The sequence below is a fragment of the Streptomyces sp. NBC_00224 genome, from assembly GCF_041435195.1.
In the GTDB taxonomy this organism is placed as follows: domain Bacteria; phylum Actinomycetota; class Actinomycetes; order Streptomycetales; family Streptomycetaceae; genus Streptomyces.
The window spans coordinates 4,002,501-4,463,873 of the sequence record NZ_CP108106.1; the positions used below are offsets into that span (position 1 = coordinate 4,002,501).

387 protein-coding genes, 4 tRNA genes, 1 pseudogene and 1 riboswitch (2 of these 393 running past the window's edge) are annotated in these 461,373 nt (G+C 71.8%); of the genes and pseudogenes, 185 read left to right on the forward strand and 207 right to left on the reverse strand.

The genetic code is table 11. The features are described 5' to 3' along the window. Window positions 1–670, forward strand: partial view of an RDD family protein gene (locus tag OG965_RS17750; RefSeq protein WP_371653059.1) — the 3' portion only. Its footprint begins 356 nt before the window's first position; only the last 670 of its 1,026 coding nucleotides appear in the window; its start codon lies off the left edge, out of view; it ends in the stop codon at window positions 668–670. A 72-nt stretch (window positions 671–742) separates the two neighbouring features. Here OG965_RS17750 and OG965_RS17755 read toward each other — a convergent pair whose 3' ends face one another. The 8 genes from OG965_RS17755 to OG965_RS17790 form a co-directional block, all read right to left on the reverse strand. Further along, a complete protein-coding gene (locus tag OG965_RS17755; RefSeq protein WP_371653060.1) occupies window positions 743–1,360 on the reverse strand; it encodes a hypothetical protein in 618 nt (205 codons plus the stop codon). 156 nt (window positions 1,361–1,516) lie between these two features. After that, window positions 1,517–2,974 (reverse strand): adenosylhomocysteinase, encoded by a 1,458-nt coding sequence (gene ahcY, locus OG965_RS17760; protein WP_371653061.1) that lies wholly within the window; start codon window positions 2,972–2,974, stop codon window positions 1,517–1,519. A gap of 834 nt (window positions 2,975–3,808) precedes the next feature. Beyond that, window positions 3,809–4,774, reverse strand: a complete 966-nt coding sequence (locus OG965_RS17765; protein ID WP_371653062.1) for a cation diffusion facilitator family transporter — start codon at window positions 4,772–4,774, stop codon at window positions 3,809–3,811. Between the two features lie 69 nt (window positions 4,775–4,843). Then, a complete protein-coding gene (gene manA / locus OG965_RS17770; protein WP_371653063.1) occupies window positions 4,844–6,010 on the reverse strand; it encodes a mannose-6-phosphate isomerase, class I in 1,167 nt (388 codons plus the stop codon). Between the two features lie 160 nt (window positions 6,011–6,170). Further along, complete coding sequence (locus tag OG965_RS17775; protein ID WP_371653064.1) at window positions 6,171–7,313, reverse strand: SIS domain-containing protein; 1,143 nt, start codon at window positions 7,311–7,313, stop codon at window positions 6,171–6,173. A 97-nt stretch (window positions 7,314–7,410) separates the two neighbouring features. After that, window positions 7,411–7,593 carry a Trm112 family protein gene (locus OG965_RS17780; RefSeq protein ID WP_067159781.1) on the reverse strand — a complete coding sequence of 61 codons (183 nt, stop codon included), beginning with the start codon at window positions 7,591–7,593 and terminating at the stop codon, window positions 7,411–7,413. A gap of 214 nt (window positions 7,594–7,807) precedes the next feature. After that, window positions 7,808–9,169: a phosphomannomutase/phosphoglucomutase gene (locus OG965_RS17785; protein ID WP_371653065.1), complete on the reverse strand. Its 1,362-nt coding sequence runs from the start codon at window positions 9,167–9,169 to the stop codon at window positions 7,808–7,810. Window positions 9,170–9,424: 255 nt separating this feature from the next. Continuing rightward, window positions 9,425–9,844 (reverse strand): DUF3499 domain-containing protein, encoded by a 420-nt coding sequence (locus tag OG965_RS17790; RefSeq protein WP_067159787.1) that lies wholly within the window; start codon window positions 9,842–9,844, stop codon window positions 9,425–9,427. Between the two features lie 273 nt (window positions 9,845–10,117). Here OG965_RS17790 and OG965_RS17795 point away from each other — a divergent pair, with 273 nt between their 5' ends. After that, on the forward strand, window positions 10,118–10,588 hold the full coding sequence (locus tag OG965_RS17795) for a metallopeptidase family protein (protein WP_371653066.1): 471 nt from the start codon (window positions 10,118–10,120) through the stop codon (window positions 10,586–10,588). A gap of 59 nt (window positions 10,589–10,647) precedes the next feature. On the opposite strand, the gene OG965_RS17800 is transcribed toward OG965_RS17795, so the two are convergent. The 3 genes from OG965_RS17800 to OG965_RS17810 all read right to left on the reverse strand — a co-directional run bounded on the left by OG965_RS17800 (window position 10,648) and on the right by OG965_RS17810 (window position 16,384). Beyond that, entirely contained in the window at window positions 10,648–12,219 is a 1,572-nt protein-coding gene (locus OG965_RS17800; protein ID WP_371653067.1) for a DUF5719 family protein, read from the reverse strand. Continuing rightward, window positions 12,216–15,932, reverse strand: coding sequence for a glycosyltransferase (locus tag OG965_RS17805; RefSeq protein WP_371653068.1), 3,717 nt, complete (start codon window positions 15,930–15,932; stop codon window positions 12,216–12,218). Before OG965_RS17805 ends, OG965_RS17800 begins: the two co-directional genes overlap by 4 nt. 188 nt (window positions 15,933–16,120) lie before the next feature. Further along, window positions 16,121–16,384: a WhiB family transcriptional regulator gene (locus OG965_RS17810; RefSeq protein ID WP_067159810.1), complete on the reverse strand. Its 264-nt coding sequence runs from the start codon at window positions 16,382–16,384 to the stop codon at window positions 16,121–16,123. A gap of 671 nt (window positions 16,385–17,055) precedes the next feature. On the opposite strand from OG965_RS17810, the gene OG965_RS17815 reads away from it, so the two are divergent. From OG965_RS17815 to OG965_RS17825, 3 genes are read left to right on the forward strand one after another with little or no spacing between them, the layout of a single operon-like run. Further along, window positions 17,056–17,595: a cysteine dioxygenase family protein gene (locus tag OG965_RS17815; RefSeq protein ID WP_371653069.1), complete on the forward strand. Its 540-nt coding sequence runs from the start codon at window positions 17,056–17,058 to the stop codon at window positions 17,593–17,595. A gap of 13 nt (window positions 17,596–17,608) precedes the next feature. Next, the gene (gene cofD, locus OG965_RS17820) at window positions 17,609–18,565 is read left to right on the forward strand and encodes a 2-phospho-L-lactate transferase (protein ID WP_371653070.1); all 957 of its coding nucleotides are present in this window, start codon (window positions 17,609–17,611) and stop codon (window positions 18,563–18,565) included. Beyond that, a complete protein-coding gene (locus tag OG965_RS17825; protein ID WP_371653071.1) occupies window positions 18,562–19,881 on the forward strand; it encodes a coenzyme F420-0:L-glutamate ligase in 1,320 nt (439 codons plus the stop codon). The genes cofD and OG965_RS17825 overlap by 4 nt, the downstream gene beginning before the upstream one ends. A 141-nt stretch (window positions 19,882–20,022) precedes the next feature. On the opposite strand, the gene OG965_RS17830 is transcribed toward OG965_RS17825, so the two are convergent. From OG965_RS17830 to OG965_RS17840, 3 genes are all read right to left on the reverse strand, one after another. Next, window positions 20,023–21,036 (reverse strand): DNA-3-methyladenine glycosylase, encoded by a 1,014-nt coding sequence (locus OG965_RS17830; protein WP_371653072.1) that lies wholly within the window; start codon window positions 21,034–21,036, stop codon window positions 20,023–20,025. A gap of 196 nt (window positions 21,037–21,232) precedes the next feature. After that, complete coding sequence (locus tag OG965_RS17835; protein ID WP_371653073.1) at window positions 21,233–22,315, reverse strand: sugar phosphate nucleotidyltransferase; 1,083 nt, start codon at window positions 22,313–22,315, stop codon at window positions 21,233–21,235. 105 nt (window positions 22,316–22,420) lie between these two features. Then, entirely contained in the window at window positions 22,421–23,725 is a 1,305-nt protein-coding gene (locus tag OG965_RS17840; RefSeq protein WP_371653074.1) for a peptidoglycan recognition protein, read from the reverse strand. A 128-nt stretch (window positions 23,726–23,853) separates the two neighbouring features. On the opposite strand from OG965_RS17840, the gene OG965_RS17845 reads away from it, so the two are divergent. The 4 genes from OG965_RS17845 to OG965_RS17860 all read left to right on the forward strand — a co-directional run bounded on the left by OG965_RS17845 (window position 23,854) and on the right by OG965_RS17860 (window position 30,030). Further along, window positions 23,854–24,606, forward strand: coding sequence for a TIGR03089 family protein (locus OG965_RS17845; RefSeq protein WP_371653075.1), 753 nt, complete (start codon window positions 23,854–23,856; stop codon window positions 24,604–24,606). 276 nt (window positions 24,607–24,882) lie between these two features. Then, window positions 24,883–26,271, forward strand: a complete 1,389-nt coding sequence (locus OG965_RS17850; RefSeq protein WP_371653076.1) for an LCP family protein — start codon at window positions 24,883–24,885, stop codon at window positions 26,269–26,271. A gap of 221 nt (window positions 26,272–26,492) precedes the next feature. Next, window positions 26,493–28,208 (forward strand): LCP family protein, encoded by a 1,716-nt coding sequence (locus OG965_RS17855; protein WP_371653077.1) that lies wholly within the window; start codon window positions 26,493–26,495, stop codon window positions 28,206–28,208. A 103-nt stretch (window positions 28,209–28,311) separates the two neighbouring features. Beyond that, window positions 28,312–30,030, forward strand: a complete 1,719-nt coding sequence (locus tag OG965_RS17860) for an LCP family protein (protein WP_371653078.1) — start codon at window positions 28,312–28,314, stop codon at window positions 30,028–30,030. Window positions 30,031–30,126: 96 nt separating this feature from the next. On the opposite strand, the gene OG965_RS17865 is transcribed toward OG965_RS17860, so the two are convergent. After that, window positions 30,127–31,137, reverse strand: a complete 1,011-nt coding sequence (locus OG965_RS17865) for a glycosyltransferase family 2 protein (protein WP_371653079.1) — start codon at window positions 31,135–31,137, stop codon at window positions 30,127–30,129. A gap of 200 nt (window positions 31,138–31,337) precedes the next feature. Between OG965_RS17865 and OG965_RS17870 the strand changes: the two genes are divergently transcribed. Beyond that, a complete protein-coding gene (locus OG965_RS17870; RefSeq protein ID WP_371656966.1) occupies window positions 31,338–32,717 on the forward strand; it encodes an LCP family protein in 1,380 nt (459 codons plus the stop codon). A gap of 46 nt (window positions 32,718–32,763) precedes the next feature. Here the strand turns inward: OG965_RS17870 and OG965_RS17875 are convergent, their stop codons facing one another. Then, a complete protein-coding gene (locus tag OG965_RS17875) occupies window positions 32,764–33,288 on the reverse strand; it encodes an acyl-CoA thioesterase (protein ID WP_371653080.1) in 525 nt (174 codons plus the stop codon). A gap of 128 nt (window positions 33,289–33,416) precedes the next feature. On the opposite strand from OG965_RS17875, the gene OG965_RS17880 reads away from it, so the two are divergent. Both OG965_RS17880 and OG965_RS17885 read left to right on the forward strand, forming a co-directional pair. Beyond that, entirely contained in the window at window positions 33,417–34,748 is a 1,332-nt protein-coding gene (locus OG965_RS17880; RefSeq protein WP_371653081.1) for an LCP family protein, read from the forward strand. Window positions 34,749–34,974: 226 nt separating this feature from the next. After that, entirely contained in the window at window positions 34,975–36,249 is a 1,275-nt protein-coding gene (locus OG965_RS17885) for an LAETG motif-containing sortase-dependent surface protein (RefSeq protein ID WP_371653082.1), read from the forward strand. Window positions 36,250–36,318: 69 nt separating this feature from the next. On the opposite strand, the gene OG965_RS17890 is transcribed toward OG965_RS17885, so the two are convergent. Continuing rightward, a complete protein-coding gene (locus OG965_RS17890) occupies window positions 36,319–37,476 on the reverse strand; it encodes an acyl-CoA dehydrogenase family protein (RefSeq protein ID WP_371653083.1) in 1,158 nt (385 codons plus the stop codon). 213 nt (window positions 37,477–37,689) lie between these two features. On the opposite strand from OG965_RS17890, the gene OG965_RS17895 reads away from it, so the two are divergent. Further along, window positions 37,690–39,015, forward strand: a complete 1,326-nt coding sequence (locus OG965_RS17895; RefSeq protein ID WP_371653084.1) for a UDP-glucose/GDP-mannose dehydrogenase family protein — start codon at window positions 37,690–37,692, stop codon at window positions 39,013–39,015. Between the two features lie 10 nt (window positions 39,016–39,025). Here the strand turns inward: OG965_RS17895 and OG965_RS17900 are convergent, their stop codons facing one another. The 4 genes from OG965_RS17900 to OG965_RS17915 all read right to left on the reverse strand — a co-directional run bounded on the left by OG965_RS17900 (window position 39,026) and on the right by OG965_RS17915 (window position 43,500). Continuing rightward, the gene (locus OG965_RS17900; RefSeq protein ID WP_371653085.1) at window positions 39,026–40,261 is read right to left on the reverse strand and encodes a dipeptidase; all 1,236 of its coding nucleotides are present in this window, start codon (window positions 40,259–40,261) and stop codon (window positions 39,026–39,028) included. A 391-nt stretch (window positions 40,262–40,652) separates the two neighbouring features. After that, on the reverse strand, window positions 40,653–41,837 hold the full coding sequence (locus OG965_RS17905) for a dipeptidase (protein WP_371656967.1): 1,185 nt from the start codon (window positions 41,835–41,837) through the stop codon (window positions 40,653–40,655). Window positions 41,838–41,842: 5 nt separating this feature from the next. After that, a complete protein-coding gene (purE, locus tag OG965_RS17910; protein ID WP_371653086.1) occupies window positions 41,843–42,373 on the reverse strand; it encodes a 5-(carboxyamino)imidazole ribonucleotide mutase in 531 nt (176 codons plus the stop codon). Beyond that, complete coding sequence (locus tag OG965_RS17915) at window positions 42,370–43,500, reverse strand: 5-(carboxyamino)imidazole ribonucleotide synthase (protein ID WP_371656968.1); 1,131 nt, start codon at window positions 43,498–43,500, stop codon at window positions 42,370–42,372. The genes purE and OG965_RS17915 overlap by 4 nt, the downstream gene beginning before the upstream one ends. Window positions 43,501–43,716: 216 nt before the next feature. On the opposite strand from OG965_RS17915, the gene OG965_RS17920 reads away from it, so the two are divergent. Continuing rightward, the gene (locus OG965_RS17920; RefSeq protein ID WP_371653087.1) at window positions 43,717–44,232 is read left to right on the forward strand and encodes a GtrA family protein; all 516 of its coding nucleotides are present in this window, start codon (window positions 43,717–43,719) and stop codon (window positions 44,230–44,232) included. 34 nt (window positions 44,233–44,266) lie between these two features. Here OG965_RS17920 and OG965_RS17925 read toward each other — a convergent pair whose 3' ends face one another. Together OG965_RS17925 and OG965_RS17930 are read right to left on the reverse strand one after the other, a co-directional pair. Further along, window positions 44,267–45,538: an ATP-binding protein gene (locus OG965_RS17925; protein ID WP_371653088.1), complete on the reverse strand. Its 1,272-nt coding sequence runs from the start codon at window positions 45,536–45,538 to the stop codon at window positions 44,267–44,269. 35 nt (window positions 45,539–45,573) lie between these two features. Continuing rightward, window positions 45,574–46,251 carry a response regulator transcription factor gene (locus tag OG965_RS17930; RefSeq protein WP_100574199.1) on the reverse strand — a complete coding sequence of 226 codons (678 nt, stop codon included), beginning with the start codon at window positions 46,249–46,251 and terminating at the stop codon, window positions 45,574–45,576. 579 nt (window positions 46,252–46,830) lie between these two features. Between OG965_RS17930 and OG965_RS17935 the strand changes: the two genes are divergently transcribed. After that, entirely contained in the window at window positions 46,831–48,348 is a 1,518-nt protein-coding gene (locus OG965_RS17935) for a peptide MFS transporter (RefSeq protein ID WP_371653089.1), read from the forward strand. 125 nt (window positions 48,349–48,473) lie between these two features. Here OG965_RS17935 and OG965_RS17940 read toward each other — a convergent pair whose 3' ends face one another. The 6 genes from OG965_RS17940 to OG965_RS17965 all read right to left on the reverse strand — a co-directional run bounded on the left by OG965_RS17940 (window position 48,474) and on the right by OG965_RS17965 (window position 53,646). Then, window positions 48,474–49,835 (reverse strand): hypothetical protein, encoded by a 1,362-nt coding sequence (locus OG965_RS17940; protein ID WP_371656969.1) that lies wholly within the window; start codon window positions 49,833–49,835, stop codon window positions 48,474–48,476. Between the two features lie 14 nt (window positions 49,836–49,849). Next, entirely contained in the window at window positions 49,850–50,941 is a 1,092-nt protein-coding gene (locus tag OG965_RS17945; RefSeq protein ID WP_371653090.1) for a hypothetical protein, read from the reverse strand. Next, the gene (locus OG965_RS17950) at window positions 50,938–51,870 is read right to left on the reverse strand and encodes a hypothetical protein (protein ID WP_371653091.1); all 933 of its coding nucleotides are present in this window, start codon (window positions 51,868–51,870) and stop codon (window positions 50,938–50,940) included. Before OG965_RS17950 ends, OG965_RS17945 begins: the two co-directional genes overlap by 4 nt. A gap of 33 nt (window positions 51,871–51,903) precedes the next feature. After that, window positions 51,904–52,551, reverse strand: coding sequence for a peptidase (locus OG965_RS17955; RefSeq protein WP_371653092.1), 648 nt, complete (start codon window positions 52,549–52,551; stop codon window positions 51,904–51,906). 175 nt (window positions 52,552–52,726) lie between these two features. Beyond that, window positions 52,727–53,197 carry an ATP-binding protein gene (locus OG965_RS17960; RefSeq protein ID WP_371653093.1) on the reverse strand — a complete coding sequence of 157 codons (471 nt, stop codon included), beginning with the start codon at window positions 53,195–53,197 and terminating at the stop codon, window positions 52,727–52,729. An 80-nt stretch (window positions 53,198–53,277) separates the two neighbouring features. Then, a complete protein-coding gene (locus OG965_RS17965; protein ID WP_371653094.1) occupies window positions 53,278–53,646 on the reverse strand; it encodes an STAS domain-containing protein in 369 nt (122 codons plus the stop codon). Window positions 53,647–54,014: 368 nt separating this feature from the next. On the opposite strand from OG965_RS17965, the gene OG965_RS17970 reads away from it, so the two are divergent. The 3 genes from OG965_RS17970 (at window position 54,015) to OG965_RS17980 (ending at window position 58,430) form a co-directional block, all read left to right on the forward strand. Then, entirely contained in the window at window positions 54,015–54,887 is an 873-nt protein-coding gene (locus OG965_RS17970; RefSeq protein WP_371653095.1) for an RNA polymerase sigma factor SigF, read from the forward strand. Between the two features lie 167 nt (window positions 54,888–55,054). Beyond that, window positions 55,055–56,200: a DegT/DnrJ/EryC1/StrS family aminotransferase gene (locus OG965_RS17975; RefSeq protein ID WP_371656970.1), complete on the forward strand. Its 1,146-nt coding sequence runs from the start codon at window positions 55,055–55,057 to the stop codon at window positions 56,198–56,200. Further along, a complete protein-coding gene (locus OG965_RS17980) occupies window positions 56,193–58,430 on the forward strand; it encodes a lipopolysaccharide biosynthesis protein (RefSeq protein ID WP_371653096.1) in 2,238 nt (745 codons plus the stop codon). The genes OG965_RS17975 and OG965_RS17980 overlap by 8 nt, the downstream gene beginning before the upstream one ends. A gap of 176 nt (window positions 58,431–58,606) precedes the next feature. Here OG965_RS17980 and OG965_RS17985 read toward each other — a convergent pair whose 3' ends face one another. The 6 genes from OG965_RS17985 to OG965_RS18010 form a co-directional block, all read right to left on the reverse strand. Further along, on the reverse strand, window positions 58,607–58,990 hold the full coding sequence (locus OG965_RS17985; protein ID WP_371653097.1) for a hypothetical protein: 384 nt from the start codon (window positions 58,988–58,990) through the stop codon (window positions 58,607–58,609). A 16-nt stretch (window positions 58,991–59,006) separates the two neighbouring features. Beyond that, window positions 59,007–60,920: a hypothetical protein gene (locus OG965_RS17990; protein WP_371653098.1), complete on the reverse strand. Its 1,914-nt coding sequence runs from the start codon at window positions 60,918–60,920 to the stop codon at window positions 59,007–59,009. Window positions 60,921–61,060: 140 nt separating this feature from the next. Then, complete coding sequence (locus OG965_RS17995; protein ID WP_371653099.1) at window positions 61,061–61,873, reverse strand: polysaccharide deacetylase family protein; 813 nt, start codon at window positions 61,871–61,873, stop codon at window positions 61,061–61,063. After that, on the reverse strand, window positions 61,870–63,126 hold the full coding sequence (locus OG965_RS18000; protein WP_371656971.1) for a glycosyltransferase family 2 protein: 1,257 nt from the start codon (window positions 63,124–63,126) through the stop codon (window positions 61,870–61,872). Before OG965_RS18000 ends, OG965_RS17995 begins: the two co-directional genes overlap by 4 nt. 156 nt (window positions 63,127–63,282) lie before the next feature. Then, window positions 63,283–64,380, reverse strand: coding sequence for a GNAT family N-acetyltransferase (locus OG965_RS18005; RefSeq protein WP_371653100.1), 1,098 nt, complete (start codon window positions 64,378–64,380; stop codon window positions 63,283–63,285). 109 nt (window positions 64,381–64,489) lie between these two features. Next, window positions 64,490–65,182 carry an aspartate/glutamate racemase family protein gene (locus OG965_RS18010; RefSeq protein WP_371653101.1) on the reverse strand — a complete coding sequence of 231 codons (693 nt, stop codon included), beginning with the start codon at window positions 65,180–65,182 and terminating at the stop codon, window positions 64,490–64,492. A gap of 56 nt (window positions 65,183–65,238) precedes the next feature. Between OG965_RS18010 and OG965_RS18015 the strand changes: the two genes are divergently transcribed. Together OG965_RS18015 and OG965_RS18020 are read left to right on the forward strand one after the other, a co-directional pair. Beyond that, the gene (locus tag OG965_RS18015; RefSeq protein ID WP_371653102.1) at window positions 65,239–65,844 is read left to right on the forward strand and encodes an HD domain-containing protein; all 606 of its coding nucleotides are present in this window, start codon (window positions 65,239–65,241) and stop codon (window positions 65,842–65,844) included. Between the two features lie 250 nt (window positions 65,845–66,094). Further along, window positions 66,095–66,970 carry an SDR family oxidoreductase gene (locus OG965_RS18020; RefSeq protein ID WP_371653103.1) on the forward strand — a complete coding sequence of 292 codons (876 nt, stop codon included), beginning with the start codon at window positions 66,095–66,097 and terminating at the stop codon, window positions 66,968–66,970. Here the strand turns inward: OG965_RS18020 and hutI are convergent. The 4 genes from hutI to hutU all read right to left on the reverse strand — a co-directional run bounded on the left by hutI (window position 66,949) and on the right by hutU (window position 72,760). After that, the gene (gene hutI, locus OG965_RS18025) at window positions 66,949–68,118 is read right to left on the reverse strand and encodes an imidazolonepropionase (protein WP_371653104.1); all 1,170 of its coding nucleotides are present in this window, start codon (window positions 68,116–68,118) and stop codon (window positions 66,949–66,951) included. The genes OG965_RS18020 and hutI overlap by 22 nt on opposite strands. Window positions 68,119–68,442: 324 nt before the next feature. Beyond that, window positions 68,443–69,780, reverse strand: coding sequence for a formimidoylglutamate deiminase (locus tag OG965_RS18030; RefSeq protein ID WP_371653105.1), 1,338 nt, complete (start codon window positions 69,778–69,780; stop codon window positions 68,443–68,445). Next, window positions 69,771–70,961, reverse strand: a complete 1,191-nt coding sequence (locus OG965_RS18035) for an allantoate amidohydrolase (RefSeq protein WP_371653106.1) — start codon at window positions 70,959–70,961, stop codon at window positions 69,771–69,773. Before OG965_RS18035 ends, OG965_RS18030 begins: the two co-directional genes overlap by 10 nt. 140 nt (window positions 70,962–71,101) lie before the next feature. Beyond that, window positions 71,102–72,760, reverse strand: a complete 1,659-nt coding sequence (gene hutU / locus OG965_RS18040; protein WP_371653107.1) for a urocanate hydratase — start codon at window positions 72,758–72,760, stop codon at window positions 71,102–71,104. A gap of 174 nt (window positions 72,761–72,934) precedes the next feature. Between hutU and OG965_RS18045 the strand changes: the two genes are divergently transcribed. Next, a complete protein-coding gene (locus OG965_RS18045) occupies window positions 72,935–74,278 on the forward strand; it encodes a diaminopimelate decarboxylase (RefSeq protein ID WP_371653108.1) in 1,344 nt (447 codons plus the stop codon). Window positions 74,279–74,327: 49 nt separating this feature from the next. Here the strand turns inward: OG965_RS18045 and OG965_RS18050 are convergent, their stop codons facing one another. Continuing rightward, the gene (locus tag OG965_RS18050; protein WP_371653109.1) at window positions 74,328–75,167 is read right to left on the reverse strand and encodes a MurR/RpiR family transcriptional regulator; all 840 of its coding nucleotides are present in this window, start codon (window positions 75,165–75,167) and stop codon (window positions 74,328–74,330) included. A gap of 134 nt (window positions 75,168–75,301) precedes the next feature. Between OG965_RS18050 and OG965_RS18055 the strand changes: the two genes are divergently transcribed. Then, window positions 75,302–75,718, forward strand: coding sequence for a hypothetical protein (locus OG965_RS18055; RefSeq protein ID WP_371653110.1), 417 nt, complete (start codon window positions 75,302–75,304; stop codon window positions 75,716–75,718). Window positions 75,719–76,014: 296 nt separating this feature from the next. Here OG965_RS18055 and OG965_RS18060 read toward each other — a convergent pair whose 3' ends face one another. After that, window positions 76,015–77,007 carry an SGNH/GDSL hydrolase family protein gene (locus OG965_RS18060; protein WP_371656972.1) on the reverse strand — a complete coding sequence of 331 codons (993 nt, stop codon included), beginning with the start codon at window positions 77,005–77,007 and terminating at the stop codon, window positions 76,015–76,017. A 188-nt stretch (window positions 77,008–77,195) separates the two neighbouring features. Here OG965_RS18060 and OG965_RS18065 point away from each other — a divergent pair, with 188 nt between their 5' ends. The 3 genes from OG965_RS18065 (at window position 77,196) to OG965_RS18075 (ending at window position 81,166) form a co-directional block, all read left to right on the forward strand. Next, on the forward strand, window positions 77,196–78,584 hold the full coding sequence (locus tag OG965_RS18065) for a cystathionine beta-synthase (protein WP_371653111.1): 1,389 nt from the start codon (window positions 77,196–77,198) through the stop codon (window positions 78,582–78,584). 226 nt (window positions 78,585–78,810) lie between these two features. Further along, window positions 78,811–80,031 carry an acetyl-CoA C-acetyltransferase gene (locus OG965_RS18070; protein ID WP_371653112.1) on the forward strand — a complete coding sequence of 407 codons (1,221 nt, stop codon included), beginning with the start codon at window positions 78,811–78,813 and terminating at the stop codon, window positions 80,029–80,031. Between the two features lie 343 nt (window positions 80,032–80,374). After that, window positions 80,375–81,166: a hypothetical protein gene (locus OG965_RS18075; RefSeq protein WP_371656973.1), complete on the forward strand. Its 792-nt coding sequence runs from the start codon at window positions 80,375–80,377 to the stop codon at window positions 81,164–81,166. Here the strand turns inward: OG965_RS18075 and OG965_RS18080 are convergent. Beyond that, window positions 81,150–82,490, reverse strand: a complete 1,341-nt coding sequence (locus tag OG965_RS18080; RefSeq protein WP_371653113.1) for a tol-pal system YbgF family protein — start codon at window positions 82,488–82,490, stop codon at window positions 81,150–81,152. The genes OG965_RS18075 and OG965_RS18080 overlap by 17 nt on opposite strands. Before the next feature lie 134 nt (window positions 82,491–82,624). On the opposite strand from OG965_RS18080, the gene OG965_RS18085 reads away from it, so the two are divergent. Beyond that, entirely contained in the window at window positions 82,625–82,972 is a 348-nt protein-coding gene (locus OG965_RS18085) for a hypothetical protein (RefSeq protein WP_371653114.1), read from the forward strand. A 68-nt stretch (window positions 82,973–83,040) separates the two neighbouring features. Here OG965_RS18085 and OG965_RS18090 read toward each other — a convergent pair whose 3' ends face one another. Next, window positions 83,041–83,364, reverse strand: a complete 324-nt coding sequence (locus tag OG965_RS18090; RefSeq protein ID WP_371653115.1) for a hypothetical protein — start codon at window positions 83,362–83,364, stop codon at window positions 83,041–83,043. A 138-nt stretch (window positions 83,365–83,502) separates the two neighbouring features. Here OG965_RS18090 and OG965_RS18095 point away from each other — a divergent pair, with 138 nt between their 5' ends. After that, the gene (locus OG965_RS18095; protein WP_371653116.1) at window positions 83,503–83,733 is read left to right on the forward strand and encodes a DUF4287 domain-containing protein; all 231 of its coding nucleotides are present in this window, start codon (window positions 83,503–83,505) and stop codon (window positions 83,731–83,733) included. A gap of 114 nt (window positions 83,734–83,847) precedes the next feature. Here the strand turns inward: OG965_RS18095 and OG965_RS18100 are convergent, their stop codons facing one another. Together OG965_RS18100 and OG965_RS18105 are read right to left on the reverse strand one after the other, a co-directional pair. Further along, a complete protein-coding gene (locus OG965_RS18100) occupies window positions 83,848–84,720 on the reverse strand; it encodes a Bax inhibitor-1/YccA family protein (RefSeq protein ID WP_371653117.1) in 873 nt (290 codons plus the stop codon). Between the two features lie 393 nt (window positions 84,721–85,113). Then, window positions 85,114–85,195, reverse strand: a tRNA-Leu gene (locus tag OG965_RS18105). A gap of 398 nt (window positions 85,196–85,593) precedes the next feature. Between OG965_RS18105 and OG965_RS18110 the strand changes: the two genes are divergently transcribed. Together OG965_RS18110 and OG965_RS18115 are read left to right on the forward strand one after the other, a co-directional pair. Beyond that, the gene (locus tag OG965_RS18110; RefSeq protein ID WP_371653118.1) at window positions 85,594–86,364 is read left to right on the forward strand and encodes an ABC transporter ATP-binding protein; all 771 of its coding nucleotides are present in this window, start codon (window positions 85,594–85,596) and stop codon (window positions 86,362–86,364) included. An 80-nt stretch (window positions 86,365–86,444) separates the two neighbouring features. Then, window positions 86,445–88,970 (forward strand): ABC transporter permease, encoded by a 2,526-nt coding sequence (locus OG965_RS18115; protein WP_371653119.1) that lies wholly within the window; start codon window positions 86,445–86,447, stop codon window positions 88,968–88,970. Between the two features lie 84 nt (window positions 88,971–89,054). Here the strand turns inward: OG965_RS18115 and OG965_RS18120 are convergent, their stop codons facing one another. The 4 genes from OG965_RS18120 to OG965_RS18135 all read right to left on the reverse strand — a co-directional run bounded on the left by OG965_RS18120 (window position 89,055) and on the right by OG965_RS18135 (window position 95,727). Next, window positions 89,055–90,281 (reverse strand): phosphatidylserine/phosphatidylglycerophosphate/cardiolipin synthase family protein, encoded by a 1,227-nt coding sequence (locus OG965_RS18120; protein WP_371653120.1) that lies wholly within the window; start codon window positions 90,279–90,281, stop codon window positions 89,055–89,057. Window positions 90,282–90,450: 169 nt separating this feature from the next. Further along, entirely contained in the window at window positions 90,451–91,752 is a 1,302-nt protein-coding gene (locus OG965_RS18125; protein ID WP_371653121.1) for a class I SAM-dependent methyltransferase, read from the reverse strand. Between the two features lie 217 nt (window positions 91,753–91,969). Continuing rightward, window positions 91,970–93,355, reverse strand: coding sequence for an NAD(P)/FAD-dependent oxidoreductase (locus OG965_RS18130; protein ID WP_371653122.1), 1,386 nt, complete (start codon window positions 93,353–93,355; stop codon window positions 91,970–91,972). Between the two features lie 1,952 nt (window positions 93,356–95,307). Next, entirely contained in the window at window positions 95,308–95,727 is a 420-nt protein-coding gene (locus tag OG965_RS18135; protein ID WP_371653123.1) for an ATP-binding protein, read from the reverse strand. Window positions 95,728–96,002: 275 nt separating this feature from the next. Here OG965_RS18135 and OG965_RS18140 point away from each other — a divergent pair, with 275 nt between their 5' ends. The 5 genes from OG965_RS18140 to OG965_RS18160 all read left to right on the forward strand — a co-directional run bounded on the left by OG965_RS18140 (window position 96,003) and on the right by OG965_RS18160 (window position 100,116). Continuing rightward, on the forward strand, window positions 96,003–96,854 hold the full coding sequence (locus OG965_RS18140) for a Scr1 family TA system antitoxin-like transcriptional regulator (protein ID WP_371653124.1): 852 nt from the start codon (window positions 96,003–96,005) through the stop codon (window positions 96,852–96,854). A 13-nt stretch (window positions 96,855–96,867) separates the two neighbouring features. Beyond that, on the forward strand, window positions 96,868–97,062 hold the full coding sequence (locus OG965_RS18145; protein ID WP_266988145.1) for a DUF397 domain-containing protein: 195 nt from the start codon (window positions 96,868–96,870) through the stop codon (window positions 97,060–97,062). A gap of 505 nt (window positions 97,063–97,567) precedes the next feature. Next, entirely contained in the window at window positions 97,568–98,440 is an 873-nt protein-coding gene (locus OG965_RS18150) for a radical SAM/SPASM domain-containing protein (protein ID WP_371656974.1), read from the forward strand. Window positions 98,441–98,461: 21 nt separating this feature from the next. Continuing rightward, entirely contained in the window at window positions 98,462–99,607 is a 1,146-nt protein-coding gene (locus tag OG965_RS18155; RefSeq protein ID WP_371653125.1) for a methyltransferase domain-containing protein, read from the forward strand. Further along, the gene (locus OG965_RS18160; protein WP_371653126.1) at window positions 99,604–100,116 is read left to right on the forward strand and encodes a DUF6624 domain-containing protein; all 513 of its coding nucleotides are present in this window, start codon (window positions 99,604–99,606) and stop codon (window positions 100,114–100,116) included. The genes OG965_RS18155 and OG965_RS18160 overlap by 4 nt, the downstream gene beginning before the upstream one ends. 70 nt (window positions 100,117–100,186) lie before the next feature. Here OG965_RS18160 and OG965_RS18165 read toward each other — a convergent pair whose 3' ends face one another. From OG965_RS18165 to OG965_RS18215, 11 genes are all read right to left on the reverse strand, one after another. Continuing rightward, window positions 100,187–101,101 (reverse strand): exopolyphosphatase, encoded by a 915-nt coding sequence (locus OG965_RS18165; protein ID WP_371653127.1) that lies wholly within the window; start codon window positions 101,099–101,101, stop codon window positions 100,187–100,189. After that, entirely contained in the window at window positions 101,098–101,634 is a 537-nt protein-coding gene (locus tag OG965_RS18170; RefSeq protein WP_371653128.1) for a DUF501 domain-containing protein, read from the reverse strand. Before OG965_RS18170 ends, OG965_RS18165 begins: the two co-directional genes overlap by 4 nt. A gap of 57 nt (window positions 101,635–101,691) precedes the next feature. Continuing rightward, on the reverse strand, window positions 101,692–102,168 hold the full coding sequence (locus OG965_RS18175) for a septum formation initiator family protein (protein ID WP_371653129.1): 477 nt from the start codon (window positions 102,166–102,168) through the stop codon (window positions 101,692–101,694). Window positions 102,169–102,287: 119 nt separating this feature from the next. Further along, entirely contained in the window at window positions 102,288–103,574 is a 1,287-nt protein-coding gene (gene eno / locus OG965_RS18180) for a phosphopyruvate hydratase (protein ID WP_371653130.1), read from the reverse strand. Between the two features lie 348 nt (window positions 103,575–103,922). Continuing rightward, the gene (locus OG965_RS18185; protein WP_371653131.1) at window positions 103,923–104,585 is read right to left on the reverse strand and encodes a transglycosylase family protein; all 663 of its coding nucleotides are present in this window, start codon (window positions 104,583–104,585) and stop codon (window positions 103,923–103,925) included. Window positions 104,586–104,587: 2 nt separating this feature from the next. Next, a riboswitch (cyclic di-AMP (ydaO/yuaA leader) is annotated at window positions 104,588–104,787 on the reverse strand. A gap of 259 nt (window positions 104,788–105,046) precedes the next feature. Further along, window positions 105,047–106,021 (reverse strand): transglycosylase family protein, encoded by a 975-nt coding sequence (locus OG965_RS18190; protein ID WP_371653132.1) that lies wholly within the window; start codon window positions 106,019–106,021, stop codon window positions 105,047–105,049. A gap of 132 nt (window positions 106,022–106,153) precedes the next feature. Next, a complete protein-coding gene (locus OG965_RS18195; protein WP_371656975.1) occupies window positions 106,154–107,389 on the reverse strand; it encodes a cytochrome P450 in 1,236 nt (411 codons plus the stop codon). 50 nt (window positions 107,390–107,439) lie between these two features. Next, complete coding sequence (locus OG965_RS18200) at window positions 107,440–108,399, reverse strand: nucleoside triphosphate pyrophosphohydrolase (RefSeq protein WP_371653133.1); 960 nt, start codon at window positions 108,397–108,399, stop codon at window positions 107,440–107,442. Between the two features lie 44 nt (window positions 108,400–108,443). Next, complete coding sequence (locus OG965_RS18205) at window positions 108,444–109,103, reverse strand: SurA N-terminal domain-containing protein (RefSeq protein ID WP_371653134.1); 660 nt, start codon at window positions 109,101–109,103, stop codon at window positions 108,444–108,446. A 61-nt stretch (window positions 109,104–109,164) separates the two neighbouring features. Further along, a complete protein-coding gene (locus tag OG965_RS18210; protein WP_371653135.1) occupies window positions 109,165–109,599 on the reverse strand; it encodes a GtrA family protein in 435 nt (144 codons plus the stop codon). Continuing rightward, on the reverse strand, window positions 109,596–110,591 hold the full coding sequence (locus OG965_RS18215; RefSeq protein ID WP_371653136.1) for a glycosyltransferase family 2 protein: 996 nt from the start codon (window positions 110,589–110,591) through the stop codon (window positions 109,596–109,598). The genes OG965_RS18210 and OG965_RS18215 overlap by 4 nt, the downstream gene beginning before the upstream one ends. A 182-nt stretch (window positions 110,592–110,773) precedes the next feature. Between OG965_RS18215 and OG965_RS18220 the strand changes: the two genes are divergently transcribed. Then, window positions 110,774–113,233: a YfhO family protein gene (locus OG965_RS18220; RefSeq protein ID WP_371653137.1), complete on the forward strand. Its 2,460-nt coding sequence runs from the start codon at window positions 110,774–110,776 to the stop codon at window positions 113,231–113,233. A 19-nt stretch (window positions 113,234–113,252) separates the two neighbouring features. Here the strand turns inward: OG965_RS18220 and OG965_RS18225 are convergent, their stop codons facing one another. From OG965_RS18225 to OG965_RS18245, 5 genes are all read right to left on the reverse strand, one after another. Beyond that, a complete protein-coding gene (locus OG965_RS18225; protein ID WP_371653138.1) occupies window positions 113,253–114,122 on the reverse strand; it encodes a glycoside hydrolase domain-containing protein in 870 nt (289 codons plus the stop codon). Window positions 114,123–114,228: 106 nt separating this feature from the next. Further along, window positions 114,229–114,810 carry a hypothetical protein gene (locus OG965_RS18230; RefSeq protein WP_371653139.1) on the reverse strand — a complete coding sequence of 194 codons (582 nt, stop codon included), beginning with the start codon at window positions 114,808–114,810 and terminating at the stop codon, window positions 114,229–114,231. A gap of 13 nt (window positions 114,811–114,823) precedes the next feature. Continuing rightward, window positions 114,824–125,656 carry a LamG-like jellyroll fold domain-containing protein gene (locus OG965_RS18235; protein ID WP_371653140.1) on the reverse strand — a complete coding sequence of 3,611 codons (10,833 nt, stop codon included), beginning with the start codon at window positions 125,654–125,656 and terminating at the stop codon, window positions 114,824–114,826. A 72-nt stretch (window positions 125,657–125,728) separates the two neighbouring features. After that, entirely contained in the window at window positions 125,729–126,100 is a 372-nt protein-coding gene (locus OG965_RS18240; protein WP_371657190.1) for a hypothetical protein, read from the reverse strand. 319 nt (window positions 126,101–126,419) lie between these two features. Continuing rightward, the gene (locus tag OG965_RS18245; RefSeq protein WP_371653141.1) at window positions 126,420–126,611 is read right to left on the reverse strand and encodes a hypothetical protein; all 192 of its coding nucleotides are present in this window, start codon (window positions 126,609–126,611) and stop codon (window positions 126,420–126,422) included. 20 nt (window positions 126,612–126,631) lie between these two features. Between OG965_RS18245 and OG965_RS18250 the strand changes: the two genes are divergently transcribed. Beyond that, complete coding sequence (locus OG965_RS18250; protein WP_371653142.1) at window positions 126,632–126,865, forward strand: zinc ribbon domain-containing protein; 234 nt, start codon at window positions 126,632–126,634, stop codon at window positions 126,863–126,865. A 295-nt stretch (window positions 126,866–127,160) separates the two neighbouring features. Here OG965_RS18250 and OG965_RS18255 read toward each other — a convergent pair whose 3' ends face one another. Then, window positions 127,161–127,841 carry an HNH endonuclease family protein gene (locus OG965_RS18255; RefSeq protein WP_371653143.1) on the reverse strand — a complete coding sequence of 227 codons (681 nt, stop codon included), beginning with the start codon at window positions 127,839–127,841 and terminating at the stop codon, window positions 127,161–127,163. Window positions 127,842–128,092: 251 nt separating this feature from the next. Here OG965_RS18255 and OG965_RS18260 point away from each other — a divergent pair, with 251 nt between their 5' ends. Continuing rightward, a complete protein-coding gene (locus OG965_RS18260) occupies window positions 128,093–128,335 on the forward strand; it encodes an antitoxin (protein WP_371653144.1) in 243 nt (80 codons plus the stop codon). A gap of 84 nt (window positions 128,336–128,419) precedes the next feature. On the opposite strand, the gene mfd is transcribed toward OG965_RS18260, so the two are convergent. Continuing rightward, window positions 128,420–131,953 carry a transcription-repair coupling factor gene (mfd, locus tag OG965_RS18265; protein WP_371653145.1) on the reverse strand — a complete coding sequence of 1,178 codons (3,534 nt, stop codon included), beginning with the start codon at window positions 131,951–131,953 and terminating at the stop codon, window positions 128,420–128,422. A gap of 249 nt (window positions 131,954–132,202) precedes the next feature. Here mfd and OG965_RS18270 point away from each other — a divergent pair, with 249 nt between their 5' ends. The 4 genes from OG965_RS18270 to OG965_RS18285 all read left to right on the forward strand — a co-directional run bounded on the left by OG965_RS18270 (window position 132,203) and on the right by OG965_RS18285 (window position 135,996). Beyond that, window positions 132,203–133,363, forward strand: coding sequence for an acyltransferase family protein (locus tag OG965_RS18270; RefSeq protein WP_371653146.1), 1,161 nt, complete (start codon window positions 132,203–132,205; stop codon window positions 133,361–133,363). A 169-nt stretch (window positions 133,364–133,532) separates the two neighbouring features. Further along, entirely contained in the window at window positions 133,533–134,027 is a 495-nt protein-coding gene (locus OG965_RS18275; RefSeq protein ID WP_371653147.1) for a SigE family RNA polymerase sigma factor, read from the forward strand. Next, window positions 134,020–134,550, forward strand: a complete 531-nt coding sequence (locus tag OG965_RS18280; RefSeq protein WP_371653148.1) for a hypothetical protein — start codon at window positions 134,020–134,022, stop codon at window positions 134,548–134,550. Before OG965_RS18275 ends, OG965_RS18280 begins: the two co-directional genes overlap by 8 nt. Window positions 134,551–134,616: 66 nt before the next feature. Continuing rightward, a complete protein-coding gene (locus tag OG965_RS18285; protein WP_371656976.1) occupies window positions 134,617–135,996 on the forward strand; it encodes a DUF2079 domain-containing protein in 1,380 nt (459 codons plus the stop codon). 78 nt (window positions 135,997–136,074) lie between these two features. Here the strand turns inward: OG965_RS18285 and OG965_RS18290 are convergent, their stop codons facing one another. Together OG965_RS18290 and OG965_RS18295 are read right to left on the reverse strand one after the other, a co-directional pair. After that, window positions 136,075–138,654, reverse strand: a complete 2,580-nt coding sequence (locus tag OG965_RS18290) for an ABC transporter permease (protein ID WP_371653149.1) — start codon at window positions 138,652–138,654, stop codon at window positions 136,075–136,077. Continuing rightward, on the reverse strand, window positions 138,651–139,439 hold the full coding sequence (locus OG965_RS18295; RefSeq protein ID WP_371653150.1) for an ABC transporter ATP-binding protein: 789 nt from the start codon (window positions 139,437–139,439) through the stop codon (window positions 138,651–138,653). Before OG965_RS18295 ends, OG965_RS18290 begins: the two co-directional genes overlap by 4 nt. A gap of 472 nt (window positions 139,440–139,911) precedes the next feature. Here OG965_RS18295 and OG965_RS18300 point away from each other — a divergent pair, with 472 nt between their 5' ends. Both OG965_RS18300 and OG965_RS18305 read left to right on the forward strand, forming a co-directional pair. After that, a complete protein-coding gene (locus tag OG965_RS18300) occupies window positions 139,912–140,244 on the forward strand; it encodes a DUF485 domain-containing protein (protein ID WP_371653151.1) in 333 nt (110 codons plus the stop codon). Then, complete coding sequence (locus OG965_RS18305) at window positions 140,241–141,839, forward strand: cation acetate symporter (protein ID WP_371653152.1); 1,599 nt, start codon at window positions 140,241–140,243, stop codon at window positions 141,837–141,839. Before OG965_RS18300 ends, OG965_RS18305 begins: the two co-directional genes overlap by 4 nt. 7 nt (window positions 141,840–141,846) lie before the next feature. On the opposite strand, the gene OG965_RS18310 is transcribed toward OG965_RS18305, so the two are convergent. The 3 genes from OG965_RS18310 to OG965_RS18320 all read right to left on the reverse strand — a co-directional run bounded on the left by OG965_RS18310 (window position 141,847) and on the right by OG965_RS18320 (window position 146,556). Further along, the gene (locus tag OG965_RS18310) at window positions 141,847–142,749 is read right to left on the reverse strand and encodes a cellulose-binding protein (RefSeq protein WP_371653153.1); all 903 of its coding nucleotides are present in this window, start codon (window positions 142,747–142,749) and stop codon (window positions 141,847–141,849) included. A 208-nt stretch (window positions 142,750–142,957) separates the two neighbouring features. Next, window positions 142,958–145,576: an SUKH-4 family immunity protein gene (locus OG965_RS18315; protein ID WP_371653154.1), complete on the reverse strand. Its 2,619-nt coding sequence runs from the start codon at window positions 145,574–145,576 to the stop codon at window positions 142,958–142,960. Window positions 145,577–145,581: 5 nt separating this feature from the next. Continuing rightward, window positions 145,582–146,556 (reverse strand): SMI1/KNR4 family protein, encoded by a 975-nt coding sequence (locus tag OG965_RS18320; protein WP_371653155.1) that lies wholly within the window; start codon window positions 146,554–146,556, stop codon window positions 145,582–145,584. Window positions 146,557–146,844: 288 nt separating this feature from the next. Here OG965_RS18320 and OG965_RS18325 point away from each other — a divergent pair, with 288 nt between their 5' ends. Then, on the forward strand, window positions 146,845–147,423 hold the full coding sequence (locus OG965_RS18325; RefSeq protein ID WP_371653156.1) for a YwqJ-related putative deaminase: 579 nt from the start codon (window positions 146,845–146,847) through the stop codon (window positions 147,421–147,423). Window positions 147,424–147,433: 10 nt separating this feature from the next. Beyond that, window positions 147,434–147,925 (forward strand): SUKH-3 domain-containing protein, encoded by a 492-nt coding sequence (locus tag OG965_RS18330; protein ID WP_371653157.1) that lies wholly within the window; start codon window positions 147,434–147,436, stop codon window positions 147,923–147,925. Between the two features lie 171 nt (window positions 147,926–148,096). Here the strand turns inward: OG965_RS18330 and OG965_RS18335 are convergent, their stop codons facing one another. Further along, entirely contained in the window at window positions 148,097–149,407 is a 1,311-nt protein-coding gene (locus OG965_RS18335; RefSeq protein WP_371653158.1) for a sensor histidine kinase, read from the reverse strand. Window positions 149,408–149,569: 162 nt separating this feature from the next. Between OG965_RS18335 and OG965_RS18340 the strand changes: the two genes are divergently transcribed. The 5 genes from OG965_RS18340 to pth all read left to right on the forward strand — a co-directional run bounded on the left by OG965_RS18340 (window position 149,570) and on the right by pth (window position 153,785). After that, window positions 149,570–149,644, forward strand: a tRNA-Gln gene (locus OG965_RS18340). A 176-nt stretch (window positions 149,645–149,820) separates the two neighbouring features. After that, window positions 149,821–151,269, forward strand: a complete 1,449-nt coding sequence (gene glmU, locus OG965_RS18345) for a bifunctional UDP-N-acetylglucosamine diphosphorylase/glucosamine-1-phosphate N-acetyltransferase GlmU (RefSeq protein WP_371653159.1) — start codon at window positions 149,821–149,823, stop codon at window positions 151,267–151,269. Between the two features lie 117 nt (window positions 151,270–151,386). Next, window positions 151,387–152,361: a ribose-phosphate diphosphokinase gene (locus tag OG965_RS18350; protein ID WP_371653160.1), complete on the forward strand. Its 975-nt coding sequence runs from the start codon at window positions 151,387–151,389 to the stop codon at window positions 152,359–152,361. Window positions 152,362–152,545: 184 nt separating this feature from the next. Then, complete coding sequence (locus tag OG965_RS18355) at window positions 152,546–153,133, forward strand: 50S ribosomal protein L25/general stress protein Ctc (RefSeq protein WP_371653161.1); 588 nt, start codon at window positions 152,546–152,548, stop codon at window positions 153,131–153,133. A 70-nt stretch (window positions 153,134–153,203) separates the two neighbouring features. Further along, window positions 153,204–153,785 carry an aminoacyl-tRNA hydrolase gene (gene pth, locus OG965_RS18360; protein WP_371653162.1) on the forward strand — a complete coding sequence of 194 codons (582 nt, stop codon included), beginning with the start codon at window positions 153,204–153,206 and terminating at the stop codon, window positions 153,783–153,785. Between the two features lie 161 nt (window positions 153,786–153,946). On the opposite strand, the gene ppc is transcribed toward pth, so the two are convergent. Next, a complete protein-coding gene (gene ppc / locus OG965_RS18365) occupies window positions 153,947–156,676 on the reverse strand; it encodes a phosphoenolpyruvate carboxylase (RefSeq protein WP_371653163.1) in 2,730 nt (909 codons plus the stop codon). 218 nt (window positions 156,677–156,894) lie between these two features. Between ppc and OG965_RS18370 the strand changes: the two genes are divergently transcribed. The 3 genes from OG965_RS18370 (at window position 156,895) to OG965_RS18380 (ending at window position 160,607) form a co-directional block, all read left to right on the forward strand. Continuing rightward, window positions 156,895–157,923: an acyl-CoA desaturase gene (locus OG965_RS18370; protein WP_371653164.1), complete on the forward strand. Its 1,029-nt coding sequence runs from the start codon at window positions 156,895–156,897 to the stop codon at window positions 157,921–157,923. Next, entirely contained in the window at window positions 157,923–158,621 is a 699-nt protein-coding gene (locus OG965_RS18375) for a TetR family transcriptional regulator (RefSeq protein ID WP_371656977.1), read from the forward strand. The genes OG965_RS18370 and OG965_RS18375 overlap by 1 nt, the downstream gene beginning before the upstream one ends. 279 nt (window positions 158,622–158,900) lie before the next feature. Further along, on the forward strand, window positions 158,901–160,607 hold the full coding sequence (locus OG965_RS18380; protein ID WP_371653165.1) for an FG-GAP repeat domain-containing protein: 1,707 nt from the start codon (window positions 158,901–158,903) through the stop codon (window positions 160,605–160,607). 68 nt (window positions 160,608–160,675) lie between these two features. Here the strand turns inward: OG965_RS18380 and OG965_RS18385 are convergent, their stop codons facing one another. Further along, window positions 160,676–161,662 carry a methyltransferase domain-containing protein gene (locus tag OG965_RS18385; protein WP_371653166.1) on the reverse strand — a complete coding sequence of 329 codons (987 nt, stop codon included), beginning with the start codon at window positions 161,660–161,662 and terminating at the stop codon, window positions 160,676–160,678. A gap of 131 nt (window positions 161,663–161,793) precedes the next feature. Here OG965_RS18385 and OG965_RS18390 point away from each other — a divergent pair, with 131 nt between their 5' ends. Next, complete coding sequence (locus OG965_RS18390; RefSeq protein WP_101388686.1) at window positions 161,794–162,291, forward strand: MarR family winged helix-turn-helix transcriptional regulator; 498 nt, start codon at window positions 161,794–161,796, stop codon at window positions 162,289–162,291. Here OG965_RS18390 and OG965_RS18395 read toward each other — a convergent pair. Next, a complete protein-coding gene (locus OG965_RS18395; RefSeq protein ID WP_371653167.1) occupies window positions 162,250–163,029 on the reverse strand; it encodes a LuxR C-terminal-related transcriptional regulator in 780 nt (259 codons plus the stop codon). The two genes, OG965_RS18390 and OG965_RS18395, sit on opposite strands and share 42 nt — an antisense overlap. A gap of 229 nt (window positions 163,030–163,258) precedes the next feature. On the opposite strand from OG965_RS18395, the gene OG965_RS18400 reads away from it, so the two are divergent. Further along, window positions 163,259–163,699 (forward strand): GNAT family N-acetyltransferase, encoded by a 441-nt coding sequence (locus OG965_RS18400; protein WP_371653168.1) that lies wholly within the window; start codon window positions 163,259–163,261, stop codon window positions 163,697–163,699. Window positions 163,700–163,724: 25 nt separating this feature from the next. On the opposite strand, the gene galK is transcribed toward OG965_RS18400, so the two are convergent. The 13 genes from galK to rsmI all read right to left on the reverse strand — a co-directional run bounded on the left by galK (window position 163,725) and on the right by rsmI (window position 179,487). Next, on the reverse strand, window positions 163,725–164,897 hold the full coding sequence (gene galK, locus OG965_RS18405; RefSeq protein ID WP_371653169.1) for a galactokinase: 1,173 nt from the start codon (window positions 164,895–164,897) through the stop codon (window positions 163,725–163,727). Continuing rightward, on the reverse strand, window positions 164,890–165,858 hold the full coding sequence (galE, locus tag OG965_RS18410) for a UDP-glucose 4-epimerase GalE (RefSeq protein ID WP_371653170.1): 969 nt from the start codon (window positions 165,856–165,858) through the stop codon (window positions 164,890–164,892). The genes galK and galE overlap by 8 nt, the downstream gene beginning before the upstream one ends. Then, the gene (gene galT, locus OG965_RS18415; protein WP_371653171.1) at window positions 165,855–166,904 is read right to left on the reverse strand and encodes a galactose-1-phosphate uridylyltransferase; all 1,050 of its coding nucleotides are present in this window, start codon (window positions 166,902–166,904) and stop codon (window positions 165,855–165,857) included. Before galT ends, galE begins: the two co-directional genes overlap by 4 nt. A gap of 139 nt (window positions 166,905–167,043) precedes the next feature. Beyond that, a complete protein-coding gene (locus OG965_RS18420; RefSeq protein WP_371653172.1) occupies window positions 167,044–167,718 on the reverse strand; it encodes a LuxR C-terminal-related transcriptional regulator in 675 nt (224 codons plus the stop codon). A 265-nt stretch (window positions 167,719–167,983) separates the two neighbouring features. After that, window positions 167,984–169,792: a PQQ-binding-like beta-propeller repeat protein gene (locus OG965_RS18425; protein WP_371653173.1), complete on the reverse strand. Its 1,809-nt coding sequence runs from the start codon at window positions 169,790–169,792 to the stop codon at window positions 167,984–167,986. Window positions 169,793–169,841: 49 nt separating this feature from the next. Further along, entirely contained in the window at window positions 169,842–171,638 is a 1,797-nt protein-coding gene (locus OG965_RS18430) for a PQQ-binding-like beta-propeller repeat protein (RefSeq protein WP_371653174.1), read from the reverse strand. Between the two features lie 257 nt (window positions 171,639–171,895). After that, complete coding sequence (locus OG965_RS18435) at window positions 171,896–173,701, reverse strand: ABC-F family ATP-binding cassette domain-containing protein (RefSeq protein ID WP_371653175.1); 1,806 nt, start codon at window positions 173,699–173,701, stop codon at window positions 171,896–171,898. Window positions 173,702–173,891: 190 nt separating this feature from the next. Beyond that, window positions 173,892–174,785 (reverse strand): 4-(cytidine 5'-diphospho)-2-C-methyl-D-erythritol kinase, encoded by an 894-nt coding sequence (locus tag OG965_RS18440; protein ID WP_371653176.1) that lies wholly within the window; start codon window positions 174,783–174,785, stop codon window positions 173,892–173,894. Continuing rightward, window positions 174,782–175,642: a 16S rRNA (adenine(1518)-N(6)/adenine(1519)-N(6))-dimethyltransferase RsmA gene (rsmA, locus tag OG965_RS18445; RefSeq protein ID WP_371653177.1), complete on the reverse strand. Its 861-nt coding sequence runs from the start codon at window positions 175,640–175,642 to the stop codon at window positions 174,782–174,784. The genes OG965_RS18440 and rsmA overlap by 4 nt, the downstream gene beginning before the upstream one ends. Further along, window positions 175,639–176,967, reverse strand: a complete 1,329-nt coding sequence (locus tag OG965_RS18450; protein ID WP_371653178.1) for a ubiquitin-like domain-containing protein — start codon at window positions 176,965–176,967, stop codon at window positions 175,639–175,641. Before OG965_RS18450 ends, rsmA begins: the two co-directional genes overlap by 4 nt. A 141-nt stretch (window positions 176,968–177,108) precedes the next feature. Beyond that, window positions 177,109–177,981: a TatD family hydrolase gene (locus tag OG965_RS18455; RefSeq protein ID WP_371653179.1), complete on the reverse strand. Its 873-nt coding sequence runs from the start codon at window positions 177,979–177,981 to the stop codon at window positions 177,109–177,111. Window positions 177,982–178,011: 30 nt separating this feature from the next. Further along, window positions 178,012–178,425: a hypothetical protein gene (locus tag OG965_RS18460; RefSeq protein WP_371653180.1), complete on the reverse strand. Its 414-nt coding sequence runs from the start codon at window positions 178,423–178,425 to the stop codon at window positions 178,012–178,014. Between the two features lie 183 nt (window positions 178,426–178,608). After that, window positions 178,609–179,487 carry a 16S rRNA (cytidine(1402)-2'-O)-methyltransferase gene (rsmI, locus tag OG965_RS18465; RefSeq protein WP_371653181.1) on the reverse strand — a complete coding sequence of 293 codons (879 nt, stop codon included), beginning with the start codon at window positions 179,485–179,487 and terminating at the stop codon, window positions 178,609–178,611. A 96-nt stretch (window positions 179,488–179,583) separates the two neighbouring features. Between rsmI and OG965_RS18470 the strand changes: the two genes are divergently transcribed. The 5 genes from OG965_RS18470 to OG965_RS18490 all read left to right on the forward strand — a co-directional run bounded on the left by OG965_RS18470 (window position 179,584) and on the right by OG965_RS18490 (window position 185,961). Next, a complete protein-coding gene (locus OG965_RS18470) occupies window positions 179,584–181,356 on the forward strand; it encodes a dolichyl-phosphate-mannose--protein mannosyltransferase (protein ID WP_371653182.1) in 1,773 nt (590 codons plus the stop codon). A gap of 116 nt (window positions 181,357–181,472) precedes the next feature. Next, window positions 181,473–183,113, forward strand: a complete 1,641-nt coding sequence (locus OG965_RS18475; RefSeq protein WP_371653183.1) for a penicillin-binding transpeptidase domain-containing protein — start codon at window positions 181,473–181,475, stop codon at window positions 183,111–183,113. A gap of 74 nt (window positions 183,114–183,187) precedes the next feature. Further along, window positions 183,188–183,676, forward strand: a complete 489-nt coding sequence (locus tag OG965_RS18480; RefSeq protein ID WP_371653184.1) for a YbaK/EbsC family protein — start codon at window positions 183,188–183,190, stop codon at window positions 183,674–183,676. Next, on the forward strand, window positions 183,673–184,524 hold the full coding sequence (locus OG965_RS18485; protein ID WP_371653185.1) for an EamA family transporter: 852 nt from the start codon (window positions 183,673–183,675) through the stop codon (window positions 184,522–184,524). Before OG965_RS18480 ends, OG965_RS18485 begins: the two co-directional genes overlap by 4 nt. A gap of 279 nt (window positions 184,525–184,803) precedes the next feature. Continuing rightward, on the forward strand, window positions 184,804–185,961 hold the full coding sequence (locus tag OG965_RS18490; RefSeq protein WP_371653186.1) for a serine hydrolase domain-containing protein: 1,158 nt from the start codon (window positions 184,804–184,806) through the stop codon (window positions 185,959–185,961). A 22-nt stretch (window positions 185,962–185,983) separates the two neighbouring features. Here OG965_RS18490 and OG965_RS18495 read toward each other — a convergent pair whose 3' ends face one another. The 3 genes from OG965_RS18495 to OG965_RS18505 are packed head-to-tail and all read right to left on the reverse strand — an operon-like array spanning window position 185,984 to window position 188,578. Then, on the reverse strand, window positions 185,984–186,757 hold the full coding sequence (locus OG965_RS18495) for an energy-coupling factor ABC transporter ATP-binding protein (RefSeq protein WP_371653187.1): 774 nt from the start codon (window positions 186,755–186,757) through the stop codon (window positions 185,984–185,986). Then, window positions 186,754–187,515 carry a cobalt ECF transporter T component CbiQ gene (gene cbiQ, locus OG965_RS18500; RefSeq protein ID WP_371653188.1) on the reverse strand — a complete coding sequence of 254 codons (762 nt, stop codon included), beginning with the start codon at window positions 187,513–187,515 and terminating at the stop codon, window positions 186,754–186,756. The genes OG965_RS18495 and cbiQ overlap by 4 nt, the downstream gene beginning before the upstream one ends. 1 nt (window position 187,516) lies before the next feature. Continuing rightward, window positions 187,517–188,578 (reverse strand): energy-coupling factor ABC transporter permease, encoded by a 1,062-nt coding sequence (locus OG965_RS18505; protein WP_371653189.1) that lies wholly within the window; start codon window positions 188,576–188,578, stop codon window positions 187,517–187,519. A gap of 201 nt (window positions 188,579–188,779) precedes the next feature. On the opposite strand from OG965_RS18505, the gene OG965_RS18510 reads away from it, so the two are divergent. Then, window positions 188,780–189,130, forward strand: coding sequence for an SsgA family sporulation/cell division regulator (locus OG965_RS18510; protein ID WP_371653190.1), 351 nt, complete (start codon window positions 188,780–188,782; stop codon window positions 189,128–189,130). A gap of 95 nt (window positions 189,131–189,225) precedes the next feature. Here OG965_RS18510 and OG965_RS18515 read toward each other — a convergent pair whose 3' ends face one another. Together OG965_RS18515 and OG965_RS18520 are read right to left on the reverse strand one after the other, a co-directional pair. Beyond that, window positions 189,226–191,445 carry an MMPL family transporter gene (locus OG965_RS18515; RefSeq protein ID WP_371653191.1) on the reverse strand — a complete coding sequence of 740 codons (2,220 nt, stop codon included), beginning with the start codon at window positions 191,443–191,445 and terminating at the stop codon, window positions 189,226–189,228. Window positions 191,446–191,542: 97 nt separating this feature from the next. Continuing rightward, complete coding sequence (locus OG965_RS18520; RefSeq protein WP_371653192.1) at window positions 191,543–192,118, reverse strand: TetR/AcrR family transcriptional regulator; 576 nt, start codon at window positions 192,116–192,118, stop codon at window positions 191,543–191,545. Between the two features lie 153 nt (window positions 192,119–192,271). On the opposite strand from OG965_RS18520, the gene OG965_RS18525 reads away from it, so the two are divergent. Beyond that, window positions 192,272–195,559 carry a S41 family peptidase gene (locus OG965_RS18525; protein WP_371653193.1) on the forward strand — a complete coding sequence of 1,096 codons (3,288 nt, stop codon included), beginning with the start codon at window positions 192,272–192,274 and terminating at the stop codon, window positions 195,557–195,559. A 148-nt stretch (window positions 195,560–195,707) separates the two neighbouring features. Here the strand turns inward: OG965_RS18525 and OG965_RS18530 are convergent, their stop codons facing one another. Beyond that, entirely contained in the window at window positions 195,708–196,328 is a 621-nt protein-coding gene (locus tag OG965_RS18530; protein WP_371656978.1) for a MerR family transcriptional regulator, read from the reverse strand. Between the two features lie 224 nt (window positions 196,329–196,552). On the opposite strand from OG965_RS18530, the gene OG965_RS18535 reads away from it, so the two are divergent. The 4 genes from OG965_RS18535 to OG965_RS18550 are packed head-to-tail and all read left to right on the forward strand — an operon-like array spanning window position 196,553 to window position 200,252. Next, window positions 196,553–198,124: a flavin-containing monooxygenase gene (locus OG965_RS18535; protein ID WP_371653194.1), complete on the forward strand. Its 1,572-nt coding sequence runs from the start codon at window positions 196,553–196,555 to the stop codon at window positions 198,122–198,124. Continuing rightward, a complete protein-coding gene (locus OG965_RS18540) occupies window positions 198,121–199,059 on the forward strand; it encodes an alpha/beta fold hydrolase (RefSeq protein ID WP_371653195.1) in 939 nt (312 codons plus the stop codon). The genes OG965_RS18535 and OG965_RS18540 overlap by 4 nt, the downstream gene beginning before the upstream one ends. Beyond that, entirely contained in the window at window positions 199,056–199,943 is an 888-nt protein-coding gene (locus OG965_RS18545; protein ID WP_371653196.1) for an SDR family oxidoreductase, read from the forward strand. Before OG965_RS18540 ends, OG965_RS18545 begins: the two co-directional genes overlap by 4 nt. An 18-nt stretch (window positions 199,944–199,961) precedes the next feature. Then, window positions 199,962–200,252 (forward strand): hypothetical protein, encoded by a 291-nt coding sequence (locus OG965_RS18550; RefSeq protein WP_371653197.1) that lies wholly within the window; start codon window positions 199,962–199,964, stop codon window positions 200,250–200,252. A gap of 78 nt (window positions 200,253–200,330) precedes the next feature. Here OG965_RS18550 and OG965_RS18555 read toward each other — a convergent pair whose 3' ends face one another. Then, window positions 200,331–201,134, reverse strand: coding sequence for an exodeoxyribonuclease III (locus tag OG965_RS18555; RefSeq protein WP_371653198.1), 804 nt, complete (start codon window positions 201,132–201,134; stop codon window positions 200,331–200,333). A 58-nt stretch (window positions 201,135–201,192) separates the two neighbouring features. Here OG965_RS18555 and OG965_RS18560 point away from each other — a divergent pair, with 58 nt between their 5' ends. After that, window positions 201,193–201,675 (forward strand): GNAT family N-acetyltransferase, encoded by a 483-nt coding sequence (locus tag OG965_RS18560; protein ID WP_371653199.1) that lies wholly within the window; start codon window positions 201,193–201,195, stop codon window positions 201,673–201,675. Between the two features lie 112 nt (window positions 201,676–201,787). Here OG965_RS18560 and OG965_RS18565 read toward each other — a convergent pair. The 7 genes from OG965_RS18565 to galU all read right to left on the reverse strand — a co-directional run bounded on the left by OG965_RS18565 (window position 201,788) and on the right by galU (window position 207,330). After that, window positions 201,788–201,861, reverse strand: a tRNA-Ala gene (locus OG965_RS18565). 75 nt (window positions 201,862–201,936) lie between these two features. Then, window positions 201,937–203,148, reverse strand: a complete 1,212-nt coding sequence (gene glpR, locus OG965_RS18570) for a gephyrin-like molybdotransferase receptor GlpR (RefSeq protein ID WP_371653200.1) — start codon at window positions 203,146–203,148, stop codon at window positions 201,937–201,939. Between the two features lie 142 nt (window positions 203,149–203,290). Then, the gene (locus tag OG965_RS18575) at window positions 203,291–203,917 is read right to left on the reverse strand and encodes a GNAT family N-acetyltransferase (RefSeq protein WP_371656979.1); all 627 of its coding nucleotides are present in this window, start codon (window positions 203,915–203,917) and stop codon (window positions 203,291–203,293) included. Further along, a complete protein-coding gene (locus OG965_RS18580; protein WP_371656980.1) occupies window positions 203,914–204,420 on the reverse strand; it encodes a molybdenum cofactor biosynthesis protein B in 507 nt (168 codons plus the stop codon). Before OG965_RS18580 ends, OG965_RS18575 begins: the two co-directional genes overlap by 4 nt. A gap of 140 nt (window positions 204,421–204,560) precedes the next feature. Then, on the reverse strand, window positions 204,561–205,061 hold the full coding sequence (gene moaC / locus OG965_RS18585) for a cyclic pyranopterin monophosphate synthase MoaC (RefSeq protein WP_371653201.1): 501 nt from the start codon (window positions 205,059–205,061) through the stop codon (window positions 204,561–204,563). 59 nt (window positions 205,062–205,120) lie between these two features. Then, on the reverse strand, window positions 205,121–206,422 hold the full coding sequence (gene glp / locus OG965_RS18590) for a gephyrin-like molybdotransferase Glp (protein WP_371653202.1): 1,302 nt from the start codon (window positions 206,420–206,422) through the stop codon (window positions 205,121–205,123). Further along, the gene (gene galU / locus OG965_RS18595; protein WP_371653203.1) at window positions 206,419–207,330 is read right to left on the reverse strand and encodes a UTP--glucose-1-phosphate uridylyltransferase GalU; all 912 of its coding nucleotides are present in this window, start codon (window positions 207,328–207,330) and stop codon (window positions 206,419–206,421) included. Before galU ends, glp begins: the two co-directional genes overlap by 4 nt. A gap of 123 nt (window positions 207,331–207,453) precedes the next feature. On the opposite strand from galU, the gene OG965_RS18600 reads away from it, so the two are divergent. Then, window positions 207,454–208,017, forward strand: coding sequence for a 5-formyltetrahydrofolate cyclo-ligase (locus OG965_RS18600; RefSeq protein ID WP_371653204.1), 564 nt, complete (start codon window positions 207,454–207,456; stop codon window positions 208,015–208,017). Between the two features lie 8 nt (window positions 208,018–208,025). Here OG965_RS18600 and OG965_RS18605 read toward each other — a convergent pair whose 3' ends face one another. Beyond that, entirely contained in the window at window positions 208,026–210,770 is a 2,745-nt protein-coding gene (locus OG965_RS18605) for a penicillin acylase family protein (protein WP_371653205.1), read from the reverse strand. Between the two features lie 201 nt (window positions 210,771–210,971). Between OG965_RS18605 and OG965_RS18610 the strand changes: the two genes are divergently transcribed. From OG965_RS18610 to OG965_RS18635, 6 genes are all read left to right on the forward strand, one after another. Then, a complete protein-coding gene (locus OG965_RS18610; protein ID WP_371656981.1) occupies window positions 210,972–212,507 on the forward strand; it encodes a potassium/proton antiporter in 1,536 nt (511 codons plus the stop codon). A 343-nt stretch (window positions 212,508–212,850) separates the two neighbouring features. Further along, on the forward strand, window positions 212,851–214,125 hold the full coding sequence (locus tag OG965_RS18615; RefSeq protein ID WP_371653206.1) for an MFS transporter: 1,275 nt from the start codon (window positions 212,851–212,853) through the stop codon (window positions 214,123–214,125). Between the two features lie 68 nt (window positions 214,126–214,193). Next, a complete protein-coding gene (locus OG965_RS18620) occupies window positions 214,194–214,499 on the forward strand; it encodes an FmdB family zinc ribbon protein (RefSeq protein ID WP_371653207.1) in 306 nt (101 codons plus the stop codon). Between the two features lie 109 nt (window positions 214,500–214,608). Next, on the forward strand, window positions 214,609–215,454 hold the full coding sequence (locus OG965_RS18625; protein ID WP_371653208.1) for an S-methyl-5'-thioadenosine phosphorylase: 846 nt from the start codon (window positions 214,609–214,611) through the stop codon (window positions 215,452–215,454). Window positions 215,455–215,758: 304 nt separating this feature from the next. Next, a complete protein-coding gene (locus OG965_RS18630) occupies window positions 215,759–216,370 on the forward strand; it encodes a hypothetical protein (protein ID WP_371653209.1) in 612 nt (203 codons plus the stop codon). Between the two features lie 113 nt (window positions 216,371–216,483). Next, window positions 216,484–216,966, forward strand: a complete 483-nt coding sequence (locus OG965_RS18635; protein ID WP_371653210.1) for an MscL family protein — start codon at window positions 216,484–216,486, stop codon at window positions 216,964–216,966. Between the two features lie 31 nt (window positions 216,967–216,997). On the opposite strand, the gene OG965_RS18640 is transcribed toward OG965_RS18635, so the two are convergent. From OG965_RS18640 to OG965_RS18670, 7 genes are all read right to left on the reverse strand, one after another. Further along, on the reverse strand, window positions 216,998–217,201 hold the full coding sequence (locus tag OG965_RS18640; protein WP_371653211.1) for a hypothetical protein: 204 nt from the start codon (window positions 217,199–217,201) through the stop codon (window positions 216,998–217,000). Window positions 217,202–217,345: 144 nt separating this feature from the next. Next, the gene (locus tag OG965_RS18645; protein WP_371653212.1) at window positions 217,346–217,741 is read right to left on the reverse strand and encodes a hypothetical protein; all 396 of its coding nucleotides are present in this window, start codon (window positions 217,739–217,741) and stop codon (window positions 217,346–217,348) included. Next, entirely contained in the window at window positions 217,738–218,478 is a 741-nt protein-coding gene (locus OG965_RS18650; RefSeq protein ID WP_371653213.1) for a ubiquinol-cytochrome c reductase iron-sulfur subunit, read from the reverse strand. Before OG965_RS18650 ends, OG965_RS18645 begins: the two co-directional genes overlap by 4 nt. Next, complete coding sequence (locus tag OG965_RS18655; RefSeq protein ID WP_371653214.1) at window positions 218,475–219,074, reverse strand: 4Fe-4S dicluster domain-containing protein; 600 nt, start codon at window positions 219,072–219,074, stop codon at window positions 218,475–218,477. Before OG965_RS18655 ends, OG965_RS18650 begins: the two co-directional genes overlap by 4 nt. An 8-nt stretch (window positions 219,075–219,082) precedes the next feature. Next, window positions 219,083–221,377 (reverse strand): molybdopterin oxidoreductase family protein, encoded by a 2,295-nt coding sequence (locus tag OG965_RS18660; protein WP_371653215.1) that lies wholly within the window; start codon window positions 221,375–221,377, stop codon window positions 219,083–219,085. Further along, window positions 221,374–222,420, reverse strand: a complete 1,047-nt coding sequence (locus OG965_RS18665) for an MFS transporter (protein WP_371653216.1) — start codon at window positions 222,418–222,420, stop codon at window positions 221,374–221,376. The genes OG965_RS18660 and OG965_RS18665 overlap by 4 nt, the downstream gene beginning before the upstream one ends. Window positions 222,421–222,527: 107 nt before the next feature. Continuing rightward, window positions 222,528–222,725, reverse strand: a complete 198-nt coding sequence (locus OG965_RS18670) for a hypothetical protein (protein ID WP_371653217.1) — start codon at window positions 222,723–222,725, stop codon at window positions 222,528–222,530. Window positions 222,726–222,968: 243 nt separating this feature from the next. Between OG965_RS18670 and OG965_RS18675 the strand changes: the two genes are divergently transcribed. From OG965_RS18675 to OG965_RS18690, 4 genes are all read left to right on the forward strand, one after another. Further along, entirely contained in the window at window positions 222,969–224,117 is a 1,149-nt protein-coding gene (locus OG965_RS18675) for a low temperature requirement protein A (RefSeq protein WP_371653218.1), read from the forward strand. After that, a complete protein-coding gene (locus tag OG965_RS18680) occupies window positions 224,110–225,135 on the forward strand; it encodes a P1 family peptidase (RefSeq protein ID WP_371653219.1) in 1,026 nt (341 codons plus the stop codon). Before OG965_RS18675 ends, OG965_RS18680 begins: the two co-directional genes overlap by 8 nt. A gap of 102 nt (window positions 225,136–225,237) precedes the next feature. Further along, a complete protein-coding gene (locus OG965_RS18685; protein ID WP_371653220.1) occupies window positions 225,238–226,518 on the forward strand; it encodes an Ig-like domain-containing protein in 1,281 nt (426 codons plus the stop codon). A 167-nt stretch (window positions 226,519–226,685) separates the two neighbouring features. After that, window positions 226,686–227,447, forward strand: a complete 762-nt coding sequence (locus OG965_RS18690; protein ID WP_371653221.1) for a DUF6227 family protein — start codon at window positions 226,686–226,688, stop codon at window positions 227,445–227,447. 73 nt (window positions 227,448–227,520) lie between these two features. Here the strand turns inward: OG965_RS18690 and OG965_RS18695 are convergent, their stop codons facing one another. Next, a complete protein-coding gene (locus OG965_RS18695; RefSeq protein WP_371653222.1) occupies window positions 227,521–229,059 on the reverse strand; it encodes an MFS transporter in 1,539 nt (512 codons plus the stop codon). A gap of 62 nt (window positions 229,060–229,121) precedes the next feature. On the opposite strand from OG965_RS18695, the gene OG965_RS18700 reads away from it, so the two are divergent. Next, window positions 229,122–230,102, forward strand: coding sequence for a helix-turn-helix transcriptional regulator (locus OG965_RS18700; protein WP_371653223.1), 981 nt, complete (start codon window positions 229,122–229,124; stop codon window positions 230,100–230,102). Window positions 230,103–230,181: 79 nt separating this feature from the next. On the opposite strand, the gene OG965_RS18705 is transcribed toward OG965_RS18700, so the two are convergent. Further along, window positions 230,182–231,177, reverse strand: coding sequence for an RNA polymerase sigma factor RpoD/SigA (locus OG965_RS18705; RefSeq protein WP_371653224.1), 996 nt, complete (start codon window positions 231,175–231,177; stop codon window positions 230,182–230,184). A 368-nt stretch (window positions 231,178–231,545) separates the two neighbouring features. After that, a complete protein-coding gene (locus OG965_RS18710) occupies window positions 231,546–232,304 on the reverse strand; it encodes a dioxygenase (protein ID WP_371656982.1) in 759 nt (252 codons plus the stop codon). Between the two features lie 177 nt (window positions 232,305–232,481). Here OG965_RS18710 and OG965_RS18715 point away from each other — a divergent pair, with 177 nt between their 5' ends. Beyond that, window positions 232,482–232,985, forward strand: a complete 504-nt coding sequence (locus tag OG965_RS18715) for a MarR family winged helix-turn-helix transcriptional regulator (protein ID WP_371653225.1) — start codon at window positions 232,482–232,484, stop codon at window positions 232,983–232,985. A gap of 69 nt (window positions 232,986–233,054) precedes the next feature. Here OG965_RS18715 and OG965_RS18720 read toward each other — a convergent pair whose 3' ends face one another. Both OG965_RS18720 and OG965_RS18725 read right to left on the reverse strand, forming a co-directional pair. Next, window positions 233,055–234,587, reverse strand: a complete 1,533-nt coding sequence (locus tag OG965_RS18720) for an MFS transporter (RefSeq protein WP_371653226.1) — start codon at window positions 234,585–234,587, stop codon at window positions 233,055–233,057. 91 nt (window positions 234,588–234,678) lie between these two features. After that, complete coding sequence (locus OG965_RS18725; protein WP_371653227.1) at window positions 234,679–235,335, reverse strand: TetR/AcrR family transcriptional regulator; 657 nt, start codon at window positions 235,333–235,335, stop codon at window positions 234,679–234,681. A gap of 272 nt (window positions 235,336–235,607) precedes the next feature. On the opposite strand from OG965_RS18725, the gene OG965_RS18730 reads away from it, so the two are divergent. After that, window positions 235,608–236,918 carry a M6 family metalloprotease domain-containing protein gene (locus tag OG965_RS18730; RefSeq protein WP_371653228.1) on the forward strand — a complete coding sequence of 437 codons (1,311 nt, stop codon included), beginning with the start codon at window positions 235,608–235,610 and terminating at the stop codon, window positions 236,916–236,918. Between the two features lie 164 nt (window positions 236,919–237,082). On the opposite strand, the gene OG965_RS18735 is transcribed toward OG965_RS18730, so the two are convergent. The 4 genes from OG965_RS18735 to OG965_RS18750 form a co-directional block, all read right to left on the reverse strand. Then, window positions 237,083–238,750, reverse strand: coding sequence for a class I adenylate-forming enzyme family protein (locus OG965_RS18735; protein WP_371653229.1), 1,668 nt, complete (start codon window positions 238,748–238,750; stop codon window positions 237,083–237,085). Between the two features lie 61 nt (window positions 238,751–238,811). Continuing rightward, window positions 238,812–240,767 (reverse strand): anthranilate synthase family protein, encoded by a 1,956-nt coding sequence (locus OG965_RS18740; protein WP_371653230.1) that lies wholly within the window; start codon window positions 240,765–240,767, stop codon window positions 238,812–238,814. Then, window positions 240,764–241,423 carry an isochorismatase family protein gene (locus tag OG965_RS18745; protein ID WP_371653231.1) on the reverse strand — a complete coding sequence of 220 codons (660 nt, stop codon included), beginning with the start codon at window positions 241,421–241,423 and terminating at the stop codon, window positions 240,764–240,766. The genes OG965_RS18740 and OG965_RS18745 overlap by 4 nt, the downstream gene beginning before the upstream one ends. A 119-nt stretch (window positions 241,424–241,542) precedes the next feature. Next, entirely contained in the window at window positions 241,543–242,715 is a 1,173-nt protein-coding gene (locus tag OG965_RS18750; RefSeq protein ID WP_371653232.1) for a 3-deoxy-7-phosphoheptulonate synthase, read from the reverse strand. Window positions 242,716–243,266: 551 nt separating this feature from the next. Here OG965_RS18750 and OG965_RS18755 point away from each other — a divergent pair. Then, on the forward strand, window positions 243,267–244,409 hold the full coding sequence (locus OG965_RS18755; protein WP_371653233.1) for an IS701 family transposase: 1,143 nt from the start codon (window positions 243,267–243,269) through the stop codon (window positions 244,407–244,409). Here OG965_RS18755 and OG965_RS18760 read toward each other — a convergent pair. Further along, a complete protein-coding gene (locus OG965_RS18760) occupies window positions 244,388–246,355 on the reverse strand; it encodes a helix-turn-helix domain-containing protein (protein WP_371653234.1) in 1,968 nt (655 codons plus the stop codon). The two genes, OG965_RS18755 and OG965_RS18760, sit on opposite strands and share 22 nt — an antisense overlap. Window positions 246,356–246,492: 137 nt before the next feature. Here OG965_RS18760 and OG965_RS18765 point away from each other — a divergent pair, with 137 nt between their 5' ends. Together OG965_RS18765 and pabB are read left to right on the forward strand one after the other, a co-directional pair. Beyond that, window positions 246,493–247,200: a 50S ribosomal protein L11 methyltransferase gene (locus OG965_RS18765; RefSeq protein WP_371653235.1), complete on the forward strand. Its 708-nt coding sequence runs from the start codon at window positions 246,493–246,495 to the stop codon at window positions 247,198–247,200. Then, window positions 247,197–249,299: an aminodeoxychorismate synthase component I gene (gene pabB / locus OG965_RS18770; protein WP_371653236.1), complete on the forward strand. Its 2,103-nt coding sequence runs from the start codon at window positions 247,197–247,199 to the stop codon at window positions 249,297–249,299. Before OG965_RS18765 ends, pabB begins: the two co-directional genes overlap by 4 nt. On the opposite strand, the gene OG965_RS18775 is transcribed toward pabB, so the two are convergent. From OG965_RS18775 to OG965_RS18795, 5 genes are all read right to left on the reverse strand, one after another. Further along, the gene (locus tag OG965_RS18775) at window positions 249,296–250,795 is read right to left on the reverse strand and encodes an FAD/NAD(P)-binding protein (RefSeq protein ID WP_371653237.1); all 1,500 of its coding nucleotides are present in this window, start codon (window positions 250,793–250,795) and stop codon (window positions 249,296–249,298) included. The two genes, pabB and OG965_RS18775, sit on opposite strands and share 4 nt — an antisense overlap. 33 nt (window positions 250,796–250,828) lie before the next feature. Further along, window positions 250,829–252,211: an FAD-binding oxidoreductase gene (locus tag OG965_RS18780; RefSeq protein WP_371653238.1), complete on the reverse strand. Its 1,383-nt coding sequence runs from the start codon at window positions 252,209–252,211 to the stop codon at window positions 250,829–250,831. Between the two features lie 12 nt (window positions 252,212–252,223). Then, window positions 252,224–253,057, reverse strand: a complete 834-nt coding sequence (locus OG965_RS18785; RefSeq protein ID WP_371653239.1) for a PhzF family phenazine biosynthesis protein — start codon at window positions 253,055–253,057, stop codon at window positions 252,224–252,226. Next, on the reverse strand, window positions 253,057–253,545 hold the full coding sequence (locus tag OG965_RS18790; protein WP_371653240.1) for a PhzA/PhzB family protein: 489 nt from the start codon (window positions 253,543–253,545) through the stop codon (window positions 253,057–253,059). The genes OG965_RS18785 and OG965_RS18790 overlap by 1 nt, the downstream gene beginning before the upstream one ends. Window positions 253,546–253,732: 187 nt before the next feature. Next, window positions 253,733–254,626 carry a LysR family transcriptional regulator gene (locus tag OG965_RS18795; protein WP_371653241.1) on the reverse strand — a complete coding sequence of 298 codons (894 nt, stop codon included), beginning with the start codon at window positions 254,624–254,626 and terminating at the stop codon, window positions 253,733–253,735. A gap of 137 nt (window positions 254,627–254,763) precedes the next feature. Between OG965_RS18795 and OG965_RS18800 the strand changes: the two genes are divergently transcribed. From OG965_RS18800 to OG965_RS18820, 5 genes are all read left to right on the forward strand, one after another. Then, entirely contained in the window at window positions 254,764–255,147 is a 384-nt protein-coding gene (locus tag OG965_RS18800) for a nuclear transport factor 2 family protein (protein WP_371653242.1), read from the forward strand. A gap of 171 nt (window positions 255,148–255,318) precedes the next feature. Continuing rightward, window positions 255,319–256,917 (forward strand): MFS transporter, encoded by a 1,599-nt coding sequence (locus OG965_RS18805; protein ID WP_371653243.1) that lies wholly within the window; start codon window positions 255,319–255,321, stop codon window positions 256,915–256,917. A gap of 216 nt (window positions 256,918–257,133) precedes the next feature. Then, a tRNA-Arg gene (locus tag OG965_RS18810) sits at window positions 257,134–257,209 on the forward strand. A 276-nt stretch (window positions 257,210–257,485) separates the two neighbouring features. Then, window positions 257,486–258,049: a Uma2 family endonuclease gene (locus tag OG965_RS18815; RefSeq protein WP_371653244.1), complete on the forward strand. Its 564-nt coding sequence runs from the start codon at window positions 257,486–257,488 to the stop codon at window positions 258,047–258,049. A 344-nt stretch (window positions 258,050–258,393) separates the two neighbouring features. Beyond that, on the forward strand, window positions 258,394–258,618 hold the full coding sequence (locus tag OG965_RS18820; RefSeq protein WP_371653245.1) for a hypothetical protein: 225 nt from the start codon (window positions 258,394–258,396) through the stop codon (window positions 258,616–258,618). An 81-nt stretch (window positions 258,619–258,699) separates the two neighbouring features. Here the strand turns inward: OG965_RS18820 and OG965_RS18825 are convergent, their stop codons facing one another. Continuing rightward, complete coding sequence (locus tag OG965_RS18825; RefSeq protein ID WP_371653246.1) at window positions 258,700–259,536, reverse strand: DUF6415 family natural product biosynthesis protein; 837 nt, start codon at window positions 259,534–259,536, stop codon at window positions 258,700–258,702. Window positions 259,537–259,706: 170 nt separating this feature from the next. Here OG965_RS18825 and OG965_RS18830 point away from each other — a divergent pair, with 170 nt between their 5' ends. Together OG965_RS18830 and OG965_RS18835 are read left to right on the forward strand one after the other, a co-directional pair. Next, on the forward strand, window positions 259,707–260,222 hold the full coding sequence (locus tag OG965_RS18830; RefSeq protein WP_371653247.1) for a DUF6879 family protein: 516 nt from the start codon (window positions 259,707–259,709) through the stop codon (window positions 260,220–260,222). Between the two features lie 80 nt (window positions 260,223–260,302). Continuing rightward, window positions 260,303–261,154 (forward strand): helix-turn-helix domain-containing protein, encoded by an 852-nt coding sequence (locus OG965_RS18835; RefSeq protein ID WP_371653248.1) that lies wholly within the window; start codon window positions 260,303–260,305, stop codon window positions 261,152–261,154. A gap of 12 nt (window positions 261,155–261,166) precedes the next feature. Here OG965_RS18835 and OG965_RS18840 read toward each other — a convergent pair whose 3' ends face one another. Both OG965_RS18840 and OG965_RS18845 read right to left on the reverse strand, forming a co-directional pair. Further along, window positions 261,167–262,369: a GAF domain-containing protein gene (locus OG965_RS18840; protein ID WP_371653249.1), complete on the reverse strand. Its 1,203-nt coding sequence runs from the start codon at window positions 262,367–262,369 to the stop codon at window positions 261,167–261,169. Between the two features lie 135 nt (window positions 262,370–262,504). Beyond that, complete coding sequence (locus tag OG965_RS18845) at window positions 262,505–263,638, reverse strand: LuxR C-terminal-related transcriptional regulator (RefSeq protein ID WP_371653250.1); 1,134 nt, start codon at window positions 263,636–263,638, stop codon at window positions 262,505–262,507. Window positions 263,639–263,883: 245 nt separating this feature from the next. Here OG965_RS18845 and OG965_RS18850 point away from each other — a divergent pair, with 245 nt between their 5' ends. From OG965_RS18850 to OG965_RS18900, 11 genes are all read left to right on the forward strand, one after another. Next, complete coding sequence (locus OG965_RS18850; RefSeq protein ID WP_371653251.1) at window positions 263,884–265,299, forward strand: FAD-binding oxidoreductase; 1,416 nt, start codon at window positions 263,884–263,886, stop codon at window positions 265,297–265,299. After that, complete coding sequence (locus OG965_RS18855; RefSeq protein ID WP_371653252.1) at window positions 265,296–265,937, forward strand: NADPH-dependent F420 reductase; 642 nt, start codon at window positions 265,296–265,298, stop codon at window positions 265,935–265,937. The genes OG965_RS18850 and OG965_RS18855 overlap by 4 nt, the downstream gene beginning before the upstream one ends. Before the next feature lie 71 nt (window positions 265,938–266,008). Further along, window positions 266,009–267,196, forward strand: coding sequence for an MFS transporter (locus OG965_RS18860; RefSeq protein ID WP_371653253.1), 1,188 nt, complete (start codon window positions 266,009–266,011; stop codon window positions 267,194–267,196). Between the two features lie 230 nt (window positions 267,197–267,426). Continuing rightward, on the forward strand, window positions 267,427–268,320 hold the full coding sequence (locus tag OG965_RS18865; protein ID WP_371653254.1) for a BTAD domain-containing putative transcriptional regulator: 894 nt from the start codon (window positions 267,427–267,429) through the stop codon (window positions 268,318–268,320). A gap of 221 nt (window positions 268,321–268,541) precedes the next feature. Beyond that, window positions 268,542–269,858 (forward strand): aspartate kinase, encoded by a 1,317-nt coding sequence (locus tag OG965_RS18870; RefSeq protein WP_371653255.1) that lies wholly within the window; start codon window positions 268,542–268,544, stop codon window positions 269,856–269,858. Between the two features lie 19 nt (window positions 269,859–269,877). Continuing rightward, window positions 269,878–270,717: a 2-amino-3,7-dideoxy-D-threo-hept-6-ulosonate synthase gene (locus OG965_RS18875; protein ID WP_371653256.1), complete on the forward strand. Its 840-nt coding sequence runs from the start codon at window positions 269,878–269,880 to the stop codon at window positions 270,715–270,717. Window positions 270,718–270,731: 14 nt separating this feature from the next. Then, complete coding sequence (griH, locus tag OG965_RS18880) at window positions 270,732–271,838, forward strand: 3-amino-4-hydroxybenzoic acid synthase (RefSeq protein ID WP_371653257.1); 1,107 nt, start codon at window positions 270,732–270,734, stop codon at window positions 271,836–271,838. Between the two features lie 143 nt (window positions 271,839–271,981). Beyond that, the gene (locus OG965_RS18885) at window positions 271,982–272,362 is read left to right on the forward strand and encodes a tyrosinase family oxidase copper chaperone (protein WP_371653258.1); all 381 of its coding nucleotides are present in this window, start codon (window positions 271,982–271,984) and stop codon (window positions 272,360–272,362) included. Between the two features lie 25 nt (window positions 272,363–272,387). Further along, window positions 272,388–273,305: a tyrosinase family protein gene (locus tag OG965_RS18890; RefSeq protein WP_371653259.1), complete on the forward strand. Its 918-nt coding sequence runs from the start codon at window positions 272,388–272,390 to the stop codon at window positions 273,303–273,305. Window positions 273,306–273,324: 19 nt separating this feature from the next. After that, on the forward strand, window positions 273,325–275,184 hold the full coding sequence (gene asnB / locus OG965_RS18895) for an asparagine synthase (glutamine-hydrolyzing) (RefSeq protein ID WP_371653260.1): 1,860 nt from the start codon (window positions 273,325–273,327) through the stop codon (window positions 275,182–275,184). A 1-nt stretch (window position 275,185) separates the two neighbouring features. Next, entirely contained in the window at window positions 275,186–276,871 is a 1,686-nt protein-coding gene (locus OG965_RS18900) for a carboxylesterase/lipase family protein (RefSeq protein ID WP_371653261.1), read from the forward strand. Here the strand turns inward: OG965_RS18900 and OG965_RS18905 are convergent. Further along, window positions 276,834–277,808, reverse strand: coding sequence for a LacI family DNA-binding transcriptional regulator (locus tag OG965_RS18905; RefSeq protein WP_371653262.1), 975 nt, complete (start codon window positions 277,806–277,808; stop codon window positions 276,834–276,836). The genes OG965_RS18900 and OG965_RS18905 overlap by 38 nt on opposite strands. Before the next feature lie 137 nt (window positions 277,809–277,945). Between OG965_RS18905 and OG965_RS18910 the strand changes: the two genes are divergently transcribed. Further along, the gene (locus tag OG965_RS18910; protein WP_371653263.1) at window positions 277,946–279,829 is read left to right on the forward strand and encodes an amidohydrolase; all 1,884 of its coding nucleotides are present in this window, start codon (window positions 277,946–277,948) and stop codon (window positions 279,827–279,829) included. A gap of 147 nt (window positions 279,830–279,976) precedes the next feature. Here the strand turns inward: OG965_RS18910 and OG965_RS18915 are convergent, their stop codons facing one another. Next, entirely contained in the window at window positions 279,977–281,704 is a 1,728-nt protein-coding gene (locus OG965_RS18915; protein WP_371656983.1) for an MFS transporter, read from the reverse strand. 422 nt (window positions 281,705–282,126) lie between these two features. Beyond that, window positions 282,127–284,769 carry a D-alanyl-D-alanine carboxypeptidase gene (locus OG965_RS18920; RefSeq protein ID WP_371653264.1) on the reverse strand — a complete coding sequence of 881 codons (2,643 nt, stop codon included), beginning with the start codon at window positions 284,767–284,769 and terminating at the stop codon, window positions 282,127–282,129. Window positions 284,770–284,913: 144 nt separating this feature from the next. Here OG965_RS18920 and OG965_RS18925 point away from each other — a divergent pair, with 144 nt between their 5' ends. The 3 genes from OG965_RS18925 (at window position 284,914) to OG965_RS18935 (ending at window position 287,260) form a co-directional block, all read left to right on the forward strand. Next, window positions 284,914–285,666, forward strand: a complete 753-nt coding sequence (locus OG965_RS18925; RefSeq protein ID WP_371653265.1) for a GPP34 family phosphoprotein — start codon at window positions 284,914–284,916, stop codon at window positions 285,664–285,666. A gap of 324 nt (window positions 285,667–285,990) precedes the next feature. Further along, window positions 285,991–286,848, forward strand: coding sequence for a helix-turn-helix domain-containing protein (locus tag OG965_RS18930; RefSeq protein WP_371653266.1), 858 nt, complete (start codon window positions 285,991–285,993; stop codon window positions 286,846–286,848). Window positions 286,849–287,050: 202 nt separating this feature from the next. Further along, window positions 287,051–287,260: a DUF397 domain-containing protein gene (locus tag OG965_RS18935; protein ID WP_371653267.1), complete on the forward strand. Its 210-nt coding sequence runs from the start codon at window positions 287,051–287,053 to the stop codon at window positions 287,258–287,260. Window positions 287,261–287,359: 99 nt separating this feature from the next. On the opposite strand, the gene OG965_RS18940 is transcribed toward OG965_RS18935, so the two are convergent. Then, entirely contained in the window at window positions 287,360–288,208 is an 849-nt protein-coding gene (locus OG965_RS18940; protein ID WP_371653268.1) for a hypothetical protein, read from the reverse strand. Window positions 288,209–288,289: 81 nt separating this feature from the next. Between OG965_RS18940 and OG965_RS18945 the strand changes: the two genes are divergently transcribed. Next, window positions 288,290–289,072: an SDR family oxidoreductase gene (locus OG965_RS18945; protein WP_371653269.1), complete on the forward strand. Its 783-nt coding sequence runs from the start codon at window positions 288,290–288,292 to the stop codon at window positions 289,070–289,072. Window positions 289,073–289,420: 348 nt separating this feature from the next. Continuing rightward, window positions 289,421–290,986 carry a sodium:solute symporter family protein gene (locus OG965_RS18950; RefSeq protein WP_371653270.1) on the forward strand — a complete coding sequence of 522 codons (1,566 nt, stop codon included), beginning with the start codon at window positions 289,421–289,423 and terminating at the stop codon, window positions 290,984–290,986. A 15-nt stretch (window positions 290,987–291,001) separates the two neighbouring features. Here OG965_RS18950 and OG965_RS18955 read toward each other — a convergent pair whose 3' ends face one another. The 3 genes from OG965_RS18955 to OG965_RS18965 form a co-directional block, all read right to left on the reverse strand. Then, entirely contained in the window at window positions 291,002–292,126 is a 1,125-nt protein-coding gene (locus tag OG965_RS18955) for an ADP-ribosylglycohydrolase family protein (protein ID WP_371653271.1), read from the reverse strand. Window positions 292,127–292,449: 323 nt separating this feature from the next. Continuing rightward, window positions 292,450–295,836: a tetratricopeptide repeat protein gene (locus OG965_RS18960; RefSeq protein ID WP_371653272.1), complete on the reverse strand. Its 3,387-nt coding sequence runs from the start codon at window positions 295,834–295,836 to the stop codon at window positions 292,450–292,452. A 38-nt stretch (window positions 295,837–295,874) separates the two neighbouring features. Beyond that, on the reverse strand, window positions 295,875–298,469 hold the full coding sequence (locus OG965_RS18965; protein ID WP_371653273.1) for a bifunctional FO biosynthesis protein CofGH: 2,595 nt from the start codon (window positions 298,467–298,469) through the stop codon (window positions 295,875–295,877). 193 nt (window positions 298,470–298,662) lie between these two features. On the opposite strand from OG965_RS18965, the gene OG965_RS18970 reads away from it, so the two are divergent. After that, a complete protein-coding gene (locus OG965_RS18970; RefSeq protein WP_371653274.1) occupies window positions 298,663–300,330 on the forward strand; it encodes a CocE/NonD family hydrolase in 1,668 nt (555 codons plus the stop codon). A 61-nt stretch (window positions 300,331–300,391) separates the two neighbouring features. On the opposite strand, the gene OG965_RS18975 is transcribed toward OG965_RS18970, so the two are convergent. Further along, window positions 300,392–301,222 (reverse strand): LLM class F420-dependent oxidoreductase, encoded by an 831-nt coding sequence (locus OG965_RS18975; RefSeq protein ID WP_371653275.1) that lies wholly within the window; start codon window positions 301,220–301,222, stop codon window positions 300,392–300,394. A 191-nt stretch (window positions 301,223–301,413) separates the two neighbouring features. Here OG965_RS18975 and OG965_RS18980 point away from each other — a divergent pair, with 191 nt between their 5' ends. After that, window positions 301,414–302,961: a CehA/McbA family metallohydrolase gene (locus OG965_RS18980; protein ID WP_371653276.1), complete on the forward strand. Its 1,548-nt coding sequence runs from the start codon at window positions 301,414–301,416 to the stop codon at window positions 302,959–302,961. Between the two features lie 185 nt (window positions 302,962–303,146). On the opposite strand, the gene OG965_RS18985 is transcribed toward OG965_RS18980, so the two are convergent. From OG965_RS18985 to OG965_RS19010, 6 genes are all read right to left on the reverse strand, one after another. After that, complete coding sequence (locus tag OG965_RS18985) at window positions 303,147–304,607, reverse strand: aldehyde dehydrogenase family protein (RefSeq protein ID WP_371653277.1); 1,461 nt, start codon at window positions 304,605–304,607, stop codon at window positions 303,147–303,149. Beyond that, a complete protein-coding gene (locus OG965_RS18990; protein ID WP_371653278.1) occupies window positions 304,604–306,346 on the reverse strand; it encodes an amidohydrolase family protein in 1,743 nt (580 codons plus the stop codon). The genes OG965_RS18985 and OG965_RS18990 overlap by 4 nt, the downstream gene beginning before the upstream one ends. Window positions 306,347–306,656: 310 nt before the next feature. Then, on the reverse strand, window positions 306,657–307,784 hold the full coding sequence (locus OG965_RS18995; protein ID WP_371653279.1) for an LLM class flavin-dependent oxidoreductase: 1,128 nt from the start codon (window positions 307,782–307,784) through the stop codon (window positions 306,657–306,659). A gap of 124 nt (window positions 307,785–307,908) precedes the next feature. Continuing rightward, on the reverse strand, window positions 307,909–308,694 hold the full coding sequence (locus OG965_RS19000; RefSeq protein WP_371653280.1) for an SDR family NAD(P)-dependent oxidoreductase: 786 nt from the start codon (window positions 308,692–308,694) through the stop codon (window positions 307,909–307,911). An 11-nt stretch (window positions 308,695–308,705) separates the two neighbouring features. After that, window positions 308,706–309,611 carry an LLM class F420-dependent oxidoreductase gene (locus OG965_RS19005; RefSeq protein ID WP_371656984.1) on the reverse strand — a complete coding sequence of 302 codons (906 nt, stop codon included), beginning with the start codon at window positions 309,609–309,611 and terminating at the stop codon, window positions 308,706–308,708. A 155-nt stretch (window positions 309,612–309,766) separates the two neighbouring features. Continuing rightward, window positions 309,767–310,174, reverse strand: a complete 408-nt coding sequence (locus OG965_RS19010; RefSeq protein WP_371653281.1) for a PaaI family thioesterase — start codon at window positions 310,172–310,174, stop codon at window positions 309,767–309,769. A 184-nt stretch (window positions 310,175–310,358) separates the two neighbouring features. Between OG965_RS19010 and OG965_RS19015 the strand changes: the two genes are divergently transcribed. The 4 genes from OG965_RS19015 (at window position 310,359) to OG965_RS19030 (ending at window position 312,365) form a co-directional block, all read left to right on the forward strand. Next, on the forward strand, window positions 310,359–310,622 hold the full coding sequence (locus OG965_RS19015; protein ID WP_371653282.1) for a hypothetical protein: 264 nt from the start codon (window positions 310,359–310,361) through the stop codon (window positions 310,620–310,622). Then, window positions 310,603–311,121: a DUF6879 family protein gene (locus tag OG965_RS19020; protein ID WP_371653283.1), complete on the forward strand. Its 519-nt coding sequence runs from the start codon at window positions 310,603–310,605 to the stop codon at window positions 311,119–311,121. The genes OG965_RS19015 and OG965_RS19020 overlap by 20 nt, the downstream gene beginning before the upstream one ends. Before the next feature lie 12 nt (window positions 311,122–311,133). Further along, window positions 311,134–311,982 (forward strand): helix-turn-helix domain-containing protein, encoded by an 849-nt coding sequence (locus tag OG965_RS19025; RefSeq protein WP_371653284.1) that lies wholly within the window; start codon window positions 311,134–311,136, stop codon window positions 311,980–311,982. Window positions 311,983–312,101: 119 nt separating this feature from the next. Beyond that, the gene (locus OG965_RS19030; protein WP_371653285.1) at window positions 312,102–312,365 is read left to right on the forward strand and encodes a hypothetical protein; all 264 of its coding nucleotides are present in this window, start codon (window positions 312,102–312,104) and stop codon (window positions 312,363–312,365) included. A 19-nt stretch (window positions 312,366–312,384) separates the two neighbouring features. Here OG965_RS19030 and OG965_RS19035 read toward each other — a convergent pair whose 3' ends face one another. Beyond that, complete coding sequence (locus OG965_RS19035; protein ID WP_371656985.1) at window positions 312,385–313,602, reverse strand: amidohydrolase family protein; 1,218 nt, start codon at window positions 313,600–313,602, stop codon at window positions 312,385–312,387. Between the two features lie 378 nt (window positions 313,603–313,980). Here OG965_RS19035 and OG965_RS19040 point away from each other — a divergent pair, with 378 nt between their 5' ends. Beyond that, entirely contained in the window at window positions 313,981–316,947 is a 2,967-nt protein-coding gene (locus tag OG965_RS19040; protein ID WP_371653286.1) for a BTAD domain-containing putative transcriptional regulator, read from the forward strand. 293 nt (window positions 316,948–317,240) lie between these two features. Next, complete coding sequence (locus OG965_RS19045) at window positions 317,241–317,573, forward strand: hypothetical protein (protein WP_371653287.1); 333 nt, start codon at window positions 317,241–317,243, stop codon at window positions 317,571–317,573. 326 nt (window positions 317,574–317,899) lie between these two features. On the opposite strand, the gene OG965_RS19050 is transcribed toward OG965_RS19045, so the two are convergent. Next, window positions 317,900–318,625 (reverse strand): helix-turn-helix domain-containing protein, encoded by a 726-nt coding sequence (locus OG965_RS19050; protein WP_371653288.1) that lies wholly within the window; start codon window positions 318,623–318,625, stop codon window positions 317,900–317,902. Between the two features lie 222 nt (window positions 318,626–318,847). On the opposite strand from OG965_RS19050, the gene OG965_RS19055 reads away from it, so the two are divergent. From OG965_RS19055 to OG965_RS19065, 3 genes are all read left to right on the forward strand, one after another. After that, a complete protein-coding gene (locus tag OG965_RS19055; protein ID WP_371653289.1) occupies window positions 318,848–319,516 on the forward strand; it encodes a DUF4097 family beta strand repeat-containing protein in 669 nt (222 codons plus the stop codon). Window positions 319,517–319,577: 61 nt separating this feature from the next. Beyond that, the gene (locus OG965_RS19060) at window positions 319,578–320,540 is read left to right on the forward strand and encodes an ATP-binding cassette domain-containing protein (RefSeq protein WP_371653290.1); all 963 of its coding nucleotides are present in this window, start codon (window positions 319,578–319,580) and stop codon (window positions 320,538–320,540) included. Further along, entirely contained in the window at window positions 320,537–321,325 is a 789-nt protein-coding gene (locus OG965_RS19065; protein WP_371653291.1) for an ABC transporter permease, read from the forward strand. Before OG965_RS19060 ends, OG965_RS19065 begins: the two co-directional genes overlap by 4 nt. Before the next feature lie 369 nt (window positions 321,326–321,694). Here OG965_RS19065 and OG965_RS19070 read toward each other — a convergent pair whose 3' ends face one another. Then, a complete protein-coding gene (locus OG965_RS19070) occupies window positions 321,695–323,320 on the reverse strand; it encodes a FadD3 family acyl-CoA ligase (protein WP_371653292.1) in 1,626 nt (541 codons plus the stop codon). A 117-nt stretch (window positions 323,321–323,437) separates the two neighbouring features. On the opposite strand from OG965_RS19070, the gene OG965_RS19075 reads away from it, so the two are divergent. From OG965_RS19075 to OG965_RS19085, 3 genes are read left to right on the forward strand one after another with little or no spacing between them, the layout of a single operon-like run. Continuing rightward, window positions 323,438–324,580, forward strand: coding sequence for a lipid-transfer protein (locus tag OG965_RS19075; RefSeq protein ID WP_371656986.1), 1,143 nt, complete (start codon window positions 323,438–323,440; stop codon window positions 324,578–324,580). Window position 324,581: 1 nt separating this feature from the next. Continuing rightward, the gene (locus OG965_RS19080; RefSeq protein WP_371653293.1) at window positions 324,582–325,025 is read left to right on the forward strand and encodes a Zn-ribbon domain-containing OB-fold protein; all 444 of its coding nucleotides are present in this window, start codon (window positions 324,582–324,584) and stop codon (window positions 325,023–325,025) included. Then, complete coding sequence (locus tag OG965_RS19085) at window positions 325,022–325,795, forward strand: enoyl-CoA hydratase/isomerase family protein (protein WP_371653294.1); 774 nt, start codon at window positions 325,022–325,024, stop codon at window positions 325,793–325,795. The genes OG965_RS19080 and OG965_RS19085 overlap by 4 nt, the downstream gene beginning before the upstream one ends. Window positions 325,796–325,937: 142 nt before the next feature. On the opposite strand, the gene OG965_RS19090 is transcribed toward OG965_RS19085, so the two are convergent. Further along, window positions 325,938–326,603 carry a TetR/AcrR family transcriptional regulator gene (locus tag OG965_RS19090; protein WP_371653295.1) on the reverse strand — a complete coding sequence of 222 codons (666 nt, stop codon included), beginning with the start codon at window positions 326,601–326,603 and terminating at the stop codon, window positions 325,938–325,940. 172 nt (window positions 326,604–326,775) lie between these two features. Here OG965_RS19090 and OG965_RS19095 point away from each other — a divergent pair, with 172 nt between their 5' ends. Next, entirely contained in the window at window positions 326,776–327,348 is a 573-nt protein-coding gene (locus OG965_RS19095) for an NADPH-dependent FMN reductase (protein ID WP_371653296.1), read from the forward strand. 12 nt (window positions 327,349–327,360) lie between these two features. On the opposite strand, the gene OG965_RS19100 is transcribed toward OG965_RS19095, so the two are convergent. The 3 genes from OG965_RS19100 to OG965_RS19110 form a co-directional block, all read right to left on the reverse strand. Continuing rightward, on the reverse strand, window positions 327,361–327,879 hold the full coding sequence (locus OG965_RS19100) for a hypothetical protein (protein ID WP_371653297.1): 519 nt from the start codon (window positions 327,877–327,879) through the stop codon (window positions 327,361–327,363). Window positions 327,880–328,525: 646 nt separating this feature from the next. Beyond that, window positions 328,526–330,865 (reverse strand): serine/threonine-protein kinase, encoded by a 2,340-nt coding sequence (locus OG965_RS19105; protein ID WP_371653298.1) that lies wholly within the window; start codon window positions 330,863–330,865, stop codon window positions 328,526–328,528. 181 nt (window positions 330,866–331,046) lie between these two features. Then, window positions 331,047–331,823 carry a VOC family protein gene (locus tag OG965_RS19110; RefSeq protein ID WP_371653299.1) on the reverse strand — a complete coding sequence of 259 codons (777 nt, stop codon included), beginning with the start codon at window positions 331,821–331,823 and terminating at the stop codon, window positions 331,047–331,049. Window positions 331,824–332,206: 383 nt separating this feature from the next. Here OG965_RS19110 and OG965_RS19115 point away from each other — a divergent pair, with 383 nt between their 5' ends. Further along, a complete protein-coding gene (locus tag OG965_RS19115; protein WP_101388803.1) occupies window positions 332,207–332,854 on the forward strand; it encodes a TetR family transcriptional regulator in 648 nt (215 codons plus the stop codon). A 110-nt stretch (window positions 332,855–332,964) separates the two neighbouring features. Here OG965_RS19115 and OG965_RS19120 read toward each other — a convergent pair whose 3' ends face one another. From OG965_RS19120 to OG965_RS19130, 3 genes are all read right to left on the reverse strand, one after another. Further along, complete coding sequence (locus OG965_RS19120) at window positions 332,965–333,477, reverse strand: nitroreductase family deazaflavin-dependent oxidoreductase (protein ID WP_371656987.1); 513 nt, start codon at window positions 333,475–333,477, stop codon at window positions 332,965–332,967. A gap of 83 nt (window positions 333,478–333,560) precedes the next feature. Further along, window positions 333,561–334,751, reverse strand: a complete 1,191-nt coding sequence (locus OG965_RS19125; protein WP_371653300.1) for an acyl-CoA dehydrogenase family protein — start codon at window positions 334,749–334,751, stop codon at window positions 333,561–333,563. 163 nt (window positions 334,752–334,914) lie between these two features. Beyond that, window positions 334,915–336,096: a helix-turn-helix domain-containing protein gene (locus tag OG965_RS19130; RefSeq protein WP_371653301.1), complete on the reverse strand. Its 1,182-nt coding sequence runs from the start codon at window positions 336,094–336,096 to the stop codon at window positions 334,915–334,917. Window positions 336,097–336,857: 761 nt separating this feature from the next. Here OG965_RS19130 and OG965_RS19135 point away from each other — a divergent pair. The 5 genes from OG965_RS19135 (at window position 336,858) to OG965_RS19155 (ending at window position 340,558) form a co-directional block, all read left to right on the forward strand. After that, window positions 336,858–336,989, forward strand: a complete 132-nt coding sequence (locus OG965_RS19135) for a hypothetical protein (protein ID WP_371653302.1) — start codon at window positions 336,858–336,860, stop codon at window positions 336,987–336,989. A gap of 70 nt (window positions 336,990–337,059) precedes the next feature. Further along, complete coding sequence (locus OG965_RS19140; protein WP_371653303.1) at window positions 337,060–337,896, forward strand: protein kinase; 837 nt, start codon at window positions 337,060–337,062, stop codon at window positions 337,894–337,896. A gap of 136 nt (window positions 337,897–338,032) precedes the next feature. Further along, the gene (locus OG965_RS19145; RefSeq protein ID WP_371653304.1) at window positions 338,033–339,235 is read left to right on the forward strand and encodes an acetyl-CoA acetyltransferase; all 1,203 of its coding nucleotides are present in this window, start codon (window positions 338,033–338,035) and stop codon (window positions 339,233–339,235) included. Window positions 339,236–339,303: 68 nt separating this feature from the next. Beyond that, on the forward strand, window positions 339,304–339,876 hold the full coding sequence (locus OG965_RS19150; protein WP_371653305.1) for a GNAT family N-acetyltransferase: 573 nt from the start codon (window positions 339,304–339,306) through the stop codon (window positions 339,874–339,876). 31 nt (window positions 339,877–339,907) lie between these two features. Then, window positions 339,908–340,558, forward strand: a complete 651-nt coding sequence (locus OG965_RS19155; RefSeq protein ID WP_371653306.1) for a pyridoxal 5'-phosphate synthase — start codon at window positions 339,908–339,910, stop codon at window positions 340,556–340,558. A 174-nt stretch (window positions 340,559–340,732) separates the two neighbouring features. Here the strand turns inward: OG965_RS19155 and OG965_RS19160 are convergent, their stop codons facing one another. Beyond that, window positions 340,733–341,170, reverse strand: a complete 438-nt coding sequence (locus OG965_RS19160) for a Zn-ribbon domain-containing OB-fold protein (protein ID WP_371653307.1) — start codon at window positions 341,168–341,170, stop codon at window positions 340,733–340,735. A 308-nt stretch (window positions 341,171–341,478) separates the two neighbouring features. Between OG965_RS19160 and OG965_RS19165 the strand changes: the two genes are divergently transcribed. The 4 genes from OG965_RS19165 (at window position 341,479) to OG965_RS19180 (ending at window position 346,641) form a co-directional block, all read left to right on the forward strand. After that, window positions 341,479–342,618, forward strand: coding sequence for a flavin-containing monooxygenase (locus OG965_RS19165; protein ID WP_371653308.1), 1,140 nt, complete (start codon window positions 341,479–341,481; stop codon window positions 342,616–342,618). Window positions 342,619–342,899: 281 nt separating this feature from the next. Next, window positions 342,900–345,125 carry an acetate--CoA ligase family protein gene (locus OG965_RS19170; protein ID WP_371653309.1) on the forward strand — a complete coding sequence of 742 codons (2,226 nt, stop codon included), beginning with the start codon at window positions 342,900–342,902 and terminating at the stop codon, window positions 345,123–345,125. After that, window positions 345,122–345,943: an enoyl-CoA hydratase/isomerase family protein gene (locus OG965_RS19175; protein ID WP_371653310.1), complete on the forward strand. Its 822-nt coding sequence runs from the start codon at window positions 345,122–345,124 to the stop codon at window positions 345,941–345,943. Before OG965_RS19170 ends, OG965_RS19175 begins: the two co-directional genes overlap by 4 nt. Before the next feature lie 101 nt (window positions 345,944–346,044). Next, on the forward strand, window positions 346,045–346,641 hold the full coding sequence (locus OG965_RS19180; protein ID WP_371656988.1) for a flavin reductase family protein: 597 nt from the start codon (window positions 346,045–346,047) through the stop codon (window positions 346,639–346,641). A gap of 15 nt (window positions 346,642–346,656) precedes the next feature. Here OG965_RS19180 and OG965_RS19185 read toward each other — a convergent pair whose 3' ends face one another. Both OG965_RS19185 and OG965_RS19190 read right to left on the reverse strand, forming a co-directional pair. Further along, window positions 346,657–347,397: a hypothetical protein gene (locus OG965_RS19185; protein ID WP_371653311.1), complete on the reverse strand. Its 741-nt coding sequence runs from the start codon at window positions 347,395–347,397 to the stop codon at window positions 346,657–346,659. Window positions 347,398–347,423: 26 nt separating this feature from the next. Then, window positions 347,424–348,764: an MFS transporter gene (locus OG965_RS19190; protein ID WP_371653312.1), complete on the reverse strand. Its 1,341-nt coding sequence runs from the start codon at window positions 348,762–348,764 to the stop codon at window positions 347,424–347,426. A gap of 213 nt (window positions 348,765–348,977) precedes the next feature. Between OG965_RS19190 and OG965_RS19195 the strand changes: the two genes are divergently transcribed. The 3 genes from OG965_RS19195 to OG965_RS19205 are packed head-to-tail and all read left to right on the forward strand — an operon-like array spanning window position 348,978 to window position 354,247. After that, the gene (locus OG965_RS19195) at window positions 348,978–352,781 is read left to right on the forward strand and encodes a tetratricopeptide repeat protein (protein WP_371653313.1); all 3,804 of its coding nucleotides are present in this window, start codon (window positions 348,978–348,980) and stop codon (window positions 352,779–352,781) included. 17 nt (window positions 352,782–352,798) lie between these two features. Further along, a complete protein-coding gene (locus OG965_RS19200; protein WP_371653314.1) occupies window positions 352,799–353,188 on the forward strand; it encodes a hypothetical protein in 390 nt (129 codons plus the stop codon). A gap of 54 nt (window positions 353,189–353,242) precedes the next feature. Next, window positions 353,243–354,247 carry a GlxA family transcriptional regulator gene (locus OG965_RS19205; RefSeq protein ID WP_371653315.1) on the forward strand — a complete coding sequence of 335 codons (1,005 nt, stop codon included), beginning with the start codon at window positions 353,243–353,245 and terminating at the stop codon, window positions 354,245–354,247. Here OG965_RS19205 and OG965_RS19210 read toward each other — a convergent pair. The 4 genes from OG965_RS19210 to OG965_RS19225 all read right to left on the reverse strand — a co-directional run bounded on the left by OG965_RS19210 (window position 354,167) and on the right by OG965_RS19225 (window position 358,949). After that, a complete protein-coding gene (locus tag OG965_RS19210) occupies window positions 354,167–355,417 on the reverse strand; it encodes an MFS transporter (RefSeq protein WP_371653316.1) in 1,251 nt (416 codons plus the stop codon). The two genes, OG965_RS19205 and OG965_RS19210, sit on opposite strands and share 81 nt — an antisense overlap. Window positions 355,418–355,493: 76 nt before the next feature. Then, the gene (locus tag OG965_RS19215) at window positions 355,494–356,543 is read right to left on the reverse strand and encodes a Zn-dependent alcohol dehydrogenase (RefSeq protein WP_371653317.1); all 1,050 of its coding nucleotides are present in this window, start codon (window positions 356,541–356,543) and stop codon (window positions 355,494–355,496) included. Next, the gene (locus OG965_RS19220) at window positions 356,540–357,694 is read right to left on the reverse strand and encodes an acyl-CoA dehydrogenase family protein (protein ID WP_371653318.1); all 1,155 of its coding nucleotides are present in this window, start codon (window positions 357,692–357,694) and stop codon (window positions 356,540–356,542) included. Before OG965_RS19220 ends, OG965_RS19215 begins: the two co-directional genes overlap by 4 nt. A gap of 319 nt (window positions 357,695–358,013) precedes the next feature. Further along, entirely contained in the window at window positions 358,014–358,949 is a 936-nt protein-coding gene (locus OG965_RS19225; protein WP_371653319.1) for an SDR family oxidoreductase, read from the reverse strand. Window positions 358,950–359,035: 86 nt separating this feature from the next. On the opposite strand from OG965_RS19225, the gene OG965_RS19230 reads away from it, so the two are divergent. Continuing rightward, window positions 359,036–359,974: a cyclase family protein gene (locus OG965_RS19230; RefSeq protein WP_371653320.1), complete on the forward strand. Its 939-nt coding sequence runs from the start codon at window positions 359,036–359,038 to the stop codon at window positions 359,972–359,974. A gap of 305 nt (window positions 359,975–360,279) precedes the next feature. Here the strand turns inward: OG965_RS19230 and OG965_RS19235 are convergent, their stop codons facing one another. The 4 genes from OG965_RS19235 to OG965_RS19250 form a co-directional block, all read right to left on the reverse strand. Continuing rightward, complete coding sequence (locus tag OG965_RS19235; RefSeq protein WP_371653321.1) at window positions 360,280–360,771, reverse strand: ATP-binding protein; 492 nt, start codon at window positions 360,769–360,771, stop codon at window positions 360,280–360,282. Window positions 360,772–361,244: 473 nt separating this feature from the next. Continuing rightward, window positions 361,245–362,117, reverse strand: a complete 873-nt coding sequence (locus tag OG965_RS19240) for an acyl-CoA dehydrogenase family protein (protein WP_371653322.1) — start codon at window positions 362,115–362,117, stop codon at window positions 361,245–361,247. After that, window positions 362,117–363,250, reverse strand: coding sequence for an acyl-CoA dehydrogenase family protein (locus OG965_RS19245; RefSeq protein ID WP_371653323.1), 1,134 nt, complete (start codon window positions 363,248–363,250; stop codon window positions 362,117–362,119). Before OG965_RS19245 ends, OG965_RS19240 begins: the two co-directional genes overlap by 1 nt. Beyond that, complete coding sequence (locus tag OG965_RS19250) at window positions 363,250–364,443, reverse strand: amidohydrolase family protein (protein ID WP_371653324.1); 1,194 nt, start codon at window positions 364,441–364,443, stop codon at window positions 363,250–363,252. Before OG965_RS19250 ends, OG965_RS19245 begins: the two co-directional genes overlap by 1 nt. 142 nt (window positions 364,444–364,585) lie before the next feature. On the opposite strand from OG965_RS19250, the gene OG965_RS19255 reads away from it, so the two are divergent. Further along, window positions 364,586–366,109, forward strand: coding sequence for a class I adenylate-forming enzyme family protein (locus tag OG965_RS19255; RefSeq protein WP_371653325.1), 1,524 nt, complete (start codon window positions 364,586–364,588; stop codon window positions 366,107–366,109). A gap of 255 nt (window positions 366,110–366,364) precedes the next feature. Here the strand turns inward: OG965_RS19255 and OG965_RS19260 are convergent, their stop codons facing one another. After that, window positions 366,365–366,739 (reverse strand): STAS domain-containing protein, encoded by a 375-nt coding sequence (locus OG965_RS19260; RefSeq protein WP_371653326.1) that lies wholly within the window; start codon window positions 366,737–366,739, stop codon window positions 366,365–366,367. A 239-nt stretch (window positions 366,740–366,978) separates the two neighbouring features. Here OG965_RS19260 and OG965_RS19265 point away from each other — a divergent pair, with 239 nt between their 5' ends. The 3 genes from OG965_RS19265 to OG965_RS19275 all read left to right on the forward strand — a co-directional run bounded on the left by OG965_RS19265 (window position 366,979) and on the right by OG965_RS19275 (window position 370,474). After that, window positions 366,979–367,557 carry a sigma-70 family RNA polymerase sigma factor gene (locus OG965_RS19265; protein WP_371653327.1) on the forward strand — a complete coding sequence of 193 codons (579 nt, stop codon included), beginning with the start codon at window positions 366,979–366,981 and terminating at the stop codon, window positions 367,555–367,557. Next, window positions 367,554–368,789: a zf-HC2 domain-containing protein gene (locus tag OG965_RS19270; protein ID WP_371653328.1), complete on the forward strand. Its 1,236-nt coding sequence runs from the start codon at window positions 367,554–367,556 to the stop codon at window positions 368,787–368,789. Before OG965_RS19265 ends, OG965_RS19270 begins: the two co-directional genes overlap by 4 nt. A 344-nt stretch (window positions 368,790–369,133) precedes the next feature. Further along, window positions 369,134–370,474: a hypothetical protein gene (locus OG965_RS19275; protein WP_371653329.1), complete on the forward strand. Its 1,341-nt coding sequence runs from the start codon at window positions 369,134–369,136 to the stop codon at window positions 370,472–370,474. A 22-nt stretch (window positions 370,475–370,496) separates the two neighbouring features. On the opposite strand, the gene OG965_RS19280 is transcribed toward OG965_RS19275, so the two are convergent. Further along, a complete protein-coding gene (locus tag OG965_RS19280) occupies window positions 370,497–371,834 on the reverse strand; it encodes an ABC transporter substrate-binding protein (RefSeq protein ID WP_371653330.1) in 1,338 nt (445 codons plus the stop codon). Between the two features lie 173 nt (window positions 371,835–372,007). On the opposite strand from OG965_RS19280, the gene OG965_RS19285 reads away from it, so the two are divergent. Both OG965_RS19285 and purU read left to right on the forward strand, forming a co-directional pair. Continuing rightward, on the forward strand, window positions 372,008–372,457 hold the full coding sequence (locus tag OG965_RS19285; protein ID WP_371656989.1) for a hypothetical protein: 450 nt from the start codon (window positions 372,008–372,010) through the stop codon (window positions 372,455–372,457). Window positions 372,458–372,499: 42 nt separating this feature from the next. Continuing rightward, window positions 372,500–373,351, forward strand: a complete 852-nt coding sequence (purU, locus tag OG965_RS19290) for a formyltetrahydrofolate deformylase (protein ID WP_371653331.1) — start codon at window positions 372,500–372,502, stop codon at window positions 373,349–373,351. Window positions 373,352–373,577: 226 nt separating this feature from the next. On the opposite strand, the gene OG965_RS19295 is transcribed toward purU, so the two are convergent. Further along, window positions 373,578–374,960: a transcriptional regulator gene (locus OG965_RS19295; RefSeq protein ID WP_371653332.1), complete on the reverse strand. Its 1,383-nt coding sequence runs from the start codon at window positions 374,958–374,960 to the stop codon at window positions 373,578–373,580. Window positions 374,961–375,318: 358 nt separating this feature from the next. On the opposite strand from OG965_RS19295, the gene OG965_RS19300 reads away from it, so the two are divergent. The 4 genes from OG965_RS19300 (at window position 375,319) to OG965_RS19315 (ending at window position 379,660) form a co-directional block, all read left to right on the forward strand. Then, window positions 375,319–375,996, forward strand: coding sequence for a bifunctional DNA primase/polymerase (locus OG965_RS19300; RefSeq protein WP_371653333.1), 678 nt, complete (start codon window positions 375,319–375,321; stop codon window positions 375,994–375,996). A 56-nt stretch (window positions 375,997–376,052) separates the two neighbouring features. Continuing rightward, window positions 376,053–376,868 (forward strand): ABC transporter ATP-binding protein, encoded by an 816-nt coding sequence (locus OG965_RS19305; RefSeq protein ID WP_371653334.1) that lies wholly within the window; start codon window positions 376,053–376,055, stop codon window positions 376,866–376,868. Beyond that, window positions 376,865–378,496: a transporter gene (locus OG965_RS19310; protein ID WP_371653335.1), complete on the forward strand. Its 1,632-nt coding sequence runs from the start codon at window positions 376,865–376,867 to the stop codon at window positions 378,494–378,496. Before OG965_RS19305 ends, OG965_RS19310 begins: the two co-directional genes overlap by 4 nt. A gap of 312 nt (window positions 378,497–378,808) precedes the next feature. After that, complete coding sequence (locus OG965_RS19315; protein ID WP_371653336.1) at window positions 378,809–379,660, forward strand: polysaccharide deacetylase family protein; 852 nt, start codon at window positions 378,809–378,811, stop codon at window positions 379,658–379,660. 18 nt (window positions 379,661–379,678) lie between these two features. Here the strand turns inward: OG965_RS19315 and OG965_RS19320 are convergent, their stop codons facing one another. Next, complete coding sequence (locus OG965_RS19320) at window positions 379,679–380,560, reverse strand: alpha/beta fold hydrolase (RefSeq protein ID WP_371653337.1); 882 nt, start codon at window positions 380,558–380,560, stop codon at window positions 379,679–379,681. Between the two features lie 575 nt (window positions 380,561–381,135). After that, window positions 381,136–381,828 carry a metal-dependent transcriptional regulator gene (locus tag OG965_RS19325; RefSeq protein ID WP_067162907.1) on the reverse strand — a complete coding sequence of 231 codons (693 nt, stop codon included), beginning with the start codon at window positions 381,826–381,828 and terminating at the stop codon, window positions 381,136–381,138. A 237-nt stretch (window positions 381,829–382,065) separates the two neighbouring features. Here OG965_RS19325 and OG965_RS19330 point away from each other — a divergent pair, with 237 nt between their 5' ends. Continuing rightward, window positions 382,066–382,821 carry an SIS domain-containing protein gene (locus tag OG965_RS19330; RefSeq protein WP_371653338.1) on the forward strand — a complete coding sequence of 252 codons (756 nt, stop codon included), beginning with the start codon at window positions 382,066–382,068 and terminating at the stop codon, window positions 382,819–382,821. Between the two features lie 223 nt (window positions 382,822–383,044). Here OG965_RS19330 and OG965_RS19335 read toward each other — a convergent pair whose 3' ends face one another. After that, on the reverse strand, window positions 383,045–384,424 hold the full coding sequence (locus tag OG965_RS19335; RefSeq protein ID WP_371653339.1) for a PAS domain S-box protein: 1,380 nt from the start codon (window positions 384,422–384,424) through the stop codon (window positions 383,045–383,047). A 164-nt stretch (window positions 384,425–384,588) separates the two neighbouring features. Next, entirely contained in the window at window positions 384,589–385,119 is a 531-nt protein-coding gene (locus OG965_RS19340; protein WP_371656990.1) for a GNAT family N-acetyltransferase, read from the reverse strand. A 10-nt stretch (window positions 385,120–385,129) separates the two neighbouring features. Here OG965_RS19340 and OG965_RS19345 point away from each other — a divergent pair, with 10 nt between their 5' ends. After that, window positions 385,130–385,513 (forward strand): VOC family protein, encoded by a 384-nt coding sequence (locus OG965_RS19345; RefSeq protein WP_371653340.1) that lies wholly within the window; start codon window positions 385,130–385,132, stop codon window positions 385,511–385,513. A 302-nt stretch (window positions 385,514–385,815) separates the two neighbouring features. Here the strand turns inward: OG965_RS19345 and pdxH are convergent, their stop codons facing one another. Then, a complete protein-coding gene (gene pdxH, locus OG965_RS19350) occupies window positions 385,816–386,442 on the reverse strand; it encodes a pyridoxamine 5'-phosphate oxidase (protein WP_371656991.1) in 627 nt (208 codons plus the stop codon). A gap of 321 nt (window positions 386,443–386,763) precedes the next feature. On the opposite strand from pdxH, the gene OG965_RS19355 reads away from it, so the two are divergent. Beyond that, window positions 386,764–387,864 carry a citrate synthase 2 gene (locus OG965_RS19355; RefSeq protein WP_371653341.1) on the forward strand — a complete coding sequence of 367 codons (1,101 nt, stop codon included), beginning with the start codon at window positions 386,764–386,766 and terminating at the stop codon, window positions 387,862–387,864. A 179-nt stretch (window positions 387,865–388,043) separates the two neighbouring features. Further along, window positions 388,044–388,304, forward strand: a complete 261-nt coding sequence (locus tag OG965_RS19360; protein ID WP_371653342.1) for a hypothetical protein — start codon at window positions 388,044–388,046, stop codon at window positions 388,302–388,304. Between the two features lie 48 nt (window positions 388,305–388,352). On the opposite strand, the gene OG965_RS19365 is transcribed toward OG965_RS19360, so the two are convergent. From OG965_RS19365 to OG965_RS19410, 10 genes are all read right to left on the reverse strand, one after another. Next, the gene (locus OG965_RS19365; RefSeq protein ID WP_371653343.1) at window positions 388,353–388,967 is read right to left on the reverse strand and encodes a TetR/AcrR family transcriptional regulator; all 615 of its coding nucleotides are present in this window, start codon (window positions 388,965–388,967) and stop codon (window positions 388,353–388,355) included. Continuing rightward, window positions 388,955–389,689: an enoyl-CoA hydratase family protein gene (locus OG965_RS19370; RefSeq protein ID WP_371653344.1), complete on the reverse strand. Its 735-nt coding sequence runs from the start codon at window positions 389,687–389,689 to the stop codon at window positions 388,955–388,957. Before OG965_RS19370 ends, OG965_RS19365 begins: the two co-directional genes overlap by 13 nt. Continuing rightward, window positions 389,686–391,293, reverse strand: a complete 1,608-nt coding sequence (locus tag OG965_RS19375) for a 4-coumarate--CoA ligase family protein (RefSeq protein WP_371653345.1) — start codon at window positions 391,291–391,293, stop codon at window positions 389,686–389,688. Before OG965_RS19375 ends, OG965_RS19370 begins: the two co-directional genes overlap by 4 nt. Window positions 391,294–391,313: 20 nt before the next feature. After that, entirely contained in the window at window positions 391,314–392,465 is a 1,152-nt protein-coding gene (locus tag OG965_RS19380; RefSeq protein WP_371653346.1) for an acyl-CoA dehydrogenase family protein, read from the reverse strand. Continuing rightward, a complete protein-coding gene (locus OG965_RS19385; RefSeq protein WP_371653347.1) occupies window positions 392,462–394,375 on the reverse strand; it encodes a biotin carboxylase N-terminal domain-containing protein in 1,914 nt (637 codons plus the stop codon). The genes OG965_RS19380 and OG965_RS19385 overlap by 4 nt, the downstream gene beginning before the upstream one ends. 7 nt (window positions 394,376–394,382) lie before the next feature. Beyond that, window positions 394,383–395,984, reverse strand: a complete 1,602-nt coding sequence (locus tag OG965_RS19390; RefSeq protein WP_371653348.1) for an acyl-CoA carboxylase subunit beta — start codon at window positions 395,982–395,984, stop codon at window positions 394,383–394,385. Continuing rightward, window positions 395,981–397,690: an acyclic terpene utilization AtuA family protein gene (locus OG965_RS19395; protein ID WP_371653349.1), complete on the reverse strand. Its 1,710-nt coding sequence runs from the start codon at window positions 397,688–397,690 to the stop codon at window positions 395,981–395,983. The genes OG965_RS19390 and OG965_RS19395 overlap by 4 nt, the downstream gene beginning before the upstream one ends. Then, on the reverse strand, window positions 397,690–398,475 hold the full coding sequence (locus OG965_RS19400) for a TIGR03084 family metal-binding protein (RefSeq protein ID WP_371653350.1): 786 nt from the start codon (window positions 398,473–398,475) through the stop codon (window positions 397,690–397,692). The genes OG965_RS19395 and OG965_RS19400 overlap by 1 nt, the downstream gene beginning before the upstream one ends. 246 nt (window positions 398,476–398,721) lie before the next feature. Then, entirely contained in the window at window positions 398,722–399,678 is a 957-nt protein-coding gene (locus OG965_RS19405) for a DMT family transporter (RefSeq protein WP_371653351.1), read from the reverse strand. A gap of 159 nt (window positions 399,679–399,837) precedes the next feature. After that, window positions 399,838–402,705 carry an FAD-binding and (Fe-S)-binding domain-containing protein gene (locus tag OG965_RS19410; RefSeq protein ID WP_371653352.1) on the reverse strand — a complete coding sequence of 956 codons (2,868 nt, stop codon included), beginning with the start codon at window positions 402,703–402,705 and terminating at the stop codon, window positions 399,838–399,840. A gap of 110 nt (window positions 402,706–402,815) precedes the next feature. On the opposite strand from OG965_RS19410, the gene serC reads away from it, so the two are divergent. Further along, window positions 402,816–403,934, forward strand: coding sequence for a phosphoserine transaminase (serC, locus tag OG965_RS19415; protein ID WP_371653353.1), 1,119 nt, complete (start codon window positions 402,816–402,818; stop codon window positions 403,932–403,934). A gap of 156 nt (window positions 403,935–404,090) precedes the next feature. Here serC and OG965_RS19420 read toward each other — a convergent pair whose 3' ends face one another. The 5 genes and pseudogenes from OG965_RS19420 to OG965_RS19440 all read right to left on the reverse strand — a co-directional run bounded on the left by OG965_RS19420 (window position 404,091) and on the right by OG965_RS19440 (window position 407,826). Then, on the reverse strand, window positions 404,091–405,083 hold the full coding sequence (locus OG965_RS19420) for a WD40 repeat domain-containing protein (protein ID WP_371653354.1): 993 nt from the start codon (window positions 405,081–405,083) through the stop codon (window positions 404,091–404,093). A gap of 95 nt (window positions 405,084–405,178) precedes the next feature. Then, window positions 405,179–406,156 (reverse strand): annotated as a pseudogene (locus OG965_RS19425) (RNA-guided endonuclease InsQ/TnpB family protein); the annotation flags it as partial. A 91-nt stretch (window positions 406,157–406,247) separates the two neighbouring features. After that, window positions 406,248–406,910, reverse strand: a complete 663-nt coding sequence (locus tag OG965_RS19430; protein ID WP_371653355.1) for a class I SAM-dependent methyltransferase — start codon at window positions 406,908–406,910, stop codon at window positions 406,248–406,250. Between the two features lie 66 nt (window positions 406,911–406,976). Then, window positions 406,977–407,420: a hypothetical protein gene (locus OG965_RS19435; protein WP_371653356.1), complete on the reverse strand. Its 444-nt coding sequence runs from the start codon at window positions 407,418–407,420 to the stop codon at window positions 406,977–406,979. 154 nt (window positions 407,421–407,574) lie between these two features. After that, window positions 407,575–407,826, reverse strand: a complete 252-nt coding sequence (locus tag OG965_RS19440; RefSeq protein ID WP_371653357.1) for a hypothetical protein — start codon at window positions 407,824–407,826, stop codon at window positions 407,575–407,577. 151 nt (window positions 407,827–407,977) lie between these two features. Here OG965_RS19440 and OG965_RS19445 point away from each other — a divergent pair, with 151 nt between their 5' ends. Together OG965_RS19445 and OG965_RS19450 are read left to right on the forward strand one after the other, a co-directional pair. Beyond that, complete coding sequence (locus tag OG965_RS19445; RefSeq protein ID WP_371653358.1) at window positions 407,978–408,754, forward strand: helix-turn-helix domain-containing protein; 777 nt, start codon at window positions 407,978–407,980, stop codon at window positions 408,752–408,754. A gap of 218 nt (window positions 408,755–408,972) precedes the next feature. Continuing rightward, on the forward strand, window positions 408,973–409,653 hold the full coding sequence (locus OG965_RS19450; protein ID WP_371653359.1) for a GDSL-type esterase/lipase family protein: 681 nt from the start codon (window positions 408,973–408,975) through the stop codon (window positions 409,651–409,653). Window positions 409,654–409,662: 9 nt separating this feature from the next. Here the strand turns inward: OG965_RS19450 and OG965_RS19455 are convergent, their stop codons facing one another. Continuing rightward, window positions 409,663–410,121 carry a carboxymuconolactone decarboxylase family protein gene (locus OG965_RS19455; protein ID WP_371656992.1) on the reverse strand — a complete coding sequence of 153 codons (459 nt, stop codon included), beginning with the start codon at window positions 410,119–410,121 and terminating at the stop codon, window positions 409,663–409,665. Window positions 410,122–410,196: 75 nt separating this feature from the next. Here OG965_RS19455 and OG965_RS19460 point away from each other — a divergent pair, with 75 nt between their 5' ends. The 6 genes from OG965_RS19460 to OG965_RS19485 all read left to right on the forward strand — a co-directional run bounded on the left by OG965_RS19460 (window position 410,197) and on the right by OG965_RS19485 (window position 415,319). Then, on the forward strand, window positions 410,197–410,730 hold the full coding sequence (locus tag OG965_RS19460; protein ID WP_371653360.1) for a MarR family winged helix-turn-helix transcriptional regulator: 534 nt from the start codon (window positions 410,197–410,199) through the stop codon (window positions 410,728–410,730). A 104-nt stretch (window positions 410,731–410,834) separates the two neighbouring features. Next, on the forward strand, window positions 410,835–411,458 hold the full coding sequence (locus OG965_RS19465) for a Uma2 family endonuclease (protein WP_371653361.1): 624 nt from the start codon (window positions 410,835–410,837) through the stop codon (window positions 411,456–411,458). A 66-nt stretch (window positions 411,459–411,524) separates the two neighbouring features. Next, window positions 411,525–412,535 (forward strand): aldo/keto reductase, encoded by a 1,011-nt coding sequence (locus tag OG965_RS19470; RefSeq protein ID WP_371653362.1) that lies wholly within the window; start codon window positions 411,525–411,527, stop codon window positions 412,533–412,535. A gap of 59 nt (window positions 412,536–412,594) precedes the next feature. Then, window positions 412,595–413,593 carry an aldo/keto reductase gene (locus tag OG965_RS19475; RefSeq protein ID WP_371653363.1) on the forward strand — a complete coding sequence of 333 codons (999 nt, stop codon included), beginning with the start codon at window positions 412,595–412,597 and terminating at the stop codon, window positions 413,591–413,593. 508 nt (window positions 413,594–414,101) lie between these two features. Continuing rightward, window positions 414,102–414,440, forward strand: a complete 339-nt coding sequence (locus tag OG965_RS19480; protein WP_371653364.1) for a hypothetical protein — start codon at window positions 414,102–414,104, stop codon at window positions 414,438–414,440. Between the two features lie 15 nt (window positions 414,441–414,455). After that, window positions 414,456–415,319 carry a hypothetical protein gene (locus OG965_RS19485; RefSeq protein WP_371653365.1) on the forward strand — a complete coding sequence of 288 codons (864 nt, stop codon included), beginning with the start codon at window positions 414,456–414,458 and terminating at the stop codon, window positions 415,317–415,319. An 8-nt stretch (window positions 415,320–415,327) separates the two neighbouring features. Here OG965_RS19485 and thpR read toward each other — a convergent pair whose 3' ends face one another. From thpR to OG965_RS19500, 3 genes are read right to left on the reverse strand one after another with little or no spacing between them, the layout of a single operon-like run. After that, window positions 415,328–415,891 carry an RNA 2',3'-cyclic phosphodiesterase gene (gene thpR / locus OG965_RS19490; protein ID WP_371653366.1) on the reverse strand — a complete coding sequence of 188 codons (564 nt, stop codon included), beginning with the start codon at window positions 415,889–415,891 and terminating at the stop codon, window positions 415,328–415,330. A 31-nt stretch (window positions 415,892–415,922) separates the two neighbouring features. Continuing rightward, the gene (locus OG965_RS19495) at window positions 415,923–417,269 is read right to left on the reverse strand and encodes an MFS transporter (protein WP_371653367.1); all 1,347 of its coding nucleotides are present in this window, start codon (window positions 417,267–417,269) and stop codon (window positions 415,923–415,925) included. 30 nt (window positions 417,270–417,299) lie between these two features. Beyond that, a complete protein-coding gene (locus OG965_RS19500) occupies window positions 417,300–417,743 on the reverse strand; it encodes a MarR family winged helix-turn-helix transcriptional regulator (RefSeq protein ID WP_371653368.1) in 444 nt (147 codons plus the stop codon). Between the two features lie 157 nt (window positions 417,744–417,900). Here OG965_RS19500 and OG965_RS19505 point away from each other — a divergent pair, with 157 nt between their 5' ends. Continuing rightward, complete coding sequence (locus tag OG965_RS19505; RefSeq protein WP_101388865.1) at window positions 417,901–418,083, forward strand: ribbon-helix-helix protein, CopG family; 183 nt, start codon at window positions 417,901–417,903, stop codon at window positions 418,081–418,083. Between the two features lie 10 nt (window positions 418,084–418,093). On the opposite strand, the gene OG965_RS19510 is transcribed toward OG965_RS19505, so the two are convergent. Further along, a complete protein-coding gene (locus OG965_RS19510) occupies window positions 418,094–419,539 on the reverse strand; it encodes an NCS2 family permease (RefSeq protein WP_371653369.1) in 1,446 nt (481 codons plus the stop codon). 222 nt (window positions 419,540–419,761) lie between these two features. Between OG965_RS19510 and OG965_RS19515 the strand changes: the two genes are divergently transcribed. Both OG965_RS19515 and OG965_RS19520 read left to right on the forward strand, forming a co-directional pair. Further along, a complete protein-coding gene (locus tag OG965_RS19515) occupies window positions 419,762–420,025 on the forward strand; it encodes a DUF2530 domain-containing protein (protein ID WP_371653370.1) in 264 nt (87 codons plus the stop codon). Window positions 420,026–420,135: 110 nt separating this feature from the next. Next, window positions 420,136–422,553, forward strand: a complete 2,418-nt coding sequence (locus OG965_RS19520) for an HAD-IC family P-type ATPase (protein WP_371653371.1) — start codon at window positions 420,136–420,138, stop codon at window positions 422,551–422,553. Between the two features lie 242 nt (window positions 422,554–422,795). Here OG965_RS19520 and OG965_RS19525 read toward each other — a convergent pair whose 3' ends face one another. Both OG965_RS19525 and OG965_RS19530 read right to left on the reverse strand, forming a co-directional pair. Beyond that, window positions 422,796–425,921: a sacsin N-terminal ATP-binding-like domain-containing protein gene (locus OG965_RS19525; protein ID WP_371653372.1), complete on the reverse strand. Its 3,126-nt coding sequence runs from the start codon at window positions 425,919–425,921 to the stop codon at window positions 422,796–422,798. A 207-nt stretch (window positions 425,922–426,128) separates the two neighbouring features. Next, a complete protein-coding gene (locus OG965_RS19530) occupies window positions 426,129–427,040 on the reverse strand; it encodes a DUF3027 domain-containing protein (protein ID WP_371653373.1) in 912 nt (303 codons plus the stop codon). A gap of 290 nt (window positions 427,041–427,330) precedes the next feature. Here OG965_RS19530 and OG965_RS19535 point away from each other — a divergent pair, with 290 nt between their 5' ends. From OG965_RS19535 to OG965_RS19550, 4 genes are read left to right on the forward strand one after another with little or no spacing between them, the layout of a single operon-like run. Beyond that, entirely contained in the window at window positions 427,331–428,677 is a 1,347-nt protein-coding gene (locus tag OG965_RS19535) for an MFS transporter (protein WP_371653374.1), read from the forward strand. A gap of 27 nt (window positions 428,678–428,704) precedes the next feature. Further along, window positions 428,705–429,199, forward strand: a complete 495-nt coding sequence (locus tag OG965_RS19540) for a DUF2771 domain-containing protein (protein ID WP_371653375.1) — start codon at window positions 428,705–428,707, stop codon at window positions 429,197–429,199. Window positions 429,200–429,212: 13 nt separating this feature from the next. Beyond that, window positions 429,213–429,851: a futalosine hydrolase gene (locus tag OG965_RS19545; protein ID WP_371656993.1), complete on the forward strand. Its 639-nt coding sequence runs from the start codon at window positions 429,213–429,215 to the stop codon at window positions 429,849–429,851. Continuing rightward, window positions 429,844–430,701 carry a 1,4-dihydroxy-6-naphthoate synthase gene (locus OG965_RS19550; RefSeq protein WP_371653376.1) on the forward strand — a complete coding sequence of 286 codons (858 nt, stop codon included), beginning with the start codon at window positions 429,844–429,846 and terminating at the stop codon, window positions 430,699–430,701. Before OG965_RS19545 ends, OG965_RS19550 begins: the two co-directional genes overlap by 8 nt. A gap of 17 nt (window positions 430,702–430,718) precedes the next feature. Here OG965_RS19550 and OG965_RS19555 read toward each other — a convergent pair whose 3' ends face one another. Next, entirely contained in the window at window positions 430,719–431,102 is a 384-nt protein-coding gene (locus tag OG965_RS19555; RefSeq protein ID WP_067162767.1) for a cold-shock protein, read from the reverse strand. A gap of 173 nt (window positions 431,103–431,275) precedes the next feature. On the opposite strand from OG965_RS19555, the gene OG965_RS19560 reads away from it, so the two are divergent. Beyond that, window positions 431,276–431,536 carry a hypothetical protein gene (locus tag OG965_RS19560; RefSeq protein ID WP_371653377.1) on the forward strand — a complete coding sequence of 87 codons (261 nt, stop codon included), beginning with the start codon at window positions 431,276–431,278 and terminating at the stop codon, window positions 431,534–431,536. Window positions 431,537–431,720: 184 nt separating this feature from the next. Here the strand turns inward: OG965_RS19560 and OG965_RS19565 are convergent, their stop codons facing one another. Both OG965_RS19565 and OG965_RS19570 read right to left on the reverse strand, forming a co-directional pair. Then, a complete protein-coding gene (locus OG965_RS19565; RefSeq protein ID WP_371653378.1) occupies window positions 431,721–432,356 on the reverse strand; it encodes an HAD family hydrolase in 636 nt (211 codons plus the stop codon). A gap of 394 nt (window positions 432,357–432,750) precedes the next feature. After that, entirely contained in the window at window positions 432,751–433,758 is a 1,008-nt protein-coding gene (locus tag OG965_RS19570) for a hypothetical protein (protein WP_371653379.1), read from the reverse strand. 81 nt (window positions 433,759–433,839) lie between these two features. Between OG965_RS19570 and OG965_RS19575 the strand changes: the two genes are divergently transcribed. The 4 genes from OG965_RS19575 to OG965_RS19590 all read left to right on the forward strand — a co-directional run bounded on the left by OG965_RS19575 (window position 433,840) and on the right by OG965_RS19590 (window position 442,281). Beyond that, window positions 433,840–436,386, forward strand: coding sequence for a helicase-associated domain-containing protein (locus OG965_RS19575; protein WP_371653380.1), 2,547 nt, complete (start codon window positions 433,840–433,842; stop codon window positions 436,384–436,386). 162 nt (window positions 436,387–436,548) lie between these two features. Next, entirely contained in the window at window positions 436,549–438,192 is a 1,644-nt protein-coding gene (locus OG965_RS19580; protein WP_371653381.1) for a hypothetical protein, read from the forward strand. Then, window positions 438,189–440,576, forward strand: a complete 2,388-nt coding sequence (locus OG965_RS19585) for a tetratricopeptide repeat protein (RefSeq protein WP_371653382.1) — start codon at window positions 438,189–438,191, stop codon at window positions 440,574–440,576. Before OG965_RS19580 ends, OG965_RS19585 begins: the two co-directional genes overlap by 4 nt. Window positions 440,577–440,631: 55 nt before the next feature. Continuing rightward, on the forward strand, window positions 440,632–442,281 hold the full coding sequence (locus tag OG965_RS19590; RefSeq protein ID WP_371653383.1) for a DNA repair helicase XPB: 1,650 nt from the start codon (window positions 440,632–440,634) through the stop codon (window positions 442,279–442,281). 57 nt (window positions 442,282–442,338) lie between these two features. On the opposite strand, the gene OG965_RS19595 is transcribed toward OG965_RS19590, so the two are convergent. Continuing rightward, window positions 442,339–443,520, reverse strand: a complete 1,182-nt coding sequence (locus OG965_RS19595) for a glycosyltransferase 87 family protein (RefSeq protein WP_371653384.1) — start codon at window positions 443,518–443,520, stop codon at window positions 442,339–442,341. A gap of 206 nt (window positions 443,521–443,726) precedes the next feature. Next, window positions 443,727–443,918 carry a hypothetical protein gene (locus OG965_RS19600; RefSeq protein ID WP_371653385.1) on the reverse strand — a complete coding sequence of 64 codons (192 nt, stop codon included), beginning with the start codon at window positions 443,916–443,918 and terminating at the stop codon, window positions 443,727–443,729. A gap of 311 nt (window positions 443,919–444,229) precedes the next feature. On the opposite strand from OG965_RS19600, the gene OG965_RS19605 reads away from it, so the two are divergent. After that, window positions 444,230–446,308, forward strand: a complete 2,079-nt coding sequence (locus tag OG965_RS19605) for a UvrD-helicase domain-containing protein (RefSeq protein WP_371653386.1) — start codon at window positions 444,230–444,232, stop codon at window positions 446,306–446,308. 173 nt (window positions 446,309–446,481) lie between these two features. On the opposite strand, the gene OG965_RS19610 is transcribed toward OG965_RS19605, so the two are convergent. Next, the gene (locus OG965_RS19610; RefSeq protein WP_371653387.1) at window positions 446,482–446,808 is read right to left on the reverse strand and encodes an ArsR/SmtB family transcription factor; all 327 of its coding nucleotides are present in this window, start codon (window positions 446,806–446,808) and stop codon (window positions 446,482–446,484) included. A 90-nt stretch (window positions 446,809–446,898) separates the two neighbouring features. Between OG965_RS19610 and OG965_RS19615 the strand changes: the two genes are divergently transcribed. Continuing rightward, a complete protein-coding gene (locus tag OG965_RS19615; protein ID WP_371653388.1) occupies window positions 446,899–448,086 on the forward strand; it encodes an MFS transporter in 1,188 nt (395 codons plus the stop codon). Between the two features lie 161 nt (window positions 448,087–448,247). Continuing rightward, the gene (locus OG965_RS19620) at window positions 448,248–448,928 is read left to right on the forward strand and encodes a hypothetical protein (RefSeq protein ID WP_371653389.1); all 681 of its coding nucleotides are present in this window, start codon (window positions 448,248–448,250) and stop codon (window positions 448,926–448,928) included. Here OG965_RS19620 and OG965_RS19625 read toward each other — a convergent pair. Together OG965_RS19625 and OG965_RS19630 are read right to left on the reverse strand one after the other, a co-directional pair. Beyond that, window positions 448,916–449,155, reverse strand: coding sequence for a DUF397 domain-containing protein (locus OG965_RS19625; RefSeq protein ID WP_371653390.1), 240 nt, complete (start codon window positions 449,153–449,155; stop codon window positions 448,916–448,918). The two genes, OG965_RS19620 and OG965_RS19625, sit on opposite strands and share 13 nt — an antisense overlap. Further along, window positions 449,152–449,988: a Scr1 family TA system antitoxin-like transcriptional regulator gene (locus tag OG965_RS19630; RefSeq protein WP_371653391.1), complete on the reverse strand. Its 837-nt coding sequence runs from the start codon at window positions 449,986–449,988 to the stop codon at window positions 449,152–449,154. Before OG965_RS19630 ends, OG965_RS19625 begins: the two co-directional genes overlap by 4 nt. Window positions 449,989–450,195: 207 nt before the next feature. On the opposite strand from OG965_RS19630, the gene OG965_RS19635 reads away from it, so the two are divergent. From OG965_RS19635 to OG965_RS19665, 7 genes are all read left to right on the forward strand, one after another. After that, a complete protein-coding gene (locus OG965_RS19635; protein ID WP_371653392.1) occupies window positions 450,196–450,645 on the forward strand; it encodes an ATP-binding protein in 450 nt (149 codons plus the stop codon). A 65-nt stretch (window positions 450,646–450,710) separates the two neighbouring features. Continuing rightward, complete coding sequence (locus OG965_RS19640) at window positions 450,711–450,959, forward strand: hypothetical protein (protein WP_371653393.1); 249 nt, start codon at window positions 450,711–450,713, stop codon at window positions 450,957–450,959. Next, a complete protein-coding gene (locus OG965_RS19645) occupies window positions 450,925–451,455 on the forward strand; it encodes a DUF6879 family protein (RefSeq protein WP_371653394.1) in 531 nt (176 codons plus the stop codon). Before OG965_RS19640 ends, OG965_RS19645 begins: the two co-directional genes overlap by 35 nt. Window positions 451,456–451,482: 27 nt before the next feature. Continuing rightward, on the forward strand, window positions 451,483–452,331 hold the full coding sequence (locus OG965_RS19650; RefSeq protein WP_371653395.1) for a helix-turn-helix domain-containing protein: 849 nt from the start codon (window positions 451,483–451,485) through the stop codon (window positions 452,329–452,331). Between the two features lie 87 nt (window positions 452,332–452,418). Beyond that, entirely contained in the window at window positions 452,419–452,634 is a 216-nt protein-coding gene (locus OG965_RS19655; RefSeq protein ID WP_371653396.1) for a hypothetical protein, read from the forward strand. A 68-nt stretch (window positions 452,635–452,702) separates the two neighbouring features. Then, complete coding sequence (locus tag OG965_RS19660) at window positions 452,703–452,849, forward strand: hypothetical protein (RefSeq protein WP_329399976.1); 147 nt, start codon at window positions 452,703–452,705, stop codon at window positions 452,847–452,849. A gap of 9 nt (window positions 452,850–452,858) precedes the next feature. Next, on the forward strand, window positions 452,859–454,052 hold the full coding sequence (locus OG965_RS19665) for a methyltransferase domain-containing protein (RefSeq protein ID WP_371653397.1): 1,194 nt from the start codon (window positions 452,859–452,861) through the stop codon (window positions 454,050–454,052). A gap of 269 nt (window positions 454,053–454,321) precedes the next feature. On the opposite strand, the gene OG965_RS19670 is transcribed toward OG965_RS19665, so the two are convergent. Beyond that, on the reverse strand, window positions 454,322–455,011 hold the full coding sequence (locus OG965_RS19670) for a copper homeostasis protein CutC (protein ID WP_371653398.1): 690 nt from the start codon (window positions 455,009–455,011) through the stop codon (window positions 454,322–454,324). An 86-nt stretch (window positions 455,012–455,097) separates the two neighbouring features. Further along, the gene (locus OG965_RS19675) at window positions 455,098–456,318 is read right to left on the reverse strand and encodes an alpha/beta hydrolase family protein (protein ID WP_371653399.1); all 1,221 of its coding nucleotides are present in this window, start codon (window positions 456,316–456,318) and stop codon (window positions 455,098–455,100) included. 140 nt (window positions 456,319–456,458) lie between these two features. On the opposite strand from OG965_RS19675, the gene OG965_RS19680 reads away from it, so the two are divergent. After that, window positions 456,459–457,091 (forward strand): hypothetical protein, encoded by a 633-nt coding sequence (locus OG965_RS19680; protein ID WP_371653400.1) that lies wholly within the window; start codon window positions 456,459–456,461, stop codon window positions 457,089–457,091. A gap of 1 nt (window position 457,092) precedes the next feature. Here the strand turns inward: OG965_RS19680 and OG965_RS19685 are convergent, their stop codons facing one another. Both OG965_RS19685 and OG965_RS19690 read right to left on the reverse strand, forming a co-directional pair. Beyond that, on the reverse strand, window positions 457,093–457,359 hold the full coding sequence (locus OG965_RS19685) for a DUF4031 domain-containing protein (RefSeq protein ID WP_371653401.1): 267 nt from the start codon (window positions 457,357–457,359) through the stop codon (window positions 457,093–457,095). Then, on the reverse strand, window positions 457,356–457,727 hold the full coding sequence (locus tag OG965_RS19690; RefSeq protein ID WP_371653402.1) for a hypothetical protein: 372 nt from the start codon (window positions 457,725–457,727) through the stop codon (window positions 457,356–457,358). Before OG965_RS19690 ends, OG965_RS19685 begins: the two co-directional genes overlap by 4 nt. A gap of 86 nt (window positions 457,728–457,813) precedes the next feature. Between OG965_RS19690 and OG965_RS19695 the strand changes: the two genes are divergently transcribed. Together OG965_RS19695 and murQ are read left to right on the forward strand one after the other, a co-directional pair. Beyond that, window positions 457,814–458,734: a MurR/RpiR family transcriptional regulator gene (locus OG965_RS19695; RefSeq protein WP_371653403.1), complete on the forward strand. Its 921-nt coding sequence runs from the start codon at window positions 457,814–457,816 to the stop codon at window positions 458,732–458,734. 42 nt (window positions 458,735–458,776) lie between these two features. Continuing rightward, a complete protein-coding gene (murQ, locus tag OG965_RS19700; RefSeq protein ID WP_371653404.1) occupies window positions 458,777–459,709 on the forward strand; it encodes an N-acetylmuramic acid 6-phosphate etherase in 933 nt (310 codons plus the stop codon). A 103-nt stretch (window positions 459,710–459,812) separates the two neighbouring features. On the opposite strand, the gene groL is transcribed toward murQ, so the two are convergent. Next, window positions 459,813–461,373 carry the 3' portion of a chaperonin GroEL gene (gene groL / locus OG965_RS19705; protein WP_371653405.1) on the reverse strand. It continues 65 nt past the right edge of the window, so the window shows 1,561 of its 1,626 coding nt (coding positions 66–1,626); the start codon falls outside the window, past its right edge; the stop codon is at window positions 459,813–459,815.

Consider the following 461,373-nt stretch of genomic DNA (forward strand, 5'->3'; position numbering starts at 1 on the left):
GACCTTCGGGGTCGTCGCCTGCATCGCGTCGCTGGTTTCGGAGCGCGGGCGGCGGATCGGGGATGTGTTCGCGGGGACCCTGGTCGTACGGGAGAGGGTGCCGGTCGGACGGGCCGCTGCCGTGCCGCCTCCTCCGCCTTGGCTGATGGGACGTTTCTCCGGGCTCGATCTGTCGGGGGTGCCGGACGCGCTGTGGCTGGCGGTGCGGCAGTACCTGACGCGGATGGGGCAGCTCGACGCGCAGGTGAGCTGGGCGATGGCGGTCCGGCTGGCCGACGATCTGGTGGCGCGGACAGGGGCGCCGGCGCCGCAGGGCGTGCCTCCGGCCGCGTATCTGGCGGCGGTCATGGCCGAGCGGCAGACGCGGGACGCGCGGCGGGCGTTCGGGACGGGGCGGGCGGCTGGCGGGGCCAGCGGCATCGCCGGAGACAGGGTTTTCGGTACGACGGTGGGCGGGGCCGCGGCCATGGGCGGGGCATCAGCCCCGGGTCCTGCCGCACCGGCGCCTCACGACGCGGCGCACATCGCGGGCGCGCCCGTCTGGGCCGCCGCTCCCCCGCGGACGCCATCCGCGGGCACGGCGTCCGCCCCTTCGGCACCGAAGCCGGGGCCCGAGGCCGGGCCCGAGCCCGGTACCCGGTCCGCAACGGGCTTCGTACCGCCTGCCTAAATCAACTGGCCGGTCCGTCGGCCCCATCCGTCCAGGTCATCTGGCCGCGCCTGCCCGGCGCGCCCGGGCTGCCTACGGCGCCCAGGCCGATGGCGGGCTTTCGAGGGATTCGAGCTCGATTCCGGGAGCCGCGAGGACCACGTCGCCGGCGATGTGGACGACGTGCTGTTCACCCGTGTCCAGGGCGCTGACCTGGTACTCGTCCACGGTCAGGGGGCCGTTGTCAGTGGCGTGCGCTTCACTGTTCACCAAGGCCCAGGACTGGTCGAGGGTGCGGGGGGCGAGGACGGGGTCGGTGAAGGCGACGAGGCGCACGCGGGTCGCGGGGGAACCGGGAGTGAGGCGGAGCAGACGTGCCGTGGCGATGAGAAATGCCGGGGACATGCCGGTGAAGGCGTGGGCGGGGACGTTGCCTTCGGTGGCGTGAGTGCCGGTGGGGTCGGTGCGGACCCAGGTGACGCCGTCGAGGGCGGCGCCGCGCACCTGCCAGCCTCCGGCGTGGAGTTCGAGGCGGATGGGGCGGCCGAGGTCGTCCAGAGCAAGGTCGACGGAGCCGACGGGGTCGCCGGAGGGGGTGGTGATCTGGGAGACGTAGCGCCAGCCGGAGGGGCCGGGCGCGCAGTGGAAGTGTTCTTCGCCGAGGGGGGTGTGGTCGTGCGGATCGTGAAGCGAATACCGGCCGCGGGGCATGGGGTCTGGTGGTCCTCGGGGGCGTAGGGGTGGACCGTTGTACGGAGCGGGGTACGGGGCAGGCCCCCGGCACGGGGGTCCGGGGGCCTGCCTTGTACCGCCGCTCTCGGTACTACGTTCTCGGTACCGCGGCTGTTGAGTCCGTCAGTTGCGGAATCAGTAGCGGTAGTGGTCCGACTTGAACGGGCCCTCGACCTCGACGCCGATGTACGCGGCCTGCTCGGGGCGGAGCGTCGTGAGCTTCACGCCGAGCGAGTCGAGGTGGAGGCGGGCGACCTTCTCGTCGAGGTGCTTGGGCAGCACGTAGACGTCGGTCGGGTACTCCTCGGGCTTGGTGAACAGCTCGATCTGGGCCAGGGTCTGGTCCGCGAACGAGTTGGACATCACGAACGACGGGTGGCCGGTCGCGTTGCCCAGGTTCAGCAGGCGGCCCTCGGAGAGGACGATGAGGACCTTGCCGTCGGCGAACGTCCAGGTGTGGACCTGCGGCTTGACCTCGTCCTTGACGACACCGGGGATCTTGGCCAGGCCGGCCATGTCGATCTCGTTGTCGAAGTGGCCGATGTTTCCGACGATGGCCTGGTGCTTCATCTTGGCCATGTCCGCGGCCATGATGATGTCCTTGTTGCCCGTCGTGGTGACGAAGATGTCGGCCTTGTCGACCACCTCGTCGAGCGTGGTGACCTGGTAGCCGTCCATCGCCGCCTGCAGGGCGCAGATCGGGTCGATCTCAGTGATGATCACTCGGGCGCCCTGGCCGCGCAGGGACTCCGCGCAGCCCTTGCCCACGTCGCCGTAGCCGCAGACGACGGCGGTCTTGCCGCCGATGAGGACGTCGGTGGCGCGGTTGATGCCGTCGATCAGGGAGTGGCGGCAGCCGTACTTGTTGTCGAACTTGGACTTGGTGACCGCGTCGTTGACGTTGATCGCCGGGAAGAGGAGGGTGCCGTCGCGGTGCATCTCGTACAGACGGTGGACACCGGTCGTGGTCTCTTCAGTGACGCCGCGGATCTCGGACGCCAGCTGGGTCCACTTCTGCGGGCTCTCGGAGAGGGTGCGGTTCAGCAGGGTGAGGATGTAGCCGTACTCCTCGCTGTCCGCGGTGGACGGGTCCGGGGCCGCACCGGCCTTCTCGAACTCGACGCCCTTGTGGACCAGGAGCGTGGCGTCACCGCCGTCGTCCAGGATCATGTTCGGGCCGCCGGTCGGGGAGTTCGGCCACGTGAGGGCCTGCTCCGTGCACCACCAGTACTCCTCAAGGGTCTCGCCCTTCCAGGCGAAGACCGGGACGCCCTGGGGGTTCTCGGGGGTGCCGTTCGGGCCGACCGCGATGGCGGCGGCGGCGTGATCCTGGGTGGAGAAGATGTTGCAGGAGGCCCAGCGGACCTCGGCGCCGAGGGCGACGAGGGTCTCGATCAGGACGGCGGTCTGCACCGTCATGTGCAGGGAGCCGGTGACCCGGGCGCCGGCGAGCGGCTGGGTGGCGGCGTACTCCTTGCGGATCGACATCAGGCCGGGCATCTCGTGCTCGGCGAGGTTGATCTCCTTGCGCCCGAAGGCGGCGAGGGAGAGGTCGGCGACCTTGAAGTCCTGGCCGGCGTCGACAGTCGTCATGGCGAGCTGCTCCTCGTGGGTGGGTCGAGGGTGGGTACGGAAGGTCTGTGGGCGCGCCTGAGCATGGCGACGGCCACGCGGGCACCAATGGGGCCCGGGCGGACATCGCGATGTCCGGGTGGACACCGGAGTGTCCGTGGGCACCAAGCGGTGCCCGTCGTGCTCACAGCGCAGTCCGTCGGAGGCCCTCTCTCCCTCGGCCGGTGCGCGTGGCGTACCGACCGACCGCCATCAGCAGCGACGTCTGGCTCTGGTCACGAATCTACACCGATGGCCCAGCCGCCCCCAGCCCGTCCCGGATGGCGCGGTGGCGAAATTCAGGGTCGGGTGCCTTCTCAAAGAAGATCGAGGAGCGGCGGCGAGTGGCCATGAGCGTTGCGGGTGGGGAGGCGGCACCGGCCGCGCATACGGCGGTGGCCGTCGACCGCGTTCCGGTTGGGCGGCTCCGGTGGCAACCGTTGTCGCCGCCGGGACTCCGGGCCGTACCGGGGGCGCTTCCGGCGCGAGCAGTGTCGGCGATTCTCCTGATGAACGCCCCGGCGGCTCCAGGAGTTCCAGCCGATCCCACGCCCCCGAAGGTTCCGACGGCCCCGCAGGTTCCGGCGGCCGCGCCGGCTCCCGCGAAGTCCTCTCCGACTACCTCACCCTGGACACCGTGAAGGTCGCCTGGCAGCGGGCGAGAAGAGGATGGGGCAGTAGTAGACGTGTGGGCGGGGCGGGAAGTCCTCTCCCGCCCCGCCCACACACTCACACCCGCCTACCGGGGCCTCGGCCCCACACCTGCTTCGCAGGTGACAGTGCCGCGTACTCGGCGACCGTACTCAGTGACCGTTCTCAGTGACCCGTGCCGCCCGGCGTGGCCGCCGGGTCCGAGCCCGCTGCGGCTTCCGTCGCGCTGTAGATGTCCGGCTCCAGGTAGATCACCCGGGCGATCGGGACCGCCTCGCGGACGCGGGCCTCGGCCGCGTTGATGGCGTGGGCGACCTCTGCCGCGGTGTCGTCGTGCTGGACGGCGATCTTGGCCGCGACCAGCAGCTCTTCCGGGCCGAGGTGGAGCGTACGCATGTGGATGACGGAGGTGACTGTGTCGCCGTCGACGATCGCCGTACGGATCTTCTCCACCTCCTCCGTACCGGCAGCCTCGCCGAGCAGCAGCGACTTCGTCTCGACCGCCAGGATGAGGGCGATCAGGATCAGCAGCGCGCCGATGCACAGGGTGCCGACGCCGTCCCAGACGCCGTCGCCGGTGGCCAGCGCGAGACTCACGCCGCCGAGGGCGAGGACGAGTCCGATCAGGGCGCCCGCGTCCTCAAGGAGGACCACGGGGAGCTCGGGGGCCTTCGCCCGGCGCACGAACTGCGACCAGGAGAGCGAGCCCCGCGTCTCGTTCGACTCCTTGATGGCCGTACGGAAGGAGAAGCCCTCGGCGATGATCGCGAAGATCAGGACGCCGACGGGCCAGTACCAGGCCTCGATCTCGTGCGGGTGCTTGACCTTCTCGTAGCCCTCGTAGAGGGCGAACATGCCACCCACCGAGAACAGCACGATCGAGACCAGGAAGGCGTAGATGTAACGCTCCCGGCCGTAGCCGAAGGGATGTTGGGGCGTCGCCTCACGCTGTGCCTTCTTGCCGCCGAGCAGCAGCAGGCCCTGGTTGCCCGAGTCCGCCAGCGAGTGGACGCTCTCCGCGAGCATCGACGACGAACCGCTGAAGAGGAACGCCACGAACTTGGCTACCGCAATCGCGAGGTTGGCGCCGAGCGCCGCCACGATCGCCTTGGTTCCGCCTGACGCACTCATACGTGCACGTGTTCCCTTCGTCGGTGTCGCGGCCGCCCAGGTGCCGCCATACGGCCGCACATTGTTGCATCAGGCCACGACAGTGGCGCGAAAAGCAGTGCCTGTTCCAGACAGTTCGGCCTTTTCGCCCGCCCGGACGAAGGCCGCCTGGCCGGGGGCGAGGCGCAGGTCGCCGAGCTCCACCGCACCCGCCGTGCACAGGACGATCTGCGCGGTCCCGGCCGTCAGGTCGGTCGGAGCAGCGCCCTCCGCGCGTACGAAACGGGACAGGCGGAATTCGTCGATCGGGGTGTCGTAGAGCTCCTCGCCCGTCTCCGACGCCTCGGGGCGCAGCACGCCCGGGTCATTGGCCTCGAAGCGGACGACCCGGAGAAGTTCGGGGACGTCCACGTGCTTCGGGGTCAGACCGCAGCGCAGCACATTGTCCGAGTTGGCCATGATCTCCACGCCCATGCCGCTCAGATACGCGTGCGGAATGCCGGCACCGAGAAACAGAGCCTCGCCGGGCTGGAGTTGGACGTAGTTGAGGAGCATGGCCGCGATGACGCCGGGGTCGCCCGGGAAGTGGTGGGCGAGCGAGGCGTAGGCCCGGTAGGCGTCGCCGCCGAGGCGCTCGCAGGCCGCCACGGCCTCGGTCACCGTCGCCGCCATCTCCTGCGGATCGGCGGTCAGTACGGCCGTCAGGACCTCGCGCAGCGCCGCCTCTTCGGGGTGGGCGTGCAGGAGGTCCACGTACGGCTTGAGGGAGTCCACGTCGAGCGCGGCGAGAAGATCCGCGGATTCTTCCGGAGCCCGGAACCCGCACAGGCCTTCGAACGTTGTCAAGGCACAGATCAGTTCGGGCTTGTGGTTGGCGTCCTTGTAATTGCGATGCGGGGCGCCGAGCGGAACGCCCGCGCTTTCCTCGTCCGCGTAACCCCGCTGCGCCTGGGCGAGATTGGGATGCACCTGAAGCGAGAGGGGGGCGCCCGCCGCCAGCAATTTGAGAAGAAAAGGAAGACGGGGGCCGAATTTGGCGACGGCCGCGTCACCGAGTTCCGCCGTCGGGTCCGCCGCGATGACGTCGGAGAGCGGAATCCCGCCCGCACCCCGGTCGATACGGGACGGGGCGCCCGGGTGCGCCCCCATCCACATCTCGGCCTGGGGCTCGCCGGTGGGGGCGTTGCCGAGCAGTTCCGGGATCAGCGTCGTGGAGCCCCAGGCGTAGGGGCGCACGGTGTTGGCGAGACGGTCCATGGTTCGCGTGGTCTCTTTCGCGTGGTCTCGTACGGGTTCGGTCGCCGCTTGCCCCGGCAGCTGTCGGTATCGGTCGTTGTTGGCACCGGTCGCTGTCGGCATCGGTCACCGGTGTCCTCGGCCACCGGCCGCGTCGGCGTCGGGCTGCACCGGCGGCGCCCTATGCGGGGGGCGGTGTCGATGCGAGGGCGAGGTACGCAATCGTGAAGTCCGTGAGGGCGAGGAGTTCCGCCAGGCACTCCAGCTCCGTGCCCTCCTCCGGCTCCAGTTCACTGATCTGCGCCTCGTGGCTCAGGGCGAGTTCGCGCGCGGCCGGGGCGGCGGAGAGGCCGCCCGCCGGGCGGTCGCGCAGCAGGACGACCCGGGCGTGCAGCACCGCGGGCTCTTCCACCCGGTCGCGGAAGAAGTCGTCCGGGTCTGCGCCCTCCCCGAGCGAGCCCGCGAGCAGGATGCCGTGCGACGCGAGCGTCTCCGGCAGCTCGCCGGCGAGTGCGGGGCGGCCCGCGAGCTCGGCCAGTACGGTCGCGAAGCGGCGGCCCGCCGGGGCGGCGCCCTCGCCCTCAGTCCAGACGAGGGGGAGCGAGTCGGCGAGTTCCGTCGCGAGGGTCTTCGCCGGGTTGCTGTACGTGGCGATGGCCGGGCCGCAGCGTTCCGCGGTGCGGTCAAGGCGGTCGGCGATCTTCTCCAGCGTCTCCGGGGGCGCGGCGGTCAGCCCCAGGCGGTCGAGCAGGGCGAGGATGGGGGTGAACAGGGCCCACAGCGCGCTCGGAGAGGCGGCCGGGGTCCTCCCGTCCTCGTACAGCTCGTGCGGGGCCGTCGCCAGCGGCACCACCAGGCCGTGCACCCCGTCGACGGCCTCGGAGAGCGGGGAGCCCTTCGGGGCGACGGCCACGACCGTGCAGCCCCGGCGGTAGGCCTGCTCCGCCAGGAGCGCCAGGCCGGGCTCGCTGCCGTCCGTGGTGGTGATGAGCAGGAGGTCGACCGAGCCCGCCCAGCCCGGGAGGTTCCAGCGCAGGGCGCCCGCCGCTGCGGCCACCCCGGTCGAGACGAGCCGGGCGACCGGCGCGGAGGCTCCGGCCAGCGCCGTGACCAGGTCGGCCACGCCCTCGGCCGCGGTGCCGGGGCCCGCGATGAGCACGGCCCGGGGGCGGCCCTCGGGCTGCAGCTCCGCGATGCCGGCCTCGATGGCGTGCCGGGCGGCGGTACGGACGCGGGCGCCGGCCTCCGCGGCTCCGCGCAGCAGACCGCGGCGGTCCGCGCGGGCCAGGGCTTCCGGCGCGTCGAGCAGCGACTCATCGAGCATGTGCGGCGGCCTCCGGGGCGATCGGGGTTCCGGGTCACTCGGTTCCCGGCTGGTGCGCCGGGCGGGGTCTGCGGGACGGAGTCCGCGCGGGGCGGGGTTACGCCGGGCGGCGGGCCTCGTCCACGAGGAGTACGGGGATGCCGTCGCGGACCGGGTACGCAAGGCCGCAGTCCGCGCCGGTGCAGACCAGCTCGGGCGTCTCCTCGGCCGTGGCGTCCTTGAGCGGGGCGTGGCACGCGGGGCAGGCGAGGATGTCGAGGAGGCCGGCTTCGAGCGGCATGGAGGTCCTTCCGGAACGTCTTCGTCGTCTTCGTATACGTGGATCGGGTGCCTGGATCAGGCCTTGTCACCCTACCGCCGGGGTGCGGTACGGGCTCCCCGGGTGGCCTGGCCTGACCGCTGGTGGCGGCGGACGCCGGGTGCCGGCCCGCCAGGCCGCCGGGACGAGTCCCGCCGGGCGGCCAGGAACCGAGCCCCGGCCGTCCGGCGCGGGATTACGCCCGTACCAGCGCCAGGACCTCGTCCCGCAGCTTCGCCATCGTCGGTTCGTCACGCGCCTCGACGTTCAGCCGCAGGAGGGGCTCGGTGTTGGAGGGGCGCAGGTTGAACCACCAGTCGGCCGTGGAGACCGTCAGGCCGTCCAGCTCGTCCGTGGTGACGCCCTGCCGCGTCGCGAAGGCCTCGCGGACCGCCTCCGTACGGGCGGTCTGGTCGGTCACCGTCGAGTTGATCTCGCCCGAGCCCGTGTAGCGGTCGTACGCCGCCAGCAGACGGGAGAGCGGGGCCTTCTGGGTGCCCAGGGCGGCCAGGACGTGCAGGGCCGCCAGCATGCCGGTGTCGGCGTTCCAGAAGTCCTTGAAGTAGTAGTGCGCGGAGTGCTCGCCGCCGAAGATCGCGCCCGAACGCGCCATCTCCTGCTTGATGAACGAGTGGCCGACCCGCGTGCGGACCGGGATGCCGCCGTTCTCGCGGACGACCTCCGGGACGGACCAGGAGGTGATCAGGTTGTGGATCACCGTTCCGCCCGGGTGCTTGGCCAGCTCACGGGCCGCCACCAGCGCGGTCACGGCGGACGGGGAGACTCCCTCGCCGCGCTCGTCCACCACGAAGCAGCGGTCGGCGTCGCCGTCGAAGGCGATGCCCAGGTCGGCGCCCTCGGCGCGGACGCGCTCCTGGAGGTCGACGATGTTGGCGGGGTCGAGGGGGTTGGCCTCGTGGTTGGGGAAGGTGCCGTCGAGCTCGAAGTACATCGGCACCAGCGTCAGCGGCAGACCGTCGAAGACGGTGGGGACCGTGTGGCCGCCCATGCCGTTGCCCGCGTCCACGACGACCTTGAGGGGACGGATGCCGGAGACGTCGACCAGGGACTTGAGGTGGGCGGCGTAGTCCACGAGCGTGTCGCGCTCGTCGAGTGTGCCGGCCGTCGCCGCCGCTTCCGGGGCGCCCGACTCCGACCAGGCCTCGACCAGGGCGCGGATGTCGGCCAGGCCCGTGTCCTGGCCGACCGGGGCGGCGCCCGCGCGGCAGAGCTTGATGCCGTTGTACTGGGCCGGGTTGTGGGACGCCGTGAACATGGCGCCGGGCAGGTTCAGCTTCCCGGACGCGTAGTACAGCTGGTCCGTGGAGCACAGGCCGATCAGGGTGACATCCGCGCCCTGGCGGGCCGCGCCGCGCGCGAACGCCGCCGACAGGCCGGGCGACGAGGGGCGCATGTCGTGCCCGACCACGATCGCGTCGGCGCCCGTCACCCGTACGAAAGCCGCTCCGAACAGCTCGGCCAGAGACTCGTCCCACTGATCCGGCACCACCCCGCGGACGTCGTACGCCTTCACGATCTGCGACAGATCAGCAGTCACGGCCCAACCCTTCTGAAATCACCTGCGGAGACATCCTGCGGAGACATGCGGCCCCCTGGACCGAGGCTACCGGCTGGGGCTGTCAGGGCTGCGGCGCCTGTGGACAACTCGATGCCCGTGGAGAACGCGGGCCTGTGGAGAGCGTGCGCCTCTGGAGAACGCGGGGCCTGCGGAGGACTCCGGAGCGGTCGGCCCGTGAAGGTCAGGGCTCGCATTGCCCGGCCCCCGTCCCAAGCGGCCGGCCCGCTCGGCCCCTCAGGGCTCCGGGGAGCGCAGGACCCGGAGGTGGCCTCGACGGGCGACCTCCATGGGGTCGGCCGCGCGGGCGCCGCCGGCCTCGGCGGCGCGTTCGTGCGGGCGGGCCGCTTCCCGTACCGCGTTGGCAAGCGCTTCCAGATCGTCGCCGCTGGGGCGGCTCGGGGCGGAGGCGTCGGTGAGGCGGACGACCTCCCAGCCGCGGGGCGCGGTGAGGCGCTCACTGTGCTCGGCGCACAGGTCATAGCAATGGGGCTCGGCATAGGTGGCGAGCGGGCCGAGGACTGCGGTCGAGTCCGCGTAGACGTACGTCAGTGTCGCGACGGCAGGGCGGCCGCACGCAGTGCGCGAACAGCGACGTACAGGGCTCACGACGTTGGACGGTACCGCACTCTTGAGCGGGCCGCGACGACTCTCCACCGGGTCACTCCACCGTGTCGCGGTGTGAGCTCGGGCACAGCGGCGCCGTGAGCAACTGGGCTGACCTGCACGGGAAGAGGGCCGCACGGTCTGTGACCGGACCGATTACGTTCCGTACTTGGGAATCTTCCGGTCAAACGACGCGAAAACCACTGTCTCGTATGGGCCGGTAATCGCTCTCAAGCGAGAGGGAAACGGTCATCCCGCGACATGCCGTGGAACGGGCCGCCGCCGCGATCGCACGGCGCTCCGGAGGGCTACGCTGCGTCAGTGATGGACAGTTCCAGTTCCGGCATCGGCTCCGGCCCCGACTCCGTACCGGCCGGCCCGCGGCCCCGCCGCCGCGACCGGCACGGGAGGGGCATGCGCGGACCCGTGGCCCCGCCGCAGGTGCCGCTCTCGGCGAGCCGTGCGGAGAGCTTCCGCGATCTGGTGCGGGACTCGGTGGAGCGGCTGGAGCGGCGCTGGCCACAGCTGGCCGACGTCGACTTCCTCGTCTCCGACGTGCCGCTGCCCGAGTCCGACGACGACGGGTGGAGCGACGAGGCCGTACCGCTGGGCCGCGCGCTGCCCGCCTCCAAGGGCTCGCCCGCGCGGATCATCGTCTACCGGCGGCCCGTCGAGATCCGCACCAAGAGCCGGGACGAACGGGCCCTGCTCGTCCACGAGGTCGTGGTCGAGCAGGTCGCCGAACTCCTCGGTCTCGCACCGGAGTCGGTCGATCCCCGCTACGGACAGGACTGAACCGGCAGGACCGAACGGACAAGACTGAACGGACAGGGCCGACCGGACCGGATCCGTCCTCAGTCGTCCAGTACCGACAGGTCCTGCTTCGCCGCCGGGACCGCCACCGTCCCCTTGTCGTCGGGGAGCGTCTGCACGGTGAACATCGGGATGCCGTCCTGCGGCAGCGCCAGCGTTCGGGAGGCGTAGACCGGGCCGCTGCCCGGCTGGGTCTCGACCGTCAGCGCGTACGAGCCCTTGAGCCCGGACGGGACCGGGGGCTCGACCGCCAGCGTGGTGCCGGCCTTCACGGTGTACGTCTTGGTCTGCGGCTCGCCGCCCTCGGTACCGGGCGACGCGGTGACCTTGACCGTGGCGGCGGCGCTCGGCGCGGTGAAGGCCAGCGTCGAGCCCTTGGCCCGGTTGTCGGCGGCCGTGGACCGGTCGCCGACGGGCTCGGTGGCCGGAATGTATGCGGTCTCCTGCTTGTCACCCGTGCCGCGCACTACGCGCAGCGCCGCCACGATGGGCGTTTTCCCGCCATCCGAAGTCGGGGCGAGCAACAGGGAACCCGCCTCACCCCTCGTAACGTTCTTCAGATCAAAGGACGCCGTCATCCCCGACTTCACGTGGACGGTGTCCAGACCAGCAGGGGTGAAGCTGCCGCCCGCACCGGCCAGCCGCACCTTGAGATCGGCGTCGTCGGCGCCCTTGGCGTACACCACCAGGCGTACGTCGGTGGCGTCGCCCGGGATGCCCGGGAGGACCTGGCTCGCCGCCGGGTCGGCCGACGCGGACAGCCAGTCCGCGCCCGCCTTCGCGTCCGATGCCTGCACGACCGCCCCGACCCGGCCGGAGCGGGTCGTGACGTGAACGGTCAGGTCATCGGCCGCCGCCGAGGTCAACGTTGACAACAGAACAGGGACGCTGGATTTCGCGGGGACCGTAATGCCCTCCCCCACCTCCGACTTGATGACGCCGTCCTTGCCGAACAGCTCGATGTCGGCGACCGCCGCGGTGTCGTCGGGGTTGGTCAGATGGACGTAGTCCTGACGGGTCTTGGCGGTGGAAGCGCCGGGGAACCAGAAGTCGGTGTCGGGTTCGGTGCAGCGGGTGCCGAGCACCGCGCGCGTGTCGCCCGCCGAGACCACCGTGGTCTGCTGCGCCGCCCAGCCGGGCGCGAGCGGGCCGTCGGCGGACCCGGCGAGCGCGGGTGCGTCGGAGCCGTCGGCCGTGGCCGACGCGGGCTTGCCGGGCTCCTTGAGGGTGACGACCGCCTTGTTGGGGTCGGGCTTCTCGGGGGTCTTCCCCTTCTTGCCCTTCTTGTCCTTGTCCGTCTTGTCGGTGGACTTGGCGGGGGTGCCGTCGGTGAGCGGGGTGACGGCGGGCTTGAGCACGGCGCTGCCGGCCGTGCCCGCCTTGGCGCCCGCGTCGCCGCTGCCCTTCGGGGTGTACGTGGTGTACGTGGTCTCCGCCAGGTCGGACAGGCTGGGCGCCGGGCACAGCAGGCTGGAGCGCTCGACGGGCAGCCGGGCCGGACCCTTCGCATCGGCCTTCGCCGAGTCGCCGCCCGGCGCGGTGACGGCCGCGAAGCCGGTTACAGCGGCGAGGGCGACGGCGGCCGCGATCAGGGAGAGGGTGCTGCGGTTCACTGGTTGCTCCCGTCGGGGCGGTGCGGCTGCTCGGTGTCGTGGCCCTGGCCGTCATGGCTCTGGCCGGGGATGCGGCCGCCCTCGCCCTGCCCCTGGCCGGGGGCCTGCTCCCCGCCGTAGCCATAGCCGTAGGGGTCGTACGCGGGCTCCTGCGGCGGGTACTGCTGCTGCTGTTGGTACGGGTCGTACTGCTGGTACTGCTGCTGGTACGGGTCGTACTGCTGCTGCGGGTACTCGGCGTTGGTGTACGCCGTCTCGTCCCACTGTCCGTAGGACTGCTGCTGCGGCACTTCGGCGTACTGGGCGGTCGCGTACGGGTCGTGCTCGGGGGCCGTGGGCGCGGAGGCCGGCGGGGGCGGGAAGTCCTGGCCGGCCGGGCCTTCGGGCTCCGCCGTCGGCTCGGCGTCGGCGGCCTCGGCCTCCGCCTGGGCGCGCAGGCGGCGGGCCCGGCGGCCCTCGCCGTCCCGGGCCGGGGGCAGCACCGGCTGCTCCTCCTCGGGCAGGTCGTCGTCGATCCGGCGGCGACGGCCCGGCAGGGCGAGCACGACGAGCACCAGGGCGAGGAGCGACTGGGCCCAGATCCACGCGGTGTGCGTGAAGGGGGCGTCGTAGGTGATGTCCAGGCGGCCGCCGTCGGCGGGGAGTTGGAAGCCCTGGGCCCAGCCGTCGACGGTGGTCTTCTTCAGCGGCTTGCCGCCGAGGGTCGCGGTCCAGCCGGGCGCGGCACGGTCGGCGAGGCGCAGGACGCGGTCGACCGGACCGGCCGGGATCTTGGTGTGGACGTCGACCGGGTCGGCGGCGACGGCCACCGGCTCGGCGGCGCCGCCGGCCTGTGCCGACCCCGTCTGGGCCCCGGCGGAGGCGGCGGGCGGCACGATGACGGCGCGGGCGACCTGCCGGTCGACGCGCCACAGCGCGCTGCCGTCGAGCTGGCTCAGTCGGCTGAGGCCGGGGGTGGTGTCCAGGACCCGGCCGAAGGTGCGGGGCGCTCCGTCGCGTACCAGTACATAGCGCACGGCGAAGCCGCTGAGCTGGGAGGACTGGTCGGCGCCGGAGCCGGCGACCAGGTTGGCGACGACCTTGTCCAGGCGGGGGTCGCTGCCGCCGGAGGCGGCGAGTTCGGCGTCGCCGAGGCGGCCGCCGGAGCCGCGGACCAGGGTGTAGGAGACCTTGGCGGCCGAGGCGCCGCCCAGGACGAGGGTGCGGGCCTGGTCGCGGGTGCCGCTCTCCTCCGCGACGAACGCGGGCACCTGCACCGGGTCGCGGCGCTCCAGCGGCCCGTCGGCGCCGCTCAGCATCCAGCCGCCCGCCGCGATCAGCGGAGCGACCGCGGCGGCCAGGGCGATCAGTGCGGCGACCGGCTGGCGCCAGCCGAAGCCGTGGGCGGCGACGCGCTCCTTGGCGCCTTCGGCGCCGAGTACGGCGGCGGCGATCAGGGCGAGGCCGTAGACGAGGGTGGCCGGGCCCGCCCAGCCGCTGTTGTTGGAGAGGGCGGCGAAGAGGAAGCCGGTGAGGGCGACGGCCCAGGCGGTGCGGATCGCGAACTCCCGCTCCCCGCGCAGCAGGGCGGCGAGCGCCGCCAGCACGAAGCCGACGAGGAGCAGGCCGCCGACGGTCTTGGGGCCGCCGGGGCTCGCGCCGAGCAGGTCGAGCGCGGAGGCCGAGCCCTTGCCGTACTCCAGACCGGCCTCGCGGAAGAAGCCGGACGGGCCGGTGAGCAGGGTCAGCGACCAGGGGGCGAGGATCAGGAGGGGGGTGCCGACGGCGGCGAGGAAGCGCAGACCGTAAGCGGTGATGTCGTCGCGGCGCAGCACCAGGACGACGGCTCCGAGGAGCGCGGCGACGGGCCAGACGACGGGGGTGAACGCCATGGCGCTGGTGAGCAGCAGCGCGTACGTCCAGGTGGCGCGCCAGCTGCCGCGGCCCTCGCCGCGGAACCCGGCGGCGGTGACGCCCGCGCGGGCGATCAGCGGCAGGAGTACGGCGAGGACGGCGGTGCCCAGACGGCCGGTGGCGAGGGCGCCGGTGGCGGCAGGCAGGAGGGCGTAGGCGACGGCCGCCCAGGCGCGCAGCAGGCGCGACTCGACGAGAGGGCGCGAGGCGAAGTAGGCGGTGAGTCCGGCCAGCGGGACCGAGCAGACGAGCAGCAGGGTCAGGGCGAAGCCGGTGGAGCCGAAGCAGAGGGCGGCGAGGGCGGCGATGGCCGCGAGGTAGGGCGGGGCGGTCTGGGTGCCGCCGGTGCCGATGGGGTGCCAGGCGTCCGCGTAGCGGCCCCACAGGTCGCCGACGCCCGAGGGCGCGGGCAGCAGGGCGCCGCCGGAGAGGGCGCCGCCGCCGAGCAGTTCGCGGCAGGCGGCCAGCGAGATCAGCAGGAGCAGGGCGAACAGGACGGGCGCGGGTTTGCGGGCGATCTTCTTCAGCCGCGCGAACTGCTCGATCTCCAGGAAGTCGGCGTCGTCTCCGCCGGGGCCGGATTCGACGGCGCCGTGCCGGGAGCCGCCGGTGTCCTCGGCCCCGGCGCCGAGCCCGGCGGCGACCTGTTCGACGGTGGCGCGGACGGTGGCTCCGGGCGGCGGGAAGAGCGGCCGCAGCTCGCTCGCCTCCACCCCGCTCTTGCCGCGTCTGCGCCGTCCGGCGAGGATCCGGCCGGGCCGCAGCAGGGTCGCGGACAGGCCCATGATCTCGTCGACGGCCTGGCCGGGCGCCTTGCCCAGCAGATAGGCGAGGGTGCGCAGTACGGTGCCGACGACGATGCGCAGGAACACGTAGGGCAGCGCGGCGGGGCGCGAGTTGACGAGCATCGTGTAGACGGCGCCCGCCTTGTCGACCCGGTGCGGGTCGACGGCGGAGCGGCCCGCGCAGTCGACGGTGCGGCGCTCGCGGGCGGCGGCCTCGGCGTGCCGTACGACGGCTTCGGGGGCGACGAGGACGGAGTGCCCGGCGGCGTGCGCGCGCCAGCACAGGTCGACGTCGTCGCGCATCAGCGGCAGCCGCCGGTCGAAGCCGCCGAGCTCCTCCCACACGTCGCGGCGGATCAGCATGCCGGCGGAGGACACGGACAGGACCGGGCGGACCTGGTCGTGCTGGCCCTGGTCCTGCTCACGCCGGTCCAGGCCGGTCCAGCGGCGGCCGCTGCGGGCGATGGAGACGCCCACTTCGAGCAGCTGCTTGCGGTCGTACCAGCCGCGCAGTTTGGGGCCGACGATCGCGGCGTAGGCGTCGGAGTCGGCGACGCGCAGCAGTTCGGCGAGGGCGTCGGGCGCGGGGGCGCAGTCGTCGTGCAGCAGCCAGAGCCACTGGACGGGCTCGCCGTGCGGCAGTTCGGGCAGGTCGTAGGTGTCGTCGCGCCAGCTGCGCGAGACGGGGTCCCAGCCGCTGGGCCGCTTCAGGTACGGGAGCTCCTCCGGGCCGAGCACCCCCGCGGAGCGGACGGCCTCGTCGACGGCGGCGCCGAAGCCGGTGCGGCGCGCGAGGTGCAGGACGCGGTCGGCGCCCAGGGCCTCGGTGACCAGGCGGGCGGAGTCGTCGGCGCTGCCGGTGTCGGCCGCGTACGCGCTCTGTACGGGGCGTTCCTGGCCGAGCAGGCCGGCCAGGGCGTCGGGCAGCCAGCGCGCACCGTCGTGCGAGACGAGCACGGCGGTGACGACGTGTCTGGGGAACTCGGGGGTCGCGGCCTCGGAGTACGGGGCAGTCGACTGGCTGTGCACGGACATCGAGGTACGGGCCCCTCCGGCCGGGGTCCGGGGGTTGGGGGCCCCGGAGGCTGCTGTGCTGACTGGCAGCGCCCCACACTAATGGCTGGGGAACGCGGCAGTCCGCCGCCTGCGGAGGCCGGGTGGAGCCGGAGGAGGCCCGGACGGGGTCCGTAGAGGGTCCGGAGGGGGCAAAGCCCCCGAAAAAACTAGACCGCCGCCTTCTTCAGGCGGCGGCGTTCCCGTTCGGACAGTCCGCCCCAGATGCCGAATCGTTCGTCATTCGCGAGGGCGTATTCGAGGCACTCGGAGCGGACTTCACAGGCGAGGCAGACCTTCTTGGCCTCCCGGGTGGAGCCGCCCTTCTCGGGAAAGAAGGACTCGGGGTCGGTCTGGGCGCACAACGCGCGCTCCTGCCAGCCGAGTTCTTCGTCCACATCGTCGACCAGCAGCTCCTGGAACACCTCGGTCATGTGCACCCCTCGTCTGTCTTTGCTGCCCCGTGATGCTGCCGTTACCGATTTCGGGCGAACGACACGAGTGAAATTACAAGTGTGCGGATCCGGGCCAGTCAAGCCGAGATCTGCTATTGGGCCCCGTATTCACTCTGCGGAACCAAGGCTATACGGAAAGTGTTCAAATCGGCAAAAACCATGACACATGCCAATGGCTCAATCGCTCTTCCCTCACCTGCCCAGAGAAGACGAGTCGAATATCGATCTTGTTGCGTCCGGGCGGCGGAAGCGACTGGGATCACAGTCCGGTCACGAGAACACAACGGCGTTTGCACGCACGGTTGCAGCGCCACATCTCCGGCAGTGCCTGTGCACAAACCTTTCTCCGTACGCAGTAACCGGATGAGGTGAAACATTGCGGCCAAATCGGGTATTGAGTTGACAGCTCGGCTCTTCTTGGTCACCTTTGATTGCATGCCAGCGACCACAGCACTCTTCGCGACCCACGTCCGTGGGTTCCGCAGTGCTGTCCAGGCGCGCTGTTGCTGTTCCAGCTGTTGATGCCGTAGCGCTCCAGCCTTCTCCGCGTTCTTCCCGGCCCTTCGGGCCGCTCGCGCACCCACGCGCACACGCCTTTGCGACACCCCCGCACTGCTTCCTGCAGTTACTGCCGAGGAACCACCGCACCCATGAACAGCGACAGCGACCTTCAGATCGCCGGCGACCTCCTTGAGGTCCTGCACCTCCTCCAGCCCGCCCGCGAGCACCCGAGCACCGTCGCCGACTTCGTCGGCCTGGCCCGCTCCCTCGCGGCCGACCGCACCCAGTGGGAGCCGCTCGTCCAGTACGACGCGACCAGCCGCTGGTACCACCGGCTGCGCACGGTTCCCCAAGCTCTCGGCTCCGCTCGAACAGGGGAGACCCCAATCGGCTACGAGGTCTGGCTGCTGTCCTGGGTGCCCGGGCAGCGCAGCGGGCTGCACGACCACGGCGCCTCCTCGGGCGTACTGACCGTGCTCCAGGGCGAGTTGACCGAGCGCACCGAGCGCGGCACCCGCGCCCTGGGCGCCGGGGCCCAGCGCGTCTTCGCGCCCGGCTACGTCCACGAGGTCGTCAACGACTCCCTGGAACCGGCCGTGAGCCTGCACATCTACTACCCCGGCCTGACCGACATGCCGATGCACGCCAGCCAGTCCACAGCCGCCGCCCAGGATGTCGTACCCGCCTGACACACTGCTGTACATGCGCATTGTGGTTCTGGCCGGCGGCATCGGCGGTGCCCGTTTCCTGCGCGGCCTCAAACAGGCCGCGCCGGACGCGGACATCACGGTGATCGGCAACACCGGTGACGACATTCATCTGTTCGGGCTGAAGGTCTGCCCCGACCTCGACACGGTGATGTACACCCTGGGCGGTGGCATCAACGAGGAGCAGGGCTGGGGCAGGACCGACGAGTCCTTCCACGTCAAGGAGGAGCTCGCGGCGTACGGGGTGGGACCCGAGTGGTTCGGCCTGGGCGACCGCGACTTCGCGACCCACATCGTCCGTACGCAGATGCTCGGCGCGGGCTATCCGCTGAGCGCGGTCACGGAGGCGCTCTGCGCCCGCTGGCAGCCGGGCGTCCGGCTGATCCCGATGTCCGACGACCGCGTCGAGACGCATGTGGCGGTCGAGGTCGACGGGGAGCGGAAGGTCATCCACTTCCAGGAGTACTGGGTGAAGCTGCGGGCGTCCCTGGAGGCGACGGCCGTGGTGCCGGTCGGGGCCGACCAGGCCAAGCCCGCGCCCGGCGTCCTGGAGGCCATCGCCGACGCCGACGTGATCCTCTTCCCGCCGTCCAACCCGGTCGTCAGCGTCGGCACCATCCTGGCCGTGCCCGGCATCCGCGAGGCGATCGCGGAGGCGGGCGTTCCGGTGGTCGGGCTCTCCCCGATCGTCGGGGGCGCTCCGGTGCGGGGCATGGCGGACAAGGTGCTGGCCGCCGTCGGCGTCGAGTCGACGGCCGCGGCGGTCGCCGAGCACTACGGGTCGGGACTGCTCGACGGCTGGCTGGTCGACACGGCCGACGAGACCGCCGTGGACCGGGTCGAGGCGGCGGGCATCCGCTGCCGCGCGGTCCCGCTGATGATGACGGACCTGGACGCGACGGCGGCGATGGCGCGCGAGGCGCTGACGCTGGCCGAGGAGGTGCGCGCGTGACCACCGACTCCACGAACACCCCTCCCTCGTACCGCGTACGGGCCCTCGGCGGCATACCGGAGGTGCAGGCCGGGGACGATCTCGCGAAGCTCATCGCGGGGGCCGCGCCCGACCTCGTCGACGGGGACGTCCTGCTGGTCACCTCGAAGATCGTCTCCAAGGCGGAGGGGCGGATCGTCGAGGCGGCCGACCGGGAGGCGGCGATCGACGCCGAGACGGTACGGGTGGTGGCCCGGCGTGGCGCCCTGCGCATCGTCGAGAACCGGCAGGGCCTGATCATGGCCGCCGCCGGGGTCGACGCCTCCAACACCCCCGCCGGGACCGTGCTGTTGCTGCCCGAGGACCCCGACTCCTCGGCCGAGGCGATCCGGTCCGGGATCCGGGCAGCGCTCGGCGTCGAGGTGGGCGTCCTGGTGACGGACACCTTCGGGCGGCCGTGGCGCGCCGGGCTCACCGACGTGGCGATCGGCGCCGCGGGCGTGCGCGTCCTCGACGACCTGCGCGGCGGCACGGACACGCACGGCAACGAGCTGAACGCGACCGTCGTGGCCAGCGCCGACGAACTGGCCGCCGCGGGCGACCTGGTCAAGGGCAAGGCCGCCGGCTTCCCGGTCGCGGTGGTCAGCGGCCTGGCGCACCTCGTCTCGGCGGACGCCGAGGACGGCACCCGGCCGCTGGTGCGGGGCGCGGCCGACGACATGTTCCGCCTGGGCACCTCGGAGGCGATCCGGACGGCGGTGACCCAGCGGCGTACGGTCCGGGCGTTCGCCGACGAGCCCGTGGACCCGGGCGCGGTGCGCCGCGCGGTGGCCGCCGCCGTCACGGCCCCGGCGCCGCACCACACCACTCCCTGGCGGTTCGTGCTGCTGGAGTCCGAGGAGTCGCGGGTGCGTCTCCTCGACGCGATGCGGGACGCGTGGATCGCCGACCTGCGGCGCGACGGCAAGTCCGAGGAGTTCGTCGCCAAGCGGGTGCGCCGGGGCCAAGTCCTGCGCGACGCGCCGTACTTGGTGGTGCCCTGCCTGGTGATGGACGGCTCGCACACCTACGGCGACGCCCGCCGGGACGCGGCCGAGCGCGAGATGTTCGTAGTCGCCACGGGCGCGGGCGTGCAGAACTTCCTGGTGGCGCTCACGGGCGAGCGGCTCGGCTCGGCGTGGGTGTCGTCCACGATGTTCTGCCGCGATGTCGTACGGGAGGTCCTCGGCCTGCCCGACAACTGGGACCCGATGGGCGCGGTGGCGGTCGGCCGCCCGGCCGAGGAGCCGAAGGAGCGGCCCGGGCGGGTGGCGGACGCGTTCATCGAGGTGCGGTGACGGCAGCGAGGGCGGGGCGCGGGGCGTTCGGGCTGCGTCGGGTTGTCGCGCGGCTGCGGGCCGTCCTGGGCTGAGCGCGCGGTTCCCCGCGCCCCCAGGGGGCGGTGGTTGCCGCGAGTGTCGCCGCGGCGGGGCGTTTCTCTACAGCGCCCCGAAGTCGCGTGGCGACATCCGGGGTGCGCGGCGGGGCGGGGTGCGGCCGCTGAGGAGGATCAGCCGGGTGGCGCGGTGGCGCTGACCGGCGTACGGGGCGAGGAGCTCCAGCATCGCGGCGTCGTCGGCGGTGCGGTCGCCGGCCAGGGCGTAGCCGATGATGCCCGGCAGATGGAGGTCCCCGACAGTGACCAGGTCGGGGGCGCCCATCGCGCGCTGCAGGGTCTCGGCGCTGGTCCAGGGGCCGATGCCCGGAACGAGGTGGAGCCGGGCCGCGGCCTCCTGAGGGGGCAGTGCGGCGGCCTCCTCCAGACGGCGGGCCACGCGTACCGCGCGCAGGATCGTCGACGAGCGCTTGGCGTCCACGCCCGCGCGGTGCCACTCCCAGGACGGGATCAGGGCCCAGGTCCTGGGGTCGGGCATCACGTACATCCGCTCCGGCATACGGTCGCCGGCCGGGCCCGGGGCGGGCTCGCCGTACTTGCGCACCAGCAGCCGCCAGGCGCGGTACGCCTCGTCGGCGGTGACCTTCTGCTCCAGGATCGACGGGATCAGCGACTCCAGGACCAGGCCGGTCCTCGTCAGCCGCAGACCCGGGCGGCGCCGGGCGGACTCGGCGAGGAGGCGGTGGCGGGGGGCGAACTCCTCGGGGGCGTCCGCGTCCCCGAGGAGCCCCGGGAGGTGCGCGAGCAGCCACTCGGCGCCCGGCCCCCACGCCTCGGCCTCCGCCCGGCCCTCGCGGAGCGCGACGCGGAGGGTGCCGGGGCCGTCGGGGGTGCGGGAGGCTCGCCACACCGAGCCGTCCGGGGTGGTGCGGAAGGTGGGGTCGGCGGGGCCCCTTCGCAGGGGGCCCAGGACCAGGCCGAGGTCCAGGGGGCCGGGTGGGGTGTAGTGGCGGGCGGCGGTGTTGTGGGCGGGGTGGGTGGGGGGTGGGGGTACGTGGAGGTGGCCGCCTCGCACGGTGGTGCGGGTGGGGGTACGGGGGTTGAAGCGGCCGGCCATGCTTCCGAGACTACTGGGCCCTTTTCCCCACCCCGCCCCTTCCCGTAAGCCCTCTGGCGGGCGGCCGGGGGCTACGCCCCTGGACCCGTGCTCGGCTGCGGGCCGGTGGGGGCTGGTCGCGCAGTTCCCCGCGCCCCTTAGGTGACTCCGGCGTTTACGGGGCCCGGGGCGAAGCCCCGAAGCGAGGTTCGGGTGCCTACTCGTCCGATGAGAAGCGGAGCGCTGCCCCCGGGATTGTTGCGTCGCACCACACCCGTACCCCTTCGCGGAGCTCGTTGTCCGGGCCCACCCTCGCGCCGTCGCCCACCACCGCCCCCGCCAGCACGCAGCGCGCCCCGATGACCGCGCCCGCGCCGATCAGCGAGTCCGTGATCACCGCGCCGGGCTCGACCACCGCGCCCGCCAGGACCGTGCTGCCGGTGATGCGGGCGCCCGCGCCGATCACAGCGCGCTCCCCGACCACCGTCCCGCCGGTGAGCTTCGCGTCCGGGGCCACGGAGGCGCCCGGCAGGACGAGGCGGTCGCCGCAGCGGCCCGGGACCGCCGGGGACGGGGCCCTGCCCTGGACCAGGTCGGCCGAGCCCCGGACGAAGGCCTGCGGGGTGCCCAGGTCCAGCCAGTAGGTGGAGTCCACCATTCCTTGGAGATGGGCGCCCGCCGACAGCAGGCCCGGGAAGGTCTCTCGTTCCACCGACACCGGACGGCCCGCCGGGATCGAGTCGATCACCGAGCGGCGGAAGACGTACGCCCCCGCGTTGATCTGGTCGGTGACGATCTCCTCCGGGGTCTGGGGCTTCTCCAGGAACGCCTGGACCCGGCCGTCCGCATCGGTGGGGACCAGGCCGAACGCCCTGGGGTCGGGCACGCGCGTCAGGTGGAGGGAGACGTCCGCGCCCGAGGACGAGTGCGTCTCGACCAGGGCCCTGATGTCCAGGCCCGTCAGGATGTCGCCGTTGAAGATCAGCACGGGGTCGTCCGGCCCCGAGCGCAGCCGCGACGCCACGTTCCTGATCGCGCCGCCGGTGCCCAGCGGCTCCTCCTCCGTCACGTACTCCAGGTGCAGCCCGAGCTCCGAGCCGTCGCCGAAGTACGGTTCGAAGACCTCGGCCAGATAGGACGTCGCCAGCACGATGTGCTCCACGCCCGCCGCCCGCGCCCGGGCCAGCTGGTGGGTGAGGAACGGGACGCCCGCCGCCGGGATCATGGGCTTGGGCGTGTGCACCGTGAGCGGGCGCAGCCTGGTGCCCTTGCCACCGACCAGGAGGATCGCTTCAGTCACCTGTCGTCTCTGCTTCCTGCTGGGGCCGGGCGGAATCGTTCGTTCAACTACGGCCGGCCAGTTTATGCAGACGGTTCGCGCCCGATCGGTACGCCCCCGTCCCGGTCAGCGCCGGCCCTGGAGCCGGGCCGAGGACGACCGGGCCTTGCCCAGCTTCTTGTAGAGGCGTGCGCCCGGGCACTCGGTGGCGAAACCGTCCCGGTGCCCGGAGATGGCATTGAGCCTGACGCTTCGCCCCTTCCGGTAAAGGTTCCCGCCGGCCGACGTGAGATGCGTGGTGCCCGTCGGATTCACCCCGTACAGACCGAGCTTCCAGGCCGTCAGGCGGGCGATCGCGTCGAGGGCGGCGGCGGACGGGTTGGTCGAGGTGTACGTTCCGATGACCGCGACGCCCATGGAGTTGGTGTTGAAACCGAGAGTGTGCGCCCCGAGGACGGGCTTGGCCACACCTCCCGCGCGGCCTTCGTAGATGTTGCCGCACTTGTCGACGGCGAAGTTGTAGCCGATGTCGCGCCAGCCGCTGCTGCGGACGTGGTAGCGGTAGATGCTGCGCAGCACGGAGGCCGCCTGGGAGCAGCGGTAGTTGTTGCCGGACGCCGTGTGGTGCACGAAGGCGGCCTTGACCTTGCCGGTGTAGACGTAACCGGGCTCGCGCAGGTGCTCGTCGGCGCCCCAGCCGTGGCGCGTGATGATGCGCGGGCGCGGGCCGATGTACGGGCGGGCCGCCGCCACGACGCCCTCCGCCCGCGCGCCGGACGCCAGGGCCCGGTCCCGCTCCGGCCCGGCACCTTCCTCCTGCTCCGGCTCGTCCGCCGCCCCCACCCCGGCCGGGTCCGCGCCCGGGTCGACCAGGTCGATGTGGAGGCCCCTGGGCAGCGCGCCCGGCGTCGCCCGGCCCTCCCCGGCGGCGTCCGCCCGTACGCGCACCTGGACGCCGTCCGAATGGCCCACCCACAGCGGGGCGGTGGAGCCGTGGATGTGCGCGGCGTCGTACTCGGGGGTGCCGGGGTCGGGGGCGTGCTCCTGGTTGTGGGTGTCGACGTCCTGCCAGCCGGACCAGGTGCGGGTGCCGGCGGCTCGGGTGCGCACCTGGACGGTGCCGTGGAGTTCGGCCTTCGCGTCGTCCCAGACCACGCCGAGCAGGGAGAAGGGTTCGGTGTTCCGCTCCGGCAGGCCCTGGGCGCGGGCGGCTCCCAGGGTCCGGTCGGTCGCTCCCAGCGGGGCGAGCGGCAGCGACTGGGTGGAGCCCGCCAGTTCGGCGGACGAGGAGGAAGCGGCCGAGGAGGACACGGAAACAGCGGAGGACGTGGCGGACGCCGGGCTTGCCGCGGCGTCGGCGGCCACGGCGAGCGGCAGGGCGAGTGCGGTGGCGCACGCGACCGAGATCGAGGATGCAAGGAGTGCACGCATGCTGACGATCGTGGACATAAGCGTACAAGTCTGTCCATCTCAAAACTGACGGGCCGTCGGCCGAACCGGTGTACGCGGACGGCGCTCTCCCCGGGCGCGCCCGGCGCCCCCACCCGTACGCTTGCCGCGTGAACGCCAGCGACCGCACCCCCGCCGACCTGCTGCGATCCGCGCTCGCCGCGGACCCGGCCCGCCCCCTGGTCACCTTCTACGACGACGCCACCGGCGAACGCGTGGAACTCTCGGTGGCCACCTTCGCCAATTGGGTGGCCAAGACCGCCAATCTGCTCCAGGGCGACCTCGCCGCCGCGCCCGGCGACCGGCTCGCGCTGCTGCTGCCCGCGCACTGGCAGAGCGCCGTCTGGCTGCTCGCCTGCCACTCGGTCGGCGTGGTCGCCGAGGTCGGCGGCGACCCGGCGGGCGCGGACCTCGTGGTGGCGGGGCCGGACACGCTGGACGCGGCCCGCGCCTGTTCCGGCGAGCGGGTGGCGCTCGCGCTGCGCCCGCTCGGCGGCCGCTTCCCGCAGCCGCCCGCCGGGTTCCAGGACTACGCGGTCGAGGTGCCGAGCCAGGGCGACCGGTTCGCGCCCTACGCACCGGTCGACCCGGCGGGGCCCGCGCTCGCCGTGGACGGCGCCGAGCTGAGCGCGGCCGGGCTCGTGGAGCGCGCCCGCGCCGACGCCGCGGCCCTGGGCCTGGAGCCCGGCTCCCGGCTGCTGTCGGCGCTCCCGTACGACAGCTGGGAGGGGCTGGCGCGCGGCCTGTACGCGCCGCTGGCCTCCGGCGGCTCGGTGGTGCTCTGCCGCAACCTCGGCCAACTGGCCGACGGCGGGCTGGAGAAGCGGATCGAGAGCGAGCGGGTCACCCACCGGGCGGTGTGACGGGCGCGGGCCGCCGGGAACGGCCACCGGTCGGCGGTCGCGCGGCCACCGCGCGACCGCCCGGCCGGCCCCGGGATCACCGCCGTACGGCCCTCGCGCGCACCCGGTACGACCATCGCCGCGGCGCCACCCTTGTGGCCCACAGCGGGCCGAGTCCCTTGGGTCCCGGGCACAACTCCGGTGGATGATCGGCGGTACGCCACACAACCAAGCGCGCGCGACGACCGTCTACCGGGGTGCCCGGGCGGCTTTCCGCCCGCCGCCGACCCGTGAAGGATGGACGCCGACGTGACCGACAGCCCGCCCCCCGCGCCCGACCACCGGGCCGAGGACGAGCCACGACCGGACACGCCGACACCCCAGGGACCGGCCGGGCCCACGGAACCCGACGCGCCCGGCGAGCAGCCCGACGCCCCCGAGCCGACCGAGCCGACCGGGCCGACGGAGCCGACCGGGCCCGGCGAACCTGGCGCGCCCGACGCGTCCGACACGCCCGACACCGGCAACCGCCGTCACCACTGGCTGCGTTGGACCGCCGTCGGCGTCTCGTTGCTCGTGCTCGGCGCCGCCGGGACCGGCTGGTGGTTCTACAACAAGCTCGACGGCAACATCCGCACCGACACCACGGCCGCCGCCGAGCTGGAGCGCTACGAGAAGGAGCGCCCCCCGCCCGGCGCGGACAACGCGCAGAACCTGCTGCTCATCGGCTCGGACTCGCGCGCGGGCAGCAACAGCAGATACGGGCGCGACGACGGCGGGAGCCAGCGCTCGGACACCACGATCCTGCTGCACCTGGCGGCGGACCGGAAGTCCGCGACCGCCGTCTCGCTGCCGCGCGACCTGATGGCGGACGTCCCGGACTGCCTCAGGCAGGACGGCACCCGCACCAAGGTCCGATTCGCGCAGTTCAACGAGGCGTTCGAGGTCGGCGGCGCCGCCTGCACCATTCGTACGGTGGAGAAGCTCACCGGAATCCGGGTCGACCACCACATGGTCGTCGACTTCAGCGGCTTCAAGGACATGGTGGACGCGGTCGACGGCGTCGAGGTCTGCCTCAAGCAGCCGGTGGACGACCGGCAGGCGCATCTGAAACTCCCGGCGGGCCGCCAGACCCTCCACGGCGAGCAGGCGCTGGGATTCGTCCGCGCCCGGCACGGCTTCGGCGACGGCAGCGACACCGAGCGCATGGACCGCCAGCAGCAGTTCCTCGGCTCGCTGGTGCGCAAGGTGCAGAGCAATGGGGTGCTGCTCAATCCGACCCGGCTCTATCCGGTGCTCGACGCGATGACGAAGTCGCTGACCACCGACCCGGGGCTGAATTCCCTGAAGGACCTGTACGACCTGGTGCGCGGGATGCGCGGAATCCCGACCGACAAGGTGCAGTTCCTCACCGTGCCGCGCAAGCCGTACACGTACGACACGAACCGCGACGAGCTGGTCCAGCCGGACGCGCGGACGCTGTTCCAGCAGCTGAGGGACGACCGGCCGCTCCAGGTGGCACCGGCCGGGGCCGCGGAGAAGGACAAGGGGGACGGCAATGCGCAGAGAGGGACGGCGGAGGGGTCGGACGGCTCGCCGTCGGACGACAAGCCCGACGATCCCGCTTCCCCCAGCCCGGCGCCGACGTACCCGGGTTCGAATGCCGCCGTGGGCATGTGCGGGTAAAGCGTGTGTCAACGGAGAACAGGCGGGGATGCGGATTGGGCGGATTGCCCGGTTGTAAGGGGCGTGGAATTTGTCACGGCCGTCGCTCTTCGCTCAACTGGGCAGATAGTGTGACGCGACCCGGTGCTTGTGGCCACCCGAGGCCACGCACTGCAGGATCGAATGACTGAGCGCTTTGGGGGAAGTGACTCGCGTGGCACCGACGGAGGACTAAGGCAACCGTGGATGCGCAGAGCCGTGGGCGGGCAGAGGAAGTCGACCCGGCAGACCAGTGGGTACTCAACCCGCAGACGGGCAATTACGAATTGCGACTGAATCCCTCCGGACCGCAGTCGTCCCCGTCGGCAGGCACTCCCCCGCGCAGAACCACCGCCCCCGGCAGAGGCGGCCCGTCCCGTCGTCGTGACGTCCCCGGCCAGCGCGACAACCGCCGCTCCGGCGGCGACCAGGACGGCTCCCCGGCCGCGCCGGGCCGGCGCAAGCGCAAGCCCAAGGCGTCCCGCAAGAAGAAGGCGCTGCTGTGGACGGGCGGGGTGATGGGGTTCGTCCTCGTCGCGGGCTCGGCCGGCGCGTACCTGCTCTACCAGCACTTCAACAACAACCTGAACACCGTGGACGTCGGTGACGCGGGCAGCAAGCACGCCACCTCCGACGGGCCGGTCAACATCCTGATCATCGGTACGGACAAGCGCACCGGCAAGGGCAACGAGGGGTACGGCGACAAGGGCAGCGAGGGCCACGCCGACACCAACATCCTCTTCCACGTCTCCAAGGACCGGACGAACGCGACGGCCCTGTCCATCCCGCGCGACCTGGTCACCAACATCCCGGAGTGCCCGACCAAGCAGAAGGACGGCACCAGCAAGACGGTGCGGTCCGAGGCGAACGTGCGCTTCAACACCAGCCTGGGCCAGGACGGCCGCGACCCGGGCTGCACCATGCGTACGGTCAAGGCGCTCACCGGGCTGAGCGTCGACCACTTCATGATGGCCGACTTCAACGCGGTCAAGCAGCTGTCGACGGCCGTCGGCGGCGTCGAGGTGTGTCTGACCAAGCCGGTGAACGACCCCAAGTCGCACCTCAAGCTCCCGGCCGGCGTCTCCAAGATCAAGGGCGAGCAGGCCCTCGCGTTCGTACGGACCCGGCACAGCTTCGGCAACGAGAGCGACCTGGACCGGATCAAGCAGCAGCAGCAGTTCCTCAGCTCGATGATGCGGAAGATGAAGTCCGACTCGACGCTGAGCAGCCCGACCAAGATGTACGGGCTGGCGAACGCGGCGACCAAGGCGCTCACGGTCGACTCCGGCATAGGGTCGATCAAGAAGCTGACCAGCCTCGCGCAGGACCTCAGCAAGGTCGATCTGAAGAACGTGACCTTCACGACCGTGCCGGTGATCGACAACCCGGCCGACGGCCCGGTGCACAAGACGGTCGTCGTCGACCCGTACAAGGCGCCGCAGGTGTTCAGCATGATGCGCTCGGACGTGTCCTTCACCGAGGTGAAGAAGAAGGAGAACCAGGCCAAGGACGCCCAGGCGGCGCTCCTCAAGGGCACCCGCGCGCAGGCGTCCGCCGTGCGCGTCCAGGTGCTCAACGGCGGCGCGGTGGCGGGCTCCGCATCCCAGACGCTGGTGTGGCTGCAGAACAGCAAGGGCGTACTGAAGTCGGAGAACGGCGGCAACGCCCCGGCGAAGCTGGCGACCACCACGCTGGCGTACGCGCCCAACCAGGCGGACCAGGCCCGTAAACTCGCCGATCTGATGGGTCTGCCGGCGAGCGCGCTGAAGCCCGGGACGCAGGACGCGGTGGGCAGGACGCCGATGGTGCTGACCCTCGGCGCGGACTTCAAGAGCGCCGGCATTCCGATCGCCGCTCCGGCCAAGGCGCCCGAGGGCATCCAGAAGGTCGAAGCGGACAAGTCGGTGTGCGCCAAGTGACACGCGTATGCAACTGATGCGTACGCAACTGACGTGTGCCAAGTGACAACAGGTTTCCGGCCCTTACGGGGCACGGGGACCGCCTGAGACAGGGGGTATTGGGGTGGGGCAGAACAGCGTGCGCGGGGAGGGAACGCGGCCGCGGCGCGTCCAAAAGGCCGATCAGCTCGGCTGGGACGAGTCGCTGTACGGCGAGGAGGGGGGCGGCGACAAGCCGCCCGCCCCGCGCTCCTCCGGCGACGGGCCGGACGACGGCAAGGGCGCACCCGAGAAGGCCACGGCCGCCGACGGCGGCGGGCACCGGCGCGGCGGTCCGCGCAAACGGGTCAAGAAAAAGGGCAAGAGACGAATACTGCGCTGGGTCGCCTCGACGCTGGCCCTGCTCATACTCGGCACGGCCGGCGCCGGATACCTGTACTACCAGCACCTCAACGGCAACATCCGCAAGGGTGACCGCAGCGCGGGCGGCTCCAACGCCAAGAAGACCGCGGCCAACGCCGACGGCCAGACCCCGCTCAACGTCCTGCTGATCGGCTCCGACAGCCGCAAGGGCGACGAGAACGTCAAGCTCGGCGGCGCCAAGGACAGCGCCAACAACCCGCCGCTGGCCGATGTGCAGATGCTGATGCACGTCTCCGCGGACCGCAAGAGCGCCTCGGTGACCTCCATTCCGCGCGACACCCGCGTCGACATCCCGTCGTGTGTGAACCCGGTGACCAAGAAGACCATGCCGGCCACCAACACCCTCATCAACGAGGCGCTGGGCCGGGGCGGCGCGGGCTGTGTCCTGGACACCTGGGAGAAGCTCACCGGCGTCTACATCGACCACTGGATGATGGTCGACTTCGCGGGCGTGGTGTCGATGGCGGACGCGATCGGCGGCGCCGACGTGTGCGTCAAGCAGAACGTGTACGACGGCCCCAAGCCCAAGGTGCCCGGCGGCTCGCACCTGCGGCTGACCGCCGGAACGCACCCGGTCAAGGGCGAGCAGGCGCTCCAGTGGCTGCGCACCCGGCACGCCTTCGAGAGCGACTTCGGCCGGGCCAAGGCCCAGCACATGTACCTCAATTCGGTGATCCGCCAGCTGAAGAAGCAGAACGCGTTCACCGACACCGGCCGGATCATGGGCCTCGCCGAGACCGCCACCAAGTCGCTCCAGGTCTCCCGCGAGCTCGGCACGGTCAAGAAGCTCTACGACCTCGCCATGGAGCTGAAGAGCGTTCCCACGGAGCGGATCAACATGCTGACCATGCCGCGGATCCAGGACTACAAGAACAAGGATCACGCCCTTCCGAAGCCCGGCGCGGCCGACGCGCTGTGGTCGATGCTGCGCGAGGACAAGCCGCTCGACAAGAAGGACGACGGCCCGGCCAAGCAGGAGAGCAAGGGCCCGGCGGCCACCCCGGCCGGCTCGCTCGCGCTCAGCGTCGTCAACGGCACCGGCGTCAACGGCGCGGCGCCCACCCAGAAGCGGGCGACCACGGTCACCGACACCCTGAAGAACAAGGGCTTCTACAAGGCGAAGGCCTCCGACACCCGCGGCTCGGCCTCGGTCACCACGCTCACGTACCCCAAGAGCGCGGGCGCGCAGGGCAAGGCCGACGCGCTGTCGGTGGCCACCGCGATGGAGCTGCCCTCCAGCGCGGTGAAGGTGTCCGCCGACGTCTCCACGCTGACCCTCACGGTCGGCGCCGACTGGCGCACCGGCGCCACGTACCCGAAGAAGGCCGCCGAGGACAGCGACCCGCTGAAGGACACGGAGAACGTCAACGGCGCCAGCAAGTCGGACTGCATGGACGTGTACTGGCCCTACCGCTGGTAGTCGCGGGTCCCGCGGACACGAAAAGGGGGCGCCCGGTGCTGTGAAGCACCGGGCGCCCCCTTTCGTACGTATGACGTACGTGAGGTCAGACCCTGATCAGACCTTGACCGCCGGGCGGCGGCTCGCGATGACCTTCTTGGCGAGCGCCTTCGGGCTGGTCAGGAAGCCGTAGCCCCAGGACATGTGCATGGTGGCGAGCGCCACCGGGATCCGCAGACGGGCCTTGAGCGGCAGCCCCTTGCCCGCCGGGAACGAGCCTGCCGCGATCGCGGCGAGATAGCCGGCCGGGATCACGAAGCCCACCGGGGTGAGCGCCGCGCCCACCACGACGCCCGCCGCGATCGCGCAGACGGCGGTCGGCGGGGCGAGGTAGCGCAGGTTGATGGAGCCCTCGTGGTAGCGGGCGACGACGTGGCGCCAGCGGCCGTAGTCCTTGTACTGCTTGGCCAGGGCGCGCACGCTCGGGCGCGGGCGGTACTGGACCTTCAGCTCGGGCGAGAACCAGATGAGGCCCCCGGCCTCGCGGATGCGGAAGTTCAGCTCCCAGTCCTGGGCGCGGATGAACTCCTCGTTGTAGCCGCCCTGTTGCTCCAGGGCCTCGCGCCGGAAGACGCCCAGGTACACCGTCTCGGCCGGGCCCGCCGCGCCGCCGGTGTGGAAGGCCGCGTTGCCGACGCCGATCTTCGACGTCATGGCGGCCGCGACCGCGTCCTCCCAGGCGTTCTCGCCCTCGGCGTGCATGATGCCGCCGACGTTCTGCGCGCCGGTCTCCTCCAGGAGGCGGACGGCGGTGGCGATGTAGTTCGGGGAGAGCATGCCGTGGCCGTCGACCCGCACCACGATCGGGTGACGGGAGGCCTTGATGGCCGCGTTCAGGGCCGCGGGCGTGCGCCCGGTGGGATTGGGGACGGTGTGGACCCTGGGGTCCTCCCGTACCAGCTCGGCGGCGATCTCGTTCGTGCGGTCCGTGGAGGGGCCGAGCGCGATCACCACCTCCATCTCGCCGTCGTACTCCTGTTCCAGGATGTGGCGGACCGAGTTGCGCAGATGCCGCTCTTCATTGAGAACCGGCATGATCACGGAAACAGCGGGGTGCGTGGCGTTCATCGTGGTTCACGTTACCGCGAACGGGGGACAGCGTTGCGCCCGGCCGGGGCGGCGCCGGTTGTCGCAGATCGTATGGGCCTACCGTGCTCACTATCCCCCTTTCGCCCGCGGAGGTCCCCGTGCCCACGCCGCCCCGCTCCCGTTCCCCCCGTACCGGCCCGCCCCGCGGCAGACAGCAGGACGAGCGGCCCCGCTGGGGCATGCGGATGGCGACGACCCTCTCGGTCCTCGTGCTCGGCGCGGGCGGGGTCGGCCATGCCGTGGTGACCAGTCTGAACGGCGGGATCGGGCGGGTGGACCCGTTCAAGGACATGAAGAACCGGCCGCAGGCGGGGCACGGCACCAACATCCTGCTCGTCGGCACGGACGGCCGGGACACGATCACGCCGGAGGAGAAGGAGAAGTACCGCCTGGGCGGGGCGCCCTGCCACTGCACCGACACGATGATGATCGTGCACGTCTCGGCGGACCGGAACCGGGCGAGCATGGTGAGCATCCCGCGCGACAGTTACGCGGAGATCCCCGAGCACACCGACCAGAACACCGGCGCGCACCACAACCAGCACCCCGTGAAGATCAACGCGGCGTACGCGGAGGGCGGGCCCGCGCTGACCGTGCGCACGGTGGAGCACATGACCGGCCTCAAGATGGACCACTATCTGGAGGTCGACTTCACCAGCTTCATGAAGACCGTGGACGTGCTCGGCGGGGTGCAGATCTGCACGGCCCGGCCGATGAAGGACTCGTACACCGGTCTCGACCTCGCGGCGGGCACGCACGAGCTCGACGGCGGGCAGGCGCTCCAGTACGTACGCTCCCGGCACACCGACGGGTCGGCGGACCTCGGCCGGATGCAGCGCCAGCAGCGGTTCATGGCGGCTCTGATCCACAAGGCGACGGGGTCGGGCGTACTGATGAACCCGGTGCGCTTCCGCGAGGTCGCCTCGACGCTGCTGTCGTCGGTCCGCGCGGACCAGGGCTTCGGCGCGGAGGAGATCCTCTCGCTGGGCCGGACGATGCGGGGCTTCTCCCCGGCGTCGTCGGAGTTCGCGACCGTGCCGATCGGGCAGATGAGCTTCCCGGTGAAGGGGATCGGCTCGACGGTGAAGTGGGACCCGGCGAAGTCGCGGAAGCTCTTCGAGGAGCTGCGCGAGGACCGGCCGCTGGCGCGGGCGCACGGGCAGCAGGACGGCAAGGGGAAGCCGCCCGGGGCGATGGTCGAGGTGGCGCCGGACCGGATCCGGGTCCAGGTCTACAACGGCACCCGCACGGACGGTCTCGGCCGCCGCGTGGACGACGCCCTGCGCGCCACGGGCTTCCGCACCACGGGGAACCCGATGGCGGGCGGCACCGGGGACCTCCACCGCACCCTCGTCGAGTACGACCCGCGCTGGGACCGCTCGGCGAAGTCCCTGGCAGCGGCCCTGCCCGGCGCCGAGCTCCGCCCGGTCAAGGGCCTCGGCCCCACCCTGAAGGTGACGGCGGGCACGGACTTCAAGGCGGTGACGCCGGTACGGGCGGAGGCGTCGGGGGCGGGCGAGTTCGAAACGGTGCGGGGGGACGAGGTGGTGTGCCCGTAGGGCGCGGGCCCGTAAGACGCGGGCCCGTAGGACGCGGCGCGTACGCCTAGTCGTCCAGGCCCTCCGCCGCCCGCTTCTCCCGGAGCTCCACGATCGCGCGGCGGCGGGCCAGGCGGTGGGTGCGGCGGATCTGGGCCTCCTGGTAGCGGCGCTCGTCGCGCTCCGTCTCCGGGAGCACCGGCGGCACCTGGCGCGGCTTGCCGTCCGCGTCGACCGCGGCGAAGACCAGGTACGCCGAGCCGACCTGCTGGGCCGGGGTGGACTCGTTCCAGCGCTCGGCCAGGACCCGTACGCCGACCTCCATCGAGGATCGGCCGGTCCAGTTGACCTGGGCCTTCACATGGACCAGGTCCCCGACCCTGACCGGCATCAGGAACGCCATCTCGTCCATGGACGCCGTGACCGCCGGGCCGCCCGAGTGGCGTCCGGCGACCGCCCCCGCCGCGTCGTCCACCAGCTTCATGATCACACCGCCGTGGACCGTACCCAGAAGGTTCGTGTCATGGGCGGTCATGATGTGGCTCAGGGTGGTACGGGACGCCGAGGTCGACTTGCCCGGAAGATCAGTCATACCGACCAGCTTATGCGCGGCCGCCCGTGCGCTCATCGCACGTACATTGCATCAGCTGTGCAACAGCCCGGGCCCAGATCCCCACCCGCCCTGTCAGACACGCGGGGGACCCGTGCATGCTTGACGGCATGAACGACGGATGGTCCGACGACGACCGCGGTGAGCGCTACGGCCGCGGCAGCTCCGCCGCGCAGCCGGACGGCCCGCGCGTGATGCGCCACGTGCAGCGGCCCGTGGGCTCCACGCCCGTGCGCCCGCAGCGCCCGGTCCCGCCGCAGCAGCCCTCGTACGACGACGGGCAGGGCTACGGACAGCAGCAGTACGGCAACGGTGTGCCCGCACCCGGCCAGTACGACAGCGGCTACAGCGACGGCCAGGTCTACGGCTCCCCGTCCGGGCGCGGCCCCGACGGGCCCGGCGGCCGCAGTCCTGGCGGGCCGGGCGGGCCGGGCGCGGCGTCTTCCCCCGCCAGGCCGCGTGCGAACTGGAAGCGCCGCATCATGATCGGCTCGGCCGTCCTGGTGGTCGCCGTGGTCGGCGTGTCCGTGGGCACGTACTTCTGGGCCGACGGCAAGGTGCGCCGCGAGGTGGACCTGTCGAAGGTCATCGACCGCCCCGGCGACGGCAAGGGCACCAACTACCTCATCGTCGGTTCGGACTCCCGCGACGGGCTCTCCAAGGACGACAAGAAGAAGCTGCACACCGGCTCCGCCGAGGGCAAGCGGACCGACTCGATGATGATCCTGCACACCGGTGACAACGGGAACACGATGATCTCGCTGCCGCGCGACTCGTGGGTGCAGATCCCCAGCTTCAAGGGCTCCCAGTCCGGCAAGCTGTTCCCGGCCAAGGGCCACAACAAGCTGAACGCGGCGTACGCGATGGACGGCCCCGAGCTGCTCGTGCGCACGATCGAGGCCAACACCGGGCTGCACATCGACCACTACGCCGAGATCGGCTTCGCGGGCTTCGCGAACATCGTGGACGCGGTCGGCGGCGTGGAGATCGACATCCCGCAGGACATCAAGGACCGGGACTCGGGCGCCGACTTCAAGAAGGGCAAGCAGACCCTCGACGGCCAGCAGGCCCTGGCCTTCGTCCGCAACCGCCACGGGTACGCGGCCGGCGACCTGGAGCGCACCAAGAACCAGCAGCGCTTCCTGTCGGCGCTGGCCGCGCAGACCGCGACCCCGTCGACCGTGCTCAACCCGTTCAAGCTGTACCCGGTGATGGGCGCGGGCCTGGACACGCTGGTCGTCGACAAGGACATGGGCCTGTTCGACCTGGGCGAGATGTTCTGGGCGATGAAGGGGGTCACCAGCGGCGGCGGCACGTCGATGAACATGCCGATCTCCGGCAACGGCCCCCAGTCGTCCCTGACGTGGGACACCGCGAAGGTCAAGCAGCTGGTGAACGAGCTGAACAACGACCAGAAGGTCACGGTGACTTCGTCGCGCTGACGCTCTGTCAGAGTGGGTGGATCGCCGCTCGAAGCGCGCCGGGCGCGACAAGACTCACAGAGAAATCACAGGGCTCTGCACAACTGCCCGCCCTTGCCCCGCTTTGCTCGCCCGTCCGGCGGCCAGGGCGGGGCTTTTGGCGTGAAGAAAGCCCTATGGGCGGCCTGGTCGCGGTCATACGATCACGCGTACTCATGCATTCTCTCGAACCCAGAAAAGGGCTCCAGTGAAGATTCGCCGTGTTCTGGCGACGGCCGTCGCCGCCGCTGTCACCGCGCCCGTCGTGATGCTGTCGGCCGGGTCGGCGTTCGCCGACGCGCAGCCGCCGTCGCAGACGCAGAAGAAGAAGCCGACCATCGCGGAGCTGGAGAAGGCGGCCGCCGCGGCGAAGAAGGCGTACCAGGACGCCCTCGCCGCCGAGGAGACCGCCAAGCAGGCCGTGGTCGCGGCGACCTCCGAGAGCTCGCCGCTCCATGTGAAGGCCAAGGCCGCCGACAAGGAGGCGGGCGCCGCGACCGCCGCGAAGGCCGTCGCCGACAAGGCTCTCTCGGACGCGCAGTCCATCCTCGACAAGCTGCCCGCCGACACCAAGGCGGAGGACCGCGCCGCGGCCCAGCAGGCGGTCGAGGACGCCAAGAAGGAAGCCGAGAAGGCGGCCGGCGTCGAGAAGACCGCCGTGGAGAAGTCCAAGGCGGCCACCAAGGAGGCGAAGGACGCGGAGGTCGCCGCTTTCAAGGCGCTCAACACGGCCTCGGAGGCGGTGCGGATCACGCGCGCCGCCAAGGAGGCGGCCGACGAGGCGCTCGCGGACGCGAAGAAGGCGGCCGAGAACCCGCCCTGCGACTACGACGCGAAGCTCACCACGGTCGCGACCGGCCTGCCGTCGAAGATCGTCGCGGGTACGACCACCGACTTCTCGCTCCGGGTCGCCAACGACACGGGCCGGACCCTCGACAAGGTCTTGCCGTTCACGTACCTCCACGCGACCGACAAGAGCGGCTACAAGGTCACCGACGACCTGCTGCACCTCCAGTGGTCCACCGCCGCCTCGGGCGGCTGGAAGGACGTCGACGCGCTGCACCGCGCGGGCGTCGTCAACAAGCTGGGCAACGGCCGCCACGTCGACCTCAAGCTCCGCCTCAAGATCGACGCCAAGGCCCCGGCGGGCCCGGGTATCGCGTTCGTCGCGGGTGACTACCGCAACGCCGACGGCTCGTGCGGTGGTTCGCCGGACCTGGCCGAGTACGACTTCGAGATCCTCGCGGCCGGCACCGAGCCCGGCCAGGTCGACCCGGCCAAGCCCGGCAAGGGCAAGGCGAACACCCCGGACAACAAGACGCAGGGCACGACGTCCAGCACCCCGCTGAACCCCACCACCGGCACCCTCGCCGCCACGGGTTCCTCCTCCGCCACCCCGAAGCTCGCCCTCGCGGGCGGCGCGGCCGTGGCGGTCGGCGCGGGCGCACTCCTGGCGGCACGCCGCCGCCGCACCGACGGCTGAGCACACTCCCCCGAACACGCCTCGGGCCCGCATCCGTGACTCACGGATGCGGGCCCGACTCGCTTACCGCTACGGCAGGTTGCGCGCCATCACGATGCGCTGGACCTGGTTCGTGCCCTCGTAGATCTGGGTGATCTTGGCATCGCGCATCATGCGCTCGACCGGGTAGTCGCGGGTGTAGCCGTAGCCGCCGAGGAGCTGGACGGCGTCCGTGGTGGCCTCCATGGCGACGTCCGAGGCGAAGCACTTCGCCGCCGCGCCCAGGTAGGTCAGGTCCGCGTCGCCGCGCTCCGAGGCCGCGGCGGCCTGGTAGGTGAGGGCGCGGGCCGCGGAGATCTTCATCGCCATGTCGGCGAGCATGAACTGGATGCCCTGGAACTCGGCGATCGGCTTGCCGAACTGCTTGCGCTCCTTGACGTAGCCCTTGGCGTAGTCGAGGGCGCCCTGGGCGATGCCGAGGGCCTGGGCCGCGATGGTGATGCGGGTGTGGTCCAGGGTCTTCATCGCCGTGGCGAAGCCCGTGCCCTCGGCGCCGATCATGCGGTCGGCGGGGATGCGGACGTTGTCGAGGTAGACCTCGCGGGTCGGGGAGCCCTTGATGCCGAGCTTCTTCTCCGGGGCGCCGAAGGAGACGCCGGCGTCCGACTTCTCGACGACGAAGGCGGAGATGCCCTTCGAGCGCTTCTCCGGGTCCGTCACGGCCATGACCGTGTAGTAGTCGGAGACGCCCGCGTTGGTGATCCAGCGCTTCACGCCGTTGAGGACCCAGAAGTCGCCGTCGCGGACCGCGCGGGTCTTCATGCCGGCCGCGTCCGAGCCCGCGTCCGGCTCGGAGAGGCAGTACGAGAACATGCCGTCGCCCTTGGCCAGCGGGCCCAGGTACTTCTTCTTCAGCTCCTCGGAGCCGGAGAGGATCACCGGGAGCGAGCCGAGCTTGTTCACGGCCGGGATGAGGGAGGAGGACGCGCAGACGCGGGCCACCTCCTCGATCACGATGACGGTGGCGAGCGCGTCGGCGCCGGCGCCGCCGTACTCCTCGGGGACGTGGACGGCGTGCAGGTCGTTGGCGACCAGGGCGTCCAGCGCCTCCTGCGGGAAGCGGGCCTCCTCGTCGACCTCGGCCGCGAACGGCGCGATCTTCGCCTCGGAGAGCGAGCGGATCGCGTCGCGGAGCATGTCGTGTTCTTCGGACGGGCGGTACAGGTCGAAATCAGCCGTTCCGGCCAAGGTGACTCACTCCCAAGGGCGCTAACTACCGTTAAGTAACCTTAATTTTAGAGGGGTGTACGCCCCGGGGCATACGTGAGTTTGACGACAGGCGCCGACGGCCTCGGTGATCGCCTCGCCGTCCGCTTCGGATCAGTGCGGATCACGGGGCCCGTACGCCCCCGACTATGCTCGGGCAGCGCCCGCAAAGCCCGTACCTCCCAGGAGCACCGCATGGCCCTCAAGATCACTGTGATCGGCACCGGATACCTCGGGGCCACCCACGCCGCGGCCATGGCGGAGCTGGGATTCGAGGTGCTGGGCCTCGACGTCGTCCCCGAGAAGATCGAGATGCTGTCGCAGGGGCGCGTGCCGATGTACGAGCCGGGCCTTGAGGACCTGCTGCGCAAGCACGTCGCCGGGATCGACGGATCCAGCGGGCGGCTGCGCTTCACCACCTCCTGGGAGGAGGTCGGCGCCTTCGGCGATGTGCACTTCGTCTGTGTGAACACCCCGCAGAAGCACGGCGAGTACGCCTGCGACATGTCGTACGTCGACGCCGCCTTCACGTCGCTGGCTCCGCATCTGCGCCAGGGCGCGCTGGTGGTCGGCAAGTCGACCGTGCCGGTCGGGTCCGCCGCCCGGCTCGCCGCGGGGCTGCCCGAGGGCGTGGACCTGGCCTGGAACCCCGAGTTCCTGCGCGAGGGCTTCGCCGTGAACGACACCCTGCACCCCGACCGGCTTGTGGTCGGCGTGGAGAGCGAGCGGGCCGAGAAGCTGCTGCGCGAGGTGTACGCGACCCCGGTCGGCGAGGGCTCGCCGTTCGTGGTGACCGACTTCCCGACCGCCGAGCTGGTGAAGACCTCCGCGAACTCCTTCCTGGCCACCAAGATCTCGTTCATCAACGCCATGGCCGAGGTGTGCGAGGCCGCGGACGGGGATGTCGTGAAGCTCGCCGAGGCCATCGGGCACGACGAGCGGATCGGCTCGAAGTTCCTGCGGGCCGGGATCGGGTTCGGCGGCGGCTGTCTGCCGAAGGACATCCGCGCGTTCATGGCCAGGGCCGGCGAGCTCGGCGCCGACCAGGCGCTCACCTTCCTGCGCGAGATCGACTCCATCAACATGCGCCGCCGCGGCCAGATGGTCGAGATGGCGCGGGAGGCGCTCGGCGGCGGGTCCTTCCTCGGCAAGCGGGTCGCCGTGCTCGGCGCGACCTTCAAGCCCGACTCCGACGACGTACGCGACTCGCCCGCCCTGAACGTGGCCGGGCAGATCCACCTCCAGGGCGGCCAGGTCACCGTCTACGACCCCAAGGGCATGGACAACGCCCGCCGTATGTTCCCGACGCTGGGGTACGCGGACACCGCGCTCGACGCGGTGCGGGGCGCGGACGTGGTGCTCCACCTCACCGAGTGGCGCGAGTTCCGCGAGCTGGACCCGGCGGCGCTGGGCGAGGTGGCCGGCGCCCGGATCGTCCTGGACGGGCGGAACGCGCTGGACTCGGTGAAGTGGCGCGAGGCGGGCTGGACGTTCCGGGCGATGGGCCGCCCGAGGGCGTAGTCGGCCCGATCTACCGCGGGTCCAGATCCTCGATGGTGGCCGTGGAGGGCCCTCGGCGGGGCTGGGCCGCGCGGGCGGCGAAGTCCACGTCACGGATGACCCGGGCGAAGTTCCCCCAGGTCAGCGCGGCGAGATCGGCGTCGCCCCAGCCGCGGCCGATCAGCTCGGCGAGCAGTACGGGGTAGCAGGAGGCGTCCTCCAGGCCGACGGTGCGCGGGGCGCCCGGCGTCAGGCCGTACCCGCCCGAGAGGCCGATGTGGTCCGGCCCGACGACGCCGCGCAGATGCTCGATGTGGTCGGCGACGTCCTGCGCGCAGGCGGGCCGCCCGGACCGCGCGACCTGCGCGGGAGCGAAGCTCACCAGACAGACCCCGCCGTTCTCGGGGAGCCCGGCGAGGAGCTCGTCGGTGACGTTGAGCGGGTGGTCGGTGAGGGCGCGGGCGGCCGAGCGGGTGAAGATCAGCGGGGCCTTGGCGGCGCCGATGGTCTGGCGGATGGTCTCCGGGGCCGCGCCGGACAGGTCGATGGCCATACCGAGCCGGTTGAGCTCCCGTACGACCTCCTGCCCGAAGCGCGTCAGGCCCGCGCGGGTCCAGCTCGCGGTGGCGGTGAGGGCGACCGCGCGTACGCCGAGGGCGTGGTACGCCCGGACCGTGCCCAGCGAGTCGCCCAGCGCGTGAGCGGCCACCGGCCCGAAGAGCGACGCGATACGGCCGTGGTTACGGGCGTCCGCGAGGTCCCCGACGGTCTGCGCGAGCCGCAGCCCCTCCGGGCAGGCGTCCACGAGCGTACGGAGCCGGTCGACGCGTTCCAGGGTGGCGCTGACGGGGTCGGGGCAGTCGCCGGCGACCATCAGCGACCAGAACTGCGCGCCGACGCCGCCGTGCCGGAGCCGGGGGATGTCGGTGTCGAGCGAACTCTCCCCCAGCTCGACGTCGTGCCACGGGGTGTTCACGAGCACCTGGGCGAGGGTGTTGTAGCCGTCGGCGACGGGGTGTGCGCGGAGGAGGGTGTGGATGCGGGTGCGCACGTCGGGGTCGAGGGTGTCGCCGGGGGCAACGGCTTCCGGCCCGGCTTCGGGTGCGGCTTCCGATGCGTCGGCTTCTGGCGCGTCGGCCTTCGGTGCGTCGGCCTTCGGCGCGGGGTTGCCGGGCTTGGGCTTGGAGCCGCGTTTCCGGGGGGTGGGGCGGTCGGGTGCGCCTATCGCGGCGGTGGCGACGTCGGCCTCGTCCTGCAGATCTGCCATGACGGTCTCCCGGTTCGGCCTCGGCGACGGCAGTACGGCCACGATCACATGGGGGCGGCGGGAGGACACGGCGGACGGGGCGTTCGGGGGAGGCCCCGCCCTCGCCTCCCCGACCCCCCGTTTGTCTGCGGACCCGGTGGGGGCTGGTCGCGCAGTTCCCCGCGCCCCTTATCGGCCCGGTGTTCGTCTGCGGGTTGTGGTGGGTTGCTCGCGCCGTTCCCCGCGCCCCTCAAGGGGCCCGCACCTCGCACTCGGGAGGGGCTGGAGTTGCCTAAGGGGCGCGGGGAACTGCGCGACCAGCCACGGACGGTCCGCAGACGAACAGGGTCCGGGGGCGTAGCCCCCAGGAGAACCCACCCCCGGAGGGTCTAGGGGAAGGGGCGGGGTGGGGCTAACCGTCCAGGGACTCCCGCGTCGCGTTGGACGGCCCCCGCCGCGACCGCTCGTCCCGCCCCACCGCCTCCGCATCCCGCAGCACCCGCACCGCGTTCCCCCACGTCAGCTTGGCCACGTCCGCCTCGGACCAGCTGCGGCTGAGGAGCTCGGCGATCAGGTTGGGGTAGCCGGAGACGTCGTCCAGGCCGGACGGGGTGAACGCCGTGCCGTCGAAGTCGCCGCCGATGCCGACGTGGTCGATCCCGGCGACCGCGCGCATGTGGTCGAGGTGGTCCGCCACCGTCACCACGGAAGCGACCGGACGCGGGTGCGCCGCCTCGAAGGCGGCGTGCAGCGCCATCGCCTCGGGCGAGGTGTCCAGCGCGTGCAGCCCGTGCGCGCGCAGGTTCTCGTCCGCCGCCGCCGTCCACTCCACCGCCGCGGGCAGGATGAACTTCGGTACGAAGGTCACCATGGCCACTCCCCCGTTGCCGGGGAGGAGCGACAGCACGTCGTCGGGCACGTTGCGCGGGTGGTCGCAGACCGCCCGCGCCGAGGAATGGGAGAAGATCACGGGCGCCGACGACGTCGACAGCGCGTCCCGCATCGTCGTCGCCGCCACGTGCGAGAGGTCGACGAGCATGCCGAGGCGGTTCATCTCGCGGACCACCTCGTGGCCGAACGGGGACAGGCCCCCGACCCCCGGCGCGTCCGTCGCCGAGTCCGCCCAGGCGGTGTTGTCGTTGTGGGTCAGCGTCATGTAGCGGACGCCCAGCGCGTACAACGCCCGTAGCGTGGCGAGGGAGTTGTTGATGGAGTGGCCGCCCTCCGCGCCCTTGAGCGAGGCGATGCGGCCCTCCGCCCGCGCCTTCTCCATCCCGTCCGCCGTCAGCGCCCCCGCCAGGTCCCCGGGGTAGCGCGCGATGAGTTGGTCGACACAGTCGATCTGCTCAAGCGTGGCGCTGACCGCCTCGTCGCCCGCCAGGTCCGTACGCACGTACACCGACCAGAACTGCGCGCCCACCCCGCCCGCCCGCAGCCGGGGGATGTCGGTGTGCAGATGGCCGGTCTGGTCCCGGCCGACGTCACGGCGTTCGAGGTCGTAGCGGACCTGCTTGCGCAGCGCCCAGGGGAGGTCGTTGTGGCCGTCGACGACGGGGTGCTGGGCCAGCAGCGTACGGGCTCGCGCGAGGTGGTCCACCGTGCTCACTTTCCGAAGCCGAAGGACGCCGAGGCCTCCACCTTGGAGCGCAGCCGCCTGCCCTTCTCCGTCGCCTGGTCGTTCAGCTCCTGCTGGAACTCCCGCATGCGCGCGAGGAGTTCGGGGTCGTGGGCGGCCAGGATACGGGCGGCCAGCAGGCCCGCGTTGCGCGCCCCGCCCACCGAGACCGTCGCCACCGGCACCCCGGCCGGCATCTGCACGATGGACAGCAGGGAGTCCATGCCGTCCAGGTACTTCAGCGGGACCGGGACGCCGATCACCGGCAGCGGGGTGACCGAGGCGAGCATGCCGGGCAGATGGGCCGCCCCGCCCGCGCCCGCGATGATCGCCTTCAGACCGCGGTCCGCCGCCTGCTCGCCGTACGCGATCATCTCGTGCGGCATCCGGTGCGCCGAGACCACGTCGACCTCGTACGGGATCTCGAACTCGTGCAGGGCCTGGGCGGCGGCCTCCATGACCGGCCAGTCGGAGTCCGAGCCCATGACGATGCCAATGACAGGAGACGCGCTGCTCATTCGGTGATCGTTCCTCTGAGGTAGTCGGCCGCGTGACGGGCGCGCTCGCGCACGTCAGCGAGGTCGTCGCCGTAGGTGTTGACGTGGCCGACCTTACGACCGGGCTTCACGTCCTTGCCGTACATATGGATCTTGAGCTGGGGGTCGCGGGCCATGCAGTGCAGATACGCGTAGTACATGTCCGGGTAGTCGCCGCCGAGCACGTTGCACATGACCGCCCACTTCGACCTCGGGCGCGGGTCGCCCAGCGGAAGGTCGAGCACGGCCCGGACGTGGTTGGCGAACTGCGAGGTGATCGCGCCGTCCTGGGTCCAGTGGCCGGAGTTGTGCGGGCGCATGGCCAGCTCGTTGACGAGGATGCGCGGCACACCGTCGGCGTCGCGGGTCTCGAAGAGCTCGACCGCGAGGTGGCCGACCGCGCCCAGCTCGTCCGCGATGCGCAGGGCCAGCTGCTGGGCCTCGCCCGCCAGCTCCTCGTCGAGGTCGGGCGCGGGGGCGATCACGGTGTCGCAGACGCCGTCGACCTGGACCGACTCGACGACCGGGTAGGCCACGGCCTGGCCGTGCGGGGAGCGGACCACATTGGCGGCCAGCTCCCGTACGAAGTCGACCTTCTCCTCGGCCAGGACCGCCACGCCCGCCTTGAAGGCGTCCGCCGCGTCCGCCTCGGAGCGCACGAACCACACGCCCTTGCCGTCGTAGCCGCCGCGCACCGTCTTGAGGATGACGGGGTAGCCCTCGCCCTCCGCCGCGAACCGCGACACGTCGGCCGGGTCCGCCACCAGCCGGTGGCGGGGGCAGGGCGCGCCGATCTCGTCGAGCTTGGCGCGCATCACCCCCTTGTCCTGGGCGTGCACCAACGCGTCGGGCCCCGGCCGGACGGGAATGCCGTCCGCCTCCAGGGCCCGCAGGTGTTCGGTGGGTACGTGCTCGTGATCGAAGGTGATCACATCGCAGCCGCGCGCGAAGGCGCGCAGCGTGTCCAGGTCGCGATAGTCGCCGATGACGACCTCGCTCACCACCTGGGCCGCCGAGTCCTGGGGGGTGTCACTGAGCAACTTGAATCTGATGCCGAGGGGGATGCCCGCCTCGTGGGTCATACGGGCGAGCTGACCGCCGCCGACCATGCCGACTACCGGGAACGTCACACCCCCAGGGTATCCGCCGTCCCCGGGGCCCTCGCCGGAGCGGCCCGTGGACCCCGCCGGGGCCGGGCGTGGCCGGGATTTGCGGGCGTCCACGAGCAATGCCCAGAGGCGCTGGTTAGCATGGCCGGGTTGGCGTACGGCGAACGACACCGATACCGAGAACGACACTGAACCGAACGGGGCTGGGCGATCACCATGAGTGAACGGGGCGCATTGCGTACGCGACTGCAGCTGCTCGCCCGGGAGATCGCGAAGTTCGGCGCCGTGGGCGCCATCGGGTTCGTCGTCAACGCGATCGTCTTCAACCTGTGCATGCACGTGGCCCACCTCGCGGTCGTACGCTCCGGCGTCATCGCCACCGCCGTCGCCATCGCCACCAACTACGTCGGCAACCGCTACTGGACCTACCGGCACACCGACAGCGGCCGGCGCAGCCGGGAGCTGATGCTGTTCCTGCTGTTCAGCGGCATCGGCCTGGTGATCGAGAACGGTGTCCTCGCGCTCTCGCACTACGGCTTCGGCTACACCTCGACGGTCGCCGACAATGTCGCCAAGAACGTGGTGGGCCTCGGCCTCGGCACGGTCTTCCGGTTCTGGTCGTACCGCACCTGGGTGTTCCGGGCGCTGCCCGCCCGGGAGGCCGTGGAGACCGCCGAATCCTTTCTCGGCGATGCCCCTCAGCCGTACGCCCGCAACAATTCCGGCTCCTGATCCTTCGAGCCCGTGAATCAGGGGCGTAATCCGGTCATCTGATCGTCTGCTCCGGCTCGCGCGGGTCGCGTGGGTCGCGCGCGTTGCGGCTCAGGAACAGCGCGAACACCGCGGGCTGCTGCTGGAGCATCTCCAGGCGGCCGCCGTCCGCCTCCGCCAGGTCGCGGGCGACCGCGAGGCCGATGCCGGTGGAGTTGCGGCCGCTGATGGTCCGCTCGAAGATCCGCGCCCCGAGGTCGGCCGGCACACCTGGCCCCTGGTCGGTGACCTCGATCACGGTCTGGTTGCCGGTGACCCGGGTGCGCACCGCGACCGTGCCGCCGCCGTGCATCAGCGAGTTCTCGATCAGCGCCGCCAGGACCTGGGCGACCGCCCCCGGGGTGCCCACCGCCCGCAGCCCCTGCTTGCCGGAGCGCACGATCGCGCGGCCCGCGCTGCGGTAGGCCGGGCGCCACTCCTCCAGCTGCTGCTTGACCACCTCGTCGAGGTCGAAGACGACGGCCGAGCCGATCCGGGGGTCGCGGGAGTTGGTGAGGAGGCGCTCCACCACGTCGGTGAGCCGCTCGACCTGGGTGAGCGCGATCGTCGCCTCCTCCTTGACCGTGTCCAGGTCGTCGGTGAGGGCGATCTCCTCCAGCCGCATGGACAGCGCGGTGAGCGGGGTGCGCAGCTGGTGGGAGGCGTCGGCGGCGAGCCGGCGCTCGGCGGTGAGCATCTTGCCGATCCGCTCGGCGGAGGAGTCCAGGACGTCGGCGACCCGGTCCAGCTCGTGCACCCCGTACCGCTTGTGGCGGGGACGCGGGTCGCCGGAGCCGAGCCGCTCGGCGGTCTCGGCCAGATCGGTGAGCGGGGAGGCCAGCTTGTTGGCCTGGCGTACGGCGAGGAGCACCGCGGAGACGATGGCGAGCAGCGCCACCGCGCCGATGATCAGCAGGGTGCGCCCGACCTCCCGGGTGACCGTGGAGCGGGACTCCTCGACCAGGACGGCCTCGCCGCGCGCGCCGGTGGCGGTGCCGCGGATGAGCGAGCCGCTGGGCCGGGAGCCGAGCTCGATGGGGGCGCGGCCGGGGATGTCGATGCGGGCGTAGCGGTCGGGGCCGACCCCGGCCAGCGACTGGGGGCCGACCGTCTCGCCCGCGAGCATCCGGCTGTCGATGACGCTGACGAGCCGCAGCGCCTCGGAGTTCACGCTCTCCTGGGCGCTACTGCTGATCGTCCTGGTCTCGACGATGACGAGGGAGACGCCGAAGACGGCGATCACCACGAGCACCACGGCGAGCGTGGAGTTGATCAGTCGGCGGCGCATGGCTCAGTGTCCCAGGACGTACGGGCCGCGGGTCGTCAGCTCTTCTCGAAGCGGAAGCCGACGCCGCGGACGGTGGCGATGTAGCGCGGGTTGGCGGCGTCGTCGCCGAGCTTCTTGCGCAGCCAGGAGATGTGCATGTCGAGCGTCTTGGTCGAGGACCACCAGGTGGTGTCCCAGACCTCGCGCATCAGCTGGTCGCGGGTGACGACCCGGCCCGCGTCGCGCACGAGGACCCGCAGCAGGTCGAACTCCTTGGCGGTGAGCTGGAGCTCCTCGTCGCCCATCCAGGCGCGGTGCGACTCGACGTCGATCCGTACGCCGTGGGTGGCGGGCTGGGGGGCCGGCTCGGTGGCGCCGCGCCGCAGCAGGGCCCGCACCCGGGCCAGCAGCTCGGCCAGCCGGAACGGCTTGGTGACGTAGTCGTCGGCGCCGGCGTCGAGGCCGACCACGGTGTCCACCTCGTCGGCGCGGGCGGTCAGCACCAGGATCGGGACGGTGTGGCCCTCGGAGCGGAGCCTGCGGGCCACCTCCAGGCCGTCCATGCCGGGCAGCCCCAGGTCGAGTACGACCAGGTCGGCGCCTCCCTGCAGTCCGGCGTCGAGGGCGGTCGGGCCGTCCTCGCGGACCTCGACCTCGTAACCCTCCCGACGCAGTGCGCGGGCCAGCGGCTCCGAGATGGACGCGTCGTCCTCGGCGAGCAGTACACGGGTCATGGGGGTGATGGTAGTCCGCGACCGGGACGGCCTGTCCGTGGAACCCGTCAGGGATCGGCCGGGGTTGGGGGCCGCGCCCGTTCTTGATCGTCCCCTGACCGCCTCTTGATCGTCCGGCGGCCGTTCCTTGATCGTCTTTTGCCCGTCCGCCCCTGCGGCTCTGGGATGCGATCCTGTTAACCACCTTCGAATGTGGGCAGATGGTTCCAGCAGCGCCTGTGATCCATATCTCAAGTCCTTCCATATGCGGCTGTGTGGTGTCGTATGGTGTCTCAACGCCTTTAGCACTAACACGGGGACCTTTGGCCTGCTTGGCGCGCCAAGGGTCTCTTTTCTGCACAAGGACCGGAATTACTTATTCCGGTTCTGAAGACAGTGAATGACCTATGGGCCGGGCCCCGGGCGCGATGTTGCGCCCCGGGCGTGGATCCCGGTGGGTCCGTCCTCTCGCCTCCGTCACCACGGAGGCGAACCCCTCGGGCGTAGGGGCGGGGCGGCTCCCCTGCCGGTGCCGGCCACCCCCCACCGGGCGCGACCACCGCTCACGAAGCGCGCGTCCCGAGCAAGCAAGGATCGACCATGGCGTCCAGCCTGACGAAGGACTCGGTCAGCACCACCGGATCCGAGAAGACCTTCTTCGGCCACCCCCGCGGCCTGGCCACTCTCTTCATGACCGAGATGTGGGAGCGCTTCTCCTACTACGGCATGCGCGCCCTTCTCGTGTACTACCTGGTCTCCGGCGGTGCCGACGCGGCGACCGGCGCCCAGGGCGGCGGCCTCGCCATGCGGGCGACCACGGCCACGGCCATCTACTCCGTCTACGTCTCCATGGTCTACCTCATGGCGATGCCGGGCGGCTGGTTCGGCGACCGTGTGTGGGGTGCCCGCAAGACGGTCACCGTCGCCGGCTTCGTGATCATGAGCGGTCACCTTGCGCTGGCCCTGCCCGGTCAGGCGCCGTTCTTCGCCGGCCTGGTACTGGTCGCCGTCGGCTCGGGTCTGCTCAAGGCCAACATCTCCACGATGGTCGGCCACCTGTACAACGGTGCGGACGACCCGCGACGCGACGGTGGCTTCACCGTCTTCTACATGGGCATCAACCTCGGTGCCTTCGCGGCGCCGCTGGTCATCGGCACGGTCGGCAAGGAGCACAACTGGCACCTGGGCTTCGCCCTCGCCGCGCTCGGCATGGCCCTGGGTCTGGCGCAGTTCCTCCTCGGCACCAAGCACCTGGACCCGAAGAGCAGCCTCGTCCCGAACCCGCTGTCCGCCGAGGAGCGCAAGGGCGTCCTCACCAAGGTCGCCGCCGTCGTCGCCGCCGTCGCCGTGTTCTACGGTGTCGTGGTCGCCATGGGCGCCTACACCCTGAACTGGGCGCTGGTTCCGCTCACCCTCGCCGGTCTGATCATCCCGATCGCCGTCCTGGTCCGCATCAAGCGCGACAAGGACCTGTCGACGACCGAGCAGTCGAAGATGAACGGCTACATCTGGCTGTTCGTCGCGGCCGCCGTCTTCTGGATGATCTACGACCAGGGCGGCTCGACCCTGTCGCTGTTCGCGGACGCCAAGACCACCGACAACGTCGGCGGCATCCACTTCTCGGCCACCTGGTACCAGTCGCTGAACCCGCTCTTCGTCATGGCCCTCGCCCCGGTCTTCGCCTGGCTGTGGCTGTGGCTGGCGCGTAAGAACCAGGAGCCCAACACCATCGTGAAGTTCGCGATGGGCCTGGTCATCATCGGTGCCTCGTTCTTCGTCTTCATCGTCCCGATGAACATGGCGGGCGACGGCAAGGTCTCCCCGATGTGGCTCGTCTCGATCTACATGATCCAGACCATCGGCGAGCTCTGCCTCTCCCCGGTCGGCCTCTCGGTCACCACGAAGATGGCGCCGCAGAAGTACGCCTCCCAGATGATGGGCGTCTGGTTCCTCGCGGTCACCGCGGGCGACTGCTTCACGGGTCTGCTCTCGCTGGCCGGTGTGAGCCTCGACGGCCTCGGGATCATCGCGATGGAGGCCTCGATGGCCGCCGTCGCGGGCCTCGCGATCTACATGTACCGCAAGAACGTCAAGTCGCTCATGGGCGGCGTGCACTAAGCGCACCGCACCACGTCGCACGGCCAAGGGCCGCCGCACCTTTCGGGGTGCGGCGGCCCTTCGCGTGTCCGTACCGCGTGTCCGTACTGCGTGTCCGTACCGCGTGTCCGTACGTACGGGACGGCTCAGCGCGTGCCGCGCAGCCGCCGCCACGGGGTGAAGGTGAAGACCGCGCCGCCGAGCAGGACGGCGGTCCCGGCGATGAGGCCGAGGGCGCGCAGGGCGCCGTGGTCGTTCGCGCCGGTCTCGGCGAGGCCGCCGGAGCCGCTGCCGGCGCTGGTGGAGCCGCCGGAGACGCTCGTGCCGCCGGACGTACTCGTGCCGCCGGACGCGCCGCCCTGCTGGGCCGTGGTGTCGAGCTCCAGGGACACGGGTGCCGTGCCCTTGACCGTGCAGGGGATGTTGATCTTCGAGCCGCCCAGGGTGACGTCGATCGTCAGGGTGCCGGGGCTGAGCGTCGACTTGCCGTTCGCACCCGGTTTGTAGCTGCCGGTCATGTCGGCGAGGCTGACCGGGTCGCCGGTGTTCAGGGGGCCGGAGTTGGCCGGTCCCGTCACCGTCACCGAGCCCTTGTCGGCGCCGCCGACGGTGATCTGCATGGAGGGCTTCAGCGCGCCCGCGGGGAGCGGGGCCGGGCTGTTCATGACGCCCTTGGCGGTCTTGACCGTGAGGTCGTAACTCCCGCCGTTCTTCTTCGCGCCGATCGTCACCTTGGAGTTGATACTGGCCGGGCCGGGCGACTTGCAGGCGAAGGTGACCGCGACTTCCTTGCCGGGGAAGTCGGTCTGACCGCCGCTGCCGCCGGTGGTGCTTCCGGTGGTGCCGCCGGTGGACGTGGTTCCGCCCGTGGACGTGGTGCCGCCGGAGGTCGTGGTGCCACCGGTCGTCCCGCCCGAGGTGGTGGTGCCGCCGCTCCCTGTCGTACCGCCGGACGTCGTCGTCCCGCCCGACGTCCCGCCGCCCTCCGTCACCTTGATCGTCGCCCCGGCGCCGACCGTCTCCTTCGGGGAGCACTTGGTGTCCGTCGAGAGCGGCTTGCTGACGTTGATGTTGTACTTGTCCGGCGTCAGCCTGACGTCGCCCGCCTTGGTCAGCTTCAGCTTGGCCTTCATGTCGGGCAGGACCATCGGGCTGTTCTTGGGGATCGGCGGGTTCTGCCGCGGCCCCTCCACCGACAGGTCGGCGCTCTGGGCACCGGCCACCTTGACGGTGCCGGTCGGCTTCACGGTGTCCTTCTCCAGGTCGAGCACATCGGGGTTCTTGGAAGCGGCCTGGACGGTCTTCCACACCACTTCGACCTCGTCGCCCACCTTCGCCTCGGCGGGCGCGGTGATCTGCACCTTGGTGGTGCCCTCGACGGGCGGCAGGCCGGAGATGGGTGGCGGGATGCACTCGGTGGCGTAGGAGACCTCTGCCGCCCGGGCGGGCCCGGCGGCCAGAATGATTCCCGCGCCGCCGAGCATCAGCGCGACTCCGGCCGCGCTCATCCTCCGTTGCGTGGTCACGGATTTCCCTTCGTCGTGGGGGTGTTCGGACGGTTCTCGGTCGGTGCGGAGTCGGGGGTGAACCACGGCAGGGGCGTCGTCACCGTGGTGGTCGTGGTGGGGGTGCCGTTGGCGTTGGCCTGCGGGGGCGGTTCGGCGGCGGCTCGGCGTACGGGCCAACGGGGTCGGGCGCGACCCCCCGCGCGGCCCCGCCGTGCGTGCCCCGCCCCGCTCGGGCGGACCTTGTCCACCACCGCCATGCCGATACGGAACACCGCCGCCGGGACGACCACGCACAGCAGGATCCAGAAGAGCGTGACGCCCCACGGGCGGCCCACCCCCCACGGCTGGGTGGCGAGCACCTTCTGCCCGTACTTCACGGAGACCTGGTAGTCGCCGTGCGCGCCCGCCGACAGCTCGAAGCCCAGCCTGACCTCGGCCTTGCCGCCGGGCTTGATGGTGCCCTTCCACTGCCGGTCCTCCCACTGCGGCGCGAACACGCCGTGGGAGGTGCCCACTTGGAAGACGGGGTCCTTGACCGGGGCCGCGCCGAGGTTGCCGACGGTGACGACGAGCGTGCGCGAGGGCGGCGACCCGAACCAGGTGAGGATCCCGCTGCTCCCGTCGAGCTCCGGCGCGGTCAGGACGCTCAGGCGCCCGGTGCCCGACTGCTCGGGCAGCGGCGCCACCGGATGGCCGGTGATCTTCAACTCGGCGTCCACCACGGCCTGTTCGCCCGTCACCGTGGCCACGTGCACCACACAGGGGCAGGGCTTGGGCGGTGCGGCCACCGGCAGCGGTTTGCTGAAGGCGCCCTTGGCGTCGGTGGTCACCGCGCGCCCGTCCGCGTTGGCGCAGGAGTTGGTGCCGCCGATCACGCCCTGTCCCGGGGAGGACTGGCCGCAGACCAGCAGCATCAGGAGCGTGCCGGGCCGCCAGCCGGTGCCACTGGCGGTGATCTCGGTCCCCTTGGCCGCCTCCGGCTTCGACAGCGTGACGACGGGCTTCACGTCGTCGGCGCTCGCGGCCGCCGACGGCAGCGCCGACGCCAACGGGAGCGTCAACAGCGCGGCCGTGACCAGCGCCGCCCCTCTCGTACGCGGCTTCACGATGCGGCTCCCGTCGTCGCCAACTCGCTTACGGGGTCGACGGCTTCGGGGCCGCCCGGGTCCGGCCGACGCCGCCGCCTCCGTACCCACAGCGCCGCCCCCGCGCCCGCCGCCACGCACCCGGCGCCCGCCACCGGGCCCCACGGCACGAACACCGCCGAGGCCGCCGCCTCGCTCCGGGCGGCCCCGCCCGCCGTCACCGTCAGGCGCACCTCGACGCGGTCGAGGGCTGGCGGGCGCCGCCACGGTTCGGTCAGCTCGACGCGTTGGCCGGGCAGCAGCTCCACCGGCAGCGGCCGGGCCGGGCGCCGCAGCGGCTGCCCGAAGAGCCCGTCGGCGCGGACCGCGAGGCTCGGGGCGAGCGTCGTGTTGCCCCGGTTGACCAGGGCGTAACGGATGAGGGAGCGGCCCTTGTCGACGCGCACGTCCTCGACGGTGAGCGCGGGCAGGACCGGGCCCGCGACCCGCACCTGGACCCGCACCCCCGCCTCCCGGCCGCCGTCGGACGCGACGAGGGCCGCCGGGTGGTCGCCGGGCGGGGCGCCCGCCGGGACGGTGACCGCGAACGGCACCTCGGCCCGGGTGCGCGGCGGGATCCGCACCTCGGCCGAGGCGAGCGCGAGCCACGGATCGGCGCCGGGGCGCACCGCGAAGGCGCCGGTGGGGGTGTTGTACGCGGCGGCTCCGCGCAGCCGCAGGGTCAGCGGGCGCACGGTGGGGTTGGTGAGCGAGAGCCGGTCCTCCAGTACGGAGCCGGGCGCGCCCTCCAGATAGAAGTACGGTCTGCCGTCGCCGCTGGGCCGCGAGCCGCCGCCGGACGCGGGCGCGGCGGCCCACTCCCCGTCGGCGGCGCGCGCGGCGGGGGCGGACAGCGCGGTCAGGGCCAGGACCGCGGCGAACACGGCCAGGCGGATCGGTCGTGGCGGCATCAGCGGCTCCTGCGGATGCGGAGGGGGACCCGGTCAGCCCTGTGCCCGTGCGCCGCGCCGGGTCAGCCACAGCACCCCGGCCGCGCCGGTGAGCAGGACCGTGCCGCCGAGCGTGCCGAGGGCCACGGCCGAGTCGAGCGGGCCGGTCTTCGGCAGCGCGTCGACGGGCGCGGCGGCGCCGCTGACGTCCAGCGAGAGCGAGGGGCCGGGGCTGTTGCCCGGGGTGCAGGTCGTGGTGGTGCCCAGCGCCTTGATGGTGAGGATCGAGGCGGTGAAGGTGACCTTGCCGGACGCCTTCGGTGTGTACGTACCGCTCAAGTCGCTGATCTTGATCGGGCTGTTGGCCGGGATCTCGGCCGTGTTGGCCGGTCCGGACACCGCCACCGTGCCCTTGTCGACGCCGCCGAGCTTGATGACCGCGCTCGGGCTCATCGCCCCGGCGCCCAGCGCCACCGGGCTGGAGGAGACGCCCTTCTGGAACGACATGGTCAGCTTGTAGGCGCTGCCGCTCTTGACGGCCCTGATGTCGATGGGCGACACCGCGGCCTTGGGGCCGATGGGTGTCTCGCACTTGTAGTTGACGTCCACGACGTCGGCGTGGGCGGCCGGGGCGGCCATCAGCACCACCGGGGCCGCCACGGCGGCCGCAAGGGCGAGTGCTGTCCGCTTCTGGTACGACACGTACGACACCTCGAATTTCCCTCAGTCCCGAGGCCGTTCAAGTTACTGACGGCACATCAGATTGGGCGTCAAGGTACGCCGGGGACCTTGGAGAGGGAAGACACACAACGCAAGGGATGACGGACGCGAGTGACACGAGTGCCCTGGGCGACCGTCCGACGGATGCGGGGGCGCCCTACGCGGGCGCGGCGAGCTCCGCCCAGACCGTCTTGCCGGGCACTCCGGGAGTCCGGACGACCCCCCAGTCCAGACAGAGCCGCTGGACGATGAACATGCCGTGGCCGCCGGGCCGCCCCGCGCGGTGCGGGGTGCGGGGCGCGGGCTGGCCGGAGCCGCGGTCGGTGACCTCAAGGCGCAGCATCTTGGAGGTGCAGACGACGCGCAGCTGCTCGGGGCCCTCGGCGTGCAGACAGGCGTTGGTGACCAGCTCGGAGACCACGAGCAGGACGTCCTCCGCGGCCGCGCGCCGGTCGGCGGTGGCGGCCGGGAGCCAGCCCCACTCGTGCAGCGCCTGGCGGGTGAAGTCGCGCGCCAGCGGCACGATGCCGCTGGCCCCGTACAGGGCGAGGACGCGCGAGGCCGTCGCCGGAGCTCCGTCCGGCTCGGGGCCGCGGTCGCCCGGCTGGTGCTGCCGGGTGGTGCTCATCAGCGCTTCACCTCACCGATTCACCGAATGCCTGGTTCGCCAACGTCTTGAGTCTGGTCTCCTGCCCCGCCAGAGCGGGGTCAGTCGTCCAGTGCGGCTTCGAGCGAATCATGCACGGTGAAGACCGCTTCCGCCCCGGTGATCTCGAAGACACGGGCCACCACGGGGAGCATTCCCGCCAGATGGACCCCGCCGCCGGCGGCCTCGGCCTTCAGCCGGGCGCCGAGCAGCACGTTCAGCCCGGTGGAGTCGCAGAACTCCAGCTGCGAGCAGTCGACGACCAGTCGGCTGCGGCCGGCCGCGACCGCGTTCTCCAGGGGTTCGCTGAGCAGTTCTGCCGTGTGGTGGTCCAGCTCACCCACGGGCGTGAAGATCTCGCTGGGGCCGTGCGAGCGGACGCCGACCCTGAGCCGGCCCCGATTCGCGCTGCCGACCATGCCGCGGTCCATGCCCGTCCCTCTTCGCCATCATTCGCCGTGCCGCACCGTGAGCGGTGCGGCAGTGGTTCGCGTCGCCCGTAGGGTGCGGAAACCTGTGCTCCCCGTCACAAGTGACGCACCTCTCCGCATATGTCACCGAACACGGCTCCGTACACGCGGACTCCCCGAGAACACTACGCCTTCCCTACGCACGTCGGAAGCCGAACACCGTACCGAAACGGGCATATACGGACAACTCGACCTTGCGGCGGTACAAGCAAAGCGGGTAGGGGTAGTAGAGACAGCTTTTCACCACGACCGGCCATGGAGGCGCCGCACACCGATTCGCCACGTATGGGCATCGGCAGCCATATGCCGAGAACGATGGAGGAGACCCCATGTCACCCCGGCTCGACGAATCCATGGATACGTCGGCAACGCACGTGCCGCACACCCCGATCGAGGGACTCGACGATCTCCCGGAGATCCCTCCCTACGAACACATCGCGCCGCTGGACGCGCGGGCCCTGTCGAAGACGCTCTTCGCCCGGCTCGACTCCCTCGAAGAGGGCACCCACGCGTACTCCTACGTACGCAACACGCTCGTCGAACTCAACCTGGCGCTGGTCAAGTTCGCCGCCTCCCGCTTCCGCTCACGCAGCGAGCCGATGGAGGACATCATCCAGGTCGGCACCATCGGCCTGATCAAGGCGATCGACCGCTTCGAGTACGACCGCGGCGTGGAGTTCCCGACCTTCGCCATGCCGACCATCGTCGGCGAGATCAAGCGCTTCTTCCGCGACACCTCCTGGTCGGTCCGGGTGCCCCGGCGCCTCCAGGAGCTCCGTCTCGACCTGGCCAAGGCGGGTGACGAGCTCGCCCAGCAACTCGACCGCGCACCGACGGTGGGCGAGCTCGCCGAGCGCCTGGGCATCAGCAAGGACGAGGTCGTCGAAGGGATGGCGGCGAGCAACGCGTACACCGCGAGCTCGCTGGACGCCCAGCCCGAGGAGGACGACACCGAGGGCGCACTCTCGGACCGGATCGGCTACGAGGACCACGACCTCGAAGGCGTCGAGTACATCGAGTCGCTCAAGCCGCTGATCGCCGAACTCCCGCCCCGGGACCGGAAGATCCTGTCGCTGCGGTTCGTCGCCAACATGACGCAGTCCGAGATCGGCGAGGAGCTCGGCATCTCCCAGATGCACGTCTCCCGACTGCTCGCGCGCACCCTGTCGCGGCTGCGCAAGGGGCTGACGCTCGAAGAGTGAGCCGACGGATCGAGCACGCCTGTGCGAGGGCCCGTTCCTTATGGGGACGGGCCCTCGGCGTTGTTGACGAAGAGTGCGACCTGGGTCACATTGAGCGCGGGGCAACCGGGGGTCTGGGGGGACTCATGCCGTACGAGACCACGTCGTGCTCGACGCTCGAAGCGACCATGCGGGACCGGCTCGGGCGCGAGTGCCTGTATCTGCCGTCCTGCCGGCTCGCGCTGTACGTGGCGCTGCGCCACTGGTGCGCGCCCGGCGGCCGGGTCCTGATGTCGCCCGTCAACGACGACGTCATCTTCTTCGTGGTGCTCGCGGCCGGGCTGCGGCCCGTACAGGCGCCGCTGGACGCGCGCGACGGCTCGATCGACCTCTCGGCCGTGCCCGAGGAGACCTGGTCGGGCCTGTCGGCGGTCCTCACCACCAATCTGTACGGGAACCCGGACCCGGCACCCCAACTGCGCGCCACATGCGACCGGTTGGGCATCCCGCTCATCGAGGACGCGGCCCACGCCATCGGGAGCGAGGTGGCGGGGCAGCCGGTCGGTACGTTCGGTGACGCGGCCGTCTTCTCCCTCTCCAAGCACACCGCCGCCAAGGCGGGCGGCTTCCTCGCCATCGCCGACCCCGGCCTTCGCGAGGCCCTGGTCAAGACCCGCGACGAACTCCTCGCCCCGCCCCGGCGCACGGCCGAACTCGTCTACTGGGCGCGGCCGTATGCGGAGGCGACGGTCCGCGGCCTGCGCCTCGCACCCGCCGCGTGGGCGGTACTGCGGATGCTCGGGCGCCAGGAGCGCGAGGACATCCGGATGCCGCTCAGACCCGGCGAGCTGAGCCGGGCCGTCGCCGCCGCGCCCTCCCTGAGCGACTTCCACTCCTGGGTACGGGTGGACATGCACGACTACCGCACCGGCGCGGGCAAGCTCAGACGCGCCCGGATCGAACGGAAGCTGGGCCGCCTCGACGCGGTCCTCGCCCTGCACCGGGCCGGGGCCGAGCGGCTGCTCGCCAGCGAGTGGGCGCGACCGGGGCCCGGTCCCGTACAGCCGCTGTTCCGGGTGCCGCTGCTCGTCGAGGACCGGGACGCGGCCAGGGCGGCGCTCGCCGAGGCGCGGGTGAACGTCGGCTACCTCTACGACCCGCCGCTCGACGACTACGCGGGCGCCGGCTTCACCGACCCGTCGCCCGCCCCCGAGGCCGGGCGCTGGTTCGCGCGGCACGCCCTGCCGGTCGACCCGCTGAAGGCCGAGCTGTCGCTGCGGGTCCTGGCGGAGTCGGGGGCCCGCCCCGCGAGAAGCGGGCCCGGCGGTGGCTGACACCACGTCCGACGCGCGCCGGGCCGTCGGCGGGGACGGGGGGCCGGGCGCGACGGGACCGGCGGCCGGGGATCCCCCGGGGCCCGAGGACAGCCCACCGACGGCCGGTGACGGCGGCGGCGACTCGATGTTCCGCAACGCCTACGCCCTGATGCTCTCCACGGCCGTCTCCGCCGCCCTCGGCCTCGGCTTCTGGCTGGTCGCGGCCCGCTACTACAGCGAGGAGGCGGTCGGCCAGGGATCCGCCGCCATCGCCGCGATGCGGCTGCTCGCCTCGATCGCCGCCACCACCATGATCGGCGCGGTGGTGCGTTACATACCGCGCGCGGGCCGGGCGACCGGGCCCCTGGTGGTGCGGGCGTATGTGGCGAGCACCGTGGTGGTGGCCGTGGCGAGCGTCGGCTTCCTGTTCACACTGCCGCTGTGGGGCGCCTCCTACGAACCGCTCGGCGGGCTCTCGTCCGGGGTGGTCTTCGTGCTCGCCTCGGTCGCCTGGGCGGTGCTGACCTTGCAGGACGGGGTGCTCACCGGGCTGCGCAAGGCGGTCTGGGTGCCGGTCGGCAACGCGGTGTTCTCGCTCGGCAAACTGCTGCTCCTCGCCGGTTTCGCCGCCTTCACCCTGGGTGTCTTCCTCTCCTGGGCGGCGGCGATGGTCCTGTCGATCCTGCCGCTCGGGTGGCTGATCTTCCGCAGGCTGATCCCGGCCCAGGCGGCCGCCGACCGCGACCGTCCGGTGCCCCAGATGCGCGAGATCGGGCGCTTCCTGGCGGGCGACTCGGTCGGCGCGCTCTTCTCGCTCGCGATGATCAATCTGCTGCCGGTGATGGTCGCGGTCCGCTTCGACGCCGCGCAGAACGGGTTCTTCTATATCGCGTACACGGTCGGCGGGACCATGGAGTTCATGGCCATCAACATGGCCTCCTCGCTCACCGCGCACGCCTCGCACAGCCCGGACCGGCTCGCCGACGGCGTACGGGGGGCGCTGCGCAGGATGGCGCTGCTGCTGGTGCCGGTCGTCGCCTTCCTGATCGTCTTCGCCCCGCGGATCCTCGCCCCGTTCGGCGCGGACTACGCCGAGCACGGCACCCTCGTCCTGCGGCTGCTCGCCGCCGCCGCACTGCCCCGGGTCGCCGTCGAGCTCTACATCGGGGTGCTGCGTGTCCAGGGCCGCACCGGCGTCCTCGCCCTGCTCCAGGGCGCCATGTGCACCCTGGTCCTGGGCAGCGCGGCGGTCCTGCTCGGCACCACCGGCATCCAGGGCGCGGGCTGGGCGGTGCTGGTGTCGATGTGCGGCATGGCGCTCGTCTCGGCGCCAGGGCTGCGCGCCGCCCTGGCCGGACGCGCCACCGTGCGCACGCCGCGCGCATCCCGCAGGGGCGGCCCCGAGGAGTACGGCACGAGCTGGGCCCGCGACGCGGCGCTCGCCCGGACCGAGGAGGCCAAGGAGTACGGGACGCGCTGGACCACCCAGACCGCCTACCTCAGCGGCGGCCTGGAGACCGGGACCCCGGCGCTCGGCATCCCCGTGTACGTCCCCGGCGGCGCGTCGGGGGCCGGAGCCGGGGGCGGCCGGGGCGGGGCGACCGCGACCACCCTGCACCTGCGGACCGTACGGCCGGGCGAGCCGGAGCCCGACGACGAGTCGTTGCTCACCATCGTGCTGTGGCTGCTGCTCGGGCTCGCGGCGGGCCTGTTCTGGGTGCCGCTGTCGCGCGCCGAGGACGCCAGGAGCGCCGCCTCGGAGCACGTCGACGGCACCGGCCTCATCTCCGTGCTGCCGCCCGTCTCACTCACCGCCGGGGTGCTCCTGATCGTGGTGTGCAGCGCGGCCGTCTCGCTCTACCGGGCTCGGCCCGCCCTGCTCGCCGCCGGGCTCGGCGTGACGGTGGCCGCCCTGCACACCGCGCCGCTGATCCTCGGGGTGAAGCCGGACCGGCTGGCGGGACCGTGGCACTCCGCGCTGACGCGGATGCTGACGGAGGTGGGCGGGCTGGACTCGCCCGCCGGGGTCGAGCGCTGTCTGCCGATCGCCCTCCAGGTGCTCTGCCTGGCCCTGGTCGCGCTGACGCTGATGGGGGTGGGCGCGCACTGGCGGCTGACGTCGGTGGTGGTGTGGGTGCTCGGCGTCGCCGGCTGGGCGGGGCAGGCGGCGTTCGCGTCGGCGGCGGTGCCGGTTTTTGTGGGGCTGTGTGTGGTGGCGGGGGTTGCGCTGCGGCGGCGGGTTGCCTGACTTTGTCTGCGGACCGTGCGTGGCTGGTCGCGCAGTTCCCCGCGCCCCTTAAATGCGCCCCTTCGGGGCGCCCAGGGGATTGCCGCGCAGCGGCATCTCAGGGGCGCGGGGAACTGCGCGAGCAACCCACTACGACCCGCGGACAAAGGCCGAGCCAACCAGGGGCGGGCCCGGGCCTACCGGCGTCGTGGGCGTTCCGCCGCCCCCCGCGTCGCAGCCGGTAGCGGTAGGCCCGGGAAGGCGGACGCCACCGTCGCGAACGCCGCGAGTGCCACCAGGAACGCGGTCGCCGAGAACGCCTCCACCAGGAACAGGCAGGTCGACACCAGCGCCCCCAGCGAGAGGCTGAGCGGTGCCGCGAGCGCCAGTGCCTCCAGGCGGGCGCCGGGGCGCAGCATGTCGGGCTGTGGGTAGAGCAGCGCGAAGCCGGGGCCGAAGGAGACGAACAGGAGCACCGGGATCCAGCGCGCCGGGGTGGCGTCCGGCAGCAGGGTCGCGGCCAGCGCCACCCAGCCGGAGAGCGCCAGGGCGACGCGGATGCGGTTCTGGGCGAGGGTCACGGCGGCTTGCCTCCGGTCAGCGGAGAGGAGTGGGCGGCTGGTATCGCAGGACCGTTCCGTACGGGTTGCGGTCGATCACCCGGAACAGCGGCGACGCCGAGAGCTTGGCCGTCAGCTCCTCGAACCCGCCGGCGGGCAGCAGCCCCTCGCCCGCGGTGTAGACGTCCTGGGTGCGGGTGAGCAGCACGAACGCGGGTCTGCCGTCCTTGGGCAGGCCCGGCGCCAGGAAACCGGCCGGGTCCTTGAGCATCCTGATGTTGTCGGGCAGCGCCTGCTCCACGAAGAACCAGTGCTCCAGCTGGTCGTAGCGGTGCAGCGCCATCGGGAAGGAGCCGGTGGCGGCGAGGATCAGCGAGTCGCGCGGGGCCTCGTCGATCACCCGGGTGACCAGCGCGGTCTCGGCGGGCGGGGTGTAGTACATCCGCTCCTTGCCGTAGTACGCGGGCAGGAACCCGGCGACGAGGGCGAGCAGCACGGCGGGCAGCGCCACCGCCGAGATCCGCCGCCGCGCCACCGGCCCGAGGCGGATACGGCCGGTTTCCTTGGCGGCGCCGGGCGCGGGCACCAGCGCGGCCGCGGCGAAGAACGCGGCGCCCGGCAGCCCGAACAGATAGACCCGGAAGAGCATTTCGCCGCCGTAGTCGTTGATCGCGAACATCGGTACGGGCGCGATCGAGACGAGCAGCAGCGGCAGTGCGCTCTTGAGCAGCTTGCGGCGGGTCAGCACGGCGACGGCGGCGAGCGCGGCCACCACCAGGACCATCACGATGTCGGCCCGGCCCTGGAGCACGGGACCGGGTCCGGTGAGCTCGCCCGCGTACCCGGCCCGCGAGTTGTTGAGGAGGTTGCCCGCGGACTCCTTGAGCGAGTCGAGGGTTTCCACGAACAGCGGGCGGCCCATGGTGAGGTCCCAGACGAGCATGATCAGGCCGGTGACGACGAGCAGACCGGGGTTGCGGTAGCGGCGGGTGAGGTTGAGCGCGACCAGGGAGACGCAGAGCATCACCGGTGTGAGCTGGTGGGTGAAGTTGATGGCGGCGATCAGCGGGGCGAGGATCACCACGCACACCGCGCGCTGGCGGGCCGTCGTCGGCGGCGGCACGGAGGCGGCGGCCGGGTCGAGGTGTGCGCGCGAGCGCAGGTCCCCGGCGGAGCCCGGGCGCACGAAGTGGCGCAGGACCACCACGAGTACCGACAGGTGCAGGATCAGCGCCAGGCCCTGCGGCGAGAAGTAGTCCTGGCCCACCCAGTTGGCGACCTCGAAGATCCAGACGCCGGTCCACACCAGCCGCCAGTCCTCGGCGAAGGTGCGGTAGATCAGCACCAGGACGGGGATGAGGACCACGCCGTAGAAGAGCGCCGCCCAGTTCAGATACGACTGGGTGGTCTCCACGCCGAAGGCGCGCACCAGCGCCGAGTTGATGGTGAAGAAGCCGGGCCACTGGTCGTAGGCGGCCATGTTGCCCGACAGCGGGGTGCCCGGCCGCAGGTCCTGGTTGACCAGCAGGTGCGTGACGACGGCGTCGTGCTTGGAGGCCCACGGGTAGCGCACCGAGTCGTAGAGGATCGCGGTGGGCGCCTTGAGGGCGAAGAGCAGGGCGACGCTGTAGAGGCCGGGCCACCAGGGCGCGGTGCCTGCCCGGCGCAGACTGACCACGAACCCGGCGGTGAGCACCACGAGGGAGAGGAAGAAGGCGGCGGGCAGCCGGTCGAGCAGGCCCCAGTCGCCCATGTGCCGGTAGTCGATGTGCGGCAGCGCGTACAGCCACAGGGCGGTCGCGAGCACCAACGGCAGCCAGGTGAAGAGGAGTTGGGGCTGGATCAGGTCCGGTAGACCGCGCTTCGGGGCGCGCGCGACCTCCCCGTTTGCGCCGCTTTCCGGTGGCAGCTCGCTGCTTCCGGTCACCGGCGCGGGCACGCGTTGCTGCACAGTGCGACTCCCCCCACGAATGTGGTGCGCGGCCGTCACGCCGCCGTCCCCTGGCTGTCCCCTTCAGCGAAGTATAGGAATCTGCTTCGCCTTTGTGATGCTGTCGTACGGTCCCGTCCCGGACGGCTCCGCAGGGCCGCTCACCCCGCGAAGACCGGCCCGCGCACGGCCGCCCTGGCCCGTCGGTAGAGCCGCCAGCCGACGGTCGCGGCCGAGTCCCGGTACGGCGCGACACGGGCCCCCGCGCCGCCCATCCACGCCTCGACGTCCGCGACGGTGTGGCCGCGGCGCACGATGAGGCGGGCGATGCGGTACGAGTCGTCGGCGTCCGAGCTCAGCGCGTGCCGCACCGCGACGGCGCTCTCGTACCCGGCGGCGCGGGCGGCCCGGCGCACGGCGCCGCTGTTGTAGCCGTGCGGATACGCGAGATGGGCCACCTCGTGGCCGAGCGCGTCCTCCAACGTGGCTTTGGAGTCGGCCAGTTCGCGCCGCAGGGCCTTCGCGGTGAGCGTGTCGAGCTGGGCGTGCGAGACCGTGTGGCCGCCGATCTCCATCCCGTACTGCTCCAGGAGTTCCACCTGGTCCAGGGCCATCATCGGCGCCGGGGGCAGCAGCGAACGGCCGCCCGGGGCGAGCGCACCGGTGGTGAGGTACGCGGTCGCGGGCAGCCCGCGCGAGGCGAGCGCGTCGGCGGTGGGCCCGGGCAGATCGGCGAACCCGTCGTCGAAGGTGAGCACGACGGGCCTCGGCGGCAGCACCGCCCGCCCCGCGAAGTGGCCGGCGAGGGCGCCGACGGTGACGGGGGTGCGGCCGCTGGCCACGATCGCGTCGAGATGTGCGGCGAACTGCCGTGGCGGGACGGTGAATTCGGCGATCCAGGCGGGCGGGTCGTCCATGACGGCGTGGTAGAGGAGGACGGGGACGGCGTCCCTGCCGCCCGAAGGCGCGGTCATCGCGTCGCCTCCCAGGGCCGCCGCAGTCCGCGCACCCGGTGCCGGGCCCGCAGATAGCCGATGGGGCCGTACAGCATGCCCCGGCGCTCCAGGCGGGACAGGCCGCGCGGCCACGGGTAGTCCTGGGCGCCGTGCCCGCCCGGCACCGACTGCTCGCCCGCGGCGCGGTGGGCGCTGATGGCGCGGGCGTGGGCGAGGCCGCGCGGCAGGCGGGCCAGCAGCGCGGGCAGCAGGGCGGGGCGGCGCACCAGGAGCGCGGTGAGGTACGCGGTGAGCCCGGCGCCGTAGCCGTACGCCTGGTTCTCCAGGTCCTGCCAGGTCTCGCGGTGATGGTGCCAGACCAGCGCCTCGGGCGTGTAGCCGAGCCGGTGCCCGGCGACGACGATGCGCGCGAACGCGTACAGGTCGTCGCCGCCCCTGGCCGGGGTCCCGGTGCCGGTCGCCGGGTCGAAGCCGCCGACGGCACGCAGGGCGGCGGCCCGGAAGGCCATGTTGGCGCCGGAGCCGAACCGGCCCGCGGTGAACGGGAACAGCGGCTCGTCGGCGGGCGGCCGGGCCGGGTCGAAGCAGCGCGGCGCGAAGCCCTTGGTGAACCCGCCGTGGCTCTCCAGGAGGATCTGCGCGGGCGTGCGCAGCCGGGCGGGCAGGATCAGCCCGGTCGTACAGCCGAGCCCCGGGTCGGCGGCGAAGGGCGCGGCGAGCGCGCTCAGCCAGCGCGGGTCGGCGACCACGTCGTCGTCGGTGAACGCCAGAATCGTTCCCTCTGCCACGGCGACACCCCGGTTGTGCGCGGCGGCGAGACCCGGCACGGGCTCGCGGACATAGCGCACGCCGTGCGCCGCGTAGCTCCCCTCGACGAGCTCGCGGGTCTGGGCGGTCACCGGGTTGTTGTCGACGACCACGATCTCGTGGTCGGGGTGGTCCTGGCACAGCAGCGAGTCCAGCGCCCGGGCGAGCTGCCCGGCCCGCTCACGGGTGGCGACGACGACGCTCGCGCGCGGCAGCCGCACCGGCGACGCGACCCGCCCGTCCGGCGGCACATGGCCGGCGAGCTGCTTGCGGGCGGCCGCGGCCAGCACCTCGGCGGCGTCCTCGCCGGGCCCGACCCGGCCGATCACCGTGCCGACCGGGCGGCCCCGAAGCCGGACCAGGACGTACACCTCGCCCTCCCCGACGGGCGGCCCGCCGGGCGCGGGGGCCAGCGAGAGCACCCCGCCGTCGAGCCCGTCGAGGTCCAGCTCCCCGACGCCGATGCCCCCCTGGACGCCCTGCTCCCGGACCAGCCCCTCGGCCTCCGGCAGCCGTGGTGCGCCCGCTCTGTGTGCGCGTGCCGCTCTGTGTGCGCGTGCTGTTCGACGTGACATGCGACTCCCCCGTGATCTTCCGGGTGGTGCGGTGGTGCGGCGGGCCTACCGCCCGCCTCGCAGGCGGCCCGCCTGTTGCAGCGTGCGCCGGCCGAACGCGGCGAGCGCGGGCCGCTCCCGTACGAACCCGTGCGCGCGGCGGGACGGCTCGTGGCCCAGCCAGTGCAGTGCGGCCCCGGCCCCCGGCCGCACCGAGGCGCCCTCGTACACCGGGATCTCCCCGGTCTTCAGGGCGTCCTTGTACTCGGCGGCCCCCCGCCCCAGGTCAAGCACCCCGATCCCGGCGGCGGCCGCCGCCTCGGCCATCCGCAGATGCAGGACGAGCCCGGGCGAGTACTTGGCGAACTCCGGGTCGTACGAAGGGAACCAGCACGACAGGACCGTGCGCGAACGCAGCCCGAAGTGGGCGGCGACCGGGCGGTCCGCCACGTAGAGGACGGAGAGGACGCCGGAGCAGCCGGGCGCGCCGGTGTGCGCGAGGTACCGCACCAGGGTGCTGATCCAGTCCTGCGCGAACCGGTCGCGGCGGCCGGTGCGGCGGTACTGCGCGGACTTCCACTCCATGAGCTGCCGCAGCGCCCCCGGATCCCGCTCGTCGAAGACGAACCGCACCTCGCCCGCCTGCCGCCCGAGCCTGCGCTCCTTGGCGGTGGTGGTGCGGAGGAACTTGGGCGAGCGCGCGCGCAGCCCGCTCTCGTACGCCTCGTACCCCGCGCCGACGTCGACGACGAAGGAGGGGTACGAGTCGGCCGCGCCCGGGACGAACAGCCCCTGCCCGGCCTCCAGGTTGTCGAACGCCCAGGCGGAGAGGGAGCAGGCCCGCAACAACTCCCGGAGATCCAGGCCGATTTCGGGCCGGGCGACGATCCCCTGACTGTCGGACACGCCGAACCCGATGGCCCGCCCCCGCCCGAACCGGCCCTTCTCGAAGGGGAAGAAGGCGGCCGGTTCGCCCCCTTCGTCGACCACCGCGACCCGCGCCGAGGGCCGCACATGGGCGACGGCGAGGGTGAACTCGGGCTCCATGAACGGGTTCTCGGGCGCGCCCGACTTCGCCCGTATCTCACGCCAGACGTCCAGCTCACCGGCGTTCAGCTCACCGGGCCTGACCACCCGGATCCGCCCACCGCGTCCACTGCTCAACCCGACCCCCCGGTCTCCCCCATGAGCACGTGCCAAGGACGGTACCGGTCGAAATGTCGGGACGGTAGCCGGTCGGCCGCTCTTGTGACCGTATGGTGAAGGTCGCGCTCTAGCGGGCGAGCGCGGCGGTGACGGCGGCCTCGGCGTGGAGGCGGGTGGTGGGGAACACCGGTACGGGGCTGTGTTCCTGACGGATCAACAGCTCTATCTCGGTGCAGCCGAGGATGACGCCTTCGGCGCCGGCCGAGACGAGCCGGGAGATGACGTCCTGATACGCGGCACGGGACTCGTCCCGCACGACCCCCAGGCACAGCTCCTCGTAGATGACGCGGTGGACGAGGGCGCGGTCGTCGGCGTCCGGGGTGATGACCTCCAGGCCGTGCGCGCGCAGCCGGTCCCGGTAGAAGTCCTGCTCCATCGTGAAGGCGGTGCCGAGGAGGCCGACGCGGCGGATGCCCCGGGCCCGTACGGCCCCGGCGGTCGCGTCGCCCAGGTGCAGCAGCGGCACCGAGACGGCCGCGGCGACCTGGTCCGCCACCTTGTGCATGGTGTTGGTGCAGATGAGCACGAGGTCGGCCCCGGCCGCCTCCAGCCCCTTGGCGGCCCCGGCCAGGACCTCCCCGGCGCGCTCCCACTCCCCGGCGCGCTGGAACTCCTCGATCTCGGCGAAGTCGACGGAGTGCAGGACGCAACGGGCCGAGTGCAGCCCGCCGAGCCGCTCGCGTACGAGCTCGTTGAGGAGCCGGTAGTACTCCGCGCTGGACTCCCAGCTCATTCCGCCGATCAGGCCGATGGTCTTCATCCGGCCACTCTAGGCTGGGAGATGATCGACTGACTCGACGAGGGGTGGGGACGCGTATGTTGACCGAGGTCGCGGGGATAGGGGTGCCCGAGGGGCATGCGGCGGAGGCGGCGCGGCTGGTCTGCGCGGAGTACGCGGACGAGGCGCTGTACCACCACTCGCTGCGCTCGTACTTCTTCGGCGCGGCGTGGGCCGAGGAGCGGGGCCTCGACTACGACCGCGAGCTGTTCTTCGTCTCCGCGCTCCTGCACGACCTGTCGCTCACCCCGCCCTTCGACAGCCACACCCTGCCCTTCGAGGAGGCGGGCGGCCATCTGGCCCGCGTCTTCACGGCGGGCCTCGGCTGGCCCGACGCACGCCGCGACCGGGCGGCCGAGCTGATCGTGCTGCACATGCGGGACGACGTGACCGTCGAGCAGGACGTGGAGAGCCGGCTGCTCCAGGTGGGGACGACGGCGGATGTCTCCGGCGGCGGCCTGGACGCCTTCGCCCCGTCTTTCCGGGAGGCCCTGGTACGCGCATACCCCCGGCTCGGCTTCGCCGCGTCGTTCGTGGACCTGTTCCGCGACCAGGCCGAGCGGAAGCCGGGGTGTGCGGCGGGGGAGCTGGTGGCGGGGGGCTGGGAGGCGCGAGCGCTGGGGAACGGGCTGGATCGCGGGTAGCCCCACGCCGTGGGCGTGCGTGCCGACTCTCTCTCCCCCCCGCTGTGGGCATGCGTGCCGCTAGGGGCGGCACGGGTGGGCACAGCGGCGACCCGCGTGCGCGGGTGAGCACTCTTTCCCCCACGACCGGCGCTGCGGGAACGGGGCTGGGGCCGGGCGGGTTGCACTTGGCGGCGTGCGCAGCGTGCCGCTGTGCCCACCCGTGCCGCCCCAGCGGCACGATTGCCCACAGCTAAGGAAGGGAGTTCCCATGACCCACCCCGTCATCGCCGTCACCGGCGCCAGTGGAGCCATCGGCGGGCGGGTGGCCCGGCGGCTGGCGGACAAGGGCGTGGCTACGCGGCTCGTCGGGCGCAGCCCGGACCGGCTGCCCGATCTGCCCGGGGCGGTCAAGGCGCCGCCCGCCGCGTTCGGGGACGGTCCAGCCATGCGGGACGCGCTCGCCGGGGCCGGGAGCATGCTGATGGTGTCGGCGCACGAGGCCCCCGACCGCGTGCGCGAGCACACCATCGCTGTGGACGCGGCCGTCGCGGCGGGTGTGCGCCGCATCGTGTACGTGTCGTTCCTCGGCGCCGCCCCCGACGCCGCGTTCACCTTCGCGCGCGACCACTGGCACACCGAGCAGTACATCCGGGGTACGGGCCTGGCGTACACGTTCCTGCGGGACAGCCTCTATCTGTCCGGGCTCGCCGCGATGGCGGGCCCGGACGGGGTGATCCGGGGCCCCGCCGGGGACGGCCGGGTCTCGGGCGTGGCGCACGAGGACATCGCGGACGTGGCGACGGCCGTACTCCTGGACGAGGGCACGGGGCACGACGGCGTCACGTACGACGTCACCGGGCCCGAAGCCCTCACGCTCACCGAGGTGGCGGCGGAGCTGAGCCGGGTGGCGGGCCGGACGGTCACCTATGTGGCGGAGACCCGGCAGGAGGCCTTCGCCTCACGGGCCGGGTACGGCGCCGAGGAGTGGGAGGTCACCGGCTGGGTGAGCTCGTACGAGGCGATCGCCGCCGGGGAGATGGCGACGGTCGCGGACACCGTGCCCCGGCTGGCCGGGCACCGGGCGCAGTCGTTCGCCCAGTACCTGGAGGCCCACCCCAGGAGCTACCGGCACTTGACGCCCTGACGCCAGACGTCGCTGATCAGCGGCACACCGGGCCGGTAGGCGAGGTGGACGTGGCTCGGGGCGTCGAGCAGCGCGAGGTCGGCGCGGGCGCCGGGCGCGATCCGCCCGACGTCGGTGCGCCGCAGCGCGGCCGCGCCCCCGGCCGTGGCGGCCCAGACGGCCTCGTCGGGGGTCATCTTCATGTCCCGTACGGCGAGCGCGACGCAGAACGGCATCGAGGACGTGAACGAGGACCCCGGGTTGCAGTCCGTGGACAGCGCGACGGTCACTCCCGCGTCGAGCAGCCGCCGGGCGTCGGGCCACTGGGCGCGGGTGGAGAACTCGGCGCCGGGGAGCAGGGTGGCGACGGTGGAGCCGCTCGCGAGCGCGTCGACGTCGGCGTCGGTGAGGTGGGTGCAGTGGTCGGCGCTGGCCGCGTCGAGCTCGACGGCGAGCTGGACGCCGGGCCCGTAGGAGAGCTGGTTGGCGTGTACGCGGGGGGTGAGCCCCTTGGCCTTGCCCGCGAGGAGGATGGCCCGGGCCTGGTCCCCGTCGAACGCCCCCTGCTCGCAGAAGACGTCGACCCAACGGGCGTACGGGGCACAGGCGTCGAGCATCTCGCCGGTGACGAGCTCGACGTAGGCGGCGGGGTCCTCGGCGTACTCCGGAGCCACGATATGAGCCCCCAGATAGGTCACTTCGTCCGTGTGCTCGGCGGCGATGCGCAGGGCGCGGGCCTCGTCCTCGACGGTGAGGCCGTACCCGGACTTGGTCTCGAAGGTGGTCGTCCCCTGGCGCAGCGCCTCGCCGATGTACCGGGCCACGTTCGCGCCCAGCTCGGCGTCGGTGGCGGCGCGGGTGGCGGCGACGGTGGTCCGGATCCCGCCCGCCTTGTACGCCTGCCCCGACATCCGGGCGTTGAACTCCTGGGTGCGGTCGCCCGCGAAGACGAGGTGCGAGTGGGAGTCCACGAACCCGGGGATCGCCGCGCGGCCCTGCGCGTCGTGGGTGGTGTCGGCGGGGGGCGCGGCGTCCTGCCTGCCCACCCAGGCGATGGTGTCGCCGTCGATCACCACGGCGGCGTTCTCGATGAGGCCGAGGGGGGTGGGGCCGAGGGTGGGGTCGTTGGTGACGAGGGTGGAGATGTTGGTGAGGAGGGTGGTGGTCATGAGTGCGGGCTCCTGTCGGGGGCGAGGTTTGTCTGCGGGCCGGTGGGGGCTGGTCGCGCAGTTCCCCGCGCCCCTTAGGTAACTCCAGCTCCTCCAGCGTGCAAGGAGCGGGGCCGCACATCCAGCCCCTCCGGCGTGCACGGGAGCGGGGCCCGGGCGAATTCAGCCCCTCCGGCGTTTGAGGAGCGGGGTCCGGGGCGGAGCCCCGAAAGCGGGGTGCAGGGGCCGCAGGCCCCGCAACGGGGTCCGGGGGCGCAGCCCCCGGGAAACCCACCTTCCCCCTCCCCCACCCCCGGAGGGTTTAGGGAACGGGCGGGGTGGGGGCTACTCCCGTAGGGACGCGATCGCCGCGCCCAGCGCCGCCCCCACGTCCGGCACCCCCACATGCACCCCGTCCCGCACCACACGCCGACCCCCCACCACCACATCCCGCACATCCGCCGCCGACGCCGCGAACACCGCCGTCTCGGCGGCGAGGCGCGGCAGGGGCCCGGCCGTGCGCGGCGACGTGAGCGACACCGTCGCCAGGTCGGCGTGGGCGCCCGGGGCGATGCGGCCCGCGTCGGGCCAGCCCAGGGCCGCGTGGCCGTCGGCGGACGCCGCGCGCAGCAGCGCCGCCGCCGTCCAGTGCCCCCGCGTCCGCGTACGGAGCCGCTCGTCGAGCTCCATCGCCCGCGCCTCCTCCAGGAGGTCGACCACGGCGTGGCTGTCGCTGCCGAGGGAGAGCGGGGATCCGGCGCGCTGGAGGGCGACCGCCGGGCCGATGCCGTCCGCCAGGTCGCGCTCCGTCGTCGGGCACATGCACGTGCCCGTCCCCGACCCGCCGAGCAGCGCGATGTCCTCGTCGGTCAGGTGGGTGTTGTGGACGCCCGTCGTACGGGGGCCCAGCACGCCGTGGTCCGCGAGCAGCCGCGTCGGCGTGCAGCCGTGCGCGGCCAGGCACGCCTCGTTCTCCGCGATCTGCTCGGAGAGGTGGACGTGGAGGGGGGCCTCCCGCTCCTCGGCCCACGCCGCGACCGTACGCAACTGGTCCGCCGGCACCGCCCGTACGGAGTGGATCGCCGCTCCGATCCGTACGCCGTCGCGCGGCTTGAGCAGAGCCGCCCGCTCGGCCCACGCCTGCGCCGTGCCGTCGGAGAACCGCAGCTGGTGCACGTTCGGCGGCTCGCCGAAGCCGGAGGACAGATACGCCGTGTCGAGCAGTGTGATCCGGATCCCGGCGTCCGCGGCGGCCGCGATCAGCGCCTCGCCCATCGCGTTCGGGTCGGCGTACGGCGTGCCGCCCGGCGCGTGGTGGAGGTAGTGGAACTCGCCCACCGCCGTGATCCCGGCGAGCGCCATCTCCGCGTACACGGCCCGCGCCAGCGCGTGGTACGACTCGGGCGTGAGCCGCGCCGCGACCGCGTACATCGTCTCGCGCCACGTCCAGAACGTGCCCGAGCCGACCTGGACCGTGCCGCGCAGGGCCCGGTGGAAGGCGTGCGAGTGGGCGTTGGCGAGGCCGGGCAGGGTGAGCCCGCGCAGGGCGACGGCGCCGGGGGGCGGCGTCCGGACTCCCTTGCGGACGGCGGAGATCCGGCCGTCCGCCACCTCCACCAGCACGCCCGGCTCCACCACGGGGTCGAGCCAGGCGTGCTCCAGCCAGTACGACGTCACCTGCACGCCAGGCCCTCCAGAACATCGGCGAGTGCGAGCACCCCGGCCACGCAGTCGTCCTCGCCGGCGAACTCGGCCGGGGAGTGCGAGACGCCGGTGGGGTTGCGTACGAACAGCATGGCGGTCGGGACCGTCCCGGAGAGGATCCCGGCGTCGTGTCCGGCGCCGGTGCCGAGGACGGGGGTGTGCCCGCCGAGGATCTTCGCCAGCTCGTCGCGCAGGGCGTGCCCGAACTCGACGACGGGCGTGAACGACTCCCGTACGACGGTCAGGTCCACCCCGTCGCGGGAGGCACGGTCCCGGGCGGCCGTCTCGATCGCCGCGACAACCGTGTCCAGCGTCGCCTGGTCGGCGGCGCGCGAGTCCAGCCAGCCGCGCACCAGCGACGGGATGGCGTTGACGCCGTTGGGCTCGCAGGAGATCTTGCCGAAGGTGGCGACCGCGCCCGCGAGTTCGGCCTCGCGGCGGGCGGCGAGGACCGTCTCGGCGTACGTGAGCATCGGGTCGCGCCGGTCCACCAGGCGGGTGGTGCCCGCGTGGTTGGCCTCCCCGGCGAAGTCGAACCGCCAGCGCCCGTGCGGCCAGATCGCCGAGGCGATGCCGACGGCGTCGCCGCTGAGGTCGAGGGCGCGGCCCTGTTCCACGTGCAGCTCGACGAACGCGCCGATACGGGCGAGCCGTTCGGGGTCGGGCCCGATGGCGTCCGGGTCGTAACCGGCCTCTTCCATGGCCCGGGGCAGGCTGATGCCGTCGCCGTCCCGCAGCCGGTGCGCGGCCTCCACGGTCAGCTGCCCGGCGGCGAGCCGGGAGCCGACGCAGGCGAGCCCGAAGCGGGCGCCCTCCTCGTCGCCGAAGTTGACGATCGCGAGCGGCCGGGTGAGGACGGCCCCGCGCCGGCGGAGCTCGTCGAACGCGGCGAACGACGACACGACGCCGAGGGGGCCGTCGAAGGCCCCGCCGTCGGGTACGGAGTCCAGGTGCGACCCGGTGACGACGGCGTCCCCGGCCTTCGGATCCCCGGCCCAGGCCCACTGGTTCCCGTTCCGGTCGAGCTCGTAGAACAGCCCCCGCGCCTCGGCCTGCGCCGCGAACCAGACTCGGCACTCGGCGTCGGCCTCGGTCCAGGCGTGGCGGCGGTAGCCACCGGATTCGGGGTGGCGCCCGATGGGGCGGAGGTCAGCCCACATCCGCTGGAACGTCGGGGGGGTGAATCCCCCACCCCGCCCCTTCCCGAAATCCTGCGGAGCTTCGGGGGCAGGGCCCCCGGACCCCGCCACGGGGCTCCGCCCCGGACCCCGCTCCTCGAACGCCGGAGAGGCTGGATTACTCACTCGCCCTCCCGCATGGGTACGCGAACCCCACGCTCGTCCGCGACCGACTCCGCGATGTCGTACCCCGCGTCGACGTGCCGGATGACGCCCATCCCGGGGTCGTTCGTCAGGACGCGCCGGATCTTCTCGCCCGCCAGCGCCGTGCCGTCCGCCACCGTGACCTGGCCCGCGTGGATGGAGCGGCCCATGCCGACGCCGCCGCCGTGGTGCAGGGAGACCCAGGACGCGCCGGACGCCACGTTCACCATCGCGTTCAGGAGCGGCCAGTCCGCGATCGCGTCGGAGCCGTCGAGCATCGCCTCGGTCTCGCGGTACGGGGAGGCCACCGAGCCGCAGTCGAGGTGGTCGCGGCCGATGGCGAGGGGGGCCGCCAGCTCGCCGGAGGCGACCATGTCGTTGAAGCGCTCGCCCGCCTTGTCGCGCTCGCCGTAGCCGAGCCAGCAGATACGCGCGGGCAGGCCCTGGAAGTGGACGCGCTCGCCCGCCAGCTTGATCCAGCGGTGCAGGGACTCGTTCTCCGGGAACAGCTCCAGGATCGCCTTGTCCGTCTTCGCGATGTCCGACGCCTCGCCCGACAGCGCCGCCCAGCGGAAGGGGCCCTTGCCCTCGCAGAAGAGCGGGCGGATGTACGCGGGGACGAAGCCGGGGAAGGCGAACGCCCGGTCGTACCCGGCCAGCTGGGCCTCGCCGCGGATGGAGTTGCCGTAGTCGAAGACCTCGGCGCCCGCGTCCATGAAGCCGACCATCGCCTCGACGTGCTTGGCCATCGACTCGCGCGCCCGGGTCGTGAAGCCCGCCGGGTCCTTCGCCGCGTACGAGGCCATGTCGTCGAAGTCGACGCCGATCGGCAGGTACGCCAGCGGGTCGTGGGCCGAGGTCTGGTCGGTCACGATGTCGATGGGGGCGCCCTCGGCCAGCATCTGCGGCAGCAGCTCGGCCGCGTTGCCGAGCAGGCCGATGGAGAGCGGCTTGCGGGCGTCGCGCGCCTCGACCGCCAGCTCCAGCGCGTGCCGCAGGTTGTCGGCCTTCACGTCCAGGTAGCGGTGCTCGATGCGGCGCTCGATGGCGCGCGGGTCCACGTCGATACAGATCGCGACGCCGTCGTTCATCGTCACGGCGAGCGGCTGCGCGCCGCCCATGCCGCCGAGCCCGGCGGTGAGCGTGATCGTCCCGGCCAGCGTGCCGTTGAACTTCTTCGCCGCCACGGCCGAGAACGTCTCGTAGGTGCCCTGGAGGATGCCCTGGGTGCCGATGTAGATCCACGAACCGGCCGTCATCTGGCCGTACATGGTGAGGCCGAGCGCCTCCAGGCGGCGGAACTCCTCCCAGTTCGCCCAGTCGCCGACCAGGTTGGAGTTGGCGATCAGGACGCGCGGGGCCCACTCGTGGGTCTGCATCACGCCGACCGGGCGGCCGGACTGGACGAGCATCGTCTCGTCCTGCTTCAGGGTCTGCAGGGTGCGGACCATCGCGTCGTACGAGCGCCAGTCGCGCGCGGCCTTGCCGGTGCCGCCGTAGACGACGAGCTTGTCGGGGTGCTCGGCGACCTCGGGGTCGAGGTTGTTCTGGAGCATCCGGAGGGCGGCTTCCTGCTGCCAGCCCAGGGTGCTCAGTTCCGTACCGCGCGGTGCCCGTACGGGGCGGGGTCCTGACATGGCGAGGCCTCCTCACGACGTGACTCAGATATTCACATCCTGGCGGTCTGAATAGAACTAGTCAATAGACCAGGTGGGGAGAAGGGCGAAGAGGAGGAGGAAGGGGAAGGCGAAGGGGCGCGGAATCCGGCCGTATGGCTGCGCCGCCGGGCGGCCGGTGCTTGGCTTGATTCCATGACCGAGCCTGATGCCATGACCGGCACACCGGCGGCGGCGCGCCGCGACCAGGCCGTGCGGGCGGCCGTGGAGCAGGGGCTCGTCGGCCCGGACGCCCCGCTCGCCGCCCTCCTCGACGTCACCGGCATCCGGCTCGGCGCGGCCGCGCTGACCTCGGCCTTCGCGGCCGTGACCGACGCGCCCGTACTGCACGCCTTCGCCGTCAAGGCGTGCCCGCTGGTCCCCGTGCTGCGGCTGCTCGCGGCCCAGGGGCTCGGCGCGGAGGTCGCCAGCCCCGGCGAGCTGGCGCTGGCCCGCGCCGCCGGGATCGGCCCCGCCCTGACCGTCCTGGACTCCCCCGCCAAGACCCCCGCCGAGCTGCGCGAGGCCCTCGCCCTGGGCATCGCCGTCAACGCCGACAACCCGCAGGAGCTGGCCCGCCTGGACGCGCTCGTCGCCTCCGCCGCGACCGCCTCGCCGCTGGGCCTGCGGGTCAACCCGCAGCTGGGCGCGGGGTCCATCGGCGCGCTCTCGACGGCGACGCGGACCTCGAAGTTCGGGGTGGGGCTGCGGGACGAAGGGGCCCGGGAGTGGGTCGTGGAGGCGTACGCGGCCCGCCCCTGGCTCACCCGTCTGCACACCCACGCGGGCTCCCAGGGCGTGCCGCTCGCGCTGATGGCCGAGGGGGTGCGGGCCGCGTACGAGCTGGCCGAGGAGGTCAACGCGCGCGTGGGCCGCCGCCAGATCGACACCGTCGACCTCGGCGGTGGGCTGCCGGTGAACTTCGCCTCGGACGAGGAGAGCCCGACGTACGAGGAGTACGCGCGACTGCTGAGTGAGCGGGTGCCCGGCCTCTTCGACGGTTCGTACGCGCTGGTGACCGAGTTCGGCCGCTCGCTGCTCGCCAAGCACGGGACGGTGCTGGCCAGGGTGGAGTACGCGAAGACGTCCGGGGGGCGGCCCATCGCGGTCACCCACGCGGGCGTCCAGATCGCCGCCCGTACGGTGTACGCGCCGGCCTCCTGGCCGCTGCGGATCGCCGCGTACGGCCCGAAGGGCCGCCCCAAGGCCGGTCCGCCCGTCCTCCAGGACGTGGCCGGTCCCGCCTGTTTCGCGGGCGACCTGCTGGCGGAGGCGCGGATGCTGCCGCGGCTGGAGCAGGGCGACTATGCGGCGGTGCTGGACACCGGGGCGTACTACTTCGCGCACCACTACGCGTACAACAGCCTTGCCAGGCCGGGTGTTTACGGCTTCGTCGCGTCGGCGGACGGCGTCCGCTTCGCGGTGGTGCGGGAGCCGCAGGCGCTGGCGGAGATCGTGGCGGAGTCGGGGGGCGCGACCCCGGACGCGCTGCTGTTTTAGCGCGTCTTTCGCCTGCGGCCCGGTGGGGGCTGGTCGCGCAGTGGACGGGTCACTCCACGAACAAGCCGCGCCCCGCGGCCCCCGCGTCGAACTCCTCCAGGCGCGCCTGTGCGTCCGGCAGGTCGTCGCACATCGCCTCAAGCAGGACGCGGCCGAGCAGCATCGGGGCGCAGGCCGTGTCGAAGGCGAGGCCGGTGCCGACCGCCGCCGGGATCAGCAGGTCGCTGTGGCGGGCCACCGGGGCGAACGCGGAGTCGGCGACCGTGACGACGGTGAGGCCCTGGGAGCGCGCGTACGCCAGCGCGTCCACCACCTCCTTCGGGTGGCGCGGCAGCGCGAAGCACAGCAGCGCCGACGCCCCCGCCCGGCGCGCCGCGTCGATGCGGTCCACCAGCATCGAGCCGCCCTCGTCGAGCAGCCGTACGTCGGGGTGGACCTTGGCGGCGAAGTAGGCGAAGCCGCGCGCCTGGGAGGAGGCCGCCCGCAGGCCGAGCACCGGGAGCGGCCGGGAGGCGGCGAGCAGCCGTCCGGCCTCCTCGACCGGCGCCGGGTCGGCGAGCAGGCCCGCCAGATGGCGCAGGTTCTCGATCTCGGCCTGGACCGCCTGCTGGTACTCGTTGTACTCATCCTCGCCCTCCTCGGGCGAGGACGCGGGCACCACCTCGCGCAGATGGCGGCGGAGCGCCGGGTACCCGTCGAAGCCCAGGGCGACCGCGAAGCGCGTCACCGACGGCTGGCTCACCCCGGCCAGCTCGGCCAGCTCCACGCTCGACAGGAACGGCACATCGGCGGCCCTGCGCACCATGGAGTGGGCGATCCGCCGCTGGGTCGGTGTCAGCCGACGCCCCTCGAAGAGCTGTTGCAGCCGCGCGGCAGGACCGTCGCTCATGCCGTCCCCCTTCCTCACGCCCGGATCTCCACGATATTCAGTCGCCCAGAACTCTGCATGACCATATGCAGACGGGCAAGTACGGGGGCTATCCCCACTGCGCCCGCGCGGTCCACTCCGTACCGTGGGGAAGCATGGAAGCCCGCGACGCCGATCTGAGAAAAGAACTCGACGCCACCCTGCACGCCCGCAGGGAGCTCGGCGAGGAGTACGAGCCCGCACTCGTCGACTCGTTCCTGGAGAAGGTGGAGCAGCGCCTCGACCCGGCGATCGACCGCCGGGTGCGGCGCCAGCTCGCCGAACAGCAGATGGTGGTGGCCCGCGGCGGCCGCCCGGCCGGCCAGAGCCCCGACATGGGTTTCGCTGAGCGCTTCGGGTTCGGCATGATCTCGCTGGTCCTCGCCATCCCGCTGTCCGCGATCGGCGCCGTGAACGCGGGGCTGAGCGGCCTCTTCGTCACCTGGCTCGGCATCTTCGGCGTGAACGCCGTGCACGCCGCCCGCCCGTGGCCGTGGCCGCGCCGCCAGCGTGGTGACGGCGACACCGACTGAGGAAGCTGAGCGCGGGGACCGCCGCACCCCCGGTCGCCCGGGGGGCGGGACGACGGCGGTCCCCGCGTGGGACGGGGTCCCGGGTCAGGGCCGGTCGCCGCGTCCTGGGCGTCCGGGAGGTCCGGGAGCCGCTCCGGAGTTCCTTGACGCCGCTGGTGGTGCCGGCCGGGTCTCCCCCGCCGACATCCACCAATGTGCCGCACTTGTGTTAAGCGGGTGCTGCGCGGACATGTCGCGCTCGTACCAGTTCCGCGACCAACACGACGGACCGTCAACTGCCGCGGGGCGTACGGCGGTCAGGGGTGGGCCGGGTGCGCCGGGTGGGCGGTGGACGGCTCGGTCGCGGTCAGCCGCCGCCGGCGGCGGTGCTTGAGCAGTGCCCAGGGCGCTCGGGCCCCGCTGACCTCGGTACCGGGCTCCGCGGCCGCCTCCGCCGCCGCCTTGGCGACCGGCAGGATGTCCTCGTCGCGGTCCGCGTCGAGCCGGTCGGCGTCCGGCCACAGCCCGAGCGAGGCGCAGAGCGTGGGCAGTACGGCCATCGCGGCCGTCGCGTACCCCTCGGCCGACGGGTGGTAGTTGTCCGGCCCGAACAGCTCGCGCGGGTTCGCCTCGAACTCGGGGCCGAGCAGATGGCCGAGCGAGACCGTCCGCCCGCCCTGCTCGACCACCACGATCGTCTGCGCGGCCGCGAGCTGGCGCGAGGCCCGCCGGGCCAGCCAGCGCAGCGGCTGGTAGACCGGCTCGACCGAGCCGAGGTCGGGGCAGGTGCCGACGACCACCTCGGCGCCCGCCGTCCGCAGCCGCCGCACCGCACCCGCCAGATGGCGCACCGACGTGGTGGGCGGCATCCGGTGGGTGACGTCGTTCGCGCCGATCATGATCACGCAGACGTCGGGGATCCGGACCGGGTCCGCCAGCATCTGCGAGACCTGGCGGTCCAGGTCGTCCGACTGGGCGCCCGGCTGCGCCACGTTCCGCAGCGTGACCATCTGCTCGGCCACCGCCGCGAGCCCCGAGGCGAGCAGTGCGCCCGGGGTCTGCCCGGCCCGCCGCACGCCCTGCCCGGCGGCCGTGGAGTCGCCCAGGATGCCCATGCGCAGCGGGGGTGTGCCGTTGGCGAAGGCCACCCCGTACAGCCCGTCGGCGCTCGGCGGGTGCGGGGCGGTGGCGCCGCCCACCGACCGCCTGGCCAGCGCCGCCTCCGCGATCAGCACGCCGACGGCGGCCGCCCCGATCAGGCCGATCCCGCCGCCGCCGAACGCCGCGCCCGCCGCGATCCGGCGCGCCACCCGCGCCCTCGATCCGGCCGACATCCCGGCCGAAACGGTCGACACACTCCCAGCCACCGCCACCTCCTTGGAGCCGTACATCAGCTACCTGCCCGGTGACAGGTGTCGCTCAATCCCGCTGTGAGGTGAACGGGCGCTCGCTCTGCGCATACGCTGGCGGCACCATCACGGAGACCCCGGAGACAACGGTGCAATTCCACGACTCGATGATCAGCCTCGTCGGCAATACCCCGCTGGTGAAGCTCAACAGTGTGACCGCGGGAATCCAGGCGACCGTCCTGGCCAAGGTCGAGTACTTCAACCCCGGCGGCTCGGTCAAGGACCGGATCGCCGTGCGCATGATCGAAGCGGCGGAGCAGAGCGGTGCGCTCAAGCCGGGCGGCACGATCGTGGAGCCCACCTCGGGCAACACGGGTGTCGGTCTCGCGATCGTGGCCCAGCGGAAGGGCTACAAGTGCATCTTCGTCTGCCCGGACAAGGTGTCGCTCGACAAGATCAACGTCCTGCGCGCGTACGGGGCCGAGGTCGTCGTCTGCCCGACGGCGGTCGACCCGGAGCACCCGGACTCGTACTACAACGTCTCGGACCGCCTGGTGCGCGAGACGCCCGGCGCCTGGAAGCCGGACCAGTACAGCAACCCGAACAACCCGCGCTCGCACTACGAGACCACCGGTCCCGAGCTGTGGGAGCAGACGGACGGGAAGATCACGCACTTCGTGGCGGGCGTCGGCACCGGCGGCACGATCTCCGGCACCGGCAAGTACCTCAAGGAGATCTCCGGCGGGTCCGTGCGGGTCGTCGGCGCGGACCCCGAGGGCTCGGTCTACAGCGGCGGCTCCGGCCGTCCGTACCTGGTCGAGGGCGTGGGCGAGGACTTCTGGCCGACGGCGTACGACCGTGAGGTCACGGACGAGATCGTCGCGGTCTCGGACAAGGACTCGTTCCAGATGACCCGCCGCCTCGCCAAGGAGGAGGGCCTCCTGGTGGGCGGCTCCTGCGGCATGGCGGTGGTGGCGGCGCTGCGCGTCGCCGAGGGCCTCGGGCCGGACGACGTGGTCGTCGTCCTCCTCCCCGACTCCGGCCGCGGCTACCTGAGCAAGATCTTCTCCGACGAGTGGATGGCCGGGCACGGCTTCCTGGAGGAGGCGGGCCCCGCCGCCCGCATCGGCGCCGTCCTCGCCGACAAGGAGGGCGCCATGCCGTCGCTCGTCCACATGCACCCGGAGGAGACGGTCGGGGAGGCGATCGAGGTGCTGCGCGAGTACGGCGTCTCGCAGATGCCGATCGTCAAGCCCGGCGCGGGCCACCCCGACGTGATGGCCGCCGAGGTCATCGGCTCGGTGGTGGAGAAGGAGCTCCTGGCGGCCCTGTTCGCCCAGCGCGCCTCGCTCTCCGACCCGCTGGAGAAGCACATGAGCGCGCCCCTGCCGCAGGTCGGCTCGGGCGAGCCGGTCGCGGAGCTGATGGCGGTCCTCGGCGAGGCGGACGCCGCGATCGTTCTGGTGGAGGGCAAGCCCACGGGCGTGGTCAGCCGTCAGGACCTGCTGGCGTTCCTGGCGAAGGACGCGGCGAAGTAGTCCCGGCCTGTCGAGGGGGCGCCGCACCTTTCGGGGTGGGGCGCCCCCTTTGCCATGGGGCGGCACGCTTTCCCGTGGCGCGGCGCGGGGCGGTCACTGAGCGCCCGCTTAGAAAAGAGGCCCGCATCACACGCGCCTCCCGATGACCAATTCCGTACGTACGGGTAACTTCCCAGAGAGTCCCCGAGGTCTCTGAGCCCGTCCCGCCGCCCCCATGGAGCCCGTGATGCCCGAAGCCGTGATCGTTTCCACTGCTCGTTCCCCCATCGGCCGCGCCTTCAAGGGCTCGCTGAAGGACCTGCGGCCGGACGACCTCACCGCCACCATCATTCAGGCCGCGCTCGCCAAGATCCCCGAGCTCGACCCGCGTGACATCGACGACCTGATGCTCGGCTGCGGCCTCCCCGGCGGCGAGCAGGGCCACAACCTGGGCCGCATCGTGGCCGTGCAGATGGGCATGGACCACCTGCCGGGCTGCACGATCACCCGCTACTGCTCCTCCTCGCTCCAGACCTCCCGGATGGCGCTGCACGCCATCAAGGCGGGCGAGGGCGACGTCTTCATCTCGGCCGGCGTCGAGATGGTCTCCCGCTCGGTCAAGGGCTCCTCCGACGGGCTGCCCGACACCCACAACCCGTTCTTCGCCGACGCCGAGGCCCGTACGGCCGCCGTCGCGGAGTCCGCCGGCGCCTCCTGGCACGACCCGCGCGAGGACGGCCTGGTCCCCGACGCGTACATCGCGATGGGCCAGACCGCCGAGAACCTGGCGCGCGTCAAGGGCGTCACGCGCGCGGACATGGACGAGTTCGGCGTACGGTCCCAGAACCTCGCCGAGGAAGCCATCAAGAACGGCTTCTGGGCGCGCGAGATCACCCCGGTGACGACCCCGGACGGCACGGTCGTCGCCACGGACGACGGCCCGCGCGCCGGCGTCACCCTGGAGGGCGTCCAGGGCCTCAAGCCCGTCTTCCGCCCCGACGGCCTGGTCACCGCCGCCAACTGCTGCCCGCTCAACGACGGCGCCGCGGCGCTCGTCATCATGAGCGACACCAAGGCCCGCGAGCTCGGCCTCACCCCGCTCGCGCGGATCGTCTCGACCGGCGTGACGGGCCTCTCGCCCGAGATCATGGGCCTCGGCCCGGTGGAGGCGTCGAAGCAGGCCCTCAAGCGCGCGGGCCTCACCGTCGGCGACATCGACCTCTTCGAGATCAACGAGGCCTTCGCCGCCCAGGTGATCCCCTCGTACCGCGACCTGGAGATCCCGCTCGACAAGCTGAACGTCAACGGCGGCGGCATCGCCGTCGGCCACCCCTTCGGCATGACGGGCGCCCGCATCACCGGCACGCTCATCAACTCCCTCCAGTTCCACGACAAGCAGTTCGGCCTGGAGACGATGTGCGTGGGCGGCGGCCAGGGCATGGCCATGGTCATCGAGCGGCTGAGCTGACGACGCCCTACGCTGCGGCAGGGGGCATGTCGGATGCCCGGGCGGGGCGACATCGGAGTGACGTCGAGGTGACGTCGGAGTGACCCCTTTCAACCCCGTTTCGGCCCGACTCAACCCCGCCGCGTCCGGTTCGTGACCCAATCTCCCCCAGGATGTGACGTACATCCCGGGGGAGAGACGTTCCCGCAGGTCACAGCGTTTTCAGGGGTCACAGGGATAAACCTCAGGCACAAAGACCTGTCCGTTTCGTGACGTAATGCACTGACAAGGGGAGCGGACGCCCGACAAGCTGATGTAGGAAGTCGGGGAATCGTTTGAATCCGGGAGTAAGTCAGTGAGCGCCATGTCTCTTGCCCTGCTGCTGACCACGGCCGCTGCCACGGCCGTGGGCGCCGCTGCCCTGCACGCCGCCCACGGGCTGCGCAAGCAGGTCGTGGCGCTGCGCGCCGACCTCGCGGCCACGAACGCCGGCCGGTCCGCCACCGTGCCCCACCAGGCGCGCGGCGCGGAAACGCCCGTCGCCGAGATACGCGCGGCCGTCGCCGAGGCGCTCGCCGAGGAGCGCGAGCGCGAGCTCGCCGAGGCGCGGGCGTTCTGGGCCGCGCAGGAGGCCCGCGACGCGGCGGACGCCCCGTCGCTCCTGGGCGGCCTCCCGGGCCTCGGGGACGACGCCTCCCTGTTCCTCCCCCGGCAGGCCGACTTCGCCGGTCTGGAGGGCGTGGAGCTGGGCGCCGAGCCGTACGAGGAGTTCCCCGAGGACTCCCCGGAGCTGGCCGCCGCCCGCCGCCGCCACCCCTCGCACCCCGACTTCGTCCCGGTCCAGACGTCGGTCGTGGCCGACCACGAGTCCACGGTCTCGCGCCTGGAGCAGCTGGCCGAGGCCCGCACGGCGCTCGCGGACGTACGCCCCGGCCCGCTCGGCACCCTCGACGTCTACGTCTTCGCCGACGGCACCACGCTGTGCATGACCCCCGGCCACCGCGAGACCTCCGAACGCCTCGCCGAGGCCCTGCGCGAGGGCGACACCCCGGTGCTGCTCGGCGGCTCGGGCATCTCCGGCGCGTACGCGCTGACGTTCTCGTGCGGCGAGGAGAGCGTGTACATCCTGGCGGACCGGGTCATCGCTTCGCTGTAGGCGTCTGCGAGACGAGCCGCGCACGCTCGTACAGAGCGCGAGCATGCTGGTTCTTGAGGTAGGGCCGGATGCGCTCGTACATCGTCGTGACGCGTTGGTCGCACTGCCCAGATTGAACGTGGGGGTAGATCTCCACGACCTGCCCCCATGTGTCGCAGGCCGCCTCCAGGTGGCCCAGCTCCAGTTGGCGTTCGGCCATCATGGACAGGTAGCGCACGCGGTTGCGGCGGAATGTGTGGTGGCGGAGCTTGTCGGACTCCTCCAGCGCCGCGATGGAACCCTTCACGTCTCCGAGCTCGTACCTGACCTGCCCCACGTGGTACGCGAGGGACGAGGGGTTGTACGACGCGAACGTGGTGGCCCGCGACTCGGCCTTGTCCATGGCCGCCTCGGCCTCACGCAAGTACGTCAGCGCGGCGTGGCGGTCACCGATCTGCGCTGCGGCGTGGGCCTGCTGGCCCGCGAGGAAGGCCCGCATCCGTGGACCTGCCTGGGGAGACGCCGCCGCTGCCGAGTCGGCGAGCCGCATGGCCGTCCGGCCGTGCCCCAGGTCAACTGCCTGCACGCTCATTCCGCGCAGCGTGGTGCAGTACGTCAGGTGGTCCTTCGCCGCACCGGCGAGCTCCAGAGCCTTGAGGTAGTAGCCCTGCGCCAGTCCGTGGAGCCCCTCGTCGACGGCCATGTAGCCGGTCAGGTAGCAGAGGTCCGAAGCGGCTGACCGCATCGCGTCCTTCACCGCCTCGGGGCCGTCGGCACACAGACCGGGTGCCACGATGTTGACCAGGAAGGCGGCGGCCATCGGACGCGCGTACCGCCCGCCGAACTCGTCGTCCAAGTCGGATACGCGCTCGGTCATCGCCACGACCATGTCGACGTCGGTCATGCCGATGCGCTTGATCTTCCCTGTCTGAATCGCCTCGGAACGGCTCACCACGTCCGGCCAGCCGGGGACCGTGAGCGCGACGGAGAAGAGCCCGACGCCGAGGACGCTGCGGCGTGACGGGTCCATGTCGTCCTTCCCCAGTTCGATCAGCCCCGCCACCGTATCCGGCAGAGAGTCGGGCTGACCGGCTGGAGCCGCGAATCCGGCGTCGGCGGGGGTCACCGGACGATGGAGGCGGCGGGAGAACGCCTCAAGGATGACCCTCCGCACGTCGGCCCGGGGAGTCGTCCCGCCTAGCCAGTGGTGGACGGCGGACGCGTTGTACCGCAGGGCCGTACCGGTTTCCCCGCCCACCTGATTCACAGCCCTGGCACACTGGCTCAGAGTCCAGCCGCTCTCCGCGAACAGCCGTCGCAGGTGCTGGTTCGGCTCGCTCGCCATGATCGCTCAACTCCCGGCGCTCGTCCGCCCGTTAAACGCTTTAAAACCGCCGCGCTAGCGCAACGGTACCGCCGTGCGTGGTCGTGCGGTTGCGTAGAGGCAGGAGACGCCGTCGAAGAATGGAGCTGCCCGACGTGGACACGAGAAGCGACGCCCGCCGGGTCGTTGTCGTCGAGTACCGGTGCAGGGTCACGGCCACCCCTGTCGACGCCGGGCCGCACGAGGAGACGGCCCTGGGGGCCACGTGCACCCCGTCCCCGGCCCTGGCCGCCTCGTGGCTCCGCGCCCAGGCATCGCTGCTCGTCTGGCGCCTGGAGCCGGGTTCGGCGGCCTCCGCGCAGCTCATGGCGTGGCGCGACGACGAGACGGAGCAGCGGATGGCGGCCGGGGCCCTCGTCGCCGGGCAACCCGTCCGCTTCCGGGTCCTCGACTCGGAGATCACGTACGAACTGTCCGCGACGCGGGTGATCAGGAAGCCCTGAAGTGCTGGACCCGCGCCCCGGCGCGCAGGGACGGGTTCCGGGACTGGGCGACAGCGCCCACCATGCACCTACCCGAACGCCCGCCCCATCGCCCCCTCCACCAGCCCCACCGCCTCCTCCAGGCCCCCGGCCGGCGCCGCCCCCGTCCGTAGCGCCTCGGCCAAATCGCGGCCCGCCACCGCCACTTGGTCCGCGACCGCGAAGGCGCCCGCGTCCGGCATCACTCGCGGCTCGGCGTCGGGGGTCTCGGCGAGTTGGGAGCGGGTCGACAATTCCCTGGCCAGGGACAGGGCTTCGGCGGCGGCGCCGCGGCGCAGGCGGCTTTCGGGGGCTGCCCGCAGGCGGTCGGCGAAGCGGTCCACGGCGGCGAGGAGCGGGGTGACATCAAGCACGCCGCGACCCTACGCGCCGCCCCGGGACTGTTGCCAATACGCGAACGCTCAGGCACGGTGACGTGAAGGACTTCCCCCCGGGTTCTCGGCTCCGCCCGAGCAGGGGGGACCCCCAGCGCAATGCGTCCGGAGGCGCCGATGTCCCAAGTCTTCTTCGAAGAAACCCATCGCAACCTGCTCTCCCGCATCCCCCATTGCACCGGTCGTGAAGTCTCCGACTGGCTTCGCACCGTCGACGAAGGCCCTTCCCTCGTACGTTTCGAGGAGAAGGTCAGCTGGCTCCGGAGCGAGCACGATCTCGCCTACGGTCACGCCAAGGCGATCATCCATGAGTACGACCTGAGGCGGGCCGCGCGCCGCCTGCTCTAGGAAGGAACCCTTGCGCTCCGCCCCGCCGATCCGACCCCCGGCGGGGCGCAGCACAACGCGGAGGGGCCCGCCCGGCTGCTGCCGGACGGGCCCCTCCTCACTGCGCTACGGGCGTCAGTCGTCGCCCTGGAGGATCGCCACCAGTCGCAGCATCTCCAGGTAGATCCAGACCAGCGACATGGTCAGGCCGAAGGCCGCCAGCCACGACTCCTCGCGCGGGGCGCCGTAGGTGATGCCGTCCTCGATCTGCTTGAAGTCGAGCGTCAGGAAGAAGCAGCCGATCAGGATGGCCAGCACACCGACCGCGAAGCCGAGCGGGCCGAAGCTGCGCAGACCGCCGCCGTCGGCGCCGCCGAAGGCGACCACCAGCAGGTTCACCATCGTCACGAGGACGAAGGCGATCGCGATGGTCATACCGATACGGGCGTACCGCGCGGTCACGCGGATCCAGCGCTGCTTGTACGCGAACAGCGTCGCGCCGGAGACCGCCAGGGTGCCCAGGACCGCCTGGAAGGGCGCGCCCGACCAGCGCTCGTTGAACATCTCGCTGATCACGCCGAGGAAGACGCCCTCGAACGCCGCGTAGCCGATGATCAGCGCGGGGACGGCCTTCGCCTTGAACGACTGGATCATGGCGAGGACGAACGCGACCAGCGCGGAGCCGATCGCGAGGCCGTAGCTGCTCGACGAGACCGGCAGCAGCGTCCAGGCGAGCACCGCGGCGACGGCCACCGTGCCCAGCGTGATCGCGGTCCGCGAGACGACGTCGTCCATCGTCATCACGTTGCCGCGGGCCGGGGCCTGGGGGGCGCCGTACTGCGTGTCCTGCTGGGCGTAAGGGTTCGTCGCGTACGGGTTCGTCGCGGACGGGCTCGTCGGTGCCTGCGCGTACGGGTTGCCCCCGGCCTGCGGCGCGGTGTTGAAGCCCGCGTAGCCGTTGTCGCGGCTGAACCCCCGTCGCGAGAAGACCGGGTTGCTGCTCCTCATCTCACTCCTCCATGGCCGCCGAGCGCGGCCTTGACGTCAAGGGTAATGGGAAAGCAAAACAATCACCCTAGTGCTCTGGGAGGATCTTTCCTCGCCATGCGAGGCGTACACCAGAGGCCCCGCGGTCACAAGAGTGCCACGAGAGCCAACGGGAGACACCGGAGAGGCATCGGCCGGGAGCCGCGGCGGGCCGGGCGGGGTGTCCGGGGCGGGAGTGGGACGCGGGGCGAGGGCAGCCCCGCCGGCACGTGCGGGAACTGTTTACCCACGCGTCACTCATTCGCCGGTAATCCGGCCGCGCCGACCGTCCCGTAGTCGTTCCGCGATCGTTCCACGGTCGTTCTGTGCACCGAATTATCGGTTCTTCCACCCCTCCCCGGAGGGGGTGAGAGGTGCCCGGAGCCGGACTTGAACCGGCACGGCCCTAGGGCCAGCGAGGTTTAAGCTCGCCGTGTCTGCATTCCACCATCCGGGCTGGTCGCGCGGTTCCTACGTTCGCCCGAAGAGCCTATCGGGACGGCTCCCCCACCCGGCGGAACGATGGCCGATGTTGTCTTATTTTATTGGCGCTTGAGGGGGCGTCAGTCCGACCCCAAACGGCTGCGGCACATGCCGGAGGCGGTTGGCAGGCATACCGGTCAGCCGAACTGTGCGTAGCGGAATGACGCGAATTCGACTCCCCTCCCCCGGCCCGCCCGCGCGGCCCCGGCGGCCAGGGCCGTCTCGGGGGCGGTGTCATACCGGAGGAGGAGGCGAGCGGCGCTCGTATAAGACTCAAGAGGGCCGGGGAACGGGCACAGGGACTGACGATCCGGGGGTCCGGCTGCATCGAGGATGGAGGAGTCCCCGCACCACGTCCGACAGGAGTCCTCCGTGACCACCATCTCCACCGCACACCGCGCCACCGCGGTGGCCGCCCGCGCCACCGAGCTGTCGAAGGTCTACGGGGCGGGCGAGACCCAGGTGGTCGCGCTCGACCGGGTGACGGTCGACTTCCGCCAGGGCGAGTTCACCGCGATCATGGGCCCGTCGGGCTCCGGCAAGTCCACGCTGATGCACTGTGTGGCCGGGCTCGACTCGTTCAGCTCCGGGTCGGTCCGCATAGGCGAGACCGAGCTCGGCTCGCTCAAGGACAAGCAGCTCACCCAGCTGCGCCGGGACAAGATCGGCTTCATCTTCCAGGCGTTCAACCTGCTGCCGACGCTGACCGCGGCCGAGAACATCACGCTGCCGATGGACATCGCGGGCCGCAAGCCGAACAAGCAGTGGCTGGACCAGGTCATCGACATGGTGGGGCTGTCCGGGCGCCTCTCGCACCGGCCCACCCAGCTCTCCGGCGGCCAGCAGCAGCGCGTGGCCGTGGCCCGCGCCCTGGCCTCCCAGCCCGAGATCATCTTCGGTGACGAGCCGACCGGAAACCTGGACTCGCGCTCGGGCGCCGAGGTCCTGGGCTTCCTGCGCAACTCGGTGCGCGAGCTCGGCCAGACCGTGGTCATGGTCACCCACGACCCGGTCGCCGCGTCGTACGCGGACCGCGTGATCTTCCTGGCCGACGGCCGCGTCGTCGACGAGATGCTCCACCCGAGCGCCGACGGCGTGCTCGACCGCATGAAGGAGTTCGACGCCAAGGGCCGTACGAGCTGATCCGCGGGCCCACCGGCCCCAGCCACCCGCCCCCTGCCGAATCCCTCCAGGCCGAACCCTCCAGGACTGAGAAAAGCCCCATGTTCAAAACCGCCCTGCGCAACGTGCTGGCGCACAAGGCCAGACTGCTGATGACCGTGCTCGCCGTGATGCTCGGTGTGGCCTTCGTCTCCGGCACCCTCGTCTTCACCGACACCCTCAAGAGCGCCTTCAAGAACCAGTCCGCCAAGAGCTACGAGAACGTGGCCGTCGCCGTCACCTCGTACGGGAGCGGCGACGACAAGCAGGACCCCGGCGTCAGCAGGCAGACCGTCAAGAAGATCGAGGCGCTCGACGGGGTCACCTCGGTCAACGGGCGCGTCGACGGATTCGCCGGGGTGGCCGACAAGAAGGGCAAGCTGATCGGCCAGGGCTGGGCCAACAAGGGCGGGAACTTCTCGCCGAGCCGGGACGGCAAGGACCCCGCGTACACCTTCGTCGAGGGCTCCGGGCCCGTCCGGGACGCGCAGATCGCGCTCGACCAGGACACCGCCGACAAGGGCGGGTACAAGGTCGGCGACCGGATCCGCGTCGCCACCAACGGGCCGGTGAAGACCTACACCCTCGCCGGTGTGTTCACCACGGAGGACGGCTCGGTCAACGCGGGCGGCAGCCTCGTCCTGTTCGACACCAAGGTCGCCCAGCAGCTCTACCTCAAGCCCGGGTTCTTCCAGAAGGTCAACGTCTCCGCGAAGCCCGGCGCCGACGCCCAGAAGGTCCTCGACCAGGTCCTGCCGCTGCTGCCCGAGCACGCCACGGCCCGGACCGGCCAGGCGCTCGCCCAGCAGGACGCGGACGACATCGAGAAGGGGCTGAGCGCGCTCAGCCAGACGCTGCTCGCCTTCGCCGCCATCGCGCTCTTCGTCGGCATCTTCCTGATCTCCAACACCTTCACCATGCTGGTCGCCCAGCGCACCAAGGAGCTGGCCCTGATGCGCGCCGTCGGCGCCTCCCGCGCCCAGGTGCGGCGCTCGGTGCTCACCGAGGCGCTGGTCGTCGGTACGGTCGCCTCGGCGGTCGGCTTCGGACTCGGCCTCGGGCTCGCGGTGGGGCTGCGCTCCGCGATGGACTCGTTCGGCGTGAAGCTGCCGGCCGGTTCGCTGATCGTCTCGTCCACCCCGGTCGTCGCCGCGCTCGCCGTCGGTGTGATCGTCACCCTGATCGCCGCCCTGCTGCCCGCCTGGCGCGCCGCGAAGATCCCGCCGGTCGCCGCGATGAACAGCGTGCACCTGGCCGCCACCACCAAGTCCCTGGTCGTACGGAACACCATCGGCGCGATCATCACCCTGGGCGGCTTCGCCGCGATCCTGGCCGGTGCGGGCGCGGGCCGGGACGGCAAGACGCTGATCGGCCTCGGCGCCTTCCTCTCCCTGGTCGGCATCATCGTCCTGATCCCGCTGCTCTCCCGGCCGGTGATCGGCGTGATGCGCCCGCTGCTGATCCGGGCGTTCGGCGTCTCCGGCAAGCTCGCCAGCCAGAACGCGGTCCGCAACCCGCGCCGCACCGGCGCCACCGCCTCCGCGCTCGCCATCGGCCTGACCCTGGTCACCGCTCTCTCGGTGCTCGGCATCACGGTCGGCAAGGCGATCGACAAGACGACCACGGACAACATCAAGGCCGACTACATGGTCGCGATGGCCAGCGGGGACCGGCTGGACAAGTCGGTCGTGCCGGAGCTGCGCAAGGCCCCGGGCGTCACCGCGGCCTCGCCCAAGCAGTCCTCGTACGTGAAGGTCGACGGCGACTTCCGCTCGGTCTCCGGTGTCACGCCGGGCGACATCGAGAAGGTGCTGAACGTCGAGACGGTCTCCGGCTCGCTCGCCACCCTCGGCCAGGGGCAGCTCGCGGTCGACGACGAGACGGCGAAGAAACACGGCTGGAAGCCCGGCTCGCGACTGCCGGTCGAGTTCGACGACAAGAAGAAGGCGTCCCTCACGGTCGGCGCGGTCTTCAAGAAGCAGGAGTTCCTGGACCCGATGCTCGCGGCGACCTCGGTCCTCGACCCGCACGAGACCCGGCCGCACATCGAGTCGGTCTTCGTGAAGATGTCCGGCGGGGCCACCCAGGCCAATGAGCAGGCGCTGGTCAACGCCCTCGGCGACAACCCGGCGATCAGCTTCATGGACCAGCAGGACATCCGCGACACGTTCGGCGGCATGATCAACACGCTGCTGAACATCATGTACGGCCTGCTCGCGATGGCACTGCTGATCGCGGTCCTCGGCGTCGTCAACACGCTGGCCATGTCGGTCTTCGAGCGCCAGCAGGAGATCGGGATGCTGCGGGCGATCGGCCTGGACCGCTCCAGGGTCAAGCGCATGATCCGCCTGGAGGCCGTCGTCATCTCGGTCTTCGGCGCGGTGATCGGCGTGGGGCTCGGCACGTTCCTGGCCTGGGCGATCGGCGAGACCATCAAGGGCTCGATCCCGGCGTACGCGCTGGTGATCCCGTGGGACCGGATCGGGCTCTTCCTGGTCCTGGCGGGCCTGGTGGGCGTGCTGGCCTCGCTCTGGCCGGCCCGCAGCGCCGCCCGGCTGAACATGCTGACGGCGATCAAGACGGAGTAGTCGCCGCGCTCGGACACACGAGATCGGACACACGAGAAGGGCCGGATCCCCTGCTGGGGGTCCGGCCCTTCGTGCGTGTACGCGTCAGCTGCCCGCGCAGTACGACATCAGCTGGTCGTGGTTGGCCTTGAACTGGTCGTAGACCGCGTCGTCATTGATCTTCAGGATGGTCTCGTCGTTGGAGCGCAGCGCCTGCCACGAGTAGTTGTGGCTGCCGGTCCAGACGACCTTCTCGTTGGCGACGCCCTCGTACGTACCGTTCACCAGCAGGTACTTGGAGTGGATGCCGATGTTGGTGGTGTGCCCGGCGGGCGGGGTCTCGAAGCACTCGACGCGCGCGGTGAGCTGCCCGTACAGGATCGACTCGACGGTCTTGCCCATCGACGGGGTGCCCGTGCCGCCGCCGTTGGGGTTGGCGTCGGCCGCGAGGTACACCTTGCAGCCCGCGTCCACCATCGCCGCGAGCTTGGTGGCGATCTGGTCGCGGTAGAAGAGGTTGGCCGCCATCCGCACCTCGGAGTGCTGGGTGGAGGAGCAGGTGACCTTGTCGAGGATCAGCTTGACCGTGTCGGTGGCCGGGTCCGTCGAGTAGGTGGTGCCGGACGTCTCCTTGCGGGGGAAGAAGTACGTCTTGTAGTCCGGGTCGGTCGAACTGATCGGCGTCGAGTAGTAGTTGTTGTCGCTGGTGCCGGAGGAGCCGTTCGCCACCTGGTCGTTGAAGTACGCCTGGTAGTTGGCGTAGAGACCCGCGTCGGTCAGCGTCACGGCGTTGTTGAAGAGGTCGGTGCGCTGGGTGCCCGACATGTTGGCCGAGGTCTGCACGACGACGTTGTCCGCCCCTCCCGTGTGGGAGAAGAGGAAGAACTTGTTGTGGTTGATCGAGCCGTCGTCGTCGGAGTTGAGCTTGCGGTTGGCGATGCAGCCGCGGCCCTGCGGGCAGGACAGGATCCAGGACGCCTTGGTGCGGTCGGTGCCGAGCGCCGCGGCCAGGTTCTCGTACTCGCCGCCCTTGGTCAGCTCGCTGCCGTCGGGCTTGAAGTTGTGCGACTTGTAGTCGACGACGACCTTCACGGCGACGCCGCGGTCCTTCGCGGCGATCAGCGCGGTGCGCAGGACGTCGTCGGTGAAGGTGTACATCGACATCTGGACGGTGCTGCCCGCGGGGGCGTCGTTCACCAGCGAGACGACGTGGTCGCGGATCTTGTCCTGATCGGCGGTGGGGCCTGAGGGGTCGTTGAAGATCGCGCCGTTGGTGACGGTGACGGGGTCGGCCGAAGCGGTGGCCGCGCCCGGCCCGGAGAAGACGGACATCACGGCAACAGTCAGGCCAAGGAGCCAAGTTCTGCGGTGGCGGTGCACACGGGCCTCCCAAATGCGGCATATGCATGACAACCCGGACGCCATGATCAGCGCACGGGTTGCCGAACGTATCATTCCGCCTGCTGGCCGGTGGGGGCTGGTCGCGCAGTTCCCCGCGCCCCTATAGGGCGCTCCCCCACGTCCGTCCCCGCAGCGGCATCCCCGACCCCCCGCTCTCCGGCGTCTTCACCGCCAGGACCTGGTTGACCCCGATCCGGTTGTGCTCGAAGGACAGCGCGGAGGCGGCCATGTAGAGCCGCCAGACCCGGGCCCGGCCGGGGCTGGTCAGCTTCACCGCCCGCTCCCAGCCCGTCTCCAGATTGGCCACCCACTGACGCAGGGTCAGCGCGTAGTGCTCGCGGATGGCCTCCACGTCACGCGCCTCGAACCCGGCGTCCTCCAGCGTCGACAGCGTCCGCCCGAGCGGGGCCAGTTCGCCGTCGGGGAAGACGTACGCGTCGATGAACCCGTCCATGCGGTACTCCGCCTCGTCCCCCTCGGGGCGCCGGGCGATCTGGTGGTTGAGCAGCCGCCCGCCGTCCTTCAGCAGGGCGTACAGGGCGTCGGCGTACTCCCGGTAGCGCACGGAGCCGACGTGCTCGGCCATCCCGATCGAGGCGATGGCGTCGTACGGACCGTCCCGCACGTCCCGGTAGTCCTGCACCCGGATCTCGATCCGGTCGGCCAGGCCCTCCTCGGCGATGCGCTTGCGGGCATAGGCGGCCTGTTCGGCGCTGAGCGTGATGCCGACGACGTGGGCGCCGTGGTGGCGGGCCGCGTGCAGGGCCAGCGAGCCCCAGCCGCAGCCGACGTCGAGCAGCCGGTCGCCCTCCCCCAGGCCCAGCTTGCGGCAGATCAGCTCCAGCTTGTCGCGCTGGGCCTCTTCCAGGGTGGCGTCGGGGCGCTCCCAGTAGGCGCACGAGTAGACCATCGACGGGCCGAGGACCACCTCGTAGAAGGCGTTGCCCACGTCGTAGTGGTGGCTGACGGCCTGCTTGTCGCGGCGCTTGGTGTGCAGCCGCCCGGTGCGGCGGCGCAGTTCCTCGGCGGGCGGGGCGGGCGGCGGCAGGGGGCGCGCGAGCCGCAGCAGCTCCCGGGCGGCGGCCCGCAGCCTCGGGTCGCGTACGGGATGGACCGCGTCCTCGGGGTCCCCGCCGCGGTCCCAGATCAGTCCGGCGATCAGGTCCAGGGCCAGATAGAGGTCCCCCTCGATGTCGAGCTCGCCGGCCACCCAGGCGCGCGCCAGGCCCAGTTCGCCCGGCTTCCACAGCAGTCTGCGCAGGGCGCGACGGTGGCGCAGCACGACCACCGGGGCACCCGGCGGCCCGGCCTCGCTGCCGTCCCAGGCGCGGATGCGGACCGGAAGATCCTCGCCCAGGAGCTTGCCGGCGAGAGCGGTCAGCCGCGTCGCGGCGTCGGCCATGGCGCACACCTCCGTGAAGTCGACCCCCATATGCCCAGCACCCCGGACAACATTGCCCCGGGCACCGGTCATCCCGCTACAGCGCCACGGGCGTACGTCGGCGGCGCGAAGGTGACGGTCTCCACCGGGCGCACACGCCGAAGGGGCCGTCCGCACCACGGATGGCGGACGGCCCCTTCGGGGGTGTTACTGGGGGCCCTTCGGGCCGACTACACGGTCAGGAGGCCTTGGCCTTCTCCTCGACCTTGTCCTTCGCGACCGGGGCCGGGGCGGGCTTGGCGGCCTCGTAGAACTCCTCGCGCGGCGACTCCATGGCGCCGAGCGAGACGACCTCGCGCTTCAGGAACATCGCGAGGGTCCAGTCGGCGAAGACGCGGATCTTGCGGTTCCAGGTGGGTACGGCGAGACCGTGGTAGCCACGGTGCATGTACCAGGCGAGACGGCCCTTGAGCTTGATCTTCATCTTGCCCATGACGATCATCGCGACGCCCTTGTGGAGGCCGAGGCCCGCCACCGCACCCTTGTTGGCGTGCGAGTACTCCTTCTGCGGGAAGCCCCGCATACCGGAGACCACGTTGTCGCCGAGGACCTTGGCCTGGCGCAGCGCGTGCTGGGCGTTCGGCGGGCACCAGGCGTTCTCCACGCCGGCCTTGCGGGCGGCGAGGTCCGGGACCTGGGCGTTGTCGCCGGCGGCCCAGATGTAGTCGGTGCCCTGGACCTGGAGGGTCGGGGCGGTGTCGACGTGGCCGCGCGGGCCGAGCGGCAGGCCGAAGCGGGCCAGCGCCGGGTTGGGCTTGACGCCCGCGGTCCACACGATGGTGTTGGAGTCGACTTCGAGGCCGTTCTTGAGCACCACGTGCCCGTCGACACACGAGTCCATCGACGTCGAGAGGTAGATCTCGATGCCGCGGCCCTCAAGGTGCTCCTTGCCCCACTTGCCGAGCTGCGGCCCGACCTCGGGGAGGATCTTGTCGGCGGCGTCGACCAGCACGAAGCGCATGTCCTCGCGCTTCACGTTGGTGTAGTACTTCGCCGCGTCGCGGGCCATGTCCTCGACCTCGCCGATCGTCTCGGCGCCGGCGAAGCCGCCACCCACGAAGACGAAGGTCAGCGCCTTGCGGCGGACATCCTCGTCGGTCGTGGAGTCGGCCTTGTCCAGCTGCTCCAGGACGTGGTTGCGCAGCCCGATGGCCTCCTCGACACCCTTCATACCGATGCCCTGCTCGGCGAGGCCGGGGATCGGGAAGGTGCGGGAGACCGCGCCGAGGGCGACGACCAGGTAGTCGAAGGGCAGCTCGTAGGCCTCGCCGACGAGCGGCGCGACCGTGGCGACCTTGCGGTCCTGGTCGATGCTGGTGACGCGGCCGGTGAGCACCTCGGCTCCGCGCACGACGCGTCGCAGCGGGACGACGACGTGGCGCGGGGAGATGCTGCCTGCGGCGGCTTCGGGGAGGAAGGGCTGGTACGTCATGTACGACCGCGGGTCGACGACCGTGACAGTCGCCTCGGCGTAGCGCATCTTCTTGAGAATGCGCCGTGCCGCGTACAGGCCTACGTACCCACCGCCTACGACGAGGATTCGGGGACGCTCCGTGGTGCTCATGCCATCGAGTATCCACCCCCCTCCGGACCCCCGCTCGTGCGCCCCTTCACAAGGTCCGACGAGGCCTCTGCTACACTTCGCGGCCCACGTGACCCAGGTCATGGTGGCCGGAGGGAACCAAGGTGTAGGGGAGAACGTTGTTCACCCCTCCTGAACTGGCCCTCACACCGCTCCGCGGGCTAGACCACTGGGCCAGGACACATGCCCGTAACACACCGTCCGCCCCATGGATCGCGCGCTGTTGAGCCCCTGAACCTGCAGAAGAGAGGCCCAGAGCCCTCGATCGGGGCCAACTGACGGGTTTTCCTTGTGAAGAAGTTCACGAACTTTCTTGCGGGGGGTGGCCCGGAGACCCCCTCGGGGGCCCTCCGGGCACCTTTTACGCGATCGACCAGGCGATTCCGTCGAGGATGTCCTCGAACTTGCCGCGGCGTAGAGGTCCGGGTTGACGGCGTAGTCCGTAATAAGGACGAGTCAGCGCAGCGCTCCACTTGGTGTGGTCGGCTGTCAGTCGGGCCCGCTCTGCCGCCGGGTCGGGGCCGGACGGACGGCGCGGTGCGTTGACAGGGATCACGGGGGCATGGCCGATTCCCTCCGCCACGTCCTCCAGGAACTCGCGGACGATCTTCTTCAGGTCGTTGTCGGTGGCGCTGACGCTCTCGCCGTCGCCGGTGGCCTCGCCCGCGTGATGGCCCTGCCCGCCGCCGAGGCCCTGCTCGACCGCACTGGCCTCGGCGTGACCGCTGCCCCCTGTCCAGCCTCGCTACACCGACCGGCTTCGCGGCCCTCTCACCACCTGGCGAGCCATCACTGGTCGCCGAGGGGCGCTTGGGGCACCGAGTGCGCCGGAAAAGCCGCGAGTCCAAGGAGAGACCCCACACTCGGCTCAGCGCCGCGGCATCCTGGGTTGCAGCCCACAGACCCGGGGGATGCCATGGTCGATATCAGGGCCCGTCTAGGACACTTGCAGCGATGGCAGACTCTCCTAGCGGCGTTCGTCGCCTTGCTTGCTGCGGTCATCACGGCGTTGATCGCCGGACCCGGAAGCCACGGTTCCAGCCCTGAACAGCGCGTAACGCCCACTGGGGCGTTGCACCCTTCCGCACCGTTGTCGCTGAATTTCACGTCGTGGACTGAGAGGAGTCCGGACCCGCCAGCCAAGGAGTTCGACTTCGTTGGGCACGTTACCGGGCTCCCACAACCCTGGGACGTGTATGTGATGGCACAGATTCCGGACGCGACTCAGTCGATCCGGGGTGCAGCCCCCGCTCCCCGCGAGCCTGGCACTTCGGACTCGTCCAGCCCGCCGGGCGCCTGGTTGGTGTCACCCAAGGCGACGGTTTTGCAAGATGGTCGGTGGCACGTCCACTGGCGGATCGAACGCCCACCAGGCCAGGTGAAGTGGACTGCGGTCGTCTTTGACAACGGATGTGAGATCAGCGGTTGTTCGGACTTCCCCGGCAACTCGTCGCCAAAGCCAACCATGACGATGCCCATCACACCGGGCACACCGGATCCAACCCTCACGCCGAACCCGGCAGCCCCCACTTCAACCGATGATCCACCTCCGGGTGCGCTGACGCCGACCGGCAAGCCGCGCCCACCGAGCGCCTTGCCCACCACCCACAGGCTGGACCAGTTGCGTCAATTGGGGCCAGAGGCTACAGGCGCAAAGGTCGTCGCCGTTCCCCAGCAATCCCCAGGCTGACGACGCCGAAGGGCTCACTCTGGCGCCCGCCGGCCTGCTTGCCCTCATCGCTCTGGACGGCCTCGCTCTCAGCACATGGCAGCCCGCCGAGGCCTCTTTTGCAGGGGTCACCTTGCAGATGGACCTATACGGCCACCGGTGCGGGAGATACCTCCCCTCCGCACCGCACTCCGCCTCTCTAGGTGTCGGGGCGGTTGCAGTGATTTCTGGATTCGCGGCCGGGCTGGGTGCGCCGTCGGGTGGATCACGGCATCCCCCGTCCACCCTCGACCATCTTGAACCACACCGCTTTCGAGTGCGGGATCGCACCGCCATAGAGGCAGACACCCCACTGGTCCGCAAGCGCTGCCACCAACCCCAGCCCCATCCCGCCCTCCCGGACACCGGGGGCTTCCCCAGGGGGGACAGGCAGCTCACGGGGGCGATCGTCGTAGACGTACACCGAGACCCAGTCGTCGGCGAGCGTCACCTCGACGTGCACGAGTTTCGCCGGGGTGTGCCTGCACACGTTGGCGACGAGCTCGCTCGTGCAGATCCGCGCCGACTCTGCGAGTTGAGCGTGCCCAGCCGTGCGCAGCAGCGCGGCAACCAGTGCTCTCAGCTCACCCGCGGCGGTCAGGCGGCTTGCGGTGCTCAGGCGGTGCGTTCTCGTCGCAGTGGGCACAGGTGGTGGGGTAGGTACTAAAGATGCGGTCATTTTGCCGTCTCCCAACGCAGTTGAGCGCACACTGCTCCTCGTCCGTGGCTTTGACTGCTCCTCATGCCGCTCCAACTGGCATGGCAGCGACTGCATTTCGGCCCGAGACCCTTAATGGCGCGATGCTTGGACGACGGTAGCGCGCTCGTCTCACAAGTTGTACCCAAACGACTCAACTAAGGAACTGCTGGACCACCTTGGGGGTACGGGGCCACACTGGGGGCCGACAGAAGGGGAGGCCAATGCCGCCTAGGAAGGCTCCAACTGCGTGGCAACGACGTCTGGGCGCCGAACTTCGCAAGATGCGCGAACACGCCGGCCTGCCACTCGGCGACGCTGCGGCATTGCTCGGAACTGATCGCACCACCATCAGCAACAGCGAGTCGGGGCGCTTCGGGGTGAGCGGCGATCGCGTTCGCACCTGGGCCGGCCTCTACCAGTGTCCCGATGCTGCGTACATCGACGCTCTGGCCACCATGGCGGAGGACCGCCGCAAGGGCTGGTGGGAGGACTATCGCGGCAAGCTGTCGAGCGGCGCGCTCGACCTCTCCGAGCTGGAGGCCAACGCCACAGGGCTCCGCGGCGTCACCATCATGCACATCCCCGGACAACTCCAGACCGAGGAGTACGCCCGTGCCGTGTTCGAGGAAGCCGTACCGCCACTGAATCCGATCGATCTCCGCACTCGCCTGTCGCATCGGCTCAAGCGGCGCGATGTACTGGACCGCCCCGAGCCCCTGCCCTGCACCTTCCTCATCCATGAGGCGGCGCTGCGGATGCAGTACGGCAGCGCGAAGATCGCGCGCACCCAGCTCGAACACGTGCTCAAGGAGTCCGAGCGCGACAACATCACCGTGCGGGTGATCCCGTTCTCGGCTGGCGGGTTCCCGAACGCGGGGTCATCGACCCTCTACATCTATGGCCCGGTGCCGCAGCTCGATACGGTGCAGATGGACACCCCAACAGGCCCGGCGTTCCTGGACGCCGAAACCCTTCTCGCCAACTACCGAGCCGTACTCGATCGCACGCTTGAGCGGTCGATGGACCCGGCCCAGTCGCGAGACTTCATTCACGGCATCGCACAACAAGCATGAAGGCGTGGAGACAGTGGAAATTCAGTGGCGAAAGTCCTCGTTCTCGACGGACTCGGAGGGCAACTGCCTGGAGCTCGCCGAGGTCGACGGCGAGATCCTGCTTCGCGAGAGCGACCAGAGTGACGTGATCGTACGGACCAGCCGGGCGAAGCTCCGCGCGTTCCTGCTGGGCGCACAGGCCGGCGAGTTCGATCACCTGACCAAGTAGCCCCGACTCCTCTCAGCCCCCTGCCGACTCGGCAGGGGGCTTTCGCTTGCCGTCCCACTCGTTGTCATATGCCGTCTCACTCGTTAGACGTCAAACAGTTGATACGGATCTGTAGCTAGCGCTACGGTCGCAGAGCAATACCGGCCGTCGTCGACTCCCTTGATGGGCGACGCTGGCCGCTGCAACTCTCCATGCCATCGCGCCTGTTGGGGAGGGTTCGCACGCGGTTGCTCTCCTCCCTGGCGATGCACGGGAGGAGAGCAACCCCGACGCAGGAGGGCACCGCATGGGTGCAGCGATGTTCCAGACGAGCGCGATCACACAGTCGAAGCCGGTTTTCGCTGACGTAGTTGTCGGCGGGGCGGTCTGGTACGAGACGCTGCTGGATACGGCATGTCGAGCTGTGCGTGCGTTGCGGTGCGATCTACGCGCTAGCCACGTCTTTGCGCTCACTGCCCGTGAATCTCGCCGAGCGATCCAGTGGGCCGACATTGGAGGCGTAGCTATGCAGATCACCTTGCAACCCGGCTTAACCGGACTCAAGTCCCTTGAGCTTGAGATCACGGGAAAGTGCCAACTCACCTGTACGCACTGCCTGACCACCTCCAGCCCGCAAGCTACCGACGGCACCATGACCCGCGAAGACTGGCGATCTGTCATCAAGGAAGCCGCTGCTCTGGGCATCCCGCACGTACAACTGATCGGCGGCGAACCGACCGTGCACCCGTGTTGGGCCGAGTTCGTCGACCTCGCGCTCTCCCTGGGGCTCAAGGTGGAGATCTTCAGCAACCTGTACAAGGTCCTGCCTAGTTGGTGGGAGACGTTCGAGCGAGACGGGGTCACCCTGGCCACCAGCTACTACAGCAACGACCCCGACGAACACGACACCATCACCGGCAAGCCCGGAAGCTACGTACGCACCCGCAGCAACATCCGCGAGGCGGTCCGCCGAGGAATCACTCTCCGCGCCGGAATTGTCGATGTCCTCGACGGACAGCACGTCACCGAAGCCCGCGCCGAGTTACGCAGCATGGGCGTAACCCAGATCCTCACAGACCGAGTGCGGGCCGTAGGACGGGCCGCACTGCCGGGGCAGACCCCGACCGTTGACGCCCTGTGCGGCCGGTGCGCCCACGGGCGCGCCGCGGTACTGCCCAACGGCGACGTGGCAGGCTGCGTGCTCTCCCGGTTCCTGCCCGGAGGCAACGTCCTATCGCGCTCCCTCGGCGACATCTTGAAGAGCGCCGAATGGGCCGCCACGGTCGACCGGCTGCCCTCACGCGCAGCCGCGAACCCGTGCGATCCGGACTGTAACCCGGCCAAGGACGGCGGCGACTGCTCCCCGGCGGAGCAAGAAGCCTGCGACCCTGCCTACTAGTGCCACCGAGAAGGGGTCGCGATGAACTGGGAACACCACGCTCAACGACTCGCCGACGCGATCACCGATCCAGATTCCCGATGGCGCAGCCCTGTCGCCCAGACACCCCGGCACATGCTTGTACCCCGGTGGTGGGCCAGGGGTGACGACGGTCGATGGGCTCTTCGAGAGGGCCTGACCGATCCCGCCGCCTGGTGGGCGGCAGCCTACGGAGACGAATCGCTGGTCACCCGGGTCGGGCCTCTCCACGCCGACCACGCGAAGCCCGACGACCATCCCGAAGGGCTTCCCACCTCCTCCGCGACGATGTCGAGCCTGGCCGTCCAGATGCTCCGACATGGCCGCCTCCACACCGGCCTGTCCCTGCTCGACCTCGGAACCGGTGCGGGCGGCCTCGCCGCCTACGCGGCGCAGCGCCTCGGAAGCCAACAGGTCACCAGCCTCGACGTTGACCCCTACCTCACCGAAGCGGCACGCGACCGCCTCGCCGACATCGGGCTGCGCCCTCAGTTCATCACCGCCGACGCCACCACAGACATCCCCGGCACCTACGACCGCATCATCGCCACCGTCGCCATGCCCCCCGGCCCCGGGCTCCGCCCGATGCTGGCCGCCCTGCGCCCAGGCGGACGACTCGTGACCACCCTCGCCCGCATGGGCGTCATCCTCACCGCGTGGAAGGACGACCACGGCGAGTGCCACGGCCGAATCGAACGGGACGGTGCCGGATTCATGCTCACCCGCAGCAGTGACGACTACCCGCCGACCATCACGCCCGCCCCCGAGAAGGACGGCGCGGAGATCACCACGGGCCGCTATCCGGTGCTGAACGTCGCCGAGACTTGGGAACTGCGCAGCATGCTGGAGATCGCCGTTCCCGGCGTACAGGCACGCTACGAGGAACGCAGCGGCACTCGGACCGCCTACCTCGCCCACCCGGACGGATCATGGGCCCGCGCATCCGCAGAACGGCTCGCCCCGCCCACCGTCCACCAAAGCGGCCCACAGCGCCTCTGGGACAGACTCGAACGCATCCGCAACCGGCTCAACGCCGAGGGTGGCCTCCCCCTCTACGGCGCCCGCGCCAAGATCTCCCCAGACGGTGTCATCCACCTCTCGCGAGGCAAGTGGGAGGCCACCCTAGGCACCCGAGAGGCCAGCCCATGACCTCTCAGCGCCCCGACCTCACAGCCGAACTCCTGCGCCGCAGGGCAGCCGACCAACACGCCAGGGGCGTACGCGAACACGGGATGGTCGCACCCGACCTCGAAGCCATGCGCACAGTCGACGCCGACAACATCGCCGCGCTCAAACGGATCACTGCCGAGCACGGCTGGCCCGGCCGAACCCTCGTCGGCGACCAAGCCACGGACGCCGCATGGCTGCTTGTCCAGCACTCCGACGCCGACCCCGAGTTCCAGCAGCACGCACTCACGCTGCTCCGCGAGGCGGTCACCGCTGGAGAGGCCGAGCCACGGCACCTCGCGTATCTGACTGACCGGTGTCTCTTCCACCAAGGCGAGCCGCAGCTCTACGGAACTCAGTACATCAACGGCAAGCAGGGGCTGTGCCCGCAGACCATCAGCGACCCGGACAACCTCGACACACGGCGAGCCGGGGTCGGCCTCGGTCCATTCGCCGCGTACGACCGACAGGTACGCCATCCGGAGAATTAGAGCCCCCGGTGGATATCCCGCCGGGGGCGCTCCGTCTTGTCCGCGTTACCGCAGGCCAGCCCCTGCCCCTCTACGCGATCGACCAGGCGATTCCGTCGAGGATGTCGTGCTCGCTGACCACGACCTCGCGGGCGCCCGTGCGGTCCATGACGGACAGCAGGACCAGCGCGCCTGCGGCGATCACGTCGATGCGGCCGGGGTGCAGCACCGGGATCGTCGTGCGCTCGGCGTGGGTCGAGGCGAGCAGGCGGTCGGTGACCGCGCGGACCTGCTCGTAGGAGATACGGGAGTGGTGGATCGCCGCCGAGTCGTACGCGGGCAGGTCCAGCGTGATCGCGGCGACCGTGGTGACCGAACCGGCCAGGCCCACCAACGTGCGGGGCTCGCGGAGTGGGACCGTCTGCTCGGCCTCGTCCAGGGCTGCCTCGACGTCCGCCCTTATCGCGGCGATCTGCTCGGGCGTGGCCGGGTCGCCGGGGTGGTGGCGCTCGGTCATCCGTACGCAGCCGACGTCCACCGAGCGCGCCGCGCGCACCTGCCGGGAGCCGACCACGAACTCCGTCGAGCCGCCGCCGATGTCGACGACGAGGTAGTCGCCGTCGGAGTGGAGCTCCCTGGTGGCGCCGGTGAAGGAGAACTCGGCCTCCTGGTCGCCGGTGATCACCTCGGGCTCGACGCCCAGGATGTCCAGGACGCCCTGGACGAACTCGTCGCGGTTCTCGGCGTCGCGGGAGGCGGAGGTGGCGACGAAGCGGACGCGCTCGGCGCCGAACTCCTTGATGACCGCCGCGTACTCGCGGCAGGCCGCGAAGGTGCGGTCGAGTGCTTCGGGGGCCAGGCGGCCCGTCCGGTCCACGCCCTGGCCGAGGCGGACGATCGTCATCCGGCGGTCCAGGTCGACGAGTTCGCCGGATACCGGGTCCGCGTCGGCCACCAGGAGCCGGATCGAGTTCGTACCGCAGTCGATGGCGGCGACCCGGGTCACTTCTCGTTCTCCCCGGGCACGCAGGGGGTGACGCAGGGGCCCTTCGCCCACCACTCGGGCAGCATCGCGATCGCCTCGTCGCCCAGCGGGTTCACCCCGGGCCCGGCCGCCAGCGAGTGGCCGACCAGCACGTGCAGGCACTTCACCCGGTCCGGCATGCCGCCCGCGCTCGGGAAGCCCTCCAGGACCTCGATGGCGTCGCGGCGGGCGATGTAGTCCTCGTGGGCGGCGCGGTAGGCCGCGGCCAGCTCGGGGTCCGTCGCCAGACGCTCCGTCATCTCCTTCATGACCCCGTTGGCTTCGAGCGTGCCGATCGCCGACGCCGCACGCGGGCAGCTCAGGTAGTACGTCGTCGGGAACGGCGTGCCGTCGGGCAGCCGGGGGGCCGTCTCGACCACGTCCGGGTTGCCGCACGGGCAGCGGTGCGCGATCGCGCGCAGTCCGCGCGGCGGGCGGCCCAGCTGCTCCTGGAAGGCGGCGATGTCCGCGTCGGTCGGCTCGGTGCTGGGCGTCTGGGGCGGGGGCGTTTCCATCGGGGTTTCTGTCTCTGTCTCTGTCTGTCGCTGGGTCTGTCGCGGGCGGTCGCGGCGTCAGTTGCCGGGGCGGTCGGCCTTGTCCACGCCGTCCCAGAGGTTCTGGTGCCAGGGGCGGCCGGTGGCGGCCTTGCCGTCGCGGCGGCCCTTGCCGGCCGACGGGTCGGTCACGGTGTAGCCGGTCTCGCCCGGAAACTGCATGTGCAGGTGCTCACGGGCCAGCCGCTTGATGTACGCGTCGTCCTGGAGCCGCGCCTTCTCGTCGCGCAGCCGCTCGACCTGCGCGGCCGCGTCGTGCTCCTTGCGGCGCTGCTCGGCGATGTCGCCGCGCTGCGACACGTACTGGCGCATCGGGTACGCGAGGGCCACCACCAGCGAGCACATCACCAGGGCGAGCAGGGCGGCGCGCCCGGTGAGCCGGGAGCGGCGCGCCTGGCGCTTGGTCTGGGAGCGGTAGACCCGGGCCGCGGTCTGCTCGCCGAGCACCTTGAGCCGGGCCGCGGTGGAGAACCGGTCCCGGTTGCCCTTGGCCATGTCGCCCCGCTCCCCTCACGTACGTACAACGTCCCCGGACACGGTACGGGACCGCGGCCGGGGACGTACGTACGACAGGGCGGTCAGCCCATGTCAGGACTGCTCAGCCGGTCGGCTGATCAGCCCTTGAAGCGCGGGAAGGCGCTGCGGCCCGCGTACACCGCCGCGTCGTCGAGGATCTCCTCGATGCGCAGCAGCTGGTTGTACTTGGCGACGCGGTCCGAGCGGGCCGGGGCGCCGGTCTTGATCTGACCGCAGTTCACCGCGACGGCGAGGTCGGCGATGGTGACGTCCTCGGTCTCGCCGGAGCGGTGGGACATCATGCACTTGAAGCCGTTGCGCTGGGCCATCTCGACGGCGTCCAGGGTCTCGGTCAGCGAACCGATCTGGTTGACCTTGACGAGCAGGGCGTTGGCGGAGCCCTCCTCGATGCCGCGGGCCAGGCGCTCCGGGTTGGTGACGAAGAGGTCGTCGCCGACGATCTGGACCTTGGTGCCCAGCTTGTCGGTGAGGGTCTTCCAGCCGGCCCAGTCGTCCTCGTACAGCGGGTCCTCGATGGAGACCATCGGGTACGCGGAGACGAGCTCCTCGTAGTACTCGGTCATCTCGGCGGCCGAGCGGGACTGGCCCTCGAACTCGTACTTGCCGTCCTTGTAGAACTCGGACGCGGCGACGTCGAGCGCGAGCGCGATGTCCTTGCCCGGGGCGTAACCGGCCTCCTTGATGGCCTCCAGGATCAGGTCCAGGGCGGCGCGGTTGGAGTCCAGGTTCGGGGCGAAGCCGCCCTCGTCACCGAGGCCGGTGGACAGGCCCTTGCGCTTCAGGACGGCCTTGAGGGTGTGGTAGACCTCGGCACCCCAGCGCAGCGCCTCGGAGAAGGACTCCGCGCCGATCGGGGCGATCATGAACTCCTGGATGTCGACGTTGGAGTCGGCGTGCGACCCACCGTTGAGGATGTTCATCATCGGAACGGGCAGCAGGTGCGCGTTCGGGCCGCCCAGGTAGCGGAACAGCGGGAGGTCGCTGGCCTCGGAGGCGGCGTGCGCGACGGCGAGCGAGACGCCGAGGATGGCGTTGGCGCCGAGCGAGCCCTTGTTCTCCGTGGCGTCCAGGTCGAACATCGCCTGGTCGATCAGGCGCTGCTCGGTGGCGTCGTAGCCGACGAGCTCCGGGCCGATCTGCTCGATCACGGCGAGGACGGCCTTCTCGACGCCCTTGCCCTGGTAACGGTTGGGGTCACCGTCGCGGAGCTCGATTGCCTCGAAGGCACCGGTGGAGGCGCCGGACGGGACGGCGGCACGACCCGTGCTGCCGTCGTCGAGGCCGACCTCGACCTCGACCGTGGGGTTGCCTCGGGAGTCCAGGATTTCCCGGGCTACGACGACGTCGATGGACGGCACGAGCATCTCCTTCTGGGATGTGACGCGAATACGCCGGGCCGCGTGGTCCGGCACCCCTGAGCCTAACCGCCTCCGGGGCATCCACCAGCCGACCGACCGGCCCGTGGGACGAAACGGGGGGCAAAATGTTCCCGAACAAAACAATCCCCCTGGCGGGGGGGCGGGGGCGACGGGTTCAGCTTTCAGCGGAGTGGATCACGTGCGGGCCCGCGGGGGCGGGTGCGTGGATCATCTGCGGGCCGGTGGGGGCTGGTCGCGCAGTTCCCCGCGCCCCTGTAGGTGCCCGCATCATTAGGGGCGCGGGGAACTGCGCGCTCAGCCACAGATCACCTGCGGCCGGATGACGCGGAGCGACTAGCTCAGGTGGAGCTGCTGGTTCACGTAGATCAGGTTCGCGTCCTTCACTACGTCCTTGTTCAGCTCGAACAGCTTCTGCCAGCCGCCCTTGACGCCGTGCGCGGCGGCGATGGAGCCGAGGGTGTCGCCGGCCTTCACCTTGTACTCGCCGGAGCCGGTCTTGACCGGGGCGGGGCGGGACTCGCTCCGCGAGGCGGGCGCGGACTCGCGCTTCGGGGCCGGGGCGGCCTTGGGGGTGGCGGCCTTGGAGGACGAGCCGGACGTGTCCACCTTCGCGGACGCGCCACCGGACGTCAGGTTGCCCGCACCGGCGCAGGCCCAGGCGCCCGGCCCCTGCATCGCGAGCAGCTTCTCGGCGGTGGCTATCTGCTGGCCCTTGGTGGCCAGGTCGGCGCGGGAGGCGTACTGGGTGCCGCCGGCCGCGGCCCAGGAGGACTGCGAGAACTGCAGACCGCCGTAGTAGCCGTTGCCGGTGTTGATGGACCAGTTGCCACCGGACTCGCACTGGGCGACCGCGTCCCAGGTGGAGACGGAGGCGGCGGAGGCGGAGCCCGCGGCCATCAGCGGGGCGGCGACGGCCGCACCGGTGACACCGGCGAGCGTGGCGACGCGGACGGCCTTGGACGGGCGACGGTGCTTGCCCTTGCCGGAAAGCAGCATGGAGTTCTCCTCACCGACGCCTGCGAGGTGAGCTGTCGGGTTCGGGCGAGTGAGTGGCCCGGCCGCGCCGCTAGGCGCGTCTTCACCCCAAGCCGGTCCCGTCGGCCGTCTCGTACGTCCCGCCGTATGGCGTACGTCCTTCAACGGCCGGGCCCGGCGCTTACCTTGGGTCCCCCGCTCCTGCCTACGGCGCATCGAGCGTCGACTGTTCCCCGCGACCGGCGGCAGGATTCGGCGTTCCCGGTCGAAGGGGCCCGTGGTGACGAGCGCTCCGACCGTAATCACACCAACCCCTGATGTTCAAAGGGGCACATCGGGGAGAAATCGCCCCCACATGCCCCTCCACAACCTCTGTTTCCGCAGGTCGGGGGCGTAACGCCCGTACCGGACGGACGGGACACGCCAGTTGACGGAAAGAGACCCATGTCTCACTTGCGCAGAAGCGGACATAGGCCCCTGAACTACCCCTTGGCCGGGGCCGGGTTGTCCGTATTTGCCAGGTTCAGATCAAGGCTCTGGCCGGGCAGGATGAGGTTCGGGTCGGAGCCGATCGTCTTCTCGTTCGCCTTGTAGAGCGCGGACCAGCCGCCCTCGACCTTGTGCGAGCGCGAGATGTCCCACAGGTTGTCGCCGACGCGGACGGTGTAGTCGCCGCCCTCGGTGAGCGCGTCACCCGCCTCGCGTGAGTCGGCGTCACCTCGCGAGGCGTGGCGCCCCGATTCATGGCTGTTGTCCGTATTGCCCGGCTCGGTGGTCGCGGGGGTGCCGCTCTCGGCCGTGTCCGGCGTGCCGCGGTGCTTGCCGCCGGAGGCCGAGTCCGTGGAGCCGGTGGCCGGACTGGAGGGCGTCGTGGACCCGGGCTGCCCGCTCGTGCCCGTGGCCGGCGCGGACGGCTTCGTGGACGGCTTGGGCGCGGTGGAGGCCGAACCGGACGGCTTCGTGGGCGCCGGAGTCGTCTTCGCGGGCGCGGACGGAGTGGAGGCGTCCGGGGTCGCGGCTCCCTCCTCCGAGGGGACGTACGGCGAGGGCGTGGCGCCCGGGTCGACGGCCGGCGCGCCGCCGCCCGAGGTGAGCCCGGAGACCGTCGAGCAGCTCGTGAAGGCCTTGGGGCCCTTCGCGGCGAGCACCTTCTCGGCGACGGCTATCTGCTGCGCGCGGCTGGCCATATCGGGGCGCGAGGCGTACGCCGTGCCGCCGTAGGTCTCCCAGGTCTCCTGGGAGAGCTGGAGGCCGCCGTACAGGCCGTTGCCGAAGTCGGCGCTCCACGCGCCGCCGCTCTCGCACTCCGCGACGCGGTCCCACGTGGTCGCGGAGGCGGCGCTCGCACCGCTCGCCGCGAAGAGCGGAAGGGCTAGGGCCGAGCCGGTCACCCCCGCCGCGACGACGAGTGCGGGAGCCTGGCGGGGTCGGCGGTGCCGTCCGTTCCCGGAGCGCATGCTGTGGCCTTCCGTGTGACGACGTCTGTGACTACTGGGCCGGGCGTTGAGCCTGGTTTGCCGAGTCGAGGGGTGAACGTAGCCGTACTCGAACGCTTGTCACAAGTCGATGCACCCGCGATAACGCCAAAGTCACAGTTTTGACGAACCGTCAGTTCCGGTGGGTGTGAACTCGACCGGAAGCGTGCGCAGTCCACGCATGATGAGCCCGCCGCGCCAGCGCAAATCGGCAGGATCCGCCCCGAGCCGCAGGTCAGGAAGGCGGCGCAACAGGGTCGCCAGCGCGGTCCTCGCCTCCAGGCGGGCGAGCGGGGCGCCCAGGCAGTAGTGGATGCCGTGGCCGTAGCCGAGATGCTGGTTGTCGCGGCGGCCGAGGTCGAGCGTGTCCGGGTCGCCGAACCGCTCGGGGTCGCGGTCGGCGGAGGCGAGGACGACGAGCACCGGGTCGCCGGCGGCGATGTCCTGACCCCCGATCGTCAGCGGGCGGGTGGCGAACCGCCAGGTGGCGAGCTCCACGGGCCCGTCGTAGCGCAGCAGTTCCTCGATGCCGGTGTCCAGCAGGTCCGTCTCCCCGGCCGCGAGCGAGGCCTGGAGCCGCTCGCGCTGCTCCGGGTTGCGCAGCAGCGCGTACACGCCGTTGCCGATGAGGTTCACGGTCGTCTCGAAACCGGCGAACAGGAGGATGAAGGCCATCGCGGCGGCCTCGTTCTCGGTGAGGTGCTCGCCGTGGTCGCTGGCGCGGATCAGGCCCGAGATGAGGTCGTCGCCCGGGTTCTCCCGTTTGCGGTGGATGAGTTCGAGCAGATACCCGCGCATCTTCTTGACCGAGCGGGCCACGCCGCCGCGCGGGCCGCCGCCGTGCCGGATCATCATCCCGGCCCAGTCGCGGAAGTCGTCCTGGTCCTCGCGCGGCACGCCGAGCAGGTCGCAGATGGCGTAGATGGGCAGCGGGAAGGCGAACTCGTGGATGAGGTCGGCCTCGCCGCCCGCCGCGAACCGGTCGATGAGCTGGTCCGTCAACTCCTGCACCCGGGGCGCGAATTCGGCGACCGTACGGGGAGTGAACGCCTTCGACACCAACCGCCGCAGCCGGGTGTGGTCCGGCGGGTCGATGTTGAGCAGATGCGTCATCAGGTCGGCCTTGCGCTCGCCCGGAATGCCGGTCTTGCCCTTGGCGTGCGCGGGCTCGTCGTGGTGCGCGGGGTTCTTGGAGAGCCGCTGGTCGGCGAGCGCCTGCTTGGCGTCCGCGTACCGCGTCACCAGCCATGCCTCGACCCCGCTGGGCAGCTTGGTCCGGTGCACGGGCGAGTGCTCCCGCAGCCACCCGTAGGTGGGGTACGGGTCGGTGGCGAACTCCCAGGTGAACATCTCGGGCGGGGTCCGGTCCGCGCCGGACGGAGTGGGCTCCTGCACCGCCGTCAGCGCTCTTCCGCCGTGCGGATCGCGTCCCGGTACGCGCGGGCCGCCGCCCGCAGCGCCGCCTCCGGGTCCGTGCCGTCGGCCTCCGCCGCGACCGCGAGGGCGAGCAGGCGGTAGCCGATGCCCTCGCCGGACGGCAGGGGGACGTCCAGGGAGCCGATACGGGTGCGGGAGGCGAGCTTGGCCGCCAGGGCCAGGGCGGGCTGGCCGAGCGGGATGCCCTCGGTCACCGAGTCGCGCTGCTTCTCCGCCGCCTTCTGCCGCAGCCAGTGCTCCTTGACCTCCTCCGGCGTCTCGGCGTGCTCGTCGCCGAAGACGTGCGGATGGCGGTGGATCAGCTTCTCCACGATCGTCCCGGCCACGTCGTCCACCGAGAAGGGCGCCTCGGGATCCTCCTCCGCGATCCGGGCGTGGAAGACCACCTGGAGGAGCACGTCGCCCAGTTCCTCGCGCAGCTCGTCGCGGTCGCCCTCCTCCACCGCCTCGACCAGCTCGTACGCCTCCTCAAGGGCGTACTTGGCCAGGCCCTTGTGGGTCTGCTGGGACGACCACGGGCACTCGCGCCGGATCCGGTCCATGACCTGGACGAGGTCGAGCAGCCGGGCGCCCGGCAGGTCGTACGAGCCCGGCAGCAGCTCCAGGTCCGGCATGGCGACCCTGCCCGAGCCCGCGAGCCGGGCGAGCCCGTCGGTGAGCCGGCGGTCGCCCTCGCCGGAGGGGAGGACGACCACCGTACGGCCCCCGGCGCACGCCTCGACCAGCTCCCGCGCCTCCGGGTCCGCGAGCTCGACCTCGACGCCCGCCTCACGCAGATACGGCAGTTGCGGGTGCCCGGGGTCGGCGCAGAGCACCCGGTCGGCGGCGCGCAGCGTCTGCCACGCGGGCCAGGACAGCAGTCCGGGCGCCACGCGGTGGCTGGCGGTGAGCAGGACGACGCGGCCGGGTTCTTCGAGAGTCACCTCTCGAACCTACCCCGACCGCTCCCCGCCCCCGCCCCGGCCCGTCAGCCGGTGACCGGGGCGTCCTGTTCCGGCCCGTTCTTGGTGACCTGGGCGATCCACGGCGTCTTGGCGTCGGCGAGCTGGATCGCCTTGTCGTCCCACGTCCCGTACCGCGGATTGACGTCGATCTTCAGCTTCTTCGACGCCTCGGTGAGCGTCTTGGTGACGGCCGCCTGGCCCTGCGGGGTGGACAGGTCGGCGCCGGTCGCGGCGGCCAGCGCGGTCAGCTGCACCTGCTCGCGCACCGCGTCGTCGATCTGGCCGGGGGCGACCCCGCGCTGCTGGAGGAGCATGCCCGCGAACGCCTGCTCGCCGCCGGCCTGCTGGGCCATCGCGGCCCGGGCGTCCTGGAGCTGCTTGCGGGTCACGCTCACCCCGGCGTCGGCGGCGGCCCGGTCGAGCACCCGGTCGAAGATCAGCCCGTGCAGCTTGGCGCGGCTGAGCTGGCCGGTGTTCTTGATCAGCTGGGCGGCCTGCGGCGAGGCCTGCTGCGCCGTACGGACATCCTTGACCTGGGCCTGGAGCGCGGAGACCGGGATCCGGTCGCCTCCCACGACGGCCGCGGCGCCCGGGTGGGCCTCGCTGCCGCAGGCGGTCAGGAGTGGGCCCGCGCCGAGGAGCGCGACGGAGAGGGCGAGTGCGGTGCGACGGCGGCGGTGCAAAGGAGCCTCCCGGCGGATCGTGCGGCAGTGCAGCGACCTGATGACCTTGCGGTGATCGATGTTAGGCAGTCTCAGTGGCGTGGGCCACTGATTCGCCCAACGATTCGGCCGCCTCGGGGGTCTCGGGCCGCAACATGATCGTCCGGGAGAGGACGAAGGTGACCGGAATCGCCGCCGCGGCCGCGATCAGCGGGGCCCAGGTGCTGCTGAGGCCGAGCAGGTCCACCAGGACGTACATCCCGGTCGTGGTGATCACGAAGTTGGCCGCGTTGGTGAGCGGGAAGAGCAGGAACTTCCGCCAGGTGGGCCGGGTGCGGTAGGTGAAGTACGAGGTGAGGAAGAACGAGCCCACCATGGCGAGCAGGAACGCCGTGATGTGGGCGACGACGTACGGCACCCAGGGGAGGAACAGCAGATAGAGGCCGTAGTACGTGCCCGTGTTGACCACCCCCACCAGGGCGAACCGGACTATCTGGGCGGCGGTTCCGGACTTCATCGGCGGGCGAACTCCCGGTCCGTGCTCTCGCGTCCCGGCTGGCGCGGCACGCCGCCGCCTTCCTGTTCCTGGCCGGAAACATTCGTCGACTGCACCAGGAAGTGCGGACGGCGCTTGACCTCGTAATAGATGCGGCCGACGTATTCGCCGACCACTCCCAGCATCACCATCTGCACTCCGGCCAGCGCGGTGACCACGACGAGCAGGGTCACATATCCGGGGGTGTCCACGCCGTTCACCATCGCGACACCGACGATCCACGCGGAATACGCCGTGGCGATCCCGAGCAGCAGCATGCCCAGATAGACGGCGGCCCGCAGTGGCTTGTTGTTGAACGAGATCATCCCGTCCAGGCCGTAGTTGAGCAGTTTTCCGAACGTCCACGCGGAACGCCCCTGCTCACGCACCGCATTCTCGTAACTGAACGTGGTGGTGCGGAATCCGACCCAGGCGAAGAGCCCCTTGGAGAAGCGGTTGTACTCGGTGAGTTCGAGTACCGCGTCGACCGTCCTGCGCGAGAGCATGCGGAAGTCTCCCACGCCGTCGACCAGTTCCACATCGACCAGGCGGTTGATCAGGCGGTAGTACAGGCGCGCCGTGAGGGTGCGCGTGACGCGGTCGCCCTTGCGGGTGCGCTGGGCGATCACCTGGTCGTGGCCCTGGGCGTGCAGGTCCATCATGCGACCGATGAGCTCCGGCGGGTGCTGGAGGTCGGCGTCCATGATCACCACGGCGTCGCCGGCGGCGTGCCGCAGTCCGGCGAGCATCGCCGCCTCCTTGCCGAAGTTCCGGCTGAACGAGACGTAACGGGCGCGCGGGTCGCGGGCGGCGATCTCCTGGAGCAGCGGAAACGTACGGTCCTTGCTGCCGTCGTCGACATAGAGGAGTTCGAATTCCGCGTCGAGCCGGGAGATTTCCTTGGTCACCTGATCATGGAAGCGGCCGATGATCTCCTCTTCGTTGAAGCAGGGCACGACAATCGAGATGAGCACGGTTCTCCCCCGTCGATACGGAGTACGGCTGTGGCAGTCAACGAAGAACAGCCGGGCCAGACGTCCGGGGCGGATTCACCGAATGACGACCGGGCGTCGATCAAGTGAACTGAATCCCCGGGCCGCTGATTTACGTGCAACGGTCCGGCATATTCGACGGCAGCGAACAGCAGAGGATCCCCATGCCGACTCTCGAAGCCGTCCAGCTTCCCCCCGCCGCCCCGGCCGTGGCCGCCGGGGCCGGCCGCCCCCGTGCGCGGGCGTCCGCCCTCGCCGCGCTGATCACCGTGGTCTCGGTGTGCGCCGCCGACGCCGTCGCCCGGACCTTCCCCTTCGGGCGCCACACCCGCAGCGTCAACGACCTGGGCAACCAGTTCGTCCCGTTCCACGCCCATCTGTGGGACCTGCTGCACGGCCGCGCCCACGGCGGCGCCCTGGTCAACTGGCAGTCCGGGTACGGGACTTCGTTCCTGCCCGACATCGGTACGTATCTGGGCAGCCCGTTCGCCCTGCTGGTCGGGGTGTTCCCGCGCGCCGAGCTCGACCTCGCGGTCTATGTGATCACGGTCCTGAAGATGGCCGTGGCGGCGGTCGCCATGACCGTCCTGCTGCTCACCCTGCGCCCCTCCCCCGGACGGCGCTGGGCGGCCGGGGTGCTGGGGGCGGCGTACGCGCTGTGCGGCTGGTCGGTGATCGAGGCCACGTACAACACGATGTGGCTGGACGGGCTGATCGCGTTCCCGATGCTCTGCCTGGTCGGCGAGTGGGCCCGCACCCGCAGGCACGCGCTGGTCGGCCCGGTCGTGGTGGCCCTGGCCTGGACGGCGAACTTCTACACCGCCTACATGGCCACGATCGGGGCGGGCCTGATCCTGCTGCTGCGGCTGTTCCTGGAGGAGACGGAGACACGGGCCCGGGTGTGGGCGCTGGCCCGCGCGGCCTGGACGACGGCGCTCGGCATCGGCCTGTCGGCCCCGATCCTCTTCACCGTGTTCCTGGGCACCAAGCACGCGTATCCGGGCTGGAGCAAGGAGTTCCAGCCGGTCCCGTGGAGCGACTTCCTGGCCCGCTGGCTCCCGGCGACGTACAGCTTCTCCAGCCCCGCGCTGTTCCTCGGCACCGGCGCGCTGCTGCTCGCGGGGGCGCTGGCGTTCAACAGGGCGGTGCCGGACCGCGAGCGGTACGCGTGGACGGGGCTCGCCCTGCTCGTCGCGCTCTCCTTCCAGTGGAAGCCGACGCATCTGGCCTGGCACGCCTTCCAGACCCCGAACGGCAGCCCGTACCGCCAGACGTTCGTCCTCAGCGGGATCCTGGTGATCGCCGCCTGGGTGTGCGTGGCGGACGGTCTGCCCGACCGGCGCGCGCTGCTCGGCGGGGGCGGGGTGCTCGCGGTGATCGCGGGCGGGGCGGCCTTCAGCGAGCTGGTCTCGCCCTGGTCGTACCCCTTGTTCTTCGGCGGGCTCGCGGCCGCGCTCGGCGCGCTGCTGATCGCCGGACGGGCCCGGGGCCGCCGGGCGGTGGCGCTGGCCGCCGTACTGCTTCTGGCCGGGGCGCAGACCGCGCAGGCGGCGGTGACGGTGGCCTACGGCGACCGGGAGCGGCTGCACCGGCTCGACAGCTACCCCGCGTGGGGGACGGCGCACGACGCGCGCGAGGCGGCGGTGACCGGGGCCGACGGCTGGCCCGCGTACCGCACCGACCCGGGCCGCCGCCAGATCACCGGCAACGACCCGCTGCTGCTCGGCGGCGAGGGCGCCTCCTACTACAGCAGCCTCACCCCGGACGTGCTGACGAAGACGATGACCGCGCTGGGCGGCGGCTGGACCTCCCGCGGCCGGTCCGTGCAGAGCCTCGACAACCCGGTGACGGACGCGGTGTTCGCGGTCGGGGCGCGGGTGCGGGCGGAGAAGGGGCGGGCGCCGACGGTCACCCGCGCCCCGGTGCCGCCGCTGGTGACGGTGCGGGGCGACAACGGACCCCTGCGGTACGGGAGTTCGCCCTTCCGCAACCAGGAGATGCTGCTGGGGGCGCGGGTGTACACGCTGCCGCGTACGGTCGCCGAGGGGTGTGCGGCCGGGCAGGAGGCGTTCCTGTGGGCGCCCGAGTACACGGGCTGGGCGCGGCTCGGCACGACCGGGAAGTGGGTCGAGTTCCGGGGCGGGGCGCCCAAGCGACGGGCGGCCCTGGCCCCGCTGGGCGTCTCGACGAGCCCCTCGTCCGGGGTGACGCTGCGCCCCGCGTACAAGAAGGCGCAGCTGGGCTGTCTGGACCGGGGCGCGCTGACGGCGGCGGTGGAGCGGCTGCGTACGACGGGGGCGACGGATGTCCACGTCGGCGACAGCGGTGTACGGGCGGTGCTGCCCGCCGGGGCGGCCGGGACGGCGGTGTTCGCGATGCCGAGGATCGCGGGGTGGAGGTGCGCGGTGAACGGCGGCGGGGCGAAGCCGGCGGACTCGTATCTGGGTCTGGTGGCGGTGGAGTTGAAGGGCTCCGGGTCCCCCTCCACGGTCTCCTGCGACTTCCGCCCGCCGGGCCTGAAGGCGGGTTCGGCGGCGGGGGCGGCGGGGCTTGCGGGGCTGATCGGGACCGGGGCGCTGCTGGCGGTACGCAAACGGCGGGCCGGGGCGCCGAAGCACCCCTGACCCGCCTTCGCTCTGTTGCCTACTTGGCCACGACGGCGACCGGAGCGTCCCAGGCGTTCCGGTCGACGGTGAGGGTCACGCCGCCGTACGCCTCCTTCTTGTTGATGGCGTACTGGTGGCCCCGGCGGTGGCCCGACCACTTGGTCCCGAAGGGGTAGCCCGTGGTGGTCGACTCCGTGTCGTCGTACGCCGCGTACCAGAGCGCGTCCGGCATGTCCGTGCCCGGCGAGACGGCGGCGACGACGGCCGCGCTGGAGGAGGCGAAGCCGTAGAAGCCCGTGCGGTAGCCCTTGGCGTGCAGGGCCTTGTTCCACGCGCGCGTGTAGGTCAGCACGGTGTCCTTGCAGGAGGTGTTCGTGGTGTCGAACCCCTCCATGTCGAGGTAGACCGGGCTGCCCGGGCGCATCCCGAGCCCCGACGCCTTGGCACCGGCGTCCGCGCCGTCGGCCGCGCCGAGGGAGGCGGCGGTGGCGGCCGTCATCTTCTCCGGGTTGCTCCCGGACTTGCAGGGCGGCTGCGCCCCCACGTACAGGGGGATGAGCTTCCACCCGACCGCGCTCACCGACTTCACCCAGGATGCGGTGAGCTGGGGCTGGGCACAGCCCCGGTTCTTACCCCCGATGTAGACGGCGGCGCCCCCGTACGGCGAGGCGGTCTTCCAGGCCTTCATCTGCGCGAGCGTGGGGGCGGTGCAGGTGTCGAAGGCGCGGCCGGTGAAGGTGGCGGGCTTGGAGAGGGAGACGGGGCGGGCGGGCATGGTGGCCGCGGCCGGGGTCCCGCTCCCGGAGGAGGCGGCCTGCGCGGTGAGCGCACCGCCTCCGAGGAGGACGACACCGCCGAGGGCCATGGCCAGGTTGCGGTGCTTCTTGGTTATGCGGTGCTTGGACACAAAGCTCCTCGGGAGGCAGGAGAAGTCGGACGACCGGAGCCGGGAGGGCGGAAAGGGAAACAGGGCGACGAGCCGGAGATCCGGCCCGCCGCCCTGGGGATCGTGCTCAGTGGGTGTCGCGCATCCAGCTCAGGATCGCCTCGCGGTAGTGCATCGACTCCTCACCGCTCGCCATCCTGAGTTCGAACGCGTCGCGTGGCTCGAAGCCCGCGCCCCGGGCGAAGACCCGGGACGCCAGCTCCGCCTGGCCCGCGCTCTCGAAGGCCAGCCAGCAGGGATGTCCCTCCGGCGGCGCCACGCCGTTGCGGTCGAACTCCAGGGCCACGGCGAGCGCCGCACCCTGGACCTCGCGGACCCGCGGGTCGCCGTCGCCGTGGAAGGCGGCGACGGCCCGCGTGGCCTCCAGGGCGGCCGCGACGGCCGCACCGGACGGTCGGCCGCTCTCGGCGGCCCGTTCCCGGAGCCGGTCCACCAAAGGCACCGACTCCTGCTGGAACTCCGCTTCCTCGCCCTGCCCGCCCGTCTCGCGCCAGGCCGACTCGACGGCTTGGACCGCCGCGAACGCGTCTTCCTGCCGTGCGTGCTTCTCGAAGAAGACCGACACGACCGAGTTGACCCGCGCGGCGACCGCGACCGAGAACCAGCGCTCGGCCGGCTGCCGGTCCGTCGGCACTCCGTGATTGGACATATCCCTCAAACACCTACCACTTGGCCAGTCTCGGGGTAATGATCTTACCGCCGAGCCTCTTGATCAACGGTGCACAGAACTCTTCGCAGAAGTCGTTGCTCGCGATCAGCAACTGAGGTGTGGCCCCCAGGTTGACCGCTTCCGTCAACAGCTTCCCCTCAGCGTGATTGTGCCCGAGGATCAGCGGCGCGTCCGTCTTCTTCGGCAGGCGCGGATAGACGCGCAGCCCCTCGTCCGCCGCGTCCGACAGCGCGATCTGGGCGTCGGTGATCTCGCTCCGGGCACCGACCGCGAACAGGTCCATGCCGTTGCCCTCGGGCACGTGCAGACCGCCGACGGTCTTCCAGCGCGCGCCCGCGCCCATCTTCTTGGTCATCGCGTCCACCCGCGCCTGGAGGTGCATCGGGTCCGGCGTGGACGAGCCGTTGCAGTTGTGGACGAGGACCGGCGTGTCCCCGGCCTCCACGTAATACGTGTGGAGACCGTCGACCGTCAGGTCGTACGTAACCGTGTTCGCGTGGTACAGGCGGACGCCCGTGACCTCGGCCGTGCCGGTCGGGGTCTGGAGGACGTCGCCCTCGTGGAGGTCCTTCGCCTCCACGAACGCCGACTGCGTGGCGTCGTAGAACGGGTGGTGGAACGTGGTGGTGAGGTGGTCGCCCTTGGCGGTCACCTCCGCCGCCTGCGCCTTCTGCGGGGTCGCCGTCAGCGCGCCGAGCACCGCCGCCGAGGCCGCGAGGCCCAGCGCCGCCTTGCGGACGGCCTTCTTGACCTTCGCGCCGCGCTTCGTCGCCTTGATCGTGACGTCCACGAAGTCGCGGTCCGTCTTGGTGACGATCACTGCCGTGACCTTGTGCGACTCCGTGCCCGACACACCCGGGGCCGCGTTGGCGATGGTGTCGCCGACCCTGATCCTGTCGATGGCCTTGGTCGAGCCGTTGGCCATCAGCACCTTGGTGTTGCCCGTGAAGCTGTGCGGAACGCCGACCTTGCAGCCGATGCCGGACTCGCCGCGCGAGCCGGCCCCTTGGGCCTCGGCCCTGGACGCGGCCACTTCCGTCGCGTCCTTCGCCGCCGTCTCCTCAGCCGCCGCCCCCTTGCCGAACAGACCGCCGACGGCCTTCATCGCCTTCGGGGCCGCCTTGGCGAGCAGGGAGCCGCCGATCTTGCCGAGGACGCCGCCCAGCGCGCCGGATGCCGCGCCTTCGATCGCCGAGCCCGCGAAGGCTCCGACGCTGCATTCGTCGCCGCCCTTCTGGGCGCAGGCGAAGCCCTGGGTGACCAGGGAGCCGACCGCTCCGGCGACCGCCGCGCAGCCGATGGAGCCGACGCCCGCGGTGACCGCCTCGCAGCCCATGAAGACCGCCGTGGAGACCACGAACGAGGTGATCGCGGCCGCGTGGTTCTTCACGAACGTGGCCGTGGTCTTCGCCGCCTTCACGGTGGCGTGGTAGGTCGTGCGGGCCGCCTTGGCGACGGTGTGGACGGCCGCCTTGGCGACCTTCTTCGCCGCGTGGACCACGCGCTTCACCGTCTTGGTGACCTTGTGGTACGCGGTGTGTACGGCATGTACCGCCGCGTGGTAGACGCGCTTCACCTTGCGTACGGCGTAGTGGTAGACCCGGCGCACCACGCGGACCGTCTTGCGGTACACGTCACGGACCCGGTGGACGACCTTCTTCGCCACGTGCTTGGCGACCTGGACGACCTGGTGCACCACCTGGACGGCGGCGTGGTAGATCGGCGCCGCGACCTGGTGCACCACCGCGGCGGCCTTGTGGACCACCTTCTTGGCGCCGCACACCACGTCGTACCAGGAGCAGTTGCCGGACTGGTCCGTGCCCGCGAGCGGGTTGTCGTTGACGTACGCGAACGGGTTCGCGGACACCGAGTTCGGGACCGGGTTCAGCGAGATGGAGTCCTTGTTGCGGAACTGGCCGGTCGCCGGGTTGTACCAGCGCGAGGCCGTGCCCACGTCGCCCGAGCCGGGTTCGGTCCAGCCGGACTGGAAGCCGAGGTGGCCGAGGACGGTGTTGGTGCCGGTGTTCTTGCCCAGCGGGTCGTAGCTCGCCGAGCCCGACAGCGCGGTCGCGCCGGCGGTGAACGTGCCGATCACGTCGTCGTGCTGGTCGGTGAGGGCCAGCGCGCTGCCGGAGGGGCCGTTGCCGACGCCGACCAGGCCGCCCGACACGTCGTAGGTGTAGGTGTAGTTGCCGTCGGAGGCGATGGTGTTGCTCGCGCCCGAGTACTGGAAGGTGCGGCTGCCCTGGGTCGCGGTGTCGGTGTCGGTGATGTTCCGCCCGGTCGCGTCCAGGTTGTACGCGTGGGTGCCCGCGGTGATCTGGGCGCCGAACGCGTCGGTGGTGAAGGCGACCGTGCCGTCCGACCCGGCCTGCTGGGTCATGGTGCCCCGGGCCGAGTACGCGTAGCTGCGGTTGCCGTCCGAGGTCAGCTGGTCGCGGGCGTCATAGGTGTAGACGTCCGCGCCGACCCGGGTGCGGTTGCCGGAGGCGTCGTAGCCGTAGGTGGTCGTCGTGGAGCCGTTGTTCCACGAGGCGAGGCGGTTGGCGTAGTCGTAGGTGTAGGTGTGGGTGGCCGCGCCCGGCACCCCGGTCGTCGTCTTCGACGTCAGGTTGCCGTTCTTGTCGTAGCCGTACCCCATGGACGCCAGGCCGGTGGCGCCCTGCATCAGGGTGTCGCCGGTCAGCCGGTGGGCGGTGTCGTAGGTGTAGGTGCGGGTCTGGCCGGTGGCGCCGTACTTGATCTGGGAGATCTCGTTCAGCTTGCCGTACGTGTACGTCAGCCGGTTGCCGGTGGCCGCGTCGTCCAGGGTGGACACACGACCCGCGTTGTCGTAGCCGTACGTCGTCGTGCCGGCCGCGTCGGTGCGGGTCAGCGGCGCCGAGTCGGCGTTGTAGGTGAAGCTGGAGGAGCCGGCGGAGCCGGACGCGGAGAGCAGGTCGCCGCGGTCGTCGTAGCCGAACGCCTCGTGCGTGGCGGACTGGTGGTCCGCGTTGCCCGTGATGCCCGCCTCGGCGGTGTCGGCCGTGAGGACCCGGCCCGTCTTGTCGTAGCTGAAGGAGCGGGTGGCGGTCGCCGCGTCCGCGCCCTGGCCGGCCATGGTCAGGACCTGGTTGTTGCTGTCGTACGTCAGGGACGTCGACGTGCCGCCCGGCTTGACGGCCTTGACCATCCGGCCGTCCGCGTCATAGCTGAAGGTGGTGGTGGTGTCCGCCGCCGAGGTGTACTGCGCGGTGGACGGCTCGATCACCTTCTCCTGCTGGCCCCACGGCGTGAAGGTGTAGCGCCAGGAGTTGCCCCGCCCGTCGGTGAACCGGGTGCGGTGGCCCGCCTGGTCGTAGCCGAAGCTGGTGGTGATGGACGAGGTGTCGGAGACCGGCTGGATCTCCTGGGTGACCGTGCCCGCCGCGTCGTAGGTGAAGCGGGAGGTGCGGCCGTTGGCGTCGGTCGTGGTGACCACGTTGCCCACCGCGTCGTACGTCACCGAGGACTGCGAGAGCAGGGTGTCCGAGGCGTCGTACTGCTTGTTGTACGTCGGCTGCCCGGCCGCGTTGTAGTCGGTCTCGGTCCAGGTGTTGTCCGGCAGGATCGTCTTCTGCTGGTTGCCCTCGAAGTCGTAGGTGTACCGGGTGGTGTTGCCCGCCGCGTCCGTGACGGACGTGGTCTCGCCCGCCCGGTCGTAGCCGTACGAGGTGGTCACCCCGCCCGGCGTCGTCGTCGACGAGGTGTGCGTGCCGTACGGGTTGCCCGCCGTCACCGCGTAGGAGTTGGTGCTGGTCAGCGTCCGGGTGGACGGGAACCGCTCCAGGGTGGTGGAGGTGAGCTGGCGGCCCAGGTAGTCATAGGTCGCCTGGGTGGAGGCACCGGTGCCGTCGGTCACCGAGAGCGGGTCGCCGGCGTTGTCGTACGTGGTGTGCAGGGTGGCGCCGTCGGCCCTGGTGACCTGGGCGACGCGGCCCAGCTGGTCGTAGAAGTAGCTGGTGGTGCGCCCGCCCGCGGTGGTCGACGAGGTCTGGTTGCCCTCGTTGTCGTACGTCCAGGTCGAGGCCGCGGTGACCGGTGTGGTCTCCCCGGCCGGGGTGTAGGACGGCAGGGTCTCCATGACCTTGTTGCCGTTGGCGTCGTAGGCCGTGGTGGTCACGTCGCCGTTGGGGCCCTGCTCCTCGACGGCCTCACCGAAGGTGTTGAAACCGCTGGTGGTGACGGGGCGCACGGTGAGCGGGTTGGTGCCGTCCGTCTCCGCCTGGACGGCCGGGGCGGTGGCGACCGCCAGGTTCCCGGCCTCGTCGTAGGCGTAGTTGGTGGTGTTCTGGTTGGCGTCCGTCATGGACGTCTGCAGACCGCGCTTGTCGTACGTGTACGTGGTCTTCTGCTCGTCCGAGGAGGCGGCGGTGCCGCCGGTGCGCCCCTTGCCGTAGAGCGAGGTGATGTCGGTCGAGGTGAACGCGCGCTGGTAGACCTGCACGTTCGAGACCCCGCCGGGCAGCGCGTCGCCCACGGCGCCGCCGTACTTGGCGCCGCCGATCATCAGCGGCCCGTGCGCGCTCCAGGGCGCGCTGTTGGTGGCGCTGCCGGAGAGCGTGCCATTGACGTAGATCTGCACGGCGCCGTTGGTGGCGTTGTACACGCCGACCACGTGCGTCCAGCTGCCCGCGACGGGCTTCGCCGTGGAGTAGGCGGCCGGGAACGAGGTCCCCGGCGCGTCCGTGCCGGTCTGCTCCAGGGACCACAGCGGCGCGCTGGTGTGCGCGTAGTTGTACTGGAGCATGAACGCGCTGTTGGTGGTGCCGGCCTGGGCGACGACCGTCGCGTTGTGGGTCGGCAGCGACGCCATGTTCACCCACGCGGAGACCGTGTAGGAGGCGGCGGTGTCGAGCACCGGGCCGTTGGTGGCGATCTGCTGGCCCGCGTTGCCCGCGAAGGTGGCCGAGGAGCCGTTCCAGGTCACGCCGGTGGCGGCGGCGGTGTTGCCGGAGCCGGAGGCGTCGGTGACGGTCGAGCCGGCGGACTGGTCGAGCTTCCACCAGCCGGTCGGGTGCCCCGCGGCGTCCCCGTACAGCGTCTCGGCGATCTTGTTGCCCATCGCGTCGTACGCGTTGGTGACCGTGCGGTCCCAGCCCGAGGAGTCGTGGCTGTTCTCGGTGGCGATCTCGTCGTCCGGCGTGTACGACACGCTGGTCACCCGGGCCACGCCGGCCGGGTCGAGGGTGGTGGAGGTGTGGCGGGAGGCCGCGTCGACCGTGTGGGTCGTGACGGTCTCGCCGTTGTCGGTGGTGCTGGAGAGCAGGTTGCCCGCCGCGTCGTACGCGTTGGACTGCAGGACGTTGGAGCTGTTGCCGTCGGCGCTCTTCTTGGTGACCGTCGACGTCAGACCGTTGTCGGTGTAGGTGTACGAGGTCGTCGCGCCCATGGCGTCGGTGACCGACGCGAGCCGGCCCGCCGGGTCGTAGGCCCGGGACGACTCGGTCAGCAGCGACGGGGTCTGCGGGTTCACCGGGTCGCCCGCGTACATGACGCCCTGGGTCAGCAGCTGACCGCTGTCGTCGTACGTGTAGCGCATCTCGGTGCCGGAGGAGGAGACCTCCTTGGTCTTGTTGCCCTGGCTGTCGTAGGTGTACGTGACCGTGTTGCCGTTGGACGCGCCCGCGTTGGCGTTGGCGTCCTTCTTGGTGGCGACGTGGTCGTACGCGTCGTACGTCTGCGTCTCGGTGCGGGTGTAGTCGCCGCCGCTGCCGTCCGCGACCGACTGCGAGGTGATGTTGCCGTCGATGTCGAAGACGGTGGTGGAGACCGCCGCGTGCACCGCGCCGGTGACCCGGTCGGTGAGCTGCGGGTCCTTCTCCTGCACGACCTGGCCGTCCGCGTCGTACGTGTACGTCGTGGTGAGCCCGGCCGGGTAGGTGTCGGAGACGACCTTCTTGCTCAGTACCTGGCCGACACCGTCATAGGTGTACGAGGTGACCAGACCGCCGGCGTCCGTGGTCGAGGCCACGTCGCCGTTCTTGAAGTAGGCGACGGAGTTGACCGCGCCGCCCGGGCTGACCGTGCGCACCGGCAGGCCCTTGGGGACGTTGCCGCCACCGGTCGCCAGGTAGGTGGCGGTGCCGTCGCTGAAGACGGTCGTGGTGGTGCGCCCGCTCGGGAACCCGGCCACGGCCGGACCGGTGATGGTGGTCTGGTTGCCCGCGCTGTCGTAGCCGAAGGACGTCAGATACGTGTTGTCCGCCGCCGAGGCCGAGCGGCCGTCGCGCCGGGTGAGCAGGATGTCGTTGCGCGGGTCGGCGGTGGTGAGCTGCTCGGTGGTGTCGTCCGGGAAGTAGCTGAAGTACTCCGTGGAACAGGCGTTGGCGGCCTGGTTCTGGCAGGTGGTCGTGGAGACCGTGTTGCCGCGGACGTCGTGGCCGGTGACCGTCGTCGCCCCGTTGGGGTCGGTGACGGTGTGCTCGAAGCCGCCGGTGTCGTAGCCGAAGCTGGTGGTGTTGCCGAGACCGTCGGTCTCGGTCAGCGTCCGGTTGTTGTGGTTGACGTCGTACTGGTAGGTGAGCGTGGCGTTGGCCGGGGAGGTGACCTTGACGGTCGACACCGGCAGCAGGCCCGTGGAGTTCTTCGCGGCCTGGAAGTGCGCGGCCGCGTCCTGCGCGGTGAGCGCCGAGCGGTAGGTCGCGGCCTCGGCGAGCGAGCCGTTGAAGTACACGGTCGCGGGGTAGGGCAGACCGGCCCAGCCGGAGCCGGTGGTGCCGGCGCCGAGGTAGTCGGTGGTGCGCCCGCCCGTGGTGAGCGCGGCCGTGCCGGCCTTGGTGGCGGCCTGGGTGCCGTCCAGGTAGAGCGTCTGGCTGGTGGGCGAGGCGCTCAGCAGCACGTGGTGCCACTTGCCGTCGGTCACCGTGCCGGTGGTGCCCATCTGGACGGAGCCGGAGGTGGTGTAGAAGCCGCCGTACAGCTTGTTGTCGGTGCCGATCCACAGCTGCGGGGTGGTCGAGGAGACCGTGCCGCCGATCGGCCCGTTCTGCGCGTTCATCAGGATCGCGCCGCCGCGCGTGGTGGAGAACCAGAGCTCGGCGGAGGCGGAGGTGCTGCCGGTCTGGACGTCCGGCACCTTCACCCAGGAGCTGGTCCCGTTGAAGGCCGCCGTCTTCTGGTCGCTGAACGGCCCGGTGGCCCCCAGCGTGACGTTGCTGTACGTGCCGGTGCCGCCGCGCGTCTCGTCGACCGCGGTGCCCGCACCCGCCGCCTCACCGAAGCGGAAGTACGTGGCGGGGGCGCCGCCGAGGACCGCGCCGCGGTAGGTCTGGCTGGAGCCGGTGACCGTGGGGGCGCCGAGCTTCCAGACCCCGCCGTTCTCGTCGGTGAGCTGGGTGAGCGCCGCGGTGCCCGGGTCGTAGGTCATCGCCGCGTACGTCTTGCCGGACGGGCGGGTGACCGAGGAGAGCAGGCTGGAGGCGTGCGTCCCGTAGTTGTAGAGCGCGCTGACGTCGGCGGCGACCAGCGGGCGGTCGTACCACGCGGCGCCCGCGATGGAGCCGTTGAAGTAGGTGGCGTAGCCGGTCTTGCTGGTGCTGCTCTGGTGCGGCTGGTCGGGCCAGTTGCCGCCCAGGAAGCCGGTGCCGAGGTAGTTGAACGGCTGGTTCTTGCCGAAGGCGGTGCCGCTCTTGATGGAGACGGTGCCCGAGAGCGAGCCGACCTTGGCGTTGTCGAGGAACAGCGACTGCGAGTTGCCCGCGGCGGAGAGCACCACGTGGTGCCACTGGCCGTCGGCGACCGAGGCGGAGGTGGTGAGCGGGGCGATGCCGCCGCTGTACCAGAACTCGGCGTTCAGCTTGCCGTCGCTGCCGACGTAGATGGACGGCGTGTAGTAGCCCGCCGCGTTGCCCGCGTCGATGGGCTGCGAGGCGTACGAGTAGAGCACGCCGGGACCGGCCGAGGTCTTGAACCAGAGCGACAGGGCGCCCGAGTCGGTGTTGTTGCCGGTGTCGTTGGGGAGCGCCACGGCGGAGGAGGTGCCGTTGAACCCGGCGGCGGTGCCGCCGTTCGGCGGGCCCGCCTGGCCGAGCGTGACGTTCTTGTACGTGGCGTTGAGCGTGTTCTCGTTGCCGAGGACGGCGTCCTTGGCGACGGTGCCGGACGACTCGGTCAGCGGCCACATGGCGCGCGGGTCGAGGTCGAGCGAGGCGTTCTGGTACTGGGAGCCCGCGGTGTACGTGTACTTGGTGCAGGCGGTGGTGGTGGACGGCGGGCAGACCGAGACGAGCTGGTCGCCGGTGTAGCCGTAGGTCCAGGTCAGCGCGGTGGACTGGTCGGTGCCGACGACCGGGTCGGTGACGACGGTCGCCACGTGCGCGGCGGACGCGCCGGACGGCGTGGACCAGGTGACGTTCAGGGCGCGCCCGGAGACGGCCGAGGCCATCTTGGAGACACGGCCGCCGGTCCAGGTGAAGTTCAGGGCGCGGCCGTTGGCGTCGGTCACCGAGGTGAGGCCGTAGCCGCCGGAGCCGAGCGCCTGGGTGAAGGTGTAGACGGTGTCGTCCTTGTCGGTCAGCGAGTAGCCGCCGGTGACCGACTTGAAGGTGGAGAAGCGGCCGGAGCCGGCCGAGAAGCTGCCGTCGCCGTTCTTGCCGTACCCGACCTGCGAGCCGTTCGGGTAGGAGACGACCGCGCTGGTGACCGCGCCGGAGGCGTTGTACTGCTCGGTGGCCCGGGTGTCGAAGATCGACGACCAGCCGGCGCCGAACGAGCCGGTCCAGCGCGGGTCACGGGAGTTGTAGTCGCGCACCACGTCGAGGCTGGGGCCGACGGTGGAGAGCGAGGCGTCCGTGTCGCTGGTGGTGTAGTTGCCGCTGGAGGCGTCGAAGCCGTGGTCGCCGCTGTTCTGCGAGAGCCCCGAGGTGATCACCGGCTGGGGCACCTGGATCTGCAGCGCGTACCAGTCGGCGGCCGGGGTGTAGAGCGAGCCGTCGTACCCCTGGACCGTCCAGTAGTACGTCTGGCCCCACTTGAGCTTGCCCGCCGGGACCGTCCAGTCGCCGGTGGCGATCAGCCCGGAGTCGGCGATCTTGGTGTTGGTGTTGTCGTAGACCTGGAAGTCGTACTGCGGCGTCGTGGTGACGTCGTCGCCCGCCCAGGCGGTCAGGTGGGGCGTGGTGGTGTCCGCGACGGCGTTGTTGTTCGGGTACTGCTGGTAGATCTGCGGGGCCGCGTTGCCGGTGTAGGTGACCGACATGTACGGGCCGAGCGCCGGGTCGTTGAACGAGCCGAACTGCTTCCAGTGCAGGTTGTCGTTGGTGGCCGCGTAGACGGCGAGGCCGTTGTCGGCGGTGGTGCCGTTGAACCAGCCCTGGATGGCGCTGGTGGTCAGCGGCACGTCCACCCAGTCGCCCACGGTCCGGTCGGCGCCGGTGTTGGCGCACGCCTTGGGCACGCTCGGGGTGGCGTTGCCGATGGAGGAGCCGTAGGTCGGGCCGGGGTAGGCGGTCACCGTGTTCGGCTTCCAGGCCTGGGTGACCAGGGCGACGTCGAACCGCTCCGGGGTGCAGGTGGAGGCCCAGGTGTCGAAGAGGTGCAGGGTCGCCGAGGTGACCGTGGCGTGCGTGCCGTCCCAGGTGTTGTACCAGTGGTTGACGTACGCGGCCGCCGAGTGCGGGCCGGAGTCGTAGGAGCCGACCTTGACGGTCTGCTCGGACGAGTGGTCGCCGGCGGGGATGCCGGACTCGGCGTAGGTGGTGGTCCAGCCGTCGGTGACGGTCGGGTCGACGGTGACCGGGAAGACGCGGGCGCGGTCGTGCAGCCAGCGCGGGTCCAGGGTGACCTTCAGCGCGGTCTTCGCGCCCTGGCGGACCAGCTCGTAGGTCACGGAGTGGGTGGTGGCCGGGTCACCGGAGCGCGGATCGACCTTCGCGTCGTAGGCGTACGCGGAAGGGATGCGCTCGACGGTCTTGCCCGCGGTGTCCACCAGATCGATGGAGCCGTCCTTGGCCTGGCGGGCGGTCATGCCCTTGAGGTCGAGGGGGAAGGTCCAGGTGTTCTGGGCCTTCGCGGAGTGCAGGACGATCGCTTCCTTGAGCCCGGTCGCGGTGGGCGCGAGCTCCAGGTCGGTGCCGGGGAGCACGTTCGCGTAGGTGACGCGCGAGCCGTGCGCGGTGCCGGTGACGGGGGCCGCGCCCTGGAGGCCGTAGCTGAGGGCGTGCGAGCCGTCAGTGGCGAAGGAGGCGAGCGCCGAGTCGGCGGCCTTGGCGGCGAAGTCCACGTCGAGGGAGTTGGCGGACTCGTGCCAGCGGTGGTCGGGGCCCGCTCTCACATCGACGTCGATGGGCTGCCATTTGCCCTCTTCGTCCTTGTAGTTCACCGGCGTCATGGCGACCTGCCGGGTCAGCGTGCCGTCCGCGTTGTCGAAAACCGTGGCGGTACGGGATGACTTGGCCGGATTGCGGTGGCTTGTCTTGGCGTTGAAGCCCTGGGCCGAGCGGCTCTTGCCGCCCTTGGTGGCCTTCGCGTACGGGTGGTACGCGTCGAGCTCACCGCGACCCTTGCCCGGCTTGTGCCCCTTGCCCTTGTTCGCCTTGGTGGCGGCGGCGCTCGCGTGGTGGCCGTGCCCGGCGGCGGTGCCGCTCTGCTGCTTGGGCAGCGAGCCCCAGTGCGGGTCCTTGAACCAGGCGGTGATCGAGCTGAGGCTGGGCAGCGATATACGGCCCAGATGGGCGTCGTCGGCCATGGCCTGCTGGGTGGTCAGCATCAATGCGAGGCTGGTGAGCAGCAGCAGCGCCACCCGTCTTTGACGGCGGCGGTAGAGCGAAGGCCGCCGTATGGAACGGCGGAAGGGGCGAGGACGCACGAGGCGACTCCCTGGAGACAGGCACAGATCGGCCAAAGACAGAAACGCGCCGATCCTGTCCGTAAAGAGCGCCTAAATGACAGTCAGCAGACCTGTTCTTGGCAGCCGCTTGAGCAACCCATTGCTTAAGTGGAATGGGTTGTTCCGTCTGTCCGATTCGCGCTTTCCCGTACTTTTGCCAGAAGAAGTCCGAGGGGATGCTTCCGGCGGGCCGGGAAAGGCGATGGTCAAGGCCGTCCCGCGCGCCTGCGGATCGGCCGGGCCCGCCTCGGCGGCCCGCTCCTCGGCGAGCCGGCGCAGCTCGGGCAGCGCCCGGCGGCACTGGCCGTCGTCCATCAGCGTCGCCGCGTACTGCTTGCGCAGGATCCGCACGACCGGGAAGCCCTCGCCGAGCAGCCGCTTGGCGACACGAAGGCCACAGGCATCCGAAGAGGGCGCCGACATCTGGCCGGCAGGTTAGAGCGGACAGTTCCGCTTGATGCACTGGTTGAGGTCTTCAGAGGCGCGCCGCCCACGGACCCGGCGAACGACTGTCTGCGGGCGCGGCGGGACGCACACACTGCGGGTTTGCCGTTCCCGAAGTCAGCACAGCTGTCGAAGCGGTTCATCACCGATGCGAAGAAGACCTCCGAGCGCGGGTGGCCGGCAGAGGTGTCCGCCGTGGTGCTGCAACAGGCACTACGAGACTTGGACAGTGCGTATTCCAACTTCTTCGCGTCGTTGAAAGGTGTCCGCAAGGGGCCGAAGATCGCCGAGCCGCGGTTCAAATCGAAACGGGCAACCGGCAGGCCGTACGGTTCACCGCGAACGCCCGGTGGTCGATCACCGAGGACGGGAAGCTGAACCTTCCCAAGATCGGACCGGTGAAGGTGCGCTGGTCGCGTCGGCTTCCGTGCGTGCCGTCCACGGTGACGGTCATCAAAGACGCCTCCGGCCGGTACTTCTGTTCGTTCATGGTAGAGACCGATCCGGCGGATGAGATTCTGCCTGCGCTGGACCCAGGTGTGTTCCGCCTGCGGACACCGCGACGGCCCCAAGCCGCTACACATCCGGGCCTGGACCTGTAGCGCGTGCGGCACGCGGCACGACCGGGACCACAACGCGGGCAAGAACATCAAGTACGAAGGGCGCCGCACGCGAGCAGCGGCCTCACAGACAGCACCACCCACCCCCGGGCCGGGGGCCCTCGTTCGGCAACGAGCAAGGTAAACGCCTGCGGAGCGCACAACCCCCACCGATGGTGGGAAGGAACCAGGAACCCAACTCCAGGCGAACCGTCACAACGGACGCCAGGGAGGGAATTCCCCATTCTCATACGGGGGAGGAGGCCAATGGGAGCGGGCCAAGGACGCCCGCCTCGCACAGCACCGAGGCCATCGCCGCCAACGAGAACGTGACGGGCACGGCGATCGTGAGGATCGGCGCCGGCGACGCGTACTTCAAGAGCAGCGGCTGCCAGGACTGGGTGAAGACGGGCTGAGCCGTGAGGTCGAGCGGCCGGGCCTCACCCCGTGGGCAGCTTCTGCTGCGGGCACTCGGTGAGGACCTTCTTCATCGCCTCCTTCTCGGCGTCCGTCACCCACACCCCGTACTTTTTCTTGACGGCCACCTGGTCCGCCACGTACGTGCAGCGGCCCGCCGCGAACGTCGGCAGCCAGGTCGCCGCGTCGCCGTCGCTCTTGCGGCGGTTGGCGCTCGCGTCCACGGCCAGCAGGTTCAGCGGATCGTTGGCGAAGGCCACCCGCTTCTTCTTGTCCCACTGCTGGGCGCCCTTCTGCCAGGCGTCCGAGAGGGCCACCACATGGTCGATGTCGACCTTGCTGGCGCCCCGTACGAACTTGATGGTCTCGCCGGTGTAGACGTCCTTGGTCAGCGTCCCCGACGTGACGTCGCACTTGCCCTTGAACTTCAGGTCCGTGAGGTCCCGTTTGAGGATGTCCTCCCGGGTGGCGCAGCCGTTGGCGTCGGTGTCGGTCCAGCCCTTGCCGAACTGGTCCCGCGAATAACCGGTCTTCGCCGCCCGGCCCTTCACGGTGAGGGTGTCGACGGAGGCGAGGGCGCTTCCCTGCGCGGCGGGCGCGCCGGGCTTCGCCTTCTTGGCGTCGGTCTTGCTGTCGGAGCATCCGGTGAGGGCGAGCGCGGCCGCGAGCGCGGCGGCGGGAAGGGCGATTCGGTACGTACGCATCACAACGGGCCGTCCTCGAAGGAAGTTGGCGGAACCCCGCGATCCTATGGACCGATGGAGTCCTACCCGGCCACCCGGTGGCCATAGGGGCTCGAAGGCGGAAAGCCGCGGCCGGGCCGGGCGCCCGCGTACGGCGGCGCGGGGACCGCACCCCGGTGTGCCTCGGTCCACCGGCGGCGGCCCGCCCGCAGCGGGGCGGCGGCGCGTAGCGTCGTGACCGTCCCTGCCTCCCCCGACGAAGGAGACCGCGGATGGGGATCCTCGACCGTTTCAAGGACCAGGCGCAGAACAAGGCGGAGGACCTGGTCGACTCCGTCGGCGACCAAGTCGACGAGAAAACGGGCGGCAAGTTCGCCGGTCAGGTCGACCAGGCGCAGGACAAGGCGAAGGAAGCCCTCGGCATCGACGCGTCAGGGCAGCAGCCCGCCGAGGAGCAGCCCGCCGAGTCGCAGGCTTCCGAGCAGCGGCCCGGGGAGGAGCCGCCCCCGGCCTGAGCTTCCCGGCGGGCCACAGGCCGCAGGCCGGTGGGAGGACGGGTGGGCGGCGCCGTGACGGCGCCGCCCACCCGTCCTTCTCCGTCAGGACCCCAGGATCGTGGTGAGGAACTCCCCCGTCCACGCCAGCAGTTCGCGGCCCACCACCGGCTTGCCGCCGATCTTGCCGGTCGTCGGGCGCGGCACCAGGATCTGGTGTGTGGGCGCCTTGATGACCGTACGCGGGTGGAGCCGCTTCAGGCGCAGCTCCTGGGACTCGCGCAGCTCCACCGGGGCGAACCGGATGTTGCTGCCCTGGAGCACGATCTCGCCGACCCCGCAGGCCCGCGCCAGCATCCGCAGTCCGGCCACGAGGAGCAGGTTCTCGACCGGCTCGGGCAGCTTGCCGTACCGGTCGGTGAGCTCCTCGCGGACCGCCCTGATGTCCTCCTCGGAGTTGGCCGAGGCGATCGCCCGGTAGGCCTGGAGGCGCAGCCGCTCGCCCGGCGCGTAGTCGTGCGGGACGTGTGCGTCGACCGGCAGCTCGATCTTGACCTCCAGCGGCGGCTCCTCCTCCACCCCGCCCTCGACGGCCGCCCTGTAGTCGGCCACCGCCTCGCCGACCATCCGGATGTACAGGTCGAAGCCGACGCCCGCGATGTGTCCCGACTGCTCGCCGCCGAGCAGGTTGCCCGCGCCGCGGATCTCCAGGTCCTTCATCGCCACGTACATGCCCGCGCCCATCTCCGTGTGCTGGGCGATGGTCGCCAGGCGCTCGTGGGCGGTCTCGGTGAGCGGCTTCTCCGGCGGGTAGAGGAAGTACGCGTATCCGCGCTCGCGGCCCCGGCCGACGCGGCCGCGCAGCTGGTGGAGCTGGGAGAGGCCGAAGTTGTCGCCGCGCTCGACGATCAGCGTGTTGGCGTTGGAGATGTCGATGCCGGACTCGACGATCGTGGTCGAGACGAGCACGTCGAACCGCTTCTCCCAGAAGTCGACGACGACCTGCTCCAGCTGGCTCTCGCCCATCTGGCCGTGGGCCGTGGCGATCCGCGCCTCGGGGACGATCTCGCGCAGCCGGGCGGCCGCCCGGTCGATGGACTCGACCCGGTTGTGGATGTAGAAGACCTGGCCCTCGCGCAGCAGTTCGCGGCGGATCGCGGCGCCGATCTGCTTCTCCTCGTACGGCCCCACGAAGGTGAGCACCGGGTGGCGCTCCTCCGGCGGGGTGGTGATCGTCGACATCTCGCGGATGCCGGTGACCGCCATCTCCAACGTACGGGGAATGGGCGTCGCGGACATGGTCAGCACGTCGACGTTGGCGCGGAGCTTCTTCAGCTGCTCCTTGTGCTCGACGCCGAAGCGCTGCTCCTCGTCGACGATGACCAGGCCGAGGTCCTTGAACTTGGTCTCCGAGGAGAAGAGGCGGTGGGTGCCGATGACGAGGTCGACGGCGCCGTCCTTGAGCCCCTCCAGGGTCGCCTTCGCCTCGGTGTCCGTCTGGAAGCGGCTCAGCGCCTTCACATTGACCGGGAACTGCCCGTACCGCTCGGAGAACGTGCCGAAGTGCTGCTGGACCAGGAGCGTGGTGGGGACCAGGACCGCCACCTGCTTGCCGTCCTGGACCGCCTTGAAGGCCGCGCGGACCGCGATCTCGGTCTTGCCGTAGCCGACGTCGCCGCAGATCAGCCGGTCCATCGGGACCGTCTTCTCCATGTCCTCCTTGACCTCGGCGATGGTGGAGAGCTGGTCGGGCGTCTCCGCGTACGGGAACGCGTCCTCCAGTTCGCGCTGCCAGGGGGTGTCCGGGCCGAACGCGTGGCCGGGGGCGGCCATCCGCGCCGAGTACAGCTTGATCAGGTCGGCGGCGATCTCCTTGACCGCCTTCTTGGCCTTCTGCTTGGTCTTGGTCCAGTCTGCGCCGCCGAGCCGGTGCAGCGTCGGGGCCTCGCCGCCGACGTACTTGGTGACCTGCTCCAGCTGGTCGGTGGGGATGTAGAGCCGGTCGCCGGGCTGGCCGCGCTTGGCGGGCGCGTACTCGACGAGCAGATACTCGCGGGTGGCGCCCTGGACGGTCCGCTGGACCATCTCCAGATAGCGGCCGACGCCGTGCTGCTCGTGCACGATGAAGTCGCCGACCTGGAGGGTGAGCGGGTCGATGGTCTTGCGGCGGCGGGCCGGCATCCGGCCCATGTCCTTGCTGACCGTGCGCTGCCCGGTCAGATCGGTCTCGGTGAGCACGGCGAGCCGCAGGGCCGGGTCGATGAACCCGTGCTCGACGGCGCCGCAGGCGACATGGACCACCGAGGGGCTGATTTCGGCCAGATCTGCGTCGAGTCTCGCGGCGATGCCCTCGCCGCCGAGGACCTCGACGGTCCGGGACGCGGGGCCGTGGGCCTCCGTGACGTACACCGTGCGCCAGCCGTCCGCGAGCCACTGCTTGGTGTCCGCGAGCGCCCGCTGGGTGTCGCCCCGGTAGGTCTCCGGCGCGTGCATGCCGAGCTTGAGCGTCTCGTCGTCCAGGTCGGTGTCGTCGGCCGCGAAGGGCGAGACCGACCACCACATCATGCCGAGCTCGCGGGCCCGGTCGCGGACGTCCGCGATGCCCCACAGCGAGGCCGCGCCGACGTCGATCGGGGCGTCCCCGCCCCCGGCCGTCGCCGCCCAGGAGGCCTGGAGGAACTCCTGGCTGGTCGCCACCAGGTCGGTCGCCCGGGTGCGCACCCGCTCGGGGTCGCAGACGACCGCCATAGCGCCCTTGGGCAGCACGTCGAGCAGCAGCTCCATCTCGTCGACCAGGACCGGCGCGAGGGACTCCATGCCCTCGACCGCGATCCCCTCCGCGATCTTGCCGAGCAGCTCGCCCAGCTCCGGGTGCGCCTCGGCCAGCGCGGCGGCCCGGCTCCGCACCTCGTCGGTGAGCAGCAGCTCGCGGCAGGGCGGCGCCCACAGACCGTGCTCGGCGACTTCGAGCGACCGCTGGTCCGCGATCTTGAAGTACCGGATCTCCTCGACGTCGTCGCCCCAGAACTCGACCCGGAGCGGGTGCTCCTCGGTCGGCGGGAAGACGTCCAGGATGCCGCCGCGGACCGCGAACTCGCCGCGCTTCTCGACCAGTTCGACCCGGGAGTACGCGGCCGCCGCCAGGCCCTCCACGATCTCGTTCAGATCCGCCGCCTGCCCGGTCCGCAGCGCCACGGGCTCCAGCTCCCCGAGCCCCTTGACCTGGGGCTGGAGCACCGAGCGGATCGGCGCGACCACCACGCTGACCGGGCCCGCCGCCGGGTCGTCGTCCCGGGGGTGCGCCAGCCGGCGCAGCACGGCGAGCCGGCGGCCCACCGTGTCGCTGCGGGGCGAGAGGCGCTCGTGCGGCAGCGTCTCCCAGGACGGATACTCCGCCACCTCGTCCGGAGGCAGGAGGGAGCGCAGCGCCGCCGCCAGGTCCTCCGCCTCGCGCCCGGTCGCGGTCACCGCCAGCACCGGGCGCCCGGTCTCGCGGGCCAGCGCGGCCACCGCGAAGGGCCGCGCGGCGGGCGGGCCCACCAGGTCGATGTGCATCCGGTGGCCGTCGGTGGCGGCCTTCACCGCTTCGGCGAGCGCCGGGTCTCGTACCACCGCGTCCAGCAGACCGTGCAGGCTCATGAAGGGATCCATCCCGGGGAGAGGGCAACGCGAACCGCCCGACACGTCGTACGGGCCGGGGTTTCCCAGCCTACGGCGTGGGTGTGACAGCCGCGCGGGAAGCAAGCCAGGGGGCGCACGTGGGCCGGATCACCCCTTTGGCGGTACCCCTGAGCAAAGGGTGAGCCTTTGCAAATCTTGTGGAACCCCATAGGCTCGCCCGGACGTGCCGAACGCCTGGCAAGACGGCGGCGTCGCGGTGACCACGCCATGAAATCAGTGCCCGAGGGGAACCCGCTCGACATGCCCGACCAGGCGCGGACAGCGCTCCTTCAGCCCGAGCCGGTGCTCAGCGGCACCAGCACCCCGCAGCGGACCGGCTCCACGGTCGAGGGGAGCCGCCCGAGCCGTATCTACGCGCTCGACGGTCTGCGCCTCCTCGCGGCCCTCATGGTCGTCATGTTCCACTACATGGCACTCACCGGACGATGGCCGGAATCCGACTCCCGGGCCAGGTTTCCGGCCACTTACCCCATCGCCGCCTACGGCTGGCTCGGCGTCCAGCTCTTCTTCCTCATCAGCGGCTTCGTGATCTGCATGAGCAGCTGGGGCAAACCGCTCCAGTCGTTCTTCGTCTCGCGGGTGGTGCGGCTCTACCCCGCGTACTGGTTCGCGGTCATCGCCACCACGGTGGTCGTGACGGCCGTCCCGAACGGGCTGAAGGCGCAGGCGTTCTCCGACGTCCTCACCAATCTCACGATGTTCCAGGAACCGATGGGCGTCGAGAGCGTCGACAGCGTCTACTGGACCCTCTTTGCCGAACTACGGTTCTATTTGCTGTTCGCAGTGGTGGCCTGGCGTGGGCTGACGTACCGCCGTGTCCTCTTCTTCTGCTGCGCCTGGGCGGTGGCCAGCGCACTCGCCTACCAGTCCGACGACAGCACGATCCGGATGATCGTCATGCCGGACAACAGCTGGTGCTTCATCGCGGGTGTCGCGTTCTATCTGATGTACCGGTTCCGGCCGAACCTGATGCTCACCGGCATCGTCCTGTTCTGCGCCGCCGCCTCCCTGCCCTCCGCCCACCGCACCTGGGAGCACGCCCAGGAGCGCCTCACCCACCCGCTGCCGGACTGGCCGGTCACCGCGATCATGGGGGCGTGCTTCGCGGTGATGGGCCTGGTCGCCACCGGGAAGCTGTCCTGGATCAAGTGGCGCTGGCTGCCGTACGCGGGCGCGCTGACGTATCCGCTCTACCTCCTCCACGAGTACATCGGCTGGGAGATCATCGGCGCGCTCTCGCCCCAGGTGAAGCCGATCCCGCTGGTCAGCGGGGTGATCGCGCTGATGCTCGCGGTGTCCTGGCTGGTGCACCGGTACGTGGAGCGGCCGCTCGGCAAGCGGCTCAAGCAGGGCCTGCAGAAGCTCTGAGACCCGTTCGGGGACCGGTCCCGGAACCCCTTTCGGGACCCCCTCCGCGAGCCGTCCCGCGACCCGTCCGAAAATTCTTGCGGTGACCTGTCAACCGAAAGGCCGCCGCCAGGCGTACATCCCGTGAGACCTGTCCGCCGACAGGTCTGTCCATCCGACGGGAGCCGCCTTGACCGACGACGAGTTCGAGGAGTTCTACGCTCACTCGGTCAAGGACCTGGTCGGCCAGGTCTATCTGATGACCGGCGACCTCCACGAGGCGCAGGACGTCGTCCAGGAAGCGTTCGTACGGGCCTGGGGCCGCCGCGCGAAACTGCGACGCGAGGCCGGGCCCGAGGCGTGGATCCGCACCGTCGCCTGGCGGCTCGCGGTGAGCCGCTGGCGCCGGCGCCACCGGGCCGGTGAGGCCTGGCGGCTGCACAGCGGCGGCCGCTCCGAAGCCGCGCGCGGCCCCGACCCGTCCTCCGTCGCACTCGTCGACGCCCTGCGCCTGCTCTCCGAACGCCAGCGGCGCGTGGCCGTCCTGCACTACGTCTGCGATCTCACCGTCGAGCAGGTGGCCGCCGAGACCGGCCTGTCCACCGGCACGGTGAAGACGCACCTCTCCCGGGCGCGCGCAGCGCTGCGGCCCCACCTCACCTCCGAGGAGGAACAGGGTGTCTGAATTCCCCCATGGCTCCCCCGACGCCGACGGCCGCGAAGGCGATCCGGCCCTGGCCCGGGCGCTGAAGCGGGCCGCCGCCGAGAGCGGGCGCCGGATCGTGCCGGAGCCGTCCGCCCGGGTCGCCGAGCGCGGGCTGCGGCGCCGTCGCCGCAGCCTCGCGGCGACCGCCGCCTGTGTCGTGTGCCTGGTCGCCGGTACGGGCGCGGTGGCCGCGCTGCGGCTCCAGGGCGATCCAGCGGTGACGGTTCCGGCCGACCCGCCCACGCCGTCCGGCACGCCCTCCGGCTCGCCGTCGTACGGCACGCCGTCGCGGAGCCCGTCCGACGGCCGCACTCCCTCGCCCGGCGGGTCCGGCTCGGCGTCCCGCTCAGTCCCCTCGTCGAGCATGCCTCCACCCAGCCCTCCCGCCAGCTCATTCGGCAGCGCCCTGCCCGGCGGCCCGGGGGACACCGGCTCACCCACCCCGAACGGCCACGCGAGCCCACCGGTGACCCCCACCGCCACCCCGTCCCGCATCCGCTGACCCGAGGACCTCACCGTGCACGGAGCTCTACTCGCGCTGCCCGAAAACCGGGTCCGGCCCGACCTCATACCGGATGACACCGCACCCAAGAGCCGGATACGCGCGCCCGGCACCCGCGACCCGTACCTCCTCGCCGCCGCGCTCTTCGCCGCGTACGCCACCGTCTCCGTGCTCCGGTACCGGCGGATGGAGACGCTCTCCTGGGACCTGGGGATCTTCGAGCAGGCGGTCCGGGGCTACGCCCAGCTGCGCGCCCCCGTCGCCGACCTCAAGGGGCCGGGCACCAACATCCTCGGGGACCACTTCAGCCCCGTCACCGCGCTGCTCGCCCCCTTCTACCGGCTCTTCCCGACCCCCGTCACCCTGCTCGTCGCCCAGGCCGCGCTGTTCGCGCTCTCGGCCGTGCCCGTCACCCGGGGCGCCGCCCGGCTGCTCGGCCGGGGCGCGGGGCTCGCGGTGGGTGTCGCCTACGGCCTGTCCTGGGGGCTCCAGCGGGCCGTCGACTTCGACTTCCACGAGATCTGCTTCGCCGTGCCGCTGCTCGCCTACGCCCTGGAGGCCGTACTCACCCGGCGCTGGCGGGCGGCCCTGTGCTGGGCGCTCCCGCTCGTCCTGGTCAAGGAGGACCTGGGGCTGACCCTGGCGGCCGTCGCGGTGGTCGTCGCCCTGCGCGCCCGGCGGAGCTCGCCGCGCACCGCCGCGTACGCGCTCGGCGTCGCCGCGTTCGGCATCGCGGCCGTCGCGGTCACCCTCACCGCGGTGATACCGGCCTTCAACTCGACCGGCGCGTACGACTACTGGGGCAAGACCACCGGCGCGGGACCCTTCGCCGCCACCGGCACCAAGCTGCGCACCCTGCTGTGGCTGCTGCTCCCCACCGGGCTGCTCGCGGTGCGCTCCCCGCTGTTCCTGGCCGCCGTGCCGACGCTGGGCTGGCGGTTCCTCTCCTCCGACGACCACTACTGGTCCACCGACTGGCACTACAGCGCCGTGCTGATGCCCGTCCTCGCGCTCGCCCTGGCCGACGCCGTGGACACCGGCCGCCGCAGCCCGCGCCCCTGGCTGCGCACGTACGCCCGCCAGCTGCCCGCCGCCGCGGCGGCCGCCGCCCTCGCGCTGACCTCCTCGCTGCCGCTGTACTCGCTCACCGAGGCGGCCACGTACCGCAAGAGCGCCGAAGTCCGCGAGCGGGAGCGGATGCTGGCGACCGTCCCGGACGGGGCGACCGTCGAGGCCGACGTCGGGCCGATCTCCCGCCTCACCTCCCGCTGCCGGGTGTTCTGGGTCGGCGACACCCGCCGGGTCGTCCCCGAGTACATCGCGCTCGACAACGTCTCGGGCTGGGCCGGGAACCCGCTGGAGTACGCCCGCGGGCTGCACCCGGGCACCCGGTACGCGGTGGCGGGCGTGGCGTACGGATACGTACTGCTGAAGCGGCAGACATAACGGGGGCTCAAAAATGAAGCGGCCCCGGGGAGTTCGGAAGAACTCCCCGGGGCCGCCCCGCCGACCCCCGTACGGCGGCTATTCGCTCGCGATAGCTCCGAGCACGTTCATTCGGCCCGCCCGGAAGGCCGGGACCAGGGCGGCGAACAGACCCACGAACGCCGAACCGACGAAGACCGTGATGATCGTCGGCCACGGGATGTCCAGGACGCCCAGGCCCTCCAGGGCCAGCAGCTTCTGCGCGGTCGTCCCCCAGCCCATGCCCAGGCCCAGGCCGAGCAGGGCGCCGAAGAGGGCGATCACCACCGACTCCAGACGGATCATCCGGCGCAGCTGGCGGCGCGAGAGGCCGATGGCGCGCATCAGGCCGATCTCCCGGGTCCGCTCGACCACCGACAGGGCCAGGGTGTTCACCACACCGAGCACCGCGACGATGATCGCGAGGGCCAGCAGGCCGTACACGATGTTCAGGAGCTGGCCGATCTGGTCCTTCAGGTCCTTCTTGAAGTCCGTCTGGTCCTGCACCTTGTACTGCGGGTACGGCTTGAGGGCCGCCTTCAGCGAGGCGTACGCCTCCTTGGCCTTGCCGTCCTCCGCCTTGGCGAACATGATCATGTTCTTCGGCACCCGGTCGGCGGGCAGATAGCGCTCGGCGGTCGTGACGTTGGTGTACATCGCGCCCTTGTCGACATTGGTGTCGTCCGAGGTGATCGCCGCGACCTTGAGGTGGGCCGTGCGGCCGCCCTTGAAGGCGACGGTCAGGGTGGAGCCCACCTTGACCTTGTGCTCCTCGGCGAACTTGTCGCCGACGGACATCGCGTCCTTGCCGTACGCCTCGGAGAGCTTGCCGGAGACCGTCTCGCGGCGCAGGTCCTGGACGTAGGTCGGGCTGGCCGCTGCGAGGTCCTCGCTGCTGGTCTTGCCGTCCGGGGTGGTGATCTTCGCGTCCACCGACTTGTAGTCGGTGACGTGGGCGATGCCCGGCGTCCTGCGCAGGGCGTCGGCCGCCTGCGGCACGATCGGCCGACCGTCGTTGCTGCCCGACTGGACGATGAAGTCCGCGCCGACCGACTTGTCGAGCTCGGCGGTGGCGGAGGCGACCATCGAGGAGCCGACCACCGAGAGGCAGGCCACCAGGGCGAGCCCGATCATCAGGGCCGCGCCGGTCGCTCCGGTACGCCGCGGGTTGCGCAGCGCGTTGCGCTCGGCCATCCGGCCCACGGGGCCGAACATCCGCAGCACCAGGACACTGATCACCCGCACCACACCGCTCGCGAGCAGCGGGCCGATGATCACGAAGCCGATGAGCGTGAGCACCACGCCGAGGGCGAGGACGCCCGCGCCGGAGCTGGCCTTGTCGGCGTGGGCCGCCGCGTAGAGCGAGGCGGCCCCGGCGCCGGTCAGCACCAGGCCGATGATCGCCCGGATCAGGCCCGCCTTGCCGTCAGCCGGCGTACCGGCGTCGCGGAGCGCGGCCATCGGGGAGATCTTTCCGGCCCGCCGGGCCGGGAGGTAGGCGGCGAGGACGGTGACCACGACGCCGAGCAGCATGCCGACCAGCGGCGTCGTCCACTTGACCGTCAGGTCGTCGGTGGACAGCTCCAGGTCCAACGAGCCCATGAGCTTCATCAGGCCGACGGCCAGGCCGACGCCCGCGCCGACTCCGAGGACGGAGCCGAAGAAGCCGAGCAGCAGCGCCTCGGCCAGGACCGAGCGGTTGACCTGCTTGCGGCTGGAGCCGATCGCCCGCATCAGACCGATCTCGCGGGTGCGCTGGGCGACCAGCATCGAGAAGGTGTTGATGATCAGGAAGATGCCGACGAGGAAGGCGATTCCGGCGAAGCCGAGCATCGCGTACTTCATCACGTCGAGGAAGGAGCCGAGCGAGTCGCGGTTGGTCTCCTTGTTCTCGGCGGCGGTCTCCACCTTGTACGTACCGGCGCCGATCTTGGCGTCGACGTTCTGCTTCAGCTGCTTGTCGCTGACGCCGTCGGCGGCGGTGAGCGTGACGGTGGTGAACAGACCCGTCCGGCCGAGCAGTTCGCGCTGGGCGGTGACGGTGTCGAAGTAGACGATCGCCACGCCCGGGTTGGTCACCTTGAAGGAGGCGATGCCGGTGATCTTCGCCTTGAAGTCGCCGGTGACGGCGATGGTGCGCAGCTCGTCGCCGATCTTCAGATCGTGCTTGTCGGCGGTGTCGGCGTCGACCATCACCTCGGTCGGGCCGCGCGGGGCGTGGCCGGAGGTGATCTCCATCGCCTTGAGGTCGTTGGCGGTCCAGTTGCCCGCGAGCGTGGGGCCTCCGTTGGAGGAGCCCATGTTCTCGTTCTCGGAGTTGACGACCGTGACACTGGAGCTGGAGATGCCGCCCTCGGCGGACTTCACCCCGGCGGCGCCGCGCGCCTTCTCCAGGACCGAGGCGGGCAGCGTCTCGGGCGTGCCGGTCTGCGGCCGGTCGTCGGGCTTCGCGTTCTTCGGGGTGACGGTGACGTCGGCCGCGGTGGCGGCGAAGAGCTTGTCGAAGGTGGTGTTCATGGTGTCGGTGAAGACGAGCGTGCCGCACACGAACGCCACCGAGAGCATGACCGCGACGGCCGAGAGGGCCATCCGTCCCTTGTGCGCGAAGAAGTTGCGCATCGAGGTCTTGAGCACGGTCACGACGTCCGCCCCCGAGCGTCGAAGTCCTTCATGCGGTCGAGCACGGCGTCGGCGGTCGGGCGGAACATCTCGTCGACGATCCGGCCGTCCGCGAGGTAGAGCACCCGGTCCGCGTAGGAGGCGGCGACCGGGTCGTGGGTGACCATCACGATGGTCTGGCCCAGCTCGTCCACCGAGCGGCGCAGGAAGCCGAGGACCTCGGCGCCGGCGCGGGAGTCCAGGTTTCCGGTCGGCTCGTCACCGAAGATGATCTCGGGCCGGGCCGCGAGGGCGCGGGCCACCGCGACGCGCTGCTGCTGGCCGCCGGAGAGCTGGGTCGGGCGGTGCTTGAGCCGCCCGGCGAGCCCGACGGTCTCCACCACGCGGTCCAGCCACTCCCGGTCGGGCTTGCGGCCCGCGATGTCCATCGGGAGCGTGATGTTCTCCAGGGCGTTGAGCGTCGGCAGCAGGTTGAACGCCTGGAATATGAAGCCGATCCGGTCGCGGCGCAGCTGCGTGAGCTTCTTGTCCTTGAGGCCGGTGATCTCGGTGTCGTCCAGATAGATCTGGCCGCCCGAGACCGTGTCGAGCCCGGCCAGGCAGTGCATCAGCGTGGACTTGCCGGAACCCGACGGGCCCATGATCGCGGTGAACTGCCCGCGGGCGATGTCCACGTCCACGTGGTCGAGGGCCACGACGCGGGTCTCCCCCGACCCGTACGCCTTGACGACCTGGCGCGCCCGAGCCGCGACCGCCGTTTGCCCTCCAGTACCCCCGTGCCTGGGAATGGTCACAGCCGTTGTCACGGTTCTTCTCCTCGTTGCGAGTCAGTGCGTGTCATGCGTACGTCTTGAGTCTGGCGATCGGGGGCCCCAGGCACCCTGGTGCCCAGCGGTGTCTTGTTGCTGGGGCTAACCCCACCTCCCACCTGCGGCTCCCCGTAGCCGCTCGGTGTAAGACCACGTTAAAGAACCGCTCCCCCTCTTCTCGTCCTCCGCCAGGACGAACGCCCCCTGCCCTGAAGTAGGGAGGAACCCGTAGGGGCTCTCCACCCCAGGGCTGAGTCGGAACGCGAAGGCCTCCACCCACCGCGCCGTCCGTGGCATCCGCGCCGACGGGGTCGCAGGCATCACTACCCGCACTCATTACCCACGGTAACTATCCCCCCGTACCGAAAAGTTCGCCCCAAGGGCTCCCCAGAGCGCATACCGACCGGTAAGTTCGCCGCCACCCACCAGCGCTTCCGGCTTCCCCGTCCCCCTCTGCAAGGAGCAGCCGATGCCGCACCACCGCTCGTCCCCCGGCATCCCCCAACTCCGCACCGCCTACCGTCTGTTGCGGCGCGTCTCCACCCTCACCGCCCTCGGGTACTTCGTTCTCTTCCTTGTCCTCTCCGGGTACGCCCCCGGCTTCCTCGGCCGTCACATCTCCGGCGGCCTCACCGCCGGACTCCTGCTCGGGCTCTGCCAGTTGCCGGTGACGCTGGCCGCGATAGCCGTGTACGAGTGGACCGCCCAGCGGACCGTCGACCCGCTCGCCGCCGCCATCCGCCACCAGGCGGCGCAGCGCCCGCCGAACTCCCGGCGGTACACGGACGGAGCCGCCCGATGACCGGATTCGCCTCCGACGCCCGGGCCATGTCCCTGATCGCGTTCATCGCGGTGATCAGCGTGACGCTGCTGCTCTGTGTGATGACCGCGCCCGACCGCGACGACCTCGGCGAGTTCTACACCGGCTCCCGCTCGCTCTCCCCGCTGCGCAACGGCCTGGCCATCGCCGGCGACTACGTCTCGGCGGCCACCGTGCTCAGTACGGTCGGGGTCATCGCGCTGACCGGGTACGACGGCCTCGTCCTCACCCTGAGCACCGCGCTCTCGCTGGTGCTGCTGATGTTCCTGCTGGCCGAACCGCTGCGCAACGCGGGCAGGTTCACCATGGGCGACGCGTTCGCCCGGCGGGCGCCCGGCCCCGCCGTCCGGGTCACCGCGTGCCTGGTCACGCTCGCCGCGCTGCTGCCGCTGATGGTGGTCCAGCTGGCCGGCGCGGGCGACCTCATCGCCTTCGTCCTGGGCTTCGGCGCCGCCGAGTTCAAGACCGGCTGCATCGTGATGCTCGGCCTGCTGATGATCGGCTACGCGGCGATCGGCGGCATGAAGGGCACCGCCTTCATCCAGGCGGTCAAGACCGTCGTCCTCACCCTCTCCTCGCTCGCCGTCGCGGCCCTGATCCTGCACCGGTACGGATGGAGCCCCGGGCTGCTGCTCGGCGAGGCGGCCAAGGGCAGCGGCGCGGGCCCGGCGTACCTCTCCTCCGGGCTCCAGTTCGGCGGCGACTCGCTGGACATGATCAGCTCGGAGCTGACGTTGGTGATCGGCGCGGCCTGTCTGCCGCACATCACCATGCGGATGTACAGCGCCCGCAGCGCCCGCGCGGTCCGGCGCTCGCTCTCCTGGGCGGTGTCGGCGGTCGTGGTGATCTCCCTCGCGCTGATCGTGATCGGCTTCGGCGCGGCGGCCGTGGTGGGCCGCCAGGCCATCACCGAAGGAGACCCGCAGGGCAAGACGTCACTGCTGCTGACCAGCCAGGCGATCGTCGGGCCGCACGCCTCGACGCTGGGCACGCTGCTCTTCACGGCGGTCGCCACGGCGATCTTCATGACCCTGCTGGCCTCGATCTCCGGGATGACCCTGGCGTGCGCCAACTCGCTCGCCCACGACCTGGTCGCACACGGGCTGCGCGGCCGGTCCGGGGTGCGGGACGCCACCGAGACGAACACGGCCCGGGTGGCCGCGCTCGCCGTCGGGATCCCGGCGATCGCGCTGGCGACGGCGGCCCAGGACCACAACCTCCAGCCGCTGGTCACCCTCTCGTTCTGCCTGGGCGCGTCCGCGCTGGCGCCGGCCCTGATCCTCAGTCTGTTCTGGCGCCGCTACACCCGCGCGGGGCTGCTGTGCACGCTGATCGGCGGGACGGTGTTCACGGCGCTGGTGATGACCGGCACGAAGCTGGTGTCGGGCTCGCCCCAGTCCGTCTTCCCCACCCATGACTTCAACTGGTTCCCGTTCACCACGACGGGCATCGTCTCCATCCCGTTCGGCTTCGCGGCGGGCTGGCTGGGCACGTTCCTGAGCCGCCGCGACGTCTACGCCCAGCGGCAGCAGTACGAGGCGGTGGAGGGGTGGATCCTGGCCGGGGCGAGGCGGTGAGCCGCCCTCACCCCTCCGCCGGGGCCCGCCCCGTCAGCCCCGCCAGGCTGCTCCGCACATGCGCCATGTGCGCGACGGTCTCCTCCCGGGCCTCGGCGTGCTCCCGCAGCACCCCTTCCGTATCGCGCCCGATCCGCTCGGCCCGCACCCGCGCCGCCGCGACCAGCTCCGCGCCCCGCGCCTCCGCGTCCTCCTGACCGTGGCGGGCGGACTCCTGGGCCTCGGCGCAGGCCCGCCCCGCCTCGGCCAGGGCCGCTTCGGCGTGCGCGGTCAGCTCGGCGTGGCGGGCGTCCAATTCGGCTTCCCGCGCGGCCACTTCGCGGTCGAGGGCCTCGCCGCGCCCGGTGTGCTCGTGCGCCTGCTCGGCCAGTGCGGCGCCGGTCCGCTCGCGCACCTCGCGCAGCGCGTCCGCCGCCTCCGCCCGCCGTTCGTGCGCCTCGGAGCGGGCCTCGTCGAGGTGTTCGTCGGCGGTCGTCCGTGCGGCGAGCAGCAGTTGCTGGGCCCGGGCCTCGGCGTCCGCGCGGAGTGTCTCCGCGTACTCGCGGGCGCTTTCGCGCGCGAGGCGCCCGGCCGTGTCCGCCGAGTCGCGCACGCCCGCCGCCTCCTCGTGGGCGCCTGCCCGTACGGCGTCGGCCTCCTCGACCGCGAGGGCGTACAGCGTCTGGGCCCGGCGGCCGAGCGACTCGTACGACTGCGGGCCGAGCGCCGCGACCCGGTCGCGCAGGGCGGCCGCCTCCGCCTCCATCCGCTTGGCGAGGACGGTGAGCCGCGCCGCCCGCTCCCACGCGGCGTCGCGGTCCTCGCCGAGGACGGCCAGCTGGCGGTCGACCTGGTCCGTCCGGTAGCCCCGGCCGCCCCGCACGACGGCGAAGCCCTGGGGTGGCTGCGGTGGTTCGGGCGCTGCACTCATCGTTGACGTCCTCCGACCTCTACGGCTTCTCCGGTCCTGCGGCCACATACTCCTGGATCGAAGCGAAGTGGTCATAACACGACACTCCGCCCATCCGTAACGGCCAAGGATGCGTCAATTCCTGTCAGAACCGAAAAGGCGACGAGGCGCCCGCCGCGTGGGTGCGGCGAACGCCTCGTCGTATCAACGTACTTATGCGCCTACATACTCAGAGCAGTCCGTCCCAGAACTGTTCGAGCAGCACCGACCACCAGCTCTCCGGCGAGGCCAGTGCCGCCGGGTCGAGCGCGGCGAGCTGGGCCTGGAAGTCGACCGTCCAGCGGCCCGCCTGCTCGGGGTTGAGCCCGTAGCGCAGCCGCCACATACGGCCGAGCAGCGCCATGCACCGTACGAACTCGGGGAGTCCGCTGTTCACGAACTGCGGCGGTACGGACTGGCCGCCCGGGCCCGCCTCCACCGGCACCGCGACGATGTTCGCGGTGCCGTACTGGACGCAGATCGCGCGGCCGAAGTCCGAGCCCATGACCAGGTACGAACCCGCGTCCGGGGCGGGATGCACCTGGCGCTGGGCGGCGAGTTCGGCGAGCGTCGGGACCGGCTGGCCGGGCACCGCCTGCGCCCAGAAGAACGGCCCGAAGTCGGCCGGGAGCCCCGCCCACACCAGCGTGACCGCGACGGCCTCGGGCACGCCCTGGCGGGACACCGCCCGCTGGTCGAAGCGGAAGACGCCCTGCGGGCCGAAGGCACCGGCGAGCTCGTGCGCGACGCCCTCCGGGGGGAGCGGCGGCGCGGGCTGCACCTGCGGCAGCGGCGCGCGCACCGGCTGCGGCCGGGCCGGGCCGTCCGCGACCTGCGCCAGCTCGCCCTGGTGGGTGAGCAGGTGCTGGACGCCCTGGCGGCGGGAGGCGTGGTCCGTGCCGTACGGGGCGACCGAGGTGATCCGCACCTGCGGCCAGGTCTCCCGGATCATCCGGGCGCAGTAGCCGCCGGGCAGCTCGCACGAGGCCAGCTCGGTGTGCAGCTCCAGGACGTGGTCCGGCGGCACGTTCATCCCGCGCAGCTCGTGGAAGATCTGCCACTCGGGGTGCGGGATGCCGGGCGCGGACCGCCGGATGAGCTGCTGCTCGGACCCGTCGGCGGCGCGGTACCGCAGCACGGCCTGGTACCCCGGCCCGACGGTCGGCAGACCGGTGGGCTGCTGGGGGTAGCCGTACGCGGGCGGCTGCGGGGGCTGGGGCGCGCCGGGCCCCATCTGGGCGGGCCCGGCGAGCATGGTGGCGGCGTGGTGCACACCACCGGGCCCGCCGGGCACGCCGGGTGCGGCAGGTGCGGCAGGTGCGGCAGGCACGCCGGGCTGGCCGGGAGCCCCGGGCGGACCGGGCGGCTGGGGCGCGCCGGGCCGCCCGCCGGCCCCCAGCTGGCTCGGGTCGGCGAGCATGGTGGCGGCGTAGTGCGCACCGCCCCCGCCGCTCCCGCCGGGAACGCCGGGCGGGCCGGGAGGCTGCGGCGCACCGGGCACGCCGGGAGGCCCGGGCGGCTGCGGCGCACGACCGGCACCGGGGGCGCCGGGCGGACCGGGAGGCGCGGGCGGCTGGGGTCCACCGAGCTGGCTCGGGTCGGCCAGCATCGTCGCGGCATGGTGCACCCCGCCCCCGCCCGGAGGCGGCGGCGTGGGCGGCCCGGCGGGCTGCGGCCCGTCGGGCCCGAGCTGCGAGACCATCTGCGTGGGTACGTACGCGGGCGCCGGGGTCCCCCCCGGCCGGGCCCCGGGAACCCCGGGCTCCCCGGGCGGCGGCGGAGTGGTCCCCCGGGCCCCACGCGGCGGAGCGGCCTTACTGGTGGCGGCATCGGCGATGTCGGCGGCCCGTGCGCCGGGGGCGCCGGAGGCGCCAGGACCGGGGGCCACGCCCGGGCCACCGGGCAGGCCGGGAACACCGGCGGCACCGGGAGCACCCGGGCCCACCGGCGCACCCGGCGCCTGCGGGTCGAGGGCCGGGGCGATGGCCGTCCGCGGAAGCTGGCTGCCGCCCTGGAGCAGGGCCGTCTTCGCCTCGGGCAGGGCCCTCGGCGGCGGGGTGTCGTCGGCGTCCGAACCGGACAGCGGCGGGGCGAACACCGTCGCCGGAAGCGGTACGGAACCGGCGTCCGACCCGGCGTTCGTGTCCGTACCGGCCCACGGGGTCGCCCCCGACGGCACGTCGGCGGTCGGCGTCGGCCACGCGACACCGCCGGACGGCGCGGGCGCCGGGGCGGGCGGGGGCGTCGCGCCGGGCCAGGCGGGACCGGGCTGCGCGGGACCGGGCTGTGCAGGCGCGTGCTGTGCAGGTGCGGGCTGCGCAGGCGCGGGCGTCGGCGCGGCCGCGGCGGGTACGGGTGCCACCGGCTCCGGCGCAACGCCGGACCCCGCACCCCCGTCACCCGGCGTCCCGCCGGCCTCCCGGCGGTCCGGAATGCCCATCCTGTCCGCCGCCTCCTGGAGCCACTCCGGGGGCGTCAGCAGGAACGACGTCTGGTTGAGGTCGATGCGTTCGGGCGGGGGCGCGGGGACCGCGTCCTCGGGCTCGTCCGGCACGCCGTACTCCTCCTCGTACCGGCGGATGACCTCACCCACCGGCAGACCGGGCCACAGCGTGGCCTCTCCGCTGTCCCGGGCGATGACGAGCCGCTGACGGCCGCCGTCCGAGGACGGGCCTTCGGCGCGGTCCTCGGCCCACACCACGAAGCCCAGCTCGAACTCCCGCACCCGCACCTCACGGTGCTGGTACGCGGGCACGTCCCCGTTGATCCACTCTTCCGCGCGCTCCTGCGCCTGGGCGAAGGTCACCATCACACTCACTCCCCCACCGGCACGGCGTGCGCGAAGCCGCCGTCCACCATCAGGTTCGCCACGGTCTCCAGCTCCGGCGGGTTGCCCGCGAGCCGCTGGAGGAAGTCGTCGAAGTCCGTCCCGCAGGGCAGCAGCAGCCGCTCCACGCGCTCCTGCACGCTCCAGCCGTCCTGGTCGCGCGCGTCGTCGTACGCGCAGAACCAGACCGAGCCGATGGCGGAGCCCTTCACCTTGACGGCGAGGATGCCGCCCTGCACGAAGGCCACAGCCAGGTAGTCCTTGGTCAGATGGTCGCGCAGACACTTGTTGATGTAGACGAGGTCGTTGACCGCCGCCTGGTCGCGCACCGTGAAGAACGGCTGGTCCACCAGGAGCCCCAGCTCCGCGTCGAGCGCCGTGCCCACCGGCGCACAGCCGCCCGCCGCCTTCAGGAACGCCCGGTACGCACCCGGCAGCCGGTACCCCAAGTCCTCCTCCACACCGAGGAGTTGGGACTCGGAGACCGAGACCAGGCCCTTGGGCAGGCCGAAGTGCGCCGGGCGCGTCTCCTGGAGCGGGCGGGTGCCGCGCTTGTCCTGGTCGACGTTGGTCGTCGCCAGACCGCCGTGGTGCCGCAGCAACGCCTTCACCTCGACCGGGACCAGCTCCAGGCGGCGGGTGCCGGGCACGTGGTGCCAGGTCCAGCCGTGCGGGGTGGCCACGGCGGGGACGGTGTCCCACAGCTCGTGGCCGTCGGCGGCGAGCGCCGCGTTGGCCGACACGTAGTCGGTCAGCCGCAGCTCGTCCACGCCGAAGCCCTCCGGCGGCTCCGCGATCTCGGCGGCCGCGCGCGCGTACGCGGAGAAGTCCGGGTGCCCATTGCCGTCCACCCGCACCCCTCTGGGGTGGCGGGAGGCGCGGACCGGGTCCGGGAAGTTCACGACCTGTCCGGCATAGGCCGCGTTCGGTGGCGCGGCGTGCCCGAGCCGACCTGTCGTCATGGCGGATGCCCCCTGCGTGCGAGCTGCTGCGTCTGGCTGGTGAGGACCAGACTATGCGGTGGGGCAATACCGGGTCCCGGCCCCGCACCCGGGCCCCGCACCACCGTGACCAGGTGTCACAACCGGGTCACCGTGCGGCGATGGTGACGACACGGACGTAGTGACATCAGAGCCCCAGCTTCCGTACCACTGGGCACATTTGGCAGTCTGTTCCCGCAACGGGGCGTTAACGGGGGCGTTGACACCGGCTTGCGGACAGTGCCGGCAACGGGAGGGACAGCGAGCACCATGCACGGAACGACCGACATATCGGGTACGGCGGCCGACGCCTCCCGGGCGGGGGACCCCCGGGCCGGGGCCCCGGGGGCAGGGGACCCGCGCACCGGCGACCCGCGTCTGCAGTGGAGCACCACGGTCGCCTCCGCGCCCGTCCTGCTGTACCGCCGCGACGGCATCCTGCCCGCCGTGGCCGCCGCGCTCTCGGTCCGGGGCGAGACGCTGACCTGCACCGCGGGCAAGGGCGACCAGCCGCCGGCCCTCCACCCGCTCGTACAGGACTTCCACGACACCCTCACCAGCGGCCAGCGCGAGCGGTTCACCGGGCGCTGCCCGGAGGCGATCCTGCTCTCGCGCCAGCTCTCCTCCCTGGAGTCGGCCCGCGCGGGCAAGTCGCGCAGGTCCGGACGCAAGCCCCTGACCCACGGCGAGGCCCGCCGCGCGCTCAAGCACGCCAAGGTGACGGCCCGCCGCATCCGCGAGGACGGCGACCCGCTGCACGGCAGCTACGCGCCGCCCTGCCGGTCCTGTACCGCGCTCCTCGCCCACTTCGGCGTACGCGCCGTCGACCCCGCCGCCGAGAAGGGCTGAACCGAACCCGATGCCGGACGTGTCCACCACCCGCTTCCCCGTCCCCGTCGACGCCGCGCTGCGCGCCGCCGGATGGCACCCCGGCCGCTGGGACATCAGGCAGGCCGAGGCCTGGGCCGACGTGCTGCGCTCGCACGCCTCGCCCGCCGGGCACCGGCACACCGTGTTCCCGGCGGCCGTGGAGGCGTGGGCCGAGTTCGGCGGCCTGCGGCTGACCGCACCGGGCCCCGGCCGCCACAACGCGCCCGCGACGATCCGCTTCGACCCGGTGGCGGGCCTGCACCTGGCCCGTACGTTCGCGGACCTCGGCCGCGCCCTGGAAACCGAGCTGGCCCCACTCGGCGAGGAGGGCGACCAGCAGGCGGTCCTCGCCATCGACACCGAGGGCCGCGTCTACAGCATCGACCACACGGGCGACTGGTACCTGGGCGCGGACCTGGACCTGGCCCTGAACACGTTGGTGACGGGAGTCCAACCGATCCGTCTGACGTCCCCGCGCTGACGACACTCTTGTAGCGCTTCGTCTGCGGGCCGGTGGGGGCTGGTCGCGCAGTTCCCCGCGCCCCTAGGGGGTTGCGTCTCAGCAGGCCGGCGACCACGCCCCCCTTCAGGGGCGCGGGGAACTGCGCGGCCAGCCCCCACCGGCCCGCAGTCGGAAACGAGACCGCACGCCCTACGGCGCCACCCGGTCCGGCAGCACCGCCGACACCCGCCAACCCCCCGCATCGGTGACCCCGGAAACGAACACGCCCCCCAGGGCAAGGACGCGCTCACGCATCCCGACCAGCCCATTGCCCCCACTGGGAAGCCCGGCATCCGCCGTCGCCCCGTCCGCCGGCCCGTTCTCGACCTGCATCGCGACCTCGTCGTCCCGATGGGCGAGCCGGACCATCACCTTCGCCCCCGCCGCGTGCTTGTGCACATTCGTGAGCGCCTCCTGCACCACCCGGTACGCGGTCTGCTCCACCAGCGCGTCGTAGAGCCGCACCGCGCCGTGGACCGTCATCTCGACCACCATCCCGGCCTCCCGGGACTGGCCGACCAGCGCCTCGATGTCGGCCAGGCACGGCCCCTCCTCGGCGGCGGCCGCGGCAGCCGCGGCGGCCGCGCCCACGGCCGCGAGCGGGACCGGCGCCGAAGCCTCGGCCCGCACCGCCTCCCCGGTCCGCAGCACCCCGAGCATCTCGCGCAGCTCGGTCAGCGCCTGGCGGCCCATGTCGCCGACGAGCACCGCGTTCTTGACGGCCTTCTCCGGGTCCTTGCGGGCGACCGCCTGGAGCGCGGCGGCGTGCACCACCATCAGGGACACCCGGTGGGCGACCACGTCGTGCATCTCGCGGGCGATCCGGGTGCGCTCCTCCGTACGGGCCCACTCGGCGCGCTCCTCCGCGCGGTCCGCGAGCAGCGAGAGCTCCCGCTCCAGCGAGTCGGCGCGCTCGCGCAGGGACTCCATCAGCCGCCGCCGGGCCCCTATATAGAGCCCCAGGAGCAGCGGCGGGGCGGTCAGGCCGAGCGCCATCACCCCGGAGAAGAGCGGGACCAGCCAGCGCCCGCCGTTGAAGGCGCCGTCGTCGACGCTCTGGTTCATCCGTACGAAAGTGACGATGAACGTGCCCGCCAGACACATTCCGGCCAGCGCGGCGGTGATGCGGCGCGGCACCTCGGAGGCGGCCAGCGTGTACAGCCCGACGATGCCGAGCAGAAAGCCCATGTTGGCCGGGGTCACGGCGATCGAGACCAGCACGACCGCGACCGGCCAGCGCCGCCGCGCGGCCAGGGTCACCCCGGCGGCCAGGCCGAACAGCACTCCGGCCGGTACGGGGACCCCCGCGTCCCCGGCGAACTTCACACCTTCCAGTGCGCACTCGAACGCGGAGGCCAGCCCCAGTCCGATGTCCAGGACGGCACTGCGCCGCCGTTCCCACCACCACCAGCCGCGGGAGGTCGTCCCCGCGGAGTCGTGGTCTGCCCCCGTTGCGGTCATGCCATCCAGCCTACGGGCGCCCGCCAGCGATTTTCCGGCGACTTCGGCCGTCCTCGCGGCGATCACCGTGATCGGCACCGTCGCACGGAAGGGGCTCGGTACGGCATAGTGTGGGGTGCCGATCCGGTGACCTGACGCAATGTCCGGTCGAACCGGTTTCCATCCCCCGTGGTGTAATTGGCAGCACTGAGGCTTTTGGTGCCTTATGTCCGGGTTCGAGTCCTGGCGGGGGAGCCAGCGCAGTTCGGGTCCTGACCACAACGGTCGGGACCCGGTTGTTTTTCCCCGCCGCTCCCTTTCTGTTCTCCTCCCGCCGACTTCTGTTCCGCTCCCGCCGACCCTCCTGGCATTTCGGCCCCCAGACCCCCCGGTATCCTGCGGATGTCCACCACACAAAGCCGAAGGGCATTCCCGTGAGCGCCAATCCCCCGGCAGCCGTCGTCGTCCTCGCCGCGGGTGAGGGCACCCGTATGAAGTCGGCCACCCCCAAGGTCCTGCACGAGATCTGCGGGCGCTCGCTCGTCGGCCACGTCGTGGCGGCCGCCCGCGAGCTCGACCCCGAGCACCTCGTCGTGGTCGTCGGCCACGCCCGCGAGCAGGTCGGCGCCCACCTCGGCGCGATCGACGCCTCGGTGCGCACCGCCGTCCAGTACGAGCAGAACGGCACCGGCCACGCGGTCCGGATGGCCCTCGAAGAGCTCGGCCAGACGATCGAGGGCACCGTCGTCGTGGTCTGCGGCGACACCCCGCTGCTCACCGGCGCCACGCTGGCCGCCCTGACCCGTACGCACGAGCAGGACGGCAACGCCGTCACCGTGCTCACCGCCGAGGTCCCCGACTCGACCGGCTACGGCCGGATCGTGCGCGACGGCGCGTCCGGCGCGGTCACCGGGATCGTCGAGCACAAGGACGCCACGGACGCCCAGCGCGCCATCAAGGAGATCAACTCCGGCGTCTTCGCCTTCGACGGCGCCCTGCTCGCGGACGCGCTCGGCAAGGTCCGCACCGACAACAGCCAGGGCGAGGAGTACCTGACCGACGTCCTCGGCATCCTGCGCGAGGCCGGGCACCGCGTCGGCGCCTCGGTCGGCGGCGACCACCGCGAGATCCTCGGCATCAACAACCGCGTCCAGCTCGCGGAGGCCCGCCGGCTGCTCAACGACCGCCTTCTTGAGCGCGCGATGCTCGCGGGCGTGACCGTCGTCGACCCGGCCACCACCTTCGTCGACGTCACCGTCACCTTCGAGCAGGACTCGCTGGTCCACCCGGGCACCCAGCTGCTCGGCGGCACGCACCTGGGCCGCGGCGCCGAGGTTGGCCCCAACTCCCGGCTGACCGACACCAAGGTGGGCCCGGACGCGCGCGTGGACAACACCGTGGCGTACGACTCCGAGGTCGGCGAGGGCGCGTCGGTGGGCCCGTACGCCTATCTGCGCCCGGGCACCCGCCTCGGCGTGAAGGCCAAGATCGGCACGTACGTCGAGACCAAGAACGCGACGATCGGCGAGGGCACCAAGGTCCCGCACCTGTCGTACGTGGGTGACGCCACCATCGGCGAGTTCACGAACATCGGCGCCGCGAGCGTCTTCGTGAACTACGACGGCGAGGCCAAGCACCACACCACGATCGGCTCGCACTGCAAGACGGGCTCGGACAACATGTTTGTTGCTCCTGTCACAGTGGGGGACGGCGCCTACACCGCGGCCGGGTCCGTCATCACCAAGGACGTACCCGCCGGTTCGCTGGCCGTCGCGCGCGGCCAGCAGCGGAATATCGAGGGCTGGGTGGCCCGCAAGCGGCCGGGCAGCGCGGCCGCGCAGGCGGCTTCGGCCGCCTCCGAAGAGGCCGTTGGCGAAAACTGACCGGAAACATCTGCGCCTGTCACGGCGTACCGTGATAGGCGCACACGATTCGGCTGGCTCGTCGCCAAGGGACCGCGCGGGCTCAGCAGCAGAAGACACCTCTGAGGAGACAGTGCTGTGACCGGGATCAAGACGACCGGCGAGAAGAAGCTGATGCTCTTCTCCGGCCGCGCCCACCCCGAGCTGGCCGAGGAGGTCGCGCACCAGCTGGGTGTCGGCCTCGTGCCGACGAAGGCCTTCGACTTCGCCAACGGTGAGATCTACGTCCGCTTCCAGGAGTCGGCGCGCGGCGCCGACTGCTTCCTGATCCAGAGCCACACGGCTCCGATCAACAAGTGGATCATGGAGCAGCTCATCATGATCGACGCGCTGAAGCGCGCGTCGGCCCGCTCCATCACCGTGATCGTGCCGTCCTACGGGTACGCCCGCCAGGACAAGAAGCACAAGGGCCGCGAGCCGATCTCGGCGCGGCTGGTCGCGGACCTGCTGAAGACCGCGGGTGCCGACCGCATCCTCACGGTCGACCTGCACACCGACCAGATCCAGGGCTTCTTCGACGGCCCGGTCGACCACCTCACCGCCCTGCCGGTCCTCGCGGACTACGTGGGCGCCAAGGTCGACCGCTCCAAGCTGACGATCGTCTCCCCGGACGCCGGCCGCGTGCGCGTCGCCGACCGCTGGTGCGACCGCCTGGACGCGCCGCTGGCGATCGTCCACAAGCGCCGTGACAAGGACGTCGCCAACCAGGTGACCGTCCACGAGGTCGTCGGTGACGTCAAGGGCCGCGTCTGCGTCCTGGTCGACGACATGATCGACACCGGTGGCACCATCTGCGCCGCCGCCGACGCCCTGTTCGCGCACGGCGCCGAGGACGTCATCGTGACGGCCACGCACGGCATCCTGTCCGGCCCCGCCGCCGACCGTCTGAAGAACTCCAAGGTCAGCGAGTTCGTCTTCACGAACACCCTGCCGGACCCGTCCGACCTGGAGCTCGACAAGATCACGGTCCTGTCGATCGCCCCGTCGATCGCCCGCGCGGTCCGCGAGGTCTTCGAGGACGGCTCGGTGACGAGCCTCTTCGAGGAGCAGTAGGCAGCACCGCTCCAAAAGATCCTTTTGGGTACGGCCTCCCCGCCGGGTAGACTCATCGAGTTGCTCGGCGAGGGAGGCCGTACCCGTAGGTACGGCGGTCCGTTATCGACGCGCTCTTCGTAGCAGGCCAGTCGTGGCCGGGTAACCCGCCACAGCTATCCATCTGCGTATACGAGGAGTGCACATGTCCGAGGTCAAGATCGCCGCCGAGGTCCGTTCCGAGTTCGGCAAGGGCGCCGCCCGCACCATCCGCCGCGCCAACAAGGTTCCGGCCGTCGTCTACGGCCACGGCACCGAGCCGGTCCACGTGACCCTGCCGGGCCACGAGCTGCAGCTCGCGCTCCGCACCCCGAACGTCCTGCTCTCCCTGGACGTCGACGGCAAGAACGAGCTCGCGATCCCGAAGGCCGTCCAGCGCGACGCCATCAAGGGCTACCTGGTCCACGTCGACCTGCTGCTCGTCAAGAAGGGCGAGAAGGTCACCGTCGAGGTCGGCGTCCTGACCGAGGGCGAGCTGGCCCCGGGCAGCTTCCTGGTCGAGAACGTGCTGAACACGCTCTCCGTCGAGGCCGAGGCCACCCACATCCCGACCTCCGTCACCGTCTCCATCGCGGGCCTGGAGGCCGGCGCCTCCATCCACGCCAAGGACATCGCGCTGCCCAAGGGCACCACCCTGGCCACCGACCCCGAGGCCGTCGTCATCCAGATCCTGGCCGCCCAGGCCGAGGAGCCGGCCGCCGACGCCGAGGGCGCCGAGTCCGCCGAGGCCTGAGCCTGAGTGGGGGGCGCTCCGGCGCCCCCCGCACCCCCTCCCCCCCTACTCCCCGCGGAGACAGACGCACATGGACGCCCCCTGGCTCGTCGTGGGCCTCGGCAACCCCGGCCCCGAGTACGCCGCCAACCGGCACAACATCGGGTTCATGGTCGCGGACCTGCTCGCGGGACGCATGGGCGCCAAGTTCAAGGCGCACAAGGCGCGGGCCCAGGTCGTCGAGGGCCGCATCGGCCCGGCCGGGCCGCTGAACCGCCGGGTGATCCTGGCGAAGCCCCTGTCGTACATGAACCTCTCCGGCGGGCCCGTCACCGCGCTGCGGGACTTCTACAAGGTCCCCACCGAGAACATCGTGGCCGTCCACGACGAGCTGGACATCGACTACGGAGTGCTCCGCCTGAAGCTCGGCGGCGGCGACAACGGCCACAACGGCCTCAAGTCGATGACCAAGTCGTTCGGCCCGGACTACCACCGCGTCCGCTTCGGCATCGGGCGCCCGCCGGGCCGTATGCAGGTCGCGGACTTCGTCCTGAAGGACTTCTCGTCGACCGAGCGCAAAGAGCTCGACTACTTCGTGGACCGCGCGGCCGACGCCGTCGAGGCGCTGGTCATCGAGGGTCTTGAGCGCGCGCAGTCGACGTACAACTCCTAAGAGCCTGTCTTTGAACCCCCGTCTGCGCCCCGACGCCCGGCACGCACGCTCGGCGTGCGGGCGGACGACGGGGGTTCAAAGACAGGCTCTAACGCGCCACCGCACCACAAAGCCCCGGCAGCCGATCGGCCACCGGGGCTTCGCCATGTTCCGCGCGGGGATCAGCCGGTGTTGCGCAGGCCCGCCGCCACACCGTTGACGGTGAGCAGCAGCGCCCGTGCGAGCAGCGGGTCGGGGCTCTCGCCGCGCTCCGCCTCGGCCCGCTGACGGGCGAGCAGGGACACCTGGAGGTAGGAGATCGGGTCCAGATAGGCGTCCCGGATCGCGAAGGTCTGCTGGAGCACCGGGTGCGAGCCGAGCAGCTCCTCGCCGCCGGTGATGCGCAGCACCTCGCTCACGGTGAGCGCGTGCTCCGCCTCGATGTCGGCGAAGACGTGCCTGAGCTCGTCCGGCACCAGCGTGTCGACGTAGTGGCGGGCGATCCGCAGATCGGTCTTGGCCAGCGTCATCTCGACGTTGGAGATGAAGTTCTGGAAGAAGTGCCACTGCTCGTGCATCTCGTCCAGGACCGTGTCCAGACCGGCCTCGCGCAGCGCCTTGAGGCCCGACCCGACGCCGAACCAGCCGGGCACGATCTGCCGCGACTGCGTCCAGCCGAACACCCACGGGATGGCCCGCAGCCCGTCCAGGCCCGCGCCGGAGTCCGGGCGGCGCGAGGGGCGCGAGCCCAGGTGCAGCTCGGCGAGCTGGTCGACGGGCGTGGAGGCGAAGAAGTACGCCGGCAGGTCAGGGTCCTCGACGAGCTTGCGGTAGGCCGCGTGGGCCGCGTCGGAGACCGTGTCCATCGCCGCGTCCCAGCGCGCGAGCGCCTCGTCGGACTGGCGCGGGGCCGTGTGCAGGGCGGACGCCTGGAGGGTGGCTGCCACCGTCAGCTCCAGGTTCTCCCTGGCCAGCGACGGGATGAGGTACTTGTCGGAGATGACCTCGCCCTGCTCGGTCACCTTGATCTCGCCCTCCAGGGTGCCCCAGGGCTGCGCCAGGATCGCGTCGTGCGAGGGGCCGCCACCGCGGCCGACGGTGCCGCCGCGGCCGTGGAAGAGCCGCAGCCGTACGCCGTAGCGGTGGGCGACGTCGCGCAGCCGGCGCTGGGCGCGGTGGATCTCCCACTGGCTGGTGGTGATGCCGCCGAACTTGGAGGAGTCGGAGTAGCCGAGCATGACCTCCTGGACGTCGCCGCGCAGCGAGACGAGGCGCCGGTAGGAGGGGTCCGCCAGCATCTCGTCGAGGATGACGTCGGCGGCGCGCAGCTCGTCCGTGGTCTCCAGGAGCGGCACGATGCCGATCTTCGCCCAGCCCGCGTGCAGATCGACGAGCCCGGCCTCGCGGGCGAGCACGGCCGCCGCGAAGACGTCGTCGGCGCCCTGGCACATCGAGATGATGTACGACTCGATGACCTCGGGGCCGAACCGCTCGAAGGCCTCCTTGATCGTGCCGAAGACGCCCAGGGTCTTCTGCCCGGCCTCGTCCAGCGGCGCGGGTGTGGGGGCCAGCGGGCGGCGGGAGCGGAGCTCCTTGGCGAGCAGCTTCTGCCGGTACTCGCGCGGCATGTCCGCGTACCGCCAGGACTCCTCGCCCAGGCGGTCGAAGAGCTGACCGAGGGCGTGGTGGTGGGCGTCCGCGTGCTCGCGTACGTCCATGGTGGCGAGCTGGAGGCCGAACGCGGCCAGGGTGCGGATCGTCCGGTCCATCCGGCCGTCCGCGAAGAGCGCGCCGCGGTGGGCGCGCAGCGACGTCTGGATCAGCGTGAGGTCGGCGAGCAGCTCGGAGGTGCCCAGGTAGTCGCGGCCGCTCTGGTGCGGGGTGCCCTTGGCGAGCCGCTCCTTGGTGTTGACGAGCTTCTGCCGTACGCAGGTCGCCTTGAGCCGGTAGGGCTCCTCGGCGTTGAGCCGCTTGTAGCGGGGGCTGATCTCGGGGAGCGCCTCCAGGTCGGCCTGGAGGGAGGCGAGGAGCTCCTCGGTGGCGCCCGCGTACCGGATCGAGTTGGAGAGCAGCCCGCGCAGGAAGTCGATCACTTCGAGCGCGTCGTTGATGCCGTGCTCGTGCTGGAGGATCAGCACGTCCCAGGTGACCTGGGGGGTCACGTTGGGGTTGCCGTCGCGGTCGCCGCCGATCCAGGTGCCGAAGGTGAGCGGCCGGGTGCCGGCGGGCAGCTCGACGCCGACCCGCTCCAGCTCGGCCGCCAGGTCCTCCAGGACGTCGCCGACCGCGTTGGCGTGCAGCTCGTCCAGGTAGTAGATGGCGTTGCGCGCCTCGTCGGCGGGCTCCGGGCGGACCACGCGCAGCTCGTCGGTCTGCCAGATGAGGTCGATGTTCTCGGCGAGCCGCAGGTCGTGGCGGCGCCGGTCGGCCTCGGTGACCGGGGTGTCCAGGAGCGCCGCGATCCGGCGCAGCTTGTTGAGGACGGAGCGGCGGGCCGCCTCGGTGGGGTGCGCGGTGAAGACCGGGCGCACGTTCAGGTTCTTGACCGTCTCGCGCAGGTGCTCGGGGTCGGCGTCCTTGAGCATGTCGGCGGTGCGGGCGAGGAGCCCGCCCTCGGCGGCCCGGTGGGCGCGCAGCTCACGGCCGCGGTGCACCTGCTCGGTGACGTTGGCGAGGTGGAAGTAGGTGGAGAAGGCCCGTACGAGCTTGGCGGCGGTCTCCACCTCGGTGCCGCCGAGCAGCTCGGCGGCGGCCTCGCCGTCCGTACGGGTGAGGGCGCGCACGCGCTCGACGAGCTCCAGGAGCTCGGGCCCTTCCTGGCGGACGAGCGCCTCGCCCAGGAGGTCACCCAGTCGGCGGATGTCGGCGCGAAGCTCGGGGCTGGCGGCGGGGGTCTGGTCGGCACTGCTCACAGGTGCGGCTCCTTGCAGTGTTTGAGCACGTCTGGAGGGGTACTGGAGGCTTGCGGACCGCGCTGTCCGACGAGACCCAGGATAGGTGTCCGTACGCGCGTCGCAGTCCACTGCCCTCTTGTACGGGGCGGCGGCACTGCCATACTTACGTCGCCGTAGGTTACGGATGCGTAGCCTGGCCTCTCGTCTTCCTCTCTCACCCCGCAGGGGGATTCCGCATGACCACAAGCCCTGACCTCGTCGACCCGGCCACCGAGCCGCCGGGTCCCTCCGCCACCCGCGGGGGCGAGAGCAAACGGTCCGTCGAACAGATCGCGCTGCTGCTCTTCATCGTCGTGCCGTTCGTGGCCCTGCTCGCCGCGGTGCCGCTGGCCTGGGGCTGGGGTGTGAGCTGGCTGGACCTGGGCCTCATGGTCTTCATGTACTACCTGGGCTGCCACGGCGTCACGATCGGCTTCCACCGCTACTTCACGCACGGCTCCTTCAAGGCCAAGCGCCCGCTGCGGATCGCCCTCGCGGTGGCCGGGTCGATGGCCGTGGAGGGCCCGGTGGTGCGCTGGGTGGCGGACCACCGCAAGCACCACAAGTTCTCCGACGCGGAGGGCGACCCGCACTCTCCGTGGCGGTTCGGCGAGACGCTGCCCGCGCTGATGAAGGGCCTGTGGTGGGCCCACATCGCCTGGATGTTCAACGAGGAGCAGACCTCGCAGGAGAAGTACGCGCCCGACCTGATCAAGGACCCGGCGATCCGCCGGATCTCGCGCGACTTCGTCTGGTGGACGATCCTGTCCCTCGCCATCCCGCCGGTCGTCGGCGGTCTGGTGACGATGTCCTGGTGGGGCGCGTTCACCGCGTTCTTCTGGGGATCGATGGTCCGCGTCGCACTGCTGCACCACGTGACCTGGTCCATCAACTCCATCTGCCACGCGGTCGGCAAGCGCCCCTTCAAGTCCCGCGACCGCTCCGGCAACGTGTGGTGGCTGGCGGTCCTGTCGTGCGGCGAGTCCTGGCACAACCTGCACCACGCCGACCCGACCTCGGCGCGGCACGGCGTGATGCGCGGCCAGATCGACTCCAGCGCCCGGATCATCCGCTGGTGCGAGCAGCTGGGCTGGGCGTACGACGTGCGCTGGCCCACCGAGGCCCGCCTCGACGCCAAGCGCAGCGAGCCCGGCGCGCCCTCCCGGCGGGCGGAGAAGGCCCACGAGGAGAGCGCCCGTAAGGAGAAGGCCGCAGAGGCGGCATGATGGAGGACGTGGCGACCGACTCCAGCACCACCCGCACGACCAGCAACAACGGCTCGGCGGGCACCGAACGACCCCGGCGGACCCGCCGTACCCGGATGACGGGCGCGGAGCGCAGGGAGCAGTTGCTGGACATCGGCCGCACGCTCTTCGCCGAGAAGGGCTTCGAGGGCACCTCGGTGGAGGAGATCGCGGCGAAGGCCGGCGTCTCCAAGCCGGTGGTCTACGAGCACTTCGGCGGCAAGGAGGGGCTGTACGCGGTGGTGGTCGACCGCGAGATGCGTTCGCTCCTGGAGGGGGTGACGGGCGCCCTGACGGCGGGGCACCCGCGCGAGCTCCTGGAGCAGGCCGCGTTCGCGCTGCTCGACTACATCGAGAAGTACACCGACGGGTTCCGGATCCTGGTCCGGGACTCGCCGGTCGCCCAGTCGACGGGCACCTTCGCCTCGCTGATCTCCGACATCGCGACCCAGGTCGAGGACATCCTCGGCCTGGAGTTCAAGGCCCGCGGCTTCGACCCCAAGCTCGCCCCGCTGTACGCGCAGGCGCTGGTCGGGATGGTCGCGCTGACCGGCCAGTGGTGGCTGGACGTGCGCAAGCCCAAGAAGGCGGAGGTCGCCGCGCACCTGGTGAACCTGGCGTGGCACGGCCTCGACGGCCTGGAGCAGAAACCGCGGCTGATAGGGCACCGCAAGAGCTGAGCGGTGGGTGGGTCCCGAATGATCTCGAATGGGTCGCGAGTTTCACTCGTGGCCCATTTTCCACTTCAACCACCCCCGTATCAGCTGTAGGCTTCACGCACATTCCCGGGGGGGATTCCCGCATTCCTTCGTGAGCGGCCACGCGTGCCTCAACGTCCTTTTCGACGCGCTGCGTGTGGGCCCAACGAGGAATGCTCCCGCGTGCTCCGCTTTCGCGTGAGCCGCGATGAATTCGACCCGGTTCCACCCGCATATTCCCTGGGGGGAATTTTGTCTTCTGTGCGCACCTTGCGCCCCGGCCGCCTCACGGCCTGCACCGCCCTCGCGCTCTCGGCCGGCATGCTCCTTTCGGGCACGGCCTCGGCCGACGAGGCGCCGAAGGCCCCGAAGGCGACCGCCGAGGCCGCCAGGCCGTCCGCCGGCAGCCCCGCGGGCGCGCTCCCCGAGCGTCTCCACCGGTCGTCGGCCGTCGCGGCCGCCACCGCCGCCAAGCCGCGCCTCGACCTCAACAAAGACGGGTCCACGGACCTGCTCTACCGGGGCGTCGACAACCGGACGTACCTGGAGACCTGGACCGAGAAGGACAACGGGGAGTACGCCAACTCCTTCGGCGCCTACAAGGACCTCGTCACGCCCGGCGACCTGGACGGGAACGACACCCCCGAGCTGCTGACCGTGCAGCCGGACGGAACGCTCTCGCTCTACGCCGACGTGACGAACAGCGGCTCCAACTACCCGACCTGGTCGGGCGGCGGCTGGAACGCCTACAACAAGATCGTCGGCGCGGCCGATGTGACCGGTGACGGCAAGGGCGACCTCCTGGCCCGCACGCCCGGCGGCGACCTGTACCTGTACCCGGGCAAGGGCGTCTCGGCCGGTGACCCGTTCGCCGGGCGCATCAAGGTCGGCGGCGGCTGGCAGGGCTACGACCAGCTGGTCGGCGCGAACGACATGAACGGCGACGGCTTCGGCGACGTCGTGGCCCGCACCCCGGGCGGCGACCTGTACTTCTACGCGGGCACCGGCAACGCGGCCGACCCGCTGAAGTCCCGCGTCAGGATCGGCGGCGGCTGGACCGCGTACAACCAGATCCTCTCGCTCGACGACGGCAACGGCGACGGCTACGCCGACATCGCGGCCCGCAGCAACGGCGGCACGCTGTACTTCTACGCGGCCGACGGCAAGGGCAACTTCAACAGCCCCACGAAGATGGGCTCGGGCTGGGAGTACACCCAGGCCTTCAGCGGTACGGGCGCCAACGCGACCCCGGTGAAGAGCAGCATCATCGGCCGCGACACCAAGGGCACGCTCTGGCAGTACTACTCCGAGTACAACGGCCAGCTCTCGCAGCGCTACCGGGCCAGCGACGACGGCGTCTTCGCGAACTCGCGCCGCCTCGCCTTCGCGGCCTCGATCAGCGGCGGGCTCTACGGCGACCTGCTCCAGTGGGGCGACGGCCACCTCTACATCGGCGTCAACCTCAGTGACGCGGGCGGCGGCTGGGGCGGCTTCAACACCCTCGTCGGCGCGGGCGACCTGAACAACGACGGCAAGAACGACCTGCTGGCCCGCGACGGCTCCGGCGCGCTCTCGCTGTACCGGGGCTACGGCAACGGCTACCAGTTCTCCTCCCGCCTGAACATCGGCGGCGGCTGGAACGCGTACGACAAGATCGTCGGGGCCGGTGACCTCACCGGGGACGGGCTCACGGACATCGTCGCGCGCACCGGCGACGGCAAGCTGTACCTGTACCAGGGCACCGGCGTCTCCACCTCGCCGTTCAAGGCGCGGGTCTACGTCGGCCCCGGCTGGCAGCAGTTCAAGAACATCGCGGCGCCCGGCGACCTCAACGGTGACGGCCGCGCGGACCTGATCGCCACCAACTCCCGTGGCGAGGCGTTCCGTTACGACTCGAACGGCTACGGCGGCTTCAAGTCCCGCGTGAAGCTGGGCGACGGCTGGAACGCGTACCGCGACCTCTACTAGGCCGTGACATGAGAGTGCCCCGCGTCCCTTTCCAGGGGCGCGGGGCACTGCCGTGTGCGCGCACTACATCAGCGGTCCTTTCTGCGCGCGATCGCGAAGATCCGGCGGAACGGGAAGACCGTGCCGTACGCGCCCGGCGGGTACGCGCGGCGCAGCAGGTCGCGGTATTCGGCGAGGAAGGCCTCGGTCGCCTCCTCGTCGTCGGCGAGCGCGGTCAGGGCCGGGCGCAGGGCGGTGCCCTTGACCCAGTCCAGGACCGGGTCCTCGCCGGGCAGCAGCTGTGAGTAGGTCGTCTCCCAGACGTCCGCCTCGCAGCCGAGGTCCGTCAGACGCAGCAGGTAGTCGGCGGGTTCGAGGATGTGGACGTAGCGGCGCCCGTGGTCGCCCAGCAGGCCGCGCCAGCGCGGCGACTCGCAGAGCTCGCCGAGCAGGGCGTGGCTGGGCGAGGTGAAGTTGCCGGGGACCTGGAAGGCGAGGGTGCCGCCGGCGGTGAGGCCGTCGAGCCAGCGGGCGAAGGACTCCGGGTGGTTGGGGACCCACTGGAGGGCCGCGTTGGAGACGATCAGGTCGTACGGCTCCTCCGGCGTCCAGTGGGCGAGGTCGGCGGGGCGGAAGTCCAGCCAGCCGCCGCCCCGGGTGGTGCCCGCGTGGTCCTTGTCGGCCTGGGCGAGCATCTCGGGCGAGAGGTCGAAGCCGGTGACGCGGGCGTCGGGCCAGCGGTCGGCGAGCAGCGTGGTGACGTTTCCCGGGCCGCACCCGAGGTCCGCGATCCGGGCGGGCGGGGGGCTCCCGGGGCCCGGAGGGACGTCCGGGGTGCGCGGGGCGCCCACTCCCCCGGCGGCGGCCGTGTCGGCGGCGGCCGCGCCGGCGGAGCCCGGCAGCGCCGGGATCCTCGCCAGAAGATCGAGGAACGGTCGGGTGCGATGGCCGGAATGGTGCAGGTACTGCTGCGGATCCCAGAGGGGAGCGGGCAGCTGGGCAGGTGTCCGGGCGGACGTGGCGGTGGACTCCCGGGGCGGCGCCTCGACGGACTCCGGGACGAAATCGGAATGCATGTTCGAGCCCCCTTGCAGGTACGGGTGGGCGAAGCGGAACAGGGTCCCGGCCCCTCCATGCCCAATGGTGGGGGTTTATATATCTTGACGTCAAGAGACTTCACATCGACAGACCCTCTACACTGATCGTCATGGAGGACGAGGTCGACCGACTGGTCTCAGCATGGCGCCGCGAGCGCCCGGACCTCGACGTGGAGCCGCTGGAGGTACTCAGCCGCGTCAGCAGGCTGGCGCGCCACCTCGACCGGGCGCGCAGACTCGCCTTCTCCGAGCACCAGCTGGAGCCCTGGGAGTTCGACGTCCTGACGTCGCTGCGGCGCGCGGGCGCGCCCTACCAGCTCTCTCCCGGGCAGCTGCTCACCCAGACGCTGGTCACCTCCGGCACCATGACCAACAGGATCGACCGGCTCGCCAAGAAGGGCCTGGTCGAGCGGCTCCCCGACCCCAGCGACCGGCGCGGGGTGCTGGTCCGCCTCACCCCCGAGGGGCGCGACCGCGCGGACCAGGCACTGGCCGGGCTCCTGGAGCAGGAGCGGGCCATCCTGGCCCAGCTTTCGCGCACCCAGCGGGGTGAACTGGCCGGGCTGCTACGCCAGTTGACCGCCCCGTTCGACAACATCCCCGGCTAGGTCGGCCGGCCCGACCCCGGCCCGGCGCGCCAGCGCGACGGCGGCCAGCGTGGAGTGCACACCGAGCTTGCCCAGCACGTTCTGCATGTGCGTGCGGACCGTGTGCGGGGAGAGGAAGAGGCGCTCGGCGACCGCCTTGCGTCCTAACCCGGCGACCATGCACCGCAGCACCTCGCGCTCGCGCGGGGTCAGCGACTCCACCAGGCGCTCGCTCTCGGTGCGGTGCTTGCGGGCGGCGGTGAGCTCGCGCAGGACGCCGGTGAGCAGCGCGGGCGGCAGATGCGTCTCGTCCCGCAGTACGCCCCTGATCACCGCGAGCAGCCGCTGCAGCGAGCAGTCCTTGGCGACCCAGCCGGACGCCCCCGCCTGGAGGGCGAGCGCGGCGCGGCGCGGGTCGTCCTTCTCGGCGAGCACCACCGTACGCACGGCGGGCTGGCCCGAACGGACCCCGGCGACCAGCGAGATGCCGTCCACCAGGCCGTCGGCACCACCGCCGTCCGGCACGGCGCGGGCCACCGGTGCCCCGGCGAGCGTGCCGAGGTCGGCGTCGACGAGCATCACGTCGAAGCGGCGCCCCTCGGAGGCCCCCCGCTCCAGACAGCGCAGCGCGGCCGGGCCGCTGCCGGCGGCCGCGACGTCGACGTCGGGCTCGGCCGCCAGGGCGGCGGCCAGCGACTCAGCGAAGATTCGGTGGTCATCCACCACGAGAACCCGGATACGAACCACAGACACCCCCATGCGTCGGGGAACGGACCGGTCAGGGCACGGCGCCCGGAACAGGGGGAACGGCAGTCGCGCGGCCGCCGCCGTGGACTGACGTGTACCCCACCCCGGGCGTCGTACCCGACTGTCTCGCCCCCTGATCAACACCGGCCCCCACCGGTGCTGTGCTTCAGAGTAGGGCCGTCGGCCGGAAGCGGAAGGCAAATTGCAGAACTGATTGGCCAGGGTGTTTAGGGTGTGGCCCATGTTTCGTTTTGAGACGGAAGTGGACAAGGCGCGACGGATTCTGCTGGGTCAGCGGCTCAAGGACACCAATACGGAACGTTCTTCGGCACTGCGCGCCCTGCGCGGCGCCCCGGGCGAGAAGGAACAGCCGCTGCACGTCTGGGCGCTGGACGAGAAGGGCGCCCTGGCGGGCGGCCTCACCGGCCGCACCTGGGCGACCTGGCTCCATGTGGACCTGCTGTGGGTGGACGCGGCACACCGGGGCACGGGCCTCGGCGCCGAACTCCTCGCGCGCGCCGAGGAGTCGGCCCGCACCGAGCACTCCTGCGCCTGGTCGCGCCTGGAGACCTGGGACTTCCAGGCGCCGGGCTTCTACCGCAGGCAGGGGTACGAGGTGGTGGGCGAGGTGCCCGACTATCCGCCGGGCGTAACGGAGTTCATCCTGACCAAGCGGCTGTGAGCCGGGGCGGGCCGCGAGCCCCCGGTCAGCTCCTGCGGCGCGCTCCCGCCGACGGGACCGCCGGGAAGACCCTGGGCGCGGTGCAGCCGGCCGCCGCGAACGCCTCCTCGACCGACTTGGTGACCGTGTCCACCGTCGCCGCCTCGGCCAGGACGATCGCGGACCCGCCGAAGCCGCCGCCCGTCATCCGCGCGCCGAGCGCCCCGGCCGCCACCGACGCGGCCACCACCAGGTCCAACTCGGCGCAGGAGACCCGCAGATCGTCGCGGAGCGAGGCGTGGCCCTCGGTCAGGACCGGGCCGGCCGCGCGCGGATCGCCCGCCGCGAGGTGCGCCGCGACCCGCTCCACCCGCTCGTTGTCGCTCACCACATGGCGTACGCACCGGCGAACGGTTTCGGAGTCGAGCCTGGCCAGCGCAGTGTCGAGGTGCGCGTAAGGAACCTCGCGCAGGGTGCGCACACCGAGCGCCCGCGCACCCGCCTCGCAGGCGGCGCGCCGATCGGCGTACGCGCCGTCTCCGAGCGCGTGCTTCACCCGGGTGTCCACGACGAGGAGCGCGAGTCCGTGCGCCGCGAGGTCGAAGGGGACCTGGCGCAGCGAGAGGTCCCTGGTGTCCAGGTGGAGCACATGGCCCTCGGCGCAGCAGGCGGACGCGGTCTGGTCCATGATCCCGCAGGGGACGCCCACGAAGGCGTTCTCGGCGCGCTGTGCGAGGCGCGCCAACTCGGGCCGGGCGAGCCCGAGTCCGTACAGGTCGTTCAGGGCGAGCGCGGTCACGACCTCCAGGGCAGCCGAGGAGGAGAGCCCCGCGCCGGTCGGCACCGCCGACGACAGATGGACGTCCGCGCCCGTCACCGGGTGCCCCGCCGCCCGCAGCGCCCAGACCACACCCGCCGGGTACGCCGCCCAGCCACTGCCCGAGAGCGGCTCCAGGGCATCGGCGTCGAGCTCGACCACCCCGCCGTCCATGTCCGCCGAGTGCAGCCTGAGCACCCCGTCGGTGCGCCGCGCGACCGCCGCGACCGCTGTGTGCGGCAGCGCCAGCGGCATCACGAAGCCGTCGTTGAAGTCGGTGTACTCCCCGATGAGATTGACCCGACCGGGCGCCTCCCAGACCCCCTCGGGGGCCCTGCCGTACAGCTCCTGGAACTCCTCGGCGATGTCAGTGATGTCAGCGATGTCAGCGGGATCAGCCATCCGCGTTCTCCCGCCGGGCGAAGTCCCAGGCGTCCGCGACGATCCCCGCGAGGTCCGCGCGGGAGGGCTGCCAGCCGAGCCGCTCGTGCGCGCGGGCGGCGGAGGCCACCAGGACCGCCGGGTCGCCCGGCCGCCGCCCGGCCGTGACCTCGGGAACCGGGTGCCCGGTGACCTTCCGTACGGTCTCGATGACCTCGCGGACGGAGAAGCCGTTGCCGTTGCCGAGGTTGCAGATCAGGTGCTCGCCCGCGGTGGCCGCGTCCAGCGCCAGCAGATGCGCCTCGGCCAGGTCGGCGACATGGATGTAGTCGCGTACGCAGGTGCCGTCCGGGGTCGGGTAGTCGTCCCCAAAGACCGAGATCGACTCCCGCTTGCCGAGGGCGACCTGGAGGACCAGCGGGATCAGATGCGACTCGGGTTCGTGGCGCTCGCCGCAGTTTCCGTACGCCCCGGCCACGTTGAAGTACCGCAGCGAGACGGCCGCGAGGCCGTGGGCGGCGGCCTCGCCGGTGATCATGTGGTCGACGGCGAGCTTGGAGGCGCCGTAGGGGCTGGTGGGGGCGGTCGGGTCGGCCTCGGTGAGCAGGGCGGAGGCCGGTTCGCCGTAGGTCGCGGCGGTGGAGGAGAACACCAGCTTGCGCACGCCCGCCGCGCGCATCGCGTCAAGGAGCGCCATGGTGCCGCCGACGTTGTTCGTCCAGTACTTCTCGGGGATGGCCACCGACTCGCCGACCTGCGAGAACGCGGCGAAGTGCAGTACGGCGTCGTACGAGGCGTCCAGCCAGCGCGCGGCGTCCTGGATGCGGCCCTCGATGAGCTCCGCGCCCGCCGGGACGGCCTCCCGGAAGCCCGTGGAGAGGTCGTCGAGGACGGTCACCGTGTGGCCCGCCTCCAGGAGGTGGCGCGCGACCACGCTGCCGACATAGCCGGCGCCGCCGGTGACCAGGTACTTCCCGCTCATGAACTCGCTACCTCTCGCAGTCGCCGGGCCGCGGCCTCCGGCGGCACGTCATTGATGAACACACTCATGCCGGATTCGGAACCCGCGAGGAACTTCAGCTTGCCGGAAGTACGGCGAACGGTGAAAAGCTCCAGATGCAGAGCGAATTCGTGCCGGTCGGCGCTTTCGGAGAAGGGCGCCTGGTGCCAGGCCGAAATGTACGGCGTGGGCGGTTCGGCTTCCCCGAAGATCCGGTCGAAGCGCCTCAAGAGTTCCAGATAGATCTGTGGGAACTCTGTGCGCGCCTCGTCGTCCAGGGCCCGCAGGTCCGGGACGCGCCGACGGGGGTAGAGGTGCACCTCGTACGGCCAGTGCGCGGCGTACGGCACGAAGGCGACCCAGTGCTCGCCCTCCAGGACGACGCGGACGCGCTCGGCGAGCTCGCGCTCGACCACATCGTCGAAGAGGTTGCGGCCGCCGGTGCGCTCGCGGTGTTCTGCCAGCGAGCGGAGCATCAGGGCGGTGCGGGGCGTGGTGAAGGGGTAGCCGTAGATCTGGCCGTGCGGGTGGCCGAGGGTGACGCCGATCTCGGCGCCCCGGTTCTCGAAGCAGAACACCTGCTCCACCTGCGGGAGTTCGGCGAGTTCGGCGGTCCGGTCGGTCCAGGCCTCCAGGACGAGGGCGGCCTGCTCCTCGGTCAGGTCGGCGAAGGAGGCGTCGTGGTCGGGGGTGAAGCAGACGACCTCGCAGCGGCCGGATGCCCCGGCGAGGGACGGGAAGCGGTTCTCGAAGACGGCCACGTCGTAGTCGGCGGCCGGGATCTCGCTGTGCCGCCCGTCGCGCGAGGGGCACAGGGGGCAGGCGTCGGCGGGCGGGTGGTAGGTGCGGCCCTGGCGGTGGGAGGCGATGGCCACGGAGTCCCCGAGCAGGGGGTCGCGGCGGACCTCCGAGGCGGTGGAGACGGGGTCGAGCGGCCGGGTGTCCGTCTCGTCCCGTACGACGTCGTCCCGCGAGTCGTAGTAGAGCAGCTCACGGCCGTCGGCGAGCCGGGTCGACGTCTTCTTCACCTGCACCTCCATCAAACAGAACCGAACATAAAGAACCACGAGCCAACACCATCAGTCAATGGGCGCGACGAAGACGGCCGGACGTGCGTGTGGGCGCGACCGCCACGCGGTCGCGCCCACAGCAGGAAGAAGACAGGGGTCAGCCCGTCGGCGGGACCGCCCGGTCCAGGAGCCCCGTGCGGGCGGCCAGCGCCGCCGCCTCAAGCCGGGAGCCGACGCCCAGCTTCATCAGGACGCGCTGGACATGGGTGCGCGCGGTGGAGGGGGCGATGCCCATGCCCGCGGCGATCAGCCGGGTGTCCTCGCCGTCCGCGACCCGGACCAGCACCTCGACCTCGCGCGGGGTCAGCATCTGCAGCAGCCGCTGCCCCTCGTCGTCCGGCTGCGCGACCGGGTTGAGCAGCTCCGCGAAGGCGCCCTGGAGCAGCTGCGGCGCCACCGCCGCCTCCCCGGACCGCGCCTTGACCATGGCGCGCTCCACGCCCTCGATGCGCTCGTCGTGCCGTACGTAACCGGAGGCGCCCGCGGCGAAGGCCGCCGCGATCCCGCGCGGGCTGGGCACCGGCCCGAGCACCACCACGGCCACCTGCGGCCGCTCCCGCTTGATCCTGACGATCGGGTCGAACACCCCCGGCTCGGCGGGCGTGGCCGTGCCGAGCAGACACACCTCCGGCGCCCGTGCCACCACCAGCTCCGCCGCCCCGGCGACCGGAGCGGCCGCGGCGAGCACCCGGTGCCCGCGGAGCTTGAGTGCCGAGGCGAGCGCCTCGGCGAGCAGGCGGTGGTCGTCGACCACCATGAGCCGCACGCCCATCGAGCAACCCCCATCCCCCCGGGGCACGTTGCCAACTCCCCTGGCCCGGCCCCTCCCTGCCCCGGCAAGCTACACGCTTGTTCGACGTCGCGCTCCCCCTACCGGTGAGAAGACGCCCGGATTGCCGAAATCCCCGGCATTCAGGACTACTTGGCGAACAAGCGTGTCCGCCCAGGTGAACGCGGCGGCCCCGGCCGCGGAGGGTGCTCCGCGACCGGGGCCGCCGTGGTGGAGAAGTTGACGCCGTACGAACGGCGGCGCCGGATCAGCCGGTGCCGAGGCCGATCAGCAGGTACTTCTTCTCGTCGGTCACCGTGCTCGGCTTGGAGAGCAGCGTCGCCGACATGAAGAGCTTGCCCTGGTTGTACCGGATCTCGCCGTACTCCGGCCCGAACTGCGAGAGCGCGTCCCGCACGGAGGTGTCCGCCGGGTTCTGCAGCAGGACCGTCTGCTTGAAGCTGCCGCCGTCGACGCTGACGATCTGGCTGCCCTTGTCGTACGGGGGCTTCTTGAACGCGATGACGTTGTTGCCGTCCATCCGCAGCGGCGCCAGCGAGGAGCCGTCGCCCGCGTCGGCCTTGCCGGGCACGGGCTGGCCGGTGGCCAGGTCGAACGCGAGGATCTCGTTGGTCCGGCCGGAGTAGCCGTTGCCGCCCGCGCCGTCGTGCTGCTCCGTCGGGACGTACAGCTTGCCACCGCCCGCCGCGACCGAGGTGCACTTCTCCACATCGGTGGAGTCACAGTCGGCGGCGTACTTGTCGCCCGGCGCCGGGATGCGGGCCAGCAGCTTGCCGGTCTTGTCGTCGATCGAGAAGAAGTCCGAGATCCCGCTGCCGTCCCCGGCGGTGTCACCGACGTCGGCCGCCACGACCAGCGGCTTGGTCGAGACGATGTGCGCGTACTGGACACCGGCCGGCATCTTGTACGAGGCGGCCGGCGCGCCCGTCTTCGGGTTCAGCGGCTGGATGGTGACCGTGGGGTTGTCGTAGTCGCCGCACTTGCGGACCGCGACCAGCGCCTCGCCGCCGCCGTAACCGGCGTCCTTGCACTGGTCGGTGGTGATCTTCGGCTGCCACAGCAGCTTGCCGGTGGCCAGGTCCCAGGCGGAGCCGCCCGAGGTACCGCCGGTGGCGACCGTGCCGGCGCCGACGGTGACCTCCTCGTACATCGCCTTGCGGTCGCCGTCCTTGACGGAGTTCGTCCAGGCCAGCTTGCCGGTGGCGAGGTCGAGCGCGGCGACCTCGGTGCAGCGCGCGTACTTCTCGCCGGAGGCCTTGGGGCCCTCGTAGATGATCGCCGTCTTGCCGTCGGAGGTGACGTGCGTGGTCGCCGCGCAGACCGCGCCGGGCAGCGGCAGCTTCCACAGCTGGGTGCCCTTGGCGGGGTCGTAGCCGACGATCTCGTTGACGCCCGACTTGGCGTACACCTTCTCGGTCAGCCAGGAGCCGTTGACGTGGACCAGGTCGGCGACCTTGGGCTGCGGCACCTGGAAGAGCACCTTGGAGGCGACGTTGGCGGGAGCCTGCTCCTTGCCGCCGCCCCCGGTCGAGCCGCCCTCCTTGCCGTCCTTGCCGCCGTCGGCGCCCTGCGTGGAGGACTTGGACTCGTCCTTCTTGTCGCCGTCCTTGCCCTTGGCGTACCAGATGCCGCCGCCGACGATCAGCGCCACCGCGACGACCGCCGCGATGATGATCGTCGTCTGGGTGCTGGGCTTCTTGCCGCCGGGGCCGCCCGGGGCGCCCTGCGGCGCCATGGGCTGGGTGGCGGGCTGGCCGGGGTAGCCGTAGCCCTGCTGCGGCTGGCCCGGGTAGCCGTAGCCCGGCTGGGCCGGGGGCGGCGTCTGCGGATAGCCGTACGCGGACGGCTGCCCGGGCGGCGGGGTCTGCGGATAGCCGTACGCCGGGGCCGCCGGCGGCTGGGCCGGAGGCGTGGGCGGCATCGCCGGGGGCGGCGGCGCCGGGGCGCCGAAACCGCCCGCCGGGGGCGGGGTGGGCGCGCCGAAGCCGCCCGCCGGGGGCTCCTGCGGGGCGCCGAAACCGCCCGGCTGCTGGGGCGGCTGAGGGGGCTGACTCATGGCGTACGTACCTCTGCGGAAGGGAAGTGGGCGGAAGCGGGCGCGTTCATCAGTTGCCGAACCCCATCAGGGCCTTCTCCTTGGTGTCGCCCTTGGGGCTGGACACCCGGCCGTTGAGGATGAACAGCCGGCCGTCGCGGTAGGCCACGTGCTTGGAGAAGAAGCCGTTCTCGATGGAGGCGGTGGACGTCGGGTTCTGGAGCACGATCTTCGGCTGGCCGCCGGTGGCCGCGATCTCCCCGACCGCGCCGCCCTGCTCGGTGGTGGGCGCGATGTAGGCGAGGAGCTTGCCGTTCTCGACGCTCAGCGGCAGCATCGTGCGGGCAGCGCCCGCGGTCGAACGCCACTTCTCCTTGCCGGTGTTGAGGTCGAACGCCACGACCTCGTTGGTGCGGCCGTAGCTCTCGCCGGTGCTGCGCTTGGGCTCGGTCGGCAGGTAAAGCGTGTTGGCGTCGGCGGCGGTGCCCAGGCAGCCCTGGAGGTCACGGTCCATGATCGCCCAGCCGCACTCCGGCTGGAAGCTGTCCTTGCTGCTCAGCTCGGAGCGCAGCGAGCCGTCGGGCTTGAACGTCGAGATGTTGAACTGCTTCTTTTCCTTGTTGGTCAGATAGACCACCAGCGGCTCGGCGGAGAAGACCCGGGAGACCTTCCAGCCCTTGGGGAACTGCTTGGTCCACTTGGGCTTGCCGGTCGTCGCGTCCAGCTCCTGGATCTGGTCGATCCCGAGCGTGTCACCGCCGACCGTGCAGCTGCCCGCCGCGATCAGCCTGGCGCCGCCCGCGAAGGCGTCCGCGCGGCAGTTGCCGCTGCGCTCCTGGCCGAAGACCTTCTTGCCGTCGACGACCGAGAAGCCGCTGACGCCGCCCATCCGGGCCACCGCCACGGTGTTGCCGCTGATCGCCATGTCGAAGCTGGTCATGATGTCGAAGGTGTTCTCCGACGGGACCGGCACCTTCCAGCCCGCCTTGCCGGCCGCGAGGTCGACCTGCTGGAGCTGGTTGCACTTGGCGTTCTTGGTGTTGTTCTCCTGCACACCGAGGACGATCTTGCCGTCGGCGGTGGTCTGGTGCGGCGCACCGCACAGCGGAGCGCCCAGCGGCACGCTCCACTTCTGCTTGCCGTCCGTCACCGAATAGCCGATGACCTCCTTGTACATCGCCTTGACGACGGTGTCGCCGATCACCCAGGGGCCGGACTGCTCGGCGCCGTTCTGGGTCAGCTGGGTGGCGTTCTCCTGGAGCCAGACCTTCGCCTCGCCGTCCTTGCGGCCCGCGTTGAGGTCGTCGCCCCCGGCCCGGCCGTCGCCCTTGCCGTCGCCGGTGCCCGTCGTCGGGGAGCCGGTGGGCTGGACGGCCTGGCTCTTCTTCGCCTCGGGCTTCTTGTCGCCGTCGCCGCCCTTGGTCGCGAAGTACACGCCGCCGCCGACCACGAGCAGACCGGCCACGGCCGCCGCGACGATCACGGCCGGCTTGCCCTTGAAGGGGTTGCGGCCACCGCCCGGCTGCTCCGGCATCGGGGCGCCCGGGTACTGGGGCTGCGTCGGGTAACCGCCGTACGGGCTCTGCTGGGCGTACGGGCCCGGCTGCTGGGCGTACGGGCCCGGCTGGCCGGGTGCCTGCGGGTAGCCGTAGCCCGGCTGGGCACCGGGCGCCTGCGGATAGCCGTACGCGGGCGCGCCCTGCGGCGGGGCGGGCGGCATCGCGGGCGGCGGACCGGCGGGCGGCGGACCGGCGGGCGGCGGCGGCATCTGCGGCGGCTGGCCGGGCGGAGTGGGCGCCCCGGCGGGCGGGTTCGTGGGTGCCCCGAAGCCCCCCTGCGGCGGCTGCTGGCTGGGCGGCTGGGTCACAGCGTGTTTCCCCCTTCGTGCGGACCGCTGCCCGAACGGACTCCCCCGCGTTTCCGGAGCGGAATCGGACATGGTGCCGCACAGTTTGCGTCAGACGAGCGGGGCTTCTTTCTATCACCCACAACCCCTCGAACAGGGGGCCGGTCCGCCCCTGTTCCCAAGGGCGGACCGGCCTGTGATGTGCCTGTTATGGAGTTTGCACGTGCTCTTTACGACTCGTCACGCGTCCTCACGCGCATCACGCGCCCCACGCGTTCCTAGGCCTCCTCGGCCAGTTCCAGCCAGCGCATCTCCAGGTCGTCGCGCTCGCCGATGAGCGCGCGCAGCTCCGCGTCGAGCTTGGCGACCTTCTCGAAGTCCGTGGCGTTGTCCGCGATCTGGGCGTGCAGATTCGTCTCCCGGTCGGAGATCTTGCTCAGCTGCCGCTCGATCCGCTGGAGTTCCTTCTTGGCGGCCCGGCTGTCGGCGGACGAGGCCGTACCGGCGGGCCGGGCGGCGGCCGGCGCCGGGGCGGGGGCCGCCGACTCGACCATCCGCTTGCGCCGCTCCAGGTACTCCTCGATGCCGCGCGGCAGCATCCGCAGGGCCGCGTCGCCGAGCAGCGCCCACACCCGGTCGGTGGTGCGCTCGATGAAGAACCGGTCGTGCGAGATGACGACCATCGAGCCGGGCCACCCGTCGAGCAGGTCCTCCAGCTGGGTCAGCGTCTCGATGTCGAGGTCGTTGGTGGGCTCGTCGAGGAACAGCACGTTCGGCTCGTCCATCAGCAGCCGCAGCAGCTGGAGGCGGCGCCGCTCACCGCCGGAGAGGTCCCCGACCGGCGTCCACTGCTTCTCCTTGGTGAACCCGAACTGCTCGCACAGCTGCCCGGCCGTCATCTCCCGGCCCTTGCCGAGGTCGACCCGGTCCCGGATCTGCTGTACGGCCTCCAGGACCCGCAGCTCGGCGGGGAGTTCGGTGACGTCCTGCGAGAGGTAGGCGAGCCGCACGGTCTTGCCGACCTTGATCTGCCCGGCCGCGGGCTGCGCCTCGCCGTCGGTACGGGACGCCTCGGCCAGCGCCCGGAGCAGCGAGGTCTTGCCCGCGCCGTTCACCCCGACCAGGCCGATCCGGTCGCCCGGGCCGAGCTGCCAGGTCAGATGCTTGAGCAGCACCTTGGGCCCGGCCTGGACGGTCACGTCCTCCAGGTCGAAGACGGTCTTGCCGAGCCGCGCGTTGGCGAACTTCATCAGCTCGGAGGTGTCGCGCGGCGGCGGCACGTCCGCGATCAGCTCGTTGGCGGCCTCGATGCGATAGCGCGGCTTGGAGGTGCGGGCGGGGGCGCCGCGCCGCAGCCAGGCCAGCTCCTTGCGCATCAGGTTCTGCCGCTTGGCCTCCTCGGTCGCGGAGATGCGGTCCCGCTCGGCCCGGGCGAACACGTAGTCCGAGTAGCCGCCCTCGTACTCGTAGACGCTGCCCCGCTGGACGTCCCACATCCGGGTGCAGACCTGGTCCAGGAACCACCGGTCGTGGGTGACGCACACCAGCGCCGAACGGCGGGCCTGGAGGTGGGCGGCCAGCCAGGCGATGCCCTCCACGTCCAGGTGGTTGGTGGGCTCGTCCAGGATGATCAGGTCCGGGTCCGCGATGAGGATCTTGGCGAGCGCGATGCGGCGGCGCTCGCCGCCGGAGAGGGGGCCGATGACCGTGTCCAGGCCGCTCTCGAAGCCGGGCAGGCCGAGGCCGCCGAACAGACCCGTCAGCACGTCGCGGATCTTGGCGTTGCCCGCCCACTCGTGGTCGGCGAGGTCGCCGATCACCTCGTGGCGGACGGTCGCCTCCGGGTCCAGCGAGTCGTGCTGGGTGAGCACGCCGAGCCGCAGCCCGCCCACGTGGGTGACGCGGCCGGTGTCCGCCTCCTCCAGCTGCGCGAGCATCCGGATGAGGGTGGTCTTGCCGTCTCCGTTGCGGCCGACCACCCCGATCCGGTCCCCTTCGGAGACGCCGAGGGAGACGCCGTCGAGCAGGGCACGGGTGCCGTATACCTTGCTGACTGCCTCGACATTGACCAGATTGACGGCCATTTCACTCCTGAGCAGGGGGCTTGGATCGTCCCCCAGGGTACTTCCCGGGCGAACGCCCCTTGCCGCGACGAGCTTGGCTGCCGCCGGGGGCACGCGGTGCCGTGCTTCGCCGCCCGCGCCCGAGCGCACGTGGTGCCTTGTTTTGCCGCCTGGGCCCGAGCGCACGTGGTGCCTTGTTTTTAGGGGCGGCTTAGCCCTTCACGATCGTCGCGCCGGGTGCGGGTGACGTCGCCACTCGGGCCGAGCGGCACGTGCCCGACGCCGTCAGGGCCTCGGCGATCTTGTTCGCGCTCTCCTCGCCTTCGGCGAGAAACGCCGTCGTCGGCCCCGACCCCGAGACCAGGGCCGCCAGGGCCCCCGCCGCCGTGCCCGCCGCCAAGGCGTCCGCCAGGGACGGGCGCAGGGACAGCGCAGCAGGCTGGAGGTCGTTCGTCAGGACCGGCGCCAGCGCGGACGGGTCGCCCGACCGCAGCGCGGCCAGCAACTCCGGGGACGCCGCCGGGGCCGCCGCCCCCGGCGTAAGCCGGTCGAACTCCCGGTAGACCGCCGGGGTGGACAGCCCGCCGTCGGCCGCCGCGAACACCCAGTGGAAGGTGCCGCCCACCTCCAGCGGCGTGAGCTTCTCGCCCCGGCCGGTGCCGAGCGCCGCACCCCCCACCAGGCTGAAAGGAACGTCGCTGCCGAGCTCGGCGCAGATGTCGAGCAGCTCGGCCCGTGACGCGCCCGTGCCCCACAGCGCGTCGCAGGCGAGCAGCGCCGCCGCGCCGTCCGCGCTGCCGCCCGCCATGCCGCCCGCGACCGGGATGTCCTTGGCGATGTGGAGGTGGACGTCGGGGGCCAGCCCGTACCGCGCGGCCAGGAGCTCGGCCGCCCGGGCCGCCAGGTTCGTACGGTCCAGGGGGACCTTGTCCGCGTCCGGGCCGGCGCAGGTGATCCGCAGCTCGTCGGCGGGTGTGGCCGTGACCTCGTCGTACAGGCCGACGGCCAGGAAGACGTTGGCCAGGTCGTGGAAGCCGTCGGGGCGGGCCGGGCCGACCGCGAGCTGGACGTTGACCTTGGCGGGGACGCGGACCCTCACCGTCACTTCTTGGCCTCCGCGATCCGCGCGAACTCCTCCACCGTCAGCGCCTCGCCGCGCGCCTGCGGCGAGATCCCGGCGGCGACCAGCGCCTCCTCGGCGGCCGCGGCCGAGCCGGCCCAGCCGGACAGCGCGGCCCGCAGGGTCTTGCGGCGCTGGGCGAAGGCCGCGTCCACCACCGCGAAGACCTCCGCCTTGGTGGCGGTGGTCCGCACCGGCTCGGCGCGCCGGACCAGGGAGACCAGACCGGAGTCGACGTTGGGGGCGGGCCAGAAGACGTTGCGGCCGATGGACCCGGCCCGCTTGACCTCCGCGTACCAGTTGGCCTTCACCGAGGGCACGCCGTACACCTTGTTGCCGGGCTTCGCCGCGAGCCGGTCCGCGACCTCCGCCTGGACCATGACCAGCGTCCGCTCGATCGTCGGGAAGCGGCTCAGCATGTGCAGCAGGACGGGCACGGCGACGTTGTACGGGAGGTTGGCGACCAGCGCGGTGGGCGCCGGGCCCGGCAGCTCCTGGACCAGCATGGCGTCGGAGTGGACCAGCGTGAAGTGGTCCTTCTTGGCGGGCAGCCGGGCCGCGATCGTGCCGGGCAGCGCGCCCGCGAGCACGTCGTCGATCTCGACGGCCGTCACCCGGTCCGCCGCCTCCAGGAGCGCCAGGGTCAGGGAGCCGAGGCCGGGCCCGACCTCCACCACGACGTCGTCGGGCCGCACCCCCGCCGTCCGTACGATCCGGCGGACCGTATTGGCGTCGATGACGAAGTTCTGGCCGCGCTGCTTGGTGGGGCGTACGCCCAGCGCTGCGGCCAGTTCACGGATGTCGGCGGGGCCGAGGAGGGCGTCGGGATCAGTGGTGCTCACCGATACAGCCTACGGCCGCAGTGCGGCCACGGGCTCGACCCCCGCTGTACGTAGAGCTTCTTCGCCCGGAACGTCTGCTCGGAGGCGCTGGCCTGCTGCGGGAGCCCGCTGCCGCCGAGGGCGTGCCAGGTCCGGCCGTCGAACTGGTAGAGACCGCCGTAGTTCCCGGTCGGGTCGACCGCCGCGGGGCGCCCGCCGGACTCGCAGTGGGCGAGCCCCTGCCAGTCGAGGTGGTCGGCGCCGCCGACCGAAGTGGGCAGCGGCTTGGTGCCGACCCGGACGGTCTGGGCGACCGGCCGGCGCATCACGTGCTCGGCCACCTTCCTCGGCTTCTGCCGGACGCCGTTGACGGTCCGCAGCGCGTAGGTGACCTTGCGGAAGCCGCGCTGCCCCGGCCGGTCGACGACCTCGGTCCCGGCGAAGAGCGAGTCGTCCTTCGTCTTCTCGACCTCGTACGGGATGGGCTCCTCGCGCACCTCGCGGGTGCCGGTGATGCGCATGACGGTGATCGTCTGGCCGTCGCGGGGGAAGGCCGACGGCGCCACCGAGGTGGTGTCCTGGCCCCGCAGGGAGATCCCGGCCTCCTCGATGGCCTCCGCGACGGTCGCCGCGTTGGTGCGGATCGTGCGCTCGCGGCCGTCGGCGAGGAACGTGACCTGGCGCTCGGTGCGCACGTCCAGGCCCATCCCGGCGCGGCCGATCGCGGAGGAGCGGGAGGCCGACAGATACGCGCCCTCGGCCCGCACCCCGAGCTGGCGCAGGGCCCCGTCCACCGTCTGCGCGGTGGTCCACACCTGGCGGCGCTGGCCGTCGAGGGTGAGCGCGACGGGGCGGCCGTAGCGGACGACGACCTCGTCGCCGCCGGTCAGCGCCTCGTGGCGGCCGGGCGCGACGATGTCGTGGTCCCCGACGCTCACATGCTGGTCCGCGAGGAGCTCGTCGACGTCGTCCGCGAAGGTGTGCAGGGTGCGCGGGACGCCGTCGACGGTGAGCAGCACCGCCTTGTCGTTGGCGAGGAACGCGGTGGTCCCGCCCGCGAGGCAGGCGACCACCAGGGCCTGCGGGATGAGCCGGCGCAGGGCGTCGGGGCCGGCGCCGAGGAGCCCGCCGCTCCTGCGGCGCCGCGCGGCCCGCCGCGCCCCGGCCCGCGCGCCCTCCTCCTGGCCCGCGGCCCGGCGCGGCCGCGGCACCTCGGCCGGCTGCGTCTCATGCGTGTCGTACGGGGCCGGCTCGGCGGGCGGCGGCGCGTCCTGCGGCTCGGCGGTTCTGGTCGCCGCGCGGCGGCCGCCGCGTGCGGCACGGTGACTGCCCTGCGAATTGCTCACGGCGCTCCAGAGTTCCGGCCGGTCGTCCCATCGAGGCCGGGACATTAGCGGAGCGCCGGTCACTGTCCAAAGCGATTCGACTACGGAGCGTCGTCACGCTACCCTGCACTCGCCCACTCGGAGCACCCCCGCCGTTATCCGTCAGTAATCGAAGGCGCGCGCCGTGTTCTCCGCGATGGCCGCGGCCAGCACGTCCTCGTGAACCGACTTCACCGCCGCCATGGCGCGCACCGTAATCGGAATGAGATACGGCGCATTGGGCCGTCCGCGGTACGGCGCCGGCGTGAGGAAGGGCGCGTCCGTCTCGACCAGGACCAGTTCGAGGGGCGCGACGGCCAGCGCGTCGCGCAGCGGCTGGGCGTTCTTGAAGGTCATGTTTCCGGCGAAGGACATGAAGTAGCCGGATTCCGCGCAGAGTTCCGCCATTTCCGCGTCACCGGAATAGCAGTGGAAGACCGTGCGTTCCGGGGCGCCCTCTTCCCGCAGAATGCGCAGCACATCCGCGTGCGCCTCGCGATCGTGGATGACGAGCGCCTTGCCGTGCCGTTTGGCGATCTCGATGTGCGCCCGGAACGACCGCTCCTGGGCGGCCATGCCGTCGGCCCCGGTCCGGAAGTAGTCGAGCCCGGTCTCGCCGACGGCCTTGACGTGCGGGAGGGCGGCGAGCCGGTCGATCTCGGCGAGCGCGTCGTCGAGGGCGGCGTCACCGCCGGGCTGCCGCGCCCCCTGGCGCGACCAGCCGTCGGGGTCGCCCAGGACGATCCTGGGCGCCTCGTTGGGGTGCAGGGCGACGGCGGCGTGCACGTTCTCGTACGCCTCGGCCGTGTCCGCCGCCCACTGCGACCCCTTCAGGTCGCACCCCACCTGGACGACCGTCGTCACCCCGACGGACGCGGCCCTGACCAGGGCTTCCTCCACCGTGGTGGACTGCATGTCCAGGTGGGTGTGGGAGTCGGCCACCGCCACACCGAGCGGTTCGGGCAGCGGCGGCGGGGCATCCTTGGCGGCACTCATGGGGCCGATCCTATGAAAGGCCCCGGCCCGTCACTTCTTGTGGTGGTGCTGGAAGGGGTGCAGGAGGTCCGACAGGTGCCAGTGGTGCGCGGCGTCGGGTGCGGCGTCTGACTTGGCCGCCGCCGGGGTGTCCGGCTGCGGGTCGCCCCCGGAGCCCACCGGCCCGGCCGGCGCCTGGTGGGTCGAGTGGTGCGCGAGCCACTGCTGGACGCTGGAGACCCGGCCGGCGCGCAGGGTGCGCACGACGTGCCCGCCGCAGTTCAGACAGGTGGGGTGGGAGAGCGGGGACGGCACCCGTTCCCCGTCCGCCTTGTAGACCACGAACGGCTGGCCCTTGCCGTCCACGTGGTGCTCTATGTCGTACGCCTGCTCCCAGCCATACCCACACCTCATACACGCGAAGGCGTATGCCTCGTGTGCCGTGGTCTCAGCGATCTCACTCATGTGCCGGCTCCTCTTGTCCGCTGGACAAGCTCTTGCGAGCGCTCCTTGCGAGCGGGGGCGAAAGCGTCCCCCGGATCCATGGGACGCCTTTCGCCGCCAAAACGCATCAGGGGCTGTCGAGTGTTGGTGCCGATTTGGCCTTTCCTAGGTAAAAGCCCCGGTGCGCGGCCTGCGCTTTACTTTTTACGATAGTCCTTTGCCGTCCCCGGGTACCTGTCGTGCCGCGTTCTTTGCCGCCACGACCGCGTCGAACACCTCGCGCTTGGGAAGGCCCGCATCGAGAGCCACCGCGGCGATCGCCTCCTTGCGCCGCTCGCCCGCCTCCTCGCGCACCTGCACCCGGCGCACCAGCTCCTCGGCGTCCAGCTCGGCGGGCCCGCTCTCGGCCGCGCCCTCCACCACCACGGTGATCTCGCCGCGCACCCCGTCGGCGGCCCATTCGGCGAGGTCCTTGAGACCGCCGCGCTTGACCTCCTCGTACGTCTTGGTCAGCTCGCGGCAGACGGCGGCGCGGCGCTCGGCGCCGAAGACCTCGGCCATGGCGGCGAGCGTGTCGTCGAGCCGGTGCGGGGCCTCGAAGTAGACGAGGGTGCGGCGCTCGTCGGCGACCTCGCGCAGCCGTCCCAGGCGCTCGCCCGCCTTGCGCGGCAGGAAGCCCTCGAAGCAGAACCGGTCGACGGGCAGCCCGGACAGGGCGAGCGCGGTGAGCACCGCCGAGGGCCCGGGCACGGCCGTGACCTTGATGTCCTTCTCGACGGCGGCCGCCACGAGGCGGTAGCCGGGGTCGGAGACCGACGGCATCCCGGCGTCGGTCACGAGCAGTACGCGCGCGCCGCCCTCCAGCGCCTCGACCAGCTCGGGCGTACGGGCGGACTCATTGCCCTCGAAGTAGGAGACGACCCGCCCCGAGGTGTGGATGCCGAGCGCCCTGGTCAGGCCGCGCAGCCGCCGGGTGTCCTCGGCGGCGACGACGTCGGCCCGTTCCAGTTCGGCGGCGAGGCGCGGCGGCGCGTCCGCGATGTCGCCGATGGGGGTCCCTGCGAGTACGAGTGTTCCGGTCACCCCGCCATCCTCCCAGCCCCGGGGCCCGTCCGGTCCCCGGGACCGGATCGGGCCCGGCCACGGGACTCGCACAGGCGCTTTCCCTACGATGGCGCGGTGACCAGTACTGCGCCACAGACCCTTGAGGGCCATGACGCCGGAGATCCGCCACCCGGCTGGCAGGACCGGCTGCGCCGCTTCGGCTACGCGGCCCGGCCGAGAATCGGCCTGCGCGACCGGCTGGTGCCGCCCTACACCCGCCCGTCCGGGCAGCTCTGGGCGGTCCTGAAGGTCTCCCCCGCGACGGCCGAGCGCCTGGTGCGCTGGTCGGCGTGGGGCGGCCCGCTGCTGGTCACGCTGGTCGCCGGGGTGCTGCGGTTCTGGAAGCTGGGCAGCCCGGACGACGTGATATTCGACGAGACGTACTACGCCAAGGACGCCTGGGCGCTGATCAACCGCGGCTACGAGGGCGCCTGGCCCAAGGACGTCGACAAGTCGATCATCAAGGACCCCTCGTCGGTGCCGATCCCCACCGACCCCGGGTACGTGGTGCATCCACCGGTCGGCAAGTACCTCATCGGCATCGGTGAGAAGTGGTTCGACTTCACCCCGTTCGGCTGGCGCTTCATGATGGCGGTGCTCGGCACGCTCTCGGTGCTGATGCTCTGCCGGATCGGGCGGCGGCTGTTCCGCTCCACGTTCCTGGGCTGTCTGGCGGGCGCGCTGCTCGCGGTGGACGGGCTGCACTTCGTGATGAGCCGGATGGCGCTGCTCGACCTCGTGGTCATGTTCTTCGTGCTCGCGGCCTTCGGCTGCCTGCTGATCGACCGGGACCGGGCGCGGGCCCGGCTCGCGGCGGCGCTCCCTGCGAGCGAGGACGGCGACCTGCGCCCGGACACGGCCGTGGCGGAGGGCCTGCGCCTGGGCCTGCGCCCGTGGCGGATCGCGGCCGGGGTGATGCTGGGCCTGGCCTGCGGCACCAAGTGGAACGGCCTGTACGTCCTGGTCTTCTTCTGTGTGATGGCGGTGCTGTGGGACGCGGGCGCCCGCAGGACGGCGGGCGCGGTGCGCCCGTACCGCGCGGCGCTCAGGAGGGACGTGTTCCCGGCGTTCGTCTCCACGGTCCCGGTGGCCGTGGTGACGTATCTGGCCTCCTGGACCGGCTGGTTCATGACCGACAAGGGCTACTTCCGGGACTGGGCGCACGGCCGCGACGGCCTCTCCCCCGACCACGTCAAGCTGCCGCTGCTCGGCAAGGTGAGCCTGCCGCAGTTCGACATGAGCTGGATGCCGGAGTCGCTGCGCAGCCTGTGGCACTACGAGGCCGAGGTCTACAGCTTCCACGTCAACCTGCACGACAAGCACACCTACCAGTCCAACCCGTGGAGCTGGATCGTCCTGGGCCGCCCGGTCTCGTACTTCTACGAGAGCCCCTCGCCCGGCACCGACGGCTGCCCCTCGGACACCACCGGCAAGTGCGCCCGCGAGGTCCTTGCGCTCGGCACTCCGCTGCTGTGGTGGGCGGCGTGCTTCGCGATCCTTTACGTGCTGTGGCGCTGGGTGTTCCGGCGCGACTGGCGGGCGGGCGCGATCGTCTGCGGCATCGCGGCGGGCTGGCTGCCGTGGCTCCTCTACCAGGAGCGGACGATCTTCTTCTTCTACGCGGTCGTCTTCGTGCCGTTCCTGTGTCTGGCGGTGGCGATGATGATCGGCGCGATCCTCGGGCCACCGGGCTCGGACGAGCGGCGCCGGGCCATCGGCGCGATCGGCGCGGGCGTGCTCGTCCTGCTGATCGTCTGGAACTTCATCTACTTCTGGCCGCTCTACACGGGCACGTCGATTCCGCTGGATTCGTGGCGCAACCGGATGTGGCTGGATACGTGGGTGTGACCGGTGAGCGGTGTCCCGGTCCGGTAACGGCTGGGGCCAGTGTCAGTGGTGTCACGTAAAGTTGCTCCCAAGCATCTCTTGAACGTGTTCAAGGGACTCCTGGGGAGGGGCTGCAGATGCGCAGTGGAGCCAAGGCCGCCATCGTCGGCGGCGTGTTCGTGGTGGTCGGCACCGGCGTGGTGTACGGCGGCTACCAGATGCTGTCCGGGGACGACTCGTCCTCGGACACGCACACCCGGGCGGCGGCGGCACGGACCGGGCCGCCCAGCACGGACGAGATCAGCAAGACCGCGCAGGCCTTCTTCGCCGCCTGGTCGAAGGGGGACGCGGCGGCGGCCTCGGCCCTGACCAACAACAACGCCGCCGCCCGGACCGCGCTCGCCGGCTTCCACGACGAGGCGCACGTGGACAAGGTGACGATCACGCCGGGCGCGGCCACCGGGGCGACCGTTCCGTACACGGTGAAGGCGGAGGTCGCGTACGAGGGGAAGACCGCGCCGCTCGCCTACAGCTCCCAACTGACCGTCGTACGGGGCGTGAGCACCGGCAAGGCGCTGGTGGACTGGCAGCCGGCCGTCGTCCACCCGAAGCTGAAGGCGGGCGAGAAGCTGATGACCGGGGCGGCCAGGAGCCCCGAGATCGAGGCCGTCGACCACCAGGGGCGGGTGCTGACCAAGGAGAAGTACCCCTCGCTGGGGACGGTCCTGGACGCGCTGCGGCAGAAGTACGGCACGAAGGTCAACGGCACGCCCGGCGTGGAGACCTGGATCCAGAGCGGCGCCGAGGGCACCCCGAACCAGACGCTGCTCACCCTGGCCAAGGGGAAGCCGGGCAAGCTGACGACCACCCTCGACGCGGACGTACAGGCGGCGGCCGAGCGGGCCGTGAAGGACTTCGCGGAGTCGTCCGTGGTCGCGATCGAGCCGTCCAGCGGGGCGATCCGGGCCGTCGCGGACAACCGCAAGGACGGCTTCCCGGCCTCGCTCCAGGCGTCCGTCGCACCCGGCTCCACAATGAAGATCATCACCGGCGCGATGATCATCCAGAACGGGGTGGGCGGTGCGAACCAGCCGGTCGAGTGCCCGGCCACGGTCCCGTGGGAGGGCTATACCTTCCACAACCTCAAGGACTTCACCATCCCCGGCGGCACCCTGACCGACGCGTTCGCCCGGTCCTGCAACACCGCCTTCATCAAGCCGGTGAAGCCGCTCACCGGCAAGCACATCGCCGGGACGGCGCTGGGCCAGACCGCCCGGGACTACTTCGGGCTCGGCCAGAACAACTGGAAGCTCGGCGGGGTGAAATCCTTCGACGGCAGCGTCCCCGAGTCCTCCGGCGTGGAGACCGCCGCCTCCTACATCGGGCAGGGCAAGGTCCAGATGAACCCGCTCGACATGGCGTCCGTCTCGGCCACCGTGATCAACGGCGGCTTCCAGCAGCCGGTGATCGTGCCGAAGTCCCTGGACGACCGCGAACTGGCCACCGCCAAGCCGCTGCCCGGCCCGCTCGCCTCCCAGCTCCAGCAGATGATGCACGCCGCGACCACCGGCAACGGGACGGCCGGGGGCGCGATGGCGGGGGTCCCCGGGCCCAAGGGCGCCAAGACCGGCTCGGCCGAGGTGGACCAGCAGGGCAAGTCCAACAGCTGGTTCACCGGGTACGGCAACGGGCTCGCCGCCGCCTCGCTCGTCCAGTCCGGCGGGCACGGCGTGGACGCGGCGGGGCCGATCGTGGCGCGGGTGCTGCGGGCGGGCTGAGCGGCCGGGGCCGCGCCCGGGCGGAGCGAAACGCCCTCGCATGTGGCATACAGCTACCGCTAGCGTGCGGGGGCATGAACGCTCAAGATTCCGCCGCCCACCCGCGATTCGCCGAGGCGCTGCGCGCACTCGGGCTCGACGTGGAGGTACGCCGCTTCCCGGACGCGACCAGGACCGCCGCCGAGGCGGCCGCCGCCATCGGCTGCGACATCAGCGAGATCGTCAAGTCGCTGGTCTTCGAGGCGGACGGGGTCCCGGTGATCGTCCTGATGGACGGCTCGTCACGGGTGGACGTGGAACTCGTACGGCGTGAACTGGGCGCGGAGAAGGTGAAGCGGGCCGGGGCGGAGCTCGTACGGGAGACGACGGGGTACGCGATCGGGGGCGTCCCGCCCTTCGGCCATGTGCGCCGCACCCGGGTCCTCGCCGACCGCGCGCTGCTCGACCACGACGTGGTCTGGGCGGCGGCGGGCACTCCCCACACCGTCTTCCCGCTCGACCCGAAGACGCTGATCGGGCACGCGGGCGGGGCACTGGTCGACGTGCGCGAGCGTACGGCGTGACCCTGACCGTCGCGCTGGCCGTACTGCTCGCCGCCGTCACCCACGCGTCCTGGAACGCGATGGCGCACACGATCAAGGACCAGCTGGTCGCGTTCACGCTGATAGGCGGCGGGGCGGCGGCGATCGGCGCGGTACTCGCCGTGTTCACGCCGCTGCCCGCCTCCGGCGCCTGGCCGTATCTCGTCGCCTCGGCGGCGCTGCACACCGCCTACCAGGTGCTGCTCATGCGGTCGTTCAGCCTGGGCGACTTCGGCCAGATGTATCCGATCGCGCGGGGCACGGCGCCGCTGGTGGTGACCGTGCTGGCCGCGCTGTTCGTCGGCGAGAGCCTGAACGCGTGGCAGGGCGCCGGGGTGGCGGTCGCCTCGGCGGGCCTGGTCGGGGTCGCCCTGTGGGGCATCCGGGGCTCGGACGCGCGGCCGCACTGGCCGGCGCTGGTGGCCGCGGGGGCGACGGGCCTGTCGATCGCGTCGTACACGGTGGTGGACGGCGTCGGCGTACGCGCCTCCGGCACCCCCATCGGCTATATCGCGTGGCTGATGATCCTGGAGGGGCTGCTGATCCCGGCGTACGCGGTGTACCGCCGCCGGGGTTCGCTGCTCGGTCAGCTTCGGCCGTACGCGGGGCGGGGGCTGCTGGGGGCGGCCCTGTCGATGACGGCGTACGGCCTGGTCCTGTGGGCCCAGACGCGGGCTGCGCTGGCCCCGGTGGCGGCGCTGCGGGAGTCCAGCATCATCGTGGGGGCGGCGATCGGGGCGCTGTTCTTCAAGGAACGGTTCGGGGGGCCGCGGATTGCTGCGGCGGGGGTGTTGGTGGTGGGGATCGGGCTGATGCTGCGGGCGGGGTGACCGGGGGTTTGTCCCCCACCCCGCCCCTTCCCGAAAGCCCTGGGCGGGCGGCCGGGTGCTTCGTCTGCGGACCGTGGTGGGCTGGTCGCGCAGTTCCCCGCGCCCCTTGAGTGCCGCTGCGCGGCATCCGCATTTTTAGGGGCGCGGGGAACTGCGCGATCAGCCCCCACCGAGCCCGCAGGCGAACGGGGGATCTGGGGGCCGAGCCCCCGGGGAAGAATCTTCCCGGTCCACCACGTTCAATGGACCGGACGCGTAGCCAAGAACGTGGGAGCGGGCGTGGACGTGCAGGGCTCGGTGGACCCGGGGTACGAAGCGGTCAGGGACGCCTTCGTCCGTAACTTCACCCACCGCGGAGACCACGGCGCCGCCGTCGCCGTGTACCGGGACGGGCAAAAGGTCGTCGACCTGTGGGGCGGGACCAAGGACGTCGACGGCCGGGCGCCCTGGGCCGTCGACACCGCCCAGATCGTCCGCTCGGCCACCAAGGGCATAGCCGCCGCCGTCCCCCTCCTCCTCCATCAGCGCGGCCAGCTGGACCTGGACGCGCCCGTGGCCGCGTACTGGCCCGAGTTCAAGGCGAAGGGCAAGGAGCGCACCCTCGTCCGCCACCTCCTCTCGCACCGCGCCGGCGTCCCCGCCCTCGACCGGCCCCTCACCCCCGCCGAGGCCGCCGACGGCGAGTCCGGCCCGGCCGCGGTCGCCGCGCAGGCCCCGTTCTGGGAGCCGGGGACCGGGCACGGGTACCACGCCCAGACGTACAGCTGGCTCCTCGGCGAGCTCGTCCGCCGCGTCACCGGCCGCACCCTCGGCCGCTGGGTCGCGGAGGAGATCGCCCGGCCGCTGGGCGCCGACTTCTGGATCGGGCTGCCTGGGGAGGAAGCCCAGCGGGTGGGGCGCGTGGGGTCCGTCGAGGCGCCCCACGTCCCCGGCGCCATCACCCTTCGGCCCAAGCCCGCCGTCTCCGCGGCCTACGCCGACCCCGACTCCCTCACCCGCCGCGCCTTCGGCGCCATCGACCCGCTCCCGGACCAGAACGACCCCGCCTTCCGGGCCGCCGAACTCCCCGCCGCGGCCGGCATATCCACCGCCCGCGGCCTCGCCCGCATCTACGCGGCGACCATCGGCGAGGTGGACGGGCGCCGCCTCTTCGCCCCGGCGACGGTCGCCCTCGCCCGTACGGAGGAGTCGGCGGGGCCGGACCGAGTCCTCGTCGTCAACACCCGCTTCGGGCTCGGCTTCATGCTGCACGGCCCGGCGTCCCCGCTCCTTGGCCCCGGCTCCTTCGGCCACCCGGGCAGCGGCGGCTCCCTCGGCTTCGCCGACCCGGAGTCGGGCATCGCCTTCGGCTACGTCACCAACGGCCACCAGAAGGGCGTCACCGCCGACCCGCGCGCCCAGGCCCTGGTGCGCGCGGTCCGGGAGGCGATCGGGTAGCGGTTACGCCTTCACCTAGCGGTTACGCCTTCGCCGCCGCCGTCCTCGGGTCGAAGCCGAACGGCAGCTCCAGGCGGTGCGTGCGCATCAGTTCGTCGTCCGACAGGACGTCCGCCGTCTTGCCGTCCGCCGCGATCGTCCCGCCGCTGAGGATCACCGACCGGCTGCACAGCTCCAGCGCGTACGGCAGGTCGTGCGTGACCATCAGTACGGTGACGTCCAGCGCCCGCAGGATGTCGGCGAGTTCGCGCCTGGACGCCGGGTCCAGGTTCGACGACGGCTCGTCCAGGACCAGGATCTCCGGCTCCATCGCGAGCACGGTGGCCACCGCGACCCGGCGGCGCTGGCCGAAGGAGAGGTGGTGCGGGGGCCGGTCCGCGTACTCCGCCATCCCCACCCGCTCCAGCGCCTTGTGCACCCGCGCCTCCAGCTCCGCCCCGCGCATCCCCGACGCGGCCGGGCCGAACGCCACGTCCTCGCGGACCGTGGGCATGAAGAGCTGGTCGTCGGGGTCCTGGAAGACGATGCCGACGCGGCGCCGGATCTCGGCCAGGTTCCGCTTCTCCACGGGGAGCCCGGCCACCGTCACCGAGCCCGCGCCGCCCGTCAGGATGCCGTTGAGGTGCAGGACCAGGGTCGTCTTGCCCGCGCCGTTGGGTCCGAGCAGCGCGACCCGCTCGCCTCGCCCCACCGTCAGATCGACGCCGAACAGGGCCTGGTGGCCGTCGGGGTAGGCGAAGGCGAGCCCGCTCACGTGCAGCGAAGCGGGCGCGGAGGCAGTTGCAGATGTGTTCACAGGGTCCACCCCAAGAGACAGATGACCAGAGCCGACGCGGGGAGCACCGCCGCGTAACGCCATTGCGCACCGGTCGCCGTCACATCGTCGATGACCGGCATCGAACCCGCGTACCCACGGCTGACCATGGCCAGATGTACGCGCTCACCACGCTCGTACGAGCGGATGAACAGCGCGCCCGCCGACTTGGCGAGGACGCTCCAGGCCCGCAGGCCCTTCGCCTCGAAGCCGCGCGAGCGGCGGGCGATCGACATCCGGCGCATCTCGTCCGTGATCACATCGCCGTAGCGGATCATGAACGAGGCGATCTGGACCAGGAGCGACGGGAGTTTGAGCCGCTGGAGGCCGAGGAGCAGGGCCCGCAGGTCCGTGGTGGACGCCAGAATCACCGAGGCGGCGACCCCGAGCGTGCCCTTGGCCAGTACGTTCCACGCGCCCCACAGCCCGTTCTCGCTCATCGACAGGCCGAGCACGTGCACCTGGTCGCCCGGCACCACGAACGGCATCAGCACGGCGAACGCCACGAACGGGACCTCGATGAGCAGGCGCTTGAGCAGGAAGCCCACCGGGATCCTGGCCGCGCCCGCCACCGTGCCGATCAGCATCGCGTACAGCCCGAAGGCCCAGATCGCCTCGCGCCGGGTCGAGACGACCACGATGACGAAGAGGAAGACGGCCGCGATCTTGCAGTGCGGGGGCAGCTCGTGGACCGGCGAGGCGTCCTGCCGGTACATCTTGTGCGCGTGGCCCGCGCCCATGTCAGACCTTCTCCGTCTGGGGCACCGCGGTGGGCGTGGCCTCGGCCGCGGTGGCGCCTCGGCGGCGCACCAGCCAGAAGATCCCGCTGCCGACGCCGACCGTCACCGCGACTCCGGTCATGCCCGCGAGGCCGGTGGCGAGCCGGTCGTTGCCGATGTCCTTGACCGAGTAGCCCGCGAGCAGCGAGCCCTCGGTGGCGTGCTTCTTCTCCTGGGTGTCGATGCCCTTGTCGTGGGCCACCTTCTCCAGGCCGTCGGGCGAGGCGGACGCGTAGAAGGAGAAGAATCCCGCCACGAGGAGGGCGGCGACGACGAACGCGGCGCGGACCTTGTGCGTGGAGCGGGCCCCGGCGGGTACGGGCTCGGGAGCGGGGGCGTCGACCAGTTCGCCGCCCACGCGGAGCTTCAGCGGGGCGTGCAGTCCACGGGCCCCGTGGACGAGGTCGGGCCGTACGGCGATGACCGCGCCCACGGTGAGCGCCGTGATCGCGGCCTCGCCGATGCCGATCAGGATGTGCACGCCGACCATCGCGGTGAGCACCTTGCCGATGGGGACGTCGGTGGTGCCGCCGACCGAGTAGATCGCGGTGAAGGCGAGGGCGGCGGCCGGGACGGAGAGGAGGGCGGCGACGAAGGTGGCCGCGGTGATGGAGCCCCGCCTGCGGGGCAGCATCTTCACCAGGCCGCGGAAGACGGTGTACGCCACGACCGTCGTCACGATCGCCATGTCGGTGATGTTGACGCCGAGCGCGGTGAGGCCGCCGTCGGCGAAAAGGATGCCCTGCATGAGGAGTACGACGGAGACACAGAGGACGCCGGTGTACGGACCGACGAGTATCGCCGCGAGCGCCCCGCCGAGCAGATGGCCGCTGGTGCCGGCCGCCACGGGGAAGTTCAGCATCTGCACGGCGAAGATGAACGCCGCGACCAGACCCGCGAGTGGGGCCGTCTTCTCGTCGAGTTCACGTCGGGCCCCGCGCAGGCTGACCGCGATGGCGGCCGCCGCGCCTACTCCGGCTATCGCGGAGACGGGGGCGTTGATGAATCCGTCCGGGACATGCATGGGTGGTCTCCGCTTGGGCCTGGATGGCTGGAACTGTGCGACTGAACCGCTCGATGATAGTCGTGCACCTGCGAACGACTCGCAAGAGCGCGTGAGTGAGATTTACCAACCGTTCTCACGCCCGGCGCGCCCCGCGAAATATGCGACATTTGATGACAGAGAGCGCGAAAGCCTGCGCAGCGCGAGTGTGAGGAGCGACTGATGTCCCCCGCCGTCGAGGAACACACCCGGGCGAGGATCGTCTCGGACGCTCCCCACCACCGCCCCGTTCCGGTCGCCCTGCGCTACGACCCCGCCGAGGACCCGCTGACCGTGCGTTTCGAGTTCCCCGGGGGCAACGAGTGGGTCCTCCCGCGCACGCTCCTGGAGGCCGGGCTGCGCGGCCCCACCCGCCGCGGCGACATCGTCGTCTGGCCGTGCGGCCGGGCCCAGACCGTCCTGGAGTTCCACTCCCCGGACGGCGTCGCGGTGGTCCAGTTCGACAGCTCCCCGCTGGTCCGCTTTCTGCGGCAGACGTACAGCGTGACCCCCGCGCCGAGCGGCCGAGCCTAATCGCCCCGGCGTAGCCGGACGTACGCAACGAAAGAGCCGGCCCCTACGCGTGATGCGTAGGGGCCGGCTCGGCGTTACGGGTGACGGGTGACAGGTCAGACGCGCGCGAGCTCGCGGTCGTCGTCGCCGTCGGACGCCTTCGCCTCGTGGGCCTTCAGGCCCTCACCCTCGACGTCGACGTTGGGCAGGATCTTGTCGAGCCAGCCCGGCAGCCACCAGGCCTTCGAACCGAGCAGCGCGAGCACCGCCGGAACGATCGCCATACGGACCACGAAGGCGTCGAAGAAGACCGCGATCGCGAGGGCGAAGCCGATCATCTTGATCATCTGGTCGCTGGCCCCGATGAAGCCGGAGAAGACCGCGATCATGATCACCGCGGCGGCCGTGACCACCCGGGCGCCGTGCCGGAAACCGGTCACGATCGCCTGGCCGGGACGCTCGCCGTGGACGTACGCCTCGCGCATCCGGGTGACGAGGAAGACCTCGTAGTCCATGGCCAGACCGAAGACCACACCGACCATGAAGATCGGCATCATCGACATGATCGGGCCGGGGTTCTCCACCCCGAAGAGCCCGCCGAGCCAGCCCCACTGGAAGACCGCGACGACCGCGCCGAGGGCGGCGACCACCGACAGCAGGAAGCCGAGGGCCGCCTTCAGCGGAACCAGGATCGAGCGGAAGACCACCATCAGGAGCAGGAAGGCCAGGCCCACCACGAGCGCCAGATAGGGCAGCAGGGCGTCGTTCATGCGCTGCGAGAAGTCGATGTTCATCGCGGTCGCGCCGGTGACCAGGACCTCGGCCTTGGTCTCGGACTTGATGTCCTTGCCCGCGTCCCGGATCGAGTGGACCAGGTCCTCGGTGTCCTTGGAGGACGGCTTGGACTTCGGGACCACCGTGATGGTCGCGGTGTCGCCCTCCTTGTTGAGGGCGGGCGCCATGACCTCGGCGACGTTCGGCAGCTTCTTGATGGTGTCCGCGGTGCGGTCGGCCGCGGCCTTGGCACCGCCGGCCTTGGCGCCGTCCACGACGATCATCAGCGGGCCGTTGAAGCCCGGGCCGAAGCCGTCGGAGAGCGAGTCGTAGGCGCGGCGCTGGGTCGTCGACGTCGGCTGCGAGCCGTCGTCGGGCAGACCCATCTCCAGGGAGGCGGCCGGGACGGCGATGACGCCGAGCCCGATCACACCGGCGAGCAGCACCCAGACGGGCTTGCGCAGCACGAGGCTGGACCAGCGGGTGCCCATGTTCGGCTTGGCCTCGGTGGGGGCCTCGACCGTGCCGGCCTCCATCTTCTTGCGGGTGCGGCGGCCGAAGACGCGCTTGCCCGTGAAGCCGAGCACCGCCGGGATCAGGGTGAGCGCGATCAGGACCGCGATCACGACCGTACCGGCCGCGGCCACACCCATCTTGGTGAGCATCGGGATGTTGACGACCGCGAGGCCGCACAGGGCGATGACGACGGTGAGACCGGCGAAGACGACCGCGGAACCGGCGGTTCCGACGGCCCTGCCTATCGCTTCCTCGCGGTCGCGGCCCTCGCGGAGCTCGGCCCGGTAGCGCGAGACGATGAAGAGCGCGTAGTCGATGCCGACCGCGAGGCCGATCATCGAGGCCAGCGTCGAGGTGGTGTTGCCGAGGTCCAGGACGTTGGCGAGCGCGGTGATGGTCGAGACGCCGATGCCGACGCCGATGATGGCGGTGACCAGCGGAAGCCCGGCCGCGATCAGCGAGCCGAAGGTGATCATCAGCACGATGCCGGCGATCACCACACCGATGATCTCGCCGGAGCCCGTCTCGGGACTGGCCTGGAGCGCGTCACCACCGATCTCGACGGTGAGCCCGGCCTTCTCGGCGGCCTTGCCCGAGTCTTCGAGCGCCTTGCGGTCGGCGTCCTCCAAGGCCATTCCGTTGACCTTGTACTTCACCGATATGTACGCGGTCGAGCCGTCCTTGGAGACGGCGTCGGCCTGGTACGGGTCGGTGACCGAGGAGACCTGGTCGGAGCCCTTGGGCAGGTCGGCGACGACCTTGGCGACCTGGTCCTTGCCGACCTGGTCGTTCATGGTCTTGCCGGCCGGGGCCTTGAAGACGATACGGGCGGTGGCGCCGTCGGCGCTGCCCCCCGGGAAGCGCTGTTCGAGCAGGTCGAAGGCCTTCTGGGCCTCCGTTCCCGGCATCGAGAAGGAGCTGGCGGAAGGAGTGGAGGCGGACGCGGCGCCGAATCCGGCGAGGAACAGCAGCGCCACCCACACCAGGGCGACATAGCGGCGGCGCCGGAAGGCGAACCTGCCGAGTCGGTAGAGGAACGTGGCCACGAGGGCGTACTCCCGGTCGGGTCGATGGAAACAGGGCGTGGATAACCAGCCCGACGACGAGAGCGGCGTACGTCAGGTGGGGCAGGTTGGTGGGGAGCTAGACGGGATCGCCGAGGGCGGGGAGGACCACGGCGTCGATGTAGTTTCCGAGGAAGGCCTTGTCCACCGGCTTGTCCTCGACGAGCATCCGGGCGACGAAGGCGCCGACCAGCATGTGTACGACGTAGGGGAGCGCGGGACAGTCCGCGCGGACCTCGCCGCGTTCCACCGCGCGCCGCAGCACCTGGTCGAGGCCGGTGATCTCCGGCTCGATCAGCACTTCGCGCAGCGCCTGGTGGAGGTCCGGGTTGTCGTGGACGGCGCGCATCAGGCCCCGCATCAGCGCGGAGTCCTCCTCCAGCTTGCAGTCGTCCTCAAGACCGACCAGCTCGTGGAAGTCGCGGCGCAGCGAGCCGGTGTCGATCTGGTGGAGACCGACCGGCTTGTTGTGCCGCAGCGCCCGCGCGACCAGCTCCGGCTTGTTCCCCCACTGACGGTAGAGGGTGGCCTTGCTGGAGCGGGTACGGGCGGCGACGGCGTCCATCGTCAGGGCGTCGTAGCCGACCTCGCGCAGCAGGTCGAGCACCGACTTGTACAGCTCTGCCTCACGTTCGGCGGTGAGCCTGCTTGCCATTTCTCGACCTCCCATCCGAACGAAACGGTTTCGTACTCGTTCGAAGATATCGGTCCGGCTGAGCGAAACGAAACCGTTTCGCTTGTGTTCTGTGCCACAACTGTCAAGCCGCCATAAGTTGCCGCACCCCCGTCGCGCGGAAAGCATTGACGAGTGAGCGACGCACGCGAGGACGACCAGCAGCCGGCGCCCGTGACCGAGGGCGCATACCTCCGCTTCCCGCATCTGCACGACGACTTGATCTGCTTCGCCGCCGAGGACGACCTGTGGGTCGCGCCCTTGGTCCCGGCCGGCCACAGCCCCTCGCGGGCCTGGCGGGTCACCGTCGACCGCACCAAGGTCAGCCATCCACGGTTCTCCCCCGACGGGAAGCACATCGCCTACACGACCTGGCGCAGCCTGGACCCGGAGATCCATCTGGCCCCGGTGGACGGCGGCCCGGCCCGGCGGCTGACCTATTGGGGCTCCACCGACACCCGGGTCTGCGGCTGGACCCCGGACGGCCACATCCTGGCCGTCTCCTCCCACGGCCAGCCCTTCTCGTACTTCTCCTGGGCCTACAGCGTCCCCGCCGACGGCTCCCCCGGCGGGCGGCTGCCCTGGGGCCCGGTCTCGGACATCGCGGTCACCGACCTCGACGGCGAGCGCCGCACCCTGCTGCTCACCGGCAAGCCGCCGCACGAGCCCGCCGCCTGGAAGCGCTACCGGGGCGGCGCCATGGGCCGGCTGTGGCTGCACGGCGAGCGGCTGCTCCCGGACATCGGCGGCCATCTCGACTCGGTGATGTTCGTGGCGGACCGCATCGCGTTCCTCTCCGACCACGAGGGCGTCGGCAACCTCTACTCCTGTCTGCCCGACGGCTCCGACCTGCGCCGCCACACCGACCACGACGAGTACTACGCCCGGCACGCCTCCTCGGACGGGCGCCGGGTGGTCTACCAGTGCGCGGGCGACCTGTGGATCGTCGACGCGCTCACCCCCGACTCGGCCCCGCGCCGTCTGGACGTGCGCCTGGGCGGCCCGCGCGCCGGACGGCGTACGTACCAGGTGCCCGCCGCCAGTCACGTGGACGCGCTCTCGGTCGACACGACCGGCCGGGCCAGCGCGGTCGTGGTGCGCGGCAGCCTGTACTGGCTGACCCACCGCGACGGCCCGGCCCGCACGATCACCGACACCGCCGGCGTACGGGTCCGCCTGCCCGAGATGCTCGGCACCGGCGGCCAGGTGGCGTACGTGACGGACGCGGACGGCGAGGACGCGGTGGAGATCGCCTACCTGCCCCGGGCCAGTGGCGAGCGCGAGCCGAGGCGCCTGGCCTCCGGCGAGCTCGGCCGGGTCCAGGAGCTCCTCTCCGACCCGGAGGGCGAACGCCTCGCGATCGCCTCGCACGACGGCCGGCTGCTGCTGATCGACGCCACCGAGGAGTCCAACGGCGAGGTCACCGAACTGATCCGCTCGATCAACGGACCCGTCCGCGACCTGGCGTTCTCGCCGGACGGCTGCTGGCTGACCTGGTCCCACCCGGGCATCGGCCGCTCGCTGCGCCAGATCAAGATGGCCCGGATCTCCGGGCCGGGCGCGCGGGTCATCGTGGATGTCACCAACGGCCGCTTCGAGGACGAGAACCCGGTGTTCACCCGGGACGGCCGCTATCTCGCCTTCCTCTCCTGGCGCGGCTTCGACCCGGTCTACGACGTCCACACCGGCGACCTCTCCTTCCCGCTCGGCTGCCGCCCCTACCTGGTGCCGCTCTCCTCGGCCACCCCCTCCCCCTTCGCGCTGCTGCCCGACGGCCGCCCGGCGGCGGGCGGGCTCGACCCGCTGGACGACTCGGGCGACGGCACGGTGACGGTCGAGGTGGAGGGCCTGGAGAGCAGGGTGACGCCGTTCCCGGTGGCGGCCTCCAAGTACTCGGCGCTGAACCCGGTCTCCGGCGGCGGCCTTGTGTGGCTGCGCTGGCCCATCTCGGGCGCGCTGGGCGAGACCTTCGCCAACCCGGCGGACACCTCGGGCCGCCCGACCCTGGAGCACTTCGACATCACCAAGGCGCGCAAGACCGAACTCGTCGACCACCTCGACTGGTTCGCGGTGAGCGGCGACGGCAGCCGGCTGGTGGTCGTCGACGAGGGCGAGCTGCGGGCCGTGCCCGCCACCGAGTCCGGCGACACCGACTCCACGGTCTACCTCGATCTGCGCCGCATCCTCCACGAGGCCGACCCGCCCTCCGAGTGGCGCCAGGCCTACGACGAGGCGGGCCGGATCATCCGCGCGTACTTCTGGGAGCCGCAGATGTGCGGCATCGACTGGAAGGCGGTCCTCGACCAGTACCGCCCGCTGGTCGAACGGGTCGCCTCCCCCGACGAGTTCGCGGATCTGCTGCGCGAGGTCCTCGGCGAGCTGGGCACCTCGCACGCGTACGTCTCGGCCGCGCGCAGGAACGAGGGCCCGCCCCACTACCAGCGCCCCCAGGGCCTGCTCGGCGCCAACTTCGTCCACCGCGAGGACGGCTGGATGGTCCGGCGCATCCTGCCCGGCGACTCCTCCGACTCCAAGGCCCGCTCGCCGCTGGCCGGCACCGGCATCCGCGAGGGCGCGGTGCTCACCCATGTCGACGGCCGCCCGGTGGACCCGGTGGCGGGCCCGTACCCGCTGCTCGCGGGCTCGGGCGGCACCACCGTGGAGCTCACCTTCCAGCCCGCCGAGGGCGAGGGCCGCTCGCGCCGGGTCGCCGTGGTCCCGCTGGTCGACGAGCGCCCGCTGCGCTACCAGGACTGGGTGGCCAAGCGCCGTGCGGTGGTACGGGAGCTGAGCGGCGAGAGGTGCGGCTATCTGCACATCCCGGACATGGGCGGCTCGGGCTGGGCCCAGTTCAACCGGGATCTGCGTCTGGAGATGTCCCGCCCGGCGCTGATCGTCGACGTACGCGGCAACGCGGGCGGCCACATCAGCGAGCTGGTGATCGAGAAGCTCACCCGCAAGATCATCGGCTGGGATCTGACGCGCGACGCCCAGCCGGTCTCGTACGCCTCGAACGCTCCTCGGGGCCCGGTGGTGGCCCTGGCCGACGAGGCGACCTCCTCCGACGGCGACATGATCACGGCGGCCTTCCGCCTCCTCAAGCTCGGCCCGGTGGTCGGCCAGCGCACCTGGGGCGGCGTGGTCGGCATGACCGGGCGCCACACGCTGGGCGACGGCACGGTGATCACGGTGCCGATGAACGCGGCCTGGTTCGACACGTACGAGTGGGCGATCGAGAACCACGGGGTCGAGCCGGACCTGGAGATCCTGCGCACCCCGCTGGACTGGGCGGAGGGCCGCCACGCCCAGCTGGACGACGCGGTGCAGCTGGCGCTGGACCTCCTGACGGGCACCCCGGCGGCCACGCCGCCCGGGTATACGAACACCCCGGACCGGCGACGGCCGGACCTTCCACCGAGGTGAGTGGTGCGGTCTTTGTCTGCGGGCCGGTGGTGGGCTGGTCGCGCAGTTCCCCGCGCCCCTGAGATGCGCCCCTGCGGGGCGCTCCTTTAGGGGCGCGGGGAACTGCGCGAGCAACCCACCACCGGCCCGCAGACGAATTCCGTACCGCTCAGGACCCGTCCGCCAGTCGGCGGTCCATCGCCAAGGACAGTTCCGCCTCGACCACGTGCTTGGCCAGCGGGCGGAGGCGGTCCAGGTCCGTATCGGACGCGTGGGCGTGCAGCAGGTCGACGAACAGCCGGGCCAGGGCATCCGCATGGGCGCGGACCTCGCGGCCCGCCGCCAGGACCGCGGCCAGCGGGATGCCCTCGCGCACCAGCGCGGCCGAGACGTCGAGGAGGCGGCGGCTGATGTGGACGATCTCCTCGCCGTCGACCGCGAGATAGCCGAGGTCGAGGGCGGCCGCCAGGTTCTCCGGGGTCACCTGGCCCGCGAAGTGGTCCGCGAGGGCCTCGGGGGTGAGCCGGACCGGGGTCTCCTCGGTCGGCTCGACCAGGCCGAGCGCCTCGCCCGCGTCGCGGCCGGACTCGAACGCGGCGGTCAGGTCGGCGATGCCGGAGAGGGTGTGGCCGCGTTCGAGGAGCGCAGCGATGGTGTGCAGCCGGGCCAGGTGGTGGTCGTCGTACCAGGCGATGCGGCCCTCGCGGCGCGGGGGCGGGATGAGGCCGCGCTCGCGGTAGAACCGGAGCGTGCGCACGGTGATGCCGGCCTTGGCGGCCAGCTCCTCCATGCGGTACTCGCGGGGCGGGGCGGGGGTGTCGCCCCCGGGTGCGCTGCCGTCTCCTCCGTCTGCCACGCCCGCCAGCCTATGTTGTACCGCCAGTAACTTTCCCCGGCCGGACCCCTACCGCTCGGTATGCCGCTGCTCTACTCTCCCAACTGTGCCAGTGATTACTGGCAGAGTCGCGCGTCATAGAGACTCTCCGCACAGACGTCCTGCATGGAGGCGGTGGCATGGTCCAGCACGAGCGCGAGCCCGAGCACGTACGGGTGGCGGTGATCGGGTCCGGATTCGGTGGGCTCGGGGCCGCGGTCCGGCTGCGGCGGGAGGGGATCACCGACTTCGTCGTCCTGGAGCGGGCCGGGTCGGTCGGCGGGACCTGGCGGGACAACAGCTATCCCGGGTGCGCCTGCGACGTACCGTCCCATCTGTACTCGTTCTCCTTCGCGCCCAACCCGGACTGGCCGCGCACGTTCTCCGGGCAGGAGCACATCCGGGCCTATCTGGAGCACGTCGCCGACACCTTCCGGCTGCGCTCCCACCTCCGCTTCGACCACGAAGTGACGATGATGCGGTGGGACGGCGAGCAGCTGTACTGGGTCGTCGAGTGCGCCAACGGCGCCACCTTCCACGCCGATGTCGTCGTCTCCGCGACCGGGCCGCTCTCCGACCCCAAGATGCCCGAGATCCCCGGCCTCGACTCCTTCCCCGGCAAGGTCTTCCACTCCGCCCGCTGGGACCACGACTACGACCTGCGCGGCAAGCGCGTCGCCATGATCGGCACCGGCGCCTCCGCGATCCAGATCGTCCCGGCCATCCAGCCGCGGGTCCGCAACCTCACGCTCTTCCAGCGCACCCCGCCCTGGGTCATGCCGCGTGTGGACCGGGCGATCACCGCGCCCGAGCGCTGGCTGCACCGGCAGCTGCCGTTCACCGGGGCCGCGCGCCGCGGACTGCTGTGGGGCATCCGGGAGTTGCAGGTCAGCGCGTTCACCAAGCGCCCCAACGAGCTGGGCCTCGTCGAGTCGCTGGCCAAGCGGAACATGGCCCGGGCCATCAAGGACCCGGCCCTGCGCGCCAAGCTGACACCGGACTACCGCATCGGCTGCAAGCGGATCCTGCTGTCGAGCGAGTACTACCCGACGCTCGCCAAGCCCAATGTGGACCTCGTCGCCTCCGGGCTCAGCGAGGTGCGCGGCTCCACGCTGGTGGCGGCCGACGGGACCGAGACCGAGGTCGACGCGATCATCTTCGGTACCGGGTTCCACGTCACCGACATGCCGATCGCCGACCGCGTGGTCGGCGCGGACGGGCGCACGCTCGCGGAGACGTGGAAGGGCGGCATGGAGTCGCTGCGCGGCGCCACCGCCGCCGGGTTCCCCAACTGGATGACGATCATCGGGCCCAACACCGGTCTCGGGAACTCCTCGATGATCCTGATGATCGAGTCGCAGCTCAGCTATATGGCCGACTATCTGCGGCAGTTGGACGTCCTCGGCGGCCGCGTCGCGCTCGCCGCCCGGCCGTCCGCCGTCGGCGCCTGGAACCGGCGCGTCCAGGAGCGCATGAAGCGGACCGTGTGGAACACCGGCGGCTGCACCAGCTGGTACCTGGACGCGAGCGGGCGCAACACCACCATCTGGCCCGGCACGACCGGCGAGTTCCGCAAGGCGGTCCGCGAGGTCGACCTCGGGGAGTACGAGGTGGTCCGCGCCCGGGCCGCCGAGCCCGCCCCGGCGGCGCCGAAGCCGCGCAAGGGCCGCAAGGCGTCCGGCGCCGGTGCCCCCGAGGCGGTGGCCTCATGAGCCGCACGAGCTCCCCGCGCCGCCCCGCGCACGTCACCTCGGGCCCCTTCGCCCCGCCCGACCCCGCCCGTACGCTCACCGCCGTCTCCGCCGACGGCGCCCGGCTGCACGTCGAGGTGCACGGGCCCGAGGGCGCCCCGGCCGTCGTCCTCGCACACGGCTGGACCTGCTCGACCGCCTTCTGGGCCGCGCAGATACGCGCCCTGGCCGAGGACCACCGGGTCGTCGTCTACGACCAGCGCGGCCACGGCCGTACGGCCGCGAGCGCCGTCTGCTCCACCGACGCGCTCGCCGACGACCTGGAGGCGGTGCTCGACGCGACGCTCGCGCCGGGCGAGCGGGCGGTGCTCGCCGGGCACTCCATGGGCGGGATGACGCTGATGGCCGCGGCCCGGCGCGCCGGGCTGCGGGAGCACGCGGCGGCGGTGCTGCTCTGCTCCACGGGCAGCTCACGGCTGGTCGCCGAGTCGCTGGTGGTGCCGCTGCGGCCGGGCCGGCTGCGCACCCGGCTGACCGGCGCCGTCCTCGGCTCGAAGGCCCCGCTCGGGCCGGTCACGCCGGTGGCCAAGAAGATCCTGCGGTACGCGACGATGGGCCCGGGGGCCGCGCCGGACCGGATCGAGGCGTGCGCCAGGATCGTGCACGGCTGCGGCCGCAGCCCCCGCCACTCCTGGTCGCAGGTGCTGGCCGAGCTCGACATCGACGCCCTGGTACGGGAGTTGAGGGTGCCCACCGCCGTGGTGGCGGGGACGGCCGACCGGCTCACCCCGCCGGTGCACGCCCGGCGGATCGCGGCCGCGCTGCCCGTCTGCGTGGGGCTCACCGAGCTCACCGGCGTCGGGCACATGACCCCGGTGGAGGCACCGGAGGTCGTCACGGAACGCATCCGTGAACTGGTTCGTACGTATGTGACGGTCGAGGAGGACGTGGCATGAGCAGGGTGAGCCTGGAGGGGCAGGTCGCGGTCGTCACGGGCGCGGCCCGGGGCGTCGGCGAGCTGCTGGCGCGCAAACTGTCGGCGCGCGGCGCGAAGGTGGCCCTGGTCGGCCTGGAGCCGGACGAGCTGAAGCGGGTGGCCGCGCGGCTGCACTGCGAGGCGGAGACGTGGTTCGCGGACGTCACCGACCACGAGGCGATGGCCCGGGTCGCGCAGGAGGTCAAGGAGCGGTTCGGCAAGGTCGACATCGTGGTCGCCAACGCGGGCGTCGCCTCGGGCGGGCCGTTCGTGGACTCCGACCCGGACGCGTGGCGGCGGGTCATCGAGGTGAACCTGATCGGCGGCGCGGTCACGGCGCGGGCCTTCCTGCCCGTACTGATGGAGAGCCGCGGCTACTTCCTCCAGATCGCCTCGCTCGCCGCGATCACCCCGGCGCCGATGATGACGGCGTACTGCGCGTCCAAGTCGGGCGTGGAGGCCTTCGCGCACAGCCTGCGCGCCGAGGTGGGCTACAAGGGCGTACGGGTCGGGGTCGGGTATCTGTCCTGGACCGACACGGACATGGTGCGCGGCGCGGACCAGGACGACGTGATGCGCGAGCTGCGCCAGCGGCTGCCGTGGCCGTCCAACCGCACGTATCCGCTGGGCCCGGCCGTCGACCGGATCGTGGCGGGCATCGAGCGCCGCTCCTCGCACGTGTACGCGCAGTGGTGGCTGCGGGGGATGCAGTCGGTGCGCGGCTATCTGCCCGCGGTCATCGGGGCCGTGGGCCAGCGCGAGATGCGGCGCTTCGAGCCCCGGCTCGCGAGTGTCGGGCGGGGGCTCGTGGGTGCGGGCGGGGCCGCCGACGAGCAGGAACGCACGCTCCGTGACCTTCCGTAACTGATCGAAATGCGCCGTATGTCCGCCCGTGCCACGCTGGTCGAGGCCCGGAGGAGCCGCGGGAACAGCCCCGGCACCCCGGCCCTCCACACCCCCTCATCAGGAGTGAACTCGATGGGCATCAAGGACCAGTTCCAGGACAAGGCGAAGCAGGCCCAGCAGCAGGGCAAGCAGGCGATGAGCTCGAAGAAGGGCCAGCAGCAGGAGCGCTCGCAGCAGGCCCAGCAGAAGGCCCAGCAGGCCCCGGACGAGGCCCAGCGGGCCGCGCAGGAGGCACAGGACAAGTTCGACATGGACTACGACGCCTGACGCTCCGCGCTGCGCGCGCACGAGGCGGCGCACCCGGGTTGGCCCGGGTGCGCCGCTTCCACATGTGCGCAGAGGCCCCTACGGCCCGTACACCACCGTCACCGGCGCGTGGTCGCTCCACCGCTCCTCGTGCGAGGCGGCCCGCTCCACGTACCCCTTGACCGCGCGCGCCGCGAGGCCCGACGTGGCCATCTGGTAGTCGATGCGCCAGCCCGAGTCGTTGTCGAAGGCCCGCCCGCGGTACGACCACCACGAGTACGGCCCCTCCTCCTCGGGGTGCAACTCGCGCACCACGTCCACGTATCCGCCGTCGGCGGCGTCGAGGACGCGGGAGAGCCACTCGCGCTCCTCCGGCAGGAAGCCCGCGTTCTTCTTGTTGCCCCGCCAGTTCTTGAGGTCGGCCTCGCGGTGGGCGATGTTCCAGTCGCCGCAGACGACGACCTCGCGCCCGTCGGCCGCCGCGCGGGCCCGGAGCTCCTTCAGATACGGCAGGAACTCCCCCATGAACCGGTACTTCTCGTCCTGCTTCTCGGTCCCGGCCTCACCGGACGGCAGATAGAGGCTGGCGACGGTGACGCCGGGCAGGTCGGCCTCCACGTACCGCCCGCTGCCGTCGAACTCCGCGCTGGCGAACCCGACCCGCACCCGCTCGGGCTCGCGGCGCGTGTAGAGGGAGACTCCGGCCCGACCCTTGGCCGCGGCGGGCGCGTGCACGACGTGCCACCCCTCGGGCTCACGCACCTCGGCGGTGAGCTGCTGCGGCTCGGCCCGTACCTCCTGGAGACACACGACGTCGGCGTCGGACCCGGCCAGCCACTCCAGAAAACCCTTCTTGGCGGCGGCGCGGAGCCCGTTTACATTCACAGTGGTAACAGTGAGCACCGGGGCACCATACCGACCCGGTCACCGTGATCGCCTGCATAGAAGTACGCTAGTGCGCATGAATATCCGTACGCGGGGGTACGACCACCCGGACGCCGTGAAGCTCAACGACCAGGTGCAGCTCGAATACATCGAGCGCTACACGGACGAGGGCGACGCCACTCCGCTCGACGCCACCATGTTCGCGCCCCCGAACGGGCTCTACCTGATCGCGTACGACGAGGACGGCCACCCGGTCGCCACCGGCGGCTGGCGCACCCAGGACAAGAACGACCAGGGCTACTCGGACGGCGACGCCGAGCTGAAGCGGATGTACGTCGTACCGGAAGCGCGCGGCCTGGGCCTGGCCCGCCGCATCCTCGCCCTCCTTGAGGCCGACGCCCTCGCCGCGGGCCGCACCCGCATGGTCCTGGAGACCGGCGACCAGCAGCCGGAGGCGATAGCCCTCTACGCCTCCAGCGGCTACTCCCCCTGCGGGAAGTTCGGCCACTACCGCTTCCACGACAACAGCATCTGCTACGCGAAGCCCCTGACGCCGTGACGACTTCGGGCCGCCCGACGGACGGCCCGAACACACCGCCCCAACACACCGTCCGGACACATGAGAAGAGCCCCTGCCGGATTTCTCCGACAGGGGCTCTTCCCTGTTGTTGTGGACCTGAGGGGATTCGAACCCCTGACCCCCTCGATGCGAACGAGGTGCGCTACCAGACTGCGCCACAGGCCCTTGCAACGGGTGAAACATTAGCACCCCGAGAGGGGTGCTCGGAAATCCGGTCCCCGCTGGTCAGCGAGACGGGTGTCACTCGTTGGCCGCGCGGGGGCGGTCGTCGTCCGCGTACTGGTCGAAGAGCGGCGTCCGGCGGCTGCTCGGCGAGGTGCGCCGACGCGGCGCCGGAGGAGCCGGAACCGTCGGGTCCGCGGTGGAGGAGCGGGCCGAGGACCAGGTGTCCGGGGCGCCCAGGTCGATGCTGCCGGTGGCGCGCGGGGCGACCGGGGCCGTCACATACGTAGGAAGCGGCACCGGGACCGGCTCCCAGCTGTCACCGCGCTCGGGGCCGCGCTCGCGCTGCTGGTCGACCCACTCGGCGTGGTCGGTCTGCTCGACCAGGGCGCGCCGGTCGGCCTCCTGCGGGGAGACGACGGGCTCGGGCTCGGGAGCCGGATGCGGCTCCGGCTCGTCCTCGGTCTCCACGGCGGCGGCCGGCTGGCGGCGCGGCTGGCGCTCACGCAGCCGCTGCGCGGCCACCTCGGCACGGCGCCGGTCCATGACGAACGCGAACCGCCGCCGCTCCCGCGCCCGCAGATGCACGATGTACGCGCTGAGCAGTACGGCCGGGACCGCGGGCACCCACAGGAAGCCGAGGCCGCCCACCGCCGCCACGACCGCGCCCAGCGTGAACGTGAGGAAGAGGATCACCGTCGTACGGCGGCGGCGCGCCAGGACCGCGCTGCGCCGGGCGCGCCGAGCACGCTCGGCGGCGTCCGCGGAACGGCCGTTGCGCCGGAGCCCGTCGGCCTGCCGCACGCCCCCGGGTCGCTCCTCACCACGGCGCCCGCCACCGCGGCGCTCCTCGGAACGCGCATCCTGGTGGTGGGACTCCGCGTGGTGCGGCTCCTGGCGGTCAGACTCCTGGTGGTGCGGGTCCTCGGGGCGCGCCTCCTCCGGACGCGGCTCCTCGCGTCCGCCCGGCCGCTTCGCCCCGGCACCCGTCGGGTGCTGTCGGGGCACGGCGAAGTCCCGGACGTCGACGCCCTTGCCGGGGTCCGCGAGGGACTCCGTGGGCGCGTCCGGTTCGGCGTCGGGGACGGGTTCGCCGGAACCTCGCTGCCTCAGCTCCCTGGCGTACCGGCGCTCCATGGCCGACCGTCCGGACAGCAGCCGGATGGCGGTGCTGAAGCGTTCCGTCGGACGGGCCTCGTTGAGCTCGTCCTGCCTGCGGAGCCACATCGGCACCAAGTAGGCGGCCCAGGCCCCGACGATGACTGCGTAAATGAGGCCGCTGCTGCTCACACCCCACACGGTAGAGGGACGGGCGCGAAGGGATACGCCAATTGAGCCGGTGTGTCGCACGATCTGGCTGATATCACTGGCTTTTTTTGTGATTCTTCAGATCGGTTCACGGTCATACGGCGATCGAATTCGAACGTTTATTTCATTTCTCGTGGTGCGCCCGGCGCGCCTGCTTCCACCTGTACAGCAGTCCCTCCGGCACCTCTTCCGCCGTCAGCGCGTACACCAGATGGTCCCGCCATCCGCCGTCGATGTGGAGATAGCGCGGGCGCAGCCCCTCCTCGCGGAATCCGAGTTTCTCCACGACCCGTCGGCTCGGCCCGTTCTCGGGGCGAATGCAGACCTCCATGCGGTGCAGTCCGACCGTACGGAAGCAGTGGTCGGTGGCGAGCGCGACGGCCGTCGGCATGACGCCGCGGCCCGCCACCTCGCGGTCGACCCAGTAGCCGACGTGCCCCGAGCACATCGAACCCCAGGTGATCCCGGCGACCGTGAGCTGGCCGACCAGGTGGCCCTGGTACTCGATGACGAAGGGCAGCATCCGGCCCGCGTTCGCCTCGGCGCGCAGATGCCGGACCATCTGCCGGTAGGTGGGCCGCTGGGCGGGCGGGGCGCCGGGCGCGGGCGGCGGGATGGTCGCCTCCCAGGGCCGCAGCCACTCACGGTTGCGCCGGTTCACCTCGCGCCAGACCCGCTGGTCGCGCAGCTTTATGGGGCGGAGGAGCACATCGCCGTCCGCCAGCTCGACCGGCCATGATGGGACGTTCAGCTTGGGCTCCCCACGGGTCTGGGGTGGTCGCCGCCCCGGATCTGGTCGACGGCGTGCACCAGCAGCCGCTCCAGGACGGCCAGTCCGTCACGGACGCCGCCGGTGGAGCCCGGCAGGTTGACGATCAGCGTGTGCCCGCCCGCGACCCCGGCGAGCCCCCGCGAGAGCGCGGCGGTCGGGACCTTCGCCAGGCCCTCGGCGCGGATCGCCTCCGGGATGCCGGGGACCTCGTAGTCGAGGACGCGTCGGGTGGCGTCGGGGGTGCGGTCGGTGGGTGAGATGCCGGTGCCGCCGGTGGTGACGATGACGTCGTAGCCGGCCGCCGCGCCCGCGCGCAGCGCCTGCTCCACGGGGTCGCCGTCGGGCACGACCAGCGGCCCGTCCACGGCGAAGCCGAGCCCGGCCAGGCCCTCGGCGAGGATCGGGCCGCCCCGGTCCGCGTACACACCGGCCGCCGCGCGGTTGGAGGCCGTGACGACGAGCGCGGCGTACGGGGCGAGCAGCGCCCCGCCGAGCCCTGCCGAGTCGCCGGGGAACGGCGGCGCGTTCTCCACTCCGGGGCGGCCCGGAGCCTGCGCCCGGCCGGGCGCGGCGGGGGGCGTCCGGCTCGATGCCGCCGCGCCGTCCGGCGCACCCGGCGTCGTCACGGTGTGGCCTCTTCCGGCTCGGGGCGGGACCAGTCGCCGGACTTGCCGCCGGTCTTCTCCTCGACCCGCACGTCCGTGATGACGGCCGCCTTGTCCACGGCCTTCACCATGTCGACGACGGTCAAGGCGGCCACCGACACGGCGGTCAGCGCCTCCATCTCGACGCCCGTGCGGTCGGTGGTCCGCACCGTCGCCAGGATCTCCACCGCGTCGTCCGCGACCGTGAGGTCCAGCTTCACCCCGGACACCGCGAGCGGGTGGCAGAGCGGGATCAGGTCCGGGGTGCGCTTGGCGCCCATGATTCCGGCGATCCGGGCGGTCGCCAGGGCGTCGCCCTTGGGCACGCCCTCGCCGCGCAGCAGCTCGATCACGCGCGGCGAGACGCGTACGCGTCCGCTCGCGCGCGCGGTGCGGGCCGTCACGTCCTTCTCGGAGACATCGACCATACGGGCCGCGCCCGCCTCGTCGATGTGGGTCAGCCTGCCTTGCGTACTCATGGTGTGGCGCTCCCGGTCCGGCCTGTGTGGGCAGACACGCTACCGCCACCCCGGCCCGGTCAGCCGAGCAGGACCACCTCCACTTCGGAGCCGGGCTCCACCGAAGTGACGTCCTCGGGGATGACGATCAGGCAGTCCGCCTGGGCGAGGGCGGCGATCAGATGCGATCCCGAGCCGCCGACCGGCGTGACGGCCGACTCCCGCGCGTCGTAGGTCCCGCGCAGGAACTGGCGCCGGGCCGCCGGGGAGGAGAGCGCCTTGTCGACGCGGAGCGCGGCACGCGCGCGTGGCCGGTGCACGTCCGGCAGGCCCATCAGGGTGCGGATCGCCGGGCGTACGAACAGCTCGAAGGAGACGTACGACGACACCGGGTTGCCCGGCAGGGCGAGCAGCGGGGTGTGGTCGGGGCCGATCGAGCCGAAGCCCTGGGGCTTGCCGGGCTGCATGGCGAGCTTGCGGAAGTCGATGCCGCTGCCCGGCTCGTCCTCGTCGCCCACCGAGGACAGCGCCTCCTTGACGACGTCGTACGCCCCCACGCTCACGCCGCCGGTGGTCACCAGCAGATCGGCGCGGATCAGCTGGTCCTCGACGGTCTGGCGCAGCGTCTCGGCGTCGTCGGTGACCGCGCCCACCCGGTAGGCGATCGCTCCCGCGTCGCGCGCGGCGGCGGCGAGCGCGAAGCTGTTGGAGTCGTAGATCTGGCCCTCGGCCAACTTCTCGCCGGGCTGGACTAGTTCGCTGCCGGTCGACACGACGACCACGCGCGGGCGCGGGCGGACCTTCACAGTGCCGCGGCCGATCGCCGCGAGCAGGCCGATCTGGGGCGGGCCGAGCACCGTCCCGGCCGCCAGGGCGAGGTCGCCCGCCTGCACGTCGCTGCCGCGCGCGCGGACGTGGGCGCGGGCCTCGGCGGGCCGGTGCACCCGGACCTCGCCGCTCGCGCCCTCGGGCGCGTCGCTGGCGGCGCGCATCCCGGTGGCCGCGCCCCCGCCCGTACCGCCGTCGGTCCACTCGACCGGGACGACGGCCTCGGCGCCGGGCGGCAGCGGGGCACCGGTCATGATCCGGGCGGCCTCGCCGGGGCCGACGGCCGGGAGCTCGCCGCTGCCCGCGGCGACGTCGCCGATCACGGTCAGTACCGCGGGGAACTCCTCGCTGGCGCCCGCCACGTCGGCGACGCGCACCGCGTACCCGTCCATCGAGCTGTTGTCGAAGGGGGGCAGCGCGAGCGGCACCGTGACGTCCTCGACCAGGACGCAGCCCTGGGCGTCGGGCAGTTGCAGCTCGATGGGTTCGAGCGGCTCCACGGCGGCGAGGACGTCCTCCAGGTGCTCGTCGACCGACCAGATCGTGTTGCTCAAGGTGTCTGCATCTCCTCGGTCACGTAACTGCGAAGCCAGGCCTTGAAGTCCGGGCCCAGGTCTTCACGTTCGCACGCGAGTCTGACAATGGCACGCAGATAGTCGCCGCGGTCGCCGGTGTCATAGCGGCGGCCCTTGAAGACCACGCCGTGCACCGGACCGCCGACCTTCTCGTCGGCGGCCAGCTGCTGGAGCGCGTCGGTGAGCTGGATCTCGCCGCCGCGGCCCGGCTCGGTCTGGCGCAGTATCGCGAAGACCGCGGGGTCCAGGACGTACCGGCCGATGATGGCCAGGTTGCTGGGCGCGTCCGCAGGGTCGGGCTTCTCCACCAGGCCGGTGATCCGTACGACGTCGCCGTGGCCGGTGGGCTCGACGGCCGCGCAGCCGTACAGATGGATCTGGGACGGCTCGACCTCCATCAGGGCGATCACACTGCCGCCCTCGCGCTCCTGGATCTCCACCATCCGGGAGAGCAGCGGGTCGCGCGCGTCGATGAGGTCGTCGCCGAGGAGCACCGCGAAGGGCTGCTCACCGACGTGGGGCGCGGCGCACAGCACGGCGTGGCCCAGGCCCTTGGGGTCGCCCTGGCGCACATAGTGCATGGCGGCGAGGTCGCTGGACTCCCGGACCTTGGCGAGCCGGGCCTCGTCGCCCTTGCGGGAGAGGGCCTCCTCCAGCTCGTAGTTGCGGTCGAAGTGGTCCTCCAGGGGACGCTTGTTGCGTCCCGTGACCATCAGTACGTCGGAGAGACCGGCGGCGACCGCCTCCTCGACCACGTACTGGATCGCGGGCTTGTCGACGACCGGCAGCATCTCCTTGGGCGTGGCCTTGGTGGCCGGCAGGAACCGGGTGCCGAGGCCTGCCGCCGGAATGACAGCCTTGGTGATCCTTGTGGGCGACTGAGTCATGCGCAGCACACTAACCGCTGCGTATGGGCGGAAGATTATCCTCCGGTTAATTCGCTCTCATAAACAGGCATTTGAGGGGATTGTGAAAACACTGTGAGTGATGGTGCATCCGAAAAGGCCCTCTTGCGCGGGGAACTCCTGGGCGCCCGGCGCCTCCTGACGGAGGACGACGTCCGCCGGGCGGCCGAGGCGCTGGCCCGGCGGGCGCTCGGACTTCCCGAGCTCGCGGCGGCCGGCACCGTCGCCGCGTACGTCTCGGTGGGGCGCGAGCCGGGCACGCGAGCGCTCCTCGACGCGCTGCGCGCGCGGGGTGTCCGCGTCCTGCTGCCCGTACTGCAATCGGACAATGACCTGGACTGGGCGGAGTACGAGGGCGCAGACCGGCTCGAACCGGCCGGGCGGGGGCTCCTGGAGCCGTCGGGACCCCGCCTCGGCCCCGACGCCGTCCTCGGCGCCGACACCGTGCTGCTGCCCGGCCTCGCCGTCGACGCGCGCGGGATGCGCCTGGGCCGGGGCGGCGGCTCGTACGACCGGGTGCTCGCCCGGATCGCCGCGGCGGGCCACCACCCCGCGCGCGTAGTGCTCCTCTACGCGAACGAGGTGGTCGCCCGGGTCCCGGAGGAACCGCACGACCACCCCGTTCACGCGGTGATCACCCCGCAGGGCGTGACCCGCTTCACGGCCTGAGCCTCAGCTCACTTCGTGAGCGTCAGCGTGTCGACCGTCGACGCGCCGACCGCCCTGGAGCTGAAGGACCAGTCCAGCTGCTCGCCCTTGGCCCACTTCCCGGTCTGGTCCGAGTAGTGCGCGCTGTAGGCGTGGCCGGACGCCCCGGTGAGGTTGATCCACTTCGACTTGTCGAAGTCCTTCAGGTTCACCACCATCCGCATCGACGGCACCCAGGTCACCGAGTAGTCGCCGCCTCCCGCGTTCCAGCCCGTCGCGTTGACCGCCGCCTCGCCGCCGCCCAGGTTCCACGGGCCGCGGTTGAGGAGGTACTGGACGATGCCGGGGCCGTCGGTGCCGAGGGTCTGGTTCTTCAGCATCAGCTGGTGCAGCCGGCCCCAGCTCCAGGTGGTGACGTCCTTGCCCAGCTTGGCCGTCAGCTCCCAGCGGGCGTCCTTCATCGCGCGCGCCAGCAGCTGGTCCCGGGTGGTGGTGGCTGGGTCCAGACGGCTCTTGGGCGTCTGCCACCAGGTGTTCTTCTCATCGTTGAAGATCCGGCGGACCACCTCGAACCAGCGGTCGCCGCCGTCGGGCTGCGCCGAGTCCGCGTCGCGCTGGCCGCACTCGCGCACCAGCCCGTTGAGGTCGTCCACCGGGCCGGAGCCCTCCGGCGGGCGCACGTTCAGGCACTCGCCCTTGACCCTCAGCTCCTTCGGGAGCTTGTTCCCGAAGGCCAGCTTCAGGACGTTGCGCCACACCGCGTTGAAGTAGGCGGCCGCCCCGGAGTCCGCCTCCTGGGTGTAGTCCCAGCCTTCGAGCAGCTTCTGCGCCTCCCGTACGGACGGGTCGGAGACGTCGACCTTCAGCAGCGCGGGCGTCAGCAGCGCGGCGATCTCGCTGCTGTTGTCCATCTGCATCTTCTGCATGTCCTCGGTGGAGACCTTGCCGCCGTCCTTGGTCTTCGACTCGATGAGGTCGTTGATCCGCTGGCTGCGGGTGCCGTAGCCCCAGTCCTTGGTCAGCAGGTACGGGTACTTCTTCTCGTCGATCACGGCCTGGTTGGCGGTGACGATGTAGCCGCGCTTCGGGTCGAGCTCGTACGGCAGCTGCTCGAAGGGGATGTACTTCTGCCAGTTGTACTTCGAGTCCCAGCCGGGGGCGGGCACGGTGCCGTCGAAGCCCTTGGCCCGCACCGGGATCCTGCCCGGCGCCTGGTAGCCGATGTGGCCCTTGGTGTCGGCGTAGATCAGGTTCTGCGAGGGGACCTCGAAGTCCTTGGCGGCCGCCCGGAAGGACTTGAAGTCCTTGGCGCGGTCCAGCTCGAAGACGGCGTCCATGGACTTGCCGGGCTCCAGGGCGGTCCACCTCAGGGCCACCGCGTACCCCTCGCCCCGGTCCGGGGCGGAGGTGGCCACGGGGGCCTTCTTGCCGACCTTCTCCAGCTCGTCGTCACGGTCGGAGACCAGCGGGCCGTTGTTGGTCTCGCGCACGGTGATCGTCTTGCTCTTGCCGCCCGCGACCTTGATGACCTCCTCGCGCGTGACGAGGGGCTTCTGCTGGTTGTCGACCAGGTAGGTGCCGCCGGGAGCGATCTTCTCCAGGTACAGGTCGGTCACGTCGGCGCCGAGGTTGGTGAACCCCCAGGAGACGTCCTGGTTGTGGCCGATGATCACGCCGGGCATGCCGGAGAACGTGTAGCCCGCCACGTCGTAGCCGCAGCTCGCGGAGACCGTGCGGCAGTGCAGACCCATCTGGTACCAGAGCGACGGCATCATCGGCGCCAGATGCGGGTCGTTGGCGAGCAGCGGCATACCGGTCGTCGTGTACTTGCCGGCGACGACCCAGGAGTTGGAGCCGATGCCGCTGCCGTTGGGGCCGAGCAGCGCCGGGATCTTGTCGAGGCTGTCGGAGAGCCGCGCCAGCTGCGCCTGCGCGCCCTGCGTCGCCCCCTGGATCGACGACCCCGCCCCGGTGCCGGTGTTCGGCGCGCGGTTCTGGTCGTACTTCCCGGTGATCTTGTTGACCGAGCCCTCGTCGACGATCGGCCGGTGGGTGGCCGTCGGGTACGGCGGGTACAGATCCTTGATCTGCTTGGGGGTGAGCCGGCTGGCCATCAGGGACCGGTCGATCTCGTCCTGCATGTTGCCGCGCAGGTCCCAGGCCATCGCCTTGAGCCAGGCCACGGAGTCGACCGGCGTCCACTTCTCGACCTTGTAGTCGTGGACGAAGTCCAGCGCCGCGTACTCGACGGAGATGTCCTTGGGGCCCTTGCCCTCCAGGTAGGCGTTGACACCGGCGGCGTACGCCTGGAGGTACTTCTTCGTCTGCGGTGACAGCTTGGTGTCGTACTCCTGCTGAGCGACCTTGCGCCAGCCGAGAGTGCGCAGGAAGGCGTCGGTCTCGACCTGGTCCTTGCCGAACATCTCCGACAGCCGGCCGGAGGTCATGTGGCGGCGGACGTCCATCTCCCAGAAGCGGTCCTGGGCCTGGACGAAGCCCTGGGCCATGAAGAGGTCGGTGTCGTTGTCCGCGTAGACCTGCGGCACCCCGTAGTCATCGCGCTTGACCTCCACCGAGTTGCCGGTGAGGCCCTTGAGCTGGATCGACCCCGTGGTCTGCGGGAAGGAGGCGCGCACGGTACTGACGCCCCAGTACGCGCCGTATCCGACACCCGCGACGAGCGCCAGCACCAGGACGATCAGCATCAGGCGGGCGCGGCGTCCCTTCTTCCTGACCTTCGTCTTGGCGGAAGGGGCGGTTGTGTTGGAGGGCATCGCTGTCCTTCGAGGGGCAGGGTGGTCCTAGTGCTGGAGCAACCATAGGCGCAGCGACTGACAGCCCCGGACGCGGTGTCTTTTATGAGCGTCAGCCCGCCCAACTGACACAGTTGTGCGTAAAGAACTCGTCAAAGATTAGGTAAGGTAACGAAGTACCGGTGGCCGGAGGAACGTTCCGGCACCCGTGCGTGAGGGCGCCTGACGGCGCGTGAGGGGAAGGATCGGCCACTGACTGTCCACCATCTCAACGAGCTCCTGCTCATCTGCTCGCTCGTCCTGCTCATCGCCGTCGCGGCGGTGCGCGTCTCCTCCCGCAGCGGGCTCCCCAGCCTGCTCCTGTATCTCGGCATCGGGATCGCGATAGGGCAGGACGGAATCTTCGACGTCCAGTTCGACAACGCCGAGATGACCCAGGTCATCGGCTATGCCGCCCTGGTGGTGATCCTGGCCGAGGGCGGTCTGGGCACCAAGTGGAAAGAGATCCGCCCGGCGCTGCCGGCGGCGGTCGTGCTGTCGATCGTCGGTGTAGCGGTGAGCGTGGGGGTCACCGCGGCCGGTGCGCACTATCTGGTCGGGCTCGAATGGCGGCAGTCACTGATCATCGGCGCGGTGGTGTCCTCGACGGACGCCGCGGCCGTCTTCTCCGTCCTGCGCAGGGTCCCGCTGCCGTCCCGGATCACCGGCGTCCTGGAGGCCGAGTCGGGCTTCAACGACGCCCCGGTCGTCATCCTGGTCGTCGCCTTCTCCACGCCGGGCCCGGTGGACTCCTGGTACCTGCTCGCCGGCAAGATCGCCCTTGAGCTGGCGATCGGCGCCGGGATCGGGCTCGCGGTCGGCTGGCTCGGTTCCTGGGGCCTGCGGCACGTGGCGCTGCCCGCGTCCGGCCTCTACCCGATCGCCGTGATGGCGATCGCCGTCACCGCGTACGCGGCGGGCGCCATGGCCCACGGCTCCGGCTTCCTCGCCGTCTATCTGGCCTCGATGGTCCTCGGCAACGCCAAACTGCCGCACTGGCCCGCCACCCGGGGCTTCGCGGACGGCCTCGGCTGGATCGCCCAGATCGGCATGTTCGTCCTGCTCGGCCTGCTGGTCACCCCGCACGAGCTGCCCGACGACTTCTGGACCGCCGTGATCATCGGCCTGGTCCTGACGATGGTGGCCCGGCCCCTGGCGGTGCTGCTCAGCCTGGCGCCGTTCAGGATGCCCTGGCAGGAGAAGGCCCTGATGTCCTGGGCGGGGCTGCGCGGCGCCGTGCCCATCATCCTGGCCACGATCCCGATGGTCTCCGGGATCGACGGCAGCGAGCGCGTCTTCAACATCGTCTTCGTCCTGGTCGTCGTCTACACCCTCGTCCAGGGCCCGACGCTGCCCTGGCTCGCCCGCAAGCTGCGGATCTCGGACGCCGAGACGGCCGCCGACCTGGGCATCGAGTCGGCGCCCCTGGAACGGCTGCGCGGCCATCTGCTGTCGGTGGCGATCCCGCCCGAGTCGCGGATGCACGGCGTCGAGGTGCACGAGCTGCGCCTGCCGCCGGGGGCGGCGGTCACCCTGGTCGTACGGGACGGGAAGAGCTTCGTGCCGGGGCCGACGACCGTGCTGCGGCGCGGCGACGAGCTGCTCGTGGTGGCGACGGATCCGGTACGGGACGCGGCCGAGGCCCGGCTGCGCGCGGTCGGCCAGGGCGGAAAGCTGGCCGGATGGCTGGGGACGGGCGGCACGGGCCCGCGCCGTTAGCGCGAGGGCCGCCAGGGCCGCCAGGGCCGCCAGGGCCGCCAAGCGTCGTCCCGCGTCCATCGAATCAGGGAACTACCGGAAGAAGATCCGGTTAATCACAGGTGTGATCTCGGTCATCCGTGCGCTTTCACAGGCGCGGAGCCGGATCCCCCTGTAGCATGAAGGCACACCACTGATCGACCAACTCTGCCTGACGCAGAGCTGGCGCGACCGTATGGCGGTCGGAGGCTCTCGCAGTGAGCCCCGGCATCTACCGCAGTTCCGCGCAAGAGGACAGCTCTCGGCAACGCCCGTACTCACCCGTACCAGGGGCGCGCTACCAGGCGGCAGAAAGGCAAGGGCCGTGGCATCCACGGTCACTTCCGAGCGTCGCCCGGGCTACGGGCAGCTCCTGCGCACTCCCGGCGCACTCACGTTCCTCCTGCCCGGCTTCGCCGCCCGGCAGCCCTTCGCGATGCTCACCATCAGCATCGTGCTCCTCGTCCAGCACACCACCGGCTCGTACGGCAGCGCCGGTGCCGTGGCCGCCGTCACCGGCGTCGCCATGGCCCTCTTCGCGCCCCAGAGCGGCAAGCTCGCCGACCGCTTCGGCCAGCGTGCCGTCCTGCTGCCCGGCGTCCTCGTGCACTCCGCCTCGGGCTCCGTACTGATCGCGCTGGCGCTGGCCGGCGCCCCCTTGTGGGCGCTCTTCGTGGCCGCCGTCCCGACCGGCGCCTCGGTGCCGCAGATCGGGCCGATGGTCCGGGCCCGCTGGGCCGCCAAGCTCGACGGCTCGCCCCTGATGTCGACGGCCGCGGCCTTCGAGTCGGTGACCGACGAGTTCACCTTCGTCATCGGCCCGGTGCTCGCGACCGCGCTGTGCACCGGCGTCCACCCGGCGGCCGGACTGATCACCGAAGCCGCGCTGACCCTGGTCGGCGGCCTGTTCTTCGCCTCCCAGCACCGCACCCAGCCGCAGCCCAGCCGCGCCGACGGCCACGCGCGCGTGGAGCACGTCTCCGCGCTCTCCATCCCCGGCGTACGGGTCCTGGCCGTGTCCTTCCTCGGCATCGGCGCCGTCTTCGGCGGGATGCAGGTCTCGCTGACCGCGTTCTCCGAGGAGATCGGCAACCCCGGCGCCAACGGCCTGCTGTACGGGATCTTCGCCGCGGGCAACATGCTGGCGGGCATCGCGTGCGGCGCCATCGCCTGGAAGTCCGCTCCCCGGACGCGGCTGATCGCCGGATACACCGGCCTGACCCTGGCCGCCTCGGGCCTGTGGGCCATGCACTCCGCGGTGCTGCTCGGCGGCCTCGGGCTGATCGTCGGCCTCTGCATCGCCCCGGCGCTGATCACCGGCTACACGCTGGTCGAGTCGCTGGTCCCGGCCTCCGCCCGGACCGAGGCCTTCACCTGGCTGACCGGCGCGGTGGCGCTGGGCCAGGCCGGAGCGGTCACCGTGGCCGGCCGGCTGGCCGACACCCACGGCTCCAGCGCGGGCTTCCTGGTGCCCATGGCGGGCACCGCGCTGGCCCTGATCACACTGCTCTCACTGCGCTCGCGACTCGCGCCGCGCTCCTCGGGACGGACCGTCGCCCGTAGTGGCGTCGGTCACCGAGTTCCCGTGACGGTGGACTGATCCAGCGGAATACGTCACTATGGACCGTCGTTAGCACTCATCGAGTGAGAGTGCCAGGAGGAAGACAAGTGCCGACCTACCAGTACCAGTGCACCGAGTGCGGCGAAGGCCTTGAGGCGGTGCAGAAGTTCACCGATGACGCCCTGACCGTCTGCCCGAGCTGCGACGGACGCCTCAAGAAGGTGTTCTCGGCCGTCGGCATCGTCTTCAAGGGCTCCGGCTTCTACCGCAACGACAGCCGTGGCGCCTCGTCGAGCAGCACGCCCGCGTCCTCGGCGGCCAAGCCGTCGACGTCGTCGAGCTCCGACTCGAAGCCGGCCCCCTCGACGTCCTCCTCGTCGTCGAGCTCCACCAGCTCGTCGTCGGCCGCCTGACCCGGCCGTACACCCCGGACACAGCCGGACCCCGCCGTCCTCGACGGCGGGGTCTTCGGCATGCCCGCACCCGTATGGGCCGCCGACCGCCCCGGCTAGGGTGCTGCGCATGACCAACGCGCGCACGACCACCGCAGAGATCGGCGTCATCGGCGGCTCGGGCTTCTACTCGTTCCTGGAGGACGTGACCGAGATCCAGGTCGACACCCCGTACGGCAGCCCCAGCGACTCCCTGTTCCTGGGCGAGATCGCCGGGCGCCGGGTCGCCTTCCTGCCCCGGCACGGCCGCGGCCACCACCTCCCGCCGCACCGCATCAACTACCGCGCCAACCTGTGGGCCCTGCGCTCGGTGGGTGTGCGCCAGGTGCTCGGCCCGTGCGCGGTGGGCGGGCTGCGGCCCGAGTACGGACCGGGCACGCTGCTCGTACCGGACCAGCTGGTGGACCGTACGAAGTCGCGCGTCCAGACGTACTACGACGGCTACCCGCTGCCCGACGGCTCGGTCCCGAACGTCGTGCACGTGGCGCTGGCCGACCCGTACTGCCCCGAGGGCCGCAAGGTCGCGCTCGCGGCCGCGCGCGGACGGGACTGGGAGCCGGTGGACGGCGGCACGCTGGTGGTCATAGAGGGCCCGCGCTTCTCCACGCGCGCGGAGTCGCAGTGGCACGCGGCGATGGGCTGGTCAGTGGTGGGTATGACCGGGCACCCCGAGGCGGTGCTCGCCCGCGAACTGGGGCTCTGCTACACGACGATGACCCTGGTCACCGACCTGGACGCGGGCGCGGAGACCGGCGAGGGCGTCTCCCACGAGGAGGTGCTGCGGGTCTTCGCGGCCAATGTGGACCGACTCCGCTCGGTGCTCTTCGACGCGGTGGCGGGCCTACCGTCGGGCGACCGCGACTGCCTGTGCACGCGGGCGCTGGACGGGTTGGACACGGGGATCCGGCTGCCGTAGGGCTGGCGTGGGGGGGTGTGGTCCAGGCGCCGAGGTCGGGGCGCTGCGGACGGGGCACTGCGGTCGAGGCGCTGCGGTCGAGACGCCTCATTCGGGGCGCTGCGGTCGGGGTCGCAGCCTCATTTCCCCTGCCAGGCGGCGGAGTTGTCCACAACCGACGGCCCTCGGCCCCATCTGCCCGGGCGGGTGACGGAGTTTTCCACAACCGGGGAGTAATCCACAGGGCTCGGCGGGAAGTTGGCGGGGCGGGGATCGTAGGGAGCGTTCGAGCAGCAACCGCTCCTCACGATCGGTGGTGACCACCATGTCCTGGTCCTCTCCCCTGCCCTCCTCGGCTCCTTCCCCCGCCCCCTCTCCCCTGCCTTCCCCGGCCCCCGAGCCGATCGGCGTCCCCGTCTTCCCCCCGCTGCGGGTGCGCGGGAGCCGGCACCGGCTGCGGCGTGCGGTACGGCGCAGGCGGCGCGCGATGGCGGCCGGGCTGGCGGTGGCGGCGGCCGCGCTCGCGGCGGTGGGCGCCCGGGCCCCGGGGCGTACGGATCCGGGGCCGGCGGACCCCGGCGCCGTCGCGGCGACGACGGCGGGCGCCCAGCAGCGGAACGCGGCACCCCCGCCCGCCCGCGAGGCCGTCGACGTGGTGTCCGCGCCGGTCCGGATCGCGGACGCGGAGACCGTGCGGCTGCTGCGGCCCGGCGACCGGGTCGATGTGATCGCGGCGCCCGACTCGCCCTCCGGCGGCGCCGGCGCGGCGCACCTGGTGACCTCGGGTGCGCGGGTGACCGACGTGCCCCGGCCGCGCGGGCCCTCCTCCGACGAGGGAGCCCTGGTCGTCCTGTCCGTCCCCCGCGCCACCGCGACGACGCTCGCGGGTGCCGGCGCGACCTCCCGACTGGTGGTGACCTTTGCCGAATCGCACTGACTTCCTGTCAAGTCACCTGTTTGCGTACGCGGATTGGACAGCGCGACCATGCGCTGACGTAGGTTGCGGAACGGTTTGCTCCACCCCCTGCACCTGCGAAGAGAGGCTCACTCGTGACCGACGAGAAGAAGAGCGACGGCCTACTGGTGGGCTTCAAGGCCTTCCTACTGCGCGGCAATGTGATCGACCTGGCCGTCGCGGTGGTCATCGGCGCCGCGTTCACCAGCGTTGTGAACTCGGTCGTGAAGGGCGTCATCAACCCGCTGGTCGGCGCGTTCGGGACGAAGGATCTGAACAGCTACAGCTCATGCCTGAAGGGTCCCTGCGGGATCGACCCCAAGACGGGCGAAGCGGTCTCCGGCATCCCGATCATGTGGGGCCTGGTCCTCAGCGCGGTGCTGAGCTTCCTCATCACGGCGGGCGTCGTGTACTTCCTGATGGTCCTGCCGATGGCCAAGTACCTGGCCAAGCGGGCCCAGCGGGACAGGGCCAAGGAAGGCGTCCAGGAGACCCTGGAGGTCAGCGAGCTGGAGGTACTGAAGGAGATCCGCGACGCCCTGGTCTCCCAGCGCGGCTCGGGGCACAGCGCGCCGTAGCGCACGGATCCCGGACGGGGCGGGGCCGCCGTCAGATGTGGTGGGGCGGCTTCTCGTCGAGGAAGCGCGCGAGATCGGCCGTGCTGCCGGTGGCGGGGGCCCGCTCACCCCACCCGCGGTCCGTGTCGTCCGAGGACTGCTGGTCCAGCGGATCGTCGAAGACCAGCGCGGGCCTGGGCTTCTGGTCGGACGCGGGCTTCGCTTCGCGCGGTCCGGGGGCGGGGGCGGTACTCATACCTCCAGGGTACGGCGAGGCGTCGGCCGACGCGCCGACGCCCGACGTCGCGACGGCTTCGGGGCTCGCCCGCGCCCCCTCCCCCGCCCGCACTCCGTCCCGCGCCCGCGCTCCCGCCCCCGCTCCCGTCAGCCGTCCTCCCCGTCAGCGGTCCTTCGGGTCGAGCAGCCAGAGGCCGAGGACCACGAGGAACGACAGGCCGAGGAATCCCGTGCCCCACCAGGCGGTTCCGGTGTGGCCCTTCATCCACTCGTCGACGATCACCGACAGCCCCCAGAGCTGGCCGACGACCACGGTGATCGCCAGGGCGAGGCGGGCCGTCAGCTTCGAGGACCGCTCCGGCTCCTGCTCGGTGCCCGCGCCCGGGCCGGGGCCGGTGCGGCGGATCCGGGGATCGCCGTATCCGCTGGTGGCGCGGATCTGGGGGTACCGGTCCCGTACGGGACGGTTGAGACGGGGCTGGGTGCTGCCGGGGGTGTACGGGGGCGGGGCGGGCACCGTGGCGTCGCCGCTCCCGCCCGGGCCGGTGTCGGCGCTCATGTCCGCTCGCTCCTCTCGGTCTGGGTCCGCGTTCCGGGGCAGCCGATCCGGGCCGCCATGTCCGGGCGCTGCTCACCGAACTGCCGGCACATGGCGGCCTTGACGCTCTCGCCGGAGCGGGTGGTGGCCACCGCCCAGACGCTGCCGTCGATCTCCTCCACGAGGAGCACCTTCGGCAACGGGCGGGGTGGCGGTCCGGCGGTCACCTCACCGGTGCGGCCGTCGAAGACACCTTCGTGGCAGGGGCAGTACAGCTCGCCGTCGTTGCCCCGGTCCTCACGCCACAGCACCGCGCAGGCCAGATGCGTACAGACGGCGGAGTAGCCGACGAGGGTGCCGTCCTTGAGGCGGACGCCGACCGCCCGGTCGTCCTCGCCGGGGAAGCGGAAGGCGATGGACTCGCCGGGGCGGAGCCGGTCGGCGACGCGCTTGGCCTTGGGGGCGTCCGCGCTGTCCCCGTGCCGGTGGAGCACTCCTCCGGCGACGGCGACCGCGCCGACGGCGAGCCCGCCGGAGACGGTGGTGACGATCCGCAGGTAGTCGCGGCGGGTGGTGAGCGAGTCGGCGGCGACGCGGTCGCGCAACGCCTCCTGAGCGGGGTCGGGCCAGGGGGCGGGGCCCGGTCCGTCCTCGCCGGGGGCGCCGGGCCCACCAGTCACACCGGTCCCTCCAGGACCCCCGGGACGCCCGGGACCGCTCGGGTCACCGGCCGCCGGGGGCTGTTCGGTCGTGCTCATCGGACCGTCCTTCCGTTCACCTCGACGATCGGGAGGCCGCCGGGGACCGGCCACTGGACCTTGTCCGCGGGGACGACCATCGCCACTCCGGTGGACACGACGACATCGCCGAACGTGAAGGAGTCGGCGACCTGGACGCCGGGGCGTTCGGCGCGGAGCTCTTCGAGGGTTCCGTAGAAGAGGGCGCCGGTGGGGCAGACCGTGGCGCACATGGGGGCGAGGCCGTAGGCGGTGCGGTCGTAGCAGAGGTTGCACTTCATCTGCAGCTTCGCCTGGAGGTCGATCTTCGGTACGCCGAAGGGGCAGGCGTTGACGCAGTTGGCGCAGCCGATGCACCGGGAGGTGTCGGCCTGCTGCACCACGCCGTCGGCGGTCACCAGGATCGCGTCGGCGGGACACACCTCGGCACAGGGGGCGACCGGGTCCTCGCAGTGCATACAGACCGTGGGAAGGGAGGCGACCGAGTGCCCCTCGTCGGGGTAGTCGAGATGGATCATGGATTTGCCCCGGTGCGAATCGCACTCGCGGCAGGCCGAGACACAGGCCTGGCAGCCGATGCACCGCCCGGGGTCGATGAAGATCGTTCTGCCCATCATGGCGGGCGTCAGCTCCTCTCGGCGGTGCCGCGCCCCTGTGGGGACGTGGGCGGCAGGGGGTCGGTGCGGGAGACCTGGGCCGCCGGATAGGCCACGTGGCCGGGCGCGGTCGGGGGCGCGGGGACCTCGGCGACCCGGTCACCGGCCTCGATGCGGCAGGCGCAGACCTTGTACTCGGGAATCTTGGAACGGGGGTCGAGAGCGTCGATGGTCAGCGCGTTGGCGGCGGTGGGAACCGGCCAGTGGTACGGGATGAAGACGGTGTCGGGGCGGATCGCCTCGGTGACCAGTGCGGGGAAGACCGCGCTGCCGCGCCGGGTGACGACGCGGACCGGGTCGCCGTTGCGGAAGCCGTGCGAGGGGTGGATCTCCACCCAGGGGCGCGGAGTCTGCTCGACGAGGGCGCCGAGCCTGCGCGTCTGGTTGCCGGAGAGGAAATGCGCCACGGTCCGGCCGGTGGTGAGGGAGAGGGGGTGCTCGTCGTCGTACGGGTCCATCGGCGGGTGCCATTCGACGACCTGCATATGGACCTTGCCGTCGGGGTGCGAGGTCCGCCCGTCCTCGAAGAGGCGGGGAGTGCCGGGGTGGTCGGTGGAGGGGCAGGGCCAGGCGATCCCGCCGGTCTCCTCCAGGCGTTCGTAGGTGATGCCGTAGTAGTCGTTGACCGTTCCGGCGGAGGCGACGCGCAGCTCGTCGAACACCTCGCGGGAGCCGGGGAAGGCGAACTTGTCGCCCGCGCCCAGGCGCTGGGCGAGCTGGCAGATCACCCAGGTGTCGGTGCGGACCCCGGCGGGTGGCTCCTGGGCCTTGTTGTGCTTGACGACCCGGGCCTCGGCGTTGGCCATCACGCCTTCGTCCTCGGCCCAGGTGGTGACGGGGAAGACCACGTGCGCGTTGGCCGCGGTCTCGGAGAGGAAGAAGTCGAATTGGGCGTGGAATTCGAGGGTGTCGTAGCCGTCCTTGACGGTCGAGTAGTTCGGGAGCGAGACGAAGGGGTTGTTGCAGATGCCGATCAGACCGCGGATCTCCTGGCGGCGCATCTGATGGACCATCTCCATCATCGAGGTTCCGGCGGGCGGGAGTTCGGACTCCTCGATGCCCCAGATCTCGCAGATCTGCCGGCGGTGCTCGGCGTTCATGATGGAGCGCCCGCCGGGCAGCAGGTCGGCCTTCTGGCCGTGCTCGCGGCCGCCCTGGCCGTTGCCCTGACCGGTGATGGTGCCGTAGCCGGCGCCGGGCTTGCCGAGGTTGCCGGTGGCCACGCAGAGGTTGATCACGGAGAGGCAGTTCTCGACGCCCTGCGAGTGGTGCTCGATGCCCCGGGCGTGCCAGGCCATGGCTTTCGGGGCGCGGGCGAAGGTGCGGGCCACCTCGACGATCTGGGAGGCCGGGACCCCGCAGATCTCGGCGGCCCGCTCGGGGGGATACTCGGCGGCCTTGTCGCGGACCTCCTCCCAGCCCGTGGTGTGGGCGCCGATGTACGCCTCGTCGTCGAGCTCCTCCTTGATGACGACGTGGAGGAGCGCGTTGAAGAACGCCGAGTCGGTGCCGGGCTTGAGGGCGACGTGGATGTCGGCGGTGCGGGCGATCGCCGTCTCGCGCGGGTCGATCACGATCAGCGAGGCGCCCCGGTCGCGCGCTCCCCATACGTACTGGGTCATGACGGGGAAGCACTCGCCGACGTTGGACCCGGCGATGAGCAGGCAGTCGGTGAGGAGGATGTCGGAGAAGGGGTTGGCGGCCCGGTCGATGCCGAAGGCGAGCTTGTTGGCGCCGGCCGCGGAGACCATGCACAGCCGGCCGTTGTAGTCGACGTGCCGCGACTTGAGCGCGACGCGGGCGAACTTGCCGACCAGATAGGTCTTCTCGGAGAAGAGGCTGGCCCCGCCGAGCAGCCCGAAGGCGTCGTTGCCGTGGGCGGCCTGGATACGGCGGATCTCGTCGGCCGTGTGGTCCAGCGCCTCCTCCCAGGAGACCTCCCGGAAGGGCTCGTCGCGGGAGCGGCGCAGCAGTGGGGCGGTGAGCCGGTCGGGGTGGTTGATCTGCTGGTACGCGTTGATGCCCTTGGGGCACAGGCGCATCCGGTTGATGTCGTGGTTGCGGGGTTCGACGCCGAAGACCTTGCCGCCCTTGTCGACGCGGAGATACATCCCGCACTGCACTCCGCAGAAGCAGCAGTGGGTGGGGACGAGCGTCTCGCCGTCCTGGTCGGCGCGCCACTGGTCGGCCGGGATGCCGCCCGCGTCACGGAAGTTGCGGGTGCCGGGCGGGGCGAGGGAGGGGTCCAGCGGGAGCCGGTTCACTTGTAGCCCTTCTTGACGTGCGCGAGGTAGGCGGTGCCGCGCAGCACCCGCTTGCAGCGCGGGCAGTACTCGGCCCAGGCGTCGAAGCCGAGGTCCAGGTCGCGCATGGTCCCCCGCAGGTTCTCGACGTAGGGGGCGGTGTCGACGGGCTGGCCGCAGCGGCGGCAGTGGAAGACCTGCTCGTCCTGGCGGGCGGTGTACTTGAACAGCTGCATCCCGACGGCGGCCGGCCGCTGGACGATGTGGAAGAACTTCCCGAACGGGATGTAGATCAGGGTCAGCACCACCGACACCATGTGCAGCACCGCCAGGAACTCGTAGCCCCCGCCGTGCAGGAAGATCGACGAGAAGGTGAGGAGGAGGCCGGTCACGGAGATGACGATCAGGAGGATCAGCGGGACCAGGTCGTAGGCGAACCGCTGGCCGGTGATCGCGCCGCGGTCCTTCATCCGGCGCCACAGGAAGTACGAGGCGCCGGGGATGACCAGGACGGCGGCGACGTCCAGGCCGTGGAACATCAGCCAGCCGAGGACGTTCAGCGAGTCGAAGCCGAGGACCTTCACGCCCCAGATCCGCATCTCGTAACCGGGTCCGGAACCGGTCGACGAGGTGAAGGTGAACCAGCCCCAGGTGAGGGGGAAGGTGATCGCGGCGGCCAGCAGACAGCCCCAGAAGATCAGCTGGTGGGCGGCCCAGCGGGCGTGCGAGCGGGCGCCCAGGAACTTCTGGAGGCCGAGGTAGGTGGCGGCCATCTTGGGCAGGGCGGTCGGCGCCCGGCGGAAGTTGGCGACGGAGAACAGGCTGCGCCAGCCCTGTCTGAAGAGGCGGCGGGCGCCCGGGGAGGAGAGCCAGACGGTGTAGCGGTAGGCGACGCCGAAGGCGAGGAAGACGGTGGCGCAGGCGTACGGCAGGAGGGCGGAGTCGAAGTCCTTCAGCCGTCGGCTGCCGAAGACGATGGCGAGGATCAGCAGGAGGGAGACGGCGGTACCGGCGGCGGTCGCGCGCAGCGCGACGGCGGGCTTCGCTGCGGGAGGCTCGGTCACCCGGCCACCGTAGGTGTATCTGACCGTTTATCACCTGTTTTGGGGGCGGCGGGGTGAAGCCTTCAGTCAGATGGCAGCCGACGGCACCAGGCGGCGCCGAGCAATCGTCAGACCGCGCGCAGACCGTGGGCGGCGAAGACCGCACGGGCGGCGGCGACCTCCTCCGGGGACGGGGACGGGGACGGCGTGTCGTGCAGGGTGAAGGGTGTGCCGAGCGCCTGCCACTTGGCCTCGCGCGACGACGGGTCGTACGCCGGCGCCTTGGGCGCGCTCGTCGTCTGCCGTTCTTGCAGGGCGGAACTCATGGTGCATCCCAGGGGGTTGAGACGAGTCCTGACACCTCAAGGCTCCGCCCGGGGGGAGAGTGACGTGAGAGGCCAATGTCATGGGCCGGCCCGCCCTTGGTCCCGGTGCGTGGGAGGCGTAAGTCAGCCGTCCGGGCGTCCGGCCGACGACCCCGGCTCAGGAGACGTGAGTCAACCCGCCGGGCGGCCGCGGTTGCCGCCCGAGGACCCGGGCCGTCTGGTCTCCTGTCCCCCATGCCCCGCATGACCGCACGCAGCCGCCACGAGGAACACCGGGCGGCGACGCCCCTGGAACTCTTCTTCGACCTCTGTTTCGTCGTCGCCGTCGCCCAGGCCGGCTCCCGGCTCGTCCACTCGCTCGCCGAGGGGCACCTCGGCACCGGACTGGTCGGCTATCTGGCCGTCTTCTTCGCCATCTGGTGGGCCTGGATGAACTTCACCTGGTTCGCCTCGGCGTACGACAGCGACGACGTGCTCTACCGGGTCGTCACCCTCGTACAGATCACCGGCGTCCTCATCCTCGCCGCCGGTGTGCCGCGCGCCTTCGACGACAGCGACTTCACCGTCTGCGTCGTCGGCTACATCGTGATGCGGCTCGCCCTGACCAGCCAGTGGCTGCGGGCAGCGCGCAACGCGGCGGACCCGGCCGAGCGGCGGATGGCGCTGCTGTACGCCGCCGGGCTCGCCGTGTGCCAGCTCGGCTGGATCGGGATGCTCTTCGTGCCGGCCGGCACCGCCCGCTCCTGGGTGTTCGTGGTGCTGGCCGCCGCCGAGCTGTCCGTACCCGTGCTCGCCGAGCGCACCACCCAGAGCACCTGGCACCCGCACCACATCGCCGAGCGGTACGGCCTGTTCACCCTGATCGTGCTCGGCGAGACGGTCGCCGCCGCCACCGTCGCCGTACAGGAGGCGCTGGACGAGCACGAGGCGCTGGGCGAGCTGCTGCCGCTGGCGGGCGGCGGGCTGCTGATCGTCTTCGCCGCCTGGTGGATCTACTTCGCCGTGCCGATCGCCGGGCACCTCACCTCGAACAGCCAGGCGTTCGCCTGGGGGTACGGCCACTTCGTCATCCTCGGCTCGGCCGCCGCCATCGGGGCCGGGATGGAGGTGGCGGTCGAGGAGGCGGTCGGCAAGGCGCACATCTCCACGGCGGCGGCCTCGGCCGCCGTCACCGTGCCGGCCGCGCTGTTCATGATCACCGTTTGGGCCCTGCACTCGCGCCACTTCAAACGGACCCTCGCCCAGCAGCTGATCCTGCCCGTCTCGGCGGTGGCGACCCTGGCCTGCACGTTCGCCGGGCACGGCGCCGTCCTCGCCGCCGGCCTGGTGGCCGCCGCCACGGTGGCTGTCGGCGTGACCCTGAGCGGCCGTAGGGTCGAGGGTCATGACTGATCATCAGACGGCCCGGTCGAAGAGCGCCGGATCGATCACCGATGTGCCCGGCTTCCTCGTCGGGCACGCCCGCGTCCCCGGCGAGCGCGCCCTGAGCGGGACGACCGTCGTCCTCGCCCCGGCTCCCGGCGCCGTCGCCGCCGTCGACGTGCGCGGCGGCGGGCCCGGCACCCGGGAGACCGACGCCCTCGACCCGCGCAACGTCGTCGAGCGGATCGACGCGGTGGTGCTGACGGGCGGCAGCGCGTACGGACTCGACGCGGCGGGCGGGGTCATGGCCTGGCTGGAGGAGCGGGGGCGCGGCGTGCGGGTGGGGCCCGAGCCGCACCAGGTCGTGCCGGTCGTCCCGGCCGCCTGCCTCTTCGACCTCGGGCGCGGCGGCGACTGGGGCGCCCGCCCGGACGCGGCCACCGGCCGGGCCGCCGTCGAGGCGGCGGGCACCGAGGTCGTCCAGGGCAACGCCGGCGCCGGGACCGGGGCGGTCGCGGGCGGCCTCAAGGGCGGGGTCGGCACGGCGAGCGTGACGCTGCCCTCGGGCGCGACCGTGGGCGCACTGGTCGTCGTCAACTCCGTGGGGTCGGTGTTCGACCCGGACACCGGCGCGCTGTACGGGCTGCGGGGGCGCGTCGCGTACCCCGAACCGGACGTCCACGAGGCGGCCTCGAAGCGGCTCGGCGAGACCCTTGCCGCCTCCGGGCTGCCGCCCCTGAACACCACGCTCGCGGTCGTCGCGACCGACGCGCCGCTCACCGGGCCGCAGGCGCAGAAGCTCGCGGGCACCTCGCACGACGGTCTGGCCCGGGCGATCCGGCCGGTGCATCTGATGCACGACGGCGACACCGTCTTCGCCCTCGCCACCGGCGGCGGCGACCCGCTGTCGGCGGTCGACCTCAACTTCGTGCTGGCGGCGGGCGCCGACGCGGTGGCCCGGGCGATCACCGAGGCCGTGCTCGCCGCCGAAGGGGTGGAAGGGCCCGGTGGGACATTCCCGTCTTACCGTGACTTGTACGGGAGTTGAGCCGCCGAGGCCCTCCCGATGTGCCGTGAGTCACAGGCCGTGCCCGCAACCATTGCGCCCATATGGGTGCTCTGTGCACGTACTGGAGTAACGCCCGCACAGATGGAGCAGCCCGTGACCTCGCCCGACACCGCCGCGCAGCCGCAGTACCGCACCCCGCAGCAACTGCGCACCCGGCGCCGGACGTTCGCCGCCGCGTCGGCGCTGCTGCTCGGCGCCCTGACCCTGACCGCCTGCGGCGGCAGCGCGTCGGGCTCCGACAAGGGCAAGGGCGACGGCAAGGGCGGCGACGCGGCCGCCGCCCAGGAGGCCTCCGCGCTGAAGATCACCATCTCGGCGAAGGACGGCTCGGCCAACGCCAGTATCAACGGCACCACCGTCACCGCCCAGGGCGGCAGGCTCAGCCAGGTGACCCTGACCGAGGCCCAGACCGGCAAGGCGGTGGCCGGCGCACTCGCCGGCGACGGGCTGTCCTGGAAGCCCGCCGGGAAGCTGGAGCGCGGCACCCAGTACAAGATCATGGCGACCGGCAAGGACGACAAGGGGCGGCCCGCGACCGAGAACGCGGCCTTCACCACGGTCACTTCGAAGAACAGCTTCATCGGCACCTACACGCCGGACAACGGCGCGACCGTCGGCGTCGGCATGCCGGTCTCGTTCACCTTCGACAAGTCGATCACCGACAAGAAGGCCGTCCAGTCGCACATCACGGTCAGCTCCAGCAGCGGCCAGCAGGTGACCGGCCACTGGTTCGGCACCCAGCGCCTCGACTTCCGGCCGCAGGACTACTGGAAGGCCGGGTCCAAGGTGACGATGAAGATCGCCCTGGACGGGGTGCAGGGCGCGAGCGGCGTCTACGGCGTGCAGTCCAAGACGGTCACCTTCACCATCGGTCGCAACCAGGTCTCCACGGTCGACGCCAAGACCCAGACGATGACCGTGCAGCAGGACGGCAGGACCGTGAAGACGATCCCGGTCTCGACGGGCAGCGCCGAACACACCACGTACAACGGGCAGATGGTGATCTCGGAGAAGTTCACCGAGACGCGGATGAACGGCGCGACGGTCAACTTCGGCGGCGAGTACGACATCAAGGACGTGCCGCACGCGATGCGCCTGTCCAGCTCGGGGACCTTCCTCCACGGCAACTACTGGTACAAGGGCAACCCGTTCGGCAACGCGGGAACCAGCCACGGCTGTGTGGGGCTCCGGGATGTCCGGGGCGCCCAGGGGGACACCCCCGCCAAGTGGTTCTTCGATCACTCGCTGATCGGTGACGTGGTGACGGTCAAGGGCTCGCCGGACAAGACGATCGCCCCCGACAATGGCCTGAACGGCTGGAACATGTCGTGGACGGAATGGCAGGCGGGCAGCGCCGGCTGACCGTCCGTCGGAGCGCGGCCCGGCGCACCGCCCCGGGCCGCCTCCCCCGCCGCCGACGGCCGTTCCAAGCCGATGAGAATGTTTCGGCCATGCCCGCTGCGCGAAGCGCACACAAGGGCTACGTTGAGCACCCTCTACGTGACGAACAGCTACGGCGGGGAGACGCCTTGGTGCCCAACGAGTGCGAGCACGAGACGGCCGAGGAGCACCTCGCCGGCCTGCTCGGCCGCGCGCTGAACTCGTTCGACCTGCCGGACGAACTGGTCGAGAACCTCGACTCGGCCCTCGCGCACACCACTTCGCTGCACTCCTCACTGCACGCCTCGGGCGGCCCCGGCCGCCCCCGGCTCAGCCGCGAGACCTACCGCCACACCTATCTCCTCCTCGACGGCGCCACGGTCACCCTCTGGGAGGTCGTGCACGGCCGGGGCAACGAGGTGTACGCGGACGAGGAGAGCGCTCTGGTGGCCGCGGCCCGGCTGCGCGAGCGGGTCCTGCCGGACCTCGCGCCCGGGTTCGCGGAGGACGACCTGGACCCGTGCCTGACCGGTCCGGAGACCCTCAGCGGGCTGACGCCGGTGGAACGGGCCGGGACCAGCAGGACGTACGAGGCGGACGGCTCGGCCGACCACGCGCGGCGGCTGCTGCGCCGCGCCGAGAACCCGGACCGGCCCGGCGAGAGCGTGGCCCGCTCGCTGCGCGGCGCCCTCGCCCACCGCATCACCCGGGCCCTGGGCGGCCCCGGCGGCGCGGCCGGACGCGGCGCGGCCATCCTGTACGAGCACGCGTTCCTGCTCCTCGACGGCGTCGAGCTGAGCCTGTGGGAGGTCGAGCACACGGCGACGCCGGACGGCAGCCACATGTGCGAGGTGTACGCGGCGGAGGCGTCGGCGCGGGCCGCGATGAGGCGGCGGGCGCGGGTCTCCTGAGGCAGGACGAAGACGCCGGGCGCGGTGGAGGTCTCTCCACCGCGCCCGGCGTCCTTCCGTCACCGGCGCCGCGTCACGGGGTGAGCGCGGGCTCCTTGGTGACGTCGTCGGACGGGGCCTCGTCAGCACCGCCCTCCAGGTGCTGCTTCGGCTTGGCCGGGAGCAGGAACATCCCGACGAAGATCACGATGCAGACCGCCGTCACGACCCACAGCGAGCGCTGGAAGGCGTCCGAGAAGGCCGGGCCGATCTCGGCGAGCTGGAGGTGGTCGTCGATCGCGCCGAAGAAGACCACCGAGACCAGGCCGAGGCCCAGCGCCTGGCCCATCTGCTGCACCGTGTTGATCAGGCCGGACGCCGAACCCGCGTGCTCCTGCGGGACCTCGGAGAGGACCGCGTCGGTGAGCGGCGCGACGATCAGGCCCATGCCGACGCCGAGCACCACCAGCGGCAGTGCCATCTGCCAGGCGGCGATGTCCATCCCGAAGTGGTGCACCTCCCAGATGTAGACCAGGAAGCCGACGGCGGTGATCAGGGCGCCCGCCTGGAGCACCTTGCGGCCGAACTTCGGGACCAGCGACTGGACGGACATGCCCGCCGCGGCCGACATGGCGATGGAGAACGGGATACCGGTCAGACCGGCGCGCAGCGCGCTCCAGCCCAGGCCGATCTGCATGTACAGCGTCCAGACCAGGAAGAAGATGCCCATCGCGATGCCGAACGTCAGCTGCACCGCGATACCCGCCGCGAAGCTCTTCACACGGAACAGCGACAGCTCCACCAGCGGCGAGCCGTCCTTGGCCGCCTTGTACCTCTCGTACACCACGAGCGCGCCGATGACGACGAGGCTGCCGGCCATCGACAGGTAGCCCCACAGCGGCCAGCCCAGCTCACGGCCGCGGGTCAGCGGGTAGAGCAGCATCAGCAGGCCGAGGGTGACCAGGGCGACGCCCACGAGGTCGAGCTTGAGCGCCTTGGGCGCCTTGGACTCGGAGATGAACCTGGCGCCCAGGATCAGGCCCGCGATGCCGACCGGCAGGTTGATGAGGAAGATCGGCCGCCACTCCAGACCGAACAGGTTCCACTCGGTCAGCAGGGCGCCGAAGATCGGGCCGGACACCGCGCCCAGACCGATGACCGCGCCGAACATGCCGAACACCTTGCCGCGCTCCTCCGCCGGGAAGGTCGCGTGGATGATCGAGAGCACCTGAGGCACCATCAGGGAGGCCATGCCGCCCTGCAGGATGCGGGATGCGACCAGCATCTCCGGGTTGGCCGCGAAGCCGCAGAGCGCCGAGGCGATGGTGAAGCCGGTCATGCCTATGAGGAAGAGCCGCTTGCGGCCGTGGATGTCGCCGAGGCGGCCACCGGTGATCAGACCGGCGGCGAAGGCCAGGGCATAACCCGCGGTGATCCACTGGATCGAGGCGAAGGTCGCCCCGGTGTCCTTCTGGATCGAGGGAATCGCTACGTTGACGATGGTGACGTCGACCAGGTCCATGAAGGCCGCGGTCATCACGATGGCCAGGGCGAACCACCGTCGGCGGTCGTTCGCGGCGGCCGCTGTGCCGGGGCCCGCGGCTTCTGGGGGATTGGTCGTGGTGGAGGTCATGGAAAGAAGTTAGACCTTATGTAGGTCAGACTGCGTCCTAATTTTCCCGCATCCTGGATCTCATGACGGACACCCCGGCTCGGCTGCTCCAGCTCCTGTCCCTGCTCCAGACGCCCCGCGAATGGCCCGGCGGCGAGCTCGCCGAGCGGCTCAGCGTCTCGCGGCGCACGGTTCGCCGCGACGTCGACCGGCTGCGCGAGCTCGGCTACCCGGTCCAGGCGACGCTGGGCGCGGACGGCGGGTACCGGCTGGTGGCCGGGAAGGCGATGCCGCCGCTGGTCCTCGACGACGAGGAGGCGGTGGCCATCGCGGTCGGGCTGCGGGCGGGCGCGGGGCACGCGGTCGACGGAGTGGAGGAGGCGTCGGTACGGGCGCTGGCCAAGCTGGAGCAGGTGCTGCCGTCCCGGCTGCGGCACCGGGTCTCCAGCCTCCAGGCCGCGACGATGCCGCTGGTGGGGCCGTGGCGGGGGGACGGGGCGACCGTCGACCCGCACACGCTGACCGTGATGGCGTCGGCCGTCACCGGCACGGAACGGCTGCGGTTCGACTACCGCAAGGGCGACGGCAGCGAGTCGCGCCGCCAGGTCGAGCCGTACCGGCTGGTGTCGACGGGGCGGCGGTGGTACCTCGTCGCGTACGACATCGAGCGCGAGGACTGGCGTACGTTCCGGGTCGACCGGGTGGAGTCCCCGTTCGCGACGGGGTCGCGGTTCGCGCCCCGGGAGCTGCCCGCGCAGAACGCGGCGGAGTTCGTGAGCCGGTCGCTGTCCCGGATGCAGCCCGAGCTGGACCTGGACGTGACGTTCGAGGCGCCCGCCGACTTCGTGGCGGCGCGGCTCGCGCCCACGATGGGCACGCCGGTGGCGCTCGGGGAGGCGCGGTGCCGGGTGCGGGCGCGGGTCACGGAGTCGCTGGAGGGGGTGGCGATCCGGCTGGCGCTGCTGGACTGCGAGTTCGCGGTGGCGTCGCCGGTCGCCCTGACGGAGTACCTGGCGAAGCTGGGCGGCCGGCTCACCCGGGCGGCGGAGCCGCAGCCGGCCTAGCGGGCACGGGCAAGGGGGAGCCCCCGGCACCAGGGGGGGAGGGTGCCGGGGGCTCGTCCATGGGGGGCGGCAGCGGCGCTTACGCCGCCGCGTCGAAGCCCGTGTCCCTTGCCATCTTCTTCAGTTCGAGCAGCGCGTGCTTCTCGATCTGGCGGATGCGCTCGCGGGTCAGACCGTGCTCCTTGCCGACCTCCGTCAGCGTGCGCTCGCGGCCGTCGTCGATTCCGTACCGCATCTTGATGATCGAGGCGGTGCGCTGGTCGAGCTTGCCGATCAGGTCGTCGAGCTCCTCGCTGCGCAGCAGCGTGAGCACGGACTGCTCGGGGGAGATCGCCGAGGTGTCCTCCAGGAGGTCGCCGAACTGGGTCTCGCCCTGGTCGTCGACCGGCATGTTGAGCGAGACCGGGTCGCGCGCCCAGTCCAGGACGTCGATGACCCGCTCCGGCGTGGAGCCCAGCTCCACCGCCACCTCGGTCGCCTCCGGCTCCCGGCCGTGCTCCCGGTTGAACTCGCGCTGGACGCGGCGGATGCGGCCCAGCTCCTCCACCAGGTGGACGGGGAGGCGGATGGTGCGGGACTGGTCGGCTATCGAGCGCGTGATGGCCTGGCGGATCCACCACGTCGCGTACGTCGAGAACTTGAAGCCCTTGGCGTAGTCGAACTTCTCCACCGCGCGGACCAGGCCCGCGTTGCCCTCCTGGATCAGGTCGAGCAGGGGCAGGCCCGCCCTCGGATAGCGCCGGGCGACGGCGACGACGAGGCGGAGGTTGGAGCGGATGAAGAGGTCCTTGGCCCGGTCACCGGCGGCGACCAGGGCTTCGAGCTCCTCGTGAGAGGCACCGCCCGCCTTGCTCTCCACCTCTCCGACGAGGATCTGGTGTGCGTACACACCCGCCTCGATGGTCTGGGAGAGCTCGACCTCCTTGGCGGCGTCGAGCAGCGGGGTGCGCGCGATCTCGTCCAGGTACATCCCGACCAGGTCGCGGTCGGCGATCTCCCCGGTGACGGCGCGAACACTGCGTCCCGACCCGGATCCGCTGCTGGCGGTCCGACGGGCGACGGCGCGGGTTGCCATGCGTGCTCCCTTGCTGTGTAGGTCGCGACACCCTCCCGGGTGCCCTGCATCCGATGGAAACAACGGCTGGAATCCGGACAGAATTCCCGTCCCGCCCATCGATTTTCCTGCTCATGCAGTACCCTGTGCCGCCACCAGGGGCGGACGGATGCCGCGGGAATGTACAGAGGTGCAGGTCAGGCCCCGTACCAGGACTCCGCGTCACCGGCCGCGACCGGCGTCCAGTGAGACCGGCGTCACACCCGAAACAGTTGCCTTCACCTCGGAAGAGCCCCATCCCCGTTTTCGCTCTCCCACCCTGAAGACGACCCGCACCGCCTTCTGGTTGCTCAGGATGTCCAAACTGCCCGAATTCTCGGGTACCCCTCTCAGCCGAACTGCACCGACCTCTTCGCCAGCCCCATCCAGAAGCCCTCGATGACGCTGCGGACCCCGCCCAGCTCGCCCTCCGACGCGCCCAGGGTCACGAACAGCGGGGCGAAGTGCTCGGTGCGCGGGTGTGCGAGGCGGCCCGCCGGGGACTTGTGCTCGAAGTCGAGGAGGGCGTCCACATCGGCGGCGGCCAGGGCGCGCGCCCCCCAGTCGTCGAACTCGGCCGACCAGCCGGGCACCCCACCCGCATGGCGCAGCGCCGCCAGGTTGTGGGTGAAGAAGCCACTGCCGACGATCAGGACGCCCTCGTCGCGCAGGGGCGCGAGCCTGCGCCCGATGTCCATCAGCTTCCGGGGGTCGAGCGTGGGCATGGAGATCTGCAGGACGGGGACGTCGGCGTCCGGGTACATCTCCACCAGCGGGACGTACACGCCGTGGTCGAGGCCGCGGTCGGGGATGTCCTGGACCGGCGTCCCTGCGCCGCGCAGCAACTTCCGTACACTGTCGGCGAGTTCGGGGGCGCCGGGAGCGGCGTACCGCACCTGGTAGTAGCGCTCGGGGAAGCCCCAGAAGTCGTACACCAGCGGGACCGTCTCGACGGCGCCGAGGGCGAGCGGGGCCTCCTCCCAGTGGGCGGAGACCATCAGGATCGCCCTGGGGCGGGGCAGGCCGGCCGACCAGGCGGCCAGCTGGCCCGGCCAGACGGGGTCGTCGGCGAGCGGCGGGGCGCCGTGCGAGAGGTAGAGGGCGGGCATCCGCCCCGCACCGGAACCGGAGGCGCCGACGGCGTCGGCGGCAACCGCGGAGGTGGCGGTCATGGCGGACTCCCTGTCTACTGGACCCAGTATCTACTTGAACTCTAAAGTTTTCCCTTATGCCGAGATTAACCGGATCTTGTTCAACTTTCAAGGAGTGGCCGTACAGTGGATTCCATGACCACCACCCCCGCCGAGGAGCCGCGCTGGCTCAGCGACGACGAGCAGGCCACCTGGCGTGCCTACCTCCATGCCACCACGCTCCTGGAAGACCACCTGGACCGCCAGCTCCAGCGTGACGCCGGGATGCCGCACATCTACTACGGCCTGCTCATCCAGCTCTCCGAGGCGCCCCGGCGGCGGCTGCGGATGACCGACCTGGCCATCGGCGCCAAGATCACCCGGTCCCGGCTCTCGCATGCGATCGCCCGTCTGGAGAAGAACGGCTGGGTGCGGCGCGAGGACTGCCCCTCCGACAAGCGCGGCCAGTTCGCGGCGCTCACCGACGAGGGCTTCGCCGTCCTGGAGCGCACCGCGCCCGGCCATGTGGCCGCCGTGCGCCAGGCGATGTTCGACCGGCTCGGCCCCGAACAAACCGAGCAGCTCGGGAAGATCATGCGGGTGATCGCCGAGGGCCTGCAGCCCAAGGACGCGAACGCGGACCTGCCCTGGCTCCGCTGAGCCGGACAGATCCGCGTTCGTTGTGTTTCCCGCTTTCCGCTTACGCGTCCCCCACGTAGGCGGCGGGCGTCAGTGGGCGACCACCGGGACCCGGATCTCGTCCTCGACACCCTCGGCGTCGCCGGAGCCGGTCGGGGAACCGGCGTCCGGGCGGCCGGTGTTGATGAGGGTGACCGCGATCGCCGAGGCGAGCACCAGGATGCCGACCGCCCACCAGATGGCGCTGGTGAAGCCGTGCACCATCGCCTGGAGCTTCAGCAGCTCCACGCTCTTGGCCCCGGCGGCGTGCGAGGTGACGTACGCCGTGGTGGCCGAGGCGGCGATGGTGTTCAGCAGAGCCGTGCCGATGGCGCCGCCCACCTGCTGCGAGGTGTTGACCATGGCGGAGGCGACACCCGCGTCACGCGGCTCGACGCCGATCGTGGCCAGCGACATGGCCGGCATGAAGGCGGTGCCCATGCCGAGGCCCAGCAGGATCTGCGCCGGCAGGATCAGCCCGGCGTACGAGGTGTCGATCTGGAGCTGGGTCAGGATCAGCATGCCGATGCCGGCGGTCAGGAAGCCGGGGCCCATCAGCAGGCGCGGCGGGACCCGGGTCATCAGCCGGGCGCCGATCTGGGTGGAACCGGTGATCATGCCCGCGATCATCGGCAGGAAGGCGAAGCCGGTCTTGACCGGCGAGTAGCCCTTCACGACCTGCAGGTAGTACGTCAGGAAGAGGAAGAGGCCGAACATCGCGATGATCGCGAGGCCGAGGGAGAGATAGACCCCGCCCCGGTTGCGGTTGGTGATCACGCGCAGCGGCAGCAGCGGGTGCTTGACCTTGGCCTCCAGGACCACGAAGGCGAGCAGCAGCACGACCGAGGCGACGAACATCGACACGGTCAGCGTGTCCGACCAGCCGGCCGACTCGGCGCGGGTGAAGCCGTACACCAGGGCGACCAGGCCGAGGGTGGAGAGGATGACGCCCGGGACGTCCAGCGGCGAGCGGTTGCGGGTGCCGGAGGGCTCACGGATGACGAAGTAGGCACCGGCGGCCGCGACGATCGCGAACGGGATGTTGACGAAGAAGGTCCAGCGCCAGTTCAGGTACTCGGTGAGGAAGCCGCCGAGGATCAGGCCGACGGCGCCGCCGCCGCCCGCGATCGCGCCGTAGATGCCGAACGCCTTGGCGCGCTCCTTGGCGTCGGTGAACATCACCGCGAGCAGGGAGAGCGCGGCGGGCGCGAGCAGCGCGCCGAACGCGCCCTGGAGCGCGCGGGAGCCGAGCAGCATGGTCTGGTCGGTGGCCGCGCCGCCGAGCGCGGAGGCCGCGGCGAAGCCGAGCAGACCGACGACGAAGGTGCGCTTGCGTCCCCAGAGGTCGGCTATGCGGCCGCCGAAGAGCAGCAGACCGCCGAAGGCGAGGGCGTAGGCCGTGATGACCCACTGCTTGTTGCCGTCGGAGATGCCCAGGTCGGTCTGGGCGGAGGGCAGGGCGATGTTCACGATCGTCGCGTCGAGCACGACCATGAGCTGGGCGAGCGCGATGAAGGCGAGGGCCTTCCACCGACTGGGGTCAGGAGCGAGGTCCTTGGCCGGGACCTGGGCTGTTTTAGACATGGGTGTAGCCACCTTGGGACGCGATGTGCTGAAAGCGGAGTGCTGAAGTACTGGTGCGGAAAGCGGAGTTGCCGCCCGGCCGCGGGTTCGGTTACGGCTGGCTGAGGTCCTGCAGGGTCGCCGCCGTCCCCGGCAGCCCGGACCGCGCCGGGGCCATGAGCCCGTCGAGGAAGAGCTGGAGATGGCGGTGGACGAACCGGTCCATGTTCGGGCACGCGGTGCCCGGCAGCGGCCGGGTGAGCTGGGTGAGGGCGACCATCAGATCGCCCACGTCGACGTCGTCACGCAACTGGCCGCTGCGCCGGGCCCGCGCCATGAGGTCCCGGACGGCCTCGTCCAGTCGCTCGCGGGAGGCGTTGAGCTCCGGCAGGTCCTTGTCGAAGCCCTCGGAGAGCATCGGGCACAGGGCTCCGATGCGCTCGTCGGCCGCCTCGAACACGAACCGCCGCAGCGCGGCGAAGGCGTCGGGCTCCTCGGCGGTCGCGGTCTCCGCGGCCGCCGAGACCCGCTCCATGACGGCGAGCACCACGCTGGTGATCAGCTCGGCGCGGTCCTTGAAGTGCCGGTAGAGCGTGGCGTTGCCGATGCCCGCGCGCCGCGCGATCTCGTCGAGCGGCACCATGGCGCCCTCCTCGACGAACATCTCGCGCGCGGCCGCGATGATCCGCTCCCGGTTGCGCAGGGCGTCGGCCCGCGGCCGCGGGGCGCGACGGGGCTCCGCTGCGGTGGTCGGGGTGGCGGTGGACACGGCGTGCTCCTTCTCGTACGTACGAAGTCGTCGTCCGAACCGGAAGCGGGGAACCTCTCCCCGTTTCGGCGGGACACAGGTGCAAACGGGGAAAGGCTCCCCGGTTATTTCCGGCCGGGCCACCTGTTTGATGTGACCTGAGTCACACATTCCTCTTGCGAAACCACACGCGCGGCCCACCCAGCGCGCGCCTGCGACACGCCCGACACAGGGTGATCGCACGAGCGCAGTCAGGAGCCACCTGCTGCCGGTGGCCGAAGGCGAGCGTGCGCATGGAGGAGTCCGGCAGACCGCGCCGTCGGATATCCGGCGGGCCGCGCGACCCGCGCCGCCGCCGCACCCTCGCGGGCGCGGCCCTCGCCGCCGTCGTGCTCGCCTCGATGACCTCGGGCAGCACCACCCTGGCACCTCCCTTCCGGGCGTCGGCCGGGCCGGTGGCCACCGGCGGCGAGACGGCGCTCGGCCCGTGCCGGATCACCGCCACGCTCGGCGTGCAGATGTCGGAGGGCCTGCCCACCCCGCCCGGCTACGCCCACTCCACGGGCACGGTCCGCGCCCTCACCCTGATGATCGACTTCCCGGACGCGCAGGGCACGGAGTCCGCGCTGAGCCGGTACGCGGAGTTCTTCCCGCAGACCACCCAGTGGTTCCGCACCGCTTCTTACGGGCGGCTCGACTACCGGCCCGAGATCCCCGTCCCGCAGTGGCTGCGGATGCCGCAGGCGTTCTCGGCGTACGGCATCGAGCGCGGCTCGCCGTACGAGCCGGGCTACCGGCGCCTCGTCAAGGACATCGTGACGGCGGCCGACTCACGGGTGAACTTCGCGTCGTACGACCTGGTCAACATCCTGATGTCGCCGAACGCGGGGCCGTCCGCGCTGGACACGGTGCTGTCGGTGACGTTCTCCGGGAACGAGGACGCGCCGCTCGCGGACGGCGTCCCGCTCTCCAACACGTCCTTCGTCTACAGCCGCCAGGACGACGGCTCCGGCTCGTACCGCGAGACGGGCTACCGGGTGCTGCCGCACGAGAACGGCCACGTCTTCGGCCTGCCCGACCTCTACACGCCCGAGGGCGGGGGCGCGGTCGGCCACTGGGACATCATGTCCGAGGACTGGGGCGCCAACAACGACATGCTCGGCTGGCACAAGTGGAAGCTGGGCTGGCTCGACAACACACAGGTGGGGTGCGCGGCGGCGGGGGCGCGCGTGAGCGAGTACGTCCTGAGCCCGCTGTCGGCGCCCGGCACCGGCCGCAAGCTGGTCTTCGTGCCGCTGTCGGACGAATCGGGTTACGCGCTCGAAGTGCGGACCCGTACGGGGAACGACGAGGCGGTGTGCAAGCCGGGGGTGCTTGTGTACCGGGTCAGCACGGACGTGGATACGGGGCGTGGTCCGGTCACCGTCGCGGACAGCGCCAAGGACAGTGGGGGGTGTACGCGGCGGCCCAACGTGCATGCGGAGCTGTCCGACGCGCCGTTCGGCCCCGGGGAGACGTTCACGGACCGCGAGCGGGGGGTCCGTGTCTCCGTCCTGGGCGCGGACGAGCTGGGCAATTACCGAGTGCGGGTGGCTCGGGGCTAGGCGTTGGGTCGTCGTTCGGCTGCGGACCGGTGGGGGCTGATCGCGCAGTTCCCCGCGCCCCTAGGGGGTTGGGGGCGCGGGGAACTGCGCGAGCAACCACGCACGGTCCGCAGCCGAACGACAGCCGCCCGCAGGGCTTTCGGGAAGGGGCGGGGTGGGGGATCTCAAAGCCGCAGCCAACCCTCGACCTCCGCTCGCAGCTCCCGCTTCAGTACCTTCCCCGTCGCGTTGCGCGGCAGGGGAACGGTTCGTACGAGCACGTGCGCGGGGACCTTGAACGCGGCCAGGACGCGGGACGCGTACGCCCGCAGCTCTTCCGGGGTGACGGGCGAGGCCACCTGCACCACCGCACCCACCTCCTCCCCCAGCTCCGCGTGCGGCACCCCCACCACCGCCGCGTCCAGTACCGCCGGATGCCCGTGCAGGACCGACTCGACCTCCACGCAGTAGACGTTCTCGCCGCCCCGGATCACCACGTCCTTGATCCGGTCGACGACCGCGATCCGGCCGTCCCGTGCCACCGCCAGGTCCCCGGTCCTGAACCAGCCGTCCACGAAGGCCTGTTCGGTGGCGGCGGGGTCGTTCCAGTAGCCGCGTACGTTCGACTGGCCGCGCAGCCAGAGCTCGCCCACCTCGCCGTCCGGCACGTCGGCGCCGTCCTTCCCGACGACCCGCACCTCGGTGGTGGGCGTCGGGCGGCCCACGCTGTCCGGCCGGTCCCGGTACTCGGCGCCGAAGTTGGCCAGCACTCCCCCGCTGGTCTCGGTCAGCCCGTATCCGTTGCGCGGCTCCATCCGCTCGGCGTAGCGGGCGGTCAGGCGCGCCACCAGAGTGGGCGGCGCGGCGGATCCGCCCGTGTTGAACATCCGCAGCGACTCCATCGGGTCGCCCGCCCGCTCGGCCTCGTCGAGGAGTTGCAGAGCGGTGGTGGGGACGCCCGCGTAGTGGGTGACGCCGTGCTCGCGGATCAGGGCGAGCGCCCGCCGGGCGTCCCATTTGCGCATCATGACCAGGGTGCCGCCCGACCCCATCACCGAGTAGAAGCCGCTGAACCCGGCGACGTGGAAGAAGGGGTAGGTGACGAGGGAGACCGGTGCCGGGCCCTGGCCCGGCACCAGGCCCCGGCCCAGCGCCGACGCGGCCGCGTGGAAGCGCGGGTTCATCGCGGCCCCGGCCTGGGCGAGGTGCGTGGCGACGGCGCCCTTGGGGCGACCGGTGGTGCCGGAGGTGTAGATGATCGTGGCGTCGTCGTCCGGTGAGACGGTCACGTCCGGCGGCCCTGCGGCGGGGTCGGCCTCGCCCAGGTCCTCGTACGCCTCGAATCCCGCGGGCAGCGGGCCCGCGCCCTCGAAGACCACGCCCCGCACCCGTGCCTCGCGCGCCCAGCCCTCGACCCTCGCCAGCCGCTCCCCGTCCACGAGCAGCACGCCGGGCGCGCAGTCGTCGAGCGCGTAGGTGAGCTCGGCCTCGGTCCACCAGGCGTTCAGCGGCACCGCCACAAGCCCGGCCAGCTGGGTGGCCCAGAACGCGATGTGCCACTCGGGGAGGTTGCGCATCGCCACCACCGCGCGGTCGCCGGGCCGCAGCCCGTACGCCTCGACCAGCCGCCGGGCCAGCGCGGAGGCGGCCGCGAAGAACTCCGCGTAGGTGTGCGTCCCGCTCTCCGCCACCAGGAAGGGGCGGTCGCCGTACGCCCAGGTGACCTCCACGAACTCGCGCAGGGTCCGTGGGCCGCCGGCGTAGAGGGGCACCCCGTCCGGGCCCCGCTCGACGGCGAAGGGCGCCCCGGGTGCGGTGAGGAGCGCTTCGGCGGCGGCGGGGGTGTACGGCACGGGGTGCCCTCCTTGGCGGCGGGTGCGGGGCGCGGGGCTCCCCACAACATAAACGCCGCCGCTATCGGCCTGCTCGGCGCGCCTTCCCCGCGAGCGGTCCGCCGCCGGAGCGGACCACTCCGGTCAGCGCCTCGGCGAGGATCCGTACGCCGTCCTCGGTGAGCACCGACTCTGCGTGGAACTGCATCGAGGCGAAGCCCTGGCCGCGCAGCGCGTGCACCTCGCCCGTGTCCGGGTCGCGGCTGATCTCGATGACGCCGTGGTCGGGGTGGGTGAGCTTGTCGTCGGCGCTGCGGGCGGCGAACGTGTTGTAGAAGCCCACCCGCTCGTACGCGCCGAACAGGTCGATCTCCTTCTGGACGCCCTGGTTGGGGGTGTCGCGGCGGGCCAGGCCGAGGCCGAGCAGGGTCGACAGGACCTGGTGGCTGAGGCAGACGGCCACGAACGGGCGCCGCTCGTCCAGGAGCCGGGTCACCGCGCCCCGCAGATGCGCGATCTTGGGGTGGCCGGTCTCCCGGGGGTCGCCCGGGCCGGGGCCCATGACGACCAGGTCGTGGTCCTCGACCTCGTACGGCTCGTCGAAGCGACGGACCGTCACCTCAAGCCCCAGGGCGGCCAGTTCGTGGCCGATCATCGAGGTGAAGGTGTCCTCCGCGTCCACGATCAGCACCCTGCGCCCGGCGAGCTCCTCGACGGGGGCGGCCCGCTGTCCGGGCTCGCGCAGCCAGAAGCGGGCGATGCGGTCGTTGCGCCGCTCCAGCGCCTCGCGCACCCGGGCGTGCCCGGCGAACCGCTCGACGGCGCCCGGTCCGGACGCGCCGGTGGCGCCCGAGTCGAGGGCGGCGAGGAGCCCGGCGGCCTTCGCCCGGGTCTCGGCGACCTCGCTCACCGGGTCGGAGTGGCGCACCAGGGTCGCGCCGACGCCGATGCTGAGTCGCCCCTCGTCGCTGATGTCGGTGGTGCGGATGAGGATGGCGGTGTCCATGGTGCGCCCGCCGTGCTCGTCGCGGCCGATGAGGGCCATGACGCCGCTGTAGTAGCCGCGCCCCTCCGGCTCGTACCGGGTGATCACCTTGCAGGCGCTCTCCAGCGGGCTGCCCGTCACGGTGGGGGCGAACATCGTCTCGCGCAGGATGTCGCGCACATCGTGGTCGGTGCGGCCCTCGATGAAGTACTCGGTGTGCGCGAGGCGGCCCATCTCCTTGAGGTACGGGCCGACGACCCGGCCGCCGCCCTCGCAGATCCGCGCCATCATCTTGAGCTCTTCGTCGACGACCATATAGAGCTCGTCGGCCTCCTTGCGGTCGGCCAGGAAGTCCATCACGCCGGGCAGGTCGGGGCCCGTCGCCGGGTAGCGGTAGGTGCCGCTGATGGGGTTCATCACGGCGGTGCCGCCGTGCAGGCTGACATGGCGCTCGGGGCTGGCGCCGACGAAGGTGCGCCCGCCGGTGTGCACCAGGAACGTCCAGTACGCGCCGGACTCCCGCTCGACCAGGCGCCGGAAGAACGACAGGGCGCTGTGCGGCGTGTAGGGCGTGATGTCCGCGACGAACGCGCGCTTGATGACGAAGTTGGCGCCCTCGCCGTTGCCGATCTCGCGCTCGATGACATCGCGCACGATCGCCGCGTAGCTGTCGTCGTCCACGTCGAAGCGGCCGTCGGTGAGGGTGACCGGCTCGTCGGGCAGCCGGCGCAGCGCCTCGGCGAGCGGCAGTTCGCCCTGCTCGGCCACGGACATGACGAGCAGCGGCTCGCCGTCGTCGGTGCTGGTGAAGCCGCGCTCGGAGATCTGCCGGTACGGGACGACCGCCAGCACCTCGTGGCGGGCGCCGGGGCCGGTGGGCGCGTCGGGCAGCGGTATCCCGGCCAGCGCGTCGACGGCGGACACCTCGCCGAGCAGCACTTCGAGGACGTCGCGGCCCAAGGTCTCGGGCCGGTGCAGCAGGGCGTACGCGGCGGGTTCCCGCGCGAGCACCCGGCCCAGGAGGTCCCGGTCCGAGGGGAGTCCGGCGGTCATCGGCCCGCCCCGTCCGCGGGGGCGAGCTCGGCGAGGACCGACTTGGCGGTGGTGACCACGGCACAGCGCTCCGCCGCGTAGTTCAGCGCGAGGCGGTGGTACTGCTCGGAGAAGTCGGCGACCGCGTCGGCGACCAGGAACGGCTGGATGTCGTTGGTGAAAGCCTCCACCGCCGACATCAGCACGCCCACGTGCGCGTACACCCCGCAGATGATCAGCTGGTCGCGGCCGGCCGCGCGCATCCGCTCAAGCAGGTCCGACTTGAAGAACGCGCTGTAGCGCCACTTGGTGAACACCCAGTCGTCCGCGCCCGGTTCGAGCTCGTCGACCACCTGGCGGTCCTCCGGGGAGACCCGCATGCCCGGACCCCAGAAGTCCTTCAGCAGCCCGCGCTCCTGCTCGCTCATCCCGCCGGGCTGCGCGGTGTAGGCCACCGGGATCCCGGCCGCGGCGCAGCTCTCGCGCAGCAGCGCGGCGTTGCGCACCAGGGTGCCGCCGGGCGACTGGTCCGCCGGGAACGGCCGCAGGAAGTAGCGCTGCATGTCGTGGACGAGCAGCACCGCCCGGGCGGGGTCGACCTTCCAGGTCGCGGTGTTCGCGGGGAGGTCGCCCTCGGAGGGCATCGGGTACGGGTCGATGGTGGGCAGGCCCGCCATGGTGGTCCTTTCGCTGTGCCAGGTGCTCCGCTGGAAATGGGCTTCGTCGGCTGCGGGTTGTCTGTGGCTGGGCGCGCAGTTCCCCGCGCCCCTGACGGGGCGCGGAACCGCCCCGCGCATCAGCCGAGCCAGGCCGAGGCCACCGAGACCGCCTGGCGCGGGTTGAGGCGCGGGTCGCAGAAGCTCGTGTACTTGTCGCCGACCTCGTGCAGCCGGTCGTGGTCGGTGACGCACTCGGTGACGTCGTCCGGGGTGGTCTCCAGATGGATGCCGCCGGCCGTGCCGCCCGCCGTGGTGACCGCGCGGTGGAACTCCACGACCTCCCGTACGACGGTCTTCACCAGCCGCGTCTTGAGTCCCTCGGGACCGTTGACGGTGTTGCCGTGCATCGGGTCGGTCAGCCAGATCACCGGGTGGCCCGCCGCGCGCACCGCCGCCACCAGCGACGGCAGCCGCTCCCCCACGGTGTCCGCGCCCATCCGGGAGATCAGCGTGAGGCGTCCGGGCGTCCGCTCGGGGTCGAGCTTCTCGCACAGCGCCAGCAGGTCCGCCGAGGTCATTCCCGGGCCCACCTTGCAGGCCACCGGGTTGGCCACGGCCGCGAGCAGCGCCACATGGGCGCCGTCCACCTGCCGGGTGCGCTCGCCGATCCACGGCCAGTGGGTGGAGGTGAGCAGCAGACGGCCGTCGTCCTGCATGCGCACCATCGGCAGCTCGTAGTCGAGCAGCAGCGCCTCGTGGCTGGTCCACACCGGCGCCTCGTGCCGCGCGCCGCGCGCCGGGCCGCTCCAGCCGAGCAGCTCCAGGATGCCGCGCGCCGACCGGTAGCCGGTCAGCATCCGGGTGGGGTCGGGCTTGCGCAGCTCGGGGTCCGGCTCGGGGGCGTTGACCATGTGGCCCCGGTAGACGGGGAGTTCGACCCCGGCGACCGTCTCGGTGGGCTTGGAGCGGGGCTTGCCGTACTGGCCCGCCAGGCGCCCGACCCGCAGTACGGGCTTGTGCGAGGTCATCCGCATGACCCCGGCCAGCATGTCGAGCAGCCCGACCTTGCGGGCCACGTCGCCGTGGCTGTTCTCCGCCCAGTCCTCGGCGCAGTCGCCGGACTGGACGATCTGGACCCGCCCGGCCGCGACCTCGGCCAGCCGCGCACGGAACTGGTCGACGTCGTCCGCCTCGACCAGCGGCGGCAGCGCGGCGAGCTCCTGCCGCACCCGTACGAGTTCCGCGTGGCCTTCCCAGTCCGGTTGCTGTACTGCGGGCAACGAGCGGAGGAACGCGTGGACGCTGTGCACCTGATACCTCCCAGGGTTGCGTGGTACCGCTCACCCGAAAGGCGGATCAGCAAGCGGCCGGACGCCGAGCCTCGCCGACCGCGGGAGGAAAACCGAAGCCGGTTTCCCCGACTCCCGGAAATGCGGGCGGATTCTCGGCCCGACTTGACGGAGTGTCCGCTCCCGCGCCGCCGACGGGATCCGGCCGGGGCGGGCCGCGGCGACTTGCGCGCGCGCCGCGCCGGCCCTCACTACGGGCCCGCGGTGGCGCAGTCACCATCGGGGCGCACCGTACCGCCTGGCGGCCCGCCGGGAACGGGTGCGCCGACGGGGCCGCAGTGACGAGCCACCCACGCGGCGGCGCGATGGGGTGCCCCCTGCACCTCGCCCGTGACGTCGAGTCCCGGCCATTCTCGGAAAGGTGGCTTCGACGAGCCGCTCAAACACAGCTGGAGGGGGTTTCGGTGAGTGTTCCCACCGGGAGTATGAGGTCTGTCTGGAATCGTCGCGCCGTACCGGCGCAGCGGACTTCACCAGCGGTCATGTACGAGCGCGAGTTCATGCTCAGGGACATGAGCAACGCGCTGTTCGCGTCCCTGCCGAGGCGGGACCAGCGGCACAAGGGGGAGCAGTATCTGCGCGGGCTGCTCACGGCGAAGGGGCGCCGGTCCATCAGGAACGTGGCGGCCTGCCTGGGTGATCCCACCCTGGAGCAGACCCTGCACCACTTCATCTGCAACTCCACCTGGGAGTGGCAGCCGGTGCGCGAGGCGCTGGCCTGCTGGCTCGGCCAGGTGATCTCGCCGCAGGCCTGGGTGGTGCGACAGATGTCGATCCCCAAGTCCGGCAGCCACTCGGTGGGGGTGGGCCGCAGCTTCGACCTCTACCGCAACCAGATGTTCCACGGCCAGCAGGCCTTCGGCGTGTGGTGCGCCTCGGAGGAGGCGGGGGCGCCGGTGAACTGGCGGCTCGTCCTGCCCGGAGCGGCGGGCGACGAGCAGGGTACGGCCACCGGTGCGTCCGGCGGAAGGTCCTCGCGCCACACCGTTGAGACGCCCGAGGAGTGCGCCACCACCGCGGCGCTGGAGTTCGCGGGCCTGCACGGCGCCCCGCTGCTGCCCGTGGTGCTCGATCTGCCGGTGCGCGACGCCGACGCGCTGGTGCGGCGGTTCGGCGCGGCCGGGGTGCCGGTGCTCGCGCGCGTCGGGGCCGGATCCCTGTTCACCGTGGAGGAGCCCGCCCTGGCCCGGTTCGGTACGGGCCCGCTGCCGGTGCAGCGGATCCTCGACTCGGTCAAGGGGCGCCGCCAGCGGGTCGGCAGGTTCGACCCGGGCGCACCCTCGGGCGTACGGCACACTCCCGCGGTCAAGGTACGGGTGGGGCTGCCGGGCGGGACGCCCGTGTTCCGGGACACCCGCGAGGGCGGGCTCGCGCTGGTCGGGGAGTGGGAGGAGCAGCACCGGGCGCCCACCCAGCTGTGGCTCACCAACATGGCGGGCGTGCCCACGTCCACGCTGCTGAGCCTGACCCGGCTGGCCGACCGGGTCGGCCAGGACCTCGCGGACCACGGGGACCGGTCGGGGCTGCGGGACTTCGAGGGGCGGTCGCTGCGCGGCTGGCACTGCCACATGACGCTGGCCTCGGCCGCCCACGCCCTGGAGGTCCTGACCGCCGGCCACCGGCGGGCCGAGGGCTACTTCCCCAAGGTGTCCTGAGGGCCGACGGCGGCCTCCCGCTGCCCGACCACCGCCTCCCGCCTGCGGCGCAGCACGTCCCGGGCGCGCAGCAGCCGTAGCGCCAACTGTGCTTCGGTCGCGCGCTCGGGCTGCTGCCAGCCGGGGCCGAGCAGCTCGGTGATGCGCTCCAGGCGGCGGGTCACCGTGTTGGGGTGGACGTGCAGACCGCCCGCCGCGCGGGTCGGGCTGCTGCCCGAGGCGAAGTACGCCTCCATCGTCGCCACCAGGTGCGTCATGCGCTCGGCGTCGTGGTCGAGCACCGGCCCGACGACCGAGGCGACGAACCCGTCGACGTCGTGGTCGTCGGAGAGCAGCAGCCCGAGGAAGCCCAGGTCGTCGATGGACGCGGCGCTCCCCGCGCCGTCGAGCGCGATCACCGCGTCGAAGCAGCGCAGCGCCTCCTGGTACACCTGGGCCACCGAGGCGAGCGAGGCGGCGGGGCCCGCCGAGGCCACCGTGACCGGCTCGGCGAGCAGCGGCGACAGCTCGCCGGACACCGCACGGGCGACGGCCGAGGCGTCGGTGCCGGGCAGCAGCAGCACGATGTCGCCCTCGTGCACCTTCATCAGACCGGAGCTGCGGTAGGCGTACGACGAGGACCACACCACCGCCTTGCCGTGCTCCCCGCCCTCCGGCCGGGCCACCACCACGACGTGCGGCGCGTCCGAGTCCATGCCCAACTGGTGGGCCTGGCGGGCGAGCTGGCCCGGTGACTGGGTCGCGGCGGTGAGCAGCCCGTCGAAGAACTCGTCGCGCAGCGGCCCCTCGGCCACGGCCGTGCTGCGCCGCATCACCAGCTGCAGCGCCGCCGTCTGCCCCACCGAGCCGAGGAAGGCCCGCTCGTCCCCGGTGAGCGGCCGGTCGGTCCGCAGCAGTACCAGGCCGCGCTCCTCGCCCGCGCCGACGGGGGCCGCCCAGACGTTCTCGGCGAGCTGCACCGGGCCGCCCGCCGCGTGCGCCTCAAGGGCGGCCTCGCGCGTCCGCGCCTCGTCGAGCCCGGGGGGCTCCCCCGCGCAGGCGAGGGTGTGCCCGCAGCCGTCGCTCACCACGAGCCCGGCGTCCAGGGTCGTGGCGGCGGACTTCGCGAGCTCGTGCAGATCGCCGCCGCCCAGCACCAGGCCGACCAGCGCGGCCAGCGCCCCGGACAGCTGCCGGGTGCGCACGATGGTGGCCTGCGCGCGGACGCCCGCCGCCTCCAGCTCGGCGATCTCCTTCCGGGAGCGGTCCAGGAGCCGGGCCTTCTCCAGGGCGACCGCGGCGAAGTCCGCCAGGTACCGCATGAAGCTGATCTCGTCGGGCGTGAAGTGCCGTACGACCCGGTCCGCCCCGTACAACGCGCCTATGGGCACGCCGCTCTGGCGGATCGGCACCACCATGATGGCGTGCAGCCCCTCGGCCCGTACGACCGCGTCGAGCTGTTCGCCGTGCGGGATGCGGTCGTCGTTGAGGTAGTCCGCGGTCCAGTAGGGCGCGCCCGTCTCGCGCGCCATCTCACCCAGGCCCCGGCTCTCCTCGACCTCAAGCCCCACGTTGAGCGAGGTGGTGTCGCCGTCCGAACTGTGTACGTATGAGCCGCCGCCGGGCCTGCGCAGGCTGATGTAGGCCATGTCGAACCCGAGCAGCCTTCGAGCGCGGCTCGTGATGACCTTGAGCAACGTGTCGGGGTCATAGGGAATCGTCATGTCGTGGACGGTGTTGACCAAGTCGGCCATGACCGCTTCCCGCTGCCGGCGCTGATGACTGGAGGCCTGGATTTTCAGGGCGAGACGAGTCGCCCTTTCCAGTTCCTCCAGCGGCAGCCGGGGCAGGTTTTCGCGGCGGGCGCGGTCCAGCAACTCCTGAAAGTGCCCGGGGGGTGAATCCAGTGCGAGCAGTTCCAGAACGGCCAGCGCCGGGGCATCCTCTAATGCCTTGTCATCCACCATGCCGCCGCCCCCCATAGGCTCGAAACAGGGCGCAAGCCCTCATCGAACTTACGTTCCTCCGTAAGGTGGGTCAAGTTGCTGACCAGCGGACGGCACCGCCCCGAGCGGAGCCCGATGCTGCACGAATTGGGGGCGGGATGACCGAAATCAAGAACTACCTGCGATCGCTGGAGCGAAGCCGTGCGGCGCTGCTACGGGAGGACCGGCCGCGCACCTTCGCGCTCGCCGGACGCGAGTGGGATCTGCTGGACGGCGTGTTCGCGCCGCCGTTCTCCGCGTCGACCGGGGCGGCCATGGAGCTGCTCGGGCTGACCGGCCCGGAGCGGGCGCCCTGGCACGGCTCCCTGCTGGAGGTGGGCAGCGGGACCGGGGTGATCGCCGTCTGTGCCGCGCTGGCGGGCGGCGACCGGGTGACGGCCCTGGACATCAACGAACAGGCCGTGCGCAACACGGAGATGAACGCCCACCGGCACGGCGTCGCGGACCGGCTGACCGCCGTGCACAGCGACCTGTTCGACGCGCTCGGGGCCGACGAGCGCTACGACACCGTCTACTGGCACTCCAACTTCGTGCTCGCCCCGCCCACGTACCGCCACGAGACGGTCCACGAGCAGGCCTATGTGGACCCGGGCTACCGTGCCCACCGTCGCTATCTCGCCGAGGCCCCGGCCTTCGCGGCCGACGGGGGAAGGGTGCTGCTGCACTTCAGCGATCGCGGGGACATCGACGCCCTGCACGAGATCGCCGCCGAGTGCGACCGCTCTCTCCGTGTGCTGGGCAGCCGCCGCATCGGTGAGGGCGAGGAGACGGTCGAGCACATTCTCTACGAAATAACAGTGCCATGAAGGAAGTTGTACGAACGCTGCTAGTCGACAACTACGACTCGTTTACCTTCAACCTTTACCACTCGCTCGCCCGGGCGGGCGGGGCGGAGCCGGTGGTAATCCGCAATGACGATCCGGCGTGGGATTCGGCGCGGCTCTCGGAATTCGACAATGTCGTGCTTTCCCCGGGGCCCGGACACCCCGGGCGCGCGGCAGACTTCGGAATGTGCCGGGACATCGTCGAACGCGCGCAGATTCCGCTTCTCGGGATCTGCCTCGGCCACCAGGGAGCGGCGCTGCTGCACGGCGCCACGGTGGGCCGCGCCCCCGAGCCGCGCCACGGACGCACCTCTCCCGTACGGCACACGGGAGAGGACCTGTTCAGGGGTATCCCCTCGCCCTTCGACGCGGTGCGCTACCACTCGCTGGCCGTGACCGGCCTCCCGGACGAGATGGAGGCGGTGGCCTGGACGGCGGACGGCGTCCTGATGGGCCACCGCCACCGGAGCCGGCCGCTGTGGGGGCTCCAGTTCCACCCCGAGTCGATCCTGACCGAGTACGGCGATGAACTCCTCTGGAATTTCACGGAGTTGACGAGGGAGTGGCACCGCGCACGGGGTACGGCAACGGTCCGCGGCGCCCTGCCGCGTACCGCGCAAACCACGAGTGCGGCGGAGCCGGACGAGGCCGCGCCGCGCAAACTGCGCGTCCTGGAAGAGCGGCTGCACACCCGCTGGAGCGACGAGGCCGCCTTCCACCGGGTGTTCGGCCGCAGCACCAACGCCTTCTGGCTGGACAGCAGCCGGCCCGACGCCGACGCGGGCCGCTTCTCCGTCCTGGGCGACGCGGCGGGCCCGCTGGCACGGGTGGCGCGGGCCGACGCGCACGGCGGCACCGTCACGATGGAGTGCGCGGCGGGACGGCGGACCGTGACCGCCGACTTCCTCGACTGGCTGGATCGGGACCTGAAGGGCATCCACGCCGAACTACCCGACGTGCCCTTCGACTTCACGCTGGGCTGGGTCGGCTATCTCGGCTACGAGCTGAAGGCGCAGTGCGGCGGCGAGGCCGTCCACCGCGCCGAGGACCCCGACGCCGCCCTGGTCTTCGCCGACCGCGCGGTGGTCCTCGACCACCTCACCGGCCTCACCCACCTCCTCGCGCTCGCGGAGGACGGGGACGAGGACGCGGCCCACGCCTGGCTGCGCGCCACGGCGCGGGCGCTGGAGTCGGTGGCGGGCGAGGAACTGGCCGAGCCCGCCGCCCCGGCCGCGGGCTCCACCATCCGGCTGCGGCACGACCGGGACGCCTATCTGCGCCTCATCGACGCCTGCCAGGAGGAGATCGCCGCGGGCGAGACCTACGAGGTCTGTCTGACGAACCAGGCCGAGGCCGCGTTCGACGGCGACCCGTGGGAGGCGTACCGGCTGCTGCGCCGCGTCAGCCCGGCCCCGTACGGCGCGCTGCTGCGGTTCGGGCGGCTCGCAGTGCTCAGCACCTCGCCCGAGCGGTTCCTGCGGGTGGACGCGGACGGCACGGCGACCTCCAAGCCCATCAAGGGCACCCGGCCGCGCGGGGCGACGCCCGAGCAGGACGCGGAGATCGTCGCGCAGCTGCGCTCGGACGAGAAGGACCGGGCGGAGAACCTGATGATCGTGGACCTGGTCCGCAACGACCTCGGCCGCAACGCCGAGATCGGCACGGTCGAGGTGCCGCGCCTCTTCGACGTCGAGACGTACGCCACCGTCCACCAGCTGGTGAGCACGGTACGGGCCCGGCTGCGCCCGGACCGCAGCGCCGTGGACTGTGTGCGCGCCGCGTTCCCGGCGGGCTCGATGACCGGCGCCCCCAAGATCCGGACCATGCGCCTGATCGACGGCCTGGAGGCGGGGCCCCGGGGTGTCTACTCCGGGGCCATCGGCTACTTCTCGCTCTCCGGCGCCGCCGATCTGAGCGTGGCGATCCGTACGGCGGTGATCACCCCTGGCCGGGTCCGCTACGGGGTCGGCGGGGCGATCGTCGCACTGTCCGACGCGGAGGCCGAGTTCGAGGAGACGGCGGTCAAGTCGGCCCCGCTGCTCGCCCTGACCGGCGCCGCCTTCCCCGGCCGGCGGCCTTAGGTCCCGGACACGGCCGCGTCCCGTACCTCCGGTGCCGGGAGGGCGGCGAGGCTCGCCGCGATCTCGTCGGCGCGGCGGGTGAAGGCGGCGACGGCGCTGACGAAGTAGTAGGCGCCGCGCGTCAGTTCGCCGAGCACGAAGAGGTGCTCGGCGGCCTCGCCGGACGGGTCGAGGGCCCGGCCGGTCTCCTCGTCGACCCGGATGCCGCCGTGCGGGTGGTCGGCGAGGACACCGGAGGTACGGGCCAGCCCCAGGAGCCCGCCGGCGGAGGGCGGTTCGGGGCGGTAGACCGAGGTGACCGCGTTGACCACCAGATCGGCGCGGTCCTCCTCGCCGCCCTCGTACCGCACCAGGAAGCCGTCGCCGTCCCGCTCGACCGACGCGACCCCGGCGCGCACCCGCAGCCGCTTCTCGTCGCACAGCTCGACCAGCTTTTCGGCGGTGGTCTGCGGGATGGGCGAGGCGAAGCTCCACAGCCGGGAGTGCAGGGTGCGCAGCACCTGCTGCTTGTCGCTCTCGTGCAGCGCCAGCCACAGGTCCTGGCCGATGTCGATGACCGCGCGCTGGAGCAGCTGGGTGCCGATGTCGGCCGAGAGGGCGTCGTCGAGCTGGCGGCGCAGCCGCTCCTCGGCGGGGGCCGGGTCCATGAGGTCGGCGGTGATCGCGTCGAAGTCGCCGCCCGCCGCCTCGACTTCCTCCCGCGCCAGCGCCACGATGTCCGCGAGCCGCAGCGGCCTGGGCAGCGCCGCGAGCCGCTCGGCGGTCAGCACGGCCGGCCGTACGGGCGCGGCCTTGCGGCGTACCGAGGGCAGCAGCCCGGACCGGGAGGCCAGGGTGACCCGCCCCTGGTGGCCGAAGGCGCGCAGGGCCATCAGCACATCGGTGGCGATCATGCCGGAGCCGATGACGGCGATCTCGGCGTCCTGCGGGACCTCGGCCAGCGCGTCCCGCAGGGGGTACGGGTCGTCGATGTAGCCGGGGGTGCCGCGAAGCCCGTACGCGTCGTCGTCGGCGCGGCCGCCGACGCACAGCACCGCGTGGTCCACCCGCACGCTTCCGCTCGCGTGACGGATGACGACGCCGTCCCCGTCCCGCTCGATGCCGGTGGCCGTCTCCTCGACCGACCGCACGCTCCACCCGGCCGCGCGCAGCCTGTCAAGCGCCTCCTCGACGCCGTCCTCCAGGTAGTCCCCGTAGACCGGCCGGGACAGGAAGCGGTGCACACCGCGCTCGTCCGGGTGCACGGCCAGACCCCTGGCCTCGGCCCATCGCACGCCGTGCTCCGGGTCGTTGAGGTACAGGGACATGCCGATCATCGGCCCGTTGGCGAGGACGGCCTCGGTGTCGCGCTGGTAGGCGCGGCCGCGCCAGCGGCCCTCGGGCCGGTCGACGAGGACCAGCTCGCCCGGCCCGGTGAACTGCTCGGCCCGGGCGGCGAGCGCGGCCACCAGCGTCGCCCCCACGGTTCCGCATCCGATCACGCCGATGCTGGGCATGTGGTGGTCCTTTCCTGAAGCGTGGTCACGGGTTCAGCGGGCGTCGGCCGGAGCCGGGGGGATGTTGTGGTAGCCGCGGAACAGGTTCCCGGGGTCGTACACGGCCTTCAGCGCGGCAAGCCGCTCGTAGTCCGCCTCGTCGTAGCAGGCCCTCAGCTGCTCGGCCGTGACGGGCCCGCCGAGCAGGAAGTTCGGCGCGACACCGAGGACCCGGTCGCCGAAGAGGGCGTAGACCCGCTCGTGCCCGGCCCGCTCGGCGGCGGCCGCGGCATCCCCCGCCCCGGGGGCGATGCGGCTCAGTACCCGCACCATGAAGCGGGCGTCGCGGTGGCCGACCGACGAGGGCACGGCGGGGCGGCGGGCGAGGGCGCCGCCCATGTGGTTGATCTGGACGACGCAGTTCATGCCGGAGCCCGGCCCGGTCAGCTCCAGGATCCGCCCGGCCGTCGCCACGTCGAGTTCGTCCACCAGGATGTTGGTGCCGTAGTACGCCATCGGCGTCGGCGGGTCGCGGTAGATGGAGTCCGAGTCGGTGTACGGCATCTCCGTGAGCGTGTCGAGCACGCACGGGCCGATGGAGCGCAGCGGCGCGACCGCCGCCGCGCCGTCGGACGCGCTGCCGGTGTGGGCGATCCGGATGTGCGCGGTGTACTGGCCGCGTACGGGCACGGGCACCGCGGGCTTGTCCGGGAAGGGCACCAGACCGATCGAGGAGGTCATCTCCTCGCCCTGGGTCTGCGTCCACTCCAGCCAGGTGCGCAGGGCGTCGGGCACGTACTGCTCGGCGAAGTACAGTCCGCCGCCGTAGATCCGGGGCTGGCGGACCAGCTCCAGGTCCAGCGAGGTGACCACACCGAAGTTGCCCCCGGCCCCGCGCAGCGCCCAGAACAGGTCCGGGTCGCTTTCCGAGGTGACGTGCCGCAGCTCGCCGTCGGCGGTGACGATCTCGGCCGCGGTGATCCGGTCGGCGGCGAAGCCGTAGGTGCGGGCCAGCAGACCGATGCCGCCCTCGACGGTGTAGCCAACCGCGCCGACGCCGAGCGTGCTGCCGGACAGCGGCGCGAGCCCGTGCAGCGCCGCCTCCCGGATCACGTCGCCCCAGGGGGTCCCGGCCCGGACCCGGGCGATGCCGCTGCCCGGGTCGACCTGGACGCCGCGCATCCGCGCGGTGGTCACCAGGACGCCGCCGCTGCGGTCGCCGGGCAGGCCATGGCCGGTGGACTGCACCACGAGGGGCAGCCCGCGCCCGGCGGCCAGCCGGACGGCGGCGCGGACGTCGTCCGGCCCCGTCGCGCCGACCACGACGTCCGGCCGCTGGCCGAACCCGAGCTGATAGGCGGCGACTTCGTCGTCGTAACCCGCCGACTCCTGGCCGAGGACCGGCCCTTCGCTCGCGATGTCCGCGGGCACGCTCACTGGACAGCCTCTCTACACATAGATCGTGCCGCGGGCGAGGACCGCACCGTGACCGCCGACGTGCACCGCGCCGACCCGGTCGCCCTCACCCTCGGCGTTCGCGTACATGGGGGACGGGCGGCCCATCTCGACGCCCTGGAGGACCTCCAGGTCCTGGCCGTAGGCGGCGAGGCCGTGGCGCGCCAGGTGGATCGCCATCGGCCCGGCCGCCGAGCCTGTCGCCGCGTCCTCGACGACGCCGTACGCCGGGGAGAACATCCGGGACCGCCAGTGCGTGCCGGAGCCCGCGAAGCAGTAGGCCGACATGTCGGGGAAGGCGCGCAGCGCGTTGTGGTCCGGGGTCAGGGCGGAGAGCGCCTCGACGCTCTCCAGGCCGACCAGGACGTGCCGGGGCCCGTTCCGATAGGCCTCGACGGGCGTGATCGACGCGTCCAGGCCGAGCGCCGCGAGCAGTTCCTCCGCGTGCTCGTACGGCTCCCAGACAGGGGTGGGCTGGCGCATCCGTACGGAGGTGGCGTCGTCGTCGTGGACCAGCTCGAAGGGGATGGCGCCCATGGCCGTCTCCAGGAGCAGCCGCTCCGCCTTGCGCGGGCGCCCGATGGCGACCGCCGTGCCCAGGATCGGATGCCCGGCGAACGGCAGCTCGTTGACCGGCGTGAAGATCCGGATGCGCGCGTCGCCGCCCTGCTCGGCCGGGAGCACGAAGGTGCACTCGGAGAGGTTCATCTCCTTGGCGATCCGCTGCATCACCTCGGCCGGAAGGTCCCCGGCATCGAAGAACACGGCCACCGGATTGCCTTCGAGCGGGGTACGCGAGAAGGCGTCCACCACCGTGTACTCGTGCATCAGGTGGGGATTCCTTCGCGCTTCACCGACGGGACCGGGATTCCCAGCGCGCGCAGCTGCTGGTTCGGGTTCATGAACTCCCGCTCCAACTTGATCTTTCCGTTCTCGAACTCGAAGGAATGCAGGAAGTGGTTGCGGTAGTACCCCTCCGGGTAACCCGGGAAAAGGATCTTTCCTTCGCCGTCGCACTCCACCCAGAACCGGTTCGGGTCCTGCGTCTCGAAGATCTCGACATTGGTCCACACCCAGTCCGGGAAGCACTTCAGCGACCACACGGCGTGCTCGCCGAGGGTGTCGCGGCCGCGGATGGCGATGGGCTCGCCGGTGTCGGTGGTCCACAGGCCGCCGACGCCGTCCTCGGTGAACAGCAGATGGCGCTTCAGCCGGTCCTCACCGCGGCAGTTCATGTACTGCTCGACGATGGCGCGGTTGTTCCTGCGGAGCTCCGCGTCGTCCTGGAACGCCTGCGGCTGGCTGGTCTCCGACATCGCTCGTCCTCCAAAGTGCTGCGTCTGCGTGTACGTGCCGGTGGCCCGGGGTCCTGTCTGCTGCGACCCTGTTCCGGGGCCCGTCGCACTCGCAACCGAGTACCGGGGACTTTGGCAAGTACCGGCGAGAGAGCACGCGGACCTGACGGAGTCCGCCCGCGCGGCCCCGCTCGGCGCCGCTCCGGTCTCAGCGCGCCTGGGGCAGTCGGGCGCGGGCGTGGGAGATGAGCGCGGCCCCGGCGGGGCTGGTCGGGCCGTCGGTGCGCCAGGCGAGGGCGAGGCTGCCGTGGATGCTCGGCCGGTCGATCTCGACGAGGTCGACCTCCGTCTCGTTGGCGCGGGCCAGCGAGGCCGGGATGATGGCCACGCCGAGGCCCCGCCCGGCGAGTTGGGCCAGTACGTGCGGGTCGGCGGCCTCGAAGGCGATGTGCGGCCGGAACCCCGCCCCGGCGCACGCCGCCTCGACGACGCTGCGCAGCCCGGTCCCCTGGGTGAGGCAGATCAGGGCGCGGTCGGCGAGCTCGGTGAGACCGACGCGCTCCCGGCCGGCCAGCGGGTCCTGGTGGCCGACGGCCGCGACCAGCGGCTCGTTGACGATGTCGTAGAGCGTGATGCCGGGCGGGCGGGTGCCGGTGCGGCCGATCACCGCGAGGTCGATGCGGCCCGCGTGCAGGGCCTCCACCAGGTGCTCGGAGCTGTCCTCGGTCAGCCCTATCTCCACCCCCGAGTGCGCCTCGTGGAACGAGGCGAGGAGTCCCGGCAGATCGATGGTCTTGCCCATGGAGATGACGGTGCCGATGGTGACCCGTCCCCGTACCAGGCCGCTGAGTTCGTCGACCGTCTGGCGGACGGCGGCGACCGCGGCGAGCGCGGCCTTCGCGTGCGGCAGGACGGAGGTGCCGACCGGGGTGAGCCGGACCGTACGGCTGGAGCGGTCGAGCAGGTCGTGGCCCAGCTCCCGTTCCAGTTTGCGCACTTGGGCGCTGACCCCCGGCTGGGCGACGTGCAGGGCGTCGGCCGCCTTGGTGAAGCTCGCCAGCTCGGCGACGGTGACGAAATACTCCAGCTGACGCAGCTCCATAACCGCTGATTATAGTTCGCAGAAAATGTAGATGTTGGACTTCTACATACGGACGGGCGCAGAGTGGACTCACCCGAAAAAGGGAACCCCAGAGCCGGAACGCCGACCGAGCGGCTACGCGTCGAGAGGACCGTCCGATGGCCCAACACCCCACCCAGCCGCGCGCGTTCACGTCTCCGACCACACGGGCGGTGGTCGAGGCGTTCTTCGCCCGGCAGCGCGCCGGGGACCACACGGGCCTGCTGGACCTCTTCGCGGACCGGGTCGACTTCTTCGCACCGGGCGCCGCGAACGCGGGGGCGCTCGGCCCCGGCTCCACCCGTTCGGACATCTCCCTCTTCTTCTCGACGCTCGGCAAGGTCCTCGTGCCCGACCGGGACTTCCTGGTCCTGGGCCAGGACGCGGTCGTCACCGGGTTCGCCCGCTGCGACACGAGCCTGAATCCGATCGCGATGCACTTCACGGTGGTCGGGGCGAAGATCGGCCGCTGCCATCTGACGGAGGTCAGCACGAGGCTCTGAGCCTCTGGGCTCTGATGGGCTCTGACTCTCCGACCTCTGGGCTCATGGCCCTGGCCGACACGGCGCTCCGGCCGCCCAGACGTCGCCCGCGCCCTCCCGACCAGCCGTCAGTTTTCTCTCCCCGACCGCTCCGACGAGGACGGCTCCCCGGGGACGTAAAGGAGTACTTCAGTGAATGCCACGACCACGGCGAGCGGCGGTCGCGACAGCCGCACCGCCACCATCGTCATGGCCTGCGTGGGTGTGTTCGTCGCCTACCTGCCGGTCACCACGGTCTCGGTGAGCCTGCCGACGATCCAGCGCAGCCTCGGCGCCTCGACCGCCGACCTGTCCTGGGTCACCGATGCCTTCGTGCTGCCGATGGCGGCGCTGATCCTCACCGCCGGAGTCGTCGGTGACGTACACGGCCGCCGCAAGGTCTTCCAGGCCGGACTCGCCTTCTGCGCGATAGGCGCGGCGATAGCCCTGAGCGCCGACGGCCTCGACAGCGTCGAAGTCCTGTGGACCGGGCAGGCGTTCGCGGGGATCGGGGCCGCCGCCCTGCTGCCCGCCACCCTCGGACTGATCAGCCACGCGGTGCCGAACCCGCGCGAGCGCTCCAAGTACGTCAGCCTGTGGACCGCTTCCCTGATGGGCGCGCTGGCCGTCGGCCCGATGATCTCCGGCCTGATCCTGGAGAACGCCGCCTGGCGCTGGATCTTCCTGGCGCCCATCCCGGCGTCGCTGCTGGCCATGGCGGCGGCGTCCCGGTACGTGGCGGACTCGCGCGCCGCCGGGTCCCGCAGGCTCGACTGGCCGGGCCAGATCACGGCCGCGGTCGCGATCACGGCGCTGGTGTACGCGGTGATCGAGGGTGGCGGTGGCTCGTTCACCGAGACCCGCGTACTGGTGGCACTGGCGTTGTCGGCGATATCCCTGGCGGCCTTCATCATCACGGAGCTGCGCAGCGAGAGCCCCATGCTGGACCTGAAGCTGTTCCGCTCCCCCGCGTTCAGCGCCACGGCCCTGGTCGCGATGATCAGCTTCCTCGGCCTGATCGGCTTCATCTTCGTCCTCAGCCTGTACCTGGGCCAGGTGCAGCAGCTGGGCACGCTGGACGCGGGCTACCGGATGCTGATGTTCACCTTCACCGCGATGGTGGCGGGACCGATCTTCGGCCAGATCATGCACCGGGTGTCGGCGCGGATCCTGATCACGACGGGCCTGCTGCTGGCGACGGGTTCGCTGCTGTCGCTCACCTCCATAGACGCGGATACGTCATTCGGGGCACTGGCCTGGCGCCTGATCATCCTGGGCGTCGGCTTCGGCGCGGTCTTCGCCCCGATGACGGCGACGGCGATCAACTCCGTACCGCACCAGCTCGCGGGTATGGCGGCGGCGGGCAGCAACGCGTTCCGCCAGGTCGGGGCGGCGCTGGGCCCGGCCCTGATGAGCGCGCTGCTCACCACGAAGGTCAGCGACGCCCTGCCGGGCCACCTGTCGGACGCGCACCTGAGCGCGGACGCGCAGCACCAGGTGACCGGCGCGGTCGACAGCGGGGGCTTCGGCGCGGTCCACGCGATCGACCTCGGCGCGGACACGCCCCGGATGCTGCACGCGTTCAGCCAGGCGTTCCTCGACGGCATCCACCTGTGCCTGACCATCTCGGCGGCGGTGATGCTGCTGGCGGCGGTGGTCAGCGCGGTCCTGCTGCGCCGCCCGCGCCCCTCTGCCCCGGCGCCGACGGCAACGCCGCACCCGCGCCGGGAAGAGCCGGCGCTGAACCGCTGACCAGCTGACCAAGGGAGAGCGGGCCGGCTGACGCACGGGCCCTCCCTCCCCGCCGGCGGGGCGGCGCCTCCCGACCCCCTTCCCGGGAGGCGCCCGCACCCCGCCCCACAGACGGCGGGCGGACCGGTCCACCCCCGCATCGGCCCGCCCGCCACCGCCGTCCCAGCACCATCCGCTACCCTGTCCTGGGCTGCCCACCACGGGCGACCCGGACGCGCCTCCGTAGCTCAGGGGATAGAGCACCGCTCTCCTAAAGCGGGTGTCGCAGGTTCGAATCCTGCCGGGGGCACCACGCGTTATCCCGCTGACCTGGGTTTTCTCCCTCCAGGGAGGCGCCCTACTCGGCCTCGGACTCCTCGTCCGGGGCCGTTTGCGTAAGCAGGCGGGGAGTTGATCTCCCGAGCGTCTCCCAAGTCCAGCGCGCCGGTTCCTGACTGTCGGGGGCTCACTGGTCGGATGCCGGCCGACGGGTACCGGGCGTGAGCGAGATCCGTGGCCGGGCGGACGGCAGACAGTACGCTGAATCCAGCGGGATCGAGCCCGCAGCACAGCGTCCGGGAGGTGCTTCATGACGGCCGAGGTAGCCCCGGCGTGGATGCATGAGCAGATCACCGCCGAGGAGTACGAGTCCTGGTCCGAGGAGCAGTGCGCCGGCATCGAGATCGTGGACGGGATGGTCGTCGTGAGTCCGAGTGCGTCCAAGCGGCACAACCGACTGGCCCGGATTCTGGCGAACGCCCTGGATGCCGCCGCGGGCCCGGAGTGGAACGCCGACACGGACTTTGACGTCCGGCTTCAGGACGTCCCGCTCACCAATCGCCGCCCGGACGTCGTCGTGTACCGCGCGGACACGATCGACATCACTCCCACCCGCCCTGAGCACGTGCTACTGGTCGCGGAGGTGGTGTCGCCGGGCTCGGAGACCACCGACCGAATCGTGAAGGTCGATCAGTACGCCAAGGCAGGCATCGGCTTCTACTGGCGGATCGAGCAGGCCGCGACAGGCGTTCCTCTCGTGTACACCTATGTTCTCGACCCCGCGACGAACGCCTACCGGGACGGAGACGTGTTCACCGGCGTCCTCAAGGCAGCGGCCCCCTTCCCGGTGGAGCTCGACCTCGGCCAGGTCTGACCACGCGCTACTCAGCAGTCGGCGGCGCGTGAGCGATGCGTGAGCGGACGACCCGATGCAGGGTGACATGAGCCGGAGCAAGTGGCTCGCCGTGCGGTTCTGACCAGGGGCTACCGCACCGCGCGGCAGCGTCGGCCACCCCACGGCAAGGATTCGATCCCACCTCACGAAGCCGGCTCGGCCACGGCCACGGCCGGAGAATCCAAGCGGATGGGCGGTTGCCTGCTGACGGCCTCGCTCGTTGAGTAAGGGCTGATCTTGTTCGGCGGTTGAGCGGTTGAGCCGCGGCAGGACGGCGTGGATCTCCGGAGCGTTCTGCTTCGGCGCGAGAAGAGGAGAACTTTGTGCGTCGAATGAGCATGGCCCTGGCCCTGGCTGTGGCTGCCGGTGGGCTCGGTGCGGCGGCTGCGACTGCCCAGGCCGCCCCCGCCTCCCCTGTTCTGGGGCCCCCGTTCCCCTACACGGACTGCATCAAAGCCACGGCTCAGCACGGCGAGAGCCGGGCGTACGGCAAGTGGCACTGCGACCAGCTGGTCAAGAAGGGATGGGTCAAGCCGCCGAACCGCTGATCGGCCTTTCGGGGGGCCGCCTTCGCCGGTGGCCCCCGGGCCGTGCAGGAGCCGCAGCGCGGGCAGTGGTCTCAGGCGGTCTTAGAAAGATTGAAGTTCAGCGGCCGACGCGTCGAGCTCGCGCAGCAGCCGCGCCTGGTCGAGGCAGCAGCGGGCCAGCCGTCGTGCGTGGGCGTACTGCCGTGCGAGGTTGAGTGACGAGCTGTCGGTCTCCAGTTGCCGGTACGCCTCGGTGATGCCGTGCGCGAACCGCGCCTGCGTGCCGTGGTCGAGGGCGAGTTGGGCGACCGCCTCCTGTGCCACGGGCAGGAGTGCCGTCAGGAAGTCCCGGGCCCGCGCGGTCCAGTCGGCGGCGTCCTCCGCACTGGGCTGCTCGTGCGTTTCGTCGTCGAAGATTGCGCGGCAGGCCTGCTCGATGCCGTCCAGCTCGGGGAGGGCGCGTGGCTGGGTGAGTCCCGCGCGGCCGAGGCGGATCAGCTGGGTGACGCCGTCCTCGGGACAGAAGTCCTCGCGGTGTCGGGGCGGGCGGCTCCAGTAGGCGCCGGGGCGGGTCGTGCGGTGCGCCTCGGGGATGCCGAGCCAGGTGCCCTCGTCCAGGCGGCACGCGTCGGGTGCCATGTGCCGGCCGCACGCGCCGGGTTCCACCAGCGCGTAGTACCAGCGGCCCGGCTCGTACGCGTCGTGGATCACCGCACCGGCGATCGTCTCCCCGAGCCGGGCGCGCACCAGCTCCGGTACGGCTGAGCCCACAGCCCTGTGGACGATCGCGGAGGAAAGACGGACCGCGTCGAAGACGCGGCCCGTGGGGATCAGGGCGATCCCGCCGGCACTCCACTCGCGGTGGGCCGCCTTGGGGGTGGGGTGAGCCGAGGCCAGCCAGTCGGAGACTGTTCCCCGGGGGCCCGGAGGTGCGTTCATGAACGGGACGCTAGGGAGCCGGCGTTGAGGGCGCGAGAGGCTTTTCGCAAGTTTTCTCGCGACAGCCCTTGATTAGCCCCGATTTTCTCGCGAAGGTTCTCGTGCCTGGTATCGCAGGGGATCGGACCCCCACGATGCTGGACAGATCACTCCCGGCAAAGGAGACGATCATGGCACGACGACTGCGCTTCAACGGCACGGGCAGCGGCGGCGGTTCCTGCCCCGCGATCCACGAAGACCTCGACTCGGGCGAGATCATCGTGCACGGGCCCCGGCTCACCGACCCCGACGCCATCGCCCAGCTTCAGCACATCGACGACGACGAGATCCCGATCGTCGTCCCGCGCAACACGCTGATCGACTTCGGGCCGAAGGCGCGCGACACCGAACCACGCATCCTCGACCCGGACACGTTCGCCCGGCTCTTCGAGAACTTCCAGCACAGCGCCTGGCATCTGGAGATGCGCCGCGCCTACGCGGTCGACCAAGCCTGCGACGAGTACGCCCAGTTCGCGCGGGGCGAGGCTCCGACCTGGGACATGGAGTCGCCGTGGGCCCGCACCATCGGGGCCAAGACCCGGGACGGCGCGGCGGTCGGGCGCGTCCGCATCGTCGACAACCCGCCGGCCGAGGGGCAGCTGTTCCTTCTCGCCCACGCCGAACAACCAGTACAACCGGCTGCGTGATGTCGCGCAGCACTACGCCATTCCCTACGACCGGTTCGCAGCGAACCTGACTGCGGAACGGTAGAAGCAGGTGCGCACCGGTGAGCACGGACTACCAGCAGGCACGCGAGGCGCTCGGGGTACGGCTCCGAGAGCTTCGGCTCACGGCTCCTGGCGGTCGGCTCACCGGTACGGCGCTGGCGCACAAGCTCGACTGGCCCAACTCGAAGGTCTCCAAGCTCGAACTGGGCAAGCAGACCGCCACGCCCGACGACCTGCGGCATTGGGCGGAGGCAACCGGCCGTCCCGAGACATTCGAGGAACTGCGGTCCAGGCTCGCGGGGTTCGAGTCCCACATCCGGTCGTGGCGGCGGCAGCTGGTGACCGGGCACAAGTCCGTACAGGACGCCGTCACGATCGAGCACGAGCGGTCACGGGTCCTCACCATCTGGGAGAACTGCCTCGTCCCCGGCATGCTGCAGATTCCCGATTACGCCCGGCACGTGTTCGTCCGGCATGCCGACCTCATGCGGTCGCCTCGGGACACGGAAGACGCCGTACGCGCCCGTATCCAGCGGCAGGAAGGGCTGTACCAGCCGGGCCGAAAGTACCGGATCATGGTCTGGGAAGGGGCGCTTCGCTCCCTGGTGTGCCCGCCGTCCGTGCTCGCGGCGCAGCTCCACCATCTGGCCGGCGTCATCGGGCTGGACACCGTGGAGCTCGGCATCGTTCCCTTCGACGCCTCGCTGAAGATCTATCCGGGCAACAGCTTCTGGATCTACGACGAACGGCTTGTGATCGTCGAGGACTGGCACGCGGAGCTGTGGATCGACGACACCGACAGCATCGCCACCTATCTCCGGGTCTGGAACACGCTGCGCGAGTCCGCCGTCTACGGCCCCGAAGCCCACCGCCTAATCACCCGCGCCCGCAGCGCCCTCCAAGACCCCTGACCATCACCACCCTCACGCGCAATGGCTGTCGAACCCCCCGACCCCCGCCGCCCCCCTCCCCACCCCCACAGCCAGCGCCACCGCCTGCCCCGCATAGGCCAGCATTCGTTCGCCCTCGGGGGTGAGGGTGGTGCGGGGGCGGGCCAGGATGTGGCCGAGCCAGGTCGTGCCGGCCCAGATCGCCGCCTGCCAGGTGCCGGCGTCCAGGAGCATGGGGGTGCGGGGGGAAGGGGACGGTGGGGGGAGGGGGGGCCAGGTGTCCTCGCGGCCCGCCAGGGCTCGGCCTCGGTGGTCGCGGATCAGGATCTCCGCGTCGAGGAGTACGCCCACCTCCGCCGCCAGGCCCACCACGCCCTGGCCGGAGAGGGCGAAGCCGATGATGTGGTCGCGTACCGCCTCCAGCCAGCGCTCCGTCTCGATCGTCTCCATCGCCAGCGCGCTGTGCTCCTCCAGCTTGGCCACCTCGGCGTTGTAGAGCTCCAGCCACTGGGCCTTGTCGATCGCGGCCGCCGCCAGGTCCGCCAGGGAGCCGAGGAGCGCGGCCTCGTCGGGCTCGAAGTGGCGTACGTCGCGGTGGGCCGCGTACAGCACGCCGACCGTGCCGCTCGCGTGGTGCAGCGGCAGGGCCAGTACCGAGCGGATCCCCTCGCGGGCGATCGCCGCGTCCAGGGCCGGGTCGTGGTCCATACGGGTCTCGGACTGGTAGTCCGACGTCCAGAACGGGGCGCCCGTCGCCCGCACCACCGCGCCCACGCCGTGCTCGCCCGGCAGTTGCAGGCCTATGTGCAGGGAGGTCGTGGCTCCTGCCGAGGCCCGTATCACCGAGTCGCCCGTGCCCGTCGTCAGTAACGCCACGAACGCCATGTCCACCTGCAGCAGCGCCCGGGTGCGGTGGGCCACGGTCTTCACCAGGCCGTCCACGTCGCACGACGAGGCCAGTTCGCGGGCCGTGTCCAGGAGGGCCGCCAGGTCCGCCTCGCGTCTGCGGCGGCGGTCCAGGAACCCGTGCACCGTACGGCCCAGGCGGCCCGCCCGGTGGATCACCGCCAGTTCGTCCGCCGTCGCGCCCCGGTCGTGCGCGCGCAGCAGTACCTCGTCGATGTCGTCCAACGACGCTTGTGCGGCGAGCAGTTCGAGGATCTTCAGGGCGCCCGAGTCGTCCCCCTCGTCACCCGGCTCCCAGTGTGCCGCCGCAGCCGTCGTCCTCTTCGCCACAACAAGCCTCCCCCGGACCCCGGACGCGTCGGCATCAGCGTTCCCGCCCAAGATATGTGCGCATTGTGTGGAGGCGGAAGGGGGGAGTCATGTTCATCCGGCATTTCACACCGGTCGGTGGGCCCAACGGGGTCCTCACCCCCACACCCGCTGCCCCGACTCCTCCCCCAGCGGCGCGTAGTGCTCGGTGAACAGCTTCGCCACCAGTTCGCCGCGGCTGGACACCCGGACCTTCTCGAAGATCGCCTTCACATGGTCCCGGACGGTGTGCGGTGAGAGGAACAGTTTCCCGGCCATCTCCGCGGTGCCCAGACCGCGGGCGATGTGCTGCGTTATCTCCAGTTCGCGGTCGGTCAGTTCGTACGCCTTCACCATCAGCGGGGCGACCTCCGAGATCGACGCGCGCTCGATCACCACCGCCGACGCGCCCAGCTCGCCGTCCGCGCCGCGCAGGCAGGAGGCGTGGCAGGCCAGCCAGCGGCCGCCCTTGCTGCGCACCCGCACCCGGGCGACCCCCTTGTCCCAACCGGCCGCGATGGCCCGGGCCTTGCTCGCCGTACTGTGCATCCAGGCCGGGACGGACACCCCCAGCGGGGTCGGCGTCGTGGGGCCGGGGACGATGTCGTCCAGGAGTTCGCGGGCCTCGTCGTTGACCGAAAGGAGACGGCCCGACGCGTCGAAGAGCAGCAGACCGGGGCCGGGGCCGTGGCTCGGGGTCGGACCGGCCGAAGCGGACGGCTCCGTGAAGGAGCGGAGGCGTCTGGCCATCGCCGCCGACAGCTCCTTCACCACCAGCGTGTCGTCCGCGCCGAACGCCGGTGCCCCCTGCGCGCGGAACAGGCTGACCTGGCCCCACGGGTGGCCGCCCACGCGCAGCACGGCGCGCAGTTCGTCGTCGAGGCCGCGCGGCGCCAGGAAGTCGCGGTACAGCGCGCTGCGGCCGGGCAGCCCGCCGGTGGCCTCGCGCAGTCCGGCCACCGGCAGCGGGGCGCGGGCCAGATCGCGGAACAGGTTGATGTTCTCCGAGAGCAGCTCGGACTCCCAGTAGACCGAGCAGCCCTCCTCGGTGAGGTTCTCCACCCGGATCGGCGAGGTCATCATGCCCGTCACCGGGTCGGTGGCCCGCCACACCGAGGCGTCGTACGCGATGAGCCGGCGCAGCTGCTCGGAGGCGGTGGCGAACAGGGCGAGGGCGTCGGGGGCCGCGCCGATGGCCGTCAGGAGCGTGTCGATGGCGTGGGTGGTGCTCGCGTTCCTGGGCACGGTCACGGGGCCGGTACTCCTTGGCGCTGCGCCGGGGACGGCGTTCGTCGGCTGCGGGCTGTCTTCGGGTGTGCCTCCACCCCGCCATCGTCCCTCACCCAACGCCCGCGCACACCCCCCTCAGTTGAGGGGGTCCACGCCGTGCCAACACCTTGATCTCGGGATGTCGCCCGGGGCGCCGCGCGACCCACGATGGATGACGCCACGCCGACCCCGCCCCCCACCCCGCGCCGAATGAGGAGGCACCCACCGTGCGATCCGCCGTCCAGCACCCCCCGCACTTCCACGCCGACCAGGTCGCCGGGCTCGCCGCCGCCGTGCGGGGGCCCGTTCTCCTTCCCGGGCAGGACGGTTACGCCGAGGAGGGCGCGGGCTTCAACACGCTTCTGGAACACCGCCCCGCACTGGTGGTGGGCGCGACCGGGGCGGCGGACGTGGCGGCGGCGGTCCGGTTCGCCGCCGGGCACGGGCTGCCGGTCGCGGTCCAGGCGACCGGCCACGGGGCGGCCCGGGCCGCCGACGGCGCGGTGCTCGTCTCCACCCGCCGGATGACCGGGCTGCGGATCGCGCCGGACCGGTCCACCGCGCGCATGGCCGCCGGGGTGCTCTGGGAGCAGGTGATCCACGAGGGCGCGGCCTACGGCCTCGCCCCGCTCAACGGCTCCTCCCCGCTGGTAGGCGCCGTCTCGTACGCGCTCGGCGGCGGCCTCGCGGTGCTGGCCCGCACCTTCGGGTACGCGGCCGACCACATCCGCGGCCTCGACGTGGTGACCGCCGACGGCGTCCTGCGCCAGGTCGACGAGGAGCGCGAGCCGGAGCTGTTCTGGGGGCTGTGCGGCGGCAAGGGCAACTTCGGGATCGTCACCTCGATGGAGATCGGCCTGATGCCGGTGCGCCGGGTGTACGGCGGGGCGCTCACCTTCGACGGGGCGATGGCCCCGGCCGTGCTGCGCGCCTGGCTGGAGTGGACGGCGCTGGTGCCGCGGGAGATGAGCTCCTCGCTGGCCCTGGTCCGCTTCCCCGACGACCCGGCGCTGCCCGCCGAGATCCGCGGCCGCTTCGTCACCCAGGTGCGGATCGCGTTCACCGGCGCGGCGACAGAGGGGGCTCAACTCGTGATGCCACTGCGGGAGTTGGGGGAGCGGGTGCTCGACACCGTACGGGAGATGCCGTACGCGGAGGTCGCCTCGATCCACGGCGATCCGACCGAGCCGTACACGTACCACGAACGCACCATGATGCTCGGCGAGCTGGACCGGGCGGCGGCCGGGCGGCTGCTCGCGCTGGCCGGGCCGGGCTCCGGCTGCTCGCTCGGCCTTGTGGAGCTGCGCCACCTCGGCGGGGCGCTGCGCCATCCTGTGCGGCACGAGAACGCGGTGGGCAACCGGGACGCGCGCTACTGCCTGCTCACCGTCGCCCCCGGGCCGCGCCCGGCCGGTCAGGGGCCGGACGACCTGCTGCTCGACCGGCTGACGCCCTGGGCGACCGGCGGCAAGTACCTCAACTTCCTCGACTCCTCGGCCGGGGAGGAGCAGGTGCGCGCCGCCTTCACCCCGGACGCGTACGCACGCCTCGCCGCGCTCAAGGCGCGGTACGACCCCGGGAACATGTTCCGCGTCAACCACAACATCGCCCCCGCGGTACTCCCGAGCGGGGTGTCGGCGTGAGTGTCGGGGTGATCGGCGCGGGGCCCATGGGCCGGGCCGCCGCACGGCAGTTCGCGCTCGCGGGCGAGACCGTACGGCTCGCGGACCGCTCCCCGGAACTCGCGGTACGGGCGGCGGCCGCCGCGGGCGCGGGCACCCGGGGCAGCGTCGAGGCCCACGACGTCGACAGCGTCCTGGAGGCCGAGCTCATCACGCTCGCCCTGGGCACCGAGGAGACCCTCGCCTTCGTCGTCCACCACCGCTCGGCGCTCGCCGGGAAGATCCTCATCGACACCACCAACCCGGTGGAGGAGGCCGGGGGCGCGGCGCTCGGCCGGACGGGCCCCAGCATGACCGAGCTGATCGCCCGGGCCGCCCCGCAGTCCTCCGTCGTCAAGGCGTTCAACACCGCCTGCGCGGCCACGCTCTTCGCCGGGCGGGTCGACGGCGCCCATCTCGACGTGTTCGTGGCGGGCGACGACTACAGCGCCAAGATCCCGGTCATCGAGCTCATCGACCGGGCGGGGCTGCGCGGCCTCGACGCGGGCGATCTGCGCAACGCGCACGTCCTGGAGCAGATGGCGCTGCTGTGCATGGAGCTCATCGAGCGGCTCGGCCTGGGCCTCGGCGCCGGGATCAAGCTCCTGCCCGACGGGTGACCGCATCCCGACAGACCGTCCCCGACCGAACCGTCCCCGACCCTTCCCCGCACACCCCGCAAGGAGTCACCGTGCGTCTGCGACTACTCGTCCTCGCCCTGGGAAACTTCGCGATGGGCGTCGACACGTTCATCATCGCGCCCATCCTCGACCCCATGGCCGACGACTTCGGCGTCTCCCGCACCACCGCGGGCTGGCTGATCACCGCCTTCGCGCTCGCGTACGCCATCGGCGGACCGCTGCTCGCGGCGGCCACCGGGCACCGGCCGCCCCGCCAGCTGCTGCTCGGCGCCCTGGGCGTCTTCGCGGTCGGCAACGCCCTCACCGCCGTGGCCGGGGACTACTCCTGGGCCATGATCGGGCGGGTGGTGGCCGGTGCCGGGGCCTCCATGTACACCGCCAACTCCCTTGCCGTAGCAAGGGCGATGGTGCCGGCCGAGCGGGCCGGACGGGCCGCGGCGCTGGTGGTGGGCGGGCTGACCGCGGCCATCGTGCTGGGCCTGCCGCTGGGCGCCTGGCTGGGCGACCAGGCGGGCTGGCGCGCGGCCCTGTGGCTGGTGGTGGGGCTGACCGCGGTGGCGACCGCGGGTATCGCGGCGACCGTCCCGCAGCTCAAGGGGCAGGCGGCGACGACCCTGCGGGCGCGGCTCGCGCCGCTGGGACAGCCGCGCGTACTGGTCACGCTGATCGCCACCTGGCTCTGCCTGAGCACCAGTTGGACCGTCTACAACTACATCGACGAGGTGATGGACGAGGCGACCGGCGGCGACGCGGGCCGCACCTCGCTGATCCTGCTCTGCTTCGGCATCGGGGCGGTGTCGGGCAACCTGCTCACCGGGCGCCTCACCGACCGGATCGGGCCGGTGCGGACCATCACGGTCGCCGCCCCGCTCCTTGTCACCGCCGCCACGCTCACCCCGCTGCTCTCCAAGTCACTGGCCGCCGGCATCGCGATGGCGATCGCGTGGGGCGTGTGCCACTGGATGATCAACGTGCCGCAGCAGATGCGCCTGGTGGCGACCGCTCCGCAGTCCGCGCCGCTCCTGCTCGGCCTGCACCAGAGCACGATCTACATCGGCATCAGCACCGGCGGCGTGGCCGGAGCCGCCGGATACTCCGCCGACGGCGCCTCCGGCGTCGGCTACGCCGCGCTGACCGTAGGGGTGGTGGCGCTGGGCGTCCTCGCCCTCTCCCTACGGATCAACCGCCCGGCGGCCGCCCCCGCGACGGCCGCACCCGCCGCCGCCCCGGCACGCTAGACGGGCTGCTCGACGGGCTGCTCGACGCGTACTCCACGGGCCATCTGAAATCCTTGCTGAAAACGTTCCGCCCGGCCGCCGCATCGGCCGGGCCGGAATCGCGTCTGGCGGCTGAAAAAGGGCTGCCAGAGGCCGAAAAGTCTTGCTAGAACGCCGACTTGGGGAGGGCTCAGCCAATGCAGTCAGCGGGAAACCAAGCATTCACTTTCCGGATACTCGGCCCACTTGAAGTGGAATGCGCGGGCCGTAAGGTCCGCCTGGGAGGATTCAGGCAGCAGGCGCTGCTCGCCACGCTCTTACTGGAAGCCGAACACGTCGTACCCGTCGAACGGCTCCTGGAGGCCATCTGGGAGGACACCCCGCCCGCCTCCGCCAAGGGGCAGGTGCGGATCTGTGTGTCCGCGATCCGCCGCCAGTTCGTCGGCGCGGGCGTGGGGGACCTCATCGAGACGCACCCCGCCGGGTACCGCATCCGGCTGCCCAGCACCGCGCTCGACCTGGCCCGCTTCGAGCACCTGGCCGCCCTCGGGCGCCGGGCGGCCCGCGACAAGCAGCCCGAGCAGGCGGTGGACCTGTTCCGCTCGGCCCTGGCGCAGTGGAAGGGCCCGGTGGCAGCGGGCCTGGAGAGCAGGGTGCTGCGCCAGGCCGCCACGATGCTGCGCGAGGAGCAGCTCTCCGTACTGGAGGAGTGCGTCGACCTGGAGCTCCAGATGGGGCGGCACCGCAAGGTGGTCGGGGAGCTGTACCGGCAGGTCGCCGAGAACCCGTACCGCGAGCAGATGTGCGGCCAGCTGATGCTCGCCCTGTACCGCTCGGGGCGGCAGGCGGACGCGCTGCGGCAGTTCCGCGAGACCCGTACGCTCCTCTCGGCGGAGCTGGGCATCGACCCAGGTGAATCGCTGCGCACCCTGGAGCAGGCCATCCTGGCCGAGGACCCGTCGCTGGAGACGCCCAGCAGGCCGGCCCCCGCGCAGCCGGGCGCGGCCCCGGTCGCCTCGCTGATCCGCCAGCCCGCACACCGGGCCGTGAAGACGTCCTGGACCGACCACACCCTGGCCATGCGCACCCGGCTGACCAGTTTGCAGCAGGCCAATCTCCGCCTCCAGGCAACGTTGAAACTCTGACGAAATCCGGTGGGCGCAGTCCCCACCAGCGATTTCCGCGATGCCCCGTGCCCTCGGCACGGGGCATTTCGCATCCGGTATCGCCGCGCGCCCCTCCGCGATATCCGCGTGAAACCTGGCCGATACGCATCTCGGGGAGCGTCACCGCCGGTGGGGCCGGACGGGAAAGGCACGGGGATCCGGGAAACGGCCTCGCCGAAGCCGCAGGAAAGGACTGCTTCATGGCTCTCTCGAACGGCGGAGGTGACCCCTCGCACGCCGAACGCCCCGACCGGCGCGGGCCCGTGGTGCACAAGTACGGCGGGAGCTCGCTCGCCACGCTCAAGCAGGTCCGGGCCGTGGCGCAGCGGGTCGCGGCCGCCCGCCGCACCGGCCGCGACGTGGTCGTCGTGGTCTCGGCCCGGGGGAACACCACCGACCGGCTGCTCCGGCTGACGGAGTCCGTCGGGGCGCCCCCGGCGGGCCGGGAGACCGACCAGCTGCTCGCGACCGGCGAGAGCGCGTCCGCCGCGCTGCTCGCCATGGCCCTGCACCGCACCGGGGTGCGGGCGGTGTCCCTGGTCGGCGCCCAGACCGGCATCCTGGCGACCGGCGCACACGGCCGGGGCGTGATCGTCGCCGTGGACACCGAGGCCATCGGCGAGGTGCTCGCCCAGGGCGCGGTCGCGGTGGTCGCCGGGTTCCAGGGGCTGACCGCGCGGCGCGACGTGATCACCCTGGGGCGCGGCGGGTCGGACACCACGGCGGTGGCCGTGGCCGCCGAACTCGGCGCCGCCCACTGCGAGATCTACACCGACGTCGACGGCGTGTTCACCGCCGACCCCCGGATGCTGCCCGCCGCCTCGGTCCTGCCGGTCGTGGATGTCGACGTGATGGCCGAGATGTCGTTCGCCGGCGCCAGGGTCATGCACGCCCGGGCCGTGGAGCTGGCCGCGCTGCGCAAGGTCGACATCCACGTCAAGCACTCGGCACGGCCCGGCCCCGGGACCGTGATCGCCGCCAGGGAGGAGACGAAAGCCGACATGCTCGAATCACCGACGACCGTCACCGGAGTGGTCCTCGACACGGACGTGGCCCGGGTGACCCTGCGCTTCGGCGCGGGCGACGCGGACGCGGCGACCGACGTCTTCGCCTTCCTCGCCCGTGAGTCCCTCTCCGTCGACATGGCGGCGCTCTCCGACGAGAGCACGGGCGTGAACATCGGCATCACCCTGCACACCGACGACGTACAGCCGCTGCGGGACTTCCTGGCCCGGCGCCCCGGCCCGCCGGGCCGGCCCATGGAGTCCGACGAGGGGATCACCAAGCTCTCCCTGGTCGGTACGGGACTGCTCAGCCGCCCGGACAGCACCGCCCGACTGCTGCGCTGCCTCAAGTCCGAGGCGATCGCGCCCAGTTCCGTCTCCACTTCGCAGATGCGGATCTCGGTGACCGTCCCGGACGACGACGCGGTCCGGGCCGCCCGGGTCCTGCACGACGAGTTCGGTCTCGCCGCACTCAACGCCGGGACGGGGTTCACCGCGCCCGTGCCCGCCTGATCCGACAGAGGAGGTTCCGATGATGTTGCACCATTCCTTCGCACGGCAGCTGCGGCTGCGGCGGATCCATCGCCACGGCGGCGACCGGCTGCTGGTCGTCCCGCTGGACCATTCGGTCACCGACGGCCCGCTGACCGGCGGCAACCGTCTCGACCACCTGGTCGGGCAGCTGGCGGACAACGGCGTGGACGCGGTGGTCCTGCACAAGGGCAGTCTGCGGTACGTCGACTCCGCCCGGTTCGCCCGCACCTCGCTGATCGTGCATCTGAGCGCCAGCACCGTGCACGCCCCCGACCCCAACGACAAGTACCTGGTCGCCAGCGTCGAGGAGTGCCTGCGGCTCGGCGCGGACGCGGTCAGCGTGCACGTCAACCTCGGCTCCACGCAGGAGCGGCAGCAGGTCGCGGACATGGCCGCCGTGGCGGACGCCTGCGACCGGTGGAACGTGCCGCTGCTCGCCATGATGTACCCGCGCGGCCCGAAGATCACCAACCCGCGCGACCCGGCGCTGATCGCCCACGCGGCCTCGCTCGCCGCCGATCTGGGCGCCGACATCGTCAAGACCGTCTGCGCCGAGTCCATCGCCGAGATGCGCGACATCACCTCCGCGTCCCCGGTCCCGCTCATCGTCGTCGGCGGCCCCCGGGAGCCCGACGAGACCCGGGTCCTCGCCTACGTCGACGAGGCGCTGCGCGGCGGCGCCAGCGGCGTGGCGATGGGCCGCAACGTCTTCCTCGCGCCGGACCCCGGGGCCATGGCCGCCAAGGTCGCCCGGCTGATCCACCCCGTACCGCACGACCTGCCCGCGCACAGCGCGGCTCCCGAGGCTCTCGCCGTACCGCTGACCACCGTCTCTTAAGAGGAGTTCTCCCCATGAAGCTCAGCTGGCTCGACGCCCGTTCGCTCGGCGAGGCCAAGGAGGCCATCCTCCAGGAGGCCCTGCACTACCGGCTCGAAGGCATCGTCGCCGACGACCCCGCCGACCTGGCCGACCTGCCGCCGACCGTCACCAAGGTCCTCTTCCCGCAGGGCAAGCCGCTCCCGGACGGGTTCGGGGACGCGTCGGTGGTCATCGTGGACCCGGCGGCCCACGGCATCACCCCGGCCGAACTGGCCATCAAGCACCCGGAGATCGAGTTCGGACGCTTCGTGGAGATCATCGACGCGCCCACCCTGGAGGACGCCTGCGAGTCCGCGCGCACCGAGAAGTGGAGCGTGCTGCTCTTCCGCGACCCCACCAAGATCCCGCTGGAGATCGTGATCGCGGCGGCCGCCCGGGCCACCGGCAGCATGATCACCGTCGCCCAGGACGTGGAGGAGGCCGAGATCATCTTCGGCGTCCTGGAGCACGGCTCGGACGGCGTGATGATGGCGCCCAAGGCCGTCGGTGACGCGGCCCACCTCAAGGCCGCCGCCACCGCCGACGTGCCCAACCTCAACCTGGTCGAGCTGGAGGTGCGGCAGACCGAGCACATCGGCATGGGCGAGCGCGCCTGCGTCGACACCTGCACCTACTTCCGCGAGGACGAGGGCATCCTGGTCGGCTCGCACTCCAAGGGCATGATCCTGTGCGTCAGCGAGACGCACCCGCTGCCCTACATGCCGACCCGCCCGTTCCGGGTCAACGCGGGCGCGATCCACTCGTACACCCTCTCCAAGGACGAGCGGACCAACTACCTCAGCGAGCTCAAGGCGGGCAGCAAGGTCCTCGCCGTCGACATCAAGGGCCAGACCCGGATCGTGACGGTCGGGCGGGTCAAGATCGAGTCCCGGCCGCTGATCTCGATCGACGCGGTGGCGCCGAATGGGCAGCAGGTGAATCTGATTCTGCAGGACGACTGGCATGTGCGCGTCCTCGGCCCGGGCGGCACCGTCCTCAACAGCACCGAGCTCAAGCCGGGCGACAAGGTGCTCGGGTTCCTGCCCAGCGAGGACCGGCACGTGGGCTATCCGATCGATGAGTTCTGCCTGGAGAAGTAGCCGGGTGCTGCGTCGTCGTTCGGCTGCGGGTCCGCCTGGGCTGGTCGCGCAGTTCCCCGCGCCCCTGTAGGGCGCCCCGTACCGCAGTGTCCAGGGCGCGACACCCTCGGGTGTCGCGCCCCCACCCACAGAAAGGTCCCCCCATGCTCAACCGTCGCGATGTGATCAAGCGGGGCGCTGTCGCCGCCACCGTTGCCACCGGGCTCGCCGGGGCCGCCGGGGTCGCCGTCTACGGCACCCGCGCCGACAGCGACAAGCCCGTCACCGCCGCCGCCCGCAGCGACGACCACACCGAGACCTACAAGGGCCGCACCATTCAGGTCACCCGGAACGGCGCGGACCACGCCGTCTCCATAGACGGCAAGCCGCTGCACCTGATGAAACTCGGTGAGGGCGCCTATCTGAGCGCCCTGTGCCACTACGAGGTCGCCAAGACGCCGCTGCACGCCGCCCGCGCCGCCGTCGACGAACTGCACGGCGCCAACCTCGTACCGCTCGGCGACGGCTCCCACCACTCCATGTGATCCCGCGAGATTGAGGAACAGGACCATGACGCACGTCCGCAGGAACCACCTGGACATGTCGCGCAGCGAGCGGCGGCGGTTCATCAAGGCCGTCGTGGAGATCAAGCGGCGCGGGATCTACGACCGGTTCGTCAAGCTCCACGTCGACGTCAACTCCCAGGACTACCTCGACAAGGACACCGGCAAGCGGGTCGGCCACATCAACCCGGGGTTCTTCCCCTGGCACCGGCAGTACCTGATGGAGTTCGAGAAGGAGCTGCGCCGGGTCGACCCGACGGTGACCCTGCCGTACTGGGACTGGACCAAGGACCAGTCGCCCCACTCGCCCCTGTGGGCCGACGACTTCATGGGCGGCGACGGGCGGCCCTCCGACGGCATGGTGATGACCGGCCCGTTCGCCTACCCCAACGGCTGGCTGCTCAAGGTCAACGTGCAGCCCGAGGGCGACGAGAATCCCGCGCTCAACGGCCACTACACCGTGGACGACCGCAAGTTCCTGATCCGCCGCATCGCCCAGAAGATGCCCTCGCTGCCCTCGCCCGAGCAGCTTCAGCAGACCATGGACCTGCCGGTCTACGACTGCCCGCCGTGGAACTACACCTCCGGCGGCCAGCCGCCGTACAACAGCTTCCGCAACCACCTGGAGGGCTACACCAACTTCGCCTGGGAGCCCCCGGCGGGGAAGCTGCACGGCGCCGGGCACCAGTGGGTGGGCGGCCACATGATGTACATCTCCTCCCCCAACGACCCGGTCTTCTTCCTGCACCACTGCTTCATCGACAAGATCTGGGCCGACTGGCAGACGCTCCACCCGGACGTGCCGCACTACCTGCCGCAGGAGCCGACCCCCGAGGTCGCCGATCCGAGCACCCCGCTGTTCCCGTGGCACACGAAGACCGTCGCCGAGGTCGTCGACCACCGCCGGTACTACACCTACGCCTGACGAGAGGGGGGTCTGAGACATGTGCGGTATAGCGGGCTGGGTCGGTTACGGCCACGACGTCACGCGGCACGAGGACAGCGCCCGGGCCATGACCGCCACCATGGTCTGCCGCGGACCCGACGCGGGCGGGGTGTGGACCGGCCGGCACGTCGCGCTCGGCCACCGGCGCCTCGCCGTCATCGACATCGAGGGCGGCAAGCAGCCGATGAGCGCCGGGTTCGGCGTCGCCCCCGAGGCGGTCGTCACCTACAGCGGCGAGGTCTACAACTACCAGGAGTTGCGGGCGGAGTTGAGCGCGCGGGGCCACCGGTTCCGTACCTCCAGCGACACCGAGGTGGTGCTCCACGCGTATCTGGAGTGGGGTGACTCCTTCGTCGAGCGGCTCAACGGCATGTTCGCGTTCGCCCTGTGGGACACCCGTACCGAGGAACTGCTCCTGGTGCGCGACCGGATGGGCGTCAAACCGCTCCTGTACTACCCCACCGACGACGGGGTGCTCTTCGGCTCCGAGCCCAAGGCGATCCTCGCCCATCCGCTGGCCGAGCCGGTCGTCGACGCCGAGGGCCTGCGTGAGGTGTTCGGCCTGACGATGACGCCCGAACACGCCGTGTTCCGGGGGATGTACGAGGTGCGGCCCGGCAGCATGGTCCGCCTCTCGCGGCGCGGGCTGCGCAAGACGCGGTACTGGCAGCTGGAGTCGCGCCCGCACACCGACGACCTGGACACCACGGTCGGCACGGTCCGCGAGATCCTCGACGACACCGTGCGCCGCCAGCTCGTCTCCGACGTGCCTTTGTGCTCGCTGCTCTCCGGCGGCCTCGACTCCAGCGCGGTCACCGCGCTCGCCGCCCGGGCGCTCGCCGAGGAGGGCAGCGGACGTATCCGTACCTTCTCCGTCGACTTCACCGGCCACGCCGAGCGGTTCGAGTCCAACGCGGTGTGGGAGGCGCCGGACGCGCCGTTCGTGAAGGAGGCCGTCGCCCACATCGGCACGGACCACGAGGACATCGTCCTCGACAACGCGCAGCTGCTCACGCCCGAGGTGCGCGGCGCGGTGCTGCGCGCGCTGGACCTGCCCACGGTCACCGGTGACATGGAGTACTCGCTGTACCTGCTCTTCCAGGCGGTACGGGCCCGCTCCACGGTCGCCCTGTCCGGTGAGTCGGCCGACGAACTCTTCGGCGGCTACAGCCACTTCCACGACCCGGAGGCCGTCTCCTCCGCCACCTTCCCCTGGCACCTGCCCTACCGGCGGGCCGGCGGCCAGGACGCCCTGCGCACCACGGGCCTGTGGGACCGGCTCGACCTCGGCGCCTACATCGACCAGCGCTACAAGGAGGCTCTCAGCGACGTTCCCGCCCTGCCCGGCGAGAGCGCGCAGGAAGCGCGGATGCGCGAGATCAGCCATCTGCACCTCACACGCTTCGTCAACTTCCTGCTCGACCGCAAGGACCGGATCAGCATGGCGGTGGGCCTGGAGGTCCGCGTCCCGTTCTGCGACCACCGCCTCGTCGAGTACGTCTTCAACACCCCCTGGGCGATGAAGACGTTCGACGGCCGCGAGAAGAGCCTGCTGCGCGCCGCCACCCAGGACGTGCTGCCGCGCTCGATCGTGGAGCGCAAGAAGAGCCCGTACCCGTCCACCCAGGACGTCCAGTACGAGATCTCCCTGCGCGACCGGATCACGGCCCTGGCCTCGGGCGACTCCCCCGTCCTCGACCTCGTCGACCCGAAGGGGCTACGGAGCCTGCTCGATCGCCCCGTGGGCTCGTACTCGATCGGCGGGCCCTACAGCGGGCGCGCGGTCATGGAGCGGCTGATCGACCTGGACGCGTGGATCCGCGGCTACGGCATCCGCTTCGTGCCCGAGGCGGGCTGAGATGCCCTCACCCGCGATGGGGCGCCGGGCGGTGCTCGCGGCCTCGGCGGCCGCGGCCGTGGCGTACGCGGCACCGGCCGCCGCCGCCCGCCCGGCGCCCGCCGCCAAGCCCTCCGGCCCGGCGGTGGCCCGCACCACCGCCGGGCCGGTGGCCGGGGCGCGCACCGGCGGCGCGCTGGCCTTCCGGGGCGTGCCCTACGCCCAACCCCCGCTGGGCGAGCTCCGGTTCGCCTCGCCGCGCCCGCCGCGGCCCTGGCGGGAGGTGCGCGACGCCACCCGGTTCGCCCCGGCGTTCCTCCAGACCATCGACCCCGCCAGCAGCGAGGACGGCCTCTACGCCAACATCTGGACGCCCGCCCTGCACGGGCGGCGCCCGGTCCTCGTCTACATCCACGGCGGCGGCTGGCAGGTCGGCGCGGGCAGCCTGCCGACGTACGACGGAACCCGCCTCGCGGTCCGCGGCGACCTCGTCGTGATCACCTTCAACTACCGTCTGGGGCCCTTCGGTTTCGGCTACCACGAGGAGCTGACCGACGAGACGACCGGCGACTGCGCCAACTGGGGCCTCCAGGACCAGGCCGCGCTGCTGCGCTGGGTACGCGACAACGCCGCCGCGTTCGGCGGCGACCCGCACAACATCACCCTCAGCGGCACCTCGGCGGGCGGCGCCTCCGCCTGGCAGCTCGCTCTCCGTCCCGAACTGCGCGGCCTGGTGCGCAGGATCGTCCCGATCAGCGCCTGCCACGTCTGGCAGCCCGCCACCTCCCTGACCGTCCCGGACGCGCGCCGGGCGTACGAGGAGGTGGCGGCCCGGCTCGGCACGACCGTACGGGGGCTGCGCGCCGCGCCCGCCGGGGCGGTCCGGGACGCCTGGAGCGCGGTCTTCGGCGGCGCCCCGGGCGGGCGGACCGTGGGCAGCGGACGCGAGTACCGGGGCCCGGTGGTCGACGGTCGCTGGATGCGCGGCTTCGACCACGAACTGGGCACCCCCGCACTGCCGATCCTGTCCATCCACACCCGTACCGAAGGCTCCTTCTACACCGGCCCCGGCTCCCCGATCCCCACCCCGGCGCCCACCGACGACGCCTCGCTGCCGGACGCGGTGCGCGGGGTGCTGCTCAAGGGCGCGGCGCGGGTGCCGGACTCGCTGGTGGACGGGTGCGTGGACGCGTACCGGGCGGCGGCCATGGCCGACGGGCTGCCGCTGGACCCGGTCTCCTTGTGGACCGACGTGTGGAGCGACAGCCTCTTCCGGTATCTGAACGTCCGCCTGGCCGAGCGGCACGCCCGTACGGGCACGGCGCCCGGGTACCTCATGGAGTTCGCGCACCCGGCCCGCCCGCCGTGGTTCGGCACCCCGCACGAGCACACCTCCCCGTTCCTCTTCGGCACCTACGGGATCGCCGAGAACGCCGGCGCGTGCGGCGACGGCCCCGCCGAGGCCGAAGTCAGCGCCACCTTCATGGACCTGGTGGCGTCGTTCGCGCACACCGGCACCCCGACCGCCCCCGGCGCCCCGCCGTGGCCGGTCTTCTCCCCCGACCGCCCCAGCGCCCTGATCCTGGGCGAGCCGGACGGCCCCCGCACGGCGCACCCCACCAAGGCACGGCAGCTGCGGTTCTGGGACGACAGCGAGTGGGTACCACGGATCAGCCGACGGCCCGCAGCGAGGACGCCCTCGGTGTGAGCCGCGCCGGAATCGTCTGCCCCGCCCCGCCGGACCCGCCCTCGACGAGGTCCACCAGGGCGCCGACCGCGGCCCTGGCCGTGCGGTGCGGGGCAAGCGTCACCGTGGAGACGGGCGGGGCGGTCGTCTCGTACGCCGGGTCCTCGCTGGCGCACACCACGAGCAGGTCGTCCGGCACCCGCAGCCCGCAGCGCGCCGCCGAGGCCAGGACGCGGTGGCCGCACGGGTCGTAGAGGCCGTGCACCGCGTCCGGCCGGCCGGGCCCGGCGAGCAGGGCGTCCAGGGTGCGCCCGTCGCGGTCGGCGAAGTCCAGCGGCACGACCCTGGGCTCGCTGCCGCGCGCCGCGCACCACTGCTCGTACGCCGCCCGGCAGCTGCGCGTGTAGTGCTCCTCGCCCGGGCCCGCGACCAGGGCGATCCGCCGTGCGCCGCGCGCCGCGAGGTGGTCCAGGACCTCGTGCGTGGTGGCCCGGTGGTCGTTGTCCACCCACGCCTCGCGCACGCCGAGCCGGGCCGGGCGGCCGTCGAAGACCAGCGGCAGGCCCCGGGAGCGCAGGATGCGGACGACGGGGTCGTCGGCCGGGCTGTCCAGGAGCACCACCCCGGCGACCGGCACGGTCCGCCACAGCGTCTCGGCGGGCGCGGCCGGGAGGGCGATCAGGGCGTATCCGCGCCGGTGGGCGGCGGCCGTGGCGGCGCTGATCGCCCGGGCGTAGAACGGGATGCCGGCGAAGTCCCAGGAGAGCGTGCCGTACGTGGTGACGGCGAGGGCGAGGGTACGGGGCGGGGGCTCGCCATAGCCGAGCGCGGCGGCGGTCGCCCGCACGCGGGCACGGGTCGACTCGGCCATGCGGCCGGTGCCGTTCAGGGCGTTGGAGACGGTCGCCACGGACACCTCGGCGGCGCGGGCCACATCGGTGAGGGTCACTCGGGGCACGGGCTCAGCGTACGGAATCCGTCGCCGGAGCGGGAGTTCGCGGGGCAGATCGGCTGCGGCCGGGCGCTGGTGGTTAAGGGATTAATCGCGAAGGGTGCGGTGGCGGACGAGCCACACTCGACACCCCAGGAGCCACTGTGAACCCCAGCTCTGCACCCTCCCGACGCCGGCTCCTCGCGACCGGCCTGGGCGCGGCGGCGGCCGTGTCCCTGGCGGCGCCAGGCACGGCGTCCGCCGCGACCGCCGCTTCCTCCGCCTCCTCCGCTTCCTCCAAGCGGCGCTCGGCCGCGCTGGTGGTGCACCACGCGCGGGTCCTCACCGGCGAGGCGCACGCCCGCGTCGAGGAGGCCGTCGCGGTCGGGCGGGACGGAAAGATACTCGCGACCGGCAGCGACGCGGTACTGCGGCGGTTCGTCGGGCGGGACACCGAGGTGGTGGACGCACGCGGGGCGACGGTCATGAGCGGCATCCACGACGGCCACGCCCACCCGCTGGGCGCGGGCGAGCGCTCCCTGCACCCGACGCTGGAGGGAGCGACGCTGACGGTCGCTCAACTCCAGGAGAAACTCCGGGGTTTCCTCTCCTCCGACTCCACCCACGAGCCCGACGGCTGGCTGGTGGTCGAGGACTGGAACCCGGTCGGGCTGCTCCCCGCCGGGACCGTCCCGCACCACCGCATGCTCGACGCGCTCCCGACCCGCCGCCCCATCGCGCTCATCGGCAACGACGGGCACAACGCGTGGGCCAACCAGCGCGCGCTCGACCTCGCCGGGATCACCGCCGCGACCCCCGACCCGTCCGGCGGCCAGATCGTGCACGACCCGGACGGCACGCCGGGCGGCCTCCTCAAAGACACCGCCCAGGACCTCCTGACGAGGGTGATCCCGCCGCCCACCCAGGCGCAGCTCCTCGCCGCCTGCGCCAAGGCGCTCGCGCAGGCGGCGGCGTCGGGCATCACCACGTTCATGGACGCGTCGGTGGGCACGCACCAGCTCGACACGTACGCCGCGCTCGCCGCCGCCGGCCGGCTGCCGCAGCGGATCGTGCCCGCGCTCCTGATCGGCCCGGACCTGGCGAAGGACCCGGCGGGGGCGCTGCGTTACGTACGGGACCTGCGGGCGCGGTACGGGCAGGTGCCCGGGCTGCGGTTCGGCACGGCGAAGGTGTTCCTGGACGGAGTGATCGAATACCCCTCGCAGACGGCGGCGCTGCTGGCCCCGTACCTGGACGCGGAGGGTCGACCGACAGCCCACCGAGGCGACCTGTACGTCTCCGCCGCCGACTACGGCCGCCTGGCGACGGCCTTCGACCGGGCGGACTGGCAGCTGCACGCACACGCGATCGGGGACCGGGCGGTACGGACGGCGCTCGACGGGTACGAGACGGCGGTACGGGCGAACGGCCGCCGCGGCAACCGGCACACCGTGGCCCACCTCCAGCTCGTCCACCCCACCGACTACCGCCGGTTCGCACCGCTCGGGGTGGTCGCGTGCATGCAGCTCCAGTGGGCGATGCGGGACATCTGGACGATGGAGGCGCTGCTGCCGTACATCGGTCCCGAACGGCACCGGCTGATGTACCCCGCGCGCAGCCTGGAGCGCCACGGGGCGGCTCTGTCGGGCGGCTCCGACTGGCCGGTGGACCCGCTCCAGACCTGGAACCAGATCCGCACGGCGGTCGACCGGGAGGGCTCGGAGGCGGGAGAGGGCGCCCTGTACCCGGAGCTGGAGGGCCTGACCCTCGCGTCATCCCTGCGCATGCACACGGCGGGGACGGCACACCAGCTGCGCATGGACCGGGTGAGCGGCCGCCTGCTGCCCGGCATGGCGGCGGACCTGGTGGTGCTGGACCGCGACGTGACGCGGGTGCGGATCTCCGAGGTGTCGGGGGTGGGGGTGCGGATGACGCTGGTAGGAGGCCGGGTGGTGCACGAGGGCACGGCCCCCGCGGCCCCCGCACCCCACGCCAGGTCCCTGACCGGGGTACACGGCGACCGCCACGGGTCGTGCGGGTGCGCGTGAGGCGGGCCCGGTGTTCGTCTGCGGGTGGGTGGGGGCTGAGCGCGCAGCTCCCCGCGCCCCTTAGGCAACTCCAGCCCCTTTAGGGGCGCGGGGAACTGCGCGACCAGCCACAGACGGCCCGCAGACGAACGGAGCCCAGGGGTGGGGCTACTCCTCCGGGCGGAGTTCCGTCGGGCACGCCGTGCCCCGGCGGAGGCTGTACGGGGCCGCCAAGCGGTACGTACCCGCCTTCGGCGCAAGCAGCTCCGTCCACTCGTCCCCCGCCGCATCCTCCGGCGCCTTCCACAGGCACCCGTTGGGGTTGGTGAACGTCTTGGGCGTGCCGTGGGCCCGGCTCTTGGACTCCGGCGTCTCCTGCGGCGGCTCCACACCCTTCCCCTTCTCGTCGACCAGCTTCAGCCACGGCGAGTAGGGGATGCGGACGAGGACCCGCCCGGGCGCGCTCACCTTCAGCGTCCACTCGCCCTCCCCCGCGCGCAGCACCGTCGCGGGCGGGTCGGCGAGCGGCGTCGGGTCGTCGACCGCGAACAGCCGCCAGTTGGCGTTGCTCCACACTTCCTTGAGGTACGGCTGGCCCTTCTGGATCAGCTTGGCCTCCTGCTCGGCGCCGTTGGAGTCCGGCGGGCCCATGGGCAGCACCACGTAGTGGACGGCCCAGCGGCCCAGCCAGCCCCGGTAGCTCGCCGAGTTCAGCGTGTCGTCGTAGAAGATCGGGTTGCGCTCCATGTCGGCCTGGCGGTTCCAGCCCCGGGCGAGGTTGACGTACGGCGCGACCGCCGAGGCCTCCCGATGGCTGGACGCCGGCACGACCTCGACGCGCCCGCGGTCGGCGCCGACCTCCTGGAGCTGGTCCACGAGCGGCGCGAGCTCGCGGGCCCAGGACGCGGCCGGCAGAGTGCTGACGATGTCGTCGACGGCCTTGAAGCCGATCCAGAAGTTCATCCCCGCGAAGGCGATGACCAGCGCGTACCACTTGCGCGAGCGCGGCATCACGTACGGCAGGGCGGCCAGGAAGACCACGCCCGCGAAGAGCATCGCGAGCCGGGTCACATTGGACCCGATCTGCGAGTCGATGATCCAGGTGAGCAGCACGCCCACCCCGTACACCGCGGCCCCCGTGCGGACCGTCCGCCACTCCTTCGGCACCGCGAAGAGGACGATCACCGCGAAGATGAACGGCAGCGACACGGAGCCGATCGACATCGGCTGGGTGCCGGAGAAGGGGAACAGCAGGGACGAGAGCGCCACGATGGCGACCGGCGGCAGGCCGAGCGCGTACGCGCCCGGGCGGCGCCCGTTCAGGAACAGCGCGGCCGCGATCACCCCGAGGAAGAGGCCCGCGACCGGGCTGCTCGCCGTGGCGAGCCCGGCCAGCGGCGCGGCGACCGCGCCCTTGGCCCACCGCTCGGTGCGCCAGCGGTGCGGCCAGCAGAAGACCGCCGCGACCGCGCCGAGCGCGAACATCGTGCCGAGCCCGAAGGTCACCCGGCCGGACATGGCGTTGCACAGGAAGGCGAAGAGGGCCGCGAACGCGCACGGCAGCGGATTGCGGACGGCCCGCACCCGCACCAGGATCAGCGTGATCAGCCCGGCCGACACGGTCCCGGCGATCATCATCGTCGACCGGACGCCGAGCATCGACATCAGATACGGCGAGATCACGCTGTACGAGACGGGGTGCATCCCGCCGTACCAGGCCAGGTTGTACGCGGAGGCGGGGTGGCGGCCGACGAACTCGGCCCAGGCGTCCTGTGCGGCGAGGTCGCCTCCGCTGTTGGCGAAGAAGAAGAACCAGAGGATGTGGCCGACGGCGGCGACGGCCGTGACGGCGTACACGGGGTACCGGACCGTGAGGGCCCGCACCCGGGACAGCAGGGTCCGTTCGCCGGCCGGGACCGGGTCCTCGGCCTTGACCGGGGCATCGGCCTTGGCCAGGGCCTCAGCCGGGCTCGGTTCCGGTTCCGCGTCCAGGACCGGCTTCTCGTCCGAGAGCGGTTCCTTGAGCGGTTCCTTGTCCAGGACCGGGGCCGCGTCGAGGGGCCCGGTCAGGTTCTCTTCCCTCACCGGGTCCCTGTTCTCATCCTGTATTCGTCCGCCCTGCCGAGAAGGGCTGCTGCCGTCGGCGCGGGTGGGCGTCGGCTCAGCGGTGGTCACTGCGGCTCTCCCGCCTCACACAGTCTCAGGACGTCTCTCGCCCCATCGCTCATAGGGACGCCGCCCCGCGTCCTCCAGTTGACCGAAGCTAGCACGATGGCGCCACCGGAGACCGGGGCGCCCTCGTCCTCATCGGCCCGCTGTCAGCCCAGACGGGTCAGCTTCGACCCGAGTCCGGGCTCGGCGAGAGCCTTCTGGAGAGCGACCGGGGCGGAGACCTGGCCGGGGCCGGAGCCCACGGTCAGCTTGCCGACCACGGTGCCCGCCTTCGCGGAGTGCGGGAGCTCGGCGCCACTGGGAGTGAGCGAGATCGTCGTCCGCAGACCGGACCATCCGGCGATGGTCAGGTCCTTGGTGGCGACGACCGGGGTGGTGCCGCCGAGGCCGTCGTCCAGGTGCCCGACGACGTCGCCCTTCTTGATCACGGTCGCCGAGGTGAGCGACTTGCGAGTGGCGACCAGGACGTCCTTGCTGACCCTGTTGACCAGGTCCAGGATCGACGTGCTCTTGTGCTGGCCGAAGACCGCGCCGACGATCGTCTGCTTCGTACCGCCGACCTCCTTGGTGGCGGCGAACAGCAGGTTGCCACCGGCCTTGGAGGTCGAGCCGGTCTTGATGCCGATCGCGCCGTTGTACGGCACGAGGGTGTTGTAGTTGCGCCTCTTCACACCGGTCGGGTCGACCCAGAACGGCTGCCGGGTGATGTCGACGAGCGCCGGGTCCTTCACCAGCTCTGTGGCCAGCTTCACCTGGTCCACGGCGGTCGAGACGGTGGTGGCCTGCAGACCGGACGGGTCGGTGTACGTGGTGTTCGTCATCCCGAGCTGCTTCGCGGTGTCGTTCATCTTCTTGACGAACGCCGCCTCGGAGCCCGCGTCCCAGCGCGCGAGCAGGCGCGCCACGTTGTTCGCGGACGGGATCATGATCGCGCTGAGCGCGTCCTTCTGCGTGAGGGTCTGGCCCGCCTTGATGGTGTCGAGGGTCGACTCGTCACCGGTCTTGTTGTAGCCGCCCTCCTTCTCCGCGAGCTTGTCGACGGGGATGGAGGCGCCCTTCTGGCCCAGCTTCATCGGGTGGTCGCGCATGATGATGTACGCGGTCATCGACTTGGTCACACTGGCGATCGGGACCGGCTTCTCCTCGCCGAACCGCCCCACCGTGCCGAGGCCCGACACGGTGATCAGGCCCTGTCCCTCGCTGGGCCACGGCAGCTGCGGCGCGGCGCCGTCGAAGGTGAACTCCGGCGCCGACGTCATCTTCAGCAGGGGGTCCGGGAGCGGGCGTACGAACTGTACGACCGCAAACACGACCAGCAGCAGGAGGACCAGCGGGGTCCAGATCTTGAACCGCCGCACCGCGGTGCGGACCGGGGTCTGCGGCGGGGGCGGGGTGTTGGTGAGCTCCGCGAGCAGGTCGAGCGGCGGCTTCGGCGGCAGCGGCTGCTGCCGGGTCCGCTCGGCGGCGTCGGCGTCCGGCACGGAGATGCGGGGCGAGGCGGGGGGCTTCGGCGCGACGGGCGCGGCAGGCGCGGCGGCCTTCGGAGCCTCGGCCTTCGGCGTCTCGGCGTCCGGGCGTACGTCGTCGGAGCGCAGCGGTACGAACGTGCTGGCCCGCTCGGACGCCGACTCGGCCGTGCTCGGCCGTCGGATGGCGGTGGTCGGCTGATCCACCACGGGCGGCTTGACGGCCTTGAAGACGGCGGTGGCCTGGTCGACACCGGTGGCCTTGTCGGCCTCGGGCTTGCCCGCGCCCTCGGCACCGAGCTTGGCACCCCAGGAGGCGGCCCGACCCTCGGGTGCGGGCTTGTCGGCGGCGGGATCGGCCTTGGGGGCGGCGGAGGCGGGCTCGGGCTCAGCGTCGGCTTCCGGCTTCGCGTCGGACTCCGGCTTCGCCTCGGGCTTCGCGTCCGACTTCGCTTCCGGCTTGCCGTCCTGCTCGGCGGCGGGCTCGGCGTCCTGCTCGGCGGTGGCCTCAGGGGCCGGGGTGGGCTCGTCGCCCGCCTCGGCGTCCGGCTCGGGCGCCGACGCGTCGTCGGACGCGGGAGCGGCCTTGTCACCGGGCTCCTGGGCCGCAGGCTCGTCGTCGGAGGCGTCGTCGGAGGCGTCGTCCGCCTCGGGCGCCGCCGTCGGCGCGGGCACGGCCTCCCGTACGGGCGTGGCCTCGGCGGCGGGCTCCTCGTCCGTGCCCTCCGCGTCCGCGCCCGTGTCACCCGGCTTCTCGGGGGCCGGGGCCGGGGCCGGGGTGTCCGCCTTCGCGCCACCGGAGCCCGCACCCGTACCGGACCCGGCGTCCTCGGACGCATCCGCATCCGCATCCGCCTCCGCGTCGCCGTCCGTGGCCACCCACGCCGCCACGGCCGCCCGCAGGCGGGTGTCGCGGGACTCGTGGTCCTCCTGGCGCGGGGCGCGGAAGACGGCGGTCGCCTGGTCCACGGGGGCGGAGCCGCCGTCCGCGGCCCGGTCGGCGCCGGAGCCGTCGGCAGAGCCGTTCACGGACCCGTTCACGGACCCGTTCGCGGCATCCTTCGCCGAGCCGTTCGCCGAACCAGCCACAGAGCCGTTCGCAGAGCCGCTCTCGGAGCCGTTCGCGGATCCCTTGCGCTCCTGCCCGGAACCGGACGCGGCCCGGGGGCCGTCATCCGGTCCGAACACCGCCACACGGGGATCGCGTTCGCTCGGAGTCGTCTCCCCCGACGACTGCTGCTGCTTCGACCTGTCGGGGGACTCGCCCGCCACCGATGCCTCCTCAAGGCGCCCCGGGGCGCCGTCCGAACCTGTCCGAACCATCTACCAGTGTCCTGTGTGCGGGGTTGACCCCCGTGCTAGACGAGAACGACATACCTACTGGTTCCCGTACTTACCGCCCAGGCACTCTCGACAGATGAATGTGAGAGGGGTCACCCTGTCATTCATCCACGCGGGGAGGCATGGATGGGCAGGAGCCGCAGAACAATTCCGGAGGAGCTTCTGCTGCTCGCTCTGGACCCGGCCACGGGTACCACAGCGCAGCCGCAGTCGCTCGACCTCGGCCTCGCCGGAGCCCAGCTAGTGGAGCTGGCTCTGGCAGGACGGATAGCCCCAGACGGGGATCGTATCGCCGTGGTGATGGCACGGCCGACAGGAGATCCGACACTGGACTCCGCACTGGAACTGCTGCGCAGGCGCGGCAGCCCGGTCCGGGCCGTCCACTGGATCGGCGGGCCCCGACTGGGGCTCCGCCAGATTTACCTCGCTCATCTGGAGCGGTGCGGCATGGTGCATGCCGTGGCGGGCCAGATGTGCGGTGTGCTGCCGACGACTCGCTACCAAGCGACGGACACGGCGATCAGCCGGGACATCAGGGCCCGGCTGGACAGTGCGATCCGCACCGGCGTACCGCCGGACCCGCGGACCGCGGCGCTCGCCGCGCTGGCCCACGCGGTCGGACTCGGCAAGCACCTGTACCCGGGCAACGAGGGGCGTTCATCGCGCTCCCGGCTCCGGGACCTGATCAGGCACGACCCGATGGGCGGACTGGTGGCGCACGCCGTCATGGACGTCCAGAACGGAGTGGGCGCACAGCCGCGCCGCACCGCCACCGCCAACGGCGGCGGCGCCGCGGCGGGCACGCGGGCGACCGCGACGGCGCCCGGCGTTCCGATGCAGCCGCACCGCGGCAGCATGGTCCGCGCCGTGGCCCACTAGCGGCCCGCTCCGGCACCACCACACGCATCACCTCATGCACCACGCACGACCCGCACCACCGAGCACCACGGCACCACCCCGCACCACCCGCCGCACCGACGTCCCCCTCACGACCCGGTTCGGGAGCCGCATCATGGGCGCGCGGGGCCGGCCATCGCCGGTCCCGCGCGCTTCGCGTCTTCCGAGGCCCGGCGTTCGTACCCGCGGTAGCCGGTACCCCACCGTGTGTGGCCATTTCCCAGCGCGGCCAGGATCATTGGTGGCAGTCTGCAGAGCGGAAGAGCAGAGAACAGCAGAAGTGCCGCAGCCGGAGGTGCAGTTCCCGTGGCGTCCAACGTCAATCCCACCGTCAGGCGACGCCGACTGGGCCAGGAGCTCCGTCGACTCCGCGAGCTGAAGGGCATGACGGCCGAGGAGGTCGCCGAGCGCCTGCTGGTCTCCCAGTCGAAGATCAGCCGCCTGGAGAACGGCCGCCGCTCCATCAGCCAGCGCGATGTGCGCGACCTGTGCGGGGTGTACGAGGTCGAGGACCACCGGATCGTCGACTCGCTGATGCAGATGGCCAAGGACTCCCGGCAGCAGGGCTGGTGGCACGCCTTCGGCGACATCCCGTACAGCGTCTACATCGGCCTGGAGACGGACGCGGCGAGCCTGCGCGTCTACGAGTCGCTGATCGTGCCCGGCCTGCTGCAGACGCGCGAGTACGCACAGGCGGTGATCGAGGGCATGTGGCCCGAGGCCACCTCCAGCGACATCGACAAACGGATCCAGATCCGGCTCAAACGCCAGGACCGGCTCACCGACCCGACCAATCCGCTGCGCTTCTGGGCGGTGATCGACGAGGCGCTGCTGCGCCGCGTGGTCGGCAACGAGCAGATCATGCGCGACCAGTTGCTGCACCTGGCGCAGCTGAGCGAGCAGCCGCACGTGACGCTCCAGGTGCTGCCGTACGACGCCGGGGCGCACCCGGGCATGTACGGCAAGTTCGCGATCCTGGAGTTCCACGACGCCATGGACGCGAGCGTGGTCTATCTGGAGGGCGTGACCAGCGACCTCTATCTGGAGAAGGCCAACGACGTGCAGAGCTACACCGTGATGTACGAGCATCTGAGGGCCAAGGCGCTCAGCGCCGAGCAGTCACGGGAGTTCATCCACCGCGTGGTCGACGGCTACACGTTGTGAGCGAGTGACACGAGGAACGCCGCGGGGCGCGCACCCTACACCTGCGTAGCCTCAACTGAGAAGGACCCGATGGAATATGCCATCCGAATGGGTGAACGACCCCTGCCATCCGTGATGTTGCGGCGTAGCGTCGCACGCAGAGCCGCTGGCCTCAGCGGCCGGGCACATCACCCGGGCAACCGGGCCAACCATCGGAGGCGTTATGCGAGTTCAGAAGCATGCACTGACGGAGTGGACCAAGTCCTCGTACTCCGCCGTGAACGGCGACTGTGTGGAAGTCAAGGCCGCAGATCACTCGACCGTGTCGGTCCGCGACTCCAAGAACCCGCTCGACGGAATGCTCGACTTCGCCCCCCAGACGTGGTCGGCCTTCATCCAGGACGTCAACCGCACCGCGCCGCGTGGAGTCTGACCTTCACCGGCACCGCTCCACCGCAAAGTGAGCAAGGCCCTCTCGACTGGTCCGCCGTCCTGGCCGAGGGGGCTGGTTGCTGTCCGGGCCCGCCCACCCTCACTCCGTCCGGCGCAGCCGGTCCACATAGCGGTCCGTGCCCGGCACCGTCGGAATGAACGGCGCCACCAACTCCACGTGGCCCAGACCCGATTCGGCCACCGCCGCGTCCAGGCCCGCGAAGCGCTCCTCCCACACCTCGGCCGGGTCCCGCTCCAGGAACCACAGCAGCGTCAGACGGGTGTCGACCCCCTCGACCTGCTTGACGTACGTCATCCGGTCGCCGGGCAGCGGGGTCGGCCGGAAGACCGTCACCAGCGCGGCCGGCCCGCCCGCGAGCCGGCGCGGCAGATGCCGCGAGCGCAGCCACTCCACCAACTCGCCCCGCTGATCGGGCCCTTCCGCGTCGATCACCTGGAGCACCAGGCCCGCGTACGGGTGGTCGAGTGCGTGATGGTCGCGCGGGCCCGCCGCACCGTCACGGTAGACGGTCGCCTCGTGGTCCTGGAAGGCGGTGAAGACGTGCGTACGGTCCTGGTAGACGCGGCCGTCGCGGTTGAGCCGCCGGTTGATGGAGACGGTCCACTTCATGTGGTCGTCGTAGCGGCCCTCGGTGATCCAGTACGTGGAGAGATAGCACCCGGCGGTCACCGGCTGGGCGATCGCCGACTTCTCCGGGTAGCGCAGCTCCTGGAGCTCGCGGGTGGCCACCCAGCGCCGCCCCGCGAACATCCAGGGCATGGCCATGGCCCCGGCGTAGTAGTGGTCGTCCTCGTACCAGCGGTTGTACGCGTACTCGTGGCCCGGGTGCGGCTCCACCATGGTGATCAGGGCGTGGCCGGGGTGCACCCCGTACGGCCCGAGGGCCGCCAGCTCCGCGTACGTCCCGCTCCTCGTCTCCTCGCTCATGACGCTCCCCTTCCCTCCTGCTGCGGACCGCCCTACTCTGACGCCCCGTCAGAAGAACTGCCAGAGCCGGGAGGCGCCCAGATGTTGCTGAACGGGAAGACGGTCGTCGTGTCCGGCGTCGGCTCCGGGCTCGGGCACCAGGTGGCCGCGACCGTCGTACGGGACGGGGGCAACGCGGTGCTCGGGGCGCGCACCGAGGAGAACCTCGTCAAGGCGGCCCACGAGATCGACCCCGAGGGCGCGCACACCACGTACCGGCCCACCGACATCACCGCCGAGGCGGAGTGCGAGGCGCTGGCCGCGCTGGCGGTGGAGCGGTTCGGCCGGATCGACGCGGTGGTCCATGTCGCCGCCTGGGACAGCTACTTCGGCGGGATCGAGGACGCCGACCTCACCACCTGGCAGGGCGTGCTCGACGTCAATCTGCTCGGCACGCTGCGGATGACCCGGGCGTGCCTGCCCGCCCTCAAGGAGCGCGGCGGCTCGGTGGTCGTCATCGGCACGCAGTCGGCGATAGCCGCGCCGTCCCAGGTGCGCCAGGCCGCGTACGCGGCGTCGAAGGGGGCGCTGACCTCGGCGATGTACTCCATGGCCCGGGAGTTCGGGCCGCACCGGATCCGGGTGAACACGGTCCTGCCGGGGTGGATGTGGGGCCCGCCGGTGCAGGCGTACGTCCAGTTCACCGCACACACCGAGAAGGTCCCCGAGGCCGAGGTGCTCCGGCGCCTCACCGAGCGCATGGCACTGCCGGAGCTGGCGACGGACACGGACGTGGCGGAGGCCGTGGCCTTCCTGGCCTCGGACCGGGCGAAGGCGATCACCGGACAGTCGCTGCTGGTGAACGCCGGGGAGATCATGCGCTAGCCGGCTGTCGCGTCGACTGCCCGGACCCACCTCACCCTCTCGGCCGCACGGGACCCGCATCCCGTGCGGCCGTTCACGTATGTACGCGTCTGACGAAGTGCTCGTTCATCGTGTGGTCCGGGTCACGGGCGCGACAACACCCCGTTCCGTAAAGCGAAGGCAAAATCGTTCCACTTTATGATCTGTGTTCATATCCATGACCGCCGAAAGCCTTGACCAGCCCTCCGAACAGGCGGTTCAATCCCCGGAAGTCCCCGCTCCCGCACGGGGCCCGCTGAGCCGGACGCACTGACGAAGAGCACCGGCAGACACCTCGATGTTCACAAGGCGGACCCCTCGGAGGGGACAATGAACAGTCTCGACTGGGCCGTGCTCATCGGCTACTTCGGAGTGATGGTCGCGATCGGCGTCTGGTCCCACAAGCGGGTCGACGACGTCGCCGACTTCTTCACGGCCGGCGGCAAGATGCCGTGGTGGCTCTCGGGCATCTCGCACCACATGTCCGGGTACAGCGCGGTGATGTTCACGGGGTATGCGGGGATCGCGTACACCTATGGAGTCACTTCGTACGTGACCTGGTCCTTCCCCATCGCCATCGGCATCGCCATCGGGTCCTCCCTGTTCGCACCCCGGCTCAACCGGCTGCGCTCCAAGCTGCACGTGGCCTCGCCGCTCGAATACCTCAAGAACCGCTACAACATCCCGACCCAGCAGGCTCTCGCCTGGTCCGGAATGCTCCTGAAGATCGTCGACGTCGGCGCCAAGTGGGCGGCCATCGCGACCCTGCTCTCCGTCTTCACGGGCATGTCCATCAACCAGGGCATTCTCATCACGGGCGTCATCACCGGCATCTACTGCACGGTCGGCGGTCTGTGGGCCGACGCCCTCACGGAGCTCGGCCAGTTCATCATCCAACTCTGCGCGGGCGTCGCGATGCTGATCGCCGTGATGTCGAAGCTCAGCGGCTTCAGCACCTTGTGGACCGTGTGGGACGACCTCCCGGACGTCCACACCCACCCGACGGCGGGCCCGTATACGGTGACGTTCCTGCTCGCCTACCTATTCATCAAGACGTTCGAATACTCGGGCGGGATGTGGAACCAGGCCCAGCGCTACATGGCTACCGACTCGGCCCGCTCCGCGACCCGTTCGGCCCGGCTCTCCGCCATCCTGTGGCTGGTCTGGCCGCTGGTCCTGTTCTTCCCCATGTGGTGCGCGCCGCTCCTGGTGCACGCCAAGAAGCCGGATGCCTCCGACTCCTACGCCCTGATGACCGAGAGCCTGCTGCCGCACGGGCTGCTCGGCCTGGTCATCGTCGGGTTCTTCTCCCACACGATGGCGATGTGTTCCTCGGACGCCAACGCCATCTCGGCCGTCTTCACCCGGGACATCGCGCCGGTCCTTTCCAAGGCGGCCCGTTCCTGGAGCTCGCGAGGCGGGCTGCTCGCGGCGCGGCTGTCCACGGTCTCGTTCCTGGCGCTGTCGATGGCGCTCGCCACGCAGATCAACTCCCCTGCGTTCAAGGACATCATCACGGTGGTCATCAAGTGGGTGGCCGGGCTGATGGGCCCGATCGCGATCCCGTTCATGCTCGGCCTGCTGCCGCGGTTCCGTAAGTCGGGTCCCACGGCGGCGCTGACCAGTTGGGCGATGGGGCTTGTGGCGTTCTGGCTGGTGAACTACCCGATCAACTGGGCCATCGAGGACGGCGTTCCGCTGCAGTACCAGGTGTCGGTGCCGCTCGCCGTCTCGCTGGTGCTGTACATCCTGATCGGCTACATCAAGCCTGAGGACACGCCCGAGCGGGACGCGCTGCTGGCGCGGATCAACTCCGATGACGACGGCCCGGGTTCGGCGTCGGCGGCGGCGACGATTCCGGCGCAGCCGGGCGAGCCGAAGGTGATGGAGCTCTGACGGGGCTCCGCGGGGCTAGGACCGGGGGTAACGGGCCAGCCAGCCCGGGGTGTTGACCGTTGGGCCGTGCAGGGCCGGGCCCTGGGTCATCTCCATGGCGAAGTCGTCGGCGAGTTCGAGGACCGTGGAGCGGCCTTCCAGCTCGGCGAGCCAGCCGGGTGGGAGGGCCGTTTCGCCGTGCAGGGCGCCCAGGAGCGTGCCGCAGAGGGTGCCGGTGGCGCCGGAGGGGCCGTCGTGGTTGACGGCGAGCAGCAGGCCGTGGCGGATGTCCTCGCCGACCAGGGCGCAGTACACGGCGATGGCCAGCGCCTCCTGGGCGAGGTGGCCCTCGCCGAGCGAGGCGACCAGGCCGGGGCTGGGCATGCCCTGGCGTACGGCGCCGAGGGCGTGCTGGAGGGCGTCCGTGACGGGCTGGTGGCCGGGGCGCTGGGCGAGCAGGGCGAGGGTGCGCTGGACGGCCGCGTCCAGCGACTCGCCCCGGGCAAGGCCGTGCACGATCACCGCGAAGGCGCCGGCCGAGAGGTACGCGGCGGGGTCGCCGTGCGTCTGGGCCGCGCACTCCACGGCCAGCTGGAGCACGAGCTGCGGCTCCCAGCCGACGAGCAGGCCGAAGGGGCCGGAGCGGGTGAGGGCGGCGGGGTCGCGGGCCTCGGGGTTCTTGGGCCGGTCGAGGGTGCCCATGACCTCGTCCGCGAGCCCGAGCAGACAGGCGCGGGCCGGGTCGCGTCTGCTGTACAGCCACTCCTCCCTGGCGAGCCACCCGTTGTCCTTGCGCCGCTCGTCCGGCCCCCAGTCGCGCTGGGTGGCGCCCCAGCGGAGGTACGCGCGGTGGACGTCGGTCGGCGGGTGCCAGGCGCCGGTGTCGCGGCGGACCTGGGCGCGTATGAGGCCGTCGACGGTGAAGAGGGTGAGCTGGGTCGCGGCGGTGATACGGGCGCCCGCCTCGCCGTCGGCCGGGCCGCTGACGCCCTCCGGCCCGTACCGGGTGCGGATCGCTTCGAGGGTGAGGGGACTGACGGGTGCGCCGAGCGCGTCACCGATCGCGCCGCCGAGGAGACTGCCGCGGACCCGGCTGCGGAAGTCCTGCTGCTCGGTGCGGCCCCATATGGACGTGGTGGGTCCGGTGGCTGCTGCGCTCATGGCGCAGCACTGTAATTGATTGGGTGCGTGCGAATAAGACCGCGCTGGGTTTGGGGTGGGGCGCCCTTTGAACGGTTTTTGTCCCTTCCCCACCCCGCCCCTTCACCTAGACCCTCCGGGGGTGGGTGGGGGTGGAGGTGGGTTTCCCGGGGGCTGCGCCCCCGGACCCCGTTGCGGGGCCCCCGGACCCTGCACCCCGCTCGGGGCTCCGCCCCGGACCCCGCTCCTCAAACGCCGGAGGGGCTGGAGTTACCTAAGGGGCGCGGGGAACTGCGCGACCAGCCCCCACCGGGCCCGCAGACAAACGGCATCCCCCGGAGGGTTCAGGGAAGGGGCGGGGTGGGGGAGCTCGTCCGTAGGAGCGTCCACGCTCGTTCCCTGCGCGGCGTCAGCTCCCCCGTGTCCACACCCCCGCACAACCCCAGCTCCTCCAACCCCTCCGCCTCCTCCCAGGAGACGTCCGGCAGCAGTTCATCCGCCCGGGACCAATCCCCCCGCGCGCAGGACGCCACCAGGCCGTCGCCCTGCCAGGCGGGGGACCCGCAGCCCCGGCGGCTCGCCGCCATCGCGCGGTGGAAGTCGCCCGACTCACCCGGTAGCGACGCCGCCGCGTCCGCCGCCGGGCCGAAGTTCCCCCGGACCCGGTGGGAGGCCGCCAGGGCCTCAGCCGACGTCACCCGGCCGTCCAGCAGCGACAAGCAGTGGTCCAGGAACGGGAGAGCCTCCCCACCCCCCGCCAGGCACACCCGCGCCCTGCGCCCGTACGCCCAGCCGATCTCCGGGTCCAGTTCCAGCGCACGGTCGAGTGCCTCCAGCGCCTCCCCCTCGCGCGAAAGCGACAGCAGCGCCGCCGCCTGTGCCGCGTGCAGCGCGCCCTGGCCGGGGTCGAGCGCGACCGCTCGCGTCAGGCACGCGTACGCCTCCTCGTGCCGCCCCAGCGCCCGCAGCACGTACCCCCGGCCCGCCACCGGCACCGCGTCCCGGGGGTCCTCCTCGGCCGCCGCCGCGTAGTCCGCGAGCGCCTCCTCGTACCGGCCGGCCCGCCGGTACGCCTCCCCCCGTACCGCCCGTACGCTCCCGTCCTCCGGTCCGGACAGCTCCACCGCCCGGTCCAGGTCGGCGAGTTCCGCCTCGATGTGGCCCAGGTCCGCCATCAGGAATGCTCGTTCGACGAGAGAGGACGAGCCGGCGCCGTGGATGCTCACCGCGCGGTCCAGGTCCGCCCTCGCCCCCTCCACCCGCCACAGCCGCCGCCGCACCCGGCCCCGCCAGGTCAGCGCGTACACATCGTCCGGGGCCGCCTCCAGCGCCCGGTCCAGGTCCTCCAGCGCGCCCTCGGGGTCGTCCAGTTCCGAGCGCAGGCGGGCCCGCATGATCAGGGCCCAGGTGTACGCCGGTTCCAGGGCCAGCGCCCTGCCGTAGTCCGCGAGCGCCTCCTCGTGGCGGCCCAGCGCCTCCAGGGACAGGGCGCGGCTGCCCAGAGCCCAGGCGTACCCGCCGTCCAGGGCGAAGGCGCGGCCGTACTCCGCCACCGCCTCCTCGTGGCGGCCCGCCGAGCGCAGCAGGTCGCCGCGCTCGCCGACCACCCACGCCGGGTCCGCCGACAGCCGCTCCGCGCGCTCCAGGTCGGCCAGGGCGCCCGCCGTGTCCGCGAGGCCGCGGCGCACCTGGGCGCGGCGGACCAGCGCCCACTCGTAGTCCTGGTTCAGCTCCAGGGCCCGGTCCAGGTCCGCCAGGGCACCCTCCAGGAGGCCCATCTGGTGGCGGGTCTGGCCGCGGCTGGCCGGGGCCCAGGCGTCGCCGGGGTCGAGCAGGATCGCGCGGTCCAGGTCCGCCAGCGCCTCCTCGAAGCGGCCGAGCCGCCGGTACATGTCGCCCCGGTAGCCGATGTAGTACGCGTCGTCCGGGGACAGTTCGCAGGCCCGGTCGAGGTCGGCGAGCGCCGCCGCGGGGCCATCCAGCGCGCTGCGCGCCACGCTCCGGCTGTAGTACGCCCACGCCCGCCCCGGCGCGAGCACGATCGCCTGGTCCAGCTCGGCCAGCGCCTGCGCGTGGTTGCCCTCGTGGCGCAGCTCCCGGGCCCGTACGACATGGGCGCCCGCGCGGCCCTCGGCGCTCAGCCCGCCCCTGGACAGGAGGAGCGCCAGCACCTTTTCCACGCCCCCCTGTTCGTCGGCGAGCGCGGCCAGGCAGTCCGCGCCCCAGCGGCGCAGCGGCTCGTCGTCGGCGTCCTCGCCCGCCTCGGCCAGTGTCGTGGCCCAGCGGCGGGCGACGGCGGGCCCGGCCTCGCAGGCGTCCACGCCGTCGCGCAGCATCTGGGCGAGCGCTGCCCCCGGCCGGGCGCACAGCAGGTGGTACGACTCCTCCTGGCGCAGCTCGCGCCACCGCTCCCCGCTCCACAGGCGGCGCGCCGGGACCGCCACCGCGGCCGCCTCGCGGCGCGCCCCGATCGCCTCGGCGAGCCGCTGGTGGCAGGCGCTCCAGCGCTGCGGCGAGCCGGTGCGCTGGACGCCGAGCATGGCCGCGCGGACGACTCCGTGGTACTGGGCGCGCCCGCCGTGGTCGCTGACGAACGGCAGCGACCGAAGCCAGCCGTACAGGCCCGCCACGTCCTCGTCGACCGCCGCCCGGAACACGTCCTCGTCGATGTGCCGGGGCAGCGCGCAGGCGAGCGCGGCCGCCCGCCGCACCGGGTCGCTCTCCCACTTCAGGAAGCGGTCCACGGCGGTTGCGCCGGGGGCGCGCGCGTCGCCGGGGTTCTCCGCGAGCGTGGACACCAGGACGGGCAGCCGGCCGGAGAGCCGCAGGACGTCGCGGACGACCTCCTCGTCCACCACACCTTTGGCGGCGAGCAGTTGGCGGGCCTCGGTCTCGGTGAACAGGTCCAGGGGCAGCTCCGCCACCAGGTCCGCGTAGTCCGCCCAGCAGCCGGGGTCCAGGCGGCGCTGGCCCGCGAGGACCACGACGACCTGGGCGGGCAGCGCCCCGTACCGCTCGGTGGTGAGCAGATCGCGCAGCCAGGTGTCGAGGAAGGGCGAGGTGCGTTCGTAGGTGTCGAAGAAGAGCACCGTCCACGGCACGTCGTCGGCGAGCCGCACCAGCTCCGCCACCAGGACGGGAGTGAGGACCTTCAGCGGGTCCAGGACGAGCTGGACGTCCTCCTGCTTGCCGAACCGGGCGCTCAGGGCGGCCCGCACCTTGTCCGCGCCCAGGGCGAGCTGCTGGGCGTCCATGCCGTTGGCGAGCACGCCCACTCCGGGTACCAGGCCGAGGCCGACCAGGGACGCCTGGGCGAGGGCGGTGGAGCCGGGCGTGGGCGCCGCCGGGTCGGCGGGCGCGGTGGTGGACTCCGCCTCGTACCGCCGCTGGCGGTAGGTGGCGAGGAGGCGTTCCAGGGCCTTGAGCGGGTGGCCCTGGCGGGCGAAGTGCGCGCAGATCGCGGCGAGCGTCTCGGGGACGCTGTTGACGGCCTCGTCCGCGTAGGCCGTCGCCGCGCCGCGCTCGCGCGCGGTGTGCTCCAGTTCGCGCACGAGCGACGTCTTGCCGACCCCGGCGGCGCCGTGGACGTGGAAGACGAACCGGTGCCGTTCGTCGTCGACCGGGGTGTCGAAGTTCTCCCGGAACAGGGCGAGTTCGCCCCGCCGCCCGACGAACCCGGCCCGTCTGCGCCGCTGGATGAGCTCCTGCATCGACGGTTTTCCCGCTGCCATGGGATCAGTATGCGATCCCATGGCACACCCGAGCCCCCTCAGTCCCCCAACACCGGCAGCAGCTCGGGCAGATGGCCGTCCGAGGCGTGGGCCGCGTCCTGCCGCTCCTGCGGCACCTCGCCGTACAGCGTGGTGCGCGGCCTGGCCGGGCGGCCCGCCGCCTCCGCGATGGCGACCAGGTCCTTGATGGAGCGGTACGAGCCGTAACTCGATCCCGCCATCCGGGAGATGGTCTCCTCCATGAGGGTGCCGCCCAGGTCGTTGGCGCCCGAGCGCAGCATCTCGGCGGCGCCCTCGGTGCCCAGCTTCACCCAGCTGGTCTGGATGTTGGTGATGTGCGGGTGCAGCAGGAGGCGGGCCATCGCGATGACCGCGCGGTTGTCGCGGGTGGTGGGGCCGGGGCGGGCGATCCCGGCCAGGTAGACCGGCGCGTTGGTGTGGATGAAGGGCAGCGTCACGAACTCGGTGAAGCCGCCCGTCTCCTGCTGGATGCGGGCGAGCGTACGGAAGTGGCCGAGCCAGTGGCGGGGCTGGTCGACATGCCCGTACATCATGGTCGAGGAGGAGCGGATGCCCAGTTCGTGGGCGGTCTTGACGACCTCGATCCAGGTGGCGGTGGGCAGTTTGCCCTTGGTGAGGACCCAGCGGACCTCGTCGTCCAGGATCTCGGCGGCCGTCCCGGGGATCGAGTCGAGGCCCGCCTCCTTGGCGGCGGTGAGCCATTCCCGTATCGAAAGGCCGGTGCGGGTCGCGCCGTTGACGACCTCCATCGGGGAGAAGGCGTGCACGTGCATGCCGGGCACGCGCTCCTTGACGGCCCGCGCGATGTCGAAGTACGCGGTGCCCGGCAGATCCGGGTGGATCCCGCCCTGCATGCAGACCTCGACCGCGCCCACGTCCCAGGCCTGTTCGGCCCGGTCGGCCACCTGGGAGAGGGACAGGGTGTACGCGTCGGCGTCGGTGCGGCGCTGGGCGAAGGCGCAGAAGCGGCAGCCGGTGTAGCAGACGTTGGTGAAGTTGATGTTCCGCGTGACGATGTACGTGACGTCGTCGCCCACCACGTCCCGGCGCAGCTCGTCCGCGATGCGGCAGAGCGCGTCCAGGGCCGGGCCGTCCGCGTGCAGCAGCGCCAGCGCCTCCTCGTCGGTGAGCCTGGTGGGGTCGTCGGCGGCCGTGGCGAGGGCCGTCCGTACGTCGGTGTCGATGCGGGACGGCACCATGCCCGGGGCGGCCGCCTCGCGCAGCGCCTCCCAGTCGCCGTACACCTCGTCGAAGTCGTCGCGGCGGTCGGAGGTGCGGCCGTCGGTGTCGATGGTGCGGTGCAGATCGGTGCGGCCGGTGGCGGCGAAGGCCTCCTCGGGCTCCTGCCACGGGTGGCCCTCGACCACCGCACCGGGCCGCGCCAGGCCGGTCTCCGGGTCCGCGAGCGCCCGCACGTGCGGCAGCAGCCGGGGGTCCAGCCAGGGCTCGCCGCGCTGGACGAACTCGGGGTAGACGCAGAGGCGTTCGCGCAGTTCGAAGCCGGCGGCCGCCGACTCCGCGGCGAGCTGCTCGATCTGCGGCCAGGGCCGCTCGGGGTTCACATGGTCGATGGTCAGCGGCGAGACCCCGCCCCAGTCGTCGATGCCCGCGCCGATCAGCCGTCCGTACTCGCTGTCGACGAGGTTCGGCGGCGCCTGGAGGCAGCCGGAGGGGCCCATGATGTGCCGCGCCACCGCGACGGTGGCGACCAGCTCGTCCAGCTCGGCGTCCGGCATGCCGCGCATCGCGGTGTCCGGCTTGGCGCGGAAGTTCTGGATGATGAGTTCCTGGATGCCGTGGTACGAGCGCGCCACGCGGCGCAGCGCGAACAGCGAATCGGCGCGCTCCTCGTACGTCTCGCCGATCCCGATGAGCAGCCCGCTGGTGAACGGCACGGACGAGCGGCCCGCGTCCTCAAGGACCCGCAGCCGTACGGCCGGTTCCTTGTCCGGGGAGCCGTGGTGCGGGCCGCCGGGCTCGGACCAGAGGCGGGTGGCGGTGGTCTCCAGCATCATGCCCATCGACGGGGCCACGGGCTTGAGGCGCTGGAAGTCGGTCCACGACATCACCCCCGGGTTGAGGTGCGGCAGCAGGCCGGTCTCCTCCAGGATGCGGATGGAGATGGCCCGTACGTAGGCGATCGTGTCGTCGTAGCCGTGCGCGTCCAGCCACTCGCGGGCCTCGGGCCAGCGGTCCTCCGGCTTGTCGCCGAGGGTGATCAGGGCTTCCTTGCAGCCGAGTTCGGCGCCCCGGCGGGCGATGTCCAGGACCTCGTCGGGGGACATGAACATCCCGTGCCCGGCCCGGCGCAGCTTGCCGGGGACGGTGACGAAGGTGCAGTAGTGGCACTTGTCCCGGCACAGCCGGGTGAGCGGGATGAAGACGCTCTTGGAGTACGTGATGACCCCCGGGCGGCCCGCGGCGTCGAGGCCCGCGTCGCGCACCCGCGCGGCCGAGGCCGCCAGGTCGACCAGGTCCTCGCCGCGTGCCTGGAGCAGCACGGCCGCCTCGGTGGTGTCCAGCGCGACGCCGTCCCGGGCACGTTTCAGCGCGCGCCGCATCGCGTTGGCGGTCGGTCCGTCTGCCTGCGGTCGCTGCGCGCTGGAAGTCATCCCCCGAGCATACGAGCGGTCCCCGCGCGGCGGTGTGCCGCCCGCGATCTTCGCGTTCGCACACTTTCCGGCCAATCCCCCCGAACACCGGGAACCCGCAGTGTGTCCGCGCCGATACTGAGAGTCGCTCCGGGCCCGGGTGCGATCCGATCCGCTTTCCGATCCGTACCACGACGAACGGGACGGTACTGACGTGACATCAGAGCGTACGCAGCCGACGGCGACCCTGTACCCGGAGCTGGACGAGGACGCGCTTCTGCGGTACTTCGAGGCGCTGACGAGCGGCGACACCTCGCACGTGGCGCCCGCGCGGGCCGCCGTGATCGAGGAGGCCAGGGCCCTGGCCCTGCCGGTCCGGGTGAAGATCCCCGGGGCGCGCGGGGACGAACTCGACGGGGTGCTGTGGAAGCACCTGGCCGGTGTGCGCGAGCGGCCCGCGGTCATCATGCCCTCGCCGTGGACCTCGCTCGGCTGGCTGGTCTACGTGGCGCAGGCGACCCGGTTCGCGGCCGCCGGGTACAACGTCCTGGTCTACTCCGCGCGCGGCTTCGGCGCGTCCGGCGGCGAGGTGGAGGTCGCGGGCCCGCTCGACATCGAGGACGCGGGCAAGGCGATCGACTTCCTGACCGCCCGGGTGGGCGCCGCCCCGACCAGACTCGGCTTCCTCGGCGACTCGTACGGCTCCGGCATCAGCCAGCTGATCGCCGCCCGCGACGAGCGCGTCCACGCGGTCGCGGCCCTGTCCACCTGGGGCGATGTGGGCGAGGCGTTCTACGAGAACACCACCCGCCACATCGCCGCCGTCGCCACCCTGCTGAGCGCCGCGGGCGACGCGCGGCTGAGCGAGAGCACCCGGCAGGCCTTCGACGACCTGCTCGCCGACCGGAACATCGAGAAGACGCTGGAGTGGGCGGCCGAGCGCTCCCCGCTCACCTACGTCGACGCCCTCAACCGGCGCGAGGTGCCGGTGTTCTTCGCGCACGCCTGGCACGAGACGCTCTTCCCGGCCAACCAGACCCTGCGGATGTTCCAGGCGCTGACCGGCCCCAAGCGGATCGACCTGTCCATCGGCGACCACTCCGGTCCGGAGATGACCGGCATGCTCGGGCTGCCCAACCGGATCTGGGAGGACGCGCACCGGTTCTTCGCCCACCACCTCAAGGAGGTGGACAACGGCGTCGGCACCCAGGACCAGGTGGTCAGCGAGGTCATGTGGGGCAAGTCGCTGGAGTCGAGGCCCACCTGGGACGCGGTCACCGGCAGCACCGAGCGCCTGTATCTGACCGGCGGAGCCGCCAACGGCGAGGGCTGGGGCAAGGCCAAGACCGACGGCGGTCTCGCCGACAAGCCCGACAGCGGCTGGAGCGTCCGCTTCCAGACCGGCGCGGACACTCCGGCGACCGTCGCCGACGCGGTCGTGACCGCCGGATACGCCGAGATGGCGGGCAACCCGAAGGTCTACCCGGTGCAGGACATCAACCGGGCCGACGCGGGCGTGTGGGCGAGCCCGCCGATGGCCGTCACCACCAAGCTGCGCGGCATCGCGCGGCTGCACCTCGCGTACACGGCGAGCGCCCACCGATCGACGATCATCGCCCACCTCTTCGACGTCTCCCCCGACGGCTCGGCGCACATCGTCACGCACGCGCCCTTCACCCACCTCGGCGAGGAGCCCGGGCAGCGGGTGCGGGCCGAGGTCCCGCTCCAGGCCACCGGCTACGACGTGCCGGCCGGGCACCGGCTGCTGCTCGTCGTCGACGCCCGCGACCCGTTCTACGGCGACGCCAACCAGCCGCGCGCCACCATCGACATCGCGGCGGACGACGAGGACCCGTCGTACCTGGACATCCCGCTCGGCTGACATCGGTGGGGGCCGGGCCCACAGTCGGGTCCCGGCCCCCATGCCGTCACACGCACGGGACTTACACGTACGGCGTGAACTCGTCCAGCGCCTTCAGTACGGCCGCCTCGTCGGCGGACGGCAGCTGGAGGACGATCTCGTCGATGCCCAGGTCCGTGTAGTGGGCGATCTTTCCGGACGAGGGGAGCACCGCGTACGGAACGATCCGCAGCTCGTCCGGGGCCCGGCCCGCCTCCTCCCACGCCCGGCGCAGCTGCGGCAGGGAGTCGGTGAGCCCGCCGCCGCCGATCGGCAGCCAGCCGTCCGCGTACTCGGCGACCGCCTCGAACAGCTTGGGCCCGGCCGCGCCGCCGACCAGGACGCGCGGCGCCCCGTTCCGCACCGGCTTGGGATGCGCCTCGCTGGCCCGCACCGAGCCGAAGGCGCCCTCGTACGCGGTGGGCTTCTCGGCCCACAGCGCCCGCATCAGCGCCATGCGGTCCCGCACCAGCTCGCGCCGTGTGGACCACTCCACCCCGTGGTCGGCGGCCTCCTCGCGGTTCCAGCCGTAGCCGACGCCGAGCGTGAAGCGGCCGCCCGAGAGGTGGTCCAGGGTGGCGGCCTGCTTGGCCAGGTCGACCGGGTCGTGCTGGGCGACCAGCGTGATGCCGGTGCCCAGGCCGAGCGACTCGGTGACGGCGGCCGCCTGCCCGAGCGCGACGAACGGGTCCAGGGTGCGGCCGTACTGGCGCGGCAGCTCGCCGCCCGGCGGGTACGGAGAGAGCCGCTCGACGGGGATGTGCGTGTGCTCCGGCAGATACAGCCCGGCGAATCCGCGCTCCTCCAGCTCGCGGGCGAGCCGGACGGGGGTGATCGTCTCGTCGGTGAGGAAGATCGTGGTGGCGATACGCATGCCCACTTCTTAGCCCCCTGGGATCGAGGGTGCAAGGGAGCCGTCCGGGCCACCACCGCCACGGACCGGCCACCGACCGGCCACCACTCAACCGCCGCCCCTTGCCTCGCAGTTCACTCGCGCGTACGACTGTGGGCGGACACGCACACCCACCGACAGGCACCCCTTCCATCCCGCTGGGAGCACACGCCATGACCGGATCCGAGGACAGAGCCCCTGAAGACAGCAGGGCCGACAGCAGAGCCGACCGGACCATCGGACGGCGCGGACTGTTCGTGACGGGAGCCGCCACCGCGCTTACGTTGGGAACCGTGAGCTTCGCGAACGCGGCCCCCGGCAGCGACGGCGGCGGCGCCCCCGGCGAACGGACCCGGGTCGTCACCGGCACCCTGCCGCCCGGCGCGCCCGACTTCGTCTATCTGCCGGTGGAGGTCCCGCGCGGGGTGCGCGAGATCGCGGTGTCGTACGCGTACGAGAAGGCGACGGTCCCGGCGGGCACCCAGAACAACGCCCTGGACATCGGCGTCTTCGACGAGCGCGGCACCGAGCTGGGCGGCCGGGGCTTCCGGGGCTGGTCGGGCGGCGCCCGCACCGAGTTCTTCATCCGCGCGGACGCGGCGACCCCCGGCTACATCCCCGGCCCGGTGCGCGCCGGGACCTGGCACATCGCGCTCGGCCCGTACACGGTCGCGCCCCAGGGCCTGCCGTACAGGGTGACGATCACCCTGAAGTCCGGCGAGCGGGGCAGCACGCCCGCGCCGGTGTACCCGCCGACCCGGGCCAAGGGGCGGGGCCGGGCCTGGTACCGGGGCGACTGCCACCTCCACTCCTGGTACTCGGACGGCAAGCGCACCCCGGCCGAGATCGCCGCGCTCGCGCGGGCGGCGGGCCTGGACTTCATCAACACCTCCGACCACAACACCCACGCCTCGCACCCGGCGTGGGAGGGCCTGTGGGGCGACGACCTGCTGATCCTCACCGGCGAGGAGATCACCACCCGCAACGGGCACGTACTGGCCCTCGGCGTCGACCCGGGCACCTTCGTCGACTGGCGCTACCGGGCCCGCGACAACCGCTTCGGCCACTTCGCCCGCGAGATCCGCCGCGCCGGGGGCCTGGTCGTCCCGGCCCATCCGCACGCCACCTGCGTCGGCTGCAACTGGAAGTTCGGGTTCGGCGAGGCGGACGCGGTGGAGGTGTGGAACGGCCCGTATACGCCGGACGACGAGGTCTCGCTGCAGGAGTGGGACAACACGTTGGCGGTGGCCGGGCGTTCGGGTGGTCGCTGGGTTCCCGCGATGGGCAACAGCGACGCCCACCGCGACCCCGACCGCATCGGCGGCCCCCAGACGGTCGTCCTCGCCGACGACCTGTCCCGGGAGGCGATCCAGGCGGGCCTGAAGGCGGGCCACTCCTATGTGGCGGAGTCCTCGGCCGTCTCCCTCGCCTTCACGGTGTCGGGCGGGCGGGGCGGGCACGCGGGCATCGGGGAACGGTTGCGGGCGGCTCCGGAGGAGCCGGTGACGGTGCGGGTCGAGGTGACCGGTGCGGTGGGCTGCACGGTCGCCTTTGTCACGGACCAGGGGACGCTGTTCACCGCGCCGGCGGGGGCGGTGGAGTGGCAGACGACGGCGTCGTACGCGACGTACGTACGGGCCGAGGTCCGGCATGCGCCGGTCGTGCCTGGTCTGCCCGGACCGCTGGCGGCGTTCACGAACCCGGTGTTCCTGGGCGACTAGGGGTTCGGCCGGGTCGGTTGTCCGTCGACTGCGGGCCGGTGGTGGGCTGGTCGCGCAGTTCCCCGCGCCCCTAAAAATGCCGCTGCGCGGCAATCCCCCTGGGCGCCCCGAAGGGGCGCTCTTAGGGGCGCGGGGAACTGCGCGGCCAGCCCCCACCGGGCCCGCAGATGACGCACTCGGAAGTCCTAGCCGGGCCAGACGATCGCCTGGAGCTCGCTGTACGCGTGCAGGGCGTACGAGCCGACGTCACGGCCCACCCCGCTGTGCTTGAAGCCCCCGAACGGCGCCTCCATGTTGCGGCCGACCGTGTTCACCCCGACCCCACCCGCACGCAGCCGACGCGCGACGCGGAAGGCGCGGGCCACGTCGCCGGACCAGACATAGTCGAGGAGGCCGTAGTCGCTGTCGTTGGCGAGGGCCACGGCCTCCTCCTCGTCGTCGAAGGGGACCACTGCCACGACGGGCCCGAAGATCTCCTCGCGGACCACCCGCATGTCGTTGGTGCAGTCGGCGAGGAGGGTCGGGGCGACGTAGAACCCGCGCTCCAGCGGCGGCCGTTCACCGCCCGCGACGACCCGCGCACCCTCCTTGCGGCCGAGCTCCACGTACGACTCGACGCGGTCGCGGTGCGCGGCCGAGATCATCGGCCCCACCACCGTTCCCGCCACCGCCGGGTCGCCCACCTTCAAGTGGGCGATGTAGGCCGCGAGTTGCTCCACGAGGCGGTCGTGTACGGACCGGTGGACCAGGACCCGGGTGGGGGCGGTGCAGATCTGGCCGCTGTAGAACGAGAACGTGGTGCCGATGCCCATCACCGCCGACCCCAGGTCCGCGTCCTCGAAGACGATCGCCGCGCCCTTGCCGCCGAGCTCCATGAGCTGGCGTTTCATGCCCCGGCCGCACACCTCCGCGATGCGCTGCCCGACGGCGGTGGAGCCGGTGAAGCTGACCATGTCGACGTCCGCGGAGTCCACGGCCGCCTCCCCGACGGCCGGGGCCGAGCCGGTGACCACGTTCACCACCCCGCTCGGCACCCCCGCCTCCGCCAGCGCCTCGGCCATGCGGAAGACGGACAGGGGGTCCTGGGGGGCGGGTTTGACGACCACCGTGTTGCCCATGGCGAGCGCGGGCGCGACCTTGCCGACCGGGTTGGCCCAGGGGTTGTTGTACGAGGTGATACAAGTGACCACCCCGACGGGCTGCCGGACGGCGACGGCCCCGAAGACGCCCGCCCGCCCCATCGGCCCTGCCTCGTTGATCTGCGGCGGGACGGCGCTCTCGACGGGCTCCAGGGCGCCCTTCGCGTACCGCCGGAAGCGGGCCGCGCCCACCGCGACCTGCATCCCGCGCGCGGTGGCGGTGGTGGCGCCGGTCTCGGCGCGGGCGAGTTCGGCGTACGGGGTGAACTCGCGCTGGATGACGTCCGCCGCTCGGTCGAGGATCGCGGCGCGCTCCTCGGGGGCGGTGCGGGACCAGCCGTCGAAGGCCTCCCGGGCGGCGGCCGCCGCCGCGTACACCTGCGCGCGGCTCGCCTCGGGGGCGAGCCCGACCACCTCCTCGGTGGCGGGGTCGAGGATCTCGTAACGCCCGCCGTCGGGTTCGACCCACTCGCCACCGATGAACAACTCGGGCTCATACAGGCTCACTTGACGGACACCGTCCTCGTGTCGCGGCCGGAGCGCAGGACCGTGCCCGGCACCGCGCCCGTCACCACGTCGTCGCGGATCGTCTCGACGCCGTTGACGCGGACCGAGACGACGCCGATCGCCTTGGAGTCCAGGCGCGGGCTGTCGCCGGGCAGGTCGTGGACGAGGGTGGCCGGGCCCGCCTCGATGCGCTCGGGGTCGAAGAGGACGAGGTCGGCGTGGTACCCCTCCTCGATCCGCCCCCGCTCCCGCAGCCCGAACAGCCGCGCCGGGTCGTCGCTGAGCATCTTCACCGCCTGCTCAAGGGGGACCAGTTTGCGGCCGCGCAGACAGTCCCCGAGGAAGCGCGTGGTGTACGGGGCGCCGCACATCCGGTCCAGATGGGCGCCCGCGTCGGACCCGCCGAGCAGGACGTCCTCGTGCTGCCAGGTCTCCTGGCGCAGGGCCCAGCTGGCCGGGTCGTTGTCGGTCGGCATGGGCCACAGCACCGTCCGCAGCCGGTCGTTGGCGCAGATCTCGACCAGGCAGTGGAAGGGGTCCTGGCCGCGCTCGGCGGCGATGTCGCGCACCACGCGGCCGGTGAGCCCGGCGTTGGCCTCGGAGTAGGTGTCCCCGATGACGTACCGCCCGAAGTCGGCGAGCCGCCGGAAGACCCCGGCCTCCTTGCTTTCGGCGCGGCGCAGCATCTCGGCGCGTACGCCGTCATCGCGGAGCTTCGCGATCCGCTCGGGGACGGGGAGGTTGAGCACTTCCCCCCAGCCCGGGATGAGGTTGAGGGCGCAGAAGGTGCCGAGCGACATGTTCATCGGGGTGAGGATCGGCATGGTCAGCGCGACGATCCGGCCGCCGGCCCGGCGGGCTCGCTCACTCGCGGCGAGCTGGCGCGGGACGCGCTCGGGGACGGCCGCGTCGATGGTGAGGACGTTCCAGTTGAGGGGCCGCCCGGCGACGGAGGACATCTCGACGAAGAGGTCCATCTCCTCGTCCGAGAACTGGTCCAGGCACCCGGCCACGATCGCCTCGATCTGGGTGCCCTCGTGCTGCCCGACCGCCTTGGAGAGGGCGAGGAGCTCGGCGGGCCGGGCGTGCCGGGAGGCCACGGGGTGGCCGTCGCCGTCGGAGTGGGTGGACGACTGGGTGGTGGACAGACCCCAGGCCCCCGCGTCCATGGCGTCGTGGAGGAGGCGCAGCATCGCGTCGAGCTGCTCGGCGGTGGGCTGCCCGCCGACGGCCTGCGGACCCATGACGTATCGGCGCAGGGCGCAGTGCCCCACCATGAACCCGGCGTTGACGGCGATGCGCCCGTCCAGCGCGTCCAGATACTCCCCGAACGTCGACCAGCCCCAGTCGACACCGTCCTCCAGGGCCTTCAGCGCCATGCCCTCCACCCGGGCCATCATCCGCCGGGTGTAGTCGGCGTCCTCCGGGCGGTCGGGGTGGAGGGGGGCGAGGGTGAAGCCGCAGTTGCCGCCGGCGACGGTGGTGACGCCGTGGTTCATGGAGGGCGTGGCGTACGGATCCCAGAACAGCTGGGCGTCGTAGTGGGTGTGGGGGTCGACGAAGCCGGGGGCGAGGACGAGGCCGTGGGCGTCCTCGCTGGTGCGGGCGCTTTGCGGGGCGAGGGTGTTGGGCTCGGCGATCTCCGCGATGCGGCCTTCGTGGACGGCCACGTCCGCGGTGTAGGCGGGGGCGCCGGTTCCGTCGACGACGGTCGCGCGCCGGATCAGGTGGTCGAGCATGCTGTCCCTCTCTGCCGGCTCCTCCGGAGCGTGGGTGTGCCCCGGCCGGGGGTCACACGCGGCGGGCCGCCGCCGGGTGGCCTCCGGCCGGGGTGGACGGGGCCAACGGTCCGGGAAGACGCGACCCCGTGCTTTTTGTTCTGGCCCGGTGTTTGTCTGCGGGCCGTCGTGGGCTGGTCGCGCAGTTCCCCGCGCCCCTGAGGGGGTTGCGGTCGCCGGGGTTGCGGCAGGGATCGCCCCGCAGGGGCGCTTTTAGGGGCGCGGGGAACTGCGCGACCAGCCACCCACCACCCGCAGCCAAACAGTTCGCTCAGGCGCCCGCAGCCTCGCGGAATCGGGTCGTACGGTGCACCGGATCCGTATCGATCTTCGGAATCACATGCTCCCCGATCAGCCGGATCGTGTTCATCGTGTCCTCGTAGGGCACCCCGATCGGCAGCCCGAACGACAGCTGATCCGCCCCCGCCTGCTCCCACCGCTTGCACTGCCGCGTGACCTCGTCCGGGTCGCCGCAGATCATCAGCTCCTCGGCGATGAGGAGTTCGATGATCTCGGTCGTGTACTCGGGCAGCAGCTCGGGCCACTCCGGCACACCGTCGGGCCGCGGGAACGTGTCGTGGTAGCGGAACACCAGCGACTGCAACCGGTTCAGCCCGCCCGCCGCGGCAATGGCCACCGCCTTGTCGTGCGTCTCCGCACAGATCGCCGTCGACGTCACCATCACGTTGTCGTTGACGAAGTCGGCGATCGGCTCCGCCTCCCGTATCGCCGTCTTGTACTGCTCCAGGACCCACTCCATGTCCGAGACCTTCTGGACGGAGAAGCCGAGGACGCCCAGGCCCTTCTTGGCGGCCATGGCGTACGACGACGGGGACCCGGCCGCGTACCACATCGCCGGGTGCGACTTCCCGTACGGCTTGGGGAAGATCTTGCGCGGCGGCAGCGACCAGTGCTTGCCCTGGAACCCCACGTACTCGTCCTGGAGCCACATCTTGGGGAACTCCGCGATGGTCTCCTCCCAGATCTCCTTGGTGTGGTTCATGTCGGTGATGCCCGGCATGAACCCCAGGATCTCGTGGGAGCCCGCGCCCCGCCCGGAGCCGAACTCGAAGCGCCCCTCGCTGAGGTGGTCGAGCATCGCGACCTTCTCCGCGACCTTGACCGGGTGGTTGACCGGCGCGAGCGGGTTGAAGATGCCCGAGCCGAGGTGGATGCGCTCGGTCGCGTGGGCGAGGTAGCCGAGGAAGACCTCGTTGGCCGACAGGTGCGAGTACTCCTCCAGGAAGTGGTGCTCGGAGGCCCAGGCGTACTTGAAGCCGGACTTGTCCGCCTGGATGACGTATTCGGTCTCCTCCATGAGCGCGTGGTGCTCCGCCTGGGGGTCGACCGACGAGCGTGCCACGGGCACGTATCCCTGTACAAACAGTCCGAATTCCAAGGAGGTTCACCGTCCCTGTCAACGTTTCTGACGCATCGTCAGATGTATGCGATACGGCGACTGTTCCACCGGTGTCCGACGTCGTCAATACCTGACGCCAAGTCAGACATGGCTCAGCAGCGGCTCAGAAAAGGCTCACCCCGGCCAGCCAGCCCCCGTCGATCACGAACGGCTGGCCCGTGATGTACGCGGAGTCCTCGCTGGTCAGGAAGAGCGCGAGCGCCGCGACCTCCTCCGGCCTGCCTATCCTCCCCAGCGGCACCAGCCGCTTGTAGAGCTCGGCCACCGCCTCCTTGGCCTCCTCGGGGTCGGCCGTCGGGTCGAGGGCCGCCGGGTTGGTCATCGGGGTGTCCACGGCCCCGGGGCACACCGCGTTCACCCGGATCCCCTTCGCCGCGAGCTCCACCGCCGCGACCCGGGTGAGGCCGAGGATGGCGTGCTTGGTGGCGGCGTACGCGCCGACGTACGCCATGCCCGTGAGCGCCGTGTACGAGGCGGTGTTGACGATGGTGCCGCCGCCGGCCGCCTCGATCTCGGGCGCCGCGTACTTGATGCCCAGGAAGGCGCCCACCTGGTTCACCTGGATGATCTGCTGGAACTCCTCCAGAGGGGTGGCGACGAGCTCGTTGAAGCGGAGGATGCCCGCGTTGTTGACGAGCCCGTCGAGATGCCCGAAGGCCTCCTTGGCGAAGGCGACGGCGGCGACCCACTCCTCCTCCCGGCTGACGTCGAGATGGACGAACCGCGCCGACTCGCCGCCCAGTTCCTTGGCCACGGCCTCGCCCTGGTCGTCCAGCACGTCCGCGAGGACCACCTTGGCGCCCTCGGCCGCGAAGAGCCGCGCCTCCTGCTCGCCCTGCCCGCGCGCCGCGCCCGTGACGAGGACGACCCGCCCGTCCAGCTTGCCCATGTCCGTACTCCCTACGTGAGGTGAGGGGCCACATCTGCGGCGAACGCCGCGATCTGGTCGATGAGTTCGGCGCGTCCGCGCGAGCGGAAGCGCAGCTGGACCTGGTGGACGCCGAGCGCGGCGTACTCGCGCAGGGAGTCGGCGAGGGCGTCGGGCTTGCCGCTGAGGGTGCGGCGCCCGAGGTCCCAGCGCGCCTCGCCCACGTACAGCGGTTCCGCGATGGCGCCGACGCAGAACGGCCCCTCGATGCCGTTCCTCTCCCGCAACTCCCTGATCCGGGCTATCTGGTGCGGCAGCTTGTCGCGGGGATCGCCCTGCGGCAGCCAGCCGTCGCCGCGCAGGGCGGCGCGCCGGACGGCGGCGGGCGAGGACCCGCCGACCCAGATGGGCACGCGCTCCTGGGCGGGCCGAGGCCGCTGCCCGAGGCCTTCGAAATGGAACCTCTCCCCATGGAACTCGGGGAACTCCTCCGGCCCCAGCGCGGCCCGCAGCGCGTCGACGGTCTCGTCGAGCACGGCCCCCCGGTGCGCGAAGTCGGCCCCGAGGACCTCGAACTCCTCCTGTACGTGCCCGGCCCCCACACCCAGGACCAGCCGGCCGCCGCTGAGGTGGTCGAGGGTCGCGTACTGCTTGGCGGTGAGGAGGGGGTGGCGCAGGCCGACGACTGCGACGTGGCTGAGGAGGAGGGTGCGGGTGGTGATCGCCGCGAGGTAGGCGAGGGTGGCGACGGGGTCGTACCACGTGGTGCCCATCGCGCCCGCGAGTCGGCGGGGGATGGCGACGTGGTCGCAGGTGGCGAGGTAGTGGAAGCCGGCCCGGTCGGCGACCCGCGCGATTTCGGCGAGGTCGTCCGGGGTCGCGCCGGCTTCCCAGGGTTCGGCGTAGAGGGTGCTCTGGGACTGGATGGGGAGCTGCATCCCGTACACGAGCGCGTGCGCTGGCACCGGGCCTCCTTGGCGTGGGCGGACCGTACGTACACCTGACGGCCCGTCACGCAACCGCCGCGTCCAGCTTGCTATCTGACGTACCGTCAGGCAAGGCCGGGGACGCGGGGCATCCTTGGCATCCGGGACTACCCCAAGAGGGCGTAGACGGTACTGGCCCGGGCGGCGGGCTCGTCCGCGCCCTCGGCGGTGAGGGTGATCTCCGCGAACGCCATGCGCTTGCCGAGCTTGGTGACGCGCGCGTCGACGAGTACGTCCGCGCCGACGACGGCCCGCTGGAAGCTGGTGGACTGCTGCACTGTGGTCATGGGCCCGTAAGTGCCCCGGGCGGCGGAGACGGCAATGACGGTGGCGGTATCGGCGGCGGCCATCATGGCCTGCCCCGACATCCCACCCCCGTCCCGCGCGAGCCGCGCATCCCATGGCAGCCGCAGCACGGCATGCGCGGCGCCGACCTCGACGACGCCGAGGTTGAGGTCGAGGACCCAGGGGGCGAAGTTGTCGGCGAGGATCTGCTGTGCGGCTTGGGGGGTCATGGGGAGGATGGTGGCGGGGGTAGGGGGGCGAGGCAAGTCGCACGGGACAAGGCAGGGCCAGGGGAATCCGGCCACGCACGCCGCTGGACGCGCCGGGTCATACCTCAATGCGCTCTTGTGCCGCCCGTTCAGAGGAAAGAGGCTGATGCACACCCGTGCAACCCATTGAGTAGCGGGAGTTGGCATGGCCTTGAAGTTCCTCGGGATCATTCCGAATACCCCGATTGACGACTCACCCACGATCTGGCTTCACGAAGAGACAGGGGACCTCCTGATCCAGTCGTACAAGGCGACTGAGCAGGAGGTGAAGGATTGCCAGGAAATCGGTTCGATCCCTGGCCACTCCACGGCCGTGCCGGATCACGAGACGATCGTCCGGCTCCCCGCCGTCATGCTGAAGTACATCCCGCGACCCGAAGGCGGCGCCGGTGAAGTACCCCGTACGTGAGGGGCTGGCCCGGGCTCGGCACTCCGCCGCGCATCTGGAGATGCGTGACAGCTACACGCCGGACGACCCGGAGTTCGCCCGCTGGCGCGCGGGCCACCGGTACCACGGCGATCCGACGAAATTGCCAGACTGGTGGGAGACTTGGCGCAGCCTTGTGGAGCTGACGACAGCGCGTGGCGTCATGATGCGAAGGGCGCGGATCGTCTCGGAGCCGGTCACGGACTACATCCGGTATGAGCACGATCTGACGTTCGCCAACGTTGCAGCCGGTGAGTTGGTCCGCTGGCTGCCCCGGCGCAGGGCGGCCGACATCGCGCTGCCGGCCACCGACCTGTGGATGTTCGACGGAACGTCGGTGCTGTTCACCTACTTCTCGGGCGCCGGGGAGGTGGTCGACCGGGAGTGGAGCACCGAACCCGCCGTCGTGGAGCTGGTGACCTCGTCGTTCGAGATGGTGTGGGAAAGAGCCACGCCGCACGAGGATTACCGGCCCCGCTGACCCATCGGACTCATGGCTCTCTCACCCTCATCAAGCGCCCAGCAGGCCCGACAGGCTCTAGCGACCCGGCTCGCCGAGCTCTGCCGGGACGCCGGACTCACCGGACGGGATCTGGCCCGGCAGTGCGGGTGGTCCGCCGCCAAGTCTTCGCGCATCATGAACGCTCGTACGCCCCCGTCGGCCGACGACATCCGAGCCTGGTGCCGAGCCACTGGTACCGAGGATCAGACGGACGATCTGCTCGCTTCCCTCCGAGCCGTTGAAGGCATGTGGGTCGACTGGCGTCGAATGGAGCGAGCCGGACTTCGGCGTGCCCAGGCAGCCGTCTTGCCCCTGTTCGAGCGGACGAAGCGGTTCCGGTCGTACTCGTCGTGGCTGGTACCCGGATTGCTCCAGACATACGGCTACACGGAAGACGTCCTGCGGGCCGTACAGCGGCGGCGGGTCCAAGTGGACGACGTCGCGGATGCCGTCGCTGTGCGGATGGAGCGCCAGCGCGTACTGCACGAAGGGAACCGCCGCTTCGCCTTCCTGATCGAGGAGTCGGTGCTTCGGAACGGACTCGGGGACGCGGACACACAGTTCGAGCAGCTTGAGCACTTGTTGACGATCGGCTCACTGCCCAATGTCAGCCTGGGAGTGGTCCCCGTCCGCCTCGGCCGCTCACGTATGCCCGTGGAAGGCTTCTGGATTTTCGACACGGCGCAGGTCAACGTCGAGCTGATCTCCGGCCATCTCACCCTCACGCAACCCAGCGACGTGAAGGCCTATGCCGAAGCGTTCGCCACTCTGGCCGACATGGCGGTCCACGGTGCGAGGGCCCGTGGGCTCATCACGGCAGCCATGCACACGCCGAGGTAATCGGCGTGCAACCGTGTGCAATCGCCTGGTCGTTGGGGTTCCCGCGCCCCTAGCGTGGCCGCCATGGGACCACGCGAAGGCGCGGCCAGGATGGCACGACTGACAAGGATCGGTGCGCGATGAAGATGCGGGAGTGGCGGGAAGGCTGGGACAGAGCGGCGGCGGCCGCCTCGACGCTCGCGGAGGCGTTCCGGGCAGCCGGGGCCACCGAGGGCCAGGTAAACCGGCTCCGGCCCACGGTCAGCGGCAAAGGGACGCCGTGGGTCGATGTCGGAATGGTCCCTGCGTCCCTGGCGGTTCGGATCGCCGAGGCCATGCGGGCCGGAACGGCGCTCGAAGCGGTCGGCACCGAAACTCCTGCGCGCTCCGGCCTGCGCGCCTAGGGAAGGGCCGACGCACCCCCTACGGCGCCCAAAGCCCATCCGCCCCCAACGACAGCAGCTCAATCGCATTGCCCCGAACAATCCGCTCCACCACATCCCCCCGAAGATGCGCCATCTGCGCCTCCCCCACCTCCTTCGACTTCGGCCACGTGGAGTCCGAGTGCGGGTAGTCCGTCTCGTACAGGACGTTGCCCACTCCGATCGCCCCCAGGTTCCGGAGGCCGAACGCGTCGTCGAAGAAGCAGCCGTAGACGTGCTCGGCGAAGAGTTCGGACGGGGGGCGGTGGACCTTGTCCGCCACTCCGCCCCAGGCGCGGTTCTCCTCCCACACCACGTCCGCGCGCTCCAGGATGTAGGGGATCCAGCCGATCTGGCCCTCCGCGTACATCACCCGCAGCCGCGGGAAGCGTTCGAACTTGCCGCTCATCAGCCAGTCGACCATCGAGAAGCAGCAGTTGGCGAAGGTGATCGTGGAGCCGACGGCCGGGGGCGCGTCCGCCGATGTCGAGGGCATACGGGACGACGAGCCGATGTGCATCGCTATCACCGTGCCCGTCTCGTCGCACGCCGCCAGGAACGGGTCCCAGTAGTCGGTGTGGATGGAGGGGAGGCCGAGGTGCGGGGGTATCTCGGAGAACGCCACCGCACGTACGCCCCGCGCCGCGTTGCGCCGTACCTCCGCCGCCGCGAGTTCCGCGTCCCAGAGGGGGATCAGGGTCAGGGGGATGAGGCGGCCGCCGGCCTGCGGGCCGCACCATTCCTCCACCATCCAGTCGTTGTACGCCTGTACGGAGAGGAGGCCCAGCTCGCGGTCGGACGCCTCCGTGAACGTCTGGCCGCAGAAGCGCGGGAAGGTGGGGAAGCAGAGCGCCGACTGGACGTGGTTGACGTCCATGTCCGCGAGCCGCTCCGGGACGCTGTACGAGCCCGGCCGCATCTGCTCGTACGTGATCACTTCCAGGCGGATCTCGTCCCGGGAGTAACCGACCGCCGTGTCCAGCCTCGTCAGGGGGCGGTGCAGGTCCTCGTACACCCACCAGTCGCCGATCGGGCCCTCGTCCCCCGGCGCGCCCATGACCGGCGCGAACTTGCCGCCGAGGAAGGTCATCTCCTTGAGGGGGGCGCGGACTATGCGCGGGCCCGAGTCCCGGTACTTCGACGGGAGCCGGTCCTGCCAGACGTGCGGCGGCTCCACCGTGTGGTCGTCCACCGAGATGATCCTCGGGAAGCTCTCCACGGTCTCCACAGTCTTCATGGTCTCCATGGCTCTTCACCGTAGCCCTGATCTGACGATCCGTCAGCTGTCTGTGCGAGTGCGCTTCGGCCGCTTCATCGCTCGATCCCGGCCAAAGCCCTGGCTGATCCGAACGCCTCGACCCCCGCACACCGGTCACACCTCGGCCACTCACCCGTCACTCCTCGGCCATTCGCCCCCCACTCCCCGCCCCACGACGCCTGTCCGTCCCCCGGGCAGGGTCGTGGACACGCACTGGCGACCTGTAATGAAAGTGTGCAGAGGCCCTGTGCGGAGCGTCACCCGTAGCTGACGCGCATGCCATGGACAGGGCAGACTGGCACGGGCATTACCAGCGCTACGGGGGCACAGGGGGTCGCTATGGACCGAAACGGCGAGCCGCGCATTCCGGAGCAGCGGGCTCCGGTTCTGGCAGCGGACGCCGGCCAGGCCGCGGACACCACCGGCCTGCGCTTCGGCGTGCTCGGACCCGTCCGCGCGTGGCGCGGGCCCGACGCCCTGCCGTCCGGGTCGCCGCAGCAGCGCGCCCTGCTCGCCGCGCTGCTGCTGCGCGACGGCCGCACGGCCACCGCCGCCGAGCTGATCGACGCCATCTGGGGCGACGAGCCGCCCTCCCAGGCCCTGGCCGCGGTACGGACGTACGCCTCGCGGCTGCGCAAGGCCCTGGGGCCGGGCGTCCTGGTGAGCGAGTCCGGCGGCTACGCCATCCGGCTCTCCTCCGGCGTCCTCGACCTCGCCACCGCCCAGGAACTGGCCGCCGAGGCCGAGAAGGCGCGGGCCGCCGGGGACCAGGCCAGGGCGCGCGAGCTGCTCAGGACCGCGCTCGCGCTGTGGACCGGCGAGCCGCTCGCCGGGATCCCCGGCCCGCACGCGGACACCGAGCGGACCCGGCTCGTCGAGTGGCGCCTCCAGCTCACCGAGGCGCGGCTCGACATGGAGCTGGACGCCGGGTGCCACGCCGAGGCCGTCTCCGAACTGACCGCGCTCACCGCCGCGTACCCGCTGCGCGAGCGACTGCGGGAGCTCCTGATGCTCGCGCTCTACCGCAGCGGACGCCAGGCCGAGGCCCTCGCGGTGTACGCGGACACCCGCCGACTGCTCGCCGACGAGCTCGGCGTCGACCCGCGCCCCGAGCTCTCCCGGCTCCAGCAGCGGATCCTCCAGGCCGACGAGGACCTGGCCCGGCCCGCCGAGGCGCCCGCCGCCCCGGCGCCCGTCCGTGCGGCCCAACTCCCGGCCTCCGTACCCGACTTCACCGGGCGCGTCTCCTTCGTCCAGGAGCTGTCGGCGCGGCTCGCCACCGCCGACACCACCGTCATGGCCGTCTCCGCGCTCGCCGGGATCGGCGGCGTCGGCAAGACGACGCTCGCCGTGCACGTCGCCCACACGGCCCGCCCGCACTTCCCCGACGGCCAGCTGTACGTGGACCTCCAGGGCACCTCGCCGCGCGCCTGCGAGCCGGAGGCGGTGCTCGGCGCGTTCCTGCGGGCGCTCGGCACCCCCGACACGTCCATCCCCGACTCGCTGGAGGAGCGCGCGGCGCTGTTCCGCTCCACGCTCGACGGCCGCCGTGTCCTCGTCCTGCTCGACAACGCGCGCGACGCCGCGCAGGTGCGTCCCCTGCTGCCCGGCACGGCGGGCTGCGCCGCGCTGGTCACCAGCCGGATCCGGATGCTGGACCTGGCCGGGGCGTATCTGGTCGACCTGGACGTGATGTCGCCGGAGGAGGCCCTCCAGCTCTTCACCAAGATCGTGGGCCAGGAGCGGGTGAGCGCGGAGCGCCAGTCGGCGCTCGACGTCGTGGCCGCCTGCGGCTTCCTGCCGCTCGCGATCCGTATCGCCGCCTCCCGGCTCGCCTCCCGCCGCACCTGGACCGTCTCGGTCCTCGCCGCCAAACTCGCCGACGAGCGGCGCCGCCTGGACGAGCTGCAGGCGGGCGACCTCGCGGTCAAGGCCACCTTCGAGCTCGGCTACGGCCAGCTGGAGCCCGCCCAGGCCCGCGCCTTCCGGCTGCTGGGCCTGCCCGACGGCTCGGACATCTCACTGGCCGCGGCCGCCGCCGTACTCGACCTGCCGCTCCAGGAGACCGAGGACCTGCTCGAATCCCTCGTGGACACCAGCCTGGTGGAGTCGGCGGCTCCCGGCCGCTACCGCTACCACGATCTCGTACGGCTCTACGCGCGTGCATGCGCCGAGCGCGACGAGGACCCGCCGTCCGAGCGGGCCCCCGCCATGTCGCGGCTGCTCGACTTCTATCTGGCCACGGCCGCCCGGGTGTACGCGATCGAGCGGCCCGGCGACCGGCTGGTGGAACACCTGGCGCCGACCCAGTACCCGGGGCTGCCGTTCGCCGACGGGCACGCGGCGGTGGACTGGCTGTACGCGGAGGCCAACTGCCTGCTGTCGTGCGTCCACCAGTGCGCGGGCGACCCCGCGCTGCTGCGGCGCGCGGTGGACCTGCTGTGGGCGGCGAAGGACCTCGCCGAGTCGGGGGCCAACTCGCGGCAGTACGAGACCACCGCCGTCGCCGTCCGCGACGCCGGGCACGAGAGGGACGACGCGAGCGCCGAAGCGCGGGCCCGGCTCGCGCTGTCCACCGTGCTGCTCGTCTCCGGCCGCTTCGAGCAGGCCGACGAGGAGGCGCGGCTCTCCTCGCTGCTCGCCAACGAGGCCGGTGACCCGATGCCGGCCGGGGCCGCGCCCAACGACCGCGGGATCATCGCGTTCTACCAGAACCGCCACGCCGACGGCGAGCGCTTCCTCCAGGAGGCGATCGACAACTACCGCGCCGACGGCAACCGGCCGGGCGAGGCGAGCGCGCTGTGCAATCTGGCGCGGATCCACGTGAACATGGGCCGTACGTCCAGCGCCGTCGAACTCGCCCAGCGCGGGCTCGACATCTTCAGCGAGATGGGCCTGGCCCTGCGGGTCGCCAACGGCCGCTTCGCACTGGGCATCGCGCTGACGAGGGCGGGCCGCCTGGACGACGCCCTGTCCCAACTGGGCCAGGCCCTCCAGGTCTTCCAGGACAACCGCCAGCGCCTGTGGGAGGGCACCACCCACTTCCGTATCGCCGAGGCCCACTTCGCGGCGCGGCGCCCGGCCCGGGCGGCCCAGCACGCGGAGCAGGCGCTGGCGCTGCGCTGCATCGGCGGCGAGTGGATGCGCGGCAACGTCCTGACGACGCTGGGCCGCGCCCTGGACCAGCTGGGCCAGGCCGACCGGGCCCGCGCGTGCTGGCGCGAGGCGCTGGCCATCTACGAGTCGACGGGCGCGGCGGAGGCCAAGGACGTACGGCAGTTGCTCAGCCCGATGGCGGCGGCGTAGCGAGTCGGCGCAGCGAGACTTTCCCCTGTTCGAGGGGGCTTTCGCCGTACGCGGAACCGTAGGCACGTCGGTGACTGTCCAAGCTGTTGCCGACGCCGTTTAGCCATCGTTTATCGCCCCTCGGCACTCTCTTACTCAACGATCCGCCGCGTCGGGGGGCAGGCGGGTCGACGGTGGGCCTCCCCGCTAATGTGGACGGCCCTTGAAGTGCCCGTCCGGCGACCCTCGGGGGAGCCGCCGGGCGGGCACCGTTCACAGCACGACATGCAGAAAACTCAGGGGAGCTGAGCACGATGAGTGACGGAAACAAGCCCGAGATCGGCGACACCACGACGCAGGAGAACCACGCGGGGAGCCCGGGCTCCGGCTCGGGTACGGGGACGGGCACCATCCGCCCGATGGAGAACCACGCGGGCCTGGCGGCCTCGCTCGGTGGTGACGCCAAGATCAAGCCCCTGGAGAACCACGCGGGCCTGGTCGGCGGCGACGTGGTGAAGCCGCTGGAGAACCACGCCGGGGTCATCGGCACGGGCGGCCCGGTCAAGCCCATGGAGAACCACGCGGGCCTGATCGGCCGGGACGTCCTCAAGCCCCAGGAGAACCACGCGGGTTCCGAAGAGGCCTGAGTACCACTGCTGGGCGGGGGCCGGCCGCGGCGACGCGGCGGGGGGCGCCGCGGCCGGCGACTTACGGGGGAACCACGGGGGAACCACCGGGCCACGGGGGAACGGGGGCCAGGGGGAACGGGGGATCGGGGGATCGCCGGGGACGCGTACTTGGGGGTGCGCGTCCCCGACGGGGGGAACAACGGGGGAAGTACGGGGGAGCACGGGGGTACGGGGGTACGGGGGAAGTACGGGGGATCGGGGGAAGTACGGGGGAAACCAAGCGCCCCGCGGCCGGACGTGCCGCGGGGCGCTTGGTGTGTGGATTTCCGGAAGACGGGGTCGGCTCAGGGCGAGGGCGTTTCGGCCTTCGTGTGGAGGACCTCGCGGGCCTGCTCCGCGGCACGTATGAGGCTCTCGCCGACGAAGTCGAGGAAGCGGGCGATGTTCTCCAGGCGGACGGCGGCCGGGGTTTCGGGCCCGAGGACGCCCACGCCCTGCCGTGCGATCTCGACGATCTGGGCGTTGGCCCGGACGCTGGCCATCATCGACTGGTACCAGATGTCGTCGTCGATGACGTAGCGCTCGCGGCGGCGTTCGTCGCGTTCCCGGCGGATCATGCCCTGGCTGTCGAGGAACGCGACCGCTTTGGAGACGGACGCCGGGCTGACCTGTAGGCGCTGGACGAGTTCGGACGCGGTGAGGCTGCCCGCGTCGGTGAGGGTGAGGCAGGCCATCACCCGGGACATCATCTTGGGCAGGCCCGAGGCCATCATGACGGTGGTGAGCGACTCCTCGTACTCGCGCACCGCCTCGGCATCGCGACCATAGGCCTGCGCGGGCGCCTGCGGGTCCCGGGGCGCGGTCTGCGTGCGCCGGTGGGCGCGGCGCTCGGTGGCGCGGTGGGCCAGGTCGGCGCGGTAGGCGGTGGGGCCGCCGTTGCGCATCACCTCACGCGTGATGGTCGAGGTGGGGCGGTCGAGCCGTCTGGCGATCTCCGCGTAGGCGAGGCCGTCGGCCAGCCCCAGCGCGATCTGCTGGCGTTCCTGCTGGGTGAGCCTGCCTCCCGGCATCGCGGTCTCCTTCGTAGTCCTTGATGCCGCGAGCATAGCGTTCACTCCCAACCCATTGCAACGATCGACATGGCTGTCGTTGCATTAAAGCCGAGACCATTGCAACGATTTCCTAGCTCTGACCTGCATTGATGACAATTCTTCGCAACGGGCTTGTTGCTCGATCTATGAACGCAACGTAGCTTTTCCCTCATCGGAAACGACGAACCGAAGGAAAGAACAATGCAGAAGTTCACCACCACCGCCCCGATCGCCGCCGTCCTCGACATCCCCGCGGGACGCATCCAGTTCATCGCCGCCGACCGGGCCGACGCCACCGTCGAGGTCCTGCCCGCGAACCCCTCGAACGGCCGCGACGTGAAGGCGGCCGAGCAGGTCACGGTCGAGTACGGCGACGGCGTCCTGCGGATCGAGGCCGCACCGGCGAAGAACCGGCTCCTCGGCAACTCCGGATCCGTCGAGGTGACGGTCCAGCTGCCCACCGGCTCCCGTATCGAAGCGAAGGCCGCCGCCGCCGAGTTCCGGGGCGTCGGACGGCTCGGCGACGTCGTCATCGAGGGCGCGAGCGGCACGCTCAAGCTCGACGAGGCCGCGAGCGCCCGCCTCACCGTCCTCGACAGCGACGTCTCGGTCGGCCGCCTGGGCGGTCCCGCGGAGATCAACACCCAGCGGGGCAGCATCCACATCGCCGAGGCGATGAGCGGCACGGTCACCCTGAGCACCCAGCAGGGCGACATCTCGGTCGGCGCCGCCCGCGGAGTCTCCGCCTCCCTGGACGCCGGCACCACGTACGGCCGGATCCAGAACGCGCTTCTGAACACCGACGGCGCCGCCGGCCTGAACATCCACGCGACCACCGCCCACGGCGACATCGCCGCCCGCAGCCTCTGACCGCTCACGGCCTCACCGCTCACAGCCTCTGACCGCCCGCAGTCTCTGAAGGAGCCCCATCGTGACCAACCTGGCCATCGCGGCGAACGGGCTGCGCAAGTCCTACGGCGACAAGGTCGTGCTCGACGGCGTCGACCTGGCCGTCCCCGAAGGAACGGTCTTCTCCCTGCTCGGCCCGAACGGCGCCGGCAAGACCACCGCCGTGAAGATCCTCTCGACCCTCGTCTCCGCCGACCCCGGCACCGGCGGCATCCACATCGGCGGCCACGACCTGGCCGCCGACCCCCAGGCGGTGCGTCGCTCGATCGGCGTCACCGGCCAGTTCTCCGCCGTCGACGGCCTGATCACGGGCGAGGAGAACATGCTCCTCATGGCGGACCTGCACCACCTGTCCAAGCGGGAGGGGCGCCGGGTCGCTGCCGAACTCCTTGAGCGCTTCGACCTGGTGGAGGCGGCGAAGAAGCCCGCCTCCACCTACTCCGGCGGTATGAAGCGCCGCCTGGACATCGCCATGACACTGGTCGGCGACCCGCGGATCATCTTCCTGGACGAGCCGACCACCGGCCTCGACCCGCGCAGCCGCCACAACATGTGGGGGATCATCCGCGAGCTGGTGGCGGGCGGCGTCACCGTCTTCCTCACCACCCAGTACCTGGACGAGGCCGACGAACTCGCCGACCGCATCGCCGTACTGCACGACGGCAAGATCGCCGCCGAGGGGACGGCAGAGGAGCTGAAACGGCTGATCCCCGGCGGACACGTCCGGCTCCGCTTCACCGATCCGTCCGCGTACGGGAGCGCCGCCTCCGCTCTCGGCGAGGTCACCAGGGACGACGAGGCGCTGTCACTCCAGATCCCCAGCGGCGGCAGCCAGCGCGAGCTGCGCTCCCTCCTCGACCGGCTGCACTCCGCCGGCATCGAGGCGGACGAGCTGACCGTGCACACCCCCGACCTCGACGACGTGTTCTTCGCCCTGACCGGCAGCGCCAAGGTCCCCAACCAGCCCAAGGAGTCCGTCCGATGAGCTCTCTCTCCCTCGCCGTCCGCGACTCAAGGACGATGCTGCGCCGCAACCTGCTGCACGCGCGCCGCTACCCGTCCCTCACCCTGAACCTGCTGCTCACCCCGGTCATGCTCCTGCTGCTCTTCGTCTACATCTTCGGAGACGTGATGAGCACGGGCATCGGCGGCACCGACCGCTCCGACTACATCGCCTACATCGTCCCGGGCATCCTGATGATGACCATCGGCGGCACCGTGATCGGGGCCGCGGTGTCCGTCGCCACCGACATGAACGAGGGCATCATCGCCCGCTTCCGTACGCTGGCGATCCACCGCGGTTCCGTCCTCATCGGGCACGTCGTCGGCAGCGTGCTGCAGTGCGTCGCCAGCGTGGTCCTCGTGGGCGCCGTCGCCGTGGCCATCGGCTTCCGCTCCACGAACGCCACGGCCCTGGAGTGGCTGGCCGCGTTCGGACTGCTCGTGCTCTTCGCCCTGGCGCTCACCTGGATCGCCGTCGGCATGGGCATGGCCAGCCCGAACGCCGAGGCCGCCGCCAACAGCGCGCAGCCGCTGATCCTCCTGCCGCTCATCTCCAGCGCCTTCATCCCGGCCGACACGATGCCGGGCTGGTTCCAGCCGATCGCCGAGTACCAGCCCTTCACCCCCGCCATCGAAACCCTGCGCGGCCTCCTGCTCGGCACGGAGATCGGCAACAACGGGTGGCTGGCGGTGGGGTGGAGCGTTTGCCTCGCGGGGCTCGGCTATTTCTGGTCGATGTCAAGGTTCAACGGCGAGGCGACCAAGTAACCGCCGTGGGTCTCAGTCCGTCTGCGGGCCGGTGGGGGCTGGTCGCGCAGTTCCCCGCGCCCCTAAAAGCACCCCTGCGGGGCGCCCAGGGGATTGCCGCGCAGCGGCATTCTTAGGGGCGCGGGGAACTGCGCGAGCAACCCACCACGATCCGCAGACAAACGGGGGGTCCGGGGCGAAGCCCCGAGGGGGTGCAGGGGCGCAGCCCCGCCCGGGGTCCGGGGCGAAGCCCCGAGGGGGTGCAGGGGCGCAGCCCCGCCCGGGGTCCGGGGCGAAGCCCCGAGGGGGTGCAGGGGCGCAGCCCCGCCCGGGGTCCGGGGGCGCAGCCCCCGGGCAACGAGCCTCAACCCCCGCCCACCCCCGGAGGGTTCAGGCAACGGGCGGGGTGGGGGGAAACTCCCGAAGCACCCCCTTCACCACCTTCCCCCCCGCATTCCGCGGCAACTCCCCCAAGAACCACACCTCCCGCGGCACCTTGAAGTTCGCCATCTCCCGCCGCGCCCACGCGATCAGCTCGTCCGCCGTCAGGGCCGCCCCGGGCCTCCGCACCACGAACGCCCGCCCCACCTCCCCGAGCCGCCCGTCCGGCACCCCCACCACCGCCACGTCCGCGACCTCGGGGTGCAGGCCGAGCACCTGCTCGATCTCGGCGGGGTACGCGTTGAACCCGCCGACGATGAACATGTCCTTGATCCGGTCGGTGATCCGCAGGTTGCCCGCCGCGTCCAGGACCCCCACGTCCCCCGTCCGCAGCCACCCGTCCGCCGTGATCGCCCGCGCCGTCTCCGCCTCGTCCTCGAAGTACCCGCGCATCACGTTGAACCCGCGCACCAGCACCTCCCCCGGCTCACCCGGCGCCGCCAGGACCCGTACCTCCGTACCGGGTATCGCCCGCCCGGACGTGGCCGCGATCACCTCCGCCGGGTCGCCGCGGCGGCACATCGTGACGATGCCGCTCGCCTCGGAGAGCCCGTACGCGGTGAGCACCGTCCCGATCCCCAGCTCCGTCCGCAGCCGCTCCACCAGCCGCAGCGGGACGACCGCCGCACCGGTCACCACGAGCCGCAGCGCGGACAGGTCGTGGGCCGTGCGCGCCGGGTGGTCGAGGAGGGACTGGTGGAGCGTGGGCGGGCCCGGCAGTACGGAGATGCGCTCGGCGGCGATGTTCGCCAGGACCGTCTCGACGTCGAACACCGGCTGCGGCACCATCGTCGCGCCCCGCATCAGACAGGCGATGATCCCCGCCTTGTACCCGAAGGTGTGGAAGAACGGGTTCACGATCAGATAGCGGTCGCCCTCGCGCAGGCCCGCCAGTTCGCTCCAGATGCCGTAGCCCCGCAGCGTCTGCGCGTGCGTGATCACCGCGCCCTTGGGGCGGCCCGTCGTGCCGGAGGTGAAGACGATGTCCGAGGGGGCGGAGGGGGCCACCGAGTCCGCCCGCCCTCGCACGTCCGCCGCCGGAACGCCTTCCCCTGCCGCCAGGAAGTCCTTCCAGGTCCAGAAGTCGTCCGGCGCGTCGTCCGCCAGGACCACCACCTGTTCCAGGTGCGGCAGTCCGGGCAGCGGCCCCGCGCCCTCGCCCTCGGCGGCGGCACGCCGCAAGGTGGCAACGTACGACGTGCCCAGGAACGTTCCCGTGATGAACAGCAGCTTCGCCCGGCTGCGTTGGAGTACGTACGCCGCCTCCGCGCCCTTGAAGCGCGTGTTCAGCGGGACGAGCACCGCCCCGGCGGTGACCGCGCCGAGCGCGGAGACGATCCAGTCCAGGGTGTTGGGCGCCCACACCGCGACCCGGTCGCCGCTCTCGACCCCGGCCGCCATACAGGCCGCCGCCGCCCGTTCGACCCGCTCGCCCAGCTCCGCGTACGAGACGCGGACGCGGCCCTCGACGACGGCCTCGCGCTGTCCGTACCGCCCGGCCGCGTCCCGTACGAGCTTGGGGACGGAGCCCCACTCCAGATCCCCCCGAAGGTCTTCCCGAAGGTCTTCCCGCATGGCAAACCCTCCCGGCCGCAGTAGCTGACTACCCGTCAGATTAGCTGTACCCTTCCTCGCTGTCAGCAGCAATTCAGCGGCAATGGCGCACGGCGATCGCGGAGGTGGCGGGTGTCGATGCTCAAGGACGCGACGGCAATCGCGGGCATAGGCCAGACGGAGTTCGCCCGCCGACTCGGCGACTCCGAGAAGAAGTTGGCCTGCCGGGCCATCCTCGCCGCGCTCGACGACGCCGGGATACCCCCCTCCGAGGTGGACGGCTTCGCCTCGTACACGATGGAGGAGACCGACGAGGTGGAGATCGCCAAGTCCATCGGGGCCGGCGACGTCACCTTCTTCGGCAAGGTCGGCTTCGGCGGCGGCGGTTCGTGCGCCACCGTCGCCCATCTCGCCGCCGCCGTCGCCACCGGCCAGGCGAACGTGGGGGTCGCCTGGCGCTCCCGCAAGCGCGGCAGCGGGCCCCGGCCGTGGACGAACACGGCGGTCCAACTGCCCACCCCCGCCCAGTGGACGCGCCCGTTCGGGCTGCTGCGGCCCGCCGACGAGATCGGCATGCTGGCGCGGCGCTATATGCACGAGTACGGCGCCACCCGCGACCACCTCTTCAACGTCGCCCTCGCCTGCCGCAACCGCGCCAACCAGAACCCGGCCGCGATCATGTACGAGCGGCCGCTGACCCGCGACATGTATATGACCTCGCGCTGGATCAGCGAGCCGCTCTGCCTCTTCGACAACTGCCTGGAGACGGACGGCGCGCTCGCGTGCGTGATCGTCTCCGCCGAGCGCGCCCGCGACTGCCGGCAGCGGCCGGTGTACGTGCACTCCGCCGCCCAGGGCCTGCCCGCCCAGCACCACGGCATGGTCAACTACTGGAACGACGACCCGCTGACCGGCCCCGCCTGGACCGCCGCCCGCCACCTGTGGAAACAGGCCGACTTCGGCCCCCAGGACGTCGACGTCGCCCAGATCTACGACGCGTTCACCCCGCTCGTGCCGCTCTCCCTGGAGGGCTACGGCTTCTGCGGCCGGGGCGAGGGCGCCGCCTTCACCGAGGGCGGCGCCCTGGAGATCGGCGGCCGGCTGCCGCTCAACACGGGTGGCGGCGGCCTGAGCGAGGCGTACGTACACGGCTTCAACCTCATCAACGAGGGCGTGAAGCAACTGCGCGGCACCTCCACGGCGCAGGTTCCCGACGCCGCGACCTGCCTGGTCACGGCGGGCGAGGGCGTGCCCACGTCCGCGATTCTGCTGAGGAGTTGAGATGCTGGCCCCGGTGACCGACGACGACGGCGCCCCGTTCTGGGAGTACGCCGCCCGAGGCGAACTGCGCGTCCAGGCCTGCGCCGCCCCCGACTGCGGGCGGCTGCGGTTCCCGCCACGGCCGTGCTGCCCGCACTGCCACTCCTTCGACAGCGAGTGGCGCCGGATGTCGGGGCGCGGCCGCATCTGGTCGTACGTGTTCCCCCACCCCCCGCTCCTGCCGGAGTACGCGGCCCAGGCCCCCTACAACGCGGTGGTCGTCGAACTCGTCGAGGACCCGCTGATCCGCCTGGTCGGCAATGTGGTCGCCGAGCCGGACGCGCCGCTGGACTCGGTGGCGCCGGAGCGGCTGCGGATCGGCGCGCGCGTGCAGGTCGCGTTCACCCGGATGTCCACCGAGGCAGACTCCATGACCGTCCCCCGCTGGCTCCTGGAGCGCGCATGACGCTGGAGGTCGTACGGGACGAGAAGACGGGCGTGGCGGTCGTCACGCTGAACCGGCCGCACAAACACAACGCGATCGACCTCGACACTGCGGCCGAACTGTCCGCCGCCTGGCGCGGGTTCCGCTACGACGACGCCGTACGGGCCGTCGTGCTGACCGGGGCGGGCGAGAAGGCGTTCTGCACGGGCATCGACCGCGCGGCGCGGGTGCCGCAGCCGTCCTCCCCGTACTCGATCGACGACCCCCTCCTCACGATCGGCCCGAAGGCGAACGACCTGTGGAAACCGGTGATCGCGGCGGTGCGCGGGATGGCGTGCGGCGGGGCGTTCTATCTGCTGGGCGAGGCGGAGTTCGTGATCGCCGCCGAGGACGCCACGTTCTTCGACCCGCACACCACGTACGGGATGGTCAGCGCGTACGAGTCCGCCTACCTGGCCACCCGCATGCCCCCCGGGGAGGCGGCCCGGCTCGCCCTGATGGGCACGGCGGAACGGCTCTCGGCGCGCCGGGCGTACGAGACGGGCCTGGTCAGCGAGGTGACGGCAGCGGGCGAGGAGGTCCGGGCGGCGCTGGCCTGCGCGGAAACCCTGGCCTCCTACCCCACGGAAGCGGTCCAGGGCACGGTCCGAGCCCTGTGGACGACCCGAGCCCCCACCCTCGCCCAGTCCTTCGCGCAGGCGCCGCAGCTGATCGCGCTGGGGAACCTTCCGCCGGAGAGGCAGGCGGAGTTGTTCGGGGGGAGGGGAGGGGGGCGGTTCCGGGTGCGCTGATTCGTCTGGGCGCCCCGAAGGGGCGCATCTCAGGGGCGCGGGGAACTGCGCGACCAGCCCACCACGGTCCGCAGCCAACGAACCGGGCCGCCCGCCAAGGGCTTTCGGGAAGGGGCGGGGTGGGGAACTCCCGCCGGAGGCGCTACCCGCCACCCACCCCGTACCGCGCCAGGAACACATCCACCCCCGCCACCACCGACGCCTCCACCTCGTCGTGGGACGGCGCATACCCGGGGTCGAACGTCTTCGCCAGCTGCGGGATCGAGATCGTCGTCCCGACGAGCTGCTTCACCGCAAGATCGGGATCCGGCACGGCCAGCTCGCCGCGCCGCGTGAGCTCGGTGAACGCCTCGACCAGCGGCGCGTTCATCGCCGCGTAGCTGCGCCGGAACCACAGCCGCCCCAGCTGCGGGAAGCGGTCGACCTCCCCGATCACCAGCCGCCGCAGCCGCACGATCCGGTCGTCGAGCTGGATCAGCGTCCATTCGAGCTGCACCTCGATCAGCGCCGAGCGCAGGTCGACGGCCCGGGTGAGCGCGGTGCCGTGCGGCTCCAGCTCCTCGTACGCCCCGTTCAGGACCGAGCCGATGACCGCGAGGAACAGCCGCTCCTTGCTGCCGAAGTGCTTGTACACCGTCGGCTTGGACACCCCCGCGCGCGAGGCGATCGCATCGACCGACACCGCGCTGTACCCCCCGGCCAGGAACTCGGCCAGGGCCGCCTCCTCTATGGCCCGCCGCTTCACCTGGGAGACGCTCACGGCCTCCGGGATCACCGGGATTCCGTACGCGTCCACGTCCTCGCTCATCGCTCTCGCCTCCGTCGCCGCCTCCACCTGTCCGCCTCAGTATGCCCTGACTGAACCGTTCAGAAGACTAAACCACACGGTGTAGTTGCATGAATGAACTGAACGGTTTAGTGTCATCACATCGCCGCAGGGGCAACACCCGCCTCGGGGCGCACACTTGGGAGGGAAACCAATGAGCGACTTCAAGATCCTCGGCATCTCGGGCAGCCTGCGCGCCGACTCGTACAACAGCGCCCTGCTGCGGGCCGCCCAGAAGTTCCAGCCCGGCGGCCTGGACATCGAGATCTACGAGGGCCTGCGCGACATCCCCCCGTACGACCTGGACCTGGACACTCCCGAGAACCGCCCGGCGGTCGTCGCCGACCTGCGCCGCCGCATCAACGAGGCCGACGGCGTGCTGATCGCGACGCCCGAGTTCAACTACTCGATCCCGGGCACGCTGAAGAACGCCATCGACTGGGTCAGCACCGACTGGACCAAGCAGGAGGGCCTGCCGCTGCGGCACAAGCCGATCGCGATCATGGGCGCGGCGCCGACCAACTTCGGCACCGTCCGCGCCCAGTTGGCGCTGCGTCAGGTGTTCGTCTGGACCGAGAGCGACATCGTGGTCAAGCCTGAGCTCCAGGTCTTCCGTGCGCACGAGCGGTTCGACGAGAACGCCAACCTGGTCGACGACATGACCGTGTCCCTGCTGCGCGACCTGCTGACCGCGCTCAAGGGCAAGGCGGAGAAGAACCGGGGGTGACGCCGTCGGGCGTCAGCTCCACTCCATGACCCGCACCACGCGGCAGTCCTTCACCTTGGCGATGCGCGACGGCAGCGCCATCGGCACCTTCACGCTCTCCGCCGCCCCCGCATCGAGGGTGACGAAGGCGGAGCCCGTGTCGACCGTCTCGTCGGCCGAGCCGAGGAAGGCGACCTCCAGACGGTAGCGGTGGCTGCCGCTCGCCAGCGGGTCGCCGGTGACCCGTACGGTCGCGGAAGTGACGGCCGGGCGCTTGCCCTTGGCGGGCGAGACACAGGTGACGACGGTCCCCGTGGCGGTGGCCGAGGGGGACGGTGTCGGGCTCGGGGTGTACGACCCGGAGCCGGAGCCCGAGCTGGAGCCGGACCCTCCGGTGCTGTCGTAGTCGTCGTCGTGGCGGTAGCCCGAACCGCCGTTGCTCTTGTGGGAGTTGGAGCAGCCGCCGCCACCGCCGCTGCTCTTGCCGTGGCCGTGCCCGGAGAACCCGGTCAGCGCCAGCACCACTCCGGCCAGTACGGCCGTGAACCTCATCCGTCGACGGAACACGTGCCCTACCCCCGTAATGAAGCCTGCCGAAGACCGCCGACACCGTAACAGGAGGGGCGGGTGGGGATTCGTCCTGCCCGGGGCGGAGTCCGGTGCGGAGTCCGGCGGTCCGTAGGGCCCGGTTCTTGGGTGATTCCGGGCGGAAACCGCGCGCATCACCCGTCTCGTCCCGGACAAATGGCTCGACCCGGGCTGCCTCGGCGGTGCGGGGCGGCGTCCGGGGCCCCGAAGGACTGCCACACGATCTCCTCGGCGTCCACGTCGTACTCCCACAGCCCCGCTGGCAAGGGGGCGGGGTGGGGGGTAGCGTCTTGAGCGAGAGCCGGGGTGGCTCTCTGTCCGGCGCGCCGCGCTTGTGCCCGGGCCCGTGTCGTCCCGCGCTCGTGAACGACGGCCGCCGTTCCAGCCCCTTCCGTGCAGGTGCGACGGCCGTCCCGGGGTGGGTTTCCCCCGGACCCCGTTCGTCTGCGGGTCATCTGTGGCTGGTCGCGCAGTTCCCCGCGCCCCTAAAAATGCCGCTACGCGGCATCCCCTGGGCGCCCCGGAGGGGCGCATCTCAGGGGCGCGGGGAACTGCGCGAGCAACCCCCACCGGGCCCGCAGAAAGGCACGCGGCCCCGGGCGAAGCCGATTCACCTGTGCGCCCCCGACGTCGCCGTCCCCTTCACCGCGTCAAGCGCGTACACGCAACGGTCCTTGCTGCACGCGTAGACCACCCCGTTCCGCGCCACCGGCGAGCCCGTGATCTCCCCGCCCGTGGCGAGCTTCCAGCGGAGTTGGCCGCCCGCCGCGTCCAGGGTGTAGAGGCAGTGGTCCGCCGAGCCGAAGTGGATGCGGCCGTCCGCCACCACCGGCGTGCCCACGACCTCCGCGCCCGCCGCGAAGCGCCACTTGGGGGTGGAGGTGACCGCGTCCAGGGTGTACAGCGCGTTGCCGCTGCCCACGTGGATGTTGCCGTCCGCCACCAGGACCGGCTCGATGGACTGGCGGGACTCGGTCGCGATGCGCCAGCGGTCCTTGCCGGTGGCCGCGTCCAGCGCGTACACCGTGCCGAGGTAGTCCGCCAGGTACACCCCGCCGCCCGCGACCGCCGGGCCCGGCGCGAAGGTCGGCGGGCAGAGGAAGACCGCCGGGGCCTCGAAGTGCCAGCGGACGTGGCCGCTGGCGATGTCGATCGAGAGGACACGCGTGCCCGCCGAGACGTAGACGTAGCCGTCCTGCGCCGGGGCGAGGCGGACCGGGACTCCGCCGCACGACGCCGCGTCGCCCACCGGGTACGACCAGCGCTCCGCGCCCGTACGCGCGTCGAGGGCGCGCAGCCGCGCGTCCTGCCACACGTACACCGTGCCCTCGTGGATCACCGGCCCGGCCTCGGGCGTCTCGAAGTCGCTCTGGGCGCCGGTGATCTCCCACAGCTTCTCGCCGTTCGCGGCCTCCCAGGCCTGCACCCCGCCGCCCCGCGTCGCGGTGACGATCGTGCCCCGGTCCGCCTTGAGGGCGTAGACCCAGGCGTCGGTCGGCAGCCGCCACAGCTCGCGGCCGTCCGTCGCGTCCAGCGCGTACAGCGTCGGGCCGTCGGAGGCGTGGATCCGGCCCGCCTCCACGGCCATCGCCCACGCCACGTCCCGCGTCTTGAACTGGCGCCGGCCACTGCCCACGTCCAGCGCGTGCACCTCGAAGGAGGTGACGTAGAGCAGGTCGCCCGCCACCGCCGGAGTGCCCCACACGTCGTTCGACATGCGGAAGCGCCAGGGCCGCCAGCGGCCGGGCGGCTCGGGCGAGTGGGCCGGGGCCGGGACGGGCGGCGCGGTGGCCGCCAGTGCCCCGTTCGCCGGGGGCCGGTCAGGTCTGCCCGGGGGGCCGCCGGCCGGGACTCTGACCCACCCCGTGGCGGGGCTGGCCTCGGAGACCGCCTGCGACCCGTCCATGACCCGGGGCCCGGGGCCGATCGGCACCTTCGCCCCGGCCAGCCGGACCGGCCCGTCCGGCACGGCCTCGGGCAGCGAGGGCTGGTACGGCGGCTGGTAGGGCGGGCGCGGCGGCGGCGAGGGGTCCACGGGCTGCGCGACCGGCTTGGCCCGGCCGCCGCCCCGGCGCTGCTCGATCATCGCCACCGAGCGGTCGGGCAGCCACGCCGACGCGGTGCCGCTGTCGTCCGAGCCGCCGAAGAGGTGCGGGGCGAGCTGCGACTGGAGGTCCTCGGGCGAGGGCCGCAGCCCGGCCTCCATCTTCATGCAGGACTCGATGAGCGGCCGCAGCTCGTCCGGCAGACCGGTCACGTCCGGGCCCTCGCGCAGCAGCATGAAGACGGTCTCGACCGGGTTGGCGCCGTGGAAGGGGGCGTGGCCGGTCGCCGCGAAGACCAGCGTCGAGCCGAGCGAGAACACATCGCTGGCGCCGGTCACGCTGCGCGAGTCCTTCGCCTGCTCGGGCGACATGTACGCGGGCGTGCCGACGGCCACGTTCGTCATGGTCAGGCGGGTGTTGGAGACACCGGACGCGATACCGAAGTCGATCACCCGGGGGCCGTCCTCGACCACCAGGACGTTGGACGGCTTGAGGTCGCGGTGGACCAGGCCCGCCCCGTGGATGGACTGCAGCGCCTCGGCGATGCCGGCCGCGAGCCAGCGCACCGCCTGGGCCGGGAGCGGCCCGCACTCGTTCACTATTTCCTCTAGCGAGGGCGCCGGTACGTACGCGGTGGCCAGCCACGGCACGGCCGCGCGCGGGTCGGCGTCGACCACGGCCGCCGTGTAGAAGCCGCTGACGGCCCGGGCCGCCTCCACCTCGCGGGTGAAGCGGACCCGGAACAGCTGGTCCTCGGCGAGCTCGGTGCGCACCGTCTTGATCGCCACGCGGCGGCCGGACGCCGAGCGCGCCAGATAGACCAGCCCCATGCCGCCGGCACCGAGCCGTCCCAGCACCTCAAAGGGGCCGATCCGCCTCGGGTCGTGCTGCGTCAGCTGCTCCACTTGCCTGCCACCTCCCCGTACGGGCCTTAAGTATCAACGCGTCGCAACAAGGCCCCGTGCAGCGTCTCACGCGGCACCCCGATTCTTCCTGCCGGAGGCGCCCGGTGGCCAACCCAAGTACGGATCGGGATGTCTCATCCCGATCCGGACATCCCCCGCCCGGTCCGCAGGGAGGGGCGGGTCAGTCCTTCTGGAGGATCGCGAAGCTCGCCCCCTGGTCGTCGGTGAGGACGGCCATCCGTCCGTGGGCCATGTCGAACGGCGCGGTGGTGACCCGGCCACCCAGGTCGACACAGGCCGCGGCCGTGGCGTCGCAGTCCCCCACCGCGAAGTACACCAGGAAGTGGTCGGGCATCTCGGCGGGGAAGGTGTCCCCGATGAGGCCGCGGCCGCCGAAGGCCGTGTCGGGGCCGGGCTCGGAGCCCGCGGGCGACCAAGTGCGGAAGTCGTCGTCCGTGCCGTCCAGGTCCCGGCCCTCGAAGCCGAAGACCGCCTCGTAGAAGCGGTCGGCCTGGGCCGCGTCCCGGGTGTACACCTCGGTCCAGCAGAAGGAGCCCGGCTCGCCGCTCTTCTCGAAGCCCGTGTGCCGAGCGGCCTGCCAGAGGCCGAAGACCGCGCCGCCGGGGTCGGCGGCGACCGCCATCGTCCCGTACGGAGGAACCTCCATCGGGTCCGTCACCAGCTGGCCGCCCGCCGCCCTGATCCGCACGGCGAGGCCCGCGGCGTCGGGGGTCGCGAAGTAGACGCCCCAGGCGGTCGGCATCCGGCCGTCCCTCTTGGGGACGAGGGCGGCGACGCGCTTTCCTCCGCTGAAGGCGTTGGTGTAGTACCCGTACCGCTCCTCGGCGTCGTCGTCGAAGGTCCAGCCCATCAGTGCGCCGTAGAACCGCTTGCCCGCCGCGAGGTCGGACAGCGTCGCGTCGGCCCAGCACGGCGCGCCTTCCGGAAATCCGCCCATGCGCCTGGTTCCTTCCTGGAGTGGCCCCGCCCGGGGTGCCGCTACGCGGTGAAGCTAACGGCCCCGGCCGCACCCCGCAGCGGCGTAAATCGAACAAATGATCCGCTTTGCCCCCACTGTAGACGCCCACGCCCTTTTGCCGCACGGGTTGTCCACAGACAGTGTCCACAGGCTGTTGATAACACCATTCGAGTGGCGGACGGGCGCTCGACATCCGGTCTATGCAGGGTCCGGGCCAGGTCCGGCGGCGGGGCCCGGCCGCCGGGCGGCACCGGGCCACGGGCGGGCCCCGCTCCCCGCCCGCGTCCCGCCGCCGTCAACCCTCGGCCCCCATTTGCAGTCGGCCGAATCGCGCTCCGATCACCCCTCGGTAAGCTGACGGCATGACAGGACAAGTACGCACCGTCGACGGCCGCGTGGCCGGCCGACGCGGCCAGGCGACGCGGCAGAAGCTGCTCGACTGCCTCAGCGAGATGCTCAGCTCCTCGCCGTACCGGGACGTAAAAGTCATCGACGTGGCCCGGAAGGCAGGCACTTCACCCGCGACCTTCTACCAGTATTTCCCCGACGTCGAGGGCGCCGTCCTGGAGATCGCGGAGGAAATGGCCAAGGAGGGCGCGGCGTTGACCGCCCTCGTCGAAGGCCGCTCCTGGGTCGGCAAGGCCGGCTGGCAGACCGCGGAGGAACTGGTCGAGGGATTCCTCGACTTCTGGCGCAAGAACGACGCGATCCTCCGTGTGGTGGACCTGGGCGCGGCCGAGGGCGACAAGCGGTTCTACAAGATCCGCATGAAGATCCTCAACTCCGTGAACAACTCCCTTACGGACGCCGTCAAGGAGCTCCAGTCGAAGGGCAAGGTCGACAAGGACGTCAGCCCTGCGGCGATGGCGGGCTCGATCGTCGCGATGCTCGCGGCGGTCGCCTCGCACCAGAAGGGCTTCCAGACCTGGGGCGTCAAACAGGCCGAGCTGAAGCCGAACCTGGCGCTGCTCGTACATCTGGGCATCACCGGCAAGAAGCCTACGAAGTAGGCGAAGCAGACGGATCCGTCCGAGTACCGGCGTCCGTGCCGGTGTCCGTGCCGGGGCGAGCGCCCTCGCACTGACGCGGTGATTGTCGGGGCACGCGCCCTCAAGTCCTGTCACGCCGACGGCGGTTCACCGAGGTGAACCCCGTCGGCGTTCCCGTGCCCCGGCTCCGCCGCCTCCCCCGCATCCCTCCGCTCCAGCCGGAAGAGCCGTATCTCGCGCTCGACCCGGGCCTGGTACGCGGCGTACGGGGGCCAGAACGCCAGCGCCGCCCGCCAGGCCGCCGCCCGCTCCTCCCCCGCGAGCAGCCGGGCCCGGACCGGCAGGTCCCGCCCCTTCCAGCTGATCTCGGCGTCCGGATGGGCCAGCAGATTGCCGGTCCAGGCGGGGTGGCCGGGGCGGCCGAAGTTGGACCCGACGAGCAGCCAGGTCCCGGCGTCCTCCGGCATACAGGCCAGCGGGGTCCGGCGCGCGAGCCCCGACTTGGCACCGCGCGCGGTGAGCACGACCCCGGGCAGCATCCGCGCGCTCGGCAGCACCCTGCCCCGGGTGAGCCGGTGCACGGCCCGGTCCAGGGCGGGGACGACGTGGGGGGCCACCTTCGCGAACGCGCGCGTGGAGGACACCTTCTGGACGAGGCGTACGGCGCGGGGGACGCGGGTCGGCTTGCCGGTGGGCCTACCGCTCGGCTTGCCGGTCGGTGTGGCGGTCACCGGGTGACCGCCTGCGCGCGCGTGCCTGACGTACGGGACCGAAACAGCCCGGCCCCTTCGGCGGCCCAGGCCCGCAGCAGCGGTACGGGACCGAAGAGCAGCTCGTCGGAGGCGGACCGCTTGAAGTACAGGTGCGCCTCGTGCTCCCAGGTGAACCCGATGCCGCCGTGCAGCTGGATCGCCTCGGCGGCGGCGCTCCGCAGCGCCTCCAGGGCCTGCGCGAGGGCGAGCCCACCGGCGTCCGGGTCCCAGGCCGCGTAGTAGGCGGCGGAGCGGGCCGTCTGCACCTGTACGTAACGGTCCGCGAGGCGGTGCTTCACGGCCTGGAAGGACCCGATGGGCCGCCCGAACTGCTCGCGCTCCTTCACGTACGCGACGGTCCGCTCCAGCACGTGCGCGCCGGCGCCGACGGCTTCGGCGGCGAGGGTGGCGGCGGCGGTGCGTCCGGTGGCGGCGAGGGCGGCGGTCGGGTCACCATCCCCCACCAACTCGCCACCCACCTCCCGGAGTTGCACCCTTCCCTGGGCGCGGGTCTCGTCGAGGGTGGTCTGCCGGGTCCGGCGCAGACCGTCGGCGTCTCCGCGTACGAGGAACAGCCGGACGCGGCTGCGGGTGAAGCCGCCGGTGTGGGCGGCGACGAGGAGGAGGTCGGCGCGGTGGCCGTCGAGGACCTGGGCGGCCTCGCCGTACAGCCGCCACTCGCCGTCGACCTGCCGGGCCTGGATGCCCCCGGCGCGGCCACCGCCCGCCCAGGCGCCGTCGGCGTTGTCCCCGGTCAGACCGAGCGCCAGGGCGAGGGCGGCACCCGGGACGGCGAGGGTCGCGGTGAGCTCACCGCGCGCCAGTCGCGGCAGGTACGCGCGCTTCTGCGGCTCGGTCCCGAGGGCGAGGAGGAGGGGGGCGGCGAGGGCGGCGGTGGCGAGGAGCGGGGACGGCAGGAGGACGCGGCCGGTCTCCTCGCAGGCGAGGGCGAGCTCGGCGGGCCCGCAGCCGACCCCGCCGTACGCCTCGGGGACCGCGATCCCCGGGAGCCCCATCTCCTTGGCGAGCTGCCGCCACAGGGCCTGGTCGCACCCCGGGGCGGCCCGTACGGCGGCCTTGACCTCGTCGGGGCCGCAGCGCTTGGTGAGCAGGGTGTGCAGGGTGCGGCGGATCTCGTGCTGCTCTGGGGTGAAGTCGGCGTCCATGAGCGGCTTTCCTCCCGGGGGGGCGGGGTCGACGCGGCGAATCTGACGGTACATCAGTTTCCGCCGTCCCACCCCTTCCAGGCTCCGGCAGTCGTGGCCGCCGATGCCCAGCCAGGCGAAGTGATATACGGCGCCCCACACCCGAACCTGATGCGTGCCAAGTTCAAAGCTCGATGCCGGACATCTTCGAAAGCCTCAGCAGTCGCGGGTTGCTCCTTCGGTGCAGCGAACTGAGCACTCGGAACACCTCCCGCCCCATGGGGTGGATGCGCGCCATCTGGGGTGCGACGCGCCACGCGATCGTCAAGTTCTCCAAGGCGCCGTCACGGTCCCCGATGTCAAGCTGAGCTCTCGCCGCGTTGATGTGCGTGGGGGCAACCCGAGTCGGCGGCATGCCCGCCATGGCCTTTGAGATGTCATCAGTGAGCCCGAGTGCTTCCCGGGGCTTCCCAAGATCCACAAGGGTCGCGAACCGATGTGCAAATGTGTTCTGCGGGCCGACCGTCAGTCCGTAAGCCTCCAGCTCTCGCGACATGCCCTGGGACGTGGCGAGAGCGGACCTGATGTGGCGTTCTACCTCCCGCCTGGCTTCGGTCTTGTCCTTGAGCCTTCCCGCCAGGGTCATACCTCGAAGGTTCAGGATGCACACAGCAACATCGCGGTCACTGCCACCCAGCGATCCTTGTGCCGCAGCGATCGCGCGCTCAACGACCGTTAGGCCCTGTTCGATGTCACCGAAGTTCAGGTAAGTACCTGCCCGGTCCCTAGCTGCAACAGCGGAGCCCAACGGGTTCGCCTGCTGTTCAGTTGCCCACCTCTGACGGGTGACAGCGAGCTCGGCCATGTCCATCCACCTGTGCCGCGCTGCGATCCAATAGACGATGCTGTACGCCTCTGCAAGCATCATCCACGCCTCCGGCGTGTTTTCTCGGTGCGCGTGTGTCGTGGCGTCGCGGAGCAACCTGGGGAGGGCGTTCAGAAGCCCGGCGACGTCGACTTTCTTGCGGTGGGCCTCGGCTGTATGCAGGTCGACGGACAGCTTGCCTTCCGCAACCGGGGCGCTGCCAGGAAGGTCGTAGTCACGAAGCGCGGACCTCAGCGAGTCCAGGGACCGCCGATCCCCCTGACGGATGGCGGTCTTCCCCATCACTTCAGCCATGGAGATACCCATGGCCTTGCCGATCGCCGTCGCCACGGCCGGGGTCAGAGCCCGGTCTCCGACTTCGATCTTGGAAAGAAGCGACTCCGAGATTCCCGCCCCGCGCGCGAGCTTCCTCTGAGACCAGCCACGGGATTTCCGCAGCACAGCAACGTTCTCACCTGGTGCAAGTTCGATCGTGCTCATGGGCTCAGTGTTCCTCTCCTCGGGATGAATTTCCACCGCCCTCGCCCGACCGGGTACCCCTGTGCAGCTTGTGCAAGAGATGTGCAAGTTCCCGACTCTGAACGGGGGTTAGCTACTAGCAACCCGATACATCAAAGCTGAGGGGGCGAGGGAGAACCCCATGTACGCCATTCAGCCGCCGGCAATCACAGGAGTGAAGGAGTGCGCCCCGTGCACCGTGGTAGTAGCTCAACTGAGGCTCGCCCGACAGGACGGGAACGCGGCCCGAGAGATGGACGCCAGAGTTCAGCTCCGGAGACATCTGCGCGAAGCCCACGGGAAGACCATGGCGCTCTTTCTCCAGTGATCACGGCTCAGGAGATTGTGCTCGACCAACCGGTGTTCGACGCTGCCGCCCAGTTGGTAGGCGTCGTGAAGGAACGTAAGGGCCGGAAGCTGACCCTTCGGCGCCCGTCGGGCTACGAGTGGTCGACCGTGGACCTGCGCGTACGACCGGCAAACGACCGGGAGCTTCTACAGCTCCGGCGTCTTCAGTGGCACCACGCGGAAGCCTGCCGGTTAGTTGAGCTGCACAAGCGGATGCGCGGTTGCGGCTCCCCGTCCCAGAAGTAGTCCCAAGGCTCCCCTACGTCTCGTAGGAACATCCGGGGCTTCCCTTGTGCCTGGACAAGTCGTGGGGCGCGACGCCCGCACCGAGCGGGTCAGCAAGTGCACGACGGTTGGGGACAGCCCCCAGCCGGACACCATGAGGAGACACGAAAGTGACACTCAAGGAAGCACTGAAGCGCAAAGCCACCTTCTGTGGCGGCAACGGCGACGACGGCGACGACGGCGGCGATCCCAACCCGCCGACGGGCGACTCGGACGACGGGCGCGACTACCACAGCCGCTAGTAGTCTCCCCTGACCTGAGGGGCCGATCTCTGCCCGGGGGGTCGGCCCTTGCCATTGAGAGGACTGGTCGATGACCGACAACGGGCCATTCGAGATTCCTGATCATGTCCAGGGTGCCGTAATGCCCTTGTCCCAGACGCTCGTTACCAACCGGCGCGGCTCCACGGTGTGGGATGTGCGGACGCCCACCGGTCGCGCCGCGGTCAAACTGGGCTACCCCAGCCAAACACACTCATGGACGGCATTGGCGCCTGCCCGTGAAGCCACCATTCTTCGGCAACTGATTGACCCCGAAGAGGTCCTGTTCGGGGAATGGGAGAAGGGCACATGGAGCGCTCAGCCATGGCAAGAGGGCCAGTCCCTCTATGCCCTGTGGGAGCCCCACCGGCAGGCGAACGGGCCGGCGGCCCCCAGCATCGGCGAGGCACTGTCGTGTGCTGCCGCATTGGCCAACCTGCACGAACGTGGCTGGACGCATGGCGACGTGCAGCCCAACCATCTCGTCATCGGACCTGCCAGGACCGCTCTCATCGACCTGGGGCTGGCGCAGGGCGGTGAGATCCCCGAGATCTACGACTTCGAGTATCGAGGCTGCCTGGTCCACTACGAGGCCCCGGAGATCTCACAGAGTGTTCTGGCGTGCGGCACCGCTGTGCCCACGAAAGAGGCGGACGTATACGCACTGGGTGCTTCGTTGTTCATCTCCGCTACCGGCCGCAGGCACGTCCCCTACCCGGACGACGCCGATCGGAAGGACCAGCGGCAAGCCATCGTGGACAAGCCCCATCGGCCGATCAACCTACCGGGCACCTTGGGCACGGTGGTGGAGGAGATGATGCGCCGCAATCCGGCCGACCGACCCACGATTCAGGAAGTCTGCGAGAACCTGGACCAGGCGGCAGCGTAGGAGGCACGGCCGCCGCGTAGGCGCGACCAGCCCCATCCATCCGCAGGCAAATCCTGCCCCCACCAACCAACCCGCCCGGCAAGGACTTTCGGGAAGGAGCGGGGTGGGGATTCAAAACTGATGTACCGTCAGATTCATGGCAGCAGCCCACCCGCGCGCCCACCCCCGCCCACGCTCCCGCCTCCGCCGCGTCGCCATCGTCGGCGCCGCCCTCTCCGACACCGGCCGCGTCGACGACGCAACCCCGTACGCCCTGCACGCCCAAGCCGCCCGCAGGGCGCTCGCGGACTCCGGGCTCGACCGGAGCGTCGTCGACGGGTTCGGCTCGGCCGGGCTCGGTACGCTCGCGCCGGTTGAAGTCGCCGAGTATCTGGGGCTCAAGCCGACCTGGGTCGACTCGACCGGGGTCGGCGGCGCCACCTGGGAGGTGATGGCCGCCCACGCCGTGGACGCGATCGCCGCCGGGCACACCAACGCCGTACTCCTCGTCTACGGCTCGACCGCCCGTGCCGACATCAAAGCCGGGCGAAGGACATCGAATCTATCGTTCGGCGGGCGCGGACCCCTGCAATTCGAAGTTCCTTACGGCCACACCCTCATTTCGAAGTACGCGATGGCCGCACGCCGCCATATGCACCAGTACGGCACCACCGTCGAGCAGCTCGCCGAGATCGCCGTGCAGGCGCGCGCCAACGCCGCGACCAACCCCGACGCGATGTTCCGCGACCCCATCACCGTCGACGACGTCCTGTCCGGGCCGATGATCGCGGACCCGTTCACCAAGCTGCACTGCTGCATCCGCTCGGACGGCGGCTGCGCGGTGCTGCTCGCGGCGGAGGAGTACGTGCCCGACACCGCCAAGGACCCCGTCTGGGTGCGGGGTTCGGGCATGGCCGTCTCCCACACCACGATGTCCGAGTGGGACGACTTCACCGTCTCCCCGGCCGCCGTCTCGGGCCGCATCGCCTTCGAACGGGCCGGAGTGCGCCCCGCCGACATCGACCTCGCGGAGATCTACGACGCCTTCACGTACATGACCCTCGTGACTCTCGAAGACCTCGGGTTCTGCGAGAAAGGGGAAGGGGGTGCGTTCGTCGAGAAAGGGCGGCTGCTGACCGGTGGCGAGCTGCCCGTCAACACCGACGGCGGCGGCCTCTCCGCCTGCCATCCCGGTATGCGCGGGCTGTTCCTCCTCGTCGAGGCCGTACGGCAGCTGCGCGGCGAGGCGGGCCCCGGCCAGGTGCGCAGACCCGACGGCAGCCTCCCCGAGCTCGCCGTCGCCTCGGGCACGGGCGGCTGGTTCTGCTCGTCGGGAACGCTGATCCTGGGGCGTGAGTGAGCCCCTCACTCACGCCCCCGTACGTAAACAAGTGGCCGCCGACACCCCCGCCCCCGACAATCGCCCCCATGACCACCCATCCCACCCCACCCCCCTTCCTCACCACCGACCGCCTCACCCTCCGCCCCTTCACCGACACCGCCGCCGACCTCGACCTCGTCGTCGAGCTCGACAGCGACCCGGAGGTCATGCGGTACCTCACCGGGGGCCGGCCCATGACCCGGGACGAGATCCGGGCCGAGTCCTTCGCGCGGATGCTGCCGGGGGGCAAGGGTTTCTGGGCGACGCATCTGCGCGACACCGGTGAGTTCATCGGGTGGCACTGCCTGCGCCCCGGGCTCAACGCCCCGCCGGACCACGCGGACCTCGGGTACCGGCTGCGGAGGGCCGCCTGGGGGAAGGGGTACGCGCGCGAGGGCGCGCTCGCGCTCATCGAGAAGGGGTTCGGGGAGCTGGGCTACGCGCGCATCACCGGCAACACGATGTACGTGAACGACCGGTCCCGGCACGTCATGGAGACGTGCGGGCTCACGTACGTACGCACGTACTTCGAGGAGTGGCCCTACTCCGTCGAGGGCGACGAGCACGGGGATGTCGAGTACGCCCTGACGCGCGAGGAGTGGCTCGCGCGGGGCGCCTAGGGCCCAGGGGCCTACGGGTGACAATCTGCGCATGGAATTCGAGGAGTACCTGCACACCCTGCGCGTCTGGGACGTCGAGCTGCCGCACTTCGACCCGGAGACCGCGCCCGACGACCCCGTACCGCTCTTCCAGGAGTGGCTGATGCACGCGGGGCGCGCCGGGCAGGCCGAGCCGCACACCATGACGCTCGCGACAGTGGACGGTGAAGGGCGGCCTGACGTACGGACGTTGATGCTGCACGGCGCCGATGCGGGCGGCTGGTCGTTCGGGTCGCACTCCACCAGTGCGAAGGGGCGCCAGCTCGCCGCCTGCCCGTCGGCCGCGCTCGGGTTCTACTGGCCTGCCGTGGGGCGTCAGGTACGGGTGCGGGGGGCCGTGCGGCCGGCCGGTGCGGAGGCGAGCCAGGCCGATCTGCATGCCCGGTCGACCGGGGCGCTGGCCGCCGCCCTCGTCGGGCACCAGAGCGAGGTGCTGGGGTCCGTCCCGGAGCTCGCGGTCGCGTCGGAGAGCGCCTGGGCGCGGGCGGCGGCCTCGCCGGACGCTCCCGTGCCCAGCTGGACGCTGTACGTCCTTGACCCCGTGGAGGTCGAGTTCTTCCAGGGGGACGCGCGGCGGCGGCATGTCCGGCTGCGGTATCGCCGCGAGGGGGCGGTGTGGGTGCGGGAGTTGTTGTGGCCGTAGGGGTCGTGGGTTGGCTGCGGGCCGGTGGGGGCTGGTCGTGCCCACGCGGCGGAGCCGCAAATGCCACAGCCCCGCGCCCCTGAAGCGGCGGGCCCGGAACGCCAGTGACACCACCGCCACCGCGCCCCTAAACGGGCATCCCGGAACACCGGTCCCGCCACCACGCCCCCACCCCTACGAGGTCGCCGCCCGGAACACCGGCACCGCCACCTCCCCATCCCGGAAATCCACCCGCAGCTCCATCCCGATCCGCAGCCGCTCCTCCCCGCACCCCACCACCTCCGTCATCATGCGCGGGCCCTCCGCCAGGTCCACCACCGCCGCCGTGTACGGGACCCGGGCGCCGAACGGGGGCAGGTCGTTGCGGTGGATCACCGACCAGGTGTAGAGCGTGGCCCGGCCGCTCGCCTGCTCCCAGGTCACGTCCTCGCTCCAGCAGTACGGGCAGAACTCGCGCGGGTAGTGGTGTGCCCGCCCGCACGCCCCGCAGCGGCGGATCAGGAGGCGGCCCTCGGCGGCCGCGTCCCAGTACGCGCGCGTGAAGGCGTCGATCTCGGGTGTCGCGGCATCAACGGTCCCGGCACCCGGCCTCGCCGCGTCAGGACGTGTCATCAGAACCACCCGATCGCATGATCAAGCGACCACGTCTGCCACGACATCGCGAAGAGCCCGACCAGCGAGGTCACGTACACCGCGACCCACTCGGCGCCGCTGAGCCAGATCGAGTCCATCCGCAGGCTCCCATATCCACAGGTCAACCGAACCGCTTCTGACGGTACGTCAGTTCAGCGGACCGTGCCGCCCCGCACAAGAGGCCCGGCGCCACCCACCCGGGCAAACTCCGGAGCGTAATCGATTCGTAACCGATTCAGGTCTTGACCGAGACCCATCAAGTGGCTGCGTCGTTACGCTCGGTTCCCATGGCCACCAACGACCCCACCCACCCTGTCTACGTCATCGGCGCCGGCCCCGGCGGGCTCGCCGTCGCGGCCGCGCTGCGCGGCCGGGGCGTACGGGCCGTCGTACTGGAGAAGGCCGATGCCGTCGGGGACTCCTGGCGCCACCACTACGACCGGCTGCGGCTGCACACCACCCGGCGACTGTCCGCGCTGCCCGGGCTCAAGATGCCCCGTTCGTTCGGGCGCTGGGTCGCCCGGGCCGACGTCGTGCGGTATCTGGAGAAGTACGCCGAGATGCATGAACTGGAGATCGTCACCGGTGTCGAGGTCTCGCGGGTCGAGCGCGCCGACGGGGACGGGTGGCTGCTGCACGCCACCGGCGGGCGGCGGCTGACCGGGCGGGCGGTCGTGGTGGCGACCGGGTACAACCACACCCCGTACCTGCCCGAGTGGCCCGGCGCCGACGCGTACACCGGCACCCTGCTGCACGCCGGGCAGTACCGGAACGCCGCCCCGTACGCGGGCAAGGACGTCCTCGTGGTCGGCAGCGGGAACACCGGCGCGGAGATCGCCGTCGACCTGGTCGAGGGCGGGGCCGGGCGGGTGCGGCTCGCCGTGCGCACCGCGCCGCACATCCTGCGCCGCTCGACCGCCGGCTGGCCCGCCCAGGCCTCCGGCATCCTGGTGCGCCGGCTGCCGGTCCCGCTGGTGGACCGGGCGGCCGGGGCCGTGGCCCGCCTCAGCGTGCCCGACCTCTCCGACAAGGGGCTGCCCCGGCCGGAGACCGGCCTCTACGCGCGCGTACGCGAAGGCGCCATCCCCGTACAGGACGTGGGTCTGATCGCGGCCGTGCAGTCGGGGCGGGTGGAGCCGGTCGCGGCACTCGACTCGTTCGAGGGCGCGAAGGTCGTCCTGGCCGACGGCACCCTCGTCTCGCCCGAGGTCGTCATCGCGGCCACGGGCTACCGGCGGGCCCTGGAGGGCCTGGTCGGCGAGCTGGGCGTGCTCGACGGCCGGGGCCGCCCCACCGTCCACGGCGGCCGCACCGCGCCCACCGCCCCCGGCCTCTACTTCACCGGGTTCACCAACCCCATCAGCGGCATGTTCCGCGAGCTGGCCATCGACGCGGGGAAGATCGCCAAGGCGGTCGCGCGCCACTGAGTCCGATCGGAAGGTCGATTGGCCACACCGTCGGTACGCCCCTTCAACACCACCCGCGCACACCGTAGTTGGCGCAATGGTGACGGGTAGGCGCCCCCCGGGCGGGTACGGGAAACGTACTCGGCCGGACCTCCGCACGTCCCGGAGCCTTCGGTGAGCCTTGAGCCTTTGCCCGCACGACGGTTCCTGACTGGTCGTCAGGTCTGTAATCTGACTATGCGTCAGTTACCAGCCAGTTGCGCAACAGCCATGTTGGCCATCGACCAGGAGCGGGCGGAACGATGCTTGGATCGACTCACGGCACCCTCACGACCGACTTCCGCGCACGGGTGGTCGCCTGCGGCGAGCAGCCCCGGCCCGGCGCCGTCCACGGCACCGCCGCCGCCGAGGGCGATCTGGACGTCAGCGGCCGGCCACTGTACGCACCCGTACCCGACCTCGACCGGTTCTTCCGGCCCGAGTCGCTGGCCGTCGTCGGCGCCTCCGACGCCGAGGGGCGCCCCAACACGGGGATCACCCGCCAGCTGATCGCCTGGGCCGAGCGGGTGGGCGCCCGCGTCCACCCCGTGCACCCCACCCGCGACTCCGTCTTCGGTCTGCCCTGCTCCGCGTCCGTCGCGGACCTGCCCGAACAGGTGGACCTGGCGGTGCTGCTCGTCGGTGACCCCCTTCCCCTCATCGACGAACTGGCCGAGGGAAAGGTGAAGTTCGCGGTCGCCTTCGCTTCCGGCTTCGCCGAGACCGGCGAGGACGGCGCCGCCGCCCAGGAGCGGCTCGCCGCCGCCGTGCGGCGCTCGGGGGTGCGGCTGCTCGGCCCCAACACCAACCTCAACGCCTTCGAGCGCTTCCGGGACGACCTGGAGGGGCCCGCGATCGCCCTGATCACCCAGTCCGGCCACCAGGGCCGCCCCCTGTTCGCCCTCCAGGAGCTGGGAATCCGCCTCTCCCACTGGGCGCCCACCGGCAACGAGGCCGACCTGGAGACCGCCGACTTCATCTCGTACTTCGCCGAGCGCCCCGAGGTCGGGGCCATCGCCTGCTATCTGGAGGGGCTCAAGGACGGGCGCTCCTTCCTGCTCGCCGCCGACCGGGCGGCGCGGGCGCGGGTGCCCGTGGTGGCGGTCAAGGTCGGCCGTACCGAGACCGGGGCGCGCACCGCCGCCTCCCACACCGGCAAGCTGACCGGCGCGGACCAGGTGGTCGACGCGGCGATGCGGCAGTACGGCGTGATCCGCGTCGACGGGCTCGACGAGCTCCAGGACACCTCTGCCCTGCTGGCACGGGCCCGCCCGCCGGTGGCCGACGGGGTCGTCGTCTACTCGATCTCGGGCGGCACCGGCGCCCACTTCGCGGACCTGGCGACGGCGGCGGGGCTCACCCTGCCCACGCTCTCCGACGCCAAGCAGGCCGAGCTGCACGAGTGGATCCCGCCGTATCTGAACGTGGCCAACCCCGTGGACAACGGCGGCCACCCGGTCGGCGACTGGCGCGGGCGGAAGATCATCGACGCGATCCTCGACGACCCCGCCGTCGGCGTCCTGATCTGCCCGATCACCGGGCCGTTCCCTCCCATGAGCGACAAGCTGGCGCGGGACCTGGTGGAGGCGGCGGAGCACACCGGCAAGCTGGTGTGCGTGGTGTGGGGGTCGCCGGTCGGCACCGAGGCCGCCTACCGCGAGACGCTGCTCGGCTCCTCCCGGGTCGCCACCTTCCGTACCTTCTCCAACTGCATAGGCGCCGTCCGCGCCTACCTCGCCCACCACCGGTTCACCTCCTCCTACCGCTCGCCCTTCGACGAGGCGCCGCGCGTGCCGTCGCCGTCGTTCCGCAAGGCCCAGGCGCTGATGCGGCCGGGCCGACAGCTGAGCGAGCACGCGGCGAAGCAGCTGCTGCGGGCGTACGGGATCCGGGTGCCGCGCGAGCAGCTGGTGACCAGCGCGGCCGCGGCCGTGCGGGCGGCGGGCCAGGTCGGCTACCCGGTGGTGATGAAGGCCTCGGGCACCCGACTCGCCCACAAGACCGAACTCGGCCTGGTCAAAGTCGGGTTGACCTCCGCGAGCCAGGTGCGGGACGCCTACCGCGAGCTCACCGACATCGCCCGGTACGAGGGCGTCGAGCTGGACGGCGTGCTGGTGTGCCAGATGGTCGCGCGGGGCGTGGAGATGGTCGTCGGCGTCACCCACGACGCCCTGTTCGGGCCGACCGTGACCGTCGGCCTGGGCGGGGTCCTGGTGGAGGTCCTGGGCGACGCGGCCGTGCGCGTACCGCCGTTCGGCGAGGAGCAGGCCCGCGACATGCTCGGCGAGCTGCGCGGCCGGGCGCTCCTGGAGGGCGTACGGGGCGGGCCGCCGGTCGACGTGGACGCGCTGGTGGAGGTGGTGCTGCGGGTGCAGCGGATGGCCCTCGAACTCGGCGGCGAGCTCGCGGAGCTGGACATCAACCCGCTGATGGTGCTGGAGCGCGGACAGGGCGCGGTGGCGCTGGACGCGCTGGTGGTGTGCTCATGAGCACTGCCGCTTCAGGGGGACTCCGTCCCCCTGCGGAGACCGTACGCCACGCCACTGACAGCGGGGTCTCGTGGATCACGCTCGACCGGCCCGAGGCCATGAACGCGGTGACCTGGGAGCAGCGGGAGCGGATCATCGCGCTCCTCGACGGGGCGAGCGCCGACCCGGCCGTACGGGCCGTCGTGATCACCGCGACCGGTAAGGGGTTCTGCGCGGGCGCCGACCTCAGGGGCGGGGCGGTGGCCGGTGAGCGGGTCGCCGGTGACGTGGCCCGCACCATCCGCCTCGGCGCCCAGCGGCTCATCGCGGCCGTGCTGGACTGCGAGAAGCCGGTGATCGCCGCCGTCAACGGCACGGCGGCGGGCATCGGCGCGCATCTGGCGTTCGCCTGCGACCTGGTGCTGGCCGCCGAGTCGGCCCGGTTCATCGAGGTGTTCGTACGGCGCGGGCTCGTCCCGGACGGCGGGGGCGCGTATCTGCTGCCCCGGCTGGTGGGGCCGCAGCGCGCCAAGGAGCTGATGTTCTTCGGGGACGCGGTGGCGGCGGCGGACGCGGAGCGCCTGGGCCTGGTCAACCGGGTGGTGCCGGACGGCGAACTGCCGACCGTGGCACGGGAGTGGGCGGAGCGCCTCGCGGCGGGCCCGACCCGCTCGCTCGCCCTCGCCAAGCAGCTGGTGAACGCGTCCCTGGACACCGACCGTACGGCCGCGTTCGCGGCGGAGGCGGCGGCCCAGGAGATCAACATGGCGACGCGGGACGCCCAGGAGGGCGTGGCGAGCTTCGTGGAGCGCAGGACGCCGAAGTACCGGGGGTTGTAGGGGGTCGCAGGACAGGCTTGCGGGTCGGGTTTGCCGGTCCCTTGAGGGTTCCGATCTGACGCTCCGTCAGTTTCAATGGGAGCATGATGGGACACGAAGGGATGGCGGCGACCGTCGTCCGATACCTGCGGTCCGTCGGCGCGGCGGCCACGGCCCCCGCCGAACCCGTCGAGGCCCTGCCCAGGCCCGACTTACGGGCCGTACGGGACGACGAGCGGCTGCCCGTCGACCCCGCCGAGTTCCGCGGCGTACTCGGCCACTTCGCCACGGGCGTCACGGTCGTCACGGCCCGGGACGAGGCCGGCCCGACCGGCTTCGCCTGCCAGTCCTTCGCCTCCCTCTCCCTCGACCCTCCACTGGTCGTCTTCATGGTGGGCCGTACGTCAACGACCTGGCCGCGCATCGCCCGCGCGGGCACGTTCTGCGTGAACATCCTGGGGGCCGAACAGGGGCCGCTGTGCCGGGCGTTCGCGGTGAGCGGCGCCGACAAGTTCGCGGGAGTTTCCTACGACCCGGCCCCCGTGACCGGCTCCCCGCGCCTCGACGGCGTACCGGCGTGGGTGGACTGCCGCATCCAGAACGTCCACACGGGCGGGGACCATCTGATCGTGGTGGGCCGGGTGGAGGCGCTCGGCGGAATGGCGGAGGGGGAGCCGCTGCTGTTCCACCGGGGGCGGTTCGGGCGGTTCAGCAGTTGACGGCGACGCCCGCGTTCACCAGGCCTGCTCGACGACCTCGCCGCCGCTGCGGGTCTCGATCCGCAGCTTCCCCTTGTCCCCGTACGCCTCGTGGCGCCACGCGGCGAACACCTCCGCGATGCGGCGGCCTTCGTAGTCGCTGCCGCCGGACGGGATGAAGTTCACGGTCACGAGCGCCCTGACCGACTCGCCCTCCTGCCGGAGCCGGGCGGCCACCAGGAAGGGCCACATGCCGTCGTCGGCCTTGGTGAGGTGCTTGGCGTAGTAGTCGGTGAACTCCTGGGTCATGTCGAACCACCCGGCGGGCAGACAGGGCGGGGCAGTGCCTTCGGTGGGCGGCCCGGGGTCACCGGCGTCGTCGTCGGTGGTCTCGTCGGTGGGCGGGCCGGGGGTGCCGGTGTCCTCGTCGGTGGGCGGCTCGGCGCTGCCGGAGCCCTCGTCGGTGGTCTCGTCCGTGGGCGGCTCGGAGGAACCGGCACCGTCGTCGGTCGTCTCGTCGACGCCCGGACCCGACGTCTCGTCGGTCGTCTCGTCGACACCCGGGCCCGACGTCTCCTCCGACGTCTCGTCCACGCCCCCGCCCGACGACCCGTCCTCCGTCGTCTCGTCGGGCGGGCACGGCTGCTTCTCGGCGGCCAGTGACGTCGGCGACGAGGGCCGCCCCTCGCCCGCCGCGCTCCCCGCCTTCTCGGTCCCACATCCGGCCAGTACGGCGCAGAGCAGCCCCGCCACCGCCACGTTCCTCGACTTCATCATTTGGCCCCCTCCAAAGGAAGAGGGGATCACGCCGCCGCGGGTTCCGCCAAAGGCGCGGTCCTGGCGCCGGTGCCGGGGCGCCGGATCACCAGGGCCATCAGCGCCGCCACGGCGCACAGCGCGCCCGAGCCGTACCAGACCATGTCGTACGAGCCGAAGGTGTCGCGCGCCAGGCCGCCGAGGAAGGCGACGACGGCCGCGCCGACCTGGTGGGAGGCGAGCACCCAGCCGAAGACGATGGCGCTGTCCTCGCCGTAGTGCTCCCGGCAGAGCGCGAGCGTCGGCGGGACGGTGGCGACCCAGTCCAGGCCGTAGAAGACGATGAAGAACAGCATCGGCGGGTGGATGGAGGGCGCGAGCAGCATCGGCAGGAAGAGGAGCGAGATGCCGCGCAGCGCGTAGTACGTGGCGAGCAGGCGCCGGGATTCGAAGCGGTCGGTGAGCCAGCCGGAGAAGATCGTGCCGGCCACGTCGAAGACGCCGATGACGGCGAGCAGTCCGGCGGCGGCCGTGACGGGCATGCCGTGGTCGTGCGCGGCGGGCACGAAGTGCGTCTGGATGAGGCCGTTGGTGGACGCGCCGCAGATCGCGAAGGTGCCCGCGAGCAGCCAGAACGGTCCGGTGCGGACGGCCGAGACCAGCACCTTCAGCGCGCGGGCGGCCGCGCCGGGGACGGGCGCGGGCTTCTCGACGTACGTGTCCGAGCCGTACGGCGCGAGCCCCACGTCCGCCGGGTGGTCGCGCAGCAGCAGCCACACGAACGGCACCACCGCGAGGGCGGCGAGCGCGACGGTGACGGCGGCCGGGCGCCACCCGTGGTGCTCCACCAGCCACGAGAGGACCGGCAGGAAGATCAGCTGCCCGGAGGCGGACGCGGCGGTGAGGATGCCGGTGACCAGGCCGCGCCGGGCCGTGAACCACCGGTTGGTGACGGTCGCGGCGAACGCCAGCGCCATCGACCCGCTGCCGAGCCCCACGAGCAGCCCCCAGCAGAGCATCAGCTGCCAGGCGGAGTCCATGAAGACGGTGAGTCCGGCCCCGGACGCGATCACCGTCAGCGCGACGGCCACGACCCGGCGGATGCCGTACCGGTCCATCAGCGCGGCGGCGAAGGGCGCGGTGAGCCCGTACAGCGCGAGGTTCACCGAGACCGCCGCCCCGATCGTGCCGCGCGACCAGCCGAACTCGTCGTGCAGCGGCTCGATGAGCAGCCCCGGCAGCGACCGGAAGGCGGCCGCGCCGATGATCGTCACGAAGGTGACGGCGGCGACGAACCAGGCGCGGTGGAAGCGGCGGGCGGGCCGGGGCCGCGGCGAGGGGACGGCCTGCTGCCCGCCCGGGGCGGCGGCATCGGTTGTCTGGGACATGCCGATAGCTTGGCGGGGCGGGTCTCTCCGTACGAGTGGCTGGATAGCCATGGTTCGCAGGGATCGGGCCACGCGGAGGGTGAGGGATCCGGCCAGGTAACGGTCAGGGATCCGGCCACCGGGTTCGGGTCACGCGACGAGGCCGGATTGTCTATCCTCGCACTCACACTGAGTGGCCGGGGACCCACTCGTGGTGATCATGGGGGGTGGGCCATGACCGAGCCGCTTACCGAACGGCTGCTGGTGGACTTGCGGGACGACGGCCGGGTGCAGGTGTCGTCCTGGCCCGCCGCGGAGCACTCCCCCCGACCTGCCGGGGAGCCGGTCGAGCTGGTGTGGCCGCTGGACGAGCAGGAGATGGCGGACCTGCGGTGGTACCTGGAGCAGTATCTGCGGATGCCGTTCGGCGTGTACGAGCAGCGCGGGCCGCGGGTGGCGGAGCGGCTGCCCGAGTGGGGCGCCCGGATCTTCTCGGCGCTGTTCGCCACGGCCGAGGCCAAGCAGGCGTACACGGAGGCCCGGACGCGGGGCGGGCAGCTGGAGATCGTGCTGCGGTCGGGCTCCGCGGAGCGGCTGGGCCTGCCGTGGGAGCTGATGGCCGACCCGGCGCGCCCGGTCCCCATCGCCCTCGACCAGGTGGCGATCTCCCGCAGCCTCCAAACCGCCGACACACGGCATGTGTTCACCGTTCCGGGCTCGCGTCTGCGGGTGCTGATGGTGATCTCACGGCCGGACGGCGAGGCCGACGTCGGCTACCAGATGATCGCCCGGCCGCTGCTGCGCCGACTGGAGGCGGTGCGCGGGAGCGTGGATCTGGTGGTGCTGCGCCCGCCGACCCTCAAACGCCTGGAGGAGGTGCTGACGCGGGCCCGCGAGGACGGCGAGCCGTTCCAGGTGGTGCACTTCGACGGCCACGGCGTCTTCGGCCGCCCACCGGCCTCCGGCGGCTGGGGCCCGATGATGTTCCAGCAGTCGGGCCCCCAGGGGATGCTGGCGTTCGAGAAGACCGGCGGCGGCAGCGATCTGGTGCCCGCGGGCCGGGTGGCGCAGGTCCTCGCCGGGGCGCAGGTGCCGGTGGCGGTCCTCAACGCCTGCCAGTCGGCCGTCGTCGGCTCCCAGGTCGAGGCGGCGGTGGCCACCCGGCTGATGCAGGAGGGCGTGGCCTCGGTGGTGGCCATGGCGTACAGCGTGTACGCGGTGGCCGCGGCCGAGTTCATGGCCGCCTTCTACGAGCGGCTGTTCGCCGGCGACCGCATGGCCGAGGCGGTCGCGGCGGGGCGCAGGCGCCTCGCCCTGAACGACGAACGGCCCTCCCTCAAAGGGATGCTGCCGCTGGACGACTGGATGGTGCCGGTCTTCTACACCCGCAGCGAGGTGCGCTTCCCGGGGCTGCGCACCGAACGCGAGTCGGAGGAGTCGCTCGACGGCATCCTCGACGCGATCCGCCGCCGCCCCGAGGGCGGCCAGGAGGCCGGACCGGGCCAGGAGCTCGCTCCGGAGGGCGAGTTCATCGGTCGCGACGCGCTGTTCTACCGGCTGGACGTCGCCGCCCGTCTGCAGCGCGTCGTGGTCCTGCACGGCCCCGGCGGGACCGGCAAGACTGAGCTGGCCAAGGCGTTCGGCCGCTGGTGCCGCGACACGGGCGCGGTCGACCGGCCGGAGTGGGTGATCTGGCACTCCTTCGAGCCCGGCGTGGCCTCGTTCGGCCTCGACGGCGTCATCAACGCGATCGGGCGCCGCGTCTTCGGGGAGAAGTTCGACACGCAGTTCGTCCTCCTTGACGCCGCCCAGCGCCAGGAGGCGGTCGAGCGGGCCCTGAAGACCCGGCGCGTCCTGCTGCTGTGGGACAACTTCGAATCCGTACGGGCCATGCCGGACCCGGGGCAGGCGACCCCGCCGCTGCCGGAGCGGGAACAGGGCGAGATGCGCGCGTTCCTGTCCCGCCTGGCCCGTGACAGCCGCACCTCGGTCGTCATCACCAGCCGCTCCGACGAGGAGTGGCTGGGCGAGGGGATCCGCCGCATCCGGGTCGACGGCCTGGACACCGAGGAGGCCACCCAGTACGCCGAGCAGTTGCTCGCCCCGTACCCACACACGCGCAAGACCCGCGAGTCACGCGCGTTCGGCGAGGTGATGCAGTGGCTGGACGGCCATCCGCTGAGCATGCGGCTGGTGCTGCCGCATCTGGATACGACGAGCGCGCAGGATCTGCTGGACGGGTTGCGGGGCATCAGGGCGCTGCCCGGGCGCGGAGAGGGGGGCCGTACCACCTCGCTGGCCGCGAGCATCGCGTACTCGTTCGATCACCTGTCGGTGGGGGATCAGCGGGCCATGACCGCGCTGAGTCTGTTGCACGGGGTGGCGGACGCGAATGTACTGGGGGCGTTCTCGCTCTCGCCGGAGGCGCCCGAGCAGTTCCGCGACCGCTCCGCTGCCACATGGGGCGAACTGCTGGAACGGGCGTCGGCCCTGGGTCTCTTGTCGCCGGGCGTAGCCGGGACGTACCGGATCCATCCGGCGCTGCCGTCCTATCTCGCCGACCGCTGGAAGTCACAGGCGGACGAGGCGTACGACGACCAGCGCACAGCCTCCGTCCGCGCGCTGCTGGAGACCCATGCCGCCTTCTGTTCCTGGCTCAGCGAGCAACTGACCGGGGAACAGGCCCAGCTCGCCGTGGCGCTGATCGCCGCCCACCGAAGGATGTTGGGGAGCATGCTCGGCTCCGCCCTGGACCAGCGCATGTGGATGCACGCGCAGATCGTTGCCCAGCCGCTGGACGAATACTGGCACCTTCGGGGTTTGGACGAAGAGGCCCGCAGCTGGGCCCGGCGCATGCAGCTGGCCGTGGAGGGACCGGGTGGCCTCCCGCCCGGCCTTGATACCGCGGCAGGCGTCCTCTGGGCGTACGCCACCTGGGAACAGGCCAACCGGGAACTCGCGGCGGGGCAGGTCGACCAGGCCGAAAGCACCTACCGCTCGCACATCCAGGCCATGTTGGCGAGCCCCCAAAGCCCCGAGCGGAGCAAGCGCATCGCCATCGGATACCACCAGCTCGGCCTGCTCGCTCAGTACCGCGGCCAACTGGGCGAGGCCGAGGAGTGGTACCGCAAGTCCCTCACCATCAAGGAAGAGCTCGGCGAGCGGTCGGGGATGGCTCTCAGCTATCACGGGCTGGGCATCGTCGCCCAGCACCGCGGGCGCCAGGAGGAGTCAGTGGCGCTGCACCACAAGTCTCTCGCCATCAAGGAAGAGCTCGGCAACCTGGCCGGGATGGCGAGCAGTTACCACGAACTCGGTATCGCCCACCAGTTGCAAGGCCGGCTCGCCGAAGCCGAGGAGTGGTACCACAAGGCCCTCGCCATCGAGAAGGAACTGGGCGACCGGGGAGGGATGGCGAGCGGTTACCACCAGCTCGGCTCCCTCAGCCAACTCCAAGGCCGACTCGCCGAAGCCGAGGAGTGGTACCACAAGGCCCTCGCCATCAAGGAGGACCTCGGCGACCGTACAAGCACCGCCGCCGGGTATCAGCAGCTCGGCGCGATCCATCATATGAAGGGCCAGCTGGCCGAGGCCGAGGAGTGGTACCGCAAGTCCCTCGCCATCAAGGAGGACCTCGGCATCCGGGCCGGCATGGCCAACAGCTACCACGGGCTGGGAATGATCGCCCAGGATCTCGGACGGCTGTCAGAGGCCGAGGATTGGTACGGCAAGGCCCTCGCCATCAAGGAAGAGCTCGACGACCGGCCGGGCATCGCCTTCACCTGCGCACAGTTGGGGTCCCTGGCCACGGAGCAGAACCAGCCGGACAAGTCCCTGGCATGGGCCGTCAGATGCGTGTGGCAGTTCGCGGAGATCCCGCACCCCGAGACCGGGGATGGCCCGAGGAACCTGCGGCTGCTGACCCAGGCCCTGGGCATGCCCGCCCTCGAACAGGCCTGGCACTCCGTAACCGGCACCCCCCTCCCCACAGCCGTACGCCAGTACGTCCTCGCACCCGACTCCGACCCCACCGACTGACCCCAGGAGCACCGCACATGGCCACCCCCATCGAACTGGGCGCCCGCGCCGCAGCCCAGCGTCTCGCCGACCCCGCCCACCCCGGGCTCCCCGACGACGTAGAAGCGGCCCTGTACGCGCGCGGCGCCGCCACCCGCCCCGGGCAGTACCTCGACCTGGACTCCCTCGGCACGCTCGTCGTCAGCGTCGCCACGCTGGCCTGGACGGTCTACAACGATCTGAAGAGCAGGGCGGGCACGCCTGGGCGCGAGGTGGCCGTGCGGCACGTGCGGGACCAGTTGGACCGGGACGACGCGCTGCCGCCCGCGCTCGCGCCCGCCGAGCGGGACCGGATCGTCGGCGTCACCGTCGACGAGGTCCTCGACGCGGCGGCACGGGAAGAGGAGACGGGACAGCAGCCGCAGTAGCGAGATGGCTGGATAGGGATGGCCCGCAGGGATCGGGCCACCTACACTCGACCCATGGCCCCGCCCCAACCCCACCGCATAGTCGTCCTCGCCCTCGACGGCCTCCTCCCCTTCGAGCTCGGCATCCCGCAGCGGATCTTCGGGCGGGCGCGCAGTGGGGGTGAGGGGCGGGAGGCGTTGTATTCCGTCGTCACCTGCTCGGTGCGGGCGGCCGGGCCCGTGCGGACCGACGCCGACTTCGCCGTGCTCGTGGAGAACGGGCCCGAGGCGCTGGCCCTCGCGGACACCGTGGTCGTGCCCGCCTCGCACGAGCTGGGGCCGGTGTACGAGGAGGGCGTGCTCACGCCGGAGCTGGAAGCGGCGTTCGCGTATGTACGGCCCGGTACGCGCATGGTCTCCATCTGCACCGGGAGCTATGTGCTGGCCGCCGCCGGGTACCTCGACGGGCGGCCCGCCACCACCCACTGGTGGCACGCCGAGCACTTCCAGCGGCTCTTCCCGTCCGTCGACGTCGACCCGGACGTGCTGTTCGTCGACGACGGGGACGTGCTGACCTCGGCCGGGGTCGCCGCCGGGATCGACCTCTGTCTGCACCTGGTGCGGCGCGACCACGGGGCGGCGGTCGCCAACGACGTGGCGCGGCGGACCGTGGTGCCGCCGCACCGGGACGGCGGGCAGGCCCAGTACATCGAACGCCCGCTGCCGCAGCCGCAGTTGGCGACGACCACCGCCGCCCGCGCCTGGGCGCTCGGGCGCCTGGACGAGCCGATCCAGCTGCGGGACATGGCGGAGCAGGAGGCGATGTCCGTACGGACGTTCACGCGCCGGTTCCGCGAGGAGACGGGGCTGAGCCCCGGGCAGTGGCTCGCCCAGCAGCGCGTCGAGCGCGCCCGGCACCTGCTGGAGACGAGCGACCTGTCCGTGGACCGGATCGCCCGCGACGCCGGATTCGGTACGGCGACCTCGCTGCGCCAGCACCTACAGGCTGCGCTCGGGGTCCCGCCCACCGTCTACCGGCGTACTTTCCGCGCCGCCGGCAGCGACGCCGCGGGCGGCTGAGCCCGCCGCCCGGTCGCGGGCGGCGGGCTCGCGCAGCACCCCGATCACCGTGAGCAGCAGCGTGAGCCCCACCCCGGCCAGGATCGCGGTCGACGGGGCCACCGAGCGCAGCAGGACGCCGGAGAGGGTGCCGGTGACCGCGTAGCCGGCGCCCACGGCCGCGTACATCACCGAGTACCCGGCGGTCAGCGCGCTCGGCGGCAGCACCTCGCGCAGCAGCAGGTTGCGGGTGAGCATCGCCCCGGCCTGCAGGACGCCCGCGAGCACCAGGAGCACGGCGAGCCATGCCGCCCCCGGCAGCAGCGCGACGAGCGCCACGCACCCCGAGACCGCGAGCAGCAGCACCAGGCTCTGCGCGCGCAGGGCGCCGGGCCACGAGCGCAGCCCGTACACGAAGGCGCCCGCCGCCGACCCGGCCGAGAACCCGGCGAGCAGCGGGCCCGCCCAGCCGAGCGCGATGCCGCGCTGCTCCAGGAGGGCGGGCAGCACGAGTTCGGCCAGGGCCAGCAGGGAGATGCCGGCCGCGCCGGTCACGTACACCGGCCAGGCCCGCCACAGCACCCGGCGCATCGGCTCGCCGCCCCGGTCGGCGGTGTCGGCCCGCCAGCCCGGCGGCAGCGCCCACAGCCCGGCGACGGCGGCGGCCATCAGTGCGGCCGCGAGCAGCATCGGAAGGTACGGGCGCACGCTCAGCGCCAGCCAGGTGGTGACGGCCGGGGTCACCGACCAGATGCCGAAGATCAGCATCGACTCGCCGCTGACCGCCTGCGCGACGGCCCGCTCGGGCACCATCGCGGCGAGCATCGCGCGCAGTCCCCCGGAGGTCGCGGCGGGCGCCGCCCCGGCGACGAACGCGGCGGCGCCGAGCACCACCGGGTGCGCGTCGTGGGCGAGGCCGAGCACGGCGAACCCGACCGCCCCGCCCGCGAGCCCCGCCGCCAGGTGCGGCCGGGCCCGCTCGGGGCGCAGCCGCATGCCGAGCAGGGGTGCGCCGACGATCTCGCCGAGTACGTAGACGGCGGCGAGCACGGCGCCGAGGGTGTACCCGCCGGGCCGGTCGCGGACCATGAAGACGACGGCCAGCGGCGCCATCGCGACCGGAGCACGCGCCCCGACGGCGACAACCGCCCAGGTCAGGATGGGGCGCGTGGCGAGGTCGCGATAGCTCATGGGGCCGAAGATAGCCCGCGGTCCGGGCTCGACTTCAACCACTTTTCGGGCGGGGGGACTTGCCGCCGCCCCGACCTCAGAAGGTCAGCACCCCGCGAGCCACCCTCCCCTGCCGTGCGTCGTCGACGGCCTTCGCGAAGTCCTCCATGGGGTACGTCTCCGTCACCAGCTCGTCGAGGAGCAGGACGCCGGTGCGGTACAGCTCGGCGTACCGGGGAATGTCGTGCTGGGGCCGTGAACTCCCGTACCGGCAGCCGAGGATGGACTTGTCCAGGAACATCGCGGCGGGCGCGAACGTCGCCTCGGCGGTCGGCGCGGGCATGCCGAGCAGGATCGCCTGGCCGTGCCGGTCGAGCAGGTCGACGGCCTGCCGGACGAGCCCTACGTGGCCCACGCACTCGAAGACGTGGTCGGCGCCGGTCGCCAGGACCTCCCGTACGCCGTCCACCGACGTCAGGAAGTGGGTGGCGCCGAACTGCCGGGCGGCGGCCTCCTTCGCCGGGTTGGTGTCGACGGCGACGATCGTCCGCGCGCCCGCGATCCGGGCGCCCTGCAGGACGTTGAGGCCGATGCCGCCGGTGCCGATGACGACGACGGTGTCGCCGCGGTCGACGCGGGCCCGGTTCAGTACGGCGCCCACGCCGGTGAGGACGGCGCACCCGATGAGGGCGGCGGAGACGAGCGGAAGGTCGGGAGGGATCTTCACGGCCTGAACGGCCTTCACGACCGTACGTTCGGCGAAGGCGGAGTTAGAGGCGAACTGGTGGACGGGCGCGCCGCCGCGCGAGAACGGCCGCCCGGGCCGTCCGATCGCCTTGCGGCACATGGTGGGCCGCCCCCGGTCGCAGTCGCCGCACGCCCCGCAGTTGGCGAGAGTGGAGAGCGCCACGTGGTCGCCCGGCGCGACATGGGTGACGCCTGCCCCGACCGCCTCGACAACGCCCGCGCCCTCGTGGCCGAGCACCACGGGTACGGGGAAGGGGATCGTCCCGTCGATGACGGAGAGGTCGGAGTGGCAGAGCCCGGCGGCGGCGATCGCCACCTGGACCTCGCCCGGCCCCGGCTCGCGTATCTCCAGGTCGTCGACCACCTGTGCGTGCGTACCGTCGAACAGAACACCTCTCACTGGCCCCTGGCCTCCCTCGGCAGGCCGAGCACGCGCTCGGCGATGATGGTGCGCTGGATCTCGTCGGAGCCGCCGTAGATGGTGTCGGCCCGCGAGAAGAGGAACAGCCGCTGGAACGCGTCGAGTTCGTACGGCCGCTCCTCGCTCCAGTCGTACGGCCCGACCGCGCCGGCCGCGCCCCGTACGGCCATGGCGAGCTCACCGAGACGCTGGTGCCAGCCGCCCCAGAGGAGTTTGGCGACGCTGGGGGCGGCGGGGTCGCCGCCGCCGAGGGTGCGCAGCGCGTTCCAGCGCATGGTGCGGAGCTCGGCCCACTGGCGGACGATCCGGTCGCGGAGGAGGGGGTCGATGGTGCCGCCTTCCGCGCCGCTTTCCGCTCGCCGGATGACGCGCTCCAACTCCGCCTCGAACCCGATCTGTTGGGCCAGGGTGGAGACTCCGCGTTCGGCGGCGAGCAGGTCCATGGCGACGCGCCAGCCGTTGCCCTCGCCGCCGACGAGGTGGTCGGGGTCGGCGCGGGCGCCGTCGAAGAAGACCTCGTTGAACTCGCTCGTCCCCGTCAGCTGCCGGATCGGCCGGACCTCGACCCTGCCGCCCGGCTGGTCCATCGGGACGAGGAGGAGGGAGAGGCCATGGTGGCGGTGCGAGCCGGATTCGGTACGGGCGAGCACGAAGCACCAGTCGGCTTCATGGGCGTACGAGGTCCAGATCTTCTGGCCGGAGAGGCGGTACGCGCCGGTGGAGTCGCGGGTGGCGCTCGTACGGACGGCGGCGAGGTCGGAGCCGGCGCCGGGCTCGCTGTAGCCCTGACACCAGATCGCCTCCCCGCAGGCGATGCCGGGCAGGAAGCGGTCCTTCTGGGCGGGGGTGCCGTGGGCGAGGAGGGTGGGGGCGAGGAGGTTCTCTCCGATGTGGCCGAGGCGGGGTGGGGTGTTTGGGGTACGGGCGTATTCCTCGGCCCAGACGACCTGTTGGGTGAGGCTGCCCGTGCGGTTCCCGTACGGGGTCTCGCCCCACCCGAGCCCGATCCATCCCCCGTCGCCGAGGGTTCGCTCCCACTGGCGGGGGGCTCTGTCGGGCGGGTGCGCGTCGAGCCAGGCGCGGGCGTGGTGGCGGAAGGTGTCGTCTTCCGGGGGGAAGGTGAAGTCCATTGCGGTGCCTCTCTGGTCGCGTGGCGGTGCCGATCCCCCACCCCGCCCCTTCCCTAAAGCCCTCTGGCGGGCGGCCGGGGGCTGCGCCCCGGGGTCCGGTGTTCGTCTGCGGGTACGTGGTGGGCTGGTCGCGCAGTTCCCCGCGCCCCTGAAGTAGCCGTACCCCCTAGGGGCGCGGGGAACTGCGCGAGCAACCCAGCACGGCCCGCAGACGAAAGAAGCGGGGTGCAAGCCCCACGAGGGGGTGCAGGCCCGCTCGGGGGTCCGGGGGCGTAGCCCCCGGGAACGGGCCTCCACCACCCACCCACCCCCGGAGGGTTTAGGGAAGGGGCGGGGTGGGGCCATCATTCGGGCGCGCACCGGAGCCCGCCGCGCGCTCCATCTCCCCCACCCGCTCCAGCAACGGCATGGGATCCACCCCCACACCCCCCGGCAGGAACTCCGCGATCCGCTCCGGCGTCCACGCGCCCTCCGCGACGTACCCGGCCCGCAGCTCCCGCGGCTGCGCCCAGACCGCGATCTTGGGCCCGGCGACCGTGTACACCTGACCGGTGATCCCGGCCGACCGGGCCGAGTCGCTGAGCAGATAGACCACGAACGCCGCCACGTCCTCCGGCTCGCCGATCTCCTTGAGTTCCATGGGGACGTTGGCGGACATCCGGGTGCGGGCGACGGGCGCCACCGCATTCGCCGTGACCCCGTACTTGTGCAGGCCCAGCGCCGCGCTGCGGACCAGCGAGATCACGCCGCCCTTCGCCGCGCTGTAGTTCGCCTGCGCCACGCTCCCCTGGTGGTTGCCGCTGGTGAAGCCGATCAGCGTGCCCGTGCCCTGCTTCCGCATCACCGCCGACGCCGCCCGGAACACGGTGAACGTGCCCTTGAGGTGGGTGGCCACCACCGGGTCCCACTCCTCCTCCGTCATGTTGAAGAGCATGCGTTCGCGCAGGATCCCCGCCACGCACACCACCCCGTCCACCCGGCCCCACCGGGTGAGCGCGGTGTCGACGATGCGCTGGCCGCCCTCCATCGTCGAGATGTCGTCGGCGACGGCGACCGCCTCGCCGCCCGCCGCCTCGATCTCCTTGACGACCGCGTCCGCGATCTCGCTGCTGGGCGAGGCGCCCTCGATCGAGACGCCGTAGTCGTTGACGACGACCTTCGCGCCCTGGACCGCCGCCGCGAGCGCCACCGCGCGGCCGATGCCGCGCCCCGCACCGGTCACGGCGACCACTTTGCCTGCCAAGAAGTTCCCCACGCCCGGCCCCTTCCCGCGGTTTCTGACGGACCGTTAGATTCTAGAGCCCGGCAGCCACCGGAAGACAAGACCCAGGGAGGGCCCACATGCCAGCAGCCTCCGCACTGCCCCCCGAGTTCCACGACATCGCCAAACGCGTGAACAACTGGGGGCGTTGGGGCCCGGACGACGAGATCGGGACGCTCAATCTCATCACCGACGACGTCGTACGCACCGCCGCCACCACCGTCCGCACCGGCCGCCGCATCCCCCTCGCGCTCCCCCTGGAGCAGAACGGCGTCCAGACCGGGCTGATCCCCGGCCGGGTCAACCCGCTGCACACCATGGTGCAGATCAACCAGGAGATCTTCGGCCCCGGCACCGTCGCCACCAGCGACGACGCCGTGACGTTCGGGCTCCAGGCCGCCACCCACTGGGACGCCCTCACCCATGTCTCGCACTCCGGCCGCATCTACAACGGCCGCCCGGCCGCCACCATCACCGCCCACGGCGGCGCCGAGTTCAGCGGGATCGACAAGCCCCGCCATCTCGTCTCGCGCGGTGTCCTGCTCGACGTGGCCCGCGTCCACGGCGTGGACCGGCTGCCCGGCGGGCACGCGGTCACCCCCGAGGACCTTGCGGCGGCCGAGGAGCTGGGCCGCGTCACCGTACGCGCGGGCGACATCGTGCTCGTACGCACCGGGCAGATCCAGCTCTGCCTCGGCGGCGACAAGCACGGGTACGGGTTCCCCTCGCCGGGCCTCTCCCTCCGTACGCCCGAGTGGTTCCACGCGCGCGATGTCGCGGCCGTCGCCAACGACACCCTCACGTTCGAGATCTTCCCGCCGGAGGTCGAGAACCTGTGGCTGCCGGTGCACGCGCTCGACCTGGTCGAGATGGGGATGCTGCAGGGACAGAACTGGAATCTCGAAGAGTTGTCCACAGCCTGTGCGCAAGAGCGGCGGTACGCGTTCTGGCTGTCGGCGATGCCCGAGCCGTTCGTGGGCGCCACGGGGACTCCGGTCGCGCCGGTCGCCGTGCTGTAGCGGCGGGCGGCGGGGCATACGGGTGTGGCGTACATCCACGGGTGGCGGCGCGTCATGCGCACCCCGAGCACGGCACGGCGGCCGCCACCCGGCTGCGGCGTGCTCGCCCTGCTCCCCATGCCCTGAAGGAGCCTTTGCCCTGAGCTCACGCCGAGCCACGACCCGCACTCGCCGAGGAGAGCCAGGACCGGCCCAGGACGGACCAAGGGCCAGTCCGCGCCCTCGGCGTCCCCTCGCGACGAATCGCTCATCCAAGGGTGATCAGGCCGACACGGCGCGTCAACACCTAGTGAAAGCTATGCCGCTTACGCCCGATTTGTGACAGCGCACGACGGCTCATACGCGCCCGGCTCGAACGCCCCGCCCGTACGCTCCGGCGCGCCCCCGTCGCAGCACCGGTCGACCTCGCACCAGATCGACTTGCCCACGCCCTCCACCTGCCAGCCCCAGCGGTCGGCGAGGCCGTCGACCAGCTCAAGGCCCCGGCCGTTGGTGTCGTCGCCGTCCGCGTGGCGCGGCTTCGGGGCGCACGCACTGGTGTCGGCCACCTCGACCCGGACCGTGCCGCCGTCGGCCGGTCCGTCGACGGGGCCGAACAGCATCCGCAGCACGGCCGGGCAGCCGGTGTGCACCACCGCGTTGGTGACGAGCTCCGAGATGAGCAGGATCAGGGTCTCGGCGAGCGGCTCGTCCAGCCGTATCCCGGACCCTGCCAGCCGCGAGCGAGCCCATCTGCGAGCGCGCCCCACCTCGGCGGGGTCGGCTCCGACCTCCAACTGAACTTGAAGCACCTGCACCGCTCACACCATCCGAACCGGCGGACACATCGCCTCGCGCCTCGACAAGCTCACGGAACGTGATTTCCTTACGAGACAGCATGGTTGACGTACAGTCACCGCAACAAGCGCTTCAGGCATATTCCAGCGCGAAGGAGTACGCGTGGTGCATACTGTGCGACGCACATTGCGGGGGGTCGAACAGGGGCGCGCGGGATGCCTGGGGGATCGCACCCCACGGAGGGTACCCGAGGGCGGCCCCGACTCCGGCGCGTGACGAGTCCGGCTAAGGACACAACCCGGTATCAACGCTCGGTGACGCTTCATCACGCTCCGGCCAACGCCTAAGCGCTCCGCTGGAAGGACAGGTATTCGGCTGCGGGCCGTCTGTGGCTGGTCGCGCAGTTCCCCGCGCCCCTTCGGGGCACGTGGCACCGCACCGGCCTTCGACAAGATCGCCCGGTCAAACCGCCGCCCGCCCCGCCGAGCCCCCCTCACATCGCCTCCTCCAGCGCCGCCGCCTGGAGCTCCTGCGCCGGGACCGTCGGCAGCCACCGCTCGCGCCGCAGCCACGCCCGCTTCAGGTGCAGATGGACCTCCGCCTCCCAGGTGAAGCCCATCCCGCCGTACACCTGGAGACAGTCCCGGGCACACCGCACCGCCGCCTCGTCGGCCAGCAGCTTGGCGCCCGCGATCTCCACCGGGTCGCCGGTCACGGCCGCCGCGTACACGGCGGCGCGGGCCACCTCGGTGCGGACCAGCATCTGCGCGCACAGGTGCTTGACCGCCTGGAACGCGCCGATGGGCTGCCCGAACTGCTCGCGCTCGCGAGCGTGTTGGACCGCCATCGCGGTGGTGCGGCCGGCGCTGCCCAGCTGCTCGGCGGCGGTCAGCAGCGCCCACTCCGGCGGCCCCTTGTCCCCGCCGTCCGGCAGGCGGTGCAGGGGGGTGAGCGGGTCGGCCGAGCGGATCGGCTCGGCGCCGGCGACGTCTCCCCGTACGACGTCGGCCTCCTCCAGCCACTCCACCAGGCCTCCGTCGGGCGCGGTCACCACCGCCCGGCCCTCGGCCGCCCCCTCGACCAGGCCCGCCGCCAGATGCGTGGCGATCAGCGGTCCGGGGAGCAGCGCCCGCCCCGCCTCCTCGAAGAGCAGCACCGCCTCGGGCAGCCCGAGCCCCACCCCGCCCGCCTCCTCCGGCAGCCGCAGCGCGAAGAACCCGGCCTCGCCGAGCGCCCGCCACAGACCCCGGTCGAGCCCTCCCCCGTCGACGGCGGCCCGCAGCGCCGTCGAGTCGAAGCGCCGGGCGAGCAGCTCCCGTATGCCCGCCCTCAATGCCCGTTGGTCATCCGTGAGTTGGAAGTCCATCAGCGGCCCTTCGGCAGGCCGAGGATCCGCTCGGCGACGATGTTCTGCTGGATCTGCGAGGTGCCGGCGGCGATGGTGTACGAGAGCGAGGACAGCCGGTCCAGGGTCCACTCGCGGCCGAGGTCGAGGGCGTCGGGGCCGAGGACGGCGGCGGCCGCGTCGTAGAGCTCCTGGCGGGCGTGCGAGTAGCGGAGCTTGAAGACCGAGCCGCCGACCCCGGGCACGCCGCCCGTACGCTCCGACTCGCTCACGTTCCACTGGATCAGGCGCCACAGCGCGGTGAACTCGGCGTGCAGACACCCCAGTCGGCGGCGGATCACCGGGTCGTCCCAGGTGCCGTTCTTATGGGCCGCGCGGGCGATCTCCACCAGGACGCGGCGGCAGGCGACCACCTCACCGACGAAGGCCGTGCCCCGCTCGTACGACAGCGTCACCATGGTCACGCGCCAGCCGTCGTTCTCGGCGCCGACGCGGTGGCCGACCGGGATCCGCACCTCGTCGAGGAAGAGCTGGGCGAACTCGTCCGACCCGGCGAGGGTGCGCAGCGGCCGTACCGTGATGCCGGGCGCGTCCATGGGCATCGCCAGCCAGCTGATGCCCCGGTGCCTGGGCGCGTCCGGGTCGGTGCGCACCAGTAGTTCGCACCAGTCGGCGACCTGCGCGTGCGAGGTCCAGATCTTGGAGCCGCTCACCACGTACGCGTCCCCGTCGCGCACCGCCCGGGTCCGCAGCGCCGCCAGATCCGAGCCCGCGTCGGGCTCGCTGAACCCCTGGCACCACACCTCGTCCCCGCGCAGCACCGGCTCCAGCCACCGCGCGCGCTGCTCCTCGGTGCCCTCGGCCGCGATGGTGGGGCCCGCGTGCAGCAGCCCCACGAAGTTCGCGCCGACATAGGGTGCCCCCGCGCGCTCGGTCTCCTCCAGGAAGATCAGCCGCAGGGTGGCGGACGCGCCCCAGTGCACGCGCGCGTACCCGGCGTCGTACAGCATCCGCTGCCAGCCGGTGTCGTACGCGCGCCGCCCCGGCCAGTCCAGCGGGTCCGGCTTCGGCGGCAGCCCCGGCAGCACGACCGCGAGCCACTCCCTGAGCCGTGCCCGGAACTCTTCCTCCTCGGGCGTGTACGAGAGGTCCATCAGCGGTCGAGGTCCAATCCCAGCATGCGGATCGCGTTGCCCCGCATCAGCTTGTACACCGTCTCGTCGTCGAGGCCCTGGACGTGGTCGAGGGCGACCTCCTTGGTGTGTGGCCATGTCGAGTCGACGTGGGGGTAGTCGGTCTCGAAGGTGGCGTTGTCGACTCCGACTGTCTTGATCGAGGCGATGCCGTGTTTGTCGCGGAAGAAGCAGCAGAAGATCTGGCGGTAGTAGTACGTGGAGGGCGGCTCGGGGATCAGGTCGCGCACCCCGCCCCAGGCGCGGTGTTCCTCCCACACGTCGTCGGCGCGCTCCAGGGCGTACGGGATCCAGCCCATCTGACCCTCGGAGTACGCGAGTTTCAGGCGCGGGAACTTCACGAGAACGCCGGAGAAAAGGAAGTCCATCATCGACGCCATCGCGTTGTTGAAGCTGAGCGAGGCCTGCACGGCGGGCGGGGCGTCGGGGGAGGCGGCGGGCATCTGACTGCTGCTGCCGATGTGCATGTTGACGACTGTGCCCGTCTCTTCGCAGACCGCGAAGAACGGATCCCAGTAGCCGGAGTGAATCGACGGGAGCCCTAGGTACGTCGGGATCTCGGAGAACGTCACCGCCCGCACCCCGCGTGCTGCATTGCGCCGGATCTCCGCGACGGCGAGGTCGATGTCCCAGAGTGGGATGAGACAGAGCGGGATCAGGCGCCCGCCACTGTCCCCGCACCACTCCTCAACCATCCAGTCGTTGTACGCCCGCACACAGGCCAGCGCGACCTCCTTGTCCTTGGCCTCAGCGAACGTCTGCCCACAGAACCGCGGGAAGGTCGGGAAGCACAGGCTCGCCTCGACGTGATTCATGTCCATGTCGGCGAGCCGCGCCTTCGGATCCCAACATCCCCGCCGCATCTCCTTGCGGGTGATGCCCTCCAGCGTCATGTCGTCGCGGTCGAAGCCGACGGCGGCGATGTTGCGCTTGTACGGGAACTTCAGGTCCTCGTAGATCCACCAGTCGGTCGGCGGCCCTTCCGGGTCCATGGTGATCCGGCACTTGCCGCCCACGTAGGCCAGTTCACCGATCCCGGCGGTCAGCGGGTGCGGCCCGCGCTCGCGGTACCTGGCCGGGAGCCAGGTCTCGAAGAGGTGGGCCGGTTCGATCACATGGTCGTCGACGCTGACGATGCGCGGCAGTTCGGTCATGCGTGGCCTCCGCCCGACTTGCATATCTGATGGCCCGTCAGAAATCAGGCTAGCCCCGCACCCCTGGACCGACAAGGCGGTGCGCCCTACGCTCTGCCCACGATCTGACTACTCGTCAGTTATGCGCTCACTGGGGGTCGAAGTGAACGACGCCGAAGCGAACGACACCGCATACGCACTGGGCGCCTCGCGCACCCTCTGGGAACTGGTCGCCCGCCGCGCCGCCCTCACCCCCGACCGGCCCGTCCTGCTCCAGGACGACCGCTCCCTGAGCTTCGGCGAGCTGCGCGACCGCGCCGAGCGGGTGGCGGCGGGCCTGTACGGCCTGGGCGTACGGCCCGGCACGGTGGTCGCCTGGCAGCTGCCCACCCGGATCGAGACCGCGCTCCTCTCGTTCGCCCTCGCGCGGCTCGGGGCCGTCCAGTCGCCCGTCATCCCCTTCTACCGCGACCGCGAAGTGGGCTTCGCGCTACGGGAGTCGGCGGCGGAGTTCTTCGCGGTGCCCGGGGTCTGGCGCGGGTTCGACCACACCGCGATGGCGGCCCGGCTCGGCGCACGGGGCGTCTTCGAGGCGTACGGGACGCTCCCGGACGGCGACCCGGCCGTCCTGCCGCCCCCGCCCGCCGACGGCACCACCGTCCGCTGGATCTACTGGACCTCGGGCACCACCTCCGACCCCAAGGGCGTGCTGCACACCGACCGCTCGCTGATCGCGGGCGGCTCGTGCCTGGCGCACGCGCTGCACCTGTCGGCGGACGACGTGGGCTCGATGGCGTTCCCGTACGCCCACATCGCCGGGCCCGACTACACGGTGATGCTGCTCCTGTACGGCTTCCCGGCGGTGATGTTCGAGCAGTTCGCGCTGCCGGACGCGCTGGAGGCGTACCGCAAGCACGGCGTGACGGTGGCGGGCGGGTCGACCGCGTTCTACTCGATGTTCCTGGCCGAGCAGCGCAAGCGGCCGGGCACCAAGGTCATCCCCTCGCTGCGGCTGCTCGCGGGCGGCGGGGCGCCCAAGCCGCCGGAGGTCTACCGCTCCGTCGTACGCGAGATGGGGGTGCGGCTCACCCACGGCTACGGCATGACCGAGGTCCCGATGATCACGATGGGCTCGCCGGACGACACGGAGGAGAACCTGGCGACGACGGAGGGGCGGCCGCCCGAGGGCATGGAGATACGGATCGTCGACGGCGAGGTGCGGTTGCGCGGGGAGGCCGTGTGCCAGGGGTATGTGGACCCCGCGCAGACCGCCGAGGCCTTCGACGCGGACGGGTTCCTGCGCACGGGCGATCTGGGGTACGTGAAGGAGAGCGGGCATCTGGTGCTCACCGGGCGGCTCAAGGACGTGATCATCCGCAAGGGCGAGAACATCTCGGCGAAGGAGATCGAGGACCTGCTGGCCGCGCATCCGGCCGTCGGGGACGTGGCGGTGATCGGGCTGCCGGACGTGGAGCGGGGGGAGTTGGTCTGCGCGGTGGTGGAGCAGGTGCCGGGTTCGGTGGAGTTGACCCTGGCCGGGGTCACCTCCTATCTGCGGGCGCAGGGCCTGTCCGTGCACAAGCTGCCCGAGCAGGTGGAGGTGGTGGACGCGCTGCCTCGTAACGAGACGTTGCGGAAGGTACTGAAGTATCGGTTGCGGGAGATGTTCGGGGGTGGTGGGGGCTGAGTTCTCGACGACGGGTTGTGGGTGGCTGGTCGCGCAGTTCCCCGCGCCCCTAAAAGCGGATGCCGCGCAGCGGCATTTCTAGGGGGCGCGGGGAACTGCGCGAGCAACCCACCACGGTCCGCAGGTCCAGAGGGGTGAGGGGCGCGGGGAACTGCGCGAGCAACCACAACCGACCCGCAGACAAACACCGGGCCAAAAAGGGGCGCGGGGAACTGCGCGACCAGCCCACCACCGGCCCGCAGACAAACCCCGGGCTCACGCAGAAAGTGGCTCCGAGTGGTCCCCCGCCGCCGCGTCCACGTCCCCGTACACATCGAACAGGCGGCGGACGCCCAGCGCCGCCAGCACCCGGTTCACATGCGAGCCCTCGACCGCGCCCCGCGCCGGGAGGATCAGGCGGAGGCGGCCGCGGCAGGAGCGGAGAAGGCGGCGGGTGGCGATCAGGACGCCCACGCCGCTGGAGTCGCAGAACAGCACCCCGGACAGATCGAGCACCAGATCGCGCCGGCCCGCCGCCACCGCTTCGTGGACCACGCGCCTGACCTGCGGCGCCGTCACCAGGTCCAGTTCCCCGCGGACGCACACCACGGCCCATCCGCCCTGCTCGGCCTCGTTCACGATCAGCGTCACGCGTCCGGTACCTCTCTGTGCCGTCGGCCCCCGCCCGTACCGGCGCGCCTTCCCGTACCGGACCGCGCGAAACCACTTCGCCCCTATCACGACCTGCCCGTTCGGGGGCGCACTTGCCGCAAAGGAGCGCTCGTTCTCGACCGAGCGCACTACATTCGAGGAGACACGAGTACACAGGGGCGCGGACAAAAGACACAAAGATCGCAGAACGGTACACGCGTAGACGGTTGGGGAGCCGCATGGCGAAGGACGCACCACCTCGCTGGGACCGCAGAATGCAGCAGCGCCTGGCGCGCGGCGAGGCGGCCGCGCTCGGCGAGCTGTACGACCGGTTCGCCTCGCTCGTGCACAGCCTGGCCCACCGTGTGCTCGGCGAGGACTCCGCCGCCGACCAGATCACCCGCGAGGTGTTCGGCTACGTGTGGGAGAACCCGGACGCGTACGACCCCAAGCAGGGTTCCATGCGCTCCTGGGTCGCCAAGCTCACCCAGCGCCAGGCCGTGCTGCGGCTGCGCCAGGCCGAGGCGGCGCAGTACGCGGAGCGCGGCGGCTCCACCGAGGAGCTGGAGGCCAAGGTGCTGCGGGCCACCGCGGCCGCCCGCGCCGACTACATCGTGACGTCCATGCCCGCGCCGCTGCGCCAGGCGCTGGAGCTGGCGTACCACCAGCGCCGCGACTACCGGCAGGCCGCCGCCGACCTCTCCATCAGCGAGGACGAGGCCCGGCGCCGGCTGCGGCTCGGGCTCCAGCTGCTGTCCACGGCGAACACCCGCCCGCCGGAGGGGTCCTCGCCGCCCGGTTACGGACGTGCGCTGTGAACGGGCCCGCCGAGCAGGGTCCGCCGCTTCCCGACGACGAGAACGGCACGCCGCGCATACCGCCACCGCGCCGGGCCGCGGACGACATCGAACGGTTGCCGTCCCTCTTGCCGCCCCCGCCGCCGGAGCCGGTGGTCCGCTCGCACGCCATATTGAAATCGCTGCTCGGGGCGTGGGCGCTGACCGCGTGCTCGACGGAGGAGACCGAGGCCGTGGAGGCACACCTCACCGAGTGCGCGCCCTGCGCGGACGAGGCGCTGCGGCTGCGGGACGCGGTGGGGCTGCTGCACACCGACCGCAGCCTCGACCTGGACCCGCTGCTGCGGTCCCGGGTCCTGGAGAACTGCCTGGGCCGGCGCCCGGCGCGCATCCCGGTGCCGGACTGGGCGTCCGCGTACGACGCGGAGGCCGCCCGGCTCGACGCGCTGCTCAACGACTTCGGCGACGCGGAGTGGCACGCGCCGGTGCGGCTGAAGTGGTTCGAGCGGGAGCAGCAGGTGAGCCGCAAGACCACGGTGGCGGGCGTGATCGGCCATCTGATGGCGGTGGACGGCCTCGTGGCGGCGGCGCTGGGCCTGGACGACCCGTCGGGCGGGAGCCTCCCTTCGGGTCCGACGGCCCGCACCGAGGCCTTCTGGACCTCGACGCGCTTTCCGCTGACGCGGGCGGTACGGGAGCCGTGGCGCGAGCAGACGCACACGCTGATCCGTACGGTGTCGTTCGCGGGCCGGGGTGCGGCCGAACTGGCCGTCCCCTACGGCGACTTCGCCCTTCCGCTCCAGGACGCGCTCCTCGACCGGGCCTTCGAGTGCTGGATCCACGCGGGGGACATCGCGGACGCGGTGGCCTACCCGTACGACCCGCCGTCCGGGGCGCATCTGCACCGGATGATCGACCTGGCGGCGCGGATCCTCCCGGACACCCTGGCCGCGCGCCGGCGTGCGGGTCTGGCGCCGCCGCCGCGCCACCTGGTCGCGGCGGGCTCGCCCGGGCGCTCCCTGCGCCTGGAGATCGAGGGCGCGGGCGGCGGTGACTGGTACATCGCGCTCGACTCCCCCGCGGCGGTCGGCTCCCCCGACCACGAGGTGGCCCACATCGCCCTGGACGCCGTCGAGTTCTGCCGCCTGGCGGCAGGCCACGTCCCGCCGGAGGACGCGGCGGCGGGCCGCCTGGGCGACCGCGAGGCGATCCGGGACGTGCTGCTGGCGACGGCTTCGCTGAGCAGGTTGTAGCCCCACCCCGCCCCTTCACCTAGACCCTCCGGGGGTGGGTGGGGGGTAGAGGTGGTTTCCCGGGGGCTTCGCCCCCGGACCCCTTTTGCGGGGCCTGCGGCCCCTGCACCCCGCTTCGGGGCTCCGCCCCGGACCCCGCTCCTCAAACGCCGGAGGGGCTGAATGTGCCCGGACCCCCTTCTGCCTTTAGGGGCGCGGGGAACTGCGCGACCAGCCCCCACCGGGCCCGCAGACATATCAGGGGTCCGGACCCCCGGGGCCCGAACCGGGTGGGCGTGGCACCCCGGGGCGGGGACCCGGTAGCGTGGCTCGATGATTCCGTAGTCCCACGCGTAGGAGTCCCGGTGACGCAGAGCCGACAGGGTGACGAGCCGCAGCTGCCCGCTGCACGGCCCGCACACGAGGGCGTCGTGCTGCCCGCCGACGGATCCACCCCGTTGCCCCCGGGCCCGCCCGGAGCCCAGCCCTGGGGGCAGCCCTGGGGCCCGCAGGACCCGGCGCCCGTCTGGGGGCAGCCCCTGCCCGCCGAGAGCGGCGACGCCACGCAGTACATCGCCCCCGTCCCGGCGGCGGACGGCGGCGGCGCCGAGGTGACGCAGTACCTCACCCCGCCCCCGGCGAACGCCTCGGACGCGACCCAGTACATCGCGCCCGTCCCACCCGCCCCGGGCGCCTCCGACGCCACCCAGTTCCTCGCCCCCGTGCCCCCGGCGCCCCCGGGCGCCCTCCCCCCGGAGACCCCCGGCGGCGCCGAGGCGACCCAGTACCTGCCGCCGGTTCCGGCCGCCCCGCAGGACACGCCGTACGGCATACGTCCGGGCGCGCCCGAGGAGCGGCAGCCGCCCGCCGAGTTCGACAGCCTCTTCCGCACCGACGGGCCGCCGCAGGGCCAACGCCCCGGTGAGAACCAGCAGTTGCCCCGGTTCGCCCCGGCCCCGCCGGTCCAGGTCCAGGTGCAGCCCCAGCAGCAGGCCGCCCCGGCGTACCAGCCGCCGCAGCACCAGGCTCCGTACGACTCCTACGACTCGTACGACGACGAGCCCCCGCGCCGCTCCCGCCTCGGTCTGATCGCCGCCATCGGCATCGGCCTCGCCGTCCTCGGGCTCGGCGCCGGGTATCTGATCAGCGGCACCGGCGGAGGGGACGGGGGCGGGAAGAAGAACGACAACGCGCCCATCGCCGCGACCACCCCGACCGCCGGCAGCGGTGACGGCAAGGCCGCCGCCGACCCCGCCAAGGCGCAGGCCGTCGAGCTCGACAAGCTGCTCGCCGACAGCAACAACAGCCGGGACGCGGTCATCGGCGCGGTGGCCGACATCCGCGGCTGCGACAAGCTGGACGCGGCCGCCACGAGCCTGCGCGACGCGGCCCGCCAGCGCGGCGAGCTGGTCACCCGGCTCCAGAAGGTCGCCGTCGACAAGCTGCCGAACAACGCCAGGCTCACCGCCGAGCTCACCAAGGCGTGGCAGGCGTCCGCGTCCGCCGACAACCACTACGCCGCCTGGGCCGACCAGTCCGGCAAGGACAAGGGCTGCAAGCACGGCCACGCCCGCCGTACGCCCGACGCCGCCCAGGGCGACCGCGCCAGCGGCGAGGCGACCCTCGCCAAGAAGCAGGCGTCGGGACTGTGGAACGCCATCGCGGGCAAGTACGGCCTGACGAAGCGGTCTTCCGCCCAGCTCTGACCCGTAACCCCGGAGGGACGCGTCAGCCCAGGGCCGACGCGTCCTCCAGCGTCGTGCTCACATCCGTGAAGCCGCGCTGCGCCGCCGTGAGCCGCCCGGCCTTCACCACCTGGAACGTCACATCACGGTTGACGATCCGGGGGAAGTCCGGCGCCGCCAGCATGTCCTCGAACTTCCACCGCAGCGCCGGCGTCAGCCCGCCCGTCTCCACGCTGACGCCCTTGTTGAGCGCGCGGATGAGGTCGTGCGCGGCCACGCCGTTCTGGTCCAGCGACTCGACGACCTTCTTCAGGACGGTGTACGCGATCCAGGTCGTCTGGACACCCGCGTCCGCCGGGTCGATGGACTCGTCCCGGAACGCCTGCTCCCGGATGACCTGCCGCATCGGCCCCCAGCGCGCATCGCCCGCATCCGGGTACCAGCCGGTGATGTACGCGCCCTCGAACGGGCCGTCCGCACCGCCCGTGCGGTCGATCAGCGGCTGCCCGACCGAGCCGAGCACCGAGGCGATCTGCACCTTCTGGCCGTCGTCCTCGACGCGCCGGAACGAGTCGAAGAACGTCTCGGTGCGGGCGCCGAGGACTGCGGTGACGCACCCCTTGCGGGCCCGCTCGGCGGCCGCCTTCCGGCCGATCTTCCCGGGCAGTTCGGGGTCCGCCCCGGCCCGTACCAGCGCCTCCTGGGCCTGCGGGGTGTAGTCGCCCGCGTCCTCGGTCGTACGGATGTCGGCGGACGGCTTGCGGTGGCCGGTGGTCAGACCGGAGTTGAGGAGTAAGGGCATGATGTCGCCGGAGACGGTGTCCGGCCGCACCAGGGCGACCTTCTCGCACCACACCGCGAGCTGCTTGCCGGTGCCGGCGAGCAGGGTGGCCTGGCCGCCGTTGACGGGGTAGGAGAGCGCGCTGGTGAACTCCTCGTCGGAGACGCCGTATCCGCCTATGTACGGGATCCCGGCGGCCTCCAGGGGGGCCATGAAGGCGCGGCCGTGCTGGCTGTAGGAGCCGACGACGGCGACCGCGTTCTCCTTGACCGCGCGGCGGGCACACTCGGCGGCGCCGGTGGCGGTGTTGTGCTCGTTGCAGGTGAGGACCTTGAGCTTGTGCCCGTCGATGCCGCCGTGGGCGTTGACCCAGCGCGCGTACGCCTCCGCCATGGACGGCATTCCGGGCATATTGGTCGCGCGGGTGCTGTCGGGCGCCCAGGTCATGACCGTGACGGGAGCCCTGGAGCCCCCCGCGGTTCCAGGGATCACGCCACAGCCGGTCACCAGCGAGGCTCCGACCGCCGTACACACGGCGACCAGCGCGGCCGCCACGGAGTGGAAGGGGCGGGGGGAGGAGGAGCTGCGCCATCCGGTCATGTCCCTGCACAATTCCGCCTCATGGGTAACGGCAGAGTGAGCACTTCCCAACACTGGGTGACGCGCGGGTGAATTACGGGGGCGCCTGGGCCCCGGGGGAACATGAACGTACGATCGAACGCGTGCAGCAAGGTTCAGCCAGCTCTTCCCGTCGCGGCCGTCGCTCCCCCACCATGGGCGGCATGCCGTTGAATGACATGCCGTGGTGGCGCTGGCGCGCGAACGTGCGATCCGCGCTGCACATGCTCTCCGACGATGCCTTCCAGCAGGAGGTGTGGCTGGCCGGACAGGAGGGGTACGGGGACATCACCGACGCCGTCTACCGGCTGGTGGAGGACACCTGGCTCGACAACTGGTCGGCCGAGAAATACGTGGGCACGGTCTTCCGGGACTCCGGTGAGGCCGCCCTCGTCGACGTGGCGGTGCTGCGGGTGCTGCGGATCATGCACCAGGTCGGCGCGGACGCCCCGGTGTCGGGGTTCCTGGCCCACCACGGGTGGCCGGAGGCGGTACGGGCGGCGCGCGAGGCGCATGTACGGCTGGCGCTGAGCGACGGGGACGACCCGGACGTACAGCCGCGCTCCCTGGAAGTCCTGAGCATCCTCACCCGTTCCGCATCCTGAGCGGGACGGAGGGCGGGGTGCCGGTTATGACATCCTGCCTGGATGACTGACCAGTACGTCCTCACGCTCTCCTGCCCGGACAAACAGGGCATCGTGCACGCCGTGTCGAGCTATCTCTTCATCACCGGCTGCAACATCGAGGACAGTCAGCAGTTCGGAGACCGCGACTCGGGTCTCTTCTTCATGCGGGTCCACTTCTCGGCCGAGGCGCCCGTGACGGTGGAGAAGCTGCGCGCCAGCTTCGCGGCCGTGGGCGACGCCTTCCAGATGGACTGGCAGATCCACCGCGCGGACGAGCGCATGCGGATCGTACTGATGGTGTCGAAGTTCGGCCACTGTCTCAACGACCTGCTCTTCCGCTCGAAGATCGGCGCGCTGCCGGTGGAGATCGCTGCGGTGGTCTCGAACCACACGGACTTCGCGGAACTCGTGTCCTCGTACGACATCCCCTTCCGCCACATCCCGGTGACGAAGGAGACGAAGGCGGCGTCGGAGGCGGAGCTGCTCTCGCTCGTACGGGAGGAGCGCGTCGAGCTCGTCGTGCTCGCCCGCTATATGCAGGTCCTCTCCGACGACCTCTGCAAGCAGCTCAGCGGCCGGATCATCAACATCCACCACTCCTTCCTGCCGAGCTTCAAGGGCGCGAAGCCGTATCACCAGGCGCACGCCCGGGGCGTGAAGCTGATCGGCGCGACCGCGCACTACGTCACCGCGGACCTGGACGAGGGCCCGATCATCGAGCAGGAGGTCGAACGGGTGGGACACGAGGTCACCCCCGACCAGCTGGTGGCGGTCGGCCGCGACGTGGAGTGCCAGGCGCTGGCGCGGGCGGTGAAGTGGCATGCGGAGCGCCGGATCCTGCTGAACGGCCGCCGCACGGTGGTCTTCGCGTAACCCCATCTGGGGGCGAGCCCCCAGTCCCCCGTTTGTCTGCCGTTTGTCTGCGGGCCCGGTGGGGGCTGGTCGCGCAGTTCCCCGCGCCCCTGAAAATGCCGCTGCGCGGCATCCCCTGGGGCGCCCCGAAGGGGCGCATCTCAGGGGCGCGGGGAACTGCGCGAGCAACCCAGCACGGTCCGCGGGCGAACGGGGCCCCGGGGCGAAGCCCCCGGGAAATGGGGGCCTAGGCCGCCTGGACCTCCAGGCGTGCGCCGAACTCCCGTACCGACGGCTCGTCCGCGTACGGCTCCAGGCGTTGCTGGAGGTCGTCGAGATAGTCCGCGCCGCGGTTGGTGCGCAGCGTGGACAGCAGGTCCACCGCCCGCGTACCCGTGGCGCAAGCCAGCTCCACCTCCCGCTGCTGCACCTGCGCCGTGGCGAGCAGGATCAGCCCGATCGCCCGGCGCCGCGCCCGTGTCTCGGGGTGGCCCGCCAGGGACTCCTCGGCACGCCGGGCGGCCGCCTCGGGCTGCCCCAGGTCCCGGTGGCAGTGGGCGAGTTCGTCCGCCAGGTACGCGTGGTCGAAGTGGGCGATCCAGGAAGGGTCGTCGCCGGAGTCGGCGGAGGCCGCCTCCATCGCCGCCAGGGCCCGCCCCGCCACCGTCTGGCACGTACGCGCGTCGCCGAGCAGCGCGTGCCCCCGCGCCTCCGCCGCGAAGAACATCGCCTCGGCGCGAGGGGTGACCCGGCCCCGCGAGCCTTCCTGGGCGGCACGCGCCAGTTGCGCGATCTCGCGCGGGTTGCCCAACTGGGCCGCGAGATGGCTCATGGAGGCGGCGAGCACGTACCCTCCGTAGCCCCGGTCCCCCGCCGCCTGGGCGAGCCGCAGCGCCTGGATGTAGTAGCGCTGCGCCAGACCCGGCTGGCCGGTGTCGACGGCCATGTAGCCCGCCAGTTCGGTGAGTCGCGACACCGCCGCGAACAGCTGGCGCCCGACCGTCTCCCGGTACGAGCCCGCGAGCAGCCCGGACACCACGCTGTTGAGGTAGTGGACGACGACCGGACGTACGTGCCCCGACCCGAACCGGTGGTCGAGCTCGACCAGCGCGTCCGTCATCGCCCGCACCGCGTCGACGTCCGCGACCCCGACCCGCTGCCCGGCGTTGCGCGCGACCTGCGCGTCCGCGCCGGTGATCAGCCAGTCGCGGCTCGGCTCGACCAGCGCGGAGGCGGCGACCGTGGAGCCGGTCAGGAAGTCGCGGCGGCCCACGTCGCTGCGCCACAGCTCGCAGACCTGCTCGATCGCGCCGAGGACGGTGGGCGAGAACTGGAGCCCCACCCCCGACGCCAGGTTCTTGCCGTTCGCCATGCCGATCTCGTCGATCGTCACGGTGCGCCCGAGCTTGCGCCCCAGCGCCTCCGCGATGATGCCCGGCGCCCGTCCCCTGGGCTGCTGGCCGCGGAGCCAGCGCGCCACCGATGTCTTGTCGTACCGAAGGTCGAGCCCGCGCTCGGCGCCGACCATGTTCACGCGCCGGGCGAGACCCGCGTTGGAGCACCCGGCTTCCTGGATGAGCGCCTGCAGCCGTTCATTGGGCTGGCGGGCGACTAGCGGCCTGGCTGCCATGTGAACCCCCTGATGCGGCAGTTGATCACTACTGTGATCACTGCCCTGCGAAAAGGCAGAGAATGCGAAGGAAGCGAAGGAAAGCGCGGGAAGCAGAAAATGCACCGTAAATCGGATGAATGACGGTCGCGCGTGATGTCGGCGGTGGTGGCGATGTCGCGATGGTGAGGTGATGTCGAACTAACGGGCGTATTGCCTGTTTCCCCGGAGCCCCCCGCATGTGGCTACCCGCCATGAGAGGCGCGGCCCCACGCGCGCCCCCGTCCATGCACCCATGCGCCCCGGATGCAGGATCGATGCTCCTGCGCCGCCCGGCGCGCGCCCGTAACCCGAGGTGGTGGCGGGAGTTGAGTTCTGCGTGGAAGAGACCATCACAGGCACGGAAGCCGCACAGATTCCCAAGCAGCGCGGTGACCAGCTCCTCGACAGCGCGGTGCGGTACGCGGAAGAGCGGCACTGGGACGTGTTCCCCGGCACCTGGCTGGAGGCGGCCGAGGGCGTGGAGCACTGCTCGTGCGGCGACGCCGCCTGCCCGTCGCCGGGGGCGCACCCGTCCCGGCCGGACTGGGCGACCCAGGCCACGGGGAGCGCGGTGGCCGCCCGCCGCATGTGGTCGAAACAGCCCAGGTCGTCGATCCTGCTGCCCACCGGCCGCACCTTCGACGCGATCGACGTCTCGGAGTCGGCCGGCTTCCTGGCGCTCGCCCGGATGGAGCGCATGGAGCTCACGCTCGGCCCGGTCACCTGCACCCCGGACCGCCGGATGCTGTTCTTCGTGCTGCCCGGAGCCGGCGCGAAGGTCCCCGACCTGGTGCGCAAGCTGGGCTGGACGGTCTCCTCGATCGACCTGATCACCCGCGGCGAGGGGGACTACGTGGCGGCCCCGCCCACCCGCATCGGCGGCCACGGCGCGGTGCAGTGGGCCCGCCGCCCCACCCCCGCCAACCGCTGGCTGCCGGACGCGGAAGAGCTGATCAGCCCCCTCGCGTACGCCTGCGGACGCGAGGCCGCCGCCGCCCGGGCGCGCCACTCGTAGGGTGTCCCCGTAGACGTGCGTACGAACGCACGGACGGGGACGAAAGGCGCACCACCATGCCGGATCAGACATTCGACACCGCGGACGGGGCGCGGGACCTGCCGCCCGCCGTCCGGGTCAGCGATCTGTGGAAGCGCTTCGGCGACCAGATCGCCGTCGCCGGGATCGATCTGGAGCTTCCGGCGGGCAAGTTCATCGGCCTGGTCGGACCGAACGGGGCGGGCAAGACCACCACCCTGTCGATGGTGACCGGCCTGCTCCGCCCCGACCGCGGCACCGTCGAGGTCGGCGGCCACGACGTGTGGCGCGACCCGGTCGCCGTGAAGTCCCGGATCGGCGTGCTGCCCGAGGGCCTGCGGCTCTTCGAGCGGCTGACGGGGCGCGAACTGCTCGGCTACACCGGCCGGCTGCGCGGGCTGCCCGGCGCCGAGGTCGACAAGCGGGCCACCCAGCTCCTGGACGTCCTGGATCTGGCGGGCGCCCAGCACAAGCTCGTCGTGGACTACTCGACCGGCATGCGCAAGAAGATCGGGCTCGCGGCGGCGCTGCTGCACAACCCCGAAGTGCTGTTCCTGGACGAGCCGTTCGAAGGCGTCGACCCGGTCTCCGCGCAGACGATCCGGGGCGTCCTTGAGCGCTACACCGCCTCCGGCGCGACCGTCGTCTTCTCCAGCCACGTCATGGAGCTCGTCGAGTCGCTCTGCGACTGGGTCGCGGTGCTGGCCGCCGGGCGCATCCGCGCACAGGGCACGCTCGCCGAGGTCCGGGGCAGCGCGAGCTCGCTGCAGAACGCCTTCCTCGAACTCGTGGGCGCCCACGGCCGCGACACCGGCGAGACCCTCGACTGGCTCGGCGGCGGTGCGGCCCGATGAGCGCCACGGACACGGCCCCGAAGGCCCCCACGACTCCGGGCGCGCCCTCCCTCACCCCGCTCTTCGTACGGCTGAAGCTGTCGCTGCTCAGGAACGGGCTGCGGCAGTCCGGCGGGCGCCGGGCCGCGTACATCACCTCGGCCGTGCTCGCCCTGCTCTTCGCCGCCCTCCAGCTCCTCGGCCTGCTCGCGCTGCGCGGCGACGCCCACGCGGCCACGGTGGCCGTCCTGGTCACCGCCGTCCTGGCGCTCGCCTGGACGGTGATGCCGCTGTTCTTCCCGAGCGGCGACGAGACCCTGGACGCGACCCGGCTCGTGATGCTGCCGCTGCGCCCGCGCTCGCTGATCGTGGCGCTGCTCGCCGCCTCCCTGGTCGGCATCGGGCCCCTCTTCACGCTCTGCCTGGTGCTCGGCTCGGCGATCGCGGTGGCCCACAGCGCGGCGGCGGCCGCCGTCGCGGTGCTCGCCGTACCGCTGACGATCCTGGTGTGCGTGGCGCTCGCGCGGACGGTGGCGACGGCCAACACCCGGCTGCTGACCTCCCGCAAGGGCCGCGACCTCGCCGTGCTCAGCGGTCTGGTGATCGCCATCGGCTTCCAGTTCGTCAACTTCGGGGTGCAGAAGCTCGGCGACTCGGGCGGCCTCTCCGCCCTCGACCCGGCCGGGGACGTGGTCCGCTGGCTGCCGCCCGCCGCCGCGATCGGCGCCGTCGACGCGACGAGCGACGGCGCGTACGGGCGGGCGGCGCTGCAACTCCTGCTCACCGCCGTGGCGTTGGCGGCCCTGCTGTACGCCTGGCAGCGCTCGCTGGTACGGCTGATGACGACCCCGGACGGCTCGACGCTGCGGCCCGCCGACACGGCCCGCAAGCAGGCGGACCGGCCGGGACTCGCCGGGCTGCTGCCCGAGGGCCGCACCGGCACCGTCATGCTGCGCACCCTGCGGTACGCCTGGCGCGACCCCAAGACCAAGGCCGCGTGGATCACTTCGCTCGCCATCGGCCTGATCGTCCCGGTCGCCAACGCCCTCCAGGGCAACGGCACGGTGTACTTCGCCTCGTTCGGCGCGTTCATGCTGGGCGCCCAGATGTACAACCAGTTCGGGCAGGACACCTCGGCGTTCTGGATGGTCGTCCAGACGATCGCCACGCCCCGGGACGCCTTCCTGGAGCTGCGGGCCCGCGCGTACGCGATCGCGCTGGTGACGGCCCCGTACACCGTCCTGGTCGCGGTGGTCACCGCCTCGCTGGTCGGCAACTGGGCGGCGCTTCCGCAGGCGTTGGGGCTCTCGCTCGGGCTGCTCGGCGCGATGCTGGCGACGGGCGCGGTCGCCTCGGCGGCGTTCGCGTACTCGGTCCCGCAGGACAGCCGCAAGAACGTGGCGCCGGGCCAGGGCGGCATCGCGTCCCTGGCGATCCTCGGCGGGATGCTCACCAGCGGGCTGCTCAGCGCGCCGCTGATCGCCCTGACGATCTGGCTGCACGTCTCGGACCGGCACGGCGCGCTGTGGCTGGTGCTGCCGGTGGGGGCGGTGTACGGGGTGCTCGTCGCGTACACCGGGCTGCGCGTCGCGGCCCCGCGCACGGCTCGGCGGCTGCCGGAGATCCTGACGGCGGTCAGCCGGGGCTGACCGCTCCCGGGGCCCGGTCTTTTTCTGCGGGCCCGGTGGGGGCTGGTCGCGCAGTTCCCCGCGCCCCTTATCGGCCCGGTCTTTGTCTGCGGGTTGTGGTGGGTTGCTCGCGCAGTTCCCCGCGCCCCTAGAAGCGCCCCTGCGGGGCGATCCCTGTGGCAACCCCGGTGATCCCAACCCCCCAGGGGCGCGGGGAACTGCGCGACCAGCCCCCACCGGCACGCAGACAAACGCCGGGCCAGAACGGGCGCGCGTCACTCAGGCGGGTGACGCCCGCATGCGTGCCGGGGCGGGCACGGGTAGATCTTTTGTGTGACCGCGTACCGCATATCCCTCAGGGCCGGGGCCGCCGGGCTGGCCGCCTCGGTGCTGCTGCTCTGCATGGGCTGCGTCACCGACGGCGCCGCCCCCGCGGCCCCCCGGCCCGCTCCCGTACGCCATGTGCACGAGGGCGACGAGAGCCCCCTGGAGGCCGCGCCGGGGGACGGCCGGGGAGCGCTGCCGTACTCGCCGCTGTGCCGCACCGCCAAGTGCATCGCGCTCACCTTCGACGACGGGCCCGGCCCGTACACCGCGCAGCTGCTGGACATACTCGGCCGGGAAGGCGTGCGGGCGACGTTCTTCCTGGTCGGCGACAAGCCCGTGCACACCTATCCCGACCTCGTACGGCGGATCGCCGCGCAGGGCCACGCGATCGGCAACCACACCTGGACGCACCCGGTCCTGACCGGTCTGCCCGAGGCGGAGATACTGCGCCAGCTCACCCTCACCCAGTCGGCGCTCCAGCAGCTCACGGGCGTCCGGCCGACGCTGATGCGGCCGCCCAAGGGCCTCACCGACGCCCGGGTGACGGGCGCGGCCCGCGCGCTCGGGCTCGCCCAGATCCTGTGGAACGTGACCGCGACCGACTACCACAACACGACCACCGAGCTCGTACGGAAGCTGGTCCTGGAGCGGGCCCGGCCGGGTGGCGTGGTCCTGCTGCACGACGTCCTGAAGTGGACCGTGCCCGCCGTGCCCGGCATCATCGCCGGGCTGCGCGGCGCGGGCTACACGCTGGTGACGGTCCCCCAGCTGTACGAGAACATGCGGCCGGGCGAGCAGTACCCGGCGTGGGCGACGCCCGCGCCGACCCCCACCCCGGCAGGCTCGGGGCACGGCTGAGCCCTTGGGGTCCCCGGCTCAGGGGGACGAGGGGACCGGGTGCTCGGCCGTCTCCTGGAGGAACGGCTCGACCACCGCCCGCCAGCCCTCCGGCTGGTCGTAGTGGACGAGATGGCCGGCGTCGGCCACTTCCGCGTACTGACCGCGGGGCAGTACGCGGACCATCTCCTGGGCCTCGGCGCGGCCGAGCTCGCCGTCGAGGCCGCGGACCACCAGCGCCGGGCAGCGGACCTGGGCCAGCTCCTCCCAGTGCGCGTCGAACACCCACGTCTCGCGGGACCTCAGCATCTGGCGGCGGGAGAAGACCGGGCGCCAGCCGTCGGCGCGCTCGGCCATCACCTCGGCGAAGAACTCGCCGCGCGCGGGGCTGGGGCGCTCCACCCAGGGGTCGTCCTCGCCGAACCACTTCCGTACGTCCGCGAGCGTCGCGAACGGGACCGGCCAGGACTTGAACCAGTCCTCCCACTCGCGCTGGGAGGCCGCGCCGAGCGCCGAGGCGCGCATGTCGCAGATCACCAGGGCGCGGACGAGGTCGGGGCGGTGGGCGGCGAGCTGCCAGGCGGTGAGGGCGCCCATGGAGTGGCCGACGAGGGTGACCGGGGCGAGGCCCAGCTGCTCGATCGCCGCCTCCGCGTCCGCCACATAGGCCTCGCGGGTGAAGGGGCCCTCGGCGGGCTTGTCGCTGCGGCCGTGGCCGCGCTGGTCCAGGGCGACCGCGCGGTGCTTCTCGGCGAGCCAGCGGGCGGTGGGCGCCCAGTGCGCGGCGCGGCCCATGAGTCCGTGGAGCAGTAACACCCCGGGAGCCCGGTCGGTTTCCCGGGGGCCCTTGGGCGGGTCCGCGAACTCCCAGGCAGCGAGGCGCACGCCATCGGAGCCCGTCACGTCGCTGCGTCGCACCATGTGTCCTGGCACCCCCTTCAGCCCCCGAAGCTCTGAGGTCAGTTCACGGCAGAGTATCGAACCTCTATTCGAAAACTCGCGTCTCTCGCGCAACACCCCTCGTTCGAGTGACCGGACTCAAGGATTGACGGGCCGCCCCGAGGGGAGATCTTCTGCGGGAGGCGGGCGGCCACGGTGGGACCGACCGGCCGGCCCGAGGGAGCTGACCCCGAGAGCTCGGGGCTCCGGGTCAGCACTGGGGAGGGCAGGCCCCGGCGCCGCAGGGCGCCGGGGCCCTCTGCGACTCGACGGGACCCACAGGGCCCGCCAGGAGCGGGAGACAGTGGCATCGGGACTCTCCGCACGATCCCCTCCCCTCCCGGCCGTACGCTCCTCGGTCGTACGCCCTTCCGCTCCTTCAGGTCATATGCCTCACCCGACAGCGTGGCACGCGAACCGCCCGTCCGCTGCCGATCCGACCGGAAACAACGGGCGGGCACGGCGGTCGGCCCACCCTCTCAACTCCCGTACGCCCCAAAGGAAACGGGGGCGGCGCCGCGCACCCGCGCGACACCGCCCCCGCCACCTGCGCTTCCCTACCGCTTGGCCACGAAGACGTGGGACGCCACGTCCGCGCCGAGCTCGGCGGCCTCGCCGCTGCTGCCGACCAGGACGCCGCCCGGCGACCGCGTCACGCTGACGACCGCACCGGGCTGCACGCCCGCGCGACGCAGCGTGTACATCAGCTGGGCGTCCGTCTGGATCGGCTCGCCGATGCGGCGCACGACGACCGTCATGCCGTCCTCCGTCGCCTCCAGCTCGTTGAGGCTGATGATGCCGTCCTCCAGGAAGGCGTCGGCCTCGGCCTTCTCGCCCAGCTCCTCCAGGCCCGGGATCGGGTTCCCGTACGGAGACTCGGTCGGGTGGCGCAGCAGCTCAAGCACCCGCCGCTCCACCGCCTCGCTCATCACGTGCTCCCAGCGGCAGGCCTCGGCGTGCACCTGCTCCCACTCCAGGCCGATCACGTCGACGAGCAGACACTCGGCGAGCCGGTGCTTGCGCATGACGCGCGTCGCCAGGCGGCGCCCCTCCTCGGTGAGCTCCAGATGCCGGTCGCCCGCGACCTGGACCAGGCCGTCGCGCTCCATGCGCGCGACCGTCTGGCTCACGGTCGGCCCGCTCTGGTCGAGTCGCTCCGCGATCCGGGCGCGCATGGGGACCACACCCTCTTCCTCAAGTTCGAGGATGGTGCGGAGATACATCTCCGTCGTGTCGATCAGTCCGGACATACGTGCCCCTCGATGCTGTGAATGTTGAAAGCACTCGTGCGCTGGCCCTGGCTCAATTCTGACGCATACCACTGACAACCGTGCCCCGGCCGGGGCACGGGCCCAGAACGGGCGCTCGGGAAGACTGGAGGAGGACTGGGGGTAGGGCGTATTGACAGGGCAATGGTCCAGACCGCAACGTGTGCGGCGGCACGGACATTCCCTCCCCCGAGCATTCCCCCGGAAAGGGCCCAGGCGATGAGCGAGAGCAAACTGGCCGGTCAGTTCTTCGACGCCGCCATCGGGCTGCTCCAGCGGGTACGGGACGAGGAGGCCGGGAACGTCGCCGCCGCCGGGACCGCGATCGCGGACACCGTCGCGGCGGGCGGCCGCCTCTTCGCCTTCGGCGCCGGGCACTCCTCGCTGGCCGCGCAGGACGTCGTCTACCGGGCGGGCGGACTCGCCCTGATGAACCTCCTCGCCGTGCCCGGCACGGTCGGGGTCGACGTGACGCCCGCGACGCTGGGCTCGGCGCTTGAGCGCGTGGACGGCCTGGCGGGCGCTGTCCTGGACTCCAGCCCCGCCAAGCCCGGCGACGCCCTCGTGATCATCTCCCTCTCCGGCCGCAACTCGCTGCCGGTCGAGATGGCGATGAACGCGCACGCGCTGGGCCTCAAGGTCATCGGCGTCACCTCGCTCGCGTACACCGAGGGCACGAAGTCGCGACACGTCTCCGGCACGTTCCTGCGCGACCACTGCGACATCGTCCTCGACAGCAAGATCGCGATCGGTGACGCGGAACTCACCCACGAGGCGATCCCGGCCCCCTTCGCCCCCGCGTCGACGGTCGTCACCAGCGCCCTCATGCAGGCGATGATGGCCGCGGCGGCGGAGTCCTTGGCGGAACGAGGCATCGAGCCGCCGCTGCTGCGCTCCGGGAACGTGGACGGGGGCCATGAGTGGAACGGGCGGGTGCTGACGGAGTACGGGGATCGGATCTTCTTCCGGCACTGAGCCCTCCGGGGGGGGCGAGGTTTGCCTGCGGACCGTGGTCGGCTGGTCGCGCAGTTCCCCGCGCCCCTTGAGTGCCGCTCCGCGGCATCCCCTGGGCGGCCCGGAGGGGCGCTTTTAGGGGCGCGGGGAACTGCGCGACCAGCCCCCACCGGCCCGCAGACGAACAGGGACCGGGGGCGGAGCCCCGGTAAGCCCACCCGCCCAAGGGGTCCGGGGGTGGGGGCTAACCCAAGGTCGCCGCCAGGTCCAGCGCCGCTCCCACCCGTACCGCCACGCTCTCCGCGAACGTCGCGTCGGGGCGTTCGAAGGCCGGGCGGCCGGGGCCGCGCAGGAACGTGAGGACCCCCAGAGTCCGGCCTCGGCTGCGCAGCACCGTGCACAGCGCGTGCCGCGCGTCCGCCGGCCACTGCCGCTCCTCGGCCCAGCTCTCGGCGCCCGCACCCCCACTGGCCCGTACCGACCCGATCCGGTCGACGGCCTGAAGGGCGGGGTGGCCCGGCGCGTAACGCACCGGGATGCCGCCGCCCGACACTGGCGCGACCGGGCCCGGCGCGCTCGCCGGCGACGCCGCCGTACGCACCAGACGCTCGCCCACCGCCACGTCGACCAGCGCGTGCTCCGCGAACCCGGCGAGCGCGAAGTCCAGGTACGCCATCGCCGCCTCCGACGGGTCCTCGCACTCCGCGGCCGTACGCGCGGCCCGGTACAGCTGGTTCGAGCGGAACCGCAGCCGGTCCGCCTCCTGCTCGGCCAGCTTCGCGGCGGTCACGTCCTGGAAGAGCCAGGCGACCCCCAGCGGCACCGGCTCCTCCGCCAGCGGCGAGGCCAGCCGCAGGAAGCCGCTGCGCCAGCAGCGCCGCCGCTCGCCCTCGGCGGTGCGCAGCGTCACCCACAGCTCGGCGGGCGAGTCGGGCGCGCCCTCCGCGAGCACATGGTGGAGCGCGCCCTCCAGCTCCTCCACGCCCTGCACGATCAGCTCGCCGAGCGGCCGCCCCAGCAGCGTGGCCCGCCCGGTCCCGAGCGCGCGGGCCGCGTACGCGTTGACGACGGTGGGCCGCAGGTCCACGTCCACAAGGACGACGCCCCACGACCCGTCCTCGAACAGCGCCTCGCTCAGCGCGATCGACCGTTCCAGGTCGATCTGCGCGTGCACCTCGCTGAACGCGCAGTACACGCCCGCCGGTTTGCCGTCCGCGCCCCACACCCCGGCCGACTGCGTCCGTACGAGAACGCGCCCGCCGTCCTTCTTCAGCAGCGCGAACTCGTGTACTTGGCGGCCCGGCGCGTCCATCGCGGCCATCAGCCGGCCCTCCACCTCGCCCGCGTCGGCGGCCCGTACCGCCCACCCGGCGAAGCCCTGGCGGCCGACGGCCTCCTCGGCGCTCCAGCCGAGAATCCGCTCGGCCTCGCGGTTCCAGTGCGTGACCGCGCCGCCCACGTCGAACGCGCACAGCGCGGCGTCCATGCCGTCGAGCAGCGCGGCGAGCAGATCGCCGCCGTGCTCGGGTTCGGGCACCGGCGGACCGCCGGGGTCGTCGTCGTGCCCGCGGTCCGGCTCGTCGGGACCGAGGGCGTTGGTGGTCTCACTCCGGGAAGCACTCATCCTGGCACCCCCTGCAGGACGTGTCGCCGCGTCACACCGACGCACCGACCCTCGTCGGATCATTCAACTGGAACGTGACGCATCCCACACCGACTTCCCCGAAATCCCTTCACGGGAGGGATCGTTTTGCGACGCGCGAGCGGGCGGAAACGATGCGCGCGGGCTCACCCGGCGAGCTCCGCGCGCCAGCGGACCTCCCCGTCCTGCCACTCGTCGGTCGGGGCGAGCCCGGCGGCGCGCGCGACGGCGGCGGACGCGGTGTGATCGGGGTGGATGTGCGCGACGACGCGCCGCACTCCGTACGCGGCGAGCCCGGCGACGAGCGCCCGCGCGGCCTCCACGGCGATCCCCCGCCCCTGCCAGGGTGTCCCCACGACCCAGGCGATCTCCGCCGTACCACCCTCCACAGTGGCCTGGACCGTACCCACCAAGTGGTGCTCTTCGCGCAGCCGGATGACCCAGTTGAGCCAGTGGACGGCGGGGTCGGGCGACCCGGCCGTCATCCGCGCGTACCGCGCACGCAGTTGTTCCACGTCGTCCGGTACGCCCCCGATGAACCGGTGCAGCGCGGGATCCCCGAGCACCTCCGCCATCTCCTCGGCGTGCTCCACCCGCAGGGGCTCAAGGTCGACCCGCGCGCCCGACAGCGCCCACGCGCGCGAAAAGGCCTTTCCCGCCCCACCCTCGTCGAACATAGTGACGCTCATGACCTCACTTGTACGTCATGTGACGTTCGACTGCACCGATGCCTACAGCCTGGCCACCTTCTGGGCGGCGGCCCTCGACGGGAAGGTCTCCGACGAGGACTTCCCCGGCGACCCGGAGGCCCTGGTGACCAGCGAGGGCGCCACCCTCCTCTTCGTGACGGTCCCCGACGCCAAGTCCGTCAAGAACCGCGTCCACCTCGACCTCCAGCCCCAGGACCGCACCCGCGACGAGGAGGTCGACCGCCTCCTGGCCCTCGGCGCCACCCTGGTCGGCGACCACCGCCTCCCCGACGGCAGGGGCTGGGTCACCCTCGCGGACGTGGAGGGCAACGAGTTCTGCGTGGAGCGGAGCGCGGGGGAGCGGGCGGCGACCGCCCAGTAGGCCCTGGGGACCCGACTCCATTAATTCGGTTGTCGGGCTCCGCGCGGCTTCCTAATGTGTCGTTCACACGAGAGAAAAGGAGGTGATCCGGAAGTGATTTCCAACCGGACGCGTGAGGTGACTGCGGGCTAGCGCCTGCCAGTCGCACTCTTTGTGCAGTGCCGGCTCGTCGCCGGCCGAATTCCCAGCAGTCACCGACCCGCGGGCTCGCCGGTACGTCCGGCCGGCTTCTCTTCGGAGGAACCCGAGCCCGCGGGTTTCTGCATGCCCGGGGCCAAGGACCGAGAACCAAGGACCGAGAACTACGGGGCCAGGCGTTCCACCTGCCAGGTGTCGGGGGACGCCGGTACATAGCGCAGGCGGTCGTGGAGGCGGTTCTCGTGGCCCTGCCAGAACTCCATCGTCTCCGGGACGATCCGGAAGCCGCCCCACTGAGGAGGGAGCGGGACCTCGGTGCCTTCGGGGTAGCGGGTCGCCAGTTCCTCGTAGCTGGTCGTCAGCTCGGTGCGGGAGGCGATCGGCTGCGACTGGGGGCTCGCCCAGGCGCCCAGCTGGGAGCCGTGGGGGCGGGTGCGGAAGTACGCCTCGGTCTCGTCCTGGGGGATCCGCGCCGCCTTGCCCGTCACGATGACCTGGCGGGAGATCTGGTGCCAGGGGAAGAGCAGGGAGACGTGCGGGTTCGCCGCCAGTTCGTTCGCCTTGCGGGAGGCGTAGTTCGTGTAGAAGACGAAGCCCCGGTCGTCGTAGGCCTTCAGCAGGACCGTGCGCGTCGACGGGTGGCCGTCGGGGGTCGCCGTGGCGACGACCATGGCGTTCGGCTCGTGCAGGCCGCCGGTGACGGCCTCCTTGAACCAGCGCGCGAACTGGGCCATGGGGGTGGCGGCCAGGTCCGCCTCGTCCAGGAGAGTGGTGCGGTACTGGCGGCGCATGGCCGCGGGGTCGTGGTCGGTCACGGCGTCATCCTGCCGTAGGCGGGCTACGGCCGTGCCGGGCCGCCGCCCCCGCATGGCACGGCGTGTCAGTTTTCCCGGCACGGAGGGTCGCCAACCCTCTGCGCGGCAAATGGGGCAGTGTGCCGGATGTCACGCTTCCCCGCACCCGTCGAACCCGCCAAACTCTCCGCTGGGCCACTGTGGCCCCCCTACGACCCGGTGGGTTGAATTTTCCACCGCACGGGGCATCACGGGGGAAGGGGCGCCCCCTGCCCGACCCATCCCGCAGCTGTCGCACGCATCACGAGGAGCCGCCTGATGTCCGACTTCGTACCCGGACTTGAAGGAGTCGTCGCGTTCGAGACGGAGATCGCCGAACCCGACAAGGAAGGCGGTGCCCTTCGGTACCGAGGCGTCGACATCGAGGATCTCGTCGGCCATGTGTCGTTCGGGAACGTGTGGGGGCTGCTGGTCGACGGCGCCTTCAATCCGGGGCTGCCGCCCGCCGAGCCGTTCCCCATTCCCGTCCACTCCGGGGACATCCGCGTCGACGTGCAGTCCGCGCTGGCGATGCTCGCGCCGGTGTGGGGGCTGAAGCCGCTGCTCGACATCGACGAGCGGACCGCCCGCGACGACCTGGCGCGCGCCGCCGTCATGGCACTGTCGTACGTCGCCCAGTCGGCGCGCGGCCAGGGGCTGCCGATGGTGCCGCAGCGCGAGATCGACAAGGCCGAGTCGGTCGTCGAGCGGTTCATGATCCGCTGGCGCGGCGAGCCGGACCCCAAGCACGTGAAGGCCGTCGACGCGTACTGGACGTCGGCCGCCGAGCACGGCATGAACGCCTCGACGTTCACCGCCCGCGTCATCGCCTCCACCGGCGCCGACGTCGCCGCCGCGCTCTCCGGCGCGGTGGGCGCGATGTCCGGCCCGCTGCACGGCGGCGCCCCCTCCCGGGTCCTCGGCATGATCGAGGAGATCGAGCGGACCGGCGACGCCACCGCGTACGTGAAGAAGGCCCTCGACAAGGGCGAGCGTCTGATGGGCTTCGGGCACCGCGTCTACCGCGCCGAGGACCCCCGCGCGCGCGTGCTGCGCCGCACCGCCAAGGAGCTGGGCGCGCCCCGCTTCGAGGTCGCGGAGGCGTTGGAGAAGGCCGCTCTGGAGGAGCTGCACGCCCGCCGCCCCGACCGTGTGCTCGCCACGAACGTCGAGTTCTGGGCGGCGATCATGCTGGACTTCGCGGAGGTCCCGGCGCACATGTTCACGTCGATGTTCACGTGTGCCCGGACGGCGGGCTGGTCGGCCCACATCCTGGAGCAGAAGCGGACGGGGCGTCTGGTGCGCCCGTCGGCCCGCTACATCGGCCCGGGTTCACGCAACCCGCGCGAGGTGGAGGGGTTCGCGGACATCCGGGCCTGAGCCCCGGTCCGGCAACTCTGTTACGTGTGTGGCGTCGCCCCTGGGACGGGGGCGGCGCCACACGCGTATGTGCCCCCGCCCGGGGCCCCTTGATCCATTCGTGGCTGGAATTAGATAGGGTTTTCGAGAACCAGACCCCCCACAACGGGCTCTTCGGGCCCGGGATTTGGAGTACCACCATGCGTCGTACTGTGACCGCTGTTCTGTCCGCCGCGCTGCTCGCCGGTGGCCTGGCCGTGACCGTCGCGCCCGCCGCGCACGCCGGCGTCATCATCTGCAAGCCGGCCGAACTGCGCCAGCAGGCCGCCCAGCTCGACCGGAAGGCCGAGGAGCTCAACCACCTGGGCGAGCGTGCCGCCGCCGCGAAGGCCCACCAGCAGGCCGACGCGCTGCGCAAGAAGGCCAAGATGTGCGAGGACGCGGACGGCCGCGCCTCCTAGTCAGCGGTACGGGTACGGGGGTCGGGCGCACGCGCCCGGCCCCCGTTCTCATGCCCGCCCCAGCGCCCCGTCGACCAGCTCCGCCCACTGCGCCACCACCCGGCGTCTGCGGGCGCCGTCGTCCGTCAGGAGGTTGGCGAGGCCGAGGCCGCGGGCCATGTCGAGGAGGCCCTGGACTGTTTCGCGTACGCCGGGCAGCGACTCGTCCGCGCCGAGCAGTGCCACCGCGATGCGGTGCGACTCCCGGCCCACCCTGGCTTCCAGCTCCCTTACCCGCGCGTGCAGTTGGGGCTCGTTGGCGGCGGCCACCCAGAGGTGCAGGGCGGCCCGGAACAGCGGGCCCGTGTAGAGGTCGACGAGGCTGGCGACCACGGTGTGGCGGTCGGTGGGGCCGAGGGCGCGCAGGGCCGTGGAGCGTTCCTCGGCCACGTACTCGACGGCCGCCGTGAACAGGTCCTCCCGGGTGGGGAAGTGGTGCTGGGCCGCGCCGCGCGAGACGCCGGCCCGCTCGGCGACGACGGAGACCGTGGAGCCCGCCCAGCCGTGTTCGGCCAGACAGGCCACCGCGGCCTCCAGGAGGCGCTGCCGGGTGACGCGGCTGCGGTCCTGCTTCGGGGAGTTGGGGCCCTTCGCGGAGGTGGTCGCCGGTGTCACAACACCCATGGGGGCTCCCGTCGTTCCAGGAACGCCGTCACGCCCTCCTTCGCCTCGGCGGAGGCGAACAGGGCCGCCGAACGCGCGCTCAGGTCTTGTGTCCAGCGGTCGAAGGTCTCCACCACGGTAGCCGTGACCAGTGCCTTCGATGCGGCCAGGCCCTGTGGGGAGGCCCGGCGCAGCCCGTCGAGGACCGGTGCGAGGGCCGCGTCCACGTCGTCGGCCGCCGCCGTGAGCAGTCCGGCCCGTACCGCCTCGGCCGCCCCGAACCGTTCCCCGGTGAGGTAGTAGCGTCCGGCGGCGCGCGGGTCCATGCGGGGCAGCAGGGGCATGGAGATGACGGCGGGGGCGAGCCCGAGCAGGGATTCGGTGAAGGCGTACGTGGAGTCCGGTCCGGCCACCGCGATGTCGCAGGCGCCGAGCAGCCCGAGCCCGCCGGCCCGTACGTGTCCGGTGACCCGTGCCACGACCGGCTTGGGCAGTTCGACGACGCCTCGCATCAGGGTCACGAAGGCGGCCGGGTCGGGGGGTGACTTGAGGTCGGCGCCCGCGCAGAAGGTGGAGCCGGTGTGGGTGAGCAGGACGGCCCGTACGCCCGGGTCGTCGGCGCAGTCGGCGAGGGCCGCGCCGAGCTCGCCGACGAGGGCGGCCGACAGGGCGTTGCGGTTGGCGGGCGAGTCCAGTGTCAGTGTGGTGATGCCCCGGTCGTGCGAGCGGTGTACGACGGTCATGCGGTGCCCTTCTGGCTTTCCGGGACGCCCCGGCGCTCCCTGAGTTCACGGCGGAGGATCTTTCCGGTCGCCGCGCGCGGCACTGTGCCGATGAACTCCACGCGGCGGATCTTCTTGTACGGGGCGACCTGCCCGGCGACGTACTCCATGACGTCGTCGGCGGTGAGGTCCTGGGTGCCGGGCGCCCGTACGACGTAGGCGCATGGCACCTCGGTGCCGTCCTGGTCGTACACGCCGACGACCGCCGCGTCCGCGATGGCGTCGTGGGTGAGCAGCAGCGCCTCCAGTTCGGCGGGGGCGACCTGGAAGCCCTTGTACTTGATGAGTTCCTTGACCCGGTCGACCACGAAGAGCCAGCCGTCGGCGTCGGCGTGGCCGATGTCGCCGGTGTGCACCCAGCCGTCGGCGTCGATCATCTCGGCGGTGGCCTCGGGGCGGCCGAGGTAGCCCTTCATGACCTGCGGGCCCCGGATGGCGATCTCGCCGGTCTCGCCGGGGGCGACGTCGCGGCCCGGCTCGTCGAGGGAGAGGAGGCGCATCTCGGTGCCGGGCAGGAGTTTGCCGACGGTGCCGGGCGGCGGGTTCGCGGCCGCCAGGGGGACGGCGTGGGTGCCGGGCGAGAGCTCGGTCATCCCGTACGCCTGACGCACCGGCGGGAGTTTGAGCCGGGCCGAGCAGGCCGCCGCGAGCTGGGCGTCCAGGGGGGCGGCGGCGCTGACGATGTACTCCAGGGAGGAGAGGTCGTACTGGGCGACCGCCGGGTGCTTGGCGAGGGCGAGCACGATCGGCGGGGCCACGTAGAGGCCGGTGATGCGGTGGCGCTCGATGGTGGCGAGGAACTGGTCGAGGTCGAAGCGCGGCAGCACCACGACGGTGGCGCCCTGCCTCAGTGGGGCGTTGAGGAGCGCGGTGAGCCCGTAGATGTGGAAGAAGGGCAGGACGGCGAGGATGCGGTCGCCGGGGCCCATGGGGCAGAGCGGGTGGAGCTGGGCGAGGTTGGTGGCGATCGAGCGGTGGGTGAGCATCACGCCCTTGGGTACGCCGGTGGTGCCCGAGGAGTACGGCAGCGCGGCGATGTCCTCGCCGGGGTCGATCTCCACGGCGGGCTCGGGGGCGTCGGAGGCGAACATGTCGAGGACCGAGCGGTGGCCGTCCGCCCGGTCGCAGACGAATATCTCCGCGATGCAGCCGCTGAGTTCGGCCGCGCGGCGGGCCGTCTCAAGAAGTGGCGCGATCGTGACGATCCAGCGCGCCTTGGAGTCGGCGATCTGTTTGGCGAACTCCTCGGCCGTGGCCAGCGGGTGGACCGTGGTCACCGAGGCACCTGCGCGCGTGGCCCCGTAGAACACGGCGGGGAAGAGCACCGAGTTGGGGCTGTGCAGGGCGAGGACGTCGCCCTTGCGCAGCCCGGCCTCGGCGAGCGCGGCGGCGACCCGGCGGTGCTGCACGTCGAGCAGGGCGTACGAGACGGAGGTGGCGCCCGTCGGGTCCGTGCCGTCGATGAGGGCGGTGGCGGCGCCGTAGCGCGTCGCGTGCCCGAGGACTGCCTGGTGGATGGGTTCGTCGACGACCGGGACGGCCGCGTACTCGCTGTGGAAGACCATGGGGGCACGTCCTAGTACGGCTAGTACGACTTGGGAAGCCCCAGCGTCTGATGCGAGACATAGTTGAGGATCATTTCGCGGCTGACCGGCGCTATCCGGGCCACGCGCGCCGCAGTGATGAGCGCCGCGAGCCCGTACTCGCGGGTGAGGCCGTTGCCGCCGAGGGTGTGCACGGCCTGGTCGACGGCCTTGACGCAGGCTTCGGCCGCCGCGTACTTGGCCATGTTGGCGGCCTCGCCCGCGCCCGTGTCGTCGCCCGCGTCGTAGAGCGCGGCCGCCTTCTGCATCATCAGCCGGGCCAGCTCCAGCTCGATGTGCGCCTGGGCGAGCGGGTGGGCGATGGCCTGGTGGGCGCCGATGGGCTGCTTCCACACCTGGCGTTCGCGCGCGTACGTGAGCGCCCGCGCCAGCGCGTAGCGGCCCATGCCGATCGCGAAGGCGGCCGTCATGATCCGTTCGGGGTTGAGCCCGGCGAAGAGCTGGAGCAGCCCGGCGTCTTCATCGCCGACGAGCGATTCGGCGGGCAGCCGCACCTCGTCGAGGACCAGCTCGAACTGCTTCTCCTGCGCTTGGAGTTCCATGTCGATCTGCGACCGCTGGAAGCCGGGGGTGTCGCGGGGCACGATGAACAGGCAGGGCTTGAGGCTGCCGGTGCGGGCGTCTTCCGTACGCCCCACGATCAGGGTGGCGTCGGCGATGTCGACGCCGGAGATGAAGACCTTGCGGCCGGTGACGATCCAGCCGCCGGTCTCCTCGTCGCGGCGGGCGGTGGTGGTGATGCGGTGCGAGTTGGAGCCCGCGTCGGGCTCGGTGATGCCGAACGCCATGGTCCGCGAGCCGTCCGCGAGCCCGGGCAGCCAGGTGCGCTTCTGCTCCTCGGTGCCGAAGCGGGCGATGACCGTGCCGCAGATCGCGGGCGAGACGACCATCATGAGCAGCGGACAGCCCGCCGCCCCCAACTCCTCAAGCACGATGGACAGTTCGGCCATGCCGCCGCCCCCGCCGCCGTACTCCTCGGGCAGGTTCACGCCGAGGTAGCCGAGCTTGGCGGCGTCGGCCCACAGCGCCTCGCGGTCGTGTCCCCGGCCGTGCCGCTGCCCCAGGGCCGCCACGGCGGCCCGCAGGTCCTTGAGTTCCTGGCTCTCGATGGCGCTGCTGCGTGCTCCGGTCATGACGGCTGGTCCTCCTGTGCTTCGGGTGCGTCCTGGACGACGGCGAGCAGGGCGCCGACCTCGACCTGGCGGCCGGGGGCGGCGTGGAGCGCGGTGAGCGTGCCGGAGGCGGGGGCGGTGATGGGGTGGGTCATCTTCATCGCCTCCAGCCAGATCAGTGGCTGCCCCGCGGTGACCCGGGCCCCTTCGGCGAGCCCGTCCGCGACCCGGACGACGACGCCCGGCATGGGGGCGAGCAGCGATCCGGGGGCCGCGAGTTCGCTGGGGTCGGTGAAGCGGGGGTGTGCGGTGAGGGCGTACGAGCCGGCGGCGGTGTCGACGTACACCTGGTCGCCGTACCGCGTGACCAGGAAGTCCCTGGAGACTCCGGCGACTTCGAGGCGTACCCGGCCGGGTTCGGCGGCTTCCAGGCGTACGTCCGGGAAGCCGTCGGCGGTGAGGCCGTGGCGGGTGAGGCGGTAGCGGATCTCGTGGTCCCCGTACCGCTTGGTCTGCGGCTGGGACGGCAGGTTGCGCCAGCCGCCGCCGAAGCGGGAGGCGCGGCCCGCCGCGTCCGCCAGGGCGGCGGCGAGGGCCGCGTGCGCCTCCCCCGCGCGCGGCTCGGTCAGGGCGGGCAGGTGCCGGTCGTAGAAGCCGGTGTCGAGGCGGCCGGAGGTGAAGTCCGGGTGGCGCAGGGAGCGTACGAGCAGGTCGCGGTTGGTCTTCGGCCCGTGGACACGGGCCAGTTCGAGCGCACGGGCGAGTGCGCGGACGGCGGCGGCGCGGGTGGGGGCGTGGACGACGGCCTTGGCGAGCATGGCGTCGTAGTGGACGCCGATGGTGTCGCCGTCGCCGTAGCCCCGGTCCAGACGGACACCGTCCGGCAGGGAGAGGTGGTGCAGGACGCCGGTCTGCGGGGTCCAGCCGGTCGCCGGGTCCTCGGCGTACAGCCGCGCCTCGACGGCGTGCCCGTGCGGCTCGGGCGGCTCGGTGGGCAGGGCGGCGCCCTCGGCGACCTGGAGCTGGAGCGCGACCAGATCGACCCCGAACACGGCCTCGGTGACGGGGTGTTCGACCTGGAGGCGGGTGTTCATCTCCAGGAAGTACGCCCGCCCGGAGGGGTCGACGAGGAACTCGACGGTGCCCGCGCCCCGGTAGGAGACGGCACGGGCGGCGGCCACGGCGGCGGTACGGAGTCTGCCGCGCAGGGCCTCGGGCAGGCCGGGCGCCGGGGCCTCCTCGATGACCTTCTGGTGGCGGCGCTGGAGCGAGCAGTCACGGGTGCCGAGCGCCCAGACCGTGCCGTGCGCGTCGGCCATGATCTGCACCTCGACGTGACGCCCGCGCTCCACGTACGGCTCGGCGAACACCTCGCCGTCCCCGAACGCGGACCGCGCCTCGGCGGAAGCGGCCGCCAACTCGCCTTCCAGGTCGATGAGTTCCCGTACGACGCGCATCCCACGGCCTCCCCCGCCCGCCGCCGCCTTGAGGAGCAGCGGCAGATCGGCCCCGGTGGCCTTCGCCGGGTCGACGGGGGCGAGCAGCGGCACCCCGGCCGCCGCCATCAGCTGCTTGGCGCGGGTCTTGGAGGCCATCGCCTCGATGGCGGCGGGCGGCGGGCCGATCCAGGTCAGCCCGGCGTCGACGACCGCCTGCGCGAAGGCGGCGCTCTCGGAGAGGAACCCGTACCCGGGGTGCACGGCGTCCGCGCCCGCCGCGAGGGCCGCCTTCACGACGAGGTCGCCGCGCAGATACGTCTCGGCGGGCGTGGCCCCCGGCAGCCGCACGGCCGCGTCGGCCTCGCGGACGTGCGGCAGCGACGCGTCCGGGTCGGAGTACACGGCGACCGTGGAGATACCCAGGTCACGGCAGGTGCGGAAGACCCGGCAGGCTATCTCGCCCCGGTTGGCGACAAGAACGGACTGGATCATCAGCGCCTCACATCCTGAAGATGCCGAAGCCGCCGCGCGCGCCTTCGACCGGGGCCGTGTGGACGGCGGACAGACAGATGCCGAGGACCGTGCGGGTGTCGCGGGGGTCGATGACCCCGTCGTCGTAAAGCCGCCCGGACAGGAAAGCCGGCAGGGACTCGGACTCGATCTGCTGCTCGACCATGGCGCGCAGCCCGGCGTCCGCCTCGTCGTCGTACATCTGCCCCTTGGCCAGCGCCGAGGCGCGGGCGACGATGGAGAGGACCCCGGCGAGCTGCAGCGGCCCCATGACGGCGGACTTGGCGCTGGGCCAGGCGAAGAGGAACCGGGGGTCGAAGGCGCGCCCGCACATCCCGTAGTGCCCGGCGCCGTACGAGGCGCCCATGAGCACCGACAGATGCGGCACCTTCGAATTGCTGACCGCGTTGATCATCATCGCGCCGTGCTTGATGATGCCGCCCTGCTCGTACTCCTTGCCGACCATGTAGCCGGTGGTGTTGTGGAGGAAGAGGAGCGGGATGTCGCGCTGGTTGGCGAGCTGGATGAACTGGGCGGCCTTCTGTGACTCCGCGCTGAACAGGACGCCCTGGGCGTTGGCGAGGATGCCGACCGGGTAGCCGTGCAGCCGCGCCCAGCCGGTGACCAGGCTCGGCCCGTAGAGCGGCTTGAACTCGTCGAAATCCGAGCCGTCGACGAGCCGGGCGATCACCTCGCGCGGATCGAAGGGCGTCTTCAGGTCCCCCGGCACGATCCCGAGCAGCTCGTCCTCGTCGTACTTGGGCGACTCGTAGGAGAGAGCCGGATCCGGGTGCGCCTTGCGGTGGTTGAGGCGGGCGACGATGCGCCGGGCCTGGCGCAGGGCGTCCTGCTCGTCCACGGCGTAGTGGTCGGCGAGGCCGGAGGTGCGGGCGTGCATCTCGGCGCCGCCGAGCGACTCGTCGTCGCTCTCCTCACCGGTGGCCATCTTCACCAGCGGCGGCCCGCCGAGGAAGACCTTCGACCGCTCCTTGATCATGACGGTGTGGTCGGACATCCCCGGCACGTACGCACCGCCGGCGGTCGAGTTCCCGAACACCACCGCGATGGTGGGGATCCCGGCGGCGGACAGCCGGGTGATGTCCCGGAACAGCGCCCCGCCCGGGATGAAGATCTCCTTCTGGGAGGGCAGATCGGCGCCGCCGGACTCGACGAGGCTGATGCAGGGCAGCCGGTTGGCGTACGCGATCTCGTTGGCCCGCAGCGCCTTCTTCAGCGTCCACGGGTTGGAGGCCCCGCCGCGTACGGTCGGGTCGTTGGCGGTGATCAGGCACTCGACGCCCTCGACGACCCCGATCCCGGTGACCATCGAGGCGCCGACGGGGTAGTCGCTCCCCCAGGCGGCGAGCGGCGACAGCTCCAGGAACGGGGTGTCCGGATCGACGAGCAGCTCGATGCGCTCGCGGGCGAGCAACTTGCCGCGTGTGCGATGACGTTCGACGTACTTGGGCCCACCGCCGGCGAGCGCCTTGGCGTGCTCGGCGTCGAGCTCGGCCAGCTTGGCGAGCATGGCGTCGCGGTGGGCGGCGTACTCGGGCCCGCCGGTGTCGAGGGCGGTCGGCAGGACGGTCACAGCAGCACCTCCGGGATGTCCAGGTGGCGCGAGCGCAGCCATTCGCCGAGCGCCTTGGCCTGGGGGTCGAAGCGGGCCTGCGAGGCGACGCCCTCGCCGAGGAGGCCGTGGACGGTGAAGTTGAGGGCGCGGAGGTTGGGGAGCGCGTGCCGGACGACTCTCAGCTGCCGACTTTCAGGTATCAGCTCCTGAAATCGCTCGACCGTCAGCGCGTGGACGATCCACCGCCAGGCGTCGTCGGACGTCACCCACACCCCGACGTTGGCGTCCCCGCCCTTGTCACCGCTGCGGGCCCCGGCGACGAGCCCGAGGGGGGCGCGGCGAGTGGGCGCCTCGTCGGGCAGCGGTTCGGGGAGCGCGGGCTCGGCGACATCCTCAAGGACCCGAGTCCGTACGGGACGGGGCATCGACTCCCGTACGCCATCGGGCAGCACGGCGACATGCGCCACCTCGCCCGCCGCGACGAACTCAGCCTCGAACACCCCATAGGGCGCACCCTTTCCGGGCGGGGCCGTCACATGAAATCCCGGGTAGCTGCCGAGGGCCAGCTCGATCGCGGCGCCGCTGACGGTACGGCCGACAGCGTCCGGGTCGGGGTCGCGGACGACGAGGCGGAGGAGGGCGCTGGAGGTCTCCTCGGTCGGGGCGTCGCTCTGATCGGTGCGGGAGAGCTCCCAACGGATCTCGGCGGGCCGGGACTTGGCGCGCCGGAAAGCATCCTCGATCTGCTCTCTCACGATCTCGGCCTTGGCTTCGATGTCGAGCCCGGTGAGGACGAAGACGACCTCGTTGCGCCACCCGCCGACGCGGCACAGGCCGACCTTGAGGGTGGGCGGCGGCTCCTCGCCGCGTACGCCGGTGATCCGCACCCGGTCGGGCCCGTCCGCCGCCAGCCGTACGGTGTCGAGCCGGGCGGTGACGTCGGGCCCGGCGTACCGGGCGCCCCCCGTCTCGTACAGGAGCTGCGCGGTGACGGTGCCGGGGTCGACGGCGCCGCCGGTGCCGGGGTGCTTGGTGATGACGCTGGTGCCGTCGGAGTGGATCTCGGCGAGGGGGAAGCCGGGGCGGCGGATGTCGTGGTCCCGGAAGAAGGCGTAGTTGCCGCCGGTCGCCTGGGTCCCGCACTCCAGGACGTGCCCGGCGACGACGGCTCCGGCGAGGGCGTCGTACTCCTCGGGCCCCCACCCGTGCCACCAGGCGGCCGGGCCGGTGACGAGGGCCGCGTCCGTCACCCGCCCGGTGACGACGACATCGGCCCCGGCGGCGAGGCAGGCGGTGATGCCGGTGCCGCCGAGGTAGGCGTGGGCGGTGAGGCCGCCGGGGCGCGGGGGAAGGGAGTCGCCTTCGACGTGGGCGACGCGGGTGGGGAGGCCGAGCCGGGCCACCAACTCCCTTACTTGCTCGGCAAGTCCAGCCGGATTCAGCCCGCCCGCGTTGGCGACGATCCGCACCCCGCGTTCGTGCGCGAGGCCGAGGCACTCCTCCAGCTGACGCAGGAAGGTCTTGGCGTAGCCGAGGCGGGCGTCCTTGAGCCGGTCGCGGCCGAGGATGAGCATGGTGAGCTCGGCGAGGTAGTCCCCGGTGAGCACGTCGAGCGGCCCGCCGGTGAGCATCTCGCGCATGGCGTCGAAGCGGTCGCCGTAGAAGCCGGAGGCGTTGGCGATGCGCAGTGGCCGGGGGCTCGGGCTGGGGCTGGGGCTGGGCATCAGGCCCCCTTGGGCGCACGCCCGGGACCGGCCGGGCCCGCGAAGGCCTGGGCGATGTCGAGCCAGCGGTCGGCGTCGGGGCCCTCGGCACGTACGGCCGTGTCGGAGCGGTGGATGCGCTGGGTGACGAGGAGGCAGAAGTCGAGGGCGGGGCCGGTGACGCGCTGGGCGGCGTCGGGCGGACCGTACGTCCAGAGGCCGCTCGGCCCGGTCAGCTCGACCCGGAACTCTTCGTCGGGGGCCGCCAACCCCCGTACGGCGAAGGCGAAGTCCCGGGCCCGCACGCCGATCCGCGCGACGTGGCGCAGCCGGTCGGTGGGCTCGCGGGTGCGGCCGAGCGCGTCCCATACGTCCTGGCCGTGCGCCCAGGTCTCCATCAGGCGTCCGGTCGCCATGGAGGCGGTGGACATGGGCGGCCCGTACCAGGGGAACCGGGCCCCGGCGGGCGCCGCCACCAGCGCCTCGGCCAGCCGGGCCCGCCCGTGCCGCCACCGGCCGAGGAGCTCACCGGGTTCGAGCCGGGCGCCCGCCTCGGCGCCCTCGTCGACGAAGGTCTCGGGCGAGGCGACGGCCTTCTCGACCTCCGCCGCGAACGCGTCCGCGTCGGTGACGGCGAGCAGCGCGGCCCCGTCGGTCCAGGCCAGATGCGCGATCTGGTGGGCGATGGTCCACCCCGGGGCGGCGGTGACCGTCTCCCACCCGTCCGGCCCCAACGCGCCGACGAGCCGGTCGAGTTCCTCCCCTTCGGCGCGCAGATCGTCGAGCACGGCGTTCGGATCGGACACGGGGCGCTTCCCTTCGGGTGGGGATACGGCGGTGTGCCCGGGAGCATGGCAGCGGTTTACAAAACAAGCAAGCGTGCTTGCATTATTTTTTGCCAGGGTTGCGTGCGCCCTAAGTCGCTTGCTGGAGTGCGCCCTTGACGGGGTTGCCTGGGCGGCGGGGCGGTCTGAGGCCGCCGTGTACGGCGTGGCCGCCAGAGCCCTGCCGGCCCTCGGGACGAACGTCCGGCATGCCCCCTCGCCCCTGGGCTACCGCCCCGGCCGCCCCACCTGCGACCGCACCGCCCCCGCGCTCGCCCCGATGACCAGCGCGATCGCCAGCGCGTCCGTGGCGGACAGGGCCTGGTGGAGGATCAGGAAGCCCGCCGTCGCCGCGATGGCCGGTTCCAGGCTCATCAGGACCGCGAAGGTGGAGGCGGGGAGGCGGCGCAGGGCGAGGAGTTCGAGGGTGTACGGGAGTACGGAGGAGAGGATCGCCACCGCCGCGCCCAGGCCGATCGTCGACGGGACCAGGAGCTTCGAGCCCGACTGCACAGCGCCCAGCGGCAAGGACAGGACCGCCGCCACCGCCATCGCCAGCGCCAGGCCGTCCGCCTGTGGGAAGCGGCGGCCCGTACGGGCGCTGAACAGGATGTACACCGCCCAGCACGCCCCCGCCCCCACCGCGTACGCCGCCCCGACGGCGTCCAGCGACCCGAACCCGTCGCCCCCGCCGCTGCCGAGGAGCGCCACACCGGCGAGCGCCAGTCCGGCCCAGACGAAGTTGGCCAGGCGGCGGGAGGCCAGGACGGAGAGGGCGAGGGGGCCGAGGACCTCCAGGGTCACCGCGGTGCCCAGCGGGATGCGGTCGACGGCCTGGTAGAAGAGGCCGTTCATGCCCGCCATCGCGACGCCGAAGGCGACCACCGTTCCCCAGTCGGCGCGCTGGTAGCCGCGTACCTTCGGGCGGCACAGGATCAGGAGCACCAGCGCGGCCGCCAGCAGGCGGAGCGTCACCACTCCCGCTGCCCCCGCCCTCGGCATCAGCATGACCGCGACGGCCGAGCCGAACTGGACCGATATGCCGCCCGCCACCACCAGCGCGACCGGCGCCAGCGCCACCCGGCGGCCGCCGCCCCCGCCGAGCCCGCCCGCCGCCTCCGGGGTCGCGACGGTGGCCGCCGCGGTGGCGGTCGTCGGCTCTGCGGCGGCGTGCGGAGTGGTCACCGGGGGTCCCCTAGCGGATTAGTTCAATACGTTGGACTGTTTCGTTAAAATATTGCACCAGCTCGCTCGTCCGGTCCAGCGATTTCCCGTCGTGGAGCGGAATGGTGCCTTCCATCCAATGTAAGCGGCAATGTAAGCGGCGCTCAGCCCTAGTACCCGCTACCCCTCACCGGGGAGCCCGGGGAGACCCGGGAGCCCCTCCGCCAGCACCTGCGCCAGATGCCTCGCCCGGCGCCCCGCCAGCTGCTCCAGTTGCGTACGGCACGAGAAGCCGTCCGCCAGGACCTCCGTGCCGGGCTCCGCGGCCCGTACCGCCGGCAGCAGCTCGTCCTCCGCGCACGCCACCGACACCTCCCAGTGGCCCCGCTCGAAGCCGAAGTTCCCGGCCAGACCGCAGCAGCCGCCGCTCAGCGCGCCCGTCAGCCCGGCCCGCTCCCGCAGCCGCCGCTCGGCCGCGTCCCCGAGCACCGCGTGCTGGTGGCAGTGCGTCTGCCCGACGACCGCGCGCCCCACGTACGGCGGGGTCCAGTGCGGCGCGCACTCCTCCAGCGCCTGCGCGAACGTACGCACCGACGCCGCGAGCCGCGCCGCCCTCGGGTCGTCGGGCAGCAGCTCCGGCAGATCCGTTCGCAGCGCCGCCGCACAGCTCGGTTCCAGGACGACGACCGGCAGGCCGCGGTCGAGCAGCGGCTCCATCTCGTCCAGCGTGCGGCGCAGGACCGTGCGGGCGCGGGTGAGCTGGCCGGTCGAGACGTAGGTGAGGCCGCAGCAGACCCGGCCCCGGGGCACCACGACCCCCACCCCGGCCGCCTCCAGGACCCGCACCGCCGCCCGCCCGACCTCCGGCGAGAGGTGGTCGGTGAAGGTGTCCGGCCACAGCACGGCCGAGACCGGAACACCGCCATCGAGGCGCCCCCGCCACCACCCCCGCAACGTCTCCCCCGCCAGCACCGGCAGCGCCCGCTCCGGGGCGATCCCCGCCAAGCGCTTCGCGAGCACCGCCAGCGGCCGTACCCGGGCCAGCGCGTTCAGCCCCCGCGCCCACGGCGCCGCCAGCCGCAGCCAGCGGGGCAGCCACCCCATCGCGTAGTGGGACGCGGGCCGCAGCCGCCCCCGGTAGTGGTGGTGCAGGAACTCCGCCTTGTACGTGGCCATGTCCACCCCGACCGGGCAGTCGCTGCGGCAGCCCTTGCAGGACAGGCAGAGGTCGAGCGCGTCGCGCACCTCCGGCGAGCGCCAGCCGCCGGTGACGACCTCGCCCGCCAGCATCTCGTGCAGCAGCCGCGCCCGGCCCCGCGTCGAGTGCGCCTCCTCGCCGGTGGCGCGGAAGGACGGGCACATCACACCACCGCCCGAACCCGCGTCCCGCGTACGGCACTTGGCCACGCCCACACAGCGCCGCACCGCCGCCGAGAAGTCCCCGCCGTCCTGCCGATAGCCGAACTCCACCTCCACCGGCCGCCTCGGCAGCACCTCGAACCGCAGGTTCTCGTCCAGCCGGGCGGGGCGGGCCAAAATCCCCGGATTGAGCAGCCCCGCCGGGTCCCACACGTCCTTGAACTGCCCGAACAGCCCGACCAGTTCGTCCCCGTACATCTTCGGAAGCAGCTCGGCCCGCGCCTGCCCGTCGCCGTGCTCGCCGGAGAGCGAGCCCCCGTGTGCGGCCACCAGCTCCGCCAGCTCCTCGGAGAACCGGCGGAAGCGCGCCACGCCCGCCGCGCTCAGCAGGTCGAAGTCGATCCGGACGTGGACGCAGCCGTCTCCGAAGTGCCCGTACGGGGTGCCGCGCAGGCCGTGCTCCCCCAACAGGGCCCGGAACTCCCGCAGATACGGGCCGAGCCGCGCGGGCGGCACCGCGCAGTCCTCCCACCCGGGCCACGCCTCCGTACCGTCCGGCATCCGCGTCGCCGTCCCCGCCGCGTCCTCGCGTACGCGCCACAGCGCCCGCTGCCCGGCCGGGTCGGTGACCACAGCCGCGTCCAGCGAGCCGGCCGCCCGCACCAGCTCGCGGGCCCGGGCCAGCGCCTCGGCCGGGGTGGCGCCGCCCGTCTCGACGAACAGCCAGGCGCCGCCGCGCGGCAGCCCGGCGCGGCCGCGCACCAGGTCGGCGGCCATGCCCTCGACGGTGAGCGGCCCGTACGGCAGCAGGGCGGGCGCCGCCTCGGCCGCCGCACTCTCGTCCGGGTACCCGAGCACCGCGAGCGCCCGCGCCCCGGGCGTCTCCACCAGCCGTACGACCGCCTCGGTCAGCACGCCGAGCGTGCCCTCGCTGCCGCAGAACGCGCGCGCCAGATCCGTCCCGCGCTCGGGCAGCAGCGCGTCCATCGCGTACCCGGAGATCCGGCGCGGCAGGTCCTGCGGATAGCCGGTGCGCAGCGCGGCGAGGTGGCGTTCGACGAAGCCGCGCAGCCCCGCCGGGGCGCCGGTCCAGCCCTGGCCGAGGCGGAGCAGCTCGCCGCTCCCGCTCACGGCGGTCAGCGCCCGTACGTTGTCGGCGGTCGTCCCCCAGGCCACCGAGTGCGCCCCGCACGCGTTGTTGCCGATCATCCCGCCGAGCGTGCACCGGCTGTGCGTCGACGGATCGGGCCCGAACGTCAGCCCGTACGGCCGGACCGCCTCCCGCAGCACATCGAGGACGAGGCCCGGCTGGACCACCGCCGTCCGCGCCTCCACGTCCACCGAGAGCAGGGCCCGCAGGTGCCGGGTGAAGTCCAGGACGACCCCGGTCCCGGTTGCCTGGCCCGCGATGGAGGTCCCGCCGCCGCGCGGCACCACCGGCACCCCGTGCTCCCGGCAGACGGCGAGCGCCGCCGCCACGTCCTCGGCGTCCCGGGGCGCGACCACCCCGTACGGCACCCGCCGGTAGTTGGACGCGTCCATCGTCACCAGCGCCCGCGCGCCCGCCGAGAAGTCGACCTCCCCGCGCACGACCTCACGCAGTTCCCGCTCCAACGCGTCCGAAGCCGCCGCCGTACGCCCCGCGCCGCCCACATCACCCGCATCGCCCGTGTCGCCCGTGTCGCCCATGGGAAACAGCCTGCCCGCCGCAGGCCCGACCACGGCAGGCCCCGGCTCCGGCGCGTCTCGCGGGGTGGACCGGAGCCGCGCGCTCCACGGCGTGCCGATACCCTGCGCTCGTGGCTGAGATCCAGATTCCCGCTGACATGAAGCCCGCCGACGGCCGTTTCGGCGCGGGCCCCTCCAAGGTGCGTACGGAGGCGCTGGACGCCCTGGCCGCGACCGGTACCTCGCTCCTCGGCACCTCCCACCGCCAGGCCCCGGTCAAGAACCTGGTCGGCGAGGTCCGCCAGGGCGTACGGGACCTGTTCTCGCTGCCCGAGGGGTACGAGGTGATCCTGGGCAACGGCGGCTCGACCGCGTTCTGGGACGTCGCGACGCACGGGCTGATCGAGAACAAGTCGCAGCACCTGAACTTCGGCGAGTTCTCGTCCAAGTTCACCAAGGCCGCGAAGCTCGCGCCGTGGCTGGCCGAGCCCAGCGTGATCGCCTCCGAGCCCGGCACCCACCCGGAGCCGGCCGCCGAGGCGGGCGTCGACGTCTACGCCTTCACCCACAACGAGACCTCCACCGGTGTCGCGGCCCCCGTCAAGCGGGTCGCGGGCGCCGACGAGGGCGCGCTCGTCCTGGTCGACGCGACCTCGGGCGCGGGCGGCCTGCCGGTCGACATCACCGAGAGCGACGTCTACTACTTCGCCCCGCAGAAGTCCTTCGCCTCCGACGGCGGTCTGTGGATCGCGGCGTTCTCCCCGGCCGCCCTGGAGCGCGCCGCGCGCATCCACGCGTCCGGCCGCCACATCCCGGAGTTCTTCAGCCTGCCGACGGCGATCGACAACTCCCTCAAGAACCAGACGTACAACACCCCGGCGCTCGCCACGCTCTTCCTCCTGAACGAGCAGCTGAAGTGGATCAACGGCCAGGGCGGCCTCGCCTGGTCCACGGCCCGTACGAAGGACTCCTCGACCCGCCTCTACACCTGGGCCGAGGACTCCAAGCACGCGGCGCCGTTCGTCACCGACCCGACCAAGCGCTCGCAGGTCATCGGCACGATCGACTTCGCGGACGACATCGACGCGGCGGCGGTCGCCAAGGTGCTGCGCGCGAACGGAATCGTCGACACGGAGCCGTACCGCAAGCTCGGCCGCAACCAGCTGCGTGTGGCAATGTTCCCGGCGATCGACCCGGCGGACGTCGAGGCCCTGACGGCCTGCGTCGACTATGTGATCGAGCAGCTCTGAGTTTCGACTGCGGGTGATCCGTGGCTGCTCGCGCCCACGCGGCGGAGCCGCAAATGTCACAGCCCCGCGCCCCTTAGATGGGCCCGAAGGGCCCTCCTAGGGGCGCGGGGAACTGCGCGACCAGCCCCCACCGGCCCGCAGGCGAACAGCAGGCGCTCACCCCCGCCGGAACTTCCGCTTCAGTCCCACCCAGACCGCGCCCGCGCCCACGATCACGATCACCCCGTACACAAAGTTCCGGTTGTCGCCACCGGAGTCCGAGCCACTGCTGGCACCCCCGCCCGACGGCGAACTCCCCTTCTCGGACGGGGACTTACCGGCCGCCGCGACCGGCACCCGCACCACCGGGCTCCGCGCCCCCTCAGTCCCGAAGAGCAGCGCCTTCCCGTCCGGCGTGTACGTGACGGACTCCGCCTGACGCATCAGCGGCGCGTCCACCCCGTGCCGAGCCCCGAGCTTCCCGCTCTTCCAGTCGTACTCGGCGGCCCAGAAATAGCCGCGCAGCGCCAGCTTGCCGCCGTCCGGGGAGAAGGCGCCGTCGGTGACCCACGGCACGTCGCCGACCCGCCGGAACACGTTCGTCCCACCCGTGGAGAGCCGCTCCGGGCCCTCGTACAGCCCGCCGCCGCCCTCCTTCTTGGAGGCGATGTAGAGGCGGCCGGTCCTGGGGTGGACCATCATCGCCTCGGCGTTGCGCGGCCCGTCGGCGTACTTCACCACGTACTGCGTGGCCTTGACGGTCGCGTCCTTCAGCCGGGCGGGCTCGGGGAACTTGTAGATCCAGACGTTCTTCCAGGTCCCGCCGAGGTTGTCGCCGATGTCCCCGACGTACACGTTCCCGTCCGAGCCGACCGAGATCGCCTCGACGTCGCGCGGGCGCCCGACGCCGGTCATGGTGATCCTGGCGACGGTCTCGCCGGTCTTCGAGTCGATCGCGTAGACGTACGGCCCGTCGTCGCTGTCGTTGTGCGTCCAGTAGATCCCCGGGTGGGCCCGGCTGGCGGCGAGGCCGCTGGACTCCTTGATCCGAGGATCCTTGATCGTGAAGTCGCCGTCGCCGCCGTCGTCGGCGGCCGCTCCGGCGGCCCCCAGCACGACGAGCCCGGCGGCCGTGGCAACGGACAGAAGCGAACGCATCGGGAAACGCATGGGACCAAGTGTCCATCGTCACGTGACAGCCCGTCGAAGCCGCCCAGGTGATCAGCCATCGTGACTCCTCCACCCCATGAGGGGGTGGCTTCTCGCTAGGCCGGTTGGGCTTTGCGACGGGCCAGCCCGGCCCGCAGAACGTTCAGGGCACCCACGGTGTCCGCGTGGGAGCGATGGCCGCAGGCGACACAATGAAACTTCTCCTGGGTGAGCCGGTTCTCCTTGGCGGTGTGCCCGCACGCGGGGCACCTCCGGGAGGTGTTGCGGGGGTCCACGGCCATCACTTCCCGTCCGGCGCATTCTGCCTTGGCGTTGAGGATCACGAGGAACACCCCCCATCCGGCATCGTTGATCGACTTGTTGAGTCCAGCCTTCGCGCTTGCCCCGTTGGGCAGGAAACTGCCCGGCTTATCCGGGTCCGGCTTCGACTCAGGGGCCTTGCTCATGTTGCGGATCTTGAGATCTTCGTGCGCGATGACGTCGTGCGCAAGCACGAGCGCGAGAGCGGTCTTGTGCGCGTGGTCAAGGCGCTGACGGCGTACCTTGCGGTGCAGCCGGGCCACCGTTTCCACAGCCTTGCGGCGGCGTTTGCTGCCGCGCTTGCATCGGGAGAGAGCCTGCTGCGCGTCCTCCAGCTTCGCGGCGGCCTTGCGGCCATGACGGGGGTTGGGCACGAAGTTCCCCTGGGAATCGGCGAGGAAATTGGCTATGCCCAGGTCGATACCGACGGCACTGCCCGTCTTCGGCAGCGGCTCGGGAACGGCCTGCTCCACGGCGAGCACCACGTACCAGCGCTTACCTTCGCGCTTGACGCTGATCGTTTTGACCTTGCCGACCACCGGGCGGCGCTGGTGCACCTTGACATGCCCGACGCCTTGAAGGCGGACGCGGGTGACGGGATCGTGCGGCGTGCTGTCCCAGCGGCAGCCGTCGCCATCCTTGGGGAACTCCACTGTGTCGAATCGGGCGGCCCCCCGAAAGCGCGGGTATCCGGGCTTCTCCCCGACCTTGATCCGGTGGAAGAACGCGGCAAATGCCTTGTCCAGGCGGCGCAAGGTGGCCTGTTGGGAGGAACTTGTACGCGCGGATCACCCGGCCCACCCCCTCGGTTCTGTGGAAGACGTTCAAGTCGCAGCGATGGCGTACGCCACCAAGGCGGCCGGGCTACTTGGCGCCGTCCTTAACGGTCTCGGCACGTACCAGCAGAGTGCCCAGCGATTCGCTGCCCGGCGGCGGGATGATCTCGGCGGTGACGTTCGTGAACCCGGTCCGGGCCAATAGATCCGCCCACTCGCCGGCGGAGTAGTCCCAGCGCGAGACCGCGCGGGCCTCACGCAGTGGGCCAACCGGCTCCGAGTCGTCTCCTGGGGGCTTGTGTGAGAACGCGAGGACTCCGCCGGGTGCCAGTCTCTTTCGTACGAGGGGCAAGAGCTGTTCCGGGTCGGTGAACCACACTGGGCCGAAGATGGACAGCACTGCATCAAAGCTGTCGGGGCTGCTGGTCAGGAATTCGGTCGCCTCTGCTGTGTGGAAGGTGAGACCGGGAACATGGCCCCATCGTTCTTCGGCCTTCCGCCGCTGGCCGGGAGCGATGTCCACGCCAATGCACTCGGCGCCGAGCGTGGCCAGGTGGGCAAGATTGCAGCCGGTGCCGCAGCCCAGTTCCAGCACCCGTCTCCCGTGCAGTGGGCCGAGTAGCGACTCGTCGGGGCCGTGGTCGGGGTACTGCGTCCAGTTCAGCCACGTGGTGGCGCCTGCCGAGTTGACGGCCCTTCGCGGCGTTCGGCCTTCGGCGTACCGTTCCCACGCTGCGGTGTCTGTTTCCATGCCGCTCCTCCCGTGCCGGTGGCTCCCCTGGGGAGAGAGGGAGCCACCGAACCTCACTTGGCGCTGCTAACTGACAGGACTATCCGTACAACAGGCGTGGCACTGGTGACAGTCCGCCGCCTTGGCGTTCCACAGCTCTCGGTCGATGACGAATCCGGCGTCCCTGATGGCCTGGATGGTGGCCTTGAGGACGTACGGCTGACTGGACTTCTCCTCGGGGAGGTGCGGAACGTGGTGGATGTACTGTCCCGCGTGCTTGAGGCAGAAGTCCGTGTAGTTGATCGTGTCGAGCACGAAGGTGTGGACTCCGAAATCCACAAGTCGGGCCGGGCCCATGTCCACGTCGGGACGTTCCGCGGAGGTGACCAGATAGGCCACGACCTGCCCGAAGGTACGTTCGGCAAGCTCGCGTTCCATGTCGTGGTCACGCATGACGAGCCGGACCTCACGCTCCCAGACCTCGGGAGTGACGCACGTACGGGGTTCTCTCACATGCACTGCTGTAGCCACCAGATGCCCCTTCTCTCGATGGGTGGTGCGCTGAACCCCTTCTCCTGCTCAGAGAGTGGAATCTGAACAGGAGAAGGGGACTTGCCCCGGACCCTCGACCGGGACGGACCCCTCGTGACAGTGGGTCTGGACGAGGGCCGAGGGCCGGGAGTCTTCAGTGGGAGCTGCGACGACTCGGCGACCTGAGCCCCTGCACGTTGCGGCTGTGCTTGGCCAAGGCCTTGAGCTGGACCAGCTCCCTGTCGTTGGCGGCGCGGACTGCCACCGTGCGGGTGTGCCAGCGGAGTCCGGACGGGCGTTTCAGGGTGAGCTTCGTGCCTTTCTGCTCCTGCACGATGCCGACCAACTGACTGCCACGGTCGAACACGGCCGTGCCGGGGTTCCACTCGGTCGTTGCCTGTCTCATCGCATCCGCCCTGGGTCCGCTCCTGTGCGTGCCTGCCGATGTTCTCTTCTCGCCTTGGACAGCCGCGACGGCATACAGGGCGCCGGAAGGGCGTCACTCGTGGGCGTCAATTCGGTGTCATTGAGGGCCACTTGGGTCTAGCGTGAATCGCATGACGACCGTGGTTGTTCCCAACGACGTACTGCGGGCCGTGCGCATCGGCCTGCGGTTGAGCCAGGACGACTTGGCCAAGGCCCTGCGCAAGGCAGGGGACGAACTGTGCGAGCCCAACGACGCGTCCAAGCGTCTGGTGCAACGCTGGGAGTCCGGGGTGAGCAGGACACCGCGCGGGGTGTACGCACGGGCCCTGGAACACGTGACGGGCCGTCCCATCGAAGGGCTGGGCTTCTCACTCCCGATGCCTCGGGCACGGGTCCACGAGGACGGCGCAGGAGGACATGACATGGACGCTGGGACCGAAGGTGTCACCGCTGCTGTGGGGGCGGCTCAGACAGCTGCTCAGGCGACCAAGGAGAACTTCTCGGGCGTGTGGCTCAGCCAGTACGAGTTCTTCTCATCCAGCCGCGACCGGACCTACGACGGCAAGCACTACGTAGTGATCGTGCAGCACGGAAACAGGCTGACCGCGCAGAGCCTGCCCGGGGCGTCCAGCAACCCGGACAGCCCGCTCACCCTGGAGCTCACCGTGGACCGGAACGTCGTCACAGGCGTGTGGACCGAGCAGACGGCCGCCGACGGCTACTACCAGGGCGCCCGCTATCACGGGGCGCTGCAACTCCTCGTCGAGCCGACCGGCCGACGCATGGCCGGGAAGTGGGTCGGCTTCGGCAAGGACTTCGACGTGAACACCGGGCCTTGGGAGCTGCGGCTCATGGGCCGGTCCGTCAGCAAGGCGACCATGGAGCAGTACAGCCGCCCACCCGAGTGACCACGACGGCAAACAGGGACCGGATCATGTGATCTAGCTCCTGTGCTGTGCTGCTACGGGTTCGACTACTCTCCCCAGTCAAGACCCAGCTCATTGGCCAGGTCTCGGAGGGCTTCAGCAGAGAGCTCGGGTGCCCGGGCAGCCTGCTCGGATGCCCACTGCTCGATGACCTCGTCCATTGGTTCCCACCCTCGTGGTCTGACCTGCTGGGATGCAGCATGCTTTTTATGTTTGTTGGCGACTCCATGACCATCGGACGCGCCGGCGACATCACCTGGCGCTACCGCATGTGGCAGCACCTCAGCACGTCCTTCGACGGCCCCTTCGAGATCGTGGGGCCGCGCACCGAGCTGTACGACACGGAGGCGGGCGAGCCGCTGTCGTACGAGTACGGGGCACCGGACTTCCCCGCCGAGGCCCGCCGCCACCTGTCGGGGTGGGGCGAGGGCTGGCTGCACATGGCCCCGACGATCCAGGGGGCGGCGGCGGAGGCGGAAGCCGACGTCCTCCTGATCTCCCTCGGCCTGATAGACCTCGGCTTCTACACGGACAGCGACCAGACGGCGGCCAACGTCCGCACCTTCGTGACGCAGGCGCGGCTGGCGAACCCGGCCGTCCGCATGGTCCTGCTCCCGGTCATCCCGAACATCCGGGCCGAGTCGGACGCCCCCTTCGCGGCCGAGGTATCCCGCTTCAACGAACTCCTCGCGAAGGCGGTGGCGGACCTGGACCAGCCCGCCTCGCCGCTGCTGCTCGCCTCGCACCCCCCGACGTACGACATCCACAAGGACACGTACGACGGCACCCACCCCTCGGCCTCGGGCGAACACAAACTGGCGGCGGCGTTCGCCGACGCGATGCATCAGGGGTGGGGGCTGGGAGGGGCGTACGCGCGCTGACGCGGACCGTCAGTGCGACGACCCCGTCAGGCGGTTGGCGAACGTCGACACCGTGTACGTGCCGATGCCCAGGACGACCTCCAGGGCGTTCTGGCGGGTGTGGCCGTGGGACAGGAACGCGTTCAGGGCGTCGTCGGGGACCGCGCCCGCCGTCGCGTACACCGCGAGCGTGAACTCCCGTACCGCTTCGAGCCGTTCGTCCGTCAGCGGCTTCCCTTCCCGCAGCTCGGCTATCAGCTGCTCCGGCGCGCCGAGCCCGCGCAGCTTGGCCGTGTGCATGTTCACGCACAGATCGCACGCGTTGCGGGTGGCGACCGTCATGATCACCACCTCGCGGGCGACCGGCTCCAGGGTCGTCCGCTCGAAGAGGGCGCTCATCTTGAGGAAGCCCTCCAGCGTGTGCGGCGAGGCGGCCAGCCGGGCCACGGCCGGGGTGAGGTGCCCCAGGTGCTTGATCGTTCCCTCCATCGCACGGCGCGACTCGGCCGGTGCGGACTCCAGGGTGTGCTCGACGAATGTCACTGCGGTCCTGCTCCCCGTAAGATGGACAACGTGGTTGACGATAAGAAGGTAAACCAGGTTGTCGGTTCTCGCAATGGAGAAGATGCGGGAGTGCCCACCCCCGGGTACGAGCTCCCCCTGCTCCTCCTCGGCGGGTTCCGCTCCCTCATCGACCGCCTCCACACCGAGCTGGCCCACCAGGGACACCCGGACCTGCGGCCCGCCCACGGCTTCGCGCTCCAGGCCATCGGGCCCGGCGGGGCGACCGCGAGCGAGATCGGGCGGCGGCTCGGCGTCTCCAAGCAGGCGGCCGGCAAGACCGTCGACCGCCTGGAGGCCCTGGGCTACGCCGAACGCGCCGACGACCCCGCCGACGCCCGCCGCAAGGTCGTCCGCATCACCCCGCGCGGCCTCGACGCGCTGACCCGGTCGGCGGCCTTGTTCGACGAGCTGCGCGCCGACTGGGTCCGTACGCTGGGCGCCGGTCCCGTACGCGACATGGAGGCGGCCCTGCGCACGGTCGTCCCACCGGAGGCCTTCCGCCTCGACGCGTCGAGCTGGTTCGCGGGGTCCTAGCCGCGTACGCACTTGGGTTCGACTGCCCGTGTCCTTGGCGCCGTGCGTATCGTTGTACCGGGTGGCTGGCTGCCGGGGAGCGACAGCCGGGGAGGAGCGCCACGATGACCTCCCCCACTGCCTTAAGGGCGTGGGAGGTGCCCCCAGAAACCGACAGGATCGAGATGGCCGAGAGCGACGACACGAGCACCTTGGACGACCTGTTCGAGCGGCTCGCGAAAATGCCCGTCCCCGAGGGTTACAGGGTAGAGATCGTCGAGGGGGCCATCCATATGTCGCCGCAACGACACGTGCACTGGCAGATCATCCGCAGGATCGTCCGGGCGCTGGAGGACCGCTTCGGCATGGATGTGCCGGTGGCCTCGGACGAGCGCATCGACTTTCCGGGGCGCCTCAACGGCTTGTGCCCGGACGTGGCGAAGCTGCGCGAAGGCGCGCAGCAGAACATCAAAGGGCACTGGCCGTACCAGGACGTCGAGTTCGTCGCCGAAGTCATCTCCAAGGACACGGCCGCCAATGACTACGGCCCGAAGAAGACCGCTTACGCGACCGCCGGCGTCCCCGTCTATCTCGTGGTCGATCCGTATCTCGGCCGTTGCCACGTCTACACCCAGCCCAAGGACGGCGACTACATCAGCGATCTCACCATCGCGTTCGGGGCCGAGATCAACCTGAAGGAGACCGTGGTGGACCTCACCCTCACCACCGACGAGTTCCCCCGCGACTGACCGCCGACCGACCGTCGGCGGAACGCCCTTGCTTGGAGCGCACTTCAAGAGGTTCGCTGGTGCCTCATGGAGTACACGCAGCTCGGACGCACCGGTCTCAAGGTCAGCCGCCTCGTCCTCGGCACCATGAACTTCGGCGGCCTCACGGACGAGGCCGACAGTCACGCACTCATGGACGCCGCACACGACGCGGGCATCAACTTCTTCGACACCGCGAACATCTACGGCACAGCCGAACACAAGGGACTCACCGAGGAGATCGTCGGGTCCTGGTTCGCGCGGGGCGGCGGGCGCCGCGACAAGACGGTCCTGGCGACCAAGGGCTACGGGAACATGACCCAGGACGGCACCCCCTGGAACATCACCTCCTGGCCCAACCACGACCGGCTCTCCGCGCTCAACATCCGGCGTTCGGTGGAGGCCAGCCTCAAGCGGCTCGGCACGGACTACATCGACATCTACCAGTTCCACCACGTCGACCGTCAGACCCCCTTCGAGGAGATCTGGCAGGCGATGGACGTCCTCGTACAGCAGGGCAAGGTGCTGTACGTCGGCACCTCCAACTTCCCCGGCTACAAGATCGCCCAGGCCAATGAACTGGCGGCGCGGACCGGCCGGTTGGGGCTCGTCAGCGAGCAGTGCCTCTACAACCTCGCCGAACGCCGCGCCGAAATGGAGGTCATCCCGGCCGCACAGGAGTACGGCGTCGGGATCATCCCCTGGTCCCCGCTCCACCAGGGCCTGCTCGGCGGCGCCCTGCGCAAGGAGCGGGCGGGTGACGGAGCGCGCACGAAGGGCGGCCGGTCCGCCGCCGGGCTCGCGGATCCGGCGGTACGGGCACAGGTGCAGGCTTACGAGGACCTGCTCGCCAAGCATGAACTGGAGCCGGGCGAAGCGGCGTTGGCGTGGCTGCTCACCCGGCCGGGCGTGACCGGCCCGATCGTCGGCCCGCGCACGGCCGAGCAACTCGAATCGGCTCTGCGGGCGGTGGAGCTGGAGCTGAGCGAGGAGGTGCTGGCCGGGCTCGACGAGATCTTCCCGGGGCCGGGCCCGTCGCCGGAGGCGTTCGCCTGGTAGAGGTGGCGTGGCGCGTGGTACTTGCCTGGAGCGCACTTCAAGGCGTTCGCTGGTGCCTCATGGAGTACACGCAGCTCGGACGCACCGGTCTCAAGGTCAGCCGCCTCGTCCTCGGCACCATGAACTTCGGCCCGCAGACGGACGAGGCCGACAGCCACGCGCTCATGGACGTCGCGCAGGACGCGGGCGTCAACTTCTTCGACACCGCCAATGTGTACGGCCAGAGCGCGGGAAAGGGCCGCACCGAGGAGATCATCGGCAACTGGTTCGCACGGGGCGGCGGGCGCCGCGACAAGACGGTTCTGGCCACGAAGATGTACGGGAACATGTCCGCCGACGGCGCCCCCGTCTGGCCGAACCACGACAAGCTGTCGGCGCTCAACATCCGCCGGTCGGTCGAGGGCAGCCTGAAGCGGCTCGGCACGGACTACATCGACGTCTACCAGTTCCACCACGTCGACCGTCAGACCCCCTTCGAGGAGATCTGGCAGGCGATGGACGTCCTGGTGCGGGAGGGGAAGGTGCTGTACGTCGGCACGTCGAACTTCCCCGGCTACAAGATCGCCCAGGCCAACGAACTGGCCGCCCGGACCGGCCGGTTGGGCCTGGTCAGCGAGCAGTGCCACTACAACCTCGCCGAGCGCCGCGCCGAAATGGAGGTCATCCCCGCCGCGCAGGAGTACGGAGTGGGGATCATCCCCTGGTCCCCGCTGTACGGGGGCCTGCTGGGCGGGGCGCTGCGCAAGGAGCGCGAGGGCGGGGGCTCACGCTCGACCGGCGGCCGGGCTGCGGACTCGCTGAGGGACCCGGTGGTACGGGGGCGGGTCCAGGCGTACGAGGACCTGCTGGCCAAGCACGGCCTGGAGCCGGGCGAGGTGGGGCTGGCGTGGCTGCTCACGCGGCCGGGCGTGACGGGGCCGATCGTCGGCCCGCGCACGGCGGACCAGCTCGCGTCCGCCCTGCGAGCGGTGGAGCTCGAACTGAGCGGGGAACTGCTGACGTCCCTGGACGAGATCTTCCCGGGGCCGGGGCCGTCACCGGAGGCGTTCGCCTGGTAGGCGGGACCGTGGGCTGCCCGGGGCTTCACCCCTGGCAGCCCCATGGGCGACGGCGGCCTCAGCCCCGTGCCGCCGCCACCGCCACAACGACGAACATCAGCACGAGCACGCCGGCCATGATCCGGTTCCTGGTCTTCGGGTTCACGCGTATGAGCGTAACGAACCCCCACCCGGCCCCGTTCGGCCGCCCCGGGCGCGCCACCGTACGCAGGCGATGACTCAGTGTTACCATCCCGAAGGTGGATCACGTACGGCGTCGACCGCACCGCCTCGTTCCGGTCACCCTCCTCGTGGTGGGGCTGCTGCTTGCGGGCTGCTCCTCGGGGTCGGACGAATCTCCCAGCCCGCCGGGCGACACCTCGCAGACCGAGGAGCCCACTACCCCGCCTCCCCCGGAGCCGACCGGGCAGCAGACCGAGGACACGAGCGGTCAGCAGACCAACGGCGGCGGGGACGGCGGCAGCGGCGGCTTCAGACGGCGGGGCGGGTCTCGACCGACTTCGACGGGGTGTGGCCCAGCGTCAAGGTGACCTTCACCAACCCCACCAACCCCACCAGCGACACGTACAGCGGCACCGCGACCGTCTACGACTGCAGCCCCACGGGCCGCTGGACGACCCGGACGGGCCCTCAGCCGGTCAAGCTCTCACCCGATGAATCCGTGACGCTTGAATGGGTGTTCGAGAACACCTCCCATGCGCCACTCATCCCCGTCCACATCGCGTGCGTCACGCTGACCGGCAACCCCAACCCGCAGAGCAGCCCGTTCCCGGCCGACACCGAGGCGCCGGACCCGGACGAGGAGCCCGAGGAGCCCGAGCCCTCTCCCTCCGCCGACGCCACCTGACGCAGGAGGCCGCACATGGAGGAGCAGCCCACCCCGGCCCGGCCCCCGTGGGGCAACTGGCTCAAGGCCGTCGCCGGGTTCGTCGCGCCCACGACCCTGCTCACCGGGCTCCTCCTCTACTTCGGCTTCGCGTACACCTCCTCCTTCTACGGGTACTTCGGCATCGATCTCGCCACCCTCGGCCTGTCCACCCAGGACCTGCTGCTGCGCAGCGCGGCAAGCCTGTACATGCCCTTGGCCGTGGCGCTCGCCGCCGGGCTCGCGGGAGCGCTCGGGCTCGCGTGGGTCTCCTCCGTCGGTGACGCACGACCGGGCCTCGTGCGCCACCTGGGGCAAGCGGGCGTGGGGCTTGCCGTGTGCGGCGGCGCACTCTTCGTCCTCGGGCTGCTCGGCGGTCTCCAGGTGTGGCCCGCCGGGCCGCTCGACACCCCGCTGCTCTTCGGCGGCGGCCTGCTGCTCGTGGTGTACGGGCGCACCCTGCACCTCAAGACCACCGGGCACCCCTTCCCCGGCGAGCTGAAGGCCCTCGTCATCATGGCGGCGCTGATCGCCCTGAGCTGCTTCTGGGCCGTACAGGCCTACGCCCAGACCCATGGCAGGGACGACGGGCGGGAGCTGGCCCGGAATCTGTGGCACCGGCCGACCGTGGTCGTCGACACCGCCGAGCAGCTCTACTTCGGGGCCGCGCCGGTGAAGGAGAGCGCGCTGCCGGCGGGCGGCCCGGCCCAGAAGTACAAGTACCGCTACCGAGGCGTACGCCTGCTCGCCCAGTCCGGCAACCGGATGTTCCTCATCCCGGACGGCTGGACCCGTACGCGCGGGTTCGTGATCATGGTCCCGGCGGACGGCGCCGTCCGCATCGCCTTCCGCCCCGGCTGATCAGTGCGTCACACCCCCAGCCCCCACCGCCCCACCACCTCGTACCGGGGCGCCTCCCCGGGCACCCCGGAGACCGGCAGCCGGCTGCGGACCAGGACCAGCTCGTCCGCCTGCCACGCCGTGCCCTCGAAGGACGCCAGGGCGTCCACGTACGGGTGCAGGTCCACGCCCGCCCGGCTGCGGGCGAGCGTGAGGTGGGGGTGGTAGCGGCGGTGCTCGTCCATCGGCACGCCCGCGCGGCGGGCCGCCGCGTCCGAGCGTTCGGCCAGCAGCCGCAGCGCGTCGATCGCGCCCGCGACGCCCGCCCACAGCACCTTGTCGCCGAACCGGCCGCCCCCGTGGAGGCGGAGCTCGAAGGGCGGGGTGCGGTGGGCGGCCCGCGTGAGCCGCTCACGCAGGTCGGGCAGGACGGCCTCGTCGACCTCGCCCAGGAACGCGAGCGTGAGGTGCCAGTCGTCGCGGCCCGCCCAGCGCAGCCGGTCCGCGCCGGGCAGGGCGTGCAACGCGTCCACCGCCACGCCGAGTTCGGCCACTCGCGCGCTCGGGGGCAGCACAGCCACGAAGAGTCTCATGGGGTCAGTTTCGCCGCATGGGACGGACCCGTCACGCTGCCGTCGCCAGCTGCTCCCTCGGTACGAACTCCAGGTGCCGGCGGCCGCGCCGCAGGTCGACCTTGAGCTTCAGGTTGGCCGCCCGCGCCAGCATCAGGCCGATGCCCACCGCCGCGAGCGCGCAGATCAGACCGCCCAGGGCGAGGCTGACCCGTACGCCGTACTCGTCCGTGAGCCAGCCGAAGAGCGGGCCGCCCAGCGGGGTGCCGCCGGTGAAGACCATCATGAACAGGCTCATCACCCGGCCGCGCATCTCCGGGTCGGTGGCCATCTGGACGGAGGCGTTGGCGGTGACGTTCACCGTGAGGCCGAGGACGCCGATGGGGATCAGGAGTCCGATGAAGAGCGCCATGTCGGGTGCCATCGCCGCCGCGATCTCCAGGACCGCGAACAGGCCGGCCGCCCCCGCGAGGAGGCGCAGTCGGGTGGTGCCACGGCGGGCCGCGAGCAGTGCGCCGATCAGGGAGCCGATCGCCATCAGGCTGTTGAACAGGCCGTACATCCCGGAGCCGCCGTGGAAGACGTCGCGGGAGAAGGCGCTCAGCCAGATCGGGAAGTTGAAGCCGAAGGTGCCGACGAATCCGACCAGGACGATCGGCCAGATCAGCTCCGGGCGCTTGGAGACGTAGTCGAGGCCCTCGCGGAGCTGGCCCTTGCCGCGCGGGGCGAGCTTCGTGGGCCGCAGCTCGGCCGTACGCATCAGGGCAAGGCCTGCCAGCGGCGCCAGGAAGGAGAGGCCGTTGGCGAGGAACGCCCAGCCGGGGCCCACCGCCGCCATCACGCCGCCCGCGACCGCCGGGCCGACGAGTCGCGCCGACTGGAAGTTGGCCGAGTTGAGGCTGACCGCGTTGCGGACCTGGTCGGGGCCGACCATCTCGGAGACGAAGGACTGCCGGGTCGGGTTGTCGACCACCGTGACCAGGCCGGTGAAGAACGCGGTCAGGTACACGTGCCAGACCTGGACCTGCCCGGTGAGGGTCATGGCCGCCAGGAACAGGCCGCCGAGGCCCATCGCGCTCTGGGTGAAGAAGAGGATGCTCCGCTTGGCGAAGCGGTCCGCGATGACGCCGCCGTACAGCCCGAAGAGCAGCATCGGCAGGAACTGCATGGCGGTGGTGATGCCCACCGCCACAGAGGAGCCGGTGATCTGGAGGACCAGCCAGTCCTGGGTGATCCGCGCCATCCACGTACCGATGTTGGAGACGATGGCACCGGAGAAGAACAGCCGGTAGTTGCGGATCGCGAGGGAGGAGAATGTCCCTCGTCCGCTGCCGGGGGCAGCGGGGTCGTGGGTGGATTTCGGTGCGGGGGCGGAGTCTGCTCCGGATCCCGTACTCAAAGGGTTCGCCTCCTATCGTGCGCGGTCAGTTCACAGGTGTGCGAGCTTCTCCAGTACGGGTGCGGCGGCGCGCAGCTTCGCCCACTCGTCCTCGTCCAGGCCTTCCGCGAGGGAAGCCAGCCAGACGTTGCGCTTGCGGCGGCTCTCTTCGAGCATCGCCTCGGCCTCTTCGGTCTGGCTGACCACCTTCTGGCGGCGGTCGTCGGGGTGCGGCTCCAGCCTGACCAGGCCCTTCGCCTCCAGCAGCGCGACGATGCGGGTCATCGACGGCGGCTGGACGTGCTCCTTGCGGGCCAGCTCACCGGGGGTGGCCGAGCCGCAGCGGAAGAGGGTGCCGAGCACCGACATCTCGGTGGGGCTCAGCGACTCGTCGACGCGCTGGTGCTTCAGGCGCCGGCTCAGGCGCATGACCGCCGAGCGGAGGGAGTTCACGGCGGCGACGTCCGCGTCGCTGTCGTGGGGCAGGTCAGACATGTTCGTTAGAATAACTCATTACTCTGGCTAAATACCAGCCCAGGTACCACTGGCGTACCGTAACGGCCGCCACACACCACTACACACATCACCCGAAAGAGTGAGAGCTATCGGAAAAGTGACGCACCGGGGCAGGGCCTGCGGCGACCCTCGTCCCATGGGGACCAGCGTGCTCAGCCTGCGGATAGACGGTGAGCTGCTCGAACGGCTCCGGCAGCATGCCGCCAAACGCGGAATGAGCGTCCAGGACTATGTGGTCCGGACGCTCATTCGCGACGACTTCGACGAGCGGCTTCAGGCCGCCGCGGCGGAGACGGAGAAGTTCTACGGGGCGGCCTAGCGCCCCCCGGCTACGTGAGGCCCAGGGCCGGCATCAGGTAGTAGAAGCCGAACACCGCCGACACGATGTACATCGCCACCGGCACCTCACGGCCGCGCCCGGCCACCAGGCGCAGCACCGTGAACGTGAGGAAGCCCATGCCGATGCCGTTGGTGATGGAGTACGTGAACGGCATCATCACCATCGTCACGAACGCCGGGATCGCGATCGTCCAGTCGTCCCAGTCGATCTGCCGGATCGAGCCGGACAGGATCAGGAAGCCCACCGCGAGCAGCGCCGGGGTGGCGGCCTGGGACGGGACCATGGTGGCGATCGGGGTCAGGAACAGCGCGACCGTGAACAGGCCGCCGGTGACCACGTTCGCGAAGCCGGTGCGGGCGCCCTCGCCGACGCCCGCCGTGGACTCCACGAAGCAGGTGGTGGCCGAGGAGGACGAGGCGCCGCCCGCCGCGACGGCGATGCCGTCGACGAACAGGACGCGGTTCATGCCGGGCATGTTCCCCTCGGCGTCCGTCAGCCCGGCCTCGTCGCTGATGCCCATGATCGTGCCCATGGCATCGAAGAAGCACGACAGCAGCACGGTGAAGACGAACAGGGTGCCGGTCAGGAAGCCGACCTTGTCGAAGCCGCCGAACAGGCTGACCTCGCCGACCAGCCCGAAGTCGGGGCTGGCGACCGGGTTGCCGGGCCACTTCGGGGTGGTCAGGCCCCAGGACGGGACGGTCGCCACCGCGTTGATGATCATCGCGAGACCGGTCATCACGACGATCGAGACGAGGATCGCGCCGGGCACCTTGCGTACGAGCAGCGCCAGCGTCAGCAGTACGCCGAGGACGAAGATCAGGACCGGCCAGCCGAGCAGATGACCGTTGCCGCCGAGCTGGAGCGGGACGGTGGTGTGGGCGGCGTCCGGGATACGGGACACGAAGCCCGAGTCGACCAGGCCGATCAGCATGATGAACAGGCCGATGCCGATCGCGATGCCCTTGCGCAGGCCCAGCGGCACCGCGTTCATCACACGCTCGCGCAGCCCGGTGGCGACCAGGATCATCACGACGAAGCCCGCGAGGACGACCATGCCCATCGCGTCCGGCCAGCTCATCCGGGGCGCCAGCTGGAGGGCGACCACGGTGTTCACACCGAGCCCGGCCGCCAGCGCGATCGGCACGTTGCCGATGACGCCCATCAGGAGCGTGGTGAAGGCGGCGGTCAGCACGGTGGCGGTGACCAGCTGGCCGCCGTCGAGCTGGTGCCCGTACATGTCCTTCGCGCTGCCCAGGATGATCGGGTTCAGCACGATGATGTAGGCCATCGCGAAGAAGGTGGCGAAGCCGCCGCGGATCTCCCGGCCGAGGGTGGAGCCCCGCTCGGAGATCCTGAAGTAGCGGTCCAGGGCGTTGACCGGCGGCTTCGGGGCTGACGGTGCGTCGACCTTGGCGGTGGCCGAGGGGGACATGCGGAACCTCAGTCGTGAGACGGGGCGGGGGGCAAGGAAATGCGAAAAGCGGCCTTGACCCGAACTTCTTTGGACGTTTCAACGAACAAAACGAGTCAGCCGTAAGCCGTTTCAGTATGAATACATAAGGCAAAGATCGCTATCTCCGCGCGTAGACACAAGGGGCGCCTGGGCGCCGAGAGTGTCGACGGGCCGCCCGACCCCTCCCCCTACACTGATCGCATGGCGAAGTGGACACCCAAGTACGAGGCGCCGGAGCCCCTGGAAGGGCCCGTCGTCGCCACCATCACCGGCGGCACGATCCTCTGGTTCGTCCTCTTCCTCGTCCAGCTGCCGTTCTACGGCTGGTTCGACGACCACGGACACCTGTGGTGGGTGTGGACCTGCCTGGCCGGCGCCGGCCTCGGCCTGATCGGCATCTGGTACGTACGAGGGCGCGACGCGGCCCTCAAGCGGCACGCGGCGGAGCAAGGGACCGAAGGGTAGGAGGCGCGCCCTCCGGGCGTACCGCCGCAGGACCATTCGTCTCCTCCCTGGGTCTGATGTTCGACGTTCCCGGCAGGTGAACCGGGAATTCCCCCCGTACCGTCGAAAACATGACGCAGCGCGCCAATATCGACGCCGGGGCGGAACTCGACCCCGTCCACCCCGTGCCGCCGCCCGTGGCGTCCGGCCGGGCCACCGGTCTGACCACCGCCGAAGTCGCCGAACGCGTCGCCCGGGGCGAGGTCAACGACGTACCGGTCCGCAGCAGCCGCTCCACCGCCGAGATCGTCCGCGCCAACGTCTTCACCCGCTTCAACGCGATCATCGGCGTCCTCTGGGTGATCATGCTCTTCGTGGCGCCGCTCCAGGACAGCCTCTTCGGCTTCGTGATCATCGCCAACACGGGCATCGGCATCATCCAGGAGATGCGCGCCAAGAAGACCCTGGACGGGCTCGCGGTCATCGGCGAGGCCAAGCCGACGGTCCGGCGCGACGGCGTCGCCGCCGAGATCTCCACCTCCGAGATCGTCCTCGGCGACCTGGTCGAACTCGGCCCCGGCGACAAAGTCGTGGTCGACGGCGAGGTGGTGGAGACCGACGGCCTCGAAGTCGACGAGTCGCTGCTCACCGGTGAGGCCGACCCGGTCCTGAAGAAGCCCGGCGACCGGATGATGTCCGGGTCGTTCGTGGTCGCGGGCGGTGGCGCGTTCACCGCGACGAAGGTCGGGCGCGAGGCGTACGCGGCGCAGCTCGCGGAGGAGGCCAGCCGCTTCACACTGGTCCACTCCGAGCTGCGCTCGGGCATCTCGATGATCCTCAAGTACGTGACGTGGCTGATGATCCCGACCTCCATAGGTCTCGTGATCAGCCAGCTCGTGGTCAAGGACGACAACTTCAAGCAGTCCGTGGCGTACACGGTGGGCGGCATCGTCCCGATGATCCCCGAGGGTCTTGTGCTGCTCACCTCGGTGGCCTTCGCGATCGGGGTGATCCGGCTCGGCCGCAAGCAGTGCCTGGTGCAGGAGCTCCCGGCGATCGAGGGCCTCGCGCGCGTGGACGTGGTGTGCCTCGACAAGACGGGCACGCTCACCGAGGGCGGCATGGACGTCACCGAGCTGCGGCCGCTGGGGGGCGCGGAGGAGGCGTACGTACGCAAGGTGCTCGGCGCGCTGGGTGAGTCCGACCCGCGCCCGAACGCGTCCCTTCAGGCGATCATCGACGCGTATCCGGACAGCGAGGAGTGGCGCTGCAGGGAGTCGCTGCCGTTCTCCTCGGCGCGCAAGTACAGCGGCGCGGCGTTCAGCGAGGGCGACGGGGAGAACTCGACGTGGCTGCTCGGTGCGCCGGACGTACTGCTGCCGCCCGGCGACCCTTCGCTGGCGGAGATCGACGGGCTGAACGAGCAGGGTCTACGGGTCCTGCTCCTGGCCCGGACCCGCCGCGAGCTGGACGACCCGCAGGTCGCGACGGACGCGCGCGCCACGGCGCTGGTGGTCCTGGAACAGCGGCTGCGCCCCGACGCGGCGGACACCCTGCGCTACTTCGAGGAGCAGAACGTCCACGCCAAGGTCATCTCCGGTGACAACGCGGTGTCGGTGGGCGCGGTGGCGGGCAAGCTGGGCCTGCCGGGCGCGGAGAACACGGTGGACGCGCGGCAGTTGCCGGCCTCGCAGGCGGAGATGGCGGAGGCTCTGGACGCCAACGCGGTGTTCGGCCGGGTCACTCCCCAGCAGAAGCGGGACATGGTGGCGGCGCTCCAGTCGCGCGGGCACACGGTGGCGATGACGGGGGACGGCGTCAACGACGTACTGGCCCTGAAGGACGCGGACATCGGCGTCTCGATGGGGTCGGGCTCGGAGGCGACACGGGCGGTGGCCCAGATCGTGCTGCTCAACAACAGCTTCGCCACACTGCCGTCGGTGGTGGCGGAGGGGCGCCGGGTGATCGGCAACATCACCCGGGTGGCGACGCTGTTCCTGGTCAAGACGGTGTACTCGGTGCTGCTCGCACTGCTGGTGGTCTGCACCCAGGTGGAATACCTGTTCCTGCCGCGCCACTTGACTCTGCTGTCCACGCTGACGATCGGCATCCCGGCGTTCTTCCTCGCCCTGGCGCCGAATACGGAACGGGCCCAGCCGCACTTCGTACGGAGGGTGATGCGGTACGCCGTCCCCGGCGGGGTGATCGCGGCGGTGACGACGTTCGCGACGTACCTGCTGGCGCGGCACTACTACGTCGGGGACGGCGCCCGAGAGGCGGAGACCAGCGCGGCGACCCTCACCCTGTTCCTGGTCTCGATGTGGGTCCTGGCGATCATCGCCCGTCCGTACACGTGGTGGCGGATCTGCCTGGTGCTGTCGATGGGCGCGGCATTCCTCCTGGTCCTGGCGGTCCCGTGGCTCCAGACGTTCTTCGCCCTGAAACTGGTCGGGACGACGCTGCCGTGGGCCGCGGTGGGGATTGCGGCGGTGGGGGCGGTGGGGTTGGAGCTCGCGTGGAGGTGGGTGGACCGGAGGGTGTCGGCGTAGCCGGCGCGGTGTTTGTCTGCGGGCCCGGTGGGGGCTGGTCGCGCAGTTCCCCGCGCCCCTAAAAGCCGGCAAATTCAGCCCCTCCGGCGTTTGAGGAGCGGGGTCCGGGGCGGAGCCCCGAAGCGGGGTGCAGGGGGCGCAGCCCCTGCCCGGGGGTCCGGGGGCGAAGCCCCGGGAAACCCACCTCACCCCTCCCCCACCCCCGGAGGGTTAAGGGAACGGGCGGGGTGGGGGCACAAGCCCTAGTCGAACCAGCGCGCTCGCGACAGTTCCGGCGTCCGGGACGGGTCCTCCAGCAGCGCGGCCACCTCGAAGCGCCGCGGCCACTGCCCCGCCGCCCAGGCGAGGGCCGCCGCGACCCCCTCCAGCGTCGCCGCGTGCACCGCCCCGTCGGGCGCCTGGCGCCAGTCGAGTTCGACCCCGCCCGCCAGCAGCTCCTCGTGCTCGACGTACGTCGACGGCGTCGCGGGGCCCAGCAGGGTCCGGACCGCCTCCGGGACCTCGTGTTCGGTCCCGACCGACGTCACCTCCGCCGTCACCGACTCTCCGAGACGCCGCACTTGGAGCAGCTCCGCGAGGTCGGCCGCACGCGAGGGGGCGACGGGGAGCAGCGGGACCCCGGACGTCAGCGGCAGCAGGTCCGGCGTGTCCGCCACCACCGCGTCGCCCGCGTCCACGACCCGTACCTCTCCGTCCACGACCGCCCGCAGCTCGTCGGGGAGCGTCACCTGATCGGGGTCGAGGTCGGCCAGCGCCGTGTAGAGGGCGTGCAGTTGGGCGTCCGAGACCGGGCGGGAGGGGTCCGCGAGGCGGGTCAGGAGCTCGGCCGCGCCGCCGGGCTCGTCGAGGAGCGCCGCCACCGACGTACGTACGCCGAGCGCCCGCAGCACCTGTTCGTCGTCGAAGCCGGTCGCGTCGGCCGACTCGTACAGACCGGCCAGCAGCGGGTCGGACCCGGCCGCGCGCAGGCCCGCCGGGCGGCGGCCGCCGAGGACGGGGTGGCCGCGCAGCCACCACGCCGTGTACGGGCGGACCGTCTCCGTCGTGCCGTCCGGCAGCAGGATCCGTACGGGCTGGGTCAGCGCGTCCCGCAGCGGCGGCCGGGCGAGCATCGCCAGCGCCTGCGGCCAGGCGTCGTCGTCGACGAGGTCCAGGTCCCGTACCGCCACGATCTCGGTGGCCACCGGCGGCACCGGCGTGTGCGGCAGCCGGTCGAGGACGTCCTCGCACCACACGTCGACCGCGTCGAGCAGCCCGGCGTCGTCGGGCTCGGCGAAGTCGCCGTCGCGGGGCTCAAGTTCGTCCGGGTCGAGGACGATGTCGGTGGCCCTGACCAGGGCGAAGGTCGCCAGTACGCCACAGGCGGCCAGCGGCTGCTCGCCCCAGCGGCCCGCGAGCTCGGCGTCGACCTCGGCGAGCTCGCCGGGGCGGATGACGGAGGCGAAGGGGCTGCCGGGCAGGACGAGTTCACCGGCGGGGGCGAGTTCGCCGTCCTCGTCGGTGAGGGCGAGCGCGCCGAGCCACGGCTCGTCGCCGGGTTCCAGGGCGGCGTCGCGGACCAACGCCAGTACGGTCTCGGCGAGTTCCTCGGCGTCGGGCGCGTCCTCGTCCCAGATCTCCCCGCCGTCGAGGGAGGCGGCGACGGCGGCCCGTACCTGAGGGGTCGTCAGGACGGCCCGGGGCGTGGCGGGCAGCGCGCCGAGCTTCTCCAACAGGGGGTGCGTGGCGTCGGCGTGCGCGACCTTCAAGCCCAGTCGGCCGAGGTCGGCGGGGGTGTGGGCGAGGGGCAGCAGGATCTGCCGGGGCCCGACCGCCGTACGCCCGTCCGCGAGCGGCACAGGCAGCCCGGAGAGCCGGTCGGGGTCCACACCGGCGAGGGTGTCGTAGAGCCGGTACCACCACTCGGGCGCGCGCTCGGCGCCGCCGATGCGCTCGATGGCGTCGCCGAGCGGCAGCCGCCCGACGCCGAGCGTCCGCAGCTCGGAGCGGCGCTCAAGTCCGGCGGGCAGCAACGTGGGCAGCACCTCCGCGAGCACCTTCACGGTGTCGGCGCCTGCCCCTTCCACGACCTCGGCCTCGAACGGCCGCAGCGCGGGCAGCTCTTCGGACGGCACGGCCGGGGCGAGGAACGCGACCCGGGGCAGCCGCTCCAGGATCGCCGCGCGCAGCGCCCCGTCCAGCTCGCCCCGCCCGAGCGGGCCGGGCACGAGGTCGACGGTGCCGGTCGACACGGGCTGCCAGTCACCGAGCAGCCGGGCGTACACGTCGGCGGCGCGCTCCACCAGGAAGTCCGTCAGCGGCCCCGGGGCGGGGTGGCGCCGGGCGGTGTCCAGCGGCAGCGACGCGATGAGCAGGGCGGGCACGCCGAGGGGTTCGTCGGTGGGGGTGGGAGCGTGGACGACGGAGGCGGTACGGGGGCGTTGGGGAGCCCCGTCCAGGTCCACCGGCACGGCCCAGGTGACCGACCAGTGCGGCCGCAGCCGCTCCTCGACGGGCCGGTCGGCGAGGAGTTCGGCCCCGAGGGCGCCGCTGTCGGCGGCGACCCGCCACCGGTTGAGCCCGTCCCGGGTGTCATCGATGTGGACGTACCCGTCCTGCTCGGAGCGGCGCAACACGCGCGAGCCGTCGGGGGTTTCGACGATGACCTCGACGAGGCCGGGGAGGGTGAGGAGCAGGGCGTCGTCGACGGCGGTGAGAAGCCGCAGCACGAGATCCTCGGCGGGCTCGTCCCGCAGCGGGAGGACGACAACGGTGTCGTACCCGTCGGGTGCCGAGCCCTCGGCGGGCAGGGGGAGCCTCAGGAGGGGTACGTGGCCGTCGCGGCGGCGCAGTTCGTCACCGAGTCCGGGGCTGAAGCGGGCGGCCTCGGCGGCCAGGTCCCGCGCCTCGGCCAGCGACCAGCGGACGCCGCCGGTACGGCCCACGACGGCGGGTTCGTCGCTGACGGCGAGGACGGCGGCGAACCCGACGCCGAACCGTCCGACGGCGGTGCCCGCGTCGCGCCGCTTGGCGGAGGCGCGGAGGGTGGAGAGCGACTCCACGCCCGTGGCGTCGAGGGGCGCGCCCGTGTTGGCGGCGGCGAGGACGGGCTGTTCGCCGGGGGCGCCGGGGTGGAGGGTCAGCCTGAGCCGCCCGGGCACGCCGGCCCGTGCCGCTGCATCGGCGGCATTCTGGGCCAGTTCGACGACGAGCCGGTCCCGGTACCCGCCAAGGGCGAGGTCCTCTTCCGCGTTGGCGTCCTCGCGAAAGCGGGCCGGGGCGGCGGCCCAGGTGTCGATGACCCCGCGCCGGAGCCGCCCCGTCCCGAAGGGGTCGGCACCTTCGACCGCCGTCGCCTTCACGATCACGCGTACTCCGTCCACTGCCATCGGGAAACCCTGCGGCCCGAAGGTACCGCGTCGAGGATTCCGGCGCCCGGCCCCGGCCCCGCCGGGGCTCCGCCCCGGGCCCCCGTTCGTCTGCGGACCGTGCGTGGCTGGTCGCGCAGTTCCCCGCGCCCCTCAAATGCGCCCCTTCGGGGCGCCCCTACAGGGGCGCGGGGAACTGCGCGAGCAGGGGGCTCAAACCCCCGGGCCTCACGAGTGGCCCAGGTCCTCCGACCCCGCGTCTCCCGCCGCCTCCACCGACCCACTGTCGGCAGCGGGGCGGAGCGGCAGGGCGTCCGCGCCCAGGGTGTCCAGGACCGGCGGCGACGGGCGGGGAGGCTTCGGCATGACCGCCGCCTCCGAGTGGCCCCCGCAGCCGTACGCCAGCGACACGACACGCCCGTCCGCCGGACCGAACTCGTTCGCGCAGATGCCGAAGGCCTGGCGGAGCGATCCCTCCAGCGGGACCAGGAAGGCGCAGGTGACGCAGGACGCCGGGGCCGCCTGAGCCATCGGGGTCTTCGCGCCGAACGACTCGTCCCAGCGGTCGGCCGCCGCGTACAGGCCGTAGCGGGACAGCACGCGGGCGCGGCGCATGCCGAGCTCCTCGGCCAGCGCCGCGACCGAGCCGCGCGAGGTGCCCGGCGGCCGGGCCACCAGCTCCGCGTCCTCCGCCTCGACCCGCTCGGCCATCTCCTCGGAGACGGCGGAGTTGGGCGGCGGGGCGTCCTCGCCGCTGTAGCCGGGCTCCAGGCGCAGGTCGTCGGCCTCGGTGGGCAGCAGGTCGCCGGGGCCCATGTCACCCGGGCGCAGGCGTTCGCTCCACGGCACCCATTCGGGCGCCATCAGCGCGTCAGGCCCGGGCAGCAGGACCGTCTCGTCGAGGGTGATCAGCTTCGCGCGGGAGGCCCGCGTGACGGTCACCGCCCAGCGCCAGCCCCGGTACCCAGGCTCTTTGCACTCGAAGAAGTGCGTGACGACCCGGTCACCCTCGGCTACGGCCGATACGTGCTCTCCGACCACGCCGGGGTGCGCGGCCTCCTCGGCTGCCTCCCTGGCGAGGTCGACCGCTTCGGCGCACAGGCGGTCGGGGGTACGGCTTCGCGTCGTCGCAGCACTCACAGGTCTCGCTTCTCTCCTACGCCGTCTCACGGGTGCGCCGAGGACCGCGTACGTACGAGTCGCGGACGGAGCGGACCAAAGGGCCGCGTCGACGTCCGCGCCCGAGCCGTGAACTGTCAGGGGCGCGCCTTCTGCTATCCATTCTGCGGGATCGCGGAGAGGCGCGCGGCCATGAGCAGCCGCGGGCGGCGCGCCTGTCACGCTACCCCCTTCGTGGCCCGTGGCCCACCTGCCGGTCCGAATCCCCGTCGGTACGTCATGGTCGGGCGGGGTTGGGGCACTATGACTGGGTGGCTACCGTAAGGTCCACCGACAAGGCCAGTCCCCTCCGCAGGGCGGGGCGGACGGTCGGCCGAGCGCTGCACAGGCCCATCACGGGCCCCGCCCGTTCCATCAGACGGGCGACGCACGCGCACGGCGCCGGTGAGTCGGGCCTGGGCAAACTCATCGAGCTGCACGCGGTGAACGGCGCGGGCGACGTGATGATCACCGTGGCCCTGGCGTCCACCGTCTTCTTCTCCGTCCCGACCGATCAGGCCCGCGGCCGGGTCGCGCTGTACCTGGCGATCACGATGGCCCCGTTCACCCTCCTGGCCCCCGTGATCGGCCCGCTGCTCGACCGGATGCCGCACGGTCGGCGCGCCGCGATGGCGGGCGCCATGCTGGCGCGGGCGGTGCTGGCGCTCACCATGTCGGGCGCGGTGGCCACCGGCGGCCTGGAGCTGTATCCGGCGGCCCTGGGCGTCCTGGTGGCGTCGAAGGCGTACGGAGTGGTGCGCAGCGCGGTCGTGCCGCGGCTGCTGCCACCACGGTTCTCGCTGGTCAAAGCCAATTCGCGAGTCACACTCGCCGGGCTGCTCGCGACGGCCGCGGCGGCCCCGATCGGCGCGGGGCTCCAGCACGTGGGGCCCCAGTGGCCGCTCTATGGGGCGTTCTGTGTCTTCGTGGCGGGCACCTTCCTTGCGTTCACGCTGGACCACAAGGTGGACTCCGCCAAGGGTGAGCGCAAGGCGCAGCTGGTCGATCACGGCGGGCGCAAACCGGGGCTGCGCACGGTCGGCGCGTCCGTGCAGAACGGGCTGATCGCCAACGCGGCCCTGCGCTCCCTCTCCGGCTTCCTGATCTTCTTCCTGGCGTTCCTGCTGCGCGAGCACCCGCTGGCGGGGCAGAGCGCCGCCGTCTCGCTCGGTGTGGTCGGCGTCTCGGCGGGCGTCGGCAACGCGCTGGGCACGGCGGCGGGCTCGCTGCTGCGCTCCCGGGGCCCGGAGATCATCATCGTGATGGCGCTGGTGACCGCGCTCGGCGCGTCGGTGTGCGCGGCGGTGTTCTTCAGCGGGGTGCTGATGGCGGTGCTCGGTGCGACCGCCGGGTTCACCCAGGCGCTGGCGAAGCTGTCCCTGGACGCGATGCTCCAGCGCGATGTGCCCGAGGAGGTGCGGACCTCCGCGTTCGCCCGCTCGGAGACCGTGCTCCAGATGTCGTGGGTGCTCGGCGGTGCCATAGGGATCGTGCTGCCGCTCAACGGAGTGGTCGGGATGTCGGTCGCGGCGGGGCTGCTCGCGGTGGGCGCGGCCACGTCCGTACGAGGGCTGCTGAGCTCCGCGCGGCGCGGCACGCCACACCCGCGCGTGGCGTGATCACGGGGGACCGATAGCCTTCGGCTCATGACCGTTGCGTTCACCTCTGGTAAGGCCCGTCGGGCCGGCATCGCCCTGGGCGCTGTCTCCGCCGGACTCCTCGTCCTCTCCGCCTGCGACAAGCCGACGCCCCTCGCGACCGTGACGGTCGGGACGAACTCGGTGCACGCCGAGGCCGCCTGCCGCAACGACGGCAAGGAACTGTCCGACGAAAAGCTCACGACCTGCCTCAGCAGCGTGAAGACGTCGAAGACGATCAGCTACTCGCCGGGCTCCACCCTGCGACTCGCCGTGGACACGGACGTCGTGGAGCACGGCGACAAGTGGGTCGCCGTACTCGACGGCAACCCGATCACCGAGCCGTCCAACAAGACGTACCGCTCCTTCCCGAACGCGGACGTCTTCGCGACGGGCGGGCAGGGCGCCGCGCCCAAGACCAAGAAGATCAACATCATTCAGGTCAACGACAAGAACAAGCCCAAGTCGGTGTGGAGCTTCACGCTCAAGCGTGACGACAGCTGAGACGACGGCTGACATGCGCGTCCTCGTCGTGACCGCGGTCCCCGTCGAACGGGACGCGGTCACGAGGGCGTGCCCGGCGGGCTTCGACGTCCTCGCCGGCGGGGTCGGCCCCGCCGCGGCGGCCGCCGCCACCGCGGCAGCGCTCGCCGTTACCCCGTACGACCTCGTCGTCTCCGCCGGGATCGGGGGCGGGTTCCAGCCCGTCGCGCCCGTCGGCGGGCTCGTGGTCGCCTCCCGGATCGTCGCCGCCGACCTCGGCGCCGACACGCCCGACGGCTATCTGGATGTCGAGGCGCTCGGGTTCGGGCGCTCCGCGCACCTGCCGCCGCAGCGGCTCGGGCGGGCGATCGCCGACGCCACCGGGGCCGCGTACGGCCCCGTCCTCACCGTCTCCACCGTCACCGGCACCGCCGCCCGCGCCGCCGAGCTCGCCGCCCGGCACCCCGGGGCCGCCGCCGAGGCGATGGAGGGGTTCGGGGTCGCGGAGGCGGCGGCGCAGCGGGGGGTGCCCGTCGTCGAGATCCGGGCGGTCTCCAACGCGGTGGGCCCGCGCGACCGTTCCGCCTGGCGGATCGGGGACGCGCTCGGCGCACTCACCGACGCTTTCGGGAAGCTCCCGCCCGTACTGGAGAGTTGGAACGGTCATGACTGAGCCGCTGCGCATCGCCTTCTCGCCCTGCCCCAACGACACGTTCGTCTTCGACGCCTGGGCGCACGGCCGCGTCCCCGGCGCGCCGGACATCGACGTCACCTTCGCGGACATCGACATCACCAACGGCATCGCCGAACGGGGTCCGGGCGAGAACGACTTCGACGTGCTGAAGGTGTCGTACGCCGTACTGCCGTGGGTCCTTGAGGACTACACCCTGCTCCCCTGCGGCGGGGCTCTCGGGCGCGGCTGCGGCCCGCTGGTGCTGACCTGCGAACCCGGTGTCGACCTCACCGGCAAGACCGTCGCCGTGCCGAGCGAGCGCTCGACGGCGTATCTGCTCTTCCGGCTGTGGGCCGCCGATATGGTGCCCGGCGGGGTCGGCAAGGTCGTCGTGATGCCGTTCCACGAGATCATGCCCGCCGTACGCGACGGCAAGGTCGACGCCGGACTCGTCATCCACGAGGCCCGGTTCACCTATCAGGAGTACGGGCTGCACTCGCTCGCCGACATGGGCGAGCACTGGGAGTCCACGACCGGGCTGCCCATCCCGCTGGGCGCGATCATCGCCCGCCGCTCGCTGGGCGACGCGAAGCTGCGCGAGCTGGCCGACGTCATCCGGACGTCCGTCCGCATGGCCTGGGACGATCCGGAGGCCTCCCGGCCGTACGTACGGGAGCACGCCCAGGAGATGGACCCGGCGGTGGCCGACCAGCACATCGGGCTCTACGTCAACGAGTTCACGCACGACCTGGGCGAGGACGGCTACGCGGCGGTGCGCGGGCTGCTGACGCGGGCCGCGGCCGAGGGTCTGGTGCCTCCGCTCGACCGCGACGCGCTCAGGTTCGGATAACCGGTTCGGACAACCGGTCAGACGTCCAGCTGGTCCGCCACCGCCCGCAGCAGTCCGGCGATCTTCTTGCCCGCCGCCTTGTCGGGGTAGCGGCCGCGCTCCAGCATCGGCGTGATGTTCTCCAGCAGCGTGGTCAGGTCCTGGACGATGGAGGCCAGTTCGTCGGGCTTGCGGCGCTGGGCGGCCGCGACGGAGGGGGCCGGGTCGAGGACGGTCACCGAGAGAGCCTGGTCACCGCGCTGGCCCGCCACCACGCCGAACTCGACGCGCTGGCCGGGCTTGAGTGTCTCCACTCCGGAGGGGAGCACTGACGAGTGCACGAAGACGTCGCCGCCGTCGTCGCGGGAGAGAAAGCCGAAGCCCTTCTCGCTGTTGAACCATTTGACCTTGCCGGTAGGCACGTCTGTCCTCGTCCTCGTACTCGTCGTCGGGTGCGCGGGTCGCCGCGGAAAACGGCTCTGGATAGCACTGCAGCGGGTCGCCTTCGGACCCGCCGACAACAAGGCTAATGGTCCAGAGGCTGCTGACAAGACGTCCCGGCAGGTCCTTACGGGCAGGGAACTACCCTGACCGAGTGAGTAACGAAACCCAAGCGAATTCGGCCAGGAACGAGTCGAACACCGGGGACCGGCTGGTTCGCGCCGGTGTCATCGTCTTCTTCGTCGGCGCGCTCGCCACGCTGGTCACGGTGGCGCCGCTGTTCCTGCACACGACAACGTTCCCGCCCATCGCGTACGCGGTGTGCATGCTGATGGGCGTCGGCTTCCTGATGGCCGGGGCGGGCGTGGTGACGTCGGTGTCGGCACAGCGCCGCGCGGAGCGCCCGACGGGCTAGGGCCTGTCCGGCGGATCTGGTCGCCCGCGAGGTGCCTCCGCCTTCGGTCCTGGTGAGCGGGGGTCTGGTGCGTCCAGCTGCAAGGCGGAGGAGGGCGTCGACGCGGAGCGTCGGCAACTGACGACAACGCCGCAGATGGGCGTGCCAGACCCCCGCGTCCCAGACAAGATCCGCCGGACAGGCCCTAGACGCCCTTCTCCGCGTACGCCTCCACGTAGGTCTTCCACCACGGGCGGAACCGCGTGAGGTCGGCGAGGAGTACGTCCGCGCCCGCCTCGCGCAGCTCGTCCGCGCCGATCGGGCCGGTCGGCACGGCCACCGAGAGCGCGCCGGCGGTGTGCGCGCCGCGTACGTCGCCGGTGTGGTCGCCTACGTACACCGAGGCGCCGTGCGCGCGCAGCGCCTCCGCCTTGGCCTCGGCCCACAGTCCGCCGATCAGCTCGTCGGGCTCAAGCCCGAGATGGGTGAGGTGCAGGGCCGCCTGCGGCCGGTTCTTGGCGGTGACGACGATGGCGCGGCCGCCGAGCTCCTGGACGGCGCGGATCGCGTCGGCGGCGCCGGGGAGGGCGGGGGAGGGGTCGATGGCGTACGTGGGGTACAGCTCGCGGTAGCGCCCGACCATCTCCGGTATGCGCTCCTCGGGGAACCAGTGGCTCAGCTCCCACTCCAGCGGCGGGCCCAGCCGGCTGACGGCGGCGTCGGCGTCGATGTGGGTGCCGGTGTCCGCGGACAGGCGGAGGTAGCAGGCGTGGATGCCGGGGCGGGAGTCGATGAGGGTCATGTCCAGGTCGAACCCGACGGTGAGTGTCTGCGAAGCCATGCCCCCATTGTGGGGTCCCGCCCCACCCCGCCCCTTCGCCACTGTGACACTTGCGGCTCCGCCGCGTGGCCTCCGGGGGTGGGTGGGGGTGGAGGTGGTTTCCCGGGGGCTACGCCCCCGGACCCCGGGCGGGGCTGCGCCCCTGCGCCCCCTTTGCGGGACCTGCGGCCCCTGCACCCCGCTTTCGGGGCTCCGCCCCGGCCCCCGTTCGTCTGCGGGCCGTCCGTGGCTGGTCGCGCAGTTCCCCGCGCCCCTAAAAGGGGCCCGCACCTCGCACGCCGCCGGGGCTGGAGTTACCTAAGGGGGCGCGGGGAACTGCGCGCTCAGCCCCCACCCACCCGCAGACAAACACCGGGCGCGGCCAGCCCCCACCGGACCCGCAGACAAAGACACGTCACCGCTGCCGTTGTGAGCGCCATGTCAGGAATGCCGCCGAGGACAGCGCGGCTGCCCGCACCACCCATGGCCACGCCCCCGCCACCGCGTCCCCCATCGCCCCCTCGGCGATCGGCGTGCCCCAGCGTTCGTTCTGGCGGCCCCACAGCCACACCAGGCCGCCGACCACCGCCAGGGACGGCAGGCCCAGTACCGCCCACTTCGTCTCCGCGGGGGTCAGGCGGCGCGACACGTACGCCAGGAGCCAGCCCCCGCCCAGGGCGAGCCAGTTGCCCAGGACCGCGCCCGTCACCAGGAGCGCGGCCGCCAGCAGCAGAAGGGGGTTCGTCAGGGAGCGGCGGGGGGAGTTCGTGGTCGCTCCGGGGAGCAGGGCCCGCCAGTTCGGGCCCTGGGGGGCCACGGCGGGCTCCTCCTCCGGCGCCTCCTCGGGCTCCGAGGCCGACTCCTCCGGCGCCGATTCCTCCGGCGGCCGCAGTATCTCCGGGATCTCCACCCCGCCCACGAACCCCGCCACCGACTCCCCCTGCATCCCGCCCGCCCCGCCCAGCGGGCCCGGTTCGATCCGCCACCAGTCCGGTTCGTCGCCCGAGGGGCCGAGTTCGTCCATTCCCGCCAGGTGGGGCGGGGACGCGGCCGTCTGCGGCGAGGGCGGTGGCGGGGCCGGGGGCGACGCCGCGCGCGGGCGGGGGAACGCGACGCGGCGGCCCCGGCCGCCGTCCCGCTGCCCCGGCACTCCCCGCCCCGCCGTCTCCACGTCCGGCGGCGCCTCGTACGCACCGCCCGTCGTGACCGACTCCACCACCTCGTCCGGCGTACCGAGCCGTCCCAGGATCCGGCGCACCGCGGCCGGGGAGTCGCTGCCGAACTTGCCCCGTCTGCGGTCGATCTCGTCGCGCAGCGTGGACACCAGCCGCATCCGTGCCGCCGAGGGCAGCTGACGCTGCTGGGCCAGGTCGCCGACCCGGCTCAGATAGTCGTAGACCAGCTGGTCGCTCTCGATCCCCACACCGTTCCCCTCCGTGCCCCGCCGGGGCCCGCCGCCGCCTCCCTGCCCTGACGGTAGCGCGCAGCGGCTACCGTGGGGCGGATGGGGACCGGCGAGCGCGACCAGGAGGCGCACGTGTCCGAAGCAACGACCGGAGCGGGCGGAGAAGCAGGCGGAGAGGGCGGCAGCGCCGACAGCGGCGCTCGCGCACCCTCCCCCCGCACTCTCGCCGAAGCCCTCCGCTCCCGTCCCGACGCCTCCCTCGCGGCGCTGCTGCGCGCCCGGCCCGATCTGCTCACTCCCGTACCGAACGATCTGACCCAGCTGGCCACCCGGGCCGGGACGCGGGCTTCTGTCGTACGGGCGCTGGAGCGGCTGGACCGGTTCGCGCTGCAGACCGCGCAGGCCCTGGCCGTGGCGCCGGACCCGGCGCCGTATCCCGTGCTGCTCGCGCTGCTGGCGGGGGACGAGGGTGACTCCGCCGTCGAAGGCGCGCTGCCCGGGGCCCTCGCGGGGCTGCGGGAGCAGGCGCTCGTGTGGGGGTCCGACGAGCAGTTGCGGCTGGTGCGCACCGCCCGCGAGCTGCTGGCGCCCTCCCCCGCGCACCCCTCCCCCACCGGCCTGGGCCCGACCGTCGCCGAGGCCACGGCCGGGATGTCGCCGGGGCGGGTGCAGGAGATCCTGCGGACAGCGGGGCTGTCCGCCACCCACGATCCGGTCTCCGCCTTCGCCGCGCTGACCTCGCTCTTCACCGACCGGGCACGGATGTCGGCGCTCCTGGACACCGCCCCGCCGGAGGCGCTCGCGGTGCTCGACCGGCTGGTGTGGGGGCCGCCGTACGGGGAGGTGTCGGCGGATCCGGCGCCGCCGGTGCGCTGGCTGCGCGATCACGGGCTGCTGCTGCCGACGTCGGCGCGCACGGTCGTCCTGCCGCGCGAGGTGGCCCTGCATCTGCGCGCCGGGCGCGCACACCGGGCGCCCGAGCCGGTGGCGCCCGCCGTCGCGCCGGCCCGGGAGTACCGGCCGCAGGTGGTGGACTCGGCTGCGGCGGGCCAGGCCCTGACCGCGCTGACCATGGTCGAGGACCTGCTGGCCGAGTGGAACGAGGGCGGTCCCGCCGTGCTGCGCGCGGGCGGCCTGAGCGTGCGCGACCTGAAGCGGACGGCGGCGGCGCTCGACACCACCGAGCAGACGGCCGCTTTCTGGCTCGAACTCGCCTATGCGGCCGGTCTTTTGGCGTCGGACGGGGAGGCGGAGGAGCGGTACGCACCGACGCCCGCGTACGACGACTGGCTGGACCTGCCGCCCGCCGAGCGCTGGTCGCGCCTCGCCGTCGCATGGCTCACCGCGACCCGTACGCCGGGCCTGGTGGGCGGTCAGGACGCCCGGGCCCGCACCCTGGCGGCCCTCGGCCCCGATCTGGACCGCTCCCCGGCCCCGGAAGTGCGCCACCGCGTACTCGCCCTGCTCGCGCGGCTGCCCGAAGGGACCGCGCCCGACCCGGAGACGCTGCTCGCCCGGCTGCGCTGGGAACACCCGACCCGCACCGGGCCCGACGACCTGCGGCCCCGGCTCGCCCAATGGACGCTGGCAGAGGCCGAGTTGCTGGGCGTGACCGGCCGGGGTGCGCTGGCCGCGCACGGGCGGGCGCTGCTCGCCCCGGGCGGCGACACCCCCTCCCGTACAGGCGTCACCCCGCTCCTCGGCCTCGCGGCCGCCGCCGCGCTCGCGCCGCACCTGCCCGAGCCCGTCGACCACGTGCTGCTCCAGGCCGACCTGACCGCCGTCGCGCCCGGCCCGCTGCGCCGCCCGCTCGCCGCGACGCTGAACGTGCTGGCGGACATCGAGTCGAAGGGCGGCGCGACGGTGTACCGGTTCACGCCCGCCTCGGTGCGCCGCGCGCTGGACGCCGGGCAGGCGGCCTCCGACCTGCACGCCTTCCTGGCCGCGCACAGCGCCACGCCCGTGCCGCAGCCGCTCAGCTACCTCATCGACGACGTGGCCCGCCGCCACGGGCACCTCCGGGTCGGCGCCGCCTCGGCGTATGTGCGCTGCGACGACGACGCGCTCCTGGACGAGATCGTCGCGGACAAGCGGTCGGCCGGGCTGCGGCTGCGCCGGCTCGCCCCGACCGTCCTGGCCGCGCAGGCCGACCCCGCCGCCCTCCTCGACGGCTTGCGCGCGATGGGCTACGCCCCGGCCGCCGAGTCCGCCGAGGGCGATGTGGTGATCCACCGCGCCGACACCCGCCGCACCCCGCCCCGTACCGCTCCTGCCCCCGTACCGGAGGGCCCGCCGCTGCCCGACGAGACGCTCCTCGGCGCGGCGGTCCGGGCGATCCGGGCGGGCGACGAGGCCGCCACGGTCGTACGCAAGGAGCAGCCGCACGCCGCCCCCGCCGAGCCGGGCGGGCTGCCGCGCACCACCGCGGCCGAGACCCTGGCCACCGTCCAGGCCGCCGTGCTGACCGGCTCGGCGCTGTGGATCGGCTACGTCAACGCGGACGGCGCGGCCAGCCAGCGGGTGATCGCACCGGTGCGGGTGGAGGGCGGCTTCGTGACGGCGTACGACCACACGGCCGACGAGGTCCGCACCTACCCCCTGCACCGGATCACGGGCGTCGCGGAGCTGGCGGACGACCCGGCGTGAGCGGACGGCCCTGGCCACGTTCGGCTGAGGCAGCCTGGAGGTTTGGTCGCCTCCACGTACACACCCTCAAGTCAGAGGATTCTCAGCCTACTTGTCAAGGTTTGCTGGGATCCCACAACCGAGCCCGGCGCGATGCGCCATCCTTGTCCCGGGGAGGGCGAGGTGGGCAAAGCATCGAGGAAAAAGCAGGAACGGCGATCATGGAGGGCAGCGCCCGGCGTCATCGCCGCAGCCACTGAGAGCGACCCTCAGGACCTCGGGGGCGCGGCTCTCAGAGCCCTGCTCGACTCGAACGCACCCGGCGACCTGAGTCTGGCCGGCGCTTACGCATTCGGCTACCTAGCGCTCGCAGAGGCTCAGCTCGAAGGGGACGCACCAGGCTGGTACAACGAGACCGACCCGCTCGACGCGCTGTTCCTGGGTACTGTCTGGCCGAGAACCTTCATCGACGCTCTGGAGTTCGCCAACGCGCGCGATGCCTGGCTGCGCCTCCTGCAGGGCACCGCGCACGGCAAAGGCATCCGTCGTTTCGTCCGTGAGGCCGTCTCAGCAAGCGAGGAGCTGCGGATCCCGGTGGACGACGGGAGGCTGATGCTGGCTCTCAGAGCCCGACTCGAAGCGGCTGGACTCGATAGACGCCGCCTGCCCCGGCGACTGCTGCCCAAGGCGGCCCTTCAGAGCTGCCGCGCGGTGTCTGGGCCGTCTCTGGATCTGCGGCTCCCCGACCTGCCGGAGGACACACAGGAGCGGGTCAGGCGGTTCTGGAAGGACGCGGTGGAGGAGCCGTGGGCCGATGCCACGCCCAAGAACATTCTCCGCGATGGGCTGCGCCGGTTCCACGACGCCGGGCTGCCGGTGGAACAAGAATCCGCAGTGCTGCTGCCGGCCCTGTATGCGGCGCTCCTGACCAAGCCCGGCGAACTTGTGGAGGACATGGGCGAGCACGCCTCGGCGTGGGCGCTCTCCCTGGACGAGGCATCGTCACTAGTGCCGGTGCTCGACATCCTCCTTGTCGCTCCCGAGCTGGAGATGCCCGTCGCCGAGACTCTCGGGCGTCTCTTTGCCGTGCCCGCGTTCACCGAGCCGATCCCCTCCGAAGCCCTGCTCTGGACCAGCTCTCCGGGTCTCGCTCTCTTACGCCTGGCCTTCGCGCTGGGCATTACTGAGGTGTCCACGCTGGGAGGGCCAGTCACGCCGGACCTGCTGGACTGGGTGGGTATGCACGCCAGAATGCGGCTGAGCGCCACAGCTCGTGAGAGCGCCGACGACTTCGGCGAGACGGGCAGTACTGACGGTATCGAAGGCACGCAGGAAGAGTCGGACGAGCGATGGGTCGAGCGGCGTAGGGCCGTACGCGAGGCGGTGCTGCACAAGGTCCGCAAGAAGTCTGGCGGGACCGCCACGCGACGTCGATTCGACCATCCCGTCGAGCGCATCTGGAACGCGGACGGCAGTTCCGTCGTGCGAATATCGACCGCCACTCCGCACGGACGGATGATGCGTGAAGCCATGGAAGGCCAACTGGACGCCTTCCGCGAAAAGTTCGGCCGCGATCCAGGGCCGGACGATCCTCTGGTATTCGACCCCGACGCCGACGAGCCCACTCCTCTTACCAACGAGTACTTCGGCGACATGATGTCGGACATGGCGGAGCTCGCGGCCGAGATGGGCATCGACCCCGCGTTCTTCCACGCCTGGCGCGAAGTCGGGTACTTGGTCACCGAGGCAAACAGAGGCATGTTCACCACCGCCGAGGTGCTCGCCTTCAGCAGGGCCCTCGCTCGATACCGGCAGGCCGGAAAATGACCGGCAGCGCCGAGGGCCACACCAGCGGAGGCGTGTTCTTCAACGTCGCCATCCAGGGGCGGAGCATCACCCTTACACTCCCGGACCGCCCGGACCTCACACGCGCCGGAATTCCCCGGGAATCGGCGAACTTCGCAGGGCGCCGCACCGAGTTGGAACAGGTACTCGCCGCCTTGGCGCCGACAGCGCAGGACAAGACGGCAGGCACTGTGGTGGTGAGCGGGCTCGCCGGAACAGGCAAGACCGAGCTCGTGCTCCAAGCCGCCCGCCAAGCGCTGCGAGAAGGGAGCTGGTTCCCCGGCGGGGCCCTCTTCGTCGACCTGCACGGCTACGGCACAGAGGCCAAGGTGTCACCGAAGCAGGCGCTCGGCACCCTCCTGCGGGCACTCGGCATCCCCCCGGAACATATTCCTCCCAGGGTCGAGGAACGGGCACTCATCTACCGGTCCGCGCTCGGTGCACTTGCGGCTGCCGGGCGACGGGTCCTGGTTGTCCTGGACGACGTACCAGCGACCGGCAAGATCCGCCACCTCATGCCGAGCGCCGGGAGCGCCGCAACGCTCGTGTCCTCTCGGCACTCGCTCTCGGAACTGGACGCCCTGGCGCTGACCTTGCGGGAGCTGCCCGCCGCCGAGGGGCGGGAGCTGCTGGGCAACGCCCTCCGCGCTGCTCTGCCCAAGGACTCGCGGGTGGCCGACGAGGCTGCTGAGGCCGACCGGCTCGTCGCGCTGTGCGGCGGCCTGCCACTGGCACTGCGCATCCTGGCCTCACTGCTCGTGGACACACCGACCCGGCCCCTGTCCCATCTCCGCCTGGACCTCGAGGACACACATTCCAGGCTCTCTGTGCTGAGCCGGGGAAAACGCGCCGTGACAGCGGCCTTCGAGCTGTCCTACCGTAGGCTCACCAAGGGTCAGGCCAAGCTCTTCCGACTGATATCGCTGCATCCCGGGCCTGACTTCTCTACCGAGGCTACGGCCCAGTTGTGCGGCAAAAGCGTTGAGGAAACCGAACGGCTCCTGCTGGCCCTGGCTCACCGGTACCTGGTCGAGCCACGAGAACCGTCCGGCCGCTGGCAGCTGCACAGTCTCGTACGCCTCTACTCCCGGGAACGGCTGTCGTCGGGCAACGACTCCTGGGCTATGAGCGTCAGCCACCTGCTTGCCCACTTGCACGAGATGGCCACTCTGGCGTGTGAAACGCTCTTCGCCCCCGTGGCACTGCGGCGCACGGAGCAGCCCTTCTTCACCGATCGAGCCAAGACGCTCGTGTGGCTGGAGGCCGAGCGACACACTCTGGTCGCAGCCACCATCTGGGCTCACGCAGCCGACGACGATCTGATGTGTGTGGCCCTGGCGGTGCCCGTCTCGAAATTCCTCATAGAAATGCGTTACCTGGAGGAAGCCGAAGCGGTCCTTACCGCAGGCATCTGGTCGAGTCCTCGACGGAAGGACGGTTTTCGCGAAGCTGCCTTACTGAGCTCCCTCGGCCTAGTGCTTCGAGACATGCGCAAGCTGAAAAAATCTGCCCATGCGCACTACAAGGCCATCAAGATCTGTCAGAAGCCCAAGAAGCGCCACGCCTTGGCCGGCGCGCTGAACAATCTCGGGCTCTCGCTCCACGAGCAGCGCAAATTCGAACAGGCCGTGGCGGCACACACCGAAGCTGCCCAGCTTTCCAAGCGAGGCGGTGACTGGCTCGGAGTAGCGAGTGCACTCAGCAATACCGGCGAGACTCTGACCGAGCTGGACCGCAACGACGAGGCTTCCCGCGCCTTCCGCGAGGCCGCGAAGATCTTCTGGGCTTTCGGAGACCAGCACGGCTACGCCCAAGCCCTGGGCGGCCTCGCCAAGGTGAGGCGCAGCGACGGAAAAGCCAAGCAGGCCGTGGCGCTCCACAAACGCGCGCTCGGCGTAGCCGATGGCCTGCTCTTTCCACATGAGAGGGCGGTTGAGCTGTGCAACTTCGCCAGCGCGCTGACCGCTACCGGACAGTTCGAAGCGGCTCTCGCCGCTCAGCAGGAGGCACTGAGCACCTTTCAGCGCCTGGGTGACCTCTGCGGGAAGGCGATGACGTTGGGCAACATGGCTCTCGTTCGCCAGCAGCAGAGCAAGTGGAACAAGGCCACAAGGCTGCACACCCTCGCCCTGGAGGCATTCCTCGAAGGGAGGAACGATCACGGCGTGGCCTCAGAGCTCAAGAATCTCGGCTGCACACTTCTCCAGCAGGGCCGCAATGCTGAGGCCCTGGAGAATCTGGAGCTCGCCACCGACCTGTACCACCAGGCCGGCAATACGAAGGCGGCCATGGACACGCTCGACTTCGTCGACCAGGTGAGAAGGCAGATCGGAACCGGGATGCGACCCGTCGAGAGCCGGATGTAATCACGCGTGCATGAGGCACACTGGAGGTTTGGCACCTGCGGAGGGATGTAGGTACGTGAACGGGCCACTGATCGTCCAGTCGGACAAGACCCTGCTCCTGGAAGTCGACCATGAGCAGGCCGGCGCCTGCCGCCGGGCCATCGCGCCGTTCGCGGAGCTGGAGCGGGCGCCGGAGCACATCCACACCTACCGGCTGACCCCGCTCGGGCTGTGGAACGCGCGCGCGGCCGGACACGACGCCGAGCAGGTCGTGGACGCGCTCGTCGAGTTCTCCCGCTACCCCGTCCCGCACGCCCTGCTCGTCGACGTCGCGGAGACGATGGCGCGCTACGGACGGCTGACGCTGAGCAAGCACCCCGTCCACGGGCTTGTGCTGACCAGCACCGACCGGCCCGTGCTCGAAGAGATCCTGCGGTCGAAGAAGGTCGCTCCGCTGGTGGGGGCCAGGCTCGACGCGGACACCGTCGCCGTGCACCCCTCCGAGCGCGGCCAGATCAAGCAGACCCTGCTGAAGCTCGGCTGGCCCGCCGAGGACCTCGCGGGGTACGTGGACGGCGAGGCGCACCCCATCGAGCTCGCGGAGGACGGCTGGGCGCTGCGGCCGTACCAGAAGCAGGCCGTCGAGGGGTTCTGGCACGGCGGCTCCGGTGTGGTCGTGCTGCCCTGCGGCGCGGGGAAGACGCTGGTCGGGGCGGGCGCCATGGCGCAGGCCAAGGCGACCACGCTCATCCTCGTGACCAATACCGTCTCGGCCCGGCAGTGGAAGCACGAGCTGGTCAAGCGCACCTCGCTGACCGAGGACGAGATCGGCGAGTACAGCGGGACGAGGAAGGAGATCCGGCCCGTCACCATCGCCACGTACCAGGTGCTCACGACGCGGCGTAAGGGCGTCTATCCGCACCTGGAGCTCTTCGACTCCCGTGACTGGGGGCTGATCGTCTACGACGAGGTGCATCTGCTGCCCGCGCCCGTCTTCAAGTTCACCGCCGATCTGCAGGCGCGGCGGCGGCTCGGGCTCACCGCCACCCTCGTACGCGAGGACGGGCGCGAGTCGGACGTCTTCTCGCTCATCGGGCCGAAGCGGTTCGACGCGCCGTGGAAGGAGATCGAGGCGCAGGGCTACATCGCGCCCGCCGACTGTGTGGAGGTGCGGGTCAATCTGACCGACTCCGAGCGGCTCGCGTACGCGACGGCCGAGGCCGAGGAGAAGTACCGGTTCTGCGCGACCACCGCCACCAAGCGGAAGGTCACCGAGGCGCTGGTACGGAAGTTCGCGGGCCAGCAGATCCTGGTCATCGGGCAGTACATCGACCAGCTCGACGAGCTGGGCGAGCATCTGAACGCGCCGGTGATCAAGGGCGAGACGCCCAACGCCCAGCGCGAGAAGCTCTTCGAGTCGTTCCGCCAGGGCGAGATCTCCGTGCTCGTCGTCTCCAAGGTCGCGAACTTCTCGATCGACCTGCCGGAGGCGACGGTCGCCATCCAGGTGTCCGGCACGTTCGGGTCACGGCAGGAGGAGGCTCAGCGTCTCGGCCGCGTGCTGCGCCCGAAGGCCGACGGCCACCAGGCGCACTTCTACTCGGTGGTGGCCCGCGACACCCTCGACCAGGACTTCGCGGCCCATCGTCAGCGGTTCCTGGCGGAGCAGGGGTACGCGTACCGGATCGTCGATGCGGACGATCTGCTTACGGGGGACTTGGGCTGAGGTTTGTTTGCCGTCTGCGGGTGAGTGGTGGGCTGGTCGCGCAGTTCCCCGCGCCCCTTAGGTAGTCCGCCGCAGCCGGAGAACCCAGCTCAGCCACAGGCTTTTAGGGGCGCGGGGAACTGCGCGACCAGCCCCCACCGGGCCGCAGCCAAACAGCGACCTGCCCGCCGCGCACCCCAGCGCCGCGAGCCCCAGCAGCGCGTACGGCGACGCCAACGGCTGTTGCCACCAAGGGAGATGGAGGTCCAGGTCACCCGCGTGCGGCACCAGCCACAGCGTGCGCGCGGCGAAGACGGCCGCTACGGCGACGGCCGTACGGGGCCGACCCTCCGCCACCAGCACCGCCAGCAGCGGCACGCACCACACCCAGTGGTGCGACCAGCTGATCGGGGAGACGAGCAGCGCGGTGAGGGCGGTGACCAGGACGCCCCAGCGGTCGTCCGCGCGGCGGGCCGTCCACAGGCCCGCCGCCGCCACGGCGGCCGCGACCGCCACCCACACCGCGCCCGGCGCGGACGTGTGCAGGAGCCGGGCCACCAGGCCCTGGAGCGACTGGTTGTCGACGATCCACGCCTTGCCGACCCGGTCGGTCTCGAAGAGCCGCCGGGTCCAGAAGTCCGCGCTGGCGCGGGGCAGGACGAGCGCGCCGAGGAGGACGGTCCCGGCGAGCGCGGCGGCGCCCGTCCCCGCCTCGCGCCACCGCCCCTTGAGCAGCGCGTACAGCAGGAAGATCGCGGGGGTGAGCTTGATGCCCGCCGCGATGCCGACGGCGAAGCCCTTGCCGGGGGAGCCCGGCGACCGGGTCAGGTCCCACAGGACCAGGCAGGTCAGCGCCAGGTTGATCTGGCCGAACAGCAGCGTCTGGAACACCGGTTCAAGCCAGAGCCCGGCGGCGGTGGCGGCGAGCAGGGCGGCGGGGTGGGGCGCGATCCGGGCGAAACGGCAGGACAGCCGCACCAGGAGGGCGAGCAGCAGTGCGTTGCCGACGGCGAAGGCGGCCTTGAGCACCGGCACGGGGAGCCAGGTGGTCGGCACGAAGAGGATCGCGGCGAACGGCGGGTAGGTGGCGGGCAGGTGCCAGCGGGTGACGGTGAAGCCGTACAGATCGGTGCCGTGCGCGACGGCCGCGCCCTCCGCCCGGTAGACCAGGGCGTCCGCCATGGGGATACGGAGTGCGGCGCAGAGCACTGCCAGCGCGGCGAGGGAGAGGGCGAGCAGGACGACGCCTGTCGCGGGCATAGCGGGTGTAGCGGGTGTAGCGGGTGTAGCGGGTGTAGCGGCGAGTGAACGGTCGGTCACGGTCCGGTACTTCACGGCCGCGACCCTAGAGGATCACACGATCGGGAGGGGGCAGGCTCGGCGGGCCCGGGCAATCACCCGACTGCGGGGCAGGCTCGGCGGGCCCAGAGGCTCACACGCCTACAGCGGGTTCCGGTGGGGCGGACTCAGTGGCGGCGGCGCACGCCCGCCTCCTCCGAGTACTCCCCGAGGACGACGACGCTCAGCGCGGCACCCGCGAAGGCCTTGCAGGCGCGCAGCGCGTTGCCGACGCGGTGCGGGGAGTGCTGGGCGCCGGTGGCGGTGGCGCCCCTGGGGGCGGGGACGGTGGGCGCGGAGGTGCAGGTCACGGTGCTCATGTATCCATGGTGCTCCCGGGGCACTCCCCTTTCATCGCTCTGCGGTCTGAACCCGCACCGCCCCCGTGTCCACCTCTGGTCCAACGCCATCCCCTACGGGTAGGACCCCGGTCCCTAAGGGTCGCCCAGGGTCGCCGGGGGCCGCCGGGGAAAATCGTTCGCCCGCCGGGGAACCCCTGACTACAATCGCCCCCTTCCCCCGCCTCCCTCCGAGGAGCGCCGCCGCCCGGACGGAAACCGGCCGGCCGCCGAAGCCGCAAGGCGATCCCGCAGCCCTGAACCGCCGCCCCGCCGCCCGGAGGAAACCCCCCTTGTCCACGCACGACCACGACCCCGAAGATCCCCTCAGCCGCGAGCGCGCCCACCTCTCCGAGTCACGCGCGGCCCTGCGCGCGATGCGCGAGGACGTGGAGAACCTCGACATCAAGGACGTCACCGCGAACTGGGTGAACGCGGCCGTCCTGCAGCGCCAGATCGACGACCGCATCAAGGCCCTGGCGGACCTCTCGCACACTCCGCTCTTCTTCGGCCGCCTCGACTATCTGCACGCTCCGGGCGCCGAGTTGGCCGAGGGCGCGGAGGGCGAGCGCCCGCGGCCGGAGGCCGCTAATCCACCGCTGTACATCGGGCGCCGCCATGTGCACGACGCCGAGGGCGACCCGATGGTGATCGACTGGCGTGCGCCCGTCTCCCAGCCGTTCTACCGCGCCTCCAAGAAGGACCCGCAGGACATCGGTCTGCGCCGCCGCTTCGGGTACACGGGCGGCGACCTCACCGCGTACGAGGACGAGCACCTCACCGACCCCGCCGAGGCCGCCACCACCAGCAAGCTGCTCCAGGCGGAGATCGAGCGGCCGCGCGTCGGACCGATGCGCGACATCGTGGCGACGATCCAGCCGGAGCAGGACGAGATCGTACGGTCCGGGCTCACCGGATCCGTCTGCGTACAGGGCGGCCCCGGCACCGGCAAGACGGCCGTCGGCCTGCACCGGGTCGCGTACCTCCTCTACGCGCACCGCGAGCGCCTGGCCCGTACCGGCACCCTGGTCATCGGGCCGAATGCGTCCTTCCTCCACTACATCGAGCAAGTGCTGCCCGCGCTCGGTGAGTTGGAGGTCAAGCAGGCGACCGTCGACGACCTGGTGGCGCACGTCGAGGTGAAGGGCGCCGACGACGCGCCCGCCGCGATCGTCAAGGGCGACGCCCGGATGGCCGAGGTGCTGCGCCGCGCGGTCCGCTCGCACGTGAGCATGCCCACCGAACCGCTGATGGTGGTGCGCGGCTCGCGCCGGTGGCGGATTCCGGCGTACGAACTGGAGGAGATCGTCCGGGAGTTGCAGGCGCGCGACATCCGCTACGGCGCCGCCCACGACGCGCTCCCGCAGCGCATCGCGCACGCCGTGCTCGTACGGATGGAGCAGGCGGGCGAGGCGCCCGACGACCGGGTGCAGGACGCGGTGGCCCGCAACACGGCGGTGAAGGCGGCCGTGAAGGCGATGTGGCCCCCGGTCGACCCGGCGAAGCTGGTGCTGCGCCTGCTGGCCGACCCGGACTTCCTGGCCGCGCACGCGGAGGGCGTACTCACCGCCGAAGAGCAGAAGACGATCCTCTGGGCCAAGCCCGCGCGGAGCGTGAAGAGCGCCAAGTGGTCGGCGGCGGACGCGGTGCTGATCGACGAGGCGAACGACCTGGTGGCGCGCACCCACTCGCTCGGCCATGTGGTGATCGACGAGGCGCAGGACCTCTCCCCCATGCAGTACCGGGCGGTCGGCCGCCGCTGCTCGACCGGCTCGGCGACGGTGCTGGGCGACCTGGCGCAGGGCACCACGCCCTGGGCGACGGCGAGTTGGGCCGAGGCGCTGCGCCATCTGGGCAAGGCGGACGCGGTGGTGGAGGAGCTGACGGCGGGCTTCCGCGTGCCGCGCGAGGTGATCGCGTACGCGTCGCGCCTGCTGCCGTCGATCTCCCCGGGCTTGGCCCCGGTGGAGTCGGTCCGTGAGACACCGGGCTCGCTGGACGTACGGTCGACCACGGACCTGGACGCGGATGTGATCGCCGCCTGCCGCGAGTCGCTGGAACACGAGGGCTCGATCGGCCTGATCGCGGCGGACGCGCGGATCCCGGTGCTCGCGGAGGCGCTGATGGCGGCGGGCCTGGTGTTCCTGGCCCCCGGCGAGGAGACGACGACGGAGTCCCGCCTAACCCTCGTCCCCGCGTCCCTTGCGAAGGGCCTGGAGTACGACTACGTGGTCCTGGACGAGCCCGCGGCGGTCGTAGACGGCGAGCCGGACGAACGCACGGGCCTGCGCCGCCTGTACGTGGCACTGACGCGAGCGGTGTCGGGGTTGACGGTGTGCCATGCGGCGGCGCTGCCGCAACAACTGGCCTGAGCTGCGCACCCCGTAGCCCCTAGCCCCTAGCCCCTAGGGGCGCGGGGAACTGCGCGAGCAACCAAGCACGGCCCGCAGCCGACCGAGGGTTTTAGGGGCGCGGGGCCGTGACATTTTGCGGCTCCGCCGCGCGGGCGCGACCAGCCCCCACCGGCCCGCAGCCGACCGCCCTGTCACAAAGCCTTGATCAGCGCGTCAAGAAGCCCGGGGAACCGCAAATCCAGGTCGTCCCGGCGCAGCCGCACATACCGGCTGCGCCCGACGACCCGGGTAGACGTGACCCCGGCCTCGCGCATGATGCGCATATGGTGCGACACCGTCGACTTGTGAAGGTGGCCGAGCCCGAGCGCGCCGGGCGCGCAGCTGTACTGCTCGCCGTCCGCGTACACCTTGAGCAGCGTCAGCCGTACGGGGTCGCCGAGCGCATGCAGCACCTTGACCAGCTCGATGTCGGCGGCATCGGGCTGCGGCAGCCACTCCTCGACGTGTTCGTCACCCATTTCCCCACCCTCCCCCCCACAAGAATCGTTTGACAAACATCAAACCGTTCCGCGATCGTTTGATGTACATCAAACGATACGGGGGAACTGATGCGCCTACGCCTGCTCCTGCTCGCTCTCGGCACCTTCGCCGTCGGTACGGACGGGATGGTGATCGCCGGAATCCTGCCGCTCGTCTCGGACGACCTGGACGTCTCCGTCTCGGCGGCGGGCCAGATGATCACGGTCTTCGCGCTCGCGTACGCGGTGCTCGCACCGGTCCTGGCCACGGTGACGGCGAAGTGGCCGAGGCTGCGGACGCTGCTGACGGCCCTGGTGATCTTCACCGTGGCCAACGCGCTCTCGGCGCTCGCCCCGAACTTCGGCCTGCTGCTCGCCACCCGCGTCCTGGCGGCGGTCGGCGCGGCCCTCTACACGCCCACCGCCAACGCCGTCGCCACCGCACTCGTACCGCCGGAGCGGCGCGGCCGGGCCATCGCCACGGTGATGGGCGGCCTCACGGTCGCCACGGCGCTCGGGGTGCCGCTGGGCACCTGGATCGGCCGGACGGACTGGCGCCTCACGATGTGGCTGGTCACGGCGCTGGGCGCGGCCGCGTTCGCCGGGGTCGGCCTGATGCTCCGGGGCCTCCCGGCCCCACAGCCGTCCCCGGGCCTGCGGGCCCGCCTGGCTCCGCTGGGCAACCGCCGGGTGCTCGGCGCCGCGACAACAACGTTCTTGGTCTTCCTGTCCGTCCAGACGGTCTTCATCTACTACACGGTGGCGGCGGCCCCCGCGACGAACGGCGACCAGTCGAAGCTGACCCTGCTGCTCCTGATCTCGGGCGTGTTCTCGGTGGCGGGCAGCTCGTTCGGCGGCCGGGTGGTGGACCGCTGGGGCCCGAGGGTGGTGATCCTGACGGCGGGCACGGTCTCGGCGGCGGTGTCGCTGGCCCTGCCGTGGCTGATGCAGTCGATGCCGACGGCCCTGATCGCGTCGGCCCTGAACCCCCTGGCGGGCTGGGCGGTCGCGGTCGCCCTGCCGGCCCGCCTGGTCGCGCTCGATCCGCCCTCCGCGCCGCTCCTCCTCTCCCTGAACAGCAGCGCGCTGTACCTGGGCGTGGCGGCGGCGGGCGTCACGGGCAGCGCGGCGATCGCGGTGCTCGGCGAGCGCTGGTTCCCGTTCACCTCAACGCTGCTGATGCTGCTGGCGGTCGCCCTGGCGGCGGTGACGACGCGCCGGGCTGCGGCGCCGTCGACGCCCGCCGCGCGTAGCACTTTCGTATTGACCAAGTCATGAATCGGCCACGGGCCGGGGCATATCGGTCAGCGCGGTGGCGAGGCGTCGCGGGTTGGCATTAGGAAGTCTGTTCGTAGGGATCAGAGATCGCACAGACGATCCACAGCATCACGCACATCACACGCATCACGCGCACCATTACGCACGGGGGAGTACGAACAGTGAGCAGTTCTGTCATGCACCGAGGTGGCCGGGTCAAGCTGGCGTCGGTCGGTCTGGTGGTCGTCGGTTCGCTCGCGCTGAGCGCGTGCAACGGGGACGACGGGTCGGACGCGTCGGTCGGCGGGGCGACGCCGAAGCCGTCCACGCCTTCGTCCGCGCCTTCGTCCTCGGCACCGTCCACCCAGCCGTCGGCCCCGGCCGGTGACGGTGGCGCCGCCGGTGGTCAGGCCAAGGGCGGCCAGACGTTCAAGTTCGGTCAGGCGGCCCAGTTCCCGTTCAAGTACGGGACCAAGACGAAGGGCGAGATCGCCCTCACCGTCGACGCGATCGAGAAGGGCGACCCCGCCGACCTCGCACCGCTCAAGCTCGGCGACAAGGTCAGCGGAAAGGTCCCGTACTACATCCGCTACACGGTCAAGAACGTCGGCACGACGAACCTGGAGTACGCCTCCGTCACCCACGTCAAGGGCCACCTCGGCGACGGCACCGACGCGCAGGACCTGATGATCATCGGCAACTTCGCCAAGTGCGACAGCGACTCCCTGCCCAAGGGCTTCACCAACGGCAAGACCCAGAAGAGCTGCGCGATCGCACTGGCCCCGTCGGCCACGACGAAGGTCGCGTCGGCGGAGTACTGGGGTGACCCGTTCACCATGGGTGAGGGCCTCTACTGGAAGTAGCCCAGAAAGCCTTCCCAGGCGGCGGGTGAGACGGCGAACCGGGGACCCGTGGGGTTCTTCGAGTCGCGGACGTGGATGGTGGCCGGGCAACTGGCCACCTCTACGCAGTCGTCACCTGAGCCGCTGCTGTAGGTCGACTTGCGCCAGTCGAGGGCGACTTCGACACAGTCGTCACCGGAGCTGCCGCTGTGACTGCTCTTGAACCAGGCCAGTTCGGGGGTGCTCATAGCGCTCCTCGCAGTCGCTCCAGCAGGCCCGCTGAGTCCTCGGGAGTGAGGGCCTGCGAGCGCAGTTTCGCATATCGCATGTGGAGCGTGCTGACCACTTTCGGGTCAGAGATGAACTGGCCGCTCTCCTGCCCCTCGCAGTAGCCAAACCAACGGTTGGCCGGGGTTTCGAGCAGTCGAATGGGCCCGTCCATCCCACAGTGAACTCCCCTGTCCAACGGGAGGATTTGAAGCTCGACATTTCGCGGCGAGGCGCACTCCAACACGTGATCGATCAGCTCGCGGGTCACGTCTGCGCCACCCGTACGCCGCTGAAAGATGTGCTCTTCGACGATGAAGCTGAAGGCTGTGTTGGGCCGGTCACGAAGAAGCTGCTGCCGTTCCTGGCGGGCCACCAGCTGAGCCTCCACCTGGGCGTCGGCCAAGGGCGGGACCCGCTCCCCGAACAACGTCCGCGCGTACGCCTCCGTCTGCAACAGACCCGGCACGAGCCGCGACTCGTACGTGTACAGGCTGATCGCCTGCTGTTCGAGGCGGGCCCAGCGGCGGAACCAGGTGGCCAGGCCGGGCTGGCGGTTGATGTGCTCCGCCGCCTTGCGGATCGCGCCGGTGTTGCCAAGGGCGGCCTCCGCGCGCTCGACGAACACACCGTCGGGCATCCGCCGCCCCAACTCGATGGATTCGACGGTGTGTTTGGAGTAGCCGACGAGCGGGGCGAAGTCCTCGCGGCTCAGGCCGGCGAATTCGCGCAGGGCCTGCACCACCGCCCCGAACGTGCGCAGGCTGTCGGATACGTCGGGTTCGCCGTCGTGTCCCTCGTGGTCCCAGGCCATCCCGGCCACCTCCCGGTGAGTGGATCTCCCCCGCGTACAACTCACCCAGGGTTACGGGGTGTTGGCCGTACTGTCTACAGCGGGTGCGCGTACGCTCGCGGAGCGTACGGGCTCGATGCCTGGTGGCCGGGGTGCACGGCACGTCACGGTGGCCCCATGCACCCCGAAACGGAAGCTTCGTTCGCACAACTGCCCACTACCGTACGTGTGTTCAGGCGTCGCATTGCCGCCACTCGGCGGGGCGCGCGACTCGCCCGACTGCTGTCGACCCAACGGCTCGCGGAGTGGGGCGTACCCCGTGGGTCCGACGCGTCGGACACCGCCGCGCTGATCGTGGCGGAGCTGGCCGCCAACGCCGTGGTGCACGCGGGGGCGCCGGGGAGGGCCTTCGAGCTGGGCCTTCTCCTGCGGGCGGGCGTCCTGCGCATCGAGGTGACGGACACGCGCGCCGACAAGCGCCCGGTGATCGCTTCCGCGCCGCCGCCCGACGCCGAGTCGGGGCGCGGCCTGCTCCTCGTGCAGGCGGTGGCGGATCGGTGGGGGACGGTGGAGGGGGGGGGTGCGCGGCGGAAGACTGTGTGGGTGGAGGTGGGGATGGGTGCGGAGCCTTCGTCGCACCCGATCGCCCGCAAGTCCGGTGCGCCTACGCCCTCTTGACCCTGATCCACCGGAGAGTGATGGTCGTGCCACAGCATGCAACTCCCTCGACAGCGGAGGCGATCATGGCCCTAGTCTTCTTCGGCAAGGACCCCAACACCGACGGGGACGAATGCCCCACGGCATGGGTGGACGGCAAGAACGCTGACATGGTGTTGCAGGGCTGGAAGGCCGACGAGGAGACCGAGGCGGAGTGCCTGACGGTCGGCCCCATCCCCGGCACCGAGGCAGTCATCCGCATTCCGGCCCGCATGGTGCCGCTGATTCGAAAGGCGTGCGATGCCGCAGAACAGCGCAGTTCCGAGCTTCGCTGAGATGCTGGCCGGGTGCCACGTCTCAGCTGTCCACCTGGAGATGCGGGACGCGTACGGCATTGCCGCTGAAGCAGCGGAGTTCGAGGCATGGAAAGCAGGGGACGACGGCAGTCGGTACGACCGCACGGGGCGGCGCCGCGCCTGGCTGGACCTTGTGCGGGAAACGGTGGGCCGGGGTGTGGTCATGCGCCGCGCACGGATCGTCTCCGAGCCGGTCAGTGAGTACATCAAGTACGAACACGCCGGTACGCCCTTGAACATCGAGGCGGGGGAATCAGTGCGCTGGCTGGCGAGGCGCCAGGCGTCGGATATCGCGCTCCCCGGTAACGACTTCTGGCTGTTCGACGAGCGGGTGGTGCGCTTCAACCACTTCACCGGTGACGGAGCATCCGGCGGCCCGGAGGTGACCGACGCTCCGGCTGTTGCCCGCCTCTGCACATCGGCGTTCGAGACCGTATGGCAGCGGGCCACCCCGCACGCCGACTTCAAGGTCTGATCTGAGCGAACCACCGGACCTCAGCTCATGCCCGCGTCTCCCTCTTCCAGCGCTCAGGCCGCCCGCGAAGCGCTCGCGGCACGTCTGCGGGAACTGCGACTCGACGCAGGTCTCAGATGCCTTGACGTGGCCGTCGCATGCGGGTGGCACAAGTCCAAGTCGTCACGACTGGAGAACGCCAAGACCGCTCCGTCGGACGACGACATCCGGGCATGGTGCCGTGCCTGCGGCGCTGCGGACCAAGCAGCGGACCTGATCGCAGTGAGCCGTACGGCGGAGTCCATGTACGTGCAGTGGCGGCGGCTTGAGCGCACCGGCCTGCGGAGGCTCCAAGAGTCCTACGTCCCCTTGTACGAGCAGACCAGGCACTTCCGCGTCTACTCCTCGCGGGTCATGCCGGGTGTGCTCCAAACCGAGGACTACGCCCGCGCGCTGCTGTCCACGATCGCCGGCTTCCGTCGACTTCCCGATGACTCGGCGGAAGCGGCATCAGCGCGGGTCGCGCGCTCCCATGTGATCCGGGAGGGCGGGCACAGATTCGCCCTGCTCATGGAAGAGGATGTTCTCTACTACCGGTACGGCGACGCCGGGGCCATGTCCGCTCAACTGGGCCATCTGCTAGCCGTCATGCCCCTGGCGTCCGTCTCCCTGGGAATCATCCCGCGCACGGTTCCTCGTGGCATGTGGGGTCAGGAGACGTTCACCATGTTCGATGATCAGCGGGTGCACGTGGAGCTGCTGACCGCCAAGGTCACTGTCACCCAGCCCAGTGAAGTCGCCATCTATGCCAGGGCGTTCGGCGATCTGGCGAAGATGGCTGTCTACGGGAAGGACGCGCGGGCACTGATCTCAGCGGCGATCAATGCCCTCGCCTAATCCGTCTGCAACCGACTGCAACTTTGTGGTCGGCGCCGCTCCTCAGTTCCTAGCGTCGTCGTCACCAGCACTGCGCGAGGGGACGGCATGACCAACCCACGGACCTACCCGCAACAGAGAGCTGAACTGCCCAAGCGCGTGCACGACTACCTGTACGGCTGCGACCCCGTGGCCGCGTGCGGAGTCTGCGCCGCGCTGGCGACGGAACTGGCAGAGGCACGTGAGGCAACGGAGTACGGCAAGGCGTACGACGCTGCGGCCGAGATCAGGAACCACCCGCATCCGGTGAAGAGGAACCGATGAGAGCCGCCGCGTGGGCCCACACGGGGTCGCACGCCCCGCGAATCAATCCGACTATGAAGGAGCACCCCATGGGTGGACAGCACGGCGGAGGCACCGGGTCCGGGCAGGGCGGCAGCCAGCAGGACGACGGCAGCAGCGGACGCGGACACGGCGGAGGCGGCCAGGAGACGAGCGGCGGGAACAGCTCCGACGGCTCCGGCCCCGCGAAGAAGTAGCCGATGACGATGAACACTCGCGCAGAGGAGGCGGGCCCTTCGGGGCTCGCTTCCGCGCTCGTCGCGGCGGGCGCGCTGGCCCCCGACTGGCTGGCGGCGTTCGAGGCCGTCCCCCGCGAGCTGTTCGTGCCCGCCCGCGTCTGGCCGGGGATCGCGGACGGCACGCGACAGAACCCGTTGGTCGACCGCGCCGAGGACCGCGACGCGTGGTTCACGGCGGTGTACTCCGACATCCCCCTGACCACGCAGTGGGACGACGGCAGGCATACCGGGGACGGCCTGGGCACCACGCCCAGTAGCTCAAGTTCCAAACCCCGCATGGTGTTCTCGATGTTGGCGGATCTCGGCGTGAAGGACGGTCACCGCGTTCTGGAGATCGGTACGGGCACGGGGTGGAACGCCGGACTCCTCTCGCACCGGCTGGGCGACGCGAACGTGGTCAGCGTCGAGTACGACGAGGAGGTGGCCAAGGGGGCGGGCGAGAACCTTCGGGCCGCTGGGCTGCACCCTCTGGTCGTTGTGGGTGACGGCCGACTGGGGTTCACCGGGAACGCGCCCTACGACCGCGTCATCGACACCTGCTCCGTCGGTGCGGTGCCGCCGGCATGGGTCGAGCAGACCCGGACCGGTGGACTCGTCGTCGCCCCCTGGGGAACGGAGTACGGCGGTGAGGCGATCGCCCGTCTGGTCGTCGGCGACGACGGCACGGCGAGCGGCCGCTTCACGCGCTCCAGTGCCTTCATGCGGCTACGCCAGCAGCGCCCGATTCAGCCGCCGCATGCCGCCTACCTGAAAGGTCTGGAGTGGCCCGCAGACGGCGTCAGGAGCAGCACCGCGCTTTCGCCCGCCGATGTCGGCGGGTGGGTGGAGCAGTTCGTCATCGGGCTGCGCGTGCCGGGCGCGTTCTGGACCGTGGAGCGGTACGAGGGCGGCGCGTACACCCTGTGGACGTACAGCACCGACACGAAGTCGTGGGCATCGGCCGACTACATACCGGGAGCGGACTCGTACGAGGTGTACCAGTCCGGACCGCGCCGCCTGTGGGACGAGACGGAAGCGGCCTACCGCTGGTGGTGCGAGAAGGGCCGCCCCGGGTTCGAACGCTTCGGGCTCACCGTCGCCGACGACGGCGAAAAGGTGTGGCTGGATTCCCCGGACAGCCCGGTCCAGGTCGATCTCGGCCGGGGAGGGCGCGGGATTTGACTGCGGGCCGGAAAATCCAGCCCCTCCGGCGTTTGAGGAGCGGGGTCCGGGGCGGAGCCCCGAAGCGGGGGCGGGGGCGCAGCCCCAGCGGGGGTACCGGGGGCGAAGCCCCCGTAAGCGGGGTGCAGGGGCCGCAGGCCCCGCCCGGGGTCCGGGGGCGCAGCCCCCGGGAGACCACCCTTACCCCCACCCACCCCCGGAGGCCACGCGGCGGAGCCGCACATGTCACAGCGGGAAGGGGCGGGGTGGGGTGTCCCAAGGAGGGATCGCTACGCGTCCAGCGCCCCCCGCCACGCCGCGACCGCCTCCGCCGAGACCGGCGCGTCCCACCCCTGCGGCCGGGACGCACCCCCGATGTGGACCGCGTCGATGCCCGCGCGCAGCAGCGTCGGCAGGTGGTCGAGGCGGAGGCCGCCGCCGACCAGGATGCGGGGCTCGTAGCCGGGCTCGGCCCTGCGGGCGGCCTCCGCGACCAGCGTCGAGAGGCCGTCGTCGACGCCCCCCGCCGCCCCCGCCGTCAGATACGTGTCGAGGCCCGGCAGCCCCGCGAGCTCCTTGCGCAGGGCGTCGCGGTCGGCGGCCCGGTCGATGGCCCGGTGGAACGTCCAGCGGCAGCCGTCCAGCTCCGCCAGCAGTGCCCGTACCGCCGCCACGTCCGGCGCGCCGGTCTCGTCGAGGAACCCGAGCACGAACTCGTCCGCGCCCTCCGCCCGCAGCGCCCGCGCGTCCCGTACGAGCGCGTCCACGTCGCCCGCCGCGAAGCCGTCCGCCGAGCGGAGCATCACGCGCAGCGGGATGTCCACGGCGGCGCGGATCGCCGCGAAGGTCTCCCGGGACGGGGTCAGGCCGTCTGCCGCCATGTCGGTGACCAGCTCAAGCCGGTCCGCCCCGCCGGCCTGCGCCGCGATCGCGTCCGCCGCGTCGAGGGCGATCACCTCAAGCAGTGCACGGTTGCTCATCTGACCCCAATTCCTCGGCTGCCGTACAGGTCGACAGGTCTAGTCCAATAACAAGCCTACGCGTCGACCCACCCAGCCGCATGCCCTCACTCCACGAACCGCACCTCCGGCCATCGCGCCGACGCCCCGTCGAGCAGCCGCGCCGGGTCCCCGCCCCGCAGCCAGCGGTCGAAGAACGCCGATACGTACGCCTTCTGTGCGGCGACGGAACGTACGGGGTCGACCGTCCCGACATTCTTGGCGATGAAGGCATCCGGCAGCCCCAACTGGCGCGCGATCTGCGGCACTTGGGACTGGAGGTCCGTGAAGGAGGCGTGGGCGGAGCCCCTGAGCGTCAGGTCCCGGTGCCAGCCCGTGCTGTGTTCCCAGGCCTGGCCCCAGGAGGCCACGGTGTGGTGGGTGTCGCCCTCCATGCCCATGAGCAGGAGCGGCCGGTCGACGCCCTCGGAGGCGACGGTGGACGGGTTCGACGGGTCGTCGTCGCGCTGGGTGTAGCCCATCACGCCGTCCATGTTGAGCGCGGCCCGCACGCGGCGGTCGTCGTGCATGGCCTGCGCGGCCGCGAAGCCGCCCGCCGACTGCCCGAACATGCCGACGGCGTCGAGGTCAAGGCGCCGCCCGAGCCCGCCGGGCAGGTCGGCGAGCCGGTCCAGTACGAACCGGGTGTCCGCGACCCGTACGTCCACGGCCTTCTTCAGGAGGGCGACGACGTGCTCGGGCCCCGCGTCCTTGGCACGCTTGAACTCGCGGGGCAGCACGGTGCGTTCGAGCCGTCGCCGGGGGAATTCGACGACCTGGGCGTCGTACGTGTGGTCCACCATCACGACGACATAGCCGCGCGAGGCGAGCTCGTCGCAGAGGGTGGTGCCGAGGGTGCGGGGGTCGCCGGCGCCGGGCGAGTAGAGGACGACGGGGAGGCGCCTGCCGGTGGCGGGGGCGTGGGTGTACGCGTGGCTGCGGGTCACGGCCCAGTCGACCGTGCCGGGCGGCACGTCGAGCCCGCTCACCTGGCCGTACGCGTCCGCCGCGGCCCGGGTCATCTGCGGCGCTCGCTCGTACCCGCGTACGCTCCGGGCCGGGTACCGCACCCCCACCATCAACTCCCGGTACGGCCGCACCCCACCCCACGGATCCCGCCGCCCCCGGTCCACGAGCCGCAGCGCGACCGTGCCGACGGGGTACGGGCCGGTGGGCGCGGGCAGCGACATCCGTACGCGCGGCGCGGCGACGGCGGGCCCGCCGATGAGGGTGGCGGCGGCGGAGAGGGCGGCGGCGGACAGGACGACTCGTCGAGAGGGCGCGATCATGCCTCCGACTGTCCCAGCCCCCGGGCCCGCCCCCAATCGGGCAGGCCCCCGTGTCGGGCCTCGGGTTACCCCGAACGAACCTTCACCTGCGGACCAGCCACACACGGCCTGCGGACGAACGGGGTGGCTACGCTCAACGCATGGCCGACCTCCAAACCCGCTGGACCCAAACCCTCACCGCAGCCCGCAGCGGCGACGGCCCCGACCCCACCCCCTACGCCGACCGCCTCCTCACCCAGTGGGCCGAGCCGCACCGCAAGTACCACACCGTCGACCACCTCGCCGCCGTGCTGCGCCACATCGACACCCTCGCCGACCACGCCGAGGACCCCGAACTCGTACGCCTCGCCGCCTGGTTCCACGACGCCGTGTACCGGCCCGACCGCTCCGAGAACGAGGAGCGCAGCGCGGCGCAGGCCGAACGCGCGCTGCCCGAGGCCGGGTTGAGCCAGGACGACACCGCCGAAGTCGCCCGGCTCGTACGCCTCACCGTCACCCACGACCCCCACGAGGGCGACACGAACGGCGAGGTCCTGTGCGACGCCGACCTGGCGGTGCTCGCCGGGGACCCGGAGGAGTACGCGGCGTACGCCGCCGCCGTCCGCGAGGAGTACGCCTTCGTCCCCGACGACGCCTTCCGCACCGGCCGGGCCCAGGTCCTGCGCCAGCTCCTCGAACTGCCGAGGCTGTTCCGTACGCCCTACGGCGCCAAGGAGTGGGAGGCCCGGGCGCGCGAGAACCTGACGGCGGAGCTGGAGCTGCTCACCGGGTGAGCTACGCCGGCCGCCCCTTAGGCCGCCGCAGCCCCGCCCCCGTAAGCCTCCGCACCAGCTCCTTGGGGCCGATCTCGACCGCCCCGGCCCGTACCGCGTCCGCGTACCGGGACTCCGGTACGTCGTAGTGGTCCCGCTCGAAGGCGCGCGGCGGGCAGCCGACCGCGGCTGCGAACGCGTGCAGCTCCTCGTACGACACGTCGCTGATCAGGTGCGACCACAGGCGGCCGTGGCCCGGCCAGGTCGGGGGGTCGATGTAGACCGTCATGCGAGCGGGCCCGTGCCCAGGCCGCCGACCGGGGCCACCTTGACGCCCGCCTTGCCGCACACCCAGTGCGGGTCGGGGCCGAGCTCGGGCTCGACGTCCAGGGCGTGCGGGTCGCCGTCGTGGCAGACGGGGCAGATGGGCCAGCGGCCGTACTTCTCCAGGAGCGCGTCCTGCACGTCCTGGGCGACTAGCCCGGCCACGTACTCAAGGCCGTCCGGCCACTGCTCCACCCACCAGCGGCGGTGCGTCACCGCGTCCTCGACCAGTGAGACCACATCGGCCTGGGCCACGTCGCGCGCGGCCAGATCCGCCAGCACCAGGGCGCGTGCGGCGTGCAGGGACTGCTCCAGGGGGTCGACGTCGTCCATGCAGCCATTGTCACCCCTTCAGCCCCACCCGCCCGAACCCGCCCGGAGGGTTGACCCCGGCCCAGCTGCGAAAATATCTTTCAAGGGTGACTCGTGACGTGAAGGAAATTTTCATCGGCGATGCCACCCCGCCGGCCCCCGCCGCACTCGCCGCCAAGGTCCGCACCCTCGCGCCGTCCATGACCCGCTCGATGCAGCGCGTCGCCGAGGCCGTCGCCCAGGACCCGGCCGGGTGCGCCGCCCTCACCGTCACCGGACTCGCCGAGCTCACCGGCACCAGCGAGGCCACCGTGGTCCGCACCGCCCGCCTCCTCGGCTACCCGGGCTACCGCGATCTGCGCCTCGCGCTCGCCGGGCTGGCCGCCCAGCAGCAGTCGGGGCGCGCCCCGGCCGTCACCGCCGACATCGCCGTGGACGACCCGATCGCCGACGTCGTCGCCAAGCTCGCCTACGACGAGCAGCAGACCCTCGCCGACACCGCCGCAGCCCTCGACACCGTCCAGCTCGCCGCCGCCGTCACCGCCCTCGCGCAGGCCCGCCGGGTCGACATCTACGGCGTGGGGGCTTCTTCCCTCGTCGGGCAGGACCTCGCCCAGAAGCTGCTGCGGATCGGGCTCATCGCGCACGCCCACACCGACCCGCACCTCGCCGTCACCAACGCCGTGCAGCTGCGGTCCGGCGACGCGGCCGTCGCCATCACCCACTCCGGCTCGACCGGCGACGTCATCGAGCCGCTGCGCGTCGCCTTCGACCGGGGCGCCACCACCATCGCCATCACCGGCCGCCCCGACGGCCCCGTCTCCCAGTACGCCGACCACATACTGACCACCTCGACCGCCCGCGAGAGCGAGCTGCGCCCGGCCGCGATGTCGTCCCGGACGAGCCAACTCCTCGTCGTGGACTGCCTGTTCATCGGCGTCGCCCAGCACACGTACGAGACGGCCGCCCCCGCGCTCGCCGCCTCCTACGAGGCGCTCGCCCACCGCCACAGCCCGCGCACCCGCTGACCCCGGGTGCCCTCGCACACGTACGGAAAGAGCAGCGCTCCCATGACTTCCACGTACGGGGAACTCCGCGCCCAGCTGGCCGCCCTGACCACCGAGGCGTTCCGGCCCGAGCTCGCCGACATCGACCGGCTGCCGACCGCCGAGATCGCCCGCATCATGAACGGCGAGGACGCCACCGTCCCCGCCGCCGTCGCCGCGCAGCTGCCGCGGATCGCCGCCGCCATCGACGCCACCGCCGAGCGGATGGCCCGGGGCGGGCGGCTGGTGTACGCGGGCGCGGGTACCGCCGGGCGGCTCGGCGTTCTGGACGCCAGCGAGTGCCCGCCGACCTTCAACACCGACCCCTCGCAGGTCGTCGGGCTGATCGCGGGCGGGCCGGCGGCCATCGCCACATCCGTCGAAGGGGCCGAGGACTCGAAGGAGCTGGCGGCGGGCGATCTGGACGGGCTCGGGCTCACCGCGCTCGACACCGTCGTCGGCGTCTCCGCCTCCGGCCGCACCCCGTACGCCGTCGGCGCCGTGGAACACGCCCGTGTGCGCGGGGCGTTGACGATCGGGCTCGCCTGCAACGCCGGGTCCGCCCTGGCCGCCGCCGCCGAGCACGGCATCGAGGTCGTGGTCGGCCCGGAGCTGCTGACCGGCTCCACCCGGCTCAAGTCCGGCACCGCCCAGAAGCTCGTCCTCAACATGATCTCGACGATCACGATGATCCGGCTCGGCAAGACGTACGGGAACCTCATGGTCGACGTCCGGGCCTCCAACGAGAAGCTGCGGGCCCGCTCGCGGCGGATCGTCTCGCTGGCGACGGGCGCGGGCGAGAAGGACATCGAGTCGGCCCTCGCGGCCGCCGACGGCGAGGTGAAGACGGCGATCCTGATGCTCCTCGCGGACGTGGACGCGGCGACGGCGACGCGCCGCCTGGAGCGGGCGGACGGCCATCTGCGCACGGCGCTGACGCGGCCGGGCGGCTGCTGACCCCGCCCCCGCCTCCCCCGGACACGCCGGAGGGCGGCACCCCTGCGAACAGGAGTACCGCCCTCGGCGTACAGCGTTATGGAGCCACCGATCCCTGAGGGGATCAGAAGTCCATGTCACCGCCCGGCATGCCGCCCGGAGCGCCGCCGGCAGCGGCCTTCTCCGGCTTGTCGGCGATGACGGCCTCGGTGGTGAGGAACAGCGCGGCGATCGACGCGGCGTTCTGCAGCGCGGAGCGCGTCACCTTCGCCGGGTCGATGATGCCCTCGGCGATCATGTCGACGTACTCACCGGTCGCGGCGTTGAGGCCGTGACCGATCGGAAGGTTGCGCACCTTCTCGACGACGACGCCGCCCTCAAGACCACCGTTGACGGCGATCTGCTTCAGCGGGGCCTCCAGGGCGAGCTTCACGGCGTTGGCGCCGGTCGCCTCGTCACCCGACAGGTCCAGCTTCTCGAAGACCGAGGAGGCCTGCAGCAGGGCCACGCCACCACCGGCGACGATGCCCTCCTCGACGGCCGCCTTCGCGTTGCGAACGGCGTCCTCGATGCGGTGCTTGCGCTCCTTGAGCTCCACCTCGGTGGCGGCGCCGGCCTTGATGACGGCCACGCCGCCGGCCAGCTTCGCCAGACGCTCCTGGAGCTTCTCGCGGTCGTAGTCCGAGTCCGAGTTCTCGATCTCGGCACGGATCTGGTTGACCCGGCCCGCGACCTGCTCGCTGTCGCCGGAGCCGTCCACGATCGTGGTCTCGTCCTTGGTGATGACGACCTTGCGGGCGCGGCCCAGCAGGTCGAGACCCGCGTTCTCCAGCTTGAGGCCGACCTCCTCGGAGATGACCGTGCCGCCGGTGAGGATGGCGATGTCGTTCAGCATCGCCTTGCGGCGGTCGCCGAAGCCCGGGGCCTTGACGGCGACGGACTTGAAGGTGCCGCGGATCTTGTTCACGACCAGGGTCGAGAGGGCCTCGCCCTCGACGTCCTCGGCGATGATCAGGAGCGGCTTGCCCGACTGCATGACCTTCTCAAGGAGCGGCAGCAGGTCCTTGACCGAGCCGATCTTCGAGTTGACGATCAGGATGTACGGGTCGTCGAGCGCGGCTTCCATGCGCTCCATGTCGGTCGCGAAGTACGCCGAGATGTAGCCCTTGTCGAAGCGCATGCCCTCGGTGAGCTCAAGCTCCAGACCGAAGGTCTGGGACTCCTCGACCGTGATGACGCCTTCCTTGCCGACCTTGTCCATCGCCTCGGCGATGAGCTCGCCGATCTGGGTGTCGGCGGCGGAGATGGAGGCCGTCGAAGCGATCTGCTCCTTGGTCTCGACATCCTTCGCCTGCTCAAGCAGCGCACCGGAGACGGCCTCGACGGCCTTCTCGATGCCGCGCTTCAGAGCCATCGGGTTGGCGCCGGCGGCCACATTGCGCAGACCCTCGCGGACGAGCGCCTGGGCGAGGACGGTCGCGGTGGTCGTACCGTCACCGGCGACGTCGTCCGTCTTCTTGGCGACTTCCTTGACCAGCTCGGCGCCGATCTTCTCGTACGGGTCTTCGAGCTCGATCTCCTTGGCGATGGAAACACCATCGTTGGTGATCGTGGGGGCGCCCCACTTCTTCTCTAGGACGACGTTGCGGCCCTTGGGGCCAAGGGTGACCTTGACGGCGTCGGCG

Excerpts from the sequence above, each read along its gene's own strand:
- OG965_RS17795 (WP_371653066.1), top strand. The coding sequence starts at position 10,118 with ATGGACAGTTCCAGTTCCGGCATCGGCTCCGGCCCCGACTCCGTACCG.
- OG965_RS18900 (WP_371653261.1), top strand. The coding sequence starts at position 275,186 with ATGCCCTCACCCGCGATGGGGCGCCGGGCGGTGCTCGCGGCCTCGGCG.
- OG965_RS19005 (WP_371656984.1), bottom strand. The coding sequence starts at position 309,611 with ATGCAGCTCCCCATCCAGTCCCAGAGCACCCTCTACGCCGAACCCTGG.
- OG965_RS19250 (WP_371653324.1), bottom strand. The coding sequence starts at position 364,443 with ATGACCGAACTGCCGCGCATCGTCAGCGTCGACGACCATGTGATCGAA.
- OG965_RS19365 (WP_371653343.1), bottom strand. The coding sequence starts at position 388,967 with ATGGGTGTTGTGACACCGGCGACCACCTCCGCGAAGGGCCCCAACTCC.
- OG965_RS19175 (WP_371653310.1), top strand. The coding sequence starts at position 345,122 with ATGAGCACTGCCGCTTCAGGGGGACTCCGTCCCCCTGCGGAGACCGTA.
- OG965_RS19450 (WP_371653359.1), top strand. The coding sequence starts at position 408,973 with ATGCTTTTTATGTTTGTTGGCGACTCCATGACCATCGGACGCGCCGGC.
- OG965_RS18685 (WP_371653220.1), top strand. The coding sequence starts at position 225,238 with ATGGAGCAGCCCGTGACCTCGCCCGACACCGCCGCGCAGCCGCAGTAC.
- OG965_RS17920 (WP_371653087.1), top strand. The coding sequence starts at position 43,717 with ATGAGTGAACGGGGCGCATTGCGTACGCGACTGCAGCTGCTCGCCCGG.
- OG965_RS18220 (WP_371653137.1), top strand. The coding sequence starts at position 110,774 with ATGCCGACTCTCGAAGCCGTCCAGCTTCCCCCCGCCGCCCCGGCCGTG.
- OG965_RS18155 (WP_371653125.1), top strand. The coding sequence starts at position 98,462 with ATGAACTGGGAACACCACGCTCAACGACTCGCCGACGCGATCACCGAT.
- OG965_RS19465 (WP_371653361.1), top strand. The coding sequence starts at position 410,835 with ATGACCTCCCCCACTGCCTTAAGGGCGTGGGAGGTGCCCCCAGAAACC.
- OG965_RS18455 (WP_371653179.1), bottom strand. The coding sequence starts at position 177,981 with ATGAGTGCCGCCAAGGATGCCCCGCCGCCGCTGCCCGAACCGCTCGGT.
- hutI (WP_371653104.1), bottom strand. The coding sequence starts at position 68,118 with ATGACCACCACCCTCCTCACCAACATCTCCACCCTCGTCACCAACGAC.
- OG965_RS17935 (WP_371653089.1), top strand. The coding sequence starts at position 46,831 with ATGGCGTCCAGCCTGACGAAGGACTCGGTCAGCACCACCGGATCCGAG.
- OG965_RS18945 (WP_371653269.1), top strand. The coding sequence starts at position 288,290 with ATGTTGCTGAACGGGAAGACGGTCGTCGTGTCCGGCGTCGGCTCCGGG.
- OG965_RS19055 (WP_371653289.1), top strand. The coding sequence starts at position 318,848 with ATGCAGAAGTTCACCACCACCGCCCCGATCGCCGCCGTCCTCGACATC.
- OG965_RS17805 (WP_371653068.1), bottom strand. The coding sequence starts at position 15,932 with ATGTCCGTGCACAGCCAGTCGACTGCCCCGTACTCCGAGGCCGCGACC.
- OG965_RS18305 (WP_371653152.1), top strand. The coding sequence starts at position 140,241 with ATGACCGGATTCGCCTCCGACGCCCGGGCCATGTCCCTGATCGCGTTC.
- OG965_RS19675 (WP_371653399.1), bottom strand. The coding sequence starts at position 456,318 with ATGATCGCGCCCTCTCGACGAGTCGTCCTGTCCGCCGCCGCCCTCTCC.
- OG965_RS18605 (WP_371653205.1), bottom strand. The coding sequence starts at position 210,770 with ATGCCCTCCAACACAACCGCCCCTTCCGCCAAGACGAAGGTCAGGAAG.
- OG965_RS18755 (WP_371653233.1), top strand. The coding sequence starts at position 243,267 with ATGAGCAACGCGCTGTTCGCGTCCCTGCCGAGGCGGGACCAGCGGCAC.
- OG965_RS19150 (WP_371653305.1), top strand. The coding sequence starts at position 339,304 with ATGACCACCCATCCCACCCCACCCCCCTTCCTCACCACCGACCGCCTC.
- OG965_RS17815 (WP_371653069.1), top strand. The coding sequence starts at position 17,056 with ATGAACAGCGACAGCGACCTTCAGATCGCCGGCGACCTCCTTGAGGTC.
- OG965_RS18310 (WP_371653153.1), bottom strand. The coding sequence starts at position 142,749 with ATGAGTGCAGCGCCCGAACCACCGCAGCCACCCCAGGGCTTCGCCGTC.
- OG965_RS18990 (WP_371653278.1), bottom strand. The coding sequence starts at position 306,346 with ATGCTCGACCACCTGATCCGGCGCGCGACCGTCGTCGACGGAACCGGC.
- OG965_RS19520 (WP_371653371.1), top strand. The coding sequence starts at position 420,136 with ATGACGCAGCGCGCCAATATCGACGCCGGGGCGGAACTCGACCCCGTC.
- OG965_RS18965 (WP_371653273.1), bottom strand. The coding sequence starts at position 298,469 with ATGACTTCCAGCGCGCAGCGACCGCAGGCAGACGGACCGACCGCCAAC.
- OG965_RS19670 (WP_371653398.1), bottom strand. The coding sequence starts at position 455,011 with ATGAGCAACCGTGCACTGCTTGAGGTGATCGCCCTCGACGCGGCGGAC.
- OG965_RS18560 (WP_371653199.1), top strand. The coding sequence starts at position 201,193 with ATGAATATCCGTACGCGGGGGTACGACCACCCGGACGCCGTGAAGCTC.
- galU (WP_371653203.1), bottom strand. The coding sequence starts at position 207,330 with ATGACTCAGTCGCCCACAAGGATCACCAAGGCTGTCATTCCGGCGGCA.
- OG965_RS19485 (WP_371653365.1), top strand. The coding sequence starts at position 414,456 with ATGGAGGAGCAGCCCACCCCGGCCCGGCCCCCGTGGGGCAACTGGCTC.
- purU (WP_371653331.1), top strand. The coding sequence starts at position 372,500 with ATGACTGACCAGTACGTCCTCACGCTCTCCTGCCCGGACAAACAGGGC.
- OG965_RS18130 (WP_371653122.1), bottom strand. The coding sequence starts at position 93,355 with ATGAGCACCACGGAGCGTCCCCGAATCCTCGTCGTAGGCGGTGGGTAC.
- OG965_RS18730 (WP_371653228.1), top strand. The coding sequence starts at position 235,608 with ATGGAGGAGTCCGGCAGACCGCGCCGTCGGATATCCGGCGGGCCGCGC.
- OG965_RS18035 (WP_371653106.1), bottom strand. The coding sequence starts at position 70,961 with ATGTGGGCTGACCTCCGCCCCATCGGGCGCCACCCCGAATCCGGTGGC.
- OG965_RS19655 (WP_371653396.1), top strand. The coding sequence starts at position 452,419 with ATGACCAACCCACGGACCTACCCGCAACAGAGAGCTGAACTGCCCAAG.
- OG965_RS19170 (WP_371653309.1), top strand. The coding sequence starts at position 342,900 with ATGCTTGGATCGACTCACGGCACCCTCACGACCGACTTCCGCGCACGG.
- OG965_RS19375 (WP_371653345.1), bottom strand. The coding sequence starts at position 391,293 with ATGGTCTTCCACAGCGAGTACGCGGCCGTCCCGGTCGTCGACGAACCC.
- pabB (WP_371653236.1), top strand. The coding sequence starts at position 247,197 with ATGAAGGAAGTTGTACGAACGCTGCTAGTCGACAACTACGACTCGTTT.
- OG965_RS18230 (WP_371653139.1), bottom strand. The coding sequence starts at position 114,810 with ATGTCCAATCACGGAGTGCCGACGGACCGGCAGCCGGCCGAGCGCTGG.
- OG965_RS18300 (WP_371653151.1), top strand. The coding sequence starts at position 139,912 with ATGCCGCACCACCGCTCGTCCCCCGGCATCCCCCAACTCCGCACCGCC.
- OG965_RS19025 (WP_371653284.1), top strand. The coding sequence starts at position 311,134 with ATGGCTCTCTCACCCTCATCAAGCGCCCAGCAGGCCCGACAGGCTCTA.
- OG965_RS19220 (WP_371653318.1), bottom strand. The coding sequence starts at position 357,694 with ATGGACTTCACCTTCCCCCCGGAAGACGACACCTTCCGCCACCACGCC.
- OG965_RS18120 (WP_371653120.1), bottom strand. The coding sequence starts at position 90,281 with ATGTCCGTCTTCTCCGGGCCGGGCGCGGCCACCGCTTCGGCCGACCCC.
- OG965_RS18435 (WP_371653175.1), bottom strand. The coding sequence starts at position 173,701 with ATGGCCGTCAATCTGGTCAATGTCGAGGCAGTCAGCAAGGTATACGGC.
- OG965_RS19295 (WP_371653332.1), bottom strand. The coding sequence starts at position 374,960 with ATGGCAGCCAGGCCGCTAGTCGCCCGCCAGCCCAATGAACGGCTGCAG.
- OG965_RS19310 (WP_371653335.1), top strand. The coding sequence starts at position 376,865 with ATGAGCGCCACGGACACGGCCCCGAAGGCCCCCACGACTCCGGGCGCG.
- OG965_RS19125 (WP_371653300.1), bottom strand. The coding sequence starts at position 334,751 with ATGGACGCCGACTTCACCCCAGAGCAGCACGAGATCCGCCGCACCCTG.
- galK (WP_371653169.1), bottom strand. The coding sequence starts at position 164,897 with ATGGCTGATCCCGCTGACATCGCTGACATCACTGACATCGCCGAGGAG.
- OG965_RS18100 (WP_371653117.1), bottom strand. The coding sequence starts at position 84,720 with ATGAGGAGCAGCAACCCGGTCTTCTCGCGACGGGGGTTCAGCCGCGAC.
- OG965_RS19285 (WP_371656989.1), top strand. The coding sequence starts at position 372,008 with ATGGGCGGCATGCCGTTGAATGACATGCCGTGGTGGCGCTGGCGCGCG.
- OG965_RS19000 (WP_371653280.1), bottom strand. The coding sequence starts at position 308,694 with ATGGGCAAGCTGGACGGGCGGGTCGTCCTCGTCACGGGCGCGGCGCGC.
- OG965_RS17780 (WP_067159781.1), bottom strand. The coding sequence starts at position 7,593 with ATGCCGCTCGAAGCCGGCCTCCTCGACATCCTCGCCTGCCCCGCGTGC.
- OG965_RS19690 (WP_371653402.1), bottom strand. The coding sequence starts at position 457,727 with ATGGACGACGTCGACCCCCTGGAGCAGTCCCTGCACGCCGCACGCGCC.
- OG965_RS17940 (WP_371656969.1), bottom strand. The coding sequence starts at position 49,835 with ATGAGCGCGGCCGGAGTCGCGCTGATGCTCGGCGGCGCGGGAATCATT.
- OG965_RS19575 (WP_371653380.1), top strand. The coding sequence starts at position 433,840 with ATGGGGACCGGCGAGCGCGACCAGGAGGCGCACGTGTCCGAAGCAACG.
- OG965_RS17875 (WP_371653080.1), bottom strand. The coding sequence starts at position 33,288 with ATGACTGATCTTCCGGGCAAGTCGACCTCGGCGTCCCGTACCACCCTG.
- OG965_RS19420 (WP_371653354.1), bottom strand. The coding sequence starts at position 405,083 with ATGCGTTTCCCGATGCGTTCGCTTCTGTCCGTTGCCACGGCCGCCGGG.
- OG965_RS19280 (WP_371653330.1), bottom strand. The coding sequence starts at position 371,834 with ATGACCGGATGGCGCAGCTCCTCCTCCCCCCGCCCCTTCCACTCCGTG.
- murQ (WP_371653404.1), top strand. The coding sequence starts at position 458,777 with ATGACTTCCACGTACGGGGAACTCCGCGCCCAGCTGGCCGCCCTGACC.
- OG965_RS18645 (WP_371653212.1), bottom strand. The coding sequence starts at position 217,741 with ATGAGCGCCGACACCGGCCCGGGCGGGAGCGGCGACGCCACGGTGCCC.
- OG965_RS18255 (WP_371653143.1), bottom strand. The coding sequence starts at position 127,841 with ATGCGTACGTACCGAATCGCCCTTCCCGCCGCCGCGCTCGCGGCCGCG.
- OG965_RS18655 (WP_371653214.1), bottom strand. The coding sequence starts at position 219,074 with ATGATGGGCAGAACGATCTTCATCGACCCCGGGCGGTGCATCGGCTGC.
- OG965_RS18270 (WP_371653146.1), top strand. The coding sequence starts at position 132,203 with ATGAAATCAGTGCCCGAGGGGAACCCGCTCGACATGCCCGACCAGGCG.
- hutU (WP_371653107.1), bottom strand. The coding sequence starts at position 72,760 with ATGTCAGGACCCCGCCCCGTACGGGCACCGCGCGGTACGGAACTGAGC.
- OG965_RS19565 (WP_371653378.1), bottom strand. The coding sequence starts at position 432,356 with ATGGCTTCGCAGACACTCACCGTCGGGTTCGACCTGGACATGACCCTC.
- OG965_RS18425 (WP_371653173.1), bottom strand. The coding sequence starts at position 169,792 with ATGAGTCAGCCCCCTCAGCCGCCCCAGCAGCCGGGCGGTTTCGGCGCC.
- OG965_RS18530 (WP_371656978.1), bottom strand. The coding sequence starts at position 196,328 with ATGGAGGAGCTGGCCGCCAAGGCCGGCATCACCGTGCGCACGCTCCGG.
- OG965_RS18460 (WP_371653180.1), bottom strand. The coding sequence starts at position 178,425 with ATGAGTGAGATCGCTGAGACCACGGCACACGAGGCATACGCCTTCGCG.
- OG965_RS18075 (WP_371656973.1), top strand. The coding sequence starts at position 80,375 with ATGTCTCTTGCCCTGCTGCTGACCACGGCCGCTGCCACGGCCGTGGGC.
- OG965_RS19475 (WP_371653363.1), top strand. The coding sequence starts at position 412,595 with ATGGAGTACACGCAGCTCGGACGCACCGGTCTCAAGGTCAGCCGCCTC.
- OG965_RS18775 (WP_371653237.1), bottom strand. The coding sequence starts at position 250,795 with ATGCCCAGCATCGGCGTGATCGGATGCGGAACCGTGGGGGCGACGCTG.
- OG965_RS17865 (WP_371653079.1), bottom strand. The coding sequence starts at position 31,137 with ATGAACGCCACGCACCCCGCTGTTTCCGTGATCATGCCGGTTCTCAAT.
- OG965_RS19525 (WP_371653372.1), bottom strand. The coding sequence starts at position 425,921 with ATGGCAGTGGACGGAGTACGCGTGATCGTGAAGGCGACGGCGGTCGAA.
- OG965_RS19510 (WP_371653369.1), bottom strand. The coding sequence starts at position 419,539 with ATGTCCCCCTCGGCCACCGCCAAGGTCGACGCACCGTCAGCCCCGAAG.
- OG965_RS19665 (WP_371653397.1), top strand. The coding sequence starts at position 452,859 with ATGAACACTCGCGCAGAGGAGGCGGGCCCTTCGGGGCTCGCTTCCGCG.
- OG965_RS19145 (WP_371653304.1), top strand. The coding sequence starts at position 338,033 with ATGGCAGCAGCCCACCCGCGCGCCCACCCCCGCCCACGCTCCCGCCTC.
- OG965_RS18720 (WP_371653226.1), bottom strand. The coding sequence starts at position 234,587 with ATGTCTAAAACAGCCCAGGTCCCGGCCAAGGACCTCGCTCCTGACCCC.
- OG965_RS18980 (WP_371653276.1), top strand. The coding sequence starts at position 301,414 with ATGACCGGATCCGAGGACAGAGCCCCTGAAGACAGCAGGGCCGACAGC.
- OG965_RS17925 (WP_371653088.1), bottom strand. The coding sequence starts at position 45,538 with ATGCGCCGCCGACTGATCAACTCCACGCTCGCCGTGGTGCTCGTGGTG.
- OG965_RS19190 (WP_371653312.1), bottom strand. The coding sequence starts at position 348,764 with ATGTCCCAGACAACCGATGCCGCCGCCCCGGGCGGGCAGCAGGCCGTC.
- OG965_RS19380 (WP_371653346.1), bottom strand. The coding sequence starts at position 392,465 with ATGACCGGAGCACGCAGCAGCGCCATCGAGAGCCAGGAACTCAAGGAC.
- OG965_RS18150 (WP_371656974.1), top strand. The coding sequence starts at position 97,568 with ATGCAGATCACCTTGCAACCCGGCTTAACCGGACTCAAGTCCCTTGAG.
- OG965_RS18400 (WP_371653168.1), top strand. The coding sequence starts at position 163,259 with ATGTTTCGTTTTGAGACGGAAGTGGACAAGGCGCGACGGATTCTGCTG.
- OG965_RS17850 (WP_371653076.1), top strand. The coding sequence starts at position 24,883 with ATGGACGCCGACGTGACCGACAGCCCGCCCCCCGCGCCCGACCACCGG.
- OG965_RS17840 (WP_371653074.1), bottom strand. The coding sequence starts at position 23,725 with ATGCGTGCACTCCTTGCATCCTCGATCTCGGTCGCGTGCGCCACCGCA.
- OG965_RS19115 (WP_101388803.1), top strand. The coding sequence starts at position 332,207 with ATGACAGGACAAGTACGCACCGTCGACGGCCGCGTGGCCGGCCGACGC.
- OG965_RS18740 (WP_371653230.1), bottom strand. The coding sequence starts at position 240,767 with ATGACCGCCGGACTCCCCTCGGACCGGGACCTCCTGGGCCGGGTGCTC.
- cofD (WP_371653070.1), top strand. The coding sequence starts at position 17,609 with ATGCGCATTGTGGTTCTGGCCGGCGGCATCGGCGGTGCCCGTTTCCTG.
- OG965_RS19100 (WP_371653297.1), bottom strand. The coding sequence starts at position 327,879 with ATGAGGTTCACGGCCGTACTGGCCGGAGTGGTGCTGGCGCTGACCGGG.
- OG965_RS18640 (WP_371653211.1), bottom strand. The coding sequence starts at position 217,201 with ATGAGTACCGCCCCCGCCCCCGGACCGCGCGAAGCGAAGCCCGCGTCC.
- OG965_RS18545 (WP_371653196.1), top strand. The coding sequence starts at position 199,056 with ATGAGCAGGGTGAGCCTGGAGGGGCAGGTCGCGGTCGTCACGGGCGCG.
- OG965_RS19010 (WP_371653281.1), bottom strand. The coding sequence starts at position 310,174 with ATGACCCCCCAAGCCGCACAGCAGATCCTCGCCGACAACTTCGCCCCC.
- OG965_RS17900 (WP_371653085.1), bottom strand. The coding sequence starts at position 40,261 with ATGGCAGATCTGCAGGACGAGGCCGACGTCGCCACCGCCGCGATAGGC.
- OG965_RS19540 (WP_371653375.1), top strand. The coding sequence starts at position 428,705 with ATGACCGTTGCGTTCACCTCTGGTAAGGCCCGTCGGGCCGGCATCGCC.
- OG965_RS18010 (WP_371653101.1), bottom strand. The coding sequence starts at position 65,182 with ATGAAGACCATCGGCCTGATCGGCGGAATGAGCTGGGAGTCCAGCGCG.
- OG965_RS18335 (WP_371653158.1), bottom strand. The coding sequence starts at position 149,407 with ATGACCGCAACGGGGGCAGACCACGACTCCGCGGGGACGACCTCCCGC.
- OG965_RS18170 (WP_371653128.1), bottom strand. The coding sequence starts at position 101,634 with ATGGAAACGCCCCCGCCCCAGACGCCCAGCACCGAGCCGACCGACGCG.
- OG965_RS17960 (WP_371653093.1), bottom strand. The coding sequence starts at position 53,197 with ATGAGCACCACCCGGCAGCACCAGCCGGGCGACCGCGGCCCCGAGCCG.
- OG965_RS19660 (WP_329399976.1), top strand. The coding sequence starts at position 452,703 with ATGGGTGGACAGCACGGCGGAGGCACCGGGTCCGGGCAGGGCGGCAGC.
- OG965_RS19445 (WP_371653358.1), top strand. The coding sequence starts at position 407,978 with ATGACGACCGTGGTTGTTCCCAACGACGTACTGCGGGCCGTGCGCATC.
- OG965_RS19050 (WP_371653288.1), bottom strand. The coding sequence starts at position 318,625 with ATGCCGGGAGGCAGGCTCACCCAGCAGGAACGCCAGCAGATCGCGCTG.
- OG965_RS18420 (WP_371653172.1), bottom strand. The coding sequence starts at position 167,718 with ATGGGCGTGCGGCTCATGGTGGTCGACGACCACCGCCTGCTCGCCGAG.
- OG965_RS18115 (WP_371653119.1), top strand. The coding sequence starts at position 86,445 with ATGTTCAAAACCGCCCTGCGCAACGTGCTGGCGCACAAGGCCAGACTG.
- OG965_RS19230 (WP_371653320.1), top strand. The coding sequence starts at position 359,036 with ATGCCAGCAGCCTCCGCACTGCCCCCCGAGTTCCACGACATCGCCAAA.
- OG965_RS18550 (WP_371653197.1), top strand. The coding sequence starts at position 199,962 with ATGTCCGCCCGTGCCACGCTGGTCGAGGCCCGGAGGAGCCGCGGGAAC.
- pth (WP_371653162.1), top strand. The coding sequence starts at position 153,204 with ATGGACGCCCCCTGGCTCGTCGTGGGCCTCGGCAACCCCGGCCCCGAG.
- galE (WP_371653170.1), bottom strand. The coding sequence starts at position 165,858 with ATGAGCGGGAAGTACCTGGTCACCGGCGGCGCCGGCTATGTCGGCAGC.
- OG965_RS19140 (WP_371653303.1), top strand. The coding sequence starts at position 337,060 with ATGACCGACAACGGGCCATTCGAGATTCCTGATCATGTCCAGGGTGCC.
- OG965_RS19265 (WP_371653327.1), top strand. The coding sequence starts at position 366,979 with ATGGCGAAGGACGCACCACCTCGCTGGGACCGCAGAATGCAGCAGCGC.
- OG965_RS19595 (WP_371653384.1), bottom strand. The coding sequence starts at position 443,520 with ATGCCCGCGACAGGCGTCGTCCTGCTCGCCCTCTCCCTCGCCGCGCTG.
- OG965_RS18955 (WP_371653271.1), bottom strand. The coding sequence starts at position 292,126 with ATGAGCGCAGCAGCCACCGGACCCACCACGTCCATATGGGGCCGCACC.
- OG965_RS18870 (WP_371653255.1), top strand. The coding sequence starts at position 268,542 with ATGGCTCTCTCGAACGGCGGAGGTGACCCCTCGCACGCCGAACGCCCC.
- OG965_RS18745 (WP_371653231.1), bottom strand. The coding sequence starts at position 241,423 with ATGGCGGGCCTGCCCACCATCGACCCGTACCCGATGCCCTCCGAGGGC.
- OG965_RS18785 (WP_371653239.1), bottom strand. The coding sequence starts at position 253,057 with ATGCACGAGTACACGGTGGTGGACGCCTTCTCGCGTACCCCGCTCGAA.
- OG965_RS18540 (WP_371653195.1), top strand. The coding sequence starts at position 198,121 with ATGAGCCGCACGAGCTCCCCGCGCCGCCCCGCGCACGTCACCTCGGGC.
- OG965_RS18875 (WP_371653256.1), top strand. The coding sequence starts at position 269,878 with ATGATGTTGCACCATTCCTTCGCACGGCAGCTGCGGCTGCGGCGGATC.
- OG965_RS18520 (WP_371653192.1), bottom strand. The coding sequence starts at position 192,118 with ATGGCAAGCAGGCTCACCGCCGAACGTGAGGCAGAGCTGTACAAGTCG.
- OG965_RS19355 (WP_371653341.1), top strand. The coding sequence starts at position 386,764 with ATGTCCGACTTCGTACCCGGACTTGAAGGAGTCGTCGCGTTCGAGACG.
- OG965_RS19090 (WP_371653295.1), bottom strand. The coding sequence starts at position 326,603 with ATGAGCGAGGACGTGGACGCGTACGGAATCCCGGTGATCCCGGAGGCC.
- OG965_RS19650 (WP_371653395.1), top strand. The coding sequence starts at position 451,483 with ATGCCCGCGTCTCCCTCTTCCAGCGCTCAGGCCGCCCGCGAAGCGCTC.
- OG965_RS19600 (WP_371653385.1), bottom strand. The coding sequence starts at position 443,918 with ATGAGCACCGTGACCTGCACCTCCGCGCCCACCGTCCCCGCCCCCAGG.
- OG965_RS19680 (WP_371653400.1), top strand. The coding sequence starts at position 456,459 with ATGGCCGACCTCCAAACCCGCTGGACCCAAACCCTCACCGCAGCCCGC.
- OG965_RS18795 (WP_371653241.1), bottom strand. The coding sequence starts at position 254,626 with ATGGAGCTGCGTCAGCTGGAGTATTTCGTCACCGTCGCCGAGCTGGCG.
- asnB (WP_371653260.1), top strand. The coding sequence starts at position 273,325 with ATGTGCGGTATAGCGGGCTGGGTCGGTTACGGCCACGACGTCACGCGG.
- OG965_RS18830 (WP_371653247.1), top strand. The coding sequence starts at position 259,707 with ATGGCACGACGACTGCGCTTCAACGGCACGGGCAGCGGCGGCGGTTCC.
- OG965_RS18140 (WP_371653124.1), top strand. The coding sequence starts at position 96,003 with ATGCCGCCTAGGAAGGCTCCAACTGCGTGGCAACGACGTCTGGGCGCC.
- OG965_RS17870 (WP_371656966.1), top strand. The coding sequence starts at position 31,338 with ATGCGGATGGCGACGACCCTCTCGGTCCTCGTGCTCGGCGCGGGCGGG.
- OG965_RS18385 (WP_371653166.1), bottom strand. The coding sequence starts at position 161,662 with ATGCATTCCGATTTCGTCCCGGAGTCCGTCGAGGCGCCGCCCCGGGAG.
- griH (WP_371653257.1), top strand. The coding sequence starts at position 270,732 with ATGAAGCTCAGCTGGCTCGACGCCCGTTCGCTCGGCGAGGCCAAGGAG.
- OG965_RS19110 (WP_371653299.1), bottom strand. The coding sequence starts at position 331,823 with ATGGGCGGATTTCCGGAAGGCGCGCCGTGCTGGGCCGACGCGACGCTG.
- OG965_RS18055 (WP_371653110.1), top strand. The coding sequence starts at position 75,302 with ATGGAAGCCCGCGACGCCGATCTGAGAAAAGAACTCGACGCCACCCTG.
- OG965_RS19095 (WP_371653296.1), top strand. The coding sequence starts at position 326,776 with ATGAGCGACTTCAAGATCCTCGGCATCTCGGGCAGCCTGCGCGCCGAC.
- OG965_RS19320 (WP_371653337.1), bottom strand. The coding sequence starts at position 380,560 with ATGGTGCGACGCAGCGACGTGACGGGCTCCGATGGCGTGCGCCTCGCT.
- OG965_RS18015 (WP_371653102.1), top strand. The coding sequence starts at position 65,239 with ATGTTGACCGAGGTCGCGGGGATAGGGGTGCCCGAGGGGCATGCGGCG.
- OG965_RS19015 (WP_371653282.1), top strand. The coding sequence starts at position 310,359 with ATGGCCTTGAAGTTCCTCGGGATCATTCCGAATACCCCGATTGACGAC.
- pdxH (WP_371656991.1), bottom strand. The coding sequence starts at position 386,442 with ATGCGCCGCCAGTACCGCACCACTCTCCTGGACGAGGCGGACCTGGCC.
- OG965_RS17775 (WP_371653064.1), bottom strand. The coding sequence starts at position 7,313 with ATGCTCGATGAGTCGCTGCTCGACGCGCCGGAAGCCCTGGCCCGCGCG.
- OG965_RS19430 (WP_371653355.1), bottom strand. The coding sequence starts at position 406,910 with ATGGAAACAGACACCGCAGCGTGGGAACGGTACGCCGAAGGCCGAACG.
- OG965_RS18535 (WP_371653194.1), top strand. The coding sequence starts at position 196,553 with ATGGTCCAGCACGAGCGCGAGCCCGAGCACGTACGGGTGGCGGTGATC.
- eno (WP_371653130.1), bottom strand. The coding sequence starts at position 103,574 with ATGCTCGTGCCGTCCATCGACGTCGTCGTAGCCCGGGAAATCCTGGAC.
- OG965_RS17880 (WP_371653081.1), top strand. The coding sequence starts at position 33,417 with ATGAACGACGGATGGTCCGACGACGACCGCGGTGAGCGCTACGGCCGC.
- OG965_RS17915 (WP_371656968.1), bottom strand. The coding sequence starts at position 43,500 with ATGGTCGGCGGCGGTCAGCTCGCCCGTATGACCCACGAGGCGGGCATC.
- OG965_RS18475 (WP_371653183.1), top strand. The coding sequence starts at position 181,473 with ATGCGCAGTGGAGCCAAGGCCGCCATCGTCGGCGGCGTGTTCGTGGTG.
- OG965_RS18160 (WP_371653126.1), top strand. The coding sequence starts at position 99,604 with ATGACCTCTCAGCGCCCCGACCTCACAGCCGAACTCCTGCGCCGCAGG.
- mfd (WP_371653145.1), bottom strand. The coding sequence starts at position 131,953 with ATGAGCCTGCACGGTCTGCTGGACGCGGTGGTACGAGACCCGGCGCTC.
- OG965_RS18885 (WP_371653258.1), top strand. The coding sequence starts at position 271,982 with ATGCTCAACCGTCGCGATGTGATCAAGCGGGGCGCTGTCGCCGCCACC.
- OG965_RS19500 (WP_371653368.1), bottom strand. The coding sequence starts at position 417,743 with ATGTCTGACCTGCCCCACGACAGCGACGCGGACGTCGCCGCCGTGAAC.
- OG965_RS19360 (WP_371653342.1), top strand. The coding sequence starts at position 388,044 with ATGCGTCGTACTGTGACCGCTGTTCTGTCCGCCGCGCTGCTCGCCGGT.
- OG965_RS18890 (WP_371653259.1), top strand. The coding sequence starts at position 272,388 with ATGACGCACGTCCGCAGGAACCACCTGGACATGTCGCGCAGCGAGCGG.
- OG965_RS19165 (WP_371653308.1), top strand. The coding sequence starts at position 341,479 with ATGGCCACCAACGACCCCACCCACCCTGTCTACGTCATCGGCGCCGGC.
- OG965_RS19440 (WP_371653357.1), bottom strand. The coding sequence starts at position 407,826 with ATGAGACAGGCAACGACCGAGTGGAACCCCGGCACGGCCGTGTTCGAC.
- OG965_RS18315 (WP_371653154.1), bottom strand. The coding sequence starts at position 145,576 with ATGGTGACCTTCGCCCAGGCGCAGGAGCGCGCGGAAGAGTGGATCAAC.
- OG965_RS19545 (WP_371656993.1), top strand. The coding sequence starts at position 429,213 with ATGCGCGTCCTCGTCGTGACCGCGGTCCCCGTCGAACGGGACGCGGTC.
- OG965_RS19160 (WP_371653307.1), bottom strand. The coding sequence starts at position 341,170 with ATGACACGTCCTGACGCGGCGAGGCCGGGTGCCGGGACCGTTGATGCC.
- OG965_RS19080 (WP_371653293.1), top strand. The coding sequence starts at position 324,582 with ATGCTGGCCCCGGTGACCGACGACGACGGCGCCCCGTTCTGGGAGTAC.
- OG965_RS18190 (WP_371653132.1), bottom strand. The coding sequence starts at position 106,021 with ATGCGCTCCGGGAACGGACGGCACCGCCGACCCCGCCAGGCTCCCGCA.
- OG965_RS19210 (WP_371653316.1), bottom strand. The coding sequence starts at position 355,417 with ATGAGCTATCGCGACCTCGCCACGCGCCCCATCCTGACCTGGGCGGTT.
- OG965_RS18245 (WP_371653141.1), bottom strand. The coding sequence starts at position 126,611 with ATGAACGAACAGAAGTACCGGCCGGAGGCGTCTTTGATGACCGTCACC.
- OG965_RS18175 (WP_371653129.1), bottom strand. The coding sequence starts at position 102,168 with ATGGCCAAGGGCAACCGGGACCGGTTCTCCACCGCGGCCCGGCTCAAG.
- OG965_RS18625 (WP_371653208.1), top strand. The coding sequence starts at position 214,609 with ATGACCAACGCGCGCACGACCACCGCAGAGATCGGCGTCATCGGCGGC.
- OG965_RS18095 (WP_371653116.1), top strand. The coding sequence starts at position 83,503 with ATGTCCCAAGTCTTCTTCGAAGAAACCCATCGCAACCTGCTCTCCCGC.
- manA (WP_371653063.1), bottom strand. The coding sequence starts at position 6,010 with ATGGACCGTCTCGCCAACACCGTGCGCCCCTACGCCTGGGGCTCCACG.
- OG965_RS19130 (WP_371653301.1), bottom strand. The coding sequence starts at position 336,096 with ATGAGCACGATCGAACTTGCACCAGGTGAGAACGTTGCTGTGCTGCGG.
- OG965_RS19460 (WP_371653360.1), top strand. The coding sequence starts at position 410,197 with ATGGACAACGTGGTTGACGATAAGAAGGTAAACCAGGTTGTCGGTTCT.
- OG965_RS18260 (WP_371653144.1), top strand. The coding sequence starts at position 128,093 with ATGGGGATCCTCGACCGTTTCAAGGACCAGGCGCAGAACAAGGCGGAG.
- OG965_RS18940 (WP_371653268.1), bottom strand. The coding sequence starts at position 288,208 with ATGAGCGAGGAGACGAGGAGCGGGACGTACGCGGAGCTGGCGGCCCTC.
- OG965_RS18975 (WP_371653275.1), bottom strand. The coding sequence starts at position 301,222 with ATGCGTATCGCCACCACGATCTTCCTCACCGACGAGACGATCACCCCC.
- OG965_RS18935 (WP_371653267.1), top strand. The coding sequence starts at position 287,051 with ATGCGAGTTCAGAAGCATGCACTGACGGAGTGGACCAAGTCCTCGTAC.
- OG965_RS18650 (WP_371653213.1), bottom strand. The coding sequence starts at position 218,478 with ATGAGCACGACCGAACAGCCCCCGGCGGCCGGTGACCCGAGCGGTCCC.
- OG965_RS19640 (WP_371653393.1), top strand. The coding sequence starts at position 450,711 with ATGGCCCTAGTCTTCTTCGGCAAGGACCCCAACACCGACGGGGACGAA.
- OG965_RS19245 (WP_371653323.1), bottom strand. The coding sequence starts at position 363,250 with ATGGACCTCTCGTACACGCCCGAGGAGGAAGAGTTCCGGGCACGGCTC.
- OG965_RS17755 (WP_371653060.1), bottom strand. The coding sequence starts at position 1,360 with ATGCCCCGCGGCCGGTATTCGCTTCACGATCCGCACGACCACACCCCC.
- OG965_RS18390 (WP_101388686.1), top strand. The coding sequence starts at position 161,794 with ATGGAGGACGAGGTCGACCGACTGGTCTCAGCATGGCGCCGCGAGCGC.
- OG965_RS19615 (WP_371653388.1), top strand. The coding sequence starts at position 446,899 with ATGCGCCTACGCCTGCTCCTGCTCGCTCTCGGCACCTTCGCCGTCGGT.
- OG965_RS19200 (WP_371653314.1), top strand. The coding sequence starts at position 352,799 with ATGGCCACCCCCATCGAACTGGGCGCCCGCGCCGCAGCCCAGCGTCTC.
- OG965_RS17765 (WP_371653062.1), bottom strand. The coding sequence starts at position 4,774 with ATGAGTGCGTCAGGCGGAACCAAGGCGATCGTGGCGGCGCTCGGCGCC.
- OG965_RS18080 (WP_371653113.1), bottom strand. The coding sequence starts at position 82,490 with ATGGCGAGCGAGCCGAACCAGCACCTGCGACGGCTGTTCGCGGAGAGC.
- OG965_RS18715 (WP_371653225.1), top strand. The coding sequence starts at position 232,482 with ATGACCACCACCCCCGCCGAGGAGCCGCGCTGGCTCAGCGACGACGAG.
- OG965_RS18925 (WP_371653265.1), top strand. The coding sequence starts at position 284,914 with ATGGGCAGGAGCCGCAGAACAATTCCGGAGGAGCTTCTGCTGCTCGCT.
- OG965_RS18790 (WP_371653240.1), bottom strand. The coding sequence starts at position 253,545 with ATGTCGGAGACCAGCCAGCCGCAGGCGTTCCAGGACGACGCGGAGCTC.
- OG965_RS18815 (WP_371653244.1), top strand. The coding sequence starts at position 257,486 with ATGACGGCCGAGGTAGCCCCGGCGTGGATGCATGAGCAGATCACCGCC.
- OG965_RS19625 (WP_371653390.1), bottom strand. The coding sequence starts at position 449,155 with ATGAGCACCCCCGAACTGGCCTGGTTCAAGAGCAGTCACAGCGGCAGC.
- OG965_RS19340 (WP_371656990.1), bottom strand. The coding sequence starts at position 385,119 with ATGTTCGACGAGGGTGGGGCGGGAAAGGCCTTTTCGCGCGCGTGGGCG.
- OG965_RS18050 (WP_371653109.1), bottom strand. The coding sequence starts at position 75,167 with ATGAGCGACGGTCCTGCCGCGCGGCTGCAACAGCTCTTCGAGGGGCGT.
- OG965_RS19070 (WP_371653292.1), bottom strand. The coding sequence starts at position 323,320 with ATGCGGGAAGACCTTCGGGAAGACCTTCGGGGGGATCTGGAGTGGGGC.
- OG965_RS19455 (WP_371656992.1), bottom strand. The coding sequence starts at position 410,121 with ATGGAGGGAACGATCAAGCACCTGGGGCACCTCACCCCGGCCGTGGCC.
- OG965_RS18330 (WP_371653157.1), top strand. The coding sequence starts at position 147,434 with ATGCCGGACGTGTCCACCACCCGCTTCCCCGTCCCCGTCGACGCCGCG.
- OG965_RS17975 (WP_371656970.1), top strand. The coding sequence starts at position 55,055 with ATGCGGGACCGGCTCGGGCGCGAGTGCCTGTATCTGCCGTCCTGCCGG.
- OG965_RS18045 (WP_371653108.1), top strand. The coding sequence starts at position 72,935 with ATGACCGAGCCTGATGCCATGACCGGCACACCGGCGGCGGCGCGCCGC.
- OG965_RS18695 (WP_371653222.1), bottom strand. The coding sequence starts at position 229,059 with ATGACCTCCACCACGACCAATCCCCCAGAAGCCGCGGGCCCCGGCACA.
- OG965_RS19470 (WP_371653362.1), top strand. The coding sequence starts at position 411,525 with ATGGAGTACACGCAGCTCGGACGCACCGGTCTCAAGGTCAGCCGCCTC.
- OG965_RS17950 (WP_371653091.1), bottom strand. The coding sequence starts at position 51,870 with ATGCCGCCACGACCGATCCGCCTGGCCGTGTTCGCCGCGGTCCTGGCC.
- OG965_RS18510 (WP_371653190.1), top strand. The coding sequence starts at position 188,780 with ATGTCCCCCGCCGTCGAGGAACACACCCGGGCGAGGATCGTCTCGGAC.
- OG965_RS18250 (WP_371653142.1), top strand. The coding sequence starts at position 126,632 with ATGAGATTCTGCCTGCGCTGGACCCAGGTGTGTTCCGCCTGCGGACAC.
- OG965_RS17810 (WP_067159810.1), bottom strand. The coding sequence starts at position 16,384 with ATGACCGAGGTGTTCCAGGAGCTGCTGGTCGACGATGTGGACGAAGAA.
- OG965_RS19410 (WP_371653352.1), bottom strand. The coding sequence starts at position 402,705 with ATGGGCGACACGGGCGACACGGGCGATGCGGGTGATGTGGGCGGCGCG.
- OG965_RS19325 (WP_067162907.1), bottom strand. The coding sequence starts at position 381,828 with ATGTCCGGACTGATCGACACGACGGAGATGTATCTCCGCACCATCCTC.
- OG965_RS18320 (WP_371653155.1), bottom strand. The coding sequence starts at position 146,556 with ATGACGACAGGTCGGCTCGGGCACGCCGCGCCACCGAACGCGGCCTAT.
- moaC (WP_371653201.1), bottom strand. The coding sequence starts at position 205,061 with ATGAGTACGCAAGGCAGGCTGACCCACATCGACGAGGCGGGCGCGGCC.
- OG965_RS17995 (WP_371653099.1), bottom strand. The coding sequence starts at position 61,873 with ATGACCGCGCCTTCGGGCGGCAGGGACGCCGTCCCCGTCCTCCTCTAC.
- OG965_RS18070 (WP_371653112.1), top strand. The coding sequence starts at position 78,811 with ATGCCCGAAGCCGTGATCGTTTCCACTGCTCGTTCCCCCATCGGCCGC.
- OG965_RS19395 (WP_371653349.1), bottom strand. The coding sequence starts at position 397,690 with ATGCCCAGCCCCAGCCCCAGCCCGAGCCCCCGGCCACTGCGCATCGCC.
- OG965_RS18800 (WP_371653242.1), top strand. The coding sequence starts at position 254,764 with ATGGCCCAACACCCCACCCAGCCGCGCGCGTTCACGTCTCCGACCACA.
- OG965_RS18375 (WP_371656977.1), top strand. The coding sequence starts at position 157,923 with ATGGAGGACGTGGCGACCGACTCCAGCACCACCCGCACGACCAGCAAC.
- OG965_RS18210 (WP_371653135.1), bottom strand. The coding sequence starts at position 109,599 with ATGAAGTCCGGAACCGCCGCCCAGATAGTCCGGTTCGCCCTGGTGGGG.
- OG965_RS18825 (WP_371653246.1), bottom strand. The coding sequence starts at position 259,536 with ATGAACGCACCTCCGGGCCCCCGGGGAACAGTCTCCGACTGGCTGGCC.
- OG965_RS19330 (WP_371653338.1), top strand. The coding sequence starts at position 382,066 with ATGAGCGAGAGCAAACTGGCCGGTCAGTTCTTCGACGCCGCCATCGGG.
- OG965_RS18705 (WP_371653224.1), bottom strand. The coding sequence starts at position 231,177 with ATGGCAACCCGCGCCGTCGCCCGTCGGACCGCCAGCAGCGGATCCGGG.
- OG965_RS17895 (WP_371653084.1), top strand. The coding sequence starts at position 37,690 with ATGGCCCTCAAGATCACTGTGATCGGCACCGGATACCTCGGGGCCACC.
- OG965_RS19085 (WP_371653294.1), top strand. The coding sequence starts at position 325,022 with ATGACGCTGGAGGTCGTACGGGACGAGAAGACGGGCGTGGCGGTCGTC.
- OG965_RS19205 (WP_371653315.1), top strand. The coding sequence starts at position 353,243 with ATGGCCCCGCCCCAACCCCACCGCATAGTCGTCCTCGCCCTCGACGGC.
- OG965_RS19040 (WP_371653286.1), top strand. The coding sequence starts at position 313,981 with ATGGACCGAAACGGCGAGCCGCGCATTCCGGAGCAGCGGGCTCCGGTT.
- OG965_RS18950 (WP_371653270.1), top strand. The coding sequence starts at position 289,421 with ATGAACAGTCTCGACTGGGCCGTGCTCATCGGCTACTTCGGAGTGATG.
- OG965_RS19185 (WP_371653311.1), bottom strand. The coding sequence starts at position 347,397 with ATGATGAAGTCGAGGAACGTGGCGGTGGCGGGGCTGCTCTGCGCCGTA.
- OG965_RS18670 (WP_371653217.1), bottom strand. The coding sequence starts at position 222,725 with ATGAGTTCCGCCCTGCAAGAACGGCAGACGACGAGCGCGCCCAAGGCG.
- OG965_RS18710 (WP_371656982.1), bottom strand. The coding sequence starts at position 232,304 with ATGCCCGCCCTCTACCTCTCGCACGGCGCCCCGCCGCTCGCCGACGAC.
- OG965_RS18125 (WP_371653121.1), bottom strand. The coding sequence starts at position 91,752 with ATGGCCGACGCCGCGACGCGGCTGACCGCTCTCGCCGGCAAGCTCCTG.
- OG965_RS19195 (WP_371653313.1), top strand. The coding sequence starts at position 348,978 with ATGACCGAGCCGCTTACCGAACGGCTGCTGGTGGACTTGCGGGACGAC.
- OG965_RS19645 (WP_371653394.1), top strand. The coding sequence starts at position 450,925 with ATGCCGCAGAACAGCGCAGTTCCGAGCTTCGCTGAGATGCTGGCCGGG.
- OG965_RS19065 (WP_371653291.1), top strand. The coding sequence starts at position 320,537 with ATGAGCTCTCTCTCCCTCGCCGTCCGCGACTCAAGGACGATGCTGCGC.
- OG965_RS18765 (WP_371653235.1), top strand. The coding sequence starts at position 246,493 with ATGACCGAAATCAAGAACTACCTGCGATCGCTGGAGCGAAGCCGTGCG.
- OG965_RS19610 (WP_371653387.1), bottom strand. The coding sequence starts at position 446,808 with ATGGGTGACGAACACGTCGAGGAGTGGCTGCCGCAGCCCGATGCCGCC.
- OG965_RS17830 (WP_371653072.1), bottom strand. The coding sequence starts at position 21,036 with ATGGCCGGCCGCTTCAACCCCCGTACCCCCACCCGCACCACCGTGCGA.
- OG965_RS18185 (WP_371653131.1), bottom strand. The coding sequence starts at position 104,585 with ATGCTGCTTTCCGGCAAGGGCAAGCACCGTCGCCCGTCCAAGGCCGTC.
- OG965_RS19075 (WP_371656986.1), top strand. The coding sequence starts at position 323,438 with ATGCTCAAGGACGCGACGGCAATCGCGGGCATAGGCCAGACGGAGTTC.
- OG965_RS18480 (WP_371653184.1), top strand. The coding sequence starts at position 183,188 with ATGAACGCTCAAGATTCCGCCGCCCACCCGCGATTCGCCGAGGCGCTG.
- OG965_RS19030 (WP_371653285.1), top strand. The coding sequence starts at position 312,102 with ATGAAGATGCGGGAGTGGCGGGAAGGCTGGGACAGAGCGGCGGCGGCC.
- OG965_RS19505 (WP_101388865.1), top strand. The coding sequence starts at position 417,901 with ATGGGGACCAGCGTGCTCAGCCTGCGGATAGACGGTGAGCTGCTCGAA.
- OG965_RS18680 (WP_371653219.1), top strand. The coding sequence starts at position 224,110 with ATGACTGATCATCAGACGGCCCGGTCGAAGAGCGCCGGATCGATCACC.
- cbiQ (WP_371653188.1), bottom strand. The coding sequence starts at position 187,515 with ATGGGCGCGGGCCACGCGCACAAGATGTACCGGCAGGACGCCTCGCCG.
- OG965_RS18960 (WP_371653272.1), bottom strand. The coding sequence starts at position 295,836 with ATGGCAGCGGGAAAACCGTCGATGCAGGAGCTCATCCAGCGGCGCAGA.
- OG965_RS19305 (WP_371653334.1), top strand. The coding sequence starts at position 376,053 with ATGCCGGATCAGACATTCGACACCGCGGACGGGGCGCGGGACCTGCCG.
- OG965_RS19585 (WP_371653382.1), top strand. The coding sequence starts at position 438,189 with ATGACCGGCAGCGCCGAGGGCCACACCAGCGGAGGCGTGTTCTTCAAC.
- OG965_RS18505 (WP_371653189.1), bottom strand. The coding sequence starts at position 188,578 with ATGCATGTCCCGGACGGATTCATCAACGCCCCCGTCTCCGCGATAGCC.
- OG965_RS18675 (WP_371653218.1), top strand. The coding sequence starts at position 222,969 with ATGACCGCACGCAGCCGCCACGAGGAACACCGGGCGGCGACGCCCCTG.
- OG965_RS18370 (WP_371653164.1), top strand. The coding sequence starts at position 156,895 with ATGACCACAAGCCCTGACCTCGTCGACCCGGCCACCGAGCCGCCGGGT.
- ahcY (WP_371653061.1), bottom strand. The coding sequence starts at position 2,974 with ATGACGACTGTCGACGCCGGCCAGGACTTCAAGGTCGCCGACCTCTCC.
- OG965_RS19515 (WP_371653370.1), top strand. The coding sequence starts at position 419,762 with ATGGCGAAGTGGACACCCAAGTACGAGGCGCCGGAGCCCCTGGAAGGG.
- OG965_RS19155 (WP_371653306.1), top strand. The coding sequence starts at position 339,908 with ATGGAATTCGAGGAGTACCTGCACACCCTGCGCGTCTGGGACGTCGAG.
- OG965_RS19240 (WP_371653322.1), bottom strand. The coding sequence starts at position 362,117 with ATGGACTTCCAACTCACGGATGACCAACGGGCATTGAGGGCGGGCATA.
- OG965_RS19550 (WP_371653376.1), top strand. The coding sequence starts at position 429,844 with ATGACTGAGCCGCTGCGCATCGCCTTCTCGCCCTGCCCCAACGACACG.
- OG965_RS19370 (WP_371653344.1), bottom strand. The coding sequence starts at position 389,689 with ATGACCGTCGTACACCGCTCGCACGACCGGGGCATCACCACACTGACA.
- thpR (WP_371653366.1), bottom strand. The coding sequence starts at position 415,891 with ATGAGACTCTTCGTGGCTGTGCTGCCCCCGAGCGCGCGAGTGGCCGAA.
- OG965_RS19345 (WP_371653340.1), top strand. The coding sequence starts at position 385,130 with ATGACCTCACTTGTACGTCATGTGACGTTCGACTGCACCGATGCCTAC.
- OG965_RS18020 (WP_371653103.1), top strand. The coding sequence starts at position 66,095 with ATGACCCACCCCGTCATCGCCGTCACCGGCGCCAGTGGAGCCATCGGC.
- OG965_RS18920 (WP_371653264.1), bottom strand. The coding sequence starts at position 284,769 with ATGGTTCGGACAGGTTCGGACGGCGCCCCGGGGCGCCTTGAGGAGGCA.
- OG965_RS18630 (WP_371653209.1), top strand. The coding sequence starts at position 215,759 with ATGTCCTGGTCCTCTCCCCTGCCCTCCTCGGCTCCTTCCCCCGCCCCC.
- OG965_RS19630 (WP_371653391.1), bottom strand. The coding sequence starts at position 449,988 with ATGGCCTGGGACCACGAGGGACACGACGGCGAACCCGACGTATCCGAC.
- OG965_RS18760 (WP_371653234.1), bottom strand. The coding sequence starts at position 246,355 with ATGGTGGATGACAAGGCATTAGAGGATGCCCCGGCGCTGGCCGTTCTG.
- OG965_RS19685 (WP_371653401.1), bottom strand. The coding sequence starts at position 457,359 with ATGACGGTCTACATCGACCCCCCGACCTGGCCGGGCCACGGCCGCCTG.
- OG965_RS19385 (WP_371653347.1), bottom strand. The coding sequence starts at position 394,375 with ATGATCCAGTCCGTTCTTGTCGCCAACCGGGGCGAGATAGCCTGCCGG.
- OG965_RS18355 (WP_371653161.1), top strand. The coding sequence starts at position 152,546 with ATGTCCGAGGTCAAGATCGCCGCCGAGGTCCGTTCCGAGTTCGGCAAG.
- OG965_RS18395 (WP_371653167.1), bottom strand. The coding sequence starts at position 163,029 with ATGGGGGTGTCTGTGGTTCGTATCCGGGTTCTCGTGGTGGATGACCAC.
- OG965_RS19335 (WP_371653339.1), bottom strand. The coding sequence starts at position 384,424 with ATGAGTGCTTCCCGGAGTGAGACCACCAACGCCCTCGGTCCCGACGAG.
- OG965_RS18700 (WP_371653223.1), top strand. The coding sequence starts at position 229,122 with ATGACGGACACCCCGGCTCGGCTGCTCCAGCTCCTGTCCCTGCTCCAG.
- OG965_RS17970 (WP_371653095.1), top strand. The coding sequence starts at position 54,015 with ATGTCACCCCGGCTCGACGAATCCATGGATACGTCGGCAACGCACGTG.
- OG965_RS19180 (WP_371656988.1), top strand. The coding sequence starts at position 346,045 with ATGGCGGCGACCGTCGTCCGATACCTGCGGTCCGTCGGCGCGGCGGCC.
- OG965_RS17930 (WP_100574199.1), bottom strand. The coding sequence starts at position 46,251 with ATGACCCGTGTACTGCTCGCCGAGGACGACGCGTCCATCTCGGAGCCG.
- OG965_RS18325 (WP_371653156.1), top strand. The coding sequence starts at position 146,845 with ATGCACGGAACGACCGACATATCGGGTACGGCGGCCGACGCCTCCCGG.
- OG965_RS19045 (WP_371653287.1), top strand. The coding sequence starts at position 317,241 with ATGAGTGACGGAAACAAGCCCGAGATCGGCGACACCACGACGCAGGAG.
- OG965_RS17965 (WP_371653094.1), bottom strand. The coding sequence starts at position 53,646 with ATGGACCGCGGCATGGTCGGCAGCGCGAATCGGGGCCGGCTCAGGGTC.
- OG965_RS18240 (WP_371657190.1), bottom strand. The coding sequence starts at position 126,100 with ATGTCGGCGCCCTCTTCGGATGCCTGTGGCCTTCGTGTCGCCAAGCGG.
- purE (WP_371653086.1), bottom strand. The coding sequence starts at position 42,373 with ATGAGCAGCGCGTCTCCTGTCATTGGCATCGTCATGGGCTCGGACTCC.
- OG965_RS18195 (WP_371656975.1), bottom strand. The coding sequence starts at position 107,389 with ATGTTCACCTGGGAGTTCGCCACCGACCCGTACCCCACCTACGGGTGG.